Origin of the sequence: Flavobacterium sp. GSP6 (assembly GCF_003984855.1) — a bacterium.
Lineage (GTDB): Bacteria > Bacteroidota > Bacteroidia > Flavobacteriales > Flavobacteriaceae > Flavobacterium.
The window spans coordinates 1-423,405 of the sequence record NZ_RYDO01000003.1 but is presented as its reverse complement, the minus strand read 5'-3'; the positions used below and the strand labels follow the sequence as shown (position 1 = coordinate 423,405).

The 423,405-nt window shown below is 34.8% G+C and carries 370 protein-coding genes, 10 tRNA genes, 16 pseudogenes, 1 CRISPR repeat array and 1 riboswitch; of the genes and pseudogenes, 227 read left to right on the top strand and 169 right to left on the bottom strand.

What is annotated here, in order from left to right:
* Nucleotides 1-197: 197 nt before the first annotated feature.
* The 33 genes and pseudogenes from EKM03_RS05845 (at nucleotide 198) to EKM03_RS05695 (ending at nucleotide 29,328) form a co-directional block, all read left to right on the top strand.
* Nucleotides 198-881 carry a hypothetical protein gene (locus tag EKM03_RS05845; RefSeq protein ID WP_126740008.1) on the top strand — a complete coding sequence of 228 codons (684 nt, stop codon included), beginning with the start codon at nucleotides 198-200 and terminating at the stop codon, nucleotides 879-881.
* A 48-nt stretch (nucleotides 882-929) separates the two neighbouring features.
* A pseudogene (locus EKM03_RS05840) lies at nucleotides 930-1,193 on the top strand (DUF2400 family protein); the annotation flags it as partial.
* A 358-nt stretch (nucleotides 1,194-1,551) separates the two neighbouring features.
* Nucleotides 1,552-1,990 (top strand): annotated as a pseudogene (locus EKM03_RS05835) (IS1595 family transposase); the annotation flags it as partial.
* Nucleotides 1,991-2,239: 249 nt separating this feature from the next.
* Nucleotides 2,240-2,368: a hypothetical protein gene (locus EKM03_RS15400; RefSeq protein ID WP_255416239.1), complete on the top strand. Its 129-nt coding sequence runs from the start codon at nucleotides 2,240-2,242 to the stop codon at nucleotides 2,366-2,368.
* Nucleotides 2,361-2,729: a response regulator transcription factor gene (locus EKM03_RS05830; protein WP_126462291.1), complete on the top strand. Its 369-nt coding sequence runs from the start codon at nucleotides 2,361-2,363 to the stop codon at nucleotides 2,727-2,729. Before EKM03_RS15400 ends, EKM03_RS05830 begins: the two co-directional genes overlap by 8 nt.
* A 32-nt stretch (nucleotides 2,730-2,761) precedes the next feature.
* Nucleotides 2,762-3,865 (top strand): hypothetical protein, encoded by a 1,104-nt coding sequence (locus EKM03_RS05825; protein WP_126564003.1) that lies wholly within the window; start codon nucleotides 2,762-2,764, stop codon nucleotides 3,863-3,865.
* A 2-nt stretch (nucleotides 3,866-3,867) separates the two neighbouring features.
* Nucleotides 3,868-5,304 carry a glycosyltransferase family 2 protein gene (locus EKM03_RS05820; RefSeq protein ID WP_126462297.1) on the top strand — a complete coding sequence of 479 codons (1,437 nt, stop codon included), beginning with the start codon at nucleotides 3,868-3,870 and terminating at the stop codon, nucleotides 5,302-5,304.
* A gap of 6 nt (nucleotides 5,305-5,310) precedes the next feature.
* On the top strand, nucleotides 5,311-7,701 hold the full coding sequence (locus EKM03_RS05815; protein ID WP_126740007.1) for an LTA synthase family protein: 2,391 nt from the start codon (nucleotides 5,311-5,313) through the stop codon (nucleotides 7,699-7,701).
* Entirely contained in the window at nucleotides 7,698-8,963 is a 1,266-nt protein-coding gene (locus EKM03_RS05810) for a YaiO family outer membrane beta-barrel protein (protein ID WP_126740006.1), read from the top strand. The genes EKM03_RS05815 and EKM03_RS05810 overlap by 4 nt, the downstream gene beginning before the upstream one ends.
* Nucleotides 8,964-9,773: 810 nt before the next feature.
* A complete protein-coding gene (locus tag EKM03_RS05805) occupies nucleotides 9,774-11,255 on the top strand; it encodes a PAS domain S-box protein (RefSeq protein WP_158616366.1) in 1,482 nt (493 codons plus the stop codon).
* Nucleotides 11,256-11,257: 2 nt separating this feature from the next.
* Nucleotides 11,258-12,649, top strand: a complete 1,392-nt coding sequence (locus tag EKM03_RS05800) for a sigma-54 dependent transcriptional regulator (protein WP_126554235.1) — start codon at nucleotides 11,258-11,260, stop codon at nucleotides 12,647-12,649.
* A gap of 649 nt (nucleotides 12,650-13,298) precedes the next feature.
* Nucleotides 13,299-13,505 (top strand): gas vesicle structural protein GvpA, encoded by a 207-nt coding sequence (gvpA, locus tag EKM03_RS05795; protein WP_126462316.1) that lies wholly within the window; start codon nucleotides 13,299-13,301, stop codon nucleotides 13,503-13,505.
* A gap of 130 nt (nucleotides 13,506-13,635) precedes the next feature.
* On the top strand, nucleotides 13,636-14,265 hold the full coding sequence (locus EKM03_RS05790) for a hypothetical protein (protein WP_126462319.1): 630 nt from the start codon (nucleotides 13,636-13,638) through the stop codon (nucleotides 14,263-14,265).
* A gap of 51 nt (nucleotides 14,266-14,316) precedes the next feature.
* On the top strand, nucleotides 14,317-15,384 hold the full coding sequence (locus EKM03_RS05785) for a hypothetical protein (RefSeq protein WP_126462322.1): 1,068 nt from the start codon (nucleotides 14,317-14,319) through the stop codon (nucleotides 15,382-15,384).
* A gap of 75 nt (nucleotides 15,385-15,459) precedes the next feature.
* On the top strand, nucleotides 15,460-15,777 hold the full coding sequence (locus tag EKM03_RS14970; RefSeq protein WP_158614853.1) for a hypothetical protein: 318 nt from the start codon (nucleotides 15,460-15,462) through the stop codon (nucleotides 15,775-15,777).
* A 56-nt stretch (nucleotides 15,778-15,833) separates the two neighbouring features.
* Nucleotides 15,834-15,959 (top strand): hypothetical protein, encoded by a 126-nt coding sequence (locus tag EKM03_RS15395; RefSeq protein WP_255416378.1) that lies wholly within the window; start codon nucleotides 15,834-15,836, stop codon nucleotides 15,957-15,959.
* Between the two features lie 76 nt (nucleotides 15,960-16,035).
* Nucleotides 16,036-16,908 carry a gas vesicle protein GvpN gene (gvpN, locus tag EKM03_RS05775; protein ID WP_231507433.1) on the top strand — a complete coding sequence of 291 codons (873 nt, stop codon included), beginning with the start codon at nucleotides 16,036-16,038 and terminating at the stop codon, nucleotides 16,906-16,908.
* Nucleotides 16,909-16,934: 26 nt separating this feature from the next.
* Complete coding sequence (locus tag EKM03_RS05770; RefSeq protein WP_126462325.1) at nucleotides 16,935-17,249, top strand: hypothetical protein; 315 nt, start codon at nucleotides 16,935-16,937, stop codon at nucleotides 17,247-17,249.
* Between the two features lie 16 nt (nucleotides 17,250-17,265).
* Nucleotides 17,266-17,571 (top strand): gas vesicle protein, encoded by a 306-nt coding sequence (locus EKM03_RS05765; RefSeq protein ID WP_126462327.1) that lies wholly within the window; start codon nucleotides 17,266-17,268, stop codon nucleotides 17,569-17,571.
* Nucleotides 17,572-17,600: 29 nt separating this feature from the next.
* Complete coding sequence (locus EKM03_RS05760; RefSeq protein ID WP_126462330.1) at nucleotides 17,601-18,119, top strand: Hsp20/alpha crystallin family protein; 519 nt, start codon at nucleotides 17,601-17,603, stop codon at nucleotides 18,117-18,119.
* A 4-nt stretch (nucleotides 18,120-18,123) separates the two neighbouring features.
* Nucleotides 18,124-19,059: an ArsA family ATPase gene (locus EKM03_RS05755; protein WP_126462333.1), complete on the top strand. Its 936-nt coding sequence runs from the start codon at nucleotides 18,124-18,126 to the stop codon at nucleotides 19,057-19,059.
* A gap of 166 nt (nucleotides 19,060-19,225) precedes the next feature.
* The gene (locus tag EKM03_RS05750) at nucleotides 19,226-21,379 is read left to right on the top strand and encodes a CDC48 family AAA ATPase (protein ID WP_126561993.1); all 2,154 of its coding nucleotides are present in this window, start codon (nucleotides 19,226-19,228) and stop codon (nucleotides 21,377-21,379) included.
* Nucleotides 21,380-21,500: 121 nt separating this feature from the next.
* Nucleotides 21,501-22,541, top strand: coding sequence for a GvpL/GvpF family gas vesicle protein (locus EKM03_RS05745; protein ID WP_126740004.1), 1,041 nt, complete (start codon nucleotides 21,501-21,503; stop codon nucleotides 22,539-22,541).
* Nucleotide 22,542: 1 nt separating this feature from the next.
* Complete coding sequence (locus tag EKM03_RS05740; protein WP_126462343.1) at nucleotides 22,543-23,316, top strand: GvpL/GvpF family gas vesicle protein; 774 nt, start codon at nucleotides 22,543-22,545, stop codon at nucleotides 23,314-23,316.
* A 67-nt stretch (nucleotides 23,317-23,383) separates the two neighbouring features.
* Nucleotides 23,384-24,166, top strand: coding sequence for a GvpL/GvpF family gas vesicle protein (locus EKM03_RS05735; protein WP_126554227.1), 783 nt, complete (start codon nucleotides 23,384-23,386; stop codon nucleotides 24,164-24,166).
* A gap of 1 nt (nucleotide 24,167) precedes the next feature.
* Nucleotides 24,168-24,395 carry a gas vesicle protein GvpG gene (locus EKM03_RS05730; RefSeq protein WP_126462349.1) on the top strand — a complete coding sequence of 76 codons (228 nt, stop codon included), beginning with the start codon at nucleotides 24,168-24,170 and terminating at the stop codon, nucleotides 24,393-24,395.
* 12 nt (nucleotides 24,396-24,407) lie between these two features.
* Nucleotides 24,408-24,689, top strand: coding sequence for a gas vesicle protein GvpO (locus EKM03_RS05725; protein WP_126462352.1), 282 nt, complete (start codon nucleotides 24,408-24,410; stop codon nucleotides 24,687-24,689).
* Nucleotides 24,690-24,701: 12 nt separating this feature from the next.
* Complete coding sequence (locus tag EKM03_RS05720; protein WP_126564007.1) at nucleotides 24,702-25,496, top strand: GvpL/GvpF family gas vesicle protein; 795 nt, start codon at nucleotides 24,702-24,704, stop codon at nucleotides 25,494-25,496.
* The gene (locus EKM03_RS05715; RefSeq protein WP_126462357.1) at nucleotides 25,496-25,699 is read left to right on the top strand and encodes a gas vesicle protein; all 204 of its coding nucleotides are present in this window, start codon (nucleotides 25,496-25,498) and stop codon (nucleotides 25,697-25,699) included. The genes EKM03_RS05720 and EKM03_RS05715 overlap by 1 nt, the downstream gene beginning before the upstream one ends.
* A gap of 2 nt (nucleotides 25,700-25,701) precedes the next feature.
* Complete coding sequence (locus tag EKM03_RS05710; RefSeq protein WP_126462360.1) at nucleotides 25,702-26,460, top strand: GvpL/GvpF family gas vesicle protein; 759 nt, start codon at nucleotides 25,702-25,704, stop codon at nucleotides 26,458-26,460.
* Between the two features lie 5 nt (nucleotides 26,461-26,465).
* Nucleotides 26,466-26,813 (top strand): gas vesicle protein K, encoded by a 348-nt coding sequence (locus tag EKM03_RS05705; protein ID WP_231507434.1) that lies wholly within the window; start codon nucleotides 26,466-26,468, stop codon nucleotides 26,811-26,813.
* 4 nt (nucleotides 26,814-26,817) lie between these two features.
* On the top strand, nucleotides 26,818-28,623 hold the full coding sequence (gene dnaK / locus EKM03_RS05700) for a molecular chaperone DnaK (protein ID WP_126462363.1): 1,806 nt from the start codon (nucleotides 26,818-26,820) through the stop codon (nucleotides 28,621-28,623).
* A 12-nt stretch (nucleotides 28,624-28,635) separates the two neighbouring features.
* Nucleotides 28,636-29,328 (top strand): hypothetical protein, encoded by a 693-nt coding sequence (locus tag EKM03_RS05695; RefSeq protein WP_233579300.1) that lies wholly within the window; start codon nucleotides 28,636-28,638, stop codon nucleotides 29,326-29,328.
* Nucleotides 29,329-29,694: 366 nt separating this feature from the next.
* Here EKM03_RS05695 and EKM03_RS05690 read toward each other — a convergent pair whose 3' ends face one another.
* From EKM03_RS05690 to sufB, 16 genes and pseudogenes are all read right to left on the bottom strand, one after another.
* Nucleotides 29,695-30,117, bottom strand: coding sequence for a SufE family protein (locus tag EKM03_RS05690; protein ID WP_126462366.1), 423 nt, complete (start codon nucleotides 30,115-30,117; stop codon nucleotides 29,695-29,697).
* A 5-nt stretch (nucleotides 30,118-30,122) separates the two neighbouring features.
* Nucleotides 30,123-31,379, bottom strand: coding sequence for an aminotransferase class V-fold PLP-dependent enzyme (locus EKM03_RS05685; RefSeq protein WP_126740003.1), 1,257 nt, complete (start codon nucleotides 31,377-31,379; stop codon nucleotides 30,123-30,125).
* Nucleotides 31,376-32,554 carry a stage 0 sporulation family protein gene (locus tag EKM03_RS05680; RefSeq protein ID WP_126462372.1) on the bottom strand — a complete coding sequence of 393 codons (1,179 nt, stop codon included), beginning with the start codon at nucleotides 32,552-32,554 and terminating at the stop codon, nucleotides 31,376-31,378. The genes EKM03_RS05685 and EKM03_RS05680 overlap by 4 nt, the downstream gene beginning before the upstream one ends.
* A 5-nt stretch (nucleotides 32,555-32,559) precedes the next feature.
* Nucleotides 32,560-32,712 (bottom strand): hypothetical protein, encoded by a 153-nt coding sequence (locus EKM03_RS15080; protein ID WP_197037242.1) that lies wholly within the window; start codon nucleotides 32,710-32,712, stop codon nucleotides 32,560-32,562.
* Between the two features lie 21 nt (nucleotides 32,713-32,733).
* Nucleotides 32,734-33,279, bottom strand: a pseudogene (locus tag EKM03_RS15390) (protein adenylyltransferase SelO family protein).
* A 212-nt stretch (nucleotides 33,280-33,491) separates the two neighbouring features.
* The gene (locus EKM03_RS05665; protein WP_126462374.1) at nucleotides 33,492-33,713 is read right to left on the bottom strand and encodes a CDGSH iron-sulfur domain-containing protein; all 222 of its coding nucleotides are present in this window, start codon (nucleotides 33,711-33,713) and stop codon (nucleotides 33,492-33,494) included.
* A 41-nt stretch (nucleotides 33,714-33,754) separates the two neighbouring features.
* The gene (lipA, locus tag EKM03_RS05660) at nucleotides 33,755-34,624 is read right to left on the bottom strand and encodes a lipoyl synthase (protein ID WP_126462377.1); all 870 of its coding nucleotides are present in this window, start codon (nucleotides 34,622-34,624) and stop codon (nucleotides 33,755-33,757) included.
* Nucleotides 34,625-34,660: 36 nt separating this feature from the next.
* Nucleotides 34,661-35,602 (bottom strand): WD40 repeat domain-containing protein, encoded by a 942-nt coding sequence (locus tag EKM03_RS05655; protein ID WP_126568588.1) that lies wholly within the window; start codon nucleotides 35,600-35,602, stop codon nucleotides 34,661-34,663.
* Nucleotides 35,599-35,952: a 4Fe-4S dicluster domain-containing protein gene (locus EKM03_RS05650; RefSeq protein ID WP_126462383.1), complete on the bottom strand. Its 354-nt coding sequence runs from the start codon at nucleotides 35,950-35,952 to the stop codon at nucleotides 35,599-35,601. The genes EKM03_RS05655 and EKM03_RS05650 overlap by 4 nt, the downstream gene beginning before the upstream one ends.
* Before the next feature lie 38 nt (nucleotides 35,953-35,990).
* Nucleotides 35,991-36,455 carry an Rrf2 family transcriptional regulator gene (locus EKM03_RS05645; RefSeq protein WP_126554207.1) on the bottom strand — a complete coding sequence of 155 codons (465 nt, stop codon included), beginning with the start codon at nucleotides 36,453-36,455 and terminating at the stop codon, nucleotides 35,991-35,993.
* A 127-nt stretch (nucleotides 36,456-36,582) separates the two neighbouring features.
* Complete coding sequence (locus EKM03_RS05640; protein WP_126568589.1) at nucleotides 36,583-37,134, bottom strand: BrxA/BrxB family bacilliredoxin; 552 nt, start codon at nucleotides 37,132-37,134, stop codon at nucleotides 36,583-36,585.
* A 32-nt stretch (nucleotides 37,135-37,166) separates the two neighbouring features.
* Nucleotides 37,167-37,487, bottom strand: a complete 321-nt coding sequence (locus EKM03_RS05635; protein WP_126462392.1) for an iron-sulfur cluster assembly protein — start codon at nucleotides 37,485-37,487, stop codon at nucleotides 37,167-37,169.
* 10 nt (nucleotides 37,488-37,497) lie between these two features.
* A complete protein-coding gene (locus tag EKM03_RS05630; RefSeq protein ID WP_126740001.1) occupies nucleotides 37,498-38,586 on the bottom strand; it encodes an Mrp/NBP35 family ATP-binding protein in 1,089 nt (362 codons plus the stop codon).
* A gap of 20 nt (nucleotides 38,587-38,606) precedes the next feature.
* On the bottom strand, nucleotides 38,607-39,971 hold the full coding sequence (gene sufD / locus EKM03_RS05625; protein WP_126577031.1) for a Fe-S cluster assembly protein SufD: 1,365 nt from the start codon (nucleotides 39,969-39,971) through the stop codon (nucleotides 38,607-38,609).
* Nucleotides 39,972-39,981: 10 nt separating this feature from the next.
* Nucleotides 39,982-40,746: a Fe-S cluster assembly ATPase SufC gene (gene sufC, locus EKM03_RS05620; protein ID WP_126554198.1), complete on the bottom strand. Its 765-nt coding sequence runs from the start codon at nucleotides 40,744-40,746 to the stop codon at nucleotides 39,982-39,984.
* 26 nt (nucleotides 40,747-40,772) lie between these two features.
* Nucleotides 40,773-42,224, bottom strand: a complete 1,452-nt coding sequence (sufB, locus tag EKM03_RS05615; protein ID WP_126554196.1) for a Fe-S cluster assembly protein SufB — start codon at nucleotides 42,222-42,224, stop codon at nucleotides 40,773-40,775.
* A gap of 444 nt (nucleotides 42,225-42,668) precedes the next feature.
* On the opposite strand from sufB, the gene EKM03_RS05610 reads away from it, so the two are divergent.
* A complete protein-coding gene (locus EKM03_RS05610; protein WP_126740000.1) occupies nucleotides 42,669-43,643 on the top strand; it encodes a hypothetical protein in 975 nt (324 codons plus the stop codon).
* 146 nt (nucleotides 43,644-43,789) lie between these two features.
* Here EKM03_RS05610 and EKM03_RS05605 read toward each other — a convergent pair whose 3' ends face one another.
* The 13 genes from EKM03_RS05605 to EKM03_RS05545 all read right to left on the bottom strand — a co-directional run bounded on the left by EKM03_RS05605 (nucleotide 43,790) and on the right by EKM03_RS05545 (nucleotide 57,794).
* Nucleotides 43,790-46,201 carry an outer membrane beta-barrel protein gene (locus tag EKM03_RS05605; protein ID WP_126739999.1) on the bottom strand — a complete coding sequence of 804 codons (2,412 nt, stop codon included), beginning with the start codon at nucleotides 46,199-46,201 and terminating at the stop codon, nucleotides 43,790-43,792.
* 65 nt (nucleotides 46,202-46,266) lie between these two features.
* Entirely contained in the window at nucleotides 46,267-47,535 is a 1,269-nt protein-coding gene (locus EKM03_RS05600) for a HAMP domain-containing sensor histidine kinase (RefSeq protein WP_126554190.1), read from the bottom strand.
* A complete protein-coding gene (locus tag EKM03_RS05595) occupies nucleotides 47,528-48,205 on the bottom strand; it encodes a response regulator transcription factor (RefSeq protein ID WP_126739998.1) in 678 nt (225 codons plus the stop codon). The genes EKM03_RS05600 and EKM03_RS05595 overlap by 8 nt, the downstream gene beginning before the upstream one ends.
* Nucleotides 48,206-48,378: 173 nt before the next feature.
* The gene (locus tag EKM03_RS05590; RefSeq protein WP_126739997.1) at nucleotides 48,379-49,506 is read right to left on the bottom strand and encodes an efflux RND transporter periplasmic adaptor subunit; all 1,128 of its coding nucleotides are present in this window, start codon (nucleotides 49,504-49,506) and stop codon (nucleotides 48,379-48,381) included.
* A gap of 182 nt (nucleotides 49,507-49,688) precedes the next feature.
* The gene (locus EKM03_RS05585) at nucleotides 49,689-54,029 is read right to left on the bottom strand and encodes a CusA/CzcA family heavy metal efflux RND transporter (protein ID WP_126739996.1); all 4,341 of its coding nucleotides are present in this window, start codon (nucleotides 54,027-54,029) and stop codon (nucleotides 49,689-49,691) included.
* 29 nt (nucleotides 54,030-54,058) lie between these two features.
* Nucleotides 54,059-54,682: a hypothetical protein gene (locus tag EKM03_RS05580; protein WP_126554183.1), complete on the bottom strand. Its 624-nt coding sequence runs from the start codon at nucleotides 54,680-54,682 to the stop codon at nucleotides 54,059-54,061.
* 10 nt (nucleotides 54,683-54,692) lie between these two features.
* Nucleotides 54,693-55,376, bottom strand: a complete 684-nt coding sequence (locus tag EKM03_RS05575) for a HupE/UreJ family protein (protein WP_126739995.1) — start codon at nucleotides 55,374-55,376, stop codon at nucleotides 54,693-54,695.
* Between the two features lie 71 nt (nucleotides 55,377-55,447).
* Complete coding sequence (locus EKM03_RS05570) at nucleotides 55,448-55,663, bottom strand: hypothetical protein (RefSeq protein WP_126554179.1); 216 nt, start codon at nucleotides 55,661-55,663, stop codon at nucleotides 55,448-55,450.
* A gap of 38 nt (nucleotides 55,664-55,701) precedes the next feature.
* On the bottom strand, nucleotides 55,702-56,130 hold the full coding sequence (locus EKM03_RS05565; RefSeq protein WP_126462434.1) for a hypothetical protein: 429 nt from the start codon (nucleotides 56,128-56,130) through the stop codon (nucleotides 55,702-55,704).
* A 967-nt stretch (nucleotides 56,131-57,097) separates the two neighbouring features.
* Nucleotides 57,098-57,205 (bottom strand): heavy metal-binding domain-containing protein, encoded by a 108-nt coding sequence (locus EKM03_RS15220; protein ID WP_233584066.1) that lies wholly within the window; start codon nucleotides 57,203-57,205, stop codon nucleotides 57,098-57,100.
* 321 nt (nucleotides 57,206-57,526) lie between these two features.
* Nucleotides 57,527-57,600 (bottom strand) — tRNA-Arg (locus tag EKM03_RS05555).
* Nucleotides 57,601-57,621: 21 nt separating this feature from the next.
* Nucleotides 57,622-57,696: transfer RNA gene (locus tag EKM03_RS05550), tRNA-Pro, on the bottom strand.
* 14 nt (nucleotides 57,697-57,710) lie between these two features.
* A tRNA-Ser gene (locus EKM03_RS05545) sits at nucleotides 57,711-57,794 on the bottom strand.
* A gap of 230 nt (nucleotides 57,795-58,024) precedes the next feature.
* Here EKM03_RS05545 and EKM03_RS05540 point away from each other — a divergent pair.
* Both EKM03_RS05540 and EKM03_RS05535 read left to right on the top strand, forming a co-directional pair.
* Nucleotides 58,025-59,203, top strand: coding sequence for an acetyl-CoA C-acyltransferase (locus EKM03_RS05540; protein ID WP_126561976.1), 1,179 nt, complete (start codon nucleotides 58,025-58,027; stop codon nucleotides 59,201-59,203).
* A gap of 71 nt (nucleotides 59,204-59,274) precedes the next feature.
* Entirely contained in the window at nucleotides 59,275-60,036 is a 762-nt protein-coding gene (locus tag EKM03_RS05535) for a C40 family peptidase (RefSeq protein WP_126456224.1), read from the top strand.
* A gap of 61 nt (nucleotides 60,037-60,097) precedes the next feature.
* On the opposite strand, the gene EKM03_RS05530 is transcribed toward EKM03_RS05535, so the two are convergent.
* Nucleotides 60,098-61,366, bottom strand: a complete 1,269-nt coding sequence (locus EKM03_RS05530) for a tetratricopeptide repeat protein (RefSeq protein ID WP_126739994.1) — start codon at nucleotides 61,364-61,366, stop codon at nucleotides 60,098-60,100.
* 63 nt (nucleotides 61,367-61,429) lie between these two features.
* Nucleotides 61,430-64,051 (bottom strand): DNA gyrase subunit A, encoded by a 2,622-nt coding sequence (gene gyrA, locus EKM03_RS05525; RefSeq protein ID WP_126462446.1) that lies wholly within the window; start codon nucleotides 64,049-64,051, stop codon nucleotides 61,430-61,432.
* A gap of 256 nt (nucleotides 64,052-64,307) precedes the next feature.
* Here gyrA and EKM03_RS05520 point away from each other — a divergent pair, with 256 nt between their 5' ends.
* The 3 genes from EKM03_RS05520 to EKM03_RS05510 all read left to right on the top strand — a co-directional run bounded on the left by EKM03_RS05520 (nucleotide 64,308) and on the right by EKM03_RS05510 (nucleotide 68,938).
* Nucleotides 64,308-66,854: an ATP-dependent Clp protease ATP-binding subunit gene (locus EKM03_RS05520; RefSeq protein ID WP_126462449.1), complete on the top strand. Its 2,547-nt coding sequence runs from the start codon at nucleotides 64,308-64,310 to the stop codon at nucleotides 66,852-66,854.
* A 138-nt stretch (nucleotides 66,855-66,992) separates the two neighbouring features.
* Nucleotides 66,993-68,363 (top strand): 30S ribosomal protein S6--L-glutamate ligase, encoded by a 1,371-nt coding sequence (gene rimK, locus EKM03_RS05515; RefSeq protein ID WP_126462452.1) that lies wholly within the window; start codon nucleotides 66,993-66,995, stop codon nucleotides 68,361-68,363.
* Between the two features lie 59 nt (nucleotides 68,364-68,422).
* Nucleotides 68,423-68,938: a DUF421 domain-containing protein gene (locus EKM03_RS05510; RefSeq protein ID WP_126462455.1), complete on the top strand. Its 516-nt coding sequence runs from the start codon at nucleotides 68,423-68,425 to the stop codon at nucleotides 68,936-68,938.
* A 229-nt stretch (nucleotides 68,939-69,167) separates the two neighbouring features.
* Here the strand turns inward: EKM03_RS05510 and EKM03_RS05505 are convergent, their stop codons facing one another.
* From EKM03_RS05505 to hutH, 3 genes are read right to left on the bottom strand one after another with little or no spacing between them, the layout of a single operon-like run.
* Nucleotides 69,168-70,454: an inorganic phosphate transporter gene (locus EKM03_RS05505; protein ID WP_126462458.1), complete on the bottom strand. Its 1,287-nt coding sequence runs from the start codon at nucleotides 70,452-70,454 to the stop codon at nucleotides 69,168-69,170.
* Nucleotides 70,455-70,483: 29 nt separating this feature from the next.
* Nucleotides 70,484-71,128 (bottom strand): DUF47 domain-containing protein, encoded by a 645-nt coding sequence (locus EKM03_RS05500; protein WP_126554173.1) that lies wholly within the window; start codon nucleotides 71,126-71,128, stop codon nucleotides 70,484-70,486.
* A gap of 49 nt (nucleotides 71,129-71,177) precedes the next feature.
* The gene (hutH, locus tag EKM03_RS05495) at nucleotides 71,178-72,692 is read right to left on the bottom strand and encodes a histidine ammonia-lyase (protein WP_126554171.1); all 1,515 of its coding nucleotides are present in this window, start codon (nucleotides 72,690-72,692) and stop codon (nucleotides 71,178-71,180) included.
* A 917-nt stretch (nucleotides 72,693-73,609) separates the two neighbouring features.
* Here hutH and thrA point away from each other — a divergent pair.
* The 4 genes from thrA to EKM03_RS05475 all read left to right on the top strand — a co-directional run bounded on the left by thrA (nucleotide 73,610) and on the right by EKM03_RS05475 (nucleotide 80,579).
* Nucleotides 73,610-76,057 (top strand): bifunctional aspartate kinase/homoserine dehydrogenase I, encoded by a 2,448-nt coding sequence (thrA, locus tag EKM03_RS05490; RefSeq protein ID WP_126739993.1) that lies wholly within the window; start codon nucleotides 73,610-73,612, stop codon nucleotides 76,055-76,057.
* A gap of 107 nt (nucleotides 76,058-76,164) precedes the next feature.
* The gene (locus EKM03_RS05485) at nucleotides 76,165-77,091 is read left to right on the top strand and encodes a homoserine kinase (protein ID WP_126462470.1); all 927 of its coding nucleotides are present in this window, start codon (nucleotides 76,165-76,167) and stop codon (nucleotides 77,089-77,091) included.
* 124 nt (nucleotides 77,092-77,215) lie between these two features.
* A complete protein-coding gene (thrC, locus tag EKM03_RS05480) occupies nucleotides 77,216-78,505 on the top strand; it encodes a threonine synthase (RefSeq protein WP_126462473.1) in 1,290 nt (429 codons plus the stop codon).
* 664 nt (nucleotides 78,506-79,169) lie between these two features.
* Nucleotides 79,170-80,579 (top strand): hypothetical protein, encoded by a 1,410-nt coding sequence (locus EKM03_RS05475; RefSeq protein WP_126739992.1) that lies wholly within the window; start codon nucleotides 79,170-79,172, stop codon nucleotides 80,577-80,579.
* 102 nt (nucleotides 80,580-80,681) lie between these two features.
* Here the strand turns inward: EKM03_RS05475 and EKM03_RS05470 are convergent, their stop codons facing one another.
* The gene (locus EKM03_RS05470; RefSeq protein ID WP_126568602.1) at nucleotides 80,682-81,590 is read right to left on the bottom strand and encodes an SH3 domain-containing protein; all 909 of its coding nucleotides are present in this window, start codon (nucleotides 81,588-81,590) and stop codon (nucleotides 80,682-80,684) included.
* Between the two features lie 217 nt (nucleotides 81,591-81,807).
* Here EKM03_RS05470 and EKM03_RS05465 point away from each other — a divergent pair, with 217 nt between their 5' ends.
* The 7 genes from EKM03_RS05465 (at nucleotide 81,808) to EKM03_RS05435 (ending at nucleotide 92,482) form a co-directional block, all read left to right on the top strand.
* The gene (locus EKM03_RS05465) at nucleotides 81,808-82,107 is read left to right on the top strand and encodes a transposase (protein WP_126554163.1); all 300 of its coding nucleotides are present in this window, start codon (nucleotides 81,808-81,810) and stop codon (nucleotides 82,105-82,107) included.
* A 510-nt stretch (nucleotides 82,108-82,617) separates the two neighbouring features.
* On the top strand, nucleotides 82,618-83,226 hold the full coding sequence (locus tag EKM03_RS05460) for an RNA polymerase sigma factor (RefSeq protein WP_126577054.1): 609 nt from the start codon (nucleotides 82,618-82,620) through the stop codon (nucleotides 83,224-83,226).
* 79 nt (nucleotides 83,227-83,305) lie between these two features.
* A complete protein-coding gene (locus EKM03_RS05455) occupies nucleotides 83,306-84,412 on the top strand; it encodes a FecR family protein (RefSeq protein ID WP_126462486.1) in 1,107 nt (368 codons plus the stop codon).
* Nucleotides 84,413-84,555: 143 nt separating this feature from the next.
* On the top strand, nucleotides 84,556-88,119 hold the full coding sequence (locus EKM03_RS05450) for a SusC/RagA family TonB-linked outer membrane protein (protein WP_231507439.1): 3,564 nt from the start codon (nucleotides 84,556-84,558) through the stop codon (nucleotides 88,117-88,119).
* Between the two features lie 10 nt (nucleotides 88,120-88,129).
* On the top strand, nucleotides 88,130-89,560 hold the full coding sequence (locus EKM03_RS05445) for a SusD/RagB family nutrient-binding outer membrane lipoprotein (RefSeq protein WP_126554161.1): 1,431 nt from the start codon (nucleotides 88,130-88,132) through the stop codon (nucleotides 89,558-89,560).
* Nucleotides 89,561-89,576: 16 nt separating this feature from the next.
* Complete coding sequence (ggt, locus tag EKM03_RS05440) at nucleotides 89,577-91,259, top strand: gamma-glutamyltransferase (RefSeq protein WP_126739991.1); 1,683 nt, start codon at nucleotides 89,577-89,579, stop codon at nucleotides 91,257-91,259.
* A gap of 131 nt (nucleotides 91,260-91,390) precedes the next feature.
* Entirely contained in the window at nucleotides 91,391-92,482 is a 1,092-nt protein-coding gene (locus tag EKM03_RS05435) for an alpha/beta fold hydrolase (RefSeq protein WP_126462497.1), read from the top strand.
* 231 nt (nucleotides 92,483-92,713) lie between these two features.
* Here EKM03_RS05435 and EKM03_RS05430 read toward each other — a convergent pair whose 3' ends face one another.
* Together EKM03_RS05430 and EKM03_RS05425 are read right to left on the bottom strand one after the other, a co-directional pair.
* A complete protein-coding gene (locus tag EKM03_RS05430) occupies nucleotides 92,714-92,854 on the bottom strand; it encodes a transposase (RefSeq protein ID WP_126462499.1) in 141 nt (46 codons plus the stop codon).
* A gap of 266 nt (nucleotides 92,855-93,120) precedes the next feature.
* A complete protein-coding gene (locus EKM03_RS05425) occupies nucleotides 93,121-94,164 on the bottom strand; it encodes an NAD(P)-dependent alcohol dehydrogenase (RefSeq protein ID WP_126462502.1) in 1,044 nt (347 codons plus the stop codon).
* A 183-nt stretch (nucleotides 94,165-94,347) separates the two neighbouring features.
* On the opposite strand from EKM03_RS05425, the pseudogene EKM03_RS15460 reads away from it, so the two are divergent.
* Together EKM03_RS15460 and EKM03_RS05415 are read left to right on the top strand one after the other, a co-directional pair.
* A pseudogene (locus EKM03_RS15460) lies at nucleotides 94,348-94,780 on the top strand (DUF6526 family protein).
* 101 nt (nucleotides 94,781-94,881) lie between these two features.
* Nucleotides 94,882-95,451 carry a pentapeptide repeat-containing protein gene (locus EKM03_RS05415; protein WP_126462505.1) on the top strand — a complete coding sequence of 190 codons (570 nt, stop codon included), beginning with the start codon at nucleotides 94,882-94,884 and terminating at the stop codon, nucleotides 95,449-95,451.
* Here the strand turns inward: EKM03_RS05415 and EKM03_RS15455 are convergent.
* Nucleotides 95,401-95,577, bottom strand: a complete 177-nt coding sequence (locus EKM03_RS15455) for an ATP-binding cassette domain-containing protein (RefSeq protein ID WP_317125144.1) — start codon at nucleotides 95,575-95,577, stop codon at nucleotides 95,401-95,403. The genes EKM03_RS05415 and EKM03_RS15455 overlap by 51 nt on opposite strands.
* A 202-nt stretch (nucleotides 95,578-95,779) precedes the next feature.
* Nucleotides 95,780-96,190 carry an OsmC family protein gene (locus EKM03_RS05405; RefSeq protein WP_126462508.1) on the bottom strand — a complete coding sequence of 137 codons (411 nt, stop codon included), beginning with the start codon at nucleotides 96,188-96,190 and terminating at the stop codon, nucleotides 95,780-95,782.
* A 241-nt stretch (nucleotides 96,191-96,431) separates the two neighbouring features.
* Between EKM03_RS05405 and EKM03_RS05400 the strand changes: the two genes are divergently transcribed.
* The 3 genes from EKM03_RS05400 to EKM03_RS05390 are packed head-to-tail and all read left to right on the top strand — an operon-like array spanning nucleotide 96,432 to nucleotide 97,970.
* Nucleotides 96,432-97,052, top strand: coding sequence for a hypothetical protein (locus tag EKM03_RS05400; RefSeq protein ID WP_126554154.1), 621 nt, complete (start codon nucleotides 96,432-96,434; stop codon nucleotides 97,050-97,052).
* 52 nt (nucleotides 97,053-97,104) lie between these two features.
* Nucleotides 97,105-97,488, top strand: coding sequence for a hypothetical protein (locus EKM03_RS05395; RefSeq protein ID WP_126462513.1), 384 nt, complete (start codon nucleotides 97,105-97,107; stop codon nucleotides 97,486-97,488).
* A 14-nt stretch (nucleotides 97,489-97,502) separates the two neighbouring features.
* Nucleotides 97,503-97,970, top strand: a complete 468-nt coding sequence (locus EKM03_RS05390) for a PEGA domain-containing protein (protein ID WP_126462516.1) — start codon at nucleotides 97,503-97,505, stop codon at nucleotides 97,968-97,970.
* A 248-nt stretch (nucleotides 97,971-98,218) separates the two neighbouring features.
* Here the strand turns inward: EKM03_RS05390 and EKM03_RS05385 are convergent, their stop codons facing one another.
* A complete protein-coding gene (locus EKM03_RS05385; protein ID WP_126462519.1) occupies nucleotides 98,219-99,277 on the bottom strand; it encodes a sensor histidine kinase KdpD in 1,059 nt (352 codons plus the stop codon).
* A 635-nt stretch (nucleotides 99,278-99,912) separates the two neighbouring features.
* Here EKM03_RS05385 and panB point away from each other — a divergent pair.
* The 6 genes from panB to EKM03_RS05350 all read left to right on the top strand — a co-directional run bounded on the left by panB (nucleotide 99,913) and on the right by EKM03_RS05350 (nucleotide 105,612).
* Nucleotides 99,913-100,731, top strand: coding sequence for a 3-methyl-2-oxobutanoate hydroxymethyltransferase (gene panB, locus EKM03_RS05375; RefSeq protein ID WP_126554152.1), 819 nt, complete (start codon nucleotides 99,913-99,915; stop codon nucleotides 100,729-100,731).
* 91 nt (nucleotides 100,732-100,822) lie between these two features.
* On the top strand, nucleotides 100,823-101,512 hold the full coding sequence (locus EKM03_RS05370; protein WP_197037243.1) for an RluA family pseudouridine synthase: 690 nt from the start codon (nucleotides 100,823-100,825) through the stop codon (nucleotides 101,510-101,512).
* A 71-nt stretch (nucleotides 101,513-101,583) separates the two neighbouring features.
* Nucleotides 101,584-102,924, top strand: a complete 1,341-nt coding sequence (locus tag EKM03_RS05365; RefSeq protein WP_233579303.1) for a hypothetical protein — start codon at nucleotides 101,584-101,586, stop codon at nucleotides 102,922-102,924.
* Between the two features lie 26 nt (nucleotides 102,925-102,950).
* Nucleotides 102,951-104,279, top strand: a complete 1,329-nt coding sequence (locus EKM03_RS05360) for an aldehyde dehydrogenase (protein WP_126564042.1) — start codon at nucleotides 102,951-102,953, stop codon at nucleotides 104,277-104,279.
* A 185-nt stretch (nucleotides 104,280-104,464) separates the two neighbouring features.
* Nucleotides 104,465-104,797 carry a nitroreductase family protein gene (locus tag EKM03_RS05355; RefSeq protein WP_233584065.1) on the top strand — a complete coding sequence of 111 codons (333 nt, stop codon included), beginning with the start codon at nucleotides 104,465-104,467 and terminating at the stop codon, nucleotides 104,795-104,797.
* A 32-nt stretch (nucleotides 104,798-104,829) separates the two neighbouring features.
* Nucleotides 104,830-105,612, top strand: coding sequence for a hypothetical protein (locus EKM03_RS05350; protein WP_231507442.1), 783 nt, complete (start codon nucleotides 104,830-104,832; stop codon nucleotides 105,610-105,612).
* 473 nt (nucleotides 105,613-106,085) lie between these two features.
* Here the strand turns inward: EKM03_RS05350 and EKM03_RS15210 are convergent, their stop codons facing one another.
* Nucleotides 106,086-106,271: a hypothetical protein gene (locus tag EKM03_RS15210; protein WP_233584064.1), complete on the bottom strand. Its 186-nt coding sequence runs from the start codon at nucleotides 106,269-106,271 to the stop codon at nucleotides 106,086-106,088.
* Between the two features lie 22 nt (nucleotides 106,272-106,293).
* Between EKM03_RS15210 and EKM03_RS05345 the strand changes: the two genes are divergently transcribed.
* The 3 genes and pseudogenes from EKM03_RS05345 (at nucleotide 106,294) to EKM03_RS05335 (ending at nucleotide 111,568) form a co-directional block, all read left to right on the top strand.
* Entirely contained in the window at nucleotides 106,294-109,674 is a 3,381-nt protein-coding gene (locus EKM03_RS05345; protein ID WP_233584063.1) for a PAS domain S-box protein, read from the top strand.
* A 126-nt stretch (nucleotides 109,675-109,800) separates the two neighbouring features.
* A pseudogene (locus EKM03_RS05340) lies at nucleotides 109,801-110,061 on the top strand (neutral zinc metallopeptidase); the annotation flags it as partial.
* Between the two features lie 226 nt (nucleotides 110,062-110,287).
* Complete coding sequence (locus tag EKM03_RS05335; RefSeq protein ID WP_126462534.1) at nucleotides 110,288-111,568, top strand: DEAD/DEAH box helicase; 1,281 nt, start codon at nucleotides 110,288-110,290, stop codon at nucleotides 111,566-111,568.
* A gap of 639 nt (nucleotides 111,569-112,207) precedes the next feature.
* On the opposite strand, the gene EKM03_RS05330 is transcribed toward EKM03_RS05335, so the two are convergent.
* Both EKM03_RS05330 and EKM03_RS05325 read right to left on the bottom strand, forming a co-directional pair.
* Nucleotides 112,208-113,563, bottom strand: a complete 1,356-nt coding sequence (locus EKM03_RS05330) for a RagB/SusD family nutrient uptake outer membrane protein (protein ID WP_126515452.1) — start codon at nucleotides 113,561-113,563, stop codon at nucleotides 112,208-112,210.
* An 11-nt stretch (nucleotides 113,564-113,574) separates the two neighbouring features.
* Nucleotides 113,575-116,595 carry a TonB-dependent receptor gene (locus tag EKM03_RS05325; RefSeq protein ID WP_126554148.1) on the bottom strand — a complete coding sequence of 1,007 codons (3,021 nt, stop codon included), beginning with the start codon at nucleotides 116,593-116,595 and terminating at the stop codon, nucleotides 113,575-113,577.
* 665 nt (nucleotides 116,596-117,260) lie between these two features.
* Here EKM03_RS05325 and EKM03_RS05320 point away from each other — a divergent pair.
* The 3 genes from EKM03_RS05320 (at nucleotide 117,261) to EKM03_RS05310 (ending at nucleotide 121,088) form a co-directional block, all read left to right on the top strand.
* Nucleotides 117,261-117,476 carry a hypothetical protein gene (locus EKM03_RS05320; protein ID WP_126462544.1) on the top strand — a complete coding sequence of 72 codons (216 nt, stop codon included), beginning with the start codon at nucleotides 117,261-117,263 and terminating at the stop codon, nucleotides 117,474-117,476.
* A 189-nt stretch (nucleotides 117,477-117,665) separates the two neighbouring features.
* Nucleotides 117,666-120,194 (top strand): serine hydrolase, encoded by a 2,529-nt coding sequence (locus EKM03_RS05315; RefSeq protein WP_199741554.1) that lies wholly within the window; start codon nucleotides 117,666-117,668, stop codon nucleotides 120,192-120,194.
* Between the two features lie 42 nt (nucleotides 120,195-120,236).
* The gene (locus EKM03_RS05310; RefSeq protein WP_126554146.1) at nucleotides 120,237-121,088 is read left to right on the top strand and encodes a cyanophycinase; all 852 of its coding nucleotides are present in this window, start codon (nucleotides 120,237-120,239) and stop codon (nucleotides 121,086-121,088) included.
* Nucleotides 121,089-121,734: 646 nt separating this feature from the next.
* Here EKM03_RS05310 and EKM03_RS05305 read toward each other — a convergent pair.
* Together EKM03_RS05305 and EKM03_RS05300 are read right to left on the bottom strand one after the other, a co-directional pair.
* Nucleotides 121,735-122,520, bottom strand: a complete 786-nt coding sequence (locus tag EKM03_RS05305) for a pseudouridine synthase (protein ID WP_126554144.1) — start codon at nucleotides 122,518-122,520, stop codon at nucleotides 121,735-121,737.
* A gap of 128 nt (nucleotides 122,521-122,648) precedes the next feature.
* Nucleotides 122,649-124,184 (bottom strand): YifB family Mg chelatase-like AAA ATPase, encoded by a 1,536-nt coding sequence (locus EKM03_RS05300; RefSeq protein ID WP_126739989.1) that lies wholly within the window; start codon nucleotides 124,182-124,184, stop codon nucleotides 122,649-122,651.
* A 233-nt stretch (nucleotides 124,185-124,417) separates the two neighbouring features.
* On the opposite strand from EKM03_RS05300, the gene EKM03_RS05295 reads away from it, so the two are divergent.
* The 4 genes from EKM03_RS05295 (at nucleotide 124,418) to EKM03_RS05280 (ending at nucleotide 130,787) form a co-directional block, all read left to right on the top strand.
* Entirely contained in the window at nucleotides 124,418-127,414 is a 2,997-nt protein-coding gene (locus EKM03_RS05295; RefSeq protein WP_126739988.1) for an amidohydrolase family protein, read from the top strand.
* A gap of 44 nt (nucleotides 127,415-127,458) precedes the next feature.
* Nucleotides 127,459-128,763, top strand: a complete 1,305-nt coding sequence (locus EKM03_RS05290; RefSeq protein ID WP_126739987.1) for an amidohydrolase family protein — start codon at nucleotides 127,459-127,461, stop codon at nucleotides 128,761-128,763.
* Between the two features lie 8 nt (nucleotides 128,764-128,771).
* Complete coding sequence (locus EKM03_RS05285) at nucleotides 128,772-129,149, top strand: PH domain-containing protein (RefSeq protein WP_126462565.1); 378 nt, start codon at nucleotides 128,772-128,774, stop codon at nucleotides 129,147-129,149.
* A 321-nt stretch (nucleotides 129,150-129,470) separates the two neighbouring features.
* Nucleotides 129,471-130,787, top strand: a complete 1,317-nt coding sequence (locus EKM03_RS05280; RefSeq protein ID WP_126462568.1) for an ammonium transporter — start codon at nucleotides 129,471-129,473, stop codon at nucleotides 130,785-130,787.
* Between the two features lie 253 nt (nucleotides 130,788-131,040).
* On the opposite strand, the gene EKM03_RS05275 is transcribed toward EKM03_RS05280, so the two are convergent.
* Nucleotides 131,041-132,888: a CocE/NonD family hydrolase gene (locus EKM03_RS05275; RefSeq protein WP_126739986.1), complete on the bottom strand. Its 1,848-nt coding sequence runs from the start codon at nucleotides 132,886-132,888 to the stop codon at nucleotides 131,041-131,043.
* Nucleotides 132,889-133,383: 495 nt separating this feature from the next.
* Between EKM03_RS05275 and EKM03_RS05270 the strand changes: the two genes are divergently transcribed.
* Genes EKM03_RS05270 through EKM03_RS05250 form a run of 5 tightly spaced genes read left to right on the top strand, consistent with a single transcriptional unit; the run spans nucleotide 133,384 to nucleotide 138,646 of the window.
* Nucleotides 133,384-134,856, top strand: coding sequence for a sodium:solute symporter (locus EKM03_RS05270; RefSeq protein WP_126462574.1), 1,473 nt, complete (start codon nucleotides 133,384-133,386; stop codon nucleotides 134,854-134,856).
* The gene (locus EKM03_RS05265) at nucleotides 134,837-135,271 is read left to right on the top strand and encodes a GNAT family N-acetyltransferase (RefSeq protein ID WP_126515464.1); all 435 of its coding nucleotides are present in this window, start codon (nucleotides 134,837-134,839) and stop codon (nucleotides 135,269-135,271) included. Before EKM03_RS05270 ends, EKM03_RS05265 begins: the two co-directional genes overlap by 20 nt.
* Before the next feature lie 6 nt (nucleotides 135,272-135,277).
* Entirely contained in the window at nucleotides 135,278-136,432 is a 1,155-nt protein-coding gene (locus tag EKM03_RS05260; protein WP_126577062.1) for an amidohydrolase, read from the top strand.
* Nucleotides 136,422-137,573, top strand: a complete 1,152-nt coding sequence (gene alr, locus EKM03_RS05255) for an alanine racemase (RefSeq protein ID WP_126515466.1) — start codon at nucleotides 136,422-136,424, stop codon at nucleotides 137,571-137,573. The genes EKM03_RS05260 and alr overlap by 11 nt, the downstream gene beginning before the upstream one ends.
* Nucleotides 137,573-138,646, top strand: coding sequence for an alanine/ornithine racemase family PLP-dependent enzyme (locus EKM03_RS05250; protein WP_126462586.1), 1,074 nt, complete (start codon nucleotides 137,573-137,575; stop codon nucleotides 138,644-138,646). Before alr ends, EKM03_RS05250 begins: the two co-directional genes overlap by 1 nt.
* Before the next feature lie 172 nt (nucleotides 138,647-138,818).
* Here EKM03_RS05250 and EKM03_RS05245 read toward each other — a convergent pair whose 3' ends face one another.
* From EKM03_RS05245 to EKM03_RS05235, 3 genes are read right to left on the bottom strand one after another with little or no spacing between them, the layout of a single operon-like run.
* Complete coding sequence (locus EKM03_RS05245) at nucleotides 138,819-140,843, bottom strand: thioredoxin family protein (RefSeq protein ID WP_126739985.1); 2,025 nt, start codon at nucleotides 140,841-140,843, stop codon at nucleotides 138,819-138,821.
* Nucleotides 140,843-142,153 (bottom strand): tRNA lysidine(34) synthetase TilS, encoded by a 1,311-nt coding sequence (tilS, locus tag EKM03_RS05240; RefSeq protein ID WP_126740012.1) that lies wholly within the window; start codon nucleotides 142,151-142,153, stop codon nucleotides 140,843-140,845. The genes EKM03_RS05245 and tilS overlap by 1 nt, the downstream gene beginning before the upstream one ends.
* Before the next feature lie 27 nt (nucleotides 142,154-142,180).
* Nucleotides 142,181-143,467 (bottom strand): anthranilate synthase component I family protein, encoded by a 1,287-nt coding sequence (locus tag EKM03_RS05235; protein WP_126462592.1) that lies wholly within the window; start codon nucleotides 143,465-143,467, stop codon nucleotides 142,181-142,183.
* A gap of 142 nt (nucleotides 143,468-143,609) precedes the next feature.
* Here EKM03_RS05235 and EKM03_RS05230 point away from each other — a divergent pair, with 142 nt between their 5' ends.
* Together EKM03_RS05230 and EKM03_RS05225 are read left to right on the top strand one after the other, a co-directional pair.
* Nucleotides 143,610-144,014, top strand: a complete 405-nt coding sequence (locus tag EKM03_RS05230; RefSeq protein WP_126739984.1) for a VOC family protein — start codon at nucleotides 143,610-143,612, stop codon at nucleotides 144,012-144,014.
* Nucleotides 144,015-144,050: 36 nt separating this feature from the next.
* The gene (locus EKM03_RS05225; protein WP_126462598.1) at nucleotides 144,051-144,431 is read left to right on the top strand and encodes a DoxX family membrane protein; all 381 of its coding nucleotides are present in this window, start codon (nucleotides 144,051-144,053) and stop codon (nucleotides 144,429-144,431) included.
* A gap of 77 nt (nucleotides 144,432-144,508) precedes the next feature.
* On the opposite strand, the gene lpdA (EKM03_RS05220) is transcribed toward EKM03_RS05225, so the two are convergent.
* From lpdA (EKM03_RS05220) to EKM03_RS05215, 3 genes are all read right to left on the bottom strand, one after another.
* Nucleotides 144,509-145,912 carry a dihydrolipoyl dehydrogenase gene (gene lpdA / locus EKM03_RS05220; protein WP_126554111.1) on the bottom strand — a complete coding sequence of 468 codons (1,404 nt, stop codon included), beginning with the start codon at nucleotides 145,910-145,912 and terminating at the stop codon, nucleotides 144,509-144,511.
* Nucleotides 145,913-146,039: 127 nt separating this feature from the next.
* Nucleotides 146,040-146,195 (bottom strand): hypothetical protein, encoded by a 156-nt coding sequence (locus EKM03_RS14965; RefSeq protein WP_156063275.1) that lies wholly within the window; start codon nucleotides 146,193-146,195, stop codon nucleotides 146,040-146,042.
* A gap of 607 nt (nucleotides 146,196-146,802) precedes the next feature.
* Entirely contained in the window at nucleotides 146,803-147,261 is a 459-nt protein-coding gene (locus EKM03_RS05215) for an Lrp/AsnC family transcriptional regulator (protein ID WP_126462604.1), read from the bottom strand.
* Nucleotides 147,262-147,541: 280 nt separating this feature from the next.
* Between EKM03_RS05215 and EKM03_RS05210 the strand changes: the two genes are divergently transcribed.
* Nucleotides 147,542-148,747, top strand: a complete 1,206-nt coding sequence (locus EKM03_RS05210) for an aminotransferase class I/II-fold pyridoxal phosphate-dependent enzyme (protein WP_126739983.1) — start codon at nucleotides 147,542-147,544, stop codon at nucleotides 148,745-148,747.
* 104 nt (nucleotides 148,748-148,851) lie between these two features.
* Here the strand turns inward: EKM03_RS05210 and EKM03_RS05205 are convergent.
* From EKM03_RS05205 to EKM03_RS05190, 4 genes are all read right to left on the bottom strand, one after another.
* Nucleotides 148,852-148,927, bottom strand: a tRNA-His gene (locus EKM03_RS05205).
* A gap of 74 nt (nucleotides 148,928-149,001) precedes the next feature.
* Nucleotides 149,002-149,718 (bottom strand): bacillithiol biosynthesis deacetylase BshB1, encoded by a 717-nt coding sequence (gene bshB1, locus EKM03_RS05200; protein ID WP_126739982.1) that lies wholly within the window; start codon nucleotides 149,716-149,718, stop codon nucleotides 149,002-149,004.
* 52 nt (nucleotides 149,719-149,770) lie between these two features.
* Complete coding sequence (locus EKM03_RS05195) at nucleotides 149,771-150,847, bottom strand: chorismate-binding protein (RefSeq protein ID WP_126739981.1); 1,077 nt, start codon at nucleotides 150,845-150,847, stop codon at nucleotides 149,771-149,773.
* Complete coding sequence (locus EKM03_RS05190) at nucleotides 150,847-151,284, bottom strand: PaaI family thioesterase (protein ID WP_126739980.1); 438 nt, start codon at nucleotides 151,282-151,284, stop codon at nucleotides 150,847-150,849. Before EKM03_RS05190 ends, EKM03_RS05195 begins: the two co-directional genes overlap by 1 nt.
* 115 nt (nucleotides 151,285-151,399) lie before the next feature.
* On the opposite strand from EKM03_RS05190, the gene EKM03_RS05185 reads away from it, so the two are divergent.
* The 6 genes from EKM03_RS05185 (at nucleotide 151,400) to EKM03_RS05160 (ending at nucleotide 161,869) form a co-directional block, all read left to right on the top strand.
* Entirely contained in the window at nucleotides 151,400-152,926 is a 1,527-nt protein-coding gene (locus tag EKM03_RS05185) for a hypothetical protein (protein WP_126739979.1), read from the top strand.
* Between the two features lie 151 nt (nucleotides 152,927-153,077).
* Nucleotides 153,078-154,853: an endonuclease gene (locus EKM03_RS05180; protein ID WP_126739978.1), complete on the top strand. Its 1,776-nt coding sequence runs from the start codon at nucleotides 153,078-153,080 to the stop codon at nucleotides 154,851-154,853.
* A 398-nt stretch (nucleotides 154,854-155,251) separates the two neighbouring features.
* The gene (locus EKM03_RS05175; protein ID WP_126739977.1) at nucleotides 155,252-157,087 is read left to right on the top strand and encodes an endonuclease; all 1,836 of its coding nucleotides are present in this window, start codon (nucleotides 155,252-155,254) and stop codon (nucleotides 157,085-157,087) included.
* Nucleotides 157,088-157,178: 91 nt separating this feature from the next.
* Complete coding sequence (gene purL, locus EKM03_RS05170) at nucleotides 157,179-160,931, top strand: phosphoribosylformylglycinamidine synthase (protein WP_126739976.1); 3,753 nt, start codon at nucleotides 157,179-157,181, stop codon at nucleotides 160,929-160,931.
* 273 nt (nucleotides 160,932-161,204) lie between these two features.
* Nucleotides 161,205-161,558 (top strand): type II toxin-antitoxin system RelE/ParE family toxin, encoded by a 354-nt coding sequence (locus EKM03_RS05165; RefSeq protein ID WP_126462631.1) that lies wholly within the window; start codon nucleotides 161,205-161,207, stop codon nucleotides 161,556-161,558.
* Between the two features lie 5 nt (nucleotides 161,559-161,563).
* Nucleotides 161,564-161,869: a helix-turn-helix domain-containing protein gene (locus EKM03_RS05160; RefSeq protein WP_126462634.1), complete on the top strand. Its 306-nt coding sequence runs from the start codon at nucleotides 161,564-161,566 to the stop codon at nucleotides 161,867-161,869.
* A gap of 155 nt (nucleotides 161,870-162,024) precedes the next feature.
* Here the strand turns inward: EKM03_RS05160 and EKM03_RS05155 are convergent, their stop codons facing one another.
* The 9 genes and pseudogenes from EKM03_RS05155 to EKM03_RS05115 all read right to left on the bottom strand — a co-directional run bounded on the left by EKM03_RS05155 (nucleotide 162,025) and on the right by EKM03_RS05115 (nucleotide 167,688).
* Complete coding sequence (locus EKM03_RS05155) at nucleotides 162,025-162,396, bottom strand: group II intron maturase-specific domain-containing protein (protein WP_370273046.1); 372 nt, start codon at nucleotides 162,394-162,396, stop codon at nucleotides 162,025-162,027.
* 321 nt (nucleotides 162,397-162,717) lie between these two features.
* Nucleotides 162,718-163,305, bottom strand: a complete 588-nt coding sequence (locus EKM03_RS05150; RefSeq protein WP_126460856.1) for a hypothetical protein — start codon at nucleotides 163,303-163,305, stop codon at nucleotides 162,718-162,720.
* A 65-nt stretch (nucleotides 163,306-163,370) separates the two neighbouring features.
* Nucleotides 163,371-164,287, bottom strand: a pseudogene (locus EKM03_RS05145) (IS1595 family transposase).
* 851 nt (nucleotides 164,288-165,138) lie between these two features.
* Nucleotides 165,139-165,423, bottom strand: coding sequence for an addiction module antidote protein (locus tag EKM03_RS05140; protein WP_126563982.1), 285 nt, complete (start codon nucleotides 165,421-165,423; stop codon nucleotides 165,139-165,141).
* 3 nt (nucleotides 165,424-165,426) lie between these two features.
* A complete protein-coding gene (locus EKM03_RS05135) occupies nucleotides 165,427-165,726 on the bottom strand; it encodes a type II toxin-antitoxin system RelE/ParE family toxin (RefSeq protein WP_126577069.1) in 300 nt (99 codons plus the stop codon).
* Nucleotides 165,727-166,172: 446 nt separating this feature from the next.
* The gene (locus EKM03_RS05130) at nucleotides 166,173-166,508 is read right to left on the bottom strand and encodes a hypothetical protein (RefSeq protein WP_126739975.1); all 336 of its coding nucleotides are present in this window, start codon (nucleotides 166,506-166,508) and stop codon (nucleotides 166,173-166,175) included.
* Nucleotides 166,509-166,554: 46 nt separating this feature from the next.
* A complete protein-coding gene (locus EKM03_RS05125; protein WP_126739974.1) occupies nucleotides 166,555-167,004 on the bottom strand; it encodes a hypothetical protein in 450 nt (149 codons plus the stop codon).
* A gap of 77 nt (nucleotides 167,005-167,081) precedes the next feature.
* Complete coding sequence (locus EKM03_RS05120) at nucleotides 167,082-167,432, bottom strand: hypothetical protein (RefSeq protein WP_126739973.1); 351 nt, start codon at nucleotides 167,430-167,432, stop codon at nucleotides 167,082-167,084.
* Between the two features lie 64 nt (nucleotides 167,433-167,496).
* Nucleotides 167,497-167,688 carry a hypothetical protein gene (locus EKM03_RS05115; RefSeq protein WP_199741553.1) on the bottom strand — a complete coding sequence of 64 codons (192 nt, stop codon included), beginning with the start codon at nucleotides 167,686-167,688 and terminating at the stop codon, nucleotides 167,497-167,499.
* Nucleotides 167,689-167,879: 191 nt separating this feature from the next.
* Here EKM03_RS05115 and EKM03_RS05110 point away from each other — a divergent pair.
* A pseudogene (locus tag EKM03_RS05110) lies at nucleotides 167,880-168,538 on the top strand (transposase); the annotation flags it as partial.
* A 233-nt stretch (nucleotides 168,539-168,771) separates the two neighbouring features.
* Here EKM03_RS05110 and EKM03_RS05100 read toward each other — a convergent pair.
* The 3 genes from EKM03_RS05100 to EKM03_RS05090 all read right to left on the bottom strand — a co-directional run bounded on the left by EKM03_RS05100 (nucleotide 168,772) and on the right by EKM03_RS05090 (nucleotide 171,767).
* The gene (locus tag EKM03_RS05100; RefSeq protein WP_126455759.1) at nucleotides 168,772-170,172 is read right to left on the bottom strand and encodes a hypothetical protein; all 1,401 of its coding nucleotides are present in this window, start codon (nucleotides 170,170-170,172) and stop codon (nucleotides 168,772-168,774) included.
* 281 nt (nucleotides 170,173-170,453) lie between these two features.
* Nucleotides 170,454-170,969: a hypothetical protein gene (locus tag EKM03_RS05095; protein WP_126739971.1), complete on the bottom strand. Its 516-nt coding sequence runs from the start codon at nucleotides 170,967-170,969 to the stop codon at nucleotides 170,454-170,456.
* 198 nt (nucleotides 170,970-171,167) lie between these two features.
* Nucleotides 171,168-171,767 carry a hypothetical protein gene (locus tag EKM03_RS05090; protein ID WP_126739970.1) on the bottom strand — a complete coding sequence of 200 codons (600 nt, stop codon included), beginning with the start codon at nucleotides 171,765-171,767 and terminating at the stop codon, nucleotides 171,168-171,170.
* Nucleotides 171,768-172,358: 591 nt separating this feature from the next.
* Here EKM03_RS05090 and tgt point away from each other — a divergent pair.
* The 5 genes from tgt (at nucleotide 172,359) to dnaB (ending at nucleotide 178,271) form a co-directional block, all read left to right on the top strand.
* Entirely contained in the window at nucleotides 172,359-173,489 is a 1,131-nt protein-coding gene (gene tgt / locus EKM03_RS05085) for a tRNA guanosine(34) transglycosylase Tgt (protein WP_126739969.1), read from the top strand.
* Between the two features lie 65 nt (nucleotides 173,490-173,554).
* Complete coding sequence (locus EKM03_RS05080; RefSeq protein ID WP_126460835.1) at nucleotides 173,555-174,643, top strand: LptF/LptG family permease; 1,089 nt, start codon at nucleotides 173,555-173,557, stop codon at nucleotides 174,641-174,643.
* Entirely contained in the window at nucleotides 174,630-175,559 is a 930-nt protein-coding gene (locus EKM03_RS05075; RefSeq protein WP_126460832.1) for a DMT family transporter, read from the top strand. The genes EKM03_RS05080 and EKM03_RS05075 overlap by 14 nt, the downstream gene beginning before the upstream one ends.
* Nucleotides 175,560-175,632: 73 nt before the next feature.
* On the top strand, nucleotides 175,633-176,586 hold the full coding sequence (locus tag EKM03_RS05070; protein ID WP_126455741.1) for an acetyl-CoA carboxylase carboxyltransferase subunit alpha: 954 nt from the start codon (nucleotides 175,633-175,635) through the stop codon (nucleotides 176,584-176,586).
* A gap of 140 nt (nucleotides 176,587-176,726) precedes the next feature.
* Nucleotides 176,727-178,271, top strand: coding sequence for a replicative DNA helicase (gene dnaB, locus EKM03_RS05065; RefSeq protein WP_126460829.1), 1,545 nt, complete (start codon nucleotides 176,727-176,729; stop codon nucleotides 178,269-178,271).
* 321 nt (nucleotides 178,272-178,592) lie between these two features.
* Here dnaB and EKM03_RS05060 read toward each other — a convergent pair whose 3' ends face one another.
* The 3 genes from EKM03_RS05060 to EKM03_RS05050 form a co-directional block, all read right to left on the bottom strand.
* The gene (locus EKM03_RS05060) at nucleotides 178,593-179,684 is read right to left on the bottom strand and encodes an alkene reductase (RefSeq protein ID WP_126460826.1); all 1,092 of its coding nucleotides are present in this window, start codon (nucleotides 179,682-179,684) and stop codon (nucleotides 178,593-178,595) included.
* A 33-nt stretch (nucleotides 179,685-179,717) separates the two neighbouring features.
* Nucleotides 179,718-180,215 (bottom strand): hypothetical protein, encoded by a 498-nt coding sequence (locus tag EKM03_RS05055; protein WP_126577168.1) that lies wholly within the window; start codon nucleotides 180,213-180,215, stop codon nucleotides 179,718-179,720.
* 86 nt (nucleotides 180,216-180,301) lie between these two features.
* Nucleotides 180,302-180,889, bottom strand: coding sequence for a Crp/Fnr family transcriptional regulator (locus tag EKM03_RS05050; RefSeq protein WP_126455733.1), 588 nt, complete (start codon nucleotides 180,887-180,889; stop codon nucleotides 180,302-180,304).
* 150 nt (nucleotides 180,890-181,039) lie between these two features.
* Between EKM03_RS05050 and EKM03_RS05045 the strand changes: the two genes are divergently transcribed.
* Complete coding sequence (locus EKM03_RS05045; RefSeq protein WP_126556365.1) at nucleotides 181,040-181,891, top strand: transketolase; 852 nt, start codon at nucleotides 181,040-181,042, stop codon at nucleotides 181,889-181,891.
* A 115-nt stretch (nucleotides 181,892-182,006) separates the two neighbouring features.
* Entirely contained in the window at nucleotides 182,007-182,960 is a 954-nt protein-coding gene (locus EKM03_RS05040) for a transketolase family protein (protein WP_126739968.1), read from the top strand.
* Between the two features lie 70 nt (nucleotides 182,961-183,030).
* Here EKM03_RS05040 and EKM03_RS05035 read toward each other — a convergent pair whose 3' ends face one another.
* Nucleotides 183,031-184,011 carry an FKBP-type peptidyl-prolyl cis-trans isomerase gene (locus EKM03_RS05035; RefSeq protein ID WP_126556359.1) on the bottom strand — a complete coding sequence of 327 codons (981 nt, stop codon included), beginning with the start codon at nucleotides 184,009-184,011 and terminating at the stop codon, nucleotides 183,031-183,033.
* An 80-nt stretch (nucleotides 184,012-184,091) separates the two neighbouring features.
* Here EKM03_RS05035 and EKM03_RS05030 point away from each other — a divergent pair, with 80 nt between their 5' ends.
* Complete coding sequence (locus tag EKM03_RS05030; RefSeq protein ID WP_126460811.1) at nucleotides 184,092-184,484, top strand: RNA-binding S4 domain-containing protein; 393 nt, start codon at nucleotides 184,092-184,094, stop codon at nucleotides 184,482-184,484.
* Nucleotides 184,485-184,657: 173 nt separating this feature from the next.
* Nucleotides 184,658-185,158, top strand: a complete 501-nt coding sequence (locus tag EKM03_RS05025) for a phosphoribosyltransferase family protein (RefSeq protein ID WP_126739967.1) — start codon at nucleotides 184,658-184,660, stop codon at nucleotides 185,156-185,158.
* Here EKM03_RS05025 and EKM03_RS05020 read toward each other — a convergent pair.
* A complete protein-coding gene (locus EKM03_RS05020; RefSeq protein WP_126460808.1) occupies nucleotides 185,150-185,668 on the bottom strand; it encodes a shikimate kinase in 519 nt (172 codons plus the stop codon). The genes EKM03_RS05025 and EKM03_RS05020 overlap by 9 nt on opposite strands.
* A 127-nt stretch (nucleotides 185,669-185,795) precedes the next feature.
* On the opposite strand from EKM03_RS05020, the gene EKM03_RS05015 reads away from it, so the two are divergent.
* The 3 genes from EKM03_RS05015 (at nucleotide 185,796) to EKM03_RS05005 (ending at nucleotide 186,104) form a co-directional block, all read left to right on the top strand.
* A tRNA-Lys gene (locus EKM03_RS05015) sits at nucleotides 185,796-185,868 on the top strand.
* 38 nt (nucleotides 185,869-185,906) lie between these two features.
* Nucleotides 185,907-185,979 (top strand) — tRNA-Lys (locus EKM03_RS05010).
* Between the two features lie 42 nt (nucleotides 185,980-186,021).
* A tRNA-Leu gene (locus tag EKM03_RS05005) sits at nucleotides 186,022-186,104 on the top strand.
* Nucleotides 186,105-186,292: 188 nt separating this feature from the next.
* On the opposite strand, the gene EKM03_RS05000 is transcribed toward EKM03_RS05005, so the two are convergent.
* From EKM03_RS05000 to EKM03_RS04990, 3 genes are all read right to left on the bottom strand, one after another.
* Nucleotides 186,293-186,559, bottom strand: a complete 267-nt coding sequence (locus tag EKM03_RS05000) for a hypothetical protein (RefSeq protein WP_126569245.1) — start codon at nucleotides 186,557-186,559, stop codon at nucleotides 186,293-186,295.
* Nucleotides 186,559-186,849, bottom strand: coding sequence for a hypothetical protein (locus EKM03_RS04995; RefSeq protein ID WP_126739966.1), 291 nt, complete (start codon nucleotides 186,847-186,849; stop codon nucleotides 186,559-186,561). The genes EKM03_RS05000 and EKM03_RS04995 overlap by 1 nt, the downstream gene beginning before the upstream one ends.
* A gap of 169 nt (nucleotides 186,850-187,018) precedes the next feature.
* The gene (locus EKM03_RS04990) at nucleotides 187,019-187,627 is read right to left on the bottom strand and encodes a DUF4468 domain-containing protein (protein ID WP_255416580.1); all 609 of its coding nucleotides are present in this window, start codon (nucleotides 187,625-187,627) and stop codon (nucleotides 187,019-187,021) included.
* Nucleotides 187,628-187,877: 250 nt separating this feature from the next.
* On the opposite strand from EKM03_RS04990, the gene EKM03_RS04985 reads away from it, so the two are divergent.
* Nucleotides 187,878-188,384, top strand: coding sequence for a tetratricopeptide repeat protein (locus EKM03_RS04985; protein WP_126561761.1), 507 nt, complete (start codon nucleotides 187,878-187,880; stop codon nucleotides 188,382-188,384).
* A 172-nt stretch (nucleotides 188,385-188,556) separates the two neighbouring features.
* On the opposite strand, the gene EKM03_RS04975 is transcribed toward EKM03_RS04985, so the two are convergent.
* From EKM03_RS04975 to EKM03_RS15205, 3 genes and pseudogenes are all read right to left on the bottom strand, one after another.
* The gene (locus EKM03_RS04975) at nucleotides 188,557-189,123 is read right to left on the bottom strand and encodes a DUF4252 domain-containing protein (protein WP_126460802.1); all 567 of its coding nucleotides are present in this window, start codon (nucleotides 189,121-189,123) and stop codon (nucleotides 188,557-188,559) included.
* Between the two features lie 41 nt (nucleotides 189,124-189,164).
* Nucleotides 189,165-189,662, bottom strand: coding sequence for a hypothetical protein (locus tag EKM03_RS04970; RefSeq protein ID WP_126739964.1), 498 nt, complete (start codon nucleotides 189,660-189,662; stop codon nucleotides 189,165-189,167).
* A pseudogene (locus EKM03_RS15205) lies at nucleotides 189,649-189,750 on the bottom strand (RNA polymerase subunit sigma-70); the annotation flags it as partial. The gene EKM03_RS04970 and the pseudogene EKM03_RS15205, both read right to left, overlap by 14 nt.
* A 112-nt stretch (nucleotides 189,751-189,862) precedes the next feature.
* Here EKM03_RS15205 and EKM03_RS04965 point away from each other — a divergent pair.
* Both EKM03_RS04965 and EKM03_RS04960 read left to right on the top strand, forming a co-directional pair.
* The gene (locus EKM03_RS04965; protein ID WP_126739963.1) at nucleotides 189,863-191,314 is read left to right on the top strand and encodes a S41 family peptidase; all 1,452 of its coding nucleotides are present in this window, start codon (nucleotides 189,863-189,865) and stop codon (nucleotides 191,312-191,314) included.
* A 66-nt stretch (nucleotides 191,315-191,380) separates the two neighbouring features.
* On the top strand, nucleotides 191,381-192,001 hold the full coding sequence (locus EKM03_RS04960) for an N-acetylmuramoyl-L-alanine amidase (protein WP_126739962.1): 621 nt from the start codon (nucleotides 191,381-191,383) through the stop codon (nucleotides 191,999-192,001).
* Nucleotides 192,002-192,073: 72 nt separating this feature from the next.
* Here the strand turns inward: EKM03_RS04960 and EKM03_RS04955 are convergent, their stop codons facing one another.
* The 7 genes from EKM03_RS04955 to EKM03_RS04925 form a co-directional block, all read right to left on the bottom strand.
* Complete coding sequence (locus tag EKM03_RS04955) at nucleotides 192,074-193,999, bottom strand: TonB-dependent siderophore receptor (RefSeq protein WP_233584062.1); 1,926 nt, start codon at nucleotides 193,997-193,999, stop codon at nucleotides 192,074-192,076.
* Nucleotides 194,000-194,097: 98 nt separating this feature from the next.
* Nucleotides 194,098-194,367: riboswitch (cobalamin riboswitch) on the bottom strand.
* Nucleotides 194,368-194,407: 40 nt separating this feature from the next.
* The gene (gene cobC, locus EKM03_RS04950; protein ID WP_126739961.1) at nucleotides 194,408-194,932 is read right to left on the bottom strand and encodes an alpha-ribazole phosphatase; all 525 of its coding nucleotides are present in this window, start codon (nucleotides 194,930-194,932) and stop codon (nucleotides 194,408-194,410) included.
* Complete coding sequence (locus EKM03_RS04945; protein WP_126460787.1) at nucleotides 194,917-195,693, bottom strand: adenosylcobinamide-GDP ribazoletransferase; 777 nt, start codon at nucleotides 195,691-195,693, stop codon at nucleotides 194,917-194,919. The genes cobC and EKM03_RS04945 overlap by 16 nt, the downstream gene beginning before the upstream one ends.
* Before the next feature lie 66 nt (nucleotides 195,694-195,759).
* Entirely contained in the window at nucleotides 195,760-197,436 is a 1,677-nt protein-coding gene (gene cobT, locus EKM03_RS04940; protein ID WP_126739960.1) for a nicotinate-nucleotide--dimethylbenzimidazole phosphoribosyltransferase, read from the bottom strand.
* A 70-nt stretch (nucleotides 197,437-197,506) separates the two neighbouring features.
* A complete protein-coding gene (locus EKM03_RS04935) occupies nucleotides 197,507-197,674 on the bottom strand; it encodes a hypothetical protein (RefSeq protein WP_126460781.1) in 168 nt (55 codons plus the stop codon).
* 3 nt (nucleotides 197,675-197,677) lie between these two features.
* On the bottom strand, nucleotides 197,678-198,187 hold the full coding sequence (locus tag EKM03_RS04930) for a bifunctional adenosylcobinamide kinase/adenosylcobinamide-phosphate guanylyltransferase (protein WP_126455584.1): 510 nt from the start codon (nucleotides 198,185-198,187) through the stop codon (nucleotides 197,678-197,680).
* A 1-nt stretch (nucleotide 198,188) separates the two neighbouring features.
* Nucleotides 198,189-198,566 (bottom strand): DUF5522 domain-containing protein, encoded by a 378-nt coding sequence (locus EKM03_RS04925; protein WP_126739959.1) that lies wholly within the window; start codon nucleotides 198,564-198,566, stop codon nucleotides 198,189-198,191.
* A gap of 94 nt (nucleotides 198,567-198,660) precedes the next feature.
* Between EKM03_RS04925 and EKM03_RS04920 the strand changes: the two genes are divergently transcribed.
* The 3 genes from EKM03_RS04920 (at nucleotide 198,661) to EKM03_RS04910 (ending at nucleotide 201,702) form a co-directional block, all read left to right on the top strand.
* Complete coding sequence (locus EKM03_RS04920) at nucleotides 198,661-199,803, top strand: ABC transporter substrate-binding protein (protein WP_126460778.1); 1,143 nt, start codon at nucleotides 198,661-198,663, stop codon at nucleotides 199,801-199,803.
* Between the two features lies 1 nt (nucleotide 199,804).
* Nucleotides 199,805-200,836: an iron ABC transporter permease gene (locus EKM03_RS04915; protein WP_126460775.1), complete on the top strand. Its 1,032-nt coding sequence runs from the start codon at nucleotides 199,805-199,807 to the stop codon at nucleotides 200,834-200,836.
* An 80-nt stretch (nucleotides 200,837-200,916) separates the two neighbouring features.
* Nucleotides 200,917-201,702 carry an ABC transporter ATP-binding protein gene (locus EKM03_RS04910; RefSeq protein ID WP_126455577.1) on the top strand — a complete coding sequence of 262 codons (786 nt, stop codon included), beginning with the start codon at nucleotides 200,917-200,919 and terminating at the stop codon, nucleotides 201,700-201,702.
* On the opposite strand, the gene EKM03_RS04905 is transcribed toward EKM03_RS04910, so the two are convergent.
* On the bottom strand, nucleotides 201,699-202,154 hold the full coding sequence (locus tag EKM03_RS04905; RefSeq protein WP_126455575.1) for a tRNA (cytidine(34)-2'-O)-methyltransferase: 456 nt from the start codon (nucleotides 202,152-202,154) through the stop codon (nucleotides 201,699-201,701). The genes EKM03_RS04910 and EKM03_RS04905 overlap by 4 nt on opposite strands.
* A gap of 23 nt (nucleotides 202,155-202,177) precedes the next feature.
* Nucleotides 202,178-202,762, bottom strand: a complete 585-nt coding sequence (locus tag EKM03_RS04900; protein WP_126455573.1) for a pseudouridine synthase — start codon at nucleotides 202,760-202,762, stop codon at nucleotides 202,178-202,180.
* A 465-nt stretch (nucleotides 202,763-203,227) separates the two neighbouring features.
* Between EKM03_RS04900 and EKM03_RS04895 the strand changes: the two genes are divergently transcribed.
* From EKM03_RS04895 to EKM03_RS15195, 6 genes are all read left to right on the top strand, one after another.
* Entirely contained in the window at nucleotides 203,228-206,641 is a 3,414-nt protein-coding gene (locus EKM03_RS04895) for a T9SS-dependent choice-of-anchor J family protein (protein WP_126739958.1), read from the top strand.
* A gap of 200 nt (nucleotides 206,642-206,841) precedes the next feature.
* On the top strand, nucleotides 206,842-208,200 hold the full coding sequence (gene rmuC / locus EKM03_RS04890; RefSeq protein ID WP_126739957.1) for a DNA recombination protein RmuC: 1,359 nt from the start codon (nucleotides 206,842-206,844) through the stop codon (nucleotides 208,198-208,200).
* 17 nt (nucleotides 208,201-208,217) lie between these two features.
* Entirely contained in the window at nucleotides 208,218-208,583 is a 366-nt protein-coding gene (locus EKM03_RS04885; protein ID WP_126460766.1) for a 6-phosphogluconate dehydrogenase, read from the top strand.
* Nucleotides 208,584-209,129: an acyl-CoA thioesterase gene (locus tag EKM03_RS04880; RefSeq protein WP_126739956.1), complete on the top strand. Its 546-nt coding sequence runs from the start codon at nucleotides 208,584-208,586 to the stop codon at nucleotides 209,127-209,129.
* 174 nt (nucleotides 209,130-209,303) lie between these two features.
* The gene (locus tag EKM03_RS15200; RefSeq protein ID WP_233584061.1) at nucleotides 209,304-209,543 is read left to right on the top strand and encodes a hypothetical protein; all 240 of its coding nucleotides are present in this window, start codon (nucleotides 209,304-209,306) and stop codon (nucleotides 209,541-209,543) included.
* Nucleotides 209,524-209,844 carry a YceI family protein gene (locus EKM03_RS15195; protein WP_233584060.1) on the top strand — a complete coding sequence of 107 codons (321 nt, stop codon included), beginning with the start codon at nucleotides 209,524-209,526 and terminating at the stop codon, nucleotides 209,842-209,844. The genes EKM03_RS15200 and EKM03_RS15195 overlap by 20 nt, the downstream gene beginning before the upstream one ends.
* A 2-nt stretch (nucleotides 209,845-209,846) precedes the next feature.
* Here EKM03_RS15195 and EKM03_RS04870 read toward each other — a convergent pair whose 3' ends face one another.
* Complete coding sequence (locus EKM03_RS04870; RefSeq protein WP_126556081.1) at nucleotides 209,847-210,761, bottom strand: TIGR01777 family oxidoreductase; 915 nt, start codon at nucleotides 210,759-210,761, stop codon at nucleotides 209,847-209,849.
* A 118-nt stretch (nucleotides 210,762-210,879) separates the two neighbouring features.
* Here EKM03_RS04870 and EKM03_RS04865 point away from each other — a divergent pair, with 118 nt between their 5' ends.
* The 9 genes from EKM03_RS04865 to EKM03_RS04825 all read left to right on the top strand — a co-directional run bounded on the left by EKM03_RS04865 (nucleotide 210,880) and on the right by EKM03_RS04825 (nucleotide 219,282).
* Nucleotides 210,880-211,539, top strand: a complete 660-nt coding sequence (locus EKM03_RS04865) for a TetR family transcriptional regulator C-terminal domain-containing protein (RefSeq protein WP_126455559.1) — start codon at nucleotides 210,880-210,882, stop codon at nucleotides 211,537-211,539.
* On the top strand, nucleotides 211,539-212,846 hold the full coding sequence (locus EKM03_RS04860; protein WP_126576825.1) for an AarF/ABC1/UbiB kinase family protein: 1,308 nt from the start codon (nucleotides 211,539-211,541) through the stop codon (nucleotides 212,844-212,846). Before EKM03_RS04865 ends, EKM03_RS04860 begins: the two co-directional genes overlap by 1 nt.
* 26 nt (nucleotides 212,847-212,872) lie before the next feature.
* Nucleotides 212,873-212,980, top strand: a complete 108-nt coding sequence (locus EKM03_RS04855) for a DUF2256 domain-containing protein (RefSeq protein ID WP_370273044.1) — start codon at nucleotides 212,873-212,875, stop codon at nucleotides 212,978-212,980.
* Nucleotides 212,956-214,263 carry a DASH family cryptochrome gene (locus EKM03_RS04850; protein ID WP_126576826.1) on the top strand — a complete coding sequence of 436 codons (1,308 nt, stop codon included), beginning with the start codon at nucleotides 212,956-212,958 and terminating at the stop codon, nucleotides 214,261-214,263. Before EKM03_RS04855 ends, EKM03_RS04850 begins: the two co-directional genes overlap by 25 nt.
* A 7-nt stretch (nucleotides 214,264-214,270) precedes the next feature.
* Entirely contained in the window at nucleotides 214,271-215,755 is a 1,485-nt protein-coding gene (locus EKM03_RS04845; protein WP_126576827.1) for a cryptochrome/deoxyribodipyrimidine photo-lyase family protein, read from the top strand.
* 51 nt (nucleotides 215,756-215,806) lie between these two features.
* A complete protein-coding gene (locus EKM03_RS04840; RefSeq protein WP_255416288.1) occupies nucleotides 215,807-216,091 on the top strand; it encodes a TIGR03643 family protein in 285 nt (94 codons plus the stop codon).
* 56 nt (nucleotides 216,092-216,147) lie between these two features.
* Complete coding sequence (locus EKM03_RS04835; protein WP_126561746.1) at nucleotides 216,148-216,831, top strand: SDR family NAD(P)-dependent oxidoreductase; 684 nt, start codon at nucleotides 216,148-216,150, stop codon at nucleotides 216,829-216,831.
* 158 nt (nucleotides 216,832-216,989) lie between these two features.
* Nucleotides 216,990-217,601, top strand: coding sequence for a GTP cyclohydrolase I FolE (gene folE, locus EKM03_RS04830; protein ID WP_231507417.1), 612 nt, complete (start codon nucleotides 216,990-216,992; stop codon nucleotides 217,599-217,601).
* Between the two features lie 262 nt (nucleotides 217,602-217,863).
* The gene (locus EKM03_RS04825) at nucleotides 217,864-219,282 is read left to right on the top strand and encodes an SDR family oxidoreductase (RefSeq protein ID WP_126739955.1); all 1,419 of its coding nucleotides are present in this window, start codon (nucleotides 217,864-217,866) and stop codon (nucleotides 219,280-219,282) included.
* A 70-nt stretch (nucleotides 219,283-219,352) separates the two neighbouring features.
* On the opposite strand, the gene EKM03_RS04820 is transcribed toward EKM03_RS04825, so the two are convergent.
* The 7 genes from EKM03_RS04820 to EKM03_RS14960 all read right to left on the bottom strand — a co-directional run bounded on the left by EKM03_RS04820 (nucleotide 219,353) and on the right by EKM03_RS14960 (nucleotide 225,582).
* A complete protein-coding gene (locus EKM03_RS04820; RefSeq protein ID WP_126739954.1) occupies nucleotides 219,353-220,648 on the bottom strand; it encodes a deoxyribodipyrimidine photo-lyase in 1,296 nt (431 codons plus the stop codon).
* Complete coding sequence (locus tag EKM03_RS04815; RefSeq protein ID WP_126460723.1) at nucleotides 220,648-221,109, bottom strand: SRPBCC family protein; 462 nt, start codon at nucleotides 221,107-221,109, stop codon at nucleotides 220,648-220,650. The genes EKM03_RS04820 and EKM03_RS04815 overlap by 1 nt, the downstream gene beginning before the upstream one ends.
* A gap of 166 nt (nucleotides 221,110-221,275) precedes the next feature.
* Complete coding sequence (locus EKM03_RS04810; protein WP_126561742.1) at nucleotides 221,276-221,716, bottom strand: sterol desaturase family protein; 441 nt, start codon at nucleotides 221,714-221,716, stop codon at nucleotides 221,276-221,278.
* A gap of 45 nt (nucleotides 221,717-221,761) precedes the next feature.
* A complete protein-coding gene (locus EKM03_RS04805) occupies nucleotides 221,762-222,601 on the bottom strand; it encodes a phytoene/squalene synthase family protein (RefSeq protein ID WP_126556053.1) in 840 nt (279 codons plus the stop codon).
* Nucleotides 222,598-224,079 carry a phytoene desaturase family protein gene (locus tag EKM03_RS04800; RefSeq protein WP_370272987.1) on the bottom strand — a complete coding sequence of 494 codons (1,482 nt, stop codon included), beginning with the start codon at nucleotides 224,077-224,079 and terminating at the stop codon, nucleotides 222,598-222,600. The genes EKM03_RS04805 and EKM03_RS04800 overlap by 4 nt, the downstream gene beginning before the upstream one ends.
* Before the next feature lie 38 nt (nucleotides 224,080-224,117).
* Complete coding sequence (locus EKM03_RS04795; RefSeq protein ID WP_199741552.1) at nucleotides 224,118-225,017, bottom strand: MerR family transcriptional regulator; 900 nt, start codon at nucleotides 225,015-225,017, stop codon at nucleotides 224,118-224,120.
* 427 nt (nucleotides 225,018-225,444) lie between these two features.
* A complete protein-coding gene (locus EKM03_RS14960; protein ID WP_158614851.1) occupies nucleotides 225,445-225,582 on the bottom strand; it encodes a hypothetical protein in 138 nt (45 codons plus the stop codon).
* Between the two features lie 1,003 nt (nucleotides 225,583-226,585).
* On the opposite strand from EKM03_RS14960, the gene EKM03_RS04790 reads away from it, so the two are divergent.
* The 6 genes and pseudogenes from EKM03_RS04790 to EKM03_RS15450 form a co-directional block, all read left to right on the top strand.
* The gene (locus EKM03_RS04790; protein WP_126460711.1) at nucleotides 226,586-226,846 is read left to right on the top strand and encodes a heavy-metal-associated domain-containing protein; all 261 of its coding nucleotides are present in this window, start codon (nucleotides 226,586-226,588) and stop codon (nucleotides 226,844-226,846) included.
* A 103-nt stretch (nucleotides 226,847-226,949) separates the two neighbouring features.
* Nucleotides 226,950-227,282 (top strand): helix-turn-helix transcriptional regulator, encoded by a 333-nt coding sequence (locus tag EKM03_RS04785; protein ID WP_126460708.1) that lies wholly within the window; start codon nucleotides 226,950-226,952, stop codon nucleotides 227,280-227,282.
* Nucleotides 227,283-227,301: 19 nt separating this feature from the next.
* Complete coding sequence (locus tag EKM03_RS04780; protein WP_126563955.1) at nucleotides 227,302-227,772, top strand: DUF6428 family protein; 471 nt, start codon at nucleotides 227,302-227,304, stop codon at nucleotides 227,770-227,772.
* A 15-nt stretch (nucleotides 227,773-227,787) separates the two neighbouring features.
* Nucleotides 227,788-228,420 (top strand): low molecular weight phosphatase family protein, encoded by a 633-nt coding sequence (locus EKM03_RS04775; protein WP_126569133.1) that lies wholly within the window; start codon nucleotides 227,788-227,790, stop codon nucleotides 228,418-228,420.
* Nucleotides 228,421-228,422: 2 nt separating this feature from the next.
* A complete protein-coding gene (gene arsB, locus EKM03_RS04770) occupies nucleotides 228,423-229,517 on the top strand; it encodes an ACR3 family arsenite efflux transporter (RefSeq protein ID WP_126460699.1) in 1,095 nt (364 codons plus the stop codon).
* A gap of 127 nt (nucleotides 229,518-229,644) precedes the next feature.
* Nucleotides 229,645-229,767: pseudogene (locus tag EKM03_RS15450) on the top strand (FAD-dependent oxidoreductase); the annotation flags it as partial.
* A 125-nt stretch (nucleotides 229,768-229,892) separates the two neighbouring features.
* Here the strand turns inward: EKM03_RS15450 and EKM03_RS04760 are convergent.
* The gene (locus EKM03_RS04760; protein ID WP_126556039.1) at nucleotides 229,893-230,855 is read right to left on the bottom strand and encodes an arginase; all 963 of its coding nucleotides are present in this window, start codon (nucleotides 230,853-230,855) and stop codon (nucleotides 229,893-229,895) included.
* Between the two features lie 11 nt (nucleotides 230,856-230,866).
* On the bottom strand, nucleotides 230,867-232,150 hold the full coding sequence (rocD, locus tag EKM03_RS04755) for an ornithine--oxo-acid transaminase (protein WP_126460690.1): 1,284 nt from the start codon (nucleotides 232,148-232,150) through the stop codon (nucleotides 230,867-230,869).
* Between the two features lie 230 nt (nucleotides 232,151-232,380).
* Here rocD and EKM03_RS04750 point away from each other — a divergent pair, with 230 nt between their 5' ends.
* The 12 genes from EKM03_RS04750 to EKM03_RS04695 all read left to right on the top strand — a co-directional run bounded on the left by EKM03_RS04750 (nucleotide 232,381) and on the right by EKM03_RS04695 (nucleotide 252,011).
* Complete coding sequence (locus tag EKM03_RS04750; RefSeq protein ID WP_126454003.1) at nucleotides 232,381-232,833, top strand: Lrp/AsnC family transcriptional regulator; 453 nt, start codon at nucleotides 232,381-232,383, stop codon at nucleotides 232,831-232,833.
* A gap of 124 nt (nucleotides 232,834-232,957) precedes the next feature.
* On the top strand, nucleotides 232,958-235,051 hold the full coding sequence (locus EKM03_RS04745; RefSeq protein WP_233584059.1) for a penicillin acylase family protein: 2,094 nt from the start codon (nucleotides 232,958-232,960) through the stop codon (nucleotides 235,049-235,051).
* A 111-nt stretch (nucleotides 235,052-235,162) separates the two neighbouring features.
* On the top strand, nucleotides 235,163-235,933 hold the full coding sequence (locus tag EKM03_RS04740; protein WP_126556035.1) for a dienelactone hydrolase family protein: 771 nt from the start codon (nucleotides 235,163-235,165) through the stop codon (nucleotides 235,931-235,933).
* 750 nt (nucleotides 235,934-236,683) lie between these two features.
* A complete protein-coding gene (locus EKM03_RS04735; protein WP_126460681.1) occupies nucleotides 236,684-238,459 on the top strand; it encodes a long-chain fatty acid--CoA ligase in 1,776 nt (591 codons plus the stop codon).
* A 5-nt stretch (nucleotides 238,460-238,464) separates the two neighbouring features.
* The gene (locus EKM03_RS04730) at nucleotides 238,465-239,517 is read left to right on the top strand and encodes a proline iminopeptidase-family hydrolase (protein ID WP_126515481.1); all 1,053 of its coding nucleotides are present in this window, start codon (nucleotides 238,465-238,467) and stop codon (nucleotides 239,515-239,517) included.
* Between the two features lie 404 nt (nucleotides 239,518-239,921).
* Nucleotides 239,922-240,431: a MarR family winged helix-turn-helix transcriptional regulator gene (locus EKM03_RS04725; protein ID WP_231507419.1), complete on the top strand. Its 510-nt coding sequence runs from the start codon at nucleotides 239,922-239,924 to the stop codon at nucleotides 240,429-240,431.
* Between the two features lie 43 nt (nucleotides 240,432-240,474).
* Nucleotides 240,475-242,865 (top strand): 3-hydroxyacyl-CoA dehydrogenase/enoyl-CoA hydratase family protein, encoded by a 2,391-nt coding sequence (locus EKM03_RS04720; RefSeq protein WP_126455655.1) that lies wholly within the window; start codon nucleotides 240,475-240,477, stop codon nucleotides 242,863-242,865.
* Nucleotides 242,866-242,956: 91 nt separating this feature from the next.
* Nucleotides 242,957-244,138 (top strand): acetyl-CoA C-acyltransferase, encoded by a 1,182-nt coding sequence (locus EKM03_RS04715; protein ID WP_126739951.1) that lies wholly within the window; start codon nucleotides 242,957-242,959, stop codon nucleotides 244,136-244,138.
* 147 nt (nucleotides 244,139-244,285) lie between these two features.
* Nucleotides 244,286-246,091, top strand: coding sequence for an acyl-CoA dehydrogenase family protein (locus EKM03_RS04710; RefSeq protein WP_126739950.1), 1,806 nt, complete (start codon nucleotides 244,286-244,288; stop codon nucleotides 246,089-246,091).
* 152 nt (nucleotides 246,092-246,243) lie between these two features.
* Entirely contained in the window at nucleotides 246,244-249,528 is a 3,285-nt protein-coding gene (locus EKM03_RS04705) for an amidohydrolase family protein (protein WP_126739949.1), read from the top strand.
* Nucleotides 249,529-249,931: 403 nt separating this feature from the next.
* Nucleotides 249,932-250,591: a superoxide dismutase gene (locus EKM03_RS04700; protein ID WP_233584067.1), complete on the top strand. Its 660-nt coding sequence runs from the start codon at nucleotides 249,932-249,934 to the stop codon at nucleotides 250,589-250,591.
* 220 nt (nucleotides 250,592-250,811) lie between these two features.
* Nucleotides 250,812-252,011, top strand: coding sequence for an LETM1-related biofilm-associated protein (locus EKM03_RS04695; RefSeq protein WP_126460662.1), 1,200 nt, complete (start codon nucleotides 250,812-250,814; stop codon nucleotides 252,009-252,011).
* A gap of 45 nt (nucleotides 252,012-252,056) precedes the next feature.
* On the opposite strand, the gene can is transcribed toward EKM03_RS04695, so the two are convergent.
* From can to EKM03_RS04675, 4 genes are all read right to left on the bottom strand, one after another.
* A complete protein-coding gene (gene can / locus EKM03_RS04690) occupies nucleotides 252,057-252,692 on the bottom strand; it encodes a carbonate dehydratase (RefSeq protein WP_126561731.1) in 636 nt (211 codons plus the stop codon).
* Between the two features lie 90 nt (nucleotides 252,693-252,782).
* Nucleotides 252,783-254,447, bottom strand: coding sequence for a SulP family inorganic anion transporter (locus EKM03_RS04685; RefSeq protein ID WP_126739947.1), 1,665 nt, complete (start codon nucleotides 254,445-254,447; stop codon nucleotides 252,783-252,785).
* Between the two features lie 90 nt (nucleotides 254,448-254,537).
* Nucleotides 254,538-254,813 carry a hypothetical protein gene (locus EKM03_RS04680; protein ID WP_231507420.1) on the bottom strand — a complete coding sequence of 92 codons (276 nt, stop codon included), beginning with the start codon at nucleotides 254,811-254,813 and terminating at the stop codon, nucleotides 254,538-254,540.
* Nucleotides 254,814-254,948: 135 nt separating this feature from the next.
* The gene (locus EKM03_RS04675; protein ID WP_126460653.1) at nucleotides 254,949-255,428 is read right to left on the bottom strand and encodes a Dps family protein; all 480 of its coding nucleotides are present in this window, start codon (nucleotides 255,426-255,428) and stop codon (nucleotides 254,949-254,951) included.
* A gap of 117 nt (nucleotides 255,429-255,545) precedes the next feature.
* Between EKM03_RS04675 and EKM03_RS04670 the strand changes: the two genes are divergently transcribed.
* Nucleotides 255,546-256,487, top strand: a complete 942-nt coding sequence (locus tag EKM03_RS04670; protein ID WP_126460650.1) for a LysR substrate-binding domain-containing protein — start codon at nucleotides 255,546-255,548, stop codon at nucleotides 256,485-256,487.
* A 30-nt stretch (nucleotides 256,488-256,517) separates the two neighbouring features.
* Here EKM03_RS04670 and EKM03_RS04665 read toward each other — a convergent pair whose 3' ends face one another.
* Nucleotides 256,518-256,715, bottom strand: a complete 198-nt coding sequence (locus EKM03_RS04665) for a hypothetical protein (protein WP_126455626.1) — start codon at nucleotides 256,713-256,715, stop codon at nucleotides 256,518-256,520.
* 165 nt (nucleotides 256,716-256,880) lie between these two features.
* Complete coding sequence (gene mnmD, locus EKM03_RS04660; RefSeq protein WP_126460647.1) at nucleotides 256,881-257,543, bottom strand: tRNA (5-methylaminomethyl-2-thiouridine)(34)-methyltransferase MnmD; 663 nt, start codon at nucleotides 257,541-257,543, stop codon at nucleotides 256,881-256,883.
* 297 nt (nucleotides 257,544-257,840) lie between these two features.
* Between mnmD and EKM03_RS04655 the strand changes: the two genes are divergently transcribed.
* Nucleotides 257,841-258,908 carry a branched-chain amino acid aminotransferase gene (locus EKM03_RS04655; protein WP_126739946.1) on the top strand — a complete coding sequence of 356 codons (1,068 nt, stop codon included), beginning with the start codon at nucleotides 257,841-257,843 and terminating at the stop codon, nucleotides 258,906-258,908.
* Nucleotides 258,909-259,004: 96 nt separating this feature from the next.
* Here EKM03_RS04655 and EKM03_RS04650 read toward each other — a convergent pair whose 3' ends face one another.
* Complete coding sequence (locus EKM03_RS04650; RefSeq protein WP_126455620.1) at nucleotides 259,005-259,391, bottom strand: nucleoside triphosphate pyrophosphohydrolase family protein; 387 nt, start codon at nucleotides 259,389-259,391, stop codon at nucleotides 259,005-259,007.
* Nucleotides 259,392-259,474: 83 nt separating this feature from the next.
* Here EKM03_RS04650 and EKM03_RS15190 point away from each other — a divergent pair, with 83 nt between their 5' ends.
* The 5 genes from EKM03_RS15190 to EKM03_RS04625 all read left to right on the top strand — a co-directional run bounded on the left by EKM03_RS15190 (nucleotide 259,475) and on the right by EKM03_RS04625 (nucleotide 262,612).
* Nucleotides 259,475-259,663 carry a hypothetical protein gene (locus EKM03_RS15190; RefSeq protein WP_126460641.1) on the top strand — a complete coding sequence of 63 codons (189 nt, stop codon included), beginning with the start codon at nucleotides 259,475-259,477 and terminating at the stop codon, nucleotides 259,661-259,663.
* Nucleotides 259,664-259,938: 275 nt separating this feature from the next.
* Entirely contained in the window at nucleotides 259,939-261,060 is a 1,122-nt protein-coding gene (locus EKM03_RS04640) for an SRPBCC family protein (protein ID WP_126739945.1), read from the top strand.
* A 64-nt stretch (nucleotides 261,061-261,124) separates the two neighbouring features.
* Entirely contained in the window at nucleotides 261,125-261,667 is a 543-nt protein-coding gene (locus EKM03_RS04635; protein ID WP_126576842.1) for an RNA polymerase sigma factor, read from the top strand.
* A gap of 33 nt (nucleotides 261,668-261,700) precedes the next feature.
* Nucleotides 261,701-262,117 carry a hypothetical protein gene (locus EKM03_RS04630; protein WP_126561727.1) on the top strand — a complete coding sequence of 139 codons (417 nt, stop codon included), beginning with the start codon at nucleotides 261,701-261,703 and terminating at the stop codon, nucleotides 262,115-262,117.
* A gap of 36 nt (nucleotides 262,118-262,153) precedes the next feature.
* Entirely contained in the window at nucleotides 262,154-262,612 is a 459-nt protein-coding gene (locus tag EKM03_RS04625; protein WP_126561726.1) for a sensor of ECF-type sigma factor, read from the top strand.
* A 68-nt stretch (nucleotides 262,613-262,680) separates the two neighbouring features.
* On the opposite strand, the gene EKM03_RS04620 is transcribed toward EKM03_RS04625, so the two are convergent.
* On the bottom strand, nucleotides 262,681-263,742 hold the full coding sequence (locus tag EKM03_RS04620) for an oxidoreductase (RefSeq protein WP_126739944.1): 1,062 nt from the start codon (nucleotides 263,740-263,742) through the stop codon (nucleotides 262,681-262,683).
* A gap of 115 nt (nucleotides 263,743-263,857) precedes the next feature.
* Between EKM03_RS04620 and EKM03_RS04615 the strand changes: the two genes are divergently transcribed.
* From EKM03_RS04615 to EKM03_RS04605, 3 genes are all read left to right on the top strand, one after another.
* A complete protein-coding gene (locus tag EKM03_RS04615) occupies nucleotides 263,858-265,003 on the top strand; it encodes a hypothetical protein (RefSeq protein WP_126739943.1) in 1,146 nt (381 codons plus the stop codon).
* Between the two features lie 117 nt (nucleotides 265,004-265,120).
* Nucleotides 265,121-267,082: a KUP/HAK/KT family potassium transporter gene (locus EKM03_RS04610; RefSeq protein WP_126460620.1), complete on the top strand. Its 1,962-nt coding sequence runs from the start codon at nucleotides 265,121-265,123 to the stop codon at nucleotides 267,080-267,082.
* 141 nt (nucleotides 267,083-267,223) lie between these two features.
* Nucleotides 267,224-268,480 (top strand): RsmB/NOP family class I SAM-dependent RNA methyltransferase, encoded by a 1,257-nt coding sequence (locus EKM03_RS04605; RefSeq protein WP_126455602.1) that lies wholly within the window; start codon nucleotides 267,224-267,226, stop codon nucleotides 268,478-268,480.
* Between the two features lie 103 nt (nucleotides 268,481-268,583).
* Here EKM03_RS04605 and rho read toward each other — a convergent pair whose 3' ends face one another.
* Nucleotides 268,584-270,350, bottom strand: coding sequence for a transcription termination factor Rho (rho, locus tag EKM03_RS04600; protein ID WP_126561723.1), 1,767 nt, complete (start codon nucleotides 270,348-270,350; stop codon nucleotides 268,584-268,586).
* A gap of 181 nt (nucleotides 270,351-270,531) precedes the next feature.
* On the opposite strand from rho, the gene EKM03_RS04595 reads away from it, so the two are divergent.
* The 3 genes from EKM03_RS04595 to EKM03_RS04585 all read left to right on the top strand — a co-directional run bounded on the left by EKM03_RS04595 (nucleotide 270,532) and on the right by EKM03_RS04585 (nucleotide 273,619).
* A complete protein-coding gene (locus EKM03_RS04595) occupies nucleotides 270,532-270,945 on the top strand; it encodes a DUF4293 domain-containing protein (RefSeq protein WP_126460610.1) in 414 nt (137 codons plus the stop codon).
* A 141-nt stretch (nucleotides 270,946-271,086) separates the two neighbouring features.
* On the top strand, nucleotides 271,087-271,749 hold the full coding sequence (locus tag EKM03_RS04590; RefSeq protein WP_126460607.1) for a response regulator transcription factor: 663 nt from the start codon (nucleotides 271,087-271,089) through the stop codon (nucleotides 271,747-271,749).
* Nucleotides 271,750-271,891: 142 nt separating this feature from the next.
* Nucleotides 271,892-273,619 carry a tetratricopeptide repeat-containing sensor histidine kinase gene (locus tag EKM03_RS04585; protein WP_126561722.1) on the top strand — a complete coding sequence of 576 codons (1,728 nt, stop codon included), beginning with the start codon at nucleotides 271,892-271,894 and terminating at the stop codon, nucleotides 273,617-273,619.
* Here EKM03_RS04585 and EKM03_RS04580 read toward each other — a convergent pair.
* Nucleotides 273,594-274,091, bottom strand: a complete 498-nt coding sequence (locus tag EKM03_RS04580) for a metallophosphoesterase (RefSeq protein ID WP_126561791.1) — start codon at nucleotides 274,089-274,091, stop codon at nucleotides 273,594-273,596. The two genes, EKM03_RS04585 and EKM03_RS04580, sit on opposite strands and share 26 nt — an antisense overlap.
* A 321-nt stretch (nucleotides 274,092-274,412) precedes the next feature.
* Between EKM03_RS04580 and truA the strand changes: the two genes are divergently transcribed.
* From truA to EKM03_RS15185, 6 genes and pseudogenes are all read left to right on the top strand, one after another.
* Nucleotides 274,413-275,183, top strand: a complete 771-nt coding sequence (gene truA, locus EKM03_RS04575) for a tRNA pseudouridine(38-40) synthase TruA (protein ID WP_126556229.1) — start codon at nucleotides 274,413-274,415, stop codon at nucleotides 275,181-275,183.
* Between the two features lie 85 nt (nucleotides 275,184-275,268).
* The gene (locus tag EKM03_RS04570) at nucleotides 275,269-277,023 is read left to right on the top strand and encodes an ABC transporter ATP-binding protein (RefSeq protein ID WP_126739942.1); all 1,755 of its coding nucleotides are present in this window, start codon (nucleotides 275,269-275,271) and stop codon (nucleotides 277,021-277,023) included.
* A 183-nt stretch (nucleotides 277,024-277,206) separates the two neighbouring features.
* Nucleotides 277,207-278,595, top strand: coding sequence for a dihydrolipoyl dehydrogenase (lpdA, locus tag EKM03_RS04565; protein WP_126739941.1), 1,389 nt, complete (start codon nucleotides 277,207-277,209; stop codon nucleotides 278,593-278,595).
* Nucleotides 278,596-278,816: 221 nt separating this feature from the next.
* Entirely contained in the window at nucleotides 278,817-279,653 is an 837-nt protein-coding gene (locus EKM03_RS04560; RefSeq protein WP_126568338.1) for a serine O-acetyltransferase, read from the top strand.
* Between the two features lie 5 nt (nucleotides 279,654-279,658).
* Nucleotides 279,659-280,573, top strand: a complete 915-nt coding sequence (gene cysK, locus EKM03_RS04555) for a cysteine synthase A (RefSeq protein ID WP_126561720.1) — start codon at nucleotides 279,659-279,661, stop codon at nucleotides 280,571-280,573.
* Nucleotides 280,574-281,018: 445 nt separating this feature from the next.
* Nucleotides 281,019-281,186, top strand: a pseudogene (locus tag EKM03_RS15185) (helix-turn-helix domain-containing protein); the annotation flags it as partial.
* 79 nt (nucleotides 281,187-281,265) lie between these two features.
* Here EKM03_RS15185 and EKM03_RS04545 read toward each other — a convergent pair.
* Both EKM03_RS04545 and EKM03_RS04540 read right to left on the bottom strand, forming a co-directional pair.
* Nucleotides 281,266-282,306 carry an RluA family pseudouridine synthase gene (locus EKM03_RS04545; RefSeq protein WP_126460588.1) on the bottom strand — a complete coding sequence of 347 codons (1,041 nt, stop codon included), beginning with the start codon at nucleotides 282,304-282,306 and terminating at the stop codon, nucleotides 281,266-281,268.
* Nucleotides 282,296-282,916, bottom strand: a complete 621-nt coding sequence (locus EKM03_RS04540) for a PASTA domain-containing protein (protein WP_126460585.1) — start codon at nucleotides 282,914-282,916, stop codon at nucleotides 282,296-282,298. Before EKM03_RS04540 ends, EKM03_RS04545 begins: the two co-directional genes overlap by 11 nt.
* Before the next feature lie 119 nt (nucleotides 282,917-283,035).
* On the opposite strand from EKM03_RS04540, the gene EKM03_RS04535 reads away from it, so the two are divergent.
* The 3 genes from EKM03_RS04535 to EKM03_RS04525 all read left to right on the top strand — a co-directional run bounded on the left by EKM03_RS04535 (nucleotide 283,036) and on the right by EKM03_RS04525 (nucleotide 285,292).
* Nucleotides 283,036-284,004, top strand: a complete 969-nt coding sequence (locus tag EKM03_RS04535) for a D-alanine--D-alanine ligase (RefSeq protein ID WP_126561717.1) — start codon at nucleotides 283,036-283,038, stop codon at nucleotides 284,002-284,004.
* Between the two features lie 107 nt (nucleotides 284,005-284,111).
* On the top strand, nucleotides 284,112-284,567 hold the full coding sequence (coaD, locus tag EKM03_RS04530) for a pantetheine-phosphate adenylyltransferase (RefSeq protein WP_126554451.1): 456 nt from the start codon (nucleotides 284,112-284,114) through the stop codon (nucleotides 284,565-284,567).
* 146 nt (nucleotides 284,568-284,713) lie between these two features.
* Entirely contained in the window at nucleotides 284,714-285,292 is a 579-nt protein-coding gene (locus EKM03_RS04525) for an alkylphosphonate utilization protein (protein WP_126460579.1), read from the top strand.
* A 219-nt stretch (nucleotides 285,293-285,511) separates the two neighbouring features.
* Here the strand turns inward: EKM03_RS04525 and EKM03_RS04520 are convergent, their stop codons facing one another.
* Entirely contained in the window at nucleotides 285,512-286,858 is a 1,347-nt protein-coding gene (locus tag EKM03_RS04520) for a DEAD/DEAH box helicase (RefSeq protein WP_126460577.1), read from the bottom strand.
* 150 nt (nucleotides 286,859-287,008) lie between these two features.
* Between EKM03_RS04520 and EKM03_RS04515 the strand changes: the two genes are divergently transcribed.
* Entirely contained in the window at nucleotides 287,009-288,739 is a 1,731-nt protein-coding gene (locus tag EKM03_RS04515; RefSeq protein ID WP_126739940.1) for a M14 family metallopeptidase, read from the top strand.
* Between the two features lie 155 nt (nucleotides 288,740-288,894).
* Here EKM03_RS04515 and EKM03_RS04510 read toward each other — a convergent pair whose 3' ends face one another.
* The gene (locus tag EKM03_RS04510; protein WP_126460572.1) at nucleotides 288,895-289,497 is read right to left on the bottom strand and encodes an NUDIX hydrolase; all 603 of its coding nucleotides are present in this window, start codon (nucleotides 289,495-289,497) and stop codon (nucleotides 288,895-288,897) included.
* A gap of 7 nt (nucleotides 289,498-289,504) precedes the next feature.
* Between EKM03_RS04510 and pyrE the strand changes: the two genes are divergently transcribed.
* Entirely contained in the window at nucleotides 289,505-290,146 is a 642-nt protein-coding gene (gene pyrE / locus EKM03_RS04505; protein WP_126460569.1) for an orotate phosphoribosyltransferase, read from the top strand.
* 33 nt (nucleotides 290,147-290,179) lie between these two features.
* A complete protein-coding gene (locus tag EKM03_RS04500) occupies nucleotides 290,180-290,572 on the top strand; it encodes an SRPBCC family protein (RefSeq protein WP_126460566.1) in 393 nt (130 codons plus the stop codon).
* A 318-nt stretch (nucleotides 290,573-290,890) separates the two neighbouring features.
* Here the strand turns inward: EKM03_RS04500 and EKM03_RS04495 are convergent, their stop codons facing one another.
* The 3 genes from EKM03_RS04495 to EKM03_RS04485 are packed head-to-tail and all read right to left on the bottom strand — an operon-like array spanning nucleotide 290,891 to nucleotide 296,500.
* The gene (locus EKM03_RS04495) at nucleotides 290,891-291,955 is read right to left on the bottom strand and encodes an alkaline phosphatase D family protein (RefSeq protein WP_126739939.1); all 1,065 of its coding nucleotides are present in this window, start codon (nucleotides 291,953-291,955) and stop codon (nucleotides 290,891-290,893) included.
* 35 nt (nucleotides 291,956-291,990) lie between these two features.
* The gene (locus EKM03_RS04490; RefSeq protein WP_158616365.1) at nucleotides 291,991-293,397 is read right to left on the bottom strand and encodes a SusD/RagB family nutrient-binding outer membrane lipoprotein; all 1,407 of its coding nucleotides are present in this window, start codon (nucleotides 293,395-293,397) and stop codon (nucleotides 291,991-291,993) included.
* Between the two features lie 13 nt (nucleotides 293,398-293,410).
* On the bottom strand, nucleotides 293,411-296,500 hold the full coding sequence (locus EKM03_RS04485) for a SusC/RagA family TonB-linked outer membrane protein (protein ID WP_126739937.1): 3,090 nt from the start codon (nucleotides 296,498-296,500) through the stop codon (nucleotides 293,411-293,413).
* Nucleotides 296,501-297,091: 591 nt separating this feature from the next.
* Between EKM03_RS04485 and EKM03_RS14955 the strand changes: the two genes are divergently transcribed.
* Nucleotides 297,092-297,232 carry a hypothetical protein gene (locus EKM03_RS14955; protein ID WP_156063267.1) on the top strand — a complete coding sequence of 47 codons (141 nt, stop codon included), beginning with the start codon at nucleotides 297,092-297,094 and terminating at the stop codon, nucleotides 297,230-297,232.
* A gap of 238 nt (nucleotides 297,233-297,470) precedes the next feature.
* Here EKM03_RS14955 and EKM03_RS04480 read toward each other — a convergent pair whose 3' ends face one another.
* Nucleotides 297,471-298,220 (bottom strand): biotin--[acetyl-CoA-carboxylase] ligase, encoded by a 750-nt coding sequence (locus EKM03_RS04480; RefSeq protein WP_126739936.1) that lies wholly within the window; start codon nucleotides 298,218-298,220, stop codon nucleotides 297,471-297,473.
* Nucleotides 298,221-298,295: 75 nt separating this feature from the next.
* Here EKM03_RS04480 and rsfS point away from each other — a divergent pair, with 75 nt between their 5' ends.
* The 7 genes from rsfS (at nucleotide 298,296) to EKM03_RS04445 (ending at nucleotide 303,911) form a co-directional block, all read left to right on the top strand.
* The gene (gene rsfS / locus EKM03_RS04475; RefSeq protein WP_126455820.1) at nucleotides 298,296-298,667 is read left to right on the top strand and encodes a ribosome silencing factor; all 372 of its coding nucleotides are present in this window, start codon (nucleotides 298,296-298,298) and stop codon (nucleotides 298,665-298,667) included.
* A gap of 19 nt (nucleotides 298,668-298,686) precedes the next feature.
* Complete coding sequence (gene ftsH / locus EKM03_RS04470; protein WP_126455818.1) at nucleotides 298,687-300,612, top strand: ATP-dependent zinc metalloprotease FtsH; 1,926 nt, start codon at nucleotides 298,687-298,689, stop codon at nucleotides 300,610-300,612.
* A gap of 114 nt (nucleotides 300,613-300,726) precedes the next feature.
* Nucleotides 300,727-301,329, top strand: coding sequence for an LUD domain-containing protein (locus tag EKM03_RS04465; RefSeq protein ID WP_126460560.1), 603 nt, complete (start codon nucleotides 300,727-300,729; stop codon nucleotides 301,327-301,329).
* 1 nt (nucleotide 301,330) lies between these two features.
* Nucleotides 301,331-302,221, top strand: a complete 891-nt coding sequence (locus EKM03_RS04460; RefSeq protein WP_126561711.1) for a phosphatidate cytidylyltransferase — start codon at nucleotides 301,331-301,333, stop codon at nucleotides 302,219-302,221.
* Nucleotides 302,211-302,864, top strand: coding sequence for a phosphatidylserine decarboxylase family protein (locus tag EKM03_RS04455; protein WP_126460552.1), 654 nt, complete (start codon nucleotides 302,211-302,213; stop codon nucleotides 302,862-302,864). Before EKM03_RS04460 ends, EKM03_RS04455 begins: the two co-directional genes overlap by 11 nt.
* Nucleotides 302,864-303,133, top strand: coding sequence for an acyl-CoA-binding protein (locus EKM03_RS04450; RefSeq protein ID WP_126460549.1), 270 nt, complete (start codon nucleotides 302,864-302,866; stop codon nucleotides 303,131-303,133). The genes EKM03_RS04455 and EKM03_RS04450 overlap by 1 nt, the downstream gene beginning before the upstream one ends.
* A gap of 7 nt (nucleotides 303,134-303,140) precedes the next feature.
* Nucleotides 303,141-303,911 carry a superoxide dismutase gene (locus EKM03_RS04445; protein WP_126460546.1) on the top strand — a complete coding sequence of 257 codons (771 nt, stop codon included), beginning with the start codon at nucleotides 303,141-303,143 and terminating at the stop codon, nucleotides 303,909-303,911.
* Nucleotides 303,912-303,986: 75 nt separating this feature from the next.
* On the opposite strand, the gene EKM03_RS04440 is transcribed toward EKM03_RS04445, so the two are convergent.
* Nucleotides 303,987-305,855, bottom strand: a complete 1,869-nt coding sequence (locus tag EKM03_RS04440) for an alpha-amylase family protein (RefSeq protein ID WP_126739935.1) — start codon at nucleotides 305,853-305,855, stop codon at nucleotides 303,987-303,989.
* A 276-nt stretch (nucleotides 305,856-306,131) separates the two neighbouring features.
* Between EKM03_RS04440 and EKM03_RS04435 the strand changes: the two genes are divergently transcribed.
* The 6 genes from EKM03_RS04435 (at nucleotide 306,132) to cas2 (ending at nucleotide 312,941) form a co-directional block, all read left to right on the top strand.
* A complete protein-coding gene (locus EKM03_RS04435) occupies nucleotides 306,132-307,763 on the top strand; it encodes an OstA-like protein (protein ID WP_126576857.1) in 1,632 nt (543 codons plus the stop codon).
* 87 nt (nucleotides 307,764-307,850) lie between these two features.
* Complete coding sequence (locus tag EKM03_RS04430) at nucleotides 307,851-309,041, top strand: aspartate aminotransferase family protein (protein ID WP_126576858.1); 1,191 nt, start codon at nucleotides 307,851-307,853, stop codon at nucleotides 309,039-309,041.
* A 277-nt stretch (nucleotides 309,042-309,318) separates the two neighbouring features.
* Nucleotides 309,319-310,716: a tetratricopeptide repeat protein gene (locus EKM03_RS04425; protein WP_126460534.1), complete on the top strand. Its 1,398-nt coding sequence runs from the start codon at nucleotides 309,319-309,321 to the stop codon at nucleotides 310,714-310,716.
* Nucleotides 310,716-311,465 (top strand): shikimate dehydrogenase, encoded by a 750-nt coding sequence (locus EKM03_RS04420; protein WP_126460530.1) that lies wholly within the window; start codon nucleotides 310,716-310,718, stop codon nucleotides 311,463-311,465. The genes EKM03_RS04425 and EKM03_RS04420 overlap by 1 nt, the downstream gene beginning before the upstream one ends.
* 256 nt (nucleotides 311,466-311,721) lie before the next feature.
* The gene (gene cas1, locus EKM03_RS04415; protein WP_126455229.1) at nucleotides 311,722-312,636 is read left to right on the top strand and encodes a type II CRISPR-associated endonuclease Cas1; all 915 of its coding nucleotides are present in this window, start codon (nucleotides 311,722-311,724) and stop codon (nucleotides 312,634-312,636) included.
* Complete coding sequence (gene cas2 / locus EKM03_RS04410; protein ID WP_126455227.1) at nucleotides 312,612-312,941, top strand: CRISPR-associated endonuclease Cas2; 330 nt, start codon at nucleotides 312,612-312,614, stop codon at nucleotides 312,939-312,941. The genes cas1 and cas2 overlap by 25 nt, the downstream gene beginning before the upstream one ends.
* A gap of 9 nt (nucleotides 312,942-312,950) precedes the next feature.
* Here the strand turns inward: cas2 and EKM03_RS04405 are convergent, their stop codons facing one another.
* From EKM03_RS04405 to EKM03_RS15180, 4 genes are all read right to left on the bottom strand, one after another.
* On the bottom strand, nucleotides 312,951-313,397 hold the full coding sequence (locus tag EKM03_RS04405) for a transposase (protein WP_233584057.1): 447 nt from the start codon (nucleotides 313,395-313,397) through the stop codon (nucleotides 312,951-312,953).
* An 810-nt stretch (nucleotides 313,398-314,207) separates the two neighbouring features.
* Nucleotides 314,208-315,889: a CRISPR direct-repeat array (repeat unit 36 nt; unit sequence AATATCGTGTTTTCTAATCTTTAATCAAACCACAAC).
* A 359-nt stretch (nucleotides 315,890-316,248) separates the two neighbouring features.
* Entirely contained in the window at nucleotides 316,249-316,488 is a 240-nt protein-coding gene (locus EKM03_RS04395; protein ID WP_126561892.1) for a CopG family transcriptional regulator, read from the bottom strand.
* Nucleotides 316,489-316,547: 59 nt separating this feature from the next.
* Nucleotides 316,548-321,140, bottom strand: coding sequence for a type II CRISPR RNA-guided endonuclease Cas9 (gene cas9, locus EKM03_RS04390; protein ID WP_126561893.1), 4,593 nt, complete (start codon nucleotides 321,138-321,140; stop codon nucleotides 316,548-316,550).
* 378 nt (nucleotides 321,141-321,518) lie between these two features.
* Nucleotides 321,519-321,692 (bottom strand): hypothetical protein, encoded by a 174-nt coding sequence (locus EKM03_RS15180; protein WP_156063269.1) that lies wholly within the window; start codon nucleotides 321,690-321,692, stop codon nucleotides 321,519-321,521.
* Nucleotides 321,693-321,747: 55 nt separating this feature from the next.
* Here EKM03_RS15180 and EKM03_RS04385 point away from each other — a divergent pair, with 55 nt between their 5' ends.
* The 4 genes and pseudogenes from EKM03_RS04385 to EKM03_RS04370 all read left to right on the top strand — a co-directional run bounded on the left by EKM03_RS04385 (nucleotide 321,748) and on the right by EKM03_RS04370 (nucleotide 325,673).
* Complete coding sequence (locus tag EKM03_RS04385; RefSeq protein WP_126739934.1) at nucleotides 321,748-323,736, top strand: DUF349 domain-containing protein; 1,989 nt, start codon at nucleotides 321,748-321,750, stop codon at nucleotides 323,734-323,736.
* Between the two features lie 148 nt (nucleotides 323,737-323,884).
* Complete coding sequence (locus EKM03_RS04380; RefSeq protein WP_126739933.1) at nucleotides 323,885-324,232, top strand: hypothetical protein; 348 nt, start codon at nucleotides 323,885-323,887, stop codon at nucleotides 324,230-324,232.
* Between the two features lie 115 nt (nucleotides 324,233-324,347).
* Nucleotides 324,348-324,824 (top strand): hypothetical protein, encoded by a 477-nt coding sequence (locus tag EKM03_RS04375; protein ID WP_126460506.1) that lies wholly within the window; start codon nucleotides 324,348-324,350, stop codon nucleotides 324,822-324,824.
* A gap of 312 nt (nucleotides 324,825-325,136) precedes the next feature.
* A pseudogene (locus EKM03_RS04370) lies at nucleotides 325,137-325,673 on the top strand (Crp/Fnr family transcriptional regulator).
* Between the two features lie 5 nt (nucleotides 325,674-325,678).
* On the opposite strand, the gene EKM03_RS04365 reads toward EKM03_RS04370, so the two are convergent.
* The 4 genes from EKM03_RS04365 to def all read right to left on the bottom strand — a co-directional run bounded on the left by EKM03_RS04365 (nucleotide 325,679) and on the right by def (nucleotide 329,192).
* Nucleotides 325,679-327,133 (bottom strand): APC family permease, encoded by a 1,455-nt coding sequence (locus EKM03_RS04365; protein ID WP_126739932.1) that lies wholly within the window; start codon nucleotides 327,131-327,133, stop codon nucleotides 325,679-325,681.
* Nucleotides 327,134-327,180: 47 nt separating this feature from the next.
* Nucleotides 327,181-327,954, bottom strand: coding sequence for a nucleoside triphosphate pyrophosphohydrolase (mazG, locus tag EKM03_RS04360; protein ID WP_126460500.1), 774 nt, complete (start codon nucleotides 327,952-327,954; stop codon nucleotides 327,181-327,183).
* 81 nt (nucleotides 327,955-328,035) lie between these two features.
* Nucleotides 328,036-328,518, bottom strand: coding sequence for a DUF5606 domain-containing protein (locus EKM03_RS04355; RefSeq protein WP_126460497.1), 483 nt, complete (start codon nucleotides 328,516-328,518; stop codon nucleotides 328,036-328,038).
* 86 nt (nucleotides 328,519-328,604) lie between these two features.
* Complete coding sequence (def, locus tag EKM03_RS04350) at nucleotides 328,605-329,192, bottom strand: peptide deformylase (protein WP_126554430.1); 588 nt, start codon at nucleotides 329,190-329,192, stop codon at nucleotides 328,605-328,607.
* Between the two features lie 195 nt (nucleotides 329,193-329,387).
* On the opposite strand from def, the gene EKM03_RS04345 reads away from it, so the two are divergent.
* A complete protein-coding gene (locus tag EKM03_RS04345; protein ID WP_126739931.1) occupies nucleotides 329,388-331,601 on the top strand; it encodes an FUSC family membrane protein in 2,214 nt (737 codons plus the stop codon).
* 64 nt (nucleotides 331,602-331,665) lie between these two features.
* Here EKM03_RS04345 and EKM03_RS04340 read toward each other — a convergent pair whose 3' ends face one another.
* The 4 genes from EKM03_RS04340 to EKM03_RS04320 all read right to left on the bottom strand — a co-directional run bounded on the left by EKM03_RS04340 (nucleotide 331,666) and on the right by EKM03_RS04320 (nucleotide 334,518).
* The gene (locus tag EKM03_RS04340) at nucleotides 331,666-333,162 is read right to left on the bottom strand and encodes a malate:quinone oxidoreductase (RefSeq protein WP_126515525.1); all 1,497 of its coding nucleotides are present in this window, start codon (nucleotides 333,160-333,162) and stop codon (nucleotides 331,666-331,668) included.
* 118 nt (nucleotides 333,163-333,280) lie between these two features.
* Nucleotides 333,281-333,697 (bottom strand): Holliday junction resolvase RuvX, encoded by a 417-nt coding sequence (ruvX, locus tag EKM03_RS04335; RefSeq protein ID WP_126739930.1) that lies wholly within the window; start codon nucleotides 333,695-333,697, stop codon nucleotides 333,281-333,283.
* 316 nt (nucleotides 333,698-334,013) lie between these two features.
* A complete protein-coding gene (locus EKM03_RS04325; protein ID WP_126739929.1) occupies nucleotides 334,014-334,295 on the bottom strand; it encodes a type II toxin-antitoxin system RelE/ParE family toxin in 282 nt (93 codons plus the stop codon).
* The gene (locus EKM03_RS04320) at nucleotides 334,285-334,518 is read right to left on the bottom strand and encodes a hypothetical protein (protein WP_126460479.1); all 234 of its coding nucleotides are present in this window, start codon (nucleotides 334,516-334,518) and stop codon (nucleotides 334,285-334,287) included. Before EKM03_RS04320 ends, EKM03_RS04325 begins: the two co-directional genes overlap by 11 nt.
* Nucleotides 334,519-334,617: 99 nt before the next feature.
* Between EKM03_RS04320 and EKM03_RS04315 the strand changes: the two genes are divergently transcribed.
* Genes EKM03_RS04315 through EKM03_RS04300 form a run of 4 tightly spaced genes read left to right on the top strand, consistent with a single transcriptional unit; the run spans nucleotide 334,618 to nucleotide 338,357 of the window.
* Nucleotides 334,618-335,433: a 2,3,4,5-tetrahydropyridine-2,6-dicarboxylate N-succinyltransferase gene (locus EKM03_RS04315; RefSeq protein ID WP_126460476.1), complete on the top strand. Its 816-nt coding sequence runs from the start codon at nucleotides 334,618-334,620 to the stop codon at nucleotides 335,431-335,433.
* Nucleotides 335,434-335,469: 36 nt separating this feature from the next.
* Nucleotides 335,470-336,450: a glycosyltransferase gene (locus tag EKM03_RS04310; protein WP_126739928.1), complete on the top strand. Its 981-nt coding sequence runs from the start codon at nucleotides 335,470-335,472 to the stop codon at nucleotides 336,448-336,450.
* A 19-nt stretch (nucleotides 336,451-336,469) separates the two neighbouring features.
* Nucleotides 336,470-337,534 carry a glycosyltransferase family 9 protein gene (locus tag EKM03_RS04305; protein WP_233584056.1) on the top strand — a complete coding sequence of 355 codons (1,065 nt, stop codon included), beginning with the start codon at nucleotides 336,470-336,472 and terminating at the stop codon, nucleotides 337,532-337,534.
* 31 nt (nucleotides 337,535-337,565) lie between these two features.
* Entirely contained in the window at nucleotides 337,566-338,357 is a 792-nt protein-coding gene (locus EKM03_RS04300) for a glycosyltransferase family 2 protein (RefSeq protein ID WP_126460470.1), read from the top strand.
* On the opposite strand, the gene EKM03_RS04295 is transcribed toward EKM03_RS04300, so the two are convergent.
* Both EKM03_RS04295 and EKM03_RS04290 read right to left on the bottom strand, forming a co-directional pair.
* Nucleotides 338,340-339,077 (bottom strand): lipopolysaccharide kinase InaA family protein, encoded by a 738-nt coding sequence (locus tag EKM03_RS04295; protein WP_370273042.1) that lies wholly within the window; start codon nucleotides 339,075-339,077, stop codon nucleotides 338,340-338,342. The two genes, EKM03_RS04300 and EKM03_RS04295, sit on opposite strands and share 18 nt — an antisense overlap.
* Nucleotides 339,078-339,154: 77 nt before the next feature.
* Nucleotides 339,155-340,021, bottom strand: coding sequence for a hypothetical protein (locus EKM03_RS04290; RefSeq protein ID WP_233584054.1), 867 nt, complete (start codon nucleotides 340,019-340,021; stop codon nucleotides 339,155-339,157).
* A gap of 54 nt (nucleotides 340,022-340,075) precedes the next feature.
* On the opposite strand from EKM03_RS04290, the gene glf reads away from it, so the two are divergent.
* The 7 genes from glf to EKM03_RS04255 all read left to right on the top strand — a co-directional run bounded on the left by glf (nucleotide 340,076) and on the right by EKM03_RS04255 (nucleotide 346,345).
* Entirely contained in the window at nucleotides 340,076-341,188 is a 1,113-nt protein-coding gene (glf, locus tag EKM03_RS04285; protein WP_126739927.1) for a UDP-galactopyranose mutase, read from the top strand.
* The gene (locus EKM03_RS04280; RefSeq protein ID WP_126739926.1) at nucleotides 341,181-341,945 is read left to right on the top strand and encodes a DUF4422 domain-containing protein; all 765 of its coding nucleotides are present in this window, start codon (nucleotides 341,181-341,183) and stop codon (nucleotides 341,943-341,945) included. Before glf ends, EKM03_RS04280 begins: the two co-directional genes overlap by 8 nt.
* A gap of 2 nt (nucleotides 341,946-341,947) precedes the next feature.
* Entirely contained in the window at nucleotides 341,948-342,541 is a 594-nt protein-coding gene (locus EKM03_RS04275; protein ID WP_126554423.1) for an L-threonylcarbamoyladenylate synthase, read from the top strand.
* Between the two features lie 39 nt (nucleotides 342,542-342,580).
* Nucleotides 342,581-342,964, top strand: coding sequence for a GxxExxY protein (locus EKM03_RS04270; protein WP_126554421.1), 384 nt, complete (start codon nucleotides 342,581-342,583; stop codon nucleotides 342,962-342,964).
* Nucleotides 342,965-342,988: 24 nt separating this feature from the next.
* Nucleotides 342,989-344,410, top strand: coding sequence for a CCA tRNA nucleotidyltransferase (locus EKM03_RS04265; protein ID WP_126460441.1), 1,422 nt, complete (start codon nucleotides 342,989-342,991; stop codon nucleotides 344,408-344,410).
* 51 nt (nucleotides 344,411-344,461) lie between these two features.
* The gene (locus EKM03_RS04260) at nucleotides 344,462-345,484 is read left to right on the top strand and encodes a COX15/CtaA family protein (protein ID WP_126739925.1); all 1,023 of its coding nucleotides are present in this window, start codon (nucleotides 344,462-344,464) and stop codon (nucleotides 345,482-345,484) included.
* 87 nt (nucleotides 345,485-345,571) lie between these two features.
* Nucleotides 345,572-346,345, top strand: a complete 774-nt coding sequence (locus EKM03_RS04255) for a CDP-alcohol phosphatidyltransferase family protein (RefSeq protein WP_126576872.1) — start codon at nucleotides 345,572-345,574, stop codon at nucleotides 346,343-346,345.
* A gap of 93 nt (nucleotides 346,346-346,438) precedes the next feature.
* On the opposite strand, the gene EKM03_RS04250 is transcribed toward EKM03_RS04255, so the two are convergent.
* From EKM03_RS04250 to EKM03_RS04225, 6 genes and pseudogenes are all read right to left on the bottom strand, one after another.
* The gene (locus EKM03_RS04250) at nucleotides 346,439-347,194 is read right to left on the bottom strand and encodes a LytTR family DNA-binding domain-containing protein (RefSeq protein WP_126554413.1); all 756 of its coding nucleotides are present in this window, start codon (nucleotides 347,192-347,194) and stop codon (nucleotides 346,439-346,441) included.
* A gap of 99 nt (nucleotides 347,195-347,293) precedes the next feature.
* A complete protein-coding gene (locus EKM03_RS04245) occupies nucleotides 347,294-347,638 on the bottom strand; it encodes a 2TM domain-containing protein (RefSeq protein WP_126739924.1) in 345 nt (114 codons plus the stop codon).
* Nucleotides 347,639-347,655: 17 nt separating this feature from the next.
* A complete protein-coding gene (locus EKM03_RS04240; RefSeq protein ID WP_126739923.1) occupies nucleotides 347,656-347,961 on the bottom strand; it encodes a 2TM domain-containing protein in 306 nt (101 codons plus the stop codon).
* Nucleotides 347,962-348,009: 48 nt separating this feature from the next.
* Nucleotides 348,010-349,368 carry a histidine kinase gene (locus EKM03_RS04235; RefSeq protein WP_126739922.1) on the bottom strand — a complete coding sequence of 453 codons (1,359 nt, stop codon included), beginning with the start codon at nucleotides 349,366-349,368 and terminating at the stop codon, nucleotides 348,010-348,012.
* 84 nt (nucleotides 349,369-349,452) lie between these two features.
* Nucleotides 349,453-350,073, bottom strand: a complete 621-nt coding sequence (locus EKM03_RS04230; protein ID WP_126563924.1) for a hypothetical protein — start codon at nucleotides 350,071-350,073, stop codon at nucleotides 349,453-349,455.
* Nucleotides 350,074-350,308: 235 nt separating this feature from the next.
* A pseudogene (locus tag EKM03_RS04225) lies at nucleotides 350,309-352,513 on the bottom strand (TonB-dependent receptor domain-containing protein).
* Between the two features lie 282 nt (nucleotides 352,514-352,795).
* Here EKM03_RS04225 and EKM03_RS04220 point away from each other — a divergent pair.
* The 7 genes from EKM03_RS04220 to EKM03_RS14950 all read left to right on the top strand — a co-directional run bounded on the left by EKM03_RS04220 (nucleotide 352,796) and on the right by EKM03_RS14950 (nucleotide 358,089).
* Nucleotides 352,796-353,356 (top strand): sugar O-acetyltransferase, encoded by a 561-nt coding sequence (locus tag EKM03_RS04220; protein WP_126554457.1) that lies wholly within the window; start codon nucleotides 352,796-352,798, stop codon nucleotides 353,354-353,356.
* A 1-nt stretch (nucleotide 353,357) separates the two neighbouring features.
* Nucleotides 353,358-353,747 carry a VOC family protein gene (locus EKM03_RS04215; protein ID WP_126554401.1) on the top strand — a complete coding sequence of 130 codons (390 nt, stop codon included), beginning with the start codon at nucleotides 353,358-353,360 and terminating at the stop codon, nucleotides 353,745-353,747.
* Between the two features lie 158 nt (nucleotides 353,748-353,905).
* Nucleotides 353,906-355,186 (top strand): chloride channel protein, encoded by a 1,281-nt coding sequence (locus EKM03_RS04210; RefSeq protein WP_126460411.1) that lies wholly within the window; start codon nucleotides 353,906-353,908, stop codon nucleotides 355,184-355,186.
* A gap of 6 nt (nucleotides 355,187-355,192) precedes the next feature.
* The gene (locus tag EKM03_RS04205; RefSeq protein WP_126460409.1) at nucleotides 355,193-355,798 is read left to right on the top strand and encodes an HPP family protein; all 606 of its coding nucleotides are present in this window, start codon (nucleotides 355,193-355,195) and stop codon (nucleotides 355,796-355,798) included.
* A gap of 181 nt (nucleotides 355,799-355,979) precedes the next feature.
* Entirely contained in the window at nucleotides 355,980-356,519 is a 540-nt protein-coding gene (locus EKM03_RS04200; protein ID WP_126554398.1) for a hypothetical protein, read from the top strand.
* 212 nt (nucleotides 356,520-356,731) lie between these two features.
* A complete protein-coding gene (locus EKM03_RS04195) occupies nucleotides 356,732-357,790 on the top strand; it encodes a nucleoid-associated protein (protein ID WP_126460403.1) in 1,059 nt (352 codons plus the stop codon).
* Nucleotides 357,791-357,933: 143 nt separating this feature from the next.
* The gene (locus tag EKM03_RS14950) at nucleotides 357,934-358,089 is read left to right on the top strand and encodes a hypothetical protein (protein ID WP_158614849.1); all 156 of its coding nucleotides are present in this window, start codon (nucleotides 357,934-357,936) and stop codon (nucleotides 358,087-358,089) included.
* Between the two features lie 58 nt (nucleotides 358,090-358,147).
* On the opposite strand, the gene EKM03_RS04190 is transcribed toward EKM03_RS14950, so the two are convergent.
* Nucleotides 358,148-359,212, bottom strand: a complete 1,065-nt coding sequence (locus EKM03_RS04190) for a hypothetical protein (protein ID WP_126739921.1) — start codon at nucleotides 359,210-359,212, stop codon at nucleotides 358,148-358,150.
* A 233-nt stretch (nucleotides 359,213-359,445) separates the two neighbouring features.
* Between EKM03_RS04190 and EKM03_RS04185 the strand changes: the two genes are divergently transcribed.
* The 4 genes and pseudogenes from EKM03_RS04185 (at nucleotide 359,446) to EKM03_RS04170 (ending at nucleotide 367,108) form a co-directional block, all read left to right on the top strand.
* Nucleotides 359,446-361,275 carry a PAS domain-containing sensor histidine kinase gene (locus EKM03_RS04185; protein WP_126460397.1) on the top strand — a complete coding sequence of 610 codons (1,830 nt, stop codon included), beginning with the start codon at nucleotides 359,446-359,448 and terminating at the stop codon, nucleotides 361,273-361,275.
* Complete coding sequence (locus EKM03_RS04180) at nucleotides 361,265-361,666, top strand: response regulator (protein ID WP_126739920.1); 402 nt, start codon at nucleotides 361,265-361,267, stop codon at nucleotides 361,664-361,666. The genes EKM03_RS04185 and EKM03_RS04180 overlap by 11 nt, the downstream gene beginning before the upstream one ends.
* 65 nt (nucleotides 361,667-361,731) lie before the next feature.
* Nucleotides 361,732-362,074: pseudogene (locus EKM03_RS04175) on the top strand (ATP-binding cassette domain-containing protein); the annotation flags it as partial.
* Nucleotides 362,075-362,146: 72 nt separating this feature from the next.
* The gene (locus EKM03_RS04170) at nucleotides 362,147-367,108 is read left to right on the top strand and encodes a T9SS type B sorting domain-containing protein (protein WP_126739919.1); all 4,962 of its coding nucleotides are present in this window, start codon (nucleotides 362,147-362,149) and stop codon (nucleotides 367,106-367,108) included.
* A gap of 351 nt (nucleotides 367,109-367,459) precedes the next feature.
* Here EKM03_RS04170 and typA read toward each other — a convergent pair whose 3' ends face one another.
* Nucleotides 367,460-369,256: a translational GTPase TypA gene (typA, locus tag EKM03_RS04165; RefSeq protein WP_126456299.1), complete on the bottom strand. Its 1,797-nt coding sequence runs from the start codon at nucleotides 369,254-369,256 to the stop codon at nucleotides 367,460-367,462.
* A 172-nt stretch (nucleotides 369,257-369,428) separates the two neighbouring features.
* Here typA and EKM03_RS04160 point away from each other — a divergent pair, with 172 nt between their 5' ends.
* Together EKM03_RS04160 and EKM03_RS04155 are read left to right on the top strand one after the other, a co-directional pair.
* Nucleotides 369,429-371,141, top strand: coding sequence for a PAS domain S-box protein (locus EKM03_RS04160; RefSeq protein WP_126739918.1), 1,713 nt, complete (start codon nucleotides 369,429-369,431; stop codon nucleotides 371,139-371,141).
* A gap of 1 nt (nucleotide 371,142) precedes the next feature.
* Nucleotides 371,143-371,547, top strand: coding sequence for a response regulator (locus EKM03_RS04155; protein ID WP_126460385.1), 405 nt, complete (start codon nucleotides 371,143-371,145; stop codon nucleotides 371,545-371,547).
* Nucleotides 371,548-371,617: 70 nt separating this feature from the next.
* Here EKM03_RS04155 and rpsT read toward each other — a convergent pair whose 3' ends face one another.
* The 5 genes from rpsT to proS all read right to left on the bottom strand — a co-directional run bounded on the left by rpsT (nucleotide 371,618) and on the right by proS (nucleotide 373,762).
* Nucleotides 371,618-371,869: a 30S ribosomal protein S20 gene (rpsT, locus tag EKM03_RS04150; RefSeq protein ID WP_091166799.1), complete on the bottom strand. Its 252-nt coding sequence runs from the start codon at nucleotides 371,867-371,869 to the stop codon at nucleotides 371,618-371,620.
* A 33-nt stretch (nucleotides 371,870-371,902) separates the two neighbouring features.
* A tRNA-Glu gene (locus EKM03_RS04145) sits at nucleotides 371,903-371,974 on the bottom strand.
* Nucleotides 371,975-372,015: 41 nt separating this feature from the next.
* Nucleotides 372,016-372,087, bottom strand: a tRNA-Glu gene (locus tag EKM03_RS04140).
* 46 nt (nucleotides 372,088-372,133) lie between these two features.
* A tRNA-Glu gene (locus EKM03_RS04135) sits at nucleotides 372,134-372,205 on the bottom strand.
* A gap of 78 nt (nucleotides 372,206-372,283) precedes the next feature.
* Nucleotides 372,284-373,762 (bottom strand): proline--tRNA ligase, encoded by a 1,479-nt coding sequence (gene proS / locus EKM03_RS04130; RefSeq protein WP_126739917.1) that lies wholly within the window; start codon nucleotides 373,760-373,762, stop codon nucleotides 372,284-372,286.
* 100 nt (nucleotides 373,763-373,862) lie between these two features.
* On the opposite strand from proS, the gene EKM03_RS04125 reads away from it, so the two are divergent.
* From EKM03_RS04125 to EKM03_RS04105, 5 genes are all read left to right on the top strand, one after another.
* Nucleotides 373,863-374,915 carry a hypothetical protein gene (locus tag EKM03_RS04125; RefSeq protein ID WP_126739916.1) on the top strand — a complete coding sequence of 351 codons (1,053 nt, stop codon included), beginning with the start codon at nucleotides 373,863-373,865 and terminating at the stop codon, nucleotides 374,913-374,915.
* A 52-nt stretch (nucleotides 374,916-374,967) separates the two neighbouring features.
* Nucleotides 374,968-376,548: an OmpP1/FadL family transporter gene (locus EKM03_RS04120; protein ID WP_126739915.1), complete on the top strand. Its 1,581-nt coding sequence runs from the start codon at nucleotides 374,968-374,970 to the stop codon at nucleotides 376,546-376,548.
* Between the two features lie 262 nt (nucleotides 376,549-376,810).
* Complete coding sequence (rimO, locus tag EKM03_RS04115; protein WP_126460374.1) at nucleotides 376,811-378,124, top strand: 30S ribosomal protein S12 methylthiotransferase RimO; 1,314 nt, start codon at nucleotides 376,811-376,813, stop codon at nucleotides 378,122-378,124.
* 38 nt (nucleotides 378,125-378,162) lie between these two features.
* Complete coding sequence (locus EKM03_RS04110; protein WP_126460371.1) at nucleotides 378,163-378,642, top strand: hypothetical protein; 480 nt, start codon at nucleotides 378,163-378,165, stop codon at nucleotides 378,640-378,642.
* A gap of 35 nt (nucleotides 378,643-378,677) precedes the next feature.
* Complete coding sequence (locus EKM03_RS04105; RefSeq protein ID WP_126554391.1) at nucleotides 378,678-379,580, top strand: N-acetylmuramoyl-L-alanine amidase; 903 nt, start codon at nucleotides 378,678-378,680, stop codon at nucleotides 379,578-379,580.
* 454 nt (nucleotides 379,581-380,034) lie between these two features.
* Here the strand turns inward: EKM03_RS04105 and EKM03_RS04100 are convergent, their stop codons facing one another.
* A complete protein-coding gene (locus tag EKM03_RS04100) occupies nucleotides 380,035-381,084 on the bottom strand; it encodes a porin (RefSeq protein WP_126561913.1) in 1,050 nt (349 codons plus the stop codon).
* A 607-nt stretch (nucleotides 381,085-381,691) separates the two neighbouring features.
* Here EKM03_RS04100 and EKM03_RS04095 point away from each other — a divergent pair.
* Nucleotides 381,692-382,000, top strand: coding sequence for a hypothetical protein (locus tag EKM03_RS04095; RefSeq protein ID WP_126460363.1), 309 nt, complete (start codon nucleotides 381,692-381,694; stop codon nucleotides 381,998-382,000).
* Nucleotides 382,001-382,196: 196 nt separating this feature from the next.
* Nucleotides 382,197-382,676, top strand: a complete 480-nt coding sequence (locus EKM03_RS04090; RefSeq protein WP_126561914.1) for a hypothetical protein — start codon at nucleotides 382,197-382,199, stop codon at nucleotides 382,674-382,676.
* Nucleotides 382,677-382,815: 139 nt separating this feature from the next.
* Here the strand turns inward: EKM03_RS04090 and EKM03_RS04085 are convergent, their stop codons facing one another.
* The 7 genes and pseudogenes from EKM03_RS04085 to EKM03_RS04055 all read right to left on the bottom strand — a co-directional run bounded on the left by EKM03_RS04085 (nucleotide 382,816) and on the right by EKM03_RS04055 (nucleotide 393,351).
* Complete coding sequence (locus EKM03_RS04085; protein WP_126739914.1) at nucleotides 382,816-384,168, bottom strand: NAD-dependent succinate-semialdehyde dehydrogenase; 1,353 nt, start codon at nucleotides 384,166-384,168, stop codon at nucleotides 382,816-382,818.
* Nucleotides 384,169-384,399: 231 nt separating this feature from the next.
* A complete protein-coding gene (locus EKM03_RS04080) occupies nucleotides 384,400-386,511 on the bottom strand; it encodes an ATP-binding protein (protein ID WP_126739913.1) in 2,112 nt (703 codons plus the stop codon).
* Nucleotides 386,512-386,798: 287 nt separating this feature from the next.
* Nucleotides 386,799-387,089 (bottom strand): annotated as a pseudogene (locus EKM03_RS15075) (aldo/keto reductase); the annotation flags it as partial.
* 215 nt (nucleotides 387,090-387,304) lie between these two features.
* Complete coding sequence (locus tag EKM03_RS04070; protein WP_126455056.1) at nucleotides 387,305-388,846, bottom strand: acyl-CoA carboxylase subunit beta; 1,542 nt, start codon at nucleotides 388,844-388,846, stop codon at nucleotides 387,305-387,307.
* A 177-nt stretch (nucleotides 388,847-389,023) separates the two neighbouring features.
* The gene (gene accC, locus EKM03_RS04065; protein ID WP_126563900.1) at nucleotides 389,024-390,466 is read right to left on the bottom strand and encodes an acetyl-CoA carboxylase biotin carboxylase subunit; all 1,443 of its coding nucleotides are present in this window, start codon (nucleotides 390,464-390,466) and stop codon (nucleotides 389,024-389,026) included.
* A gap of 93 nt (nucleotides 390,467-390,559) precedes the next feature.
* A complete protein-coding gene (locus EKM03_RS04060) occupies nucleotides 390,560-391,045 on the bottom strand; it encodes an acetyl-CoA carboxylase biotin carboxyl carrier protein subunit (RefSeq protein ID WP_126455060.1) in 486 nt (161 codons plus the stop codon).
* 101 nt (nucleotides 391,046-391,146) lie between these two features.
* Nucleotides 391,147-393,351, bottom strand: coding sequence for a radical SAM protein (locus EKM03_RS04055; protein ID WP_126568392.1), 2,205 nt, complete (start codon nucleotides 393,349-393,351; stop codon nucleotides 391,147-391,149).
* Between the two features lie 331 nt (nucleotides 393,352-393,682).
* On the opposite strand from EKM03_RS04055, the pseudogene EKM03_RS15370 reads away from it, so the two are divergent.
* Nucleotides 393,683-393,787, top strand: a pseudogene (locus EKM03_RS15370) (T9SS type B sorting domain-containing protein); the annotation flags it as partial.
* Nucleotides 393,788-393,794: 7 nt separating this feature from the next.
* Here the strand turns inward: EKM03_RS15370 and EKM03_RS04045 are convergent.
* Nucleotides 393,795-395,078 carry an MFS transporter gene (locus EKM03_RS04045; RefSeq protein ID WP_126739912.1) on the bottom strand — a complete coding sequence of 428 codons (1,284 nt, stop codon included), beginning with the start codon at nucleotides 395,076-395,078 and terminating at the stop codon, nucleotides 393,795-393,797.
* Nucleotides 395,079-395,181: 103 nt separating this feature from the next.
* Here EKM03_RS04045 and bshC point away from each other — a divergent pair, with 103 nt between their 5' ends.
* Both bshC and EKM03_RS04035 read left to right on the top strand, forming a co-directional pair.
* A complete protein-coding gene (gene bshC, locus EKM03_RS04040; protein ID WP_126576888.1) occupies nucleotides 395,182-396,825 on the top strand; it encodes a bacillithiol biosynthesis cysteine-adding enzyme BshC in 1,644 nt (547 codons plus the stop codon).
* A gap of 85 nt (nucleotides 396,826-396,910) precedes the next feature.
* Complete coding sequence (locus EKM03_RS04035) at nucleotides 396,911-397,330, top strand: nucleoside-diphosphate kinase (RefSeq protein ID WP_126576889.1); 420 nt, start codon at nucleotides 396,911-396,913, stop codon at nucleotides 397,328-397,330.
* Nucleotides 397,331-397,459: 129 nt separating this feature from the next.
* On the opposite strand, the gene EKM03_RS04030 is transcribed toward EKM03_RS04035, so the two are convergent.
* Together EKM03_RS04030 and EKM03_RS04025 are read right to left on the bottom strand one after the other, a co-directional pair.
* Complete coding sequence (locus EKM03_RS04030) at nucleotides 397,460-397,756, bottom strand: DUF721 domain-containing protein (RefSeq protein WP_126460325.1); 297 nt, start codon at nucleotides 397,754-397,756, stop codon at nucleotides 397,460-397,462.
* Complete coding sequence (locus EKM03_RS04025; protein WP_126455073.1) at nucleotides 397,737-398,180, bottom strand: hypothetical protein; 444 nt, start codon at nucleotides 398,178-398,180, stop codon at nucleotides 397,737-397,739. The genes EKM03_RS04030 and EKM03_RS04025 overlap by 20 nt, the downstream gene beginning before the upstream one ends.
* A 436-nt stretch (nucleotides 398,181-398,616) precedes the next feature.
* On the opposite strand from EKM03_RS04025, the pseudogene EKM03_RS04020 reads away from it, so the two are divergent.
* Nucleotides 398,617-398,826 (top strand): annotated as a pseudogene (locus EKM03_RS04020) (serine hydrolase); the annotation flags it as partial.
* A 188-nt stretch (nucleotides 398,827-399,014) separates the two neighbouring features.
* Here the strand turns inward: EKM03_RS04020 and ftsY are convergent.
* The 12 genes from ftsY to EKM03_RS03960 form a co-directional block, all read right to left on the bottom strand.
* Nucleotides 399,015-399,995 carry a signal recognition particle-docking protein FtsY gene (ftsY, locus tag EKM03_RS04015; RefSeq protein WP_126460322.1) on the bottom strand — a complete coding sequence of 327 codons (981 nt, stop codon included), beginning with the start codon at nucleotides 399,993-399,995 and terminating at the stop codon, nucleotides 399,015-399,017.
* A gap of 127 nt (nucleotides 399,996-400,122) precedes the next feature.
* Nucleotides 400,123-400,275: a DUF4295 domain-containing protein gene (locus EKM03_RS04010; RefSeq protein ID WP_091205215.1), complete on the bottom strand. Its 153-nt coding sequence runs from the start codon at nucleotides 400,273-400,275 to the stop codon at nucleotides 400,123-400,125.
* Nucleotides 400,276-400,351: 76 nt separating this feature from the next.
* Nucleotides 400,352-400,534, bottom strand: coding sequence for a 50S ribosomal protein L33 (rpmG, locus tag EKM03_RS04005; protein ID WP_017495179.1), 183 nt, complete (start codon nucleotides 400,532-400,534; stop codon nucleotides 400,352-400,354).
* 27 nt (nucleotides 400,535-400,561) lie between these two features.
* Nucleotides 400,562-400,798 carry a 50S ribosomal protein L28 gene (gene rpmB, locus EKM03_RS04000; RefSeq protein ID WP_126455077.1) on the bottom strand — a complete coding sequence of 79 codons (237 nt, stop codon included), beginning with the start codon at nucleotides 400,796-400,798 and terminating at the stop codon, nucleotides 400,562-400,564.
* A 72-nt stretch (nucleotides 400,799-400,870) separates the two neighbouring features.
* Complete coding sequence (locus EKM03_RS03995; RefSeq protein WP_126561921.1) at nucleotides 400,871-402,124, bottom strand: CinA family nicotinamide mononucleotide deamidase-related protein; 1,254 nt, start codon at nucleotides 402,122-402,124, stop codon at nucleotides 400,871-400,873.
* A 222-nt stretch (nucleotides 402,125-402,346) separates the two neighbouring features.
* On the bottom strand, nucleotides 402,347-402,691 hold the full coding sequence (locus tag EKM03_RS03990; protein WP_126455081.1) for an Hpt domain-containing protein: 345 nt from the start codon (nucleotides 402,689-402,691) through the stop codon (nucleotides 402,347-402,349).
* A complete protein-coding gene (locus EKM03_RS03985; RefSeq protein WP_126460317.1) occupies nucleotides 402,691-403,302 on the bottom strand; it encodes a fumarylacetoacetate hydrolase family protein in 612 nt (203 codons plus the stop codon). The genes EKM03_RS03990 and EKM03_RS03985 overlap by 1 nt, the downstream gene beginning before the upstream one ends.
* A gap of 42 nt (nucleotides 403,303-403,344) precedes the next feature.
* Nucleotides 403,345-404,121 carry a 3'-5' exonuclease gene (locus tag EKM03_RS03980; protein WP_126576890.1) on the bottom strand — a complete coding sequence of 259 codons (777 nt, stop codon included), beginning with the start codon at nucleotides 404,119-404,121 and terminating at the stop codon, nucleotides 403,345-403,347.
* 145 nt (nucleotides 404,122-404,266) lie between these two features.
* Nucleotides 404,267-405,592: a dihydrolipoamide acetyltransferase family protein gene (locus EKM03_RS03975; protein ID WP_126739911.1), complete on the bottom strand. Its 1,326-nt coding sequence runs from the start codon at nucleotides 405,590-405,592 to the stop codon at nucleotides 404,267-404,269.
* Nucleotides 405,593-405,676: 84 nt separating this feature from the next.
* Entirely contained in the window at nucleotides 405,677-406,834 is a 1,158-nt protein-coding gene (locus EKM03_RS03970; RefSeq protein ID WP_126554366.1) for a glycosyltransferase family 2 protein, read from the bottom strand.
* 3 nt (nucleotides 406,835-406,837) lie between these two features.
* The gene (locus EKM03_RS03965) at nucleotides 406,838-407,128 is read right to left on the bottom strand and encodes a type II toxin-antitoxin system RelE/ParE family toxin (protein WP_126455091.1); all 291 of its coding nucleotides are present in this window, start codon (nucleotides 407,126-407,128) and stop codon (nucleotides 406,838-406,840) included.
* Nucleotides 407,128-407,370, bottom strand: a complete 243-nt coding sequence (locus EKM03_RS03960) for a hypothetical protein (RefSeq protein ID WP_126455093.1) — start codon at nucleotides 407,368-407,370, stop codon at nucleotides 407,128-407,130. The genes EKM03_RS03965 and EKM03_RS03960 overlap by 1 nt, the downstream gene beginning before the upstream one ends.
* Nucleotides 407,371-407,731: 361 nt before the next feature.
* Here EKM03_RS03960 and EKM03_RS03955 point away from each other — a divergent pair, with 361 nt between their 5' ends.
* From EKM03_RS03955 to EKM03_RS03945, 3 genes are all read left to right on the top strand, one after another.
* Nucleotides 407,732-409,594 carry an ABC-F family ATP-binding cassette domain-containing protein gene (locus EKM03_RS03955; protein WP_126554363.1) on the top strand — a complete coding sequence of 621 codons (1,863 nt, stop codon included), beginning with the start codon at nucleotides 407,732-407,734 and terminating at the stop codon, nucleotides 409,592-409,594.
* Nucleotides 409,595-410,077: 483 nt separating this feature from the next.
* A complete protein-coding gene (locus EKM03_RS03950) occupies nucleotides 410,078-410,380 on the top strand; it encodes a nucleotidyltransferase family protein (RefSeq protein ID WP_126739910.1) in 303 nt (100 codons plus the stop codon).
* Between the two features lie 201 nt (nucleotides 410,381-410,581).
* Nucleotides 410,582-410,881 carry a hypothetical protein gene (locus tag EKM03_RS03945; protein ID WP_126739909.1) on the top strand — a complete coding sequence of 100 codons (300 nt, stop codon included), beginning with the start codon at nucleotides 410,582-410,584 and terminating at the stop codon, nucleotides 410,879-410,881.
* A gap of 277 nt (nucleotides 410,882-411,158) precedes the next feature.
* Here EKM03_RS03945 and EKM03_RS03940 read toward each other — a convergent pair whose 3' ends face one another.
* The gene (locus EKM03_RS03940) at nucleotides 411,159-412,709 is read right to left on the bottom strand and encodes an SDR family NAD(P)-dependent oxidoreductase (RefSeq protein WP_126739908.1); all 1,551 of its coding nucleotides are present in this window, start codon (nucleotides 412,707-412,709) and stop codon (nucleotides 411,159-411,161) included.
* Between the two features lie 273 nt (nucleotides 412,710-412,982).
* Here EKM03_RS03940 and EKM03_RS03935 point away from each other — a divergent pair, with 273 nt between their 5' ends.
* Nucleotides 412,983-413,762 (top strand): O-methyltransferase, encoded by a 780-nt coding sequence (locus EKM03_RS03935; RefSeq protein ID WP_126739907.1) that lies wholly within the window; start codon nucleotides 412,983-412,985, stop codon nucleotides 413,760-413,762.
* Nucleotides 413,763-413,814: 52 nt separating this feature from the next.
* On the opposite strand, the gene EKM03_RS03930 is transcribed toward EKM03_RS03935, so the two are convergent.
* Nucleotides 413,815-414,489, bottom strand: a complete 675-nt coding sequence (locus EKM03_RS03930) for a DUF6565 domain-containing protein (RefSeq protein WP_126561931.1) — start codon at nucleotides 414,487-414,489, stop codon at nucleotides 413,815-413,817.
* A 379-nt stretch (nucleotides 414,490-414,868) separates the two neighbouring features.
* Between EKM03_RS03930 and EKM03_RS03925 the strand changes: the two genes are divergently transcribed.
* The 7 genes from EKM03_RS03925 (at nucleotide 414,869) to EKM03_RS03895 (ending at nucleotide 423,039) form a co-directional block, all read left to right on the top strand.
* A complete protein-coding gene (locus tag EKM03_RS03925) occupies nucleotides 414,869-415,555 on the top strand; it encodes an ABC transporter ATP-binding protein (protein ID WP_126455103.1) in 687 nt (228 codons plus the stop codon).
* Nucleotides 415,556-415,700: 145 nt separating this feature from the next.
* The gene (locus EKM03_RS03920; RefSeq protein WP_126554355.1) at nucleotides 415,701-416,558 is read left to right on the top strand and encodes a RimK family alpha-L-glutamate ligase; all 858 of its coding nucleotides are present in this window, start codon (nucleotides 415,701-415,703) and stop codon (nucleotides 416,556-416,558) included.
* A gap of 43 nt (nucleotides 416,559-416,601) precedes the next feature.
* Entirely contained in the window at nucleotides 416,602-417,171 is a 570-nt protein-coding gene (locus EKM03_RS03915) for a cob(I)yrinic acid a,c-diamide adenosyltransferase (protein ID WP_126739906.1), read from the top strand.
* A gap of 174 nt (nucleotides 417,172-417,345) precedes the next feature.
* Entirely contained in the window at nucleotides 417,346-417,567 is a 222-nt protein-coding gene (locus EKM03_RS03910; protein WP_007138072.1) for a DUF2795 domain-containing protein, read from the top strand.
* Between the two features lie 84 nt (nucleotides 417,568-417,651).
* Nucleotides 417,652-421,002, top strand: coding sequence for a preprotein translocase subunit SecA (gene secA, locus EKM03_RS03905; protein WP_126576894.1), 3,351 nt, complete (start codon nucleotides 417,652-417,654; stop codon nucleotides 421,000-421,002).
* 457 nt (nucleotides 421,003-421,459) lie between these two features.
* Nucleotides 421,460-421,897 (top strand): hypothetical protein, encoded by a 438-nt coding sequence (locus EKM03_RS03900; RefSeq protein ID WP_126739905.1) that lies wholly within the window; start codon nucleotides 421,460-421,462, stop codon nucleotides 421,895-421,897.
* Between the two features lie 275 nt (nucleotides 421,898-422,172).
* A complete protein-coding gene (locus tag EKM03_RS03895) occupies nucleotides 422,173-423,039 on the top strand; it encodes a hypothetical protein (protein WP_126561935.1) in 867 nt (288 codons plus the stop codon).
* Nucleotides 423,040-423,405 lie beyond the last annotated feature (366 nt).

The following is a 423,405-nucleotide window of genomic DNA, read 5'->3' as shown; positions in this document are numbered from 1 at the left end:
TAGAAGAATTCTGGAAACAGAAAAATAATTTTAAAAATGTTGCTTAACTAATACTGCGGGTTTTATTTGCATATCCATACCGAGGTAAAAAGAGACTGGTAACCAAAGATTCAGCTTATAAATGTAGCTCAATAGGTAAGTGTCCAGATAGTCGTGGCATATCAATTATAAGACTTGAAAACTTTATTATTAACCATTTGTTTATAGATAAAAATCTAAAAGAACTCCTTTTAGATTTACCAGAAAATAACACGCAAATTATTAGTTTAAAAAACAAGTTAATAAAAGTTGAAAATGAACTTAAAAACAAAACTAGTTTGAGGGATAAATATCTAAATTGGTTAGATGATGAAGAACTTGAAGGTGATGTTGCAGTAATAGATAAATATAAAAAGACTAAACGTGAAGTTGAAGTGCTACAGAATAATATTGAAATCTTAAAACTTCAAATATTAGAATCAGATAATCAATTTGCAAAAATTAGAATTGAAAATGCAGTAAATGAATTTCAATTAACGAAAGGTTTTGATGATACAAAAAGACTTATTCATTCCATCATTGATAAAATAACCATTAATCATGTTAAAAAAGAGCGTGGTGGGAATTTTTATGTTGAAATAAAATACAAAGGCTTTGAAGAATATTCTTTATTTATGACTAATTGGTTTGCGCTTGAATGGAACTGGTTATCTTATTATAGAAGTAAAGCCAACAATGAACAACAACTCATTGAAGATCTGGAACAATCAAAAGCTTTATTAGATTTTCGAGGTATTGATTATACTGATGCTGATTTTGAAGGTTTCGAAGGAAATGAATCAGTCACTGGTATGCACGATTTAATTGTGCTAGATAATGCTAATCTTATGTCATTCAATTAATTAAAAAATACAAAGCGTTTAAAAATGACTACCTTAATTGCCTTTTTCAATATGTACCTCAGGTGGATGATTCGTCAAGATAATAAGGGAGTCGATTTAGGAATCTGGAAAAGCATTTCTCCCGCTTCATTATCTTGTCCCTTGGATGTACATTCCGGTAATGTAGCCCGAAAATTAGGTCTCTTGACACGCAAACAAAATGATGGAAAAGCCTTGTCTGAATTAGATACAAACCTTCGTAAATTAGATGGTATAGATCCTGTTAAATATGATTTTGCTTTGTTTGGACTGGGGGTTTTCGAGGGATTTTAGCAGGGGTAAAAGTTAATTTAATTTTAGGGGATTTTTTTTCTATAATGTAAAATAGTTTACATTAAAATAACCCGAAAATTTCATCTGTCATAAATAGCCTGAGAAAAATCGAACTTAAACTTGATGAAAACCTACTTGCGTATCTTCGCTTAAAATATTTATCCTTTACAATTGTGTTTTTAAAATTCTATTTATTGGATCTTGAAAGCCACCTATTCTTTTGTCTTCTTTTCGATTAAAATGATGGCTCCAAACCAAAAAATTTGACTTTAAAAAAAACAAAAAATTTGTTTGGATAAAAAAGTATTGAGGTCAGTATTAAATTTCATATATTTAAAGTCTATAAAAGACCGATAAAATGGTAATTCCCAAAGGTCAAAACCTTATAGAGTTTACTGAACGCTTTAATAGTGATTAAATTTGTAATAATACCTTTTAAAAATAAAATGCTCAGAGAAGTATGTTTGTAGAAACTGTAGTCATACTAAAAGTCAAATTCGCAAAGACTATGCAAGAACCTAAAATATTTGTAATGATACTGAATAAACTATGGCTAATACGCTATTCCATAAAGTGAAATTTGGATTAAGAAAAGCATTTTTCATTTGCTTTGAAATGGCTACAACCACAAAAAGTCTTTCTGCATCTCAAATGGCTATTCAATTTGGAGTTCAAAAAAAAATAGCAAGAATGTTTATGTAAAAAGTTCGAGAAGCAATGAAATCAAGTGAAGATTTTCCATGAAAGGGATTATAAATGTAGATGAATCCGTTGTTGGTGGTTTGGGGAAAGGTAGATAATATTTGTCATAAAGAAATAATATGCGGTTAGATACCGACCTCAAGAAACTAATTCATTAAAAATAAAAACTATTCAATATGCGATTGCGTATATAAGTAATAGGAACGATATATTGTTGCTTATTATAATGTCAAACCTATAATAAAGACTGAGGTTGAGTTAAAAACAAATACAATATTATTTTAATCTCATTACTTAATTAAATATTAATAATAATTTTAATTTAGATTTTCCAAATATAATCCATGAAACAAAAATTTATAACAGTACAAAAACTAAATAAAATGGACGAACTTATACTGTTTTTCCCCTTAAAAATAAAAGACAAAAACCGTACTTTATTCCCAAAATTAAAAGCAGTAGACAATGAGTGATTTGAAAAAAATCGTCTTGGCTGAAGATAATTCTATTTTTTTATTATTATTAAAGTTTCGATTGGAAAAAGAGGGCTATAAAATCCTGACAGCTGTAAATGGAAAAGAAGCACTTGAAATAATAGAAGAACACAATCCTGACTTAATTTTGACTGATATCATGATGCCTTTTATTAGTGGTTTAGAAGTTATCAGCTATGTAAGAAATAAATTGAACCTACAAATCCCAATCATCGTTTTTTCATCGGCGGGACAAGAGGAAATTGTTCTTAAAGCATTTGATTTAGGCGCTACTGATTTTATGAGTAAGCCTTTAAGTCCTAACGAACTAGTGATTAGAGTAAAAAGATTATTGCGCTAACAAGTCCCTATAAAGAACCCTGGGGTTGCTATATGAATACAAATTATTACTTACTTGACTATTTCAATGGGTCACCACTTATCATTCAAGTGGCATGGATGATAAGTGGTCTTTTTATTCTTATTCTTCTTCCTCTAATACTATACTTGAAATATTTGAGAAGCCATCTGAGAAAAAAAGAACGGATTACGGCTGAATATGAAAGCAAATATGAAACGCTTCTAATCCGATATCTATATTCTGGAGATGAAGAACAAGAGATCAGTCCGGAACAGCAAGTGATAATAGATGAATTAAAAGACTCTCTAACGGATCTATTCAAACGAAAAATTTTAATTGCTGTTTTGCTAAAGTTAAAAAATGAGGTTTCAGGAGAAATTGATGAATCTATTCAAAAACTCTATTTTCAAACTGGTCTTATCAACTACACTTTATCGCGATTAAAGCATAAAAAATGGTATATTATTGCCAAAGTAATCCGGGAATTAAAGCAATTTAAGGTAAAGGAAGCACATGATGAAGTGATTGTTCACATAAACCATCCCCGAAGAGAGGTTCGAAAAGAAATGCAATTGTATATGGTCAATTTATTTTATTTTGAAGGACTGAATTTTTTAGACATTTTAGAAACACAACTGTCTGAATGGGATCAGATTCAATTATTAGAAGTCCTACAAAGACTGGAAAATCAGAATATCTCTAATATTAAATCCTGGTTGGGTTCCCCTAATGATTCAGTAGTCATATTTTCTTTGAAACTAGCAAAAACGTACAATCAGTTTGAAGCAAAAGAGGAACTAATCCATTTATTGTACCACATTAATAAAAAAATAAGACTAGAGTCCATTCAAGTATTGAGTTATTTAAATGCCTCAGAAGCCAAAGAAATTTTGAAAATCAATATAGAGCAACGCAGTCCGGAGGAACAAATTGCTTTTTTTAAAATGATGGAAAATTTATATGAAACCAGTGACGAATTGTTTCTGATGCAATACATACATTATACAATTTTTGAAATTAAGGTTTCCTCATTAAAAATTTTAAAAATCCTTAATACCGAAAAATTCAATCTGCTTAAATTAGAATCTTCTGATCCACAATTTTTGAAAATTGTTAATTTTATTGAAAACAATTAAGTATGGGAAACAGTACCGAACAAATTATATTTGAAACAATCCATTATTTGTTTTTTATTTATAGCATGACGGCTATAGTGTCTTATCTCATACTTGCCGCCATTTCTGCTGTAGAAACAATAGAATACAAACGAAAAAACAGTTTTGTGAATTACATAGAAATATTATCTTCAAATAGCTCCCCTTCCATTTCAATTATAGCTCCAGCCTATAATGAAAGTTTAAATATCGTTGAAAACGTACGCTCTTTATTGTCAAACCACTACGTAAATTATGATGTAATTATAGTAAATGACGGTAGCAAAGATGACAGTTTAGAAAAACTCATTCTGGTGTATGAACTAGTGCCCGTATCCTTGCTTATTAACGAACAAATCCCAACCAGACCGCTCAGAAAAGGAATTTACAAATCAACAAATCCTGCATTTGAAAAATTAATTGTTGTTGACAAAGAAAACGGAGGAAAAGCAGATGCTTTGAATATGGGCCTTAATATAAGCAACAGTAAGTATGTTGCCTGCATAGACGTCGATTGTTTATTGCTTGAAGATTCACTCCAAAAAATGATTAAACCCTTTCTTGAAACTACTGACAGAAGAGTTATTGCTGCTGGAGGAGTCATTAGAATTTCGAATTCCTGCATTGTCAAAGAAGGCAAGTTGCAAGATATCAATTTTCCTAAAAAATTACTAGAGCAAGGCCAGATCCTAGAATACATTCGTGCTTTTTTATTAGGAAGAATGGCCTGGAGCAGACTTAATGGGTTGTTAGTGATTTCCGGCGCTTTTGGCTTGTTTGACAAAAAAATTGCGATCAGGGTAGGCGGTTATGACATCCGTACGGTAGGAGAAGACATGGAACTTGTAGTACGAATGAGAGGCTACATGGAAGAACAGAAAAAAAAATACAAAGTTGCCTATATTCCTGATCCGCTGTGTTGGACGGAAGCACCTGATAATTATAAAACATTTATTTCACAAAGAAACAGATGGACTCGCGGAACTATTGAAACTTTGAGAAGACATCGAAAAGTTGGATTTAATCCAAAATACAAGGCGCTGGGAATGCTGAGTTATCCCTATTGGTTTTTTTTCGAAAGAATGGCTCCTATCATAGAAGTGGCAGGTCTGCTCTATTTTGGAATTCTTATTGTGTTTAATCAAGTACGCTGGGATTATTCACTTGCCTTTTTACTTTTAGCCTATTTATTTACCGTTTTTTTTTCTTTAATATCCTTAATTACAGAAGAACTCACCTATCATCAGTATAAAAAGAAAGGAACAGGCGTTCACTTATTGCTAATTGCTTTTTTAGAACCATTTGTCAATCATCCCTTTATTTTATATGCAGCGATTCAAGGGAATAGCGATTACTATTTTAATAAAAAGAAAAAATGGGGAGAAATGACCCGAAAAGGAATGACTAAAGCATCTAATTAAACGCAAATGAAAACGAAATTTACTTATAAAAAAAGTTTAGAATATATTTACGCTACGGTTTCGTTGATCCTTATATTTTGTCTGTTGAGTTTCATTGATGTATTCAAAAATTTTGAATTACTGTCATTTATTTATAAAGTATTTAATGATTTTTTTACGGGAATACTCCTCGGAATATTATTTTTTCCACTGTATTTAGGATTAGAATATATAAAAAATACTATTGGAATACTGGTTATCAGAATACTATTCTCCAGTATCGTACTCATCCAAGTTGGATTAACGGGATACAGCCTTACCACTCATATCAATCTTGGAGCAGACCTTCTAGGTTATTCATTGAGTGATATGTACACCACTGTTTCTGCATCTTTATCCTTATCCTTGCTGACATTTTTACCTTTTGTAGTTATACCTGCAATGTATTGGGGACTGAACTGGTTGTTCCATTTATTTGCACATAAAATCAACACAAAAATTTTACTTTTAGTCGTATTCTTTTTTGGAAGTTTGAATTTATTAATTGCCAATAGCAATAAAACTGCTTCTCAAAACAAATTAAATTTTTTGTTGAGTGATATTCTAAGAGCTAAAAATGACATCGCTTTAGCGTCTCAAGGCGACTTCTCTTTTAAGAAAGAATACCCATTAGAACGAGCCTCTGAAGAAACTAAAGATGTCCTGGCTTCGTTTTTTAACATTCAAAAAGAGAAACCAAATGTGGTTTTTATAATTGTTGAAGGACTTGGTAGCGATTTTACTAACAATGGCGATTATAAAGGTTTCACGCCTTACCTTGACGCCTTGGTATCAAAATCGCTTTACTGGGAGAATTTCGTGAGCAATGCAGGTCGAACATTTGGCGCACTCCCTTCATTAATAGGTTCGTTGCCGTTTGGAAAAAATGGCTTTATGGAATTGAATCCCTTACCCAAGCACAATTCACTAATCAGTATTTTGAAATCAAATGGATACACTACCAATTATTTTTGTGGTGATGACTCCAGTTTTGACAAAAAAAGTAATTTCCTGGAATACAATGGTATCGATAAAATTGTAGATATCGATAAATTTGGCCCAGGATATACAAAAACAAAGAAAAATGCAGGCGGTTTTTCCTGGGGCTATCCTGATGCGGAGATTTTTCGTAAAACATTATCTGAATTAAAAGATACTAAACAACCTCGCCTGGATATCATCATGACGCTTACCAATCACGAACCCTTTAATTTTCCTTCTAAAAAAGCGTATTTAGAAAAAGTAGAACGCATTTTAGAAACCAAATCATATTTTGAAAAAGACAAATGGAACGATTACAAAGATATTTTTGCGTGTTTGTTGTACACAGACAATGCGATACAGAATTTCATGCAAGCCTATGCTAAAAGACCCGAGTATGCAAACACCATTTTTATTATTACGGGGGATCACAGGTTAATTCCAGTTCCTCAAAAAGATAATTTATCCCGTTTTCATGTTCCTTTTTACATTTACAGCCCCATGTTGAAGAAAACGGCAACATTCAAATCTATTTCTTCCCATAGCGATGTTACTCCAAGTTTAATTTCTTTTTTGACAAATAATTATGAATTTAATCCATTAGAAAAAACGACCTGGCTTGGTCAGGGACTCGACACCGTGCGAGAATTCAGAAATATCCATAGCATTCCGCTGATGCGATACAAAGGAAGCATCAATGATTATATTTATAAGGACTATTTCTATTCTGATGGGACTGTATTTAAGATTGATAAAAATTTAAATCTTAGTGAAGCAAATAACGACATGACTGAAACGATAAGCAATTTTTTTACTGATTTCAAAAAATTAAATGCTTATTTAACTACAAAGAATAAAATCACAAAGGCTGCTACAAGCTTTAAGAAACCTGCTTATACGTTTACTGCTGAAGAATTTTTGACCATTAAAAAATTAACAAAAGGATTGAATCGTGATCAGGTTTTCTTTTTAGCCAGAGAATTAGCATTTACAAAAGAGCGTGAAAAATCCCGATTATTATGTGATTACATCTTGAATGAACTTCCTAATTATGGCGAAGTAAGAACACTCAAAGGCCGAACGTTAGCTTGGGATGGCGATTATAAAAACGCCGAAAAAGAATTATTGGAAGTTATCAACAGAACCCCTTTTTATAGCGATGCCTATTTAGCACTGATGGATGTGTATTGGTGGTTAGGGCAAAACAATAAAGGGGTCGCAATTGGCAAGCTAGCATTGGGTAATCAAATAAATGATGCAGAATTGGGTTATAAACTGGCACAAGCATACTATAGAATTCACAATCTAAAAAATTCAAACACACTGATTGATAGCCTATTGATACTATATCCTAAAAATAAAGAATACTCTAATTTTAAAAAAAATCTGAAAAAATGATTTCAAAAATAATGCTAAAACTACTTTTTCTAGCCCTGTTTTTTGGCGGCTTTCAAATGTCCGCACAAGAAACTAAATTTGAGGGAGATCCTGATGCTTCTTTTGAAATTGCTCGCAATTTAGCTTTTAATCAACAACGCAAGCAGGCACAAGACACCTTGTTATTCATTTTGACAACATATCCTAATTACCATGATATCCGCTCTTTTTTAGCGACAACCTATTCTTGGGACGGCGACTATAAAAAAGCAAGAAAAGAATTTAATTATGTCCTCGAAAAAGACATTGAGAATAAAACTACCTGGATAGCTGCCATAAAAAATGAATTGTGGGGAGATTTGCCATTTGCCGCATTAGAAATGACAAATAATGCTTTAAAAATATTTCCAAAAGACACTGAACTATTGTATTTGAAGGCGAGCGCACAAGAAAACAGCAATAATACATTAGAAGCATTAAGCACGATTCAGCTCCTATTAGATACAAATCCGGAGGATCAGAAAGCCAAAGACTACAAGGCGAATTTAAACAATGGCTTGAGCCAAAATGCCATAGGAATAACTTCCTCCGTAGACCTTTATTCCGATGTTTTTGATCCAATGCAATACCATGCGCTAATGTACAGGCGGCAAACGAAATACGGAAGCATCATAGGAAGAGTAAATTTCAACAGGAGATTCAACGAAAATGGAGTGCAATATGAAGTAGATTTATACCCAAAAATTACAAAAGGACTATATGCCTATGTGAATTTTGGCATCGCCAGTACTTTTTTGTTTCCAGATATAAAATATGGTGCTGAATTATTTAAATCACTACCTAAAAGCTTTGAAATTTCCCTAGGATTCCGCACCTTGAAATACAATACTACCACCAATATTTATACTGGATCTCTGGGCTGGTATACCGGAAACAGTTATTTATCTTTCCGTCCTTACTTTACTCCCGGAGTAACAGGAACCAGTATATCCGGGACTTTTACCTATAGAAAATACCGAAGTGACGCTGATAATTATTTAGGAGTAGCCGTTAGTATGGGTTTCTCTCCGGAAATTAATCAGTTCGCTATTGATGAAAATGCAGCTAAATTTGTCGCCTTAGAAGCCCAAAGAATTAATCTTGGGTATTATTTTACCTCATCTAATAAGCAAAATGCCTGGGGAGCACAATTAGCGGTTACACACCAAGAAATAATATTTGACCAAGGAAATTTCTTTTGGATTTATTCTCTAGTACTTTCATGGGAATTAAAATTCAAATAACCGATTCCCATTTCTAATTTAATTTTCCAAATCTTTTTTTGCTTCAAAAGAAGGATTCATCATGTATAAAAAATCGAACTCACTGTTTCTAAAAACCAATAAAACAAATGCTGAAAAACTGCTTTTTGTTAAAAACGATTCTGCTTTTTTAAGATTATGTGTTTTGAAGCATTTTAATGCAATACATCAAAAATATTTTTTTTTGATGTATTTTATATGTTATATTATAGTGCAAAATATTAATAATCAAATACCTATTAAAAAAAAATCCACTTGACAAACATTAATTTAAGTAAATGATTGAAAATAGTATGATTCGCTTTAAACGCAGTTTAAAAGGAAAAACATCCGAGCAAATCAATATTTTTTATCAAGCACTATAACTTGATAAATATTCAGCTGGTTTAATTCTTCATTTCAGAAGCTTTTACAGATGCCAAAATTTTTATCTTTATCCAATTTGTTATTGAGTAAAGTCGAAATAAATAGTATAAACGATATTCAGGATTAATTTAAATGTATAGATTTGCAGTAGGATTTTTAATCAATAAGTGTATTTTTTTTTCAGGACGAGACACGGCTATGTAAGAAAAGAACTTTTAATACAATTAGTTCTCATGATTCATCCGCCCAAACGCTGTGATGAAATAGACGGAATTGCTTGTGAAATATTAAACGGAACGCCAGATTTTTGTTCTGTACCATTTATTGTAAAGTCCGGCATACAAATTTTTGTGGAAACTAAGGTATCACAGAGTGTTTGGCATGGTAAACGGATCATTTTCAGAGTCAGCTAAAGATATATCTCAAATGAAACTATCAGAAAAAAAATTTTTAAAAATATTTCATCACAATCCATCTGCTTGTAGTTTAAGTGATTTGGTTACAGGAGAATATATTGAAGTGAATGACGCATTTTGCAATTTGCTCGGATTTGATAAAAATGAAGTCATAGGTAAAGCATCTGTGGAATTTGGTGTTTTAACACTTGAAAGTCTAAATACCCTATACTTGAAGATAGATGCCAATGAAAAAGTATCTAACCTGGAAGCAAATCTGATAGCGAAGAATGGAGATGTGAAGCATGTGCTGTTATCGGCAGATAATGTATATATCCGGAATAAAAAATGCCGTTTTACTGTTGTCCATGACATTACCAATCACATACAGGCCAAGCAGGCGCTGGAAGTAAGCGAAGGAAAATACAAAACCTTGCTAAATGCATCTCCCGATGGTATTTTATTAATCAATATGAAAGGAGTCATTACTGAGGTTTCTGAAATCGGGCTTGAATTATTTGGCACCGATACCAAAGATGATTTGGTAGGCAAAAAAATTTTCCGATTCATTCCATTTGATGAAAAAAATACGATAAGAAAAATCATTGAAAAGACAATGAATGAAGGACTATCACAAAATATTGAATTAAAAATTAGAAAGCTAAATCAATCGTTATTTGCCGGTGAAACGAGTGTCACTTTAATACAGGACCCGGATGGGGTGTCCTTATCATTCATGATCATCATCCGTGATATTTCACAACGTAAGAAGATAGAGGCAAAACAACTTCATGCCGACCGGATGGCCAACCTTGGAGAAATGGCCACAGGTATTGCACATGAGATCAACCAGCCATTAAATATCATTTCTATGGTAATGGATAAGATTTTATTTGAGTCTGCCAAAACCGAAACTATCAACATTGAATTCCTTGAAAATAAATCAAGCAAAATTTTTGAAAATATAATCCGGATCAGGAACATTATAGATCATATCAGGGCATTTTCAAGAAACGACAGCGATTACATATTGACAGCTTTCGATATTAATTCAAGCATCGAAAATGCCGTTACTATATCAATAGAACAGTTGAAACACCTTGGAATCAACCTGAACCTCCAACTTGATAAACAAATTCCTCATATAGTTGGCAATACCTACAAATTTGAGCAGGTTATTATTAATCTGCTGGCCAATGCCAAAGATGCAATAGAAGAAAAGCAAAGCATACAGGAAGATTATTTTGAAACACTCATTGGGATCAGAACGTATCAGCAGAATCAATTTCTAATCGTAGAAGTTACAGATAATGGTATTGGCATTGGAAATGACGATATCAATAATATTTTACTTCCTTTTTATACTACAAAAGATGAAGGAAAGGGAACCGGAGTTGGATTATCAATCTGTTATCAGATAATCAAGGAAATGAACGGAACCATAGACATAACGAGCGATCATTTTTATGGAACGAAAATAAAACTAGTTTTGGATACTCAAAAGAAAAAGTAAAAATGGAAAAAAAAGAGAAAATAAAAATCTTGATCATTGATGATGAGAAGCAATTCACAGAAGAATTGATTGGTTTTTTTCTGGATTCAGACTTTGAATTTTATGAGGCCAACACAGCCGCAGAAGGGAAAAAAGTATTAAAAAATAATAAAATTGATCTTTTAATCCTTGACGTGCGGTTGCCTGGTGTGAATGGCCTTGATATTCTGAAAGAGGTAAAAATCCAATACGCTGAGATGGAAGTCATCGTCATTTCGGCTCATGGCGATATGGATACGGTGATCAAAGCCATGCGATTTGGGGCATTCGATTATTTGCGCAAACCTTTCCGGTTTATTGACATTCAGATTGCGATTGAGCGTACCCGAAAATATCTTCAGATGCAACGAAGGCTGAAGCAGATGGAAGAAAAGAACTCATTAATATCCAAAACCCTCGAAGATAAAATCAACCGACAGTTTATCGGAGTCAGCCCACAGATTTTGAATGTATTTGAACAAGCCATCATCGCCGCAAATTATCCCGATGCTAATGTGCTGATAACCGGCGAAAGTGGAACCGGAAAAGAAAATATTGCCAGAATCATACATTATTCGAGCGAAAAGAAGGATCCTGTTTTTTGTGCCGTTAATAGTAGTGCCATTACAGAATCACTTTTGGAAAGCGAATTTTTTGGCCATAAAAAGGGATCGTTTACCGGTGCCATCTCCGATAAAATGGGTTACTTTGAAGTGTGTAACGGCGGTACCCTATTTCTTGACGAAATCGCAGATATGCCATTAAACCTACAGGCGAAAATTCTGCGTGCCACGGAAGAAAAGGTAATCACCCGGGTGGGGGATACAAACCCGATACATACTGACTTCCGGATTATTTCTGCCACCAATCATGATATTTATAAAAAAGTGGAGCAAAAAAAATTCAGGCTCGATCTGCTTCACCGGCTCAATACACTGCATATACATATTCCGCCCCTTAGGGAAAGGCCAGAAGATATCAAACCTCTGTTGATCCATTATGTTGATGACTATGCAACGAAATTTAAAAAACCAAACATTCATATCTCCAAAGAGGTTTTTGATGCGCTCCTAAAATATGATTTTCCTGGAAATGTCAGAGAATTGAGAAATATGACCGAAAGGGCCCTCATTCTTTGCAAAGGCAACCTGCTCGGGATAAATGACTTCCCTGTAAAATCGCAAAAAACATCCTCATCGGAAGCTCATTCTGATTCAGTCAATCTGAGAACCCACGAAATTAAAATGGTACGTAAAGCTCTACAAAATTGTAAATGCAATCAGACGGCTGCAGCTGATATGCTGGGAATTACCCGCGATGCTCTCTTGCGAAAAATGAAAAAGTACAATATATCTGTTAATAAAAACGAAGAGTAAAAAACGATAACCAACAATTCTTCTGATATAAAAAGTATCGTTCAATTCAGGAGATCTCAGATCAGGTCTGGGAAGGGTCAATGTCATTATCAGATTCGGGAAGGACGGTCAGGTTAGGAATGCTCCTTGACTCAGGAAGTCTCGGACTTACAAATTTACCTATCCGTTTTGTAAGTTGAATTCGTTAACCTTTTTGTGGATAATGTAACTGACGAAGTTAATTGCACTTAACCATTTGTTGAGAGCCTGCCTACCAGATGAAGTTCTCCCATTTCCGCACATGTGTGCGATAATTTCAATTATTATCCATTTTTACTAATCTTTTCGTAAAAAATATATTAATATAATTTATTTTTTTTATAAAAAATCACAATTAATTAATGATATTGAAATAATGTCTTGTTTGTTTTTAACTCAACCCCAGTCTTTACTGAAGGTTTGACATTATAATATGCAACAATATATCGTTCCTATTACTTATATAAACACCTATATACCTTAATTACAGCATACTGTACTGTATAATACAATGCAATATTCCTGTTTACTTACTTTTCGGCACACTACTTGTAATACGCTCAGAACAAGAGGTAAGCCGTCTCTCTAATTTGTAAAGCACGGTTTTATTAATAACTTAATTTAATAAAAAATGGCAGTAGAAAAAACAATTGGATCATCTAGCCTCGTAGAGGTTATTGATCGTATCTTGGACAAGGGTGTTGTAGTTGATGCCTGGGTAAGAGTTTCGTTGGTAGGTATTGAGTTACTTGCTATTGAAGCAAGAATCGTTGTTGCCTCAGTTGAAACATACTTAAAGTATGCAGAAGCAATTGGATTAACTGCTAAAGCCGCTTAGGCATTTGTAGTTAAAAAATAGGTGTTCTTGCTAAATCATCCTTACGGATTAATGCTCGGAAGCATGATTTACCAAGAATTTCTATTTCAAACTCATCAATCCCTATTTTTCATCAACCTATTCAACCACAATGAATACTCAACCTGAATTAAATATAGATGGTTTTTTCGACAATATTATAACATCTTATGAAAGCCGGATTCAAAAAATTCAAACTGTCTTTCAATCATCCGAAAATATTACAGAATCATCTTATTCCTTGTTCGGGAATGTCAATAATTCTCTAAACGAACTTACAAAGGAAATAGAGATATTAAATTCCAGACTTAGCGAAACTCTGGCAAAAAATGGCTCCCTGCGAAAAAAAGATTACAATACAATAATGTCGTGTATTTTTGATATAATCGATGAAAAGAGAAGCGAAGCCGAAAGCCAGTTTTTGAATTTTGTTGAAACCCAGAAAGAAACTGCCCAATCGCTTAAGAATGGTCTGTTAGGTCTTAAAGACATTACCTCACCAGATGCGCTGGAAAGAATAAGCATCATCAAAGAGCAGCTTTCTCAAATCCCCAAACTACAGGAAATGAGAAAGGAAAAGGTAATGAAAACATTCTTGAATTTTCAGAAAATACATAACAGTATGATAGAATGCCTTGAAAACTTACTTAAAAAAGGCGATAATATTCTGGTAAAGGATATAAAAAAAGTTAAAGATCAAATAATTAAAGAGAATCAAGGCCTTATGTCAAGTATCCAATAGGGTAAATAACCATAGGGAATTAAATATTCATTAATAATTAAAAAATAAAAAATGAGACTATCATCAGAAATGAAAAATTTAAGCGAAGACATACTTGCTTCATTCAAAAAAAGAAACAAGGAAAATGAAGAGCTTGTAATTGAAGTACAAAAAACCCTTGATGGATTTCAAAAGGATCATCAAGAGATGTCAGTGGCTTTAAATGCCAATGCTGTAGCTTTAAGAGTAAAACTTGAAAAGGACGAACAAAAACGGTTAAAAGATTCAGATATTTCCTTGAAAAAAATTAGTAAAGAAAATAAGAATATGGCAACAGCTCTAAGAGCAGGGTTAAATGAGGGTGAAAAAAATAGAATGAAAGAATTTGTTGCTCTTATGAAAAGTATCAACAATAAGATTTCAGAGATTTTTACTTACACGGATAATTTGCTTGAAACTAACGAAACAGAAAGGCTCAAGGAATTTGCTAGTCTTATGAAAAACATAAATACAGAAGTTTCAGATATTTTTACATATACCCATAGTTTGCTTGAGAAAAGCGAAACGGACAGGCTTGAAGAATTTTCCATCCTTATGAAAGGTATAAATGGAGAGATTTTAAGGATTTTCACATATACTCATAATTTGCTTTCTAACGGCGAAATAGCTAGGCTTAAGGAATTTGATGTAGTAATGAAAGGGATCCAAAATGATGTAAAAAACCTTAAAAAAGCAATTAAAGCGCTACTTGGTGATTATGCGAAAGACAGAGGTGATGCATCAGCATCATGGAAAAAAATGTCGGAAATTCTTACTCAATTACGAAATAAAGTTGTTGCTCAGCCTAAGGAAGTAGCTAAAAAAATTGAAAAAAAAGAAGTTAAAATAGAAACTCCAGTTAAAGAAGTAAAGGTAATTCAGGTTGAAGTTCAGCAAAAAGTGGAAACCAAAGCAGTAATCCCAATAACTTTGGAAGAGAAAGTAACGGATTATATCAACAACCATCCACAAGGTGTAAGAATTTCAGAAATGGAAGAGCCACTGGGAGAAACACGCATGAAGCTTGGGTTTGTAGCTAAAAATTTATTAGATGAGGGGAAAGTTCAAAAAGTTGAAAATATTTACTTCCCGATAAAATAATATCCTGTACTGAGCAAGAGTTGTGGGGCATTTTCTTCAACTCAGCATTTTTAATTTATAATTGATATAAAAACCATGTCAAAAACAATCAGTTGCACCTTTTGTAATGGTCTTGGAAAGGATCCTTATGATTTACTCTCACCAATGTCGGGTTGTCAGGTTTGTAAAGGAACTGGGCAGGTTGAAGTGGAGAATCCTGCAATAGCCTGTGTTTTTTGTTCGGGTACAGGTAAAAATCCGCTGGGAGCCAGAGTCCCTTGTATTGTATGTGGTGGAAAGGGAAGTAATTATTGCCAAAGCAATACAAAATGTTCGCAATGTAAGGGTACAGGAAAATCAAATGACGGCTTGCCTTGTACACGTTGTAAAGGCAAAGGATATGAAGGTAATTAACAATGAACAATACCAGCAACACAATAAGGAAAGGTCTTACGAAAAGATTAGAGGCCATGGCTAAGCATTATGCCCGCAAGGAAGAATTTGTAAAAACAAGGGCAAGAATGATACAAGACATTGAAGAGGCGAGGAACATTTGGAAATTGACTCTGGAACAATTACCTAAACAGGAGTTTTAATCAAATAATAAAGGTGAAAATTATGGAGAATAAAATAATGAACAATGAAACTAACACGGTCCTTGAACCTAAGCCCATGTCGGATTTTGTTGAGACAGCGTACATTAAAGATATTACAGAGCGTAGTCTTACCTACATAAAAGCAGGATTTCCAGTACATTTCAGAGGCCCATCTGGAACTGGAAAAACAACTGTGGCTATGCATTTAGCAAGTAAAATTGGAAGACCAGTAGTCATTATTCATGGCGATGCGGAGTATAAAACATCCGATCTGGTTGGTAGCGAGTCTGGATATAGATTTAAAAAATTAGACGATAGATTTATACATAGTGTTCACAAAGTTGAGGAAGACATGGAAAAAAAATGGGTGAATAATCGTTTAACAATAGCAGTTAAAAATGGTTTCACACTTATTTATGATGAATTTACCCGCTCACGTGCCGAAGCTAATAATATATTACTGCCCATCCTTCAGGAAAAAATGATGAGCACATCGGCAGGAAAAGAAGAGGATTATTATATGAAAGTACATCCAGAATTTCGTGCCATCTTTACTTCAAATCCTGAAGAATATGCGGGTGTTAACCGGACTCAGGACGCATTGCGCGACAGGATGGTAACCATGGATCTCGATCATTTTGATTACGAAACTGAGTTACAGATTACCAGGGCTAAATCAAACCTTACATTGGACGATGCTGAAAAAATCATAAAGATTGTGAGAGGCTTACGCGAATCTGGGAAAACAGAATTTGACCCAACCGTTCGTGGCTCTATTATGATTGCAAAAACTTTGGCAACCATAAATGCAACTCCTTCTAAAAACAACGAAATGTTTAGATTAATATGTCAGGATATACTTACTTCTGAAACCAGCAGGGTTGGCTCAAAAACCAATCAGGAAAAGGTTAGATTAATTGTTAATGAACTGATCGAAAAAAATTGCTAATTACCCATCAACTAATATAATATATTATGCCAACTTCAAATGCAGTAAAAGGGATTGGAAGTATCAAAACAATGTACAATACAAAAAAATCAGCCATTTCAAATAATGAAGGTTCTGATTTTTTAAAAATGTATATGCTTGAAAAGGAAAGAACTCGTTTGCGAAGCGAAGAAATATTGATTTCGCGAAGACTTAATATCATTCAAATTAGGCTAAACGAAATTCAAGAGTTTTATAATGGACAATCTATACTGCTCCAAAATCCAGATAGGACAGAAAGCTATCAAACAAACAAAGATGAGGAGAAACCGAATTTTAAAACCATGTCGATAGACTATTAAAAACAATACGCTTATTATGTCACAAACACAACCCACCCATTCAATTAATGCGACTGGCCTTGCTGATATTCTTGAAAGAGTACTCGATAAAGGGATTGTAATAGCAGGTGATATTAAGATACAAATAGCTGATATTGATTTACTTACTATAAAAATCAGACTACTGGTTTGTTCAGTTGACAAGGCCATGGAGATGGGTATCAACTGGTGGCAGGAAGATACTTACCTGTCCACTAAAGCTAGAGAAAAAGAGCTGATGCAACAACATGAAACTTTAGAGGCTCGTCTGGAAAAGCTTGAAGCTATTAGTAAACCATTATAATTTACAGAACCTAATAAATTATCAATAAAATGGAAAACGATAAAAATAAAGGAAAAAGAGACGAAGCTGATTTTGAAATTTTCGGGCTTGGCGGTTTGTTCAAAGGCATCGAAAAATTGGTTGACCTTGCGGGAAAGCTCGAAGAAAAGGCCGGAATAAGTAAGGAAGGGGAGATCAATTTTGATCATATCAAAAAAGGCATGAAAGGCGTTTATGGCTTTACCATCAACACGGCAGGTGGTGGTACCCCAAAAGTGGAAACTTTCGGGAACATAAAAAAAACACCCGAAGGGCCTAAAGTAGATGAAGAGCGGGAACCGATAACAGACATCTTTGATGAAGAGAATGAAATTGTTGTCATTGCCGAAATGCCTGGAATAGAGGAAAATGACCTTATAATCGACTTGAAGGAAGACATTCTTGAAATTTCTGCGATCAGCAAAAGCCGAACATACCGAAAAGAATTACTGCTTCCGGTAAAAGTCATTAAAGAAAATTTAAGTCACAAATTCATCAACGGTATCCTTGAAATCAATATTAAAAAATAAAATCATGGCACTTGAGTGCTTAGAAAACAAGGACTTAAAACTCATTATTTTCGGAGGAAAAGGTGGTGTTGGAAAAAGTGTTTGTGCCATAGCTACTGCCCTGGCATTATCTAAAAATTTTAAAACGCTACTTATATCTACCGATCCGGCTCATTCCGTATCGGATTGTCTCGAACAAGAAATTGGTTTTAAAGTAGTAAATGTTGACGGTACAGCTAACATGTCGGCCCTTGAAGTAGATGCCGACAAAGCACTTTCCAATTTTAAAACAGAACACCGGAATGAGCTGAAAAAACTTTTTGATACCTCTACAAATCTTGACAGCGAGGACATCGATGAAATGCTGGACTTATCAATACCCGGCATTGATGAGATGATGAGTTTTAAAACCATCATTGATTTTATTGAAGAAGGTGGATACGATAAATATGTGGTGGATACAGCACCCACCGGGCATGCATTGCGATTGATTTCATCTCCAAAGTTATTGGATGATTGGATAAAAGTTGCAGCCAGAATGAGATGGAAATACCGCTATATGGTTACCAGTTTTTCGGGGTCCTATCAACAGGATGAGGTGGACGCATTGTTATTCAGCCTGAAAAAAATAGTAAAAAGAATCCAAAACCTGTTGCGGGATAAAACCAAATGTGAATTTATTCCTGTATGTATCCCCGAAGCGATGGCTACCATGGAAACAGACAGACTGCTTGCTGATCTTAGCGCATCCGGAATAATTGCGAGGCAGATTATCGTGAACAATGTAATGGTTTCGGATGATGGTGATTTTTGCAAAAGAGTAAAGGCTAATCAATTACCTTATTTACAAGAGATTAAAAAAACGTTTAGCAATTTAAATATAGTTCAAGTGCCAAAATTTGCTGAAGAAATTAAAGGACTGGAAGCGTTGGATAAATTGAGACAAGTATTGACAAGTTAATAAAGCGGTTGAAGAGTTTATGAAATGTCCCTTTGAAAATTTTGAAGTTTGGAAAACGCCAATGAAACTGGTAAATATCGAGCAAATAAACTTATAAATCAATAAACCTATCAACAAATAAATAACCCAACATATTAACTTTTTCACCAACCTTTTATCAACGAAAATGAAAGACGAAATAATATTACGTGTAAAAGAAGCCCCGGTAAAGGATGTTGGAAGGGCAATTGCTAGGATTGACCCAAAAGACATGAAGTTGATGGGTTTGGAAAGTGGCGATGTGATTGTTATAGAAGGCAAACGTGCCACGCCTGTTAAGATTATGCCTTGTTTTCCAGAAGACAGGGACAAACGTATTATTCAGATTGATGGCATTACCAGAGAAAATGCTCAGGCTGGGATTGATGAAAAAGTGAAGATCATTAAAACTACCTGCCGCCAGGCTTCAAAGATAAAACTCAAACCTGATACAAACTCTGGTTCTTTATTTAAGGCCGATGACGCAAAATATATTGGTTCGCTCATCAATGGTCTTTCGGTAACAAAAGGAGATAAAGTGAGAGCCACCCTTTTTGGTTCCCGTGCGGTTAATTATACCGTAACCGGCACCAACCCTGATGGGGTGGTACTGATACACCCAAATACCACGTTTCAGCTTGAATTGACCAAGCAAGAAGGGGAAAATAAAAGTAAGGTTTCGTACGAAGACATCGGCGGACTTGGAAATCAGGTACAGCGCATTCGGGAGATGATAGAACTGCCCTTGAAGTATCCTGAAATTTTTGAACGTCTTGGTGTTCAGGCTCCCAAAGGTGTATTTCTGTATGGCCCTCCTGGAACAGGGAAAACGCTCATCGTTAGAGCGGTGGCTCATGAAACAGATGCTTATTTTATCAACATCTCCGGTCCGGAGATCATGGGGAAATTTTATGGGGAAAGCGAAGGCCGGATAAGGAAAATTTTTGAAGAGGCTCAGGCACATGCACCATCCATCATTTTTATTGATGAAATTGATGCTATTGCGCCCAAGCGGGAAGATATGGGTGGCGAAAAACAGGTTGAAAAGCGTGTTGTAGCCCAACTATTATCACTTATGGACGGATTGGAATCAAGGGGGAAGGTCATTGTAATTGGCGCAACCAACATTCCTAATTCCATTGATCCGGCATTGAGAAGGCCGGGACGTTTTGATCGCGAAATTTCTATCTCTATTCCCGATAAAATAGGCAGGCTGGAAATTCTTCACATCCATACTAGGGGAATTCCTTTGTCGCTGGATGTAGATATGGAAAAACTAGCAGAAATTACCCATGGTTTTGTGGGTGCTGATTTGGAAGCTTTAGCCAGGGAAGCCGCCATGACTGCTTTGCGGAAAATACTCCCACAAATCGATTTCGAGATGGCCGAAATCCCTTACGAACTTTTGATGTCGCTCGAAGTAACCATGGATAACTTTTTTGACGCGATGAAAGAAGTAGAGCCTTCGGCCATAAGGGAGGTTTTTGTGGAGGTACCCAATGTGAAATGGGATGATGTTGGCGGCCTCGATGAAATAAAAGAGGCTTTAAAGGAAACCGTAGAGTGGCCACTGATATATGACGACCTGTTTAAAAAAGCCGATACCAAACCTCCCAAGGGAATTATCCTTCACGGGAAACCTGGCACAGGTAAAACCTACCTGGCAAAAGCGCTGGCAAGCGAGAGCGGAGTTAATTTTATCTCTGTAAAAGGGCCACAAATTTTAAGCCGCTACATCGGTGAATCGGAAAAAGGGGTAAGAGAATTATTCAGGATGGCAAAACAGGCATCGCCTTGTATCTTGTTTCTGGATGAAATAGATAGCCTAACCCCCAGACGCAGTAGTGACGGTTCAGGTTCCGGGGTAATCGAAAGAGTGATTGGCCAGTTCCTTACCGAAATGGATGGTATTGAAGACCTGAAAGGAGTGATTGTGCTGGCCGCTACCAACAGAATCGATTTAATTGATCCAGCTTTGCTAAGAAGTGGCCGGTTCGATCTGATATTTGAATTGCCGTTCCCAGATGTAAAAACAAGGGAAAAAATATTCGGTATTCATACCCGGAATAAACCACTTGGAAAAAAAGTAAGCCTAAATAAACTGGCCCTGAAAACAGAAAGCCTCACCGGATCAGATATCGAATTTATTTGTCGTAAAGCGGCCATGCTTGCTATTCGCGAATTGATTGATAAAAGCAAAGGAAAATCGAAGGAAGTTACCGGAGAAATCATCATCATGGAGAATCATTTCGAAGAAGCGATCGGGCTGGTATTACAACAAAATTCAACGAAAAAAGGTTGATAGAAAGGTTGATAAGTTAAGGCGTTTATGAAATATTCATTTGAAAATATGGAAGTTTGGCAAACGTCAAGGAAACTAGTTAATATCAACCAATAAACCGATCAACCAATAAACTAATAAAATGACAACAAAAGGAATATACATCTATGGAATAGTGCCGAATTTTTACAGTACGGATATATTTAAATCATTTGAAAATTCAGGGATTTATGCCATCCCCTTCCAAAATATATCTGCCATTGTTTCCGACAGGGAGAGTGCACACATTGATTATTTAGACAGGGAAAGTTTGGGATACTTGCTGGTTCATCATCAAAAAACCATAGAAGAACTCATGGAGAAAGGATTCAACATGCTTATCCCTATGCGGCTCGGTACGATTGTAAACTCAAAGGAAGAGGTTATTAAAATACTTGCAAATGGCCATGATTTAGTTATTGATACCCTAAATAAAATTGAAACCCTGACAGAAATTGACTTAGTGGTTACTTGGGCTGATTTTTCTAATACCCTCATAGAGATTGGAAACCACCCCGAGATCATCGCAATAAGAGATGATATTCTAAAAAAGACAGATACGCTTTCACAAATCGACCAGATAAAAATAGGGATGCTAGTTCAGGAAAAAGTAAAAGCTAAAAACACAAAGGTTGAAACGAATATTTTGGATTCGCTGTCATCAATCAGTCTCGATATAAAATCACATGAGGTGATGAATGACGAAATGGTGACCAACTCTGCTTTTCTCATTAACAGGAATAAAAAAGAAAAATTTGAACAGATAATTGACCAACTTGATGAAGAATACAAAGGCTTGTTGAACTTCAAATTGGTTGGACCCTTGCCCTGCTATAGTTTTTATACTATTGAAGTTAAAGAATTAAATCAGGAGAATGTGGCACAGGCAAAAATAGAACTTGGCTTAACAATAGAAACTTCTGACTCTGAAATAAAAAGGGCATATCAAGAAAAAGCAAAAGAATTTCATCCCGATGCAAATCAGAATAATCATAATAAGGAAAATTTCAATAGGATTAATAAAGCCTATCATACATTGCTCGAATATTCAGAAGCGGAAAGGCAATCTTCAAAAGAGAGTTTAACCTTTAAGGGAAAACAAAAAGTGAATGAAAATTTGATTTTGATAAAAATAAAGGAATAATATGCAACGTGACGGGAAATATATTTATTGCATCATTGCAACGGATTACGACATCAATCTGGGTCCGATAGGAATAGGCGGACGCGGCGACCTAGTCTCCACTATCAGTTTCGATGGCTTGTGTATGGTGGTGAGTGATCATCCCCTTAACACGGTAGTGGCTAATCCAGAAAACATGCTTGCACACCAAAAGGTTATAGAAGTGGTGATGCAGGAATTTAAGAGCATACTTCCCATTAGGTTTGGCACCATTGCGGCAACTCCTAACGAAATACGAAATCTACTTAACCGGCGATACAACGAATTTATGGAATTGCTCAAACAGTTTGAAAATAAAGTGGAGCTTAATGTGAGAGGAACATGGAAAAACATGCGAATGATATACAAAGAGATCGACAAGGAACACGTTGAGCTACAAAAAATAATGACCGAAATTGAAAAACTACATGATCAGGAAAGGAAGAACATGGAAATTGCAGATGCCGGAAATCTAGTAGCAGATGCACTGATTGAAAAGAAAGTAGAGGAAACTGAAACGATTATCGATGCTTTGCGCAGATCAGCATTCGAGTATAAACATAACAAAACAAATGGTGATGCCATGTTTATGAATACTGCATTCTTGGTGAATAGTGGCAGGGAGATCGAATTTGACCACATAATGGCCGACCTTGGTGCCAGATACGAGGACCGAAGTGATTTTGTATATACAGCTGCCTTACCTATTTATAATTTTATTGACCTGAAAATATTTCCAGAGAAATGGGAATTGTAATAGAAAAACAAAACGCTGATGACGCAGATTAATTAATAAAATAGTAACAACATATCTGAAGGATTTTATGGAAAAAGAAGTTGATATACCGAAAGAAGGAAAATATATTTATGGGATTATCAGGCATTCAGATCCATTAGACTATGGTCCGATTGGTATGGGTAAACGGACGGACCTGGTTTATGGGATAAATTTTAAAGATATTAGTGCTATCGTCAGTAATTCGCCGATCATCGAATACGAAGTCCGAAGAATAAACATGATCACTCACGAAAGAGTACTTGAAGAGGTTATGAAACAATTTACGGTTCTTCCTGTTCGGTTTTCAACTATTTCCGAACATAACGATGACTCTGGTATCCTGAGAATTCTTGAGAAAGATTACAAAAAATTTGATGACTTACTTACTAAAATGGAAGGCAAGAAAGAACTGGGTCTCAAAGTACTGACAAAGGAAGCTGTGATATATGAAAGTATCATTGAAAAATATGACGAAATTAGGTTACTCAGGGGAAAATTGATGAGTCTTCCGGCCGATAAAAGCCATTACCAGCGCATGAAAATAGGCGAAATGGTAGCAGAAGCACTCAAAAAGGAGACGGAAAATTACAAAAATAGCATTCTCGATATTTTAAATCCACTTTCTGTTGATGTAAAAATAAACGATAGCTACGGAGAAATGATGATTATCAATGTTGCCTTTCTTGTTAAAAACTTAGCTGAATCTGCATTTGATAAAGCTGTGAATGATTTAGAGGAGAAATTTGGCCGCTTTATGACCTTCAAATATGTAGGAACATTACCACTCTATAATTTTGTCACCCTTGTAATAAACACTAAAGGAATATAATATGTTTTTAATCGATAGCATACTGTTAGCACCCCTAAAAGGAGTAGTTTTTATCGCTAATAAAATCAATGAGATTGTTGAGAAGGAAACGTCGGATGAAGGCTCCGTCAAAGAAAAACTGATGCGACTACAGTTGAAATTTGAATTGGATGAAATTGATGAAGAAGAATATGACAGAAGAGAAGATGAATTGTTGAAATTACTGGAAAATATAAGGAAAGATAAATAAGGAGTAAAAAATATGAGCAACATTATTGAAGTTAAAAAAGTAGTGATTAAGTTCCTGAGAGAGAACATCAAAAGTTATGATGTAACGGTCATAAAAATTGAAAAAGTGAAAGAAATCTGGAATGCTGTGGCAGAGGTATATGAAGACGATTCATTTCTAAAATCAATGGATCTTCCGTCAAAAAAAGTGCGGCTTTTCTATGCGGTCAAACTGGATGAAAATCTTGAAATTACATCCTTCGAACGGCATGGTTCCTTGGAAGGAATAGATAGCACTGACGAATATATTAATTAACAAATTTCTGTCATGATAAATGATCTGATATATGTTTATTGCATATCACGTACTCCTCCCCGGCTTATAACGGGCATGGGGTATAGTACAGTGGAATCACTTATGTTCGATGATTTTCACGTGATCGTTAAATATGTTTCCAAAAGTGAATTCTCTGAAGAAAATTTCAAAAAGAATTTATCAGATATTCAGTGGGCGGAATTAAACGCACGGAATCATATCAGGGTAATCAGCATGATTATGGAACAGAGTACTGTGATTCCTTTTAAATTTGGCACCATCTATCATACTAAAGCCAGTTTGAAAACCTTCATTATTGATTATGCTGACTCATTGATTGAAAGCTTCAATCATATCGAGGGAAAGGAAGAATGGTCGATTAAAATTTATTGCGATCGTAAAACACTGTGCGAGCAAATTGACGAATTAAGCGAGGAAGCTGCTGCGCTTGAAAAGCAGATTATGGAAAGTTCGCCTGGGAAAGCCTTTTTGCTGGGAAGAAAAAAAACTGACCTAATCGAAAATGAGATGGACAGGATTTGTAAGAACTACGGACAGAAATATTATGATGAATTTAAAAAACTGAGCGAATCAACCAGCCTCAACAATCTACTCCCGAAAGCGTTTACCGGAAGAGAAGAGACCATGATCCTCAATACCACCTTTCTTGTAAGTAAAAACAAAGTTGCTGATTTTATAAGTACAGTTGAAACATTGAAAAAAAAAGAAGGGGATTCCGGCTTTATTATTGAAGCAACCGGTCCCTGGCCACCATTTAGTTTTATTTCCATTAAAGAAAAACAATAATGCACAATAATGTAATCGACCGGTCTAAAGACATTACCATGCTTGAATTGCTTGACAGAGTATTGAACAAAGGGGTTATCCTCAGTGGGGATATTATAATTTCAGTAGCAGATATCGACCTGGTATATGTAGGAGTGAAATTGCTTCTAAGCTCTGTTGAAACCATGGAGCAGTTAAAGTCTGGAAAGCCAATAATTTTGTAGAAATGAAAAAAATGATTTATTCCATATTATCCGTAAAAAGAAATCCAGAGAAGTTAAATGCTCTGCTGGTTGGGATGAAGGGCATTTCTGGTTCTGACTTATGTGCTGTTTCTTTTGGTGAAATTACTGCTGTAGTAAGCGATGTAAAAAGAGCTGAATTAATTGCAGATAGATCCAATGCTATTGAATATGCAGGTGTGATCGAAAACCTTGCGCAACAATTTACAGTTCTTCCCATGCGATATGGCTCAATAATGGAATCAGCCGAATTAATTAATAAAATGCTCGAAAGAAACTACCATGAATTTCAACAAAATCTCCAGGAAGTTGAAAATAAGTATGAATTTGGGCTAAAGATTTTTTGTGATTCCGAAAAATTAAAATCAGAACTGAAGATAAAATCAGAGGCAGATACCCAAACAACCGAGAATTCTGCGACGGAAATCAAAAATTCAGTTTACAAGGATTATCTGGATAAAAAACTTAAAGAGCACAGGCTTGAGGAATTGATGCTAACTTATGTTAATTCGGTCATTGAAATGATCACTGGATACCTTTTCCGGTTAAACACCGTCAATAAATTCAAAAAAAGGGCAATAACAACAACAGCTATCATTGATGCCGTTTTCTTACTTGATATGGAGCGGAAAGATGGACTAATTCATGTAATTGGGGATTTGCAAAACCAATATCCAAGGCTTAACTTTGTCCTGACTGGACCTTGGCCTCCGTATAATTTTGTTGAAATCGCCATAAAATAATCGGTATGATAAGTGAAAATAAAATACTGTTTAATACCGGATCGCTTGATGAGCTTTCGGAGGAGATCGGGAAACTAACAAACAATGAAGAATCCAGGCTAAAGCTAGGCCCAGACAATGCTGATTCCGGCTTGGCAAAACTGGTACTAACCCTGGTTGAACTCATTCGTAAACTGGTTGAAAAGCAAGCTATGCGCAGAGTTGACGGGGGATCATTGACTGAAGATGAGATTGAACGGCTTGGTGAAACCCTTATGAAACTTGAACTAAAAATGGAAGAGCTGAAAAAGCACTTTAATCTTACCGACAGGGATTTAAACATCAATCTTGGCCCATTAGGCAATTTAATGTAATATAATGAGTAAAATTTTAGGTATAGATTTAGGAACCACAAATTCCTGTATAGCTGTTATGGAAGGTAATGAACCGGTCGTAATCCTTAACAGTGAAGGTAACAGAACAACGCCTTCTGTAGTAGGATTTACTGACAGTGGTGAGCGTAAAGTTGGTGACCCGGCAAAACGTCAGGCCATTAGCAATCCAGTAAACACGATTTTTTCCATTAAACGGTTTATTGGTGAATCATACGATCTGGTTGAGAAAGAGATTAGCAGATTGCCATATCAGGTTTCAAAAGGCGAAAATAATACACCCCGTGTAAACATTTCCGGGGAACTGTATTCGGCTCAGGAGATTTCGGCTATGATTCTTCAGAAAATGAAAAAAACAGCTGAAGACTACCTTGGACAAGAGATCAAGGAGGCGGTGATTACCGTTCCTGCCTATTTCAGCGATTCACAGCGGCAGGCAACCAAAGAGGCTGGTGAGATTGCAGGGTTTACAGTCAGACGTATTATTAACGAACCTACGGCGGCAGCTCTTGCCTATGGATTGGATAAAAGGCATACAGATATTAAGGTTGCAGTATATGACCTTGGTGGCGGAACTTTCGATATTTCGATACTCGAACTCGGAAATGGTATTTTTGAAGTGAAATCTACCAACGGGAACACTCACCTTGGTGGCGATGATTTTAATCAGCTGATCATTGACTGGTTGGTTGATGAATTCAGAAAAGACGAAGGTATAGATCTCCTTAGAGATTCTATGGTACTTCTGCGGTTGAAAGAGGCGGCCGAAAACGCAAAGATCGAATTGTCTGGATTGATGGAAACTGAAATTAACCTACCCTATATTATGCTGGTTCAAGGCATACCCAAGCACTTGGTAAAGAAGCTTACCCGTGCCAAATTTGAACAGTTGGTTGATAACCTGTTGCAGTCAACTATTCTATCTTGTCAGCAGGCACTTAAGAATGCCCGATTGAAGGTCTCCGATTTAGATGAAATCATCCTCGTTGGCGGATCAACCAGAATACCTGCTGTTCAAAAAATTGTGCGTGACTTTTTCGAGAAAGAACCTTCCAAAGGTGTTAACCCAGATGAAGTTGTCGCTATTGGCGCTGCCATCCAGGGTGGAGTTCTTGCTGGCGAAGTAAAAGATGTATTGCTACTTGATGTTACACCGCTTTCATTAGGTATCGAAACCCGGGGTGGTGTGATGACACGGCTGATCGAAGCCAATACAACCATTCCTACTCAGCAATCAGAAGTCTTTTCTACGGCTGCTGATAGCCAACCCTCTGTAGAAATACACATATTACAAGGAGAACGGCCAATGGCTAACCATAACAAGAGCATCGGGAGGTTTCATTTTGATGGAATTCCGCCATTCCATAGGGGTATTCCTAAAATCGAAGTTACCTTTGATATTGATGCTAATGGCATTCTTCATGTGACTGCCAAAGATCAGTTAACTGACAAATCGCAGCAGATTCGCATTGAGGCCTCTACCGGACTTTCGCATGAGGATATTCACCGGATGAAGGAGGAAGCCAGGCAACACGCTGTTTCGGATAGAGAGACAAAAGAAAAGGTGGTTCAAAGTAATCAAGCCGACACTCAGATCTTCCAAACGGAAAAACAGTTAAAGGAATTTGGGGATACAATTCCAGGTAACAAAAAGGCTGCTATTGAAAATGCACTTGAAGAGTTGAAATCCGCGATTAAAAACCGAAGTTTTACCGATATTGAACAGGCTATGGAAACTCTGAGTACCGTATGCCAATTGGCTAGTGAAGAGTTGAGTATAGATCAAAGCTAAAAACCTTTCACAATGAAGACACTAATATATGTTCCCATCATTCATACAAGTGCCGACATGGGATCCATGGCAGCCGAGCTAACCCAGAAGGGTATTGATGAATTTGGGAGAGAATTTTGGGAAACACATGTTGATACCGTTAACAAATACTGGGAGATAATAAGCCAATATTGTGATACTATTGGGCTTGGCGGAAAAGTTGTAAAAATATACCAGGATGGAATGGTTGCGGATGGAGAGATCGCAATAAAAATCATGGAAGATAGCATAAAGGCAGGAAGTAAGAACTATGAAATTATTTCAAGACTGGTCAAACGGGGAGCTATTATCGTGCAAACCGAGGATATTTCGATGGTTAAAAAAGAATTGGAAATGCTAAAATTGATACCCTCTTCCGGCCCATTAATCATGAAACTGATCAGGATTATTAGGTTTAAAATTAGCCGATCCAAACTGTTGAATCAACGGGATGAGTATATTGCTGGCAGGATTTCGGCAACACTCGGCCCAAATGAAACGGGTATAATCTTTCTTGGGGCTTATCATAATATTTTAGATAAACTGCCGAAAGATATAAGAATAAATGAACAAAAAGAAATCCATAAAGTAAGGGAATACCAAAAACTCCTTCCGTTCTATGCTATAAAAAAACAACGTTTTGAAGAACTCTCTCAGTACCTCATAAAACCTATAGTGAGCAAGTGACAGCAGGGTATTAACAAAGCCCTTATTTAGTATCTGATGGTGGAGAGAACAAATCAAAATTCTGGGTTTGGCTCTCCACTTTTTTATCAATAGTTATTACATTTATTTGTTATGTTGTATAAATAACCTTTATTTACCCAAGGTTGTTGCACTAAATTGTATGTTGTTCCTGATGTTGGGTTTGAAGCTCCTACCCCATCTTGTCATTCCGTCCACATATTCCAAGTATCTAAAGCTACTCCAACAAAAGGTTATCCTTTTCCCTAAGATGAAAAATATTATACTACACCAATACTTCCTACAAAACTTTTTGTTTCCAATAATTTCAGGATTTAATTCAATTCTTTATTAGGTTAAGAAAGTAGCTCAATCCTTGGCTTTGTAAACCACCGCATCAAGTTTCATTTGCTTTATCATGCTCTCCAATCCTCCGGCACGTTTCATCGAAAGCATGCTTTTAAATCCTATCCTTTCAATAAAATTAAGCGGGGCTTTAATAATTTCATCAGGTGTATGCCCCGAAAGTACATGAATCAACATGGCAACAAGCCCTTTAGCATAATCGGCATTTGCATCTGCATAAAAAATAATTTTACCATCTTTTAATTCACTATATAACCACACATGTGCCTGGCATCCTTTTATCATACAGTTATCCGTTTTCAATGAAACGTCTAATGGTTTTAGATTTTTACCTAAATCAATCAGGTATCCGAATTTATCAAACAGGTCCTCAAACTCCGAGAATTCTTCCACGAGTTCCTGCTCTATATTTTCTATTGTTTTCATCTCTATCATTTTTGGTTTATTCGTTTAATTGATTTCACAATTGCGTTTGCAAAAACATCTATTTCCTCCTTTGTATTATAAAATGAAAAACTTGCACGCACAGTCCCCGGAATTTGATAATGTGCCATTAGTGGTTGCGTACAGTGGTGCCCTGTTCGTACTGTTATTCCCTGCGCATCCAGGAGCATGCCTAAGTCAAGCGGATGGATCCCATCCACAACAAACGAAATTACACTTGCTTTTTCTTTTGCCGTGCCGATAATTCGCAAATTATCAATCGCTGAAAGTTTTTCTGTAGCATACCCAAGCAGTTTGTGTTCATAAGTAGCAATATTTTCAAGACCGAGTACGTTGATGTAGTCCAGTGCCACTGCAAGACCAATTCCTCCTTCGATATTCGGAGTTCCTGCCTCAAATCGAAGAGGGGATTCTGCGTATTCTGATTTATCGAATGAAACTGTTTTAATGGTTCCGCCACCTACTTGATAATTCGGGAGTTTATTAAGCCATTCTTCTTTTCCGTAAAGTATTCCTACTCCTGTGGGAGCATAAACTTTGTGCCCGCTAAAGCAATAAAAATCTGCATCTAAATCTTGCACATCCACTTTTATATGAGGGATTGATTGGGCTCCATCCACAAGCACAGGAATATTTTTCGAGTGAGCGATAGCAATCATCTCTTTTACGGGATTTACCGTACCAAGTGTGTTTGATACGTGTGTAATGGCGATCAGTTTTGTTTTTGCAGAAAGTAGTTTTTTATATTCGTCCATACACAATTCTCCGCTATCAGTGATTGGGATAACTTTAAGTACTGCATTTTTTTCTTCACATAACTGTTGCCAAGGAAGAATATTACTGTGATGCTCCATCTCACTAACAACAATCTCGTCGCCAGCATTCACATACTTTTTCCCAAACGCAGTGGCTATAAAGTTGATGCTATCAGTAGTTCCGCTTGTAAAAATTATTTCGTGTTCCTGTTTAGCACCTATATGTTTTTGAACAGTAATTCGGGCATTCTCATATTCATCAGTTACATCCTGACTCATTCGATGAACTCCACGGTGAATGTTAGCGTTCTGCACCGTGTAATATTTTATGAGGGCATCAATCACTTGTTGCGGTTTCTGTGTAGTAGCACCGTTATCAAAATAAATCAATGGCTTATTATTCACCATCCTTGAAAGGATAGGGAAATCTTTTCGGATTTTATGAACATCAAAAAGAATTACTTTTTCTAAGTTTTTTGGCAGTTTCATTTATTCCTTTTTATATGTTTATTTGTTCTTTTTTTTTCGAATCTTGTTAGACTATCTTGACCTACAACATTTACATAACCCAAGAAGTTATCAATAGCCGGTTCCTCAATTATGATTTCTATCTCTTCCTTTAAATCTTTCAGAATCATGCCTTCTTTAATTAGTGTTTGAATTTCTTTAACCCTTGAGATTTTTATAGGTATTAAATCATCTTCATTCGGGTAACTAAACCACATTATATTTTTTTCAATATCTGTTTTTTGACGGCTGGCGATACCTTTAAGCGTTTTTATTCTATTGAGATCATTGTCCTTCAAAGAAGATTTGTTGTTTTCTCGATCTTCTATTAAGCAACATTTGAATTCAGTCCATTGTTTATCTTTATTCCTGCCGTATAATGTAGCCCTAGTATTAAAATCTGTTAACCAGGCAGTATGACAAAACTCTCTTCCACAAGTACCGATACCACCTAAACGGGCGGCTTCCTCGAACAGGCTAATCTGACGCATTACTATTTTGATATGAAACGCTGTAGCCATTACCAGAATTAGTTCCCGGAAATCTACCCGTCCTTCAGCGGTATAATAGAAGGTGGCACTTGACTTATCCCCTTGATAATCAACATCACATATTTTCATCTTCAAGTCCAAATCTTTAGCTAAAATTCGGGCTTTATACATCGTTTCAGATTCCAAACCCTTCGCTGTTTTCCATTTTTCAATATCCGCTGATGTTGCCTTTCTATAGATTTTTTTAATGACTTCTTCCGTCTGGATATTGTGTTTTTTTAATTGCAACCTAACCAGTTCTCCTGTTAATGAAACATGACCTGTATCGTGTCCTCCAATGGTTTCAACAACTACTATATCTGTTTGTTTAAGAGATATATTTTCATGCTTCAAATAAAAATCTTTACGTCCTCCTTTAAATTTTACTTCAACAATGTTGAATGTTTGTTGATTGGGTGGCAATGGTATATCGGCAAGCCAATCATATATATTTAATTGACTATAACCACTGATTAGGGATGGTACATCATTTTTGTGTTTTGTAGTAGTATCCATAGCTATTGTATAAATTCCTTTTTCATGTTTGTCAATATATACTGTTTTGTTCCTTTTGCTGAGCATATTAAACTTTAATTTTTTATCTAAAATTAATTCACCTTTGCTCAATTACTTTAATAAACCGGTTCAACAATTATCTCTGTTAAAACCGAATTGGCTATAAAACATTCCCGGTGAGCACGGTGGTGCATTGCATTAATTATTGTTTTATCGGGTATATTATCTCCTTTGTTTTTCCAGTTTAAATAAACTTTATGTTCTGACATGTTTTTATGTTTTAAATTATTTTACACTATTTTATTTTTTTGCAAGAACTTAAGATGAACAGGAAACACTATAATTTTCTTTTCTGTAGGCGTTGGTTTTGAATACGATTCATATTCTGGATGTTCGGCAAATGGCGAATACAAAATTTCTAACCATTTTTTTAATTTTTCATTCCCTCCTTTTTCTACCTCCTCAATTATTTCCTGAGCAATATAATTTCTTAATACATACTTTGGATTTACGCGTTTCATTTCCATCTGGCGTTTCATTTCGTCAGATAATTCTCTTTTCAATCTTTGGTCATAAAGTGAAAGCCATAGTATCACTCTTGAGGTAGGAATTTCTAAACCGTACATGGTTTCTGAGCAAAGATATTCTCTGACTGATGAACGAATTACGGCTTTGCCATCTCCCATTCTGGAAAAAGAAGTTTTGCCTGATCCTTTAGTTTGTATTTCCCATCGCTTTCCATCAGAAGTTAAAATTTCGCACTAGGAAATTGCCCTGCCATCGCCTAACTGTCCGGCAAAGCTCCCAAATTGATGACCGGTATAACGGGTAGCAATTCTCTGCTCATTACTAATCTTGATTTAACCATTTTTGTAAAATGGAATCACTAAGTGAATCAAGACCAAGTTCTTTTTTTAACACCGTTACATGAATAAGAGTAGGATCTTTTAATGGGGTAAGCGCAACATGTTCATACAAAAATGCAGGAAGTTTTTGGAAAGAATTATCAAATTAATAGCAACGTCGAACATGATGTTTGTTTAATATATTATTTTTTTGGAGGCAATCCAAATGCAACAGCCTCATGTTCAAAGTGCCCGTTATGAGCACCATCACAAAAAGGTTTATTTTTAGAAAGACCACAACGGCAAAGTGAAAGCATCTCTCGTCCTGCTAAATCATATACATTCCCATTTTTATCTACAATCTCAAAGTCATTTTCTATTCTCAGGGAACCATTATTGTTTACTGTAATTTTTGTTTTAGCCATAATTATTTTTGTGAGCGTAAATATTAAATCTATTTTATTTATTAAAACAAATGTCTTTCTGCATGATAAGATGATCTTATTAATGGTCCGCTTTCAACAAAACGAAAACCCTTGTTCATGCCTATTTCTTTATACTTTGCAAATATTTCTGGCTTAATAAATTCTATAACGAGTAAATGGTTTTTAGTAGGCTGCATATACTGGCCAATAGTTAATATATCAACACCAACGCTTCTCAAGTCGTCCATAGTTTCATATATTTCTTCTTCTGTTTCACCTAAACCCAACATGATACCTGATTTAGTTTTCATCCCAGCTTCCTTTAATCTTTTGAGAACCTCAAGGCTTCTGTCATACTTTGCCTGTACCCTAACTTCTTTCGTTAATCTGCGTACGGTTTCAAGATTATGTGAAACTATTTCGGGATGCGCATTAATAATTCGTTGGAGATTTTCCCATTTACCCTGAAAATCTCCAATAAGCGTTTCCATGGTAATTCCCGGGCATGCTTTTCTTACTTCATTTACGGTTTCTTCCCATATCATAGAACCACCATCTTTCAAGTCATCTCTATCAACCGAAGTTATTACGGCATGTTTCAACTTCATTAGGCGAATAGATTCGGCCACCATCTTAGGTTCCTCCGGATCAGCAGGCAGAGGTTTACCAGTATGTACATTACAAAATCCGCAGGATCTTGTACAGGTATTCCCCAATATCATAAAGGTAGCCGTTCCATTTCCCCAACATTCACCCATGTTAGGACAACTGCCGCTTTCACATATCGTATGTAGTTTATGTTCGGATACTATTTGTCTTACTTCGGCATATTCTTTTCCTGTGGGTAGTTTTACACGAAGCCAATCTGGCTTTTTAGTATATTTACTTTCTTCTTCAATTATTTCTGACATAATCTAAATTTTAACCAATATTAATTTTTTATTTTATTACATTGGTATTATAATTCCCCATAGCATGATAGTTTTATCATCACCGGTTGAAATCAAATAATTATTAAAATCACTCCATAAAAGTTTATTTACCGAATGGGTATGGCCTCCGTGTTGAGACTTATCTATTCGATAGGGTAGTTCAAAGTTTTCTGCATCCCATATTTTAATTGTTTTATCTCTGCTACCCGTAGCAAAAAACTTTTTATCAGGACTGAAAACGATGCTGTAAATAGCGTAATTATGGGCGGGAATATGATGGATCAACGCATAATCGTTTTCAATATCCCATACATTCAAATAGGCATCTCTAGAACCAGACAAAAGGTATTTCCCGTTTGGATGATAGCGTACTGTATTTACCGAAAAATCATCAAGATGCCCCTTAAGGATTTTCTTTTCTTCATAGGTTTCAAAATCAAAAATTCGAATAGACCCATCACCGCATCCAATAGCTGCTTCTTTCAAAATAATATTAAAATCGATGCTACGGATATTTTTATCACAAAGTTTTAGAGCTGTTATCAATGAGAAATCATTGATTGACCAAACTGAAAGTGTACCGTCACCAGCTAAAACCCAAAAGCATTCTGTTTCTGGTAAATATTGGATATCAAAAATGTATTCCTTATGAAGCTGTAATAGTTTTATTTCCTTATTTTCTTTTAAGTCAATAACATGAATACCTCCTAATGACTGACCGATAAGTAATATATTTCTATCGGGAACATATTTCAATGCCATGGCTTTGGCAGGTAATTTCGCAACAACTTTGTTTTGTTCCTGGTCTTTCATATTCCATTCTACCACAAGGTTATCACTGCTGCCAGAGTAAAAAAGATGAGCTTCATGAGCAAATTCTAATGTGTAAATAGCACCTCCGTGTCCATTAAATTGACCTGTTTTTTCTATTTGTATTTTTGTAAGTGCAGTTATCATATAAGATGCATAAATTCTTTTTTGTGTAGTAATTCTTCTATTGTTTCTCTGTAATCCGGATCATCTACGCAGCAATCTACCGGACAAACTGCGGCACATTGTGGTTCATCATGAAAACCGACACACTCGGTACATTTATCAGTTACGATATAATAAAAATCCATAGAAACAGGCGTATTGGGAGTATCAACATCAACGGTATTACCTGAATTTTGTCCTGTGTAAAAGCCTTTGAGTGCGGTGCCGTCTGCATATCTCCATTCATCACCACCTTCATAAATTGCATTATTGGGGCATTCAGGCTCGCATGCTCCACAATTTATACACTCCTCTGTTATCATTATTGCCATAGTAATGAATTTTAGTAATCAAGATTTAATTTAATAATTTATTTAGCGCTTCCTTCTATAATATTTTGTAACACTCCGGAAACATCTTTTTCATTTTTCATCATGTCTGCCATAGTTACCTTATCTAGTAATTTATCCAGTGTAGCCTGCATCATTGACCATAATGATCGGATGGAGCAGTCTACAGAATTAGTGCATAAGGTCATTATTCCTGAATGACTATCACAGAATTTTTTATCGAACAACTTTCCGCTCAAAGCTTTTAATGTGTCATTTACTGTTATAGCGGCAGCAGGTTTTGCGAGTACATACCCACCCATGTGGCCTCTTGTACTGTTAATTAATCCCTTTATGCGAAGTAGTCGGGTTAATTTAGCAACATAGTTAATAGATAATCCTTCTGCTTCACTTAGCTGACGAATGCTTAGTCCTTTCTCATCTGTGCAACGGGTTATCCTTACCATTATTCTTAATCCATATTCTACCTGAGCTGTTATTTTCATAATTGTATTATTTAATTAGTTTGTGTATTTAATTTACTATTACAGACAAAGTTCGCAAATAAAAAAGTAGCTTACTATTGCAAATTTATTATAAACCATAAACACAAACTAAATAGACACAAACTATTTAGTTTTTATCCTTACCTAAATCAGTATAACAACCGTATTTGCCTTGAGTAATATTTTCAAAATCTTTTGCAGAAATTGACGGCCCTGTATTACTGCATTCGTTGTTAAAAATAACTACCAATTGGCTGGCAATACTTTCTGCTGTATGTCCGTCAATATCGGAACGTTTAAAAATTGCAACTGGCTCACCATTTCTAAAAAGGGCAATGTGGGGTGAAGAGGTGTGATGATTTGCAAGATATTTATTCCTGTACCAGTCAATTGCATCTTTTTCCATTCCACCAAACAGCGTGTAAAGCTCATCAGGGATAATACTGTTTTGCAACGCCATCATTACTCCTGGTCGTCCACTACCTGCCGAACAACCGCATACAGAGTTGATTACAACAAGTATCGTTTTGTCATCATTTCTGTCTAATGCCTTATCTACATCTTCAGGGGTTAATAATTCTTTGCAACCTACAGTTGTTAGTTCCTCTCTCATGGGCTGAACATAAACGGCATCATAGCTGGGTTGTTGCGTGATTTTGGTTAAATTAGATTGTTCCATTTTTTTAATGATTAATTTTGTTATTGTTTAATTTACATCATTCCAGTTTCAAATTTAGCCGTCTCGCTCATCATGTCTTTTGACCAAGCGGGATCCCAAGTTACTTCTACATTAGAGCTGCTAACTCCAGGAATATTCCTAATCTTTTCTTCCACTTCTGGAGGAAGTGTTCCCGCTACCGGACATGAAGGGGAGGTTAGTGTCATTATGGTATGCACATTGGCTTCATCATCAATGTTGATTCCATATACCAATCCTAAATCATAAATATTGGTAGGTATTTCTGGGTCAAAACAGGTTGTTAGAACCTCTATGACTTTTATTTCCAATGCTATTTTAGCTGCTATTTCCATTTTTTAATTGTTAGTTGTTAGTCTTTACAGCTTTAATGTCTTTTACGCATTCCATTACTTTTAGGGCTAAGTCTTTAAATATTTTGCTTTCAATCGTATTTTCATTTAATGCTGCTGGCGCTCCAACATCTCCTGCCTCCCGTATTCTTGTTATTAAAGGAATTTGACCCAATAATGGAACATTCATTTCTTCTGATAATTTTTTTGCACCATCCTTTCCAAATATGTACTCTTTTTTATCAGGATTACCTTCCGGTATATAGTATGCCATATTTTCAACCAATCCAAGCACCGGAACATTAACCATTGGCATCCTGAACATATCGATACCTTTTCTGGCATCAGCCAAAGCTACTTCTTGTGGTGTACTAACTACAATAGTACCTGTAAGCGGAATTTTATCTACCAGCGTAAGATGAATATCACCTGTGCCTGGCGGAAGATCCACAAGCAGATAATCTAAATTACCCCAATCGGCATCCTGAAATAATTGAATAAGGGCTTTGGAAACCATAGGTCCACGCCATGGAAGTGCCTGCGATGCTTCCGTAAAAAAACCAATAGATAAAACTCCTACTCCATGAGATACAATTGGTTCTATTAGATTTCGACCAGAATCATTTGAAACTTCAGGCTTTCTATTCACTAAGTCAAACATGAGTGGCATTGATGGCCCATAAATATCGGCATCTAATAAGCCCACTTTTGCACCTAATTGGCTTAATCCCACTGCAAGATTGGCGGAAACGGTAGATTTACCTACACCACCTTTCCCGGAGGCAATAGCAATAATATGTTTAACACCAGGCAATATTGTTCTAAGTTCAGGAGCTCTATCCTTAAAACCAGGTAGGGCTTGCATATCTATATCCACCTTAATATCCGTACCTAATGCTTGCAAAAGGCTATCCATACAAGCCTCTTTTACTATCTTTTTACTATTCATAGTAGGGCTGCTAATCTTAACGATAAAGCTGATGATGTTCCCTTCAACATGAATATCATTCACTAATCCTAATTCAACAATACTTCTCTTGAGGTCAGGCTCAACGACGTTAGTCAGTATATTTAGAATATCCTCTTTAGTTATTTCAGGCATGTCATTTATCAATTTAATAGTTAATTGTTTGTTTCCGTAAATTGCTTAAATTTATCAACAAGCAGCTGTTCTACTTTTTCCCTTACAGGTTCAATTTTAATTAACTCCGTTATTTCTGTTAAAAAAGCTTGTTTTAAAACTGATATAGCTTCTTTTTCAGATAAGCCTCTGGAACGCATATAATATAATGCCTCTTTATTTAATTGTCCAATGGTTGCCCCGTGACTGCATTTAACATCATCCGCAAAAATTTCCAACTGGGGTTTGCTATTCATCGAGGCGGTTTTTGATAATACAAGGCTATGGTTTTTCTGAAAAGCATTTGTTTTTTGAGCATCGGGTCGTACTATTATTTTACCATTAAATACTCCTTTAGCTTTATCTGCAAGAATTCCTTTGTACAATTCGTTGCTGTTACAATTCGGATACGCATGGTCTATAAAAGTTTGGTTGTCTATATGCTGCTTATTTATACCAACATAAAGTCCATAAAAATTAGTCATTGTTCCACTATCCTTTAAAATGGAGCTTAGGTTGTTCCTTACTAATTTTCCGCCCAAATCAACTACATAAGAGCTGTAGGTACTATCACGCAGCTGCTCAACTTCTGTATTATTGATAAAAAATGCATTCTCACCTTCATCTTGAATTCTATAATGATCAACAATCGCATTTCTTTTTAGAACCAACTGTGTAACCGTATTCGTGAAATACGTTTGTTGGGAATTAGTGAGATGATGATACGTTTCAATAACCGTTAATTTACTATTTTCTCCGGCTACGATTATTTTTTGCGGACTGATAACTGTTGGCTCTTCTTCTGTATGTGCTATATTTAGTATATGAACAGGGCGATCCAGCACTAATCCATCAGGCACATAAATATAAATTCCATTGTGAGCGAAGGCAGTATTTAATACAACGAAGGAATTCATTTCTTTAATTGCCCATTTCGACAGGTATTCAGAAACCGTTTCTTTTGTAAGCCTATCTTCTCTCAAACTAGAAGGAATATCCTGCACTATGATTTTTTGCGATAATTCATCTTTTGATGAAAGTAATTTATTGTATTTACCGTTCACAAAAACTAGCAGGTATGCATCCAACCCTTCAAAAAGAAAAGGCTTAATATCTTCTGTTGTAATGTCAACCAGTTTTGGCTGCTGGTATGTTGGCTGAAGTAACTCGGCAACATTGGTATATTTCCAATCCTCATTTCTTCTGGTTGGAAAATCTACGTTATTGCCAAATCGTTGAATAGCAACTTTCTGGAGACTATGCATTACATTATTTTTCTGTCCATTTAATGAATTTTCATAAAGACGGAATAGTTCAATAAACTTTCCCCTGTTATCATTTTTATCTGGTGTATTTTGAATTTTCATGCTTATCTTTTTAAGATATTGTTAATGTTGCTACTTCTTCTTTAATCCAGTCGTATCCCTTTTCTTCCAGCTGTAATGCTAAATTTTTGTCGCCCGATTTAACGATTTGTCCATTGTATAACACATGCACAAAATCAGGGATAATGTAATCGAGTAAACGTTGGTAGTGTGTAATTACTATAAAAGCATTGTCCTTTGTTTTTAGTTGATTAACACCATTGGCAACTATTTTAAGCGCATCAATATCAAGCCCTGAATCAGTTTCATCCAACACGGCAAGTCTTGGTTCTAAAACAGCCATTTGTAAAATTTCATTGCGCTTTTTTTCTCCGCCCGAAAATCCCTGATTTAGAGAACGGCTTAAAAAACCATCTTCCATCTCCACCATTTTTGCCTTCTCTTTAATATATTTTAGCATTTCGGTTGCACTCAAATCCGTCTTTTCTTGATGTTTTCTAACAGCATTAATGGTATGTTTAAGAAAGTTTGCAGTGCTTACACCCGGTATTTCTATCGGGTATTGAAATGCCTGAAATATACCTTCCTTGGCACGTTCATCAACTGATAATTCGAGGAGGTCTTTCCCCATATAGGTAATACTACCCTCAGTGATTTCATACCCTTCTCGACCTGCTAAAACGTGTGCCAGCGTACTTTTACCACCACCGTTTGGTCCCATTATAGCGTGTACTTCGCCAGCATTTATTTGAAGGTTAATACCATTCAATATTTTTTTTCCTTCAATTTCTGCGTGTAAATTTTTTATTATTAACATGAGTTCTGTTTTTTTATTTAATTATTTTATCCAACACTACCTTCTAAACTTACAGCAAGCAATTTTTGTGCTTCCACTGCAAATTCCATTGGTAATTCTTTAAACACATCCTTGCAATACCCATTAACAATAAGATTAATGGCATCCTCCATTTTTAATCCTCTTTGCATACAGTAATAAAGTTGATCTTCACCTACTTTAGAAGTTGTGGCTTCGTGTTCAATTTGAGCTGTATCATTGTCAATTTCGAGATAAGGGAAAGTATGCGCACCACATTTATCTCCCATTAATAAGGAATCACATTGTGAAAAATTCTTAGCATTTTCCGCATTTTTTCCTACTTTAACCAAACCTCTGTACGAGTTATTGCTTTGACCTGCTGAGATACCTTTGGAAATAATAGTACTGCTGGTGTTTTTACCAATATGCCACATCTTAGTTCCTGTATCCGCTTGTTGTAAATTATTTGTAACTGCAACAGAATAAAACTCACCCGTTGAATAGTCACCTTTTAAAATGCAACTTGGATATTTCCAAGTAATGGAAGAACCTGCTTCTACTTGTGTCCAACTGATTTTTGATCTTACACCTGCGCACAATCCTCTTTTAGTTACGAAGTTATAAATGCCACCTTTTCCGTCTTTATCACCCGGATACCAGTTTTGGATAGTGGAATATTTGATTTGAGCATCGTCAAACGCTATGAGTTCAACCACTGCAGCATGCAATTGATTTTCATCTCTTGTAGGAGCAGTGCATCCTTCCAAATAGCTAACATAACTGCCTGCTTCGGCCACAATTAATGTTCTTTCAAATTGGCCTGATCCCTCGGCATTGATACGGAAGTAAGTTGAAAGTTCCATCGGACACCTAACGCCTTTTGGAATGTAACAAAACGAACCGTCAGTAAACACCGCTGAATTAAGTGCAGCATAAAAATTATCAGTAGAAGGAACAACCATTCCTAAATATTTTTTTATTAGCTCAGGATGTTCTTTTACGGCATCACCAAACGAGCAAAAGATAATTCCTAATTTGGATAATTCTTCTTTGAAGGTAGTTATCACAGATACACTGTCAATTACGATATCAACGGCAACACCTGTTAATCGTTTTTGTTCTCCTATTGAAATACCTAATTTCTCAAACGTTTTCAATAATTCAGGATCTGCCTCATCCAAGCTGTTGAGTATTTTTTTTTGTTTTGGAGCAGCATAATAAATGATGTCCTGATAATTTACTGGTGGATATTTCACATTCGGCCATTTGGGTTCTGTCAGGGTCTCCCAATGCCTAAATGCTTCTAAACGCCAGTCAAGTAGCCATTGCGGCTCCTCTTTTTTAAAAGATATTAATCGAATAGTATCTTCATTTAAACCTTTTGGAATAAGTTCAGTATCAATATTACTGGTAAATCCATATTTGTAATCACTCTTGGTGTAATCTTCAAGAGTTTCTGTGGACGCTTCTTTGCTCATGATTTTAGCTATTAAATTTAAATCTTCTCTGCAAAGATAAACGAAGTTATTTATTATGTACTAAAAAGTATAAATTAATTTATACTAAAAAGTATAATAATATATTACATGACTATAAATATGAGTTTATTAGGTTTTTAGGTAACATAAGAATAGCTACTTTATTTGAACATTCAACCGTTTTTTGGTATAAACAAAAAATATATGAAGGAGTGTGATTTGGATTTCAAAATGGATATATTGCAGCCTTACCTATTTTAGGAAAAGCTGGACTGAAAACTCTGGGTCGTAATAATCAACATTGTTAAAACCTGCATTTAAACGAAGGTTTTACGGTACTGTCCAAAATTTGAGATTTTTCATTCTATAATAAATTAGGCAAAGAAAATAATAATTTATGGCTACATTTGGAAAAAAATTAAAACTTAATATTTCTGAATATTGATGACACATACGCTTTTTAATCCTTTTAAGGATTTAAATTTTGACGAACATTTTTGCTTCCTTTCAGGAGCTTTGACAAATGAAAACATGACCGTTTTTCCAGTATGGCTGATGGATCATTTTAAATTAGGTAATGAAAGAATTGAGATGATGGATAAAACCAAATCTTATAATTATTCAGATCTTAAATTACCGTGTTCTTCCGAAGTGAAAACAGCTTTTGAGGAGCTGGATGTAAAAGTTGAGGCTGCGTATAAAAAAGGTTTTGAAGGCATGGCGTCACTCGATCAAGAGTTGCTTTTTCAATGGACAGGCAGAATGGTCTATGGTATGCTATACTACGAAATGCTTTATGAAAGAGACAGGCTGCTAAGGCAAGGTGAAGATTTTGAGCTTTCCGTCACTCTCAGGAAACGCTTTGGTTACTTCCATTTAATGCTACAATCCTTAATAGAACCGATTTCCTTCGTTGGAAAAAAACCATGGAGCATCGCCGTATTTCCACTTAAATATTCTGCCGATATTTTTAGCTATCGCAACGATGCAGTTAATTTAATGTTCTCATTTGGAGTCAATGAATTTGGTTTTATTGCATGTTTACAAGATAACGGGGTAATTGGGGAGAAGCAAAAAGAGATCCTCGATAAAATGGAAGGTCATGTTTTACATCCCATCCAGTTTGAAGAGTTGTACGCTAGGTTTCATTATTCAGATTATATATTACAGTACAAACCTGAATACAAAATTGAAAACCAAGACAATGGGATTGCTATAAAAGTTGAAACGGCTGGTAAGCAACCTCATTTCGGATTTTGGGATGAGGATATATATGCCCAATTGCTATCCAATTATTGGCAGGTTTACGGTATTGAAAAAGAGGATATTCTTAAATTTCAAATGCCGCCACTTAGCTTTCTTGAAAATCCGTATACCAAAGATTTTATTAATCCAGAATCTATTGACTTACCATTTTAACGGCTTAACAGCAAAAATTAGTTGCCAACGCATAACCAATATTTAATGCCATTAAAAGTAAGTTTTCAGCTGTTTCTCTAAAGTAGTTGCACAAATTCTCATTATCTAAAATACAATCGGGATTTCCGGTAATTTTTTTATTTGAGTTAAAATTTATAATTATAACCTAATCGAACTACCTGTGTTTCATTATAGTCAGTGCTGTTATAATTAAAATTCAGACCTTGAATTTGTTTCCTGATTACTAATGTATTTAAAATGTCGGTTGCATTTAGAAAGAATTCACCTTTGCCATTTTGGACTGATTTTTTAATCCCTAAATCAATTGAAAATCGAGAAGCAATTTTTCCTTGCGGAATAATATCTGGCGCCAAATATATAGCGGTTACTTGAGCATCCACTTTTTTGGATAAGTGCAAGATATTGTTCCATTTAATATTTCCAGAAAAGATGCCTTGCTTCTCTGCCGAAAAAGTATTGGGAATTGGATATTTATTTTCAACAGCAAAAGCATTAATTTGATTGTGATACGCAATTAAGTTGAAGTTAAACGAGTACCATTTTGCAATCTCTTGTGAAAAGATCATTTCAATCCCTGTATTGAAACTTTTATTTGCATTTTGGAAAATAGCATAGATTAAATTGCTGTCTGGAACTGTCGATGCTATTCGAGTAATGGTAGCATTTGCAAAACGGTGGTACACGGCCGAATAGAAATATCCTTTTTTTAAGTTCGTTTTATAACCTAGTTCTAACAAATTGGTGAACTGCGGACGAAGTGCAGGATTCCCAACCTTTATTATTTCTGCATCATCGTATTTTGGAAATATTCTAATATCGACTTCATTTGGCCTGTCTACTCTACGATTGTAAAATACTGATATTCTATTGCTGTCATCAATTTTGTATGCCAATCGCACATTTGGAAAAGGTTGGGTATAGTTGTACCCGTCACTTTTATAGGTATTATGATCTGGATTGATATTGTATTGCAAATCGACATATTCTACTCGCAAACCCAGTTCTGCCTCAATTTTATTGTTTTCAAAAATATAATTTCCGTACACGGCCGGAATAATTTCTTTGTAAGTTGCTTGACCGCCAGCACCGCTATCTATGGGAGAATTTGCGCCGGGAAAGAACTGCATATTAGTTGGAATATCCCTTTTTCTGAATTTAAAACCGGTTTCAAATCTTCCGTATTTTAAGGGTTTGATATAATCAATATTAAAGTCGGCTACTTTCTCCTCTGATAACAATTTGAAAGCATCTTTTCCGGTGTAGGTTGGCAGAATATTGTCAAAAAAATATTTTTCATCCTCTCTGTGAAAAGTATAATTTAAACCAATATTTAATAACCGTCCTGCTTCTTTAAACTTGTGCTGGTATGCCGCAGTAGCCATAGCGGTGGTTTTTAATTCATCTTCCAAAAATTGCCACAGTCGCAATCGTTCCGAATAATTTTCATTAAAAAAGGGCTGATCTCCATTGTCAATGATTTTTTCGGTTCCAAACAGACCAGAAACGGTTAATGAATTTCGGTCATTAATATTCCAGTCAATTCCAGTTTTTAAAGTAGTAAAGTGCGTATTCCGATTTCTTTTGGTTTGTTGATTAATAATAGTTCCATCAGTGTAGGTTCGCGTTACAAACTCATTTTTATTGAGTGTTTCTGTATAAAGATAATCACCCTGAAAAAAAGCATTGATTTTGTTTTTACGATAATTAAGTGATAACGTCGGATTAATTTTTGGTGTTAATGAGTATTGCGGACGAATAGTTGGTAAATTTTCTTTTCTTTCCCACAGCGCACCCAATCCAGAGGTAAAACCCACTTTTCCGTTGAATCCCTCTTTTTTGTTTTTCTTGTAAATAATATTGATAATTCCAGCGTTTCCGTTGGCATCGTATTTTGCAGAAGGATTGTTAATGATTTCAATTTTTTCTATCGCAGATGCGGGTATATTATCTAAGCCCGATTGGTTTCCAAACCCTGTTAATGCGGTTTGTTTTCCGTCAATTAAAACGGTGACTTTATCATTGCCTCTAATTTGTACTTTCCCGTCTTGCACGGAAACACCAGGCAAATTTTGCATTGTTTGTAAAACAGAACCACCACTCTGACTGATATTATCTGCCACAGAGAAGGTTTTTTTGTCCATTTTCTGATTAATAAGTTCTTCCTTTGAAACGACCACAACTTCATTTAAAATAGTAGCATTATCTTCCAATTCAATGCTTCCCTCATCTAGAAATTCAGAAAGTGAACCTACATAAATAGGTTGGTTTTTTGTTTTGTATCCATCAAGTGTAAACTCTAGAAAGTAATTTCCAGGAACTACATTCGAAAATGAAAACCTACCCTCTTCATTGGTAACAGTTCCCGTAATCAAAACGTTATCCTTTGTGTTTTTCAAGAGTACATTTACATAAAGCAAAGTCTCTTTTGATGTTTTATCTTTTGTAATTCCGGATAGTGTGACCGCTTTGTTTTGTCCTAATAAATCTGAAATTGATAGTATTAGAAATGATACTAATAATATTGTTTTTATTGGCATATCTTAATTTTTATTCTTTATTTAAACGACAAAATTGCGATTAGAGTTTGAAGAAATATTGAATTTTAGAATTGAATTTCGAAAATGTGTAACTTATCTTTGTAACTATAAATAACTTCCCAATTGTTGTTCTCTACAATTTTATTAATTATTGATAAACCCAAACCGTTCCCTTTCGAGGATGGATTTACTTTAGAAAAACGTTCAAATAATTTATCTGTTTCGAGCGATTTTAATATACCCGTATTGGAAAAAACTAAAGCATTCTTATGCAATACAACATTGATGCTTCCATTAGCAACATTATGATTAATTGCATTCAGAAACAAATTACTGATCAAAACTTCAGATAAAAACAGATTCGTTTTAACAAATGTATTCGATTCTAAAGCAGTATTTATCTTAATATTTTTTGCTAATGCCTGTTCTATAAAAAAATCTAATTGATTTGTGATAACCTCATTCAAAAGAACCTCTTCAGGAATGTTATATTGTTTGTTTTCTATTTTTGATAAAAGCAACAGGTTTTTATTTAATCGGTTTAGCCTTGTTGTTGTATCATTTAATTTATCCAGTATTTCAAATTGTTCTTCCGACACATCGTCTCTTTGCAATAATGTTTCCAATTTTCCTTTAAAAATAGCAATTGGTGTTTGCAATTCGTGTGCCGCGTTCTCAATAAATTCTTTTTGGCTTTTATAAATGCGTGTGTTTTTTTCAATCAATTTATTTATTGCCTGATTGAGTCGATTGAATTCCTCAATAGTATTTACAACTAATTTTGGATGGGAACTTTTATCGATTTCAAATTTCTCAATTTGCTCGAGAGTGTCATAAAATGGTTTCCAAAGCCTAAGAGATAGCCTTTTAGTAATGATAAATAATCCAAATAAAAGAATTAAAATAATGATGGTAAACACCATTAAAATACTGACAATAAAATCCTTATTGTCAACTAGGTTTATTCTGGCAGAAAAAAGGTAGTGTTTATTATTAATTGTAACTGGAGCATTGAGCACCCGATAGGGTTCGTTTTCTTTATCCAAATTATTATAATAACTATTGCTGAATAGTGTGTCTCTAGAAATTATTTTCTGAACTTTCTCTATTTTTATATCCCTATTCCATTTATTCCAAACTGCAACATCCTTGTCTTGTAATTGCGGCGCATACAATAACTCGAATTCCTCTTTTTGAAGTAGCAAGGCTTCATCTGTTTCATGTAGATACAGTAATTGAGTTATATAAAAGAATAATGGCGCTGCTGAAAGCATCACTATTAAAGAAAATAAAACATAATATTTTAGAGTAGTATGTAATAATTTTTTATTCATTGTTCCATTTGTAACCAATTCCGTAAACTGATTTTATGTAATCATTGCTTCCGGCATCGTTTAGCTTTTTTTTCAAATTCTTGATGTGGGCATAAACAAAATCATGATTGTCCAGCATGTCCGCCATATCACCTGAAAGGTGTTCAGCTATGGCACTTTTAGACAAAACCTTGTTTTTATTTCCAATTAAAAACAATAATAAATCAATTTCTTTCTTGGTGCATTCTATTTTCTTCTCTCCAATTTTTACCGATTTTGCTAAAGTATCAATTTCTATTTCATTGAATTCAATTTTATTGTTTCCGTCGTATTTTTTTCTTCTAACCAAGGCCTGAATTCTGACCAACAACTCTGAAAGATGAAAGGGTTTCGTCAAATAATCATCTGCGCCAAGATTGAATCCCTCGATTTTGGTCTCTAACGTTTCTTTAGCCGAAATTATAATAATCCCCTCTGATTTGTTTAGTATTTTCAATTTCTTCAAAATGCTAAATCCATCACCACCCGGAAGCATTAGATCTACTAAAATACAATCATAATCATACATAATAATTTTGTCTAAAGCCGTTTGATACGTGCTTGCGGTTTCGCAATGAATATCATTTGTTTTTAGATAACTTTTCATGCTGTTCGCAATATCGATTTCGTCTTCGATGATTAGAATTTTCATATTGCAAATTAACAATTCAATTTTGAATGAAATTTGAATTTAGGTATTAAATTGTTTTTTCTAAATTTAACTGAGTTATTCACTTATAAAATTCTGACAACTAATGCAGCTACATCAGACAGCGTGGTTGATTTTAAAAATTATTTTCTGTCATTACTGTAAATTTATGTTTTTTATTCTTCTACATTTTTCATTTTCATTAAAAGTGCATAAGCTCCTTTGATAACAATTCTTTCGTCTTTTAAATCGTCTGAAAGAATTTCAGTGAATTCATTTTCTGTAGCTCCTATTGTGACTTCTTTCATTTCAAATTGTTTGTTTTGTTTGGCAACAAAAATATAATTCTTGTTTTCATAATTTACAATAGCATCAGATGGCAGTACATTTGATTGCTGACTTTTTAATTCTATTTCGGCATTCATATACATGCCCGGTAAAAGTGTTTTATCATAATTTATAAAATGGCAGTGTATTTCAGTGCTGCGGTTTTCTGAAAAATCTTTACCTATCAAAATAATTTGGCAAGGATATTTTTTCTCGGGATTGGTATTAGTATAAGCCAATACCGATTGACCAATAGCCAATTTATTGATGTCTTTTTCAAATACGGTTAAGGCCAAATGAATATCCGATGGATTTACAATCTCGAATAAAACATCGCTCGGGTTTACATACTTGCCAATATTTACATTGACCTTAGCTACATAACCACTTATTGGCGAGTATACATTGATGCTTTTTGAAATGTTTTTTGTTGAAACATTATTCGGATTTATCCCCGCAAATTTTAATTTCTCGCCATACGATTGCACCATTACAAATAGTGAGTTGTATTCTGATTGTGCTTGTTGATACACTTTATCGCTGCTGGCTTTGCTTTGGTTGAGTTCTTTTTGCCTTTCAAATTCGGCTTTTGCATACCCAATTTTTGCTTTCGCCAAAAGGTAATCTTCCTGCAGTTGAATGTATTGTTGGTCTTCTACAACGCACAAAACCTGCCCTTTGGTAACATGCATTCCTTCTAACAATTTGGTGTATTTTAAATAACCGCCCATTGGAACACTAATGGAAACTAAGCTTTGAGGCGGCACATCTATTTTACCATTTAATTTTAAGGTAGATGAAATTTGTTTTTGTGTGATTTTTCCAGTTTCAATACCTGCATTTTTTATTTGTGCATCGGTAAGAGTTGTCGTGTTTTCGATAGTTGGATTAGCTTCGGTTTCGCTTTCCGTTTTCTTGTTTCCACAAGAAGAAAGGAATACTATTGCCAATATTGTAATAATTGTATTTTTAATCATGATAGTATTTTTATTTTGGTATTAGTGAATTTTCGATTCTTTTTCATAATTTAAAATTAAGGTTTTTATTCTTAACTTTTTATGCGGGTAAAGTTAGCAAGTCCAGTCATATGTAATTCGCATATCATCATTGGCGCTGGCGACCCTAATTACGATCATGCTCCTTTCATAATTAAACTATTTTAATTAGTTAAAGCATTGATTTCAATAACAGCGGTGTTTAATTTTTTAACTGCTTCGATGTATCTGCTTTGAATTTCGGTACCTTGATTAATAAGCATTACCCATTCCATATAATTAATGTCACCATTGATAAATTTATCATTAGCAGCTTTAGTTACTAAATCAACATTTTTTAAAGCTTGACTCTCGTAATAGGCGATAGTTTCTTTGTGTTTTTTATATTCCTGGACTAATTCCTGATTCTTGCTTTCCAGTTTTAGTTTTTCATTATTTAAATTATTTTCGGCTATTTGCGTATTTATCTCTAAAGCCTTTTTCCTGTTATTTATTGCTGTATTAAATAATGGAAGCGCCACTCCTAATTGTCCGTAAACACCATTATTACTGTCTTGAAATACAGTATTTGTTTTGAAAGTCTGGTAATAAACACCACCAATTAATTCCGGTAATTTTTTAGATTTTTCAAGTGAAACTTCTGCTTTACTGCTATTCACTTCTTGCTCAAATAATTTCACACTGGGTTGATTGCTAATAGCATTTGTATCTGAATTTTTGATGAAATCCATTTTAAATTTATTTGAAACTGGGACAAAGTCTTTATCCGTATTAAGTAAATACTTGAATTGTGATTGAATTATTTTGTAATCACTTTGTAATTCCAAAAGTTGAATTTTTATTTGTCCGGATTGGTTTTCAGCGGTTGCTTTTTCTAATATATTGCTTTCGCCTTTATCAAACCGAAGCGTTGAGATCCTTAAAAAATCAGAATATATACTATCGCTTTTTAGCAACAGCTTTTCCTTTTCTTTTAAATACAACATTTCGTAAAACACGATTGTTACCTGTCTGGTCAATTGCTTTCTTTGCAAAGCTTCGTTCCATTGTCCTTTTTTGGCTTCTTCTATTAAAAGTTGTTTCTGTCTTTTATAAACGGTTGGGAATTTTATGCTTTGCGAAACACCAATTTTCACATCATTTACAATGCTGTTAAACTGACCATATTCACCTATAATACCCGTGTTGGAAATATCATAACCTGTGTTTTCCATTATTTGCAAGTACTCTGAATTCAGTTTTTCATTTTTAATTTTAATATTGTTTAAAAGAGCTGTTTCAATCGCGCGCTCTATTGAAATTCTTTCCTGAGCATTGGTACTTTGAAAAGAAAAGAACAATCCCAATACCAGGATAGTCGTAATTGATTTTATCTTTTTGGGTTGTAATTTAATTCCTTTTTCAAACATGATATATAAAATTGGTAAAACAAATAGAGTTAAAAATGTTGCAACCAACAGACCTCCGATGACAACAGTTGCCAATGGTTTTTGTACTTCTGCACCAGAACCATTGCTCAATGCCATGGGTAAAAAACCTAATGATGCTACAAATGCAGTCATTAAAACGGGGCGTAATCGTATTCTAGTTCCTTGCAAAACAATCGCTTTTAAATCGGTTTCCCCCGATTTTCGAATGCTGTTGAATTCTGCAATTAACACCAATCCATTCAGAACCGCTACACCAAATAAGGCTATAAAACCAACTCCGGCACTGATACTAAACGGCATTCCTCGCAATGCTAAAAAGAAAATACCTCCAATTGCCGATAGTGGAATTGCCGAATAAATCAACAGTCCTTGTCTTACGGAATTGAACGCAAAATAGAGCAAAATAAATATTAATAGTAATGAAACTGGAACCGCAATCATCAAACGATTTTTGGCTTCGTTTAAGTTTTCAAAAGCACCGCCATACGTAGGATAGTAACCCGCAGGAAATTTTATTTGAGCTTCGACTTTACCTTGCAGTTCTTTTACAATACTTTGTACATCACGGCCTCGTACATTAAATCCAACTACAATTCTACGTTTGGCATCTTCCCTTTGTATTTGATTCGGTCCTTCGATAATTTCAACTTTAGCTAATTGAGATAAAGGAATTTGCAAACCAGTTGCCGTTGGAATTAATAAATTTTGAACATCTGCCAAATCCTGACGTTTTTCACCTTCTAAGCGAACTACTAAATCAAATCGTTTTTCACCTTCATAAACAACCCCTGTGCTTTGTCCTGCAAATGCGGTATTTACAACTCGATTAATATCCTGAATGTTTAATCCGTATTGTGCAATGGAAGCTCTGTTGTAGTCAATTACTACTTGTGGCATTCCGGTAACGGTTTCTACATAAAGATCTGAAGTTCCTTCAACTGTATTTACAATTTTACCTAATTTATTGGCGTATAACGCCAACGTATCTAAGTTTTCTCCAAATATTTTACAGACCACATCTTGCCTAGCACCAGTCATCAATTCATTAAAACGCATTTGAACCGGATATTGAAAACCAAAGGAAACTCCAGGAACAGCTTCCAATTCCTTGGCCATTTTTGCTGATAATTCGTCAAAAGTTGTGGCAGAAGTCCATTCACTTTTGTTCTTTAAAATGATCATCATATCGCTTGCATCAATTGGCATTGGATCGGTAGGCACTTCGCTACTTCCTGTTTTGCCTACAATTTTCTCCACTTCGGGAAATTTTTCTATTAATATTTTTGCACCTTGTGAAATAGCTGTCATTGAAGTTTGCAAATTACTTCCCGGCAAAACCCTAGTTTCTACTGCAAAATCTCCTTCTTCTAACGAGGGCATAAATTCACCACCCATAAACGAAAGTGTAATCAGCGCTAAAACAAACAATCCTAATGTTACAGCAATAATTGTTTTTGGAATTCCCAATGCTTTGTTCAAAATGGGTTGATAAAAATTTTCTAATTTTTCCATCATTCGATCTGAAAAAGTTTTTTTGTGGGATATATTTTTATTTAAAAATAGAGCGGTCATCATCGGAACATAAGTCAATGACAATATAAAAGCGCCAAACAGAGCAAATGCAATGGTTTGTGCCATTGGTAAAAACATTTTCCCTTCGATACCGCGCAACGTAAAAATGGGAATGTACACGATCAATATAATCAATTCCCCAAAAACGGAAACATTACGCATTTTTATTGACGTTTTTAGTACGGTGTTGTCCATTTCTTGTTGTGAAATTTGAGCAGTTTTCCTGCTGTGCAAACTAAACAAACACGCTTCAACAATAATAACAGCACCATCTACAATCAATCCAAAATCTAATGCCCCTAAACTCATCAAATTACCGCTCACCCCAAATATGTTCATCAATATGACCGCTATCAACATTGCCAAAGGAATAACTGACGCCACAATTAATCCTGCTCGTATGTTTCCTAAAAAGAAAATAAGAACAAAGAGAACTATTAATGCACCTTCTAATAAATTTTTTTCGACCGTCGAAATAGAATTATTTACCATTTTGGTGCGGTCTAGAAAAGGTTCCAGTATAACACCTTCGGGTAATGTTTTTTCAATTTGTGCAATACGATCCTTAATGTTTTTAATAACCACATTACTGTTGGCTCCTTTTAACATCATTACTACTGCACCCGAAACTTCACCAGATTGAACCTCTTTTTTGTGAAATGTCATTGCTCCGTAACGGATAGCACTACCAATGCGAACTTCAGCTACATCACGAATAAACAAAGGACTACCGCTATTAGTGTTTTTAATAGCAATATCTTTTATGTTTTCGATAGTATTAATTAATCCCTCACTGCGGATGTATAAAACTTTAGGCCCTTTTTCAATGTAAGCACCACCCGTATTTTGATTGTTTTTTTCTAAAGCAGTGAAAACATCTGTAATAGTGATATTATAGGATTGCAATTTATTTGGGTCAACGGCTATTTCAAATTGTTTCAATTTTCCACCAAAACTGCTCACTTCCGCCACACCTTCAACGCTCAATAACTGCCGGCGAACAATCCAATCTTGAATGGTTCTTAACTCCGTGATATCGTATTTTTTTTCATAACCGGGTTTGGTTCGTACAACATATTGATAAATTTCGCCTAGTCCTGTTGTCACTGGTGCAAGAACTGGATCTCCAATACCGGTGGGAATTTGGTCTTTTACAGCACTTAATCGTTCTGTTACTTGCTGTCTTGCCCAGTACACATCGGTTGCATCGTTAAAAACAATGGTAACCACTGATAAACCAAAACGAGAAAAACTACGAATTTCTTTCAGTCCAGGAATATTACTGTTGGCTTGTTCTATTGGAAAAGTAATCAGTCTTTCAATATCGGTCGCACCCAGTGATGGCGCTGAAGTAATTACCTGGACTTGATTATCTGTAATATCAGGAACGGCATCAATTGGTAATTTGGTAAATTGATAACTCCCATATCCGATGAGAGCTAAAATAAACAGTCCAATAATGAGTTTGTTTTTGATTGAAAACTCAATAATTTTATTTAGCATAATTTGTTATATTAAGGAATGTTCACTACTTATATTGAATACTGACCTTTTAATTTTATTGTAACTGTAATGGCTGTCTTTTCATTATTTCTGAAAAACCAACCGTGTTTTCCTTCATACGGAGCATAAAAAGTCCCAACCATATTATTGGAATAGGCAAGCGTGTAACTTTCAAAATAAACGTCATTCGTTTCTTTAGCTTGTTTTACTTCCCCGTGAAAATCAAAATAAACAATTCCTTTATTAGTCGTCCATTCGTATTTCATTTTGCCATATTTCAGCATATAAATTTTATATTCAATTCCTTTTCCTGCCGGTACGATTACTTCAACCGTGTCTTCTCTTTCTGCATATTGTTTTTCAGGTGCAGGATTATTTGCTTCGATTGGTCTTTCTACTTCAGGTCCAGAACCTGCTTTTTCCATTTTAATTAATGGGAATGTTTTTCCTGTTATTGTAGCTAATCCATCATCAGCATCCGCTGGTACATAAAGCTTACTAAACCCGAACAGTTTGCCTGTTCCTATTGGATCCATTCCATATTCGGCAGGTAAAACTGCGCATACTAAAATTAGTACAGAAAGTAGTAACGCGAAGATAACTGCTTTGATAATTTGTTTTTTATTTACTATTTGATGATTTATTTCTGACATTTTTTAATTTTTAAGATGTAAAATAACCCGTTAATTGATATCCTATTAATACAAATCCAGCAGCCATAAGCAGCGTATTTGTTATTGTTGAAAATTTCATAAAGCTGGAATGTCTGCGCCATAAAGTAATCAAGATTAGCACAAAAGTCAATGCTATGAACTGACCTATTTCGACACCAATATTGAATCCAAGCAGATTGGTAAACAATCCTTCTTTTTCAAATTTGAAATCTTGCAATTTGCTGGCAAGCCCGAAACCATGAAATAATCCGAAAATCAAAACAGCTGCTTTTGTATTGGGTTGCGTTCCGAAAAATTTCTTGAAACCACCTAAATTATCAAAACCTTTATACACTATTGACAGTGCGATAATGGCATCAATTAAATACGAATTAATTGATATAGTACTCATAACTCCAAACAATAATGTTGCGCTATGACCAATTGTAAAGAAACTAACATAAAGTAGCACTTCTTTCGGACGATAAAGGAAAAAGATAACACCAACTAAAAAAAGCAGATGATCGTAACCCGTAAGCATGTGTTTTGCACCAATATAGAGAAATGGGCCAAAAGCAACGCCATCATTTCCTGACAAAAAAGTTTGCGTATTTTCATCTACACCATGAGCAAAAACGCCTGTGATGCCGATAAAAAAAAGTATAACAAGAAATATTGTTTTTTTTGAATTCATAATTTTATTTTTCTTTAAAAAACTACTTCTCTCCTGAAATTTTCGCAAGAGAAGCAGCCTGTTAAATTATACTAATGCGTGTGACCATGAGCCGCATCAACTTTATCTTGATCCACTTGATTAATACTGTCCGTACCTACTTGATCCGTAGAATCTGTGATCACTTGAACTTGTTCTACTGTTTCAGTAGATTGACTTTCAGTGTTTTCAGTTTCGTTATTTGCTTTGTTGTTGCAAGAAGTTAACATTCCGATTGCGATAGTCGCTACGATTAAAAAATTTTTCATAATTGTAATTTTAATTGGGTTTATAAAGAATAATAAAATTAATGTTGGTGTCCATGATTAATATCTTGTTCAGAAACTTGGCTATTTTTAAATTTGGAAGAGATTGTTTTTCCATTGACAAGTAATGTGATGGTACAATAAGCATATATGCTTGCTTTAGGAACTTGTACAAATAAAGCATTGTTGGTGTCTAAAAAAACTGGATTCGTTGCTTTTGTTTTATTAAAAAATTCAAAAACAGCCAAGCCAGTAATTTTTTTATTTGAAACCGTTTTTCCTTTCGCATTCAGTACGTAAAAACTAATATTGTTTTCTCTTTCGACCCTTTCAATTTTGTAGTCGCCTGAATTTTGTATTATTCCACCGTGCGGCGTTTTGGATTGATTTTCGTTTACTTGTGCATTAGAAATTGTTGTGCCTGCAATAGTTATCAGTATCGCAACTGCAATGGATTTAATTGTTTTCATTTTTGATGTTGTAGTGTTAAGAATAATTGAGCATGTCTTCGACATTACTAAAAAGTCAATTCATAGCGTATGCGACTAAAAAAGGATTCTAGTTATTCAGATGCATTAACTCACTAAAAAACTTATTTTTTAATACAAAATAGTAGTGAAATTGATACAAAGAAACATTCGCTATAAGTATATAGCAAAGTACTTTTTAATGCCTAATTAGAAATATTCACAATATTATTAATTAAGCATTGAAAAATTAATTTAACTCAATTTGGGTGGAAGCCAGATGCATGCAAAAACATCGGAATTGTAAAATTCTGGAGGAAACGGGACAGTACTATTTACAGAAATAGTATTTGGTTTGCGAAAGGAAAACTCTGTTTGGTTTTCAAATGCAAGGGCTGTATTAACAGATTGGTTAATAGTCTTAAAAGGTAAACTTTGATGGTTGTCTTTTTCCTGATTAGAATGATGCTGAGTATCATTGTAATGAATTGCTATGAAATCAAGTAATGAAATATTCTGGTTACTGTAATCCTTTTGATGATTTGAAAAGTGTTGTAGTAAGTTCGGTAATTTCAATAATTGCCCCATCTCTGTGTTAGCACACAAAAAAACAAAAAGGAATGATATGGTAATTATTTTCTTCAAGATTGTAAAAGTAATAAATTTTATTGATTACCAATAATTTTAAAAAAAATATTAAGTAAATCTTAACTCCCCAAAACTTCTAAGCCAATTTTGATGATGGCGCATCAATTTTTCGGATTTTTAGATTGTGATCTTTTCTGTCAACCAATCAACAGATACTGTTTAATGTGGTATTAAAAACTCAAGCGAAATGATGGAACACCAGGAGCAACATCACATCATTTTTGGATTCTTAAGCTCCATAAAGTATTGTGTTTTTTGGTGAACCTGTAACTACTTTTGTGGGTACTACTTTATTTTGAACCGTTAGTTGCTAATAGAATTTTTACTCTTTTTTCTCCACTAAATTCATTCCGCATTTGGGACATTTTCCGGGTTTATCCAACGTAACTTCTGGATGCATTGGGCAGCTGTACGTTTTTTGAGTTTCCATTTTTTTTCACTACTAACCGACTAAATAAATTCAAGACAAAGGGCCACTTTTAACAGTAAGCACTTTTTTTCATATCTTTTGGTTACCAAATCAAAAAAAACATTACAGCGGAATTAGCGTAATAAGAAACAACAGCCGAGAAGATACACCGCCCGACGCAATAATAATTGATTTTACAGATTAATCAAAAAAGCCCCGATAAACTAAAATGTTATCGGGGCTTTTTGTCTAGTAAAAAGTTATCAACATGTACAAAAGGCAACTAAACTGGCAACTAGAAATAAAAAACCCTTATAAATCAAACGTTTATAAGGGTTTTTGTGAAGGCAGAAGGATTCGAACCTTCGACCGCCTGCTTAGAAGGCAGGTGCTCTATCCAGCTGAGCTATGCCTCCATTGCTCATGTAAAAAACTAGTCGGGGTGGCAGGATTCGAACCTGCGGCCTCCTGCTCCCAAAGCAGGCGCGATAACCGAGCTACGCTACACCCCGAAAAAAATATAAAGCGGAGGGACAGGGACTCGAACCCTGGCACCGATTGCTCGATGACAGTTTAGCAAACTGCTCCATTACCACTCTGGCACCCCTCCAAGCTCAAAGAAACGTGTCTTGTTTTGCGGTTGCAAATTTAACACATCTTTACGTTCCTCACAACTATTTAGACCTTTTTTTTAAATATTTTTTATCCTAATTCTAAAAAGACTTCACAATCAAACATATAGAATATAAATAAATTTTTAAAAGAGATTATCCCAACATCAAAATACGAAATTGTTTAAAAAAGATTAAATTTGCTACATAAACCAACATTATATAAATCATGAACAAAAGAGTTGTTATCGTTTCTGCCGTTAGAACACCTATCGGTAGTTTTATGGGAGGATTATCTACAGTTACCGCTCCTAGATTAGGTGCTGTAGCTATAAAAGGAGCTTTGGACAAAATAAAATTGGATCCAAATTTAATTGATGAAGTATTTATGGGTAATGTAGTTCAAGCTGGTGTAGGACAAGCTCCTGCTCGCCAAGCTGCACTATATGCTGGTTTACCTAATTCTGTTGCTTGTACTACAGTCAACAAAGTATGTGCCTCTGGAATGAAAGCTGTAATGCTAGGTACTCAAGCCATTTTATGTGGTGATGCTGAAATTGTTGTTGCGGGTGGAATGGAAAACATGAGTTTAATTCCTCACTATATGAATTTGAGAACAGGAACTAAATTTGGTCCAGCAACATTTATTGATGGTTTACAAAAAGATGGACTTGTTGATGCTTACGACAACAACGCAATGGGCGTTTGTGCGGACTTATGTGCTGCTGAATATAATTTTACCCGAGAAGACCAAGACAACGCCGCAATTCAATCCTACGAGCGAAGTGCAAAAGCTTGGGAGACCGGAAAATTTGATAATGAAATTGTCTCTGTAACCGTTCCTCAAAGAAAAGGAGATCCTATTATAATTTCTAAAGACGAAGAGTTTTCTAATGTAAAATTAGACAAAATACCTTCATTAAATCCTGTTTTCACAAAAGACGGTACAGTTACCGCAGCAAACGCTTCTACAATAAACGATGGAGCAGCAGCTGTGATATTAATGAGCGAAGAAAAAGCAATCTCTTTAGGATTGAAACCTCTGGCGTATATAAAAGGGTATGCAGATGCCGCACAAGAACCAAAATGGTTTACAACAAGTCCATCAAAAGCAATTCCTAAAGCATTAGAAAAAGCAGGAATAGCCATTACTGATGTTGATTATTTTGAATTCAATGAAGCTTTTGCTGTAGTTGGCCTAGCCAATGCCAAAATTTTAGGACTAGAGAGCAGCACGATTAATGTGAATGGTGGTGCTGTATCATTAGGACATCCTTTAGGTTGCTCCGGAGTAAGAATTATTGTTACTTTGATCAACGTATTAGAACAAAATAATGGTAAAATTGGAGCTGCTGCAATCTGTAATGGTGGTGGTGGTGCTTCAGCAATTGTTATTGAAAGAGCTTAAAATAATTATAAATTAGGAGTCGTATATTAAAAACATATAACTCCTAATTCTAAACTCATAAATTACCCTAAATGTTCGGAATTTGTAATCTAGCAATGATACCACTTCGGTTTGAACCCAGTGATAAAAGCGAAATTGTTTCTCAAATTTTATTTGGAGAACATTTTGAAATTTTAGAGCAAATGAAACAATGGTCTCGCATCAAAGTACAGTACGACGAGTATGAAGGCTGGATCGATTCTAAACAATTACAGTTGATTTCAGAATCAAATTTTAATCAATTATCCGCAGAAACGATCATATTGAATTCCGATTTAATTGAATATATCACTACTCCAGATAATCAATTAATTCCTATTCCGCTCGGATCCTCGGTTTCATTTATAAATAACAGTGAGATAAACATTTCGAATTTTGAGTTTGATGGAACAAAAACAAGTGGCAAAAAAACAAAAGAGCATTTGATAAAAACTGCCTTTATGTATTTAAACGCTCCTTATCTTTGGGGAGGGAAAACTCCTTTTGGAATTGATTGTTCAGGATTTACTCAAATGGTGTATAAACTGAACGGATATAAATTGCTTCGTGATGCCTCTCAACAATCAAAACAAGGGGAAGCTTTAAGTTTTATAGAAGAAAGTGAACCAGGAGATCTCGCTTTTTTTGATAACGAAGAAGGTAACATAATCCATGTAGGAATAATTATGGATGACAATTACATCATTCATGCCAGTGGAAAAGTACGAATTGACAGGCTTGATCATTTAGGAATATTTAATGCCGAAACCAATAAGCATACACACAAATTAAGAGTAATTAAAAAAATCATATAAAAAAAACCTCTCTCAAAATAGTAATTCGAGAGAGGTTATTTTTAAATTTAAAAATCTAGCATTAATTCTTTGCCTTCAATGCCTTGTATTCAGCTGTCATTTCTAAAGCGCTATATACGCCTAAAAGTGTTTTTGAAACATCCTCATTTTTAGGATCTAGTTCAACTGCTTTTGCAAGAAAAGGAATTGTAGCTTTGAATAAATTTTCTCTTTTCTTTTTCAATTCATCATAGCGCTTCATATCCTTAGTAGAAGTTCCTAATTTATTCATTTCATCGATAATTACCTTTTCATCCTCTAACTTCATGGCCGCTAAATTGATGTAAGCATTAATGTATTTAGGATTAATTTCAATAACTTTTAAATAGTACTTTTCAGCGTCTACCTGATTTTTTGCATTAGCACTAAGAACTCCTAAATTAAAAACTAAATCAGCATCATTAGGATTTTTCTCTAATACTTGAGCGATCAGCTTTTTATACATTTCAAAATCTTTTGTTTCTAAATAAAGATTTGCTTCTGTCAAAACCAATGAAGTATCTTCCGGATTTGCTTGTCTTGCATCCGATATTGCTTTTTTAGCCTCTTCAATTTTTCCGTTTTGCACTAAAATTAAAGCTATGTTTTTATAGATCTCTCCTCTTTTAGAAGGAATAGCTTCTGTTCTTGGTTTTTCGTGAGTCCCTATTTTCACTACTCTGTCTCTTTCCGGAGCCGTTGTAAAAAGATCTTCTTCATTAGTGATTTTATTCACCGCAAAAAAACTGGTTCCTTTTCCAGAATAATTTAAGTTTTTCAAATCATCATACAACTTAAGTGCTGTGTCATATTCTGCCGCATTCACATAAGTAGACGCCGCATAATACAAATTGAGAGTGTCTTTTTTATCTAATAAATATGCATCATACAGTTTTTTTGCGCTATTTGAATGCTTATTGATTTTTGAATCCGCTATGGCAGCATTAATCAATTTATATTTAATTTCTGTAATTGAAGCTGCAGCTTCTGTAGAAAATTTCAATTTACCGGAAACTTTTTCAGCATCAATTAAATCTTGATATGCTTTTGCCGCAAGCGAAAGATTAGCATCTACATCTACTTTTTTATTGGCTAAATCCAATAAAGCTTTTCCTTTTACAAAGAAAAATTGTGCTTTCTCCGCCTCTTTAGCATTAGCGATGAGAGATTCGGCTTCCATCAAAATGGTAACTGCTTCTTGAGATTTACCCCCTTTTAATGCTTTTTCAGCGGCTTTAATTTGATCTTTTTGAGCAAAAGTGGCTACTGAAATCACTAACGCTGATGCTAGTACTACATATTTACTTTTCATGGTATTCGATTTTGTTTAATAGTTCTTTTATAATAGTTCTTTATTAATCTACACTTATTCATATTAAGCTTCGTCATCTGAATCGTCTTCGTCTTCAGTGTCTTCGTCTTCGCTTTCAGAATCGTCCTCTTCATCCTCCTCTTCAGCTACACCATCCTCTTCAAGAACTTCAAGAACAGGTTTTACTCTTTCGATAGCTTCCGACTCAATAATATTTCCGTCTTCATCAACAACTACTTCCGCCACGTCGTCTTTCATTACTTTAGTGACTGCAGCTATGGAATCGTTTCCTTTTATATTGATCAGTTTTACACCTTGCGTAGCACGTCCCATTACTCTCAAATCCTCTACAGCCATTCTGATAGTCAATCCAGATTTATTAATAATCATTAAATCATCCGCATCAGTAACGGCATTAATAGAAATCAGCTTCCCAGTTTTCTCCGTAATATTCAAGGTTTTTACTCCTTTACCTCCACGATTTGTAATTCTGTATTCGTCAAGGCTTGACCGTTTTCCATAACCGTTTTCAGCAACTACTAATATTTCGCTGCTCATATCGTTTACAGTGACCATGCCAATTACTTCATCCGTATCATCCTTAAGTGTAATTCCGCGAACTCCTGAAGCTGTTCTTCCCATTGGACGGGTTTTAGTTTCTTCAAAACGAACTAATTTACCAGATTTCACAGCTAAAATAATTTGGCTTTGCCCGTTCGTTAATTTTGCTTCTAATAGCTCATCCCCTTCTTTAATAGTAATTGCAGCAACTCCATTCACTCTGGGTTTAGAATATTTCTCTAACGATGTTTTCTTAACCTGCCCTTTTTTAGTCACCATAATAAGGTTGTGACTTTTGATGTAATCTTGATCTTTTAAATCCTGAGTACAAATAAATGCTTTTACTTTATCGTCGCTTTCTATATTTACCAAGTTTTGGATTGCTCTTCCTTTGGCCGTTTTACTTCCTTCTGGTATTTCGTAAACACGCATCCAGAAACATTTCCCTTTTTGGGTAAAGAACATCATATATTGGTGATTCGTAGCCACAAACATGTGCTCTAAGAAATCCTGATCCCGTGTTCCTGCACTTTTTTGTCCAACTCCGCCTCTGTTTTGAGTTTTGTATTCCGTAAGATTTGTACGTTTAATATATCCTGCATGTGAAATCGTGATAACTACATTTTCATCGGCAATTAAATCTTCAATACTTACATCTCCTCCTGAATATTCAATTACAGAACGGCGTTCATCTCCATATTTATCACGAATTTCAGTTAGTTCTTCTTTAATCAAGGCTATTCTTAAGTTTACATCTGCTAATAAAGCTTTTAGATGCTCGATTAACTTCATGATTTCATCGTATTCTGTTCTTAACTTATCTTGTTCAAGACCTGTTAATTGACGCAAACGCATTTCAACAATGGCTCGAGATTGAATATCGGATAAATTGAATCTTTCGATTAATTTTTCTCTTGCTTCTTCGGTGCTTTTTGAAGCTTTAATTAAAGCAATTACTTCGTCAATATTATCCGAAGCGATAATCAAACCTTCTAAAATATGGGCTCTTGCTTCTGCTTTTTTCAATTCAAATTGCGTTCTGCGAGTCACTACATCATGACGGTGCTCTATAAAATAATGAATCAGATCTTTCAGATTCAACATTTGCGGACGCCCTTTTACAATGGCAATATTGTTTACACTGAAAGAAGACTGTAATTGTGTAAACTTATAAAGTGTATTCAAAACTACGTTTGGCGTAGCATCTCGTTTCAAGATATAAACGATACGCATCCCGTTTCTATCCGATTCATCTCGGATATTCGCAATTCCATCAATTTTTTTATCGTTAACCAAATCAGCCGTACGCTTAATCATATCGGCCTTGTTAACTTGATAAGGAATTTCGGTAACGATAATACATTCTCTTCCGTCCACTTCTTCAAAACCTACTTTGGCACGCATTACAATACGTCCTCTACCTGTTTTGAATGCTTCACGAACGCCTTCATATCCATATATAACACCTCCTGTAGGAAAATCTGGGGCTTTGATATGCGTCATCAACTCATCAATCTCAATATCGCTATTGTCCATGAAAGCCAATGTCCCGTTTATCACCTCAGTCAAGTTATGAGGGGGCATATTAGTGGCCATACCCACTGCAATTCCTGTTGCCCCATTTATTAATAAGGTAGGAACACGTGTTGGCATAACTGTTGGCTCCTCCAGCGTATCATCAAAATTTAATTTAAAATCAACAGTTTCTTTATCTATATCCGCCAAGATTTCTTCTGAAATTTTACGCATTCTAGCCTCCGTATAACGCATTGCTGCAGGACTATCGCCATCTACTGACCCAAAATTACCCTGGCCATCAATCAATAAATAACGCATACTCCATTCTTGTGCCATACGAACCATTGCATCATAAACTGAGGTATCACCGTGTGGGTGATACTTACCAAGAACTTCCCCAACAATTCTTGCGGACTTTTTGTGGGCAGATCTAGAATTTACACCCAAATCATGCATTCCAAATAGGACTCTTCGATGTACTGGTTTCAAGCCATCTCTAACATCTGGAAGTGCTCTTGATACAATTACCGACATCGAGTAATCGATGTAGGCCGTTTTCATTTCATCTTCAATGTTAATAGGAATTAACTTTTCTCCTTCAGACATAAGTTGTTATATTAAAAAATTATATTAGTTTCAAAACGTGCCAATATACATCTTTTTGAAATTTTTAAACCTATTTTAAAACACTAATTTCAATGATTTATTAACAAATAAAACTTCGCTTTTAGTTGATAATTTAAGGTAAATTTAACTTTAATATCTTGATAATTTTTGTCACTTAGCTGACACGACTTCATATAGGAATGGTTTTTGTTTTTCTATCACTAATTCACTAAATTTACGATATCAAATATATATTATGGATGATAATTTTTCACCAAGAGTAAAAGACGTTATTACTTACAGCAAAGAAGAAGCTTTGCGACTAGGACATGACTTTATAGGAACAGAACACTTAATGTTGGGAATTCTAAGAGACGGTAACGGAAAAGCAATTCAAATATTGAATAACCTTGACGTCGATTTAGACCATTTACGCAGAAAAGTAGAGATCTTAAGCCCCGCAAGTCCTAGTGTAGAAGTAAATGTTGAGAAGAAAAACCTGCACCTGACACGCCAGGCAGAACGGGCTTTGAAAACCACTTTTCTAGAAGCTAAGGTTTTTCAGAGTTCCTCTATCAGCACCGCACATTTATTGTTATGCATATTAAGAAATGAAAATGATCCAACAACCAAGCTATTGAATAAACTGAAAATTGATTATGATATAGCTAAAGAACAATATCTAAACATGACTCCAAACGAAGAAGAATTTATAGAGAAATTGCCAAGAAACGAATCGTATAATGACGATTCAGGACAAGATGACAGTCTAAAAGAAGGCACCTTTAACAATCCAGCCAACAAATCCAATAAAAAATCGAAAACCCCTGTTTTAGATAATTTTGGAAGGGATTTAACAGAAATGGCCGAAGAAGGAAAACTGGATCCTGTTGTAGGGCGTGAAAAAGAAATCGAACGCGTTTCGCAAATTTTGAGTCGTAGAAAAAAGAACAATCCATTACTAATAGGAGAACCAGGTGTGGGAAAATCAGCCATTGCCGAAGGTCTAGCGTTGCGAATTATTCAGAAAAAAGTATCACGTACTTTATTCAACAAACGTGTTGTTACCTTGGATTTAGCCAGTCTTGTTGCCGGAACAAAATACCGTGGGCAGTTTGAAGAGCGTATGAAAGCAGTGATGAATGAATTGGAAAAAAATGATGATATCATTCTTTTTATAGATGAAATTCACACCATTGTAGGTGCTGGTGGTGCAACTGGATCTCTGGATGCATCCAATATGTTTAAACCGGCATTAGCGCGCGGTGAGATTCAATGTATTGGCGCTACAACATTAGACGAATACAGACAATACATAGAAAAAGATGGTGCATTAGAGAGACGTTTTCAAAAGATAATTGTAGAACCTACATCCGTCACTGAAACGATTACAATTTTGAATAACATCAAAAATAAATATGAAGACCACCATAATGTTACTTATACACAAGAAGCTATTGAGGCTTGTGTAAAATTAACTGACAGGTACATGTCTGAGCGCTTCTTACCGGACAAAGCCATCGATGCTTTAGATGAAGCAGGCTCCAGAGTTCATATTACCAATATTGAAGTTCCCAAACAGATTTTAGATTTAGAGCGTCAATTAGAAGATGTTCGAGAACTGAAGAATGTTGTGGTAAAAAAACAAAAATATGAAGAGGCCGCTAAACTTCGTGATGACGAAAAACGTATTGAAAAAGATTTAGCTATTGCACAAGAACAATGGGAAGAAGATTCAAAAAACAACAGAATAGAAGTTACGGAAGACAATGTAGCCGATGTTGTATCGATGATGACCGGAATACCTGTGAACCGAATAGCACAAACCGAAAGCAATAAATTGGCTAAATTACCAGAACTTATTGAAGGAAAAGTTATTGGACAAAGAGAGGCCGTCATGAAGATTGCACGTTCGATACAACGAAATCGCGCCGGGTTAAAAGACCCAAATCGACCTATTGGATCCTTTATCTTTCTAGGACAAACCGGTGTTGGTAAAACACAACTTGCTAAAGTATTGGCTAAAGAGTTATTCGACTCTGAAGATGCTTTGGTACGCATTGACATGAGTGAATACATGGAGAAATTTGCTATCTCTCGTTTAGTTGGTGCACCTCCGGGATATGTAGGGTATGAAGAAGGCGGTCAACTGACTGAAAAAGTGCGAAGAAAACCCTATTGTGTGGTCTTATTGGATGAGATCGAAAAAGCGCATCCTGATGTTTTCAATATGTTATTACAAGTGCTGGATGACGGATATTTAACGGATAGTTTAGGTCGAAAAATTGATTTCAAAAATACCATAATAATCATGACTTCGAATGTTGGTGCCAGACAATTAAAAGATTTTGGACAAGGAGTCGGCTTTGGAACTGCTGCCAAAGTAGCGCAGGCTGATGATAATTCAAAAAGTATTATTGAAAACGCCTTAAAGAAAACTTTTGCTCCTGAATTCCTTAATAGAATTGATGATGTAATTGTATTCAATGCTTTAGAAAAACATGATATTGATTTAATTATCGAAATCGAATTAAAAAAATTATTCGCCCGTGTTGCCGAATTAGGGTATCAATTGAGTCTTTCTGACAAAGCAAAAGCATTTATAGCTGAGAAAGGTTTCGACAGGCAATTTGGCGCAAGACCACTAAAAAGAGCCATTCAGAAATATGTTGAAGATACCCTTGCAGAAGAAATTATCACTTCGAAAATAACAACCGGAGATGAAATCTTCATGGATATCGAAGAAGGGGCACAAGAATTAACGGTTCAGGTTCATAAAGCCGGCGAAGCCACAAATCCTTAAATAATTCCTTTGAATCTTAACCATAACCCGTTACGTTTTTATAACGTAACGGGTTTTTTCTTTATGATAAAATACACTTTTTTTGAAAACAAATATTTACATTTGGTTTTTATAACATTGATCCATTAAAATTACTTTATGTCTGAAAACAAAGTTATCCTAGGTAGTGAAGAATGGTGCTCATTCCCTGAAATAGGGATTCCAACCATTAAAGCACGTGTTGATTCCGGTGCTAAAACATCTGCGCTACACGCTATAAATATTGCTCCATTTATTAAAGACGAAAGCAATTGGGTGAAATTTGACATTAACCCAATCCAAAATAATTTAAAAACAATAATTCATTGTGAAGCGCCTTTAATTGATAAACGCATCGTTAAAAGTTCAAGTGGCTTTAGAGAACAACGCTATGTAATTCAAACAAATCTACAAATAGGAAGTTCAAAATGGCCTATTGAGATGACATTGACCAATCGAGATTCCATGGGTTTCAGAATGCTTTTAGGCCGTGAAGCCATGAGCGGAAGAGTATTGGTTGATCCGGAGCAAAAATATCTTTTAGGACAACCCACACCCGACAGTCTAAAAGAATTGTATAAAAATTCCGAGAAAGCAAGTTCCGGATTACGCATCGGACTTTTGGCCAGTAATCCTGAATTGTACAGCAACAAGCGTATAATGGAGGCTGGCGAAATGCGTGGTCACGAAATGCACTTTCTGAACATCAAGGAATGTTATATGAAACTGGATGCAAAAACGCCAGAAATTCATTATCGTGGCGGTAAGATACTAAATCAATTTGATGCCATTATACCCAGAATTAGACCTAGCATTACATTTTACGGTTGCGCTTTGACCAGACAATTTGAAGCATTAAAAGTATATTGCTTAAATTCATCGAATGCTATTACACAATCACGAGATAAATTATACTCTTTGCAATTACTATTGAATCATGGGGTTGAAATTCCTACCACCGGTTTTGCTAATTCCCCTTTGGATACGGATGATTTGATAAAAATGGTGGGCGGTTCTCCACTAATCGTGAAATTACTAGAAGGAACACAAGGAAAAGGAGTCGTGTTGGCAGAAACAAAAAAAGCCGCAGAAAGTGTCATAAATGCTTTCAAAAGCTTAAATGCCAATATATTAGTTCAAGAATTCATCAAAGAAGCCAATGGAAAAGACATTCGTTGTTTTGTAATTGATGGAAAAGTAGTGGCTGCTATTCAGCGTGAAGCAATGCCGGGCGAATTCAGGGCTAACATTCATCTTGGAGGAACAGCATCTATTATAAAAGTAACCGCTGAAGAAAAACGTATTGCCATCAAAGCAACCAAAGCAATGGACCTCAAAGTGGCAGGTGTAGACATTATTCGTTCCGCTAAAGGCCCGTTGTTATTAGAAGTAAATTCATCGCCAGGACTAGAAGGAATTGAAGGAGCTACCAATAAAGATATTGCCGGCGAAATGATCAAAGCAATCGAGAAAAATTTTAAAATAAAATAGCAGTCAGTAGCCGTTTACAGTCTATTGAAAACTTTTAAAATTACTTTAAAACTAAAAAAATGAACGAATATCTTGATATAATTCTTCGAAGTATTTTCGTTTATTTTTTTATGGTTATTGCCTTGAGACTTTTTGGCAAGAAAGAATTGTCTCAACTAAACACTGCTGATGTAATATTAATTCTGCTAATCAGTAACTCTGTTCAAAATGCAATGGTAGGAAACGACACCAGTTTATCGGGAGGTTTAGCTGCGGCAACTGTATTGTTTACCATCAATTTTATTTTAAAAAAATTGATGTTTAAGTACCCAAGATTCAGTGATTTCATGCAAGAAAAACCAGAAATCCTTATACACAACGGCAATTTGGATTTTAAGACTCTTAGCAAATTAAATATCACTTCTGATGAATTAAAAGAAGCCATGCATGAACATGGAGTCGAATATTTTAAAGATGTAAAATTAGCAATCCTAGAAATAGACGGAAATATTAGCATTATATCCGGAGATGCTAATTTAAAACAGACCCATTACAAACGAAGACGCATTCATAAAAATTTGAGTGGAATAAATTAGACATAAAAAACTCAATATATATTCACGAAATTTATTTTCTTGAAATAAAGTGCTGTTAAAAAATTAAACACACCTATAAAATCACAAAATTTGACCTTAACGCCTTTTAATAAAAAACATATTTAACGAAAGAAAGACGAGATCTTCTGTTTTAAACAAATATATTTTTGGAGCATAAAAAAACCATTCTCAGTAAGAATGGTTTTTTATTATGATTTTTCTTTTAGTATTAAATAAAAATACTAAAAATATAGTAAATGATTGCTGCTAATATTGCTGAAATTGGAATGGTTAAAACCCAAGCCCATAATAAACTTACGGTCATTCCCCATCGCACGGCTGAAACTCTTTTAGTAAGTCCAACTCCAATTATAGATCCAGTAATAGTATGCGTTGTACTTACGGGCACTTTAAAATGCTCTGTAAAATATAAGGTCAGTGCCCCGGCAGTTTCTGCGGCAACACCTTCAAAAGAGGTCACTTTTGTTATTTTAGAACCCATTGTTTTCACGATCTTCCAACCGCCGCTTAAAGTCCCTGCTGCAATAGCAGAATAACAGGCAAGTGGAATCCAAGTTGGCATTTTAAAGGCTCCTTCGTCATTAGGAAGCACCACATCTAACCAAGCTGGAAGCGATTCCTGAGCAACACCACTGGTGTGAATATAAACCGCAACCGCTGCTGCAATAATACCCATTACTTTTTGGGAGTCATTCCCTCCATGCCCTAAACTAAAGGCTGCTGAAGACAGTAATTGCATTTTTTTTAACCAGGCCGTAGCTTGATTTAAATTTAAACTACTAAATATCAAACAGAAGGCGCTTATGGACAGAACGATGAATGCCACTAAAAACCATTTGATATTATGGGATTCAAACGCAACACTCCAAAAAGTAGACGATGGAAAACGAGGGTCTTTAATCTGGTCGTAATAGATCATTTGACTTTCTACAAACCAGATGGTCAAAATCATTAAAGAAGCTGTAAATATTTTAGGATAAATACTTTTTTTAGAGGCATTTAGCAACCAAATTGATATTAAATAAGACATTAAAGCGCCTAACAAAGGTGCCAATATAATAAATGCAATGATGATCAAAACACCCGAAGGCATTCCTCCATCTTTTCCAACATTGTACCAAGAAACTACTCCAAATCCGGCATGAGCGATAGCTGCTCCGGCAAAACCACCAATTAAGGTATGTGAAGAACTAGAAGGAATTCCTTGCCACCAAGTGAATAAATTCCAAATGATAGCGGCGATTACACCCGCTAAAATAACGACTAAATTAATATCCATCGTATTGGCTGTTTTTGCCACAGTATCTGCAACACCAAAACCAAAAACCCAATACGCCAAAAAGTTAAAAAAAGCGGCCCAAACAACTGCTTGAAAAGGAGTTAATACTTTTGTGGCAACAACGGTTGCTATAGCATTGGCAGCATCATGAAAACCATTAATGTAATCAAAAATTAAAGCCAGGACTATAATAACTATAAGTAGAGTAAATTCCATAATTATAATTTCAGAATAAAACGAATGAATTAAGAATGTTTTACAGAAATGGATTCTAAAACACTCGCTACACTTTTACATTTATCAGTAGCCGTCTCTAAAACTGACAATACTTCTTTGTACTTGATAATGTTTTTTGCATCCGTTTCATTTTCGAATAAATCAAGAACTGCTTTATCATAAACATTATCTGATTTATTTTCTAATTTGTTAATTCTGACGCAGGCATCCGTGATGTTCTTTATATTTTTTAAATCTCTCAATTCTCTTACCGCTACATCAATATTTTGACATGCTTCAAGATTGATTTCAGTCAATTTTCTAATGGATTTCGTGATTTTATCAACTTGATACAATTTCATCCTGCTCGCTGCACCATGAAGATTATCCGCTACATTATCAATTGAAGTGATTAGAGAGTGTATGTCCTCTCTGTCAAATGGAGTAATAAAATTTCTACTCAACTCTAAACTTGTTTGACGTGTTATATCCTCTCCTTTTTGTTCTAATGCATCAATTTTTCGAAAAAGATCCTCGCGCTCTTTTAAAGGAAGGTTTACAGCTTCGTGCAAATTTGTAGCAATTTCAATTAAATTACTTGATGCTTGTTCAAAAAGCGGAAAAAACTTTTTGTCTTTAGGAACCAAAAATTGGAAAAAATTATTTATGTTCATTTCATTAAAATTTAGTCCGGCAAAATTAATTCATTATTAATTGTTAATGTTAAGCCATTGTTAACAAATCATTTTCTATTTGAAAACTGTTCAAAAAAGAAACCGTCTTTTCAATATCATAATGCAAAATTCGATCTTCTTTAATCAAAGGAACTTCTTCACGATAGGCCTGTAAAAACATTTCAATAAAATCACTTGACAGCATTGGCCGTCTGTATTCAATGGCTTGCGAAGCATTCATCAATTCTATTGCTAAAATGCGTTCCAGATTATCCAAAACCCGCAATGCTTTAGTAGCAGCATTTGCCCCCATACTCACATGATCTTCCTGCCCGTTGCTGGAAACAATACTATCTACACTGGCGGGAGTTGCTAGTTGTTTATTTTGGCTGGCAATACTGGCAGCTGTATACTGAGGAATCATCAAACCAGAATTCAAACCGGGATTATCTACTAAAAATGCCGGAAGATTTCTAGTTCCGGAGATCAATTGATACGTTCTTCGTTCAGAAATACTTCCCAACTCAGCCAAAGCGATTGCCATAAAATCTAAGGCTAAAGCCAAAGGTTGTCCGTGAAAATTACCTCCGGAAATGATTTGGTCACTTTCAATAAAAATATTAGGATTATCAGTAACGGAATTGATTTCAGTCTTGAACACTTTTTTTACATAATCAATTGCATCTTTTGAAGCCCCATGCACTTGTGGCATACATCGGAACGAATATGGATCTTGGACATGATTTTTTTCCTGTTCGATAATTTCGCTCCCTTCCAAAAATCCTTTTATGCGGTTAGCAGTTACAATTTGCCCTTTGTGAGGCCTTATAAAATGGATCAATTCATTAAAAGGTTCTATTCTTCCATCAAATCCTTCAAGTGAAATAGTACCTATTAAATCTGCTAAATAAGAAAATTTGCTGACTTTCATTAAGATATGTACTCCATAAGCACTCATAAATTGTGTTCCGTTCAATAAGGCCAATCCTTCCTTAGACTGCAGTACTATTGGCTCCCAGCCAAAATGTTTTAGAACTTCGCTGGAATGCACTTTCTTACCTTCAAAATACACATCACCTTCACCTAATAAAGGCAATGATAAATGCGCCAAAGGAGCCAAATCTCCCGAAGCGCCAAGCGATCCTTGGGTATAAATTACCGGAAGAATATCATTGTTATAAAAGGCAATCAATCGTTCCACTGTTTGCAATTGAATGCCGGAATGACCATAACTCAACGATTGAATTTTTAGCAACAACATTAGTTTCACAATCTGAGTTGGTACTTCCTCTCCCGTTCCGCAGGAATGCGATTTGACTAAATTTTCCTGAAGTTTTGATAAATTTTCATTCGAAATCTTAACATTACAAAGCGACCCAAAACCTGTATTTATACCGTAAATGGGATCCGAATGTGAAGCCATTTTTTTATCTAGATAATCGCGACATTTTTGAATATTTATTTTTGCTTCATCGGACAAAGCCAATGATTTATGATGTGAGACAATTTCCTCTAGCGTTTCCAGGCTAAGTAACTCAGTACTAATGTAATGCGTATTATCCATTTTGATAGTGTTTAAAAGGTAAAATTGAATAAATCTTTATAAATACACAACATTTATTGCTAATAATTTACATTTCATAACCCGTTGGGTTCAATTAATTTTTGATGATAATTTTCGTCAGTTCGAGTGATCCCGCTTTTGGGCGGGATTATATCGAGAACTAGAAAATTAGTATTAAAAACGGTTCTCGATACATTTTTTGTTCCGTTTTTACTACACAAAAAAACACTCGAACTGACGTTTTGAATAATTACACCCAACGGGTATTTTATAGTTAAACAAAAACCAAATAATAGCTTTCAGATAACGATAACTATATGACTTTAACAGATCAAATTTTGATTGTTCCTTTCCTTTTCCTTAGAACATTAAAGCACTAATTCATAAAACACAAACCCATTAACCTGCTTGGAATGCAAATTAAGGAGAATTAAATTCTTTAAGCACTACAAAAAATAGAACTTCAGCTGCACACAATTTTTATAAAATTTAGAGATTTATACGAATAGTTTTATCTGAGACTTGATATATAACACAATATTTCATAATCCGCAAATAGCTTCTCCTATTTTAAAATATTCGCAAAAACACTGTCAAACGCTTTGTTTTTTATAAAAAACTGTACTTTTGAAAGATCAAAATGGAAAACAACAAAGCTACATATCACGCTTCGATAACAACTCAAATCTGGGTTAGCACTGCTGTTACGTTTACTACAACAACTACAACTACCCCCTTGGGGTAAATTTTCAACATATAATCCTATTTATCATATTTTTTTCACAAGAAAGAAAGACCTTGAGTGTATAACAAACATTACATTTTTCAAAAAAAACAACACACACCATTAGATCTCCTGCAGGCAATTAATCCTGAAAATGGCGACTCCCCATTACATTAAAAACAAATAACTTGCTATGAAAGTATTAAAATTTGGCGGAACTTCGGTTGCCAATGCACAAAATATAAAACTGGTTTTAGCTATCGTTAGCGATAAAGCAAAAGAAGAAAAATTAATCGTTGTGGTTTCTGCTTTCAGTAAAGTTACTGATTTGCTTCAAATTGCCTCCCAAAAAGCGGCCGCTGGAGACGAAAATTTCAAAGTTATCCTTGCCGATATAGAAAAAAAACACTTAGATACCTTAAAAGAACTTATACCAGTAAGCGAACAAAGCAGTCTTTTGAGCCATATCAAAAGAATCATCAATCACCTGGAAACCTTATTGGATGGATGTTACCTTTTAGGCGAATTATCTCCCAGAACTTCAGATACTATTTTGAGTTTTGGTGAATTACTGTCTTCGTATATCATTGCTGAAGCATTAAAACAAGACCTAAAAAACAGCTGTTATAAAGACAGCCGAGAATTAATAAAAACCAATAACCATTTTGGAAAAGCAATTGTTAATTTTGATGCTTCCAATGAATTAATTGTTGCTTTTTTTACTTCAAATGAAAGTCAGGTAGTAGTTATGCCCGGATTTATTGCTGCCTCTTTAGACGGAATCAATACTACTTTAGGGCGCGGTGGATCTGATTATACAGGCGCTATTCTTGCAGGCGCTCTTGATGCAACTGACTTGGAGATTTGGACTGACGTCAACGGAATGTATACTGCAAATCCAAAAATTGTAAAACAAGCACAACCTATAGCTTACATTTCTTACCAAGAAGCCATGGAGTTGTCACATTTTGGTGCCAAAGTCTTATATCCGCCAACAATTCAACCGGTATTAAGAAAGAATATCCCAATTCTGATCAAAAACACTTTTGAACCTAAGGCTGAAGGAACCTATATTTCAAATCAGGTTTTTGCGCAATCCAATCCTGTAAAAGGAATCACACATATTGATGCTATTACCTTAATTACGCTTGAAGGCTCAGGAATGATTGGTGTTTCCGGTTCATCCAAAAGACTTTTTGAAGTATTATCCAATAAAAATATCAACGTAATTTTCATCACTCAAGCCTCCTCAGAGCACTCGATTTGTATTGGAATTCTAAATTCGGATGCCGATGTGGCGCAAGAGGCCATCAACAAAGCTTTTGAAGTGGAAATTTTACAAAATAAAATAGATCCATGCATTGTTGAAAATAACCTTTGCATCATTGCTTTGGTAGGCGAAAATATGAAAAACCACCAAGGATTGAGCGGTCGAATGTTCAGTACTTTGGGTAAAAACAACGTCAACATCCGAGCGATTGCTCAAGGTGCTTCCGAAAGAAATATTTCGGCAGTAATCAACGAAAGAGATGTAAAAAAAGCATTGAATTCATTGCACGAAAACTTTTTTGAAGAAAATACCAAACAGTTAAACCTATTTGTAATGGGCGTTGGAAATGTGGGGGAGAAATTCATCGAACAAATTCACCAACAAAAGAAATTCCTAAAAGAGAAGCTCAAGATAAACCTGCGCGTCATTGCGTTGTCAAATTCCCGAAAAATGCATTTTGATGAAGACGGAATCTCCTTAAAAGAATGGAAATTTGCTTTAGAAACTGGAGAACCTGCGGATAAAGAACAGTTTATTGCAAATGTAAAAGAGCTCAATTTACGCAATAGTATTTTTGTGGATATCACGGCAAATGAAAGTGTGTCTAAAACCTACGAACAGTATTTAAAAAGAAATATTGCCGTAGTAACCTGCAACAAAATTGCCTGCGCCTCCGAATACGACAATTATAAAAAACTAAAAAAATTATCCAGACAGTTCAATGCGCCTTTCCTATTTGAAACCAATGTGGGAGCTGGATTACCAATCATTGATACGGTAAAAAATCTCGTTGCCTCCGGCGATAAAGTCAATAAAATCCAAGCCGTTTTATCTGGAAGTTTGAACTTTATTTTTAATAATTTTGATGAAAATAACACTTTTCATGACGTTGTTAAAGAAGCTGGTGTACAAGGATTTACAGAACCTGACCCGAAGATTGATTTGAGCGGAATTGACGTTGCCAGAAAGATATTGATTCTGATACGAGAAAGCGGTTACAAAATGGAAATCGATGAAATCACAAACGAATCGTTCCTGCCAGCAGAATGTTTGAATACGACTTCAAATGAAGCATTTTTCGAATCTTTACAGACACATGCCGCTCATTTTGAAACTATTTATAAAGAAGCGTTAAGCAAAGAATCTCGTTTGAAATACGTAGCGCAATTCGAAAACGGGAAAGCAAATGTTGGGTTGCGATTCATTCCTAAAGACCACCCCTTTTACAATTTGGAAGGAAAGGACAACATCGTATTATTCTTCACAGATCGTTACGTAGACCAACCTTTATTAATAAAAGGTGCTGGTGCCGGAGCTGCAGTTACCGCATCAGGAATATTTGCAGATGTAATTAGAATAGGAAACGTATAAATTAGTCGTAAAGTCAAATGTCGTAAAGTCTGAAAGTTAGCCACTTGATTTTATGTTCATTCCTAAGACTTTACCACTTTATGACTTTAGACTTTAAGACTACTATTATGAATGAAATAAAAATATTTTGCCCTGCCACAATCGCCAATCTTTCTTGCGGGTTTGATGTCCTTGGTTTGTGTTTAGAAACTGCTGGTGACGAAATGATTATTCGGAAATCAGACATAAAAGGGATTCGCATCACTAAAATTGTGGGTGCCGACTTGCCTTTAGAAACCGAAAAAAATGTGGCTGGAGTATCCGCTTTGGCTATGCTGGAAGCTGTTGAAACGGAATTTGGATTCGAAATCGAAATCTACAAACACATCAAAGCCGGTAGTGGAATTGGCAGCAGTGCCGCCAGTTCAGCGGGAGCAGTTTTTGGAATCAATGAATTATTAGGGCGTCCATTTACACGCAAAGAGTTGGTTTTATTTGCCATGCAGGGCGAAAAACTAGCCAGTGGAAATGCTCATGCGGATAACGTTGCTCCTGCCCTTTTGGGTGGATTCACGCTAGTAAGAAGTTCCAATCCATTGGATATTATCAAAATAGAAAGTCCCTCTGAATTGTATGCCATCGTGGTTCATCCTCAAATTGAGTTGAAGACTTCGGATGCGCGATCGGTGTTGAAGCAAACAGTTTCCTTGAAAAGTGCGATTATGCAATGGGGAAATGTAGGCGGATTAATCGCTGGATTGTACACCAAAGATTATGACTTAATTGGTCGATCATTGCATGATGAAATCGTAGAACCGTTGCGTAGCGTTTTGATTCCGGGATTTGATTTAATCAAGCAAACTGCTTTAGAAAACGGAGCTTTAGGTTCCGGAATATCAGGTTCTGGTCCTTCTATTTTTGCTTTAAGCAAAGGAAAGGAAACTGCCGATAAAATTGCCAAAGCCATGAGTGTTATTTACGAAGAAATGTATTTACCATATGAAATTCACGTTTCTAAAGTGAATGATGAAGGAATTAAAATAATAGCCCCCTAACCCCCTAAAGAGGAATAAAAAAAAACAGCGATTTTAAAATTACAATAAATACATTCTAAATCCAGTTTCGTCTCCCTTCCCTTTGGGGAGGGTTGGGGTGGGGATTCTATAAATACTATACACAATGAAATATTACAGTTTAAACCATAACGCACCAAAAGTTTCTTTCAGAGAAGCCGTAGTACAAGGATTAGCCACAGATAAAGGATTGTATTTTCCGGAAACAATTACCCCATTAGCACCTGCTTTTTTTGATACCATCGAAAACTTAAGCCATGAGGAAATTGCTTTTGAGGCGATTAAACAATTTATAGGTGACGAAATTCCCACAGACACTTTAAAACAAATCATTGCCGAAACCCTGTGTTTTGACTTCCCCGTGGTCGAAGTCGAAAAAGATATTTATTCCCTTGAATTATTTCATGGACCAACAATGGCTTTCAAGGACGTAGGCGCGCGATTCATGTCGCGTTGTTTGGGGTATTTCAATAAAGATAACGCCGACAGTAAAAACACGGTTCTTGTTGCCACTTCCGGTGATACGGGAGGTGCTGTCGCCAGTGGTTTCCTTGATGTAAAAGGTGTGGAAGTGATTATCCTTTATCCATCAGGAAAAGTGAGCGACATCCAGGAGCGACAATTGACTACTTTAGGACAGAATATTAAAGCGCTTGAAGTGGACGGCGTTTTTGATGATTGTCAGGATATGGTAAAGAAAGCGTTCTTGGACGAAAGTCTAAAACATAAAAACTTAACATCAGCGAATTCAATAAATATTGCGCGCTGGTTGCCACAGATGTTTTATTTTTTCTTTGCGTACAAAGCATTAAAAAAACGAAACAAACCGTTAGTTTTCTCTTGCCCAAGTGGGAATTTTGGGAATATCTGTGCGGGGATCATTGCTAAGAAAATGGGCTTGCCTGTTCAACATTTTGTAGCGGCTACGAATGTAAATGATACGGTTCCTCGCTTTTTAGAAAACGGAATTTACTCCCCAAAACCTTCTATAGCTACTATTTCGAATGCGATGGATGTGGGGAATCCAAGTAATTTTATCCGAATTCAGGAAATGTATCACAATGACTTAGAGCAATTCAAAAAAGATTTCTCTTCGTTTACTTTTTCTGATAAAGAGACTTTAGAAGCCATGAATACCATCTATAATATATCCGGCTATATTGCTGAACCTCACGGAGCAGTGGGTTATTTAGGATTGAAAAAAGAATTACAAAATTACCCAAATGCTATTGGTATTTTCTTAGAAACCGCCCACCCCATTAAATTTTTGAATACGGTTGAACCAACATTAAACGTAAAACTGCCAATTCCTACCCAAATTGAAAGTGTTTTAGGAAAGGACAAAGTAAGCGTAAAAATTAAAACCTATCAGGAATTGAAAACATTTTTGGAATAAAATTTTCTCTAAACAATTAAAATACTTTGGCTTAAATATCCATAGATTTGGTTTGCCAGGTTAAAGTCTGCAAGGTTAAAATGGGAACAAAAAAATCAAACTGCAGATTCACAAATTAAACACATCAAAAACTGAATAAATAATTCGCATGTTCTTGGTGAAATTTTTAGAAGCGAAAGTGAAATGTACCAAAGTGCATAGTTTTAACTATATTCTGTATGAAATAATAAAAAACGACTTAGAATTCAATTTTAGTCATTTTTTATATCCAAATAAATCTGGTCTTAAGATGGTTCTAAACTTTTGTTTTAGAACACAAAAAAAACAATTCTACCAATTTAACGCATCAATTTTAAATATATAATTATGAGTAATTTACAGGAAAACAAAGCGATAAATTCTGTCACAGAAAAATAAAATTCAAGATCTAAAAATATAGCTTGAATATGACTTATTTAATACTTACTTTTGCAAAAAAATTGAGTTGTCTTCTTTAGGCCTTGTATGGGTATAAAAAACAACATCAACCCCATTAAAAAAACGAAGTATTTAAGAATCTGTTTAAATGTAACTAAAACAACAGATAAAAACACTCCAAAAAAACTACCTGATAAAGTAGCTTCCCATATCAACATAATTTATTAAAAAAAGGAGAAAAAAGTGTATGACGGATCATAGCATGAATGCTGTTAGTTTTGAAATTGAATTATTGGATAAACACAAAGACTATAGAAATCATTACAGATCAAATGATTTGTATTGGGGCGTAGGAATCGAAAATGAATGCTATTTAGAGTTTGAAAACCATCGTGTGGTGGACAAAGATTTTTTGCTTACTAAAGGACTTCATGAAAAGTATAGTGTTAATCATTTTAAGAATTACAAAGAAAACATATACCAGAATTCATTGCTGAAAATATTATCCGATAAAGAATATTATTTGCCGGTACTGATGAATTCCCATTCGTTTACAAAAACGGACATTAACAACCAACATAAGACTTTTGATCCCATAGATAATGAACCAAATCCTGACTATTCAGGGGAAAGTATCTTTGAAATACTACAAAAAAACAATCCTTATTTTATAGACGAGCTTCAAAAAGAATTCATTTTTGATGGTGACACAGTTGAATTTGTTACGCAAAAATTTTACAAAACAGATGTTGACTCGGTTATTGCTGAATTAGCTACAATAAAACAAGGTTTCATACACCATTTACAAAACGCTTTTGATAAAGACAAAATCTTTACGGAATACGGCCCTGTAAAAATATGTGCTGTAAACCATCCCTTTGCCATATTTATTTCAAACGATACGAATTATTCTGTTTTTAATAATATGACCTATCACTTCAATTTAACTATTCCAACTGAGTTAAATAGTGATGGAGAAATTAAGGACAAATTAGGTTTTATAAAAAAACACCAGAGGGCTATTCGATTATTCCAATGGCTGAGCCCCTTGTTTATGATAAAATTTGGTTCTTCTGATTATTTGTCGCACAATGACAGCAGCGTCAATTTGACAAAAGCATCACAACGATGTGCTATGTCAAGGTACATTGGTGTGGGCACTTATGACACCAATGTGATGAAAACCGGGAAGATTGTCCAGATGAATTTTGATGAACATCCCATGCATGAAAATCCAATGTGGTGGGTGAACCGTTATTCTGAAATATCAGATTACGAAAAGATTGATAAAATTGGCCTAGACATCAATTTTCACAAGCACAAAAATCATGGTATTGAGTTTCGAATATTTGACTATTTCGACGAAAAATACCTACAGGAGGTTTTGAATTTTCTTGTTTTTATTATGGATCATGCCTTATTAAACGAAATAGAAAATCCTATTTGCGATTTAGAATGGAATAACTTTGTCTATGAATCTATTATACACGGCAAAGAAACGGATGTACCAGCAAACCTTATCGTACTTTTAGAAAACATATTGTCTATTACAATTGAATCAAATGATCCTTTAGCAATTTACGAACAAATATACAACAGTTTACACGCTCGTTATTACGAAAATGGCTTTTGCAGTTCTTTACTAATTAAAAAGTAAGTACTGCAAATGCACTAATGTCTTTTTAGAAAAACCTGAAAGTATGTATACTTCTTAGTGACTTAACCCCACAAGAAGTAAACTATTTACAAGAGATTTTAATTAATCATGATAATAAAAAATCACAGCAGCATACCCACTTTCAGGATCATTATTACTCCACCAATCTTCTCTGATTTCTGAAAAATAATTATAATTATCAGCTCCTGCCTGAGACTGCAGCGGATAAATAACTTTGCCCTCTTTCCTGTAGGCTTTATCAGTATCTGTTTCTGGCACCACTACTACTATATGCCCGGATTTATTCAAAACAATTCTTTTGGCACAGATGATTCCTACACCACCATTAGCATTTACTTTCTCTTGAAGTTCATTAACATCAGCGATTCTTTCCCATCCAAACTCATTTCCGGATTGTAAAAACCAATCATAGATGTAATTTGAATAAAAAGGCCTTACCGTTTCATCAAAAATAACAGCCACTTCGTTCCCTTTCTCCAGTTGCTCAATTGCCTTATCCGTCCATCTCAATCTGGGAATATAGACCTTGGCAAAAAAGCAATAATCAAAAGTATAAATATTACAATAGGTATCCGATGCGTCTTTCTGATACCGAAAACTTTTTGAAACATCCAGTGCAGTGATGATGTTGCGAATTGACGTCAGTTTAGACTCAAGACTAGTTAAATCCCTAAAAGGAATTGAAGGATCACCAATAGGTTTGTACGTTTCCTCTTTACTGTCCAGACTTGCTCGTGCACCCAGTTCAAAATTAGGCACTTCAATATCCGTACTTTTTTCAGTGGTTTCATCTACGAGCTCAATATCTTTTGATAATACAAAACCCTCTTTTTCAGTGTTCAAAAGCTTTACTTTCCACCAATCTGATGCAGTTTTTTCAATTAATTTAACGGTATGTCTAAACGGTATTTTTATTAAAATTTTGGAATTATCATGCGTTGCCGGAAAATCTCTTAGATTTAATGACGGGGTAGCTACTCTATATTTCATACTAATCAGTTTCTTATAAATGATTCTACTGCCAAAATACTAAAAACAACTAAGAAAGTATCACCAGAAGCCGTTAATTTAAGATTTTTTTTAGAAACTAATAGTCTCCAATAACAATAAGGAGCGCTATCTAGCCTGTAATAAAGAGTGTGCACATTCTGGACATGCTAACTTTACTAGCATAAAAAGCTAAGAATAAAAACCTTAATTTTAACTTATGAAACAAGTGCGAAAAATTTATGACCGAGTTCTTAAAGAGAAAGCAGTTCAATTGAGTTATGAGAGACATAATATCTCCGAACTTGCCAGAGAATTAGGTATAACTGCTTCACAGTTATATAAGTGGCGAAAAGAGTATGAAGAGTTCGGACAAGGAAGTTTTCCAGGTAACGGCAATTTAAAGCAAACGCCAGAACAGGAACGAATTTCTGAACTTGAAAGAAAACTAAAAGATGCGGAACTAGAGCGAGATATATTAAAAAAAGCAATTGGCATCTTTTCCAAAAACGGTCGATGATTTATACTTTCATCAGAAACAATGAAAAGATATTTCCGATTGAAAAGATGTGTAAAGTATTGCAAGTTGGTCAAAGAAGTTATTATCAATGGAAAAGTTTTATGAATGTAAAATTAAAAACAAACAATTATTCTTTTAAAACATTTTTTTAATTAAGTTATTATTAAGAGTTTTGTTAATAAAAAATTAATATTTAATTAAATTAATAAAATAATCAAACAATCTTAATAATGTAAAAGTATATGTTTTTTCTTAAAAAAATTATAACAAAAACTTATTTTTTTATTTAAAATGATACCCGTACTATTAATTAACCGTCTTGCAAAGAATATTTATAACATACAAAAAGTCATATTACAGTCATTTATAAATGTAGTTTTTAGGTAACCAATAATTAATTACGGCTTACTACTTATTAACTATCTTATTACCAAGACCTAAAAGCTGATTTAACAAAAACCTATGTTATAATTTTTATATAAAAACAATACTCTAACGCCAAAATTAATTTTGAATAGCCAAAAACTACTTGTTGATAATTTAGATGATTCTGTCCTTTGGAAAGCTTTAAAATCAGGAGACGAAAAGGCTTTTTCATCACTTTTTAAAAAGTATTACAGTCATTTAGTGCGATATGGGAATTCGTTTACTCCTTTTCCTGAAAAGGTACAAGATTGTGTGCAGGACGTTTTTACAGACGTATGGGTTTACAAAAATTCCCTTAATGATAATGTTGTCGTAAAAGCTTATTTGTTATCAAGTGTCCGAAAACGTATTGCCAGACTTCACGAAAGAGACCATATTTTCAGAAAGTCCACTACTGTAGATTTGATTCCGTTTACTTTTGATTTTACCATCGAGGATATTCTTATCGCGGATGAATCTATGGCTGTCAAAGTTTTAACACTCAACCAGCTCATCAATAATTTACCAGCACGACAGAAAGAGGCTTTATATCTGCGATACCATCAAGGACTAAGCGTTGAACAAATTGCAGAACTACTCGGAGTTAATTATCAGTCAGCAAACAATTTGATTCACAGGTCTTTACTAAATATTCGTAAAAATTGGAAAGAAAATAAGTCTCTTCTTTTTTTATTGTTATCTCAAGTATTTTAAATTTTTTGAAAAAATTTAGAATTAAGTGAGTATCAATTTAAAAAAATGTCCTCTTTCATTTTATAACCCATTTTTATTCATGCAAAACCGTAATAATTATATTGAAATAGGCGAATTTTTGGCCGATGAATCCTTCAAAAGATGGGTACTACAACAAAACGACCAACAAAATTGGGAGCTTTGGACTTTGGAAAACCCCGTAAGAGCTAAATTAGTTGAAGAAGCGCGCGTATTGATTTTTGCAATGAAAGTTCCCGCAGACGATTTATCAGCTGATGCAGTTCAGACTGCTTTAGAAGCTACTTGGCATAAAATTGAGAATAAAAAGAAAACCACTCGCAAAACCAAAGTGTTGTTTTTAAGAAACAATTGGATTAAAGGCATTGCAGCAACACTTGTATTTGGGCTGATATCAACTTGGTTTTATCATAATTTTTTTAATGCCAATGATGGAGAGCTTAATTATAATGAATTAATTAAAGAGAATTCCGATGGCCTGTTAGAGCAAACAAACAACTCCAATAAGTCCCAAGTTATAATCTTGTCAGATGGCAGTTCGGTTTTATTACAACCAAAAAGTAAATTGAGTTATCCTAAAATATTTGTCGGAAACGAACGGAAAGTTTATCTGTCTGGTGAAGGTTTTTTTGAAATAAGCAAAGATGCTAAAAAACCGTTTTTGGTTTATTCAAATGAAATAATAACTAAAGTTATAGGAACAAGTTTTAGAATAAAATCCTATGAAAACGATTCTAATGTGGAGGTAATAGTTAGAACAGGTATTGTCAAAATCCATTCCAATAAATCTGCTTTTAATTCAACAAAGAAAGAAGTGATTTTATTGCCTAATCAAGCACTTCGTTATGGTAGAAAAACCCTTATATTCAATAAAATTACCAATATAACACAAGATGAATCATTAACTAGTGCTCTTGGTGACGTAGAAAAATTAAGTTTTGAATTTACCGATATTCCAGTAGTCCAAATTTTTAGAACTATAGAGCAAGCGTATTTAGTAGATATTGATTTTCCAGAAAATAAGTTAAAAGAATGTCATATTACTACTTCACTAACTGACCAGCCCTTATCTGAAAAATTAAAAATAATCTGTGAAAGTATTGGAAATAACACAACGTATCAAATGAATGGTAACCAAATTAGTATTCAATCAATTGGTTGCAACTAAATTACAATTTATATTAAATTAAAAAAAGCGCCGAAAATGCTGTAACATTTACGACGCCGTAAAAAATCAATTGATCTCCTGTAAAAGACAATTGTAATGTTTCGCTAATAACCAATTAAAGTATTAACCAAAAAACCAAAATTATGAAAAAAACTGTAGTAAAACAACGACGACGCTATCGTATCATAAAGTTAACATTATTCCAATTTGTTTTAGCTCTCATTTTTTCTAATGTAGTATTGGCAGATAGTGGTAAAGAACAAAGAAAACTTGACACTAAGGTGACAATTAGCTTGACGAATGTGAGTCTGGATGATGCTTTATTTAAACTTGAGAAATCAATACACGTTAAGTTTTCTTATAATTCAAGAATGACTCAGTTAAAACAAAAAGTGGACATAGAAGCCACTAATGAATTATTATCCAGCGTACTTTCACGCATTTTAAAACCACTTAGCATTAAGTATGACGAAATAAACAATCTCATTGTACTACAAAGAGAGCGCATTTCGATGATAAATACAGCGACAGAAAGTTTGGATCAGACAGAAATTAAAGCAATAGCTGCTATTATAATAAAAGGAAAGGTAGTTGATGAAAAAGGATTAACGATCCCAGGAGCTAATGTTCACGTTAAAGGATCTACTATTTCGGTTCAAACAGACATTGATGGAAGTTTTGTTATTGAAGTACCTTCTGTAAGATCCGTTTTAGTAATATCATTTATTGGGATGGAAACCAAAGAAGTTAATTTAGGAAGTGGTTTTCTTACTGTCGTTTTAAAAGAGGAAGGACAAAGCCTTAATGAAGTTGTAGTTACCGCTTTTGGTATTCGACGCAAAAAAAACACGCTTCCTTATGCTGCTCAACAAATAAGTGGTGATGATGTCAATAAAACGCAAGTAGGAAACGTTGCAAGTGGACTATCCGGAAAGATTTCAGGTTTACAAATAACTCAAGGTAACTCTGTAGGAGGATCAGTAAATGTTGTAGTTAGAGGAAATAAATCATTGACAGGAAACAATCAAGCATTATTTGTAGTAGATGGAGTTCCGGTGGATAATTCGAATACAAATTCAGCGTCGCAAAGATCAGGGGCAGGCGGTTATGATTATGGTAATGCAGCGGCTGATATTAATCCAAATGATATCTTATCGATTAACGTGTTAAAAGGAGCCGCAGCCTCAGCACTTTATGGTTCAAGAGCAGCAAATGGGGTAATAATGATTACCACAAAAAAACCAAAAAACGGGCTTGGAATTTCTGTAAATAGCGGAGTTACGGTTGGCAATATAGATAAAACAACATTTGTAAAATACCAACAAGAATATGGCGCTGGGCGTTCAATTCCTCAGGATAAAGATGGGTTTCTATTTTTTGATGCTAATGCTGATGGAATTAAAGACTTGGTAGTACCTACATTTGCGCCACGTTCATGGGGTCCACGTTATGACCCAAATTTATTAGTATATGATTGGGAAGCATTTGATCAGGCATCACCAAATTATCAAAAACCAAAACCTTGGATTGCACCTAAAAACGGACCGGACAGTTTTTATCAAACCGCTATTTCTACGAATCATAATGTTATGATTGATGGATTAGTTGCTGACAAAGGTTCTTTTAAAATTGGATATTCCAGAAATGATGAAAGAGGCGTATTACCAAATGCAAGTGTTTTAAAAAACATTGTAAATCTTAGTGCTAGTTATAATATAACAAACAAACTGGTGGTAAGTGGATTAGTAAATTATTCCCAAGTTGATGGCAAAGGAAGATATGGAACAGGTTATGATAGTGGAAGGAATGTGAATAGTAATTTCAGACATTTTAATCAGACTAATGTTGATGTTTTAGAATTAAAAGATGCCTATTTTAGAAATAGAAAAAATATTACTTGGAACTGGGCTGATCCTACAAAACTTACCAATTTAACTCCCGGTTTTTCAGATAATCCATATTGGGTTGTTTATGAGAATTATCAAAACGATACTAGAAACAGGGTCATTGGAAACGCAACAATCACCTATAAGGTTACCGACTGGCTAGACCTTTTAGGCCGAGTTTCAGTAGATACCTATTCAGAAATGCAACAGGAAAGAAGAGCCGTGGGAAGTGCTGGAATTTCATCTTATTCTCGTTTTGATAGAAATTTTAATGAAACTAATTACGATTTATTGGCAACAATAAATAAAAAATTAAATGACGATTTCAGTCTTAATGCCTTAGCTGGTCTCAATATTAGAAGAAATACAATAAGTTCAATTTTTTCTCAAACTGCAGGAGGTTTAGTTGTTCCAAAACTTTATGCCGTTTCTAATTCAAAAGGAACTGTCCCTGCAGCGATTGAATCGTATCAACCAAAAGCAGTAGATGGTGTATTTGGTGGCGTAACAATAAATTACAAGGAATTACTTCTTTTAGATGCAACCTTGCGTAGGGATAAATCTTCAACCTTGCCTGAAGAAGCAAATGCATATAATTATTATGCCGTTTCCGGCAGTTATATTTTTTATAATCATCTTCAAAATTTACCCTGGTTATCTTCTGGAAAGCTTAGACTAAATTATGCTACTGTTGGAAATGATGCCGCTTGGGGAAGTCTAAGAGATGTGTATGATAAGCCAAATCCTTTTGATAGCACATTGCTTTTTTCTTTACCTAATACTAAAAACAATAGTGCATTAAAACCTGAGAATACAATCAGTAAAGAAATTGGCTTAGAAATGTCCTTTTTTAATAACAGAATAGGTTTTGATGCCTCTTATTACCATACTAACACAGTAGATCAAATTATTCCTGTAGCTGTTTCTACTGCTATAGGTTACTCCAGCAAATTTATTAATGCCGGTGATATTGAAAACAAAGGTATCGAAGTTTCTATATTTGCAACTCCGGTAAAAGGCGCCGATTTCTCTTGGAATGTGAATTTAAATTTCACAAGAAATCGTAATAAAGTTTTATCCTTATACAACGACAGTAAAAACTTGCAATTAGGAACTTTCCAAGGTGGAGTTAGCTTAAATGCTTCGTTAGGTAAACCTTATGGCGAATTACAATCGGTGACTTATGAAATGTTAAATGGGGAACGACTTATAAAGGATAACGGTTTATATCAATTTACAACTACTACCTCAAATGTAATTGGAAATGTTAATCCAGATTGGATTGGTGGCTTGAGTAATAGTTTCAGATATAAAAATTTTAACTTAAGTTTTTTAATTGATGTAAAAAAAGGAGGTCAATTATTTTCTTTAGACATGTACTACGGTACAATGTCGGGTATTTTACCCGAAACTGTTGGGCTTAATGATCTTGGAAACCCAAAACGAGATGCTGTTGCCAATGGAGGAGGTATAATTTTGGCAGGAGTTACAGCGAATGGAGAACCTAACACAAAAAGAGTTACTATAGTTTCAGGCACTAGTGGATATCTTCCTCAATCAAATTTTGTATATGATGCGAGTTTTGTTAAACTTCGCGAGGTAGCGATTTCATATTCTCTTCCAAAAAAAATAATGTCAAGAATTAAATCTATAAATGAAATAGAATTTTCGTTGACTGGAAGAAACTTATGGTTAATCCATAAAAATGTTCCCTACGCTGACCCTGAAGAAAACTTATCTTCAGGCAACATACAAGGCTATCAAAGTGGATCTTACCCTACAGTACGTGCTATTGGGTTAAACGTAAAAGTAAAATTATAAACTTACAATCATGAAAAAAAGATTTATTTCAATAGTAGTATTGGTGTTACTAATTAGCGCCTGTACAGACGACATTACTCGTTTTAATGATGAAACTAAACGGGCTAGTGAAGTCCCTCCGGGTAGTTTATTCTCAAATGCCGTTAAAACATTGTCAGATGGCTTAGCCTCAGCCAGTGTAAATGTTAACATCTTTCGACACTTTGTAAATCATTGGGCTCAGGCTGTTATTCAGGAAGAGGCACAATTTAATTATGTCACAAGGTCGATTAATGATGCATGGTGGACTAGAATGTATAGAGATGTTTTGAATGATTTAAAAGAAAGCTCCCGTATTATAACAAATGATGTTACTTTAAATCCAATTATAAAAACAAATCAATTAGCAATTATCGATATCATGCAAGTGTACACCTTTAACATTTTGGTGACTACTTATGGCGATATTCCTTACTCCAAGTCGTTAGATGATCAGCTACTTTTCCCAGTTTATGATGACGCCAAAACTGTTAACAAAGAATTAATGATCCGATTGGAAAATGACATAGCCAAATTAAGTATTAGTGCTCCTGGCTTCACATCGTCAGAAGATATTATTTTTCAAGGTTCTGTAGCAAAGTGGATTTCTTTTGCAAACTCTTTACAGGTAAGAATGGCTATGACAATATCTGACGTAGATAATTCATTAGCGAAAACAGCCTTTGAAAAAGCCAATCCAAATGCTATTAACGCGATATCTAATAATGGTTTTGTTAAATATTTTACCGCAATACCTAATAATAATCCGTTGTATGATCAACTGGTGTTGGCCAATCGCACCGATTATATTGCGGCAAAAGATTTAATGGATGTTCTGAATAGTTTTGAAGATCCACGTAAACCAGGTTTTTTTGGAGTGAATAATGTAGGCTTATACGTTGGAGGCATAATGGGCATCCCAAGTGATTATCCAAAAATGTCAAAGCCAAGTACTCGTGTAGCTGACCCTAGCGCGCCAAACGTATTAATAGATTACGTGGAAATGGAATTTTATAGAGCTGAAGCAAAAGAGCGTGGCTACAACGTAACTGGTTCTGCAGAATCTCATTATAATAATGCCATTAAAGCTTCAATACTATATTGGGGCGGTACTGAGGCAAATGCTGATAAATACTTATTAAGATCGGACGTTGCTTACACGACCGCTGCAGGTGGATGGAAACAAAAAATAGGTTTCCAAAAATGGATTGCATTATACAATCGCCCATTTGAAGGATGGTTGGAAGTTCGCAGATTAGATTTCCCAAAATTAACAATACCCGTAAATGCTTTTTCAGGTTATCCAAACCGGATGAAATATCCAGCAAATGAGCAACAGTTAAATGGAACTAATTACACGAACGCGGCTACAAAAATAGGTGGCGACAAAAGCGAAACTAAATTATATTGGGATATAAACTAATTAAAATCATACACAAATGAAAAATCGATTCCTCTTTTTGTTGCTGATATCAACAACATTTATACTTGCTCAAGACCGGTTAACGGGCAGGAATTTTGCTTCAAGATCTGAGGTTATTGGGCAACACGGAATGGTAGCATCTAGCCAGCCCTTAGCAACACAAATCGGAATCGATATTTTAAAAAAAGGAGGTACAGCAGTGGATGCCGCAATAGCTGTAAATGCCGCATTAGGCTTGATGGAGCCAACAGGTAGCGGCATTGGTGGTGATCTTTTTGCGATAGTGTGGGATGCAAAAACCAAAAAACTCTATGGCTTGAATGCCAGCGGACGATCTCCAAAAGCACTAACTTTAGATTACTTCACTAAAAATAACATTACACACATTCCACCAAGTGGTCCCCTGCCAGTATCGGTTCCAGGTTGTGTTGATGGTTGGTTCGAATTGCATAATAAATTTGGAAAACTACCCATGCAGGACATCTTAAATCCAAGTATAAAATATGCTGAAGAAGGTTTCCCAACTACAGAATTAATTGCTTATTATCTGCAAGTCACGATAAATAAATATATGAAACAGTACCCTAATATCAAGGAAACTTATACTGTAGATGGCAAATTACCTCAAAAAGGAGATATTATTAAAAACCAATTTTTAGCTAATACCTATAAAAAAATTGCCAAAGGAGGAAGAGATGCTTTTTATAAAGGAGATATTGCCAGAGAATCTGCTAAATTTATTCAAGCTCAAGGCGGATTTTTAGCGTATGAAGATTTTGCAACACACCATTCGGATTGGATTGAACCTGTCGCAACAAATTACAGGGGTTATGACGTATGGGAATTACCACCAAACGGACAAGGAATGGCTACTTTGCAAATGCTTAATATTATAGAAGGTTATGATTTTAGTAAAATACCCTTTGGTAGCGCTCAACATTTGCACATTGTAAACGAAGCAAAAAAACTTGTTTTTGAAGATCGCGCGAAATATTATGCGGACTCAGATTTTATGAAAGTTTCTGTAAATGATTTATTGTCTAAAGAGTACGCAACTGAAAGAAGGGATTTAATTAATCCTGACCGCGCAGGGATTTTTAAAGCTGGAAAAGAAAGCAGTGGCGGTACAGTTTATTTGACTGTCGCCGATAAAGAAGGAAACATGATTTCTTTAATTCAAAGTAATTATAGAGGTATGGGTTCTGGAATGGTTCCACCAAAATTAGGTTTTATGCTTCAGGATCGAGGCGAATGCTTCAATTTGGCTGAAGGAACGCCAAATTCGTATGCCCCTCAGAAAAGACCTTTTCATACTATTATTCCGGGTTTTGTTACTAAAGATGGACAACCATTTATGAGTTTTGGTGTAATGGGAGGCGATTTTCAACCTCAAGGTCATGTTCAAATATTAATGAACCTGATTGATTTTGGTATGAATTTACAGGAAGCAGGAGATGCACCAAGGTTTGAACACATTGGTTCAACTGATTTTACGGGCGAGCTGTCAACAGGCAAAGGCGAAATCCTAATTGAAAGTGGTTTTGATTTTGAAGAAATAAAAAAATTGATCCAGAAGGGACATAAAATTGGCTTTGGAGGCTATTATGGAGGTTATCAGGCAATTATGTATGACGCAATAAGAAAAGTGTATTTTGGAGCCTCAGAAAGTAGAAAAGATGGTGCGGCCGCAGGATATTAACTGTCTGTTTTTAAGTAATATAATGTTTGAAAGAACTTTTCTTTATTCGAATAGTCTCATCAAAATAAAAGAACAAATAATATAATTTATCCTGATCTTATTCCAAAATTATTAATTTAAATTTTAATGAAATGTTAATAAAAAACACATGTGCTTTTATTTTATTTTATATTTTATCTGTCCAATATGTTACTGCACAGACAGATTTTCCAGCACCAATTGAGGGAGATTATCTAATAAAAGATTTTACTTTTAAAAGTGGAGAATATTTAGACCAACTAAAACTACATTACACAACCATTGGGAAACCAACAAAAAATAAGAAAGGTCAAATTAACAATGCTGTTTTAATTATGCATGGCACCACCGGAAGCGGAAGCGCCTTTTTGAGCAAACAGTTTGGAGGCAATTTATTTGGAAAGGGTCAATTGTTAGACGCCACAAAGTATTTTATTGTTTTAACAGATGATATTGGACACGGAAAATCGAGCAAACCAAGCAATGGCTTAAAGATGGCATTTCCCAAATACAATTATGACGATATGGTTTTGGCAAACTATAAATTACTGACTGAACATTTGAAAATAGATCATCTTCGATTGGTAATGGGAACATCAATGGGCGGCATGCACACTTGGGTTTGGGGTTACACCTACCCTGATTTTATGGATGCACTAATGCCTTTGGCAAGCTTACCAGCAGAAATAGCCGGTAGAAACCGCATTCAAAGAAAAATGGCGATTAAATTAATCGAAATGGATCCTGAGTGGAAAGAGGGTAATTATATTCAACAGCCACAACAAGGAATGACTGGCGCTATATTATCTCTGATGTTTATGGTGAGTAGTCCGTTACAATGGCAAATTGCAGCCCCAACCAGAGAGAAAGCAGAAATAATGATGGAAAATACTTTAGCCCGATATTCATCAACATTAGATGCTAATGATCTGATTTATGCTTTTGATTCCTCAAGAGATTACAATCCGCAACCTTACTTGTCAAAAATTAAAGCCCCTTTAATTGCTATAAATTCTGCCGATGATCAAGTAAACCCTCCTGAACTCGGATTAATGGAGAAAGAAATTAAAAACGTTAAAAATGGAAAATATATCTTATTACCTATTACAGATAAAACCACTGGCCATGGCACACATTCCAATCCAAAAATATGGGGTAAATATCTTAAAGAATTACTTAAAAAATCTGAACCCAAAATTAAGTAAAATTCAAGCTTTTAATATTGTTTTCCAGAAATCAAAACTTACTAAGGTAGATTTTAAGTTTACGATTTATGTTTCTTAACGGAAAACAGGAAAACACTTTTATGTTGCCTCCAAATTAGCCATATTGATTTCAAGTGAGTGAGTGCATTTGTTAATAGTAAATTTTGTTAACTACTGAAAAAACAATACAAAATTTCCATTCCCAGAAAAACTTCTTTGTCAGAACTCTTCTTATTCTTTTCGCCATCTATACAACTGGGGAGCGGTAACTTCCAATTCTCTGGCTAGTTCAGAGATCTTATGTCTATCATAACTCAATTGAACGGCTTTCTCTTTAAAAGCTCGGTCATAAATTTTACGCACTTGTTTCATAAGTTAAATTAAGGTTTTTGTTCTTAACTTTTTATGCTGGTAAAGTTAGCAAGTCCAATATATCATCGGCAACGGTAAGTAGAGACTTAAAAAAGGGGGGCGCATTGAATCTCTTTGAAATCGTAGGAACTCTGAACAAAACAAAATACCTGATAAAATAATTATTGTCAACACTACTGTAGCATTCCTATTTACACATAAAAAAAGCCCCTAAAAAAGCCGAAATGTATCAGTTTTTTTTAGGGGCTTGGTTTTTAAACTTATTTTTACAATGTAGCCATGTCTATTACAAAACGATACCGGACATCTCCTTTTGTCATTCGGTCATATGCTTCATGAACATTTTTGATATCAATCATTTCTATTTCAGAAACAATACCATGTTCCGCACAATAATCTAACATTTCCTGAGTTTCAGGCAAGCCGCCTATAAGCGAACCTGCAAGACTTCTTCGTCCGCCTATGAGACTAAAAGCTTGAATTTCATAAGGTGTTGGTGGTACGCCCACACAAATATGCACGCCGTTTACTCTCAATAATGACAAATACAAATTTAAGTCGTGTGGTGCAGAAACAGTATCCAGAATAAAATCAAAAGAACCAGCTACACTTTCGAGTTGTTTGGCATCTTTAGTAACGATAAAATTATGTGCTCCTAATTTTCTGGCATCGGCTTCTTTATTTGCTGATGTACTTAACACGGTAACTTCAGCTCCAAAAGAAACTCCAAATTTAACCGCCATATGTCCCAAACCACCCAAACCAAGAACGGCTAATTTATGCCCTTTCCCAACTTTCCAGTGTCTCAATGGAGAATAGGTCGTGATTCCGGCACATAATAAAGGCGCTACAGCAGCCAAAGGCAATTTATCTGAAACTTGCAAAACAAAATCTTCATGTACTACAATGGTATTCGAATAACCGCCATAAGTAGGTGTTTTTCCGTCTTGTCCTAAAGCATTATACGTGTCGGTTCTTCCTTTCAAACAAAATTGTTCTAATCCCTCTTTACAGTTTTCACAACTTCTACAAGAGTCTACCAAGCAACCTGTCCCTGCTATATCTCCTATTTTAAACTTCTTTACATGACTTCCTACCTTTACCACTTTACCTACAATCTCATGTCCCGGAACCATTGGGTAAATTGAACCGCCCCAGTCATCTTTAATTTGGTGTAAATCACTGTGACAAACACCACAAAACAGGATGTCAAATTGTACATCATGTGGTCCAACTTCTCTTCTTTCGAAATCCCAAGGTGCTAAATCTGTCTTAGCATCTTGTACTGCGTATCCTTTTGTAGCTATCATTTTTTTTATATTTTCAATAAAATTATTGAATTTATCTTGAAAAACGAGTTATCGAAATGTTAAAGAAATCCAAAGAAATTATATAGGTCTCCTCCGTAAAAAAAAACCTCATAGTAATTGCATAGCCTTTAATGCTTTAAATCCATAGTTTAATTTATATTTAATTTTTTTTAAACTACATTTATGAAAGCACAATCTTATAAAAATCACATTCGGTACTATCCGCCTCATCATTTTATTCATTATCCAATAATCATGACATTGCTGCCTTCAGTATTTATTTTAGTTGTACCAAAAGAAGATTCTTTAATCTGGATATTTATTAGTGTACTCTTTGTCGTGCTTTTGCCTTGTTTTTATGTTGCGTCAACATTATGCGTTGATCCTACAAAACCGAATTGTCTATTTAGAACTTCGGTACCGTTATTTTTCTCTTACCGGAAAAACATTGGAAGATTTTTAACGTCATTTAAATGACGATCAGCTATTTGCGTTACGTTTTGCCTCAGATGATGAATTTCAAGCGTTAACTCTAAGAGCGCTGAATGAAAATCTTTCGGCAAAGGAAATTAAAAAAGCGATTCAGCACTGGAAAGCGGATTACGAAAGAGTTTAAAATTCCAAAAATAATAAGACTAATTTATCCAATTTAACAATTTCGAATTTTGTTTCTTTGTGATGAAAAGATAGCAATAAAACTGAATTTAAAACCACTAAATGCCCGAATATTTTCTAGATATTGAATACAAAGACATTACGTACAAGGAAGAGGAAGTCAATTTTAAGGAATTTGAATGCTGTACTTTTACAAATTGTAATTTCTCCCAATGCGTTTTTTTAGCGGTTACTTTCATTGATTGTACCTTCAATGACTGCACTTTTAGCAATGCTAAAATTAATTATGTGGCCTTTAGAACCGTAACTTTTAATCGGTGTGAAATCAAAGATGTCAATTTTGCCATGTGCGATAAATTAATTTTCGAAATCGCTTTTAAGGATTGTATTTTGGATTTCTCTAAATTTTACACTTTAAAAATCAAAGGAACCTCCTTCTCCAATTGTAGTCTTATTGCCGTTGATTTTATGAGCACTGATTTGACCGAAGTTGTTTTTGAAAACTGCGATTTATACCGTTCTGAGTTTGCAAAAGCAATTGCCAACAAAGCTAGTTTCAAAACAAGCTATAATTATACAATTGATCCCAAAACAACAAAATTAAAAAAAGCCGTTTTCGCTTTAGAAGGATTGAAAGGATTGCTCTATAAACATGAAATCATAGTAAAATAGTGCTTTATGAATCAATATCTGATCGTCATACTCCGTATCCATCGTAGAAAGCAAATACAACAACGTCGATTTTCCACAGCCAGATTTTCCTATGATTGAAACAAACTCTCCATGTTTGACACGCATATCCAGTGATAATTATTTAATGAAAGAAACATTAGTTTTATTTACAAGTTTTTAAATAGTTATTTTACTGATAATCAAAGAGTAATTATACGTTCATTAAGTAAAAAAATTTGTATTACTATTTTTTTGAAACATTCCTTTTACAGACATCAAAAAGGCTCGATTTAAAATTAAACCGAGCCTTTTTGATGTCTGTATATTTTTAAACTAAGGAAGCAGTCGAAGAAATTGCAGCATTCAAAACTTTAGAAATAGGACAATTTTTTTCTGCTTTAGTTACTAATTGTTGAAAAGCATCTTCTGTTATTCCGCTAATTTTTGCTTGAAGCATCAGGTGCGAGGTAACAATGGTTCCATCAACTAAATCAATGTCGCATTTGGTTTCGATACTTTCGATTTCAAACCCTTCTTCACTAATGTAGGCCGAAAGTTGCATCGTAAAACAGCCTGCGTGTGCTGCGGCGATAAGTTCTTCAGGATTAGTCCCCACTCCTTCTTCAAAACGAGATTTGAATGAATATTGGGTATCTTTTAGTGTGGTACTTTGTGTAGTTAGTTTTCCGGCTCCTTCTTTGAGTGAACCATTCCAGACTGCGGTTGCATTTCTTTTCATAATTATAAATTTTCTGTTTTCTCAAATTTAGTTCTTTTTAAAAAAAGAGTATAGTATATCCACTATTTTTAACTAAAATTTAAAATTAAATCAAAAAAAATTAACAAAAACGTGGTTAAAATAAATACTGTTTAATTTTAATAGTATCAGTAAATTCTTTATGTTTGCTTTTTGAAAAAGTATACTTTACTTACAAAAAAAACTAATTGACAACCAATAAAAAAAACTAATTAATCAGCAAATGAAATTAACTACAATTATTTTTTTATTATCGATTGTAATTTTACTAAATAGTTGTGCTTCAGTATACAAACCAATACAACCCGCTTCACTTAATTATATTTCGAACAACACACTTCATGGAGTAACGCTGGAATACAAATATGATTTATTAAATAAGAAATACGCAAAGAAAGAGACTAAAAAAGGGCTTCGACTAGTGGCTGTTAAAGTAAAAAACAATACTGAAAAAGATTTGGTTTTTGGAAAAGATATAAAATTAAATTTTGAAAGCGGAAATGAATTGTATCTATTGGAGAATGAAAGAACATTCAAATCTTTAAAACAAAGCCCAGCCTCCTATTTATTTTATTTATTACTATCTCCAATTCAATTGTTTACCAAAAAAACCAATTCAAACGGAATGACAGAGCAAACCAGCTCGACACCAATAGGACTGATTATTGGACCCGGATTAGCCTTAGGAAATATGATTGTTGCGAGTAATGCCAATAAAAAGTTCAAAACTGAGCTGAACGATTACTCCATTAATGGCAAAATAATAAAAAAAGGAGAAACTGTTTTTGGACTTATTACTTTTCAGTCTGATAATTATGGTGCTATTAAAGTTAGAGTAGAATAAAAATTACCCATAAAATAATAATAATAATAATAATAACCAATTCCATCTGACAATGAAAAAATTATCTCTTCTCGTTTTTGTATTTTTAGCTTTTAGCTGTAGTCCAAAAATCACTTCTAATTTTGAATCTTCAGAAAAACCACTAACAATTGAAGACCCCGTAGCCTTTCTTGATGTTCATCATGCAATTCCTGAAGGTGCCAAAAAAATAGGAAATGCCAGATATCAGGACAGTGGTTTCACAACCGATTGTGATTTTAACTCACACCTGACAAAAGCCCGAAAATTAGCCCGAGAAAAAGGCGCTAATCTTGTAAAAGTAACCGAAAAGAGAACTCCCGATATATGGAGTCTTTGTTATCGCATCAAAGTAGATTTCTATTATTATGACGGCGACGTAACCACAATCCCCCAATATAAATTACAACTTAATTAATTATACACACTCTAATGAAAAAAACAATCCTTATTTCTACATTATCCCTAGCGCTACTAATGAGTAGTTGTGCTACAATTGTTTCCGGCTCTAAACAAAAAGTAAATTTTAGAAGCAACCCTGCTGCTGCCTCTATTTTTATTGATGAAATCGAAGTAGGAAAAACGCCTTTTGAAATCAAACTGGAACGAAAAAAAGAACATCATGTGATGATTAAATTAGAAGGATACCAAACTTTTGAAACTAACTTGACCAAAAAATTCAATGCTTGGTATATTGGAAATATTTTATTTGGTGGCTTGATTGGTATCATTGTAGATCCTATTACTGGAGCAATTTACAACTTAACACCTAAAGAAGTCAATGCTGAAATGAATAAAGGAACTGCTTTCAAAGTAAATAAAAGTGAAGTGTACATCGCTGTCGCTTTAAATATAGATCCAAACTGGAAAAAAGTAGGTCAATTAGAAAAAATAAACTAATACTAAGTATTTACACCAAAAGCTAAGGTGGCAAAAATATGGTATTAGGTGTACTAAAAAGCACCGGTTTTGCCGTTCTCTTTTTATCCCTGTCATAAACTAAAAGCTGTAACGCTATTCCAAATCAAGAATAGAATTACAGCTTTTTTTTATATTGCACCTAGTAATCTTGTTGTTTACAGTGCTTAAAATATTTTCTCAGATTTCGTAAGCCCTAAGAAGAACAAAAACACATTAGAAAACTATTTTTAGCCCTTTTTTGTATCAAAAACAATTGAAAAAGTAGCCCCTTTATTTGTCCCACTGCTTTGTGCATAAATTACACCGTTGTGTCGTTCTACTATGTTTTTGCACAAATACAATCCAATTCCTGTAGAAGGCTCATTTGAAGTGCCAGACATACTCATTTTAGTGAATTTTTTAAATAATTCGTCACTCTGTTTTTGAACAAAACCTACTCCTGTATCCTTCACTTTTAAATACAGTTTAGTGCCATCAAGATACACATGAACCTCAATTTCACTATTTGGGTAGGAGAATTTTATAGCATTATCAATTACGTTGACTAAAACTCGAATCAACAACTCGTCGTCAATTGATAAAAGTGCTTCCTGAACGTCAATTGATAAAACTAATTTAATATTTTTGACCACTAATACCTGATCTAATTGTTTTGCCACCATAGAAAAAACAGGTGAAAATTGAATTAGGGAGTCCTGAGAATTTCTTTTTATAATTTGATCTTGTTCTTTTAATAATGTGATAAAACTTTCAATATAATGAAATTGTTCACCACTGGATTGAACTATTAACTCCGCTAATTCTTTTATATAATCCGAAGAATCCTCTTCTAAAATAAGCAATGCGGCCGATTTTGAATTTCCTACAAAATTTCTTAGATCATGCGAAAGCAAATAAACTAAATCTTGTTTTTCAGTAATGAAATTTTCGTTATCAGCTATTGATTCTTGAATATTACTCATTAACAACCCTGCTTCATCCGAAAAATTAGTTGGCAAAGAAGGTATTGTTCTGTCTTTTCTATAGGCAATTAATGACCTGGAAGCTACCTCAATTGGTTTAATTAGTTTTTTTAAAAAAAATAAAGTGACCGCTGTTGCTAATAAAGTAATAATCAGCGCAAAAATTAAAATAGAATCGGCTGAAATTGTTTTACTTGCATAAAGCACAAAAAATAACAATCCAATTAATGGAATGTGAATGCCTATAAATGCAACAAACAGGAATTTGAAGGCATAACTATTTTTGAGAAAACCAATCCGAGACAATTTTTCATACAACTGCATAAATTTATTTTTTTAAAATGCAAATGTATTAGTAAAAAATTACAGAACCCAAAAATTACAATTAATTTTCATCTTATTTGTAACACACAATGAATATTCTAAAAATAACTCATCAAACTACTTTCTTCGAGTGTCAATAAGATAAATAATTTTCCAGTGGTTGTCTTTTTTGAAAAATGTAAACGCATTTACCTCAGTATGACTTAGTGTAGCATTAACATAAAACTCATACGATGTTCAGACATGCGCCATGGCTCCGTTTATTTGAATGGAATACCTGAGAATTTTTTCTTGAAATTTTAAGCTATAGATTTATAAAATGCCCTCTGGTTTTTCATGAGAAAGCAAAGTGCCTTTTTCATTCTCAGCAATGGATTGCAATATCTTTGTATCATCACAAAGTAAATGCAATTGAGGTGAATCTCTGGCATGGAAGGCTTGAAAAAAAGTATCAATTACGCTTTGAACTTCTTGATATTGAGCCTGCTAATATACTGAGGAGAGCAATAAAGTCAGTACTAGAATTTTTCGTATGATTACTTTTTTGATTAATTTGTATCCAATATAATATAAGTGCTACATTTTCAACCTAAAATTATACATTTTAGTACCTTTACACTCTCAAAAAAGGAAATATGTCTGTCGCAAAAAAAGATTATAAAAGAATTACAACAAAGTCATTGATTGAAATGAAGGCTAATGGAGAAAAAATTTCGATGCTCACCGCATACGATTACACCATGGCAAAAATCGTTGATACGGCAGGAGTTGATGTAATATTAGTGGGAGACTCCGCTTCAAATGTTATGGCTGGTCATGAAACTACATTACCTATTACGCTGGATCAAATGATTTATCACGCCTCCTCTGTGGTAAGAGCCATTGAAAGAGCTTTGGTAGTGGTGGATTTACCCTTTGGAAGTTACCAATCCGATCCTAAAGAAGCCTTGCGCTCTGCCATCCGAATCATGAAAGAAAGCGGTGGTCATGCCGTAAAACTAGAAGGTGGTAAAGAAATTAAAGACTCTATCAAGAAAATATTAAACGCCGGAATTCCTGTTATGGGACATTTAGGCTTAACACCACAATCCATTTATAAATTTGGAACCTACACCGTTCGTGCCAAAGAAGAGGAAGAAGCACATAAGTTAATCGAAGATGCTAAATTACTAGAAATACTAGGCTGTTTTGCCTTAGTTTTAGAAAAAATTCCAGCTCATCTAGCCGAAAAAGTAGCCCAAAGCATCTCGATTCCAGTTATTGGTATTGGTGCTGGGGGTGGTGTTGACGGACAAGTATTAGTAATTCATGATATGTTAGGAATGAACAACGAATTCAGTCCTCGTTTCTTAAGAAGGTATATGAATTTATATGACGGAATGACAACGGCCATTGGCCAATATGTTGCAGATGTAAAATCAAGTGATTTCCCTAATGCAAATGAACAATATTAAATTTGACTTCTTAGATGAGTAGCCTTTAAGAGAATTTGATTATTGTCGAATACTCTAAGAGTATTGGAAATCCAACAATCTAAAAATCCAAATGAAAATAATTTCTACTAAAAACAACCTTCAAATCCTTCACGAAGACAATCATCTTATTGTAATTAACAAACGTGTAGGAGATATTGTTCAAGGGGACAAAACGGGTGATAAACCCTTATCAGATGTGGTTAAAGAATACATCAAAGACAAATACAACAAACCCGGGGAGGTTTTCCTGGGTGTTGTACATCGCTTAGATCGGCCAACAACTGGAATAGTTGTATTTGCCCGAACCAGTAAAGCTCTGACTCGAATGAATGAATTATTCAGTACCCGTGAAACTCAAAAAACATATTGGGCCATTGTCAAAAACAAACCTGCCAAGCCCACTGATACACTCGTTCATTATTTAAAAAGAAACGAAAAAAACAATAGTTCAAAAGCGCACGAAAAAGAAGTCCCTGAAAGCAAATTAGCCAGTTTAGAGTATACAATAATCAAAGAACTAAACAACTACTATGCGCTTGAGATCAATCTTCATACTGGAAGACACCATCAAATAAGGGCTCAACTTTCAGCGATTGGATTACCTATAAAAGGGGATTTAAAATATGGTTTTGACCGAAGCAATCCGGACGGAGGAATCCATTTGCATGCTAGAAAATTAATGTTCATCCATCCTGTTACAAAGGAAAATATAAAAATAATTGCTCCTGCTCCAAATGATGTGATCTGGAATGCCATTTAATACTAAAAAAACAGTATTTTACTTTCAACCTTTCAATAACTCAATAATAAATATTCACAAAAACAAATTGTATGAAAAAACTACCTATTATTTTTTGTTTCATTTCGTTCTTAAACATGACCGCTCAAGACCATTTTTCAGGAATCAATATGTCTACTAGAGTCGGAATACTTAATGCCGGTATGAATCCTGCGGAACTGTCTAATTTAAGTTCAAAATATGAAATAAATATTTTTTCGGCCAGCGTAAATGCTTCTAATAATAAAATAGGATTTAGTGATATTGTTAATGGTGAAAACTTAGAAAATTTGTTATTTACAGGAAATACCCCTGTAAATATGCGCGTAGATGCTGAAATATACGGCCCAGGTTTTGCTATGAAAATGGATAAATGGGCTTTTGGTTTTACTACAAAAGCTGCTGCAAAATTAAATTTAATTGATATTGACCCACAACTTGGTGCGGCGATCAATACCGGAAATCTTATTGGTTCTTCATCAATAAGCAATGATTACAACCAACGTTTAAATGGAACAAGCTGGGGAGAAATAGGAATTTCAGCAGCCAGAAACGTATTTGAAAATGAAAACCATAAATTTAATGCGGGTGCTACCTTGAAATTATTATTTCCAGGCTCGTACACCAACTTAGGCCTGGATCAATTTCAGGGAACCATTAATACTATTGGTGCCGAAGCGTATTTAAATAATACTCAAGCGTCAATGAATATTGCGTATTCCGGGAACTTCAATGATGGTTTTACTGATTTTAATAATTACTCTGAATCCGTTTTTGGAAAACTAAACGGAGTTGCAGCTGATTTTGGTGTAAATTACCAATGGAAAGACCAAGACGGTTACAAAATAAATGCGGGTATCGCAGTGCGAAATATTGGTACGATGACCTTCAAGGATGATGCAAATTCCTCTACTAATTATGCATTAAACATACAGTCTACTTTTTCTAACCCAAATGGTTTGGCATTAAGCCAATTTCAAAACACTACTACTTTAAAGGAAGTAGAAACCATTTTAGTAAACGACGGATACTTAACTAAAACCACATCCAGCAAAAACTTCAAAGTAACCTTACCTACTGTTTTCTCCGCCTATGCAGATATAAAAGTAATACCTAAATTTTTTGTTGCGCTTTACACACAACAAAAATTAAAGGATGACACCAGCGATAATCAGGTGACAACACAAAATGTGGTTTCTATTACACCTCGATTTTCTTTGAAAAATTATGAAATTTATTCCTCTTGGTCAGATAACGAAATTTCCGGAATTACTGGTGGTGTCGGGTTAAGAGTGTATGGCTTTTATATGGGATCCAGTTCTATAGTGACTGCTTTGGCCAGCGACAGTAAACAAGCTGATTTTTATGTAGGCTACCGACTTGGGTTAAAATAATAAATCTGTACCTTTAAAATCATAATATGAAAAATGAAAATAGTGTAGACTACCGAAAAGAATCTTTAAAAAAACTATTGCATACCATCATAAAACAGGAACAAGCAATTATTAAAGCGCTTTACGATGATTTTAAAAAACCAGCCTTTGAAGCCGTTTTAACAGAAACAAATTATGTCGTAAGTGATTTAAAAGAAACCATTAAAAACATTGATTCTTGGGCTAAACCCAAAAAAGTTCTCGCTTCTTTTTTGAATTTTCCATCGTCAGATTACATATATAGTGAGCCTTACGGAAATGTATTGATCCTTTCGCCTTGGAATTATCCGTTTCAATTAGCCTTATGCCCTCTGATTGCTGCTGTTGCTGCCGGAAATAAAGTAACCCTAAAACCCTCTGAACTTACCCCAAATACGTCTACTATAATAGCGAAAATTATAAATGAAACTTTCCCTGTAAAAGATGTCGTCGTCATTACCGGAGACGCGACTGTTGCTCAGGAATTATTAAAAAAACGTTGGGATTATATTTTTTTTACAGGAAGTGTTGCCGTTGGCAGAATTGTAGCAAAAGCTGCAGCCGAAAACCTAACTCCAGTTACGCTGGAATTAGGCGGGAAAAGTCCTTGTATTGTTGATGAAACTGCCAATTTAGAATTGAGTGCCCGCCGCATTGTCTGGGGAAAAATTATAAATGCCGGACAAACATGTGTTGCCCCTGATTACATAGTGGTGCACCATAAAATGAAAGCTACTTTCATAACTTTACTAATTCTGGAAATTGAAAAGGCACTAGGTCCAAATCCGGAAGAATCCCCTGATTACGCCAGAATTATCAATTTGAAAAACTGGCAACGCCAATTGCATCTATTGGAAAACCAAAAAATACTTTTTGGAGGTCAATACAATAAAGACACTTTATTCCTTGCTCCTACGCTATTGGACGAGCCAAAAATGGACAGTCCGGTGATGACCGAAGAAATTTTCGGCCCCATACTTCCTATACTCTCATACCATTCAGAGGCAGATATTGAAAAAATAATTTTAAGTTTCGAAAAACCATTATCCTTGTATTTATTCTCTCAAAACAAATCTTTTATTGCAGAAGTTTTACAAAAATATTCTTTTGGCGGTGGCTGTATCAATGATACCGTAATCCATTTAGCGAATAATCGCTTGCCTTTTGGCGGTGTTGGTACTTCAGGAATGGGAGCCTATCACGGAAAACGGAGTTTTGATACTTTTTCGCATAAAAAAGCCATTGTAAAAAGGGGGACATGGCTGGATTTACCCCTTCGGTATGCGCCTTACAAAGACAAATTAAAGACCTTTCAAAAAATATTAAAATGGATGTAACCCATGAAAAAACCGTCAGTGCATCCATAAAATACCGACGCTCAGTTCGGGTTTTTATAAATGAAACTATTGTGCGAAAAAAGTAAAAAAGTGTATTTACTTAGCCACAATATGGCAACAAGCTGGAAGCAGAATATTCAAAAAGAGAACAATTTGCTTTTCATTATTATCAAAAAATCGTTCCGTTGTTTTACTTTGATATCACAGGAATTATTGGAATAATCAAATTTATTGCATTTCAATTCATTGGGTTATTCAAACCCATATATGGACAGGTAAGACAAAGTGACATGCACATTGTAGCCCATAAAAGTGCCAGACTTACGACACAAAATTTCATGATCAACATGACTGCTATAAACTATGATACGTGCCAAATGGAAGGTTTTGATTCGCTACGAATAAAAATATTACATTTACCGGCATCATCCGAAATTAATATGCTACTGGGTAGCGGAAAAGGAGTGTACGGAAAACGATTCAGAGTTCCTTTTGAATACGTTTATTTTGAAAAATAACAGAATAATTAACCCACTAAAACGACCAACAAATGTTGAAAACTACACAAAACCGAATACACGAAATAGAAAAAAATGGATATCCTTTAGATTTTGGAATCGTTTTTAACCATGCTTTTGAAAATTATAAAAAAATTGCGATTTATGCCGGTTTAATTATTTTTGTGTTTTTTATACTGCTGATTGTTTTTGTATCAGTAATATTTGTTGCCTTTTTTGATTCTGCCATGATACTGGAAAAAATGAAACCGGAAAATTTACAACCGGAAAATTTAAGTTTAAACTTTATTTTAATTGTATCCGGGGTTTCTGTTTTACTATCGAGTTTATTTAGTCCTATTAGCGCCGGTTTAATCAAAATGGCGTATTGTGCTGAAAGAGATGAAGAATTTCATGTATCAACCATGTTTGAATACTATAAAATATCGTATTTCAAAGAACTCTTCATTGCTACTTTACTAATTTCAATTTTTAGCACCTTACTATCATCATTGATTGACTATGCACAAATACCCTTCATCGGATTTATTATCACAGTAACTATAACATTATTCACGATACTGACCATTCCACTTATTATTTTTGGAAACTTAAATGCTATTGAAGCTTTAAAATCAAGCATACTAATCGTGGTAAAACAACCGCTTATTTTGCTGGGTTTATTGGTAGTGGGTGCCATTTCTACATTAGTGGGACTCATTGGGTGTTGCATTGGTATAGTATTTACAGTACCCTTTATGTATTCTTTATACTATGCGATTTATAGTGAAATTATTGGTTTTGAAACTACACTAGAACCGGAACAAATGTTCTAATAAAACCGCTTTTTACAAAAAGCCAAATCTAGTCTTTAAACCTAACAAACAGTTTCTATGGTGTTATACTGTAGCTTATTATTTACCATTGACTCAGAGTCAATTTTATTCAGCGTTTATAATTCTTTTGCAATCAATAATTTTTTGTGGATTGTAATTCCTGTTTTATTTGTTTTTCTAGTCTGTAAAATTTTTAAAATAAAAATACTATTAAGCAATTCCTTTATTAAATACTATAATGAAGAGGATAGTAAAAACATAGAAAACCAGCGCTATCTTTTATATTTGGGCATACTAATTCCGGTACTTGAAACCCTATTTGAAATTTTCAAAATAAGACCTGTAAGCTTACTGATTTCAAATCTTGGTATCGGTACTTTTTTACTGATTCTCTATTTTATCAGCAAAAAATCAGCTGTTGTGTTTCAAAACCTGGGAAAAATATTTATGATAGTGTATGTAATCTGTTTTAGTTACATATCAATAAATTTGATTTTTACACCCTCTGACAGCATACCTATAGCCGCTTTTGTACTAGCTTTATTCTTTTCGTATACCATCATCAAACCCACCAAACTATATTGGATTTTCCTTATGTGCGTATTTATCTTTTTATTTATACTGTATTTTTTTGAAATAATACCCTTACGATCAATCATTATTTTATCGAATTTCTCATTAATGATCCTAATTATAAACTACATACGGTACACCTCTTTATTAAAAATTACTGATAAACTACGTTTTACTAATGAAATTGTAAATAAAGGCAACTCTCTCATTCTTGCTACCAATAAAAAAGGAGAAATTGTATTTTGCAGTGAAAATGTAAAGACTATTTTAGGTTATTCAGTAAATGAAGTTATGGGATTGGGCTACTGGAAAGTTACTGAGGACAAAGAATTTTATGGTGAAGAGTATCATATTAATTTTAAGGATGATCAGTTGTTTACCAGCAAAGTAAAATGTAAAAATGGAGCATACAAACACATTCAATGGAATGATAAAAAATTCTCAGATGATTTGATCATTGGGATAGGACAGGATGTAACAAATGAAATTAAAATACAAAACCAATATAAAAATTTAATTGAAAATGCTATTGATCTAATTTTTGAAGTCGATAATGAAGGAGATTTTATATTTGTCAATGATTATACTATTAAATCTTTGGGATACAAAATAGATGAAATCATAAATCGAAATTATTCAGAATTTATACGAGAAGATTACCTTATCAGTATCAAAGATCTCTACCAGAATTTATTAATAAATGAAAATTATTTTTCTACCATTGAATTTCCATTGATAAAAAAGGATGGGCAAGAATTGTGGGTTTCCCAGAAAGTGATTATCCGGAGAAATGAATTTGGAGAAGTGGTAGCTTATTCTAGTATTGCCAGAGATATCACTAAGTTTAAAGACATAGAAAACGATATTAAAATACGTCAGGAAAAAGTAGAGGAATACAATGAAGCTGTAAAAAAACTATCAACAACCAACTTTAGTAATTACAAAAACCTGGATGTTAGTGTGATGCAAATAATTGAATTAGCTGCTAAAGTATCAAAGTGCAATCGGGTAAGTTATTGGAAATATACCGAAGATACAATTACCTGTGAAAATTTATATGACTTGGACCATAATTCTTATTCTAAGGGCTCCGTTTTAGAAAAGAAAAATTATCCTATTTATTTTGAGTCCATCAAAAACAAAACACAAATCAGTGCTCCTGATGTTTTTAATAAATATGAAATATCTGAATTTATAAATGACTATTTTTTAAAAAACGATATCAAATCACAACTTGCCATTCCCATTTTCATAAATGGAGACTTATCTGGAACCATTAGCTTTGAAACAGTAAAAACACAACGATACTGGGACAACGAGGACATTATTTTTGCCCGAACCATCTCGGATATTATATCGTTGACTATGATTTCTCACAGTCGGTATGAAACAGAGAAGAAATTAGAATACAAGAGTGAACTTTTATCTGCTATGGCACTTTGTACAGAGAAATTTTTGAACAGCAATGACATCAACGATATTTTCTCAGATGTACTCATTATTATGGGTAAAACTACAAAATCCCATAGAGCGTATTACTACGAAAATGATAGTAATACAGGTTTTATTAGCCAAAAATACAGATGGATAATTAACAATCATAAAATAACGGAAAACAATATTAAACTTCAAAATCTACCACATGTGTTTTTTGAAGAATTGTTGATACCGCTTTTAAACAACAAAGTTTACGATGCAATAATTTCAAAAATTGAGAATCCTTCCTTAAGGAATAAATTAGAAAATCTTGATGTTGTAGCAATAATCCTTTTTCCAATTTTTATCAAAAATAGGTTTCATGGCTTTTTGGGATTTGATGATACTCAAAATGAGAGATGTTGGTCCGAAGATGAGGTCAATATTTTACAAACATTAGCTAGAAACATAGCCTCATCAATAGAACGTATTACGAACGAGACCGCGATATATGAAAGTGAAGAGAAATTTAGATTATTAGCCAATAATATTCCAGGAACCGTTTATTTATCAAATTATGATGAAAACAACACAAAGATCTACATTAATGATGAGATTGAAAAGCTTACCGGATATCCAAAAAATGATTTTCTAACGAACCATTTATCCTTTATTGATTTAATTCATCCCGAAGACAAATTAAAAACCATTGCTACTCAAAAAAATGCAATAGATACTAAAATTCCGATTCATATTGTTTACCGGATTATACACAAGAACAAAACGGTTGTATGGGTGGAAGAATTTGGTGATACCATATACAAAGATGGGAAAATTGCATTCTTGGAAGGAATTTTTATTGATATTACAGCAAGGAAACAAACCGAAACCATAGTCAAAGAAAAAGAACTAGCAGAAGCTGCCAATAAAGCAAAATCAGAATTTCTGGCCAATATGAGTCATGAAATAAGAACACCGTTAAATGGGATTATTGGATTCACAGATTTGTTAATGAAAACACAACTTGGCTCAACCCAAGAAAAATACATCAATACAGTAAAACAATCCGCATATTCCTTGCTGGATATCGTAAATGACATTCTTGATTTTTCAAAGATTGAAGCCGGAAAACTAGATTTACACATTGAAAAATATAACGTAAAAGATGTTCTGGGTCAGATTATTGATTTAATATTATACGAATCCAACCAAAAAAATCTAAGTTTAAAACTAAATATATCGTCTGAAATTCCTGAATATTTTTGGATAGACATTGTCCGATTAAGACAAATTTTAATTAATTTATTGTCAAATGCTGTAAAATTCACAGAAAAGGGTTCCATTAAATTAAATGTTTCTGTGATTGAAAAAATTGATGCGTCGCATGTTAAGATTCGATTTGCAGTGATCGATACAGGAATTGGAATATTAGAAAAAAACAAATATAAAATTTTTCAGGCTTTTTCACAAGAAGACAGTTCTACGACAAGAAAATATGGAGGAACAGGATTAGGCCTGACAATTTCAAACCAATTACTTGGTATAATGAACAGTACCCTGCAACTGGAAAGCACCATCGAACTGGGAAGTACTTTTTATTTTGATTTAGATTTAAAAACCAGCAACGAAACTCCAAAAAATAGTACTGATCCTGAAATAGATCTAGATAAAAAAATACCTATTACAACCGTCAAAAATGCTAAAAAACTAAGCGTTATGATTGTAGAGGATAACAAAGTAAACATGTTACTGCTTAAAACCATTATCAAAAATTTATTTGTAAATCCAATAATTTTCGAAATAGTCAACGGCAAAGAAGCTATCGAAAAATTTGAAATACTCCGGCCTGATCTTATTTTTATGGACATTCAAATGCCCGAAATGAATGGTTACGAAGCAACAAAAATAATAAGAAGCTTGAGTTCGGGTAAAAACCTGCCTATTATTGCAATAACTGCGGGCACCGAAAAAGAAGAGAAAGAAAAATGTCTCGCTGCAGGAATGAATGATTATATTTCAAAACCTATAGTCAAAGGAGTCATTGAGGAAACAATTGCTAAATGGATACTGTAGCCAACTATTTTTCTTTTAATTTATGTACATTTTATTTAAGTACATGACAAAAAGCTAAACAGATTGTTTTCTAAAGACTTAAATCCTGTCAAAAGAAATTTTGACAAGTAATCTAATCCGATAGCGGATTTGCAAGCTGATTTTTATGCGGGCGTATGAACACATTACAATCAAAAAATGAATGATTTACAGGAGGAAGGTGATATTGATGAAGCTTTAAGTGCAGCACATGCAGTTGGTGATGATGCGATTCAAGCTAAAATTCAAGGACACATTGTTCCGGAATCCTTTACACACGGAAGTTCCGCACAACGGAAAGTCTGGTTTATGAAAGGGTATCAATCTGGAGATATTACTCAAGGCGATACTTTTGTAGGAATTAATTAAAAAAGTGTTTAGTCTAATATGAATACTGAACTTTACATTATTTTCCTTTTTTAACTTAGATAATTGGTACCACCAAAGCTTTAGTATAGGAACGGATTAAAAATAACGTACTCGCTTTAAGTAAACAAAGTTAAACAATAAAACCATAACAGGGAAATTAGCAGTACCTTTGCGCCAAATTAAAGGAGTAAACTAAATAATAGTGTTTGCTTCATAAACACCATTTATGTCATTTAACTCATTAGGCTTATCGGATGCTTTACTTAAAGCCATCAGCAAAAAAGGATACACAACCCCTTCTCCAATACAACAAAAAGCAATTCCACCCATTTTAGAAGGCAAAGATGTATTAGCATCCGCACAAACGGGAACAGGAAAAACGGCTGGTTTTACACTGCCTATTTTACAATTATTATCGCAAGGGCAACAGTTGCGACAAAGGCCCATTCGTGCTTTAATATTAACGCCAACCAGAGAATTAGCCGCACAAATATTAGCCAATATAAAAGAATACAGTGCTTTTTTAGACTTAAGCAGTACCGTTATTTTTGGAGGTGTAAACCAAAATCCACAAGTAACACAACTGCGTCAGGGTGTCGATATTTTAGTCGCCACACCAGGTCGGTTAATCGATTTGCAAAACCAAGGATTAATATCGCTTGCCAAAGTTGAAATCTTAGTTTTAGATGAAGCGGATCGCATGCTAGATATGGGTTTTGTGCGAGACATTGAGCGCATTATAAAAGTATTACCTGCAAAAAGGCAAAATTTGATGTTTTCGGCAACCTTTTCAACAGATATAAAGAAATTGGCCATGGGCATTTTGCATCATCCCGTTCATGTGGAAGCAACCCCAGAAAATACAACCGTGGATGCTATTACTCAAATAGTGTATCCTGTTGCCAAAGAGAAAAAAACAGAACTCATCATTAAATTGATTACAGAGGGAAACTGGAAACAAATTTTGGTTTTCACCCGTACGAAACAAGGTGCTAATAAGCTGACAGAAAGCATGATTAGTGCCGGAATTAAAGCAGCTGCTATTCACGGAAATAAAGGCCAGGGAGCACGTACCAAAGCCTTGGCGGGCTTCAAAGACGGAAGCCTGACCGCGTTGGTCGCTACAGATATTGCGGCCAGAGGTCTGGATATACCATTATTACCACATGTGGTCAATTTTGAATTACCCAACATTCCAGAAGATTACGTTCACCGCATAGGCCGTACAGGAAGAGCTGGAGCTAATGGAGAAGCTATTTCATTATTCAGTCCGGACGAAACAGTCTTTCTACGTGATATAGAAAAATTAGTGGGTTTGAAATTACCTAAAGAAAACATCAAAGGTTTCGAGCCAGATCCTAACGCTTCCAAAGAACCTATCAAACAAGGACAAGGAAGACAACAACGCGATTCAACTCCGCGAAAACCAAAAACAGAGACCACAAACCGCACCAGCAATAACAGTTTTGGTCCAAGACGCCCGAGTCAAAATAATGATCGACGTTAAACTAAATAATAGTTTAAGAAAATACATTTTTTTTAGGAGCAGAACGAGTTCGTTTTTTAAGAACGTATTTCCCGCTATACACTACAATCTTTACACCCCGTCAGAGTTTTGAACCCTGACAGGGTGTAAAGGATTTTCATTTCTATCGGGGCTATTTAGAGCGTTTTTATTTTTATAATAGCATTTTGTATTTAACTCTTTGAAAAACAAAGTCGAACTCGTTTCCCGCTGCGCGCTGCGCAAAGTCTCCGACTTTGAGTATGTGTTTTTCAGTCTCTGACTGATCTTAAAACCCCGATAGGCGGATTTGCAATGGGGCTATTCAAACCGCTTAATCGGGGCTCAAAACTACTCTTGTTGGTTTTCAACTATATCCAAAAGCACAGCTATCATTGACCATCAGCAGATTGTTTTTCTTATAAGACAATAACTATTTATAAAAATTCTGCAAAATCAGAAAATGTTTAAAGAACTTTTATTAAAAGAATGGCTGAATGATATTTATTTCTATTAATAGTTAATTTTATATTAGCATTCAAAACACAATACTTGATCCAATTAATTTAAAATTTTAAACGTAAAAAAGGAGCTCTGCTATACAAACAGAACTCCTTTTTAACTTTAAAACTAAATTTTTATTTAATACCCATCATTTTGAGTTAAGTTTTTATTTACATCTATTTCTCTTCTCGGAATAGGTAAAATTAAATTATTGGCATCGTAAGGAAGAGATCCAATATTTTGTTTTAATCGTTTTGCATCAAATAAAGCAAATCCTTCAAAAGATAATTCTCTTTTTCTTTCCATTAAAATAGTAGCCAAATCAACAGTGATAAATAGAGCTGCACCCGAACGTTGGCGTAGTATATTAACATCATTAACAGGAGAAAGCCCTGTAACCGTTCCTAGTCTAAAATTAGACTCAGCCCTTGTTAAATACATTTCAGCTAGACGTAGCATTGGTATATTCGCAAATTGGCTTTTCCATTTTGTTGTACACCACCATTTTGCTTTGTAAAAGAAATCGGCTCTCTTATCATTCGGATCATCATAAATATCCCAATGCTGTGATAAAATTTCCACATCTGGATTTCCCACGCGACCTCCAAAAGCAGAACCGGCCCAAAACACATTAAAATCATTAGAGCTAGCATCCTGACTCGTTATTTGCCAAGCAAATAAATCTTCATTTGAATTTTCTAAATTATTAAATGCTTGTGCAAAAGTAGTCGTTAAAGTCGCGGAACTTTCATTAATAACGATATCAGCCATATTTCGGGCATTGGCATAGTCTCCTTTTTGCAAATAAACTCTAGCAAGAAGTGCCGCTGCACTGTATTTTGTTGCAAAAATATCATTCGATGCTGGTAACAAAGTGTAAGCATCTTTTAAATCCGCAATAACCTGAGTGTATACTTCTTCTAAAGTGTTCCTTTTAGGAAATTCAATCTGACTAGGATCCAGCACCCCTCTAAGAACAATAGGAACTCCAAGCTGACTATTTACGGATCCCGAAACATAGGGTTTCGCAAATAATCGTGCCAAATCAAAATATACCAGACCTCTAAGGAATTTTGCTTCTCCTTCGGTAACATCTTTATCAGCCACGTCGGTGATTACAGCTAAATTATCAAGTACGATATTAACGTGATTACTAATTCCATATCCGTTTAGCCAAATACTTGCAACAAAACTATTGTCCGTTAAAATAGCTTTCTCATTATATTCTCCTGGTTGAATATAAGTTCCGTTCCAATAAAGATCACCATCATTGGCCAGTAATTCTGAAGCTAGTGCGATTCCACCGCCATAACTAGAACTGGACCTCGCAACACCGTAAGCATTGATTAAAATCTTATGTATGTTCTCTGGAGTTGAAATGGCTACCTCTTTTGAAATGGCTTGTTCCGGCTTAATATCCAAGTTATCATCACAACCCACAAAGAAGATAGTAAGTAATGACATTAAAATTATTATGTAGTTATACTTTTTCATAAATGTTTTATTTATAGATCAATATTTAATCCAATAGTAATTGTTTTAGCAGGAGGAGCGGAATAAAATGCAATTCCTTTTTGAATATTAGAATCGCCATTATTATCAAAAGAGGCTTCTGGATCATATCCACTATAATTAGTAAAGGTTAGCAGATTGACTCCTGTTAAGTAAAGTCGCACCCTGTCGACAGACAATTTTTGAATGAGTGTTTTAGGAAGCGTATATCCTAAAGATAAATTTCTTAATCGAACAAAATCAGTTTTTTCTAAATAACGTGTTGAGGCTTGTTGCCCGTTTGTAGAATACATTCTGGCTTGAGGTACCATAGTAATATCCCCCGGATTTTGCCATCTATTTAACTGATCCGTTGTTTGATTGTCTTCATATCGGGCATTCCCTGATTGGAATTTCCCACCTTCATTATACATAGAAGATCCCCATTCGCCTTGAAAAGTAAAAGAAAAATCAAAATTTCTAAAAGATACCGTATTGGTCATTCCTGTCATAAACGTAGGATATGGACTTCCTGAAATTACTCTTTGTGCTTCACTATAATTATTAGTTGTTGATTTATCTAAACTACCATCTGGATTTGCCGTATTTCGATAAAATAAAGCATCTCCATTTGCGGGGTCAACCCCAGCATATTCCACTATATAAAAAGAGGAAATGGTTTCACCTACCCTAACAATATTATGTCCAGCTACAATATCTCCACCAGGCAAAGCAGTCACTTTATTATCTAAAGTCGAAAGGTTTAAAGACGTTTTCCAATTAAAATTAGTTGTTTTGATATTGGTAGTATTCAATACAAATTCAAACCCTTTATTAGTCAAAGATCCTACATTACGAGTTAAAGAACTCCAGCCTGAAGTTCCCGGAAGTGGTTCATTTAATAAAAGATCATTTGTTTTTTTAACGTAATAATCAATTTCACCGCTTACTCTGCTATTCAATATTCCAAAATCAATTCCCACATCAAATTGATTTGTCTTTTCCCATTTTAAATCTTGATTTACCAATTGAACTGGATTAATTGCTGATCGTTGATTATAGGAGGATCCTTCAAAAAGACCTAAACTAGCAAAGTTGCCAATACCTGCATTTCCCGTTACTCCAAAACTTCCTCTAACTTTTAATAAGTTGATGACACCACTGTCTTTCAAAAAATCTTCTTCAGAAATAATCCAACCTGCAGAAGCAGCAGGAAATACTCCGTATCGGTTTGATACTCCAAATCGCGAAGAACCGTCATAACGTATGCTTCCTTTTAAGAGGTATTTATCCATAAATGAAAAAGTAGCTCTACCAAAATAGGAAAGAAAATTATACTTTGTTCTACTTGAAGATCCAGCTATTATTTCAGAAGCACTTTCTATAGTTTGCAGCGCATCTGACGGAAATCCTGTTCCCGCAACATATTGCCTGCTTCGAGAACTTTCTTCAAAGCTCATTCCTCCAACAAACTCTACGTCATAATCCTCATTAAATGTTTTAGCATAAGTAAAATAATTATTAATACTGTACTTATCTGACTGAACTGCATTGGCATCTGCATAACCATTAGTAGAAACAGATTCCGTCAGACTTCCTGAAAAATATTCTTCCGTTTGATTGTTATTATCATAGCCTAACTCTGTTTTAAAAGTCAATTCAGGCAAAATTTTATATTCCAAATAACTATTCATTAAAGTTCTAAAAATATTTACTCCCCAACTTCCATTGAATTCTTGCATTAAAAAATTATAATAGATGGTAGATTGATTGTTAGGTGTCACCCCATCGTCTAAATAAGCGGGAGATAAAGGGGATTGTGCCACCGCTTGCAATGGAGTTGCAAAAGAATTATCTGCTCCAATTCTTGCAATATTTGTTTTACTTAAACTCGTATTAAGTCCCACTCTTAATCTATCGGAAACTTTATGATCTAAATTCCCTCTATAAGAATAACGCTCCATACTGTTCCCTCTAATAATTCCTTGCGTGTTATTATAACCACCTGAAATAAAGAATACCGTTTTTTCATCACCTCCTGATATAGAAAAGGTATGGTCTTGAACTGATCCTTTTACCAAGGCTAAATCTTGCCAATCCGTATCAACTTCATTAATTCTCCAATTTTTACCATTCCCCTGTTGATCAAAAACACCTCCAGGTTCCGTTAACCATAAATCCGCAGCTCCATAACTATTTGCAGAAGCTTCGGTAAAAAGCTCCGTATATTGTGCTGTATTTAACCAGCTCATTTTATTGGTTGCTTCGCTCCAACCTGCAGAGGTGTTCAAAGAGATTTTCGTTTTCCCAGATTTCCCTTGTTTAGTTGTAATCAAAACAACTCCATTCGTTCCTCGAGCTCCGTAAATGGCGGCAGATGAAGCATCTTTTAATATTTGAATAGATTCAATATCATTAGGATTTAATGAAATTAAAGGATTAATAGGGGCGCTTCCCGTACTTTCATTATCATTTATCAATGGCAACCCATCGATTACGTATAAAGGCTCTTGAGACGAAGAAATACTAGAAATTCCTCTTATTCTCATTTTCACACCACCTTCTACTTTACCATTTATTTGAGTAATTTGGACACCCGCAGCTTTACCAACAAGTGCATTTTGCAAATTTGCTACTGGAATTTGATTAATTTGATCAGAAGAAATAGAAGCGATGTTATCCGTTAATTTACGCTTGGATTGTTTTCCAAAACCAATTACTAGAACTTCTTTTAGCTCAGCCGAATCTTCTTTTAAAATTAAATTTAGGGTACTTATCCCTGCTACACTTAATTCCTGAGTTTTTAATCCAATGTAACTAAAGATTAAAACGGCATTAGAGCCAACATTTTTAATCGTAAAATTTCCATCCATATCTGTAAGTACGCCATTGGTTGTTCCTTTAACTAAAATAGTGGCTCCTGGAAGGGGACCATTAGAATCCGACACTCTACCAGAAACCTCTTGTGAATAGGTCATAGTAGTACAAAACATCGTTAGAAACACCATCAAGCCTTTGAGTAGACTATTTTTCATAAATAATAAATAAGTTAGTTAATACCTGTTGTTATTTGTTATAATTTTAACAAATATACACAAATAAGTTAAGAAAATATTAATTGATAACTGATAATAATCAAAAGAGAAGGAATTAAATTTAAAATAGGAAATCATTTACCAAGCGTTAAAGAGTATCGCTTTGAATGAAAAAATTTAAGCAATAAAGCCTAAAACATTAAAAATCATAACTTTAGAATACAAAACAAGGAGGTGATAATTTGTTTTTAAAAGGTATAAAAATCTTAAAAAATTATACTCATTTTTAAAAAATAAATAAAATATAGGTTAGCACGTGTTAAAATAATAAAATATGAAATTAAAATTTGGTATTCATACAAAAAAAAGAAAATATCGTTTACATTTTTTAACAAAAAACAAAGTACTATTAAATAGTAAATTTCCGTTTTTCCGTGAGAATTCAGAACAAGAGAATAATCAGTCATAATGTAAATCCCTTTCTTTTTGAATCGATTGCAAAACTGACTGTATTCTCTAATTTATTTTTAATTTTATGCTCTACAAAACCATAACTCTTATACTCTTTTGGAACATAAACCAGAATTAAATGTTTTTTAAAGCGAATAATCTCTGTTGTTTGTTTTAAAACGGAAATATTTATTGCCTAAACCAAAAGATATCGGATGCCTTACATCCAATACATTTTCTATGACTATGCCGATGAAAGTGGACATTCTATAACATCTCCACGAATTGAGGCTGAAATGGTTGTGTTTTTTGCTTTTTTACAAACTGCAAAACGCTATTTTAATTTCACATCGAATCCTGTTTTTTTGATTACTTTTATCATTTTCTCATTCGAAAAGAATCAATGCAGGCTTTTAAACTTGGAGGAATAGAATCCAATAATTACAAAAAAAAATAAAATATAGAAAAAATAATGTTCACTTTCTTTAAATATCAGTTTTTCTACTTGAAAGCTAGTCTTGTATTAAATTTAAAAGTCTTGTATTAAAAAATAAATTGTATTTTGGATCAATTCGATAGTTAATCCCATAGAAATTAATTGTAATTTTTTAACTAAAAAGATGAAAAATGTTGTAATAAACTCGATACTGATTATGAAAAAACTGTTATTTCTTCTACTGTTTCTTGTTCCCATTATCATTTTTTCACAAGAATCCAAAAAAATTGCTCATATTGATTCAGTACTGAATTATTTGCATCAACGACAACTTTTTAACGGCAGCCTATTGATTGGAAAAGAAGGAAAAATCCTTTATAAAAAAACATTTGGCAATGCAGACCCAAAAAATGACACTCCCTTAAATAATTCTTCAGCATTCAACCTTGCTTCTGTCTCCAAGCAGTTCTTTTCGATGATGATTATGATATTAAAAGAACAAGGTAAATTGAATTATGACGAATCTGTACAAAAATATTTACCAAACTTTCCATACAACAACATCAGCATTCGTCAACTGATGAATCATACTTCGGGACTTCCCGATTATTTCGAAATAGCGAAAGGCGACATGACATTGCTCGATACACTCAGCAATAAATCGCTGTTGGAATTACTAGCCCTCAAAAAACCAAATCTTGTTTTTCAGTCAGGAGAAAAATGGCAGTACTGCGATACTAATTATGCCATACTTGCCTCCGTCCTGGAAATGGTTTCTGGTAGCACGTCCGACAAATTTTTTCAGCAATATATAGCTGCTCCACTTAAAATGAACAACAGTTATGTCTATCATTTGAAGATGAAATCCTATCCGCCATCACGCGTTTTTGGTATGCGATATGAAGGAGGAAAATCATTGTCTAATGACCTGATTCGTTTTGATGGCGTAGTTGGCGATGGCAATGTATATGCTTCGGCAGAAGATCTATATAAATGGGATCAGGCACTCTACACCGGAAAAATTTTAAACAAATCAAGCTTCACAGAAGCGATCACATCCGGGAAACTAAATAATGGTGCCGAAACTAAATATGGTTTTGGCTGGGACATAATAGAGCCTGGAAAAACGGTGGCACATACTGGCAATTGGGTTGGTTTCAATGCCGCCATCATTCGATACATCGATAAAAATCAAACACTAATTATACTTGACAATTCTTCTAATTCTTATGCAAACAAGTTGATCCCGAATATTTGGGAAGAAAAACCCATTGCACTTCCACAAACCCAGCTTATTACCAATATAAAAGTAATTGATGGAACGGGCCTTCCGGCTTATGCCGCTAATGTTCGCCTTGTGGATGATCGCATACAAGACATCGGATCACTAAAGGTTTTCAAGAATGAAAGTACTACCGACGGAAAAGGAAAAGTACTGGCTCCTGGTTTTATTGACAGCCATAGTCATCATGCCTCAGGACTTGATGAAAAACCTGAAGGAATCGCAGCAACAAACCAAGGTATTACAACTATTGTAATAGGGCAAGATGGAGAATCAGTACCCATCGACACAATACTTTCATCGATAAAAAAAATCCCCGTAAGTATAAATATCGCTACATACACCGGACAGGTTTGGTTACGCGAAAAAATAATGAAGGATGATGTAGGTAGAAAAGCTACTACTCTTGAAATTGATGCTATGAAAATTTTGCTAGCATCTGAGATGGATAAAGGTTCGCTTGGACTTAGCACTGGACTTGAATACGAGGCAGCTTATTACAGTAGTCGCGATGAAGTAGTTGAACTTGCCAAAGTAGCTGCCTCCAAAGGCGGGCGTTACATTAGCCACATTCGCAGCGAAGATATGTATCTCGATGAAGCTATTGATGAAATTATTGATATTGGAAGAGAGGCAAAAATTCCTGTTCAAATCTCTCATTTAAAAATTGCCATGCGTAGTAGATGGGGCAATTCTGGTCTTATTCTTAAAAAATTACAACAGGCACGACTCGAAGGTATCAATATCACAGCCGATGTATATCCTTATACCATGTGGAATTCTACGCCGAGGGTTTTATTTCCAGAGAAAGATTTTGACAATCTCGCCAGTGCTGAATTTGCAACACAAGAATTGTTTGATCCTGCTAATTCAGTAATGGTCCGTTACGCACCAAGTCCTACTTGGCAAGGAAAAACGGTGACCGAAATTGCTGCAATAAATAATGAAACTGCTGCGCAGGCGCTCTTGCGCATCATTCGCGAGACATCAGCAATCGGTCAGGATGGAACTATTGTGGCAAAATCAATGAGTGAAACTGACATCAGCAATTTCCTCAAGTGGCCTTTTAGCAACGTCTGTTCTGATGGGTCGATGGGTGGACATCCTCGTGGACATGGTTCTTTCTCCCGAGTGCTGGGTCGCTATGTCCGTGAGCAAAAACTGATACCACTAGAAACGGCCATACAAAAGATGACTAGCTTATCTGCAGAAAACGTAGGCATAAAAAATCGCGGACTCATTGCCCCAGGTTACTTTGCCGACTTAGTCTTGTTTGATCCTAATACTATAATGGATAATGCCACAGTAAGCAATCCTACGGCTCTTTCCACAGGAATACAGAGCGTATGGGTAAATGGAAAACTAGTTTATAACGAGCAAAAATCAGTTCCGAATTTTACGGGTAAGTTTATTAAAATGGAAAAAAATTAAATACAAAAAAGCAATCAAAATAATTATAAAACACCTAAAACCATGAACAAATCTATTTCAATTTCTAAATTTCATTTTATAATTTTTCTATTATTGGCCTTTTGTTCCATTCAAGCTCAAACTCCAAAAGGAACCTTATTTATCATTGGCGGTGGAAACAGATCAGATAAACTGATGACCTGTTTATTGTCCCTTTCTAAATTAGAAGCAAAAGATTATATCGTCGTATTACCCATGTCCAGCGAAGAGCCAGACAGTGCCTACATTTACTTCAATGATCAGCTAAAAAGGCTAACGTCAAATCCCATAGTGATGCTCAATTTTGATAAAAAAACCGCAACTAATCCAAAATGGATTGACTCTCTTCAAAAGGCAAAACTCATTTTTATAAGTGGAGGCGACCAAACCCGATTCATGGATATCGTCAAAAACACTCCCATTAAAACAGCCATTCATCAAGCCTACAAAAACGGAAGTACCGTTGCCGGAACAAGTGCTGGAGCAGCGGTAATGTGCGAACACATGATCACCGGAAATCAAAAATTAAATCCGGTATATACTGGAACTTTTGACAACATACGCCACAATAATCTCGAAACAACAGAGGGTTTAGGCTTAATGAAAAACGTGATTATTGATCAGCATTTTCTAAAAAGAAGTCGATACAACCGTTTATTATCTGCTATGGTAGAATTCCCTTCTCACGTCGGAATAGGAATTGATGAAGCCACAGCTATCATTGTTCAAAATAAAACTATAGAAATTACAGGAGAAAGCGAAGTTATCGTAATCAAAAATCCAAAAGGGATTCAAAAGTCAGGTACAAATAATCTTATATCCATAGAAAGTCTGGAAATGAGTATTTACAATAATGGTCAAAAATTTAAAATATAAAATTATTATCCAATTATAAAAACGGTCTGAAATTTATCTTACTTACGCTTATGTAAACTCTCCGGTATTTATCAGAATTCCAACTACTAAGAACACAACACCACAAACCGCACCAGCAATAACAGTTTTGGTCCAAGACGCCCGAGTCAAAATAATGATCGACGTTAAACTAAATAATAGTTTAAGAAAATACATTTTTTTTAGGAGCAGAACGAGTTCGTTTTTTAAGAACGTATTTCCCGCTATACATTAAAATCCTTATTAGGGCTGAACACCAGCCCTAACAAGGATTTTCATTTCTATCGGGGCTATTTAGATCGTTTTTATTTTTATCATAGCATTTTGTATTCAACTCTTTGAAAAACAAAGTCGAGCTCGTTTCCCGCTGCGCGCTGCGCAAAGTCTCCGACTTTGAGTATGTGTTTTTCAGTCTCCGACTGATCTTAAAATTCAAAGATTCAAAAAACAAAATCGGTTAAAAACCGAAAGGCACTTCCTCAAAATCCGAGATTTTGTGGAACGTTGTGATAAACATCTGAAATTAAAAATTGTTGATCAAAAACCCCAACTCTGCTCCACTTTACACTGAAAACTGTTGTTTCCAAATACAACAATAATTTAAAGCTTTATTTTACAAATAAGTATTCTATTCATATGTAGATAATATTTGTTTTTTATAGGAATATGGTATCGCCAGATCTTCATTGGTGTTTGCGACAGCTTCTGTCATGGCGATTTCATACGTATTCAAATCTAGCTTAAGAATAGTACCTACTCTGCTAAACTCTTCATTAATCTTTGCATTCAAGATTAGTTGTTCATTTGTTATTGGATGATTAAAAATTAACTGATGTGCATGAAGCATCATTCCTTTCAGTTCAAAATTCTCCAACCATAATTTATTTTGCTTGTTACAACCATGTGGCCGACTTCCTAAAATGGGATGAAAAATATGTTTGAAATGTTTTCGTAATTGATGCATACGTCCAGTTTCAGGAATCGCTTCTACCAAACAATATCGTGACGTTGGTTGATTGTTAAATTCTAACTCAATTTCGGTAGTTTGCAATCGATGAAAGTAGGTTATTGCATTTTGTATAACACCATCATCATTGGTTAAATCATAATCAATCGTTAGTTCTTCGGGTGACCAACCACGTAAAATTGCTAAATACTTTTTTTCGACTTCGCGCGTGGCAAAACGATCATTCATAATTTTTAAAACCTTTTTATCCAACGCAAATAACAAGACACCAGATGTTTTGCGATCTAACCGATGAATAGGATAAACGTGTCGCCCTCCTATTTGATTTCTCAATTCTTGAATAGCAAAAACTTTTGCATCACGCGCATAGAATGATTTGTGAACCAACAAGCCACTTGGTTTATTAATTGCTATAATATATTCGTCTTGGTAAAGAATTTCTAACATTTGGCAAAAATAAAAGAGATTTCTATCGAAATCTCTTTTTTAACTTATTTATTTCTATTCTTTTCTTTTTCCCCCGCTAGCGCGAAGGTATTCTCATTTTTGCAGCCGTGAAACATCTGAAATCTATTTTAGCCCAACCACCCATCACGATCCAAACTTCTATACTGAATCGCTTCAGCAATGTGGCTGGAAACCACTATTGGAGCCGCATCAAGATCAGCGATCGTGCGTGCAACCTTCAAAATACGATCATAGGCTCGAGCCGATAAATTTAATCGTTCCATCGCTGTTTTCAATAATTGTTTTGAAACATCGTCCAAGGCACAATATTCCCGAATGTGTTTGGTATTCATTTGGGCATTGTAATGGATATTTTCCATTTGCTCAAAGCGTTCGGTTTGAATTTCTCGAGCCGCTGTCACTCTTTTGCGAATGTCTACACTACTTTCTGCTTTTTGATCATCCGATAATTTTTCGAAAGGGACTGGTGTCACTTCGATATGAATATCAATTCTATCTAATAAAGGTCCTGAGATTTTACTCAAATACCGCTGCATTTCATGTGGTGAAGAAGTTTGTGGCGAATCCGGATCGTTGAAAAAACCACTTGGACTCGGATTCATACTTGCCACCAGCATAAACGAGGATGGATAAGTAACTGTAAATTTAGCTCTGGAAATAGTCACTTCTCGATCTTCCAGTGGTTGGCGCATCACTTCCAGAACATCGCGTTTAAATTCCGGCAATTCATCCAGAAACAAAACGCCATTGTGCGCCATTGAAATTTCGCCGGGTTGCGGATAACTGCCGCCGCCAACAAGCGCCACATTCGAAATAGTATGGTGCGGGCTACGAAACGGACGCTGATTCATCAAACCTACTTCCTTCAATTTTCCAGCAACACTGTGAATTTTTGTGGTTTCTAATGCTTCACGCAACGTCATGGGAGGCAAAATACTGGGCAGTCGCTTAGCTAACATGGTTTTTCCGGCACCCGGTGGACCAATCAAGATAATATTATGCCCGCCGGCAGCCGCAATTTCCATACATCTTTTTATAGACTCCTGCCCCTTGACATCAGTAAAATCAAATTCAGGAAAGTCTAATGTTTTATAAAATTCGGCTCTAGTATCGATTGTTGTTGGTTCCAAAGTCCCTTTTCCTTCTAGAAAGTCAATTACTTCCTGTATGTTTTCTATTCCATACACATTTAATCCTGCAACAATTGCTGCTTCTTTCACATTTTGCTTTGGAAGAAAAAAACCTTTAAAACCCTCTTCTTTTGCTTTGATAGCAATCGGCAAAGCGCCACGAATGGGTTGCAAACCTCCGTCAAGCGAAAGCTCTCCCATGATTACATACTGGTCAATTTCATCGGCTTTAATCTGCCCAGAGGCTACCAGAATACCAATTGTCAAAGTCAGATCATACGCAGAGCCTTCTTTACGTAAATCCGCAGGAGCCATATTGATGGTGATTTTTTTGCCGGGCATCGCATAGCCATTGTTTTTAAGCGCAGCCGCAATGCGGTAACTGCTTTCTTTAATAGCATTATCTGGTAATCCAACTAAATGGTATCCAATCCCTTTATCAATATTTACCTCAACGGTAATTGTTGTGGCTTCAACTCCAAAAACTGCACTTCCAAAAACTTTAACTAGCATCTGTTTTTATTTGATTTTAAAATTAATGAAACTTTTCTTATTATTATTATAAATCTTACATAAATTCCAATAAAATAATGAACAGCAAAGATTTCATCAAAAGACACTCAAAATACTTTGGTATACAGCTCTATACGATACATTTTTCGCGAAAACAAAATGTTAAAATTAAAAAAAGTGAAGGTATAATATTAACATTTTTCTACTTTTAGAAAATAATTAGAAACCACACTATGAAAAAAATCCTACTCCTACTCTGTTTGAGTTTTTTGGTACCAAAAACCTATGCTCAGGAATACTTTCCTAATAACGAAAGTGTTCAAAACAAAAACACCAATTTCACTGCTTTTACCAATGCCAAAATTTATGTTACCCCAACACAAATTATTGAAAAAGGCACTTTATTAATTCAAAACGGAAAAGTAATTGGTGCCGGTGCTACCATTACTATTCCTAAAAATTGCGTTACTATTAATCTGGAAGGAAAATCAATATATCCTTCTTTTATTGACATTTATACCAGTTTTGGAATTGAAAAACCAAAAGAAATAACAAGTACGGAAAGAAATCCTTTGTACGATACTAAAAGAGTGGGATATTATTGGAATGAAAATATTCGCTCAGAAGTAAATGGATATGAAAGTTTTAAATACGACCCAACTAAAGCAGAGGAGTTGTTAAAAGCAGGATTTGGTGTTGTAGGTACTCACGTTCCGGATGGAATTGCCCAAGGATCCGGAATGTTAATCGCTTTGAACAACGCTGATAAAAGCACACAATTATTATCTGACAAAATCACTAATCACTTTGCATTTACAAAAAGTGCCACTACAAATCAATCCTATCCTAGCTCATTAATGGGAATGATGGCCTTATTACGCCAAATGTACTTTGATTTAGATTGGTACAAAAAAGGGAATGCTGCAACCAAAGATTTATCATTAGAAGCCTTATCAAATAATGAAAAATTAGTTCAAATTTTTGCTTCGGAGGATAAATTAAATAGTGTTAGAGCTTCTAAAATAGCAAAAGAATTTGGATTGAACTATGTATTGAAAGGCATAGGAAATGAATTTGAAAGAATTGAAGAAATAAAAAAAACAAATTCTAAATTTATTATTCCAATCAATTTCCCTGAAGCTTATGATGTGTCTGATCCGTACCAAGCCAATCAAATGGAATTGAAAGATTTGCGTTTCTGGAATCAAGCCCCTACTAATCTAAAGGTTTTGTCTGATAACGGTATTGTTTTCGCCTTGACGACAGACAAATTAAAGAAGGTGGAAGATTTCAGAACCAATCTTCTAAGAGCCATTAAATATGGTTTTGATACAACCAAAGCATTAGAAGCACTGACAACAATTCCAGCATCAATTTTAGGAAAAAGCAACGAAATTGGAAGTTTAAAAACCGGAAGTCTAGCTAATTTTGTGATCACCTCCGGAGAAATATTCGAAGAAAAAACCATCGTTTACGAAAACTGGGTTCAAGGAAGTAAGTATGTCATCAATGATATTATGGTTAAAGACATTCGTGGTAAGTATGACTTAACGGTCAATAACACCAAATACAAATGGACTCTTGACGGCGACATAGCTGCACCAAAATCAGAAATCACAAGTGTTGATGCTAAAAAAATAAAGTCTAAACTTACTATTGCTAATAACTGGATTTCAATAATAATCAAACCCAATGATTCTACAAAAACCAGCTTTACAAGAGCAACAGGATACATAGACGATATTGAGAAAATTTCTGGAAAAGCAATTTTATTCAATGGAAATGAAGTGAAATGGAGCGCTGTAAAAACGGCTCCTTTTGCAAAAGCGGTTGATTCTTCAAAAATTGAAAAAAACAATATGATCCTCCCTACAACATTTCCAAATGTTGCCTTCGGGACGGTAAAAAAAGCAACACAACAGACACTTTTATTCAAAAATGCCACGGTTTGGACCAATGAAAAAGAAGGTGTATTAGAAGAAACAGATGTTTTAATCAAAAATGGAAAAATTGCTGCTATCGGCAAAAACCTTTCTGATGCTTCCGCCACAGTTTTAGATGCAAAAGGCAAACATTTGACCAGCGGAATAATCGATGAACATTCCCACATAGCCATTTCAAGAGGTGTCAATGAAGGGGGACACAACTCCAGTGCTGAAGTAACAATTGAGGATGTAGTCAATTCCGAAGACGTTAATATCTATAGAGATTTAGCTGGTGGTGTAACAACTTCGCAATTATTGCATGGCTCTGCTAATCCTATCGGAGGACGCTCTGCCATTGTAAAATGGAAATGGGGCGCTTCTGCAGAAGAAATGCTTTACAAAGACCAACCAAAATTCATTAAATTTGCTTTAGGTGAAAATGTGAAACAAGCCAACTGGGGAATTACCAACCCTACTCGTTTTCCTCAAACAAGAATGGGTGTGGAACAGGTTTTTACAGATTATTTTCAACGTGCAAAAGAATATGACTTGGCTTGGAAAACTTATAATTCAAGTGGTAAAAAAGGAAAAGGGAAAGCGCCAAGGGTAGACTTAGAACTACAGACTCTAGCTGAAATCCTTAATAAGGAACGTTTCATTTCCTGCCACTCTTATGTGCAATCTGAAATTTTGATGTTGATGAATGTTGCCGAAAAATTTAACTTTAGAGTAAATACCTTTACACATATCCTTGAAGGATACAAAGTAGCCGATGAAATGAAAAAACACGGAGTAGGAGCCTCGACGTTCTCGGATTGGTGGGCGTATAAATTTGAAGTGAATGATGCCATTCCGTTCAACGGTCCAATCATGCACAATGCGGGACTTGTAGTAGCCTATAACTCTGATGACGCTGAAATGTCCAGAAGATTAAATCAAGAAGCTGCAAAAGCAGTGAAATATGGAAACATTTCAGAAGAAGAAGCATGGAAATTCGTGACTTTGAATCCTGCAAAATTATTGCATATTGATGATAAAGTGGGAAGTATAAAAATAGGAAAAGATGCTGATGTAGTACTTTGGAACAACAATCCTTTATCTATTTATGCTAAAGCTGAAAAAACAATAATTGAAGGTGTCGTTTATTATGATGTGCAAAAAGATGAAGCACAAAGAGTAGCAGTTGCCAAAGAAAGAAATGAGTTAATAGGCCAACTATTGCAAGAAAAAAACAAAGGAATGATCACTCAAGAGCCTAAAAAGAAGGAAAAAATAGAATATCATTGTGATTCTTTGGAACATTAAGCTCAAGAAATCTACGTTTCTTAAATCTAAAACAACAAAATAGGATGAATAAAAATATATATATTTTACTATTGGTATTTAGCATATCAATACTTACAAAGGCACAGCAAGCTCCTGCTTCAAAACAATCAAAATCTATTTTAATTCTAAATGCAACAGCACATTTAGGAAATGGCGAAATAATCGAAAACAGTGCTATAGGATTTGTAGAAGGCAAAATTACATTAGTGGCAGATGCCCGATTAATAAAACTAGCTCAAGGAGCGTATGATATTACCATTGACGCCAGCGGAAAACACGTATATCCAGGATTTATAGCGCCCAATTCTACCTTGGGCTTAGTCGAAATTGATGCCATAAAATCTTCTGATGATGAAAGCGAAATAGGAAATATGAATCCTCACGTAAGAAGTATTATTGCCTATAATGCTGATTCAAAAGTAATTGAAACCATTAAACCAAACGGAATTTTGATGGCGCAAATTACCCCACGTGGCGGAAGAATTTCAGGCACTTCATCCATCGTTCAGCTTGATGCCTGGAACTGGAAGGATGCACTGATAAAAGAAAATGATGGGATTCATCTTAATTTCCCTTCTAGTTTTAAAAGAAGTGGTTCCTGGTTTGAACCCGGAACAATTGAAGCAAATAAAGACTATAGCAAACAACACTCAGAGATAACTACTTTTTTGACTAGCGCAAAAGCATACTTAGCAGATAGCCCCAAAGAAATAAATTTGATTTTTGAGGCTACAAAAGGATTGTTTGACGGAAATCAAACCTTATTCATACACGCAAATGAAGAAAAACAAATTATTGATGCTATACAAATGGCAAAAGAAAATGGAGTTAAAAAAATAGTAATTGTTGGTGGTTATGAAGCGTATAAAACGGCTGACTTACTTCAAAAAAACAACATTGGAGTATTATTAAAAAGAGTGCATGATATGCCTGAAAATGAAGATCATGACATTGATTTACCGTACAAAAACGCTAAATTATTGACAGATAAAGGCGTTGTTGTAGGCTTGGAAAACAGTGGATCCATGGAGCGTATGAATACCAGAAACTTACCTTTCCTGGCCGGAACATGTGCTGCTTATGGACTTGACAAAGAAAAAGCGCTACAACTAATAACCTTCAATACCGCCAAATTATTAGGGATCGATAAACAATGTGGTACTTTAGAACAAGGAAAGGATGCTACCTTATTTATTTCTGAGGGTGATGCTTTAGACATGAGAACGAACAAACTAACTAATGCTTTTATTCAAGGCAGAATGATCAGTCTTGAAACACACCAAACAAAAATGAACGATATTTATAAAACAAAATACAATCAAAAATAACAAATACAATGGGACTATTTAACGCCATCCTGGGCAATGCCTCTGAAGTAAACATTAAAGATGTTGCTACTGAATTTGAGCCAATCCTAATTGATGGAGAAACAATCGAAAAAGCATATAAATTAATTCGGGATATGTTTGTTTTCACCAATAAAAGATTGATTCTGGTCGAAAAACAATTGGTTGGAACCAAGGTTGATTATATGTCAATTCCGTATTTGAGTATCAAAAAATTCTCTAAAGAAAGTGCTGGAATATTAGATATGGATGCCGAGTTGAAAATTTGGTTAAACAATGACGCAACCCCAATTGTAAAACAATTTGGTAAAGGTGGTAATAACATTAATGAAGTTTACAAACTTTTAAGCAAACATCTTTTAAAATAAGGAGATCCTTTAGTTTTTGAAAAATGCATCACTTGTAGCTATACAATTGGTGCATTTTTTATATATCAAATTTTGTCTTAATGCTAAGTGCATTAAAATTCCCAGATTGGAAGTCTAATTTTTTACCACAAGACCCCAAGTATTCATTAAATTGGTGATTTTATTTAAATAAAAAACAAATTTTATCTTTAAAATATAAAATACCCATAAAAAAATAGGGGCTAGATTGTGAAAATCATAAAAATAAAACATTAACGCACTTTACAATAGGGGTATGTTGAACAATTTTATATTTTTATCAAAATTTAAAACTGAAAAACGATGCGAAAAATTATTTTAAGTGTGATATTGATCACGATTTTGGTATTAACCCTTTGTTCAAATTATTTCTTAGCAGAAAGTCCAGCTCCTACAGAAGCAGTAAAATTTGATACCGGCGATACCGCTTGGATGATCGTTGCAACTGCACTTGTATTAATCATGACACCCGGTTTAGGTTTCTTTTACGGTGGAATGGTAGGTAAAAAAAATGTCATTAGTACCATGCTTCAAAGCTTTATGGCAATGATAATCGTTACCGTGTTGTGGGTTGTCATCGCTTTCGGATTATCTTTTGGTCCAACTATTGGAGGAATAATAGGGAATCCAATTCCAAATTTATTTTTTCAAGGCGTAAATACAAATACATCTTGGGGTCTAGCTCCAACAATTCCATTTATGCTCTTTGCCTTATTTCAAGCAAAATTCGCCATCATTACACCCGCTTTAATCACCGGCGCTTTTGCAGAACGAATTCGTTTTTGGGCGTACTTGTTATTTATGGTTTTATTCATACTGCTCGTTTATACCCCGCTGGCTCACATGACATGGCATCCAGATGGTATTCTCTTTAAAATGGGCGTATTGGATTTTGCTGGTGGAACTGTAGTTCATATGAGTGCTGGTTGGGCTGCTCTGGCTGGTGCCATTTTCTTAGGCAAAAGAAAAGCAGAAAAAGGAAATCCCGCACGTATAACATACGTAATGTTAGGTACCGGATTGTTGTGGTTTGGATGGTTCGGGTTCAACGCAGGTTCCGCTTTAGGAGCTAATGGGCTTGCCGTACAAGCACTGGGGACAACTACTATTGCTGCTGCTGCTGCTGGAATGGCTTGGGTATTTCTTGATAAAATTCTTGGTCATAAATTGTCGGCAATGGGAGCTTGTATTGGTGTAGTGGTCGGATTAGTTGCCATTACTCCTGCAGCTGGTTTTGTTAGCATTCCTCATGCTTTGTTCATAGGAATTTTTGCAAGTATTGTGAGTAATCTGGTGGTTAGAAGTTTCCACAAATGTAAAATTGATGATGCTTTAGATGTATTTGCCTGTCACGGTGTAGGTGGCATCATTGGGATGCTTTTGACAGGTGTATTTGCTTCAAAATCAATAAACGCGGCCGTTGGTGATAACCAAGGACTTATTTTTGGAGAAACAACATTATTCTTAAATCAATTATTTGCTATGGTTGTCGTTTCCATATTTGCATTCTCAATGTCTTATTTCCTTTTCTATATTGTAAACAAAATAACTCCTCTAAGAGTAAGTGAAGAAAAAGAAGAATTAGGCTTAGATATTTCGCAACACGGTGAATTTCTATAAATCTTCGGTATAAAGTTAGAGACGCTCTGAAATTTCAGAGCGTTTTTTTGCTCTTATCCGTTCTAAATACCTATAATATACAAAGCAATTCTTATTCTTTAAACAATAAACTAAAAACTTTAAAAATAGCGTAGTACATATTAATTTTAGCCTGCATACTTTAAAACTAAAATCCCAATCTTTAAAAAAAAGATTGGGATTTTAGTTTTAAATATAGTCGAATGCTTTTATGGCGCACAACCCGATTGCCGTTTTATTTTAAAACAGTACACTCAATTTTAGAGTCGTTATAAATCTTGTGCGTTTGTTTCTTAAAATCTTCAGGTTTTGCATAAAAGATATTGTCAACAAATGTCTGTGGATTCAAATCTATAAATGGAAACCACGTACTTTGAACCTGAATCTGGATTTTGTGTCCTTTTTTGAACGTATGAAATACATCTTGTAACTTAATATTAACTGCTGTTTTCTCATTGGCTACAAAAGGTTCTGGTTTTGAAAAACTATTTCTAAAACGGCCTCGCATAACTTCACTTCTTACCATCATGTGGTAATTACTCATCTTTAGATACGGAGCTACTTCTTTTGTTTCCGGTTCGTCGTTTGGGAAAACATCAATCACTTTTACAATCCAATCCGCATCAGTTCCTGTGGTTGACACTTGTAATTTAGCCAAGATTGCTCCAGCTAATGTGGTATCATCATTCAATACTTCTGTTTCAAAAACAATCACATCCGGACGTCGTGCAGCAAAACGCTGGTCATCGGTCATGTATTTCCTTGGCGTAAGTCCGTTTTGTTTAATATCCTCCGAATAGGGTACCGGTTTCTTAGGATCACTAATAAATTCTTCAAAAGAAATATTTTGCTTAGCCAATTTTGTCAATTTACTCCCTTGCAAAAAGAAATCTTGTTTTTCAGTATTTACGGGAGGCCAGGCATCATAGGTTTTCCACTCTTTTCTTCCGGTGTCAAAAACATAAGCTTCAGGCAATTTATTAGCTCCTTTTCCATTATTTTTCAAAAAATGACAGAAGAAATTAGATTCAATATTTTTTTGATAAAAACCAGAAATACTATCTCCAAAATTAATATTACCAATCACTTGCTTTGCTGAATTCCTAGCCCAATCACCATGACTCCAGGGTCCCATAACAATTGTGTTGTAGTTTTTACTGCTCTTTTCTATCGTACTGTAGGTATTCAAAGGACCGTATAAATCTTCGGCATCAAACCAACCTCCTACTGTCATTACCGCTGGTTTAATATTATTCAAATGCTGTAAAATTCCACGCTTTTGCCAAAAATCATCGTAACTGGAATGGTCTTTCAGCTGTTGCCAAAACTCATTCTCTTTTCCATAATATTTGTCTAAATTAGAGAGTGGTCCTGCATCCAGGAAAAACTGATAATCATCGTTTGTACCCGCATTCGTAAATTTGTACCAAGGTTCCGTAGTACGTTTTGTTTTTTGAGGGCCAAATAACGGAGTGACTTTCCAATAACTCAACAAATACGCTCCATTGTGATGAAAATCATCAAAAAAGAAATCAGCGATACATGCCTGAGGCGAAACGGCTTTCAAAGCTGGATGATTACTCAATAAAGAATATGTAGCGTAAAAACCTGGATATGAGATTCCCCAAGTTCCAACATTTCCATTATTGTTAGCCACATTTTTCACCAGCCACTCTATCGTATCATAAGTATCCGAAGCTTCATCCGTATCTTTCTTGCCTTTTTTATTTGGAATAAAACCACGCATGTTGTCATACAAACCATCACTCATGAATCGTCCTCGAACATCTTGATAGACTACAATATATCCTTCTTTCATCATCGTTTCACTGGGAGAAATGCTTTTCTTGAACTGATTTTCTCCATAAGGCCCCGAGTTATATGGTGTTCTTTGCATTATAATTGGATATTTTGTAGAAACATCTTTGGGAGTATAAATGGCAGTAAACAACTCTACTCCATCACGCATTTTAATATGCACTTCCTTTTTAGTATAATTTTCAGACACATAATTGGCTTTATTGTCTTGGGCAAACAGAACTGCACCAATAAAAAAAAGCGAAATACCTAATAGTTTTTTCATGAATTTTTTTGAGTTAAAATAATTTTTAAAGATAAAAAATCTCTTCGAATATTGCATCCATATTCCTTCTTTTTTGAAATTTATGAATTTTAGTTTATCAAAAAAACACCAAATATGTTAAAAAAAATAATCGTTTTTAGGATCTTTTTAAAGAAAACTGCACGGTCAGATTGGCATTTTTCATCAAAAATTTCATTCGATTTTACTTCTATAAAACCAATACTATTAATGCAAAAAGTGGCCGTTATTTGTTGTAAAAAAGACAATATCTGCATTTTAAAAGGATTTTTTAGATAATTTGCCTTACATTTGTAAAATACCAAATTATTTTTTGTGGTTAATAAAGTCTTTTTTTTGCACTTTTAACCCAAAGCTAAGATCCCTTATTTTAGAAAATATTCTAAAAAAAATCATCTTTTTTTTGCAGTTTACTGCACCTTTTGCCTTTTGGAAAAATTCCATGTACAGGCTATTAAATAATCGAAAATTAATAATATGCACCTAATAGATTATGCAATCTTTGTTGTTTACATGCTGGTTATGCTAGGCGTTGGCGTTTATTTTTTCAATAAGAATAAAACCGCGGAAGATTTTTACGTTAGCGGAAGAAATATGAATAGCTGGCACATTGGTTTATCCGTTGTAGCCACAGATGTAGGTGGTGGATTCTCAATAGGATTGGGCGGTCTGGGTTTTACGATGGGAATATCCGGTTCTTGGATGCTGTTCACCGGACTGCTGGGCGCTTGGCTGAGTGCTGTTTTTCTAATTCCAAAAGTAAGTGCATTAGGACATAAATATAAGTTTTTCACTTTTCCCCAAATATTTGATCATTTTTATAATGCTAAAGTAGCGCTACTGGCCGGAATTATTTCGGCTATTGGATATCTTGGATTTACAAGTTCTCAGGTTTTGGCTGGAGCCAAATTAGCTTCGGCAACCATAGAAGGACTTAATTTACAAACAGCGCTAATTGTAATGGGACTTATCGCGGTAATTTATACGGCTATTGGAGGATTAAAAGCCGTTATTTATACCGATACAATCCAGTGGTTAGTCCTTATTGGCGGATTGGTTTTTATAGGAATTCCAGTTGCCTACAATGCCGTGGGAGGGTATGAGGCGATCAAGACTACCCTGGCACCTGAATATTTATCACTGACCAATGTAAAATGGTATCAGATTTTAAACTGGTCTATAACCATTATACCCATTTGGTTTGTAGGAATGACTTTATACCAGCGGATTTATGCCAGCAAAGGAGAGAAAGAAGCTAAAAAAGCATGGTTGATTGCGGGTGTTTTTGAATGGCCTATAATGGCATTTATGGGAGTGATTCTGGGAATGCTGGCTAAAGTGGCTGCAAACAAAGGAATGTTTGACGGTATTACAGATGCAGCCAATATGGATAGCGAAATGGGATTGCCTATTTTACTGGCCACCATACTCCCCGTTGGATTAATGGGGCTGATGCTTTCTTCCTATTTTTCGGCCATACTTTCTACCGCGGACAGCTGCTTAATGGCAGCTTCCGGAAATATTGTCACTGATATTATTGCTAAATTTTCAAAAAAAGAATTGAGTCATAAAAAAGAGCTTCGGCTCTCACAATTGGTCACCTTAATTGTAGGTCTTCTTGCTATTTTAATTGCTTCCCAAATGCAAAATGTACTGGAACTGATGCTCTACTCTTATGCTTTTATGGTGTCGGGCCTTTTCGTTCCGGTAATAGGCGCTTTATTTTGGAAGAAAAGCCATCCAACAGCTGCTTTTTGGAGCATGTTATTTGGGGGTGCCACCACAATCCTGCTAATTGTTACAGAGAATAAACTACCTTTAGATTTAAAATTACCGGAACATTTAGATGCAAACCTTTATGGAATAAGTATTTCTCTTATTTTATTCGTTACAATATCACTTTATCACCATAACAAAAAAGAAAGACAAAATGGAATTCAAACAAATTAATGACACAACCGGAGAAGATACAATTTATACCAATCAAATTATAGCATTATTCCTTTATACCCATTTAGAACAATATGGCGATACGATTGAAGACATTCGAAAATGTATTGATTACGTTATGAATCCTACAAAAGGAGGCAACATTGTAGTGGGAATCGAAGATCAAAAAATCGTAGGAGTTGTCATCTTGAACAACACGGGAATGAAAGATTTTATTCCTGAAAATATTTTGGTATACATTGCCGTGGACAACAGCCAACGGGGAAAAGGGTTTGGAAAACAATTGATGCAAAAAGCAATATCAATTGCCGAAGGAAATATTGCCCTGCATGTAGAACCAGATAATCCTGCCAAAAAACTGTATGAAAGCTTAGGTTTTACCAATAAATATTTGGAAATGCGCCTCATTAAATAATCCAAAATGGAAAACTCAAACCCGTCCATCGAGACACTTGTACGGTTACGAAAGGAGCTTCACAAACACCCAGAGGTTTCGGGTAAAGAAAATCAAACAGCAAAACGCGTCCTATCTTTTCTCGAAAATTACCCTCCGGATGAATTGATTACCGGAGTAGGAACAACTGGTGTGGTTGCAATTTATAAAGGTAAAAAAAATGGGAAAACAGTATTATTCCGATGTGAATTAGATGCTTTGCCAATTGAAGAAACGAATCGTTTTGAACATCGTTCACTAATTGATGGTGTCTCACACAAATGCGGACATGATGGACACATGGCTATTCTTTGTGGTTTGGCAGCTGAATTGCATCAGAACAAACCGGACTCAGGAACCGTCATTTTGCTGTTTCAACCGGCTGAAGAAGATGGTAGTGGTGCTCAAAAGGTGTTTTCAGATACTAAATTCACTTTGATTCAACCTGATTACGTCTTTGCGCTGCACAATTTACCAGGGTTTCCAATGCATCAAATTGTAGTAAAAAACGAAACTTTTACCTGCGCCGTAAATAGCATTATCATAAAATTAAAAGGAAAAACAGCCCATGCCGGTGAACCTGAAAGAGGAATTAATCCTACTCTGGCAATAGCCGCCATTATCAATCAATTTAATGCTACTATTCAGACCGATATTACCAAAGAAAACTATTGCCAGATAACTCCCATTTATACCAAAATAGGTAAAAAAGCATATGGTGTAGCAGCTGGTGCGGGAGAAATTCATTTTACAGTACGAAGTGATAGCAATTTACAGATGAGAAAGATCGAAATAGCTTTAGAAAATGCAGCCCAATCAATCGCAAAAGAATATCAACTGAAGTGTAAAACGCAATGGACACAAAGTTTCCAAGCCAATGAGAATGACAAAACTGCTGTAGCATTCATCAAAAAGGCAGCAGAAATTAATGGTTTTGAACTATTCGAAAAAGAGAAACCATTCACTTGGGGCGAAGATTTTGGTTTGTTCACACAGCACTATCCCGGCGCCATGTTCGGACTGGGAGCTGGGGTAAACACTGCCGCACTACACAATCCTGATTATGATTTTCCTGACGAAATTATAGCAACTGGAGTGGCTGTTTTTCATCACATCAGCAAACAAATTACAAATGCACACTAACTCAATAATAGAGCTTAATCGCTCCGCGTATCAAAAGAACATCGATTTTCTAAAAAAGACCTTTGGAAAAAAAGTACTGATTTCCTCTGTCGTAAAAGGAAATGCGTATGGTCATGGAGTACAGCCGTTTGTGGCTATGGCTTTTCAATGTGGTGTAACTCATTTTTCTGTTTTTGATGTTCAGGAAGCCAAAGTCGTAAAAACAACACTACAGGACAAAGCAACTATTATGGTTATGGGACTCGTTCAGGATGAAGATATGGAATGGGTAATCAAAAATGATATTGAATTTTTTGTCTTTGATAAAACTCGACTGACGAAAGCTATGAAAACAGCTAAAAAACTCGAAAAAAAAGCAATTCTGCACATTGAAGTAGAAACCGGAATGAACCGAACTGGTTTTGACAAAAACGAACTGAATACTGTTATTACTTTTTTAAAGAGAGAAGAACAACATCTATCTTTCAAAGGGCTTTGTACTCATTATGCCGGGGCCGAAAGTATCGCTAATTATTACAGAGTGGATCAGCAAATCAAGAAGTTTGAAGAAATTTATGCCTTTTTTTGTAAAAATGATCTGAAGCCACAAATGAGACATTCTGCTTGCTCTGCAGCATCAATAATGTTTCCACAAACCAGAATGGATATGGTGCGAATCGGAATAATGCAATACGGATTGTGGTCCAGTCCGGAAGTATTTGTTACCTATCTCAATTCTAAAAAAAATAAAATAGATCCGCTGCAACGCGTTATCACTTGGAAAAGTGCTATAATGAGCGTAAAGAAAGTAAATATTGGTGATTTCATTGGGTATGGAACCAGTTTTATGGCCAAAAGAAAAATGAAAATTGCTGTTATCCCTATTGGTTACTGCCACGGATACAGTCGCTCGTTGAGCAACCAAGGTCGTGTACTTATTCATGGACAACGCTGTATTGTAGTGGGTTCCGTAAACATGAACATGATGACTGTCGATGTTACTGATATCGACATGGCAAAAAAAGAAGATGAAGTGGTCTTGATAGGCACACAAAAAGAGCTATCCGTTTCTGTAGCTTCCTTTAGTGATTTCAGCAACCAACTCAATTACGAATTATTAACTCGGATTTCCAAATCAATTCCACGTAAAATCATAGAATAATGGCTTTTATAAAACTATATCGCAAAAAACTTGAAGAAAATTATGCCTTTCTGGATACTATTTTTAAATCCAGAAATATACAATGGGGAGTGGTTTCCAAACTATTGTGTGGAAATAAAATTTATCTCAAAGAAATCATCGCTTTAGGAGTACGTGAAATTCATGATTCCAGAGTAAGTAATTTGAAAAAAATTAAAGCCTTGGATCCGGAAATTCAAACCGTGTATATTAAACCACCTGCTAAACGAAGTATTGAAAGTATTGTGCGGTATGCTGACATCAGTTTTAATACTGAAATCTATACCATACAATTACTTTCAGAGGAAGCCGTAAAACAAAACAAGACCCATAAAATCATCATTATGATTGAAATGGGAGACCTTCGTGAAGGTGTAATGGGAGAAGAATTGATCGATTTTTATGGCACAATTCTAAAAATGCCTAATATTGAAATCTCTGGAATTGGTACCAATTTCAATTGCCTTAGCGGTGTAATGCCTACGCAGGACAAATTGATTCAATTGAGCTTATACAAACAGCTAATTGAAGCTAAATTCAATATCAGTATTCCATTTGTCTCCGGAGGAACTTCTGTTACTGTACCGCTACTCCTAAAAAATGCCCGACCAATGGCCGTGAATCATTTTCGAATAGGGGAAGCCCTATTTTTCGGGAAAGATTTGTTTACAGGAAATACCATAGAAGGAATGCACAATGATGTTTTCAAATTATACGCTGAAATCATCGAAATTACAGAAAAACCAAATACACCAACAGGGGAGTTAGGCGAGAATGTAGCCGGAAATTCCTTTTCGATGGATGCTGTCACTGATTTAGGCGATACTTCCCTTAGAGCTATTCTAGACATTGGTTTGTTAGACATGCAACCACAATACATCGAATCTGATGATACGGATATCACTATAGTAGACGCCAGTTCTGACATGCTGGTTATAGACATTTCAAATTCTAAAAAAAATTATAAAATTGGGGATTTAGTGGCGTTCAAAATACGATATATGGGCGCATTGTATCTTTTAAATTCTGCTTATATCGAGAAAATAATCGAATAAAAGGCAATTTTATACCCTACCTTGTATACGCATCTCACGCATCAATACTGAGTAAATTAAGTCTATAGTATTAAATATAAACACAAATCACACGAATTTCCACGAATTGAATCGTAGAAATTAGTGCAATTCGTGTTTAATATTAGATCTAGTATTTTTCCAGACGTACCTGTTATTCTACCTTTTTAAATCTATCAATTCCTTCTCTTAACCATCCTTTGTAGGCATTGATATTTGAGTTATAACTTTCTGGTTTATCAGACAGCATATTCTCTTCTACATCTAAAACAATGTAATACGGTTGCGCATTGGCTTTGTACCTTGTAATTTGGAAATCGCTCCATTTATTACCCACACTTACAATTTCTTTACCCGTTTCTTTAGATACGTATTGCTCACTTTTTGGCAATTCTCTTTTATCATCAACATATAAAGATATTAAAACCACTTCTTCTTGTAATATTTTTAAAATCGCAGGATCTGACCACACATAATCTTCCATTTTTCTACAATTCACACAGGCATAACCCGTAAAGTCAAGTAAAATAGGTTTGTTTACTGATTTGGCATAAGCCAATCCTTTTTCATAATTATCAAAAGCAATAAGATCATGTGGCCCTAAATGTGCGCCTTCCGGCAAAATTTGGGCAGATGCATTTGAGCCACCTTGGGAGTTTCCTACTCCGTAAGGACTTTCGCTATAGGTCATTGGCGGCGGGAAACCAGAAATTAACTTTAATGGCGCTCCCCAAATCCCAGGAATCAAATAGATGGTAAAGGCCAAAACTACTAATCCAAAGGACAGTCGTCCTACTGAAATATGTGTCATCGGGCTATCGTGCGGCAACGTAATTTTTCCGAATAAATAAAAGGCCAATGTTCCAAAAATAGCGATCCATATTGCCAAGAACACTTCTCTTTCCAAGAAATGTAATTGCAAAACCAAATCAGCATTCGACAAAAATTTAAATGCCAAAGCCAATTCTAAAAAGCCTAAAACTACTTTAACTGTATTCAACCAACCACCGGATTTTGGCAATGAATTCAACCAACCCGGGAACATCGCAAACAACATAAAGGGTAAGGCTAGAGCCAATGAAAACCCAAACATACCCACAATTGGAGCTATTCCGCCTTTAGAAGCCGCTTCGACTAATAGGGTTCCTACAATCGGTCCGGTACACGAAAACGAGACAATCGCTAACGCCAAAGCCATGAATAAAATTCCAACTATCCCACCTCTATCCGCTTGATTATCCACTTTATTTGCCCAAGAATTAGGCAGCATAATCTCAAAACCACCCAAAAAGGAAGCTGCAAAAGTGACTAACAAAACAAAGAAAATAATATTGAACCAAACATTCGTGGACAACGCATTCAGCGCATCGGCACCAAAAATCCACGTCACTAAGAATCCTAAAACTACATAAATGAATATGATAGCTACTCCATAAATAATGGCATTACTAATCCCTTTTGCTTTTGTTTTGCTTTGTTTAGTAAAAAAACTGACTGTCATAGGAATCATTGGGAAGACACAAGGCGTAAGCAATGCGGCAAATCCAGATAAAAAAGCAATGAAGAAAATAGACCATAATCCTCTTTTTGTAGCTGGTTCAGAGTCTAGAGGAACGATTTTTTCAGGAGTACTCACCTGCTCCTCCGTAATTGCAATTTGCGAAACTACGGTATCAACTTTTGCAGAATCTACTATGGTTACATCCGTTGCTACTGCCGTTGTTTTTGAAACCACAGGAATTGCAAACGTGAAATTCTTCTCCATATTAATACAAACCTCTTTGCACACCTGATAATTAAAATCGACTTTAATTTCGGTCAACTTTGAATTTGTTAGTGTAATTTCCTGTTGAATTTGACCTTTCTTTTCGAAGAATGTTTCGTTAACTTCAAATATGTCATTAAAAGCAGTTCTCGTTTTACTTTCTTTGGCTTTGCCCACTAGAGTGAAGTTCCCTTTTTGGTTTTTGAAAATGATTTCCAGTGGCAACGGCCCTCCGTCTGGAGTAAATTGAGAATACAAATGCCAATCCTTTTCTATAACAACATTAAAAGTAAGAATATAATTAGTGTCCGATTTTTTTTCTATTTTAGTTGTCCATTTGGCGGGATCCAGAATCTGGGCATTTCCATTGGCAAAAGCCAAAAAAGCAATAAGTATAAATAGTAGTTTCTTCATTATTCTGATTGTATTTTAAGTATATTTTTAGTTGTGTTGTCTATTCTAAAGCGTTCATCCTGACGTAGACCAATTATCCAGACTATTTCATCATTCGAACATAAAAGCCAAGAATTTTCTTTTTCTAGCAAGGATAATTTTTCATCTTTAAAAAACTTGCTCACTTTCTTTGACTTACCGTTCATCCCAAAAGGCTGAAAACTATCGCCTTCGTTCCAATGGCGTAAAATTAATGGATACTGCACTTTATCACCATCTACAAAGATAGTTTTATTTGAAACGATACCAATGTCGGCTACTTTGCAAAACGTAAGATTTAAGGGAATATTAACTTCTTTTTGATTTTCATCTATAAAATATTTGTCCTTTACATTTACGAAATTTATCGGACTTAGGATTAAGTAATCCCTGTCTTTTAATACTCTATATTCTGGAGAAAAAACATGTTTCCCAGATTGACTATCAACCAAATCATAAATATCATCCCAAGCTTTGAATCCAAATTCTTTCAGCCATTGGTACAAATAAGATTTGTAATTGGGTAATTTTTTTAGTTTTTTTAAATCAAAATAAATAGTCTCATTCTCTTGCTTCACCACTTGCTGATAAATCATAATCGAAGCATCTTCAGCCATAACTTGCGCGTCTTGCAAATACAGTTGTGTTTTGTGAAACGAGGAAAGAAAATTAGAATTCAATTCTTTTAACATCGGAACCAGATGATGCCGAATTTTATTCCGAAGGTATTTATCGGATGCATTACTGCTGTCCTCGCGCCATTTAATGTTATTTAATTTGGCATAATCTTCCATTTCTTTTTGGTTAAAGGCCAAAAGTGGGCGAATTACTTTATCGTTCTGCTCCGGAATTCCTGTCAAACCTTCTAATCCTGTTCCACGACTCAGATTGATTAGGAACGTTTCCAAATTATCATCGGCATGATGTGCTGTGAGAATATAATCGAATTTTTCAGTCTCTAATAACTCATAAAACCAGTTATATCGCAACTCGCGGGCTGCAACTTGTGTCGAAATTTTATAATCTTCAGAAAAAGCTTTGGTGTCAAATTGTGTTATAAATACTGGAATAGCATTTGCCGCAGCATATTCCTGGACAAAATTTTGGTCTTCAAAACTTTCCATTCCACGCAATTGAAAATTACAATGTGCAATTCCAATTTTATAATTCAATTGCTGAAACAAATGCACCAATACCATACTGTCTTTCCCGCCACTTGTAGCAAGAAGTATTTTTTTTCCGTTCAAGAACTGGAAATTATGAAGAAGATGGTTTTGGAATTTCTGTAGCATATTCAAATTTAATTCATTCATTTTGATTTAACTTAAAACTTCTCGCATCGCTTTTGCTTTAAGCAAACATTCTTCATACTCCTTTTCAGGAATTGATGGCGACGTGATAGCGCTTCCAACTGAAAAAGAAACATATTTTTTTTCTTGATTGTACAAAATGCTTCGGATAACTACATTAAAATCGAAATCACCATTTGGTGTAAAATACCCCACAGCACCGCTATATAAACCGCGTTTTGTTTCTTCGAGTTTTTCAATTATTTTCATCACCGAAATCTTTGGTGCACCCGTCATACTTCCCATTGGGAAAGTTGTTTTTAAAGTATCTACTATAGAATAGTGCGCCTCTAACTTTGACGTAACCGTTGATATCATCTGATGCACTTGCAAAAAAGAATAAATTGTACACAACTCTTGTACTTCAACGGATCCTTTTTGTGCTGTTCGAGACAAATCATTGCGCACTAAATCCGTAATCATAATATTTTCGGCTCGTTCTTTTGGGTCTAAAGCCAATTGCATTTTCGATTTTTCATCTTCAATTGGGTCTGAAAATCGTTTTGCAGTTCCTTTAATCGGTTGCGAAATAATTAGTTCTCCTTCTTTCCTTAAATAACGTTCCGGTGTCGCCGAAAGTAAAAAGTGATTGTTGTTTTTAAAAAAAACGGCAAATGGCGGCTGAGAAATTTCGTTGAGTTTTATAAATTTTTCTATGGGATCAATCGTTGCATTTTCAGCAAAAAATTCCATACAGAAATTGGCTTCATAAATATCGCCCTGATGAATGTGTTCCAATATTTTTGAAACTTTTTGAAGATAATTCTCTTTCGGAATCCGTTGTTGGATCGTTATTTGTGAATTTTGAACGCTCAACGCTGAACACTGAACACTAATTTCTTTAAAGTCTGCCTCCACTTCCTCCACACACATATTGAGATATTGAATTTCGAGTTGATTTCCTTTCAATAAAAACAGTTTCTTAGGTTGGAAAAAATACAAATCCGGAAAATCCAGCCCGTCAAAATTAGCAGATTGCAACTGCTCAATATCATTTTTTAAATCATACGATAAATAACCAAAAAGCCAGTCTTTCGTATTTTGCTGGTACTGTTTCAAATCCTCAAAGGCATTGTAAACATCTGTTTTGATGGAGGTAAAAGCATCTACGGCAAGAATACAATCGCAACTGGAGTACTGTTGCGGATACTCATTACTATCCATAAAAACAACTTCACGAAATTGTTGTGACCAAAGTAAAAGTTGTTGTTTGAACAATTTTGAATCAGAAATAGACTTATAAATTGAAGTTCTCAAAAAGTTTTAATGTTTAAAAATTCAAAATTACAACAAAAAAAATTCTTCAATAACTGGTTATGCTAAAATTAGCTTATTTTTTTGTAAATTTGGTAGTGCGTGATCAATTTTGGATTTTTTTAATCGTTTAATCATTCCCGTTATGGCTTCAAAAATTTTCCTTAATTTAGCAGTTAAAGACCTTAAAAAATCCATTGTTTTTTTTACACAACTCGGATTTTCTTTCAATCCTCAATTTACTGATGAACAAGCCACTTGCATGATTACAGGAAAAAACATTTTTGTGATGCTGCTTACTGAGCAACGATTTAAAGACTTTACCAAAAAAGAAATTTGCAATGCCCATAAAAATACCGAAGTATTAATTGCAATAGATGTTGAAAGCAAAAAAAAAGTGGACGAAATAGTACAAAAAGCGATATTTGCGGGTGGTACAACGTATATGGAGCCACAAGATCACGGATCGATGTATGCCCATGGTTTTGCGGATTTGGACGGACACCAATGGGAAATTATGTGTATGGATGAACGTGCAATTCCCCAATAATTATTCTCAAATATGTAACCAATAAAACCATATACTATGAAAATTGTAATTATTATTATCCGAACTTTAATTGGAATTTTGCTTCTTTATGCATCAATTAGTTTTTTTCTAAAACTAGCTCCAGAACCAGAGGTTACCGGAAATTTCAAGGCTTTTAATGTGGGCTTGGTTGCCTCTACTTACATTATGCCATTAGCCAAGTCTATTGAGTTGTTATGTGGCCTAGCCTTTTTGACAGGGCGTTATGTTACTCTTGCCAGTATTTTAATTTTACCAATAACCATAAACATTTTATTCATAAATTTTTTCTTGTCTCCAGAGGGAATTCCTACTGCCCTTTTCTTATTCTTGGGAAATATGTTTCTAATTTTTAACCATTGGAACAATTATAAAAGTTTATTTATTGCTAAAGACTAAATAAGTGCACCTCATAACAAAATAACCCGCTCAATGTAGCGGGTTTTTTTATTCTATAGCAAAAATTCATTCTTTAATTAGACATGCAAAGCTCTATTGTCAGTAGCGGCTAGTGCTGCTTCTTTGATCGCTTCTGCAAATGTTGGGTGAGCATGAGACATTCTGGAAATATCTTCAGCAGAAGCTTTGAATTCCATTGCAACTACTGCTTCAGCAATTAAATCCGCACAACGAGCCCCAATCATGTGAACGCCTAGTACTTCATCTGTTTTTGCATCAGCAAGAATTTTTACAAATCCGTCTAGATCGCCACCAGCTCTTGCACGTCCTAAAGCTTTGAAAGGAAAACTTCCTGCTTTATACTCAACTCCTGAAGCTTTCAATTGCTCCTCTGTTTGTCCTACAGCAGCCACTTCTGGCCAAGTGTACACAACTCCGGGAATCAAATTATAATCGATATGTGGTTTTTGACCTGCTAATATTTCAGCCACCATGGCTCCTTCTTCTTCTGCTTTGTGTGCTAACATTGCGCCACGCACCACATCGCCAATTGCATAAATAGTAGGAACTGAAGTTTGCAAATGATCATTTACTTCTACCATTCCTCTATCTGAGATTTTCACACCTGCTTTATCAGCATTTAATCCGTCAGTATACGGACGACGACCTACAGAAACTAGGGAATAATCTCCTTCCAGCGTAATTGTTTCTCCTTTTGTATTTTCAGCTTGAACTACAACGCCTTCACCATTTCGTTCTACGGATTTCACTTTGTGTGAAACATAGAATTTCATGCCTTGTTTTTTTAATACTTTAGTCAATTCTTTAGACAATGAAGCATCCATTCCTGGAATAATTCGGTCTAAATATTCTACAACAGAAACTTGTGATCCCAATCGCAAATACACTTGACCTAATTCGATCCCGATAACTCCACCACCAATAATTACTAAATGTTTTGGTACTTCTTTAAGTTTCAATGCTTCGGTTGAAGTGATGATTCTTTCTTTATCAATTTTGATAAAAGGCAAAGAAGATGGTTTTGAACCTGTAGCGATAATGATGTTTTTGGCTTCGATAGTTTCAGAAGTTCCGTCTGCTTTTGCCACCGCAACATGCGTAGCATCAACAAATGAACCCAATCCTTCCAGAACTGTAATTTTATTTTTGTCCATTAAAAATTTCACACCACCAGAAGTCTGATCTACAACTGCTTGTTTGCGCGCAATCATTTTTTCAAGGTTTACTTTTACTTCCCCGGAAACTTCAATTCCGTGATCTGCAAAATGTGCAATTTCACTGTAATGATGAGAAGAAGCAAGCAGTGCTTTTGAAGGAATACAACCAACATTGAGGCAAGTTCCTCCAAGAGTGGAATATTTTTCGATAATTGCTGTTTTAAAACCCAGTTGTGCACAACGAATTGCTGATACATATCCGCCTGGTCCAGAACCTATAATGACTACGTCAAATGAACTCATAGTATTTTTTTTTATTGTGTTTTTATAAAATGTTCCACAAAATTAAGGAATTAAGTTTTGTTTGAAGTTTAATTCAGAAGGTTTTTTGTTATGAAAATGACATAACCAATATTCATCAAAAAATTATTTATGGCTTTTTAGAAGGATCTCTATAAGTATGAAAATCAGAGTAAATAATAATTTCATCATTAAATACTTCATAAATAATTACAAAAGGGAATTTTTTAAAGGATAATTCTCTGAAAAACGGTTCTTTTTTTAGTGGGAATAGTTCAGGATTCATTTTTAATATTTTTAAATATCTTTTAAGATAAGTAGTTGGAACTATTTAATGTCATACTAAAAAATGAGTGAAATAATATTTAACATATAAGTCATATAAGAATTAAACCTTAAATGACCTTATGATTGTTATAGTTACATAAGGCTAACATAATCGAAACTTAAACTTACATGGCTTATATGGTAAAAAAAATGCAACATTGTTTTATTCTTATTGCTTAAGCAAAAAAAACTTTGCCTAATCCCTTTTTTTACTTTTATAAATTTCAATAGCCTCAATTATTTCAATTTCTGCTAATTTTGAAATAACTATTTTAAAAACCATATTTGGCATTTAATTGCTTCTCCAAATCTTCCCAAGAAGTTGATAAACTATTCCCGGAATGATAGACGGTTCTGGCTTCTTCCACTTTTTGATACTGATTATCCGAAACTAGGGAAGCTTTTTCTCAGTTTAAAATAGCGTCAAATATTCCTTCCAAAACGACTAATTTTGAATCATCCTGGATAAGTTTTCCAAAATTCACAATACCCTTTTGTCTAATTTCTTTAGTTTTCATGGAGCAATTGATTTATTCTAAATTTAATGACATTAAAACAATCAACATTTATATATCAACGACAGTCGTGCTTTTTACTTCGCTAATCATAAATGTGCTGTGCGTACTTCCTATATGTTGTAATGTCGTTAGTTTCGTTACTAAAAACTCTCGATAAGCTTCCATATCTTTTACCACAATTTTCAGGATATAATCATAATCACCGCTCACATGATGACATTCTAAAACTTCTTTTAGTTTCACCACTTCACTTTCGAACTTCGTGAGAAACTCTTTGGTATGCTGTATCAATTTGAGGTGACAAAAAACCACAAATCCTTTCTCGGCTTTGGAGCGATTAATCAACGCAACATACTTGTCAATAACCCCTTCTCTTTCTAATTTTTTAATGCGTTCATAAACGGCAGTAACGGAAAGATTGAGTTTTAAGGACAATTCTTTGGTTGTTTTCTTACTATCATTTTGTAATAAAAAAAGTAATTTTTTGTCTGTTGAATCTAATGTCATTGTGTTGCAAATTTCAAATTGATAGATAATCTATAAAAATCCTGATTACCGAACTAATTTAGTGAAAAAAATTAATTATTTAGTGTTATATAGTTTTATAATCTAATAAAACTACAGACTATTGATTTTTAATCTTAAAATATTTTGTTTTGAATAGGATTTCTTGACATACCGGAATGTCCAAGCCCTGATAGCAACGGCATCCTTTTACTTTTTTCTTTAAAAAGTAAAAGATAGAGTGAATAGCAGGAATAGCTTCAAATAACAATAAAAAATAATTATGAAAAATTTCAATCCCGCAGACAACATTCAGGATTTGCAGTACTTTGGCGAATTTGGTGGTGTGAATCCCTCTATTTCTGACTCCTCAACCTACACTTTTTTATCGGCAAAAACGATGTTCGATACTTTTGAAGGCAATATGGAAGGCTGTTATTTGTATTCACGTCATTCCTCGCCGAGTAATTTATACCTGGACAAAGCCTTGGCAGCCATGGAAGGCACGGAAACAGCGAACGTTTCGGCATCCGGAATGGGAGCGATTACGCCTACTTTGTTGCAATTGTGCGGTTCCGGCGACCATATTGTTTCTAGCAGAACCATTTATGGCGGAACGTATGCATTCCTGAAGAATTTTACACCTAGATTAGGTATCAAAACCACATTTGTTGACATCACAAAACTTGAAGTTGTAGAGGCTGCTATTACTGCTGAAACTAAAGTTTTGTATTGTGAGACGGTGAGCAATCCTTTATTGGAAGTGGCTGATATTGAAGGTTTATCAAAAATTGCAAAAAGACATAATTTGAAATTAGTTGTTGATAATACTTTTTCGCCACTATCCGTTTCGCCTGCTAAATTAGGAGCTGATATTGTGATTCACAGTTTGACAAAATACATCAACGGAAGCAGTGATACGGTGGGCGGAGTAACATGCGCCTCTCAGGAATTTATTGATAGTTTAAAAAATGTAAACAGTGGAGCCAGCATGTTATTGGGGCCAACGATGGATAGTCTGCGATCTGCCAGTGTGATGAAAAACTTGCGTACGCTGCACATCAGGATGAAACAGCACAGCCATAATGCGATGTATCTGGCGGAACGTTTTGAAAAAGACGGAATCAAAACAGTGTATCCGGGGTTAAAAAGCCATCCGAGTCATGAGATCTATAAAAGCATGATTAATCCTGAATATGGTTTTGGCGGAATGATGACGCTGGATGTTGGAACTTTGGTGAAAGCCAATGCTTTGATGGAGTTGATGCAGGCCAAAAATCTAGGGTATCTGGCGGTGAGTTTAGGCTTTTATAAAACCTTATTCAGCGCGCCGGGAACCTCAACTTCCAGCGAAATCCCTTTGGAGGAACAAATTGAAATGGGATTGACAGACGGTTTGATTCGGTTTTCTATCGGATTAGACAATGATATTGAAAGAACGTATCAAAGTATGACGGCCTGTATGATGGAATTGAATCTGCTAAAATAAGGAGCCATAGTCATAGAATGATTATCCTTTAGCCGCGTATCATTTTTAAGGAAAACTAGAAAATACAAAAAAAGCTTCGAATTTCTTCGAAGCTTTTGCTTTCTGGGTGGAAGACGGGGCTCGAACCCGCGACCCTCGGTACCACAAACCGATGCTCTAACCAACTGAGCTACAACCACCATTTGCTTAGCGGTGGCAAATATACGATATAAGTTTATTTCTGCAAATATTTATTTCAAAAAATTACATGGAAATTAGATCAAATCTGCTAAGCTATTGACTGCCAAATATCTTTCAGTCGTAAAACCTTCTGCATGATCCAGTCCTGCAATCCTTCCTAAATCTCTGGAGCGATAATTCAGGCTTTCCAGAAAGTTTTTGCTTGTTATTGGGGATTCCGGTTCCTTTGAGTTGGCATCATAAAACTGGGAACTGTAGGCTAAAATTGCTTCAATTTTTTTATCGGTAAAACCTGTAATGTCGACTACAAAATCCGGCTCTATATTTTTCCATTGAATGTAATGGTAGACAATTTTTGGCCGCCAAGGCGCTTGCTTTTCGCCTGCTAATGAAGTTTCTATCTTGATCAACCCGGATAAAAAACAAGCATCAGACACCAATTTACTTCCTTTTGCATGATCAATATGGCGGTCATCAATAGCATTGCACAGAATAATTTCCGGCTGGTACTTGCGAATCATTTGTATAATTTCTAATTGGTGTTTTTCGTCATTGACAAAAAAGCCATCCCGCATTTTTAAATTCTCACGCACTGAAGCACCCAGTATTTTTGCAGCAGCATTCGCTTCCTGATCTCTGATATCAGCGGAACCGCGAGTCCCTAATTCGCCACGTGTCAAATCAATAATCCCAACTGTTTTTCCTAAGGATATTTCTTTTAAAATGGTTCCCGCACAACCTAACTCTACATCATCAGGATGCGCACCAAAAGCCAATATATCTAATTTCATTATTTTCTGTTTATTTTATTTAAAGTTATACTAACTCGCCTTCATCTAATATTTATAATACTTTTTTCATTGTCATTGATTTATGGACGCTTTCCTCCCACTCTTTTTCAGGGACGCTATCTTTTGTGATGCCACAACCCATATACAAATATGCGCTAGTCAATGCGAGATTCGAATCAAAATCAATTTGCATGCACCGCAAATTTACAAACAAATCAGAACTTACGGTATTGGTCGTGAAACTGCTGTTCAATTCCCCCAGAAAACCGGTGTAAAAACTCCTGTCGTACTGCTCGTTTTCTAGAATAAAAGTCTTAGCACTTTCTTTTGGCAACCCACAAACGGCAGGTGTGGGATGCAATAACTGAATTACTTTTTGCAAGCTGGAATCGGAATTTAAACGTCCAGAAATATCTGTTTTTATATGCCAGATACTTCCCGCTTTGACGCTGTACGGCTCCGTCACCAAAACTCCGGAAGCCACACTTTCCAGTTTTGAAACAATATAATCCGTTACAAACTGCTGTTCTTCTTTTTCTTTTTTGTGCCAAGTAATTTCGGATAAACCCAAATCTTTCTGCGTTCCCGCCAAAGAAATCGTTTCAAAAACGGCTTCAGTTGCTTTCAGTAATTGCTCCGGTGTAGCGCCCAACCAAGTTCCAATTTTTGGATGATAAAAACAATACACAAAAGTAGAAGGATAAAGCTGTACTAATTTTTCGAAAGTGGAAACCAAATCAAAATCTGCTACTTCAACGGTTTCTTTTCTGGAAAGCACTACTTTATTACATTCGTTATTCTTTATGGACTGGATCCCTTTGGAAACTAAAGCTTCAAAATTATTTTTAGCCAAGGCATCTACAATCGTAAATTCATTTTTAGAAATAGCATTTTCTTTTTTTTCCAAAGTAACCCGCACCATTTCCGATTCATTTTCAGGAATCAAATGCGTTTTGGTTCCATCAAAAGAAGCAAAAACAAACCCTTTTTCGGTAAAATCAACAGCTGAAAATACCGTATCATTTTGTTGAAAAGAACCAATTACCTCTGCTGAATCAGGCTTACAATACAAAACAAAAGGTAGTTTTTCCTGAAACTGTTTTTTGGCTTTAGCTATAATTGCTTCCATTATTTGTTTTCGCTTTTTCTTTTTGGCAAAATCATATTAGTCAATTTACAAAGCGATATTAAGGTATTGTTTTCATCCGTAATTCGTATTTCCCAAAGATGAATGCTTCGTCCTTTGTGCACGATTCGCGCTGTTGCCGTTACAATTCCGTCCCGCTTTGCTTTCAAATGATTGGCTGAAATCTCGATTCCGCGCACTTCACTTAGCTCAGAATTTACATACAGCATTGAGGCTGCACTGCCCACGCTTTCTGCTAAAGCTACTGAAGCACCACCATGCAACAATCCCATTGGCTGATGTACGGATGGATTAACGGGCATTGTGGCTACTAAAAAATCTTCTCCTGCATCAGTATATTCAATATTCAACGTTTGCATTAAGGTGTTTTTAGAAATGTTATTGTAATATTGAAGTATTTTTTCTTTGTCGAATGTCATATTTTTTACTTTAAAAATGTAAAATTAAATAAAAGATAAGTCACAAAACAGTAATTGCAATTGTTATTCTGATTTCGAAATAGATTTTTCCTATTTTTACAAAAAATACAACTAGATGCGTGCCAAAATAGTCCTGCTTTTTATTGGAATAGTATTCTCCATTTGTTCCTGCCGATCTGATTTTGAGACCGTAGCCAGCACCGGTGATTTAACATTTTCTAAGGATACAATTTATCTCGACACTGTTTTCTCAAACATTGGTTCCAGCACGTACCGACTCAAAGTATTCAACAAAAGCAAAAATGACATTACCATTCCAACCATTAAATTAGGAAAAGGATTAAGTTCTAAATACCGAATGACCGTTGACGGAATGCAGGGAACGGAAGGTAAAATTTTTACTAATGTGGCTCTTTTAGCCAAAGACAGTTTGTATATTTTCATAGAAACCACTGCAAATAGTACTGATGCTAACCCAAACGATTTTTTATACACCGATCAAATTCAGTTTGACAGTGGCGAAAACCGGCAAAATGTAGAACTGGTAACGCTCATTCAAGACGCTGTTTTTCTTTATCCAAAGCGTTTTACTAATGGAACTACTGAAACACTACCTATTGGAGACCAAAAAATAGATGGCTTTTATCTGGATGAAAACGATCCTGTAAATGGAAATGAATTACAGTTTACCAATGACAAACCCTATGTAATTTATGGATATGCAGCAGTTCCTTCAAATAAAACAGCCACTTTTGAGGCGGGAACCCGAGTTCATTTCCATGCTAATTCTGGGCTTATAGTAACCAATGATGCCTCCATCAATATTAATGGAACAGTATCTATAACGGATAAACTGGAAAACGAAGTCATTTTTGAAGGCGACCGTTTAGAAACTAATTTTTCGGATGTTCCGGGACAATGGGGAACCATTTGGCTTACTGATGGCAGTACGAATAACACATTGAATCACCTGACGATTAAAAATGCCACTATCGGATTATTGATTCAAAATAATGATGGCAGTACAGTTTCTATCAAAAACACTCAAATTTACAACAGCAGTACCTTTGGAATTTTGGCGCAGACCGCAAAAATAAATGGAGAAAATATAGTCATCAATAATGCCGGATTAGCCAGTTTAGCCTGTACGTATGGCGGAAATTATTCCTTTACACATTCAACCTTCAATAACAACTGGAACAGTTCCCAACAAGTGGCGGTTTTGATAAATAATTATATTTTGGGAGCAATTCCGGAAGTTAAAGATTTAACCGCAGCTACTTTTAACAACTGCATTATTTACGGTTCCTATTCAAACGAAATGAGTTTAAACAAGAAAACGGGAGCCACTTTTGAATACCAATTTAATAATTGCCTGATTAAATTTGATAACACATCGAATCAATTTGCAACGAATCCTGATTATCAATTCAGTACGGATACGGCACATTACAATGCGATACTTTTGAACAAGGATCCAAAATTCTTTAATATAACACAGAACAAATTTAATATTAACGAAACTTCGGCTGCTTTCGCAAAAGGGAATTCGGCATACCTGATTCCGTTAGATATTACAGGAAACACCAGAAGTTTACCCCCCGATTTAGGCGCATATCAAAACAAAGTATTCCCAAAATAAACAACTTTGAATGACAACACAAACTAAGACAAAACGCCTCCTATAATTAACTATTTAGTAACCTGATACACCGATTTAAAGAGTAGTTTTATCAAAAATTTTACTCAAAAATCCAATCTATTTTAAAACCAATTTAATCTATTATCAGACTATGAAACAAATCTACTCACTTCTCTTTTTATTTCTTTTCACGGCAGGTTTTGCGCAAGCGCCAGCAGGATATTATACCAATGCCACAGGAACGGGCTACACGTTGAAAACTCAATTATACAACATCATCAAAGACCATACAGTACAAACGTATGCAGGCTTATATGTTACTTATGAAACTTCCGATATTGATAATTTCTTTGAAAAGGACGGAACAGTTTTAGATATGTACTCTGAAAATCCTGCCGGAGCTGATCCATATACGTACACTATTGCAACTACGCAACGATGCGGAAGCAGTGGTTACGCAAAAGAAGGAGATTGTTACAATCGAGAACACATTATACCGCAATCTATATTCAGCGAAGCCTTACCAATGGTTTCTGATGCGCATTTCATAACGCCTACTGACGGAGAAGTAAATGGAATCCGATCTAATTACCCGCATTCTGTAGTAGCAACCGCTACTCAAACTACCCTTAACGGAAGTAAACTTGGAGCCAGTACAACAGCAGGTTATACAGGTCCTGTTTTTGAACCAATAGATGAATTCAAAGGGGATATTGCCCGTATGTATTTCTATTTTGCCACTCGTTATGAAAATACAGTTGCCGGATACAATTACCCAATGTTCAATAATTCAACTAGTAAAGTATTTACCACCGCATTTTTAAATCAACTGCTGGCTTGGCACAATCAAGATCCGGTAAGTGCCAGAGAAATTGCCCGTAACAACGCTATTTATGCGCGCCAGAACAATAGAAATCCTTACATTGACAATCCTAACTATGTAACGGCTATTTGGAAAACTGAAGCGGTTGATATTGAAGCTCCCTCTGCTGTTACAAACTTAATAGTAACCGAAACAACTTCAAACTCGGCTACTTTAACATGGACAGCAGCTACAGATAATGTTGGTGTTACCGGTTATGATGTGTATGTAAACGGTACATTAAAATCTACCGAAACAGGGTTAACTGCTACAGTAAACGGTTTAGTTGCATCTACCACTTATTCCTTTTATATTATAACCAGAGATGCTGAAAGAAATTCTTCGGTTGCCAGTACATCAGTAAATGGAACCACTAAAGCACCAGCTGCCGGTACCACTTTTTGTGCCTCTGAAGATTTTCAAACTATTCCTGCAAATGCAAGTTCTTATGCTACACAAACGTGGACTAACGCAGGAATAACATGGACCTCTACTGATTCTCGTACCGACCAAACATTAAATTCAAGAGCAATAACAATACGAAATGGCGCTCTTACCTCTTCATCTGTTGCTAATGGTATCAAGGATTTGACAGTTACCACCCAGCTTATTTTTTCTGGATCTGCAGGATCTTTTAAACTGAATGTCAATGGAACAGAAGTTGGCACTATCCCTTACAGCAGTACGTCAACGACGACGACAATACCAAACATCAATGTAACTGGGAATGTGATTATTACCCTTTCTGGAAACAGCACAGCATCAAATCGTGTTCGATTTGATGATCTTTCTTGGACTTGTGCCGCTTCACTTGGTGTTGATCAATTAGAAACAAAAAGTTTTGAAATTTATCCCAATCCATCCAATGGAAATATCAAAATAAATTTCAAAAATTCAAATGAAAAATACTCGGTTCAAGTATTTTCAGTATTAGGACAAAAAGTTTTTGAAAAAGAGTATACCAACAGTTCTTCTGCAGCGGTTAACAATCTTCAAAAAGGAGTTTATTTAATTAAAATAACCAACGATTCTAAATCAGTTACTAAAAAACTAATTGTAAACTAATTTAAGCACGAACCATTTCTTTTAAAGCGGCATTTATTGCCGCTTTTTTTGTTTTATTTTAGACTTGTTTTATACATAAAAAGAAAATTTTTAGCTCCTTTACAACTTAGCGCTACAGGTTTCCTGTTTATTTTTCTAAAAAAAATGCAACCTGTTGTACTTCAAATGTTACTAATTATGTTAATAAAAATGCAAATACCTTCATAATTTCATAACATATACCATCCAAAATGTTATAAATTTGTGAGTCTTCAGTATTTTCCCATTTGGAAGCCTGAGACTAACCCCAATAACCAAAACAAATTTAAATTATGAAATCGCCATGACAGAAGCTGTCTCAAACACCAATGAAGATCTGGCGATACCATATTCCTATAAAAAACAAATATTATCTACATATGAAAAAAATCTACTCTGCATTATTATTACTGTTCGTCACAGCAACGATAGCCCAAATACCAAGTGGTTATTACAACACCACCACAGGAACTGGCTACACACTCAAAACACAATTATACAACGTCATCAAAGGGCATACGGATAACGGATATGGCGGTTTATACACCATATATCAAACCTCGGATAGGGATTATTACTTTGAAAATGACGCCACAATTTTAGACATGTATTCTGAAAATCCTGCCGGAACAGACCCTTATAACTACTCCGCCGGAACAACCCAAAGATGTGGCACTTATAGTGTAGAAGGAGATTGTTACAATAGAGAACACATCATTCCGCAATCTACTTTTGGTTCTGCAGCCCCAATGGTTTCAGATGCCCATTTCATCACACCCACAGACGGAAAAGTAAACGGTCAGCGTTCTAATTATCCGCACGGACCGGTGACTTCAGCATCTTGGACTTCCTTAAACGGAAGTAAACTTGGAACGAGTACAACTTCTGGTTATTCAGGACCTATTTTTGAACCTATCAATGAATTCAAAGGCGATATTGCCCGAATGTATTTTTATTTTGCCACCCGTTATGAAAATACAGTTGCTGGTTATTCCTATGCAATGTTCAATGGATCGAGTAATCAAGTGTTCACGACCGCTTTTTTAAACGTATTGATTACTTGGCACAACCAAGATCCTGTCAGCACTAGAGAAATTGATCGCAACAATGCCATTTATAATTCTCAAAACAATAGGAATCCTTATATTGATCATCCTGAGTATGTACAGGCAATTTGGAACCCAAGCGCTGATGCACAAGCCCCAACTACTCCAACGAATTTAGTTGCTAGCGGAACAACATCAAATTCCGTTTCATTAAACTGGACGGCTTCCTCTGATAATAGTGGAGTAACTGGCTATAATGTGTATATGAACAGTGCTTTAAAAACAACCACAACCGGAACAACAACCACTATCACTGGGCTAACCGCTTCTACTGCCTACTCTTTCTTTGTAAAAGCTAAAGATGCTGCAGGAAATATCTCTGGCCCAAGTAACACGGTGAATGTGACAACTGCTGCAGCAAGTGGTTCAACTGCAACAGATTTATTATTTTCAGAATATATTGAAGGCTCTTCAAACAATAAAGCTTTGGAAATTTCGAACGCAACTGGCGCCGCGATCAGCTTATCGATTTATAGCATAAAAAAACAAACGAATGGTTCCGGTGCCTGGAGTACAGGATTAGCCCTAACAGGGACTTTGAATACCGGCAGTAAATTCACAATCGTAAATAGTTTAATGGCGTCTAGTTGTTATCCTACAAGCTCAGCAAACCTTTCTACATCAGCAACTGAAATGACTTTTAATGGGAATGATGCTGTAGGTTTATTCAAAAATGGCGTCTTAATTGATATCATTGGAACTTTTAACGGTGGAACTGCAAACTTTGCGGCGGATCAAACCCTGAGAAGAAAATCAACCGTTACGGCACCAACAACTACTTTTAATAAAACAACCCAATGGGATTCCTTTACATCAGATACGTGTAACAATTTAGGAAGTCGTACGATTGAAAAAACACCAAAAACCAGTGTGGCTTTAGATATAAATGATATTGCCCTCTATCCAAATCCATCCAATGGAACTTTCTCTATCAATAATTCGAATAAAAGGTATGCTATCGAAATTTATTCTATAATTGGTCAGAAAATTTACAGCGACGAAAACAGCACCAAATCAGAAATTACGCTGCCAAATAGTGTAAAAGGAACGTACTTGGTTCGAGTGACTATTGATTCCAATTCAGTCCTCAAGAAATTAATAATCAACTAATTAACAAAGCGGCAAATTGCCGCTTTTTTTTTACTCCAAATTTAATCTTAATTGACTAAATTTGCACCGCAATACAACAAACTACATAACAATGATCCATTTCTTTGAAAACCAAAGCAAGACTGTTTATGCCGTACATACGCAAAACGCATTGAGCGAAGTCGAAATGTCAGCTCAAGACATTTCAAGACTCAACTGGCTTTTTGCCAATTCAAATAAAATAGAAAAATCCGTACTGACGGATTTTTTTGTTGGTCCTCGCGCCACAATGATAACCCCTTGGAGTACTAATGCTGTAGAAATCACCCAAAACATGGGAATATCCGGCATCATTAGAATCGAGGAATTTCATAAAGCGGCCGCTGATTTTTCTGATTTTGATCCGATGCTTTCGCAAAAGTACACCGAGTTGAATCAAGATATTTTTACTATCAATGTACTTCCGGAAGCTATTTTGGACATCGATGATATTGCTGCTTACAACAAACAAGAAGGATTGTCTTTGAGTCCGGAAGAAGTAGCATATTTAGATAATCTAGCGCTTAAATTAGGGCGAAAACTAACAGATTCTGAGATTTTTGGTTTTTCACAAGCCAATTCAGAACACTGTCGTCACAAGATTTTCAATGGAAAATTCATCATTGACGGGGAAGAAAAAGAATCTTCTTTATTCAAATTAATCAAGAAAACATCCCAAGAAAATCCGAACGATATTGTCTCGGCTTACAAAGATAACGTTGCTTTTGTAAAAGGGCCTAGGGTACAACAATTTGCTCCAAAAAGCGCTGATAAACCTGATTTTTATGAAGTAAAAGAATTTGATTCGGTTATTTCATTAAAAGCAGAAACACATAATTTTCCAACAACGGTAGAGCCTTTCAACGGAGCTGCAACTGGTTCTGGTGGAGAAATCCGGGACCGTTTAGCAGGTGGACAAGGTTCTTTGCCAATGGCAGGAACTGCAGTTTACATGACTTCCTACTCTCGTTTAGAAGCCCCATTCGACTCCGCTCAGGGTAGCAGACCATGGGAAAATGGTATGACCGAAAGAAAATGGTTGTATCAAACGCCAATGGATATTTTGATCAAAGCGTCCAACGGAGCTTCTGATTTTGGGAATAAATTTGGACAACCGTTAATTACAGGTTCTATCCTGACTTTCGAACACGAGCACTTCGATACGCTCAGTGTGACAGGTCGAAAATTAGGGTACGACAAAGTAATTATGCAAGCGGGCGGAATTGGGTACGGAAAATTAGATCAAGCGATTAAGAAAAAACCACAAACAGGCGATAAAATTGTTATCCTTGGTGGTGAAAATTATAGAATTGGAATGGGTGGAGCAGCAGTTTCTTCAACAGATACCGGAGCTTTCAGTTCAGGAATTGAGTTGAACGCCATCCAACGTTCGAACCCAGAAATGCAAAAACGTGCTGCCAATGCCATTCGTGGTTTGGTAGAAAGCGATATTAATCCAATTGTTTCGATTCACGATCACGGTGCTGGCGGACATTTAAACTGTCTTTCGGAATTAGTGGAAGAAACTGGCGGATTAATTGATTTAGACAAATTGCCTGTGGGAGATCCTACCCTTTCCGCAAAAGAAATCATTGGTAACGAATCTCAGGAAAGAATGGGATTGGTTATTGCAAAGGAAAACATCGATTTATTGCAAAAAATTGCGGATCGAGAACGTTCTCCAATGTACCAAGTGGGAGACGTAACCGGAGATCACCGTTTTACTTTTCAATCAAAATCAACAGGAGCTAAACCAATGGATTTCGCTTTAGAAGACTTTTTTGGAAGTTCTCCAAAAGTGGTTATGACAGACAAAACAATTGAAAGAAATTATACTGATTTAAGTTACGACAAGAAAAACATTTCAACCTATTTAGAGCAGGTACTTCAATTGGAGGCTGTAGCTTGTAAAGACTGGTTGACCAATAAAGTAGACCGTTGTGTGGGTGGTAAAGTTGCCAAACAACAAAATGCCGGACCCTTGCAATTGCCTTTGAATAATTGTGGCGTAATGGCCTTGGATTATCAAGGAATAGAAGGAGTTGCCACTTCGATTGGGCACTCGCCTATTGCTTCATTAATTGATCCGGTGGCAGGAACAAGAACTGCCATTGCTGAATCTTTATCAAACATTGTTTGGGCACCAATAAAAGACGGATTAAAGGGAATTTCACTTTCGGCAAACTGGATGTGGGCGTGTAAAAACGAAGGCGAAGACGCCCGTTTATACGCAGCTGTTCAAGCCTGTTCGGATTTTGCAATCGAATTGGGAATCAACATTCCAACCGGAAAAGATTCTCTTTCCATGAAACAAAAATACCCAAATGAAGAAGTAATTGCGCCGGGAACGGTGATTATTTCAGCAGGTGGAAATTGTACCGATATTAGAAAAGTAGTAGAGCCTGTTTTACAAAGAGATGGCGGTTCTATTTATTACATTAATTTATCTCAAGATGATTTCAAATTAGGCGGTTCTTCGTTTGCACAAACGTTGAACACTATTGGACAAGAAGTACCAACGATTAAAGACGCTGCATTTTTCAAAAGAGCGTTCAATACCATTCAAGAATTAATTTTAGAAAACAATATTCTTGCAGGACACGATATTGGGAGTGGTGGTTTGATTACTACTTTATTGGAAATGTGTTTTGCCGATGTGAATTTGGGAGCTAAAATAGATTTCTCTCCCGAAGCTTCGGGATTCGAAGAAAAAGACATCATCAAATATCTTTTTGCTGAAAATATCGGAATTGTTTTCCAAGCAAAATCGGATGCTGAAGTAGAATCTAAATTGAATGCTAATACCGTTTCTTTCTATAAATTGGGAATCCCCTCCCCAGCCCTCCCCGAAGGAGAGGGAGCCAAACTGGAAATAATCAGTTCTTCTCCTGAAATTTTGACTTTCGACATCGCTAAATACAGAGATATTTGGTTCAAAACTTCTTTTTTATTAGACCAAAAACAATCGGAGAACGGAATGGCTCAAGCACGTTTTGATAATTATAAAAATCAAGCGTTACAGTATACTTTTCCAACACATTTTACAGGAAAAAAACCTGTAATTGATGCTTCTAAACCGCGTCCTAAAGCAGCTATTATCCGTGAAAAAGGAAGTAATTCGGAGCGTGAAATGGCAAATGCCATGTACTTAGCCGGTTTTGATGTAAAAGATGTTCACATGACCGATTTAATTTCAGGTCGTGAAACCTTGGAAGACATTCAGTTCATTGGCGCGGTTGGTGGATTCTCGAATTCAGATGTATTGGGTTCTGCCAAAGGTTGGGCGGGAGCATTTTTATACAATGAAAAAGCAAAAACCGCTTTAGACAATTTCTTTAAGAGAGACGACACCTTGTCTGTTGGAATCTGTAATGGTTGTCAATTGTTCATGGAATTGGAAGTAATTAATCCGGAGCATGACGTACACGGAAAAATGCTGCATAACGAAAGCAACAAACACGAAAGTATTTTTACATCAGTGACTATACAGGAAAACAATTCAGTGATGCTTTCTTCATTAGCAGGAAGTACGCTTGGAGTTTGGGTTTCGCATGGCGAAGGAAAATTCAACTTGCCAATGGGGGAAGAAAATTATACTATTGTTTCTAAATATGCCTATGAAGGTTATCCTGCTAATCCAAACGGATCGGATTACAATACGGCCATGCTTTGCGACAAAACAGGACGACATTTAGTAATGATGCCACACATAGAGCGCTCTACATTTCAATGGAACTGGGCACATTATCCAAAAGATAGAGACGATGAAGTTTCGCCTTGGCATGAAGCTTTTGTCAATGCCAGAAAATGGGTTGATAAAAAATAATTTATTCTATACTTTCTTAAAGCGTTCCTGAAAAGGAGCGCTTTTTTTATGGAAAAGAATTTAAAAGCCATTTTGATGATTTGTAAGAAAATTTAAATATATTTGAAAATAGACAAAGTGAAACAAACCTTCGCTAATCTAGTCAATTTTAAGTGTATGTGAGAAGGTTTGTATCGCCTATTGACTAGTTGGCGGGAATACCAAAGAACTGCAAAGTTGAAAATTACCAGTCAAAAACTTTGCTAAAGTTATCTAATTGACTAACTTTGCCCAATGAGTCAGAAATTTATAAGAGAAGTTGTTTATTACGAAGACTATTATCTTAATTTTTTTAACGCTCAAAAAGAAGACGTTAAGAAAAAATTTAACTGGACTTTACAGTTAATTTCAACTCAACAAAGAATCCCCGAAAAGTTTTTCAAACATTTGACTGGTGCAGACGGAATATTTGAAGTTCGTGTTGAAGTCGGTTCAGATATTTTTAGAGTTTTTAGTTTTTTTGACAAAGGAAAGATTGTTGTTTTAGTAAATGGATTTCAGAAGAAAACACAAAAGACCCCGAAATCAGAAATCAAAATAGCTGAAAAACTAAAAGCAGAATATTTAGAAAATAAATATAAAAAGTAACGATTATGAAAACTGAAAATAAAAAAATTACAACATTTGCCGAACACTTAGATGCTCAATACGGGAAAACAGGAACCGAAACCCGTGAAAAATACGAAGAAGAATACGAGACCTTCGAACTTGGTGTTATGTTACAAGAAATGCGAAAAGAACGTGGAATGACACAAGAACAACTGGCATTAAAATGTGGAACAACAAAATCGTATATATCTAAAATTGAAAATAACACCAGCGATATAAGACTTTCTACATTAATGAGAATAATTAGACTAGGTTTAGGTGGACACTTAAAGTTAAGTTTAACCGAATAAAGGTACTACCCCGCCAATCGAGTAGACGGCTCCGCCAGAAACTGACGGAGTGCGCCTCTCACACCACCGTACGTTCGGGTCTCGTATACGGCGGTTCGCAAAGTGATGGGTTGAGTTCCATGTAAATCTCCAACATTGATTGATAGCCTTTCTTCTTAAGTCGCAGTAGGGTAATTGTAGTGGTTAGAATCGGACTCTGGGCAATACGCCATCCTCCTTTTACTCACGCTTTGGTATTGTATTTTTGGTATTCGTGAATGCGGAGCATTTCTGGTTCTGCTCCAAGCATAAGCGTGGTCTTTGTCAATCCCTAGTCGCATCAGGTTTTTCCTTTTGCGCTTGGGCTTTTTCCAGTCCGTCCAAATGCAGTAGCGCAGTCTATTGTGCAACCATCCATCAATATCTCGTAACTTTCCTCGAATACTCGTTCCTCGAAAATAGTTTAACCATCCTCGTTGGATTTGCTTCGCCAGTTCGCCTTTCAGGCTCGGGTCGTTGATTTTTCGGACAACGATAGCGATTTGCAATCCGTGCCCACAAAGAGAATGATTCAGCAAGAAATTATGCCCATTTAGAGTGCGAAATAGAAGTGGTTTTATTAGACTTATTTTTGTGGCAAATTGGAATTGGCACTGTTTGCAAAATTATTCCAACGATTCTCTGCAAACACTCGCGGTCTGGTTATAAATTCAATCGAAGATATTTTTAAGATAAAACAATGAAAAGACTAATCATTGCTTGGAGTTAATCATCGATGGAATGAACTATAGGTAATTAAACGGACAAGCCTATTTATTTTAAGTACTTACTGTTAAAAGTAGCCCTTTGTCTTGAATTTATTTAGTCCGTTAGTAGTGATTTATTTTATAAACAACTTTAATAAAATTACTGCCTATAATTGGAACACCGCTAACAGACGCCTTTCCATTTGTAATATCCATTGTATTTCCATACATAGCCTTCAAGTCGTTTCTGGGTAAGGCATTAAATAAATATTCTACAGCTATATCATCTGATAAATCCCACCTAAGCCCTAAATTCAACCCTAACGATAAATGAGAAGACTCTTGATTATACCCAATTCCTCCTCCCCAATCACCATTTCTGTTTATTAATGTAGGTTCTATACTAGGTATAAAAACAGTGTGAATAACTCTTCTAAATAAATTTACATAGAAATGGGTGTGATATCCCACTCCAATCGTATACTTAGAAAAATCTAATCTTGGAAACGTTTCATACCCTATGTTGACTTCTACATCTTTGCTAACCATTGAAAATTGCACTAAAAAGTCTTTAGCTGATTCATTATTTGTTGGTTCACTTCCCATAATTGTATTCCTAACGTCAAACGCAACCGAAAAGGCTAGATAATTATCTTGTGCAGTTAATTTAGTAACAAATAAAGCAACTACAATTGTTATTAATTTTATCATGATTCATTAGTGCTGATAAAGTTATACAATACTATATTATTACATATGACTATCAGTAACTAATACTAAGTTGTTTCTAAAGCATTAATCATGAGTCTATCCAATAGTTTGTTTCCAAAATACCGTCTGTTAAATTTGTAGCAGAACTCATCAAGATAATTATGTACGTATTACTTGTTTACACAATTATGATGAATATCTAAAAGTACTTTTTTGGTATTACTGATTGTTCTATTTACACAAGGAAATATCTTTGCCGCCTTTTTCTTGTCTGGCTCTACTACAACATAATGATTTGTTATCACTTCTTTGAGTTTAGCATACCCTGGTGTAACCATCGCTTAACACAGATGCTGTTTTGTTTGCAGATTTCAAATCTTCCATAACTACCCTTTTTAGACAACCAACTTTTCTGTTTGGTTTACCCTTTTTTGGTGCAGAGATACTGGGTTTCGATTCAACTATTACCAATACCTTTCCTTGTCTTTCACTTCCACGATCTCGCTTATTAGGAGTAGATTCTTGACTGTTTTATTTTTATTTTAATTGATAACATCTTTTATGTCAATTATTTAAAACAATTTTTCATCAAATTCAACACAGCCTTTTAATTGATATTTTTCGTCACGCATACTATCTTATGCATCATAAACCAAATGTGTTCATACCGTTTGTGACCCTACATACGTTGCATTTCTAATGCCGAAAAACTCTTTTTTGACAGCGTCATGAGTTCAATACAGATCATCCAATATTGAAAAGGCAAATTAGTATTCTCCATAACAGTACCTGAACGAAGACTGACACGACTACCGCATTTTTTACATTGAAATTTCAAATCTGTCTTACGAAAGTAATGTTCGCTGTGTTTACACTTTTTACATACAATTCCCATTTCAAGTCGTTTAGCTTTGAATCCCTTATCACATGTGGCTTAATCAGGGTATTTTTCGAAAAATTCAGGCAGGTTCTTAATTTGAATTTAATGGGTTGATGACTCAAATATAAGCTTTTTTTAGCATTTGTACAAGTAAAGGATAGTCATGTTATTTTATTTGATTATTGTTGTGGGTGAACTAATTCCCAAAAGTCGCAACTAATCTTGATATCTTTTAAAATGAAAAGATTTATTCATGTCTTTAATAAAATATAAGTCAAATCTGCATTTTAATGGTTTTTAAAAATAAATTCCCTTATCCCAAATTGATTTTACTTACAACATCAGTAAATTCTACTTTTAAACATCTAGGGTTTTATACCCGATCGCTCCGATATACCACAACAGTTAGCGCAGTTTTATAAACTGTGCTCACAATATGGCTCGTGCCTTTGGGAAAATTAGAAAATCATATTATTTTTATTGTGGGGTAGTGCCATAGCCACTAACGTTCTGGGACTACAGCGGGTTTGGGACTAAATTCATTTCTATTTTCGGATTTGCCACCCGAGCGATAGCGAGCAGCCATAGCCCATAACATCAGTTCTCCTGTACAGTTTAAACCGGAATAGGGTGTTCAGTTTGCCCCGGAATACCCAGCCAAAGTTCAAATTCCTATAAAAGCTAAATTATGGGTAAGGGCAATTATGCTCAATAGTGATGGAAAGCACGAGAAAAACCAAGTTGAAACCACGCTACAAAAAAAGAGGCTCGCTTGCCTCTTATAATTCTCTCTAAAATCTTTACGATAACTCCATAGTGTTGACGGACGTACAATCGGTTCGTTCAACCCGGGTTTACCTCATTGAATTTATTTTTGTTGGTATTCAGTGATTATAATTCATTGTTCGCGCTACGCACGCAACGAATCCCTAGCTGTTAGGCGTTCGTTTTTTTTATGCGGTTAATGGATTTATATGTATTTGTCCTCCAACTGCCTTCAAAACTTTCATTATCGTTGAAAATCGTGGTTTGGACCCTTTCGACAATGCTTTATACAAACTTGGTCTGCTCATTCCAGTTTCTTCTGCAATTTTGGTCATACCAATTGCTTTTGCAATATGTCCAATTGCGGTAACAATTTCAGCATCATTGCCTTCTTCCAAAACTGTATTTAGATATTCAGCAATCATTTCGTTGCTGTCCAAATAATCTGCAATATCAAATTCTGACGTTTCCATTTTTTATTTTTTTAATTTTTTCCAAATTTCTTTTGCTTTTTCAATGTCTTTTTGTTGAGTAGATTTATCTCCTCCAATAAGTAAAATAATAACTTTCCCATCAATTTCTTTGAAATAAACTCTGTAACCTTTTGCGTAGTTAATTTTCAGTTCTCTAATTCCATCTCCAACAGGTTCGCAATCTCCAAAGTGTTCGTCCTTTTCTAACTTTTGAAGTCGGAACAAAATTTTTGCTTTTGCTCTAAAGTCATTCAGTTTATTAAACCATTTGTCAAATTCCGTCGTCTTTTCAAGAAAGTACATCCTTTAAGTTGTATTCGTTTGGATACAAAATTATAAAAAATAATTTAATCTTGCAAATTCAGTTTTGAACGTTCTGTCTAGGCAAAATGACGCCTAACGTCAGTTCGTCTAAAAACCTCTAAACGAACTCTATTTTATTAGTCATTGAGTAAATATGTGTTATTTAAACTACAATTAAAATTCTTTAAGAGATGAAACTTACATGTGGTTAATGAATGTAAAGAATTAAAAAAGGCAAATAACTCTACAAAAAAAGAGGACACTAAATCCTCTTCGTATTCTCTCTAAAAACTTTCCGGCAACTCCATAGTGTTAACGGACGTACAATCGGTTCCGTTCAACCCGGGTTTACCTCATTGAATTTATTTTTGTTGGTATTCGGTGATTATAATTCATTGTTCGCGCTACGCACGCAACGAATCCCTAGCTGTTAGCCGTTCGGTTTTTTATTTCCCTGAATATCCTAATATTTGATATTCTAAATCGACAACCATAACTGTTTTAATATCGTTATTATATTTTGTGATTTCGCTCAACATTCCATCACTTAATTTCTGTGCTTCATTTTTAGAAATGTTAGCTTTAACAGTTAATATATCATCCTTTATATGAGCATCGACAATTCCATCCATATTTTCGCAAACTTCGATTAACTTTTGGTCGGATTCCGATTTCGACATTACAGAAGTTTCGGGCACGTTTTGTTCAGTTTCGATATCGGTATTGTTTTTGCAGAAAGTTAGTGTAAAAGATACTAACGTTAAAAAAAACAATTTTCTCATTTGGCTTTTTTTTATTTGTTAATTTGTTTTTGATAAGTTTAGCTTTCTATTCACCTTTTTTATATTCTTGAATATCTTGCGACATATCACTAAAAGTCGTAATTATTTTTAGCTTTTCACCATTTTCCTCAAAACTTATTTTTTCGTCATATTTTGAATTTCTCCATCTTCCTTCAATACTAGCCCAAATAACATCGTTACCGTCAAATTTAACTTTATATTCAAACTTTTGCTTATCAGATTTTCTTAAATATGTAACGAAATACAAATCGTTATTTTTAGTTGCTTTGATAATTTTTATTGGTTGTCCCATTACAGAAGCAATAGTAAATCTTGCAATATCTTCGTAAGTGAAATTTTTTAAAATATTTTCTTCCACTTTTACAGTGTTATTTTTAATTTCTTGATTTTGTTCAAATAAAATTTTCTCATTTTCTTCTTTATGTTTGCAATTTACAAAGAGAATAAATACAAAAAAAGTAATAATAAGTTTCATTTATGTTCATATTTAGTTAGTTATTTTTCAAAGTTCTGTCTTAAAAGTTTTAAAGAATCGTTTATAATAATTATATTCTATAATAAATTTAAAAGTTTATCTTCCTTTGCTTTTATTTCCTCGCAAAGTGGTTTTAAATTTACATACTGAGAATCTAAACTTTTAATGTAATCTTCTACAGCATTTTCGTGAATAAAAGAAGTTTTAATTGCTTCACATTGTTCTTCAGAATAATCCAAATCAGAAACTTTTTTTATAGTTTCATAATATTGTCGATGAGTAACTTCTGAATCATTAAATGCTTTTTCTTCCCAAGTATCTGAAATGTCGCAATAACATTCATATGATAATACAAAGTCAACAATAAGCTCAAAATTTCTTTGAAATTTTGAGCTTAATTCTTCTCTTTTTTCTGAATGTTTTTCCATTTTGTTTCTTGTTAAATTTTCACTTTATTATATTATTCGCATCTACTATTTATTATTTTCAGTTTTATGTTGCGCGAAACTGACGGCTAACGTCAGTCTGTGAAAAAACCTTCGTTTTTTCTGCAATCAGAAAATTGCCATTGATTTTCTCTTTTGAATAAAGAGAATTGAGTAAACTGTCAATTTTTTGAATCCTGTCTTGACCAAATGCAAGATGTCCAATTAAAAGAAGTGCAATTATAGTTGTTAATTTCATTTTTTATTTATTATTACTGTTATTGAGGTGTCGCTCTAAAATTACCGCTAACGTCAGTTCGTCTAAAAACCTCTAAACGAACTCTATTTTGTTACTCATTGAGTAAATATATGTTATTTAAACTACAATTAAAATTCGTTCTGGCAATAGTCGCTTTATGATTATAAAAATAAAACAGTCCGTAAATAGGGTTGGAAATTGTTTTTAGAGTCCCAAAATATAAAATGATTTTTTTAGGAGATTACAATGAATACGAACAAATCCGGAAAGAATTGTGGCGCAAGCCTTGGGTTGTATTTGCTAAGAAGCCTTTTGGAAGTCCAAAGTCAGTGGTGGAATATTTGGGGAGATACATTCACCCCGTTAGAAACACCAATACATTTTTGATTACTATTTTTTTTGGATTTGTGTTTCTAACGGGGCTCGTAAAATTGTCATTAGCAACCATCGAATCAAAAGCATTGACCAGCAAAATTTGGCTTTTGAGTACAAAGAGTATCGCTTGGCAGGCGTTAAAAAACAAATGACACTAACTCATCAGGAATTTATTCGCCGATTTTCATTGCATATTTTGCCTAAACGTTTTACTTCGTCAGTTCACCCTTTGGGCTCGGGTGTCAAGATCCGACATTACGGTTTTTTGAGTAGCACTTGGAAGCAACAAAAGCTGAAACTTTTACAGGAAAAACTTAAGGTAAAAGTATTAGAAAAAGTAGAAAAGAAGCCCTTTTTATCCAAGTGTGCGTGTTGTAAAACAGGAAATTTACACCGGATAGCAGTCTTTGACCAGAGTGGTCCACCTGCTCGGTATCTTGGCGGTAGCCAAAACACCATTCCTTGTAAAAGCTAAATTATGGGTAAGGGCAATTATGCTCAATAGTGATGGAAAACACGAAAAAAAACAAGCTGAAACCACTCCCAAAAAAAAGAGGATGTAAAATCCTGTTGAAAATCTCTCTAAAAACTTAACGATAACTCCATAGAGGACGGACTTGTAATCGGTTCCGTTCAACACAGGTTTCATTGTTGGCTTTGCAAGCCCAACGAAACCTTAACTGTTACCAGCCGTATTTATTTCTGTCATCAATACTTTGTCGTTACACTGTTTGAAAAACTACCTGAATTGTCCTTTCCCTTGTAATTAATTTGAACTCTATATTGTTTTCCTTTTTCAAAATTGTCGGAACGAACGACAAAAGTGTTAAGCCCTTTTTTTGCATTTGATTTAATACTTGCTACCACTTTGTCTGTTTCAAAATCTTGAATTTCTATTTCAACTTCTGTATTGTCCAAAAAGTAAATAATTACCTCAACTTCATTCTTCTTCTTACTGACAATGTCCCTGATGTTGTTTTCGTTTGTGATGTAAGTCCGTTCTAGTTTCTTGCCTTTTTCTATTCCTTTAATTTTTGTGTAGGTAATTATTCCTTGAACGTTGCCAAATTCAACAAAAGGCATTGGAAAGAATGGCAAAATGTAATATCTGTATGGGTCGCTTTTAGCTTGAACTATTTTTTGGTAAGTGTTTCCGTTATAGGTGTCGAACGTAACGCCTTGTAGAAATAAGTCCTTACCTTTTTCTGTTTCAATAATTTTCAATTCTGTTTTGTAGTCTTGAAATGGCACAAATTGATAACCTACATAATAACCGCTGTCTGTAACAGTAACTAAAAGTTCTTGAGGACTGTCATATGAGCCACTTAAATAATTGTAACCCTCAACTTCGAACTTCATTGCTTTTTTGTCAATTACAATCGTGTCTCCTAAATATTTGAAGTTTTTGAATTGTTTGTCTTGATATTCGGCAACATTGGTTGTGTCATCATACCATTTCCTGCGATAGAATAATTGGATTTCGTCACCTTTCTGAATGTCAAATCTTGTCGAGGCTGTATAATTGTTTTTAAGTCCGTTTGAAATGTCATTGTAATTGTCGCCCATTAACTGTTTGGTATAAAACTGTCCATTACTCGAAACAACAAGCGATTGCAGGTCTGGAATAATTACAAGGTAGATTTCTGAATTGTCTTTTTGATAATACTTTCTTGGCGTTTTTCTTGTCGCAACTAAACTGTCTTTTGGATAGCTGTTTCGTGTGTCAATAAATTCAAGCAAGATATTTGTCTGCTTGCCGAAGATTGTTGCTTTTTGTTCTTTGTCAATTTGGTAGTTGATTTTATGAACTACTTTTTCGCTGTTGTCAAGCAAAGAATAAACGTCATTCGCAAAAGTTTCATAGAATGTTTTTGTTTCTCGTTTGTTGGAATAGTCGGTAAAGTCCGATGTTTGAAACTTGCGATACTTTACGTTGTCAATAATTGTATCAGTTAAGTCAGTTCTTGTTTGCAGTCCGATATATTCGTTTTTTTTGTCAAAGTAGGTCGCTCTTATATAAATTTTAGAGTTTGCAAGTTCGCTTCGGCTATTTTGTCCAAAAGCAAAGTAGCTGAATAAAAGTGTCAATATTGTCAGTGTATGTTTCATCGTGTCTGTCGTCCTAATATGGCTAGTAACGTCAGTCTGTCTAAAAACCTAAAACAAGTCTCTGAGAATCCCATATTTGAGATTTTTCAAAGATAGGAGTCCGAGAACAAAAACTCAAAATGGAGGTTTTTAGACAGTTTGACGTTCCGCTACTACAGCGGGTTTGGGATTAAATCAGCGTTATCTTTCGGATTTACCAAATCTTCCAAATACAAAACCAATTTCAAATTAAGCCTAATATCCAAATTGCTTGTAGCGTGTGTTGGCGGTTCGGTTTTTTTTTATACATCTTTTTTCGGCTTATCAATAAATTTGGCTATTCTACTGCTATTTGTCATCAATAAATATCCAATAATAACTTTACAGAAGTCAAATATAATCCATCCTGTTTTTGGATAATCTTTGAATAAACTTTCTTGCTGAAAAAAAATAAAAATTTCTCTTAGTAATAGAGGAATATTTTCCACGAACATTAAACCACCAATTACAATTGTTGCAATTGAAATAATTGTAAAGCTTTTGGAATTTAACTCGATGTTTTGAGTTTCAAAATCTCTGTCAAGTTTTAGTTTTTCTATTATCCAAGATGTTTTAAAAACACAAAGTTTAAAGACAAAATAATAAACAATTAATATTGCTAAAAAAATTAAAGTTACAATAGTTAAGCTTTCAAAATCTCCAGTTTGATAAGCAGAATATATAGAAGTTAGCCATTGAGGTATTACAGTTAGTGCGCCTAAAATTAAAAGTAAACCTAAAATTTTTATTGAGATTATCCAGAAAGTTTTAATGGTCATTTTATTTATTTTTAATTTATATGAGGTTTTTTAGTTTTCATTCGGCTAAACTGACCGCCAACGTTCCCCGCGCTACACGAAGGCTGGGATTAAAAATGCGTATTCTTTCGGTTAGGCAGCATTTGTACTGATACAAAACCATATTTCACAAAGCCAAATGCCCAGCTTGCTTGTAGCGTGTGTTGGCAGATAGTGCTTTTATTGATATTGATATATTTCTGTATATAATTCCGATACTAATCTTTTTAAAAATGGGTTTTCAATTTTGGCCTTTTTGGTGTTATTTTGTTTTGCGATTTTATGAAAAGACAATTTGTTGGATATATAGTCTAAAATTCCATTTTTCACGTCTAAAATATTGTAAACATATCCATATAATTTAGCCCCATAAACAATATATTTATTTGAATCTTTGTCTAATCCTCCGTATAGACTTTTATAATACGTTTTTTTACCTTGAATTGGCAATTCTCCCTCATTTCCCGATCCTAAAATTTTATAAACTCCATTTTCAGCTGACAAAAAAAACATTATTTTTTGCCCTTTCTTGTAATTTGTCCAACGAGAAGCACAAGTCCAATTTTCAAATTGATTAATTTTTACAGTTCGGTTAGCTAGCTTTCCTTTAATTAGTTCTACAAAAAGTACCGAAATCTGTTTTCCTTCAACATTCTTTATTTCACCAATTCCAATTACTTTTGAATTATCGATTAGTTGACTAATAAGAAGTGGTGAATATTTAGCATTACAAAGTGATGTAAATATTAATAAAAGAAAGATTATAATTTTATTTTTCATTTTTCGTGTCTTCGTTTACTTAGCATTTCTGCCAACTTATATATACCCGCTACAAACCTTCGCATATACACCCAAAATTGGGTAGATTGGCGAAGGTTTGTTTCGCTTTACTTATTTTCAAATATACTAAAATTTTCTTACAAATCATCAAATGGACTTTTTATTTGTTGGATGCTTTTTGAATAGTAATGGGAAAATTTAGTTGCTGTTAAACCAAATCTCGCGTGAGGGATACTAGTGGAAATCCTTTTATGAAGCGCAGAGCAGTAAAAGATTATAACGGATAGCCCGACCTTTTTAGGGCACGCCCAAGTCCATGTGCTAAATGGTATGTGTGTTTTTGAATACTATTATTGTTTAATTATTTCTTAAAAAAAAAGGTTGTTTTGGTTGTCATCCCACAGCTTTCGATGCACTTTATAACTTTGCGGGATGGCAAACATTTTTTTGATGTAGGTTTCAAATTAACCTATCTTTGCCAGCCGAACAATCGGTTGAAATACGTTGCTATGTTCTGCGCTGCGGTAAATGTTTGGTAAAACAGCTTTATTGGCGAATAGCATGTGACCGAAAAAACAATAAAAATACTAGATGAAGTTTGATTTATTACAAAAAGATCCGCTGTCCAAAGCCAGAGCGGGAAGTATTACTACTGATCACGGGGTGATTGAAACCCCAATTTTTATGCCTGTGGGTACCGTAGCTTCGGTCAAAGGAGTGCATCAACGGGAATTGAAACAAGACATTAACCCGGATATTATTCTGGGAAATACCTACCACTTATACTTGCGACCTCAAACGGAAATCCTAGAGAAAGCCGGAGGTTTGCATAAATTCATGAACTGGGACCGTAATATTTTGACGGATTCTGGCGGCTACCAAGTGTATTCGCTTTCGGCCAATAGAAAAATCAAGGAGGAGGGCGTGAAGTTCAAATCGCACATTGATGGTTCCTATCACTTTTTTACGCCAGAGAATGTGATGGAAATTCAGCGTACCATTGGTGCTGATATTATCATGGCGTTTGATGAATGTACACCGTATCCTTGTGATTACAACTATGCAAAACGCTCGATGAAAATGACACACCGCTGGCTGGATCGTTGCATCAATCATTTAGACACGCAGCCTGTAAAATACGGTTACGATCAGGCTTTTTTCCCAATTGTTCAAGGAAGCTGTTATAAGGATTTGCGTCAGCAATCAGCGGAATATATTGCAAATTCTAATCAAGTAGGAAACGCCATTGGTGGACTCTCCGTAGGGGAACCTGCCGAGGAAATGTATGCCATGACCGAAATAGTTTGCGAAATTTTACCGGAAGACAAACCGCGTTACCTGATGGGCGTAGGAACTCCTATAAATATTCTGGAGAATATTGCCCTTGGAATTGACATGTTTGATTGCGTGATGCCTACGCGAAACGCCAGAAATGGAATGTTATTTACAGCGAATGGCACCATCAATATCAAAAACAAAAAGTGGGAAGCTGATTTTTCGCCCGTTGACGAAATGGGAATCACCTTTGTAGATACAGAATATACGAAAGCGTATTTGCGTCACCTTTTTGCTGCCAATGAATACTTGGGGAAACAAATTGCCACGATACACAATCTTGGTTTTTATATGTGGTTGGTTCGGGAGGCCAGAAAACATATCTTAGCGGGCGATTTTAGACCTTGGAAAGAAATGATGGTGAAAAACATGAACCAGAGATTGTAAATTAGGTTAGGGGTATTAGGTTTTAGTAACCAAAACCCAAAACCTAAAACCTAATACCCAAAACTATGCTTACTATAATAGACAAATACATCCTAAAAAGATATTTAACCACATTTGTGGTGATGTTGTTGTTGTTTATCCCCATAGGAATCGTTGTTGATGTATCTGAGAAGATCAACAAAATGCTGGAAAACAAGGTTCCGTTTTTAGAGATTGCACTTTATTACTACAACTTTACGGTTTATTTTGCGAATTCTCTGTTCCCGATATTTTTGTTTTTATCGGTGATTTGGTTTACCTCAAAACTGGCAAATGATACGGAGATTATTGCTATTTTGAGCTCCGGAATTTCATTTACGCGTTTCTTAAGACCGTATATTATTGGTGCTTCCATAGTTTCTGTTTTTGTTTTACTAATGGGGTTTTTTGTTGTTCCCGCTGCCAGCGAAGGCTTTAATAACTTTAGGTATACGTATTTAAAAGGAGGCGGAAAAGAGGCCATGCGCGGGGATAATACGGATGTGTATCGCCAAATTAGTAATGATGAATTTATCTATGTAAACAGTTTTAATACGGAGTCTAAAATAGCTTTTAATTTTTCACTGGAAAAATTTAAAAACGAAAAACTCGTTCATAAAATCACGGCCAGCAGGATCAAATGGAATCCAAAGGACAGTACCTACACCCTGTATGATTATACAAAAAGAACGGTGGGAGAACTGAATGATAAAATTGAAAAACTACCCCAGAAAGAGGCTATTTTCACATTCGATTTAGAGGATTTAACTCCAGTGGTGTATATTGCAGAAACCCTGAATTTAGGAAAATTGAATGCCTTTATTGCCAAAGAAAAAGAACGCGGTTCCTCTAATATCAACATCTATTTAGTGGTTTTGTACAAAAAATACAGTGTCCCGATATCCGCATTTATCCTGACCATCATTGCAGTTGCAGTCTCATCGATGAAACGAAGAGGCGGAATGGGAACGAATCTGGCCATAGGAATTGCGCTGGCTTTTGCCTTTGTATTCTTTGATAAAATCTTTGGTGTTCTTGCAGAAAAATCCAGTTTCCCTCCCCTATTAGCGGTTTGGTTGCCCAATATTGCTTTTGGAATTTTAGCCATCTACCTATTACGAAATGCAAAACGATAATTTAAAAAGTTACTTAAACCTCCATTTGATTGTTTTTATTTGGGGTTTTACCGCCATTTTAGGCGCTCTAATCACTATAACGGCAGATGCCTTGGTGTGGTACCGCATGTTTTTTGCCGGTATCTTTTTAGCTCTTTTTCTGGTGTATAAGAAAAAATCGTTTCGGATTCCGCTAAAATCATTTTTTAAATTGATTTTTGTCGGATTATTGATTGCTTTGCATTGGATTTTATTTTTCAAAGCGATCCATGTTTCTAATGTGTCTATTACATTATCCGTTTTTTCATTGGGTGCTTTTTTTGCATCGCTGCTGGAGCCACTTTTTTATGGTCGAAAAGTACTGTGGTACGAAGTCTTTTTTGGACTGATCATAATTGCAGGGCTGGGACTGATTATGAAGGTCGAAATCAATTACCTGGACGGAATGTTATACGCCTTAGCATCCATTATATTAGGTGTTTTATTTACGCTGATGAACGGAAAACTCATTGCGGATCACGATCCTTCGGTTATCTCGTTTTATGAATTCCTGGCGGGTGTTGGTTTCATATCGATTTACTTTGTGTTCGAACAAAAATTCACGGCCGATTTCTTTGTATTAACGGCTAATAATTGGATCCTGATATTGATTCTGGCATCCGTTTGTACCGCCTATGCCTTTACTGCTTCAGTAAAAATAATGCAAAAACTAACGCCATATACCGTAATGCTGACTACGAATTTAGAACCGGTTTACGGCATTGTTTTGGCCTATTTTATCCTTGGCGGAAAAGAGAAAATGAGTTTTGAATTTTACATTGGTGCACTAATAATTGTAATCACCGTAATCCTAAACGGGGTGATTAAACACTATCAAAAAAATAAAATTAAAAAAGAATCTCCCGCTTTAGAGAAGCAAACTTTTACACATAAATAGAATATTTACCTTTTCGAACGATTTAAAATTTTATATTTGCGGTTCGAAATAAAAACAAAAACGCAAAAATCCTATGGAATATTTAGATTTTGAGCTTCCAATAAAAGAACTAGAAGAACAGTTAGATAAATGTCTTATTATTGGTCAGGAATCAGATGTTGATGTAACGAATACTTGCAAACAAATCAACAAAAAACTAGAAGAGACCAAAAGAAAAATCTATAAAAATTTGACTGCCTGGCAACGTGTCCAATTATCCAGACATCCAAGCCGCCCGTATACAATGGACCACGTGCGTGCCTTGTGTGGCGATACGTTTCTGGAACTTTTTGGCGACAGAGGTTTTAAAGATGATAAAGCCATGATTGGTGGTTTAGGAAAAATTGACGGGCAATCCTTTATGATTGTGGGTCAGCAAAAAGGATTCAACACTAAGACACGACAGTTCCGTAATTTTGGAATGGCCAATCCGGAAGGATATAGAAAAGCGTTGCGATTGATGAAGATGGCAGAGAAATTTGGAATTCCTGTTTTGACGTTGATCGACACTCCAGGGGCTTACCCGGGATTAGAAGCCGAGGAACGCGGACAAGGAGAAGCCATTGCCAGAAACATATTTGAAATGATTGGTCTTAAAGTGCCAATTATTACTGTTATCGTAGGAGAAGGTGCCTCTGGTGGCGCATTAGGAATAGGAGTTGGTGACAAGGTATACATGATGGAAAATACCTGGTATTCCGTCATTTCTCCAGAATCATGTTCTTCTATTTTATGGAAAAGCTGGGAATATAAAGAACAAGCTGCCGAAGCACTGAAGCTGACTTCAGCTGACATGAAAAAACAAAAATTAGTAGATGATATTATTCCTGAACCACTAGGCGGTGCACATTATGACAGAGCAACTGCTTTCAAAACGGTAGAGCAATATATCATGAAAGGTTTCAACGAATTGAAAGACTTATCAACAGCAGAATTAGTGGCTCAAAGAATGGATAAATACTGCAAAATGGGAGAATATAAAGAGTAAAATCTTACGAATTACTATTTAATCCGAAGCCTTGCCGTTTCGGATTTTTTTTTGGTTATAAACAAAAAATAGTTAGTTATGAACAATTATTTGTAACAACTCAACGACTATGTTTTTTTAATTTTAGTTACTTTCGCTTCATGGAAAACTTCAGAAATATTAATCCTGTCAAGGTTGATAAAACGACTATTATAAGCCTTGAAAAAGGAAAATTACAACCACAGGTGCTCGATTTAGAAGAGGCTGTGCTTGGTGCCATGATGATTGACAAAAAAGGGGTTGATGATGTTATTGACATTTTACAACCTGATGCTTTTTATAAAGAAGCACACAAACATATTTTTGAGGCTATTGTTCAATTGTTTACAGAAACACAGCCTATTGATTTATTAACCGTTTCTGCCCAACTGAAGAAAAATGCAAAATTAGATTTAGCAGGCGGTGATTTTTACTTAATTCAGCTTACGCAAAAGATATCCTCTTCGGCACACATTGAATTTCACTCCAGAATCATTCTTCAAAAGTTTATTCAACGCAGTTTGATTCGGATTTCTACTGAAATCATTGAAGACTCTTACGATGAATCAGCGGATGTTTTTGATTTATTAGACAGAGCTGAATCTAAATTATATGAAATAACACAAGGAAACATCAAACGAAGTTCAGAGACAGCTCAAAGTTTAGTGCTACAGGCAAAAAAACGAATTGAAGAAATTGCCGGTCAAGAAGGATTGAGCGGTGTTGCCACTGGTTTTGATAAGTTAGATAAGATTACTTCCGGTTGGCAGCCCAGCGATTTAATTATTATTGCGGCACGACCTGCAATGGGAAAAACTGCATTTGTATTATCCATGGCCAGAAATATGGCTATTGATTACGGAATACCAGTGGCCTTATTTTCTCTGGAGATGGCATCAGTACAGTTAATTACCCGGCTAATTTCCTCTGAAACAGGTTTGTCATCAGAGAAATTGCGTACCGGAAAACTAGAAAAACACGAATGGGAACAGTTGAGTACCAAAGTTAAAAACTTAGAAAAAGCACCTCTCTTTATTGATGATACGCCTTCCTTATCGATTTTTGATTTACGGGCTAAAGCCAGGCGATTGGTTTCGCAACATGGGATCCGAATTATCATTGTGGATTACTTGCAATTGATGACGGCTGGCGGAAACGGAAAAGGAGGCGGAAACAGAGAGCAGGAAATTTCTAGCATTTCCCGAAACTTGAAAGCATTAGCCAAGGAATTGAACGTTCCTGTTATTGCACTTTCTCAATTATCTCGAGCGGTAGAAACCCGTGGATCCAGCAAGAGACCGTTATTGTCTGATTTACGGGAATCAGGAGCGATTGAGCAAGATGCGGATATTGTGTCTTTTTTATACCGTCCTGAATACTACAAAATAGACGAATGGGATGATGAAGAAGCCTCACCAACAGCCGGTCAGGCAGAAATAATGATTGCCAAACACCGTAATGGTAGTATAGAAAACGTTCGGTTGAAGTTTATTGGACATCTGGGAAAATTTGATAACCTGGAAGATTACAGTGGCGGATATGATGACTTACCATCCAGTATGAATCAGGATGACAACCCTTTCATTACTAAAAACCTGCCCTCTGCCAATGATGCTTTTGGAAGCAATTTGAATGATCCGGATGATGACAGCGATGTTCCTTTTTAGCAAACAAGCCTCATCAGCATGCGCACTACCCGTTTTTCTTTACAAAAAAAAGTAAGCATAATAAATACAGTTTATAAAAATAGAAAGCCCGCTATTGCGGGCTTTCTTGTGAATTATAATTGAACCTCAAAATAAAGACAATGGTATTTTGACACTATTCTTGTTTAATTTATTTATTTGCTTGTACGCAATCGTACCAAACAAAAAACCGACACAGATTCCACAGATTTTCAATAAAAAAATGTCTAATTTGTAAAAATATATGAAATGTGTGTCAAAAAATATTTCTTACGTAGAACTACAGACAAGCATACTTCTTTATTAAACCATGGCCGGGTAATCAGTATATCCTTTCACAGTATCCGTGTAAAACGTGCTTTGATCTGGTTTACTTAATGGAGCATCAGTCTCAAAACGAGCCACTAAATCCGGATTTGCAATAAAGGGAACTCCATAAGCAACAAGATCTGCATACCCATCTTCAAGCACTTTGATTCCCATTTCTTTTGTAAACCCTTTATTGATGATTAATGTTCCTTTGTAAAACGGTCTGAAATGCTTAGCTACTTCAGTAACAGCAAAAGGTACATCATCAACCGGCGTAAAAGGCTCCGTCAAATGCACATACGCTAAACCATAGTCATTCAAACGGTTTACAATATATTCATAAGTAGGAATTGTCTGTTCATCTAACATCATTCCCTGCGTATTATGCAGGGTAGGATTCAATCGAACACCCACTTTAGAATAATCAATAACACCGGCTAAAGCATCTAGAATTTCAAAAAGGATTCGGGTTTTATTTTCTATTGAACCACCATATTCATCGGTACGATTATTGGAATAACCATTAAAAAACTGTTGTAGTAAATAGCCGTTGGCAGCGTGCAATTCGACACCATCAAAACCCGCCTCAATAGCATTTTTAGCTCCATTTTTAAAATCTAAAACGGTTTGTTTTATGTCTTCAATAGTCATTTCTTTTGGAACAACAGTGTCTACAAAACCGTCTTTTGTGTAAGCTTTTGCATACGGATTCAAAGCGGATGGCGCATGTGGTAATTCGCCATTATGCAAATCCGGATGCGACAACCGTCCCGTGTGCCACAATTGTGCAAATATAGTTCCTCCTTTTTCGTGAACTGCTTTTGTAACCAGTTTCCAACCTTCGGTTTGTGCTGCACTGTAAATTCCGGGCACATTGATAAAACCCACTGCTTTTGTACTCACAAAAGTTCCCTCGGAAACAATTAAACCTGCTGTAGCTCTTTGTGTATAATATTCTGCCGTAAGTGCAGTAGGAACATTACCTTCATTATTAGAACGGCTTCTGGTCATTGGAGCCATCACCATTCGATTTTTTAAAGTACTGCTTCCTAATGTATAGGGTTGAAATAAAATTGATTTACTCATTTGATTTTTGTTAAAAATTAGTGTTTTATTAAATTAAATACTGGCTTTCAAACCAATACTTGTAAATAGAGTTAAAATAGTGTTTAAGGTTTCTTGCTCATTTCCTTTCAAAAGAAGGGAATCGTTAGAATCATACGCTGATTCGTTGCTCAGAATAACTTTAGAAAAAGGAAACAAATGCTGTAATTTATCCAGTGTACTTTCGGAATTAATCACCTCCATTTCGTTTCCCAAAATAAGTACGATTTTACCCGTTGCCACTTTTTTGATTTTTTCAATAAGAGTAACATTTGTTGCCACATCATTTGAAAGTATAATAATATCTGCCTCCCAACTTGCATTGGTTGGACAAATCATCATTTCTACATTTGCCTTCGGATTCTCTGAAATAATTTCGGTATACACCTCCAAAAGTGTAGCGGCTTTTTGATCAAACAGCAAAACGGGATTGGTTTTGGCAATTTGCTTTGCTAAAACAATACTATTGGTTACTGAAACTCCTAGGACTGCAAATGTGGTTCTATTTGACATCGACTTATATTTACAGGACAAATTTAAGGCTGTATTGCAAAAGTTTTCGTTGATGTAAAACAAGAAATTCTATTGATCTATGTCAATTAAAATGAACTTCGATTGTTAATTTGTTTGCGAACCCGACTCAATGTTTCCGGTTTCAGACCAAGGTAAGAGGCGATCATGTGTTGGGGTACACGTTGAACAATTCCGGGATAAGCAATTCCTAAATTGGTGTATTTTTCTTCGGCGGTTTCTGTTAAAGTCGAATTTATTCTGGCTTGATTGGCGATGTAGGCATTTTGCAAAAGCAAGCGTTGGTATCTTTCAAACATGGGGACTTTATCCATTAAAGCTTCTCTTGCCGATGTTGTCAGCAAAAGCAGTTCAGAATCCTCCAAGGCTTCAATCGTATAAATAGAGGAACTATTTGTTAGAAAACTGGACAAATCTGCGATCCACCAGCCTTCAATTGCAAATTGTACGATGTGTTCATTTCCTTTTTCATCGATGGAAAAAGAGCGCAGTATTCCTTTTTCAATAAAGGCATTGTAGACACAAATGTCTCCTTCTTGCAACAGGATTTGTTTTTTGCGTAATCTTTTAGGGATAAAAAAAGTTTTACACAACTCCATTTCTTCCTGAGTCAGTATCACTTTTTCCTGAATGCTTTTGAATAATTGTTGAAACATGGTTGCAAGATACTAAATAATCAAGAATTCTTAAAAATAGTATTGCTGCTAAAAAAACAATCCTTGATAACTATTGATAAATCTAAAAATGGAAGTCTGTATAAATCAAAATATCTGACTACCTTTGCCCAGTCTAATTTTAACACACAAATGAAACCGAACACACAACAATTAAACGATTTAACAATCCAAGTCAGAAGAGATATTCTTCGAATGGTACACGCTGTCAACTCAGGTCACCCAGGTGGTTCTCTAGGTTGTACTGAATTCCTTGTCACTTTATATCAAAATATAATGGAACGCAAAGAAGGTTTTGATATGGACGGTATTGGAGAAGATCTTTTCTTTCTTTCAAACGGGCATATTTCACCTGTATTTTACAGTGTTTTAGCTAGAAGCGGTTATTTTCCAGCAGCAGAACTAGCTACTTTCCGTTTGATCAATTCAAGACTACAAGGACACCCAACTACACATGACGGCTTACCAGGAATACGTATTGCATCTGGTTCTCTTGGACAGGGATTATCAGTAGGGATTGGTGCTGCTCAAGCAAAAAAATTGAATGGTGACAACCATATTATTTATACACTTCATGGTGATGGTGAATTACAGGAAGGTCAAAACTGGGAAGCAATCATGTATGCTGCTGCAAAAAAAGTGGACAACCTTATTGCTACAATCGATTTAAACGGAAAGCAAATTGATGGAACAACTGACGAGGTTTTAGCCATGGGAAGTATTCGTGCCAAGTTTGAAGCTTTTGATTGGGATGTTTTAGAAATTGAAAAAGGAAATGATATCGAAGCTATTATTGCCGGAATGAATGATGCCAAATCCAGAACTGGAAAAGGAAAACCAGTTTGTGTATTGTTGCACACTGAAATGGGTAATGGGGTAGATTTTATGATGTACAGTCACGCTTGGCACGGTAAAGCGCCTAATGATACGCAACTTGAAATTGCTTTAGGCCAAAACTACACAGCAGCAGAAAGCGACTACTAATCCCCACCTAGCCTCCCCGAAGGGGAGAAACAGCTACAGAATCATTAAATAAAAATTTAAAACCCTATTTACCCCAATAGGAGCTCCCCTCCTTTGGAGGGGTTGGGGGAGGAAAATGAAAAAATATACAAATACAGGAAGTAAAGATACACGTTCGGGTTTTGGAGCGGGAATGACTGAATTAGGTCAAAAAAACGAGAATGTTGTGGCACTTTGTGCAGATTTAATTGGTTCTCTTAAATTTGATGATTTCAAGAAAAATCACCCGGAACGTTTTTTCCAAATTGGAATTGCAGAAGCCAACATGATTGGAATTGCTGCCGGTTTAACTATTGGAGGAAAAATTCCTTTCACGGGAACTTTCGCTAACTTTTCTACGGGAAGAGTGTACGACCAAATTCGTCAGTCGGTTGCGTATTCAGAGAAAAATGTGAAAATTTGTGCTTCACACGCAGGATTAACTTTAGGAGAAGATGGTGCAACACACCAAATCCTGGAAGATATTGGTTTAATGAAAATGTTACCGGGAATGACGGTAATCAATACGTGTGATTACAACCAGACAAAAGCGGCTACATTGGCAATTGCGGATCACCACGGTCCTGTTTATTTGCGTTTTGGTCGTCCGGTTGTACCTAACTTTATGCCAGCAGACCAACCTTTCGAAATAGGAAAAGCGATTGTTTTAACGGAAGGGACTGATGTAACTATTGTTGCTACGGGACATTTAGTTTGGGAAGCTCTTATCGCAGCTGAAGCATTAGAAGCACAAGGTATTTCTGCTGAAGTAATCAATATTCACACGATCAAACCATTAGATGAAGAAGCAATTTTGAAATCATTGGAAAAAACAAAATGTATTGTTACCGCTGAAGAGCATAACATTCTTGGTGGTCTGGGCGAAAGCATTTCTAGAGTTTTAGCTTTGAACAGCCCATTACCACAAGAATTCGTGGCAGTGAATGACAGCTTTGGAGAGTCCGGAACACCAGAACAATTAATGGATAAATACAAATTGAACAATCAAGCGATTGTTGAAGCGGTTCAAAGAGTAATGAAAAGAAAATAATAGCTTCCTTTTACTTATACAAAAAAAAATCCAGTTCAAATTGAACTGGATTTTTTTTGATTTGTATGTTTTAATTGCATTTTACTAAATGTCTTTTGATTCTTGCCGGATCAGTAGTATTTCCGCTACAGCTTGGGATAGATTCAAATGGGATTAAAACGCCATTAGCATCCGTGATTTCCGTTCTGGTACTCACACTGTCTCCATCATCATCAGTATCTAAAAAGTTTGGAATTCCATCTCCATCCGTATCATCCGGATTTATAACTCCTGTCGCTAAAACGCGCATATAACCATCGCCGTCAAGATCTTCTTGAAAATTCATGATTCCATCACCATCTGAATCCAGTCTGTTAATTTCGTATAATTTAAAACTAAAAACTAGAGGTGCGTAAGAAGGAATCGATCCACTTCCTGAATTATAATATCCTAATCCAGAAGGCAAAAACATTACTCCTGCTCCAAAATCTCTGTAAGATACGGTCCCATCTGTATTAGAATCGTAAGTCCCAGTCTTAAATTGCGGAAAAGTTTCGCCCCATCCTACTACTGTAGTAAGCAAACTAAAGAATTGTTGTGGGTTTTTCACCACCTCAAACTGAGTAGCAGAAAGTGTCGTAACTTCCGAAACCGTGGTTCGGGATAAATAATCTCCTTTGTAAGAAGCCAATACCGCATCAGCATTAGTAGGAGATTTGCCCGCTCCCTCTCTAAGCACTAAATAATACAAGGTATACGTTATATCATGAAGTTTGACATCTCTACTCAAAAGTTTAGGAAAGGTTGTTTTATCTTTATAAGACCAGATAGAGGGCTGGCTACCTCCTGCAGGAATTTTTGTATAGCTAACGTCCTGGTCGTCCGGGAAACCGGCGTGATTTACAACTGTGATATAATAGTTTTTTAAATATTCTTCGATATCCGTTAAATCAGTCGCATATTGCACTGCGAAATCTCTAGGCGGTTGAATTTCAGCAGCCTCATCCTTTGAGCATGAAAATAAAGAGATAGTTGTAATTAATAGAATAAAATAATACTTAAATTTGTTCATTATAGCTAATTTTTTTAAGTGCGCAAGATACAATATTGATTGATTTTTGTAAACAATTTAACTCCTATTTTAGAAAATTTATGAGAATAGATAAATATTTATGGTGCGTGCGGTATTATAAAACCCGAAATATGGTTACTGAAGCCTGCAAAAAGAATCACGTAACCGTTAACGGTCTTGTTGCCAAGCCTTCTAAAGAAGTTTTCGCTACTGACAAAATCACGTTTCGGAAAGACCAAATTACCCAAATAATCACCGTGTTGGATATCCCGGAAAATCGTGTCGGAGCAAAACTGGTTGATATTTACAGACGAAACGATACTCCGGCAGAAGCGTATCAACATTTAGAATTACTAAAACTATCAAAAGAACATTATCGAAAGAATGGCACGGGAAGACCTACCAAAAAAGATCGAAGAGATATTGATGAATTTCTCCCCTCCCCGACCCTCCCCGAAGGTGAGGGAGACTAGCCTTAGTAAATTAAGTACAATCCCGAATGAACTTTATCAAACGCAATTCTCACCCCAGAGTTTTGAATGTAAGATAAGCAACAAATAAAAATTAAGTAAAACATCGAATAACCTTTGCCAGTCCTAGCTCCCTTCGGGGAGAGTTGGGGAGGGGAATATAAAAATTTTAAATAATGAGCAAAAATATCATCTTAACAAATCAGGAAATTGATCACAAAATAAAAAGAATTGCCTACCAAATATATGAAACTTTCGTAGATGAAGAGGAAATAGTCATTGCAGGAATCGCAAGTAATGGTTTCATTTTCGCAAAAAAAATAGCCGCCGTCCTGGAAACTATTTCCCCTCTTAAAGTTGCACTATGCGAAGTGCAGATCAACAAACAAAACCCTCAATTACTCATTCATACTTCGTTATCAAAAGAACAGTATACCAATAAAGGTTTAGTTCTGGTAGATGATGTATTAAACTCCGGAACGACACTTATCTATGCCGTACGACACTTTATAGATGTTCCTTTGAAAAAATTCAAAACCGCAGTGCTTGTGGATAGAAATCACAAAAAGTATCCTGTAAAAGCAGATTTTAAAGGAATCTCGCTTTCTACTTCGTTATTAGAGCACGTACAAGTTGTTTTTGATGAAAACGATACTAATTATGCGTATTTAAGCTAAAAGAGCCACAATATCCTGCGCAGTCTGATCGATTGTTTTACCATCAACCACAACTTTATATTGCGCTTGGTTGTAATAAAAGCTCCTGTCAAAAAGGTGTTTTGCTATGAACTCTTTCATATCTTCAGGACTTTTATCCGCAATCAGTGGACGCTTACTTACATTAAAAGCCAATCTGTTCAATAACGTTTCAATAGAAGCCTTTAGATAAATAGAAACAACATTATCTCCTTTTAGCAACTCATGATTATTGGCATAACAAGGAGTTCCTCCACCTAAACCTATAATACATGATTCGGGAGCGTTTAATAATTCGATAAAAACTTCGTGTTCTACCTTTCTAAAATAAATTTCTCCATGCTTTTCAAAAATGGCATTTATGGACAAATTCATCTTCTCTACTATCTTTTCATCCAAATCTACAAAAGGAAATTGGATAATTTTGGACAACTTATTTGCAATTGTAGACTTACCACACCCCATATAACCTAATAAAATTATTTTTTTCATCTGAATAAAACCTTACAAATTAAGGTGTTGAGTAATTTTGTTTAAAAAAGACAAATTTATAATAAAATTGCTTGGAAAACTCCAAAATAAGTCCTTATATTTGCACCCGCATTCAAGGAAAGAAAATGACTCGATAGCTCAGTTGGTAGAGCACATCACTTTTAATGATGGGGTCCTGGGTTCGAGCCCCAGTCGGGTCACAATTTTAGTGATCAACACATACTTTCCTTGAAGCATTGACTCGATAGCTCAGTTGGTAGAGCACATCACTTTTAATGATGGGGTCCTGGGTTCGAGCCCCAGTCGGGTCACAAAAGGTCGAGTAATTTATTACTGGACCTTTTTTTTTATAAGGCCACGTGGAGAAACGGTAGACTTGCCAGCTTGAGGGGCTGGTGCTCGCAAGGGCGTGTGGGTTCAAATCCCACCGTGGTCACTTTAAAAGCCTATTTACAGGGCTTAACAAACATTTTAGTTAACATTTACTTAACCATTTTCAAAACACTCATTTTTTGGGTGTTTTTTTAGTTTGATTACTCACGTCTTTTACCCTTGAAAAAACCGTTTTCAACAAAAAATAAATGTTTTGTTTTGAGTGCATATTTTACACATTTTACATTTCATCTATTCAATTTTAATTTTATTGAAAATATCTCGAATATCAAAATCCAAACTACATTGGTTTAAAAATATCGGACGTTCTCCAGTATTATTTTTGCAAAAAGTTTTAATGTAATATTCGGTAGCTATTATAACCTCATCTTTTGTCATCTCAAATAATGAAACTACATTTAATGCTTTGCATACTATCTGGGTGGCTTGTTCAGAATTTATATCTTTTAGCTTTATAAACTCCAGCAATTCAGCATAATTAGTGATGTGAATTTCCATTAATACTTTGCTTCAAGTTCAGGATTAATACCAGTGCCCAGATTTATTATTACTGGATTAAATTTGTTTTCGTTTCCGATGGTTAATTCTGTCGCCTTCAAAGTAGGAACTACAAATTTTGCTAATTCTAAAAGTATCCTTATCCTGTCTTTAGGTTCTAATAAATCAATATCACTTTGGATTTTATCGAAATTATTTTCAATCAATAAAGTAAATTTTTCTCTTAACTCTAAGGTAGTTTTATTTAATGTTCCCGAGGTACGCCCGCCTGTTTTTATGCCTGTTGCCATTTGTCTAAATTTATCTATTATAGATAAAACAAATGTAATAAATTATTTTAATAGTTATTAATTATAGTTTATATTTGTTGAGGTTTACCACTTGCCTGTGGTTGGCTATTTGAACAAAAAAAAAGAGCAACTGTTTGGTTGCTCTTTAATATTTAAAAGATTTTTCTGTTTACCAACCATCTTTTGTTTGCGAATTAACCGCTGATTGAATCGATAACATAGTTGCTTTCATATCAGCAACAATTGTAGAATTTATTCCATCATACATTGGTTTAGTATTTGCTTTATACGTTTCTCTTTTCTCTTTACCAATGAATCCCATTTTTAAAGTTGTTTCTAAAGAATCATTTATACTTGTTATTACTGCAACTGGTGTACCATTAAGATTTATACAATCAAAACCATTCTTTGTTAATGATGGTGTCATATAAACTGCAACTGCTTGGTCATATTCTATTTCAAGAATTCTATAATTAACTCTATACTTGTTTTCCTTAACATTAATTTCAATTAGATGATTGAATTTCATTACGTTAATTTCTGGTATTGATTTCATATTAGGGTATAATATTTTTGCACCATTATTATAATTAATTTGATTGATACCTTTTACAACTATATTACCCGCTTCAGCATCTAATAATTGTGTTACTGATTTACCACTATTATAATTGATACTAATCCATTTATTTATAGCCGAAAAGATTTCAGCTTTGGTTTTACTTGGTACTTCAAATACACCTGTTAAACTTTTTGGATATGCAAATAAATCCTGCAGTATTAGTTAAGCAACATTTTTAAAATTTTTCGATTCTTTTTTATAATTTAAAATTAAGGTTTTTATTCTTAACTTTTTATGCGGGTAAAGTTAGCAAGTCCATTGGTGATTTTTTATTGGTTTCATTTTGTAAAATAAATTACATTTAAATGCGTTAATTTAATATCTAACTAAAAAATAGTACCTTTATAGTGCAATTTTATTCTTTACCCGAGTTCTTAACAAGCCCAATACCCTGCAATCTATTTTTATGAAAAAATTAATTTTTCTTGCATTATTATTAAGTTCCTTAACTGGCTGGAGTCAGAGTCCAATTGCCTACGATTTTTTTGACCAAGCTTTAAAAAAAGCAGAAACAGGCAATCTAAAAGGCGCTATTGCTGATTATACTAAAGCCATACGAGCTGATCCATTGTTTGCTGAAGCCTACTTAAACAGAGCCCTTTTGAAACAAAAATCAGGCGATATAAAAGGGGCGTTAGATGATGTCAATAAAACCATCATCATTGAACCTAAAAAAGGAGATGCTTATACCACCAGGGCTGACATCAATTACAAGGCTAAAAATTATACGGGAGCCATTGAAGATTGTACGATATCTATCACGTTAAATCCTAAAGACTACATTGCCTATAATCTTAGAGGGTTATCTAATATTCACATTCAAAATAAAAAAAATGCGTGCGCTGATTTCACCAAAGCCATTAAATTAGGAAGCCAAAGTGCCGTTAAAAATAAAAAAATGTTTTGCAAATAATATTCTTGAAATAGGCATAAAAAAAGCGTCTCGATTACAACATCAAGACGCTTTTTTTTATAGATATAACTCTGTTTATTTCATGAACTGCTATAGCGGCTTCAATTGTTCTAAATCAATGTTCGATTGTTGCAATACGCTCATCATAATCATTACGCTGGTTGGGTTCCTCTTATTTTCTGCCTTTAGTTGCTTTTTTTAAGTCATCACCTCCTGGAATTCGCATCTTATCGGTAAGAACTGAAATTTCATTCAAATCAAAATTTCCTGTCAATGACATCAGCACTGTATCCTCATTTTTAGCTCCTTCAATAAACATCAGCAATTCTCTAATTTGAGAATCTGAAGTTCCTGATTTTACCAGAATTTTTATATTCCTTCCGTTTTCATTCACGCGCATCAACTCTTCTAATCCCGCTGTTTTGATGTACTTCTCTGCAGCAGCTTTCATTTCTCCCTCTGCTCTGGTACTTTTTGTAGTAAAAACTTTTAGGTTGTCCAATTTTTTTATCAAACTCAGGTACTGTTGCGTTTCTTTATCAGAAGCATCTACTTTGACCTTACTCATCAAGTCGAACATTTTTTTATTGACTATAATGGACGTAACATCATCTTGTCCGTCAAATTTGTCAAAGACTGCTTGCGCAAAAAATGGACTCGAAATAACTAGAAATACTAAAGTGATCAGACACTTTTTGCTAAAACTCCTATTGATACTTTTTTGAATGGTTGCTTTCATTTTATTTAATTATTTTATTGTTAGTATTCTTAGTTTGATTTTTAGGATCTTTTCCACTCTTTTTTAGCGCTTACAAAAACCCTGTTTTTAACGGTTTGATATTCTTCAATGTATTGTACACTTTTTATGCCAATATTCACATTCTTGGATAATAATGACAATGCTTTTTGAGTGGCCCTAAAAGCGGCTTCAGGATCTTCATAGGTTCCTAAATTTGTATTTTCTTTTGTAGCATCCAAATCAAAAAGGACATACGTTGCTATTCCCATCAAAACAACAACTGAAGCTGCAATAGAAACCCAGCCTAAATTCCCTTTTTTATTCTTGTTTTTAGCCATAACAACTTCAAATACTGGAGTTTTATTCATATTCTGCTGCTCTTTTGCAACAGCAAAACAGTCAAATAATGAAGCATACTGTTGTAAATGCGAAGCAACATCCTGAGACGAAAAATAATCCCGTAACTCTTTTTCTTGGGCTAAAGTGGCCGCTCCCTGAAAGTATTTTTCTAATAAACCCTCGACTTTATTTGATTCCATAATTGTGTATTTGTATCATAAATTCTTTAATCGTTTTTCGTGCCCGGGAAAGTGACACCCGGATTGCGTACTCTTTCATATCCATTAAAAATCAAACGAGTTATACTATTAAGATGAATCCTATTTATTTTTGCAACAAAAAAACATAAAATAAAACTAAAGTTAGTATTTTTACGTTAATAAAGTATTAAAATACAATTATGAGAACAGTTTTCAAATTTACACTTTTATTTTTCATAGCTACTTTCACTTTACAAAGCTGTCAGGACAATGATGACGTGACACCACCTGCAAGTCTGGAGATTCAGGATTTTATTTGGAAAGGAATGAATCTGTACTATTTGTGGCAAGCTGATGTTCCAAATTTAGCCGATAACCGATTCGCGGATCAAACTGCACTAAACTCTTTTTTAAGAGAATATCCGGTGCCTGAGGATTTATTTGATGCGTTGCGGGTTACTCCTTCTACGGATCGATTTAGTTGGATAGTAAGCGATTATTTAGAACTTGAAGGAACGCTTCAGGGCACTACTAAAAACAATGGTGTCGATTTTGGTTTAAGTTATAAACCGGGTAGTACAACTGAAATATTTGGTAACGTTCGCTATATTATTGCAAACTCAGACGCCTCCAGTAAAGCTATAAAACGTGGTGATTTTTTTACTGCCGTAAATGGTACACAGCTGACTTTAAGCAATTATGAATCGTTACTTTTTGGTTCAAACGAAAATTACACACTAAATCTTGCTGATTATAACGGAACTACAATTGTCAGCAACGGTAAATCAGTGGCATTGACAAAAACAGTCCTATCCGAAAATCCAATTTTAATCAATAAAGTAATCACCTCCGGCTCTCACAAAATAGGCTATTTGATGTACAATGGCTTTTATGCTAATTTTGACACTCAATTAAACGATGCTTTTGCATCTCTAAAATCACAAGTAGTTACGGACTTGGTTTTAGATTTACGTTACAATGGCGGTGGTTCTGTACAAACGGCTACACGATTGGCAAGTATGATAACAGGACAATTTAAAGGAAAAGTCTTTGCTAAACAACAATGGAATGCAAAAATTAATGCTTATTTCGAGGCTGAAAATCCCGAAGCATTATTCAATTATTTTACCGATAAAATAGGAAGCACAGCCATCAATAGTTTAGGATTGACTAAAATTTATATTTTAACTACGAAAAGCTCTGCATCAGCAAGCGAGTTAGTAATCAACGGGCTAGAACCTCACATTCAAGTTATACAAATTGGGGATGTTACAGTAGGAAAAAACGTAGGATCCGTAACGCTTTATGACTCCCCGACTTTTGGAGCTCAAAGCAGGAATCCCAATCACAGATATGCCATGCAGCCAATCGTGTTAAAAATTGTCAATTCAGTGGGTTTTGGGGATTACTTCAGTGGGTTACAACCTGATTTTCTACAAAAAGAAACATTGATCACTCTGGGAATCCTTGGCGATTCTGCAGAACCGTTATTAAGTACAGCCATTCGCAAAATTACTGGAACTGGTCGCGTATTGCGACAAAGTCCCGGACAAGATTTTGAGTTTTTCACGGATGCCAAATCAATAAAAGGAATCCAAAACCAAATGTACATTGAGAAAGCACCAGAAGGTCTTTTGAGAGCTTTGGAATAGAATAAAGTTACACAATAATTCTTATTTTTATAAGTTACAATTGAATAACAAATTAAACAAAACCACATGAAAAAAGCAATTCCGTTATTTCTAACTCTTGCCACCGTCGTCTCTTTTGCATTTGTAATTCCGAATACTGTCCCATCTAAACAAATAAATGTTGTTATTGATGCCGGACATGGTGGATCTGATTTTGGAGCAACTTCCAGTAGTGCTACTGAAAAACAAATTGTAGCGCAAATCACAGACAAAATCAAATTTTTGAACAAAAATGAGAAAGTGACCATACACCTTACAAGAATTGGAGACCAATTTATTTCTTTGAGTGACCGTTCTGCGTTGATCAACAAGATCAAACCTGATTTAGTTTTGTCACTTCATGTCAATCAAAATTTAAATCTATCAAAATCAGGAATGGAATTTTATATTGCCACAGAATCAATTGCGAATGAAAGGTCAAATGAGATTGCGGTGAAACTTCGCAACAAATTTATCCGCAATACTACTATAAAATCATCAGAAATAAAGAAAGCTCCCTTCTACATTTTAAAAAAATCAGAAGTCCCGGCTGTACTTGTTGAATTGGGTTATATGTCTAACCTTGGTGACCGAGACTATTTAACCAATGATGTGGAACAAAATAAAATTGCAGCAACTATCGTAGCATTCATTTCAGAATTGAAGTAACAATACCTTATAACCTAAAAAGAGGCTTTCATCACTGAAAGCCTCTTTTTTTTATGGAATAATGCAATGGTATTACATTTTGATATTCAAACCTACTTTGAAATTTCGTCCTCTGGTACTAAACCCTCTTGTTTCAACAAAATCCTTATCTAAAATATTATCTGCTGCTGCAAAAATATTCATTCGATTTTTGATCAACTCATACCGTACATTCATGTTGATCAGCTGGTAATCTTTCAGTATTTCAGAATTCAATACTGGATCAAAAGTGGGTGCCGGATATGTTGTATACTCAAAATAACGATCCGAAACAAATTGATATGTTGCATTAAAAGCCAAACGAGGCGTTGCTTGCAGATCAACTGCGGCGTTCGCTTTGTGTTTTGGATTCAGCACTCGTGATTGTTTTTCTAATTCTGTAAACGCATAATTGGCATTCAAATTTATTTTAGCCGTCAAAGCATACGAAATCATGGTCTCAAAACCTTTGGCTTTATTTAGACCCGCAACATTAAAATACTTGTAAGACACTAAATCAAACCCAATCGCATTTTCTTCCTCTCTTTGAAAAACCAAAGCATTCAGAACCAATTTTTTATCAATCATCGTTGTTTCAAAACCCAATTCAAATGTTTTATCTTTCTCTGAGGATAAATTCAAATCACCATAAGGAGAATACAATTGATACAAGCTAGGGGCTACAAAAGCCGTACTGTAAGAAGCTAGTAGTTTCAAGGGTAAATTAGGAAATGAAAAAGAAGGATTTACATTGTAAACTAAATTATTTCCGTATTTACTGTGCATGTTATAACGAGCTCCCAAATTCAGGTTTAACCCAAATTCAGAGCTGTAAACCGCCGTCACATAGGGATCAATCATATTAAATTTGGCCAATTCATTTGCAATGGCCTCATACGGACTTTCATTAGACATTTCATGAAATTGAAATTGAGCACCTGTTACCAGGAACAATTCAGGTGAAATTTCATATTTATTAAACGCATCTGCATTGACGCTTCTGGATTTATAATCCAACATTGTTCCATAATTAAAAATGGATCTTGTAATTAAATTAGCACTTGAATTGATTACAAATTCTCCTTTTTTATATTTGTATTTTGGTGAAAACCCAACTCTAAATTGTTCAGAGGCACTGCCGTTTTCATCGTTATCCGCAAAAGATCCTGCATCAAAATCGCTTTTTATTTTATCGTAGTTTGCAAAGAAATCCAAATCTAATTTAGCTGTTGGCTTGAAACCAATTTTCACCACTGAGTTCACTCTGGAAAAACGATCAGCTTCAAATAAAACAGCGTCATTAGGTGATTTTGCCTCAGAAATTCCCGTGGTTTCGGTACTGTTTAAGGAAGCATAATAATTAATTTTTTCAGCACTTCCGTTCAAAGCAATCCCTTGGCTGTAGTCATTTATGCTATAATTTTCCTGATTGGCAATCGTTTGGGTGCCCACATTAAGGTATGCATTTGCTGCAATCGCTTTTTTAGAGGCTTTTTTCAACGTAATATTAATAACTCCGGCAGCGGCACCTGATCCGTATAAAGTACTTGAAGCGCCTTTCATCACCTCAATACTTTCTATTTGTTCAACGGGCAGCAAGCGCAAATCATACGATAAGCTAATTCCAGAAGCATCGGTAACCGGAACGCCATCAATAAGAATTAGCACTTGATGATTTCGTCCCCCACGAATGTAAACCCCTAAATCCTTTCCATTCCGGCTTTGGTTTCCGTTGATTTCAATTCCGGCTACTGAACTCAAAATGGTAGCTACAGTTTGCCCTTGTCTTCTCTTTAAATCTTCGGCTGTAATTTTTACGATTACTTTTCCGGACTTTTCTTTTGGCAAAGCAAATTTAGAATCGGAAATTACGACCTCATCCAATTGATTTGTGGATGCAATGGTGTCTTTTTGTTGTGCGAAAGCACACGAAGTCATCAGCACGCAGAGCGCACTAATACGAACGATTTTCTTGTTCATTTTGAAACATTTAATAGCAGTTTTATGGTACTGCCACATGACTATAAATGGGAGAAAAGCATAGAATTACCCATACCCAAACCTTTTTTCCCGAAAGTTTGATACTCGATGTAACAGGCAGGTCTCCTGGCTCGCGTCTTGTTGTTTACCTTCCCATTCGCAAAGACGAACAGTGGTTTTGTAGATAACAACAAGCTTTATAGCTTACAGTTGCGGGTACAGCCCAGGATTTTTGATTCTTGATTTAGGATTCTTGATTTAGGATGTAAACTCTCTAATCTGAATACTGAAATCTGTAATCGCTTACCTGATTCCCTTTTAATGCTGGTATGAAAAACAAAACAGCAACCTCATTACGGTGGCAAAGATAAAATTATATTACGTTATTATCCTACACTATTCTCAATTTTATACTTCAATTTTAATCACCGCTCCAAAGTTCACTTTATTTTGAAACGCATCTCGTAGTGGCAACTTTGTAATTTTACACAAAATACTTCGAATCACTCCGGCATGGGTCACGATCACAATAGGTTTAATGGTCTTTTTAGGAAGTCCATTATCTAAAAAATCGCTAACTCTATCATGGAGGTCTGTAAAAGACTCCCCGTTTGGCACACGAACATGAACAAAATCATTCATCCAAGGAGTAAAATCGATAACCGGAACGCTATCCCAATTTTTTAATTCCCAATCACCAAAATTCATTTCCATTAACCGGGAGTCCATTTGTATTTTTGTTGATGATAGGAAGTTTGCCAACTCCACGCACCGATTCAACGGACTAGAGTACACGATACTTTCAGCAGGAATTTGTGCTTTTATGGCTTCAAATTGTTGTTCATAAGGTTCCAACAATGCCACATCAGCTTGTCCGTAGCAAATTCCTTTTTCACAAACGGTTTCGGTATGGCGTACTAAATAAACTTCCATAAAGCAATACAAGATAAGTAGAATATAATTTCACAAACTTGCTGTGTTGCACCAAGACAGTCCCCCGTATAGCCATCTAACCATTTTTGAAAATAACGAGCCAGAAAAAAGCGGGTGATAAAAACCGGCACTAACACCAACAGCATTTGCCAATGAAAAAAAGACAAAACAATAAGCGGTAACAACCCAAAAAAGAACGCCCCAATCACCTCACGCCAGGAATAACTTTGTGCAATGGGCTTGCTTTTACTCGAGGCATCTTCACGGGAATACTGATGCGTAAAAACAATAGAAATGGCTGCCAGACGACTCACGGAATGTGCTGCAACAAAAAGCAATAAATTCTGTAATGAAGAAGTAGTAAGTACCTCCGAAACAGCCTGAAACTTCAATAAAAACAGCAGTACCAAACCTATGGCACCATAAGCTCCAATGGCACTGTCTTTCATTATCACCAAGATTTTTTCTTTGGTCCAACCCCCACCAAAACCATCACAAACATCAGCAAAACCATCTTCATGAAAAGCACCGGTAGTAAGGATTCCAGCAATCATCGAGAGAACAATCGCTATTTCAGGGGTAAAAACACCAACCGATACATCATAGACTAAAAAACTAATAGTACCTACAATCCAACCAATTAAAGGAAAATAACGAGATGCCTTGTTTAAATAATCCGGGTTATGATCGATGTTTTTAGGACAGGGAATTCGGGTGTAAAACATCAATGCGGTAAAAAATATGTGTAGTTCTTTTTTCATGTGAATGCAATCTGGATTTTATGTCGTTTTTAGTGCTCTATTTATGAATTTGGACTGAAAAAATTATTATTTTGTACTCACACCGGCACTGTCAAAACTGGCCATTTCATTCAAAAAAGCAACTGCCGATTGAATAATTGGAAAAGCCACCGCACAACCCGTTCCTTCGCCCAAGCGCAAGTCAAGTTGGAGCAGGGCTTTTACACCTAAATAATCCAATAATTTAGCATGCGCCTGTTCTGCAGAACAATGACAGAAAACAGCATTTTTTAGAATCAGTGGATTTTTTTTATAGGCAATCAAAAAAGCCACACTGCAAATAAATCCATCTACGAGAAGCAGCATTTTATTTTGATACGCTGTGAGCATTCCAGAAGCCATTTGCATAATTTCAAAGCCACCAAAATGAGCTAACTGAGCCTCTAATGCTGAGGAGCCTTGATAATCATCTATAGCTTTTTTGAGTAAGCGGTGTTTTTGAAGTAGTCTTTCATCGCTAACTCCCGTTCCTTTTCCGATACAGTCTTCAATTGCAATTCCAGTAATTACACTCATCAAAACTGAAGCAGTTGATGTATTCCCAATACCCATTTCTCCAAAACCAATACAATTACTTCCCGTTTTGGCAATAGCAGTAACAATTTCATTCCCCTTGGTATAACAGTGCTGCAATTCGGTAAGACTCATTGCAGGACCCTGCAGAAACGACTGGGTTCCTTTGGCAATTTTGGCCGAAATCAAAGTACTCGTCATCGAAAAATCATAATTTACTCCTGCATCAACTATGGCTAATTTGATGGAATTTTGTTTACAAAACACATTTATTGCAGCTCCACCGTCCAGAAAATTAGCCACCATCTGTCTGGTAACATCTTGTGGATAAGCGCTAACACCGTGGGCAGCAATTCCGTGATCTGCAGCAAAAACAACAAGTGTAGGTTCTAAAATTTTTGGTTCCAATGTTTGAAAAACTTCGCCAATTTGTTTGGCTAAAACTTCCAAAACACCCAATGAACCTGTTGGCTTGGTCTTCTGATCGATTTTATACTGCAGTGCTTCAGATAAATGGATTGTATCTAGAATGGCAGTCTTAAATTCCGGCACCGAAATTTTATCTTTTTGATGCACTTTCGTAATTTCTTCGACAGATGGACTTTCTGATTTTTGTTTCCAATTCAATTGCTGTAACATGGGTTGGTTGTCGTAATCAGTAGCTGGTTTTCCCACACAGAAATACCCTAAAGGCTCCATGTTTTCCCCCAAACCCAATAATTCCTTGAACTGACTATAATTCAAAATAGAAACCCAGCCCATGGAATACCCTTGTTCGGTTAGGGAAAGCCAAATATTTTGCGCAGCACAAACCGCACTAAATTTGATGGCTTCATTACTTCCCACGGTGCCGATGGTAAAATTATTCAAAACCGAACAATCATAACAAATCACCAATCCAAGCGGTGCTTCCTCTATTGCCTCTAATTTTAAAGCTTGATACTGCGTTTTTTGTGCTGCCGTGTCAGTTTGATTCGCTGCTTTTTTATCAAAATCCAAAAATAAATTTTTTATGGCTTTTTTTATGACATCTGATTTAATGAGGTAATATTTTGTAGCATCCGTCAATCCAACAGAAGGAGCATAATGACCGGCCTGCAATGCTTTTTCAATAACAGATTCAGGGACTGGTTCCGAGGTAAAATGACGGGTATCTCGGCGCGATTTTATAATTTCATCTAAGTTTTTCATCTTGAAATACGATGTTTTTGAGTACTTTTAAAGTTTGGACAAACAGTGATTCAATAGCCACCTGCATTTTTTAGGCTTGCTGCTTCAAAACAGACAACGGCAATCCGTGTGAGCGGGAAACTTTCCCGTTTTCATTCATCATATTGAGTAATCCCTTTGGAATAAAACCGTTTTGACTAGCTTTCATCACAGCATAACAGCTGTCTTTTCCTCCGCTCCAAGAACTTACAAAATTCATCTTTTATTGTTTTATGGTAACCGGAATTCCAGAAATCATCAAAATCACCTTATCCGCATTTTTAGCTAAATATTGATTCATCCAACCTTGTAATTCGGTAAATTTTCTGCCAATTTGAGTTTCAGCATGTACGCCCATGCCTATCTCATTAGTGATAATAATAACGGTTGTATTTTCCTGATTGGCCACTTGTTCAAATTCGGCTTTGGCTTGTTCCAAACATAAAGCGACATCATTTTTAGTGTCTACAAAAAAATTAGTCAACCAAAGGGTCACACAATCAATCACGGCTACTTTACCGGAAAAATCGATCTCGCTCCACTGTTTTTCTTTTTCGATATTTATCCAGCGCTCGTCACGTTCTTGTTGGTGACGATCAATTCGCTTTTGAAAATCACCATCCCATTTTCTGGCGGTTGCCACATACATGGGTCTGGCCGAAAGTTCCATTGCCAGATCCTGTGCATACCTGCTTTTTCCCGAGCGTTCTCCACCTGTTATCAAATATATCATGCTACTTTTTTTTAAATCCATAGGGACAATGGCGGCAACCATTAGTACAACAATGTCCTCTTTTTAAATGAAACCAAGCCTTAAAAACGTAATTGCCTTGTGCAATATAATAATCGATTCCTTCGATTAGCTGATCCGTTTTAGGCAAAGTTGCTGCTTTATTTCCTTTAGCCGTTTCCGGGGTTATTGTGCCCACATACTCCTCAATTTTAATCGAACAAGCCGTAGCAAAACAGCTGGGACAAAGGCAATCCACACCATCTAAAGGAGAAAAAACAGGAGGAAAATCAGCACACCAACAGCTATTACCTTGAAAATCGCCCCCGCAGTTAAAAGGTTTTGTACAACTGGAGCAGTTTTTAATCTTTAGGCTATCCATTTGTCAAAGATAGTATTTGTTGAAATTTTTACTATAAAAATTAAACAATAAATTTTATAAATGGCCTACCTTTGCCAGTATTGAAAATGGAATCATGAAAATTTATCTTTATAAAATCCTTTTTGCGGTGGCACTTTTATCATTCGTCAGTTGCAAAAAAAACGAAAACCCTGCAACACTAAAAATAAGTAACGCTAACAACGAAATTGAATATGCAAGTGGTCTGGCTATTTACAAATATCAAGGGTACTCGCTGGTAAAAGTGAGTAACCCATGGCCAAATGCTGCTACAGACTTCACTTACATCTTAAAAGAAAAAGGAGCTGTTATTCCCGATACTTTACAAAAAAACCTCATAATTCAAGTGCCGTTAGAAACGATTGTGGTTACCTCAACAACCAATATTCCTTTCCTGGAAATGATTGGTGCCGAAAACAAATTAGTTGGTTTTCCGCATACTGATTACGTATCTTCTGAAAAAACCCGTCGTTTAATTGACAAGGGTTCCGTCAAAAATGTGGGGCAAAATGAAAAGCTAAACATGGAACAACTCATCGATATCGCTCCTGACCTGATTGTCACTTTTGGCATCGACAATAACAACCCGATGATTGAAAACTTACAAAAAAGCGGATTGAAAATCATGATTCAAGGCGACTGGATGGAACAATCTCCTCTTGGAAAAGCAGAATGGCTCAAACTTTATGGCGCTCTTTTTGGCAAAGAAAAAGAAGCTAAAATACTTTTTGACCAGATTACAAAAGACTACAAGGAAGCGGTACAATTAGTTGCAGACAAACAGCCTGAATCTACTGTATTGTATGGCTCAATGTATCAAGATCAATGGTTTGTTGCCAAGGGAAACAGCTGGGTGGCACAATTCATGAAAGATGCAAAAGCAACGTATCTCTGGGCAAATCTGGAAGGAACAGGAAGCCAGGCACTTTCTTTTGAACAGGTATTGTATAAAGCAAAAAATGCGACTCACTGGATTGCTTCCGGGTCATTTAAAAACCTGTCAGAATTAGAAAAAAGCAATCCCCATTACAGTCAGTTTAACGCTTTTTCTACCAAAAATATTTATACTTTCGAAAGCAAATTAGGAGCAACAGGAGGAACCATTTATTATGAAACAGGACCGAGCAGACCGGATTTGATTTTAAAAGACTACATCAAAATGTTCCACCCTGAATTGCTTCCAAATTACACTTTTACTTTTGCACAAAAACTGAACTAAGTTGGCCAATAAAAACCGAAATATCCTTTTATTTTCCGCTCTTGCTTTAGGGCTTCTTTTCTTGTTTTTTCTGAACATCAGTTTGGGTTCGATACGAATTCCTTTTCGGGAGGTGTACACGAGTTTAACCGGTGGTCAGTCCAGCAGATCAACTTGGGAATACATTATCATCAACTACCGCTTACCTAAGGCTATCACTGCAGTTTTAGTGGGAATGGGACTTTCGATCAGCGGATTATTAATGCAAACCCTTTTTAGAAACCCGCTGGCTGGTCCCTATGTTTTAGGGTTGAGTTCAGGAGCGAGTCTGGGAGTTGCCTTTGTAATTTTGGGTGCGGGATTATTACCTCCATTTCTAAGTGGTATTTTACTGTCGTCTTACGGAGTAGTCCTTGCCTCAACCCTTGGAAGTTCTATCGTTCTACTTGCCATTTTAGTAATTTCCAGACGCTTGCGGGACACGATGACCATACTGATTGTAGGCTTGATGTTTGGTAGTTTTACAAGTGCTGTGGTGGGCGTACTGACCTATTTTAGCTCGGCAGAACAATTGCAAAAATTCACTTTCTGGTCTATGGGATCTTTAGGGAACCTTTCTTGGTCCTCGATTTTGATTTTGACAGTGTGCGTAGTTATAGGATTATTATTAAGCCTATTCAGCGTAAAACCACTTAATGCCTTGCTTTTAGGAGAGAATTATGCCCAAAGTATGGGACTGAATTTCAAAAGAACACGATTGATTATCATTATTGCAACGAGTATTTTGGCGGGAAGCATTACTGCGTATGCTGGACCTATTGCTTTCATTGGTTTAGCCGTACCACATATAGCAAAATTACTGTTTCAAACCAGCAACCATTCTATATTGTACTGGAGCACCCTCCTTTTAGGAGCAGCAATAATGCTCATTTGCGATGCAATTTCCCAAATGCCAGGTACGAATATCACATTGCCAATAAATGCCATCACTTCCTTACTAGGAGCGCCTATAGTTATCTGGCTGATTGTCCGAAAACGAAAAATGATGGGATAATATTAAAAATTGCGTGCCTATATTTATATTTGTTTTTAAAATCGATATGATCGACGTTTAAATTTTCCAAAAAAAGAAAAATGAGTACCACTAAGAACATCCTTTCAACAAACAATTTGAGCATTGGTTACAAAACTAAAAGTGCGGCTATTTGTATTGCCGAAAACCTCAACTTAAACTTAGATAAAGGAAAACTCATTACCTTAATAGGCGCTAACGGAATTGGAAAATCTACACTTTTACGAACCATAACCGGAATTCAGAAACCCCTTTCAGGAACTGCTTTGCTGAATAACAAAAATATTCAAGAGCTGGATACGTTAACCTTGGCACAAAATTTAAGCATCGTTTTAACTGAAAAATTACCGCCCAGTAATTTGACCGTTTGGGAACTCATCGCTTTAGGAAGGCAACCGTACACCAATTGGATTGGAAAATTAACCGACACTGATATTGCTAAAATTAACCAAGCAATTGCACTCACACAAATTGGTCATTTGGTCTCAAAAAAACATTACGAAATCAGTGACGGACAGTTACAAATCGTTCTGATCGCAAGGGCTTTAGCACAAGACACACCGTTAATCATTCTGGATGAACCCACAACTCATTTAGATTTATTACACAAAGTGGTGTTGTTTAAACTCCTAAAAAAACTTACAGCGGAAACTCAAAAATGCATTCTTTTTTCTACACATGATATTGATATGGCCATACAATTAAGTGATGAAATGATCATTATGACTCCGGAAACCGTCGTTCAGGACCAACCTTGTAATTTGATTATGAAAGGAACTTTCAATACGCTGTTCAAAGATGAGCATATTGTTTTTGATGCTGAAAAAGGAAAGTTTATTATTTCTTAAATCTGCAATCCTATTTGTCTTTTTGCTTCGCCAATGACAAAAGCCACGGAATTAGCAATATTGAAACTCCGGATCAGCGGTGCCATAGGAATTGTCAGATGATTGGGGAATTCGTTTAAAACAGCTTCACTCAACCCTTTGCTTTCTTTGCCAAAAACCAACCAGTCACCCTCTTGAAAATCATTTTCTAAATACGATTTTTTAGAATGGGAACTCATCAGAAAAACGCGGGACAAATCCGGAATCTGCACTTTCCATTCGGCTATATTTTGATATTCGGTAACGTCAAGATGCACCCAATAATCGAGTCCAGAACGCTTTAGATTTTTATCATTGATCACAAAACCAAAAGGATGAATTAGATGCAACCGGCTTTCGGTTCCTACGCACAATCGGCCAATATTTCCGGTATTATTTGGTATTTCGGGTTCTACTAAAACGATATTTAACATTGTAACTATTGTATTTTTTATTGTTATTTTTCATTTGAATGGACTGCAAAATCAGACACTTCCACAACTTCTCCCGCCTGTAAATCATGTAAAAAAACATTTCCTATCCGCACTCGAACCAATCGCAAGGTAGGAAACCCAACCGCTGCGGTCATTTTTCGTACTTGGCGAAACTTTCCTTCATTGACAGTAATTGAAGCCCAAGAAGTTGGACCATGGCGTTCGTCCCGTATTTTTTTCCCTCTGGCACCAAAAGCGGGAACTTCATTTATCAAAAAAGCAGTACACGGTTTAGTGATGTATTTAGTGCCATTAAAACCAATTTCGACTCCTTTTTGCAATTGCTGAATGGCATCCTGATTAATAATACCATCAACTTGTACATAATATTCCTTGTCGACTTTTTTGCTTCTAATGATTTCGCTCATCATTCCGTCCGTGGTCAGCAACAATAACCCTTCTGAATCTTCGTCAAGACGTCCTATTGCCATCGTTCCTTTGGGAAAATCGTACAATTCACCCAGCAGTTTCTTTTTTCTTTTGAGCTCATAAATAAACTGGCTCAGATAGCCGTATGGTTTGTGTATGATAAAGTGCGAATGAGACATGTTATACTTTCTGTTTTGGCACAAAGATAGCTTAGTTTTTAATGGGTTTAAAAAAGTAAAACCGAAAACATTTATTGGTGTAAACTAAATATTTTATTAACGAATAGAATTACTTTGGATAAATGATGAACTGTTACAGCAAGTTGCTATCTTAACTTTAAAAATACAGATTGCAGAAAAACAACTGCTTTAGGTTTGAAAAAGCCGACTAACAGATGAAGTATGCAGTAGTAGTTAAAATCCACCCAAAAATATAAATTCTGAAGTATAGCTTTAGAAATCGAAGGAAATATAAAACTGGATAAAATAAGAATTCATCGTATTGAAAAAAAGCGAACAATTGGGTTTTACTGAAGCTCTTTTCTTTTATAATAAATTCCTTTAAAAACAATCTGAAGTACGAATTTATAATATTCTGTTAACGTAAGAAATGTTATTTTTGACTCCTAATTCAATCGTAAACCTATGAAAAACAAGTACCATTTGTGCCATATCCTGGCTTTTTTAAGTTTTTTTTATTGCTTTACGGCCTCTATTTTTGCCCAAGGAACTGCGCCAGCTCCTCAAGATTTACTTTTTTTACAGGATTTTTCAACTTTAGATGCAGCCTCTGCTACATATCCCGCCGGATTTAAGGGCTGGACAGCCAGTACAGCACCGGGAAGTACATTTAATACCGCAGCTGCAGTTGTTGCAGACAAACCATTAGTGGCCAGTAGTACCGCTGCAACAACGAGCGGGAATTTCCATAATTACAATGGAAAAATTGGTTTTCTAAATACCGGTTCATTGGATTTAACTTTAGGATTTGCTTTCAAAACACTTGGTAAATCTAGAATTACCGTAGAATATGATGCCATGGTGATTCGTAATCCCTATAACGGAACTTCTAATACGCGGATCAACGAGTTCGTCCTGCAATACAGAGTGGGCACCGCTGATGCTTTTATTACTTTATCTCCAACGGTGTATTCGAGCGGTACAACAGGACAAACTTCAGGAACAATAGGGCAAAACATTCAAAAAATAAAAGTTGTACTGCCAATAGAATGCGACAATAAAGACGTAGTTCAGATCCGATGGATTTCAAGACAAGTTTCAGGCGGTGGTTCCCGTCCCTCATTTGCCATTGATGACATTAGTGTGATAAATGATGTTACAGCTCCTGTAAATGCCGTGGGATATCCAAAAATAAGCAGCATTCTTTCTGATGGATTTGATTTTTCGACTAAACTAGACGAGCCCGGAAAAACCTATTTTGTGCTATTGCCTTCAGGAAGTGCAACCCCAAGCGGTGCACAAATAAAAGCAGGAACAAATGCGACCAATGCACCCGCTTTACAATCCGGTATCCTGGAAATTAAGGACGCCGCGATTGAGTCTGTAAAAACCATAACGGGATTATCGTTAGGCACTGATTATGTTTTATATTCTATATCTGAAGATGCAACTGGTAATACTCAAACTGAAAGCAATCTATTAAACATAACAACTTCCAGCGTTCTTGTTCCCTCTTTGTCGACTACTAAAGCTGCATTAGATTTTAATTTTGTGGAGCAAAATTTCAGTTCAACGGCAATAAACTACCAGATTGAAGCGCTTAATCTTACTGGAGCAGTAACCCTGACAACATCCGGAAACTTTACCATTTCTAAAAATCAAAGTACTGGTTTTCAAACGGCATTGGTTTTTGCTTCCCAAGATTTCAATAACAATACAACACCTACAGTTTATGTACGATTTACACCTACTACAACTGGTCTTTTTTCAGGTCAAATCACTCATGAATCTACTGGCGCTTCTACAAAGACGGTGTCTTTATCAGGAACAGGAATAAATCCTTATTTTCAAAATTTTAATGATGTAAATGTACTTACAAACAGTGGTTGGACAGAATATAGTGTGGCAGGAGGCAAGAGTAAATGGGTGAGCACAACTACCCGTTTCAACAGTTCTCCTGCTGCTGTACAAATGAATGGATATTCAGAAACAGGGGCCAGTAAAGATTGGTTAATTTCTCCTAATTTACGTTTGGACACTTTTGATAAATTCCCATTATTGTCTTTTTATTCGCGTAAATTTTTCGCTGGAACACCGCTTAAATTAATGGTCTCAGTAGATTATGATGGCAAAAGCACCCCGGAAACAGCCACTTGGACGGTTCTTGAAGGCGATTTTCCAAGTACTACAGGAACTTTCAAACAATCGCAATATATCAATCTCGAGGCCTATAAAACCAATCATACTTATGTGGCCTGGGTATATGAGGCTGCAACTTCCGGCGGTACGGATAGCGCCGAATGGACTGTTGATGATGTGAAAATATCTAATGAAGCGTCATTTTTAGCTTCAAATCCTAATTTTAATTTTGGAGAAGTAGCACCAAATACCGCATCAACAAGCCAGTCGTTTGTTTTCATGGCTGGTGGTTATAGCGATATCACTGTTACAGCTCCTGCTGATTACCAGTTGTCTGTTGACAACAGTAATTTTCAATCCAGTGTAGCGGTTTCAGCTGCTGACGGAGTTGCTGGGAAAATAATTTATGCACGTTTTTTCCCTTCCTCAAAAGCATTGAGTATTTCAGGTCGTTTGACCGCTGTTGGAACCGGGTTAAATCAAGAAATTGGATCTTTATCAGGATCCTCATTACCTAAAACAGAAACATTTGACATCGTAACGTACAACGTAGAGTTTTTTGGAAGCAATGTAATCGGTGCAACAGGAACTGAATTTGGTCCAACTGATGATGCGCTACAAATTGAAAATGTGGCAAAAGTCATGAATACGTTGAATGCTGATGTTTATGCCCTACAAGAGATTTCTGATGATGCGGCTTTAGAGACATTAATCCAAAAAATAAGTGTCAACGGAAAAACTTTTGCCAAAGTGATTTCTCCTGCTTGGTCCTATTCTTTCAATGCGCCTACACCTGACTTCCCTGCTCAAAAATTAGTGGTTCTTTACAATACTCAAACAAGCTCAGTAAAAAAGAGTCGAGTACTGTTCAGCAAACTTTTTGATGATATTCGTGCAGGAAATGCAACTTTACCCAATTACCCGGGCGGAAATAGTGCTAGTTTTTATTCCTCTGGTCGCTTACCGCAAATGGTTGAAATTGAAACTAATATTGGCGGTGTAAAAAAAGACATAAAAATCATTAACATTCACGCCAGAGCAAATAGTGGCAGCGATATCGCAAGATACAATATGAGGAAATATGACGCTGAATTGTTGAAAGACAGTTTAGATGTCAATTATCCAGAGGCCAATTTAATCCTCTTAGGAGATTATAACGATGATGTCGACGAATCTGTAATTGCAGGTAACCCATCCTCGTACCAAAAAATGGTTGAGGATACGGCCCGTTACAACCCTTTGACTTTAGAAATCAGCAAAGCGGGAGCTTTCAGCTACCTGTCTTCTGGAGGTTTCTTAGACCATATTATCATTTCAAATGAATTAATGGCAGAGTATGTGCCAAATTCAACAACAGTTTACGACCCGAGACTGGATGTGGCTAATTATGTCAACACCACCTCTGATCATGGGCCGGTCATTGCGCGTTTCCAACTTAAAACGAATACCACCTTATCAACTAATGATTTGATTTCGACTACTAAATCAACAGTAGTTACGTATCCAAATCCTGCTTCAGAATCCTTTACTATCGTAATTAATTCCGGAAACACAAAAGACCTGAAGCTAACTATTTATGATATTCAAGGAAGATCGGTGGGAGTTCCAATTGAATTAAAAGGTTTTAACAGCGATAACACAACAAGAATTGATGTGGCTCATTTACCGGTAGGAATTTATATTTATACCCTTTCCAATGGTACTAAAGTAGTTTTCAAAGATAAATTAGTAAAAAAGTAAACGACTAATTTCAGTATTCAAAAAAGCCAGATTTCATTTTTGAAATCTGGCTTTTTTATCTAATATGTTTTTAAAACTCCGCCTGTTTGAGTCATCAAAATTAATAACTTTCTATAAAAAAACTTGCATTAGTATTTTGATTTCCGAAAGAAAATCAGGAAACTTTTGTTTATTTTTACAACGTTTCAAAAAGAAATTCTATGTCAGATATGTTTCCGTTTTTATTGATTTTTATTGTTGCGCTCGCGATTGGTGTTTTCATTGGCAAGCTCATTTTCTCTGCTCGATTTCAATCGGAAAAAATTAGTTTAGAAGAAAAACTGATTGCATTTTCCACCCAATTCAATCAACTGAAAGAACAACTAATTGTAGACAAAATAACTTTTGAAAAGCAACTGGAAAACACCCATTCCCAAAAAGAAAGCATCAGGAACGAAAAAGACAGTTTAGCCATTCAGCTTTCAAAAAAAGAAGTTGATTTTGAGAATCTTTGGGAACGCAACAAAGAACAAAAAGAAGAAGTGGAAAAACTACAAGAAAAATTCACCAAGGAATTTGAGAATCTTGCCAATAAAATATTAGAAGAAAAGTCCAATAAATTCACGGAACAGAACAAGGAAAACATGAAAAATATCCTGACACCATTACAGGATAAAATTCAATTGTTTGAAAAAAAAGTTGAAGACACCCACAAAGAAAGTATTGATTATCATGCGGCATTACGCCAACAAATTCTGGGCTTACGCGAAATGAATATCCAGATGAGCAGGGAAACTATTAATCTAACTAAGGCTTTGAAAGGAGACAGTAAGATGCAGGGAAATTGGGGCGAATTAGTATTAGAACGCGTTCTTGAAAAATCAGGTTTGGAGAAAGGCCGTGAATATGAGGTGCAACAAGCCTTTACAACCGAAGATGGAAATCGTGTTTTTCCTGATGTTGTGATCAATCTGCCGGAGGGTAAAAAAATGATAGTTGACTCTAAAGTTTCTTTGACGGCGTATGAAAAATATATCAATGAAGAAGATGATCTACTGAAAATTGCCTATCTAAAAGAGCATGTCAGTTCCATCAAACGCCACGTAGAGCAACTTGGCAATAAGAACTACCATGATTTGTACCAAATAGAAAGTCCTGATTTTGTGTTGTTATTTATTCCTATTGAACCTGCTTTTGCCATGGCACTCAATGAGGATACGTCTTTATACAACAAAGCGTTCGAGAAAAACATTGTCATTGTTACTCCAGCAACTCTTCTGGCTACCCTGCGAACAATTGACAGCATGTGGACCAATCAAAAACAACAGGAAAACGCACTCGAAATTGCACGTCAAGCTGGTGCATTGTATGATAAATTTGAAGGTTTTGTGGCAGACCTAATCAAAATTGGAAAAAAAATAGACGAGAGCAAAATAGAATACAGCGGTGCGATGAATAAACTTGTAGAAGGAAAAGGAAATCTGATTGTGAGTGTCGAAAAATTAAAAAAAATGGGCGCTAAAGCGAAAAAAGCACTTCCCGAAAGCATTATAAACCGAGCCGAAAAAAACGAAAATTAACTTTAAACTAAATCCTAATGAAAAAATTCATACTAATCCTTTCTGTACTGCTTGTAGTAACTGTTGCGGGTTATTTCACTTTTATATACTATGCTACGTACAGTGAAGGAGTTCGCTCCGGCGAATTAATAAAAGTGAGTCGCAAGGGAGTTGTATTCAAAACTTGGGAGGGCGAAATTAGTCAAGGCATTTCTGGTGCGCAAATTTTTTCTTTTTCGGTAATGGATAGTGAGGAAAAAGTAATTACGGATTTAAAGAAATTTGAAGGACAATACGTCCAAGTAACTTATATGGAACGTTATAGAACATATCCATGGTGGGGCGATTCACACTATTTTATTACTAATGTCAAGAAAGTTAATTCTCCCTTTAAAATCAAATAAATGAACAGCATTTTTAAAACAGTAGCATCATCTGACATTAGTATTTCAGAATTGATGTTACCCTCAAACACTAATTTCAGTGGCAAGATTCATGGTGGGTATATCTTATCCCTAATGGATCAAATTGCTTTTGCCTGTGCTTCAAAATTTTCAGGAAATTACTGCGTAACGGCATCGGTAGATACGGTTAACTTTCTTAAACCTATTGAAGTGGGTGAATTGGTAACCATGAAAGCCAACGTGAATTATGTAGGGAAAAGCTCTATGATTATTGGCATTCGGGTAGAAGCCGAAAACATTCAAATCGGAAAAATTAAACATTGTAATTCCTCCTATTTCACAATGGTTGCCAAAGATAAGGAAGGCAACAGTACCCTTGTTCCCAGATTGATCCTCACGAATCTCAATGAAGTACGCCATTTTTATAATTGCATCAAACTAATAGCGTTAAAAGAAGAAAAAAATCTCCATAAAGAAGCGTTTGATTACCGTTCAGAAAAAGCACTAGAAAATATAAAAAAATATAATGTTCGGGTAGAATTATAATGTTGCAAACACTTATTATCAAAAAGACCAGCTGTTCTTTTGGATAATAAACCTCTAATTTCTTATTAAAAAAGAACAGATAAATTAACTTATCCAGTTGTTATTTCAAGCAAACAATAATTTTATATTTGCTGCTTATTTTGTAACTTTAAGTAATTTAATTCATAAATCATTATGAAAAAAATTATACAAATAATGCTGCTCTTTACTGTAATAGCAACCACTGCTCAAGAAAAAATGGTATCCTATTCCGGAATCATTAATTTTGAGGCTTCAATCCCATTATTTGAAGAAGTGAACGCAATCAACGAGAAAACAACCTGTATTTTAATCACTAAGACAGGTCAGATCATTTGTTGGATTAGCATCAAAGATTTTAAGTTCAAAAAAAAAAATGATGCAAGAACATTTTAACAATAATTATATGGAGAGCAACCGTTTTCCAACAGCCATTTTTAAGGGAAAAATTGCGAAATTCGATTTAAAAAACATAAATACTACTGTAGGAGAATATCAAATAAATGGAAAAATAACAATTCGTGGAAGAACTAAAAGGCTCCTTTTTAACGGAACCTTAAAAAAAGTAGATCAGGGAATTCAGCTATATGCCACATTTCCCCTAAATACGGATGATTTCAAGATTAAAATTCCGTTCATTGTTCGCAGCAAAATATCCAAAAATGTGAACACAAAAATCATTTGTGTCTTATATTAAATCTATTTTGTTAAACAATTTCTCAAAGCTCCTTCTAAATTTTTAAATTTAAATTTAAACCCAGTTTGAGTTATTTTATCCGAAGAAACCCTTCGTCCCGTTAGTACAATTACCGCCATTTTCCCCATCGCTAATTTCAATACAAAAGCAGGTACATTTGGCAACCATATTGAATATCCAAAAACACATGCCAAGGTTTTAGAAAAAACGGTGTTTGTAGTATTATCAGTAATCGCTGCATTATACGGCCCAGCCATATTGGGATTGACAATTGCCTGAAAGTAGATCGCACACAAATCATCGATATGAATCCAAGGCATGTACTGCTCTCCAGATCCCAATGCAGAACCTAACCGATACTTGAATAAAGGAGTGAGTTTCATTAAAAAACCATCATTTTTTCCTAACACTAATCCGGTGCGAATTTTTACGGTACGTATATTTAAATTTTCTATAAAATCTATGGAATCTTCCCATTTCTGGCAGGTATATCCTAGAAAATCATTCGCAGGAGCCATGGTTTCTGAACAAATTTCTTCGCCATTGACAGCACCATAAATGCCTACTGCCGAAGCGGAAATAAACGCTTCTACTTTTTTATCATGCTTTTTTAGAACCGTATAAAGCAACTGAACAGATTGCTCCCTGCTATCAATAATAGCCGCTTTTTGTTTGGCCGTCCAGCGTCTCTCCCCAATATTCTCGCCAGCTAAATGTACAATATAATCGGCGTTCAAAACTGCCGCTTCATCAATAGTGTGATTTGCTACATCCCACTTATAATAAAACACAGCTTCTGTATTACGCTTTTCACTTCTACTCAAAATGGAAACTGTATACCCTTTTGCGACCAACAAAGCAGTTAAATTTTTTCCGATAAATCCCGAACCTCCGCTTATTAAAACATTCTTTTTCATAATACTGTAAAGCTACTGATTTATATTGATACTAAAATTATATTAAATTTTGTTTAACTTTATTGATATATGTTTAAACATTTATTACCTTTATACTCTAATTTGAAACACCGTAAAAATGGCTACTAAAAAAACAACCGTAACAAAAGACAAAATAGTTTCGTTCTACATGAATTATGTTCTTGAACACAGCGAGAAACCAAAATCAGTATATCATTTTACAAAAATAAATGATTTTACAGAAACTGAATTTTATGCTTTTTTCGGTACAATTGAAAGTATTGAGAAAGAAATTTTTAAAATGTTTGTAGAAAAAACTACTGACTTACTGAACAAAAATAAGGAATACGAAATGTATGACATGAAAAGTAAAATGTTAAGTTTTTACTTTACATTTTTTGAGATCCTGACTGCTAACAGGAGTTACGTTGTTCTTGTATTAAAGGAGCACAACAATCAGTTGAAAAAACTAATGCAACTCTCTGGGCTCAGAAACAGTTTCAGAAATTATTTATCTGAAATAATCTCAGATGAATTTAGAACACAACAGGAAAAACTGCAAAACTTTCAAGAGAAATCCTTTCAGGAAGCATCCTGGATTCAACTTTTGTTAACGCTAAAGTTTTGGTTGGATGATGCCTCAGCTGCTTTTGAGAAAACAGACATTTACATTGAAAAATCTGTTAAAGTAACTTTTGAATTAATGAATATCGCACCGATAGACAGCTTAATCGACTTTGGAAAATTCATTTTCAAAGAAAAAATATACAACAAATAATGAAAACTATAGATTATATTCCAACATCAAAAATTGAAAGAGCAACTAAGCTGGTACAAACCGGTGCTAAAGTTGGCGTAAATTACCTAAAATATTACGGTGAAAAAATAGTCAATTCTGATTTGACCCGTGAAAAATTAAACGAGGACAATGCCGAGGATATTTACGACGGACTCAAAAGCCTTAAAGGAAGTGCGCTCAAAGTAGCACAAATGTTGAGTATGGATAAAAGTTTTTTGCCTCAGGCTTATGTAGAAAAATTTTCACTATCCCAATTTTCTGTTCCACCACTTTCAGCTCCGCTAGTACTGAAAACCTTCAAAACAAATTTTGGGAAAACACCTCATGAAATATTTGATGAATTCAATGCTACATCTAAAAATGCAGCAAGTATTGGGCAAGTGCATGTTGCCATGAAAGACGGTAAAAAACTAGCTGTAAAAATTCAATATCCCGGAGTGGCTAACAGCATCTCCTCTGACTTATCGATGGTGAAACCTATTGCCATCAGAATGTTTAACCTTCAAGGAAAAGATTCTGATAAATATTTTAAGGAAGTTGAGGACAAATTGATTGAGGAAACTAATTATATATTGGAATTAAAACAAAGTCAAGAAGTAGTTGACGCCTGCAAAAAAATAGAAAATCTGGTTTTTCCGGAATATTACCCTGACTTTTCAACAGACAAAATCATCACAATGGACTGGATGAATGGCAAACATCTCTCTGAATTTACAAAAACAAATACCAATCAGGAAGTAGCAGACAAAGTTGGTCAGGCTTTATGGAACTTTTATATGTACCAAATTCATATTTTAAGAAAAGTACACGCTGATCCACATCCTGGAAATTTCTTAGTCAACGATGCAAACCAATTAGTAGCATTAGATTTTGGTTGTATGAAACAAATTCCAACAGAATTTTACACCCCCTATTTTGAGCTGGTAAGTAAAGATGTAATTAACGATACTAAAATATTCAATTCAAAATTATTTGAATTAGAAATTTTACGTGCTGATGATTCTGATGCAGAAATAGCCTATTTCACAGAATTGTTTCATGATTTATTATCGTTGTTTACCAAACCTTTTCAAGAGAAAATATTCGATTTCTCGGATGAAAGTTTTTTTGAAAGTATCGCACAATTGGGGGAACGCTTTTCAAAAGACACTAATCTTCGAAAAATGAACGGGAATAGAGGTTCTAAACATTTTATTTACATGAACAGAACTTTTTTTGGCTTATACAATTTGATGTTTGATTTGAAAGCGAAAATAGTTGTCAATGAATTTGAAAAATACAAGTAGTGAAAAAAGAAAATCTGCTTTCAAAAATGTGTATGGTCTGCAACCGGCCATTCAGCTGGCGGAAAAAATGGGAAAAAGTTTGGAACGAAGTTAAATATTGTAGTGAAAAATGCAAAAGAAACAAAAAGGGTTAGTTTGGTTTAGGAATGATCTTAGAGTTCATGATAATGAGTCTCTATCTACTGCGATGGAAGAAAATGACAATGTAATTGCAATTTATTGCTTTGACCCACGACATTTTGAAGAAAAAGAATATGGTTTCAAAAAAACAGAAAAATTCCGTGCTAAATTTCTATTGGAATCGGTAGCGGCTTTAAAACAAAATCTAAAAAATTTGAATGTTTCTTTATTGGTTTATCACCAAAAGCCAGAAGACTGTATTCCAGCGATTGTCATTCAAAACGAAATTAGTTCGATCTATTTTCAAGAAGAATGGACTTCTGAGGAAATTATAGTTTCCGATAACATAAAAACTCAGGTTCCAAATTCAGTAGCGTTTAAAAGTAGTTATAATCAGTTCTTATTTCATCCGGAAGAAATACCGTTTGCTATTGAAGCAGTTCCAAATGTTTTTACACAATTCCGAAATAAATGTGAAAAAACGACAAAAGTCAGACCTGAGTTTTCAGTTGAACCGTTGTTAATTGATAATTACACCATAGACCAAACTGTTATTCCTACGATAAAAAATTTAGGGTTTACTGATTTTGAAATAAATTCCAGAACGGCATTTCCTTTTGGTGGTGGTGAAGATGAAGCAATGAAACGTTTGCAAAATTATTTTTGGAAAACCAAAAAACTGAGCGTTTATAAAGTAACTCGAAACGGATTAATTGGAACTGATTTTAGTTCGAAATTTTCACCTTGGTTGTCTAATGGATCAATTTCTGCAAAAACTATTTATTGGGAAATTTTGAAATATGAACAACAAATCGAGAAGAATGACTCAACATATTGGTTGGTTTTTGAACTAATTTGGAGAGATTATTTTAAATATATTTCGTTAAAAAATGGAAATTCAATTTTTAAGATTGGCGGAATTTTAAACAAAAAATATGATTGGAAAAGAAACAAGTATGCCATCAATAAATGGATTAATGGTGCAACTGAAGAACCTTTTATAAATGCAAATATGCTTGAATTACAACAAACAGGTTGGATGAGCAATCGCGGCAGACAAAATGTAGCGTCGTATTTTGCAAAAGATCTGCTATTGGACTGGCGTATAGGAGCGGCATACTTTGAAGCAATGCTTATTGATTACGATGTTCACAGCAATTATGGAAACTGGATGTATGTTTCAGGAGTAGGCAACGATCCCAGAGATCGAAAATTTAATATTAAATTACAAGCCACGAATTACGACGGACAATCAAAATTTCAAAAATTATGGCTACAACAACAATTATTATTATAAAAAATAAATGAATACAAATAAAAAAAATATCAATGTAGTTTGGTTCAAAAGAGATCTTCGTTTGCAGGATAACGAAGCAATTTTTAATGCCACAAAAACAGATACGCCTACTTTGTTGCTTTATGTGTTCGAGAAATCTTTAGAAAATGATTCGCATTACAGTTCTAGACACTGGAATTTCATCAAGCAGTCCCTTGTTGATATCAATAAGCAGCTGGAGCAATCGAACACGCAGGTTTTAGCAGTCTCCTCAGAAGTTCTTCAGGTATTTAATATCCTTGAGGAAACATACAAAATTGATACTGTTTTTTCGCATCAGGAAACAGGGTTAAAAATTACTTACGAAAGAGATAAAACCTTCAAACGATTTTGTAAAAATAATCAGATCAATTGGGTTGAAAATATTAATAATGGCATTTTCAGGGCATTGAGAAACAGAGCAAACTGGGTTTCTAAATGGGAAGAATATATGAATGAATCATTATTTATTTTCGATTCGAAAGCAGAGAATTTCCTTAATATGGCAGCAATTAATGAGCTTGAAAAAGCACTAGAAAAAACCAATCTGGAAACCATTCCCGATACTATTTTCCAAAAAGGAGGTAGCAGTATGGCTGGAAAGTATTTACAAACATTTTTTGAGGAACGGTATCACAATTACAGTTCTCATATTTCAAAACCATTACTAGCTCGAAAAAGTTGCAGCAGATTATCCCCTTACATTGCTTGGGGAAATCTATCTTCCAGACAGGTTTTACAAAAAGCAGCGACATTCAGACTCAACTGCAGCGACAAAAAACAAATTGATTCGTTTGTATCCAGACTGACTTGGCAGGCACATTTCATTCAAAAATTTGAAATGGAAGAAGTCATGGAGTTTGAAAGTGTGAATAAAGGATTCCATTCGTTGCAAAAGAAAGTGAATGAAAATTATATTAAAGCTTGGAAAACGGGATACACCGGATTTCCATTAGTCGATGCTTCCATGCGTTGTTTGAACGAAACAGGGTATTTGAACTTTAGAATGCGTGCAATGTTAGTTTCCTTTTTTACTCATAATTTATGGCAACCTTGGCAGAACGCTACAGAACATTTATCTCAAATGTTCCTTGATTTTGAACCCGGAATTCATTTTCCTCAATTGCAAATGCAGGCTGGCGAGACCGGAATCAATATGTTGCGTATTTATAATCCCATAAAAAACAGCTATGAGCACGATCCTGATGGTGAGTTTATAAAAAAATGGGTTCCAGAATTGCGAAACTTACCTAGGGCATTTGTGCACGAACCAAATAAAATGACCTATTTAGATCAAAAATTTAATGAGTTTGAAGTGGGCATTCACTATCCAAAACAAATTGTAAACATGGAACGAACAAGAAAATATGCTAGCGATTTATTATGGAAAATGAAGAAAAATCCATTAGTAAAAGAGGAAAGTTCCCGGATATTAAAACTCCATACCATGGCTGATATTGGCGATAGCGAATAATTTTTCAGCGATAAGCACAAAGAAATCAAGACCACTTTTAAATAACATATTGTGAATATAAAAAAAGAACTTACCGATTTAGACAAAGACCGAATCATAGAAATGGCTTGGGAGGACCGCACGACTTTTGATGCAATTTTAATGCAATTTGGATTAAAAGAGCAAGAAGTAATTGACCTGATGCGTACCGAGATGAAACCATCCAGTTTTAGAATGTGGCGCGAAAGAGTGCAAGGTCGTAAAACAAAACATGAAAAATTAAGAGATTTTCGCGAAGGCCGCTTTAAATGTACCATGCAAAGACAGATTAATAACAATAAGATTTCCAAACGATAAATTGGATTCAATAAACGACAAAATCAAAATAGAATTTAAATAACTGACCAAATAACATGAAAAATATCGTAATCATTGGCGGAAGCAAAGGAATTGGCAATGCCATTTTGTTGCAGCAATTAGAGACAAACATGGTGTATAACATCAGCCGAAATGCACCAGAGATCACACATCCCAATCTGAAACATTTTTCAGTAAATGTGTTACAAGATACACTTCCGGAAATTGAAGCGATAGATACATTAATTTATTGTCCGGGTTCTATCAACTTGAAACCCATAGGAAGTCTTAGTATTGACGATTTCAGAACAGATTTTGAAATTAATGTTATTGGTGCCGTAAAAGCGATCCAAAAATATTTGCCTGTTTTGAAAAAAGGAACCAATCCATCCATTATTTTGTTCAGTACGGTTGCTGCAAAATTAGGAATGCCGTTTCATGCAAGTATTGCTACTGCAAAAGCGGGTGTGGAAGGATTAGTGAAATCATTAGGAGCAGAACTAGCTTCAGTAGTGCGCATCAATGCCATTGCTCCCACAATTACGGAAACGACACTAGCCGCAGGAATTTTGAGAAATGACCGTATGAAAGAGAATATGATAGAACGCCACCCGATGAAAGGCTATTTGAAACCTCGGGAAGTAGCACACATGGTAGACTTCCTGATATCTGAAAATGCAAAATCAATTTCAGGTCAGGTATTCGAAATGGATTACGGAATAGTGACTTTTAAAATCTAAACAAGTTATTGTTAACCACACAAAAAAGAAAAATTAACCATTAAGAAATTAAGCTTATATATAAAGAATGATTGTTTTTTTTAAATCTATAAATGGTTTGTTTAAACAAGAATCCAAAAAAAAAAATAGCCAAAATTAAAATTGAAATACAGTATACCATGATAAAAGAAATGAGAAGTTACGAGAAAGTCGAGCAATATGATGCAGAAATAACCGAAGCATTAGCTGAAAATTATAAAACCATAATTAGTGATTTGGGTGAAGATGTAACCAGAGAAGGACTTGAAAAAACTCCAGAACGTGTAGCCAAAGCCATGCAATATTTGACGCACGGTTACGGCTTAGATCCATTAGAAATATTAAAATCGGCATTATTTAGTGAAGACCACCATCAAATGATTGTGGTAAAAGATATTGAAGTATATTCGATGTGTGAACACCACATGTTGCCGTTTTTTGGAAAAGCGCATGTTGCTTATATCCCTAATGGTAAAATTGTTGGTTTGAGTAAAATACCAAGAGTGGTGGATGCTTTCGCCAGAAGGATGCAAGTGCAGGAACGGTTGACAGATCAGATAAAAAATTGCATTCAGGAAGCTCTGAATCCGCTTGGAGTAGCGGTAGTAATTGAAGCGCAACACATGTGTATGCAGATGAGAGGAATTCAAAAACAAAACTCAGTTACTACCACTTCCTCTTTTACAGGCGCGTTCGAAAAAAATAAAACCAGAAGAGAATTTATTAGTTTGATTTCTACTAAACTGAGTTAAATTTAATTTTTACAACTAATTAAACAGATTAAAAGTGGCTAAAAAAATGCAAAAACCCAAAATAAACTACCTCGGGGCAGGGCCCCAGAGGTATTAACTAAATAACTGTCACAGATTTTCAAAAATCTTTTTAATCTGTGAATCTGTGGCAAAAAAAAATAGAAGTAGAGCTTCGAGGAATTAAACCTGAAAAGATTAAAATGGGATCAATTAAAGCGGTAAGGTAGTATCTTTACGATATGATGGCAAAATATAGAAACTTATGAAAATTCTCTTAACAGGTGCAACAGGTTACATCGGGAAACGACTCTTACCCCTATTGTCAGGACAAGGGCACGATATAATCTGTTGTGTAAGAGATAAAAACAGATTTAATTGTCCGGTCGAATATCAAAAAAATATTACCATAATTGAGGTAGATTTCCTAAATCAAGAAACATTGACAGCTATTCCAGAAACTATTGATGCGGCGTATTATCTGATTCATTCCATGTCAGGTTCAGCTGCTAATTTTGATGAATTGGAAAGTGAATCGGCTCTAAATTTTGTGCATCGCTTGAATAAAACCAAAGCCAAACAAGTAATTTATTTGAGTGGAATTATCAACGATAAATCATTATCCAAACATTTATCGTCGCGAAAAAAAGTAGAAGAAATTTTGAATACCGGTACTTTTCCCACTACTACTCTAAGAGCAGGAATTATTGTAGGTTCTGGAAGTGCTTCGTTCGAAATAATTCGGGATTTAATCAATAAACTGCCTGTAATGATTACCCCAAAATGGCTGAATACTAAATGCCAGCCCATTGCAATTCCGGATGTTCTTGAATTTTTATCCAAATCATTATTAAACCCCGTTACTTATAATCAAAGTTTTGATATTGGCGGACCTGATATTTTAACGTATAAAGAGATGCTTTTGGGTTTTGCAGAAGCCAAAAAGCTAAAACGATGGATCTTTACTGTTCCTATAATGACGCCAAAATTATCTTCCTATTGGTTGTATTTTGTAACCTCAACATCTTATCGACTGGCTTCAGCACTGGTCAGCAGCATGAAAGTAGAAGTTGTTTGCAGTGATAATAAAATCAATGAGTTATTGCATGTTACGCCAATGACCTACAAAAAGGCACTTTCCCGTGCTTTGATAAAAGTAGATGAAGACAAAGTAGCTTCGAGCTGGAAAGATTCCCTCATTAGCGGCCGTTTCAACAGTAACATGTCAGAATATTTGAAGGTTCCAAAAAAAGATTGCTTTATAGACCGACGCAAAATGGAAATCATAGACCGAGAATACACTATAAATAAAATCTGGTCCATTGGTGGAGATTCCGGTTGGTATTATGGCGATTGGCTTTGGAGTTTACGAGGTTTTATTGATAAATTATACGGAGGTGTAGGTAGTAGAAGAGGAAGAACCAACAGACACGAGATTCATTCTGGTGATGCTTTGGATTTTTGGCGCGTACTATATGCCAATAAACAAGAAGGAAAATTAATCTTATTTGCCGAAATGAAGCTACCTGGTGAAGCGTGGCTGGAATTCAAAATAACAGGAAATACGCTGTACCAATCGGCTACTTTCCTCCCAAAAGGGATTTGGGGAAATTTATATTGGTATTCTGTTTTGCCGTTTCACGGGTTTATATTTAATGGCATGCTGAACAAATTAATAAAATAATTTATAACATATAAATTCTATACATTTTTTTCCCTGTATAAAACCTACATCATTTATATGCTAAAATAAATCACTTCAAAATTCCGGCTTTGTACGTCGCAATAGCTCTGTCTCTAGCCATCGCATGTTCTACCATTGGCTGTTTGTATCCTAAATCGAATTCTTTAATCCATTTGCGGATATAAGTTCCTTTTTCATCGAATTTTTTTTGTTGGATCTCCGGATTGAAAACTCGGAAATATGGTGCGGCATCACAACCTGTTCCCGCAGCCCATTGCCAATTGCCAACATTGGCAGACATCTCATAATCCAATAATTTTTCGGCAAAATAGGCTTCACCCCATTGCCATTGAATCAATAAATGCTTGCAGAGAAAACTCGCGACAACCATGCGAACTCTGTTGTGCATATACCCGGTTTCATTGAGTTGCCTCATTCCGGCATCAACCATTGGATAGCCCGTTGTTCCGGTACACCAGCGCTTGAAATCTTCTTCATTATTGCGCCACTGAATCCCATTATAGGCTGATTTGAAGTTTTGCGTACCGACTTTTGGAAAACTAAATAAGATTTGCATGAAAAATTCTCTCCAAATTAGTTCACTTAAAAACACATCATTTTTATTAAATGCCCAATTGACCAATTTCCGGATACTTACCGTTCCAAAGCGCAGATGTGGCGAAAGATAAGAAGTTTTATCTAAGGCTGGGAAATCTCTTATATCTTGGTAATTTGCAATGAATTTAAGGTTATGTGGTTTTACTTTGATAAGACTTTCTACGAAACCTATTTGTTCCAAAGTGGGAAAAGCAAAACTGTTTTTATAGAAATTAGCAAAATAAGCAGCAGTATCATATTCTTGAACTGGAGTCATTGACTTGTATTTCTCCAGCCATTTATTTTTAAACGGTGTATACACCGTGTAGGGCAATCCATCTGCTTTAGTAACTTCTTTTTCTTCAAAAATGACTTGGTCTTTAAAAGAATAAGAAATGGTTTTATTAGTTTCTAAAAATTCACAAATTGCAGAGTCACGTTGTATCGCGTACGGTTCGTAATCTTTGTTGAAAAAGACTTCTTTAACATCAAATTCTTTTAATAAAAATTGCCAAACAGCGGTAGTTTTTCCTTTTTTAACCAAAAGTGAACTTTCAATTTCCTGTAATTGTCTATTTATTTTAGAAAGTGATTCGTGAATAAAACCGACTCGAGCGTCGTTTTTAGGTAAAGTATCTAAGATGGAATCATCAAAAATAAACAACGGAATAACCGGATATTCAGACTTCAAAGCATGAAATAATCCAACGTTATCTTCCAGACGCAAATCGCGTCTAAACCAAAAAACAGAAATTTCTTGCTTGCTCATTACTTTGAATTAAACATTTGATCCACTTTTGCAACACGATACGCAAAAATGGATTTCAATTTATTTTTCACGACTAAGGTGTTCATGATTCGTCCCAATATACCAAGTGGCAAACCGTAATGGACCACATCGGTCATTTTTGTTCCATTTGGTGTGGTCTCAAAGAAATGTTTGTGATGCCAGAAACTATAGGGACCAAAACGCTGCTCATCAATAAAATAATCATTTTCCTTTACTTGTGTAATTACCGTCATCCACGACAAGGTAATCCCAAAAAGTGGCGTTACTTTATATTGAATGATTTGCCCGGGATACATAGATTTATTATCGAAATCTGTGATTTGGAAACCCATTCCTTCTGGTGTGATTTTTTGAAGATTTTTTGGATTGGAAAAAAAAGTCCAACATTCTTGGACAGTTGCATTCACGTGCTGTACGGTTTCTTGTTTGTATATTTTCATGGTTGTATTTTAAGGATAAATACCGTTATGGAACACTGGGTTTGCGTGAGGGATAGTAGTGAAGCTCTTTTTATACCTGGCTTTTTTGCCTGGTATAAAAAAGCGGGAACGGATAGCCTGACCCCGCTGTAACACTAGTGAAAGCGGGGTCACGCCCAAATTAAATTTATATTTTGTAGTATTTTAAAGGAACGAACAGCATGCCAAAACATTCTCCATGCTCTTTGCCTAAGTGTTTGTGATGTACTTTATGGGCTTTTCGCAATCCTATTAAATACTTGTTGTTCGTGTTTTTGAACCACTTGAAACGTTGGTGAATTAGGACGTCATGGATCATGAAATAGCAAAGGCCGTAAAACATAATTCCCAGTCCGAGAAAGAATTTATAATTCAGTCCTCCTTCGACACCATAATAGAAAAGCAGGATGCTTGGGATGGCAAAAATGACGAAAAAAATGTCGTTTCGTTCAAAAACATTAGTGTATTTTGGTTGGTGATGATCGGCATGAAAGTACCACATTGAGCCGTGCATAACGAATTTGTGGGTACACCAGGTGACACATTCCATTATTAAAAAAGTACCTATAAATATCAAAAAAAATATCATTTTATTCTATGTTTAATTAAAAAATATTTAAAAACAAGCTGTAACTTAAACTAACTTCAATTTATAAGAGACAAAAGATTTTGCCAGTAATCCGGCTTTGGTGTAGTTAGAAACTCGGATTCTTGCACTTCCAATTTCATGACACGGAGTGTTTTCTAGCTTTTTTAATAGTTTTTTGTAGTACACAAAAGCGGTGTATACGCCAAACTTAGCTTCAATAGGAAGTTTTACAATTCCTTCATAGGCTACTTTAAAATCTGCTTCAATTTCATTAATGATAGCCGCTTTAGCATTTTCATCGAAGGAATTTAAATCGACTCCTGGGAAATAATTCCGGTTCAGGACAAGATTATCGTCTTTTAAATCCCGAAGAAAATTCACTTTCTGGAACGCAGATCCCAGTCGCATGGCTTCGTTTTTCAGTTGCTCATATCGTTTGTGATCTCCGGCAACAAAAACCTTGAGACACATAAGACCTACCACATCAGCCGATCCATAAATGTAATCATCATACTCTGCTTTACTGTGATAATCCGATTTGATTAAATCTAATTTCATGCTTTTTAAAAATGCCTGAATGAGATCATCAGAGATGTTGTATTTGTTTACCGTTTGCTGAAAAGAATTTAATATAGGATTTAAACTAATCCCTCTGTCAATGGCTTTGTAGTACTCATCTTCAAACTCAGTGATCAGATTTTCTTTGTCAAAACCATGAAAAGTGTCTACAATTTCATCCGCAAAACGGACAAAACCATAAATACTATAAATGGCATCCCTAATACTGGGCGAGAGCATATAAACCGCCATAGAGAAAGAGGTACTGTAGTTTTTAGTGACTAATTTGCTACATTTAAAAGATACATCATCAAATAATTGTTTCATAATTGTTGTGCTAAAAATTGTTTGTTAATTAACTCAGACACTAATTTTCCGGAAATCAATGCTGGTGGAACACCTGGTCCGGGCACGGTCAATTGACCGGTAAAATATAAATTTTTCACTTTCTTGCTCTTTAACTTAGGTCTCAAAAAGGCAGTTTGCAATAATGTATTTGCCATTCCATAGGCATTTCCTTTGTATGAATTGTATTCTGATACAAAATCATTTTTACAAAAGGATTGTTTAAATAGTATAGTATTGCGTACTTTTTGTTGTGTTAAAGTTTCGAAACGATCCATTATTTTTTCAAAGTATTCTTCTCGGAGTGCTTCAGTATCGTTGATTCCGGGAGCTAAAGGTATTAGAAAAAACCCTGATTCCATTCCTTCCGGAGCTGCAGTTTCATCTGTCACTGATGGAAAATTAGCATAAAATAAGGGTTCTTTTGGCCACTGTGGTTCATCATAAATGTCTTTGGCATGCTGATAAAAATCAACATCAAAGAATAAGGCATGATGTGAAATGTTTTTTATTTTTTTATTGAAACCAACATAAAACAATAATGATGATGGTGCAAAAACGCGACTGTCCCAATATTTTTCAGAATAAGTACGGTGCTCCATATCCAACAATGTTTCCGTGTGATGGTAATCGGCTCCGCTTAGAATTACATCAGAGGTAATGATTTCTCCATTTACCTGAATTGAATTGGCTGTTTTATGCACTACGATGATTTTTTCGATGTTGGAATTCATTTGAAATTTCACTCCCAACTCTCTTGCTAAACTTTCTATACCCCGAACTACATCAAACATTCCTGTTTTAGGATGCCAAGTTCCCAGACCAAAATCAGCATAATTCATGAAACTGTAAAATGACGGGGTATCAGATGGCTTAGCACCAAGAAATAAAACCGGAAATTCCAGAATTTGAATCAATCTTTCGTTTTTGAATTTCTTGCGAACATCTTTACTGATAGTACTAAAAAACTGACCCACTTTCATGGCGGTTTCTGCCGTTATTAATTCTAGTGGAGAAATCCCGGGGCGATACACTAGATCTTTGATGGCGATGTCGTAATTACTTTTGGCCTTAGCCATAAACTCGTTTAACAGGTCTCCACTTCCTTTTTCGATGGCTTCAAAAGCGATTGTAATATCCTTTAAATTATCTGCTATGGTAATAAAATCATCAACTCCATAGTACACGCGATAGGCTGGTGCTAATTTTATTAATTCGTAATAATCAGTGGTTTTCTTTCCAAAATCAGCAAAGAAGCGATCGAATACGTCTGGCATCCAATACCAACTTGGGCCCATATCAAAGGTGAAACCTTCTTTTTTTAATTGTCGTGCTCTCCCTCCAATTGTTTCATTTTTCTCATACACCGTCACATCGTGACCACTTTTTGCCAGATAACAAGCAGCAGCTAGAGCCGAGAATCCAGAACCTATAATTGTAATTTTTTTCATATCCTTCATTTGTTTAGCAAATATACGAAATGTTTAAACAAAAACAACTAGATCCAATCTACCAATTCAGTAATTGAACTAAAAAGAGTAATTCGATCTGAAAGTTCCTCTCTTTTTATAAACTCAATCATACGACCAATATACCATAATTCAGTCGTATCATCCACCAACTCATTGGACATTTTTTGAATGTATCCATCGAGTTGATCTCTTTCTGGTTGTACTGTAAGGTAGGAAACAAAAATAATGGAATCAAAATGTTTTTTTAAGTCTTTCAGATTTTCAATAGGCATACTTTCTCCTAAATAAATAGTTTTGTAGCCATGCAATAAAATCTCATAATTCAGGTACATCAGACCTAATTCATGAATTTCATTCATAGGAAGTGACAGTACAAAAACTTTATCTACTTTTGTTTGCTTTAAAACTTGTAGTTTTTCGGTGTTAACTAATAATTTTTGTTTAATTAAGTAGCTGATAAAATGTTCGTGGGCTGGAGTTATCGTGTCCGATTGCCATAATAATCCCAGTTCATTCATCAGTGGTATAAAAACTTGGTGAAATACTTCCTTAAATGATTTTTCTGCAATTAACCAATTATAGGTATTAAAAAACAGCTCCTGATCAAAATTCATCATGGCCATTTTAAATTCACTTATGGCATGACTTTTTGCTGTTTTGTTCGAAATTATTTCACGTACTAAAGAGGGTATTTTTTCTTGAGGGTAAGTTGCTATTTTTGAAATTTTATAGCCATAATCGTGCAACAATGTAATATTTAGCAGTTTTTGCAAACTCACTAAATCATACAATCTGATATTAGTGTCGGTACGCATGGGTTGCAGAATATTGTATCTTTTTTCCCAGATTCGTATGGTGTGCGCTTTTATCCCTGAAAGATTTTCAAGATCTTTTATACTGAACATATTTTTTACATTGTTTATCATTTATCGAAATTTAATGAACAAATGTAAAATAAATTTAATTATAAACTCTTATGATCACACCGAAACTTTTTTTAAACTCAAAACACCCCAAGATTCTATAAAACGGTACACTGCTGAAACTGATTATTTCTTGAACGCTACTAGCTGATTATAAAACTAATACACTTTTTTTTTTGAATTAAACATTGAATAGCAAATAATCAATCCCTTTTAATAATAATAATAAGCCGCAGTTTCCTTCTTATTAAATGGCTGCACTTAAAATTACTTTCTGATTTTCAACTATTTTCAAAAGAAAAACAGCACTAAAAAAAAGCTTTAGAAAAACTACTGCTCCATTTTATTCTCTTAAACATAAGAAAAGCCGTGTGAAAATCTGACCTTTTTCGCAACTTTTCTTAATAATGATTCCTATTATTTATTAAATTTATTTTTTTATGATTGTTCGGGTGATGTCGTCCTGATTATAGACCGTAATAAAATACATCTCACTAGAATAAGAACTTAAAACCATACTTGCCGCTTCCAAAGTTACTTTGATCTCTTGAACTAAAGCGCCTAACATATTAATACTTTAATGCCTCTGATGGGAGTAATACTCTGAATCTTCAAAATAGTAGTGATAGGATTGAGTTAAGAGCCCGTCAGCGGTGGCAGTTACCCAACTTGAAGCTAAATTATTATCCAGAGTGGTACTTATTAATTCGAGGTAACTTCCTCGACCTTCAGGAGCTAATGGACAAGACACGGAATCAAAATATTCTACTGAATCAATTTTAAATAAGTAATAACCATGGTATAATGTCGTATTTTAAAATCAGGATAAAATCATGTAAAAATCTGATTTAAAGCTGTTTTACTTAAAGTTAATTCTTTTGACTTTACGACTTTTAAACTTTCGACTTACTTACATGACAAAAAGCGGTTATAAATAAACAAATAAGCTTGACCCTGACCCTAACTAGATCGAGTTTGACTTTAAAATGAATTTGCAAAACTGAAATTAACGCTGTATCTTTACTCTCAAGACCGATGTTTCTCATTAGAAATATTATCTGGTAATAATTCTTTAATATACTAAATTTCAGTGTTTTTACTGATTAATTATTATTTATTGTATCGATTTTTATTAAAATATATTTTTGTCATGTACTAAAAAATAATAGCTACAATTTAATATCGTATTTTATTAAAACTCTAAATTTCTTTACTACCGATTTCACAGATTAACACAAATTAATTCGTCATTTAGCTTTAAAAATCGTTTTAAACCTTCAAATCTATGACAAAACTCTTTTTAATAATTGCGACAATATATCTTTCATGCTGCTTATTTCAGTATAAAATAACAATCGGACAGGTGAATAAAGCGTAATCTTACGCAAATTTATTTAACACTAGAGTAGCGATATCCTTTTTCAAACCGTTCCGGTGCATTCGTATTTTTTCTTAGTAAACCTATTGCATTTTAAAACTTAAAAATGATTGTTTATTTGTTTTAAAAAGTATAAACAACTAATCTTAAAATACTTAGACACCTAAAAACAACTAATTTAAAACACAAAATCATGAGCATACTCACTGACAATGTAATTCCAGGAAATCATGGTAAAATTTTTGGTACCAATGCGATCAAAGATTTAGATTTATTAGAAATTAAAGCAAGTCTGCTGAAGTTAGACGGAATAATAGACGTCCTTTTGAATACTGATCTTTTCCCTAGAGAATTTACAATACACACCTCCAAGATGATTCCTGTAAGTGTTATTCAAGATCAAGTACGATCAGTGGGGTTTCACGCCATCCCAAAAGAAGTATTTGAACTTTAATTTTTAAAGGTAACTTTTAAAAATCAACACTATCTTTAAAAAAATCAATATCATTTGTTTATTTCAAATCTATATCGTAATATTGCAATATAAATATATAACGATGGGAATTACTAAATCAGACCATTTCACAGACGAGCAAAACGAATTGGCAACTTTAGCCAAAGCCATAGGCCATCCTGCACGTATTGCTATTATTCAACACCTCATCAAGGTGGATAGTTGTGTGTGCGGTGATATTGTAAACGAACTGCCTCTAGCCCAGCCTACGGTTTCGCAGCACCTGAAGGAACTTAAAAATGCCGGACTCATAAAAGGCAATTTTGAAGGAAATGCAATTTGTTATTGCCTAAACGAAGAAGGCTTTAATAAAATAAAAGGCTTTTTTCAGCACATCAATACTTATTTAGAAAACAAGAAAAATCAATGCTGTTAATTTTTAAATTACAAAAATAATGAAACTATCCGAAATTAAAAAAGAGTTGATCACATTAGACAATGTTGCTTTTGTATTACCAAACGGAACCTTTGTTCCTGAACATTTCCATGTAACTGAAGTGGGTTTGATCACTAAAAATTTTATTGACTGCGGTGGAAAAGTTAGAAAAGAAACTGTGGTAAATTTTCAATTATGGGATGCCAATGACTTTGAACACCGCCTAAAACCAAAAAAACTTTTAGAAATTATTGCGCTTTCAGAAAAAATACTGGGCATTGAAGATTATGAAGTAGAAGTCGAATTCCAATCAGAAACTATTGGGAAATACGACATTAGTTTCAACGGAACAGCATTTACCTTAATCAACAAGCAAACGGCTTGTTTGGCAGAGGATCAATGCGGAATTCTTCCCGAAAAACAAAAAGTAAAATTATCCGAAATTCCAAGTCAAACCAATACTTGCACCCCTGGTGGTGGCTGTTGTTAATTTTAAAACTAAGATATGACATTAATCAAAACAAACTTGTTTCCAGAAATAGAAACACAAATAACTGCCTTTGGTTTTGAAGATATTTCAGTTGAACGCAAAATTATTTTGCAACCGCTAATTGACTTTATTCAGACAAAAGTAGCCCATCAACAAGAGATCAGATTGAATTTGATTTGCACACACAATTCCAGAAGAAGTCATCTGGCACAAGTTTGGGCACAAACAGCCGCAGCACATTTCAATGTAAAAAATGTATTTTGCTATTCTGGTGGGACCGAAGCAACTGCTTTATTTCCTATGGTTGCCCAAACTTTAGTACAATCAGGATTCAAAATCAAAGCAATCACAGCAGGAAATAATCCCATTTACACCATAAAATATGGAGAAAATGAGCCTCCTATTATTGGTTTTTCCAAGACCTACGATGATGATTTTAATCCGAAAAATGAATTTGCAGCGATTATGACTTGCTCTCAAGCAGATGGAGGCTGTCCTTTTATCGCTGGTGCTGAAAAACGTATCCCAATTACTTTTGAAGATCCAAAAGCATTTGACAACACTCCACAACAAGCCGAAAAATATCAGGAGCGAAGTTTACAGATTGCCACCGAAATGTTTTATGTCTTCTCCCAAATAAAATTATAAATATGTCAGCATCTACTTGTTTTCCCGCAGCAGAAAGAAAAAAACTAGGTTTCCTAGATCGATTTTTAACCCTTTGGATCTTCCTTGCAATGGCACTTGGTGTTGCTGTAGGGAATTTCATCCCTTCCAGTGGGAATTTTATCAACTCTTTTTCCAGCGGAACAACTAATATCCCACTCGCCATTGGTTTAATCTTAATGATGTATCCGCCATTAGCCAAAGTGAATTATAGTAAAATGGGAGACGTATTCCAAAACACCAAAGTATTGGGTGCTTCCCTGTTCCTGAATTGGGTGGTAGGCCCAATCCTCATGTTTTCATTAGCCTTACTTTTCCTAAATGGATATCCGGAATACATGATTGGAGTCATCTTGATCGGATTAGCCCGATGCATTGCGATGGTAGTGGTTTGGAATGATCTGGCCGACGGTAATAGAGAATATGCCGCTGGATTAATCGCTTTGAATAGTATTTTTCAGGTATTGCTTTACAGCGTATATGCGTATGTTTTCATAACCATTTTGCCACCGTATTTTGGCTATACCGGTTTTGATGTGACGATAGGTATTGGTCAAATTGCAGAAAGCGTAGGTATTTATTTAGGAATTCCATTTGCTTTGGGAATAATCAGCCGGTATGGTCTTATAAAACTCAAAGGCGAAACTTGGTTTCAAAACAAGTATATACCTTTTATTTCTCCTATTACTTTAGTGGCCTTGTTATTTACCATCATATTAATGTTTAGTCTGAAGGGCGCATTAATTGTGCAAATCCCCCTGGATGTAGTTCGGATAGCTATTCCTTTAGTTATTTATTTCACCTTAATGTTTGTGATCAGTTTTTTTCTCGGAAAGTATTTTGGTGCTGATTATTCTAAATCTACCGCAATCGCTTTTACGGCAACCGGAAACAATTTTGAATTGGCTATTGCAGTTGCAATTGGCGTTTTTGGAATCAACAGCGGACAAGCATTTGCCGGCGTTATTGGTCCTCTGGTCGAAGTTCCGGCGCTAATTGCATTGGTAAACGTCGCTTTTTGGTTTAGAAAAAAATATTATACAAAACCCGAATTAGACCCAAAAACTGGAACCTCTTAAATGTTCCGCTACTAGAGAACTCAACTATTTTATCACAGACTCTCTTTTGTTTTAAACTTGTTTTAAAACAGTGAATCTGTGGTAATCTAAAAAACTAAAATAGAATTTAATCCAGATTCAAAACAGAATGAATGAAATTAAAAATGTCATTATCATTGGTGGCGGACAAAGCGGATTGGCTTGCGGATATTATTTAAAACGCAATAAATTAAACGTTTCTCTCCTGGATAAAGAAGAAAAATGCGGTGGTACCTGGCAACATGTTGGGGATAGCCTAACGCTTTTTTCTCCTGCCGAACACAATTCATTGCCCGGCTGGTTGATGCCAAAAAATCTAAAACTGATTTCGGGCTTTTTTATACACGCTAAAAAAAATTATTCTGCAGGAATAACCAGTTCTGAGGTAATGGCTTCTAAAACTTCAAAAGCAGTTTCTGCCATTTTATTTCCTTTGGTGTCTAATAATGGGTTAATCTCGACAAATTCGATACAAACTACTTTTTTGGTTTGAACAATTTGTTTGATGATCGCTATTACTTCATACTGATCAAAACCTTTGGAAACCGGTGTTCCAGTCCCGTAAGAAATCATATCACAATCCATAGAATCCACATCAAAAGAAACATATAGCACTTCACAATGCGATAGTTTAGTTAATGCTTCCGCGACACACTTTCGTAAACCGCGATACCGCACTTCATCAACTTTATAATTTTTGATTTGCAATTTTTCAATTTGCTTATCCTCCTCTTCTTCGGTATCCCGAACGCCAAAATATACCAGGTTTTCTGCCAAAACTTTCGGTCCCTTACAACCTATATTTTTCATGTCTTCCCAGTGCTGTTGGGTTTCCGGAGGCACTTCGTTATTCTGGCAACTCAAATTATCATCCGCAAGAGCCGCAGATAGTGGCATTCCATGAATATTACCGGATGGCGAAGTGTAAGGTGAATGCAAATCCGCATGGGCATCAATCCAAAACACCCCGATATTTTGTTCCGGAAAAGCTGCTTTTATACCACTTAATGTTCCTAATGCCGAAGAATGATCACCTGATAAAACAATTGGAAAATAATTTCCTGCTAAATTTTTCTGTACTGCATTACAAACTCTGGTGCATTGCTCCACTACATGCTCAATTCGTTTAGCCGAAGAACTTCGGTTTTTATCATATATGGATTCGTTGTGCGTTTTGACATCTTCAAACTCAAACTGATTAAAATAATCACTGTTTTGATTGATTGCCGCAATTTCGATAGCATCAATCCCTAAGTCGGATCCTCGTGTACCAGCACCTATATCGGATCTGTTCTTTATTAATTTTATAGATTTTCCCATTGTACTTAAAATTATTTGAAATCGTTTAGAGCTCGCTCAATTATACCCAAACATTCCTGTATTTGAGGTTCTGAAATTACTAATGGTGGTGCAAATCGAATTTTGTTGCCGTGTGTTGGTTTTGCCAATAATCCATAATCTCTAAATTTCATACAAATATTCCAGGCTAAATCAGATTCTTCACCACTGTTGATAACTATGGCGTTCAGTAATCCTTTTCCTCTGACCAACGTAATTAATGGGTTTCTGGAAGCAATTTCGTTAAGTCCTGTTCTTAAAACTTCGCCTAAGTACGCCGCATTTTGTGCTAAATTTTCCTCTTTCACTACTTCCAGTGCAGCAATAGCCACAGCCGCTGCAACAGGATTTCCTCCAAAAGTGGAACCGTGTTGTCCTGGTTTAATCACATTCATAATGGGATCATTCGCTAAAACTGCCGAAACTGGGTACACACCGCCCGAAATAGCTTTTCCTAGAATAAGGATATCTGGTTTTACTTCCGGTCTGCCTTCACATCCTTTTTTACAGTCACAATTTCCGCAAGTTGCTAATAATCTTCCCGTGCGTGCAATTCCTGTTTGCACTTCATCCGCGATAAATAGAACGTTATGTGCTTCACAAAGCGCTTTTGTTTTTGCTAAATATCCTTCGGCAGGAACATACACTCCCGCTTCTCCTTGAATTGGTTCCACTAAAAATCCAGCAATATTTGGGGTTGATTTTAATACGTTTTCTAGGGCGTCAACATCATCGTACGGAATTTTAATAAATCCAGCAGTGAATGGTCCAAAGTTTTTACGGGCACTCTCATCATTCGAAAATGAAATGATTGTTGTTGTTCTTCCGTGAAAATTGTTTTCACAAACAATGATTTGTGCTTGATTTTCAGGAATTCCTTTTATCTCATAGGCCCATTTTCTACACAATTTCAAAGCAGTTTCCACTGCTTCAGCACCTGTATTCATGGGCAACACTTTATCAAAACCAAAATACTTAGTCACATATTCCTCAAAAGGTCCTAGTTGATCATTATGAAAAGCACGTGAAGTTAAGGTCAATGTTTGTGCTTGTTTTATCATTGCATCCACAATTTTTGGATGACAATGCCCTTGGTTTACGGCAGAATAGGCCGATAAAAAATCATAATATTTTTTTCCGTCTACATCCCAGACATAAACCCCTTCGCCTCTTTCTAAAACCACAGGTAAAGGATGGTAATTGTGTGCTCCGTATTGATTTTCTTTAGCTATTAACGCTTCCGATTTTGAAGAAAGGTTTTGTTCTGTGTGTGTCATGATATTCCTATTTTGATATTACAAAGTACAAAACTACAGATTTTTTTTAAATTGACAATAAAAATAAATATTTTGACTTTTTTAAAAGTATTATTTTAAATAAATTACTTAATTTACATGAAAAAAAGTCATTTTTTAAATATAAAATTCAAATAATAGAACTATTCCCATATAAATAAAAATAAGTACTTTTATACAAACACAAAAGCATCATTTATAAGTAAACCAACATGGATATACTAGACGAGTTTGATATCAACATTATCAAAGAATTAGAGAAAGACGGAAGAATGGCGTATTCTGCTATTGCAGCCAATCTAAAAATATCAAATACAATGGTGCATCAGCGCATGAACAGATTAACAGAACAAGGAATACTTATCGGAATAAAACCGGTCATCAATGAAAAGAAAATTGGATATGATTGGGGATCATTCACAGGAATTACCTTGAATAAAGACCAAGATTCTGACCGGATTATTGAGGAACTGAAAAACATTCCAGAAATAACGGAATGCTATTATATCACCGGATCTTTTACCCTTTATATAAAAATAATTGCCAAAAATCATGAGCACATGCGTAAAGTTCTGTATGAAAAAATAGACACTATTCCGGGTATTGCCAAAACAGATTCCATAATCGAACTGGGGTGTGCATTTAAACGAAACGTAAGTCTCTAATTAAAATTCAATAATAATGACGTATTTCAAGAACCATTTACCCCTTGCAGTTTTAATTTTTTGTTTTAGTTGCTCCCTGTTTTCACAAAAGATATCAAACCAAGAACTAGAAAGACTAAAAAAAATGTCGCAACAAGTCACTATTATCAGAGACAATTGGGGAATTGCGCATGTGTATGGCAAAACGGATGCAGATGCCGTTTTTGGAATGCTGTACGCACAATGTGAAGACGATTTCAAACGGGTAGAAATGAATTACATTGAAAAACTGGGCCGTCTTTCCGAAATCAAAGGACAGTCCGTTTTGTACAATGATTTAGAAATTAAACTTTTAATCGATACCGAAGATGCTAAAAACGATTATAAAAAAGCAGCGCCTTGGTTGAAAAAATTATTAAACAGTTATGCGGACGGGATCAACTTTTATCTATACAATCACCCCGAAGTAAAACCCGCTTTATTAACTCATTTTGAGCCTTGGTTTCCATTGCTTTGGACTGACGGAAGTATTGGAGCCATAAGCACAGCTGATCTTTCTACTGGAGAATTGAAAGCTTTTTATTCGGGAAACACCGATAAAGTAGCCTATATAGAACGAGAAAAAGACGTACAAACGGGTTCTAACGGATTTGCAATTGCACCTTCAAAAACAGCGTCTGGGAATGCCATTTTATACATTAATCCGCATACCACTTTTTATTTCAGGCCAGAAATACAGATGAGCAGTCAAGAAGGGCTGAATGCGTATGGAGCCGTTACTTGGGGACAATTTTTTATTTACCAAGGATTTAACGAAAACTGTGGCTGGATGCATACCTCCTCAAGTGTTGATGTTGCGGATATGTATGCCGAGAAAATCGTGACCAAAAACAACAAACTATTTTACGAATACGATACCAAATTAGTTCCAGTTGTCGAGAAAAAAATAACCATCAAGTATCTGGAAAATGGAAAATTGATTCCTAAAACATTCAATACTTATTATACCAATCACGGTCCAATCATGGCTAAAAGAGACGGGAAATGGATTAGCTTAAAATCCAATAACCGTTCGATGAAAAGTCTGGAACAAAGTTGGATACGAACAAAATCAAAAAGTTTTGAAGACTACAAAACTGCAATGGATTTGAAAGCCAATACCTCAAACAATACTGTTTATGCCGATAAAGAAGGAAACATTGCCTACTGGCATGGGAATTTTGTTCCCATTCGGGACAAAAACCTAAATTGGTCAAAAATAATGGACGGTACGACACCGGCTACACAATGGAAAGGATTACATGAAGTTTCAGAAACAGTACATTCTTATAATCCTATAAACGGCTGGTTACAAAACTGTAATTCTACACCATATACCGTGGCAGGAGATTATAGTCCAAAAGAAGAAAATTACTTGCCTTATATGGCTCCAGACGGAGAAAGTTTCAGAGGATTAAATGCTGTACGATTATTGAACAAAGGCAATAAATATACACTAGACAAAGTGATTGCTGACGGTTACGACACGAAACTAACGGCTCTCGAAGTGTTAATTCCATCCTTAATTTCCAGTTTTGAGAAAAACATCAGTCCCGAAGATACGCTTTATACAGAACTGTCAGAACCGATAACCTTATTGAAAAACTGGGATTATTACGCCCGGGAAAATTCTGTGGCTACCACCTTAGCTGTGGAATGGGCTTATAAATTAAACCCCATTATTCAAAAAGTATATATTGATCAGGGCCAAAAGGACCAAGTAGAAAATACTCGTGATTTTGCTAAAAATGCGTTTCCAGATCAACTGATTCCACAATTGCAAATGGTGATAAACGAATTGAAAATAAAATTTGGTACTTGGCAAATTCCTTGGGGCGAAATCAATCGTTTCCAGAGAACATCAGGCGACATAAATCTGGTTTATAGTGATGCTTTGGAAAGTTTACCTATTAGTTATGGACCAGCGCTTTGGGGAAGTTTACCTGCTTTTAAAAGCAATTATCAAAAAGATACCAAAAAACGCTACGGATTTAACGGAAATAGTTTTGTGTGTGCGGTGGAATTTGGACCAAAAATAAAAGCCAAATCGTTACTTGCGGGAGGAAATAGCGGTGATTCAAAATCGAAACATTTTTACGATCAAGCTGAAATGTACCGAAAAGGACAATTCAAAGACGTATTGTTTTATAAAGAGGATGTCCAGAAAAATGCCGAAAAAACATATCATCCCGGCGAGTAATCGCTTGTCTGTACGCCATAAGAATTAAAAATTACATCATCAATTAAAAAATCAAAGTCTTAGTTTTAGGATAAATTGATTGAGACATTTGTAAAAATAAAAATATCTAATATGAAAAATATTTTCTTTGTCTTTTTAGGATTCTTTTTGTTTTCCAATGACACATTTGCACAATTAAAATCCGTCAAATACACGGATGGAAACCAACAATTAAATGGCTTGTCTATTGCACCTAAAAAAGGAAGCAAAACAAAACCCGGAATTCTAATCCTTCCCGCTTGGAAAGGAATCGATACACATTCAAAACAATCTGCTGAGAGACTTTCAAGCATGGGCTATTATGCATTTGTAGCAGATATTTATGGCCAAGGGAATTATCCCGTAACCACACAAGAAGCCGGAAAGCAAGCTGGTTTTTACAAAAAAAATGTAGCTGATTATCAAAGACGCATTCAACTTGCTTTAGACCAATTAGTAAAAGCAGGCGCAAATCCTGCCAATATCGTAGTAATAGGCTATTGTTTTGGCGGAACAGGAGCACTGGAAGCCGCAAGAGCGGGAATGAAAATTCAAGGTGCAGTTTCTTTTCACGGAGGTTTAGGACATGATGCCGCAAGGGTAAATAATCCAATCACGGCTGAAATCCTGGTTTTACATGGTGCTGACGACACCTATGTGCCAGCAACGGAAGTGTCGTCCTTTCAACAAGAAATGAGAGATACAAAAGCAGAATGGGAAATGATTTATTATGCAAATTCCGTACATGCCTTTACTGAAATTGAAGCTGGTAATGATAATTCAAAAGGAGCAGCGTATAACGAAAAAGCTGCTATACGTTCTTGGGAGCGCATGAATTCTTTCTTAAAAGAAGTTTTAAAATAATTTAGATTTTTTTTTTTCAAAAAAAGTATACGTTCCAATTTTTTGTTAATTTTATAAATTAAAATGTACCTGACCGCGCTAATATACCACAATCGTTAGCGCAGTTTTACAAACTGTGCCCACAACAGAGAGCAAATAATGCAAAAAACTATGAGCAATTCAGGGCTTTTTGCTGTTTTTAAAACAAAAAATGTCTGCTAAGAATAAAGCCCTAAAAACCGAAGACCGGATTAGAAAATGAATTAGAATTGGTTTTATTAGATTTATTTTAGTGGCTAATTGGAATTGATACGGTTTTCAAAACTGCGCCAACGATTCTCTGTAAATACTAATGATCTATTGAACGCTTTTCCTCACTGGCGCTCGTTTATCCATGTTCTTTGGTGCTCGTTTGCAACGAGTACATACTTAAATTAAGACACAAATTATAATATTTATAATGCGGATCATTAAAAATTTCTTTAAGATTTTTTACAGAATAGATTATATAACTGTGTTACAAAAACTTTATAGTTCACATTAGTGACTAGGCACTAAAGTTTAACGGCACATTGAAAAGGGTACGAAGCCGGAAAATCTCGCACGGCCGTACACGCTTTTTTATTATAATCCTACACTAAAATTTTACTTCATGAAAACGATTTCGTTAAATAGTAACAATCCTTTCATAATTTTGCGATATAATTTCTAATTTTTAAAATTTATCCTTATTTTTTTTTTAATTTGCAATCAAATCCAATATTTTCTATAATGACAAATATCACCCGCCTTTTTGATTTCCCTTATTATCAGCAAGAAAAATACAATTCCATTCCGGATGCTTTAACAACAAAGCAAAATGGAGTTTGGATCAAAACATCTACACAGGAATATATCGCTAAAGCCAATGCCGTTTCGAGAGCACTACTCCGAATGGGTGTTCAAAAAGACGATAAAATTGCTATCATCTCTTCTAATAACAGAACCGAATGGAATATTATGGATATTGGTGTGTTGCAAACCGGCGCACAAACCGTTCCCATTTATCCTACCATTTCAGAAGAAGATTACGAATATATTCTGAACCATTCCGGTTCTATGTACTGTTTCGTATCGGATGCCGAAGTGCTTCGAAAAGTAAACCTCATCAAACATAAAGTTCCTACACTCAAAGAAGTATATTCCTTCAACGAAATAGAAGGTTGCACCAACTGGAATGAATTACTGATTCTTGGCGTAGACAACGGAAACCAAAACGAAGTGGAACAACGCAAAAATAACGTAAAAACTGAAGATTTAGCCACAATAATCTATACTTCCGGAACAACGGGAAGACCAAAAGGAGTCATGCTTTCTCATAAAAACATTGTATCGAATGTTTTAGACAGTGCTTCGAGAATTCCGTTTGAAGCCGGAAAAAGCCGTGCTTTAAGCTTCCTTCCTATTTGCCATATTTTTGAAAGAATGATTTTGTATTTATACCAATATTACGGAGTTTCAGTATATTTTGGCGAATCAATTGATAAAATTAGTGACAATCTAAAAGAAGTAAGACCAACAGTAATTACTGCCGTTCCGAGACTTTTAGAGAAAGTATACGATAAAATATACGCTAAAGGAACTGAGTTAACCGGTGTCAAAAAGAAACTATTTTTTTGGGCGATTGACTTAGGTTTAATCTATGAGCCGTATGGCAAAAATGGTTTTTGGTATGAATTACAACTCAAAATTGCCCGCAAACTGATTTTTAGTAAATGGAAGGAAGGTTTGGGTGGAAACCTCGATTTAATGGTTTCCGGAAGCGCTGCTTTGCAACCAAGACTAGCCCGCATTTTTGCCGCTGCCGAAATCCCAGTTATGGAAGGCTACGGATTGACCGAGACCTCTCCGGTAATCTCTGTAAATGATATTAGAAATGGTGGTTTCAGAGTGGGAACGGTGGGTAAAGTAATTGATAATGTGGAAGTGTTAATTGCTGAAGACGGCGAAATCCTTTGTAAAGGACCAAACGTAATGATGGGCTATTACAAAGATGAGAAATTGACCAATGAAGTAATAACTGACGGCTATTTTCACACTGGTGATATTGGAATTTTTGACGAAGACGGATTCTTAAAAATCACGGATCGTAAGAAAGAAATGTTCAAAACCTCAGGTGGTAAATATATTGCCCCACAATTAATCGAAAATACGATGAAACAATCGCGTTTCATTGAACAAATTATGGTTATTGGTGACGGTCAAAAAATGCCGGCTGCCTTTATTCAGCCGAGTTTTGATTTCATCAAAGAATGGGCCGTTATCCACGGAATCAACATAGGAAAAAGCAATGAAGAAATAATTGCCAACGAAAAAGTAATCGAAAGAATCCAATTGGAAATTGACAATCTGAACGAAAAATTTGGAAATTGGGAGAAGATAAAACGTTTTGAGCTAACGCCGGATTTATGGTCTGTGGAAGGTGGACAGCTTACGCCAACCCTGAAACTAAAACGAAAAATAGTAATGGAAAAATACATTGATTTATTCCATAAAATCTACAACTAGCCGTTATGAAACTAAAAGTCTTGATTTACTCCGTTGTCAGTGTGTTCTTTTTTTCTAATTGTCAGGAAAAACCAAAGGAAGATTCCATAAAAGCAAATTATTTAGATTTCTCCAAACGGGACGACCAACTCACAGGCGGCATCAAAATGATTCCGATTCATACGCCAAAAGGCACGTTTAAAGTCTGGACCAAACGAGTGGGCAATAATCCTAAAATAAAGGTGTTGTTGCTGCACGGCGGCCCAGGTTTGACCCATGAATTATACGAGGCCTTTGACGGGTATTTTCCCAACGAAAGCATTGAATACATTTATTACGATCAGTTAGGCTCGTATTACAGCGACCAACCCAACGACAACAGTTTGTGGACCAATGAACGTTTTGTGGAGGAAGTCGAGCAAGTGCGCATCGCATTAGGCTTGGACAGTTCTAATTTTTACCTGATGGGACAATCTTGGGGCGGAATCCTAGCAATGGAATACGCTTTGAAATACCAAAAAAACCTGAAAGGATTAATTATCTCAAATATGATGGCGAGTGCTCAGGAATATAACGCTTACGCAAAAGACGTTCTGGCACCGCAAATGGATTCTAAAATCCTAAAGCAATTACAGGATATCGAAAAAAATAATGATTTTGATAATCCAAAATACAGCGAATTACTGTTCAAACATTACTACACGGAACATATTTTGAGAATGCCACTCGAAAAATGGCCAGAATCCATCAACAGATGTTTCAAGCACATTAATCCTAATGTATATGTTTTTATGCAAGGCCACAGTGAATTTGGCATCACTGGAAATGCCTCCCTTAAAAATTGGGATGTCAAAGCCAGACTAAAAACCCTTACTGTTCCAACCTTGAGTATTGGTTCTAAATACGATACTATGGATCCCGAACACATGAAATGGATTGCTAACGAAGTCCAAAACGGACGTTTCTTGTTTTGTCCTAACGGAAGTCACCTTTCACAATACGATGACCCAAAAACCTATTTTCCGGGTGTGATTAAGTTCTTGAAAGATGTGGATAAAGGGGAGTTTAAGAAGGGTTAAATAAAAGATACTATAAAAAAACCACGAATTGATTTTCGTGGTTTTTTGGTTTTTAGTCGAGAACAATAAACTCAAAAATCAAATTTAACGATAGTAAACTACTTATTACGTAAATCCATAATCCCAACAATTAAATTAAAATCCCCAATCATTCTCCTCAGCAGGATTTGCGTAAGGGATGGAAGTGGCATCCCACGCTTTTTAGCGTGGATACAACGTACAGCCCGACCCGGAGTTTTTACGCAGGGATACGACCAAAAAATTAATTACTCTTAAAAAAAGAGTATAATCTCCTCTATTTCAGTGGAGATTTTTTATATTTAATGCTTTTTAACAAAAAAATGTTTTAATATATTATGCGTGCATAGTATTTTTTATTATATTTGAAAACGATATAGTTACTTATGAAAGATAAAACGATAGATTATATTTTACGTGCCACCTGGCAAGCAGTGGCCAGAATGTATAATGAAGAAGCTTCGAAATACGATGCGAGCATGGCTACTGGGTTCGCTTTATTGAGTATTGATAAGGAAGGTGGGACGCCATCGACCTCATTAGGACCAAAAATGGGAATGGAAGCTACCAGCTTAACCAGAACCCTTAAATCTATGGAGGAAAAAGGCTTGATTATTCGCAAGAAAAATCCAGTGGATGGCCGTGGAGTATTGATTTACCTCACGGATTTTGGTAAAGAAAAAAGAGAATTGTCAAAAAATACGGTGTTGAAATTCAATGAAACGGTGAAACAAACTATTTCGGAAGAGAAACTGCAGCACTTTATTGAAGTTGCAGAAGCCATCAATGAATTAATTCAAGAGAAAAATATATTTACGCACACGAGCGCCAGCGAACTGGCGGAACAAACTGAAAAAACAGCGAATGACACCGCCAAAATTGAAATCCTTCAATAAAAATAGCGCTGTCATTTTCTAATGAAAATCAAATATTATTTATATGAAACGCACAATTAAAAAAGTTGCAGTGATTGGATCCGGAATTATGGGTTCAGGAATTGCTTGTCATTTTGCTAACATTGGAGTTGAAGTTCTGTTATTAGATATTGTTCCAAGAGAACTTACCGAAGCGGAAGCTAAAAAAGGACTGACTTTAGAAAGCAAAATCGTTAGAAACCGATTGGTAAATGAGCATTTGGCCAATTCACTGAAATCGAAACCCTCTCCTATTTACAATCCAAAATTTGCTAGCAGAATTACTACTGGAAATACCACAGATGACATGGCGAAAATCGCTACTGTGGATTGGATTATTGAAGTTGTTGTAGAACGGTTAGACATCAAGAAAATGGTTTTTGAACAAATTGAAAAATTCAGAAAACCGGGAACTCTAGTAACTTCAAACACATCTGGAATTCCAATTCACTTTATGAGTGAAGGACGAAGCGACGATTTCCAAAAGCATTTCTGCGGGACACACTTTTTTAACCCTGCGCGTTATTTGAAATTATTCGAAATTATTCCTGGCCCGCACACAGCATCGGAAGTTTTGGATTTTCTTACGGATTATGGATCCAAATTCTTGGGTAAAACTTCGGTCGTGGCCAAAGATACTCCAGCGTTTATTGGAAACCGAATCGGGATTTATGGGATTCAAAGTTTGTTTCATTTAGTTAAAGAAATGGGATTGACGATTGAAGAAGTGGATAAATTGACCGGTCCAGTTATTGGAAGACCAAAATCAGCTACTTTCAGAACTGTTGACGTAGTTGGATTGGATACTTTGGTGCACGTTGCCAACGGAATCTACGAAAATTGTCCGAATGACGAGCAACACGATTTGTTTAAATTGCCGGATTTTGTCAACAAAATGATGGAGAACAAATGGTTGGGAAGCAAAACTGGTCAAGGTTTTTATAAAAAAGTAGACAAGGATATTTTATCATTGGATTTAGATACTTTAGAATATCGTCCGGCTAAAAGAGCGTCTTTCGCCACTTTAGAACTGACAAAAACGATTGATAAACCTATTGACCGTTTTAAAGTTTTGGTAAAAGGAAAAGATAAAGCAGGCGAATTTTACCGTAAAAGTTTTGCGGGAATGTTTGCTTACGTTTCCAATAGAATTCCTGAAATTTCAGATGAATTATACAAGATTGACGATGCCATGAAAGCCGGTTTTGGATGGGAAAATGGTCCTTTCGAAATTTGGGACGCCATTGGTGTTGCCAAAGGAATCGAAATGATGAAAGCGGAAGGCCTTGAACCAGCTGCTTGGGTAACTGATATGCTTGCTAATGGAACTAAAAGTTTCTATTCAATAAAAGAAGGTGCTACTTATTTTTATGATATTCCAACAAAATCTGCAACTAAGGTTCCTGGTCAGGATGCCTTTATTATCCTGAACAACATACGCGAAAGCAAAAAAGTGTGGAGCAATAGCGGCGCCATTATTCAAGATTTAGGAGATGGAATTTTGAACTTAGAATTCCAGTCTAAAATGAATACGATTGGTGGCGATGTTTTACAGGCGATCAACAAAGCGATTGACTTATCTGAAAAAGAATATCAAGGATTGGTTATTGGAAATCAGGCAGCGAATTTCTCTGTGGGTGCTAACATAGGAATGATTTTCATGATGGCCGTCGAGCAAGAATACGACGAGCTGAATATGGCCATCAAAATGTTCCAAGACACAATGATGCGCGTGCGCTACTCCGGAATTCCAGTTGTGGTTGCGCCACACGGAATGACTTTTGGCGGTGGTTGCGAAATGAGCTTACACGCTGATAAAGTTGTTGCTGCAGCCGAAACGTATATGGGATTAGTAGAATTTGGCGTTGGAGTTATTCCTGGCGGTGGCGGATCTAAAGAGATGGCATTGCGTGCTGCAGATTTATTCCATAAAAATGATGTGGAGTTGAACGTATTGCAAGAATATTTCTTGACGATCGCTATGGCAAAAGTATCTACTTCAGGTTACGAAGCTTTTGATACCGGACTTTTACAACACGGAAAAGATATCATCGTTGTGAATAAAGACCGTCAGATTGCTGAAGCAAAGAAACACGCTTTATTAATGGCAGAAGCAGGTTACACACAACCAATTCGCAGAAGCGACGTAAAAGTTCTTGGAAAACAAGCTTTGGGAATGTTCTTAGTAGGAACAGACCAAATGGAAGCCGGAAAATACATCTCGGAACACGACAAGAAAATCGCTAACAAACTAGCTTATGTTATGGCTGGTGGAGATTTATCAGAACCAACTTTAGTAACCGAACAATATTTATTGGATCTGGAACGTGAAGCATTCTTATCTCTTTGTACAGAAAGAAAAACATTAGAAAGAATCCAGTTTATGTTAACCAAAGGGAAACCGTTACGCAATTAGAAAATAGAACAAGGAGAATAGAATATAGATTAAAAACAAAATTTAAAGTCTATTATTTATTCTCTATATTCTCAACTCTTAAAAAAAAAAAATGAAAACAGCCTATATAGTAAAAGCATACAGAACAGCCGTGGGGAAAGCCCCAAAAGGCGTGTTTAGATTTAAACGTCCTGATGAATTGGCAGCAGAAACCATTCAGTTTATGATGAATGAGTTGCCTGATTTTGACAAAAAACGTATCGATGACGTGATGGTAGGAAATGCCATGCCAGAAGCAGAACAAGGACTAAACGTGGGACGATTAATTTCCTTAATGGGATTGAAAATCGAAGATGTACCAGGTGTAACCGTAAACCGTTATTGCGCGTCAGGATTAGAAACAATTGGTATGGCTACAGCCAAAATTCAATCGGGAATGGCAAATTGTATTATTGCCGGTGGTGCCGAGAGCATGAGTTTTATTCCAATGGGAGGGTACAAACCAACTCCGGATTATGCTGTTGCAAAAGCGGGGAACGAAGATTACTATTGGGGAATGGGGCTAACTGCAGAAGCTGTTGCCAAACAATTCAATGTGTCTCGTGCAGACCAAGATGAGTTTGCTTACAACTCACACCTGAAAGCTCTTAAAGCACAAGCCGAAGGCAAATTTGACAAACAAATTGTTCCTATTACGGTAGAACAAACATTTATCAATGAAAATGGTAAAAAAGAAACCAAATCCTATATCGTAAATAAAGATGAAGGCCCGAGAGCTGGAACTTCAGTAGAAGCTTTGGCTGGTTTACGTCCTGTTTTTGAAGAAGGCGGAAGTGTAACTGCCGGGAATTCTTCTCAAATGAGTGACGGAGCCGCTTTTGTTCTAATCATGAGCGAAGAAATGGTTAAGGAACTGAACCTTACTCCTATTGCTCGTTTGGTGAACTTCGCTTCGGCAGGAGTAGAACCAAGATTAATGGGAATTGGCCCGGTAAAAGCGATTCCAAAAGCATTGAAACAAGCAGGATTAACATTAAATGATGTTGATTTAATTGAATTAAACGAAGCTTTTGCATCACAATCGTTAGCCGTAATTCGTGAATTAGGATTGAATCCTGATATCGTAAACGTCAACGGTGGAGCAATTGCAATGGGACATCCACTGGGCTGTACCGGAGCAAAACTGTCTGTTCAACTCTTCGACGAAATGAAAAAAAGAGGCAACAAATACGGAATTGTGAGTATGTGTGTGGGAACTGGACAAGGAACTGCTGGGGTTTACGAACTTTTGTAGTCAAAGATTTCCATCCGTTTGTCATTCCGACAAAGAAGGAATCTTTACTATTAATGCAGAATTAGCTACTGAGATTCCTCCTTGTTTGGAATGACAATATTGACAATTCAATTTATAAATAAAATTCATCATTTAAAATAACAAGAAATGGCAGATACAATTGAAAAAAACGTAACCCGTGGCGGTCAGTTTTTAGTTAAACAAACAAAGTGCGAAGATATCTTTACACCAGAAGATTTTTCAGAAGAGCAATTAATGATGCGTGACTCTGTAAAAGAATTTGTAGATAAAGAATTGTGGGCACACAAAGATCGTTTTGAGAAAAAGGATTATGCGTATACACAAGAAACCATGAAAAAAGCTGGGGACTTAGGACTTTTAGGAGTTGCTGTACCTGAAGCTTATGGTGGATTAGGAATGGGATTTGTATCAACAATGTTGGTTTGTGATTATATTTCGGGAGCAACAGGTTCATTCTCAACTGCTTTTGGAGCACATACCGGAATTGGGACTATGCCAATAACTTTGTACGGAACAGAAGAACAAAAACAAAAATACGTTCCAAAATTAGCTTCTGGCGAATGGTTTGGAGCCTATTGTTTAACAGAGCCAGGCGCAGGATCTGATGCTAATTCTGGAAAAACAAAAGCTGTTTTATCAGAAGATGGTACACATTACAAAATCACAGGACAAAAAATGTGGATTTCAAACGCTGGATTTTGTTCATTGTTTATCGTTTTTGCCCGTATTGGTGATGATAAAAATATCACTGGTTTTATCCTAGAAAACACAGCTGATAACGGAATATCAATGGGCGAAGAAGAGCATAAATTAGGAATACGTGCTTCCTCTACGCGTCAGGTTTTCTTTAATGAAACAAAAGTTCCTGTAGAAAACATGTTGTCCGAAAGAGGAAACGGTTTCAAAATTGCCATGAACGCTTTGAATGTAGGTCGCATCAAATTAGCAGCTGCTTGTTTGGATGCACAGCGCAGAGTTATTTCAGGTTCAGTGAAATATGCTAATGAAAGAATCCAGTTCAATACTGCAATTTCTCAGTTTGGTGCTATCCGTGCAAAACTAGCAGAAATGGCTACAAGTTGTTACGCTGGAGAAAGCGCTTCCTACCGCGCTGCAAAAGATATTGAAGACAGAATTATAGCTCGTGAAGCCGAAGGAGTTTCACATCAGGAAGCAGAATTGAAAGGCGTTGAAGAATATGCTATTGAATGTTCAATCCTTAAAGTAGCCGTTTCTGAAGATGTACAAAATTGTGCTGATGAAGGAATTCAAATTTTTGGCGGAATGGGATTCTCTGAGGACACTCCGATGGAAAGTGCTTGGAGAGATGCCAGAATTGCCCGTATTTACGAAGGAACTAACGAAATCAACAGAATGCTTTCAGTAGGGATGTTGATTAAAAAAGCGATGAAAGGTCATATAGATTTATTAGGTCCTGCTTCAAAAGTACAAGAAGAATTAATGGGAATTCCATCTTTTGAAACCCCTGATTATTCTGAATTGTTTGCAGAAGAAAAAGAAATGATTGGCAAATTAAAAAAAGCATTCTTAATGGTAGCCGGTGGAGCTGTTCAAAAATACGGTCCGGATTTAGATGCACACCAACAGTTATTGATGGCCGCTTCAGATATTTTAATCGAAATCTATATGGCTGAAAGCACAATCCTTAGAACGGAAAAGTTAGCCAAAAAAGAAGGAGAAACTAAAGTACAAGAGCAAATTGCAATGGCCAAATTATACTTGTATAAAGCCGTAGATATTGTTACTCAAAAAGGAAAAGAAAGTGTTATTTCCTTTGCTGAAGGCGATGAACAACGTATGATGTTGATGGGACTACGTCGTTTTACTAAATATACAAATATGCCAAATGTTGTAGGATTAAGAGAAACAATAACGGTTAAATTAGTAGCTGAAAATGAATATTGTTTTTAATTACAAAAAAAAATACTGCTTTAATTGATACAAAAACCACTCGCAACTGCGGGTGGTTTTTTGCTTTTATAGCAATAAGATATAAATAGAAATACAAACTACTTCATTTTATTACCTATATTTATCCTCTATCACTATTTAATTTCTTTTTAATGAATAAAAAAACAAGCTTATTTCTACTCGCATTTTCTTTTATTTCCACCATTTATGGACAGGAAAAGCCGAAATGGGATGTCGCAAAACCTGGAAAAGAATTCAATTACAAGGCCCATAAATTTACCACATCCGAAGGAACTTGGATGAACCTCGATGTGAGTCCAGACGGGAAAACTATCGTTTTTGATCTCTTGGGAGATATTTACCAAATGCCTATAACAGGCGGAACAGCAAAAATACTTCGTTCCGGTATTCCTTTTGAAGTACAACCCAGATTCAGCCCTGACGGAAAACACATTTCGTTCACTAGCGATGCTGGTGGTGGCGATAATATTTGGTTCATGAAAGCCGATGGAAGTGAAGTGAAACAAATCACTAAGGAAAATTTTCAACTACTGAACAATGCGACTTGGATGCCCAACGGCAATTATCTGGTAGCAAGAAAACACTTTACATCAAGCCGTTCTCTTGGCGCTGGTGAAATGTGGCAATACCACATTAGCGGTGGTAGTGGCGTACAATTGACCAAACGAAAAAACGACCAGCAAGATGTTAACGAACCTGTAATTTCTCCTGATGGCAAATACATGTATTACAGTGAAGACGTTTCTCCCGGTGGTTATTTCAAATACAATAAAGATCCTAACAGTGAAATCTATGCTATCAATCGCTATGATTTTGAAACGGGAGAAACAGAAAAAATTACGGGTGGTCCGGGAGGCGCCGCTCGACCACAAATTTCAAGAGATGGTAAACTGTTAGCGTATGTAAAACGAGTGCGTACCGCAACGGTTTTGTATGTTCATAATTTAGAAACAGGTGAAGAAGGTCCCGTTTATGATAAACTTAACAAAGATCAACAAGCCGCTTGGGCTTTGTTTGGTGTGTATCCTAATTTCAATTGGATGCCAAACAATGAAGACATTATAATTTGGACCGGAGGTAAAATTCAAAAAATAAATACAAAAACAAATCAGGTAACACAGATTCCTTTCACAGCCGATGTCGCTATTGACATTGCAGATCGGGTACATTCTGATACGCCAATAACTGACAATGACTTTACAGTAAAAATGATCCGTGATGCTGTAACCGCTCCCGATGGAAAAACAGTAGTCTTTAGAGCTTTAGGATATTTATGGACTAAAAGCTTGCCTAATGGAAGTCCAAAACGATTGACTACAGATACTGATTTTGAAGCAGAACCTACTTTTACCGCTAATGGTAAAGAGATAATCTATGTTAGTTGGAACGACACAAATTTAGGCACTATCAGAAAGATTAATTTAGAAAGTAAAAAATCTGTCAAATTAACCTCTGAAAAAGGAATTTACAGAACACCAAGTCTCTCTCCTGACCAAAAAACAATTGTCTACGTCAAGGAAGGCGGGAATATGGATCAAGGTTTTGCTTTTTCAAAAAAACCAGGGATTTACACCATGAATGTTACAGGTGGCAAATCAAAATTTATTACCTCAAAAGGAGAATATCCTGTGTTTACTAAAGAAGGAAATCGTATTTTCTTCCAAACTGGGGGAGTCTTTTTTGGGGATTTAACCAAAGAACTCAAAAGTGTTGACCTTAACGGAAAAGAAGAACGCACCCATATTAAATCCAAATATGCTAACCGATTGGTGCCAAGTCCAGACAATCAGTGGATCGCTTTCACCCATTTACACAAAGCTTATGTGGCTCCATTAAACATCAACGGCCAAGAAGTAGATTTGGACGAAAAAACTACGAATGTACCTGTGTCAGAATTGTCAAAAGAGGCTGGAATTAATTTACATTGGTCACCCAATAGCAAAAACGTGATGTGGATGTTAGGCAATACTTATTTTTCGAATGCCGTAAAAAACAGATTTACTTTTTTACCGGATTCACCTGAAAAAGTTGAAAAACCATCTGATATAGGTATTAAAATAGATTTAAAATCAAAAGTTGATAAACCAAAAGGCAGAATTGCCCTGACGAATGCTCGTATCATCACTATGGACGGCGACAAAGTGATTGAAAACGGTAGTATTATAATCAATGAAAATCGGATTGAAGCCATTGGTAATGCAAGTGACATTCGTATTCCTGAAACGGCTATGGTTTATGACCTGACTGGTAAAACTATTATGCCCGGAATGGTAGATGCTCATGCCCATGTAGGTGCTTTTCGTTATGGATTAACCACCCAACAAAATTGGCCTTTCTATGCAAATTTAGCCTTTGGAGTAACGACATCGCATGATCCGTCTTCTAACACGGAATCTATTTTTACCCTTTCGGAAATGGTAAAAAGTGGTGCCATTGTAGGACCCCGAATATATTCAACCGGATTTATTTTGTACGGTGCTGAAGGAGACTTTAAAGCAATTGTCAATACTATTGATGACGCTCGTTTTGCAGTAAAACGGACCAAAGTTTTTGGAGCACTTTCTGTAAAAAGCTATAATCAACCAAGACGTGACCAACGTCAACAGGTATTGCAAGCGGCCAGAGAAGAAGAAATTAATGTGGTACCAGAAGGCGGCTCGACCTTCTTTACTAACATGACCATGGTGATTGACGGTCATACCGGAGTGGAACACAATATACCAGTAGCACCCGTTTATAAAGATGTACTCGAACTTTGGGGTACAAGTAAAGTAGGATATACTCCTACCCTAATCGTAAATTATGGCGGATTGAATGCCGAATATTATTGGTATCAAAAAACAAATGTTTGGGAAAACAAAAAACTACTCCAATTCACCCCAAGGGCCGTAATTGATTCCCGCTCGAGATACCGCATGATGGCTCCTGATGAAGAGTATGAAAACGATCATATTTTGACATCTAAAACCGTAAAAACGCTTGCTGACAATGGCGTAAAAGTCAATATGGGAGCACACGGACAGTTGCAAGGAATGGGAGCACACTGGGAATTATGGAGTATACAGCAAGGTGGAATGAGCAATTTAGAAAGTTTGAAAACAGCCACCATTAATGCAGCCAATTATATCGGAGCCGGAAAAGACATTGGTTCATTAGAAACCGGAAAATTGGCTGACATTTTAGTTTTGGATAAAAACCCATTAGAAAATATCCAAAACTCCAATACGTTATTGTATACCATCGCAAATGGCCGAATGTACGAATCCGAAACAATGAATGAAATAGGTAACGAACCTAAAAAAAGAGAAAATTTTTATTGGGAAAACAACGCATACAATGCTAATTTCCCATGGCATGAGGAGTCCAATAGCTTTATGCATCAACAATGTTGTAGTTCTGGCTTTAGCCACAACTAAGAATTAATTTTAAACTAAAAAAACCATTCGCAAAACGAATGGTTTTTTTAGTTTAAATTCAACTTGTTAAAAAAGCAACTAATTACTTCATTTTTAAATACTTGTTAATTTCAGGATATGCCAATTCAAAATGAAATTTATATAATTTCCGTAAAAAAAATAGATATTCAAAATATCATTGTAGGTAAAACAAATCAAATTTTAAGTCTTTATTAACCCAAGTCGGTCTATTAATGATTATTTTTATACAAATATTTAATCCCTATTTAAGACTAACAAATAAATTATGGAAAATAATAATACACGAAGAAATTTTTTAAAAAAAACGGCCCTATTGTCTACAGGTACAATTATTGGCTCTGGATTATTCAATGCTGCATTTGCTGCCCAGCCAGTACTGCAAATTGACAATCAACCCTATGAAGCAGCTTTCACAGATACTACTGGAACCTACAGTCTTCCTAAATTAGGTTATAGCTATAATGAATTAGAGCCTCATATTGATAAAGCTACAATGGAAATTCACTACAGCAAACACCATCAAGCTTATGTGACAAATTTGAATAAAGCCATTGATACTTTGGATAAAAACTTAATTGATTATTCAAAATCTTTAGAAAGTATCTTTGAAAAAATGTCTAAATTCCCAGAAGCCATTCGGAATAACGGAGGCGGACATTACAATCACAGCTTGTTTTGGAGTTTAATGAAACCTAATGGTGGTGGTATTCCAAAAGGCAAATTGGCAGCAGCCATAACCACAACTTTTGGTTCTTTTGATGAATTCAAGAAACAATTTAGTGATGCATCTATGAAAAGATTTGGTTCCGGTTGGGCCTGGTTAGTGGTGCAAGACGGAAAATTAGTAATAGGTTCTACGGCAAACCAAGACAATCCTTTGATGCGATTACGAGGGAAGGGACTTAAAGGAAAACCCGTTTTAGCTTTAGATGTCTGGGAACATGCGTATTATCTTAAAAATCAAAACCGAAGAGCTGATTATATAAACTCTTTTTGGAATGTAGTTGATTGGGATGCCGCCGAAAACTTATTTAATTCTTAAAAAACAATAAAAACCCTGAATTAAAAAGTAGGATTCCGGGTTTTTTATTTAAAAAAAAGGGGCCTCTGAGACTTCATTTTTTAATAATTATTCGTTAGAAATCCGTACTGTTCAAAATTAAAAAAACCAATACTAATTAAAAGTAATATCTGTGTTAAACTAAAAAACAGAAGTTAAAATTACGAAAAAAAGTATAGCTTTGTACCTTCAAATTAAAGCAATGATTAACCCTTCAGCATCAGGTTGGATAGATAAATTTTTTATTGAACAAAAGTTTTCAAAAGAAACGGTTTCAAAAACTACCGATATATTTTATCAAAAAGTTAGAGAAACAGGTTTTATATATGGCCATATCATTGCATTTGAAACTGTAGCACCTATTGAAACTAAGGGTTGGTTCAAAGAAGAGATTTCAAAAGTCGCACTTTTAAATACTTTGCATGCAGTTTTTTGTTTAACAAATGAAAATATCAGCCCTGATAATTTCATTAAACAAGCCGTTACTTTTTACAATCAAATGAATCCTCAAGGCTTTAACCTATTTAAAAAAATACTGCCAAAGAATTCTCCTGCTTTAACTTTAGAAAAAATAATTGATGAGCGTGTTCAAACAAATGATAGCATCATCAGTAAAAATTTTTCTCACCTAGTAACTAATGCCTTACTGTTTATTGATGTCTTGGCCTTTCGCCAATACTTAATTCATGGTGAAATTCCGGAAAAGTATTTAAAAAAGATCGAGGAAACTATTGTAAATGTGGTCACACTTGCTTTAAAAATTAAAACAAAAAAATCTCAATACGATGATTTATTAATCAAGCTTTTTGAAGCTTCTATTCGCTACAGTAAATTCTCTAAGGTATCAGTACAAAGCTTAGAGACACTTGAACTAGATTATTTTTCAAATGACTTAGAAAAATACTATTTGATAGATCTTGCAGGAATGGCTTTATGGAGTGATGGAGAAATTGAAGATAATGAAGCTTATTTTTTGCATTCACTGGCTAAAACGGTTTCGATCCCGGATGGTTTTTCGGATGAAAGTATCCGCAATACGAATGCCTTTATTACGAAACATAAAAAGGAAATTCCTTATTTTAATTATTCAAATCCAGTAAAACATTTTTATGCCCAAACGACTCAAAGTGTGGTCACACTGATTAGTCGTAATAAGAACAGATTGTCTAAGGAAATCGCACAAAGTAAGGAGTTAATGGTACTATTAGCCTACTCTACTCGCAGGGATTTAGACGAGAAAGAGAAGAAAAAAGTCAAGAAACAATTACTGGAAATTTGCAAAACCATTCCGTCGTTGACTATATTCCTTCTTCCTGGCGGTAGCTTATTGCTGCCTATTTTAATTAAATTTATACCTCAACTACTACCCTCCGCTTTTAACGAAAATCTTGATGACGAATAATAAAAGCCGCTAAAAGCGGCTTTTATTTATTACAAATTTTGGGGATTAAAATTTCAACTGATAGACTTCATCCAAATCTTTTTCGGAACTGATATTCACCTCTAAATCCGTTACAAAACCGGAATTAAGACCATAAGCCCATCCGTGTAAGGTTAAGTCCTGACCATTTCGCCATGCTGCCTGAACAATTGAAGTTTTAGCCAAATCATAAACTTGTTCTTTAACATTCAATTCTACAAAAGTGTTGAATCGCTCTGTTTCATCTAAAATAGAATCTAAGTAGGCACTGTGCAAACGATAGACATCTTTTATGTGACGAATCCAGTTGTCAATGATACCAATAGAATCATTACCCATAGCTGCTTTGACACCGCCGCAACCATAATGTCCGCATACCAGTACATGTTTTACTTTCAATACATTTACTGCGTAATCCAGTACACTCAACATATTCATATCTGAATGAACCACCATATTAGCAATATTTCTATGAACAAAAACTTCGCCTGGTTTAGCTCCTATAATTTCATTTGCAGGAACCCTGCTGTCAGAACAGCCTATCCATAATAAGGGTGGTGTTTGCCCTTTGGCCAGGTCTTCAAAATAATTAGGATCAGAAGCCAAAGATGTTTCTACCCATTTTTCATTATTTTCCAGTATTTTTTTATAAAAATCACTCATAATCGTTGTGTACTTATTTTGTTTATATCCTTACTTAGTGACAAATTAATGCTTTGTAAAGGACTCATTTTTAAATTTATTAGTGCGAAATTAATTTTTATTTTTAGTGAATTCTTCGTCAGGCACCTCTCGTTTAACCATTACCCTTTTTGCTGCATCATAATAATGCTCAATAGTTACATGGTTTTTGGTTTCTTGAGTATTTTCTAAATCATAGGCTTTTTTAAATCCTTTGAGTTTGACTTTTATATTATGATCTATAGCTCTTGTTGTTTTGAATTCATATATCAAATCTAAAATGTCATGCGCTATATACACGGTGTCTTTGGCATCAATTATTACTTTAGAATTTTCAGGAATCTCGTTTAAAGTATATTTGATGGCTGCTTTGTTCAAAAAAGAAACTTCTTGCGCCAAATCAATGTGGATAACATCACCATCTTCATATTCTTCTTTTCTAAAACTGTAAGCTCTTTTCAGGTTTCCTTTTAAAACAAAAATAACACTGATGACAATTCCTAATGCCACCCCTTTTAATAAATCCGTAAAAACAACTGCTAATAGAGTCGCAATAAAAGGAACAAATTGATATTTCCCTTTTTCCAAAAAATGTTTGAAAGTGGCTGGTTTAGCTAACTTGTAACCAACCAAAATTAAAATTGCGGCTAATGTAGCCAATGGAATTTTATTCAGGATAACAGGAATTACAAGTATACTCACTAATAATAGTACCCCATGAATTATAGTAGACATCTTTGATTTAGCACCTGAATTAGAATTTGCTGAGGTACGCACAATTACCGAGGTCAAGGGAAGACCTCCTAGAAGTGAGCTTATCACATTTCCAACACCTTGTGCTTTCAATTCCATATTAGTGTGCGTATAACGTCTTTGAATATCCATTCGGTCTGCTGCTTCAATACTCAATAACGTTTCTATCGAAGCGACTATTGCAATAGTAAAGGCTACTATCCAAACTTTTGGATTCGAAATCCCAGAAAAATTGGGAGTAACTATAATCGTCTTAAATTCCTCCAGACTGGTAGGAACCGGTAAAGAAACTAAATGCTCGTTAGTAATAGCCCACGGACTTCCTGTTCTGATGAAAATCTCATTCAAAACAACACCTAAAACTACAGCAACCAATGCACCAGGAACTAATTTTAAATCCTTCAAAAAAGGGACTTTATTCCAGGAAATCAATACCGCTACAGAGATTAAAGTGATAATTATAGATCCAACCTGAATATAATCAAAAATATTTAATAAGGTTGAAAATGTATTACCTCCGTCCTTTTGCATAAAAGCTAAATCGCCTTCAAAATCGCTATCGTATCCAAAGGCATGAGGCAATTGTTTTAAAATAATTATAATTCCAATACCGGCCAGCATTCCTTCGATGACATTTGTTGGAAAATAATTAGATATACTTCCTGCTTTAAGAAATCCTAGAACTAATTGTATTAGACCTGCTATAAAAACAGCCGTCAAAAAAACATCAAATGCACCTAAATCCGTTATTGCGGTAAGAACAATTGCGGTAAGACCTGCTGCAGGGCCTGAAACACTGATGTGTGATGTACTTAAATACCCAACGACAATTCCTCCAACAATTCCTGAAATAATTCCTGAAAATAATGGAGCACCCGAAGCCATTGCAATACCCAAACACAAGGGCAAAGCTACTAAAAAAACCACTAATCCTGATGCAAAATCAGATTTAAGGGTAGCAAAAAGATTAATTTTTCTTGTCATAATACCAAACTAAAGATTGAATACAAAGAGCTGTTTTCACGTTGAAAGTATGTGAAAATTGATTTAAGAAACACTAAAACCAACACTGTCTTAAACTTGGTTGGGTGGTAGTATAAATATAGAAGAGGTAATATTATCATGCTTTGATAAATTTTCAGAAAGAATAGCACTAGAAGATAATTTTGTTGCAATAATTATTTCCAAAGAAGATTCAGAACTAAATAATACTTTAATTTCTTTGTGAACGTGTTCCTCTTCAGAAAAACTATAGAAAACAGAGATATCTGAACTTTTCTCAATCACCGCAACAATAGTTGGGGTGACAAGGAAAGCTAAAAATAGAATTAAAAATATTTTAGATATCATTTTCATTGTCGCAAAAATAGAATTTAGTTTATAATAAAAGTAACAGTTTTTATTTATTTTAAAAAAAATAAAATTCAAAAAAAAACCAGATAAAAATGCATCATTTTTATCTGGTTTTTTTTTGAATTTTAAGTGTTACAAACTTTCTTCAAGCCAGGCCTGCATCATCCAGATTGTCTTTTCTTGTTCTGAAATGAAATCACTCATCATCGCATTTGTACCTTCATCATTGATTTGTGCCGATTTGTCAAGAATTACTCTTTCAATCTTTAATAAATGAGATAGTGATGTAACAATTAAATGTACTGCTTTTTCATCATTTGAAATATTTTTACCAACTACTAATTGATTGTTTTTTATATAGTCTTCAAACGTATGGAGCGGCGTTCCACCAACAGTGAGAACTCTTTCAGCAATTAAATCAATTTTTATTTGAGAATCCGTGTATAATTGCTCAAATTTTACATGCAAATCAAAAAAACGCTTTCCTCTAATATTCCAATGAATTCCTCTTAAATTTTGATAATATACTTGAAAATTAGCTAACAAAACATTTAGTTCAGTTGCTATTAATTCTGACTCTTTTACCGGTAAACCTAAAATATTTGTTTTCATTTTAATGTTGTTTTATATTTATTTCCGTTATATGACAAATTTAGTGTAAGATTAACGAAAAACACTATAATAAAAAGTTATTGTTTTATTAAATTTGTATCAGATATAATTATAACCATGACAATTACTCAATTAAAATACGTACTTGCAGTAGCTGAACACAAGAATTTCACTCTTGCTGCAGAAAAATGTTTTGTTACTCAACCTACACTGAGTATGCAAATTCAAAAAATAGAAGAAGAATTAAGTATTCAAATATTTGACCGTACCAAAAAACCAATCCAGCTCACTGATATCGGGTATAAAATTGTAAACCAGGCAAAAAATATAGTCAATGAAGCTGATAGAATACAAGATATTGTTGAACAACAAAAAGGTTTTATAGGCGGTGAATTTAGATTAGGCATCATTCCAACAATCATGCCTACTTTATTGCCAATGTTTCTAAATAATTTTATAAAAAAATATCCAAAAGTAAAACTTATTATCGAAGAGTTAAATACCGAAGAAATTATTATTAAACTCAATAATGGACACCTGGACGCTGCAATTGCCGCAACTCCTTTGATGGAAGAAAAAATTAAAGAAATAGTCTTGTATTTCGAACCTTTTGTTGCGTACATCCCTGAAAACCACCATAATTTTCAAAAAGAAGAAATAGAAGTTTCAGATTTAAACTTGGATGAAATTTTATTATTACAAGACGGACATTGTTTTAGAGAAGGAATTTTAAACTTATGCAAGAGTACTGGTAAAAATGAAATCAACCATTTTCAAATACAAAGTGGCAGTTTTGAAACCTTGATAAAACTAGCTGATGAAGGTCTGGGAACAACGCTGCTTCCTTATTTGCATACCTTAGATTTAAAAGAAAAAGACAAGCTAAAACTTCGTCATTTTAAAGAACCTAAGCCTGCAAGAGAAGTCAGTTTGATTTTTCCTAAAAGCGAATTAAAAATTCAAATAATAGATGCACTTCGAAATACCATAACAGGAGTTGTAAAAGGAGCAATTGTTTTTCAAAATGTTCAGATAATAAGTCCCATCGCAAAAAAATAAAAAAAGGAACCGTTTATGGTTCCTTTTTTACTATGAATTTACTATTAGTAAACAGTGCTTTAGTTCCGGTTTACCAATAGTGAAATTTAATAACCACTCCCGTAATTGATCCATTTCATAGGGCAATAATGTCTTAATAGCTTTTTCTAATTCTTTGCTAAAAAGCATAACATCAAAGCTTACTCTTTCTAAAACTGATTTAGTATAATCATACATGATTTTCGACATAATTAATGAAGATTTTAGGTTAGATTTTAATTGAAAGTGATGTAAAAATACATTTTTTACAACTAGAACATAGTTATTTAACGTAGTTTTTAGTTTTTTTATTTTTCGTACTACTTTTGATCAAAAATATAATATATTATTGATAATAAGCTACTTAACAAACATTTATTTTTTAGTAGCTCTGAACATTTCTCTTTTTCCTGGTGGTCCGGCTAATTTTTCAACCGTAAAACCTACTTCTAACATGCTCCTTTTTACAACTCCTCTGGCTGCATAAGTCACTAAAACTCCATTACTTTTCAGTGCTGTATGCATTCTTTTAAAAATATCCGTACTCCATAATTCAGGCTGCACTCTGTAACCAAAAGCATCAAAGTAAATCAAATCAAATGTGTTATTGTCGTCAATTACTTCAAAAAACTGCTTTCTTTTAGTCAACAAAAAATCATTACTAAGCGCTATTTTCTCTCCCCAGACACTTTGATGCATTGCTATAAAAATGTCACTTTCTTGAGCAGCATTCAACTCTGTAACATAATTCATACATAAAACTTCGTCAGGAGATATAGGATATGCCTCTACGCCAACATAATCGATAGACTGATTCATTTTTTTTGCTTCTAATAAGGTAATAAAAGCATTCAATCCGGTACCAAAACCAATTTCTAAAATAGAAACCGCTTTATTTTGAAATAAGGAAAGTCCGTTTTTAATAAAGACATGTTGCGCTTCCTGAATGGCTCCATGTTTAGAATGATAACACTCATCCCATTCCTCTATTCGTATGGTTGTGGAACCATCAAGTGTTTGTATTATTTCTCTTTTCAAAATTATTATTTGAGGTTATTTGAAGTTTTATAATTATATGAGCAGTCCAAATTTAATCAAAACTAAAATGATTGTCCTAAATAAAGTACATTTATTATGCAAATCCCATAAAATTGATGCTGATTTTTTCTGTTTTTTCAAAAATAAATAAATCGTACGTAAAGGCTATAATTAATGGTGTTTTGTCAAGTATTTTAGTGATTTTTATTTAATTTTGCAATTATTAAAGTTCTTTTTGCATAATCAAGATTTTAATACCCAATTGTAGTAACATATAAAAATAAACAATACATTATCATGAGTACAACTCAAACTAGCAAAATTGAAATAATTAAAGCACCCACTTCAAAAATAAATGAAGTTGATTTTAAAAGTTTAAGCTTTGGATCTGTTTTTTCAGATCATTTATTTGAATGTGATTTTAAAAATGGGGAATGGCAACAACCAGTCATTAAGCCTTACGCACCTTTTTTGTTAGATCCATCGTCAAGAGTTTTTCATTATGGTCAAGCTATTTTTGAAGGTATGAAAGCGTACAAAGATGAGAACAATGACGTTTGGCTTTTTAGACCCGATCAAAACTACAGCCGTTTCAACACCTCTGCTGTTAGGATGGCTATGCCGGAAGTTCCAGAAGATATATTCCTGAATGGTTTAAATCAATTGCTGCAATTAGACGAAGCATGGATAAAAAAAGGAAAAGGAAATGCCTTATATATCAGACCCTTTATGATTGCAACAGGTACCGGAGTAATTGCAAACCCATCAAATGAATATAAGTTCATGATTATTTTATCGCCTGTTTCCTCTTATTATTCAGGTGATGTAAAAGTAATAATTGCGGAGCATTACAGCAGGGCGGCTAATGGTGGAATTGGAGCTGCAAAAGCAGCCGGAAATTATGCAGCCCAATTTTATCCAACTAATTTAGCAAATAAAGAAGGCTTTCAACAAATAATCTGGACTGATGATGCCACACACACAAAATTAGAAGAAGCCGGTACGATGAATGTGTTTTTTAGAATAAATGACTCATTATTAACGGCTCCTGTAAGTGAAAGAATACTTGATGGTGTTACTCGAAAAACACTGATTGATTTAGCAAAGAGTGAAGGTATAAATGTAGAAATTCGTTCAGTTTTAGTATCTGAACTTGTTGAGGCATTTAAAAACGAAACTTTAAAAGAAATTTTTGGTGCAGGAACAGCTGCTGTGGTAAGTCCCATTTCAGGATTCTCCTATCAGGATGTGTATCATGAATTACCAAAAATTGAAAACACAATGGCTTTGCAACTGAAAACTAAATTAGAAAATATCCAAAATAAATTAGATGCGGATCCTTTTGGCTGGACTGTTAAAGTATAATTCAAAGATTTAAAAATTAAAAAAAAGCGATTTTCAGTGTGAAAATCGCTTTTTTATATCATACACATCATCAAAGAATTTCTGAAATTTCTACCTCTATTTACCAATTATTTTAGAGAAATCAGGCTTGAAATAATTTGGCCCTTTCATGACCTTACCATCTTCACGGTAAATAGGCTCCCCATCCTGACCCAACTTACTCATATTACTACGTTGAATTTCATCAAAAACGGCTTCTATTTTGTCTTGCAGTCCATGCTCAATAATCGTTCCGCATAAAATGTACATCATATCGCCTAATGCATCGGCAATTTCTATTAAATCATTATTCTGAACAGCCTCTAAATATTCTTCATTCTCTTCTTTCATCAAATTGAAACGAAGGATATGTTTGGTTTCAGCTAAGCCGGCTATTGGAGTTTCGCTATGCCCAATTTTGAAAGCGGTATGGAATTCTTTGACGGCATTAATTTGTTTTTGCATAATTTAAATTTTATTAAATGAAAATACAAATTAGCAAACTATTATTAAACAAATAGCTAAATTTGTCAAAAATAATATAAAGTATGTTTAGTCAGGGACAATTCATTTTTGCCGGCTTTTTTTTTGTTGCATTCAGTATTGCAATGATTTATGCCTACCGAAAAGATTTAGCGTTACACCGAAAATTTTATAAAGGAAATTATAAAATTTTAATTGGGTTTGGAGTTTTTATTGGCATTTTATTTTTGATAAAAGTCTTTTTCAAACGTTAGTTTTTTTTTAAATGTCTTCTGAAAAGAGGACTTTTTTTAATTTGTTCTTTTCTTATTTTAAAAACAAATCCTAATTGCTAATTAGTGCAATGTGCCAAATAGTCTGCCTGAACATGTCCCCTATAAATTTTATTCTAGAACTCCTTCTTCCATAGTATTCCTTTCGTAAAACAACTATTCAATTAAAATATTTAAGTCGCGTTTTTTTATTTAACACTTTTGGCGACTTGTAAATTAAATTTTTAACTTTACAAAAATTAATACAATTAGATATCATGAGGATTATAAAATATTTATTTCTTTTGTTGCTGCTTAGTTTAGTGGCTTTATCCATTTTTGTAGCTACACAAAAAGGGGAATTCACTGTACAAAGAAGTCATGTTATTAATTCTCCTAAATCAACGGTATTTAATTTTGTTAATGATTATAAAAATTGGCAGGATTTTGGTGCCTGGATCGTTGAAGATCCTGAAATTATAATCACCTATCCTAAAAACACTGTAGGAAAGGGAGCTTCCTTCACTTGGGAAGGAAAAGAAGTCAAAGGGGATATGCAAACGGTTTTTGTAAAAGAAAATGAAAGTATTTCTCAAAAAATAAATTACAACGGAGGGGTATCATCCGTTTTCTTGAGTTTAAAAGACACGGTTGGCGGAACAAAGGTCACCTGGAAAACCGCCGGGAAAATGAGTTTCGTTATGAAGATCACTGCTGCGTTAAACGGCGGTATCGATACAGTTATAGGTGCCATGCAGGAAAAAAGCTTGGCTAATCTAGACAAAACACTAGTTTACGAGATAAATACCCATCAAATAAAGGTAAAAGGTGTGGTAAAAAAACTAGCAACTTTTTATTTGCACCAAACTTTTACAAGCAAAATTTCAAATATCACTAAAAATGCCCGAATCGTTTTTCCAAAAATCATTCTTTTTTGTGAACAAAACAATATAGAATTGAATGGAAAGCCTTTTATTATTTATCACACTTACGATCCAGTAAATGGATTGAGTAGATTGTCTTTTTGTATCCCTATAAAAAATCAAATTTTAACCAGTTCAGGCAGTGATATTTTATCCGGTAAACTCGAACCTTTCGAAGCCTTGAAAACAACCTTAACCGGTGATTATTCACACATAAAAAAAGCGCTAGATAAAACAACAGCGTACAGCAATGCTAACAAAATAAGTATTGACACTAAATTTTCACACCTAGAGAACTATACCATCGGCAAAGCGGAAATAAAAAATCCATCAAAGTGGATTACTGACATTTACTTTCCAATAAAACCAAAAGTAATTCCTGTTAAAGTCTTTGCTCCAGCAGCAATCAATAAACCTCCAGCGGTAAAAACACCGGAACCTGCACAAAAAAAGGAAGAAGAACAATCTGAATTTTAATATTATCTTTCCTCCGAATTAAACCTTTTTGATAAAGAGTATTCTAAATTCATAAATAAAAAATTTGCAAGACGAACAGGAATATATAAATAACTTGTTGAACTCTAAAACACAAAATCAAGCGTTTCAGCAGTTGTTACAAGAGTATCAAAGACCGTTATACAATCACATTCGTAACATTGTTTTAAATCACGATGACGCAGATGATATCTTGCAAAATACTTTTATCAAAATATTTCAAAATTTAAAAAATTTCAAAGGAGACAGTAAACTCTTCTCTTGGATGTATCGTATTGCTACTAATGAAGCATTGACTTTTTTGAAACAAAAATCAAAAATCAATACGGTATCGTCTGAAATTTTACAAAGTAAAACTATTGATAATCTCGAAGCTGATGTGTTTTTTGATGGAAACGAAATTCAACTAAAATTACAAAAAGCAATTGCTTTATTACCTGAAAAACAACAGTTAGTTTTTAAAATGAAATATTTTGAAGAACTAAAATATGAGGAAATATCTGCTATTTTAGGCACTTCAGTTGGAGGGTTAAAAGCTTCCTATCACCTTGCTGTAAAAAAAATAGAAGCATTTGTATCTACTAATTAAACCTTTTTGCAATACCACTGTCTAATGAATAGTATGAAAACATTTAAATTAGAAAACGAGCCCAAAATTGAGACTGGATTTAAGATTCCTGACCATTATTTTGAAAATTTTTCAGCAAAAATGATGAAGCAATTACCCATAGAGGAGCCAAAAGTATTTTCTATTTTTCAAAAAAGAAAAAACAGGATTCTAATGGTTGCAGCAATTTTAGTAATAGCCCTGATGATTCCTGTTTTAAGCCCGTCAGCAAGCAACCCTAACGAAATAGACACGCTCACTCTGGAAAATTATTTAACCTATCAATCGAGTGTAAACCCTTATGATTTAATAAGTGAATTAGAAACCGAAGATATCAATAATATTAAAGCAGATAATGAAGTTTTAGAAGATGAAGCTATAGAGGATCATTTATCCGAAAATGCTAATCTGGAGCATCTTCTTTTAGAATAAAAAACGCGTTCACCGATTACAATAAATAAAACAAAAATGAAATATAAAAAAATATTCCCAATACTGTTGCTACTTCTTTCCTTTAATTTTTATGGCCAACATGAAAACATGAAAGAGAAAAAAGAACAAATTAAAGCTTTGAAAGTAGCCTTTTTGACAACTGAGTTAAACTTGACCACTAGTGAAGCCGAAAAATTCTGGCCTATTTACAACCTGTTTGATGACAAACAATTTGAATTAAGACATCAGAAAATGAAAAGTTTCATGAGAAGAATGAATGATGGATCTTTAGATCAAATCACGGAGAAAGAATCCAATTCATTTTTAGTTCAAATAGAAGAAACCGAAGAAGAATTGTTTTTTTTACGGAAGAAATTTGTTCAAAATTTGAGAGAAATATTTCCATCTGTAAAAATTTTAAAACTTAAAAAAGCAGAGGAAGACTTCAATAGAAAGCTGTTGCAACAATACCGCAACAAAGCGCATAAAAAATAACATCTTTTTTTATTAGTTCGATAAAACATCCTAAACACAAGTAAAAACTTGAGCTTAGGATGTTTTTGTTATTTAAAATTGATCCGAATCATTTTATTTTTCCCTGCAGCAACAGCCGTTTTTTTATCTATGAACCGGAGCGTATTAAGACTTTTATCCTTTGCTATTTGTTGCCATGATTCACCACCATCCGAGGAGTAATAAACCCCTGAAGTCCCCACAGTAACGAGTTTCTTACCATTGCTTTCAGGAATATATTGCACACAGGAAGCATACCCAAATCCTTGATTATCAGCAATAAGCCCCCATGTTTTCCCACCATCCGCAGTACGGGCTTTATTGGAAAAATTCTGGTTTTGATCTTCATAATCCCCTCCTGCTACAAAACCGATTTTTGCATCATAAAAATCGGCAGTAAAAATTCCGGTCATTGCCTTTCCTTGTGCCATTGGAGTTTCAAAAACGGTCCAACACTTTCCTTTATCAGGAGAATAAAAAACCCTTGCTTTTTTTCCACCAGAAACAATCCAAGTATTATTCCCTTTAATTACAATATTAGTATTGCTTGCCGCAAAAGCAGCTTCGCCTTGCATCACTTTTGGTAATTTATCGCACGAAATTTTATTCCATGATCGGCCTCCATCACGCGTTGTAATAATATTAAGACAATCAGCGATTGGATCTCCCATAGCAATACCTTCTGTATCATCCCAAAATTGCATACTATCATAAAAGACCTTCTCATGGCTTTCCTGATATACTATTTGTGAATCCTTTTCCTCTTTTGAAATTTGATACAACACTGCAGGATTTGCCACATTGAGAATAAAAATATGATTGGCTGTTTGAGTGATACTCCTAAAATCAAGTATCAAAGAATCCTTGGTGATTTTGTGCTCTATTTTTTGATTGGTATCTAAATTATATAACCCGTATCTACCTTTATCAGCAGCATACCAGATTTTGTTTTTATCAATTTGAATCGCTCTGATACTTATTTGATCTTGAAATAAGGTATCAATTTCAACGGACTGAAAACTAACGTTATGTAACTTTTCCGACTTATAAACACTTGTTTTACAGGATACAAATCCATTTAAAACCAACAGCATTAAAAAAATATTTTTCATTTTTGTACATTTTAAGGCTAATTTACAATTAATAATATAAATACAAATAGCACCCAAATTATATTGGCACAGTAATTGGATATTGAAAAAAAGGAAAAACTTAATCCAATTAATTATGAAAACGAAACTATTACTATTGAGTCTGTTGACCGCTGTTTTCGCAACACAAATACAGGCACAAAACAGAACATACGTAAATGCTGTGAATGCCGAAATCAGTGATAATCTTGATCTGAGAGCTGTTGCTGATATCTTTGGTGATTCTAGAGACCTGCAGGATTTTGAAAGACGCCTTAATGATCCTGAGCTGCAAATATCAAATTTAGATTTGAATAATGATAATGAAGTTGACTATTTACGGATTATTGAAACGGTAGAAAACAGAACCCATCTAATCATCGTTCAGTCAGTGATTGATGAAGATATCTACCAAGATGTTGCAACAATTGATGTTGAGAAAGACAGAAACAATAAAATTCATGTACAAATAGTTGGTAATGAATTTATGTATGGACAAAATTACATTTATGAGCCAGTTTATTACAGTACTCCAGTAATTTATGCATCCTTCTGGTCTACTAATTACCGCCCTTACTATTCCACTTGGAATTGGAATTATTATCCGTCCTATTATTATGCTTGGAATCCATTTCCCGTTTTTAGATACATAAATAACATAAACATTAATTTGAATATCAACAACAATTATAACTATGTCAATAACCGTAGAAGTAATCGTGCAGTAGTTTTACACAATTCAAGACGTTCAAACGGATATGAAAGACAACATCCAAATGCGTCTTTTTCCAGAAGAAATAGTACTGTAAATAACCGCCATGAATTAGATCAAAGAAGAGTATCCAGAAATGAAACCGGTTATTCTAATAGAAGAGCAATAGTGCAAAGAGAATATTCTCAAAACAGAACAAGTCCTTCCAGACAAGCAGCACCGCAAAGAGCGGAATCGTCCAGAGAATATTCTCAAAACAGAACAAGTCCTTCCAGACAACCAGCACCGCAAAGAGCGGAATCGTCCAGAGAATATTCTCAAAACAGAACAAGTCCTTCCAGACAAGCAGCACCGCAAAGAGCTGAATCGTCCAGAGAATATTCTCAAAACAGAACAAGTCCTTCCAGGCAAGCAGCACCGCAAAGAGCGGAATCTCAAAACAGAGGCAACACATCAAGAGCATCAGGTCCTCAGAGAACGGAATCTCAAAGAGGCAATTCTTCTTCAAAAAATGAAAATAGAAGCTCCTAAAAATCTTAAATACAAAAAAAGAAACACGGCTCCCTAAACCGTGTTTCTTTTTTATCGGATAAAAAGCGCTAATTTATTTTAAAAGTGTAAATTTGAAAAGTTTTTTAAAAATTACACATGAGCGTATCGCACAAAGACCTGCACAGTAAATGGACATTAGGAGGTTTATTAATTTCATTAGGAATAATTTACGGTGACATAGGAACTTCACCATTGTATGTAATGAAAGCCATACTTGGCACCCACATTATTAATTCGGATATTGTCTTAGGTGGAATATCGTGTGTTTTTTGGACCCTTACACTGCAGACCACAATCAAATACGTACTAATCACGTTAAGCGCTGATAATCATGGCGAAGGCGGAATTTTTGCTTTATATGCTTTGGTCAAAAAAACAAAAATTCAGTGGTTGATTGTCCCGGCTATAATCGGAGGAAGTGCTTTATTAGCTGACGGAATCATAACGCCACCCATCTCCGTATCTTCAGCAGTTGAAGGAATAAGAACGTACTATCCAGAAATCAATACCATTCCAATTGTAATAAGTATTCTTTTTGTACTTTTTTCTATCCAGCAATTCGGCACCAAGTTAGTCGGTAAATTTTTTGCTCCAATGATGCTTATTTGGTTTGGGATGCTAGCGATACTTGGAATCGCACAAATTTCACAACACACCGAAGTTTTAAAAGCAATCAATCCTTACTACGCCTATCATTTATTGACCATCCATCCAGAAGGTTTTTTTGTTTTAGGTTTTGTATTTCTGTGTACAACAGGAGCTGAAGCATTATACTCAGACATGGGACATTGCGGACGAAAAAACATCCGAATTAGCTGGATTTTCGTAAAAACTGCATTAGTGTTGAATTATTTTGGACAAGCCGCCTATTTAATTCGCCACGAAGGAGAGACATTACAAACTTTAGGAGGAAAAAATGGAAACCCATTCTATCTCATCATGCCGGACTGGTTTCAGCCTATAGGAATTATAATTGCTACTCTAGCAGCTGTTATTGCCTCACAAGCCTTAATCAGCGGGTCATTTACATTGATAAATGAAGCAATGCGATTGAATTTTTGGCCAAAAGTAAAAATAAAATATCCTACAGAATTAAAAGGACAATTATACATTCCGTCTACAAACTGGTTATTATTTATTGGTTGCGTTGGAATTGTACTGCACTTTGAAGAATCCAGTAATATGGAGCATGCTTATGGACTGGCGATCATTTTGTGTATGATAATGACCACTATTTTACTGAATTTTTACCTGATAATGAAAAGAGTGAAATTATATTTTATAGTTCCATTGATTACTATTTATCTAATAATCGAATTTAGTTTCCTCGCAGCTAATGTTACGAAGTTTGCTGAAGGTGGCTATGTAACGCTTTTTATAGCAATCACTTTAATAGGTATAATGACTATTTGGTACCTGGCCAAAAAAATTAACAAAAGTTACACCAAAATTGTTAAAATTGAGGACTACAAAAAAGTACTAGTGGAGTTAAGTGCTGATTTATCCATTCCTAAATACGCAACACATTTAGTATATATGACTAATGCCGGTAGAATTGACGAGATCGAAGAAAAAGTAATGTATTCCATCTTACAAAAAAGACCCAAAAGAGCTGATATTTATTGGTTTGTTCACGTGAATATATTGACTGAACCTTATAAAACCGAATATAAAGTAACTGAAATTGTCAAAGATGATTTGTATCGTGTAGACTTTAATCTTGGTTTTAGAGAACCCACAAAAATAAATCTGATGTTTAGAGAGGTAATCCGGGATATGGTGCAAAAAGGAGAAGTAGATATAACCAGCCGCTACGAATCTTTGAATAAAAATAATATCATAGGTGATTTCAAATTTGTATTATCCGAAAAATTCCTTTCCAATGACAGTGATTTACGTTGGCACGAAAAAATAATTATGAACTCCTATTTCTTCATTAAAAAATTAAGTTTATCTGAAGAAAGAGCCTTTGGTTTGGATAGCAGTTCCGTAAAAGTGGAACAATTTCCAATGGTGCTCCATGCTCCTGAGAACATTGGACTGACAAGAGTAAAATAATTCTTTCTGTTTTTTTAATCCTCCAAGAAACACTGTAATAATACAGTGTTTTTTTATGTCGAAAAATTTAAAAACAACATTCATTATTTAAAATATAACATTCAATCAATTAATAGTACCTTTGCACCTCAATTATTTAAAATGAGATTACACAGAAATTTAGTTTACACAACAATAGACGCTTTGAACGCCATTTTTAACGAAGGAGAATATGCGGATAAAGTAGTTGCCCGATCTTTAAAAAAAGACAAACGTTGGGGAAGTTCTGATAGAAAGTTTGTTGCCGAAACCATCTACGAAATTGTGCGTTGGAAAAGATTATACGCAGAAATAGCCGAAGTAAAAGAGCCCTTTGACAGAGACAATCTTTGGAGAATGTTTTCTGTTTGGGCGGTATTAAGAGGCTATCCTATTCCGGATTGGCGACAGCTGGAAGGCACTCCAGAACGAAAAATAAAAGGACGTTTTGATGAACTTTCAAAAGTGAGAGCTTTAAAAGAATCTATTCCAGACTGGATGGATGAATTAGGAGTTAAGGAACTAGGCGAAAAAGTTTGGGCAACTGAAATTACAGCTCAAAACCAGCCTGCTAAAGTAATCTTAAGGGTAAATACGCTAAAGACAACCAGAGAAGCGCTGCGTGCTATTTTGATGGATTTAAACATTGAAACAGAAACGTTAAAAAATCAACCAGATGCTTTGGTTTTAAAAGAAAGAGCCAATGTTTTCTTGACTGATGCTTTCAAACAAGGTTTCTTTGAAGTTCAGGATGCCAACTCCCAATTAGTGGCTGCTTTTCTTGATGTAAAACCAGGAATGCGTATTGTGGATACCTGCGCAGGTGCTGGTGGAAAAACGTTGCACATTGCTTCTTTGATGGAAAATAAAGGACAATTAATTGCTATGGATTTGTATGAAAGCAAATTAAAGCAATTAAAAATCAGGGCCAAAAGAGACGGCGCTTTCAATATTGAATACCGAATTATTGACTCTACAAAAATCATCAAAAAATTACACGAAAAAGCAGACCGTGTTTTGATTGACGCACCCTGTAGTGGTTTAGGCGTTCTGAAAAGAAATCCGGACGCTAAATGGAAATTGAAACCGGAATTCATCGACAACATCCGTAAGGTACAATCGGAAGTTTTAGAAAGCTATTCTAAAATTGTAAAACCCGGCGGAAAATTAGTGTATGCTACTTGTTCTATACTACCCTCCGAAAATCAAGATCAAATTGCTCGTTTCCTGACAACTGACATTGGAAAACAATTCAATTTTATTAAAGACCAAAAAATATTGGCTTCAGAGTCAGGTTTTGATGGATTTTATATGGCTTTATTAGAACGTAAAGAAAGCTCAGAACAGAAAGAAAAAAGAGTACAAAAAGAAATAATATAGTATCTAGATTTAAGATTCTAGAATTCAAAAAAAAATCCTCGAATAAATCGAGGATTTTTTTATGTGTTATCTGTTTTGTTTATTCTATTCTCTTTTAATATCCCTAATCATTCATTGAGATTAAAAACTCTTCATTATTCTTGGTTTTCTTGAAACGATCATTGATAAAATCCATCGCCTCTACTGGGTTCATATCCGAAAGGTATTTTCTCATGATCCACATTCTTTGCAATGTTTTTTGATCTAATAACATATCGTCACGTCTGGTACTAGAAGAAGTCAAATCGATAGCTGGGAAAATACGTTTATTAGCAATTTTTCTATCTAATTGCAATTCCATATTACCAGTACCTTTAAATTCTTCAAAAATAACTTCATCCATTTTCGAGCCGGTTTCAGTCAATGCCGTAGCAATAATACTTAATGAACCCCCATTTTCTACATTACGGGCAGCTCCAAAGAAACGTTTTGGTTTTTGCAATGCATTTGCATCCACACCACCACTTAACACCTTACCTGAAGCAGGCTGAACCGTATTATACGCTCTGGCCAAACGTGTAATGGAATCCAATAGAATCACTACATCGTGACCACATTCAACCAATCTTTTTGCTTTCTCAAGAACGATATTCGCAATTTTAACATGCTCTTGTGGTTCTCTGTCAAATGTAGAAGCAATTACTTCACCACGCACACTACGTTGCATATCCGTAACCTCTTCCGGGCGTTCATCGATCAATAAAACAATCAAATATACTTCAGGATGATTGGCCGCAATAGCATTGGCAATTTCCTTCAACAACATGGTTTTACCTGTTTTTGGCTGCGCCACAATCATTCCGCGTTGTCCTTTTCCTATTGGTGAAAACAAATCGATAATTCGTGTTGAAATCGTACTTTGCTTTTCTGCCAATTTGAATTTTTCTGATGGAAAAACAGGCGTTAAATGTTCGAATGAAACTCTGTCGCGAACCACTTGAGGATCGTGTCCATTTATTTTTAAAACCCGAACTAATGGAAAAAATTTCTCTCCTTCTTTTGGTGGGCGAACTACACCTTTTACAGTATCTCCGGTTTTAAGACCGAACAATCTGATTTGAGAAGTCGACAAATAAATATCATCCGGCGACGCTAAATAGTTGTAATCCGAAGAACGCAAGAAACCATAGCCGTCCGGCATCATTTCCAGCACACCTTCGCTTTCTATAATTCCATCAAATTCAAAATCAGAAGCAGCAAAATTATTTTTTTTGTTTTTGAAGTTTGGATTTTGATTCCCATTTCCATTTTGACTTGGATTAGGATTTTGTTTGTGTAATTGGTTTGGATTTATTTTTTTAACCGGAGCTGAAACTTCTTCTTTCTCCTGTGTAGTTATATCTACAACTGTATCAGTCTCTTTTGCTGTTTCTTTTCCTTCTTCCTTATCCTTTTTTAAAGCAATTTTTTTCTCGTACGCTGACTTATTAAACTTAATCACCTTTCCTATTTTTTTAGCTCCGGATTCAAGTTCCTGAACAGAAGAGGAATCGTCGTCTTTGTCAACTGGCAATATTTCAACAGAATGGTCTTCAACGGAAACAGAAGATGCTGTCAAATTTTCTTCGGTTTCAAAAAATGAATTTTTCATCGTTTTTTGAATAGCAACTTTTTTTACAGGCAGTATTCTGGTTCTTTTTGGTTTATCCTCTTCCAGATTACTATTGGTTTTTGTCTCTAATATTAAATCAACGTTAGCCTCTTGATGCGCTAAAATCTGACTGATTAAAGTCTCTTTTTTTACACCGTTAAATTTTATGGTTTTAGCTGATTTAGCTATTTCTTGAAGCTCAGAAAGCTTCATTTCTTTTAATGCAGAAATATTAAACATGAATGTTCTAGGAGTTTAATTAATTTTGAAAATAATGTAAAAGATAGGTAGTAAACATTAAAATGAATCAACCGCAGTATGAAGTGCTTACGGTATTATGATGCAATATTACGAATAAAATTTAATGATACAATAGTATTTATAAAAAAGAAAATATATTTTTGTGGTAGATATTTAACAAATGATACAAAGAATTCAAACCATTTATTTACTACTCGTATTTGTAGTAACTGGTATTTTACTGTTTTTTATTCCATTATGGACAATGGATACCGGTAAGGCATTTTATTTTATGCAAAGTCAAGTGTATACTATACTATTGGGATTGAGTACTACGTTGACTTTATTTAGTATTGTTTCCTATAAAAAAAGACAAAATCAGTTTGTTATTGGCAGATTGAATATCATATTAAATTTGATTTTATTAGGATTGTTTGTATATCGTTCACTAAATCTATCTGGAGAAACACCTGCTGTTTCGGAGAAAGGTATTGGGATGTTTCTTCCTGTAGCTGCTATCGTATTATTGGTTTTGGCCAATAAAGCAATCAAAAAGGATGAGGATCTTGTAAAATCTGTGGACAGATTGAGGTAAACCTATAAATTTTAGTTTATTAGTGCGAAGGAAACCCGAATGTAACAATTCGGGTTTTTTTATATCTGCAATGCAATAAAAACCTTATAATTTAAAATTTAGCTGAATATTTTTTATAAATTTGGATCTGATAATTACAACATGGCAGAAAAAATACGGATTCATCTTGCTGATGACCATCAAATTCTTATTGATGGAATTAGAACTTTATTACACACAATCCCTACATTTGAAGTAGTGGGATATTCCTTAAACGGCACTAATATTTATGAGGAAGTCACTAATAATAAAGCGGACATTCTTATTTTAGACATTAACATGCCGGAAAAAGACGGCATTGAGGTCCTCAAAGAATTTGCTAAAAAAGGATTTCCATGTAAGATTATCATTTTGTCCAGTTATGATGACTTACGAATAATAAAAGAGGTCATGAAGTTAGGCTGCAGCAGTTACTTAACTAAGAAATGTGCCGGAGAAAATATAGTTGAAGCCATTCTAGCGGTTACTAATGGTGAAGAATATTTTAGTAAATCTGTTAGAGAAAAAATATTCAGTACCGTAACTAAAGACAATCCAAAACTAAACAAACAAGTCCCAAGTCCAAATTCACTTTTAACCGAAAGAGAACTGGAAATCATAATCCTGATTTCATTAGAATATAGCGGCAAAGAAATCAGTGATCAATTATTTATTAGTGTTAATACCGTAGAGACCCATCGCAAAAACATAATGAAAAAACTCAGCGCAAAAAACTCTATAAGCCTAGTGAAATATGCCCTTAAAAATAAATTAATCAAATCCTGAATGAATTTAGATGAAACTTAAATGCTGTTTTTTTAATTAAAAAAAAGAAAACCAACCAATTTAATCCTGATTTAAAGTCAGTTTATTTTGAAAAATAAGGCGGATTTAAAAAACCAGAAATAACCAATCTATTCAATTATTTATGTCTCAGAAACAAATTGCTATAGTCTTAGTTTTACTATTGAACCTCACTGGTAGTTTTGTTTGTGCTCAAAAGAAAGAAACTTCAAAAAAGGAAGCTCTAACATTAGCAAAAGAAGCTAATCAGCATATGAAAGCTGGTAATTACGAGAAGTCCTTAATACAATCGAGACTTGCTTTGAGCCAAGCAATCAAAATCAAGGACAACAACCTGATAGCAAGAGCTTATAATACCATTGCTGCTAATTTTGATCAATTATCGGAATCTGACAAAGCTTTTTTCTACTACAACAAAGGACTGGAATACGCTAATAAAACTAATAATGATGTTTTAAAAAATTGGTTAAACAATAATTTAGGAAATATCTATTGCTTTGATAAAAAACAATATGAAAAAGGAATTTATTATTATAAAAAATCACTGCATTACAGCACTAAAACAAAAGATTCAGCACAAATTATATTTACAAAACTCAATTTGACGTGGGCCTATTTCGACAATGATCGCTATCAAGAAGGGCTTCCCTATTTAAACTACATCAACAAACACCACAAAAAACATGGAGACGAGTCTACAATTGTAGCTTTAAATATGCTCAACGGCATGTATCATAGCCATACAAACAACACTAAAAAAGCCCATTATTTTTTCCAAAAAGCAATTGAAAAAGGAATTAAAGGAACTGAAAAATCTGATTTATCATATTCCCACCTAGAGTTTTCTAAATTTTTATTGAAAAACAATGATTATAAAAATGCCTATAAAAATTTAGTCCGATATAATACAATTACTGAGGAACTAAACGACCAAGAAAAACACAATAAAGCGAATGTTGCTGGCATAAACCTTGAAATTGATGAGTACAAAAGAGAAATCGACAAGATCGAAACAGAATATAAAACAAAACAACTTTTTTTACTGCAAGAACAATCCAGAAATAAAAAAATTGTGATTGTACTAATTGCTGTTCTACTGCTATTTTTCATCCTTTTTTACTTCTATTCTCAAAACACACAACTAAAACAAAAAAACAAACTAAAGGACTTACAAAGCAAAGTTCAGGAAAACATGATCAACGCATCCATTAACGGACAAGAATTAGAACGAAAAAAAATTGCGGCATTTTTGCATGATAACATTAGTGCTTTACTTTCATCAGCAGGACTACATCTTCATGCGTATACCTCTAAAAATCAATATTCAGCACAAGAAATCATAAAAACTAAGGCTATTCTTGAAGAAGCACACGATCAAGTACGGGATTTATCCCACGAACTGATGCCTTCGCTTTTAGCCCGTTTTGGATTATTTGATGCATTAGACGATTTGTGTGAAAAAAACTCCAATTCCATTCTGTACTTTGAATACGCAAGTTCCGTAGATCGAAAAACCCGTTATGATGAAGATTTCGAAATTAAAATTTATTTCATAATTATGGAACTCCTCAACAATACCATAAAACATAGTCAGGCAACACGTTCAGAATTAAGCATTCACGAAGATAATGATTTTCTGAATGTCAATGTTATGGATAATGGCCAAGGTTTTGATTCTAGTAAATTTCATATCCTTGAAGGTTTTGGCATCAACCAAATCAAAGCACGAATCAATAATCTGAAAGGAACTATTGTCATAAACTCCAAAATAGGTTTCGGTACAACCATAAAAATAATAGTACCCATCACCTATCAAAAAAAAATAATCAGACCCGTTTTTCAATCTCAATAATTTCCAAATCTTTGATTTTATCTCCTTCAATCACAAAACGCAACATCGTTCGCACCTGATGAAAACCACTTTTTCCCGCCGCACCAGGATTCATGTGTAATAAATTATGTTTTTTATCGAATATGACTTTTAGAATGTGCGAATGTCCACAAATAAATAATTTTGGCGGATTGGCTTCCAACTCAGCTTTAATATTGGGATTGTATTTCCCCGGATAACCGCCAATATGCGTAATCCAAACATCAACGCCTTCACACATAAAACGGTTGTGTAACGGAAATTCCAGTCGCGCCGTTGCATCATCAATATTTCCATACACGCAGCGCAACGGTTTCAGCTTTTGTATCGCATCAGTCACGGCCAAATCGCCTATATCACCCGCATGCCAAACTTCGTCAGCCAATGCAACATATTTCAAAATGGTATCATCAATATGACTGTGCGTGTCAGAAAGCAAAAGTATTTTTTTCATATTTATAGTGTCATTACTAGGTACGAAGTAATCTGAAGCAATTTGCTTCGCCAGTTCGCTTCGCTCGTGTCCAGCTATCCGTTTCAATCTTTATTGTTTTTAAAGAAAAAACAATAAAGGATTCCCACTGCAAATGTTTACATTCACTGAACTCTTATGAAAATAAAAGTTTAGTGAAGTAATCTGGGCTACGATTTTGTGGTAAAAATATACATTCGAATTCCAAATAAAAAATCAAATCGAAACTTAACAAACTTTGCACCTTGGCAACTTCGTGGCAAAAAAATTAATAAGTATCTTTGTGGCTTCAAAAAAATTCACTTGAGATATTTTATCAAATTAGCATACAGCGGAACCCATTATCACGGCTGGCAATACCAACCCAATGCTGCCTCTGTTCAGGAAACGATGAACAAAGCGTTTTCGGTGCTATTGAACACAACCGTCAATCTTATGGGCGCCGGTAGAACGGATACCGGGGTTCACGCCAAAGAAATGTATGCCCATTTTGATTTTGAAACACCAATTGATATTCCAAGTTTACTGCACAAACTCAACTCCTACTTGCCCAAAGACATTGTTATTTATGACATTATACCGGTTCACGATGAAGCGCACACTCGTTTTGATGCCACTAAAAGGACCTATGAATATCACATCAATACATTCAAAGATGTTTTTTTGCAAGAACAAAGTTGGTATTTCCATCAAAAATTAGATATTGATTTGATGAATGAAGCGGCGCAACTATTATTCAATCACACTGATTTTCAATGTTTTTCAAAAGTCAACACAGATGTAAATACCTTTGACTGCACTATTTTTGAAGCATATTGGACTCGAGGCACAGCTGAACAGGGCGCAGACAAACAAGAAAACGGCAATTTGATTTTTACCATTTCTGCCAACCGTTTTTTACGCAATATGGTTCGTTCCATTGTGGGAACATTAGTAAATATAGGATTACACAAGAGTACACTGGCTGATTTTACTGCCATCATAGAAAGTAAAAACCGAGATAAAGCTGGTTTTTCGGTTCCGGCACATGGTTTGTATTTAACCAAAATAGATTACGATTACATTACGCAATAGCCCTGATAGTAGTGAAAATCCTTTTATGTTTTTCTTTAAAAACATAAAAGATTGCAACGAATAGCAGGAAACAGCTCCAAAAAACATGAAAGCAAAAGCATTTGATACTAGATTATTCAAACGAATATTAAAATTTACTAAACCCTATCAATGGCGTTTTAACGGAGTGATTATTTTTGCCTTTTCGCTATCAGTATTTGCGGCATTGCGCCCGTATTTATTGAAACAAACTGTAGATGGTTACATTTCGACCCAAGACCAACAGGGATTATTATTGTATGTGATCCTGATGGGAATTGTACTATTGCTGGAGGTATTCTCGCAGTTTTACTTTGTGTATTGGGCAAACTGGCTCGGTCAAGATATTGTAAAAGACATTCGGACAAAACTGTTTCAACACATTTTGAGTTTCCGAATGAAATATTTTGATCACGTTCCCGTAGGACAGCTCGTGACACGCTCGGTTTCGGATATAGAATCCATTGCTCGTATTTTCAGTCAGGGTTTGTTTATGATTATCAGTGACTTGATGAAAATGTTCGTAGTACTGATTTTCATGTTTTACATGAACTGGAAACTGACTTGGATCGTAATTATTGCAATGCCCATTCTGGTTTATTTTACCCGAATTTTTCAGCGTAAAATGCAAGTCGCTTTTGAAGAAGTGCGAAATCAAATCGCTAACATGAACTCGTTTGTTCAGGAACGTGTGACAGGAATGAAGATTGTACAACTCTTTAATCGTGAAAAAATTGAATACAACAAATTCAAAAACATAAATGACAAGCACAAAAAAGCGTGGATAAAAACCATTCTGTATAACTCCATATTTTTTCCTATTGCAGATATCATTTCGTCCTTAACCCTTGGTTTTATTGTACTATATGGCGGCATCAAGATCTTGAACGGAGATAATTTTACCACTTTTGGGGATTTATTTTCCTATACAATGTTCATTGGAATGTTGTTTAACCCGTTGCGCCAAATTGCTGATAAGTTCAACGAGATGCAACTGGGAATGATTGCGGCAAACCGTGTTTTTGACATTTTAGACACCGAAGATCAAATTCAGGATACCGGAATTATTGAAGCTCCAATTTTTAAAGGAGATATCGAATTCAAGAATGTCCGTTTTGGATATATTCCGGATGAAGAAGTAATAAAAGGAATCGATCTGGAGGTAAGTGCCGGTCAAACGATTGCCATTGTAGGGTCTACAGGTGCCGGAAAATCTACGATCATAAACTTACTGAATCGTTTTTACGAAATCAATAGTGGCTCTATTTACATCGATAATCACAATATTGAGAATTACACTTTAGGTTCCTTACGTAAACAAATTGCAGTAGTATTGCAGGATGTTTTCCTTTTTGCCGATACTATTTTCAACAACATCACCTTGAATAATCCTGAAATTAATCGGGAACAGGTTTTGGCTGCAGCCAAAAATATTGGCGTCCATGAATTCATCATGAGCTTACCGGATAATTATGATTTTGACGTGAAGGAACGCGGCGTTATGCTTTCTTCCGGTCAGCGTCAATTAATTGCTTTCTTGAGAGCGTATGTGAGTAATCCAAGTATTTTGATTCTGGATGAAGCTACTTCATCGATTGACACCTACTCTGAAGAATTGATTCAGCGTGCTACAGAAACCATTACTAAAGGCAGAACTTCGATTGTGATTGCGCACCGTTTGGCCACGATTGTCAATGCTGATAAAATTGTGGTAATGGACAAAGGACTGATTGTAGAACAAGGAACGCATCAGGAATTAATCAACCGCGAAAGTGGGTATTACAAGAATTTGTATGATTCTCAGTTTTCGGTAGCAAATTAGTTTTTGCTGCAAAGGAATAGCAGTTACAAAAACAAAGATCGATTTACACTTCTGCAATTTGTTCAAAACAAAGATGTTTTCTTGAAAATTAGTTAGTTTGCTACTTTATTAGTTTGAAACTTTCTCAAAACAGAATAAATCCTTAAATTCGCCCAATCAATTAAATAAGAAAAACACATAAAAATGAAATACGATATTATAGTTTTAGGAAGTGGTCCAGGTGGTTATGTTACAGCTATTAGAGCATCACAATTAGGCTTTAAAGTAGCCGTAATCGAAAAAGAAAATTTAGGTGGTGTGTGCTTGAATTGGGGCTGTATCCCGACGAAAGCGTTGCTGAAATCAGCTCAGGTTTTTGATTATCTAAAACACGCTTCTGATTACGGATTGACTATTTCATCATTTGATAAAGACTTCCCTGCTGTTGTACAACGCAGTCGCAGCGTAGCTGACGGAATGAGCAAAGGGGTTCAATTCTTGATGAAAAAAAATAAAATCGATGTGATTGATGGCTTTGGAAAACTAAAACCAGGAAAAAAAATTGATGTTACGGACAAAGACAATAAAATTACTGAATACAGTGCAGATCATATCATTATCGCTACTGGAGCACGTTCTCGTGAATTGCCAAACTTGCCTCAAGATGGTATAAAAGTAATAGGATATCGTCAAGCAATGACATTACCAACACAACCAAAATCAATGATTATCGTTGGTTCTGGAGCGATTGGAGTAGAGTTTGCACATTTCTACAACTCTATGGGAACCGAGGTAACTATTGTAGAATTTATGCCTAATGTAGTTCCTGTTGAAGACGAAGACATTTCGAAACAAATGGAGCGTTCTATGAAAAAAGCAGGTGTCAAAATTATGACCAGCTCCTCTGTTGAGAAAATTGATACCACTGGAGCAGGTGTTAAAGCGTATGTAAAAACAGCAAAAGGAGAAGAAGTGTTAGAAGCTGAGATTTTACTTTCGGCTGTTGGAATCAAAACAAACATTGAAAACATAGGATTAGAAGAAGTAGGAATCGCTACTGACAAAGATAAAATTTTGGTAAATGCTTACAACCAAACTAACATTCCGGGTTATTACGCTATTGGTGATGTTACGCCAGGACAAGCACTAGCACATGTAGCTTCTGCCGAAGGAATCAATTGTGTGGAGAAAATTGCAGGATTACACGTGGAACCTATCGATTACGGAAACGTACCGGGCTGTACCTATGCCACTCCTGAAATTGCTTCTGTAGGTTTGACTGAAAAACAAGCTAAAGAAAAAGGATACGAATTAAAAATTGGTAAATTCCCATTTTCAGCTTCCGGAAAAGCAAAAGCTTCCGGTACACCAGATGGTTTTGTAAAAGTAATTTTTGATACTAAATACGGAGAATGGTTAGGATGTCACATGATTGGAGCCGGAGTTACCGATATGATTGCTGAGGCAGTTGTAGCGCGTAAACTGGAAACTACAGGACACGAAATTTTAAAATCAATTCACCCACACCCAACCATGAGTGAAGCGGTTATGGAAGCGGTTGCTGATGCGTATGGTGAGGTAATACATTTATAGATTGTAAATTAACAATTTTTGATTTCAGATTTATTAATCCGATTTGTTCATACAAATCGGATTTTTTTATGAAATCATTTCCAACACCAAACGCTTATTTTGTGGGAATTTAACATATTAACATTTATTTACAAAGCAGGGTTATGAATCTATTCAATTCTGCTTTATATTTGTATTTCGAGGATTTTTACTCGTTTAATTCTGATTTTATTCCATTATAAATGAATACTGAAACCAACCGTTTTTCGAATACACTGCATGAAAACCAAAATAAAAATTGGGTAAGAGCCATAGATTCCTCTAAAATCATCAATTGGATTGATGATTTGTTCAAAATATTATTTCCGGAGAAAGCTTTAGAAACGATCCAAATTGAATTGCTTTTGGACCAAAACAAAGCCTGTTTTATTGCTATCCTGTCGGAAATTGTAAAAGACAAAACGGCCAATGAAATTCTAGATGATGCCGAATCTTTTTATCGCGCGCTTCCAAAACTTTATGATTCGATGCAAAAAGATGCACAAGCTATTCTGGATACGGATCCCGCTGCTGATTGTATTCAGGAAATTATCAATTCCTATCCCGGTTTTTTTGCTATAGAAGTTTACCGTATTGCTAACGCTATTGCTTCTCGTACCTCGTGTCTGCTGCCGCGAATTCTAACCGAATATGCTCATAGCAAAACCGGAATCGACATTCACCCCAGTGCCACAATTGATGTTCCATTCATGATTGATCACGGTACCGGAATTGTCATTGGCGAGACTACAATCATAGGGAAACACGTAAGCATTTATCAAGGAGTCACTTTGGGAGCATTGCAAGTAGAGAAAAATATGCAGGAAAAAAAACGCCATCCTACCGTAGAAGATCATGTAATTATTTATGCAAATGCCACTATTTTGGGCGGCAGCACCATCATAGGAAACCACAGTATTGTAGGCGGAAACACGTTTATCACCAAGAGTATGAATCCGTATTCCTTTGTTATGCAATCCAATAAAAATACGGTTCTGAATCAGCAGGAAATAAAAGATATTAATTTTTTCTCTATATAAATATTATGAAATACAATAACATACTCGAAACAATAGGCAACACCCCACATGTAAGAATCAATCGTTTATTTGGTGCCAATCACAATGTATGGATCAAATTAGAACGTGCCAATCCCGGTGCCAGTATCAAGGACAGGATCGCTCTTGCCATGATTGAAGATGCCGAAACCAAAGGATTATTAAAAGCCGGAGGTACTATCATTGAAGCCACTTCCGGAAATACAGGAATTGGACTCGCGATGGTTGCGGCCGTAAAAGGCTATAAATTAATACTGGTAATGCCTGAATCAATGTCCATAGAAAGACGCAGACTCATGAGCCTTTATGGAGCCGAATTTGTCTTGACGCCCCGTGAAAAAGGGATGAAAGGCGCGCTGGAAAAAGCACAGGAATTAGTTACCGAAATACCTAATGCTTGGTCACCACTTCAGTTTGAAAATCCCGCCAACATCGAAATTCATAAAACAGCCACGGCACAGGAAATTATAAAAGCATTCCCTGACGGTCTGGATTATTTGATCACCGGCGTAGGAACCGGAGGGCACATCACGGGTTGTGCCGAAATATTGAAAAAACATTTCCCAAACCTTAAAGTATATGCAGTTGAACCCGAAGCTTCTCCCGTTATCAGCGGTGGCGCACCGGCTCCCCACCCTATTCAGGGAATTGGAGCAGGATTCATACCTACCAACTTGCGTACTGATTTACTGGACGGAACCATCCAAGTAAGCAAAGACGATGCATTTGCCTATACCCAAAGAGCCGCAAAAGAAGAAGGCATGTTCATAGGAATATCCTCTGGAGCATCTCTGGCAGCGGTAGCAAAAAAACTACCAGAAATCCCAGAAAATGCTAAAATATTAACCTTTTGTTACGACACTGGCGAACATTATTTAAGCATCGAAGGCTTATTTGTATAAACAAAAATCTTCATTAAAATACAAACCGATTTGTGAAAACAAGTCGGTTTTTTTTTAGGCTTTTCATTTTTATGGGCGTGTCTTTGTTGCAAAACTATTGTCCAAACAGATTGATCTTAAAATAATGTTTAGCATAATGCTCCTTTTGACTTTATGACGTTTAAACTTCCGACTTACTTAGTTGGCTTTTGGGATAAAGCAGACAATAAAAATACGTAAGTTTTTGCAAACCACGAATTTGTAAAAAACAGAAAAAGTTCCCAGAAACGAAATAGCAAGAGCCAGCAAAATATTTTGAAGATAGACCAAAAAAGGTAATGCCCTGACAACCAAAAAATAAAAGATAAATATATCAGAAAACATTAAACGGAAGAAAGAGAAAAACATAAATATCAACTTCGTACGGATATTTAGGACGGATGATTAAAATACCAGACAAAAACAAAACTTAATTCAAGAACAATTGGGGAAACTTATTAGTGTCTCAAAAGCAAAGATTTCTATACTTGAAAGCAATACCAATAGCCCAACGATTGAAACAATATTTAAAGTGTTTAGCGCCTTAAAAGCGAATATCAATTTTAATATGACAATTAAAAAAAAGAATTTGTAATTAACTTATACAATTACTCTAAGTCCAGACTTTCAGACTAGAAACAAAAAAAGCCCCAATCTCTGGGGCTTTTCCTGTTTTATTCCTCTTCCTCCGTACTATGTGACTTTGAATAGCCTCTCCATTTCTCGATGCAGTCCTGCAAATCCTGCGGAAGTTCCGTATCAAAACGCAGCATCTCACCGGTTGTAGGATGAACAAAACCCAATGTTTTAGCATGCAAAGCCTGTCTTGGCAATGCTTTGAAACAGTTGTCAATAAACTGTTTGTATTTTGTAAACGTAGTACCTTTTAAAATCAAATGACCGCCATACCGCTCATCATTAAATAAAGGATGTCCTATGTGCTTCAAGTGTGCCCGAATTTGGTGCGTTCTCCCGGTTTCCAGTTGGCATGAAATTAAAGTAACATAACCAAAACGCTCCAACACTTTGTAATGCGTCACGGCTGGCTTCCCTATTTCCGGATCAGCAAAAACCGCCATCTGCATGCGGTCTTTAAGGTGACGTGCCAAGTTTCCTTCAATCGTTCCTTGTTCTTCGACTACATTTCCCCAAACCAAAGCCACATACTCTCTTTCGGAAGTTTTAGCTTCAAATTGCTTGGCAAGATGTGTCATAGCCGCTTCGGTTTTAGCAATCACTAATAAACCAGAAGTGTCTTTGTCAATTCGATGCACTAATCCGGGACGTTCGCTGCTGTTCATTGGCAAATTATCAAAATGATACGCCAAAGCATGTACTAAAGTTCCGGTGTAATTTCCATGACCGGGATGCACTACCATTCCTGGCAATTTGTTGATCAATAACAAAGTATCGTCTTCATACACAATATCAAGCGGAATATTCTCCGGAATAATATGGTTTTCATAAGGAGGATGCGTAAGCATCACCCGAACTACATCATGGGCTTTTACCTTGTAATTCGACTTTACGGTGGCATCGTTTACAAAAATATTGCCATCAGTCGCCGCAATTTGTATTTTATTGCGAGTTGCATTTTGAATCAAACTCATCAAATATTTATCAATCCGCAAAGACGTTTGTCCTTTAGGAACTTCAAATCTAAAATGTTCAAATAACTCGTCTTCTAAATCTATTGTATCACTATTATTGTTCATCAACTGGTATTTCTTCTATTGGTGTTGCCAGTGTATCTGCAGCACTGGTCTCTTCATAACTCATTTTTCCGTCTCCTAAAACCAAGTCGATTTTGGAGGATTTTAAGACTCTGTCCCCTGCTTTCAGGTTTCTGCCTTTGAAACGCATTTCCAGCACCATGTCTTTTCCAAGATTGGGAACGTAGGTAATTTCTCCTTCCTCAAGCCCTAAAGCTTTCAATGTAGGTACTGCTTCGCGATACGTTTTATTGACTAAATCCGGAATACGAACCGATGAAAATCCCGAAGTATTTATTTTAATATATATTTTTCGTCCTACTTTTACTTTCGTACCGGGCGTTGGATCTTGCTTAACTACACTAAATTGCGGAAAATCACTTCTATAATCTACGCTGTCTAAAAGTACATAATCTAAATCCAGCTCATTCAGTTTTTCCTCGACTTGTTCTTCTGTCAACTTACGCAAATCCGGCACGGTAATTTCATGTCCATGATCTGTTGTAAAAGTCAACCAATGCATAAATAAATAACCCAAAGCGACAATAATGGCAAGTGCAATTAGTATTTGAACAAAGAAAACACGGCTGGTAAGATACTTACGTAAACTCATAAATTTATTTTTATATCTGGCAAAGATAAAGCTATTTCGTTTCAAAAAAAATGATAATTTTGTTTAGAATTCGTTTAGTCGGTCAATCGATTAAACGTTTAACCGATTAAACGTATATAATGAAAAACATTGCCATCATCATGGGCGGATATTCCAGCGAGTATAAAATCTCTCTTATCAGCGGAAACGTCGTATATCAATTTCTAGACAAAACAAAATACAACGGATTCCGAATCCATATTTTCAAAGAAAAATGGGTTTATGTTGATGCTGATGATGCCGAATTCACTATCGATAAAAATGATTTTTCAGTAACTGTTGATGGTAATAAAATCACTTTTGACTGTGTGTTCAACGCCATCCATGGAACACCAGGCGAAGACGGATTAATGCAGGCCTATTTTGAATTATTGCATATTCCGCAAACTTCCTGCGATTATTACCAAGCAGCATTAACGTTCAACAAACGCGATTTATTATCAGTTTTAAAACCATACGGCATAAAAACAGCCACTTCCTATTACTTAAACAAAGGTGACCGTATCAATACGGACGAAATTGTAGCTAAAGTAGGTTTGCCCTGTTTTGTAAAACCCAACAAAGCCGGTTCTAGTTTTGGTATTTCCAAAGTAAAAACTGCTGCCGAATTGCCCATTGCAATAGAAGTTGCTTACAAAGAAGACAACGAAATTATCATAGAAAGCTTCTTGGATGGCACCGAAGTTTCTGTAGGAGTAATCAATTATAAAGGAAAAGTAACCGTATTACCAATAACTGAAATTGTTTCAGACAATGATTTCTTCGATTATGAAGCCAAATATTTGGGTAAATCACAGGAAATCACTCCAGCGAGAATCTCGGATGAAATGACTCAAAAAGTGAGTGAAATTGCTAAACGTGCATATGAAGTCCTGAAAATGAAAGGTTTTTCCCGAAGCGAATTTATATTGGTAAACGGAGAGCCACACATGTTGGAAATGAACACCATTCCGGGATTAACAACGGAAAGTTTGATTCCGCAACAAGCCAAAGCCGCCGGAATTTCATTGGAAGATTTGTTTACAAATGCGATAGAACTGGCTTTGTAATAAATCACTTAATTCTTAAATACTAAACAAACGTGTCATTTAAACAAAGGAATACATTCAAATAATGTCATTCCTCCGCTGTCAGAATGACAAAACAGAAAAAATAAATGAGAAAAGCAATATTTCCAGGTTCATTTGACCCCATCACTTTAGGACATGAAGACATCATCAAAAGAAGCATTTCCTTATTTGATGAAATCGTTATTGCCATTGGTATCAATGCCGAAAAAAAATATATGTTTTCCCTCGAAGAAAGAAAACAATTCATTGAGGAAACCTTCAAAAACGAACCAAAAGTTTCCGTGATTACCTATGAAGGTTTGACGATTGATCTGTGCCACAAAATAAACGCTAATTTTATCCTTCGCGGTTTGCGCAATCCTGCTGATTTCGAATTTGAAAAAGCAATTGCGCACACGAATCGTCGGTTATCAAAAATTGAAACTGTGTTTTTATTGACCGCTGCAAAAACGTCGTACATCAGCTCCAGTATTGTACGAGATGTAATTCGCAACAACGGGCAATATGAAATGCTGGTTCCCGATGCAGTCCGAGTAAAATAATTTTAAAGCGATTTTGTCAAGTCGAGCGCAGTCGATACTAATGGATAGGTCTCGACTGCGCTCGACTTGACAAATAAACAGTCCTAATATAACTTGTAAAACGAGGCAATAATCCGTAATTTTGCCAAAAATAAAAGCCGTTAAACATGAGTATAGAAAGAGAATTAAGCAAACGCAGCGGGTCAAAATGTGAACTTTGTGGCGCAACTGAGAACCTGAAAGTGTACCAGGTATTGCCTACCAAAAAAGGAGGGATTGAGGAAAACATCATGGCTTGTAGCACCTGTATTGACCAAATTGAAAATCCGGATACCGTAGATTTAAATCATTGGAGATGTCTAAATGATAGCATGTGGAGTGAACATACTGCCGTACAAGTTGTCGCGTGGAGAATGTTAAGCCGTTTGCGTGGTTCTGGATGGCCTCAAGAATTATTAGACCAAATGTATTTAGACGAAGATACTTTGGCTTGGGCACAAGCAACAGGTGAAGGCGAAGAAGAGGAGAACAAAGTCATTCACCGTGACAGCAACGGCGTGATTCTTGAAATTGGAGATTCAGTAGTTTTAATCAAAGATTTGAAAGTAAAAGGTTCAAGCATGGTAGCTAAACAAGGAACTGCAGTGCGTAACATCAGACTGGATCATGAAAATGCCGAATATATTGAGGGTAAAGTAGACGGCCAGACTATTGTCATTATTACACAATACGTTAAGAAAATATAATGGTCAGTTGACAGTTTTTAATGATCAGTACCTGAGTTGATAAAAAAATTCAGTGGTCAGAAATAAGTGTAATCAGAGACTTCATTAAAGCAAAAAATCGTTAACAGTAAATTTAATTTACCTTTAACGATTTTTTTATTGTCAATTATTTTACGGATAACTAACCCAGAAGCTTCAGGACTGAACACTGAACACTTTTCAAAACTGAACACTAAAAAACTACTCCTCTTCTTTCTTAATCACTTTTCGAGCGACTTCGATTTTGAATTTCTTGCCTTTCATTTTTTCGTCTTTGATGGCGTGAAGTAAATCTTTCACTTTATTGAATTTCACCGCTGCAAATGAGATAAAATCTTTCACTTCAATTAATCCTAAATCGTCTTTTTCTAATTTCCCTTTTTGGGAAAAGAAACCTACGATATCAATTTTATTCAATTTATTTTTCTTTCCACCACTGATGTAAATCGTTTGAAATTCAGGTGGTTTTGGCAATGAAGTGGAATTCTCCACTTTCAAAGCTTCCATTCCGTAATCGATGTAATCCATTTTTTTCTCACTTTCATGAGCAATAATATACGCCGTACCAGAAGCTAGCATACGTGCTGTACGTCCGTTTCTATGGGTAAATTCGTCTTCTTTAGATGGCAAATGATAATGAATAACATGATTCATTTCAGGGATATCGAGTCCACGAGCAGCCAAGTCAGTTGTGATTAGATAACTTACACTTCCGTTTCTAAACTGGATTAAGGCGCGTTCTCTTTCGTCCTGATCCATTCCGCCATGATAATACGTGGCATAAATTCCTTTTTCGTTCAACGTATCGCTGATGCGCTCTGCAGCATCACGATGATTACAAAAAACAATTGCCGATTGTGATTTCAACGAACAAATCAAGTTGAATAAACTTCCTATTTTATCTTTTTCTTTCGAAACGACCATTTTCATCGAAAGATTCGTTTCGGCCACGTTTTCTGGAATAAAGTCCAAAATAGTCGGGTTTACGACTCTTGTATATCGTGGAATTTCAATATCGGAAGTGGCCGAAACCAAAACGCGTTTATTGAGTTTCGTTAATTTTCCAATTATAAAAGACATTTGTTCATGGAAACCCAATTGCAACGATTTATCAAACTCATCCAAAATCAAGGTTTGAATTTTATCCACACGGAAAGTGCCTCTGTCGATATGATCCGCGATTCTTCCCGGAGTTCCTATTAAAACTGCTGGAGGATTGCTTAAATTTTTGATTTCGGTATCGATGGAGTGTCCGCCATAGCACACATTTACTTTATAATCGGTTCCCATTTTTTTCCAAACCTGCTCAATCTGCAATCCTAATTCGCGTGAAGGAACCAAAATTAAACATTGAACCGATTGAATTTCGGGTTGTAACATTTCTAAAATCGGCAACAAAAAAGCCAAAGTTTTTCCGGAACCTGTTGGCGAAAGTAATAAAATATTATTATCATTCAAGATTGCATCTTGTGCTACTTCCTGCATTTTGTTCAGGCTTTCGATGCCTAAATTCGAAAGTATATTATTGGAATGGTGTTTCTTATTCATTTTTTTTATTTGGACAAAGGTAATTTTTAATTCTCAGTTATGAATTTTGTATTTTCATTCTTTTTCAATCGGGTATTTCCTTTTCTTACATTCATATCTACAGCTGTCTAAAAAAAGCTACATTTGATATTCCATTTAAAAAACCGAAAAATGAGACTTTTCACATTCCTTTTTTTACTATTCTCCATCAGTGCTTTTGCACAAAAAAACAATAAATACGATACTTTTTTCGAAAAAGGTAATGGAAATCAATCGGCATCTTACCAAGAAACAATTGCGTACTTCAAACTTCTGGCGGATGATTTCCCTACTATCGAAATTCAAAAAATGGGTTTAACGGATAGTGGTGAGCCTTTGCACATGGTTATTTTTAATCCGGAACAGCAATTTGACTTTGGAACCATCCAAAAAAACAAAGCGGTAATTCTGCTCAATAACGGCATTCACGCAGGGGAACCTGACGGAATTGACGCTTCCATGCAACTGTTTAGAGATTTAGCTTTAGGTAAAATAAAAGCGCCAAAAAACACCATTGTCGTTTGTATTCCGGTGTACAATATTGGCGGCGCTTTAAACAGAAACTCCACTTCAAGAGCCAATCAGGACGGACCTGAAATCTATGGCTTTCGTGGCAATGCCAGAAACTACGATTTGAATCGAGATTTTATCAAATCAGACACCCGTAACACAAAAAGCTTTGTAGAAATATTCCATAAAGTAAATGCAGATGTTTTTATTGACAATCACGTCAGCAATGGCGCGGATTACCAATACAAACTGACGTATATTATGACCCAACATAATAAACTAGGAACTATTTTAGGGAATTTTTTAAATACTGAAATGATGCCTGCTTTGGTCGAAGATTTACAAAAAAAGAATATCGAAACTACGCCTTATGTCAATGCTTTTCAGGACACACCAGACAAAGGTTTTGGTCAGTTTTTTGAGAGTCCACGATTTGCAACCGGTTATACTTCATTGTTCAACACCATTGGGTTTGTGGTAGAAACGCACATGCTAAAAAATTATGTGGATCGGGTGAAAGTAACTTACGAATACATGCGTTCCGCAATTGATTTTACAGATGCTAATTACAAAAAAATCAAACAACTGCGATTAAAAAATGAAGAGCAGTATAAACCACAACAATCGTACACGATAAAATGGGAAATTGACAGTACAAAAACGATTCCTTTTTCGTTTTTAGGCTATGAAGCCAGTTACAAAAAAAGCGACGTCACCTCCGGAAACCGTTTGTTTTATGACCAAACAAAACCGTACAAAAAAGATATTCCGTACAATAAGGAATTTAAATCGGTAAAAGAGATAATAATACCAGAAGCGTATATAATTCCGAGAGGATTTTGGCCTGTAATTGAATTATTAAAGAGCAATACGATCTCCTATCGCCAATTAAAAAAGGACACAATAATTGAAGTTGAAAGCTACAGGATTGCGGATTTCAAAACGGCAAGTTCCGCATACGAAGGTCATTATTTACACCGAAACACTTCGGTAACCGCTAAAATGGAGAAAGTGGCTTTCGCCAAAGGGGATTACGTTATTCCTACACAACAAAAGGGAATCAAATACCTATTGGAAACATTGGAACCAGAGGCCGTCGATTCTTTTTTCAATTGGAATTTTTTCGACACGATGCTACAACAAAAAGAAGGGTATTCCGATTATGTTTTTGAAGATTCTGCAACACAAATTTTGAAAGATAATCCAAAATTAAAATCCGAATTTGATTTAAAAAAACAAAGTGACGTTACCTTTATCAATAATCCGGAAGCGCAACTGGACTGGATCTACAAACATTCCGTTTATTATGAAAAGGCACATTTACGCTATCCTGTGTATCGTGTTTTAAAATAAAAAAACGCTCGTTAAAATGTTTATTACACACAAATTTCACGAATTCCCACAGATTAATTCGTGGAAATTAGTGAAATTAGTGTTTAACTTACTATGCCAATTTAAAAATCAGTTCAAAACTGTTCAATCAGCTTATCTTTTGACAAAATGAAGTACTATCTCAAGTGCTTTTCTTCTTCAAATAATAATTTTATATTTTCATAGGAATTTTTCAAAGCTTCCTTAATTTGCTCCGGATTCATCCAGGCTACTTTATCAATTCCTTCTTCTAATTGTCCATGAGGTGTTCCTTCAAAATCAGATTGCATTTCGAACCAATGTGTAATTTTTAGTTTGTACTTGCCGTTACGTCTAAAAACATGATACGTTTTTTGAAGTTTATGGGAAATTGTCAAGCCATTTACTCCGGTTTCCTCCTCTACTTCTCGCATAGCAGTATCCCCAATTTCCTCTCCTTTTTCGATTCCTCCTTTGGGTAAATCCCATTTTCCGTTTCTAAAAATGAATAAGACTTCTCCTTTTTTATTGTACACCAAGCCACCTCCTGCTTTAGTAACCGGGATTTTTGCTTTCAAAGTCTTCATAATCAAGCTTTCATCCGGATGGTATAAATAGGCTTTATTAATTTTATTTTGAAAGATTTTTACTATAAGTTGCTCTATATCAATGCTTTCTAGCAAAAATAATTGAAAATCGGTCTCCTTGGAGATATGATTTGTTAAAAAAAGTGGTTTGTCGTTAACAAAAACTTTATACATTTGTACTATGATTTTTAATAAAGATACAGCCGAAAAAACAGCCGAATTTCTTTTGCAAATAAATGCAATTAAATTGAATCCAAGAAATCCTTTTACATGGGCTTCTGGATGGAAATCGCCTATTTATTGTGACAACCGATTAATACTCTCATTTCCAGCGGTACGAAATTATGTCCGGGATGAATTTTCTAAGAATATTCAGAAACAATTTGGTAAACCAGATGTTATTGCCGGTGTAGCCACTGGAGCAATAGGAATTGGTATGCTGGTTGCTGAAAGTTTAGGAGTCCCGTTTGTATATGTGCGTCCGGAACCTAAAAAACACGGGAGACTAAATCAAGTCGAAGGTTTTTTACAAAAAGGGCAAAATGTAATAGTGGTGGAAGATTTGATCAGTACCGGAAACAGTAGTTTACTTGCTGTGGAAGCGTTGCGCGAAGCAGGAGCCAATGTCAAGGGCATGGCCGCGATATTTACGTATGGTTTTGATGTAGCTGAAACTAATTTCAAGAGCGCACATGTGGATTTATACACTTTAAGCAATTATCAAAATTTATTAAATTTGGCTGTAGCCAAAAGATACATTACTGAAGAAGAAGAACAAACTTTAAGAGAATGGAATGTAAATCCGTCTACCTGGAACATTTAAGTTTAAAAAAATAAAAACAAAATCCTACAAAACATGAACTTAGAAAGTCCAAAAGTTACTGTACCCAAATCCGCTCAAGAATTATTTGGTTTATTAAGCGATGTAAAAAATTTTGAAAAACTAATGCCTGAAAACATTGCTAAATTTGAGGTTATTGGTGATGATGCATTTATTTTTGGATTAAAAGGCATGCCCGAAATCAAACTTAAAATGAAAGAAAAAGTAGCGCCTGTAAAAATTGTTTTGGGAGCTGCAAGTGACAAACTTCCATTTACTCTTATAGCAAATATTGAGGCTATAACAGAGCAATCCAGTGCTGTAAAACTTGATTTTGAAGGAGAATTTAACCCTATGATGGCCATGATGATAAAAGGACCAATTGGAAAATTTATAGAAACTTTAGCAGCCAATATGAATAAATTGTAAAAACTGTTTAAGTAGTAACAATATAATAATATTTTAAGTACATGACAAAAAGCTAATCAGATTGTTCTATAATAAATGTTTTTGTTATGTACTAAAAAACAATTGTTTAAAATAAAGTTGTTTTTCTAAAAACAGAAAGTTAAAATTGTTAATAACTATTTTTTTTTTAGAATAGGCTGAATAGTTACCAAAAAAAATAGCTAATGATTAGGTTTTTTAAACGCTTTGTCATTAGCTATTGTAATTTTGAGATAAATTACTTTTATTATAATAATCTAAATATGTTTTGATCAATTACTCATAAAGAGATAATTCCCGTTAATTGAATGAAATTTCTGATAGAAAAAAATTATGATTACTCACAATACCATTTTTGTCAAATAGGTTTAGCTTTATCAATGGCACTTTATTTTTGTAAAAAATTTCTATTAAGCCAATGTTATTTTGGATAATAACATCGCCAATTCTGTTTTTATTTGATTCAGTACTAGTCCATGTTTGGGTTATCCCGCTTGAGGTAACATCATACAATGGATACGTGTTTTTTGTATTCATTTTTGAAATCTCACCCCAGTGAACATCTCCCGAAATGAATACAACTCCGTTAGCCTTGGTTTTGTCTATTAAATCAACGAATTTTGTTTGTTCATGAGGCATATTTGTCCAAGATTCATACCCGTTGTACTCATGTCCAAATTGCAAACTTGAAGCAATGATTCGGATATTTGCTTTTTTCGACAATTCATTTTCTAGCCATTTCCATTGCTTGTCTCCAAGAATCGTACTGTCTTTTTTACTATATGGAATATAGTCATTTTTATAAACTGAATTTTTAGGCTCATTTTTTAATAAATTATCTCTAAAAGTTCTTGTGTCCAGCATTATTATCTGAAGTGTTTTATCACCTAGTTTTACATATTCGGAACCATAAATACCTTCATGGTTTCTTCTTTCAGAGTTTTGAGGAACTTCCCAAAAGTTCATAAAAATTTCTTTAGACTCTTTTTTAAAAGGGTAGTGTCTTCCTTTATCGTTTTCTCCAAAATCATGATCGTCCCAAACCGATAAAATTTTAGTGCTTTTTTTTAGTTCTTGAAACTCAGCTTTAAATGCTAATTTTTCATATTTATTTTTTAATAAATTCATGTCTCGAGTGTCTCCATAAATATTATCCCCAAGATAAATAAATAAATCAGGATTTAGCTTCACGGTGTTCAAAAGCATAGGCTGATCTTTGTCCTGATGGGCACAAGAGCCAAATGCGATTTTGAAACTTTCATCGAGTGAAGTCCCTTGATTCTCATTTTTTTGAGCGTTGCAAAAAATACTGTTTGTTAATATAAATAATTGCAGTATTATTAATAATCTATTGAAATTTGTCATTGTTTTTTTTTTAAAATCGGTTCTGTCATAAAACCTTAAAAGTTATCCCACCAAATTTTATTGTTAATGTTGTCTCCTCCGATTGCTTTCACTGCAGCACTATTATTTTCGGCATTTACGGATTGCTCTATACTTGGATACATTATTCTTCTAGGTATTTTACCCCCATTTTTAGCTCCAGGACCAGCTTGAATAAAGCTTGGTTTTCCAGTTCTTTTCCAATCTATCCAAGCTTCTACACCAGTGTGGTATAAAGCCAGCCATTTCTGTGTATACAACACATCATTGGTGGCGCTATAAGGTGCCGTTGTGACTAAATAATTAGCAGGCATAGTCACACTCCATTGATTAAATGATGCTTCTACAGCAGTGTTGTAATACACCTGGGCAGTTCCGGTAGTAATTATATTTCGTTGACGGGCTTCGGCTAACAAGAAATTTAACTCACTATAAGTCATGAATATTGAAGTTATTTTAGTTTTTGTATAAAAATAATCTTCGGCTCTACGGGAGTATTTTGTTGGTTCCCCAATTTGATCTAAAGCAAGACCTGGCTGAACCCCTTTATAATTATTGGTTCCAGCAATTGGATCGATCCATTCATTCAGACGCGGATCATTGTTCGTGATTAATGTATTTACGATATGGGTTGAAGGCATAACGATATTATAACCATACAATCGGTTTATTCCATCAGTCATAGGAGATATATTTGGAAAAACACCAGTGTACTTGTAATTTGCATTGTCTAAGTTTGACGCAAATAAGGGATAGGTTGCCGGGTTCGAAATGATTTCACTTAGTTTTGTATTTACAACTGTCTTATTAGAAACACGCATTAACAATCGTACATGAAGTGAATTGCAGAATTTTTTCCATTTCAACATGGATCCGTTAAACAATAAATCACCTTCTATTGATTTGCTCGTTTCGATTATGGAATTAGCAGTAGTTAAATTTTCAAGTATTTTTGTATAAATCTGTTCTTGAGAATCATACACTGGTTTCAAAATTCCGTCTTCTCCTTTTGATGATTCCGAATAAGGGACATTGCCATACGTATCCGTAATTACACTTATTACATAGGATTCTAATATTAAAGATACGGCCTCATAATTTTTATTGTTCAATACAATGGCTTGTTTTTTAATATCATTGATGTCGTTAAGCCATTTATACATATTCCAGAAACGGCTGCTAGCTCCCCAATTATATATGTCTAGCTCATTGTATTCATAGTTCCCGCCATATTGAGCCACAATATCTCCAAAGTCAAAAGCATTCGATACATTTTCATTTGCTAAATTAAAAATGACATTTGGTAATAATGTTTTAGGTTGGGCTGCTGTTGGCTGGTTTTTGTTGGTGTTAATTTCTTCGAATTGATCAGTACAAGAAATTGAAACACTTAATAATAGAACGAATATTAGAAATTTTTTCATGATTGTTTTTTTTTTAGAATGAAACATTTAGTTTTACACCATAGCTTCTTGAAGATGGAAGTTGCATAACTTCAAATCCTGGTAATAATGTTCCTCCGCTTATAGATTGAGTTTCCGGATCGATATTAGGCACTTTTGTCCAAAGAGCCAGGTTGTTTCCTACTAAGCCAATGCTTATATTTTGCATATTTGCAGCTTTAATTAACTTTTGTGGAAATCTATAGTTCAAGCTTATTTCTCTCAATTTTACATAAGAAGCATCAAATGAATTTGCTTCAATATTATCACGACGAAAAGCATTTGAATAATACCAGTTTTCGGCACTAATGACTGTTGTATTTGGACTGTACGAACCATCTGAATTTTGTACCACACCATCACCAACAATTCCAGTTTCTCTGCCTGGTAATGAAACGTCTAATATGCCACTTTCCATTCCTATCGCATTTGTCATTGAATAAATTTTACCGCCGTGTCTTACATCAAATAAAGCATTAAGAGTGACATTTTTAAACCTTAAATTAGTAGAAAGACCCAGCATCCAGTCTGGATTGTAGTTTCCGATTTTTTTAATTTGAGTGTCTAAAATTGGAGAGCCAGTATTATCAAAAACAACTTGACCATCAGGACTTCTAAGATAACCTCTACCATACATGTCTCCCATTCTTTCCCCTACACGAGCTTCTACAGTTCCACCGTTAGGACCTTGTGCAATTATATAACTGCTAATTCCTTCTGTTAATTCTTTTACAACTCCTCTGTTTTGGCTAAAGTTAGCATTAATTGACCATTCTAGATTTTCACTTCTAACAGGTGTAAACCCTAAGCCTATTTCAATTCCTTTATTCTGAATTTTTCCTGCATTGATTACGTTTGATGTAGATCCGGTTGCTTGTGAAACATCTAAACCTACAATTTGATTTTTGGAGTTTGTAATGTAATAACTAGCATCTAGTGTTATTCTTCTGTTGAAAAACTGAGCTTCGACCCCTACTTCATAGGATGTTGCAATTTCAGGTTTCAAATTACTATTTAAAATAGTTCTTGGATTTGTTAATGTACCTGCTAAAGCTCCATTTTCATACGTTTTTACTAGACGATACGGATCAGTATCATTTCCTACAGATGCGGCATTTGCTCTAAATTTTAAAAAATCAATGTTTTTATTCATTTCAAACAATGATGTAGGTATAAAACTTAAAGATGCTGAAGGATAGAAATAAGAATTGTTATTTGCCGGAAGTGTAGAAGACCAGTCGTTTCTAGCGGTTAGATCTAAATAAAGATAGTTTTTATAGCCAATATTTGCCATTCCATACGTACTATTTATACGTTTCTTATAGATATTTCTGGATTGTATAGGCATTACATTAATATTTTGTAAATTGTAAATTCCGGGAATACTGATTCCTTGTCCTTCAATTTTACCTTCAGATGTGTATTGATTCATTCGGTTTGCACCTACAGAAAACTTTGTTGAAAAATCTCCAAAAGTACGATCGTAAGTAAGTAAAGCGTCTGAATTGTACTCCGTAAAAGTGATACTTTGTTCACGGTACATTCCTTGTGAATATCTGGAAGATCCAATAGGTCTTCGTGACCAGCGGAAATCATTGGAATTGTCCATTCCCATTCGAACCATTAAAGAAAGGGTTTCATTGAAATCATACGTTGAAGCGATATTACCAAATAGACGGTCTTTTTTAAAGGCATTAATGTTTTCATAAGCAATTTTAAAAGGATTGTCTCCCCAGCTGAACATGCTGTTTTGTTTGACGTCTTTAACAATCCAATAATCCTTAAGCCAGTCTAAATCAACATTGGTATGATTCCATAATAAATTATACATAAGCCCTTGACTTCCATATCCAGTTACAGGAGTATTGTCACTACGGCTTTTTGTATAAGTAGCTATCGTTATTACTTTCCATTTATCTGAAATTTTATGGTTTAAGTTCAAACTAATATTGTCTCTTTTTAAATTTGAATTTGGGACAATATCCTCACTTGTAGTTTTTCCGTAACTCAAACGAAAATTAGTTTTCTCATCTGAACCAGTTATGGATACTGAGTTAGAAATTGAATTTCCTTTTCTGAAAAAGTCATTTAAATCATATCTGAATTGGAAAGGAAGTGCTACTCCTTGACCAACAGAATAACCTGGACTTCCGTTTTGTAAAATAGACAATCCGGAATCTAATCTAGGACCTAAATTAGTATCTGCTCCTGGATCATAGGTTAATTTTGATCCTGCACCGTAAATCTCCTGTATTTCAGGTAATCTTAGCGCTTCACTTGTCATGAAAGAGGAAGAGATGGAAACACCAAGACCTTTATTTTTTTTACCTGATTTAGTAGTAATGACAATAACTCCATTTGCTGCTCTTGATCCATACAAGGCAGATGCCGCTGCACCTTTTAATACATTCACGCTTTCTACATCTTCTTGGTTTATTTCTGATGCCCCATTACCATAATCCGTTGGTAAATCACGTTGATTGGTTGAACTGCCACCAACTCCATACGTATTGTTATTTATCGGTATTCCGTCAACAACAAATAATGGACTGTTATTATTGATATTTAACGATTTATCGCCGCGAATCACCACTCGGGAAGAGCTTGTAATCCCATTTCCGGAACCTGTTATTTGAACACCGGCAACTTTTCCTGATAAATTGGAAACAAAATTAGTGGAGTTGACTTTATTGATATCATCTGATTTTAATTCTTGAGAAGCATATCCAAGAGCTCGTTTTTCTCTTCTGATACCTAAAGCAGTTACTACGACTTCTCCCAAAGCCAATGAATTATCATCCAATACCACATCTATTTTAGACGTTTCAGAAGTTAAAATTTCTTTAGTTTTAAAACCCATAAAAGAGAATACTAAAGTTTTTTCATTTTCAGTTTTAATGGAATAGTTTCCATCTAAATCTGATATTGAGCTCAATTTGGTCTCTTTAACCATAATAATAGCTCCTGGTAATGGAAGCCCCGACTGATCGGTTATTTTTCCAGTAATTGTTTTTGTTTGTCCATTAATTAAGTGAACAGAAAAAACAAATAAAAAAAACAATAATTTTTTTCCTAAGATTTTCATTTTTTGTGAAGTTTGATTTTTGAGGGCAAACTTACTCGTAAGATGTATGGCGTATGTTATGATACTTTTAACAAAATATATTCATTTATTAACAAAAAAATATACTGTTAAATAATTGATTTATGAGTCTTTCGGTAGTGTGTGTTAAAATTTATTAAGGTCTTAAAATATTCATCTATATAGCTTTAAAGTGTCTTGTGTTTTATTTTTTGATTGTAATTTTGTTTCTATCTCAACAGATAAAAACAAAAAAATATTTTAATTAAAGTTTAATTGTGGATTTGCTAACTTTATTCATACAATTGGATAACATTAGAACCTTTATCTTAACTTATGTAACAAGTACGTAAAATTTATAACCGAGCTTTTTTTATGAGAAATCTTTTAGTTGAGTTGTGAGAGACAACATCCAGATCAAAGAATTAGAAGTTATCACTCCGCAGTTGTATCATAAGTGAAAAAGTATGAATCTTTAGGGTCTGCTGAGAAACACACATTAATTTACACTTCAATTGGATATAGCAATATTTGAGAAACTAAGTACCTCCATTTGATGCTTCTTTATTTGTAACATTCCGAAAGCATTTAAATTTGGATGTTATCAATCCAATCACGGAGAAAATTATTGCTATAAAAACTAAACAGGAACAGAAAAAGAGTGAACCAAAAGACGATTCGGATTCAGCAAGCAATGATGAAAATCCCAATAGAGGAAGTCATTTAATGGATTAACAGCATATTTTTAGTGCTCAACCTAGTCAAATTAGCAGGAGTGATACCCCAGTCTGATAGTTATGATATTCGAGAGTTTATCAAAAAGGGTAATGCTAGAAATTGACCAAAACCAAAACAGGTGTGATTTAAACGAAAATCATAACTATATCTTTTATGAAAATCTAGAATAAACAGGTCTCTGAGTTTTTCAGCAAACCCTATTTAGGAGTAAATTTTATTTTATGAATTTTCACATTTAATACAACATTTGAATTTCTTTGATGTCAAATTCAACGACACGATCATCTTCCAGAAGAACCAGAAGTTTCCCAGATACCGAAACGCCCTGAATAATTCCCATAAAGTTACCGTTATTATGAGCTGAAAAGGCCATGGGAATACCTTTTTTGTATAATGTGTTTGTGTATTTGTTCCAAGAAGTACTGGATTGCTGATTCCATAATGCTCTATTTTTTTCTAAGGATGTAACAATAGAAGAAAGAAGTGCTTCTTTATCAAATTCAGTTGCACAAATCACGGCCAAAGAAGAAGCTTTTGCTAAATTTTCGAAATTAGTTTGATTTACATTGAGTCCCAAACCTACAATAGAAACAATTGTTCCGTCGCTTTTGATGCTATTCTCTATCAAAATGCCACCTATTTTTTTATTGTATGACATAATGTCGTTAGGCCATTTGATACTAAGATCAGGAATCCTAAGCGATTCTAAAACCTCAATTACAGCAAGTGAAACCAAAATATTTAAGCTGAAAATCTGACAAATATCTACTAAAAAATCCTTAACCAAAATACTCATTATTAAGTTTTTACTTGGTTCAGAAACCCAAACAGCTCCCATTTGTCCTTTTCCTTTTGTTTGACTCTCAGCGGTAACAACAGTAAAGTTTTCGAGCTCTTGTTTGTTCGATAACCCTTTAAGGAATTCGTTTGTAGAATCTATGGCATCGAGTTTGATTACCTTACTATACGTTTTTTTGTGAAACATAATTTAATATTGTGTTAAGGTTCAAAAATAATCACAAAAAATGGTAACTTTACAAACTTATATTAAAAATAATTCATGGCGAAAAAGACTATAAATAATGACGTTCTATTAGCGAACATCATTAAAGGGATAGAAGAAGTAAAAGGGAATGATATCACTATCCTTGATTTAAGAGAAATAGACACTGCAGTTTGCGACTATTTTGTAATCTGTAATGGAAATTCAAACACGCAGGTAAATGCAATAGTCAACTCTATCCAAAAAACAGTTTCAAAAGAATTAAAAGACAAGCCTTGGCATGTTGAGGGAACTGATAATGCAGAATGGGTATTAATGGATTATGTGAATATAGTGGTTCATGTATTTCAAAAACATATTAGAGAGTACTACAACATCGAAAGTTTATGGGGCGATGCTAAAATAACAACTATAGAAAACAAATACTAAAGACACATAATCCGTAGTAATGGCTAAAGAAAATAATCCAAATCCGAATAAGTTTAAAGTAAGCCCTTGGCTAATTTACGCTGCAATATTATTAATTTTCTTATTTATAAGTTTTATAACTAATGGCTCCAGTCTTAATGAACCCGGACAATTAACCTCGTCTAAGTTTAACGACTACTTAGAGAAAGGTCAGATCGATAAAGTTGTTGTAAACAACAAAACCGAAGCTGAAGTTTTTCTGAATGCGGCAGCAATGAAAGATGCAGCACACAAAAAAGTTTCGAAAGATGTTTTTGACAGACCTAATAAAGGACCACATTACGTTTTTAACATTGGTAATGATCAAATATTTCAAAAAAAGCTGGAAGAAGCAGTTGCCAAAGGTAAATTAAACGATTTTAATTTCTTGGCAAAAAGTAATTGGTCAGATATCCTAATCAGTTTATTGCCAATTATAATTATTATAGCCGTTTGGATTTTTATTATGAGAAAAATGTCTGGTGGAGCCGGTGGTGGTGGTGGCCAAATTTTTAATATTGGAAAATCCAAAGCAAAACTATTTGACGAAAAAACAGATATTAAAACTACTTTCAAAGATGTTGCTGGTTTAGAAGGAGCGAAAGAAGAGATTCAAGAAATTGTTGAATTTTTGAAAAATCCTGAAAAATACACCAACCTGGGAGGGAAAATACCAAAAGGAGCTTTACTCGTAGGACCTCCAGGCACCGGTAAAACATTATTGGCTAAAGCCGTAGCTGGTGAAGCTCAAGTACCGTTCTTCTCTTTATCCGGTTCTGATTTTGTAGAAATGTTTGTAGGTGTGGGCGCATCACGTGTGCGTGATTTGTTCAAACAAGCCAAAGAAAAATCTCCTGCAATCATTTTCATTGATGAAATTGATGCCGTAGGTAGAGCCAGAGGAAAAAGCAACATGTCCGGAGGAAATGACGAACGTGAAAATACATTAAACCAATTACTGACAGAGATGGATGGTTTTGGAACAAATTCAAATGTAATAGTTCTAGCCGCTACAAACAGAGCAGATGTACTGGATAAAGCTTTAATGCGTGCCGGACGTTTTGATAGACAAATTTTTGTTGACTTACCCGATATTCGCGAACGTGCAGAAATATTCAAAGTACACCTACAGCCATTGAAAAAAGTGGAAGGACTAGACACTGACTTCTTAGCCAAACAAACTCCAGGATTTTCAGGCGCAGACATTGCTAATGTGTGCAATGAAGCCGCTTTGATTGCAGCGAGACATAACAAAACAGCAGTTGACAAACAAGATTTCCTTGATGCAGTTGATCGAATTGTAGGAGGTCTGGAAAAGAAAAATAAAATTGTAACACCTGATGAAAAAAGAGCAATCGCTATTCATGAAGCAGGTCACGCTACAGTTAGTTGGATGCTTGAGCATGCAGCACCACTAATAAAAGTAACAATTGTTCCTAGAGGACAAAGCTTAGGTGCCGCTTGGTATTTGCCGGAAGAACGCTTAATTGTACGTCCTGACCAAATGCTTGACGAAATGTGCGCTACTATGGGTGGAAGAGCAGCTGAAAAAGTAACTTTCAATAGAATTTCGACAGGAGCGCTAAGTGATTTAGAAAAAGTAACCAAACAAGCTCGTGCAATGGTAACGGTTTATGGTTTGAATGAAAAAATAGGAAATGTTACCTATTATGATTCAACTGGACAAAGCGAATATAATTTATCTAAACCGTATTCTGAAGAAACGGCTAAAGTTATTGATGAAGAAATATCATTACTAATTGAAGGCCAATACCAAAGAGCCATTCAGATTTTAGAGGATAACAAAGACAAACTGAATCAGCTCGCAAATATTTTGATCGAAAAAGAAGTTATTTTTAAAGATGATTTAGAAGCTATATTCGGAAAAAGAACATTTGATAAAAATCTTGAAGAAGTAGTGTCTTAGAAACATCTAAATATTTAATTATTTTTAAAATCTTAATTCAAAAACTACTTTTGAATTAAGATTTTTTTATCTTTGAACGTTTTCAAGTAATAAATTAAAGCAGTTGACAGCGATATGAGTCTTTTTAGAAAAATTTTTGGTTCAATTAATCCGGCTTCTGAGGAAGATAAAGAAAGTGAATTTAGTAAAACCAATGCTGATAGCACGATCTCTATAGATGAAAAATTTATCAGTAATTTTAAAAAAAATGGAGGTAAGTTTTTATACTGTGAAAATCCAGAGGAAGTAAAAGAACACTTTGAAAATATTCTTGAAGAGAATGACTGGTTCGAAAGTGAAGTTTTATGCTATGAACCAGAACTTTTCAGTATGCTTGAGGATAATAAATTAAGTTTCTCTAAACCAAAAAATCCTTCATTTTTACTGGCCAGTTGTGAAAATTTAATTTCTGAAGAAGGATCTATATTGTTTTCTTCAAAACAAATTAAGCAAGACAAACCAAACGAATTACCCACAAACATTATAATTTTAGCAAATACAAGTCAAATTCTTGAAGCCAAAAGCGATGGACTTAGCGCTATAAAAAAGAAATATGAAAGGGACTACCCTACTAATATTACTACTATAAAATATTTCGAAAAAGCCAAAGAAGAAGACTTCACGCAATACGGAAGTTCTGCAAAAAATCTTTATTTATTGCTTTTAGAAGATCTGTAAGATGAATGAAACTCTAAAACGAGGTATATCGGGAGCTGTTTATATCCTATTATTACTTGCTTCTATTTTATACTCTACTGAAAGCTTTTTTATTCTTTTTGGTATTTTTCTACTTATTGCCATTTATGAATTTTGTAATTTAATTCAAATACATAAAATTTTACCGGTTCTTTTTGGTGCAACCTTGTATACAGCTGTTACTTTAGTAAGCCATTATAATAAAATCACTACGGATACCCTCAATCAGCTATTTAATTCTAATTTAGAAATTTCAATAAACATACAGCAACTAGATGTTGTTTTATTGGTTATAGCGTTAGTTGTATCTATAAAATGTATCCTTTTCTTATTTTATGATAACATTCAAAAAATAAGCACTTCATCAAAATACTTGTATTTACTAGGTTACATCATATTACCTTTTGTATTTATTACTAAAATTTCATTTGGAATAAATGACTATAATCCCAAAATTATAATTGGATTATTCATCTTAATATGGACTAATGATACCTTTGCTTATATTATTGGGAAATCAATAGGCCGAACCAAATTATTTGAAAAAATATCGCCCAAAAAAACAATTGAAGGGTTCTTAGGCGGAATCATTTTTGCTATTTTAGCCGGTTATTTGATCTCAAAGTACTACATAAAAGCCAACCCTGAATTTAGTGAACGATCCATACTAATCTGGACTTCAATAGCTGTTATTGTTGGAATTGCAGGTACTATAGGAGACTTAATTGAATCTAAATTCAAACGAATTGCCGATGTCAAAGACAGCGGAAAAATAATGCCTGGTCACGGAGGCATCCTAGATCGACTAGATAGTGTTATATTTGTAGCACCAATTATATTTTTATTTTATCAAATTTTAAACTATGTTTCATAAAGAAGGAACCCAATCTATTTTATTAGGCACTATTTTTACTGCCGTTGTGCTCTTATTGTCTGATAATTTCATAGACACCATCTGGCTCAAAATGGCCATACAAATAGCAGCGCTGTTGCTTTTGATCATCATACTGCAATTTTTCAGAAATCCAAAAAGAACCGTAATCATCACTGAAAACCAAATTCTTGCGCCAGTAGACGGTAAAGTTGTGGTTATTGAAGAAGTGTATGAAAGCGAATATTTTAAAGACAAACGTTTACAAATATCCATCTTCATGTCGCCCATTAATGTGCATGTCACCCGTTATGGATTGAGCGGAATTGTAAAATTCAGCAAATACCATCCTGGGAAATTTTTAGTAGCATGGCACCCAAAAGCAAGCGAGGAAAACGAAAGAACTACAATTGTCATCGAAAATAAAACCTTTGGTGAAGTACTATACCGTCAAATTGCCGGAGCCTTAGCCCGAAGAATCGTAAATTACGCTGAAGAAGGAATGCAGGTTATTCAGGGAACTGATGCCGGTTTTATCAAATTTGGCTCACGAGTAGATCTCTTTTTACCATTAGGAACAGAAGTTAATGTTGAATTGAATCAAAAGGCAATTGGAGGTAAAACTATTATTGCTACCAAAAGATAATGAATGAAAAAGAATTAGAGCTACAATTTCTGGAAGCTGTAAAAATAGCTTCATCGATGACACAGGCATCTTTACCGCAAGATGTTCAATTGCGACTTTATGCCTTTTACAAACAAGCTACTTTTGGAACTTTAGATCTAAAACAAACTTCTACTTACCATTTGAGAGATGCTTTTAAAACCAATGCATGGATGCAAATCAGCCACCTTACCTCAGATGAGGCCAAAAAACAATACATAGAAACTATTTATTCTTTGTTAAAAAAATAGTATTATTATGAAAAAATTATATTTTTTAATTCCAGTTATACTGCTACTGATTGGCATAATTTCTTGTAATAAAAAAAAATTTACCGAAGTCGTTGAAGTTCCCTTACCTACGACCGAAGAGAAAGTATTAACCGGAATTCCGGAGGACGTAAAGGCTAATGAAGGTTCTTTTCAACTGGAAAAACTTCCTTACGGGTACAATGCATTAGCCCCAAACATATCAGCTACTACTTTAGAAATCCATTATTCCAAACATTATTTGACTTACACTAACAATTTGAACAAGGCTATTTTAGGAACTCCACTTGAAAATCTGACAATTGAGGAAGTATTAAGTAAATTAGATCCAAATGACCCCACACTTCGCAACAATGCAGGAGGTTTTTACAATCATTCTTTGTATTGGAAATGCATGACGCCAAAAGGGGGAGGTCAACCATCAAATGCATTGGCTGAAGCAATTACCAGAGATTTTGGTTCATTTGAAAACTTTACCACAGCGTTTAAAGTTGAAGCGACAAAACAATTTGGCTCCGGTTGGGCATGGTTGATTCTAGATAAATCCGGAAAATTACAAGTAACCAGCACACCTAATCAGGATAATCCCTTGATGCGTAATGCAGTTGTTCCCGGAACTCCAATATTAGCTTTAGATGTATGGGAACACGCTTATTATTTAGACTACCAATACCGAAGAAAAAATTATATTGATGCTTTTTTTAATGTAATTAATTGGAAAAAAATAGAAGAAAATTATGATGCTGTAACAAAAAAATAGTATTCGTTTGAGCTAAAAAAAGCTGATATAAATTTATATTAGCTTTTTTTTATCCTTTTGCTAACTAAAAATCCTTTACAATTGATAAATAAACGATTCTGAAGGTGCTATTGTAATTTTCGCGTTTCCTTCACCATTGAATACTTTCAGCTCAACAGAACTTTTATGGTATAATTGATCCGTAAGTGTATAATTTCCGTCTTTCAAATTCCATTTTTGGATTACATCTGAAGGGATTTTTAACTCGAAATTGCTAGTAGTAAGCCATGAAAAATTAGTGATAACGATTAATTTTTGCGTATCAGACCAGCGTGTGAATGCATAAATTCCAGAATCGTATCCTTGAGTCATATGGCGATTCACCGTTTGTATTTCTTGGTATTTCCCCATTAAAGCAGTACTATTCAAAGAGAAATTCAATAATTTTTTATAAAAATCTCGCAAGTCCTTTTCATCCTGCGTTAACTGACCACCATCAAATTTTCCTCCGTTCATCCAGCGTTGGTGATTGGGAACACCTATATAATCAAAGATTGACGTTCTGGAATGGGTACCAAATCCAGCATTTTCATTTCCAGCCTCTCCTACTTCCTGTCCAAAATAAACCATCGTAGGCGAAGTACTTATGGTTGTAGAAACCACCATCAAAGGCTTCCCTTTTTGTGGCGTTCCCGCAAATTCCGGACTTGCTAAACGTTGTTCATCATGATTGTCCAGAAAATGCAACAGGTGATGCTCAATATCTGAAATTCCGTTTTGGATGTCAGATAATCCATCAGGCAATGCTTTTCCTTGAATGATATCTTTCAATTTATCATACGTTTCTACTTTATCATACAAATAATCCATTTTACCCAGATGAATATAATTTCTATATTCTTTAGGATTGTAGACTTCGGCTAATAAAAAAGCATTCGGATTATTTACTTTAATGGCTGAATTCATATAACTCCAAAATTCATACGGCACCATTTCGGCCATGTCAAATCGAAAACCATCGACTCCTTTTGCCGTCCAATACAAGGCAATGTCTTTGAATTTATCCCAAGAGTTTGGAACATCTTTTCCTTTCCAAAAATCGAAATGTTCCTGATAGGATTTGGAATCAAAACCAGTAGGAAGTTCCGGAAAATCTTTGGAACCATCCGGACGAATACCGTAATTTACTTTGATGGTTTCATACCAGTCATTTCGATCTGGTTTTGCCATACGAGAACCATTACCAGTCCATTTTGCTGGACTTTCTACAAATTTTCCATCAATTAACAGATTCTTTTCTCCATTTAATGGCTTGTCTGTGTCAGGGATTTCAAAGTGTGTATTTGGAATATAATAAAAATTATTGTCTCTTTTGTATTCAACGGTCGTGTCATCATCTGCACCAAAATCTTTGACACCAACCGGATTACTTTTTCCTTCATACTTTCGCGCAATGTGATTGGGAACAATATCGATAATCACCTTTAATCCAGCTTGGTGAGTTCGCACAACTAAAGCTTCAAATTCCTGCAAACGATTTTCAGGATTTACAGCCAAATCTGGATTCACATTGTAGTAATCTTTTACGGCATAAGGAGAACCGGCTCGTCCTTTGACCACTTCCGGATCATCATTAGAAATTCCAATAGCGGAATAATCTCGAATCACAGCATGATGCGGAACTCCGGTGTACCAAATATAAGTAACTCCCAAATCCTTTATTTCCTTTAAGGCCGTATTTGTAAAATCGTTGAACTTTCCTACTCCATTTTCTTCAATGGTTCCCCAAGGCTTGTTGTTCGTATTTTTATTCCCAAATAATCGGGTAAAAACCTGATACACCACTTCTTTTTTATGGGAAACTGACTCCTTTTGTTCCGTATTCATTTTTAACTCTTTCGTTTTACAGGCTGTCGCCAAAAGCACTACGCTTATACCGGCAACAATAGTTGTTTTTTTCATCATATAAAATTATTTATGCTGATTTTAATTCTTTTGATACTAAAATGAATATCAATTTTTAAATTTAATATTTTTTAAATATAAAGAACTCTATATTATTTGAAATTATATAATCATCTCTCCATTAGAACAAACTACAACGAAGGAGTTGCCGCATTTGTTGATAACTTTAAAAAGGAAAAATCATCGTTTATCATGCACTTTTGACTAATTATAAATAAATCCTAATATGGATTAGGATTGTATCCTTTTTCATAAATTTGACAAAAATTAAATCCATTGAAAAAATCGTTTTTTTTCCTTCGTTATTGTTTCATACTGTTCACTGCTAATTTAGTTTTGGCGCAAGCTCCAAAAAAAATTATTGTAGAAAACTCAGATTTTGCCGATGTAAATCAGGTAGAAATACCGGATGCATTATTGCTGATTGGGAACGTACGTGTCAATCATGATGGCGTGATAATGACTTGTAATAAAGCGTATTATTTTCAAAAAGAAAACTACATCAAGGCTTTTGGCAATGTTCAAATGGTGCAAGGTGACACTTTATTCCTAAACAGTAAATATGCGGAATACAATGGAAATGTAAAAAAAGCCTATGCTTCCGGAGATGCCGTAATGAGTTCCCCTGATGCGACTTTGGTAACAGAGATTATTAATTTTGACCGAAACACTCAAGAAGTATTTTACGATACGCCAGGAACAATTACCAATAAAGACAATACGCTAAAAAGCAATTCAGGAAGATATTATGTGAAACAAAAGAAATTCCAATTCCTTACAGCTGTTACTATTACTAATCCAACCTATGTAATTAAATCAAATCACTTGGATTATTTCAGTAATTCCGGGCATTCGTATCTTTTTGGACCATCCACAATTACCAGTAAAGCCAATTATATATATACCGAAAAAGGATTTTATGATACCAAAAAAAATCTGGCTCATTTCCTGAATAAATCGTACATCAAATACGATGATCGGGTGATTAAAGGCGACAGTTTGTACTATGATCGAAACCGGGAATTTGCATCGGCAACGCGAAACGTAAAAATAACGGATTCCATCAATCGCGGAATTATAAAAGGGCATTATGCTGAAGTGTATAAAAAACTGGATTCTATGTACGTAACCAAAAGAGCTGTTGCCGTGAATTTTGTCGAAAATGACTCGGTTTACATCCATGGAAAAAAATTAATGGTTACTGGAAAAGAAGGAAACCGAATTATCAGAGCGTTTAACAATGTCCGGTTTTTCAAAACTGATATGAGCGGAAAATGTGATTCGATTCATTCAAGTTCTAAAACAGCGTTGACCAAAATGATTGGAAATCCGATACTTTGGAACGCAGAAAACCAAATCACAGGAGATGTCATGCATCTCATAGGAGACAACAATACCCAAAAACTAGATTCGCTCAAAGTACTCAACAACACGTTTATAGTCTCCAAAGACACGATAGGAACTGGATACAATCAAGTCAAGGGTCAAAATCTCTATGGGAAATTTAAAGAAGGAAAACTCCATGATGTTGATATTATAAAGAATGCCGAAGTCATTTATTACATGCGCAACGAAGCTCAGGAACTCATTGGTATTAATAAGAATGTAAGCAGCAAAATCAACCTTATTTTAGAAGAAAATGCGATAGAAACTATCACGTTTTTCCAGCAAGTGGATGGCGATATTTATCCAGAGAAAGAGTTGCCAGAAAATGCACGTATTCTAAGAGGACTGCTTTGGCGAGGAGAGGAACGAATAAAATCCAAGGACGATATTTTTCCTGCCGAAGAAAATGAAGACAACGATAAAATAGATAAAGCAACTAAAGCGGCAGAGGCCAAAGAGGATATTCCTATGAAAATCCGAAAAGAAACCCTGAATTACGATAAGAAGAAGAAGAAGAAGTAAGTCAGCAGTGAGCAGTCCCGACACTTCGGGAGCAGTATTCAATCACCGTTCTGTCAATTTAACAAATAAAAGATTAAACAAATAACCGTGAATCCAGATTTCTTAAAATACCAAGCGCAAACCTCACCATATCCATTGGGCATGGAAGTCTCACATGCTATAGGTTCTTATATTTACGATACGAACGCTAAGAAATACTTGGATTTTGTGGCGGGAGTTTCCGCATGCACATTGGGACACCAACATCCTAGAGTCAATCAAGCCATAAAGGATCAGTTAGACAAATATTCTCATGTTATGGTCTATGGCGAATATTCACAAAGTCCGGCGGTTCAGTATTGCAAATTGTTAGCCTCGCTCCTGCCCGCACCTTTAGATAAAACTTATTTGGTCAATTCAGGAACCGAAGCCATTGAAGGTGCTTTAAAACTAGCTAGAAGAACTACCGGAAGAAGCCAATTGATTTCGTGTCATAACGCATACCATGGCAATACAATGGGTGCTATGAGCGTCATGGGATTTGAAGAACGCAAACAAATTTTTCGTCCATTGATACCTGATGTTGATTTTATTACCTTCAACAACGAAGCCGATTTACAAAAAATAACCACTAAAACGGCTGGAATTATTCTGGAAACCATTCAAGGTGGTGCCGGATTTATTCAGCCAAACGATGATTATCTCAAAAAAGTACGCGAGCGTTGCACAGAAGTGGGCGCAATGATGATTCTCGATGAAATCCAACCAGGCTTTGGGAGAACCGGAAAACTCTTTGGATTCCAAAATTATGATGTTGTTCCTGATATCGTAGTTATGGGAAAAGGAATGGGAGGTGGCATGCCTGTAGGTGCTTTTACGGCTTCATCAGCAATGATGGATTTGTTGAGCGATAATCCAAAACTGGGTCATATCACGACTTTTGGAGGCCACCCTGTCATTGCGTCAGCCTGCTTGGCTACTTTGCAGGAAATTACCGAGACCAATCTCATGGATGAGGCGATAGAGAAAGAAAAGCTATTCAGATCACTTTTGGTACATCCTTTGATACAGGATATAAGAGGAAAAGGATTGATGCTGGCTGCAATGACCCAAAGTGCCGATATAACAAACGAAGTGATTCTTAAATGTCAAGACAAAGGACTCATTTTATTCTGGTTATTATTTGAAGATTGCGCCATAAGAATTACGCCACCGCTTACCATTTCTGAACAAGAGATACGAGAAGGTTGCAGCATCATATTAGAAGTAATGGATGGAATAATGATTGAAGAAAAATGATTAACGATTTTTGATAGCAGAAGTTGTACTATTGGATACATATTGAAATACCTATTCAAAACAATTAAAAAAATTGGGAGCTATTCCTGCTATCCGTTTTAATCTTTTACTTTTTGTCAGCAAAAAGCAAAAGGATTTCCACTCTTATCAGGGCTAGGGCATACGTTTAAACTACCTCTTTTTTTGTTAATTAAATTGTTCACAACAATTCCAACTTTCCCTCGCAGTACACGCACGATTCCCTAAATTTATTTAGGCCAAATTAAAAACACACAGTATGCAATTAAGCAACGAAGAAGAAGACTATAACTTATCATTGTCTAAATTTGAGTCCATGTTGAAAACCAACAAAGTACTCTTTTTTGACTCCGAAGAATTTGAAGAAATTATTCTTCATTACCTCGATATGGGTAAGGCCGCTTTAGCAAAAAAAGCACTCAAACTGGCATTAGAACAGCACCCAAAATCTACCGGACTAAAATTAGTTCAGGTGGAAATGCTAGTTTATGACGACAAACTCGAACTAGCCGAAAAGCTATTGAACGAGTTGTATGCCATTGAACCAACCAATGAAGAAATTTACATTCAAAAAGCCAATATCTGCTCCAAAAGAGACCAACACGAAAAGGCGGTTGAATTATTACAAACCGCGTTAAAATACACAGATGATTATGCTGATGTCTATAATTTAATAGGCATGGAATATCTTTTTATGGACAATCTTGAACTGGCAAAAGAAAGCTTCATCAAGTGTTTAGAAGAAGATCTGGAAGACCAATCCGCTTTGTATAACGTAGTGTATTGTTTTGAATTTTTAGATCAAAACCAAGAAGCGATTACTTATTTAAATAAATACATTGACAAAAATCCATACAGCGAAATTGCCTGGCACCAACTGGGCCGTTTGCATTATGGTGTAAAAGAATATGAAAATGCGATTCGTGCCTTTGATTACGCTACTTTAATTGATGATGAATTCCTTGGTGCTTTCATGGAAAAAGCAAAAGCTTTTGAACGATTAAAAAAATACGAGAAAGCCATAGAAAGTTATAGCAGAACCATTGAATTAGATGATGCAACTTCGTATGCGTTACTTCGAATGGGAAAATGTTATGAAAGATTAGGAAACAAAGCTTTAGCCTTAAAATATTTCAATCAAACAGTGCATGAAGATCCACTCTTAGATAAAGGTTGGATTGCCATCACGGACTTTTACGTACGTCAAAAAAATTACCAAAAAGCATTATTTTATGTCAATAAAGCATTAGCGATTGACAACCAAAATCGCTTATATTGGAAACGCTTTGCGACTATCAATAAGCAAATGAACTTCTTTGAAGAAGCTGAATTTGGATACAGGAAAGCAGTTGAATTTGGCGATACTGAACTTGACACCTGGTTATTCTGGGTGGATATTCTACAATTTTTAGGAGAATTCGAAAGTGCCATTCAAACCTTATTACAAGCTTCAGAATATTTTCCGGAAGAAAATGAAGTTGAATACCGCTTAGCAGGATTGTATTTTATGCTAACAGATAATACAAAAGCAAAATTCCATTTAAGCAATGCCTTACGATTAAATTTTGATAATTACATCCTTTTAGAAGATTTATTTCCAGTAGTTTGGGCCAAAAAAATGGTGCAAAACTACATTGCAAAACATAAAAAAAAATAATGACAGAAACAGTTAGAAAACGTTTTGGGTTACTGGGTCGCAATATTAGTTATTCTTTTTCTAAAGGATATTTTACCGATAAATTTAACAATGAAAATTTTACTGGTTGCACCTATGAAAATTTTGATATTCCAGAAATAACAGCACTTCCAGAGATACTAAAAAACACTTTAAATTTAAAAGGGTTAAGTATAACTATTCCATACAAGGAGACCGTCATTCCGTTTCTGGATAAATTATCTAAAAAAGCGGAATTAATTGGCGCTGTAAATACCATCAAAATTACCAAAAAAGGAACGTTGAAAGGGTATAATACCGATTATTATGGTTTCAAAAAATCATTAGAACCCCTGTTGCAACCGCACCACAAAAAAGCCTTGATTTTAGGCACAGGAGGAGCTTCTAAAGGAGTCGCTTTTGCTTTGGATGAACTGGACATTCCTTATACTTTTGTGTCGAGAGAAGCTAAAGAAAATGCGATTGAGTATAACCGAATCAACGCAACAACATTCGACAATTACCAAATCATCATCAACTCGACTCCAGTAGGAACAAGTCCAAATGTGGATGCGTTTCCATTGATCCCGTATGAGTTTTTCACAGGAAAGCACATTGCATTTGACTTGATTTACAATCCTGCAGAAACACAATTCCTAAAAAAAGCCAAACAGCAAGGAGCACAAATCAAAAATGGTTTGGATATGCTTATTTTTCAAGCAGAGAAAGCGTGGAAGATTTGGAATAAATAACTAAGAAGTTTATTTCTTGTCAAATCGAGCGTAATCAAGATTATTGTTTTAACTCTCGCTTAAACTAAATAATTAGTATTAAAATTTCTTTAGGTCGTCTCGTTTTAAAACAGCATCAAACTGTTTTAAAACGAGACGCTTTTTTTATATCAGCAATTTAAAAGGCAGATTGAGGTTTCCCGTAAAATAACTGATTATTAAATATGTTAATTTGATTGATAATCAAATATTTGCAATTAATTTAACGGCTTAAATTATGATCAAAAGAACAATTCTTATCGAAAATAAATCCTCAATCACGACAAAAAACCAACAGCTAATACTAAAATCAGAAATAAGAGAAAGTACCATTCCAATAGAAGACATTGGTTTTCTGGTACTCGATCATGCTGAAATTTATCTGAGTATTCCTGCTATGAACTTAATTGTAGAAAATAATACTGCTATTATTATTTGTGGTAGCAACCACTTACCCAATGGAATGTTACTCAACCTCAACAGCCATCACATTCAGCAGGAAATATTCAAAAATCAAATCGAAGCTTCAATTCCTCTGAAAAAACAACTATGGCAACAAACTATTATTGAAAAAATTAAAAATCAAGGGGAATTGTTAGCAAAAATAACTGAAAATAAAAATACGTTTGAGTTTCTGGCTAGCAAAGTATTAAGCGGTGACACCACAAATATGGAAGGCGTTGCTGCACAACAATATTGGAAAAATTTTCCGTTACCTAATCATGCAAAAAATGGCATAAAAAGAGAACGTTATGGTGATTATCCCAACAATTTTTTAAACTACGGGTATGCTATTTTAAGAGCCGCTACAGCTAGAGCACTTTCCGGAAGCGGATTATTGAATACACTTGGTATTCATCATAAAAGTAAATACAATGCTTTTGCACTTGCTGATGATATTATGGAACCTTTTCGTCCCATTGTTGACGAAAAAGTTTTTGATATTATGAACCGGTATCAAGAACAAGAACTAAACACCGCAATAAAAGCGGAACTATTACAAATGCTGACACAAACTGTTTATTTCAAAGAAGAAAAAAGCCCTTTAATGGTAGGATTGCAAAAAACGGCTAGTTCGCTCCAGCACTGTTTTACAGGTCACCGAAAAAAAATTAAATATCCTAAATTATGGAACTTAACGGATACCGAATAATGTGGCTGTTCGTATTTTTCGATTTGCCTACTGAAACTAAAAAAGACAAAAGGAATGCCTCTCAGTTTCGAGGAAATCTCTTAAAAGATGGCTTTAGCATGATGCAATTTTCAGTTTATATTAGGCATTGTGCGAGTGGAGAAAGTGCTGATGTTCATGAAAAACGCATTAACCGACTCGTTCCTTCGTTAGGAAAAGTTAGTGTTTTACGTATTACCGACAAACAATTTGGAATGATTATCAACTATTTAGGAAAAGCCAAACAGGAAAATAGTAATGCCCCAACACAGTTGGAATTGTTTTAAACAATAATTTTATTTTTCAAAAAGCGCATCTGTATTCCACCTCTCAGGATTTGTTTCGATATAATTATAAATTCTTTCATAAGACCCATCGTTTCTAATTATATGATCATGAAAAGAACGCTGCCAGGCAAAATCAGACAAACCGGCTAAATGAATTTGTTTTGATGAGGTCGTTTTATAAGCACCAATTAGTTCCGATACTGATTTTATTTTTATTTCACAATCAGATATCAAATTACTATCAATTTCCAAAATTGCGTGGACATGATTCGGCATTACTATAAAAGAATGTAAAAAAACATACGCATACTGATTATCCAACCAATTCCATTGTTTTTGTGCAATAGAACCATATTCATTCCATTCCATATACGGATTCATTGGCTCGTGTACGGACAGGTCGCGACCTGTTCCTGCCGTATTAACATTCCCAAAACAACATTTTCTATCTTGCACACAAATCGTAACGAAATATAAATTATTTTGCGACTAATCATATCCCAGCATTCTATTTCGCTTTCTATTTTTCATTATTTTTTCTTTTTCATAATTAGTACGGACAGGTCGCGACCTGTCCCTGCCCTATTCCTGCCCTATTCACATTCCCAAAACAACATTTCCTATCCTACACACAAATCGTAAAAAAATATAAATTATTTTGTGACTAATCTCTAACGTACGGACAGGTCGCGACCTGTCCCTGCCCTATTCCTGCCCTATTCACATTCTCAAAACAACATTTCCTATCTTGCACACAAATCGTAACGAAATATAAATTATTTTGTGACTAATCTCTAACGTACGGACAGGTCGCGACCTGTCCCTGCCCTATTCACATTCCCTAAACAACATTTCCTATCCTACACACAAATCGTAAAAAAATATAAATTATTTTGCGACTAATCTCTAACGTACGGACAGGTCGCGACCTGTCCCTGCCCTATTCCTGCCCTATTCACATTCCCTAAACAACATTTCCTACCCTACACACAAATCGTAAAAAAATATAAATTATTTTGCGGATAATCCCCAATACCTATTGCATTTGGATAACGTACGGACAGGTCGCGACCTGTCCCTGCAGATTGCACTAAAAATTAATCATTGAATCTTGCCTCTTACTATGATTCTACTACCATTTATCGAATTTTTATTGATAGAAATAAAAAAATGCCTCAATATTGGGATATCAATCCAAAAAAGAGGCATTTTTTTATACGACATTCACCCATATTCCTTTGATAATTAGAAGGTAACAAGCCAACTAATATCGTGTTTTCTAATCTTTAATCAAACCACAACGAAAATACTCAGACGCTTATGATGACAGCCAATATCGTGTTTTCTAATCTTTAATCAAACCACAACCAGAACGTGTACTGGTAACATATAACGACTAATATCGTGTTTTCTAATCTTTAATCAAACCACAACATGTAGTATATAAAATAGATGCGGAATCAGAATATCGTGTTTTCTAATCTTTAATCAAACCACAACAAATGTGAATAAATCGTTCGCTGAGATATTAATATCGTGTTTTCTAATCTTTAATCAAACCACAACGAAAAATCTAAACCTGAAGTGCCTTCAATAAATATCGTGTTTTCTAATCTTTAATCAAACCACAACCCGAACGGCATTCGACATCGGCGTGTCTTTAATATCGTGTTTTCTAATCTTTAATCAAACCACAACAACGGTAGCAAGCTGATGGAAAGAGTTTACAATATCGTGTTTTCTAATCTTTAATCAAACCACAACAACGTTTAAAGCTACAGCTGTAGAAGAAACAATATCGTGTTTTCTAATCTTTAATCAAACCACAACTTGTGGCCGAGAATGGTCCTGAAATGGTTAAATATCGTGTTTTCTAATCTTTAATCAAACCACAACTTGGTAATCGTTACGGCCTATGACAATATCAATATCGTGTTTTCTAATCTTTAATCAAACCACAACCGATATCGGTTTTCAATCCGGTAATGTAAGAATATCGTGTTTTCTAATCTTTAATCAAACCACAACCCCCTTGCCCCCTATAATATAAAAACATCAATATCGTGTTTTCTAATCTTTAATCAAACCACAACGCTTTAGCGATACCAATTCGCCCACCTTGAATATCGTGTTTTCTAATCTTTAATCAAACCACAACAATAAAATATGTTCCTAATTAGTCAAAAAAAATATCGTGTTTTCTAATCTTTAATCAAACCACAACCCATAGAATCGTCCGTACTAAAAGAACGCCAATATCGTGTTTTCTAATCTTTAATCAAACCACAACGTACAATTCAGTGAACATTGTGTTCACATTAATATCGTGTTTTCTAATCTTTAATCAAACCACAACAAACTTGTTGTACTGTATGTTATATTTGAAAATATCGTGTTTTCTAATCTTTAATCAAACCACAACTCCACAATATATTTGATAACATATTTGAAAATATCGTGTTTTCTAATCTTTAATCAAACCACAACGACACTTTTATAACTGCTTCACAAGCGGCAAATATCGTGTTTTCTAATCTTTAATCAAACCACAACGGCTTCTTCAACTATAATTGCATTGCGAAAAATATCGTGTTTTCTAATCTTTAATCAAACCACAACGGATACTGATCAATCATTTCAGCTAGTTTAATATCGTGTTTTCTAATCTTTAATCAAACCACAACATCTTCCCAATCGTCATCAGCGTCCATTTGAATATCGTGTTTTCTAATCTTTAATCAAACCACAACCGCCTAATGCTGCAAAAACCCCTAAGCCAAAATATCGTGTTTTCTAATCTTTAATCAAACCACAACCCTAATATGCTTTTTTGATACCTGTAAGGTAATATCGTGTTTTCTAATCTTTAATCAAACCACAACATCAGCCAATGCTTTAATTTCGGAATTGAAAATATCGTGTTTTCTAATCTTTAATCAAACCACAACTGAAAGCTACTGCATCCCTGCTGGGCGGATGCCATACCTTTCAGTTGTGGTTTGGCTGTTTAAGACAATGAAAAACTGTATGTCAAAGAACCTTTAAAAATCTTGTCTTCCTATAATTGCCATTATTTCTATTTCATTGGCATTAATTTTATAAAAATAGTATCCACTCCACAAATACAATATCTATAACCTTGACGAAAACGAATAGCTTCAGGAAATAGATATGGATTTGATGCGATTTTTGAAAAGCAATCAAAAAACATTTCATAATATTTATTAACTTGAAGAAATCCGAAACGACCAATTCCATATTCAAAAATTCGAGTCAAATCTTCCCTGCTTGTATATTAAGTTTATAACTAAACATTTAGTTTTTTCTTAATTTCTGCTAATAATTCCTCTTTTGTTTTGGTGCTAAATCCGCTTTTTTCAGCTCTATCTAACTTCATTCGAACAAATTCAACATACTCATCTCGATCACGAGCTTGCTTGATTAAATAATTTACCGCTTCACTTTTGCTGGTAAATTCTTCGTTGGCAACTTGTTGTTTTAACCATTCATCGTTTTGATTGGCTAAAGTGATACTTTGTCGTGCCATAATACTAGTTGTTTAATTGGTGTAAATTTATACCAAATTTTTGAAGTTGAATTAAAATTTTACTTACTGTTCAAATCCACAAAATCCTTACTAAAACCAACATCAATCTTACCTAAAGTATCAAGACACACAGGAATAATTCTCAAGGTTGAAGGACTTCTCCTTAAAACAACTTGAGAATTATTCGATAAATCACTTTCTGATTTAATTGCTGGAGCTGAATCAACACTTCCCCCCGCATAATTATGTCTTACTAAAACAATTATCCCATTTTCATCAAACTTAACTATTTTAAAAAGTCTGCTTTGTAAATCAAAAATATCTTTCCAATTAATTTCATCATTTGGTTTCAAATCAAACACAAGAAACATATCATCTTGATGTAATTGCAATATGGAGTTATTACTCTCTTTTTCAAATATATTATTTACAATATTATGATGATTAATCACTTTATATTCTCTATTTTTAAACTTTCCTTTATCATTAGGAACCAAATCTCCATATATTCTTGCCTCATAATTAGTATATGATTCTTTATCAAAATAATAATCGTGCTTGTGATCGAATTTATTATCATCAGTTTGTTTTCTATCAATTTCTCTAATTTTTTTATAATCTTTCAAATTTGATTTTGAGGACTTCAATCTAATTCTTTTAAGAATCATTTTTGAAATATCTTTGCCACTTTTCTCGTCTTTATATTCTGGTAGAACGATTACACCTTCGCTTTCTTTCAAAAGAGTTTCAAGACCTTTACTTCGAATTAAATTATTGACTTCTTTTACTATCTTATTTTTAAAAAGACCAATTTTAGCTTCATCTAAATTTTCTATAACAGAACCTTTAAAAACAACATCAATTAAAGAATTTGAATCAAAAAAATCAATCTCAACATCATCCCTTACAATGCTTCTTTTTATCAAAGACTCATTCTTCTTATCCTTTTTTAATTTCTCATAAAGCCTAAAAACAACTATCTTTTTCAACTCGATTTGTTTTTCAACAACTTCATCTCTATCATCAGCTTGAATTTCCATAAGTTTTTCCCAACCTTTTAAATCAGCATAAGTCAATAATCTCTTTTTAATTCCTTCATCAATGATATTTTCAATATCACTACCTACTATACTTGTAATTGGTTTTCGTTGAGCAAAAATCAGCTCATCATTTTTCTTAATATGTGCATACGGATTCTGACTATTTAGCCTTCCTCTTAAATTTAATTTTTGAACATTCTCATTTTGAGCATTTATCAGTAATGGTTTTATTCTGTCGGTTTGTTTATGATAAACCAAAACTTCTTTATGCAAGTTTTTCAATCTCTCAACGAAATTATTCATTGGCTCTTTTGCGTGAATTCTTGGATTATCATTGCCTCTGAAATAATCATTCTCGTATTTATGATAAAGTTCCGAAATTTTATTAGCCGTACCTTTTTCTACACAAGCTACCACTATTGCATCAATACAATGATGAATATGATTACTTCTGTCTTTAGATTCCTCTTCCCCTTGCAGCCCCCATATCTTCCTCAAAGTATCTGTTATCTTCCCGTTGACCACATTTACTTTATTGAAATACGAATTCAAATAAGCTCTTGCATATTTTGTAATTATTCGGGTATCAACCAAATTCGCATTTGTAAACTGATTATTTATTTCTTCTATTTCAAAATTTCTGTATTTCTCTCTTAAATAATCCAGCTTCATTTTTGTATAATGAGCCTTGGTCATTACCTCTTCGTGTGCGACTGCATCAGTTATCGCTTTTGCCGCATTTTTAAATTTCTTGTATTCAAATTTCAAATCGTTTAAAGAAACAGTCCAAGTCACTTCTTCACCCTTAATAGTATACGATTTTAAGTAGGTATCGCGATTTTGCAAAATTGATTCTGCATCAATTGTTTTGCCGTTAAAATCAACTTTCAACAAAGCGGGTAAAGTTGCTTTTTTATAATTTCTATTAAAATCATAATTGACTAACGTTTTGTTTTTCAAAGAATTATCATTAAACTTACTTCTTGGTATTGTATGCTCAATATCATAAGTTGTTTTGTTTCCCAAGAAATCCGTAACACAAATTTCTTTACCAGAAGTGTACAAACATTTGTGATTTTGTTCTTTGTATAATATATATTTTGCAATTTCAGTTGAAGTCGGAATAACTTCACTTCGTTTTTCAACTGCATTTAATCCTATGATTTTATTTTTCGCCCAAGTTCTAATGAATTCTTGTTCTTTCTGCCAAAGTGTCAAAGCTCTTCTATAACTTGCACTATTGATTTCCCCCGCAACTTCAAGATTCACTTCGGTTTCTTTATCGACTAATCCTTTTCTAATTAATTCATTACACAATCTTTTTACTTGGTGCATTGCTCTATCGAAAACAGGATTTTTTATTGATGAGATTTCAGGATTCCCAAGTTTTTTATCAGCCTTGGAATAAGCTTCCATCGCAGAAGGATGATACAATTTACTTACATTAATTTTATCATTTATAAAAACAGTACTTAATCCATCATAAATAAATTCAGGAATAGTTTTTGAAGACAAATAGATGATTTCCTTTGGAGATTTGTCACAAGCTGCATTATAAAATAATCCCCAACAAGTTTTTGTTATTTCAGAAATAACTTCTTTCTCCATAATTCCCAATTGAACTTCCCCAATCCAGTTTGCTATTTCATAATCTAAACCTTTTTTATATGCTTCAATACTAAATTGATTATTGCCCAAAGAATTCTCTTTGTCGCCTTTAAATTTGCTTATGTAATTATTTACAATTCCTTTATTTTGCTTTTCAATCCCAAAATTATCTAAAGCTTCTTTGATTATTTCTGCTATTTGCTTTTGTTCAGTATCTGAAATTTTACGCCCTAAAACTTCTGTAACATTAGCCAAGAAAACTGCATTAGTATATATCTCTCCTTTTTCTAAAAAAGGAATTATTTTTTTAATGGCAGATTTACTCAAACTTCCATATCCTTTAACTAACTTAATTTTTACAAAGTTTTCAATCTTATCATCAAGTTTTAAATGCTTTTTAGCAAATTCTGTTCGTACTGTTTTTTTATCTTTTGAACCAAAAGTATCCATTTGCAAACAATGCCAAATATCTTCAATACTTAATTGTTTTTTACCCTTCTCATGTCCATAACCCGTATTTAACAACTGCATATTATTGTATGCTTCTTCTCCAATCACTTTCTTTAATGATGCAATTGTAGGACAAGCTGAAAACTTCTTATCCATTGGAAAATTAAAACAAATAACAGCAACGGATTCAGTTTCTACTTTTTTTCCTTTTAAATAAACTTCTTCTGGTCGTTTTATATAACCATAAGACTGTCCTTCGCTTAATTTATTAGCAATTTTCCCAAATTCAAAATCTGTTATTTGTAAAAATTCGTTTTTAATTAAATCCTTTTCTTCCTTGTTCAGAAAATATAACTTACCCTCCGATTCTCTTTTTATTTTTATTCTATTTATTGATTCCCACATTCTAAATTCCTCAAATAATGGATGCGAAGTGGCTATACGTTTTCTTTTTGGTTCTAACGTACAATTTGCGACTAATCCTTTTTGACTTTTCAAAGGTCTTTGATAGAAGATTGCATTTTGTAATTTGTCTTTAAAATCGCCAGTAATATTTTGGATTTTACAGATATAATTGAATTCAGCTAAATAGTGTTCTTCTCTATGTGTATATCTACCTCTAATTTTGTTTATTAATCCTGATTTTTTGTTTACAGTATTATAAATTGAATAAAAATAGCATCCCATCGTTGGAAAAACTTCCCCAGTTGGAATACCTTCTTTAGTTGAAAATCCTTTAATCTCATTTGATAATTCTCCAATACTCGACATCACTTTACCCAAATTTTCAGGTTTATTAAATTCGGTATTGACAAACGATTTTATATTTTCAAAAACAATTTCTTTTTTAAGTTCCTTGCCTATTTTAGTATTCAGGCTTTTAACCTTTACATCTGATTTATATTGGTCAAAAATAACTTCAAGTCCAGTTTTAAAGGATACTGAATCAAAAGTATTTTCTAATAAATTTAAAATAGCAGATTTAAATAAATCAATTTTATCATCAGATTGATCCTCTTCTGAATTTGATAAATACCCTCTTCTTTGTGATAAATGATAAAAAGCTCTGCCTAGTTGCAATTTACCATTTTCAGTGTCCATCATTCCTTCCTTAGTAGCTGCTAAATCGCGTAAATAATAAGGTTGTTTTAATTTTTCGGTTTGACTATTTCCATTCTTTTTCCCTGTACGTTGCCACTCAATAAACTTATCATTCCCGCAAGGATAAATTTTCTTGTTTTTCCATCTATTCAATTCACCAGCTGTAAATTTGGGACACAATAGAAATTCATTTAAGACCTTTAAAGTTGATATTTTTCGCAATCTTATTCTATCAATTCTTCTCCTTGCTCCTCTAAAACCTCTTCGCTCTGACGCTTTAGAATTCTCATTTGCATCAACACTCTTAGAAAAAATATAACTTCCTTTAGAAGGAATTAATTCTCCATTCCTGTCTTCTTGTTTTTTAAAATCATAAACTCCATCTTGTTTTTCTACAACCGTCCAACCAATACTATTTGTTCCTATATCTAATCCAAGTCTTATTTTTTCCATTTTTATGTTTTTTTCAATTTATTGATTACATTTGTTTTAATCAAATCACAATAAGGTCCTTGTTTTCAAGTGAACCGTGGGATTGAACCGAAAGGTGACCTAATCAGAGCCTCCAATTTATTGGAGGTTCGTTGTTTTTATACAATTCCTAATATTTTTGCCGTAACAATCTGTATTTTGTAAGAATTTTTAAAGCTACGGAGAAAATAATTACCTGCTTTACGGTTTCCCTCATTGCAACCTAATTATTTTATATGTATATTTACAACTGATTAAAATTTCTAATCTTTAATCTTATCACAATAAGGCTATATGCCGTAGATGAAAATCTTTAGTCCTGCTTCGGTGGGACTTTTTTTTTGAAAACAATTCATAATTTTAACCCAAATCCCTAGCCCTGATGGAAGCGGCATCTCCCAATTTAGAAAAACAAGGCTTTTCAGCCGTAGTTTTTATTAATTGGGAATACAGCGGACAGCAGGAAATAGCTCCAAAAAAAAAGCCATTTAACCTAAAATGACTATAAATTAAGTTTTTGTTTTGTATTTTCATACTGCTTTAGTATCTTTCGAGTTGAATCTATTTAGAAACCTTACACATTGAAAAAATGTTAGAAGAAAAGAATGATAACCTGCCTGAAGCAGACGGAAAATTAGACAAAAATACTATTGAATCTAATTCATTAGAATCAAACGTTTTAGCAACTCACGCCACTGATCCAACAAATGAACCCGAAGCTGCTGTTCCCGCCGAAGAGAATGTAATAGCGCCAGAAACAGCAAATACAACTGCGCTTCATGCCATTACACAAACAAATGCAGCTGAAAGTGAAGACGAAACACTCAAAGAAAGTCACGATATTCCGATGCAGGATTATGATACCTTATCACTTGAAGTATTGGTCAACGAACTGAAAAATTTAGTTTCCAGCGACAAAATTTTGACTTTTAAGCAGCATATTGAAGAAATTAAAAAAGCATTTTTAGCTAAATACAACCACCTCCTCGAAGAGAAAAAAGAAGAATTTCTAACAGAAAATCAAGACCCTAACGAAGAATTTCAATATCATTCTCCGTTGAAATCTCAATTTGATACTTATTACTCTCTTTTTAGAGATACTAAAAATACCCATTTCAAGAGCTTGCAAACGAATCTAAAAACAAATTTAGAAAATCGTTTGGCCATTGTTGAGGAATTAAAAGAGTTGATTAACCCTCAGGAAAACATCAAAGACACCTTAAAACATTTTAATGATTTAAGAGAACGATGGAAAACTGCCGGGCCAATTCCGAAGGACAAATACAACCACGTGTGGAATAACTTCCATTTTCATGTGGAAAATTTCTATGATTATCTGCATTTAGACCGGGAAGCGAGAGATTTGGATTTCAAACACAACTTAGAACAAAAACAAAAAATTGTAGCGCGTGTTGAAGAATTGGTTACTGAAGCTGATATTAACAAAGCCTTCAGAGAACTACAGGATTTACATCGAATCTGGAAGGAGGATATTGGACCGGTATCTAGAGAACATCGAGATGATATTTGGAATAAATTCAGTGATTTGACCAAGCAAATGCATGATAAACGAGAAGTTTTATTCGAAAATCAAAGAGGAACTGAACAAGAGAATTTAGAAAAGAAAAAAGAAATTATTGCTCAAATTGAAGTTTTGGCGACCGAGAAAGTGAATGCACATTCTCAATGGCTGGCTCAAATAGAAAAGGTAGAAGCCTTGAGAACTGCTTTCTTCTCTGCCGGAAAAGTGCCATCAGAGGTAAATGAGGATACTTGGGCCAGTTTTAAAACTGCTGTAAGAAATTTCAATTCTTTCAAAAATTCATTTTATAAAGACATTAAGAAAGACCAAAACGACAATTTAAGCAAGAAAACAGCTCTTGTAGCTAAAGCTAAAGAATTGCAGGAAAGCACTGATTTTGATGCTACAACTCCTATCATGAAACAAATTCAGGATGAATGGAAACAAATAGGGCATGTACCAAGAAAATATTCGGATAAAATATGGAAAGAGTTTAAGGATGCCTGCAATCATTATTTTGACAAATTAAAAGAGCAAAAAAATGAGGAAAACGGGGAAGAAGTAGCCGCTTTTGATGCTAAAAAAACCTACCTGGAAACCTTAAGAGAGTTCCAATTGATCGGAGACCATAAAACAGATTTAGACTCCATAAAATTGCATATTGAAACCTGGAAAAACTTTGGTAAAGTACCGTTCACAAGAAGACATATTGAGGGAAAATTTAACAAAATACTGGATGTCCTTTTTGAAAAATTAAGTTTGAGTAAAAAAGATACTGATATGTTGCGTTTCTCAAACAGAATGGATCATTTGTCAGAAAGCCATGATACGCGCAAATTAGATAATGAAAAGATTTTTGTAATGCGTAAAATTGATGAAGTTCAAAATGAAATTTTTCAATTGGAAAATAACATTCAGTTTTTTACCAATACCCGAAATGCAAAAAAAGAAAATTCCATCGTATTAGAAGTTCGTAAAAACATTGCTATTCATAAAGAGAGTCTTGATGTTTGGAAAGAAAAACTCAAACAATTACGAAACTTAAAAACCGAATAAATTTCAGCACATACTGGTGATCAAAACCTCGAGAATAAACTGCTCGAGGTTTTTTTATGGGGAGACACGACTTAGCTGATTTTAACATTTAACGTTCATTTATTAAAAAAAATTTCATAAAGTCAGTCTCATTTTTTATGTTTACAAAATGAAATGGATTCAGAAAACTGTTGTTTTTATTGGCTTTTCAATAGCTCTGTTATTTGCTTTTAATGCAAATGCTATTTCATTGGATTCAATTCAAACAGAAAAGTCACATTCATTCTTTTCTGCTGACAGCATTCATTCTTCAGCTTTTATTCAACCACAGGTACATACTGTATTTGCTTTACATGATCGTTCTATTGATCCTAACGTTAGTAATTTTTACGAAAATTACTTGGTAGCTGTTCCAAATTTTAAAGCCTCTAAGTACATTATTCATTTTGCAAAACAAGACATCAACCGTTGTGAAATGGTTTCGCTCTTACTCTTTCCTTTTCATTTTTTCTGGTAATTTAAAGCACTGAAACCCTAATTAGAAGATATATTTATCTTCTATTTTGAATTGATTCCTTTTTAGTTTTCAGTTCAATTAATCCTGCATTATAAATCTAAAAAAAATAAAAAAAATGGATACATCCGTAACTATAATTGGCCTGGTACTAACGTTAATAATCGCCATCCCCATTTTCTATTCCATTCGGTATAGTTCACTAAATAAAACAAAAATTAAATCAATAAAACAGAAATTCAGTCAAAACAATCGCTTTAATTTTGAGTTAATGGAAACACAAAACAAAAAAGTATTGGCTTTAGACCAAAAAAACAAAGGGTTTCTTTTGATGGATTTTAATGCTAAAGAAGAAGTTGTTTCTTTTGTAGATTTAAATACAATTCAGTCCTGTAAACTGATTCCAACAACGGAGAATAACAGCGATACGATAGTAAAAATTGAATTTCAATTTCACTACAAAGAGGGTAAAAAAACAGACACCATTCCATTTTACACAATTGAGAATGATCAAATAGGTCAGGTTTGTTTGCATGAAGATCATCAAATAGCTAAAAAATGGATAAAAATGATTCAGGATTGCATTACTATTTAAAGAACAAATTTCTTTGTGAAGAGGCTTTTGAAGCCTCTTTTTTTTGTAAAAGTTTTTTTCAATATGATAATTGTCATTTTAATATGTGAGCAGTCGCTTTACTTTTGACTAACTATAAATGATTTTGCCATGAAAAATTCCTTAATACAAAAATACAATGTTTCGGAACCAAAATACACCAGTTATCCTAATTAGGATGAAATGGATTTTTCAGAAGAAATTTTGAAGAAATTTTGAAGAAATCTTTCACAGAGAGCAATCGTTCTGAAGGTATCAGTTTGTATATCCATTTGCCTTTTAACACCAAAGAATATGAGCAAATGCGAACAACGTTTCGTCAGATAATTTAGCTCTTTAAAAACCTTAACAAAAGACGAATTACTAAAACTTTCTTATTGTAAAACCTCCCATAGTAGTAAAAAAGGAGCGGTTACATTTGAAGAGGGAGAGAATGTAAATGGTATTTACTGTCTAAAAGATGGTATTTGTATTCCAAAATCAGAAGTGATGGGATGCTTTGGCAAGAACAATCAGTTTTCTATGAACGTTATGAAAACTATTTGTGGTGACTTAAAGGAAGCCGATGATCACATGGTGAATTTGGCCCAAAAAACAGTCAAAGAAAGACTAGCCGAAACACTGCTTTATCTAAATGATACTTTTGGAAAAAATAAGGATAACTCCTTAAAAATACAACTTTCAAGAGATGAATTAGCCAGTATAATTAGCACTGCCACTGAAAGTTGCATCCGTTTACTATCTGATTTTAAAAAATTAGGCTTGATTGAATTAACAGCCAAAAAAATTATTTTAAAAGATATCAATGCGCTAAAAAAATTAGCAGAATAGCTCCATTAATTTTGCTCTTTCTTTTTCATTACAAAATAATAAACAGGAACTCCAAGTGCAACTATACACAATCCTAATCCCGTATTGAACGTATCATAAATCAATAAAGTAAGGCAAATTGCTACTGTTACAACAATATAAAATGCAGGTACAAATGGATAACCAAAAGCTTTATAAGGTCTGTCAGCATTCGGTTCTTTTTTTCTAAGAATGAATACACCCATAATAGTTAGGATATAAAACAACAACGATGCAAAGGTTGCGTACGTCAGTAAATCACCGAATTTCCCTGAAACACAAAGCACACACGCCCAGATACATTGCACCCAAAGTGCTTTGGCTGGAACCTGATTTTTATTTAACTCCGTAGCTTGTTTAAAGAACAACCCATCTTTTGCCATGGCAAAAAACAATCTTCCTCCCGAGAGAATCAATCCGCTATTACAACCAAAAGTGGAAACCATGATTAAGGCAGCCATCACAAAAACACCAATATTTCCCATAATCATACTTGCTGCGGCCGCTCCTACTCTATCATTACTAGCAAACATGATTCCGTTACTGGCAATATCAGCAGCGTTTGGAGTTCCCTGCATTGGCAATAACGCCAAGTACGCCAGATTTGCTAAAACATAAATAATGGTTACCATTAAAGTTCCAAGAAATAAACTTCGGGGGATATTCTTTTTAGGTTCTTTAATTTCCCCTGCAATGAAAGTGACATTATTCCAAGCATCACTAGAAAATAAGGAATTAATAATGGTAGCTCCTGCTGCTCCCAAAATAGCCATACCTGCTAATTTTGTTACTGTAATTGTTCCATCAGGATTGACTACCGTTTTGCTGGCTTCCCACATAGTTGCGAAATTATTGGACAAAACATCCGTTTGCAGACCCACGTATAATCCTAAAATTATTAAGGCAAAAAGCGCTATTAATTTTGCCGAAGTAAAGAGCAACTGAACTGTTTTTCCGCTTTCTACTCCTTTGGTATTGATGTAGGTTAACAGGATTATACTAAAAATAGCCAATACTTTTTGATACGAAAAAATAAAACCAGTACCAACCCTAAAAAGAGTTTGATCTAAAACAGGAAAGAATATAGCGGCATAATTCGCAAAAGTAACCGCTATAGCCGCAATAACTCCCGTTTGAATTACTGTAAAAACAGTCCAACCATACAGGAAAGAAACCAATCGCCCATAAGCGCGTTGAATATACACAAATTGTCCGCCCGCATTAGGCATCATTCCTGCCAATTCTCCATAACTCAATGCCGCGGCAACCGTGATTAATCCCGTTACCAACCAAATAACTAATAACCAGGCAGCAGAACCAATATCTCTTGCCATGGCTGATGTTACAATGAAAATTCCGGATCCTATCATGGAACCGGCAACTAAACTCGTGGCATCGATTAATCCTAAAGAACGTTTTAACTCAGTTTTATTTTCTGGCATTGGATAATTTTATAAGTGATCCTAATTTAATTATTTAATAATAAACACTATAGTTTCTTCGCTTCTTCCCAAAAAACATCCATTTCAGCAAGTGTCATATCCATTAAAGGTTTTCCCAATTCTCCTGCTTTACTTTCCAAATATTGAAAGCGCTTGATAAATTTTTTATTGGTTCGTTCCAAAGCATCTTCTGGATTTACATTTAAAAATCGGGCATAATTGATCATTGAAAATAAAACATCCCCAAATTCGGCTTCAATTTTATCCTGATCTCCTGCTTCAACCTCAACGTGTAATTCGTCTAATTCTTCTTGAACCTTATCCCAAACCTGATGCGATTCTTCCCAATCAAAACCCACTCCTTTTACTTTCTCCTGGATTCGGCTTGCTTTTACTAATGCGGGTAAACTTCTTGGAACACCTTCCAGAACGGACTTTCTGCCTTCTTTGAGTTTTAGTTTTTCCCAGTTTTGTTTCACTTCTTCCTCGTCTTTTACCACCACATCACTGTAAATATGGGGATGACGGTGAATTAGCTTTTCACAAATTTCATTACACACATCAGCAATGTCAAAATCGTTCGTCTCGCTTCCTATTTTGGCATAAAAAACAATATGCAACAACAAATCACCCAATTCTTTTTTGACTTCGTTCAAATCATTGTCTAAAATAGCATCGCCTAATTCATAGGTTTCTTCAATGGTAAGATGGCGCAAGGTTTGCATAGTTTGCTTTTTGTCCCAAGGACATCTTTCACGCAAATCATCCATAATATCTAATACTCGTTCGAAAGCTTGCAGTTGGTTTTGTCTTGAATTCATTAGGGATAGTTTTTGGTAAAAATAAAAAAATCCTGTTCAGAAAAACAACTGAACAGGATTAAATAGTATTTTAAAATCTGATTATTCTTTTTTAGCTTTTGCTTTTTTAGCAGGAGCGTTAACTTCCGCTACTGGAGTTTCTTCGGCTGCAACCTCTTCTGTCACTGCAGCAGCAGGAGCTTCATCAGTAACAAGTCCTTTTGCTTGAAGCATATTATACCAGTTCAACACTTTTTTGATATCAGAAGGATATACTCTTTCTTCATCATAATCAGGTAAAACTTCTTTGAAATAAGCCATCAATGTAGTGTTATCTTCTTTATGGGATATTGCCGCACCTTTGCTTTCTTTATCAGCAATTTTTTGCATGATTTCAGCTAAAGGTTTTTCGCCTTCATAGGTATAAATTGAAATTTCCGATAGTAAGCTTACATTGCTTTTCAAGTTTACGGTGATTTTTTTTCCATCCGCTAATGATTCTGCTACAAATCCGGTTCTTGTTTGCACTTTCAATACATATAAACCTGGTTTCCCAGAAATGGCTAATATTTTTTCTAAATTCATGTTATTGTGGAATTATTATTAAGAATTTGACTTATTTATTTTTATTTGAAACCAAAAATCATACCAAGCGAAGTTAAAAAGCTGTTTTATCTTCCTTTTTTGGCAAAGAATTTCATTCGGTAGTCTTGGAATGTTTTTCCCTCTAAAATGTTTTTCAGTTTCTTTTGAATCAATCGTTTTTTTAATGACGAAATTTTATCGGTGAATAAAATTCCTTCAATATGATCGTATTCATGTTGGATTACTCTGGCGATTAATCCGTCAAAAACTTCGGTTTTCATTACAAAATCCTCTTCGCAATACTCAATTGTTATGGTTGGATTTCTATAAACATCCTCTCTGACATCCGGAATACTCAGACAGCCTTCATTGAAACTCCATTCTTCACCTTCTTCTTGTATCATTTTTGCATTGATAAAGGTTTTTTTGAATCCTTTTAATTCTTTTTGTTCTGCATCTTCTAATTCCTCATCGTCGCTAAAAGGAGTCGTGTCGACTACAAATAAACGAAGCGCTAATCCTACTTGTGGCGCAGCAAGACCCACACCATAGGCATTATACATCGTTTCATACATATTGGCAATCGTTTCTTTCAAGTTTGGATGTTCTGGTGAAAGAACTTCCCCTGTTTTTCTTAAAACTGGATCACCATATCCTATAATTGGTAAAATCATTCGTGTTGTATTAAATATTAGCTATTAAAATCGAAATAAGTTCTCTTTTAATTCGGTCTGCAAAAATAGTAAAAAAATAGCCAATGAATAATGCTCTAATGATAATTCATCACTATTTAAAATTTAGGTTAAAAGACCGATAGTATTCCTTTGAAAAATTCCTACAATCCTTACCTTTGCAAGCAATACAATTGTATGATTCATAAAATCCAAAAATTTACCGATACGACGTATTTCACTAATGCCCTAAAAGTAACTATCGCCACTGTGATTCCGGTGATGCTGTTTTCTTTTTTTGGCAAATTCGAAGTAGGCTTTACAATAGCTCTTGGAGCCTTTTTTACTTATCCCAGTGACATTCCAAGTAGTCTGAAACATAAAGTCAACGGGGTTCTTGTTGCCACCATTCTTGTTGCTAGTGTGAATTTGCTGGTAAATATAATTTATCCGTATTCTTGGATTTTTTATCCTTTTTTAGCCTTATTAGTTTTCCTGACATCCATGTTATCCGTTTACGGACAACGAGCTACAATGGTTTCTTTCTCCTCCCTGATTTCAATCTCCTTGACATTTTCTGATATAAATACCGGTTGGGCTATGGTACAACATTCCGGTTTGATTCTAGCAGGAGGATTATTCTATCTCGTTGTTTCACTTACTTTTCACTACATCAGACCACATCGCTACATCGAATTACAAATTGCTGAATGCATCAAACTTACGGCTAAATATTTGAAGCTAAGAGGAGATTTATGGACCATAGACGCCGATAAAAAAGCAATTATTGAAAAGCAGTTAAACCTTCAGGTCGAGTTGAACACCATTCATCAAAACATAAGAGAAGTATTGATTAACAGCCATATCAGCGCAGGTTCTTCTAATCAAAATCGAAAAATGTTGCTTGTTTTTATAGCAATGGTAGAAATCCTTGAAGTGGCATTGTCTACGTCATTTGACCATGATAAATTGCACCGAAAATTCGACAATCATCCAAGGGTCTTGCTGACGTATCAAAACTTAGCCTACAATCTGGCCACAAGTTTAAAGCAATTATCTGAAAGTGTAAAAAAACGAAAGAATTATATTCCAAAACACACATTGCTAAACGATTTGAACGCCTTACAGCTGGCAATCACTGATTATGAAAAAGATTTAGGAAAAAATTCTGCCTCAGAAGGCGTTTTTATGCTTACCACTATGCTGGAATATGCGGAAAAGCAAGTCGAGAAAATAAAAATTGTAGAACGTGCTTTTACCTCAATTGTTAATTTACAGGATTTTACAGGAATCGATACCGATTTAGAAAAATTCTTAACGCCGCAGTATTATCCGTGGCGTACTTTGACAGAGAATCTGAGTTTTTCCTCCACTATTTTCAGGCATTCCTTACGATTAACAATAGCGCTATTAGTTGGTTTTATTATTGGAAAAATACTGCCTTTTCATAATGTATACTGGATTTTATTGACTATTATCGTTATCATGCGACCCGGTTACGGCTTGACTAAACAACGTTCTTTTCATAGAATTCTAGGTACTGTTTTAGGTGGATTAATTGCCTTTGGAATTCTTTTCTTTGTCAAAGACAACATTATAATCAGTATTCTTTCTATTCTTTGCTTGCTTTTAGGATTCTCTTTTACCCAAACAAATTACAAAGTCAGTGCCACATTTGTAACCATGTATGTTGTTTTTATTTATGGAATTGTGACTCCTAACATAGGGGATCTTGTTCAATTTAGAATACTGGACACCATTGTAGGTGCCGGTCTTGCTTTTTTGGCCAATCATTTTTTATGGCCTTCTTGGGAATTTTTAAACATGCCCATGCATTTAGAAAAATCCATCAATGCCAATCAAAATTACCTGAAGGAAATTTCAATTTTTTATAATAAAAAAGGAACCGTTTCTACATCGTACCGCTTGGCTCGTAAAAATGCTTTCATCGAGATTGGGAATTTAATGGCTTCTTTTCAGAGAATGGCACAAGAGCCTAAATCAAAACAAAAACAGCTGCCTAAAGTCTATAAACTAACGGTATTAAATCACTCTCTTCTCTCCTCATTAGCGTCTTTAGGAACTTACATTCAATCCCATAAAACAACCTCCGCATCTGAAGCATTCAATGTGGTGGTGGATACTGTGATTAGAAATCTGGATGAGGCTATTGCACTTTTGAAGGAAAATGATTTCAAGCTAAAAGAAAACCTTCCCAAAGAGGATTTAGCGCTACGTTTTACCGAATTGAAAAATATACGTGCCCGAGAATTGAAAGCAGGAATTCCTATTGATGAAAAGGCTTTTCAATTGAAAATGCAAGAAGCACAATTGGTAATCGAACAATTAATCTGGCTGACCAGTTTATCCGAAACTATTTTAAAAACCACAACAGCATTAAAGGAATCTTAACAAGAAAAGCGCTTGAACCAGATTCTTATCTAATTCAAACGCTTTTTATTTTTGTGCTGACTTTCTAATTATTCAGTTTTAGGACGGCAGCCGTTTCTTTTCTGATTTTCTCTAATAAAATTGGATCTTCATTGAGATTTTGACCATAAGAAGGAATCATGATTTTTAATTTCTCCTGCCACTCCGCCGTTTTAATTTCCTCTTTGAAACATCTTCCTATCAAATCTATCATAATAGAAACTGCTGTTGAAGCACCTGGAGAAGCCCCCAGCAAAACGGATAAAGATCCATCTGCAGTGGTAATTACTTCGGTACCAAACTCCAGTATGCCTCCTTCTTTTTCGTCTTTTTTTATCACTTGTACCCGTTGTCCGGCACGTTCAATTTTCCAGTCTTTGGATCGTGCCTTGGGAACATATTCTCTTAACGCATTAATTCGGTCTTTAGGGGATTGGCGCACTTGCTCAATTAAATATTTGGTAAGGGGTATATTCTTAATACCTGCGGCTAACATTGGAATAATATTATCTGATTTTATCGATAAAGGTAAATCTGAATAGGAGCCATTTTTTAAAAACCTAGTCGAAAAACCCGCAAAAGGACCAAAAAGCAATTGCTTTTCTCCATTTATCATTCGGGAATCAATATGTGGTACAGACATTGGTGGTGCTCCCACGCTTGCCTTACCATATACTTTAGCCTGGTGTTTTGCAATCACTTCCGGATTTGTGCATTTTAGCCATTGTCCGCTCACTGGGAAGCCGCCATAGCCTTTGCCTTCGGGCACATTTGCTTTTTCTAATAATGGCAAGGAACCACCCCCAGCACCAATGAAAACAAATTTAGAGTATGTTTTTCTCTTTTGACCGGAAGCTAAATCAGTGATTTTTATGCGCCATAACTTATCTTCTCGTTGTTTTAATTTTTGAACTTCGTGGTTATAATGAATGGTAACCCCATCTAGTTTTGCTAAATAACCAAAAATACTTCGTGTCAATTCTCCAAAATTTACATCTGTCCCAATTGCCATTGAACTTGCGGCCACTTTTTCGGTTTCTGATCTCCCTTCCATAACCAGCGGCATCCATTCTTTTAATTGTGCAAAATCAGTACTAAAAACCATTTGCTTAAAAAGAGGATTCAAATGCAACGCGTCAAATCTTTTTTTAAGATAAGCAACATTTTTTTCTCCCCATACAAAACTTATGTGGGGAATGCTTTTAATAAAATTTTCAGGAGAAGGAACTCTGTTTTCTTGAACGAGATATGCCCAGAACTGTCTGGAAACTTCGAAAGACTCCGCGATACTGATCGCTTTTTTTGGGCTGATGCTTCCATCAGGTCCTACGGGAGTGTAATTGAGTTCACAAAAAGCAGCATGTCCAGTTCCTGCATTATTCCATGCATCAGAGCTTTCAGCCGCCGCTCTATCTAATCGTTCGTAAATTTCAATTTTTATATCCGGTTGCAGTTCTTTTAGGATTAAGCCCAGCGTGGCGCTCATAATTCCAGCTCCAATAAGAACTACTTCACTATTTGTACGTATGGTTGTGTCAGGCATAACTAGATTTTAAAGTGCAAAGGTAAATGATATATTCACAAAAAAAAGCATAAATTTTACCTCAAAAGTTACATTTATCAAACCGTTTTAGCAAAAAAATAGCTTTTTTACACTGATTTTAAAATTTTTTCCTGGTCAAATAGTCCTGAAGCATAATCGTGGCCGATATTTCGTCAATAAGTGCTTTGTTTTGACGCTGTTTCTTACTCAGGCCGCTATCTATCATGGATTGAAAAGCCATTTTTGAAGTAAACCGTTCATCAACCCGAATGACTTTCATCTCCGGAAAATGATTGGTAAAGTGCGTGACAAATCCTTTAATGATCGATGCACTTTCTGAGGGTTCGCCATTCATTTGTTTGGGTTCACCAATAAGAACGGCTTCTACTTTTTCTTTGGCAAAATAATCCTTCAAAAAAGCAATTGCAGTTGCCGATGGGATTGTGGTTAAACCCGAAGCTATAATTTGCATTTCATCAGTAACCGCTATTCCGGTTCGTTTTTGACCGTAGTCTATGGAGAGAATTCTAGGCATTTATAAGAAGTTTTACAAACATATTGAGCTTAATCGGCTAAATCCATAAAAAAAATCAGAATAATTAATTTTCATACTTTGAAATCACTTTATCAAGATAGGCATCAACTTAGTATATTGTATAAAGTTTTGCAGTACCATTATGATTTTTTTCTAGTGAAGCGTCTAATTTTTTTTTATTTCTAGTAAACGCCTCATCTTCCTGTACTATTTACTATTGTAAGTTCATCTGATGAAAAGAAACTCAATAACTCCAGAATTTTGGCTTTGATTTCGGGTTGAAATTCTAATCTAATGGTTTCCATACTATTTTTACTTAAAACGAATTCCTATGTTTCAAAATTGCCACAACTAAAACAGTTTCGTGTGCAACATCAACTTTAAAAACGATTGTATAACCTTTAAAAACATAATCTCTTGTGTTTTCATTATCAAAATAAATTGATTTTTTGAAAAGAAAAGGCTGCTGCATATCTTTTTTTATGTTTTTTATCAATACAATTTTAAATTTTCTTGCAGTAAGCGGTTTGTCTTTTGAAACGAAATCAATTATATCATCTAAATCATGATTAAATTCGATAGTTAATTTAATCCTCATATTTTGATATCGTTTTTTCCAGCAAAATATCCAATTCCTCAAAAGTAGAATATACAGCAGTACCATTATCAATCTTATCAATCCTGGACTGAAGCATTCTTTTTTCTTCTTCAAAAATTGACCTTTCCTGAACTATTGTAAGTTCATCTGATGAAAAGGAACTCAATAACTCCAGAATTTTGGCTTTGATTTCGGGTTGAAATTCTAATCTAATGGTTTCCATAGTACCTACAATTTAAAGTACAAATATATAACATTTTCAAATTAATTTGACTTTTTGCTTTTAGTTAAAAACCCTATCTTTGTCAAAAATCTATCAAAAATGAATCCATTACAGCCGATTATAGAACAAGCTTGGGAAAACCGTGCTTTGTTACAAGAAACTACAACAACTGATGCTATCAGAGCAGTTATTGAATTATTAGATACCGGAAAATTACGTGTTGCTGAACCAGTTGGAGAGGGATGGCAAGTAAACGAATGGGTAAAAAAAGCAGTAGTAATGTATTTCCCTATTCAAAAAATGGAAACATTAGAGTCTGGAATTTTCGAATACCATGACAAAATGTTATTGAAAAGAGGCTATGCCGAGAAAGGAATTCGTGTTGTTCCTAACGCAGTAGCGCGTTACGGTGCTTATATTTCCAGTGGTGTTATCTTGATGCCAAGTTATGTAAACATTGGTGCTTATGTAGACGAAGGAACTATGGTAGACACATGGGCAACCGTAGGTAGTTGTGCTCAAATAGGTAAAAACGTACACTTAAGCGGTGGCGTTGGTATTGGTGGCGTACTTGAACCTTTGCAAGCGGCTCCTGTAATTATTGAAGACGGCGCTTTCATTGGTTCCCGATGTATCGTAGTTGAAGGGGTACATGTTGGGAAAGAAGCTGTACTTGGTGCCAATGTTTGCCTGACTGCCTCCACAAAAATTATTGATGTAACCGGAGAAACTCCCGTTGAAATGAAGGGATATGTTCCTGCCCGTTCCGTTGTGATTCCAGGAAGTTACACTAAGAAATTTCCAGCAGGAGACTTCCAGGTTCCTTGTGCTTTAATCATTGGAACTCGTAAACCTTCAACTGATTTAAAAACATCATTGAATAATGCTTTACGTGAATATGACGTAGCGGTTTAATCCGTATTCGTTTAAAAATCTTTATAAAAAGACCTATTGGATATTTCAATAATTATTGTCAATTACCGTGGTTGGAAAGCCTTAGACGAATGTTTAGAATCCATTGATACAATTATTTCGAAAACATTCTCATTCGAAGTCATCATTGTTGATAATTTTTCGAATGACGGACAATTCAACATTTTTAAACAAAAATATTCCAAGTTTACATTTATAGAAAACACTGGTAATAATGGTTTCTCAAATGGTTGCAACTTTGGTGAAAGCATTGCTACGGGAAACCATTTCCTTTTTTTAAATCCAGATACAAAACTTACTCTTGAAGCCCTTGAAACTCTTTTAGAAACGGCTGTTTCCCATCCAGAAATTGGAATTTTATCCTGTTTACAAATAAACGAAAACGAAGTTTTTTACAAACAAAACAATTTATTTCCGGCTTTAGGACGATTTTTCGGAGTGTCAAGATCTATTTTTAGAAAACTGAATAAGGCAAAATTAGAAAAACGTTTTAATAACAACAATGAGTTGTTTTACCCAGATTGGGTTACCGGAGCGGTCATTTTCATAAGCCGAGAATGGTTTAACAAAATTCAAGGCTGGAATGAAGATTTTTGGCTTTATTTTGAAGATGTTGCACTTTGTAAAAAAATTTCTGATACGGATGGAAAAGTTGCCGTTACCCGAAAAGCTACTATTTTCCATCAACATGGTGGTGCATCCCGATTAAACGTAAAGACAAAAGCACTCACGAAAACAGAAGTGATCATCTCAAAACACGTGTACATCAGCAATCAATTTTCAACAGGAATACAACTCTATTTACATACATTATTAATTTTAGGAGTTCTTAGTGAGAAACTATTTTTGTCGCTTTTAAGCGTGTTTTTATTTTTTATTCCAAAATTGAAAGTGAATCGATTGATGCTTAAAAATTTATCCATTTATTATTTAAATGTCCTACGAAAACAAACCTGGATTAGTCCTCGTGCAATGAATTACTTGAAAACAAAAGCATAACTTTTCAAATTTACTTCAAATGAAAATACTTGTAATTCAACAAAAAATGATTGGAGATGTTTTAGTAAGCTCCATATTATGCAATAATTTGCGCAAAGCCTACCCAAAAGCGCAAATTGATTATATGGTTTACGAATCTACCATTGCTGTTTTACAAGGAAATACAAGTTTCGATAATCTCATCCTTTTCCAGGAAAAACATCAAAAAAGCAAATGGGAATATTTTAAATTATTGAAATCCATTCGAACTGAAAAATATGATATTATTATAGATGCGTATTCCAAATTAGAAAGCTGGCTTGTCGTATTGTTATCGGGTGCAAAACAAAAAATATCGTATTGGAAAAAAGGAAGAGACTTTCTTTATACGGATACGGTGATTAGAAAAAAAACGACTAATACCAATTTAGGTTTAATAATTGAACAGCGATTAGCATTGCTAAATCCTTTGCATCTGGATATTGAATTAGAAACATTTCCCAGAATTTATGTCACAAAAGTAGAGAATGATTTTGCTAGTTCACTTTTTGAATCTCACGGTATAGACCAATCTAAAAAAACAGTTATGGTCAGCATAATTGGAAGCAGTCCAGACAAAACCTATTCGTTGGAATATATGTCTCAATTAGTCGATTTTATTGCAGATAAGGAAGATATGAATATTCTTTTTAATTATTTTCCAAAGCAAATTGAAGATGCAAAAACAATTTACAATGGGTGTAAAGAAAGTACTAGACAAAAAATTTATTTCTCCCTCTTAGGAAAAAACATTCGAGAGTTTATCGCCATCATGAATCATTGTGATATGATAATTGGCAACGATGGCGGGGCAATAAATATGGCAAAAGCATTAGAAAAACCCTCTTTTATTATTTTTTCGCCTTGGATTGACAAAAAAGGATGGGCCACATTTGAAGATGGAATTAATCATGTTTCTCTGCATTTACAAGAGTTTAAACCTGATTTATTTGAAGGCAAAACGGCTAAAATCATAAAAAAAGAAACCATTGCGTTTTACAAAGAGTTTACTCCCGAGTTGATTATTCCTGCTTTACATACTTTCTTGGAAACACATTTAGAATAATATTCTATTTTTGTAAAACATTCAAAAATTAATGAAATACAATCACAACACGAACATTTCAGTTTTAATAATTACATTAAACGAGGAAAATCAAATTAAGCCACTTTTGGTTGATTTAGATTTTGCTGATGAAATTATTGTTGTCGATTCATTCAGTACCGATAAAACAGAAGCTATTTGTAAATCATTTGAAAAAGTCACTTTCATTCAAAATAAATTCGAAAACTATTCTTCTCAAAGGAACTTTGCTATTTTACATGCAAAAAATGACTGGATTTTATTTTTGGATGCAGATGAAAGACTGACTCCTGCATTAAAGAATGAAATTATAGCCACAATAAAAACCAATGAAACCTTTTCGGCTTTTCTTTTCTATAGAACTTTTATGTTTGAAGGCAAAGTATTGCATTTCAGCGGGAATCAGAATGATAAAATATTTAGGCTTTTTAATAAAAATCAAGCTGAATATAACACAGACCGGCTTGTTCATGAAAAATTAAAAGTAAATGGAAAAATAGGTGTTCTAAAAAACAAACTGATTCATTATTCCTATGCTAATTTTCAAGCGTATAAATCGAAAACGATTCGGTACGGAGAATTCAAAGCACAGGAGAAGTTTTTAAAAAAGCAAAAGCCTTCGGTTTTATTACATTTTTTACATCCTGCTTATAATTTTTTGTTCAATTACATTATCCGATTAGGATTTCTTGACGGAAAAAAAGGTTTGATTATTTGCTATTTAAACGCCAATTCAATTCACATCCGATATCAAGAATTAGAACAACTTTGGAAAAGACAACAACAGTTATCTCCAAAACAATAATTTCTTTTTACGAGCAATTTTTCTATGAAATTTCATTTGAAAATCGTTGGTATAAAAGCACATTTTTACAAAAACTTCATCGTATTTCTTATTGTAAAGTTTGGCATATTCATCACTCATTATTGCCAGCATTTCTTTTTTTGGCGTAAGCCTGTTGAAATTTTTCATGCGTAGCTCGAAGTCCATAAACTGATGGAAATTCATTCTATTTAAATCAACTAGGTAGAAACTATAGCTTCCATCATCTGCTTTTTTAATCAAAGTATTTCCTGGAGAATGATCTAAAAACTCAATTCCTTTTTGATGTAAATCAAATGTAAATCGGGTAAACTGCCGCAAGATATTCTCATGATCCGGATAATCAGGTTGCAGCACTAATTCTCTGAAAGTTAACTCTGCCTGAAGATGCTCACTGATATAAAAACTTTCTTGTAATCCCAACAAAGTGAAATTTTCAGCACAAGCTATAGGTTGTGGCGTACCAATTCCCTTTTCTAATAAAATAGCTGCATATTCGAAAGAACGTCTGGCTTTAGATTTTCTGAAATATTTGTAGGCAATTTTATTGATCAGATTTGGGGTTTTGAAAGATTTAATATTTATCGTTTTCCCTTCTAATTTAAAAAGTTTTATTTTGTTTCGCACTCCGTCGCCAAAAAGAATTCCTTTTGAATTGAAGCTTTCAATGATATCAATTAACACCTTTTGATTGGTTATCAATGACGTATTAAAAATTATAGTTCTTTTCAATTGTTTTATTATAAGATTAGTCGATTGTTTTAATAAAAGCAAAAATATTATTTAGCTAAATACTTAAACCATTGTCCGAAATTTTTAAAAAAAAGATAAAGTGATGAAATTCTAAGTACTTTATTATTACTAACATAGTTTTTAATTTCATCTATGTTTTTTGTAGGAAAATAACCTAAAGTCTTCCATGTATCAGCTTCTATGTAATAAAAATCTTTAAATGTTTTATAATTTTCTTGATTTACTAATTTCCATTTTTCAAAGAAAGAGTTATTAATTTGTACATTATGTCCCCAATTTTTTAATTTGAAAGCTAATTGGTCTTCGGTTCTTGATAAACATTCATGCAAAAGAATTTTATCTGTGTAAATTACCCTTGCTTTTGTCTTTCTGCCTACTTTGTAATTTGGATAGTTTGTAGCAAGTAAAACTCTTGTAAGATTTTCAACATACAATATTCCTTCATTAGTGTATTTGTACAAGTGAGTTAAAAAACAACCTATTTGAACAGGATTTTCTTTTGGGTTTTTCAAAAAAGAATCATACTTCCTAAGATCATTTATAAAACCTGAAAAATCTAAAAAGTATTCATCTGCATCAATTTGAATTAACCAATTTCCTATTCCCATTTTATCAGAAAGCATTTTTCTTTCTCTAACCTCGCATTCCATTGTAGTTAAACTTGACACGTAAAAATCATCTTCATATATAACAATTTTATTTTCAACATCAAATGCATCAATCCATTCAAAAAAAGTATCATCAATAGTAAAAAATTCACCGTTCCATGTTTTTCGTTCCTTATCAATAGCTAAAAAAATAGTATTAGATTCTTTGTATATTGTTGGTATCGAATTTTTTAATAGTTCATAATCGTACGAGACTAAATAACCCACTTGTATTTTTCCTAACATAAACATCAATTTGAAATTTGTTGCAATTTAGTATTAAATATCTATTTTTGTTGAATGAAAAAAGAATATGATTATTTAATAGTAGGATCAGGTCTTTTCGGTAGTGTTTTTGCGCATGAGGCAACAAAAGCGGGTAAAAAGTGTTTGATTTTAGATAAAAGAAAACACACCGGAGGAAATATTTATTGTGAAAATATTGAAGGAATAAATGTCCACAAATATGGCCCGCATATTTTTCATACCAATGACAAGAAAATATGGGATTATGTAAATCAATTCGTGAATTTTAATCATTTCGTATATTCGCCTCTATCGCTTTCAAAGGGTAAACTTTATAATCTACCTTTTAACATGAATACCTTTTATCAGCTATGGGGAACCAAAACGCCGGCTGAAGCAAAAAATAAAATTGAGCATCAAATTAAGGAATTTGGAAACGACAACCCTAAAAACCTCGAAGAACAAGCACTTTCATTGGTGGGGAAAGACATATACGAAACCTTGATCAAAGGGTATACTGAAAAGCAATGGGGCAGAAAGGCCACCGAACTGCCTGCTTTCATTATTAAAAGACTTCCCGTTAGATTTACTTTTGACAATAATTATTTTAACGATCGCTACCAAGGAATCCCCATTGGAGGTTACAATAAAATTATAGGAAATTTATTGGAAAACATTGAAGTGAAACTTGATACAGATTATTTCGAAAACAAAGAGCACTTTGAAAATATCGCAACAAAAATTGTTTTCACGGGGAAAATTGACGAATATTTTGATTACCGGTTTGGAAAACTAGAATATCGCTCGTTGCGATTTGAAACACAAATTCTGGATACCGAGAATTTTCAAGGAAATGCAGGCATTAACTATAATGACATTGAATATCAACATACGAGGATCGTAGAGCATAAACATTTTGAATTTGGCAACCAAAAGAAAACTGTAGTGACAAAAGAATATCCTGAAAATTGGACGTCCGAAAAAGAGGCTTATTATCCTATTAATGACGAAAAAAATCAAGCGATATATCTCAATTATAAAAAGCTTTCCGAAACCCTTAATAATGTAATTTTCGGAGGCAGATTGGCAGAATACAAATATTACGACATGCACCAAATAATTGCATCCGCATTAATTAAATCTAAAAAAGAACTAGAAAATGGTTAAAATTTTTACAGTTACACATAAAGAGACCCCTATTTTATTTAACGAATTGCATATCCCGATACAAGTCGGCGAAAATGGAGACATTGCAACAAATATTTTGCGAGACAACACGCTCGATAACATTGCTAATAAAAACAAAAACTACTGTGAATTAACTGCTTCTTATTGGATTTGGAAAAATATTACGGATGTTGAATACGTTGGAATCTGTCATTACAGGAGGTATTTTAATTTTTTCAATCCCTTTTATAATTTCCAACCTTCCGCTCAAAAAAAAATTAAGATTGATGATTTTAAAAAAACAAAATTAGTTAAAACTGATGGAGAAATTTTAGAAAAAAAAATCATTAAAATACTCTCGGAGTACGATGTAATTCTTTGTAAACCATATAAATTTAAAAATACTACACTGACTCAAAACTACTGTGAAGATCACCGAAAAGAAGATTGGGATTTAACAAAAAAAATAATTAGTGAGAAGTACCCGCAATACAAAGAAAGTATTGTAACCCATTTAGACGAAGGTCGACTGTTTCATGTAGCAAATATGATGATTTGTTCCAAGAAAATTTGGGATGATTATTACACCTGGCTTTTTTCTATTCTATTTGAATTGGAATCTAAAGTCAGTATTCCCAAGGATGACTATCAAGCACGAATTTTCGGGTTTATATCTGAAAGATTAATTAATCTTTATGTTTATCATAATAAATTAAAAATCAAAGCAATTCCCACTTATAAAATAATCGACCTATAATCATGGATATCAACCAAGAAATACACAATGCTTACGAAGTCATAAAAAATGGAGGAATCATCCTCTACCCCACTGATACCGTATGGGGAATTGGTTGTGACGCCACAAATCCAGAGGCTGTCGCTAAAATTTACAAACTCAAGAAAAGAGCCGAAACCCAAAGCATGATTGTTTTGATGAATGGCGATAAAATGATTTACAATGTATTCAAAGACATTCCGGAAGTAGCCTGGCAAATTATGGATTTCTCTGACCTGACCGATAGTGAACTGGCAAATCAAAACCCAACCACTTTAATTCTGGACAAACCACGAAACGTAGCACCCAATTTAATCGCAGCTGACAACTCACTAGGAATTAGACTTGTAAAGGAACCTTTTTGTTTTAAATTGATGGAAAAAATGAAAAAACCGTTGGTTTCCACATCAGCAAATATCTCCGGACAACCTACTCCAAAAAGTTTCAAAGAAATCAGTCCTGAAATTATAAAAGGCGTGGACTATGTTGTAAATTTGCATCGCGAAAAAATTGCCGGAAAACCATCTACAATTATAAAATTGACAAGTGATTCTCAGGTAAAAGTGATTCGGAAATAATTGTTTTTTTACCGCTAATTCGCTAATTCAATTTTAAAAATGGATGATTTAATTTATAAAGATGAATGTTATAAAATTGTTGGACTCCTGTATGAAGTACACAAAAATCTTGGTAAAGGTTTCTCTGAAATAGTTTATAAAGATGCCTTAGAATTTGAATTTAACGAAAATAATATTCACTATGAGAGGGAAAAAGAATATTCTGTTAGTTATAAAAATTCCATTTTAAAACATAAATTTTATGCAGATTTTATTATCCATGACAAAATAATTCTTGAAATAAAAACTGTCGAATGTTTTAACAATAGTCATTACAATCAGTGTTTAAATTATTTAAAAATTTCTGGAAACAAACTTGCAATATTGGTTAATTTTAACTTGACCTCTTTAGAATACAAACGTATCGTTGATACCAAAAAATAATTAGCGAATTTGCGGTAATAAAAAATGAACTACAAAACAGCCTTACATAACAAAATATTCGAAGTAATTTCTCAAGCTTCTCAAGAACTTAGCGTTGACAGTTATGTGATTGGTGGTTTCGTAAGAGATTTACTTTTGAAGAGAGACTTTAAAAAAGACATTGATATTGTTGCCGTGGGCAGCGGAATTGAATTGGCTTTAAAAGTGTCACAACTGCTTCCTAACAAACCAAAAGTTCAGGTTTTCAAAACTTACGGAACAGCGATGCTGCGTTTTGAAGACACCGAAATTGAATTTGTTGGAGCCAGAAAAGAATCCTATAATTTTGAAAGCAGGAATCCAGTTGTAGAAAACGGCACCTTAGAAGACGACCAAAATCGTCGTGATTTCACCATAAATGCACTGGCTTTATCTTTGAACACCGCTAATTTTGGAGAACTCTCCGATCCTTTTAACGGATTGGAAGATTTAAAAAACAAAATAATCAGAACCCCTTTGGATCCGGATATTACTTTTTCTGACGATCCTTTGCGCATGTTGAGAGGGATTCGTTTTGCAAACCAATTGGGATTTGAAATCGAAGAAGATTCGCTGAATTCGATAACCAAAAATGCGGAACGAATCAAAATTATTTCCGGAGAACGCATTGTCGATGAATTGAATAAAATACTTTCGACAGACAAACCCTCCGTAGGATTCTTGCTATTGTTCAAAACTGGACTTTTAGATATTATTCTTCCAGAATTGACTGCTCTGAATCAAGTGGAAGAAATTGAAGGCCATACCCATAAAAATAACTTTTATCACACGCTGGAAGTTGTCGATAATATTTGTCCGCATACTGATGATGTTTGGTTGCGCTGGTCAGCATTATTGCACGACATAGGTAAAGCACCAACGAAACGTTTTACTAAAAAACAAGGCTGGACCTTTCACGGACATGAATTTCTTGGTGGCAAAATGGCAAAAAAGATTTTTGAACGTTTGCACATGCCGTTGAATCAAAAAATGAAATTTGTGCAAAAAATGGTCATGATGAGTTCACGACCGATTGTTTTATCCCAAGATACGGTAACGGATTCTGCAGTGCGCCGTTTGGTTTTTGACGCTGGCGAAGACGTTGAGAATTTAATGACACTATGCGAAGCGGATATCACAACGAAGAATCCAAATAAATTCAAGAAATACCACAATAATTTTGAAATCGTCCGCCAGAAAATTGTAGAAGTCGAAGAACGGGATCAGGTACGTAATTTCCAGCCACCAATATCAGGTGAAGAAATTATGGAAAAATTTAACTTAAAGCCTTCAAAAGAAATCGGAATGCTGAAAGAAGCCATAAAAGAAGCCATTTTAGAAGGAGAAATTCCAAATGAATATGAAGCTGCTTTTCAATTTATGCTAAAAAGAGCCGCAAAAATCGGATTAAAGATTAACGCTTGTTGAATTAACAATTAATTACATTTCAAATATCTTTGCAAAAATTAATTTCAAACAATGAAAAAAGAGAATAATTACGTTATCATTTGGTTGTTATCAGGATGCTTATTATTGTTTATGATGGTTGTAGTGGGAGGAATTACCCGATTGACCAATTCCGGTTTATCAATGACCGACTGGCATTTAGTAACTGATACTTTTCCTCCTTTAACAGCAGAAAAATGGTCATACGCTTTTGAAGAATATAAAAAATTTCCGGAGTACCAAAAAATAAACATCCACAATGATTTTACGTTAAGTGATTACAAATTCATTTATTTCTGGGAATGGTTTCACCGTTTTATAGGGAGAATAATAGGTTTAGCGTTTATCCTTCCTTTTATATATTTCTTGTTCAAGAAACGTCTTTCGACAGAGACTATAAAAAAATGTGTTGTTCTACTATTCATGGGTGGTTTTCAAGGATTTCTGGGCTGGTTTATGGTACGTAGCGGATTAATCGACAATCCGGATGTAAGTCATTTTAGATTGGCATTACACCTTACATTTGCTTTTATAACGTTTGCTTACACACTCTGGGTAGCTTTGGATTTAATCTACCCAAACAAAGCGACAGCTATACCTCCATTACGAAATCTCGCGCGTGTCGCATTAATTTTTCTAGTTATCCAAATCATTTATGGCGGGTTTGTTGCGGGTTTAAATGCGGGTTTGATTCACAATCATTGGCCGCTGATGAGTGATGGTCAATTCATTCACGAGAGTGTCTTTATAGAAAAAAGCACCTTGTTTTTAAATCTTATCGAAGGAAAAAGCGGCGTTCAGTTCGTACATCGAACTATGGCGTATGTCGTGGTAGGATTAATTCTTGCTCTTTATTTTACAAGCAGAAAATACACTCTTTCCTCACTTCAGAAAAAAGGAATCAATATATTGGTGTTGATTGTCTTCTTGCAATTTGCATTAGGTATCCTTACTCTGCTTTACAGTGTCCCACTTTGGTTGGGATTACTACATCAAGTGATGGCTTTCTTTTTATTAACGGCAATGACATTCACTTTACACCGATTATCAAAATAAGAAATAAACATAACCCACGGTTTAAACCGTGTTCAATTCAAAATAATACCTGACTATATTGTCGCATTTCTTTGTTTACCAACATAAATGTCTAAACTTGCCGCTCAAGATAAATTTTTAGATTTATCAGATTATGGAAGACCATTTGGAAAATTTCTTGCCAATCAATTAAAAAACACTCGGTTTACTCCTATTCATGTCACCTTACTTTTTGGTGTTTCGGGCTTGATTGCTATTTACTGTATTCTGCAAGGAAGTTACTATTTCGCAAGTTTTTTTATCATTTTGAAATCAATGATTGATGCAGCAGATGGTGAACTGGCACGCTTAAAAAAAACGCCTTCTTATACTGGAAGATACTTGGACAGTGTATTTGATATCATCTTAAATTTTCTGCTTTTAATGACTATTTGTTATGTTTCAAAAACATCATTTTGGGTTACTATTTTGGCTTTTATCGGCATCCAATTGCAGGGCACTTTATACAATTACTACTATGTGATTTTAAGAAATAAATCCGTTGGCGGAGACACTACCAGTAAAATTTTCGAGTACAAATCACCCAGAGCTTTACCCGGCGAAACCCAAAAATCTGTCGATATTCTGTTCCGTGTTTACACCCTCGTTTATGGCACATTCGACAAGATCATTCACACACTTGATAAAGAAGCTTACAAAGTAAAAACGTTTCCTAATTGGTTTATGACGATACTTTCTATCTACGGTTTGGGCTTCCAACTATTGATAATTGCGGTAATGTTACCTATGAATTTAATTGAATATATCATTCCGTTTTTTATACTTTACACGGCACTCATTTTTGTTCTAATTGGAATCCGAAAAACATTTTTAAAGGTATAAAAGCACTATAGACATATTCTATACTAAATACCTAATTCACTAAAAAAGAGTTATTTAATACCCATTATATACTTTATCTGTTTAATACTATTATCAGCCTATCCAACTCTTGAAATCAGAAACCTTTTCTCTACTCACAATTACTTCTTCGTCTTTGTAAGAAGGTAAAATAACTTTCAAACGGGAGTTGCTGTAGACTACAATTTCTTTAATTGCTTTAAGAGGAACTATGAATTTTCGGCTTACCCGATAAAAATCCTTTGGATCTAATTCCTGTTCCAAAAGTTCTAAAGTTGTTTCTATTAAATAATTCCTATTGTCAAAAGTATGCAAATAGGTTCCTTTATTTTCACTAAAAAAACACTCAATTTCATCGGCAGAAATCACCTTTAAATGTTGGCCTATTTTTACAGAAAATCTTTTTTTGTAATTTTTTTCAAATGGATTAGACAGCATTTTTTTGATTTGTTCAAAATCCAATTGTACTGTTTCCAGTTTAGGTAAACGCGCCTTAAATTTTGTAACGGAAACCTCTAAATCATCTTCGTCAATAGGCTTCAAAAGATAATCAACACTGTTCAATTTGAAAGCCCGTAAAGCATATTTATCATAAGCCGTGGTGAAAATTACTGCACTTTTAATAGATACTTTTTCGAATATTTCAAACGATAATCCATCTGACAATTGAATGTCCAGAAAGATCAAATCCGGATGTTCATTATTAGAAAACCAAGCAATAGCTTCTTCCACGGAATGCAATAGCACTCCAACTTTAATATTTAGTTTTTCCAGTTTTCGTTGGAGCAACCTCGCCGCTGGTTTTTCGTCTTCTATTATTATTGTAGTCATTTAATGTTGAATGATTTGCTTGTTGAAACGTTTTTGTGGATGTTTGTTTAACTGAAAACTGCTCCCGAAGCTTCGGGATGAATACTTATTTCACTCCCATTATTCACTTTTTTCTTTTTCCATTAATTCTTGAATTTTTTTCTCTTCCCAGTTTGCACCAAAAAATATATTTCTTCCAAAAACAGATAATCCGTGAGCTGTCAATCCAATCCCCCAAAACAATGCCGTTGAGAAATTCTCCCAACTCCAAAAAAGATGATTGCTGGGTATACTTTCATTGCTATTTGCAATAATAATAAATGCATTTACAACTACATATACCAATAAATGAATATAGAACCCTTTGATTCTTTTTACTCTTTTATAAGCTAAGTTATAGCGTTCATCAGGATTACCAGCATCTATATTATAATCATTACCCATTTTAGTTCTATATGTTGCCATTGCTATACTATTTAAAATTATTCCCAAGTTTCCTTGTTTCCCTTTTCCTTATCCATAAACTCCCTTATCTTTTTTTCTTCCCAGTCCTTTGTGACAAAAGGCATGTACTTAAAAACTCTGAGACCGTGGAAAACAACTCCGATTCCCCACCATAACAATGGCCAGTAAAACCACAAATGATTTGGCGATGTCATTAAATTTACAATAACTAATCCTATATTTACTACAATGTAGGAAATCAAGTTACCATAAAACCCTTTTATTTCCTCAACTTGCTTTTTTGCACTGTAGTAGCGCTCGTCGTTTTGATTGATATGTTCCATACTGTTTTTTTATAATTTATTTTCAAGATTAAAATTTAAAACGCAAAACTATTTCCAAGATTTTTCACTGTCATGTCTTTGCAAAATCTCCTTAATTTTTCTTTCCTCCCATTTTGAACTGTATCCAAAAACTTTCAATGCATGCATAATTAATCCAAATCCCCAACCTCCTGCAGAAAACCAAAACCATTGAAATTGCGGCGAATAAGTGAGATTAATAAAAATCAAAATTGGAATTACACAACAATAAGATATTAGATTCCCATAAAAACCTTTCAACTCTTCTACTCGCTTCTTTGCTCTGTAATAAGCTGAATTTTCGTTATAATTGGCGGTTGTTTCCATAACAGTAATTTGTTTGGTTAAAATTGGTATTTTGACCGTAAATGTTTTCTCGTTTTGTTCAATCAATACTTTTCTGTTAGTAATAATTCCATAGCGATTGATTATGTTTTGCAATCCTACACCTTGACGATCCTGCAACACCTCTTTCTTTTGATAGTCGTTTTGAACAGCAAGATAATCTCCATCAATTGTTATGCGAATGTGCAGCGGTCTTTGCTCACTAACTACATTGTGTTTTACGGTATTCTCCAATAAAAGCTGTAAGGAAAGAGGCACAACTTTGGCTTCTGTCATTGCGAGGGACGAAGCAATCCAATCATCTTGGGTTGGTAATTCAAAAAACAAGCTATTCTCAAAACGCATTTTCAGCAGGTTCATGTAGGTTTTGGCGAAAGCCAATTCTTCCTCGACAGAAATTAATTCTTTATCTTTTTGTTCCAATACATATCTGTAAATTTTGGACAAGGAAGTCGTAAATCGTTGCGCATTGTCTGGATTTTCTTCAATCAAAGAACTTAAAACATTCAAACTATTGAAAAGAAAATGAGGATCAATTTGGTTCTTTAAACTTTCAAACTTCGCATTTGCTGTTCCTGCGATGATTTTCTGTTCTTTGACTTTATTTTCCTGTAACGCTTTATAGAAATAAAAAACATGGAAAGATAAAATTATCAAAAAGGTAATAACAATTGCAAAAATATAATTAGCAGGATTTTCATTTTTCCAAAACACTTCAAAAGTTCTTTTTTCTATGATGACATCTTCAAAGATTCGCAATAAAAAAACAACAGTTAAAGAAACGAAAAATGAACTAAAAAAACCAACAACTATTCGTTTTACCGAAAACCTATCTTTTACAAAAACGCTATCCAAATAAACAAAAACTAATTTATTTGCATATCCAATCGTAAGTGTATAAAATAAAGTGTATAAAAATGTAACGGCTAAATTACTGTTGAAAACATATTTATGCCCCAAAGCAATATTCACTAATAGTAATATTATAAAAATAACGCAACCTATAATTAGTGATCTAATCAATTCTTTAAAAGATAGTTTCATTTTATTCAGTTTTAGAAAAAATAGGAAAGAGAAAAGGCTGTCAATGAAATTCGTTTCTTTTCTCCTGCTTCTTACTTCAATATATTATTTACAATTTTTCTGTGCTGCTAATGCTCTGTCCAATCCCCATTTTGGAGAAAAAGGTGTTTCAGGTTTAAAAGTAGCAAAAAGTCCGATAGCTTTTTCAATTTGCGCACACATTGGCTTCGTGTCTGTTCCCCAAAATTGAGCGCTACCAATTTCAAATTCGGCTTTACCAAAAACAACTCTTGGGTTTTCCGGAGCAATTGCTTGTGCTTTTCCGTACAATTCCATAACCGTTCCGGATAATTTTTGTCCGTTTGTCATTGGGTCAAAAGCAATCCAAGCCGTATGAATCATTGCTTGCATGACCAATAATTCGGCATTATTTGGATTTTTATCCATTTCTAAATCTAATGATTTTTGCGCTTTCGAAAGTAATAAATTCATTTGATCTTTATCTTTTGTTCTAAAAGCAGTTGTGGTATTCACCAATGCAACATAATAATTTGGCAACCAGCTTGTTTTTTCAGCACCGGAAATTCTTTCGAACAAATCAGAAGCTTCCGTGTTTTTTCCTTCGCCCCATAATTGGAATGCTTTTCCCATACCTTGTTCAAATTGCCCTTGAGCCGATAATAAACTACAGATAAAAAATACGATTGTGGTGATAATTTTGGTCATGATTTCTTGTTTTTAATGGTTGTTTTTTTGATGATTGAAACATTGTGTTATTTATACTTCAAAAGTATCTCGGTTTTCATTGGATTAAAATTTATAAATACTGAACTGTCAATTTTGATGGATGAATTGTGTGTCAGTCGAAAGTCATAAAGTCGAAAGTCTTAAAGCCGAAAGTCATAAAGTGGAATGAATTTACGTTTATTAGGATTTTATACCTTTGACATTATGACCATTTTTAAAGATTTTTCAACTGATTGTCTTTTTTATCGTTGCTAATCGTCCAAAAGAATCCTACGAAGAAAAAACGATCGGCCGTAGGAATAATTGCTTTTCTGTTATAAAAGCCCGCATTATCCGGATTGTTCACATATTCGTATCCAAAAACATTTTGACTTCCTAAAACATTAGAAACTGAGAAGTATAAAATCTTTTGTTGTGAGAGCAAATACGCCCAATTGAAGCTCAAACTGTTGTACGATTTGGTTTTTCCATTCATAAATTTCGTTTCATTTGGATTGTTGTAGGATCGTCCGGAACTGTATGAATTCGTGAAACCTATTTGCGATTTCCAATCGTTTATCCAGTATTTAGTAACGATTGATAAACTGTGATCCGCAACAAAACTTGGTGTAACTTGAGAACTGAAATTTTTATAATCTCTTTCGGTATTGATGTAGGAATAAGAAACCCAATATTCTAAATTTTTGATTGATTTTCCATCTCTCCAAAACAAATCAAAACCTTTAGCATAGCCAGAACCGGTATTATTGTAAACCGAATTATATGCGGCCATTTGGGTGTCGAATTTTACTAAATTACTGTAGTCTTTATAATAGGTTTCGGCACGAAATGTTTTCCCGTTTTTATGGTATTGAAAATTCAAAATGTAATGCGAGGCTTTTTCGCTTTCAAACTGATTGTTGTTGGAATATTTAATGTATTCAGCACTTGGAGTTTGAGTAAAATCGCCATAAGCAAATGAAAACTGACTGTTCTTTGCCATTTTATAGGCAAATGAAATTCGGGGGGAAATAGCGGTTTCGTTCAGCAAATTGTTATTCGAAGCTCTTAAGCCTACTTTTGCAGCCCATTTTTTAGAGAAGAAAATATCAGCTTCCGTGTAAACAGCCGCAATGTTCGCATTGTAGCCATTGGTAAAAACCGACCCTGAATTTTCGTTGAAATCTTCATTGAACTGGGTAATAAAATAATCTGCTCCAAAGGAAATTTTTACTCTTTCAGAAAAACTTTTTTTCAATTTTAATTTCAAATGAGCCGCATTTTCATCATTCGCCACTTTATCTGAATCTAAATTTATTTTGTTGTTGCTGTAGCCATAACTCAATCCAGTAGTAATTTGCCAATTGTTCCCAAAAACGCCTTTGTAAGACGAATTTAAATAGAAATTATTGTTATTTAAATCAACTCTGATTTTCTCCGGCGAATTGATATTTTCCTGATTAATATCAAATTTTGAAGAGTCAAAAGCAGCGTATACTTTCAAAATCCCATTATTAAAATTATAACGGTACACCGTTTCTCCAGACAACGATTGAAAAGGACTGTTCCAATCCACATTTTGTGGAATCAAAGCCTGATACGGTGCTAAATTGATGTAATTCGCATTTACGCTCAACGAACTTTTTTTCCATTTTTGGGTATTTCCAATTCCTAAACCCACAGTCATCAATGCTATTTCAGTTTTATTTTGGTCTGGGTCATCTTGTGTATTCAACAATAAAACACTGGATAACGCTTCGCCATATTCCGCTGAATAGCCGCCTGTAGAAAATGAAATTCCGCTGAACAGAAAAGGAGAAAACCTTCCTCGTGTAGGCAGATTATTCGTGGTTGCGCCATAGGGTTGCGCCACCCGAATCCCATCAACGAAAGTTTGTGTTTCATTAGCCTCGCCGCCACGAACAAACAATCGCCCGTCCTCACCTACCGTCTGTGTTCCTGGCAACGTTTGCAAAGCCGCAATAATATTTCCCGCAGAACCCGCTGTAGTTACGATGTCTAATGGTTTCAAAACCGAAACTCTAGCTTTATCGCCCGCTTCTAAAGTTCCAGCCGTAATCACAACTGCATCTAGCGACGTAACGCTTTCTCGTAATTTGATAGTTTTATTTTTAAAATTAGCGACATCAATTATGGTTTTTAAAGTTTCATAAATCAGGAAACTCACCACCAAACTCTGATTTCCAGTTGTCATAGTCGTAAAACTAAAATCACCCGTTTCACTGCTGGAAGCGCCGTCATACGTTCATTCGATAAAAATATTAGCTCCAGAAACCGGTTTTCCTTTTTCATCTACCACTTTCCCGGAAACTGTATTTTGTGAAAAAATAGTCAAGCTGAATAATAAAAAGGCAAATAAAAAAATCGTATTAAAACTTTTCTTGAAATGATTTGGCTGTTTAATACATGTTAGTTTCATCGTATTTAATTTTTTTATGAATCAAATATATTTTAGAAAAGAAGGTCGAAAAACAATACAATACTGAACTGTTGAAATACGAGGATGAGTTGTAATAATTTTAATTTTAGATTATATTTACAACGTACTATTGCGCTTCAAAAGCAGGATCAGCATGAGGGATAGTAGTGAAAATCCTTTCTTGGCTCGATGTTAAAGCGAGACAAGAAAGATTGTAACGAATAGCCCGACCGGAGCTTTTGCGCAGGGCATGCCCAAAAACAAAAAAAACTAAGTATGGAAATAAAAACCGAAAAAGAGAAAATGATTGCCGGAGAATATTATTTAGCAGGCGATCCTGTTTTAGTAAAAGACAGGCGAAAATCTAAAAATTTGCTCCACCGATTAAATGTTGTGGAATACAGAATAACTAAAAAAGCACGGGAAATTCTAAAAGAACTAATTCCTAATGCAGGAGCAAATCTTTACATTGAACCTCCATTCTTTTGCGATTACGGCTACAATATCAGTTGTGGGAAAAATGTGTATTTTAATGTAAACTGTGTTGTTTTAGACTGTGCCAAGGTCACTATTGGTTCCAATGTGTTTTTTGCACCAGGAGTTCAATTGTACACCGCCACACATCCGCTGGATGCTGAACTGAGAAAAACGCTGGAAAATGCCTTACCAATAACCATTGGTGATGATTGCTGGATTGGAGGAAATTCCGTTATTTGTCCTGGAATCACTATTGGAAATGGCTGCGTTATTGGTGCAGGTTCAGTGGTTACTAAAGACATTCCTGATAATTCTTTGGCAGTAGGAAATCCGGCAAAAGTGATCCGGCAATTAAATCAACAATAATATGATCCAACTTAACAAAATTCATCATATTGCCATTATTTGTGCCAATTATCAAAAATCTAAAACGTTCTATACAACTGTTTTAGGACTTACCATTATTCAGGAAATTTACCGTGAGGAAAGACGATCGTATAAACTTGATTTGGCACTTAACGGAGAATATGTAATAGAATTATTTTCTTTTCCAAATCCGCCAAAACGTTCTTCCGCTCCTGAAGCGGCAGGAATGCGTCATTTAGCTTTTGAAGTAGATGATATTCAGAAAACACGCGAGTATTTTGTGAATCAAAACATCCCTTCCGAAGAAATACGCATCGATGAATTTACCCAAAAAAAGTTCTTCTTTATTGCCGATCCGGATGAATTACCTTTAGAATTTTATGAAAAATAAGATACTTCCTAAATTTAAAAGAATAAAATAATACCAGAATCGCAAAAGAAAACCATGCCTTTCTTTTTTTAATTCTAATCTGGCTTTGTTTCTTTATCTTTGCAACATTGAGTTAAATTCTTTTTATTACACTAATAAAGATTCCATCCCCCTTTTAAATGAACACTACTGCAAGAATAAAAAAAAATTATCGCTTCATTAAATTCCGAAAATTAGTTATTGTCTCTGTTTTGATTGGTTTTCTTTCTGCTTTTTTAGGTGTTATTTTAAAAAATGCTACAGAATATTATGAGGAAATATTTTTTCATCAAGCGACTATCAATCCACTATTCTTAGTTATTTTCCCCGTATTTGGATTGTCGATTATTTATTTTCTTAGGGAATATTTATTTAAGAAAAAGGAAAACAAAGGCATAAAAGAAATCTTTGAAAGCACCAATTCTAAATCTAAAAATTTACCCAGTTATAAAATCCCTTCTCATTTCATTAACGGATTATTGACCGTCGTTTTTGGCGGTTCCACCGGGATAGAAGTCTCAACTGTTGTGGCTTCGGCAACCATTGGCTCCGTTGCTCAAAGAAAGCAAAATGTGTTTAGACAATACAAAACTGAATTGATATGTGCCGGAATTGCCGCTGGAATTACAGCTATATTCAGCAGCCCGATCGCTGGAATTCTTTTTGCGATAGAGGTTATTTCTAGAAAAGTCACTCGAGCATTCTTACTTAGTAACTTGATTGCGGTAGCCATTGCTTTTGGGCTGGTATTTTTATTGGACGAAAAACCACTGTTTGCAGTAAATATTACAACTTGGCATCTTAAAGCCATTCCCTATTTTATTCTCTTAGGCATTTTGTCAGGATTGAATTCTGTGTATCTAACGCGCAGTGTATTGTTTTTCAAAGCCCAATTTACGAGAATAAAAATTCCATATTTCAAAATTATAATAGGATCGCTGATTTTAAGTTCCTCTTTATTCCTGTTTCCACAGCTTTATGGCGAAGGATATCATGCTATTAAAACTATTTTTGTTAGTTCGAATGAAATGTCATTGACTTTCCCTCTGGCACTAACAATCATTGGCATCATCATCCTCAAACCCATTGTAACATCAGCCACACTTGCTTCAGGAGGAGATGGAGGTGTTTTTGCACCCAGTCTTTTCATGGGTGCTTTTTTAGGATTGCTTCTTGCTTTAGTTACAAACACTTATTTTAATGCTCATGTAATTCCGATAAACTTTATTATCATGGGGATGGCTGCCGTTTTAAGCGCAAGTATTCATGCCCCTTTTACTGCTATTTTCTTAGTTTGTGGGCTAACGAATGATTACACTTTGTTTATTCCTATTTTGTTGGTTTGCTTAATATCAAAATATACGGCAAAAATGATTTACCCTTTTACCGTTTATTCCTATTCGCCAAGTTTAATAAAATAATCTCCTATGCACGTTCAAAAAATAAAAAGGAGTTATCGCAAAACCAAATACATCCTCTACAAGGAGACTTTGGTTGATTTCAAAGAACATTCCTGGGCTTTTTTGGGTTCTTTTATTGGCATTGGAATAATAGCCTATTTGCAATCAAAAGCTTTACCAGAATCTGATGTTATATATTTAATTGGATCCTTTGGCGCATCGAGTGTATTGGTATATGGTGTGATTCAAAGTCCATTAGCACAGCCTAGAAACCTTATTGGAGGCCACCTGGTTTCAGCAATTATAGGTGTAACAATTGCTAAATTTGTCCCTGATATTCTATGGTTATCCGCACCGCTTGCAGTTTCCTTGTCTATAGTTTTGATGCAAATGACAAAGACGCTTCACCCGCCGGGAGGTGCCACAGCATTGATAGCCATAATTGGCTCCCCAAAAATTAAAGAACTGGGATACTGGTATGTGCTGTATCCTGTGCTAACTGGCTCACTCATACTCCTTGTTATTGCATTGATTGTAAATAACATGACATCAAAAAGACAATACCCAAATCATAAAAAATACCACCAGTACCGAAAAAGAGTAGCCCGTGTATTTAAAATAAAAAAACTGTAACTTTTTATTCAAATAAGTGATTTGAAAACAAAATACACTTTCCTTCTTTTCTTCAAAAAGACTTTGACATTGATGTATTCCTTTCTCGTGCATACGCAAAAATCTTATTAACAAATCTGAAATCTGAAATCTAAATCTAAAATTATATTTTACCTTTGGACTTTTAATATAAATAAAGATTATGGTTTATAAATTTAGAGTGATTCTAGACGCGGAAGAAGATGTTTTTAGAGACATTGCAATACTTGAAGACGATACTTTAGAAGATTTACACAATGCTATTTTCAATTCTTTTGGTTTTGACGGGATGGAAGTAGCTTCTTTTTATACTTGTGATGAGACTTGGAACCAAGAAGAGGAAATTTCACTTTTTGATACCGGTGATGTTCCCGGTGAGCAAAAAATCATGAGTGACTATCAATTATCTGATATTTTAGACAAACAAAATACCAAAATTCTTTATGTCTATGACTTTATCAATATGTGGACATTCCTTGTAGAACTTGCTGCTGTAGAAGACCAAGTGCTGGGTAATTTATATCCGGAAACTATTTTTTCTCACGGGGAAATGCCGGATGAAGCGATGGAGAAAAACTTTGAATCTGACAATGCCGATAACTATAATGATGAATTTGAAGATGGCTTGGACGAAGATGATCTGGACATGTTTGAAGGCGATGATAGTTTTGAAGACTACGGATTTGAGGAAAATTGGAATTAGCCCTCTCCCCAACCTGCTCCAAAGGTGAGGGGAGACTAACCATATAAAAATAAAATGAATGTCCGTATTGATACCCAATGAACATTTTTTTACGTGGCTTTCTTTGTTAGGTATGATTCCAGACAATTATAAAAAAAATCAACAAATACAAAATTACGTCTCATCTACCCCTCCTTAGGAAGGGACTGAGGGGAGGAAATCTTATAAAAAACATGATCAACTTATATAACACACACATCGAGAACTTATCCATTCATAGAGTGGGTAATAAAAGCAGAAACGAAGCCATTTTTTTATCAGAGCAGCCCTTTAATTTAAATGATGAAATTGTTCCCTTGATGAAAGAATTTTTCTTTAAACCCTTTAGAGAAAAAGAAGAAAACTATTTTCAGTTTGCCCATGAAATTGATTTGGATTACAATGATATGTTCAAGTTTGCAACAGAAGTTTTTGACAATCCAAGCAGCGTTCATGAGATTTCTAAAAAAATCACAACCCACTTATTTGAGCAATCCAATCATCCGCATATCAAGAATGGCGAAGTGTACGTTACATATTTATCTAACGTAAGTATTGATAATAATGTCGTGGATGCGATAGGGATTTTCAAAAGTGAAATACAAGCAGATTTCTTGCAGTTTGAAGAAAAAGCAACCCATTTAGAGATGATTTTGCAACAAGGTGTGAGTTTAAACAAGTTAGATAAAGGCTGCATCATTTTTAATTATAAAAAAGAGGAAGGATACAAAATCCTGACTGTTGACAGCAACCGCTACGATGCCAGATACTGGCTAGAGCATTTCTTATCAGTAGATGCTTTTGAGGATGAAAACTTTATCACTAAAAAGTATTTAAAATTTTGTCAGAACTTTGCTAAGGATGTTGTTTTCCCAGCCGAGGACAAGAAAGAAGAAGTAATGTTCATGAACCGTTCCGTGAACTATTTTGCCAAAAATGATCAGTTTGAAGAAACTAATTTCCTGAACGAAGTTTTAGACAATCCAGACCTTATTCCTGAATTCAAGAACTACAAAATGGACAAAGGAGAAAAATACAGTATTGAAGATGTTACTTCTTTTCCTATTGCAAATGCAGCAGTTTCTGATGCTAGAAAATCAATCAAAAACATCATTAATTTAGACACACACATCCAAATTAAAATGGATTTTATCAATCCTGAAAGTGCTGAAAAATATGTTGAAAAAGGATGGGACGAGGAAAAACAAATGTACTACTATCTCGTTTATTTCAACAAAGAAGAGAAGAGCTAGTTTAAGTTTACAGTGTTCTATTGCCGTTTAAAGCACCAATAATGAAATCAATCTCCAATTACGAAAGTGTAATTGGAGATTTTTTTTAGAAATAAATGCAAAAACCAACCTTGTAAATTTACGGTTCTTAAAAACTACCAAAAATGGCGCATCCATTTTTCAAAGAAAGTCCGTTTAAAACCTTGATTTCATTTCATAAGCTTATCGAAGCCTTGGAAGAAATTGCGGGTGCCAATGTAGATTGTCACGCCAATTATGCCAAAGCATTACTCCTAAAAATCGAGCGTTTTCCAGTTTAAACTAGGTAATTTTTTTAAAACACAGCAATACCGTGATTCAACTGAAAAACAAGGAAATTTATACTTTTGTTTTGAATAAAGTACTGGTTTTGAAATTTCTGGTAATAAAATGAAAAGCTGCACTCATGATACCGCCCATTGATTTTGCACTTTTAAAATTCAAATCATTGGTGTACCGATAAAGCTCTAATCGCAATTGTTCAATATGTGCCTCGGGAGCAATTACGTCCTCGCGCATAATTTTCAACAACCGCTTGATCCTGTTTTCGGCAGAAAGGATTCTTTTGGCTAAAACGGCTCTTTCTTCATCCTTATATTGCTCTATGGAACTGTTTTGAAGCTTTTCTTTAACTAATTTTACCATGGGGTAATTTTCTTTAAAAAACTGAGGGCGGTACACTTTGAAGTTTCCTTCGTAGCATTGCTGATCAAAATCAATAGCACGTATTTTATAGACCACTTGATCAAAATCATGGGTGGGCACAATTACATAATTATAGGAACGCATATCCCCTAATAATCGAATCATACAGCGTTCATTGAACTTGACAAATTCTTTGGCTATTTGCGCTTTTTCGGTTTCGGTGCAATCAATGAGCAGTGTTTTCATAAACACATCACCAGGAATCCCCATAATATGTTCTTCTATTAAAGTGTCTTCATATACTAAAAAATTTATTTTGTCCGGAGAAAGAATATGCTCTAACTCCAGTCCGTAAATACGAGAAGCATCTGCTTTTTTAATATAAAAATGGGTGTAATTATCATTTAGTATATTCCTGACTTTTATTCGAAAAGGTTTTGAATTTCCAAAAGTGCAGTAATCAATGGAATCCACATTCAAGAATTTGATAATCCCCAGATTACCGTCAGAATGGAGTAGTGAATAGATTTTTTTTAGATTCAAATCAATTTCTTCTCGCTCAAAATCATTGTAGTATACCCGTATCCATAACGTATCCTGGTCATTTTTATTATAGACCGTTATTGATCCGGAAAAACGCAATAAGTCATCGTAAAAAATAGAAACTTTTGACAAGCGATCAAACCGTCCCAAGTATTCTAAAAGTGATTTATTTACAGGATAGGATGGTTTTTTAAAAAGCATTACTGGCTCACTCATTGAAAAAAAAATTTAATACAAATTTACGATAAATTAAGGCGTTGCTTGCGATTAGTTTCTAAAAGATATTTTAATAAATTCTCATTTTTTTTCATAAAATAAATACTGACTAGACAATAAAATAAGATATAAATAGCAAAACCATCATTTTATGTTAAAAATATTTGATACAAAAAAAAATAACCTTTATATTTGGTAGTCTCCAAGACTCTTTAACTATTTAAAACCTACTGATGAAGAACAAACTAGAACTTTATTTCAGGGCGGCTCAATCAGCTAAGATTGGAATATGGAAAATGGACCTGCAAACGAATCACATTTTTTGGGATGCGGTTACGAAATGTATTCTAGAAGTTCCTGAAAATTATGAACCCATAATTGGGAATGGAATTAATTTTTACACCATGGGTGAGAATAGAGACCGAATCAAAGTTCTTATTAATAGTGCAATAAACCACGGGATTCCATTTAGTGATAAATTTGAGATTACGACCGCAAAAAACAATATCAAATATGTAGAATGCATTTGTCAAGTCGATGTGATTGATGGAAAAGCAGTATCTCTACTAGGTACTTTTCAAGACATTACAAAGGAGCAAAATCTAATCAATGAACTTCAGCTCAGTGTTGAAAAATTCTCTTCTGTTTTTTCCAGTGCCAATGATGCCATCCTAATTATAGATACCTCTAATGGTATTATTACAGACTGTAATTCCAGATCCACCGAACTTACCGGATATTATGATTCGGAAATCAAAGGAATACACCATTCGAAACTGTTTCCTATGACATTTAGAAAAGAGCTTCGTTTTTTCTTGAAATACAATTTAACAAAGAATGAATATACTGTCAACGAAACATCCTTAAGGACCAAATCTGGAAAATCAATTGCTGTTGAAATTGCTTCAGGCAAAAAATTTATGGTGGACAACATTACCTATTTAGTCTGTTTTGTCAGAGATATCAGCGAAAGAAAAAATGTTGAAGCAAAAATGAGTTTGCTTTCCCTAGCAGCCTCCGAAACTACAGACACCATTGTAATTGCAAATCCTAACGGTGAAGCAGTATGGGCAAATCAGGCTTATTTAGACCTTACAGGGTTGAAAATGGAAGAAGTAATAGGCCAAAAACCCGGCTATGCCTCTAAAGGTCCAGAAACGGATGAACAAGCCTGCGAATTCCTGCGAAAGGCAATTCAGAATCAGGAAAGTATAAAAATCACCATTCTTAATTACACTAAAAACAAAGAAAAATATTGGTTTGAACTTAATATAACAACGGTATTTGACAGCCATAATACCTTTATTCATTTCATAGGCGTAGGCCGAAATGTAACCTCAAGAATTGAAAAAGAAATAGAGTTAAAAAAATTATTGGATATTACCAACATTCAAAATAATAAATTATACAATTTCACGCATATTGTTTCCCACAACATCCGCTCCCACACCAGCAATCTATCTATGGTAATTGATGTGATAGATCATACCGATGATATTACTGAAAAACTATCTTATTTTGATTTATTCAAAGAAGGCACCCAAAAACTCTCTGAAACAATTGAATATTTGAATGAGATTATAACCATTCAGCAAAAAATAAATATTGAAAAGAAAGGAATTCGCTTAAGGCAAGAAATTGAAAAAACAAGAATGGCTTTGAGTCAGGCCATCAAAGAGAGTCAAATAGTAATTACTCACACCATTCCTGACCATTTGATTGTAAATGCTATCCCCGCTTATTTAGACAGCATATTACTTAACTTATTTACCAATGCGATTAAATATAAATCCCCCCATAGAACTGCAACTTTAGAAATTAGCTACGAAGCTAAAGACAATTACAGCATTATCAATTTCAAAGATAATGGTTTGGGATTAGATTTAGAAAAAAATGGTCACAAGCTTTTTGGTATGTACAAAACGTTTCACGGCAATGAAGACGCGAAAGGAATTGGATTATTCTTAACCAAAAACCAGCTGGAAGCCATGGGTGGAAAAATTGAAGTAGAAAGTGAAGTGGGGCAAGGTTCTAATTTTAAAATTTATTTATATGAAGAATAAATTAACATACATCATTGACGATGATAAATTAAATGTAAAATTGATGAGCATTCTCATTTCTAAAAATAAGTTTTGTGACGAAATTGAATCTTTTCATAATCCCCAATTAGCCTTAGATAAATTAAAACATTGTTTTGATACTAATGAAAACCTGCCGGACACTATTTTATTAGATTTAAATATGCCGGTCATGGATGGTTGGCAATTTTTAGATGAATTTTTGCTGATAGCCTTAGAAAAAAAAATTACAATTTTCATCATGACATCCTCAATTGACCCTAATGATATTGAAAAGACAAAAAAATACCGTGTAGTAAAAGACTATATCGACAAACCTATTACGGCACAAAAATTAGATTTATTACGTAAATTAATCGAAGAAATAAACTAAAATGAATTTTAGAGTACCAAAATCATACCTTATTCGTCCTATATAAAATTATAAAGATGACCCCTTTGGAAACGATACTCTTTATTAAAAATCTCCACAAACGTTATGGCACACTTCAAGCTTTAAAAAACGTTTCTTTCGAAATACAAAAAGGTACTGTATACGGGATTCTAGGTCCTAACGGCAGCGGGAAATCAACTACTTTAGGAATTGCGCTGAATGTGGTCAATAAAACCTCCAGTGTATACCGCTTTTGGCGGGACAATGAAAACTCATGAAGCCTTGAAAAAAGTGGGTACCATTATTGAAATACCTAACTTTTATCCCTACATGACGGCTAAGGAAAACTTAAAGTTGGTTTGCAAAATCAAAGGAATCCAATCTGCAAAAGTCAGTGAAAAGCTGGAATTTGATACTGGCAAAGTAATAAAAGGCGATTTTTCAGTAAGAAGATAATATAAATTTTGTTATTTTTAACACATGAAAAAAACTTTACTTATTTTCTTCACTTTTTTATCAATAAGTTGCTTTGCTCAATTTAGCAAAACACATTATATACCGCCTCTTACGGCGGCAAGTAATAATTTACCCGGTGATCATTATTTATATATTTCTACTCCTAGTATTACCAATGTAAAACTCGAAATTACAGCGATTGGCGGAGCGACTATTTCAGCAACAGTCAATAACAGTAATCCTTACAGACATGATATTGGACAAGGAATCGACACACAGTTATTTACTTCTAAAACTCAAATAGGAGTTATTGCTAATAAAGGTTACATTGTTGAAGCTCAGGATTTAATTTATGTAAGCGTTAGAGTCAATGCCGGTAGAAATATACAAAATGGAATAGTATCGTATGTGCATGCGGGAGGATTAGTGTCAAAAGGAAATAGTGCGCTGGGAACTACATTTAGATTGGGCGCAATGCTAAATCCTCTTTTTGATACATCACTTTTAAATTTCGCTTCAGTATTTGCTACAGAAAATGGAACAAAGATTACTCTTTCTAATATTCCTTTTGGAACTATTTTAACAGATGGAACAGTTGTTTCTGGACCTATCACTGCTAATCTAAATAAAAACGAAAGTTATGTTATTGCACTTGAAAACTACAACAATTCCGTGTCTAACAGCTCTAAAATGATTGGCGCTTTAGTTGAATCAGACAAACCAGTAGTAGTTAATTCAGGATCTTTTGGAGGCAGTAACAGTACATTATTTAATGCTCAGGGCTCTCCCGCAGGCAGAGATGTCGGTTTTGACCAAATTGTCCCTTTTGAAAAAACGGGTAAAGAATATATTTTTGTTAAAGGACTTGGTGCGGTTCCGAACGAGGAGTTAGAACGTGTTTTATTGATTGCTAATAAACCATTAACCTCAATATACCTCAATGATGGCATAACTCCCTATATAACGTTAAATAATCCTGGTGATTATATCGCTATAGATGGGAACCAATTTGTCAATGGAAATCTTTATGTAAAAGCATCCGAAAGTGTATTTGCGTATCAAAGTATTGGGGGAAGTAATTCTCCTGCCAATCAAAATTTATTTTTTGTCCCGCCCTTAAATTGTGCAACGCCAAGCATTGTTGATAATATACCTTCTATTGAATTGATAGGAAGCACAATTTATAATGGCGGATTGAATATCGTTACTGAAACAGGAGCTACCGTGACTGTAAACAACAATACGCTCAATAATAACACTGCTATTCCTGTAACAGGAAATTCAGGTTTTGTGAGATATACAAGTAATGGTTTATTCGGCAATATATCAGTAAAATCCACCAGACAAGTCTATGTTTCTTACTTTGGGACAAATGGCGCGGCTACTTATGGCGGTTATTATTCCGGTTTTGACACAAAACCAGAAATTGTAACTGATAAAATTACAGTATCTAATTCAAATTGCATCCCAAATGTTATTCTAAAAGTAAGTTCACTTTCATCATATGATAGTTTTGAATGGTATTTCAATAACGCAGTAATACCTAATACAAACAGCAATTCTTATACCCCAACGCAGCCAGGTTACTATCAAGTACGAGGCAGTATTTCAGGATGTAATTCTCCACCTGTATTGTCTGATTTAATTCCTGTTAGTACTTGCGAAACAGATACAGATCTTGACACCGTAAATGACAATATTGATCTTGATAATGACAAAGACGGTATTACAAATTGCACAGAATCCTATGGAAATCAAGTCTTGGATCTTTCAAATCCTTCAAATGGAACTGTAGCAGTTGGTCTTTACTCCAATTCATTTACTGGAACAATTACCACGTCAACAACTGCAAGTACAACGCCATTTATTGGAAGCAGTGACGGAAGTTTTATTTCCAATGTACCAGCAGGAAAAGGAAACTTTGTTAGTTATAAAATGACTTTTTCTAATCCAATCAGTTTGGAAATGAAATATGTAAATATAGCTAGTGCAACTGATTTATTGAATGCAGATGCTGAATACATAATGAATTCAGATGTTAATAAAACCATCACGGTACTAAATCCAAGTGACCAACTATTAATTGATACTAACTATGATGGTATTTACGAAAGTGGAGTAAAACAATTTTCCTCATTTGAAATCAGATTTAGATTAAAAAGTATCACTCCATTGGCTGCAGGAACAGCAACATTTCAGTTTCTAACCAATTTATCGAAATCTATTACTTTTTCACACAAAAACTTATCAGATGTCAACGCTAATAAATCAACATTAGCGATCAGTGCAGTGTGCGTTCCTAAAGACAGCGACAATGATGGGATTGCAGATCAGTTAGACAACGATAGCGATAATGACGGAATTGCTGACAATATTGAAGCACAACCAAACACTGCAGTAGCTGTAACAAATAGCGATACAAATAAAAACGGTATCGACAACGCTTACGATCCAGGACTTATACCGATGGATACTGATAGCGATGGTGTCCCTGATTATTTGGATTTAGATAGTGATAACGATGGGATTTTAGATTCAATAGAAACGGGAAATGACCTTGATTCTGATGGAATCAGAAATTATCGTGATTTAGATGCTGATGGTGATTTATGCAATGATGTCATCGAAGCCGGATTCTTAGACCCAAACAATGACGGAGTATTGGGCAATAATCCAGTTTCAGTAAATACAAATGGTCAAGTAATAAGCGGCGTAGGATATACTACACCAAATAGTAATTACACTACCGCTGCTCCTATAACTATAACAACACAACCAACAGTTTCGCCAACTTGTGAACTACAAAATGCAGTAATTACTCTAGCTGATAATGGCGGAAACACCTATCAATGGCAAGTATCCACTAATGGAACCATTTGGACTAATATTACTGATGACGCAACATATTCTGGAGTAACTACAAATTCATTGACTGTTACCAATGTAAAAACCACAATGAATGGATATAAATATCGTGTAAAATTAGATAAAATTGGAAACAGTTGTGGCTTAATTTCAAATGACACTACTTTAATCGTATATACGTTACCAACCGTGAATAATACAACCATTATTCAATGTGACGAAGATTTAAATGAGGTAACCACATTTAATCTAACGGTTAAAAATGATGAGATTTCAAGCAATTTTGCAAATGAAACCTTTTCTTACTACACTTCATTTTTAGGTGCTACAACGGCAAACGCTTCAGAGTTAATTAGTACGCCTAAGGCTTTTACGAATACAACACCTAGAATTATGAAAGTATATGCAAGAGTACTTAATTCTAATGGTTGTTTTAGTGTAGCTGAATTGACCCTAAAAGTTTTAGCAACACAAATTCCAAGTACATTCAATAGAAAGTTCGTGCAATGTGATGATTTATTAGACATAAACGGCAATAACAATGCAAACAATGATAAAAGAGATGGTGTAAGTACTTTTGACTTTAGCAGTGCAAAAACAGATATAAAGAGTTTATTACCCGCGGAAAATTACACAATAACATTTTATCGCAATCAAGCCGATGCGTTAGCAGAAATAAATGCAATCACCAATATATCTAATTACAGAAATATTGGTTACGTAAACACTCAAGAAATTTGGGGCCGCGTAGACAGTGATACAGATAATGCTTGTTATGGCTTGGGACATTACGTAACACTTACAGTTGAAAAACTTCCGTTTGCTTACGCTGTGTCTATCCCAAGACAATGTGATGACAACCAAGATGGAAAATATACTTTTAATACAGCTACATTAGAATCTGATTTAAAACAAGGACAAACTAATGTTACTGTTACTTATTTTGATCAAAATAACAATTCGATATCAAGCCCATTTCCTTCAACCTATACTACAGGCACACAAACGATAAAAGCAATTATTACTAATAATTCAACTTTAAAGTGTTTTGACGAAACGTTGATAACATTCACAGTGGATGATCTTCCAGAAGCTTTCCAAGTAACTGTAAATTTAACAACCGTATGTGATGATGAAATAGATCCTTTGTTACAAGATGGTAAGTTTGGTTTTGATACGAGTACTTTTCAGAATACGATTTTAGGAAATCAAACAGGAATGGTTGTCAAATATTTTGATGCAAATGGAGCTTCATTATCTAGTCCGTTGCCAAATCCTTTCATTAGCAGCACCCAAAACATTACAGCCGTTGTGGAGAATACTGCTAACTCAACCTGTAAAGCTTCAATTATTTTACCTTTCATTGTAAATAGTTTACCACCTATAAACTTAAATTCTGATGGATCAGAAAACGAATTGGTCTGTTCGAACCTTCCTACTTTTTTTGTAACACTAAATGCAGGGATTCAAGATGGATCCCCAACTACTGACTACACCTATAAATGGTTTAAAGATAACGTTCTTCTACCAAATGAGAACAACTACACGCTAGATGTAAATCAAGAAGGAAACTACACTGTAGAAGTAAGAATAGTTTCAGGATGTTCTAGAATTCGAACTATAAAAGTTACAGCTTCTGATATTGCTAGTATTACCAGCATTGATGTAATTGATTTAGCAGATACAAATACGGTAACCGTTAATGTATCCGGAAAAGGAATTTATGAATACAGTCTTGACGAACCATTTGGACCTTTTCAAGATTCAAATTTCTTTGATTATGTACCAGCTGGAATTCATGAAGTATACATCAATGACAAAAATGGTTGTGGAACAGTGAGCCAAAAAATAGCCTTAATTGGCGTACCTAAATTTTTCACTCCAAATGGAGACGGCCAAAATGATTATTGGAATGTAAAAGGAGTAAATGCTGATTTTAATGCAAATTCTACCATCTATATTTATGATAGATACGGCAAATTACTAAAACAAATTACAGCTTCCAGTCAAGGCTGGGACGGTACTTTTACAGGGCAGCCATTACCCTCTGATGATTATTGGTATACCATAAAATTAACTGATGGAAGAGAAGCTAAAGGTCATTTTAGTTTGAAACGATAAAACAATTAATAGGGCATGCCACCATAAATAGAAAAGGCCTACTTATCATTATGCGGAATTAGCCCTTTCTATTTATGCTGTCGGGCTATCCGCGCTACTTCGGTAGCTTGCTGCTATCCATCATGCAAATCCCGGATAATATTATTTATGAATATCAATTAATCTAAATTTTATGGTACAATACCGTCATAGTTAAAATGTGTCGCAAAAAAATAACTGATATTTACACCTCACAAGAGGCCATTAAAATTGTGTAGCAAACAGCGAATTAAAACCAATAAAAGGGATCTAAACACCAAAAAAAAAGCCATTCGAATCAACGAATGGCTTTTCAGTTTTATAAAAATAAAATTAGATTTTAAATCTTTTTCTATCCGTTTCTGTCAAATATATTTTTCTCAAACGAATCGATTTTGGAGTTACCTCAACATATTCATCTTTTTGAATGTACTCTAAAGCTTCTTCAAGAGAGAAAATAACTGGAGGAATAATTCTAGCCTTATCATCATTTCCTGATGAACGAACGTTAGATTGTTTTTTCTCTTTAGTTACGTTGACACACATATCATCGCTACGGGAGTTTTCTCCAATTACTTGACCTTCGTAAATTTCATCATTAGGATTAACGAAGAATCTACCACGATCTTGCAATTTATCGATAGAGTAAGGAATCGCTTTTCCTTTCTCCATAGAAATCAATGACCCTTTGTTACGTCCAGAAATTTCTCCTTTGTAAGGCTCATATCCTATAAAACGGTGTGCCATAATAGCCTCACCAGCTGTAGCAGTAAGCAATAGGTTACGCAATCCAATGATTCCACGAGACGGGATATTGAATTTTATGATCATACGCTCCCCTTTAGTTTCCATACTCAACATTTCTCCTTTACGGAAAGAAACAAACTCTACCGCTCTTCCAGACAAATTCTCTGGTAAGTCGATTGTCAATTCCTCAATTGGCTCACATTTTTTACCGTCAATTTCTTTGATGATAACTTGTGGTTGCCCAATTTGTAACTCATACCCTTCTCTTCTCATTGTTTCAATAAGAACAGACAAGTGAAGTACTCCACGACCAAAAACCATGAACTTATCCGCTGAATCAGTTTCACCCAATTTCATCGCTAAGTTTTTTTCCAATTCTTTATTCAACCTGTCTCTGATATGACGAGAAGTTACAAACTTACCTTCTTTCCCAAAAAAAGGAGAGTCATTGATGGTAAATAACATACTCATCGTTGGCTCATCAATAGTAATTGTTTGTAAGGCTTCCGGATTTTCAAAATCAGCGATAGTATCCCCAATTTCAAAACCTTCAACTCCAATAATTGCACAAATATCTCCAGCAATTACTTCTTGCACTTTTTTACGACCTAATCCTTCAAAAGTATGTAATTCTTTAATACGTGATTTCATGATTACACCATCTCTTTTGCACAAAGAAATCTGCATTCCTTCTTTCAAAACACCTCTTTCTAAACGACCAATAGCGATACGACCTGTAAAAGCAGAGAAGTCTAATGAAGTAATCAACATTTGAGGAGTTCCTTCTGATACTTTAGGAGCCGGTACATTAGCAATAACCATATCTAATAATGCTTCCACATTATCAGTTACGTTTTCCCAATGATCAGACATCCAATTGTTCTTAGCTGATCCGTAAACTGTTGGAAAATCCAACTGCCACTCTTCTGCTCCTAATTCGAACATTAAGTCAAAAACTTTTTCATGCACTTCTTCAGGAGTACAGTTTTCTTTATCTACTTTATTAATAACAACGCATGGTTTCAAACCAAGGTCTAGTGCTTTCTGTAATACAAAACGAGTTTGTGGCATAGGCCCTTCAAATGCATCTACTAGTAGACAAACACCATCAGCCATATTCAATACACGCTCTACCTCTCCACCAAAATCGGCGTGACCAGGAGTATCAATAATGTTGATTTTTGTTCCTTTGTATACTACAGAAACATTCTTTGAAGTAATGGTAATACCTCTTTCACGCTCTAAGTCGTTGTTGTCAAGGATTAAGTCACCTGTATTTTCGTTATCGCGAAATAACTGACAGTGATACATAATTTTATCAACCAAAGTTGTTTTACCGTGATCGACGTGGGCAATAATTGCAATGTTTCTAATAGATTCCATCTGTGATTTTTAATGGGTGCAAAGGTACACTTTATTTTGATATAAAAAATATTTATGTAATAGTTTACATATTCTTAACGCATTAGACACAGAAATAGGTCTTTAAAAAAATCACGAAAAATAAGTTATTATGTTGTTTAATAATTCACAAATAATTATTTATATTTGAGTAATGAAAAGTAAAACCAATCAAATAATTATCATTTACATTGTAATTTCAATGTTTGTAGCAACCATTAGTCATAAATTATTACAACCTTTTATTTCTGATTCAAACCACCAATTTTACACTTTCACAAAAGACATCTTATACATATTTTTAACCGGAATAATTTTCAAACTCATTTTATCAAAAAATGACACTCGAAACATATCCATTTTTGAAAAGCTGAAAAACACAAATGATGAAATAAAGGAATCGAATGAACAATACCATATTGTAGCAAAAGCGACAAGTGATACTATTTGGGATTGGAAAATACAAGAAGACAGCTTTTCTTGGAACAAAGGTATTGAAACTGTTTTTGGCTATAAAGAATACGAAGTTGGTAATAGTTCAAAATGGTGGTTTGATAAAATTCACCCCGAGGACAGTATTAAAATGTCTGTCAAACTCTACTCTTTTATCGAACAAAAAACCGAAAACTGGCAAGATCAATACCGTTTTAAATGCGCTAACGATTCCTATAAGTATGTTCTTGACAGAGGTTTTCTCTTGAAAGATGAAAATGGGAAAGCCGTTAGAATGATTGGAGCCATTCAAGACATCACAAAACAAAAAGAAGAAGAACAAAGACTAAAATTGCTAGAGACTGTTATTATTCAATCAAAAGATTCCATCATCATCACCGAAGCCAATTCGATCGACGGAAATATCCCAAATATCACCTACGTAAACCCGGCTTTTTCAATCATGTCAGGATACAATTCCGAAGAAAGTATAGGAAAATCTCCAGAACTTTTTAATAGTCCCAATTCAGATTACGAGGAATTAAAAAAACTGATAGCCGCTATACAAAATAAAGAAGAGTGCATTATTGAAACCATCAGCTATACAAAAAACAAAAAAGAATACTGGGTACGCTTCTCCATGATACCAATATACAATACTGATAACGAACTTTCACATTGGATCTCCATCCAGAGAGACATCACTGATGAAAAAAAACAAGAAAAGGAAAAAGAACAGCTTATTCGAGAGCTAACACAAAATAACAAAGATCTAAAACAGTTTTCGTACATTACTTCACACAACATTAGGGCTCCATTATCAAATTTGACAGGACTTTTGAACTTAATCGAAGACATTCCTATTGATAATCCAGAGTTAAAAGAAATTTTATATGGCTTCAATAAATCTACGCATTTATTAAACGAAACCATTAATGACTTAGTCAAAGTAATCATCATCAAAGACAATCCATCAATCAAAAAAGAAGCAGTACTTCTTCAAGATATTTTTGAAAATGTGTTCAATCAACTCAACTTTCAAATTGAATTATACAAACCCATTATAAAAATTAATTTTGAAAAAGTTTCAATTATCAACATCAATAAAGCGTATATAGAAAGCATTTTACTAAACCTATTAACCAACGCTATAAAATACAAATCCGAAAATAGAAAACTAAAAATAACAATCACAACCAGCGAAATTGACGACACAATTGTATTAATTTTCAAAGACAACGGAATAGGCATCGATCTGGAAAGAAACAGAGATAAAGTTTTTGGCCTTTACCAGAGATTTCATAATTATCCGGACAGCAAAGGATTAGGGCTCTATTTAGTAAAATCTCAAGTTGAAACTATGGGAGGAACAATTAATATTGAAAGTGAAGTCAATAAAGGAACTATATTTACATTAACTTTTAAAAATAAATAATATGTTAGATACAATTTTATGTGTTGATGATGACCCAATAACACTTATGCTATGCAAAAAAGTAATCAACAAATCATCCTTTTCTAACGAAATAATTACTTCTCAAAATGGCGAAGAAGCGCTGAAATACTTTAATACTATCAGACAAAATAATGATGACAAACACCACCATCCGCAATTAATTTTTTTGGATCTAAATATGCCCGTAATGGGAGGATGGGAATTTCTGGATTATTTTAACAGCCCGGAGTTTTCAGATTTTAGTGCTATTAAGGTAATTGTACTTTCTTCTACAATTGATCCGGAAGACTTAGAAAAAGCAAAAAAATACCCCATGGTAATTGACTTTTTATCAAAACCAATAACCCTATCTATGCTTGAATATTTAAAGAATAAGATTAGCTAATATTACCCATAAAAAAAACTCCCATCCTAAGAATGAGAGCTTTTTATTTATATAAAATAAATTGTTTTAATTACAATTTAGCAACAAGCTTCGTTAATTTAGATTTTAAATTAGACGCTTTGTTATCATGAATGATATTCTTTTTAGCTAATTTATCAATCATAGAAATCACGTTTGATAATTTAGAAGTAGCATCTACTTTATCAGTCGCTATTCTTAATGCTTTTATAGCATTACGAGTAGTTTTATGTTGGTATCTATTTAATACTCTTCTCTTTTCGTTACTTCTAATTCTTTTTAGAGCTGATTTATGATTTGCCATTTTATTATGTTTTTATCTTTTACTATATTTTTGTAGTCCGTAAGGGAATCGAACCCCTGTTACCAAGACGAAATCTTGGCGTCCTAACCCCTAGACGAACGGACCATTATCCCCTAAGTTTTATCAATTAATCAAAATTGAATTTGTAGCCCGTAGCGGAATCGAACCGCTCTTACATGGATGAAAACCATGCGTCCTAACCGATAGACGAACGGGCCATTTTCCCTCTGAGTTCGGGATCACTTTAACCTGCAAAAAAAATAGTAGCCCGTAGCGGAATCGAACCGCTCTTACATGGATGAAAACCATGCGTCCTAACCGATAGACGAACGGGCCCTGCTTCTCTAATGCGGATGCAAAAATACAACTATTTTTGAAACGTACAATAGTACATGCAAAAAAAATTATTTTTTTTTAATATGCCTTCGCAAACAGTACTCGGCCTACTGAGTTTTCACCAGTAAAAACGCAGCTTCCCGCTTCTTCTATTCGGTCTAAAGGGATGCATCTGATGGTTGCTTTCGTTAAGTCTTTAATCTTTTCCTCAGTTGCTGCAGTTCCATCCCAATGTGCTGATACAAAACCTCCTTTCGCATCTAAAACCGCTTTGAACTCTTCAAAACTGTTTACCTCAGTAACATGTGTATTTCTATATTGCAATGCTTTTTCAAATAATTCTTTTTGAATTTGCGCTAGTAAATCGTTGATATACGTTTCAATTCCATCTTTAGAAACGACTTCTTTAGTCAATGTATCTCTTCTTGCAACCTCAAAAGTTCCATTTTCTAAATCTTTAGGACCTACAGCAATCCTAACTGGCACCCCTTTTAATTCCCATTCTGCAAATTTAAAACCAGGCTTTTGAGTGGTTCTGTTATCATATTTGACAGCGATTTGTAATTTTCGCAAAGCCACAGTCAAAACAGTTACTGCTTCAGTTATTGCCGCTAATTGTTCCTCTGTTTTATAAATAGGAACAATCACGACCTGAATAGGCGCTAAACTAGGAGGCAATACCAGGCCTTGGTCGTCTGAATGCGTCATCACTAATGCCCCCATCAAACGAGTAGAAACACCCCACGAAGTTCCCCAAACGTACTCTTGCTTTCCTTCGGCTGTAGCAAATTTGACATCAAATGCTTTAGCAAAGTTTTGCCCTAAAAAATGTGAAGTCCCCGCTTGTAATGCTTTACCATCCTGCATCAACGCTTCGATACAATAGGTTTCTTCTGCTCCAGCAAAACGCTCGGTTTCAGTTTTTATTCCTTTTATAACTGGAATTGCCATAAAATTCTCGGCAAAATCAGCATACACATGCATCATTTTTTCTGATTCTTCTACCGCTTCTGTTTTAGTAGCGTGAGCGGTATGCCCTTCTTGCCATAAAAATTCTGCGGTACGCAAAAACAATCTCGTTCTCATTTCCCAGCGCACCACATTTGCCCATTGGTTAATCAGTAATGGCAAATCTCTATACGATTGTACCCATCCTTTATAAGTAGACCAAATAATAGCTTCACTTGTAGGACGTACAATTAATTCTTCTTCTAATTTTGCATTGGGATCCACCATTAGTTTACCAGGTCTGTCAGGATCGTTTTTTAATCGATAATGGGTAACAATAGCACATTCCTTAGCAAAACCTTCTGCATTTTTTTCTTCGGCTTCAAACATGCTTTTAGGAACAAATAGAGGGAAATATGCATTTTGATGTCCGGTTTCTTTAAACATTCGATCCAACTCCGCTTGCATTTTTTCCCAAATTGCATATCCGTAAGGCTTGATAACCATACACCCCCTCACCCCTGAATTTTCGGCTAAATCGGCTTTGACAACCAACTCGTTATACCATTTTGAATAATCTTCCGCTCTTGTAGTTAAGTTCTTACTCATGTTTTATATTTTGGCACAAATTTTGTTTAATATTTATTTAACTAATAATTACGCAAAACTAACTATTTTTGTATTGTCCAACAATAAAAACTCCACATATATGAAAACTACCCCTTTTTCCGCCCCGAACACATCAATATATTATACGATCAGTTTTTTAACACTATTGTTGGCCTCTTGCAGCTCTTATCAAAACAGTTCGTACTATGATTCTGACGGAATATATGGTAACACTTCCTACAAAATTACTGAACGAGAACCACAAAATGATCCAAATAACCAATATACTGCGTATTTCAATTCACTTCAAAACAACTACCAATCCAATGAAATTTTTACAGATGTAGATACTTACAGTGATTATGATTTAGAAAATGACACTCTTCAGGAAAACTACACTACTTATCCTGGATGGGGAGGTAATGCGCAATCCGTAAATGTCTATGACAACGGATGGGGTATGAATAACTGGTACGGAAACAATTGGGGTATGAACAATTGGGGCATGAATAACTGGTACGGAAACAACTGGGGATTTAACGGTGGTTTTGGATGGGGAATGAACATGGGATTTGGGTGGAATAACTGGTATGGCAACAATTGGGGATGGAACAACTGGTATGGAAACAATTGGGGATGGAACAATTGGTACGGTAACGGCTGGAGAAACTATGGAGATGGTCAAAACAATGTCAATTATTCTTCTAATGCAGGCCGAAGAGGGTCTTCGTATTCCAATTCAAATACGATAAACAACACCAATCAAACAAGCAGAGAATATTCCCGAAACCAAACCAATACCACTATTGGCAGACGAACTAATAACGCCAACTTTAGAAACAACACCACTGATTTGCGACGAAACGCAACGAATAGCATCAACCGAACAAGTCCTACATTCTCTAGGAATCAAGGTCAACCACAAAACAGTTCGTACAATACTCCCAGAAGAAGATCCGATATAAACAATGTGCGCAATCAAAACAATGCGCCTTCACGATCTTTCACACCAACAAGAAATGACAACAACAGCCCGTCGTCTTATAGCCCTAGTTCAAACATGTCCAGATCTAATAATTCAGGTGGCGGAAGATCTGGTGGTAGTGGTGGTGGTAGATCATCTGGCGGTGGTGGAAGAGGTGGAAGAGGATAAAAAATAGTGCGGAACCATCCTTTTTGATAAAAATTAAATATCCCAACAAAAAATGAAAAAACACCTATATTTATTACTCGCTGGCTTATCGTTTACCGTAGCCCAATCACAAGAAATTTCTGATGCACTTCGGTATTCACAGGACAATTTAAATGGAACAGCCCGTTTCAGAGCCATGAGCGGTGCTTTTGGAGCGCTTGGGGGCGACCTGTCATCTATCAATGTAAACCCTGCTGGTTCAGCGGTGTTTACCAATAATCAAATGGCTGTTACATTGACTAACTTCGATACTAAAAATAATTCAAATTACTTTGGCGGGACAGCAACAGAGAAAGAAAACTCCTTTGATTTGAATCAAGCAGGAATTGTATTTGTTTTTAATACCAGAAACCCAAACAGCAAGTGGAGAAAAATTTCCTTGGCCATAAATTATGAAAACGCCAATAATATTGATAATGGGCTGTTTTCAGCAGGAACCAATCCAAACAATTCTATAGCTAATTATTTTTTGAGTTATGCCAATAATGGGAACGGCGGTGCTCCTGTTCCTCAGGATTTTGTAAACACAAATCCGGGAGAATCTATATCCCAATTGTATTCTTTCTTGGGTAGTAATCTTCCAAATGGTCAATATCCAAATTTAAGTGGCTTCGCAGCTCAGCAAGCTTTTTTGGGGTATCAAGGTTATGTTTTAAATGCCGCAGACGAGTCCAATAACAACTCTACTTTTTTATCCAACGTTCCTGCTGGAGGAAATTATTATCAAGAAAATTCCGTTTACAGTACGGGATACAACGGAAAATTATCCTTTAATGCAGCAACCTCTTATAATGACCAATTTTATTTTGGACTAAATTTAAATTCTCACTTTACTGATTTCAATAAATCGTCTAGCTTTTACGAAGACAATAGCAACCCATTAGGCACTAATGATCAAATCACAAGAGTACAATTTGACAATGATCTTTATACTTACGGATCGGGATTTTCATTTCAAGTAGGTGCTATTGCAAAAATTACTAACGAAATTCGAGTAGGTATGGCCTATGAATCTTCTACATGGTATACTTTGAACGACGAGCTTTCACAAAAGTTAATTACGGTAAGCGGCAATTCAACCGGTGAATTACCACAAGATGTGGTAGACCCGCAAGTGGTTAATGTTTACGAACCCTATAAATTGCAAACGCCAAGTAAGTTGACCGGGAGTTTTGCCTACGTATTTGGAAAATCTGGATTAATCAGTATCGATTACGCTTTTAAAGATTACAGTGACACCAAATTTAAACCTGAAAACGATCCCTTATTCAGAACCTTAAATAATGACATGAATGAATTGCTCAACGTTACCGGAGAGTTAAGAATAGGTGCCGAATATAAAATTAAGGCATTAAGTCTAAGAGCAGGATACCGGTACGAACAAAGTCCGTATAAAAATGCCGTAACCGTGGGTGATTTAACTGGGTATTCCGCAGGTTTAGGATATAATTTTGGATCTACCAAACTGGATTTAGCCTATTCCTATGCCAAAAGAAATTCCCAACAAGGTTTTTTTAACCAAGGATTCACTGATGGAGCAAGTATAGATGCTATTAACAACAATGTTTCTTTGACACTATTGTTTGAGTTGTAACGTCCTGAAAAATGAATTAGAAAAATCCGTTTCGTGATTGTGAAACGGATTTTTTTTAGCCCTGATGGCAGTGAAAATCCTCCCGATTATTTTCGGGAGATTACTTCCTCTAGTAGTCATTTTTATAGGAGTTCAGTGAACTTTGTTTGTAGCGTACAGCAGGAATAGCTCCTTAAAAAGTGTAAAAGAAACAGAAACAAGTTCCGTTTGAATAAAAAAGTGTAATTTTGCAAAATTCCCAAATTATCGGGATTCTAATGTTATGAGAACGAAGTCTTTAAAAAAGAATAAAATAAACGTGATCACTCTTGGGTGTTCAAAAAATGTATATGATAGTGAAGTGCTTATGGGTCAGCTACGCGCAAGCGGCAAAGACGTTACGCATGAAGCTCCGGAAGCCGAGGAAGGAAATATCATTGTAATAAATACCTGCGGATTTATTGATAATGCCAAGGCCGAATCTGTCAACATGATTCTGGAATATGCGGACAAAAAAGAAAGAGGATTAGTTGATAAAGTATTTGTTACTGGATGTCTGTCCGAGCGTTACCGACCTGATTTAGAAAAAGAGATTCCAAATGTGGATCAATTTTTTGGAACTACAGAGCTACCACAATTATTAAAAGCCTTGGGAGCGGACTACAAGCACGAGTTGCTTGGAGAACGACTGACTACAACTCCAAAAAATTATGCCTATCTAAAAATTTCCGAAGGTTGTGACAGACCATGCAGTTTTTGTGCAATACCCTTAATGCGAGGAAAAAACGTTTCACAAACAATTGAAAAACTGGTAAAAGAATCCGAAGGTCTAGCAAAAAATGGCGTTAAAGAATTGATCTTGATTGCTCAGGATTTGACGTATTACGGATTAGATATCTACAAAAAAAGAGCGCTTGGAGAACTACTGGAAGCTTTAGTTAAAGTAGAAGGAATTGAGTGGATTCGTTTGCATTATGCTTTTCCAACCGGTTTTCCTATGGATGTACTGGAAATCATGAAACGCGAACCTAAGATTTGTAATTACATTGATATTCCGTTGCAACACATTTCAGATTCAATTTTGAAATCCATGCGTCGCGGAACAACGCAAGCAAAAACAACAAAATTATTAAAAGAGTTTCGCGAAGCAGTACCTGGAATTGCAATACGCACCACTTTGATCGTAGGATATCCCGGAGAAACACAAGAAGATTTCAATATATTGAAAGACTGGGTTCAGGAAATGAAATTTGATAGAATGGGCTGTTTTGCTTATTCTCATGAAGAAAACACACATGCCTATTTACTGGAAGATGATGTTCCAGATACTGTAAAACAAGAGCGCGCCAATGAGATTATGGAGTTACAATCACAAATTTCATGGGATTTAAATCAGGAAAAAGTAGGTCAAACGTTCCGATGCATCATCGACAGAAAAGAAGGTGGCCATTTTGTAGGCCGAACTGAGTTTGACAGTCCAGACGTAGACAATGAGGTTTTAATAGATGCATCAAAACATTATGTAAAAACAGGAGAGTTTGTGATGATCAAAATTATCGAAGCAACGGAATTTGATTTGTACGGAGAACCGGTATAATTTTTTAAACGATTTTTTAATATTTTAAAATGCTACACATGAAAACAATTCAATCAGTACTAGTGATCACATTTGTATTATTATCAGTCCACACCATTTCAGCACAATACGGAAACGGCGGTTATAATAATGGATATGGAAACGGGAACGGTTACGGAGGAAATCGTAGGATGAATAGCGGAATGGATCAAACCAGAACTCCTGAAAAACCTAAAGAAATTCCTGTTGAAGTTTCAGTTGCTAAAATAATGGAAACTATAAAACCGGAACTTAATCTGGATGAACTCCAAGTGGTAGCAATGTCTAATATCTTCATTGAAAGCTTCAGAACTCAAGGAATGCTTCTAAAGGCAGAAACCAGTCAGGAAGATAAAATTAAAAACATCGAGGCACTATCTGAAGTTACCGATAGAAAATTAATGGCATTATTAAATGAAGATCAGAAGGAAAAATTCATTATTTTAAAAAAAGAGCAGAAAAATCCAAAAAAATCAAAGTCTAAAAAGAAATCGAAATAATCGTTTTTTTATTTCATTATAAAACTCAAATCCTAATGAGAAATATTTTTTATACCCTATTTTTCGCCCTTGCTATTGCTGCTTGCTCCACAAATCCATACAAGAAAACTGAAAAGGTATATGACACCAAACTCAAAACATTAAAAAAAACGATTTCTAATAAGGATCCTAAACCCCTTCCGGTTGTTCCTCCGGTTGAATTAAACAGAGATACATTATACACGCAGCAATTACATACCTATAAGGATACTATTTTCAAAATGGGATCTACGTTTTTGGAGAATGGAATCAATACAAAATGGATTGGTACCGTCAATTTTAATTTACGCAAGCCTAATTTTATCATTATTCATCATACAGCGCAAGATTCATTGCAACAAACCATAAATACATTTACAAAAACAGAAACTCAGGTAAGTTCCCATTATGTAATTTCAGATGATGGTAAAGTCGTGCAAATGCTGAATGACTACCTAAGAGCCTGGCATGCCGGAAATGGCTCTTGGGGAAAAAATACGGATATTAATTCAGCTTCTATAGGAATTGAACTCGACAATAACGGATCCGAAGTGTTTTCAGAATCACAAATCAATAGCTTATTAGCCCTTCTAACTAAGTTAAAAAAAGATTATAACATTCCTGCTCAAAACATTTTAGGTCATGCGGATATTGCCCCAACCAGAAAAAAAGATCCCAGCGCCTTATTTCCCTGGAAAATTTTAGCCGAAAAAGGTTTTGGAATTTGGCCTGATGAATTTCTACAAACAGCTCCTTTTGATTTTAATGTCGATCAGGGATTACGAATTATTGGGTATGACACTAAAAACATATCTGCTGCTATTATTGCTTTTAAACTTCATTATATTCAAGATGAAGTTACTGATGTTTTAGATGAGAAAACAAGAAATACCATTTATTCTATTTACAAACAACAATAGCAAAAGCCCCTAAAACAATCCTAAACGGTTTTTTGAATTTTCAAAGAGCCGTTTTTTGTGTCCAAAATTGAATAATTAATATTTCTCCAAACCACTGCCGAAATTATTAATGAGTACTGAAGTAAAACCAAAATCGGCATTAGTTTTTAGTCATACATTGGCACTCGTTGGATGCAATTGTTCAAAACGTCAATCCGAGTGTTTTTTGTGGAGTAAAACGGAACAAAGCTTCTCGATACGCTTCGCACTTGAAGTGACGTGTATCGAGAACTGTTTTTAATACTAATTTTCTAGTTCTTGATATAATCCCGCCCAAAAGCGGGATCATTCGAACTGACGAAAATTTCCATCAAAAACTAATTACACCCAACGGGTACTTTAGGAAATTTTAAACAAAAAAACTGCCAAAATACAAAAGAGTATCCTGGCAGCAAAAAAAATATTGTTTTAAATACTAGAATGAATAGGTTGTAGCGAGCAGTGCAAATGCGGTCAAGACTTTTGGAGCAGCATCATTATTTGAAAAAATAGCTTCAGAGGCGGAGTCAAGTCTGAATTCCGGAATGATAGTCAAGTTACCAACCTTGTAGTTTAATGACAATGTATTCCCTATAACACTAGTTCCAGCAAGCAATCCCAGCGCAGGAGTTGCCTCTTTTGCATCTAAATATTCCAATCTGTATGTCAGACTTAGGGATTCTTTTATAGCAACATTTGCATAGCCTACTAATGCAAACCACTCTCCATCCAATGAACTGTCAAAGTCGTTATCAGTCATTGCATACGTACCATTAAACCCTAAGGAAAATGCGTCACTAAGTTTCTTTGTTCCAACGAAATCAAACTGCGTCTTATTTTCATCAGAAGCTGGATTACTACTACCAGATGTTACATTAAAAAAGGCGCTACCTGTATCGCCCAGAAACGCAAGTTGCCCTATAAACGTTTTTTGAGTTGAGCCTGCATCAATAGTAGATTTAAAATCTGTAGGATTAGTAACTCCCGCCATAAAACTGAATTTTCCAGTAGTATATTGTGCTTTTACCCCTGTATTAAAAAAGGGTCCGTAAGTAAAGGCATAGGACATACTGTAGTTTTTATTATCGACAGCATCCAATAATTCATATCCCAGATGAGTTCCAAAACTACCAGCAGTAACTTTGAACTTATCTGAAAATTCATATGTGAAATTTAATTGCTTAATCATAAAAGTTGCATTGGTATCATTATAAGTAAACTGAGCGGCTCTGTTACCAAAACCTAAATCTACAAAAACAGAACCTTTACCCCTTTTATGTGACGCTTCGATAGAAACCATTCCTAGTTCAAACGAGTTATGAGAATTAGTAAAACTTGTCAAACTGTTGTCTATTCCGGAAAAATCATATTTGTAATATGCATCTGCAGATCCTGCAAAAGTTGTTGCTGGAACCGCAGAGCTTTCTTGTGCAAATATAAAAGTTGTGGTTAGCAATACTGCTAAGATAGTTACTGTTTTTTTCATCTTTAAGGTGTTTTAATTAATAATACAGCTTGGTAATTATTTGGTTTTGGTTACTATTTAAAAAAATCAGAACTAAAATAATTGCTAAAAACATTATTTTATGCTGCTTTTGGTGTGAATTTTTCCCTAATCCTAAAGCGAATTTATTAACTTTTACTCCACTTAAATTACTATTTCCCACTTTTTTATCTTGTTTAGAAAAGAATTATCAATAACGAAAAATCAATAAAAAAAAATCATTATTCCATATTTTTACGAAAGTATTTTAAAAATTCAATAATTAAATTTTACATTACACCCCCTATTTTTTTGATTAAAATAAATTTAAAATATAAAAAATAGAATATTATTAATAAATAAATATACTTAATAACAACAACCCCCATAAAAAATACAGTTAAAAAAAATTAAATATTTTTTACTAAATTTAAATAATTTTGTTTTTTTATAGTTCTACGTTTTGTAACACAAAAAAAATATTCTTTTTTTTTAAGTCTAAGAAACGAGTTTCAATGAAAATTAAACAGTAACAAAAAACGTTTTTTCTATTTTTTATTTTATGAAAATTTTAATGGTAACTCCCATTCAATTGTATTAAATTTATACCATGCTTCGTACCCTAATTAAATTAAATCTTATAGTCCTTTTTATTGCTTTTTCCGTTACATGGATTAGTGAGGCAGTTGCTGTTTTTGTCATTGACAGGAAATACGAAGTGTACGAAGTGTTTGAAAATAATACGGAAGAAAACAATTTCGAGAATAAACTAAAAACGCTTTTCATAGGTACCGTAGCCCTCCCAAATGCATTAGCATACGATTCCATTGTTCCAAACAGAATAAACGCTTTGGATTTATTCAAAGCAAAAGAGTCGCATTTAAAAAATTCAACTCCACCTCCGGAGGGCATCGCTTGATTTTATTATATGTTTCCTAATACACCAAAAGGAGCTATACCCATATAAAGCCATTACACACTTGAGATATGATTTACTATCGATAGCAATGAACTGTACTCTAGTATTTTTTTATTAGCTGAAAGTAAAGCGCTGTAATTAAATTAAAGAAGTTGGCAAAACAGCAAAAGCAAACAATCCCTTAATATCTGAACACATGAAAAATCTATTTATATTATTCACAATTTTATTCAATGTTGCATTAGTTGCACAAACTCACGAAATCATTACGCATGACAACAAAAAAATGGATGTAAACTTCATCAAAATGGAGAATAATCTGGTTTATTTTGCAGTACCAGGCAGTAGTGAAGAAAAAAAAATAAGCCAATATGCCGTTGCTCAATTAAATGAAAAATCAGCTGCCGATTCAAAACTAGTTTCGGAAAAAATCAATGTCCTTGCAAAATCAGATTATAAAAAAGTAATCGTCTTAAAAGACTTTCAGACAATTGGTCTAAAAAAATCCGGGGTCATCACTAGTTTTTATGGAAAAGCAAAAGGAGAAACTAATACCTCCTTTATACATGGAGGAGAAAAGCGATTAAAAGAGAATGCTGCTCGCAAAGGATATCCATTTATTGTTATTCTATCCAATACACCTAACGATATAAAAGCAGCAGTCTATACCTACTAGTCCAAAAAACTAGGACAAAAAGGTTTTACGAAACAAAAAAACTAAATAAAAAAAACGAGAACTGGTTTTGTACTTACAATTCCGGTTCTCGTTTTCCTTTTTTTATCCACACCAACTGAATACTAGTAGCTGAACAAAACTATTCTATAACCAATGATTTCATATTCATAAATTCTTTGATCCCTACGGCCCCTAATTCCCTGCCATAGCCTGATTTTTTTATGCCTCCAAAAGGGACTCTGGAATCAGAACGCACTAATGAATTTACAAATACATTTCCTGCTTCTATTCTCCTCGCCAAGGTGTATGCCTTTTCACGGTCTTCAGTCCACAGGGCAGAAGCCAAGCCATAATGATGATTATTGGCAATGGCAATGGCATCATTTTCATCTTTAGCCCGTATAATTGTTGCTAACGGACCAAAAGTTTCTTCCTGAAAAGCAATACTATCTACAGTTACAAAATCAATCAATGTGGGTTGAAAATTACAATTTTCCCGCTCCCCGCCCACAATTAACTTGGCACCCTGTTCCAATGCTTTATGCAATTGGCGGGACAATTGCTTCGCTAAGTCCAATCGAGCCAAAGGCCCCATATCAATCCCTTGCTGGAGCGGATTCCCTTGCTGCAACAACTGTATTTTTTGAGCAAAAAGGGCAGAGAATTCATCCGCCACTTTCTCAGTAACGATAAAACGTTTGGCACAAATACAAGCCTGACCTGCATTGAGCATTCTGGATTGTGTTGCAATACTGGCGGCTCTCTCTAGATTAGCATCATTCAAAACGATAAATGCATCTGAACCACCTAATTCCATCACTGATTTCTTGATGTGCTTTCCAGCCAAGGAAGCCACTGAGGAGCCAGCCTTTTCGCTTCCGGTCAAAGTCACTCCCTGCACAATATTTGAAGCAATAACACTTTCAACCTGGGGAATATCAATAGTAATTTGCAGAAAAACACCTTCAGGAAAACCCGATTCCAAAAAGGCATTTTCAATAGCTTTGGCACAACCTATAACATTAGGAGCATGTTTCAAAAGCGTCACATTCCCCGCCATAATTGCCGGCGCAGCATAGCGTAATACCTGCCAAAAAGGATAGTTCCAAGGCATAATGGCAAAAACAGCTCCCAAAGGATCGTAAACGGAAAGGCTCTTGAAAGACGTATCATAATATTCATCTTTCAATATTTGTTCCGCATGCTCCGCATAAAAATCGCAGTTTGCTGCTGATTTTTCGACTTCAGAAATACTTTCGGACACAATTTTACCCATTTCATTGGTAATAAGCAATCCTAATTTTTCTTTATTTGCTCTTAAAACGTAAGCTAATTTTTTCATTTTATCCGCCCTTTCCTGAAAAGTGGTATTCCTCCACTTTTTAAAGGCCCGCTCAGACAGTTGCAGTTTTTGATTTAATTCCCCATTCGTAAGCACTTCATGTTCAGCGATAATTTCTTGCGAGAATGGATTTATCGATTTAAATATCATTTTTTATGTTTTAATTTTTTTGAAAATGTAGTTTTGAAACAGGAAATTTATCGTCTTACTGTATAAAAAGCGACACTATTTCTTCTTGAAAATTGTATATAATCAAAGACACTCCTTAAAACTTTAGTAAAAATCCAAAAAAAGCCGACAAAAGAATTTGGCTTATGCCTTTCATTAGAGGTTGAGAATAAAAAACCAAAAAGTGTTACAAGAGGAACTCCTCAGATAATTCTAGGAATTAATTTCCATAAAAATAACATCCAATAGCGCAAAGACTTTTTCCTTGTCCAAAGGTTTTGTAATGTAGTCATTAAAGCCGCATTGAACTATTTTTTCTCTCTCTTCTGCGGATGAATACGCTGTCTGGGCTATGACCGGAAGTCCCGGTTTAATTAACTTTATTTTTTCAAAAGCCTCATAACCACTCAAAATAGGCATTTTTATATCCATAAAAACCAAACTGATATTCGGATTTTCGGTACAAATAGTAACTGCTTCCTGACCATTAAAAGCACGCAAAACTGTATGGTTTTTTGACTCAATAATTTTCTTTAACAACAAGAAATTGATAGTATCATCTTCAGCAATTAAAATTATTTCATTCTCCTGGTTTCCTGAAAAAGATATCGTCTTACTTGACACAATGTCTTTTTCAGTCTGATCAAATTTTAATGGAAACGAAAAGGTAAAAACAGATCCTACTCCAATTGTAGATGTCACTGTTATTTCCCCACCCAGCATCTCTACATACGCCTTCGAGATGGACAAACCAAGACCTAATCCCGTTAATTCAGTAGTGCCGTCCCCTTCAATTCTTCGGAAACGATCAAATATTACTTTCAGATGATTTGTACTCATACCGATCCCTGAATCTTCAATAGTAAACGCTAAAATTCCTTTTTCTTTGTGGACTGTGTATCCAAAAGCAACAAATCCATTATCGGTAAATTTTACCGCATTTGTAATTAAATTTACAATAATCTGTTTCAGTTTCGTTTCATCAGTAAGAATATTTTCTGTAATTTTAGCTGAATTTTCAAGAATATAAAATTGAATATTTTTATCTTTAGGAATCGTAACTTTGATGGAATCATACAACTCTGTCATACATTTTTCAATGTCTAATCCTTTATAATTAGGTGTAATTTGCTTGGCGTCAATTTTAGACATTTCAATAAGATCTTCAATTATTGAAACCAGGTTGTTCCCACTGTTTTTTATTATTTTTAAATATTCCAATTTCTCACTTTCTGTCAAATTTGCATCCGTTAGCAAATCACTAAATCCCATTATGGCATTCATAGGAGTTCTGATTTCATGCGATAAATTAGCCAAAAAAGAAGATTTTAAGGTATCGCTTTCCTCCGCCTTTTGTTTGGATATTTCTAATTGTCGCCTTTGATTGCTGTTCTCTTCAAAAAGATTTCCTATATACCCAAACTCTCCTTTGAATTTTCTTAACGAAGCTATCGCTTTAATATTACCTGTTTCTAGAATACTTTTGACTAATTTTAGTGGATTATAAACCCATCGTTTTGTATAATACACAAAAATAAAAATGTTCAATAAAGAAACCAGCACCACAATAAAAAGAATTTCTTTTGAATTTTTATAATTCAAATTGAACGGCCTTTTGAAAAGCAATGTGGCCACAACGTCATCTTTCCAGTCTTTCAGATCTAAACTTACAATTACAAAATCACTTTCTTCAAGAACCGTACGATGCGCCGGAACCAAATTAACTTTTGAACTGCTTATATTTCCTAAAGAATTCAAAAAAGGCTTATCTAAAAGTCTAGCTATAAAAAAGTAACCGGACGGAGCTGTTTTATTCTTTTTAGGATCTATTGAAGGATGAATCGTTGCACCAAAAACCTCGACAATTCCTTCTGGAATTTTAATATAGAATTTTTTTAGTTTCGATTTATAAAGCACTGTCATCATCTCTTTTGGGATAAAGTCAAGGCTTTTAATCTTAGAGGAAGCTGTTTTATTTATTATTTTTTTGTCAAGGCCATACACCCCAACATAATCCGCATTATAAAATTCAAATTCGCTTAGAATATATTTATCATACCATTTCGCATCTTTTGTTATAGTATAACTAACCAAATTATCCCAATGGGTAACATCAATAATGGTGGCGGTAGTGGTTTTAGAATTGAGTCTAAACAAAGATCTCACTTCTTTATCGTATTGATTGTAAGTGGTTTTATAAAAATTTCGTTCTTCCTGAATAGTATAAAGATATAAGGTGATGTAAATTACAAAAAAGAAAATACTTGCCGAAAGTATCAACATCAGTAGTTTATAGTACGTATTTAATCTAATCAATCTTTTCATGGAATCACTCGAATAAAACTAAAACACAGCCTACTTTTGTAAGACATATCAGTTTTTTTCTATGCCGCAAGTTAACCATTTTTATCAGTAAAAAAAATAAGCCACTTCAAACTAAGTATTTTTTTTATAATAAAACCTTATTTATCAGCGGTATACTTTTAAAAAAGCATTCTAATCTTTCTTAAATCCCTTTTAAATGGCAACTTTTCATTTTTTTTCAGAATTAAAAAAAGATTATTTTTTTTCCTTGTCAAAACAGAATTGATTCGGTTCTCTTTTAGCAACCAAGTCAATGCCATTTGTGCCAAAGGAGAAAAAGCAACACAACCCACTCCTTTGTCTTCGAGAACATCTTATAATCCCGCTTCTGGTTGCCACGCAAACATGGAATATTTCACTTGATGAATAAAGCAGGGTGTCTCCAATTGTTTCAGTATTTCAGTAGTTTCCTTAGTTTGCGCTGCTGTATAATTAGAAATTTCCACATACAATGCTTTTCCGCTTCGTACGGCGTAATCCAGCGCCATCATGGTTTCCTCCAATAGCGTTTCCGGATCAAAACGATTCGAATAAAAAAGAAATTTGTGGCAGTAACAAATCACTTTTTCCACATCTGTCCTATTTCATCTAGTTGTTTTTTTTAGCCAAATTCTAATTTAATTTTTATAGTCCGATTGAAAGATACTAAAACGTCAAATGATCCCCCAAAACACCAACTAGTTTTTGATATTAAATGTAAAACTAAAAAACCACCTAAAATAATCAGGTGGTTTTTTCATTTCTTAAAAAAATACTACAACGGAATATTCCCGTGTTTTCTATCTGGAGTAACACTAACTTTATTTTCTAGCATGCTAAAGGCTTTTATCAGTTTGCGTCTGGTGTCTTCCGGTAAGATTACCTCATCCACAAAACCACGTTGTGCTGCGGTATACGGATTCGCAAACAAATTCGCATATTCAGCTTCTTTTTCCAAAAGTTTAGCGGCAGGATCTTCGGCCTCATTGATTTCTTTCTTGAAAATAATTTCAGAGGCTCCTTTGGCTCCCATCACAGCTATCTCGGCACTGGGCCAAGCAAAATTCATGTCGGCACCAATGTGTTTCGAGTTCATCACATCATACGCACCACCGTAGGCTTTACGTGTAATTACCGTAACTCGTGGCACGGTCGCTTCGCTTAAAGCGTACAATAATTTCGCTCCGTGAACGATAATTCCATTCCATTCTTGGTCCGTTCCCGGCAAAAACCCCGGCACATCCACTACAACCAATAACGGAATATTAAAACAATCACAAAAACGAGTAAATCGAGCTGCTTTTTTCGAGCTGTTCACATCCAGACAACCCGCTAAAATCATCGGTTGGTTGGCTATAATCCCAATGCTTTTTCCTCCCAATCGAGCAAAACCCACCAAGATATTTTCGGCATAGTTTTTATGAATTTCATAAAACGAATCTTCGTCAATAATGCCGCTAATTACCTCGTGCATATCGTACGGTTTATTGGGATTATCCGGAATAATAGTCGCTAATTTGGTACGAACCTCATCATTCAGTTCATACGGTACACTGTGTGTTTTTTCTTTGTTGCTTTGTGGTAAATAACTCAACAAGCGTTTCAAATCTTCCAGACATTCCACATCATTAGCAGAAGTAATGTGCGCCACACCGGATTTCGTAGAATGCGTGCTTGCCCCTCCCAATTCCTCTGAAGTCACCGTTTCATTGGTTACTGTTTTCACGACATTCGGGCCTGTTACAAACATATAACTGGTATCTTCAACCATCATCGTAAAATCAGTCATGGCTGGTGAATATACCGCTCCACCAGCGCAGGGACCCATAATTGCAGAGATTTGCGGAATTACGCCACTGGCTTGTACGTTTCTATAAAAAATATCAGCATAACCACCCAACGAACGAACACCTTCCTGAATACGTGCCCCACCAGAATCATTCAGGCCAATCATGGGTGCGCCCATTTTGACTGCCATATCCATAATTTTACAAATTTTTTCGGCATGAGTTTCAGATAATGATCCCCCAAAAACGGTAAAATCCTGCGCAAAAATATAGACCAATCGACCGTTTATAGTTCCGTATCCGGTAATGACACCATCTCCAAAAAACAGTTCTTTTTGCATTCCAAAATCAGACGTTCGATGGGTAACTAACATCCCGATTTCTTCAAAAGAGCCTTCATCCATCAAATAATTGACGCGCTCTCTTGCCGATAGTTTTTTATTGGAATGTTGTTTTTCGATACGTTTTTTACCGCCGCCCAAATGAGCTTCAGCAATTTTATCGTTTAATGTTTTTATTTTAGATTCCATACTTTATTTAATTGGATACTATTGTTTTTTAAAATTTCGTCACTTCGAGTGGTTTTGAACAGTAATGCGATAGCTTTAATGTTTAAAATTGTATCGAGAAGCCTTGTTAAATGTAAAGTTCTCGATACTTCCCAAAGGTTTTTTGTTTAAAACCTTTGCTCAACTCGAACTGACGTTTTAAGAGTTTAGTAAGCGTACGATTTTTTGATCTTCAAAATACTGTTTCAACGCTACCAAAGCAGCGATTTCGGCTTCTTGCTCCATTTGATTTTTCAATACATCCATATTGTAATAGTTCTTTACAAAATGCGTGTCAAATTTCCCGGAACGAAATGCCTCGTGTTCAAAAACAAATTTCCCAAAAGGCAACGTTGTTTGTACGCCTTCCACATGATAATCTTCAATGGCTTTGAGCATAATTTGAATGGCCTCTTCACGGGTTTCGCCGTACGTAATTAATTTGGCTAACATAGGATCGTAATAAATAGGAATGTCCATGCCTTGTTCAAAACCATTGTCCACACGAATACCCTGGCCAACTGGCAATTGATACACCTCCAAATTTCCCACACTTGGCAAGAAATCATTCATCGGATCTTCGGCATACACACGTAATTCCATTGCATGCCCTTTTATTTTCAAATCTTCTTGTTTTAATGCTAATGCTTCTCCCCTGGCCACTCTGATTTGAAGTTCAACCAAATCAGTTCCTGTAATCCATTCCGTAACAGGATGTTCTACCTGCAAACGAGTATTCATTTCAAGAAAGTAGAAATTATTATTTTCATCCAATAAAAATTCGACAGTTCCTGCTCCTAAATAATCACATGATTTAGCTACCAAAACAGCGGCTTCACCCATTTTTTTACGCAATTCAGGTGTTAAAACCGAAGAAGGCGCTTCTTCTATTACTTTTTGGTGACGACGCTGGATACTGCACTCTCTTTCGAATAAATACAACACATTCCCGTGGCTGTCTGCCATAACTTGAATTTCGATATGCCTTGGCGAACCCACATATTTTTCGATAAAAACAGAACCATCACCAAAAGCGGAAATCGCTTCACTGATGGCGCGATCCATTTGAGATTCGAAATCAGCTTCACTCTCTACCACACGCATTCCTTTTCCGCCACCACCTGCAGAGGCTTTAATCAGAATTGGAAAACCAATTTTTTTGGCAACCACTTTCGCTTTTTCGACATCCGTTATGGCTTCGTCAAAGCCCGGAACCATTGGAATGTTGTATTGCTTAACAGCCTCTTTCGCCGCTAATTTACTTCCCATGATTTTGATCGCTTTCGACTTTGGACCAATAAAAATGATATTATTTTTCTCTGCTTCTTCGGCAAAATCAGCATTTTCACTCAGGAATCCGTACCCGGGATGAATTGCATCTACGTTTAATGATTTCGCAACCTCTATGATTTTACTTCCCAATAAATAGGATTGATTAGAAGGAGCTTCGCCAATCCAAACGGCTTCATCAGCAAATTTTACGTGCGGTGCATTTCTGTCGGCAGTAGAATATACTGCTACAGTTTTAATGCCCATTTTTTTTGCGGTTTTCATCACTCTTATGGCGATTTCACCTCTATTGGCAACTAATAATTTTTTCATTTTATATTTTTTAACCGCAGACTCGTTAATTTTAATTCTCTCACAATCAATTGCGTTGTATAATTTAAAATTCTCTTTTAAATTAGTGGTGTTTTATTCAAATTCAATTAACAACTGTCCTTTATCTACGGCATCACCCATCATTACTGATATGGTTTTGATAACGCCATCACGCGGAGAAAGAAAGCTATTTTCCATTTTCATGGCCCCTAAAATAATAAGATTGTCATTCTCTTTGACGGTTTGTCCTACTACCACACTTATTTCGAGAATTAAACCTGGCATGGGTGCTTTGATAAAATTGACTTGTTTGGTAAGCCCTACTTCGAATCCCATTTCCTTGATCAGAACATCCAAAGGATTTGAAATGGCAACTATGTAGGTGTTATTGTTTACCTTTACGGTGTAGCTTTTTTGAAGAAAATCAGAAGTGATGATTTCCGCTTGATAAGGAGTGTTTGAGTGCAAAACATGAAACTTATTCGTTTCCACACGCACTGCATCCAGTTGTGAAATACTTTTCTTTTCTAAATCAAAATGAAAAGTGTCATTTACATTAACTTTATAACCAATACTCATTTGCTTTTATTTTATGGTCGTAAAAATAGGCAAAAGAAAACGTTTTCGTAAACCAATGAAGAAAGTTTTATGCTAATTTAGTATAGGTATCAAAAATAAAATTATAATACTAATAACCCATATTCCCGCAGCGTTTTAATTGGTTTGGAGTACCAAAACAATTCAAAGTCCTCCAGATATGATTCGAAATCTATTTTTATTTCTTGAAAGCTATGAGTTTTAGAATTCGAAACAGCGATTTTCTGTAGCATTTCTACCAGCCATTCTCCCTCCCTTTTATTCGTTTGAATACTGAAACTTTCTTTTTTATCATGAAATATCAAAGTCATTAGTTCCCAAGAATTTCCTTTTTTAGATTTGGTAAAATGTTCCACAAATGGTTTGCCGCCTAACCAAACGATTTTAGCAGTGGGTTTGACGCTAAAATCATTGTCTTCTTGTAGAGCATCAAAAATAAAATCAGGTGAAATTTTAGTTTTTGGAATTTTAAATTCAAACCAATCCTGCAATTCGTAATCAAAACAGATTCCGTGCATGAAATTGAACAACGATTTCTTAAGTCCAAAACTGAATTTATCATGGTCGATTCCTGTTGCATCGGTATAATTAATATCGTTATTGGCAAAAGTTCCAATGATTTCGGTTTCTTTTGTCACACCAAATTTCTCTGGATACAAGCCTACTGGACTGTGCGCCGTCATAGCAAATTGATGCCAAAATCCCGATTGTAATACCCCAACTTCAAATAACTGACGCACCATTTCGAGACTATCTATCGTTTCCTGAATGGTTTGCGTAGGATAGCCGTACATCAAATAGGAATGAACCATGACTCCTGCTTCGGTAAAATTTCTGGTGACTTTAGCCACTTGCTCCACCGTAACGCCTTTGTCAATCAATTTTAATAATCGATCAGAAGCTACTTCGAGACCACCAGAAACCGCAATGCAACCGGAAGCTTTAAGTAGCAAACACAAGTCTTTGGTAAAACTTTTTTCGAATCGAATGTTCGTCCACCACGTCACGGCTATTTTCCTACGAAGAATTTCGAGAGCTAGAGCCCGCATCAAAGCCGGTGGCGCCGCTTCATCTACAAAATGAAATCCGTTCTCACCTGTTTGGGCAATCATTTCCTCCATTCGGTCGCACAATAAATTGGCCGCCACGGGTTCGTAAATTTTGATGTAATCCAAAGAAATATCGCAAAACGTACATTTCCCCCAATAACAACCATGTGCCATGGTAAGTTTATTCCATCTCCCATCACTCCACATGCGGTGCATGGGATTCACAATTTCGATAACCGAAATGTATTTATCCAAAAATAAATCCGAATAATCCGGAGTTCCTACTTGTGATTGTTTGTAATCGTGTTTCAGGGAATTATTTTTATAAACTACCTTTCCGTCTTCCAACAGAAAGGTTCGTTTATAAGAATTGTAATCTGTCCCGAAATTTCGGGATTCAATATTAGAGATTAATTCTTCTATTGGCATTTCCCCATCGTCCAAAGTAATAAAATCGAAAAACTCAAACACACGAGCGTCTGAAAGCGAACGCAATTCTGTATTTGGAAAACCACCACCCATCGAAATCTTGATATTGGGATAATGCTTTTTAACCCATTGTGCCGAACGAAAAGCCGCGTACAAATTTCCTGGAAACGGAACTGAAATCAAGAATAATGTAGGTTTTATAGTTTCTATTTTTTCTTTTAAAATAGAAAGAAGAACGGTATCAATATAAGTTGGTTCCTGCTGCAGGGCTTCATACAATTCGTCAAAAGAATTCGCACTTCGTCCCAAACGTTCTGCATAGCGGCTGAAACCAAAATTAGCATCTACACATTCGACAATAAAATCTGAAATATCTTCGAGATACAAAGTCGCTAAATGCTTGGCTTTGTCCTGTGTTCCCATCGTTCCGAAAGCCCAATCAAGTTCTTCCAATTGTGCAAACCTAGACGCTTCCGGCAAGAAATCTTCCTGACAAATTTGAAGCGCCAATGTTGGATTTTTTCCTTGCAGAAAAGCAATTACAGGATCAATCGTTTTTAGATATTCATCTTGCAAAGCTTGAATTCTTTGGGAGTTGGGTGTTAGCTTTTGGGTCCTAGCTGTGGCAATAGCAAACACATTTTGCAAACCTTCTTTAGAAAACAATTCCAAAATCACCTCAATACCCAAATCCGCCTGAACAGACTCAATGTTTTTGGTATTCAGAAACCCTTTAATATAAGCGGTCGCCGGATACGGTGTGTTGAGTTGGGTAAACGGAGGCGTGATGATGAATAATTTGGTTTTCAAAAGAAATAAGTTTTGTGCAAAAATAAGGGATAATTCTGTTCTTATCACCAAAGTAAAAGTCCATATTATTATTTATTCTTTGGATTCAAATATAAAACAAAGCTATTTTTAGTTTCAACGTAATATATAGGTATTTAATTATATTTATCTTGCTGTAAATCTTACTTCTGAAGCGAATTTTTCCTTTTTCATTTACAATGCAAAGTCAATGTTTTGATTGTGCCAAAAACCTACGTGGTTGCAATGATGATGATGCTGCCGATTTAAAGAAAGCAAGCGATGGTATATACCTAGCAAAGAATTAAACAATTAACTCAAAAATAGTTCATGTGACGGAAGTCTTAATGGTCATCAACTTCCATCAGGTGATTATTGGTATACAGCAACCAGAACTGATGAAAATGAATACAAAGGTCATTTTAGTTTGAAGCGATAGCAAATTATCAAAACTTATGCTCTTTTTTGCTGACCATCAACAATGAAAATAAAGAGACACAGGCTGCCGTACTTAAGTAAAACCCAACGTAGGTCAGGCTATACTGTGTAGCTAACCAAATCGCAATCATAGGGGCAAAAGCGGCTCCGATAATTCCTGCCATGTTAAATGCCAAAGAGGTCCCTGAATAACGCACCGTTGTAGGAAACAGTTCCGATAAAAAAGTCCCCAATGGGCCATATGTGAATCCCATCAGCGCCATTCCAACACATAAAAACAAAGTCACAAGAACCGAACTGGCAGAATTTAAGAAAAATGAAAATGCAAAACCAAAAACAGCTATTGCTATCGTTGCATAAATAAGCATTTTTCTACGCCCAATACAATCCGCAATTAAAGCAGAAACAGGAATAAAAAACGCAAAAAACAATACCGAAAACAATTGCATCAATAGAAAATCCCTTTTGGAATAACCTAAATCTGACGTTGCCCAGCTAAGCGTGAACACCGTCATGAGATAAAAAACCAAGAAAGTTGTAATCGACGCAAATGTGCCAAAAATCAATTGGTTTTTATAAAATTTTAATAAAGTAAAAAAGGGAATTTTAACCTCTTGTTGTTCTTTTTTAGAGTTTTTGAAAGCAGGAGTTTCATCAATTTTTAATCGGATATAGAAACCTACAACAACCAATAACGAACTCCCTATAAACGGAATTCTCCACCCGTAGTCCAGAAAAGCTTCGGCACTCATTGTGTCTGTCAAAATCAAGAAAGTACCACCTGAAAGCAACAAGCCTATTGGAGCTCCCAATTGCGGGAACATACCATACCAAGCACGCTTATTAGGCGGAGCATTTTCGATTGCCAATAAAACCGCTCCACCCCATTCGCCACCTAAACCAACTCCTTGACCAAAGCGACACAACATAAGTAATAAAGGAGCTGTAATTCCAATACTGGCATAACTTGGTAAAAAACCAATACAAACAGTTGAAATCCCCATTGTTAATAATGCAATTACTAAGGTGGTTTTACGTCCAATTTTATCACCATAATGGCCAAAGACTGCGGAACCTAAAGGTCGGGAAAGAAAAGCAATCGAAAAAGTTGCAAGAGATAATAAAACAGAATTAGTATTATCTGTTGAAGGAAAAAACAATTGAGGAAAAACTAAAACTGCTGCATTAGCATATATATAAAAATCAAAAAACTCTATAGTTGTACCAATTAAACTGCCAAAAAGAACATGTTTTAAAGAATTTTTATTCGTAAGCTTTAAATTATCTTTCATAAAATTGTTAATTTTTTTTGATAAAATTGATACTATTTTTCGAAAGTAACAAATATTATAGTTCCAATATTTTTCGGTAATTTAGCCTCAAATAAAATTCCATATGCCAACCGACTGTATCAGCTATCAAAATTCAGGATATTTCTCTTCTTTGATGAACGATTATTTAGATCAAAAAAATAATTTACATTCTCTATACAATAGATTTCCAACGCTGGAAAACTTTGAAAAGCAAATCCTTGAAAAGCAAAATAACTTCCCCTCCCCAGCCCTCCCCGAAGGAGAGGGAGTCGAAATGGATAAAAAAATTGTCAATGACAATAAAAGAAATATTTTAGTTTCAGTCTTAAAAAAACAATATTCGGCTATTTCAACTTCTGTTTTAACAAAACAAAATATTGAAACTTTAGCCCTTCCAAATACATTTACTGTAACCACTGGCCATCAGCTAAATTTATTCAGTGGACCTTTATATTTTTTATACAAGATTATTTCGACAATTAATTTGACAACCGAATTAAAAGCGAAATATCCCACCTATAATTTTGTCCCAATTTACTGGATGGCTACCGAAGACCATGATTTTGAAGAAATCAATTATTTTAATTTTAAAGGCAAAAAATTCCGTTGGAACAAAGAAAGTACAGGTCCTGTTGGACGATTGTCTACTAAAGGTTTATCCGATTTTCTAGAAGTATATGCGCTGGAATTAGGTTCCGGTACGAATGCAGATACTCTAAAAAAATTATTCAAAGACTCTTATCTGAATCACGATAATTTAGCCGATGCCACACGATTTTTGGCAAATGCATTATTTGGTGCAAATGGTTTAGTCATTTTAGATGCGGATAATTCAGACTTAAAAAGAGCTTTTATTCCTTTTGCAAAAGAAGAATTACTACACCAATCCTCGCATAAATTAGTACTAGAAACTGCCGAAAAATTAAAAGAGTATACGATTCAAGTGAATCCTCGTGAAATCAATTTGTTTTATATTGAAGATAGTATCAGAGAACGCATCATCTTTGAAAATGATCGATACAAAGTAAACCATACTAAAATTGAGTTTTCTGAAACAGAAATTCTATCCCTTTTAGAAAATCATCCAGAGAAATTCAGTCCTAACGTGATTATGCGTCCGTTATATCAAGAAGTGATTCTCCCCAACTTATGCTACATTGGCGGAGGAGGAGAGATTGCCTATTGGCTAGAGCTACAATCGTTTTTTGCCGCTGCAAAAGTAACTTTTCCAATACTTTTGCTTAGAAATTCCGTACTATTAGCAACCGAAAAGCAAGCTAAAAAAGCAGACAAATTAGAATTGAATTGGGAAAATTTATTTTCGAAACAGGCGAATTTAGTACCTACTAAAACCAAAGAATTATCAGATTTCCCAGTCGATTTAACGCATCTCAAAATCCAATTGGAAAAACAATTTCAGGAGCTTTATGATGTTGCGACCAAAACCGATAAATCTTTTATTGGAGCGGTAAAAGCCCAGGAAATAAAACAAAACAAAGGATTAGAAAATCTGGAAAAACGATTGCTAAAAGCACAAAAAAGAAAACTAAGTGACGTTTTAAAACGCATCACCTACTTGCAAAATGAGCTGTTTCCCAACCAAAGTTTACAGGAACGACAAACTAATTTTTCCGAATTTTATTTGGAATACGGAGATAAACTGATTCCTACATTAATCAACCAACTCCAACCGCTGGACAACAAATTTGAAATTATTGTACTTTAATCAAATTATGATTATTTGAGTGCAATATTTGTAAAAATATTCAATAAAAAAATGCTAATTTTGCATAAAATTAAAAAAAATAAAAATGGCTACTAATAGAACTTTTACAATGATCAAGCCGGATGCTGTTGCTAACGGACACATCGGAAACATACTTGCAATGATTACTACGGCAGGTTTCAAAATCGTTTCTTTAAAATTGACACAATTAACTGTTGCTGATGCACAAGCTTTTTACGAAGTGCACGCTGCAAGACCTTTCTATGCTGAATTAGTAGAGTTTATGTCAAGAGGACCAATTGTTGCTGCTATTTTAGAAAAAGACAACGCTGTTGAAGATTTCAGAACTCTAATTGGAGCTACAAACCCAGCTGACGCTGCTGAAGGAACTATCCGTAAAGCATACGCAACCTCTATTGGAGAAAATGCAGTTCACGGTTCTGATAGCGATGAAAATGCAGCTATCGAAGGTGCGTTCCATTTTGCCGGAAGAGAGCAGTTCTAGTATCGGTTTTCATTCGCAATTGACAGTTACGAATTATAATAAAATAGAAATCCCGTTTCAAAATTGAAACGGGATTTTTTTATATCAAAAATCTGAAATCTAAATTCGTTAATCAACAATCTAAAATCATTACCTTAAAACCACATCCTTCACCACATCTCGTCTTAGTTCCTCATTAATCATAGCCACAATTTTTGATTTACCATGACTTAATTCCTCTCGTAAAACGGACGAGGTCAACTCTACATACAACGTACTTCCTTTCAAAACTACATTATTGGTATAACTGTTCACACCGTTACCCATCAAGTTTTTCCAAGCGTATTTTACGTCCATTTGATCCATTCCGGGCTGCAGCTTATTTACTTGGATAATTTGTTTCAAAACATCCCCTATCGTACTTTGATTATTTAGTCTCTTTGCCATCGCCCAGTAAATTTATTGGTGTTGCTTTCTTGTAATGATATGCTGTTTTTTCTTTGTTCAGTAATACTAATTCTTCCGCTGACACTGCAATTATTTCCTCACTCCATTTCATATAAGGTGTTGAATAATCCACAAACGCCTTGTCATCTGCAAATCGAATTGAAACCTTTTCATACGCATCATTCACCATAAAAGTACCGTCTAGTTGTGGCATGACTTTCTTTCGAAACCCTTTATTCTTTTTGTCAACTTCAAAATAATCATACACTTCATTCATCTTATACTCCTTGTTTTCCCCCTTATCAAAAACAACCTTTTTAATTTCCCAATAGCCGTTTATGTTGGCAATATCAGCAGGTATAATTTCTTGCTGGCATCCCACAAAAAGGAATGCAATAAAAAGAAAGCTAAATGTATTTTTCATATAATTAATATTTTTAGGAGCTATTTCCTGCTTTTCACTTCAATCTTTTTATCCGCCGAAAAAACGGCTAAAAAAGGATTTCCGCTTCAATCAGGGCTAGGTATTTTGAAGTAACCATACTTAAATTGCATACAACAAAGTTACTCTTATTAAATTCACAGAAAACAAAAAAAGTAGAACACATTAAACTATTTTATATATTACTAACCATAAGGTAATTAGAACTAAATTAGAGCGAAATGTAAAAAATAATCTACCGTATCGTCCTCACAATATTTTGCATAAGCTACAGTTCTGAAACTTCAGAACCAACGCCTACTCCAACAGATACACTCTATTTCCTTCCACTAACCGGCGCCACTTGGGTAACAAAATCTAGTATCATTCTTGTCAACGGCCGAATTGTTATGGAAAATCATTTCAATGGTCATCACGCCAATTGGAATTCAACGGTAGTTTAATACCAACAGCTCCTGCCGACATGTTTATGGCCTTAGGCAAAAACGATCAAAAAATTTATGTCATTCCGAGCAAGAAAATGGTCGTTATCAGAATGGGAGAGGTGGTAAACCTTGACAATCCAACTTTAGCTTTATCTGATTTTGATGAAATATTACAGCAGAAAACTAGTGTTTTATATCAGTAAATCTATTTGGTTTTCAAACGTTTAAGAAACCCTAAAACAAAGAAAACCAATCCCATAAGTATCAAAAAATAATACAGACTGATACTTATATCTCGAATAAGATTAGCCGTTATAAAAGAAACTATACTCCCAAAATAAAGGTTTAGTGGTGGTACATTTTTTAAAGAAGAAAAATCCATAATTGTCTTTTATTTAAAGAATGAATCTACAAATTCATATTTATTAAAAACCTGAAGATCCTCAATTCCTTCTCCAACACCAATATATTTTACAGGAATTTTAAACTGATCTGAAATTCCTATCACCACACCGCCTTTGGCAGTGCCGTCAAGTTTTGTAACCGCTAAACAAGTAACCTCAGTAGCGGCAGTGAATTGTTTGGCTTGTTCAAAAGCATTCTGACCCGTTGAACCATCCAAAACTAACAGTACATCATGTGGTGCATCTCCAACAATTTTTTGCATCACTCGTTTTACTTTGGTCAATTCGTTCATTAAATTAATTTTATTATGCAAACGACCTGCGGTATCAATGATAACGATATCCGCATTTTGCGCCACCGCGGATTGCAAGGTATCAAAAGCCACCGAAGCCGGATCACTTCCCATATCCTGACGAACAATAGGAACCCCTACTCGATCCGCCCAAATTTGCAACTGGTCAATGGCAGCGGCCCGAAAAGTATCAGCTGCGCCCAGCACAACGTTGTATCCTTGTTTTTTAAACTGAAAGGCTAATTTACCAATAGTAGTAGTTTTACCAACTCCATTTACACCCACTACCATCAAAACATACGGCTTAGTCTGAGTTGGAATTACAAACTCAGTGGCTTCACCGGAGTTAGTCTCTGATAATAAAGCCGCAATTTCTTCTCTAAGGATCAGATTGAGTTCTTCAATTCCCAGATATTTATCTGCTGCTACCCGACTTTCTATTCTTTCAATGATTTTCAAAGTCGTATTGACACCAACATCGGAAGCAACCAGAATTTCTTCTAAATTATCCAGGACTTCCTCATCCACTTTTGACTTTCCGGCAACCGCTTTGGTTAACTTAGAAAAGAAATTTGTTTTTGATTTTTCAAGACCTTTATCTAATGTTTGCTTCGCCTGTTCGGTTAGGCTCGGGTCTTTTTTGTCTGCTGAAAATATTCTTTTGAAAAAACTCATTGTGTAAATAGTATTAAGAATGAAGTATTTAAGTCCAAAGAACAAATACAATTTCTAATGGTAAATATAGAAAATAAAAAAGCTACTTCCGAATGAAAGTAGCTTTTCTATATACTGCTGTTGTAAATTATTTCTTTTTCAAGAATTCATCAACTGATTCTGGAGTCATAATAGATTCTACGAATGTATATGCACCTGTTTTTGGAGATTTCACCATTTTGATGGCTTTTGATAATCTCTTAGAAGATGTCTGTAACGATGCTACGGTTTTCTTTGCCATGATTCAAATGTTATTTAAATTTAAATAAAATCTCTAAATGTGACCATTTCTAGATTTCTATTAAAATCTCTAATTATTATTTAATTTCTTTGTGAACAGTTACTCTTTTCAAGATTGGATTAAATTTTTTAATCTCTAATCTGTCTGGAGTATTTTTTTTGTTCTTTGTTGTTATGTATCTTGAAGTCCCTGCAACACCTGATGTTTTGTGTTCAGTACATTCTAAAATTACCTGGATTCTATTACCTTTCTTTGCCATCTTGCTATTTTTTTATTTTGGAAGGGATTATTTAATAAATCCTTCTGCTTTTGCTTTTTTCAAAACTGCAGCGATTCCATTTTTATTAATTGTTTTTACCGTAGATGCAGCTACTCGTAGAGTAATCCATCTATCTTCTTCTGGAAGATAAAAACGCTTTTTAACTAAGTTTACAGAAAATTTTCTCTTAGTTTTGTTCATAGCGTGAGAAACGTTATTTCCTACCATCGCTCTTTTACCTGTAAGGTCACAAACTCTTGACATTATACTTATCTTTTATCGTTATTCAAAATCAGGGTGCAAAGAAAAGAAAAATAAACCTATTAAGCAACATATTTACTGCACATTTTTTAAAATTTCTTTCTGTACTAGTTCTAAACTTTTTATTACCGCTCTATCTATCACTTTTTCACGGGGTTGACCAAAATTGAATTCTTCAACAATTACTTCCTTTGGTGTTGCTATTGCAATAAAAACAGTGCCAATTTCTGCATCTGAGTCGCCTTTTGTTGGTCCGGCATTTCCTGTTGTCGCAATTGCATAATCCGTATTCATTCTCTTTTTTATGCTCAAAGCCATTGCAGAAGCTACCTCCTTACTGACTGCGGAATATTCCTTTATCAGACTTTCCGGAATACCCAAAACATCTATTTTAGCTTGGGTTGAGTACGAAACTACACTTCCTGCAAAATAATTGGAAGCACCGGCAACAGCACTTAAAAGCGTTGCTATTTTACCCCCTGTACAACTCTCGGCTGTGGCTATGGTTTTGTTTTGTTGGGTCAAAAGTTTCCCTACTGCAACTTCAATCGTTTCGTCTTCATCATAACCAACGATGATATCATGAATAATTGCGTCCAGCAAGTTTACATTTTCAAGTAGCGCAGTCTCTAATTTATTTTTATCTGTACCACGTGCCGAAAGACGCAATCGTACGCGTCCCGGAGCAGGCAAATAAGCCAGCTTAATAAATACAGGAAGGTTATTTTCCCAATCCTCTATTCGTTCCGCCACCAGACTCTCGCCCTGACCATAGGTCAGAATTGTTTTATGAATTATATAAGGGCGCTCATATTCCCGAACTACTTTCGGGATGATTTCATGCTCCATTAAATACTTCATTTCATAAGGAACTCCAGGAAGCGAAATAAAAACAGTGTTTTCCTTTTTCATCCACATTCCTGGTGCCGTACCTACCTGATTGTGAAGTACCGTACATTTCGAAGGAACCAGCGCCTGATCTTTATTGATTTGCGTAATGGTTCGCTTATAAAAACCTTCTATAAGTTGCGTGACATGAGCTAACACTTTTTGATCAACAACTAATTCATCTTCAAAGTAATCACAAAATGTTTTCTTGGTAATATCATCTTTTGTTGGCCCTAGACCTCCAGTTATAATAACCAAATCGACTTTGTTTTGAAGTGCTGTAAACGTATCAAAAATGTGTTTTTTATCATCACTAATCGAAATCATTTCGTTGATTTCAACACCAATTTTATCTAACGATTTGGCTATAAAACCAGAATTTGTATCGACAATTTGGCCTATTAAAATTTCGTCACCTATGGTAACTATGGTTGCTTTCATTTTTTTTGGTGCTGCTTATTTTGTAAAACTGTATTTAAAAAAGGAAAGTGTAAATTGGCAGATTCCTTTTTTTGCGTGAGGGATAACAGTGAAAATCCTTCCGTTTTTTCGGAAGATTACTTCACCTAAACAATTATTTTAATAGGGGTTCAGTGAACTTCGTTTGCAACGGATAGCCCGACCACGCTTTAACGTAAGTGAAAGCGTGGTCACGCCCAAATTTTACAAATCAAAGTCTTTTTTAATTTCTTTAATGGCTTCTTTCACCTGATTTTTTACACTCTTAAACGTTTCTTTGATTTCTTTCTTTTTACCTTCAGTCTTTGTCCAGGCTTCAACTTGAAGAATTTCTTCAAAAGCAACATTAAGTCCCATCAAATCCAGGGTTGGCTTTATTTTGTGTGCATAAGCATAGGCATGCTTGTGGTCTTTCTTTTTTATTCCTTCTTTAATTTGCTCTAGATCTGCCGGAACTTCAGTCACAAACAAAGTCAGAATTTCATTTACAAATTCAGGGTCGTTGTCCGACAGTGCGTACACTTTTGACAGGTTGTAGTTTATTGCCATTATTTTACTTGTATTCTAAATAGTTGTTGCCCTTCTAAAAATCCTTCTAAAACGTCCTCCGGCTTTACCGCTGCCACTCCTTCCGGGGTTCCTGTAAAAATGATATCGCCAATTTTTAATGTGAAAAACTGAGAAACGTATGAAATCAGCTCATCAATTTTCCAGAGCATCAAACTCGAATTACTCATTTGAACCGTTTCATTATTTTTCTTTAATTCAAAAGTAATATTTTCTACGGAACTAAATTCATTTTTTGATACAAATTCACCTATAACTGCCGAGCCATCAAATGCTTTGGCTTTTTCCCAAGGCAGCCCTTTTGCTTTTAATTTGTCTTGTAAATCCCGAGCGGTAAAATCGATTCCCACACTAATTTCGTCATAATATTTATGAGCAAACTTAGGCTCGATGTATTTCCCTACTTTACTTATCTTGACTATAATTTCGATTTCGTGGTGCACCTCTTCCGAAAATTCCGGGATTACAAACGGATGTTGTTTTAATAAAACGGCTGAATCCGGTTTCATGAAAACCACAGGTTCCGTGGGCCGCTCGTTTTGTAATTCCTCTATGTGATTGGTATAATTCCTACCGATACAGATTATTTTCATTTTTTATTAATTAAAAAATTTAATGATTGAAAGATTCAAAAATTAACTTAATTTATTATTCAGTTTTCGTAGTTTAATTGCCGTTAAAACTTTCTTGGTGTACAACGGAAAATCGGCATTTTGAATCCAACTGAAATAACCGGGCTCTGTTTCCAGAATTTTACCCACTTTTACTCCTTTGTGTTTTCCAAAAGTAAAAATCTCCTCCTCATCCTTATCAAAAGCAATCATTCCTGCGAAATCAGCAATTTTCTTTCTTGTTGTAAACTCGGACAATAATTTCATATCGTTTTCAAGTTCCGGATAGCGATCCAGTTGCGCTTTCAGAATCTCGTAAGTTGCCATGGTATCTGCTGCTGCAGAGTGTGCATTTTCAAGCGTTTTTCCACAATAAAATTTGTGAGCTGCGCTCAATGTACGCTCTTCCATTTTATGAAAAACGGTTTGCACATCAACAGAAACCCTTCCTTTCATATCAAAATCTACTCCGGCACGTAGCATTTCTTCAGCCAATAACGGAATATCAAAACGATCCGAATTAAATCCAGCTAAATCACTGTCTTTAATCATATTATACACTTGCGCGGCCAGTTCATTAAAAGTAGGTTCATTGGCCACTTTTTCATCAGTAATGCCATGAACAGCGGTTGTTTGAGGTGGAATTGGGATTGTTGGATTGACCAACCACGTTTTACTTTCTTTATTTCCGTTCGGAAAAACTTTTAAAACTGAGATTTCTACAATTCTATCTTTTCCGATATCAATCCCTGTGGTTTCTAGATCGAAAAAACAAATTGGTTTATTGAGTTTGAGTTCCATTTTTAATTTTTGTGTGGTTACAAATATAGAAATTTGGGTTTAATTTCATTTAAAGTTCACCGTTTAAAGTTTCATAAAATCTTAAAAAAAGAAAACCCGATTGATTTTTAAAAATCAATCGGGTTTTTATTCTAAATATTAGCTTTTAAACATCTCTGTTTACATCAAATGCTTCTAAGTATTCAGCGACTCTTTTTACAAAACTACCGCCTAAAGCTCCATCTACCACTCTATGATCATAGCTGTGTGATAAGAACATTTTTTGACGAATCCCGATAAAATCTCCTTCAGGGGTTTCAATTACAGCGGGCATTTTACGGATTGCTCCAAGGGCTAAAATACCCACTTGAGGCTGATTTAAAATTGGCGTGCCAAAAACACTTCCAAAAGTTCCCACATTAGTAACTGTATAGGTTCCGCCTTGAGTATCGTCCGGTTTTAGTTTTCCAGCTTTTGCACGACCTCCTAAATCATTGACCGCTTTAGCCATTCCAACTAAATTCAACTGATCCGCATTTTTAATAACGGGAACAATTAAATTTCCGTTTGGTAACGAAGCAGCCATTCCTAAGTTGATGTTTTTCTTCTTGATAATATAATCGCCATCCACAGAAATATTCATTCCTGGAAAATCTTTTATCGCTTTAGCAACCGCTTCCATGAAAATTGGCGTATACGTCAACTTCTCCCCTTCTCTTTTTTCGAAAGCAACTTTATTTTTCTCTCTCCATTTCACAATATTCGTCACATCGACTTCGATAAACGATTGTACGTGAGCCGAAGTTTGTACCGAAGCGACCATGTATCCCGCAATTAGCTTGCGCATTCTGTCCATTTCTATAATTTCATCACCACCGCTTACGGATACCGGAGCTGCTTTTTGAGCTGCTGGCACTGCAACCGATTTTTGAACTGCTGCCACCGGAACTGCAACTACAGGCTGACTAGTTCTGTTTTTTACATACTCTAAAATATCATTTTTAGTCACTCTTCCCTCTTTTCCTGTTCCCGAAATTGCTGCTAATTCAGCCACAGAAACCCCTTCTTCTTTAGCAATATTTTTTACCAAAGGCGATAAGAATTTTTCAGATTCCGAGTAATCGGAAGACAAATCTACCGGAGTCGCAACACTTTCGTTGGATCCTGAAGCTTCGGGATTAACCATTTTTGTTACTTCAGCAATAACCTCAGGAGCTACAGCTTCTTTAACAATTGGAACAAGCGCTCCATCTTCAGTCTCAATAATAGCAATAGTTTGCCCTACCTGAACTAAATCATCTTTACCAAACAGTTGTTCTACTAAAATTCCCGAAACTTCGCTTGGCACTTCACTGTCTACTTTATCAGTAGCGATTTCAAGTACTGCTTCATCCGCTTCAATTTTGTCGCCAACTTCTTTTAACCAGTTTGTAATGGTTGCTTCTGCAACGCTTTCTCCCATTTTTGGAAGTTTTAATTCAAATCTTGCCATATTGTTAACCTAAAAGGTGATATTGATTTTCAGTTTGCGAAATTACTAAATATTTCAAACATAAATTACATTAAATGTAATTTTCTACTCTATTTCTATAATCTCACCTCTCTCATTACTATTATTACTTCCTATTAAAAAATTAGCGTTTTTTGGTATAATTTTAAAGGTAAATCCTTTATTCCTTGAAGATTCGAGAATTGCGATACATTTTTTGAAAGAAATGAATTCGTTATCTAAAATAATTTCTGTACCTATTTTACTTTTAACAGAAGACGAAATTACTATTTTTTCTGTTTTCAAATCGTGAAACAGGACTTTTTTTTGCAAAACCAAATGGAGCTTATCTGCTAATTTTTGGTTAGCTGAATACAAAAGATACGATTTTGGAATGATTTTTATTCCTGGTTTCCCTTGAAACATTTTCGCCAAAGAAAAAAAGACAATCCCAATTTTCATAAAAAGGGAGAAAAATAAAACACTTTTAAAATGCTTTTTGTAGAAGAAATTCATCGCTTCCTGAAACCGTTTCATATACGTTTCATCCTTAACCGTGCTTTCTCCTTTGTAGTGAATTGCGGTCGTTTCATGGAAATAATAATTGAATCTTCCTTCTTTCAGGACTCGATACGACAAATCAATATCGTCAGAATACATGAAACAATCTTCATCAAATCCGGCTACTTCAAGATACAAATCTCTTTTCATAACCATAAAAGCACCCACAAGAATGGCTACTTTTCCGGTTTGGTTTTCACTTAAATGTTGCGCATAATATTTCCCGAATGTTCCAGGAAATAATTTGTATAAACCTGTGATTTTGGTAAAAGCGACCCAAGGTGTCGGAACGCCACGTTTACTTTCGGGCAGAAATCTTCCGGTTCCATCGATGAGTTTACAACCCACAATTCCTAAATCCGATTGTTTTTGGGCGAAAGCCAATACTTTCATAAACGTATCTTCGGCAACAACAGTATCGGGATTCAGAACGCAAATGTATTCGCCTTGCGCTTGGGCTACCCCAATGTTATTGCCTTTGGGAAAGCCAATATTTTCTTTGTTTTGAATGAGTTTTACGTTAGGAAAAAGCTTTTGCATCATTGCACAACTGTCATCCGAAGAATTGTTATCAATTACAATAATTTCGCCGTCAATGGTTTCTAATGCGTTTTGAACGCTTAAAACACAGAGCTCCAGAAAATAGCGAACGTTGTAATTGAGAATAATGACGGATAGTTGCAAAGCTTATTGTTTTAGTTTTTTGGGATTTTGTTTCGTGTTGAAAATTCTCAAAACTACAACACTTTCTTTCTCTACGGAATAGATAATTTTAAAACTCCAAATGGCCACAAATCTAACTTTTTGGATATTAATTATTGGCTCAACCGGAAATTTATAAGGAAAATTCGGCAGAGAATTTGCCAAATCATAAATTTCATTAAATACTAAAATAGCATTTTGAGGACTTTCTTTTTTTATGTACTTATAAATAGCTTCTAGTTCATTTGATGCTTTTTTACTCCAAAGCACCCTCATTAACCTAGAATTTTTTTTCTGACATCTTCACTAGAATAGGTTTCTAACTTTCCTTCATTCAATTGATGTAAAGCCTCATGAATGTCTTTAGTATATTCTTTTTCAGAAATTGGGTTTCCATCTGCGTCATAACCAACTATATTTTCTTCATCAAGAAGTTTTGCTATTTTACTAAGAATCTTATTGTCGTTAATACTTAAGATTCTTTGCGTGATGCTGATTTTTAAAGTCTCCGTTTTCATGATACAAATTTTTAACCACTCAAATTTACGTCATTTTATTGAAAATTAAAAAAAACATGTTTCTCCACTAGCCCCGAAGGAAGGGAAAAATTTTTTTTGTTCTTTCTTTAAGGACTAAAAGAGTACTTCACCAAGTTAATATTTTCATCGGTGTTCAGTGAATTTCATTTAGAATGAAAGCTGGACCTTTAGTTCCAAATAAAACCAAGTCATTCGCTCCTAAAAAACAGGTTATCATGTTTAGTTTTAACATTACTTAAACGATAAAACTTGAAACCTAATATAAATGAATTACTTTTGCAAAAAAGTTATGTTTAGTAATGCATGCATCTCTTATAATTTATAACTCATACCCTACAAAGTGAATTACTTATCTGTCGAAAATATCTCTAAATCTTTTGGAGAAAGAACACTTTTTGAAAACATTTCTTTTGGAATTAGTAAAGACCAAAAAATCGCCTTCATTGCCAAAAATGGCTCTGGAAAAACGACTATCATGAGCATCATTAACGGTTTGGAAGAATCAGATACCGGACAAGTTGTACTCAGAAAAGGTATCAAAATGGCCTTCCTTTCGCAAAATAACAATTTGCAGGAAGAATTGACGATTGAAGAAAGCATTTTCGCATCGGATAATGAGACTTTGAAAGTGATTGAAGCGTATGAAAAAGCATTAGAAAATCCGGAAGATGAAGAAGCCTACCAAAAAGCTTTTGACGGAATGGATCAGCACAATGCGTGGGACTTTGAAACACAATACAAGCAAATCCTGTTCAAACTGAAGTTGGAAGATTTCAAACTGAAAGTAAAAAATCTTTCTGGTGGACAGAAAAAAAGACTTTCATTAGCTATTATTTTGATCAATCGTCCCGATTTATTAATTCTGGATGAGCCTACCAACCACTTGGATTTAGAGATGATTGAATGGCTGGAAAGCTATTTTACTAAAGAAAATATTACGTTGTTTATGGTGACGCACGACCGTTTCTTCTTGGAGCGTGTTTGTAACGAAATCATCGAACTGGATAACGGAAAATTATACCAATACAAAGGAAATTACTCGTATTATTTAGAGAAAAAAGAGGAACGCATTGCATCAGAAAATTCGAGTGTGGATAAAGCGCAAAACCTTTTTGTAAAAGAACTGGAATGGATGCGTCGTCAGCCAAAAGCGAGAACGACCAAATCTAAATCGCGTCAAGATGATTTTTATGACATAAAGGAGAAAGCACAAAGCCGCCGCCGTGAAAACAAAGTAGAGCTTGAAATTAACATGGAACGTATGGGAAGCAAGATTATCGAACTTCACAAAATTTCCAAGAAATTCAAGGATCATGTGATTATGGATAATTTCAGTTTTGATTTTCAACGTGGCGAACGCATTGGAATCATTGGGAAAAACGGAACTGGTAAATCTACTTTCTTGAATTTATTGACCGGAAACGTTTCGCTTGATAGCGGTAAAGTGGTGATTGGCGAAACGATAAAAGTAGGTTACTACACGCAAAGCGGAATAAACCCAAAACCGGGTCAGCGTGTGATTGATGTAATTAAGGAATACGGAGAATTCATTCCGTTGATGAAAGGGAAATTGATTTCAGCTTCGCAGTTGTTAGAGCGTTTCTTGTTTGATGCCAAAAAACAATACGATTTTGTGGACCGATTAAGCGGTGGCGAATTGAAACGGTTATATTTGTGTACGGTTTTGATTCAGAATCCGAATTTCTTGATTCTGGATGAGCCTACGAATGATTTGGATATTGTGACACTGAATGTTTTGGAAAGTTTCCTTTTAGATTATCCGGGTTGTCTTTTAGTGGTTTCTCATGATAGGTATTTTATGGATAAAATTGTGGATCACTTATTCATTTTTAGAGGACAAGGTGTAGTGGAAGATTTTCCCGGCAACTATTCTGATTTTAGAGCCTACGAAGACAGTGCTGATGTTGCTCAAAAAGAGGAAAACAAAGCGGATAAGAAGGACTGGAAACAAAATAATCCAACCGGAAACCTGACGTTCAACGAGCAAAAAGAATTCCAGAAAACCGAGAAAGAAATCAAAGATTTAGAGCTTCAGAAAGTAGCTATTGAGCAGTTATTCTCAGACGGGAAAATTGCCGACACCGACATTGAAAAGAAAGCGAACGAATTGAAAAACATCATCAATAAAATTGAAGAGAAAGAGGAGAGATGGTTTGAACTGAGCGCGAAGATAGAAGGATAAAATCCCCCTACCCCCCGAAGGGGGAATAGAAGTGAACATAGCATACTATTTACAACCCCAACACTTTTAGCGGTAACGCTAGAAATGTTGGGGTTTTGTTTTTTAGGAAAAACAGTGATTACAAATTAGTAAGAAATATTAGAATTAATAAAAAGTCCATTTGATGCTTTGTAGTTTTATTTTCACAGCTATCCGAAAGTTTTAATAAAAATCAAAAGTTCCCTTCCTAGCTCATCTAAACAGGCTCTAAGTATTTTATTACCCTGAAAAAAAGTCTGGTTTAAATATAATTTCAGATTTTTTCCTTATTTTTTTAGCAGCCCGCTCTTCAAAGCATACAATAGTTCTTGATTATGCTGCGCAAATGTCTCTGACTTTGCGCCCACAACACTGAACCATTTAATAAATCAAATAGGAATTCGAATAGTCAAAATTCCCGTAAATGAATTATTTTACGTATTTTTGAATTAAACTATATAAACCATGAATCCAATAGAAAGCCATAACGCTGATATAACAAAATTATGCAAAACGCATAATGTTAAGTCATTGTATGCTTTTGGTTCTGTTTTAACTGAAAAATTCAATACGGAAAGTGACATTGACTTAATCGTTGAATTTCAACCGTTAGATGTCTTAGATTATGCAGATAATTATTATGATTTAAAATTTTCACTAGAAACGATATTAAAAAGAGAAATTGATTTGCTTGAAGAAAAAGCAATTAAAAATCCTTATTTTAGAAAAACTATAAATCAAAATAAACAACTGATTTATGGACAATAATATTAAAACATGGCTTTATGATATTTTAAGTTCCATTAATGAAATTGAAAGTTATTTTATTGATAGATCTAAAGAATTTAAAGTACTCAAGAAGAAGCCCATATGTTTTAAATAAGGCATTACAAAATGAAGCCACAATGGAGCAAATTATGGTTTGCAATTGACATTATAGCAGAAGAAGAAAATTTAAACAAAAAATAAATGTACAAATTTAAGAGTTTAGAAGAGAAAGAAAGATATAACAAGACTTTAGAAGCGTGTATAAAAGACTTTAAAGAAGTTTCAGAAAAATTAAAAAACAATCAGCCTAAATTATTAAAAATTATAAATAAGCTTGTACGAACAGCAATGCTTAATCAACTAAATCATAGAGGAGGCACGGAACATTTTTTTAAAAATATGGATTACTGGGAACAACTTAATTATGACGGACTAAATTACTTATTACAAAACGATTTATGCGTTTTTACAGAGGAGCAAAAAAGTTGGTTTAATAGATAACAAGCAATTATTAATATTTAGTTTTAAATTAATGTGGGTGTTATTCTAGTAATAAGAAGTTCCACAAAGCTTCAACATTTGATAAATCTATATTACTTCCATCTTTCATTGTGGCACATCCAGATTTATATTCCCTACCAAAATTATGCTGCGCAAATGTCTCTGACTTTGCGCTCACAATAGTAGTGACAAAACAACCACAGCAAAATCCAATTCTACTGTGGTTGTTTTATTCTATATCCTTTTTTAATTCCCCCTTCGGGGGTTAGGGGGATTTCTACCAAGGAATCGGATTGTAATCTTTCAAAAACTTCCCGCACCAATGTTTTCCTGTATTAATACCGTCAAACAACGGATCCATCACTCGTGCTGCTCCATCCACAATATCTAATGGCGGTTGAAAATCCTCTTCTTCCTGTTTTCTTTTGGCTAATTCTGCAGGATCTTCGTCGGTTACCCAGCCGGTATCAACCGCATTCATAAAAATGCCGTCTTTTGCTAAAGTTCCTGAGGAAGTATGTGTCAGCATATTCAAAGCAGCTTTGGCCATATTGGTATGTGGATGACGGTCTTCTTTGAAAAAGCGATGAAACTTCCCTTCCATCGCCGACACATTAATGATGTGCTTTTTCCCAGTGTTCTCTTTCTTCATCACTTCTGAAAGGCGGTTACATAATACAAAAGGCGCCACGGAATTCACCAGTTGCACTTCGATCATTTCTGTGGTTTCTATTTGTCCCAAACGTAAACGCCAGCTGTTGGTTTTTCTCAAATCGACTTGCTGTAAATCGGCATCAAGTTCCCCTTCCGGGAAAACTTCATTTGCCACCAAAGCATTATCAAACGAATACGGAATTTGAGACAATTTAGCGGAAGCCCGCAACCCAATTCCAGGTTCTGGTCCGTGCCAAGTCACCGGCATATTCTGATTGGAGGAAGCCCCTGCTGTCAACACTTTTAATTCATCCAAACAATTGGTATGATCCAGCAATAATTCTTGTGTCTGTTGCGGCAAAGAAGCGATAGAACGCTCCTCATTTTCCATTAGATGCGTATAAAATCCCGCAGGACGCCTCACCGTTTGCGCCGCATTATTAATCAGAATATCCAAACGATCGTATTTTTGCTCTATAAAATTGCAGAAAATCTCTACACTTGGAATGTGTCGCAAATCCAATCCGTGAATTTTCAAACGATGTCCCCAATCCATGAAATCGTCTTCCTTAGAAAAACGCAATGCGGAATCCACCGGAAAGCGAGTTGTTGCAATAACGGTTGCTCCACCACGCAATAACATCAACGTAATGTGATATCCAATTTTTAGACGAGAACCTGTGATAACGGCAACTTGCCCATTTACATCTGCGGTTTGAAAACGTTTGGCATAATTAAAATCGCCACAATCGGTACACATTGTATCGTAAAAATGGTGCATTTTAGTAAACTCCGTTTTACACACGTAACAGTTTCGTGGAGTTTCCAGTTCCAATTGTTCTTTGTTCACAAGATCATTGTAAGCCAAAAGTTTTGGCGCCATAAAAACACTTGCTTCACGCGCATGGCGGATTCCGGTTACCTTACGGGCGGTTCGGTCTCGTTTTTCCATTTTGCGTTTAGCAGCCACTTTACCGTCTTTTTTTCTCCGGGAAAGCTCGTCACGATCGGGTCTGGAAAACATACCTGCCGCTTTGATTAAAGCGGTGCGTTGCTCTTTTGGAATATCAAATATTTGATCCGTATCCGTATTCAATTGTGCTAAAATAGCGATGCAGCGGTCAATTTCTTCAGAGCTTATCGTAGTTTTATGTTCTATTTGTTCAATCATCATCGTAAAAAAAAATGGATATTATTCTTGTGTAAATTCCAAGGCTGCAAATATAGCCTTTTTAAAGTCGTAATGTTTCGAAGCAATACAGTCGGAAGTCGAAGCGCAAAGATGATAGAATTGTATTTTGACTTTCGACTATTATCTTACTATCTTCGCACCCACAATGTTCTTTCACCAAGATGCACGAAGCAACCGCAAAGATTCACAAAATTGAAAAACTCAGTGTATCTTCGTGTTTTCTCTTTGAGAATCTCTGTGTAACAAAAAAGTTCCATGCTGTTTCAAATCAAATCGTATTTACAATTCCTTTGGCACTCAAAAAATGAGCATGCGGTGCATTCGCCATTTGTGTTTACTTTATTGACGAGATGCTTTTATGATAAAAAATCAAAACCGGAATATACGATTTTAAGAGAATATAGAAACTCGCTTTTAGCAAACAATAATACCATTGAAGTCACTGATTTTGGTGCGGGTTCCAAAGTGTTTAAATCGAATTCCAGAGTTATTGCCAAGATTGCCAAAACAGCAGGGATTTCTCCCAAGCGAGCTGAATTACTTTTTAGAATCACCAATTATTTTCAACCGGACTCTATTTTAGAAATTGGAACTTCATTGGGATTGGCGACTTCTGCCCTAGCTTTAGGGAATTTAAAAGCCCAAATAATCACTTTAGAAGGTTGTCCTGAAACCGCTAGACAAGCTCAATTGCAATTTAAAAAATTCAATTTCAATACTATATGTTCCGAAACAACAGAGTTCAGTACTTATTTACAAACCGAAAGCCTAAAGCCTAAAACCCATAACCTAATTTACTTCGACGGCAATCACTCCAAGAAAGCAACATTAGACTATTTTGAAGTATTACTTCCTACCATTACGAACGAAACCCTTTGGATATTCGATGACATTCACTGGTCGCCAGAAATGGAACAAGCTTGGGAAATTATAAAAAACCATCCCAAAGTAACGGTAACAATTGACACATTTCAGTGGGGATTGGTATTTTTTAGGAGAGAACAACCAAAAGAACATTTTGTGATTCGAACCTAAAAAAAGTGACAGCCATTGCTGACTGCCATTTTCAATATCGAATAACTACTTTTTATTCTTTAGCTTTTTTCATTTCTCCAGATTTTGCTCCCATTCTGTTTAGCGTATAAATTGGTGCAAATTTTAATTTTAAACCCGAAATTTTTCTGTTATCATCCACTGAAAGTCCTTCTTTTTCAACTGTATTTTTTCTACTGTCCAATGCTTCATACATCAATTTGATTTCGTCCCAGTCTTCACGAGAATACTTATCTTTGTTCGTTTCAACTGCATCTACAAATTGCTGGTACACGCTAAGAACATTGTCTTTATCCACCCAGACAAAACTCATATCCTCACCCACTTTCCCTTCACCAAATAAAGCATTCCTCATTTGTTGTTTTGGGTTTGCAGCAGCGGCGGCTTTATCTTGAGCCTCTATTTCGGCTTCGTATTTTGCTTTCAAAGCCTCGTATTTAGCATTTGCTTCATCAAGGTATTTCTGCGCCTCCGCATTGTCTTTCATATTTGCCAATGCTGCCTTTGCATTACCACTTTTTAATTGATACGTAGCTTCAATTCCTTGCCAGTTTGCTTTAGCATTCTCGGAAGAAACATTCCCTAATGAATCCACATACATCACATAAGAATCCACTATTTTCTCCGCTTGCTCTGTTTTTTCATCTTTACAGGAGGCAAATCCTAAAGCGACTACCGCTATTCCTAACACCATTTTTGTACTTTTCATAACTTCTTGATTTGATTAATACTTTTAACAAAAAAAAGTAATATTATTATATTATCAATTATAACCAAAAAATGTTATAAATAATTAAAATAATTATGAAATAAATACCAATAAAGTGTAAATTATACAAATTTATACTATAATAACATAAAATTTAATAGAATGATTTAACGTATTAAAAAATACATTTACCAAGAAAATAGAAATAAACGCAAGTACTTCATTAATAAAAAATTATCTGACCGCATAAATCTAAGCTCAAAATGTAACAAATTTAAAAAACATCTACTTATTAATAATTCAAAAGTCTTTTGTACTTTTAAAATCTAATTTAATAGCACCCTACGCACCGTCGAAGGTCAAAAAATCATACATTCTAATGGCAAACCCGCTAATCAAAATAACCAATATCAAACGAGATTTTGTGCTTGGAAATGAAATTGTATATGTTCTCAAAGGCATTGATTTAGAAATAAATAAAGGCGAATACGTAGCATTAATGGGACCTTCAGGATCCGGAAAATCTACCTTAATGAATTTATTAGGTTGCTTAGACACGCCAACTTCTGGCAGTTACATCCTGAATGGGAAGGATGTCAGCCAGATGAAAGATGATGAATTAGCCGAAATTCGCAATAAAGAAATAGGATTTGTTTTCCAAACTTTCAATCTTTTACCCAGAACAACCGCACTAGACAATGTAGCTTTACCCATGATTTATGCCGGTTTCTCTAAATCTGATAGAAATAAACGCGCCACGGAAGTTTTAGAACAAGTAAATCTTGCTGACAGAATGGATCACCAACCCAACCAACTTTCAGGAGGTCAACGCCAGCGGGTGGCAATTGCACGTGCCTTGGTCAATAAGCCGTCCATCATTTTAGCGGATGAACCTACAGGAAATTTAGACAGCAAAACCTCTCTTGAAATCATGAAACTTTTTGGAGACATCCATACCAATGGGAACACCGTTATTTTAGTAACGCACGAAGAAGAAATTGCCGCGTATGCGCATCGAATTATACGTTTGCGTGACGGAATTATTGAAAGCGATACGACCAAATAATTTTTTTTAGGAGCTTTTTCCGGCTATACGCTTGTATCTCTTTCTTTTTTAAAAAGAAAAAAGAAACAGGATACCGCTTCTATCCGGGCTAAAAAATCTCACTTACAAATATCTTTTAAACCCCAAATAAAAACTAGTACCTAAAATGAATATCGCCATACTAACCTGCCAAAAACTTCCCGATTTAAATCCTGAAGATCAAAAAATAATTCCTGCACTAGCCAAACATAATATTAACGCCAAAGCGGTGATTTGGAGTGACAAAACCATTAACTGGGCTGATTTTGATTTCCTAATTTTTCGCAATACTTGGGATTATTTCGAAAAAGAAACCGAATTTAATATTTGGCTCCACCAAATAGAAAAACTGGGTATCAAAACACTTAACCCGATTGAAATAATCAAACAAAACATACACAAGTTTTATTTGCGTGAAATGCAAAAGCAAGGAATCACAATATTACCAACCGTATTTATTGACAAAACAGACACTCTGAATCTAGCTGAACACCTACCTTCCCATTGGAAAAAAGCAGTCATAAAACCTGCATTTTCGGCAGGATCGTATCTCACTGAAGTTTTTGAAACATCAGATAGTGAAGAAATAAACCAGAAATATGCGACCATAGCTGCAGAGAAAGAATTGCTGTTACAGGAATTTATGCCGGAGATTCAAACTCTAGGTGAAACTTCATTTATCTTTTTCAATAAAAAATTCTCTCATGCGGTTAACAAAAAGCCGGTAGATGGAGATTTTAGAGTACAGTCCCTATTTGGTGGTATCTATAATTTGGTACATCCCAGTTCAGAATTGATTGAAAAAGCACAAAAAGTTGTTGATACTTTTCAAGAGAACTTACTGTACGCCAGGGTAGATGGGATACTGATTGATAATGAACTTTATTTAATGGAAATTGAATGCATTGAACCTGATTTATATTTCAATTTAAGTGAAGGTTCACTGGAACGATTTGTTACGGCAATAGTGGAATTAATACAGTAAATTTGTTTCCAACAAACAAATTATAAATTAACACAAACCTTGGATGAAAGTATATACAAAGACTGGTGATAAAGGAACCACGGCACTTTTTGGCGGAACCAGAGTCCCAAAGGATCATGCACGAATAGAAAGTTATGGTACGGTAGACGAATTGAATTCTTACATTGGACTAATCCGAGATCAGGAGATGAATTCCCATTACAAAGAAATTCTAATCGAGATTCAGGATCGTTTGTTTACAGTAGGCGCTATATTAGCAACGCCACCGGAAAAAGAAGTACTGAAAAACGGCGAACTTCGTTTGAAAAAACTCGGAATAATTGAATCAGATATTGAACTGTTGGAAAATGAAATTGACAGCATGGAAGAAGCATTACCACCCATGACTCATTTCGTACTTCCTGGAGGACATACAACCGTGTCATATTGTCATATAGCACGTTGCGTATGCCGTAGAGCGGAGCGTTTAGCAGTTCATTTAAGCCACAACGAACCGGTTGCAGAAATCGCAATAAAGTACCTGAACCGACTTTCTGACTACCTTTTTGTGTTGGCACGAAAGTTGTCTCATGATCTGAAAGCTACGGAAGTTCAATGGATTCCTAGAAAATAATTTGCAGCATTTAAGGTCTTTTTCAGTTGTATTTATGGTGAAAAAATGCAAACTTTTTAACCGCAAAATTTAAAACAAAAAAAACGTTCTTAACTTTTTATTAAAATAAATGATTTTTTACTTGTCTTTTTCAGTAAAAAATTTATTTTTGCACAAAACTAAACAGACAACAAGATGTATTGGACATTAGAATTAGCATCCTATCTAAGTGATGCACCGTGGCCTGCTAACAAAGACGAACTTATTGACTACGCTATTAGAGCTGGAGCTCCATTAGAAGTAGTAGAAAACCTTCAGTCTATAGAAGATGAAGGCGAGATATATGAATCAATGGAAGAAATTTGGCCAGATTATCCTACAGACGAAGATTATCTTTGGAATGAGGATGAATATTAAAAAGTAAACCAAGAAAAAGTCTCTAAAGAGGCTTTTTTTTTGTTTAAATTTACAGAATTACACAAACAGAAATAAAAACATATTATGAGTTTTATAAATAGTATTATCAAAGTCTTTGTTGGGGATAAATCTCAAAAAGATGTGAAAGCTTTACAGCCGTATCTTAACAAAATTAAAACTTTTGAAACTCCTCTAATGGCATTATCTAATGATGAGCTTAGAGCGCGTACTGCATTTTTCAAAGAAAAAATAAAACAAGACCGTTCTGAAAAAGATGCTAAAATTAGTGCTCTGAAAGTAGAAGTTGAAAGTATTGAAGATATCGACAAACGAGAGGATATTTACGTCGCTATTGATGCGCTGGAAAAAGAGGCTTATGATATTTCGGAAAAAACGTTGTTAGAAATTCTTCCGGAAGCTTTTGCTGTAGTCAAAGAAACGGCTAGACGTTTCAAAGACAGTACACAAGTAATTGTAACTGCCACTGCAAAAGACCGTGAACTTTCGGCAACAAAAAGCTATATAACTCTAGATGGAGACACTGCGATCTGGGCAAATTCTTGGAGTGCTGCGGGTAAAGAAATTACTTGGGACATGATTCACTATGACGTACAATTAATTGGCGGAATGGTTTTACATGAAGGAAAAGTAGCTGAAATGCAAACAGGTGAAGGAAAAACATTAGTGGCAACTTTGCCGCTTTACTTAAATGCATTGACAGGAAACGGAGTACATCTAGTGACTGTCAACGATTATTTGGCAAAAAGAGATAGTACATGGAAAGCACCTTTATTTGAATTTCATGGTATGTCAGTAGAATGTATTGACAATTATCAGCCAAGCTCAGAAGGACGAAAAAAAGCATACGATGCTGATATCACGTACGGAACCAATAATGAGTTTGGTTTTGACTACTTGAGAGATAATATGGCACATTCTCCAGAAGATTTAGTGCAAAGAAAACACAATTATGCGATTGTCGATGAAGTCGATTCTGTTTTGATTGATGATGCAAGAACACCATTAATTATCTCAGGTCCAGTTCCTCAGGGAGATCGCCATGAGTTTAACGAATTGAAACCAAAAATTGAAAATTTGGTTAGTTTACAACGTCAATTGGCAAACGGCTTCCTATCTGAAGCTAAAAAATTAATAAAAGAAGGAAACACTAAAGAAGGTGGATTCCAATTGTTAAGAGCCTACCGAGCATTACCAAAAAATAAAGCATTGATTAAATTTTTGAGTGAAGAAGGAATTAGACAATTGCTTCAAAAAACCGAAAATCAATACATGCAGGATAACAAAAGAGAAATGCACAAGATTGATGAGGCATTGTATTTTGTTATTGAAGAAAAAAACAATCAGGTAGAACTGTCTGACAATGGTATCCAATTCCTTTCCGGAGATACTGATTCTGACTTTTTTGTACTTCCGGACATTGGAACCGAAATTGCCGCTATCGAAAAAAGAAAACTGGATAAAGATGCAGAAGCGGAAGAGAAGGAAAAATTATTCCAAGATTTCGGAATCAAAAGTGAGCGCATCCACACCCTGACACAACTTTTGAAAGCATACGCTTTATTCGAAAAAGATGTAGAATATGTAATCATGGACAACAAAATCATGATTGTTGATGAGCAAACGGGACGTATCATGGACGGTCGTCGGTATTCTGACGGTTTACACCAAGCCATTGAAGCCAAAGAAAATGTAAAAATTGAAGCAGCAACACAAACATTTGCAACAGTTACATTACAGAATTACTTCAGAATGTACAACAAACTGGGAGGAATGACAGGAACAGCCTCTACTGAAGCAGGTGAGTTGTGGCAAATATACAAACTGGACGTGGTAGAAATTCCTACGAACAGACCAATGGCCAGAAAAGATAAAGAAGATTTTATTTATAAAACTACTCGTGAAAAATTCAATGCCGTAATCGAAGACGTTTCAGAATTATCTAAAGCAGGGAGACCGGTTCTTATTGGCACAACTTCAGTAGAGATTTCAGAATTGTTAAGCCGAATGTTGAAAATGAGAGGTGTTGCACACAATGTCTTGAATGCAAAAATGCACAAACAAGAAGCGCAAATTGTTGAAGAAGCTGGAAAACCGGGTGTGGTAACTATTGCAACAAACATGGCGGGTCGTGGTACCGATATTAAATTATCTGCTGAAGTAAAAGCCGCTGGTGGATTAGCAATTGTAGGAACAGAACGTCATGATTCGCGTCGTGTTGACCGTCAGTTACGTGGTCGTGCAGGACGTCAAGGAGATCCAGGAAGTTCTCAGTTTTATGTTTCTCTTGAAGACAACCTAATGCGTTTATTTGGTTCTGAAAGAGTAGCAAAAGTGATGGACAGAATGGGATTACAGGAAGGCGAAGTGATTCAGCATTCTATGATGACCAAATCTATCGAACGTGCTCAGAAAAAGGTAGAAGAAAACAACTTTGGTGTTCGGAAGCGTTTATTGGAATATGATGATGTCATGAATGCGCAACGTGAAGTAGTGTACAAACGCCGTCGTCATGCCTTGTTTGGAGAGCGATTGAAATTGGATATTGCCAACATGCTGTATGACACCTGCGAACTCATTATTGATCAAAACAAAGCGACTAACAATTTCAAAAACTTTGAGTTTGAGTTAATTCGTTATTTCTCTATTACATCACCGGTTACTGAAAGTGAGTTCATAAAACTCAGCGAAATGGAATTAACTGGCAAAGTATACAAAGCTACATTAGAATATTACACCGAAAAAACAGTACGAAGCGCCAGAGAAGCATTTCCTATTATAAAAAATGTTTACGAAGACAAAAACAACCAATTTGAACGCATTGTTGTTCCATTTACAGATGGAATCAAATCGTTGAATGTAGTTACTGATTTGAAAAAAGCCTACGAAACTGAGGGAGCTCAACTTGTTGCTGATTTTGAAAAAAATATTACATTATCTATTGTTGATGAAGCTTGGAAAAAACACTTGCGCAAAATGGATGAGTTGAAACAATCGGTACAACTTGCGGTTCACGAACAAAAAGATCCATTGCTAATTTACAAACTCGAGGCTTTCAATTTGTTTAGAGCTATGATTGACAATGTCAATAAAGAAGTAATTTCGTTCTTGTTCAAAGGCGATTTACCGGCTCAAGAAAACCAACAAATTCAGGAGGCAAAAGAAGTACGTCAGAAAGAAGACTTTCAATTGAGCAAAGACGAGGTGCTGAATTCTGATGAATTAGCAACACAAAATCGTGAAGCGGGACAAACGCAACAACGCCAAGTTACCGAAACTATCGTGAGAGATATGCCAAAAATTAATCGCAATGATACTGTTACGATTCAGAACGTGGCCAACGGACAAACGCAGGAAATGAAATACAAAAAAGCCGAGAGCTTAATCGCTTCAGGACAATGGGTTATCGTGAACTAAAAACCGTTTAAATTCCTCAAAATTAAATTCTTCAATTACGAAAGTAGTTGGGGAATTTTTTTTGTTCTTAATTTATTTCAGGAGCCATTCCCGCCCTACGCTGCAAGCTATTTGGTTTCAAACCCTTTTTCTAGCCGCTGTCAGTAGCTTCCTTTGGTTGCTCTGCCACCACCAGAAAAAAATGTTTTTCAACCGGCATAGGCTTTCCGCTGCTGTCGGGGCTAGTGATTTTGCGATACATAAAAGAGTAGCGATCAAATACACGTTTACAAAAAAACGTACAATAAATAAAAAACGCATTTGATGATTTGTAAAGAATTATTTACATATTTGGAAATTAATAAAGCGAAAGAAACCTTCGCCAATCTACCCATATATGGGTGTATATGCGAAAGTTTGTATCGCCTATATACAAGTTAGCGGTAATGCTCTGAAAAAATAACGCAAAAACACTATTATGGAAAAAACACACCAAATTATTTTGACTTTTTTATGTTTAGTTTTATCGTCTTGTCAAAATAACTCGCTCAATGGAAAAACATTATCGGGACTTGAGGAAGATGAATATTTTGATGCTGCAAACCAGCACTTTCAAACAAATTTAACTTTTAAAAATGATAGCATAATAGTTGAACGAAATTCAGTTTCGATAACAACAGATGAAAAATCAGCTTTCAAAAAAACTGGTGAAATGTATCGTTACAAAGGAGCGGTTAAAAAGAATGGAAATAAATTGAGTTTTGTTGCTGTTGAATATAAATGTAGTGATTGCCCACCAATAGTTGAAGTTGGAGAAAATGGTGATATTAAAGATGTTTTAGATAAAAAAAAATATGAAGGTTACATGACAAAAAATGGGGCGAAATTTAACGGAATAGAATTTAAAGAGAACTAAGCACTACCGCTAACAGCTAGTAAGCAATAGTCGGGAATTAGGCTTAATTTGAAGTTGGTTTTGTACTTGAAAAAATAGTGATTATCCGAAATAATAGCTTTATTTAGCCCGACCATCGCCTACTAGCGGGACGTTATACCACATTATTGAATAACGTTATGAAAAAAAGATAAAAAATCTTTCCGAATTTTCGCAAGTAATTATAATTTAATTACTTGCGAACAAATAAAATAAATTTTATACTTTTAAAAGTAATAATTTAAACTATATAAAAAATGAAAAAATATTTTACAAATCTAGTAATCATTATGGCATTATCTATTCTTTTTATTGGCTGTTCCAATGAAGAAAATGAGATAAAAGTAGAAACACTTGACTCAAGTAAAGATGCAAAAAGAATTGCAGATATTATAAATTCTGGAACTGAAGGCATTCCATTTCCTGAAGGTAGCAAAGTTTTTAAAAAATCCGAAGATAACTTTGAAATACGTTTGCCAAAAGATTTTTACTTTTTAATTTCAGAATTAGACTCAAATGGTAATTCAGGTCATCGAGCAATCGCTGAAATTTCTGATGTAAGTGTTACATGTTCATTCACAAAAGGTTCAGGTTGTTCTCCTGTAAAAGCTCAAGGTGAATATTATTGTGTAATGAATAGTGGTTGTACAACATGCACGATGTCAACAGCTAGAATTGGAACAAAACAAAATATTAAAATTCTTGGAATAATTGATTATAATATGGGGGTTAGTTTTGTATCTGAATCAAAAAGTCTTTTAACTTCATCGAAAAACAAAATTATTTCTAAAAGTATTTCAGAGCATTTTTTAAATAAAACAGAAGTTAAAAAAGCACTTTTGGAATTTTATTCTGTAATTTATGATAAAAATATACCAAGTTTTATTACTGAAAACAAAAATCCACCTGCGGGTTATTCATTTTCAAAAGTTAATTTATTTGGTAATGAAATAATGGTTCCAGTAAAATCAAATTCTTTTTCAACAGAATTAGGTATTTCTGAAATTGATGATGCAGCTGTTACTTGCAGTTGTAGTAGTGGTTCTGGTTGTGTAAAAAAATCATTTATGGGTGCAAAATATTGTGATGCTGGTTCTTGCACAAAATGTACTTTGAATGATTAAATCTGAATTTTAACTTATAATAAAGAGTGAATTTCATAAATTATGGAGTTCACTTTTTTGTATAACGTGGTATAACAAGCGTTTTGCAAGATTGCGGGGTAAGTGATTAATTCAAAGTTTTGGCATATCAATAAAGTTCAGTAATAACCTAAAAGTTAAGGCTTATTTAGTCCGCAACCTCGCAAAGCGCTGGGACGTCAAACTGTCTAATACCTCCTTTCTCTATGTTAGATAATTTGTACAAAAAATCGTTCAAATAATTTGCATAATTCCCCCGCTAGCGCGAGCGCAATGTCATTAAGTTAAGGAATTTTATATTGCATCTTTTTGATTTTTAAGCACTAAAGGTCGAATTCGATTTCTATA

What these genes read in the sequence shown, in the direction of transcription:
- EKM03_RS15400 (WP_255416239.1), top strand. Translation starts at nt 2,240, where the DNA reads ATGAAACAAAAATTTATAACAGTACAAAAACTAAATAAAATGGACGAA.
- EKM03_RS05830 (WP_126462291.1), top strand. Translation starts at nt 2,361, where the DNA reads ATGAGTGATTTGAAAAAAATCGTCTTGGCTGAAGATAATTCTATTTTT.
- EKM03_RS05825 (WP_126564003.1), top strand. Translation starts at nt 2,762, where the DNA reads ATGAATACAAATTATTACTTACTTGACTATTTCAATGGGTCACCACTT.
- EKM03_RS05820 (WP_126462297.1), top strand. Translation starts at nt 3,868, where the DNA reads ATGGGAAACAGTACCGAACAAATTATATTTGAAACAATCCATTATTTG.
- EKM03_RS05815 (WP_126740007.1), top strand. Translation starts at nt 5,311, where the DNA reads ATGAAAACGAAATTTACTTATAAAAAAAGTTTAGAATATATTTACGCT.
- EKM03_RS05810 (WP_126740006.1), top strand. Translation starts at nt 7,698, where the DNA reads ATGATTTCAAAAATAATGCTAAAACTACTTTTTCTAGCCCTGTTTTTT.
- EKM03_RS05805 (WP_158616366.1), top strand. Translation starts at nt 9,774, where the DNA reads ATGAAACTATCAGAAAAAAAATTTTTAAAAATATTTCATCACAATCCA.
- EKM03_RS05800 (WP_126554235.1), top strand. Translation starts at nt 11,258, where the DNA reads ATGGAAAAAAAAGAGAAAATAAAAATCTTGATCATTGATGATGAGAAG.
- gvpA (WP_126462316.1), top strand. Translation starts at nt 13,299, where the DNA reads ATGGCAGTAGAAAAAACAATTGGATCATCTAGCCTCGTAGAGGTTATT.
- EKM03_RS05790 (WP_126462319.1), top strand. Translation starts at nt 13,636, where the DNA reads ATGAATACTCAACCTGAATTAAATATAGATGGTTTTTTCGACAATATT.
- EKM03_RS05785 (WP_126462322.1), top strand. Translation starts at nt 14,317, where the DNA reads ATGAGACTATCATCAGAAATGAAAAATTTAAGCGAAGACATACTTGCT.
- EKM03_RS14970 (WP_158614853.1), top strand. Translation starts at nt 15,460, where the DNA reads ATGTCAAAAACAATCAGTTGCACCTTTTGTAATGGTCTTGGAAAGGAT.
- EKM03_RS15395 (WP_255416378.1), top strand. Translation starts at nt 15,834, where the DNA reads ATGGCTAAGCATTATGCCCGCAAGGAAGAATTTGTAAAAACAAGGGCA.
- gvpN (WP_231507433.1), top strand. Translation starts at nt 16,036, where the DNA reads ATGTCGGATTTTGTTGAGACAGCGTACATTAAAGATATTACAGAGCGT.
- EKM03_RS05770 (WP_126462325.1), top strand. Translation starts at nt 16,935, where the DNA reads ATGCCAACTTCAAATGCAGTAAAAGGGATTGGAAGTATCAAAACAATG.
- EKM03_RS05765 (WP_126462327.1), top strand. Translation starts at nt 17,266, where the DNA reads ATGTCACAAACACAACCCACCCATTCAATTAATGCGACTGGCCTTGCT.
- EKM03_RS05760 (WP_126462330.1), top strand. Translation starts at nt 17,601, where the DNA reads ATGGAAAACGATAAAAATAAAGGAAAAAGAGACGAAGCTGATTTTGAA.
- EKM03_RS05755 (WP_126462333.1), top strand. Translation starts at nt 18,124, where the DNA reads ATGGCACTTGAGTGCTTAGAAAACAAGGACTTAAAACTCATTATTTTC.
- EKM03_RS05750 (WP_126561993.1), top strand. Translation starts at nt 19,226, where the DNA reads ATGAAAGACGAAATAATATTACGTGTAAAAGAAGCCCCGGTAAAGGAT.
- EKM03_RS05745 (WP_126740004.1), top strand. Translation starts at nt 21,501, where the DNA reads ATGACAACAAAAGGAATATACATCTATGGAATAGTGCCGAATTTTTAC.
- EKM03_RS05740 (WP_126462343.1), top strand. Translation starts at nt 22,543, where the DNA reads ATGCAACGTGACGGGAAATATATTTATTGCATCATTGCAACGGATTAC.
- EKM03_RS05735 (WP_126554227.1), top strand. Translation starts at nt 23,384, where the DNA reads ATGGAAAAAGAAGTTGATATACCGAAAGAAGGAAAATATATTTATGGG.
- EKM03_RS05730 (WP_126462349.1), top strand. Translation starts at nt 24,168, where the DNA reads ATGTTTTTAATCGATAGCATACTGTTAGCACCCCTAAAAGGAGTAGTT.
- EKM03_RS05725 (WP_126462352.1), top strand. Translation starts at nt 24,408, where the DNA reads ATGAGCAACATTATTGAAGTTAAAAAAGTAGTGATTAAGTTCCTGAGA.
- EKM03_RS05720 (WP_126564007.1), top strand. Translation starts at nt 24,702, where the DNA reads ATGATAAATGATCTGATATATGTTTATTGCATATCACGTACTCCTCCC.
- EKM03_RS05715 (WP_126462357.1), top strand. Translation starts at nt 25,496, where the DNA reads ATGCACAATAATGTAATCGACCGGTCTAAAGACATTACCATGCTTGAA.
- EKM03_RS05710 (WP_126462360.1), top strand. Translation starts at nt 25,702, where the DNA reads ATGAAAAAAATGATTTATTCCATATTATCCGTAAAAAGAAATCCAGAG.
- EKM03_RS05705 (WP_231507434.1), top strand. Translation starts at nt 26,466, where the DNA reads ATGATAAGTGAAAATAAAATACTGTTTAATACCGGATCGCTTGATGAG.
- dnaK (WP_126462363.1), top strand. Translation starts at nt 26,818, where the DNA reads ATGAGTAAAATTTTAGGTATAGATTTAGGAACCACAAATTCCTGTATA.
- EKM03_RS05695 (WP_233579300.1), top strand. Translation starts at nt 28,636, where the DNA reads ATGAAGACACTAATATATGTTCCCATCATTCATACAAGTGCCGACATG.
- EKM03_RS05690 (WP_126462366.1), bottom strand. Translation starts at nt 30,117, where the DNA reads ATGAAAACAATAGAAAATATAGAGCAGGAACTCGTGGAAGAATTCTCG.
- EKM03_RS05685 (WP_126740003.1), bottom strand. Translation starts at nt 31,379, where the DNA reads ATGAAACTGCCAAAAAACTTAGAAAAAGTAATTCTTTTTGATGTTCAT.
- EKM03_RS15080 (WP_197037242.1), bottom strand. Translation starts at nt 32,712, where the DNA reads ATGTCAGAACATAAAGTTTATTTAAACTGGAAAAACAAAGGAGATAAT.
- EKM03_RS05665 (WP_126462374.1), bottom strand. Translation starts at nt 33,713, where the DNA reads ATGGCTAAAACAAAAATTACAGTAAACAATAATGGTTCCCTGAGAATA.
- lipA (WP_126462377.1), bottom strand. Translation starts at nt 34,624, where the DNA reads ATGTCAGAAATAATTGAAGAAGAAAGTAAATATACTAAAAAGCCAGAT.
- EKM03_RS05655 (WP_126568588.1), bottom strand. Translation starts at nt 35,602, where the DNA reads ATGATAACTGCACTTACAAAAATACAAATAGAAAAAACAGGTCAATTT.
- EKM03_RS05650 (WP_126462383.1), bottom strand. Translation starts at nt 35,952, where the DNA reads ATGGCAATAATGATAACAGAGGAGTGTATAAATTGTGGAGCATGCGAG.
- EKM03_RS05645 (WP_126554207.1), bottom strand. Translation starts at nt 36,455, where the DNA reads ATGAAAATAACAGCTCAGGTAGAATATGGATTAAGAATAATGGTAAGG.
- EKM03_RS05640 (WP_126568589.1), bottom strand. Translation starts at nt 37,134, where the DNA reads ATGGAACAATCTAATTTAACCAAAATCACGCAACAACCCAGCTATGAT.
- EKM03_RS05635 (WP_126462392.1), bottom strand. Translation starts at nt 37,487, where the DNA reads ATGGAAATAGCAGCTAAAATAGCATTGGAAATAAAAGTCATAGAGGTT.
- EKM03_RS05630 (WP_126740001.1), bottom strand. Translation starts at nt 38,586, where the DNA reads ATGCCTGAAATAACTAAAGAGGATATTCTAAATATACTGACTAACGTC.
- sufD (WP_126577031.1), bottom strand. Translation starts at nt 39,971, where the DNA reads ATGAAAATTCAAAATACACCAGATAAAAATGATAACAGGGGAAAGTTT.
- sufC (WP_126554198.1), bottom strand. Translation starts at nt 40,746, where the DNA reads ATGTTAATAATAAAAAATTTACACGCAGAAATTGAAGGAAAAAAAATA.
- sufB (WP_126554196.1), bottom strand. Translation starts at nt 42,224, where the DNA reads ATGAGCAAAGAAGCGTCCACAGAAACTCTTGAAGATTACACCAAGAGT.
- EKM03_RS05610 (WP_126740000.1), top strand. Translation starts at nt 42,669, where the DNA reads ATGACACATACGCTTTTTAATCCTTTTAAGGATTTAAATTTTGACGAA.
- EKM03_RS05605 (WP_126739999.1), bottom strand. Translation starts at nt 46,201, where the DNA reads ATGCCAATAAAAACAATATTATTAGTATCATTTCTAATACTATCAATT.
- EKM03_RS05600 (WP_126554190.1), bottom strand. Translation starts at nt 47,535, where the DNA reads ATGAATAAAAAATTATTACATACTACTCTAAAATATTATGTTTTATTT.
- EKM03_RS05595 (WP_126739998.1), bottom strand. Translation starts at nt 48,205, where the DNA reads ATGAAAATTCTAATCATCGAAGACGAAATCGATATTGCGAACAGCATG.
- EKM03_RS05590 (WP_126739997.1), bottom strand. Translation starts at nt 49,506, where the DNA reads ATGATTAAAAATACAATTATTACAATATTGGCAATAGTATTCCTTTCT.
- EKM03_RS05585 (WP_126739996.1), bottom strand. Translation starts at nt 54,029, where the DNA reads ATGCTAAATAAAATTATTGAGTTTTCAATCAAAAACAAACTCATTATT.
- EKM03_RS05580 (WP_126554183.1), bottom strand. Translation starts at nt 54,682, where the DNA reads ATGTCAGAAATAAATCATCAAATAGTAAATAAAAAACAAATTATCAAA.
- EKM03_RS05575 (WP_126739995.1), bottom strand. Translation starts at nt 55,376, where the DNA reads ATGAATTCAAAAAAAACAATATTTCTTGTTATACTTTTTTTTATCGGC.
- EKM03_RS05570 (WP_126554179.1), bottom strand. Translation starts at nt 55,663, where the DNA reads ATGAAAAATTTTTTAATCGTAGCGACTATCGCAATCGGAATGTTAACT.
- EKM03_RS05565 (WP_126462434.1), bottom strand. Translation starts at nt 56,130, where the DNA reads ATGAAAACAATTAAATCCATTGCAGTTGCGATACTGATAACTATTGCA.
- EKM03_RS15220 (WP_233584066.1), bottom strand. Translation starts at nt 57,205, where the DNA reads ATGGAAACTCAAAAAACGTACAGCTGCCCAATGCATCCAGAAGTTACG.
- EKM03_RS05540 (WP_126561976.1), top strand. Translation starts at nt 58,025, where the DNA reads ATGAACAAAAGAGTTGTTATCGTTTCTGCCGTTAGAACACCTATCGGT.
- EKM03_RS05535 (WP_126456224.1), top strand. Translation starts at nt 59,275, where the DNA reads ATGTTCGGAATTTGTAATCTAGCAATGATACCACTTCGGTTTGAACCC.
- EKM03_RS05530 (WP_126739994.1), bottom strand. Translation starts at nt 61,366, where the DNA reads ATGAAAAGTAAATATGTAGTACTAGCATCAGCGTTAGTGATTTCAGTA.
- gyrA (WP_126462446.1), bottom strand. Translation starts at nt 64,051, where the DNA reads ATGTCTGAAGGAGAAAAGTTAATTCCTATTAACATTGAAGATGAAATG.
- EKM03_RS05520 (WP_126462449.1), top strand. Translation starts at nt 64,308, where the DNA reads ATGGATGATAATTTTTCACCAAGAGTAAAAGACGTTATTACTTACAGC.
- rimK (WP_126462452.1), top strand. Translation starts at nt 66,993, where the DNA reads ATGTCTGAAAACAAAGTTATCCTAGGTAGTGAAGAATGGTGCTCATTC.
- EKM03_RS05510 (WP_126462455.1), top strand. Translation starts at nt 68,423, where the DNA reads ATGAACGAATATCTTGATATAATTCTTCGAAGTATTTTCGTTTATTTT.
- EKM03_RS05505 (WP_126462458.1), bottom strand. Translation starts at nt 70,454, where the DNA reads ATGGAATTTACTCTACTTATAGTTATTATAGTCCTGGCTTTAATTTTT.
- EKM03_RS05500 (WP_126554173.1), bottom strand. Translation starts at nt 71,128, where the DNA reads ATGAACATAAATAATTTTTTCCAATTTTTGGTTCCTAAAGACAAAAAG.
- hutH (WP_126554171.1), bottom strand. Translation starts at nt 72,692, where the DNA reads ATGGATAATACGCATTACATTAGTACTGAGTTACTTAGCCTGGAAACG.
- thrA (WP_126739993.1), top strand. Translation starts at nt 73,610, where the DNA reads ATGAAAGTATTAAAATTTGGCGGAACTTCGGTTGCCAATGCACAAAAT.
- EKM03_RS05485 (WP_126462470.1), top strand. Translation starts at nt 76,165, where the DNA reads ATGAATGAAATAAAAATATTTTGCCCTGCCACAATCGCCAATCTTTCT.
- thrC (WP_126462473.1), top strand. Translation starts at nt 77,216, where the DNA reads ATGAAATATTACAGTTTAAACCATAACGCACCAAAAGTTTCTTTCAGA.
- EKM03_RS05475 (WP_126739992.1), top strand. Translation starts at nt 79,170, where the DNA reads ATGACGGATCATAGCATGAATGCTGTTAGTTTTGAAATTGAATTATTG.
- EKM03_RS05470 (WP_126568602.1), bottom strand. Translation starts at nt 81,590, where the DNA reads ATGAAATATAGAGTAGCTACCCCGTCATTAAATCTAAGAGATTTTCCG.
- EKM03_RS05465 (WP_126554163.1), top strand. Translation starts at nt 81,808, where the DNA reads ATGAAACAAGTGCGAAAAATTTATGACCGAGTTCTTAAAGAGAAAGCA.
- EKM03_RS05455 (WP_126462486.1), top strand. Translation starts at nt 83,306, where the DNA reads ATGCAAAACCGTAATAATTATATTGAAATAGGCGAATTTTTGGCCGAT.
- EKM03_RS05450 (WP_231507439.1), top strand. Translation starts at nt 84,556, where the DNA reads ATGAAAAAAACTGTAGTAAAACAACGACGACGCTATCGTATCATAAAG.
- EKM03_RS05445 (WP_126554161.1), top strand. Translation starts at nt 88,130, where the DNA reads ATGAAAAAAAGATTTATTTCAATAGTAGTATTGGTGTTACTAATTAGC.
- ggt (WP_126739991.1), top strand. Translation starts at nt 89,577, where the DNA reads ATGAAAAATCGATTCCTCTTTTTGTTGCTGATATCAACAACATTTATA.
- EKM03_RS05435 (WP_126462497.1), top strand. Translation starts at nt 91,391, where the DNA reads ATGTTAATAAAAAACACATGTGCTTTTATTTTATTTTATATTTTATCT.
- EKM03_RS05430 (WP_126462499.1), bottom strand. Translation starts at nt 92,854, where the DNA reads ATGAAACAAGTGCGTAAAATTTATGACCGAGCTTTTAAAGAGAAAGCC.
- EKM03_RS05425 (WP_126462502.1), bottom strand. Translation starts at nt 94,164, where the DNA reads ATGATAGCTACAAAAGGATACGCAGTACAAGATGCTAAGACAGATTTA.
- EKM03_RS05415 (WP_126462505.1), top strand. Translation starts at nt 94,882, where the DNA reads ATGCCCGAATATTTTCTAGATATTGAATACAAAGACATTACGTACAAG.
- EKM03_RS15455 (WP_317125144.1), bottom strand. Translation starts at nt 95,577, where the DNA reads ATGCGTGTCAAACATGGAGAGTTTGTTTCAATCATAGGAAAATCTGGC.
- EKM03_RS05405 (WP_126462508.1), bottom strand. Translation starts at nt 96,190, where the DNA reads ATGAAAAGAAATGCAACCGCAGTCTGGAATGGTTCACTCAAAGAAGGA.
- EKM03_RS05400 (WP_126554154.1), top strand. Translation starts at nt 96,432, where the DNA reads ATGAAATTAACTACAATTATTTTTTTATTATCGATTGTAATTTTACTA.
- EKM03_RS05395 (WP_126462513.1), top strand. Translation starts at nt 97,105, where the DNA reads ATGAAAAAATTATCTCTTCTCGTTTTTGTATTTTTAGCTTTTAGCTGT.
- EKM03_RS05390 (WP_126462516.1), top strand. Translation starts at nt 97,503, where the DNA reads ATGAAAAAAACAATCCTTATTTCTACATTATCCCTAGCGCTACTAATG.
- EKM03_RS05385 (WP_126462519.1), bottom strand. Translation starts at nt 99,277, where the DNA reads ATGCAGTTGTATGAAAAATTGTCTCGGATTGGTTTTCTCAAAAATAGT.
- panB (WP_126554152.1), top strand. Translation starts at nt 99,913, where the DNA reads ATGTCTGTCGCAAAAAAAGATTATAAAAGAATTACAACAAAGTCATTG.
- EKM03_RS05370 (WP_197037243.1), top strand. Translation starts at nt 100,823, where the DNA reads ATGAAAATAATTTCTACTAAAAACAACCTTCAAATCCTTCACGAAGAC.
- EKM03_RS05365 (WP_233579303.1), top strand. Translation starts at nt 101,584, where the DNA reads ATGAAAAAACTACCTATTATTTTTTGTTTCATTTCGTTCTTAAACATG.
- EKM03_RS05360 (WP_126564042.1), top strand. Translation starts at nt 102,951, where the DNA reads ATGAAAAATGAAAATAGTGTAGACTACCGAAAAGAATCTTTAAAAAAA.
- EKM03_RS05350 (WP_231507442.1), top strand. Translation starts at nt 104,830, where the DNA reads ATGTTGAAAACTACACAAAACCGAATACACGAAATAGAAAAAAATGGA.
- EKM03_RS15210 (WP_233584064.1), bottom strand. Translation starts at nt 106,271, where the DNA reads ATGATTGATCGTAAGGGTATTATTTCAAAAAAATACAGTATAAATAAA.
- EKM03_RS05345 (WP_233584063.1), top strand. Translation starts at nt 106,294, where the DNA reads ATGATCCTAATTATAAACTACATACGGTACACCTCTTTATTAAAAATT.
- EKM03_RS05335 (WP_126462534.1), top strand. Translation starts at nt 110,288, where the DNA reads ATGTCATTTAACTCATTAGGCTTATCGGATGCTTTACTTAAAGCCATC.
- EKM03_RS05330 (WP_126515452.1), bottom strand. Translation starts at nt 113,563, where the DNA reads ATGAAAAAGTATAACTACATAATAATTTTAATGTCATTACTTACTATC.
- EKM03_RS05325 (WP_126554148.1), bottom strand. Translation starts at nt 116,595, where the DNA reads ATGAAAAATAGTCTACTCAAAGGCTTGATGGTGTTTCTAACGATGTTT.
- EKM03_RS05320 (WP_126462544.1), top strand. Translation starts at nt 117,261, where the DNA reads ATGCCTTACATCCAATACATTTTCTATGACTATGCCGATGAAAGTGGA.
- EKM03_RS05315 (WP_199741554.1), top strand. Translation starts at nt 117,666, where the DNA reads ATGAAAAATGTTGTAATAAACTCGATACTGATTATGAAAAAACTGTTA.
- EKM03_RS05310 (WP_126554146.1), top strand. Translation starts at nt 120,237, where the DNA reads ATGAACAAATCTATTTCAATTTCTAAATTTCATTTTATAATTTTTCTA.
- EKM03_RS05305 (WP_126554144.1), bottom strand. Translation starts at nt 122,520, where the DNA reads ATGTTAGAAATTCTTTACCAAGACGAATATATTATAGCAATTAATAAA.
- EKM03_RS05300 (WP_126739989.1), bottom strand. Translation starts at nt 124,184, where the DNA reads ATGCTAGTTAAAGTTTTTGGAAGTGCAGTTTTTGGAGTTGAAGCCACA.
- EKM03_RS05295 (WP_126739988.1), top strand. Translation starts at nt 124,418, where the DNA reads ATGAAAAAAATCCTACTCCTACTCTGTTTGAGTTTTTTGGTACCAAAA.
- EKM03_RS05290 (WP_126739987.1), top strand. Translation starts at nt 127,459, where the DNA reads ATGAATAAAAATATATATATTTTACTATTGGTATTTAGCATATCAATA.
- EKM03_RS05285 (WP_126462565.1), top strand. Translation starts at nt 128,772, where the DNA reads ATGGGACTATTTAACGCCATCCTGGGCAATGCCTCTGAAGTAAACATT.
- EKM03_RS05280 (WP_126462568.1), top strand. Translation starts at nt 129,471, where the DNA reads ATGCGAAAAATTATTTTAAGTGTGATATTGATCACGATTTTGGTATTA.
- EKM03_RS05275 (WP_126739986.1), bottom strand. Translation starts at nt 132,888, where the DNA reads ATGAAAAAACTATTAGGTATTTCGCTTTTTTTTATTGGTGCAGTTCTG.
- EKM03_RS05270 (WP_126462574.1), top strand. Translation starts at nt 133,384, where the DNA reads ATGCACCTAATAGATTATGCAATCTTTGTTGTTTACATGCTGGTTATG.
- EKM03_RS05265 (WP_126515464.1), top strand. Translation starts at nt 134,837, where the DNA reads ATGGAATTCAAACAAATTAATGACACAACCGGAGAAGATACAATTTAT.
- EKM03_RS05260 (WP_126577062.1), top strand. Translation starts at nt 135,278, where the DNA reads ATGGAAAACTCAAACCCGTCCATCGAGACACTTGTACGGTTACGAAAG.
- alr (WP_126515466.1), top strand. Translation starts at nt 136,422, where the DNA reads ATGCACACTAACTCAATAATAGAGCTTAATCGCTCCGCGTATCAAAAG.
- EKM03_RS05250 (WP_126462586.1), top strand. Translation starts at nt 137,573, where the DNA reads ATGGCTTTTATAAAACTATATCGCAAAAAACTTGAAGAAAATTATGCC.
- EKM03_RS05245 (WP_126739985.1), bottom strand. Translation starts at nt 140,843, where the DNA reads ATGAAGAAACTACTATTTATACTTATTGCTTTTTTGGCTTTTGCCAAT.
- tilS (WP_126740012.1), bottom strand. Translation starts at nt 142,153, where the DNA reads ATGCTACAGAAATTCCAAAACCATCTTCTTCATAATTTCCAGTTCTTG.
- EKM03_RS05230 (WP_126739984.1), top strand. Translation starts at nt 143,610, where the DNA reads ATGGCTTCAAAAATTTTCCTTAATTTAGCAGTTAAAGACCTTAAAAAA.
- EKM03_RS05225 (WP_126462598.1), top strand. Translation starts at nt 144,051, where the DNA reads ATGAAAATTGTAATTATTATTATCCGAACTTTAATTGGAATTTTGCTT.
- lpdA (WP_126554111.1), bottom strand. Translation starts at nt 145,912, where the DNA reads ATGAGTTCATTTGACGTAGTCATTATAGGTTCTGGACCAGGCGGATAT.
- EKM03_RS14965 (WP_156063275.1), bottom strand. Translation starts at nt 146,195, where the DNA reads ATGAATCCTGAACTATTCCCACTAAAAAAAGAACCGTTTTTCAGAGAA.
- EKM03_RS05215 (WP_126462604.1), bottom strand. Translation starts at nt 147,261, where the DNA reads ATGACATTAGATTCAACAGACAAAAAATTACTTTTTTTATTACAAAAT.
- EKM03_RS05210 (WP_126739983.1), top strand. Translation starts at nt 147,542, where the DNA reads ATGAAAAATTTCAATCCCGCAGACAACATTCAGGATTTGCAGTACTTT.
- bshB1 (WP_126739982.1), bottom strand. Translation starts at nt 149,718, where the DNA reads ATGAAATTAGATATATTGGCTTTTGGTGCGCATCCTGATGATGTAGAG.
- EKM03_RS05195 (WP_126739981.1), bottom strand. Translation starts at nt 150,847, where the DNA reads ATGGAAGCAATTATAGCTAAAGCCAAAAAACAGTTTCAGGAAAAACTA.
- EKM03_RS05190 (WP_126739980.1), bottom strand. Translation starts at nt 151,284, where the DNA reads ATGACATTCGACAAAGAAAAAATACTTCAATATTACAATAACATTTCT.
- EKM03_RS05185 (WP_126739979.1), top strand. Translation starts at nt 151,400, where the DNA reads ATGCGTGCCAAAATAGTCCTGCTTTTTATTGGAATAGTATTCTCCATT.
- EKM03_RS05180 (WP_126739978.1), top strand. Translation starts at nt 153,078, where the DNA reads ATGAAACAAATCTACTCACTTCTCTTTTTATTTCTTTTCACGGCAGGT.
- EKM03_RS05175 (WP_126739977.1), top strand. Translation starts at nt 155,252, where the DNA reads ATGAAAAAAATCTACTCTGCATTATTATTACTGTTCGTCACAGCAACG.
- purL (WP_126739976.1), top strand. Translation starts at nt 157,179, where the DNA reads ATGATCCATTTCTTTGAAAACCAAAGCAAGACTGTTTATGCCGTACAT.
- EKM03_RS05165 (WP_126462631.1), top strand. Translation starts at nt 161,205, where the DNA reads ATGAGTCAGAAATTTATAAGAGAAGTTGTTTATTACGAAGACTATTAT.
- EKM03_RS05160 (WP_126462634.1), top strand. Translation starts at nt 161,564, where the DNA reads ATGAAAACTGAAAATAAAAAAATTACAACATTTGCCGAACACTTAGAT.
- EKM03_RS05150 (WP_126460856.1), bottom strand. Translation starts at nt 163,305, where the DNA reads ATGATAAAATTAATAACAATTGTAGTTGCTTTATTTGTTACTAAATTA.
- EKM03_RS05140 (WP_126563982.1), bottom strand. Translation starts at nt 165,423, where the DNA reads ATGGAAACGTCAGAATTTGATATTGCAGATTATTTGGACAGCAACGAA.
- EKM03_RS05135 (WP_126577069.1), bottom strand. Translation starts at nt 165,726, where the DNA reads ATGTACTTTCTTGAAAAGACGACGGAATTTGACAAATGGTTTAATAAA.
- EKM03_RS05130 (WP_126739975.1), bottom strand. Translation starts at nt 166,508, where the DNA reads ATGAGAAAATTGTTTTTTTTAACGTTAGTATCTTTTACACTAACTTTC.
- EKM03_RS05125 (WP_126739974.1), bottom strand. Translation starts at nt 167,004, where the DNA reads ATGAAACTTATTATTACTTTTTTTGTATTTATTCTCTTTGTAAATTGC.
- EKM03_RS05120 (WP_126739973.1), bottom strand. Translation starts at nt 167,432, where the DNA reads ATGGAAAAACATTCAGAAAAAAGAGAAGAATTAAGCTCAAAATTTCAA.
- EKM03_RS05115 (WP_199741553.1), bottom strand. Translation starts at nt 167,688, where the DNA reads ATGAAATTAACAACTATAATTGCACTTCTTTTAATTGGACATCTTGCA.
- EKM03_RS05100 (WP_126455759.1), bottom strand. Translation starts at nt 170,172, where the DNA reads ATGAAACATACACTGACAATATTGACACTTTTATTCAGCTACTTTGCT.
- EKM03_RS05095 (WP_126739971.1), bottom strand. Translation starts at nt 170,969, where the DNA reads ATGACCATTAAAACTTTCTGGATAATCTCAATAAAAATTTTAGGTTTA.
- EKM03_RS05090 (WP_126739970.1), bottom strand. Translation starts at nt 171,767, where the DNA reads ATGAAAAATAAAATTATAATCTTTCTTTTATTAATATTTACATCACTT.
- tgt (WP_126739969.1), top strand. Translation starts at nt 172,359, where the DNA reads ATGAAGTTTGATTTATTACAAAAAGATCCGCTGTCCAAAGCCAGAGCG.
- EKM03_RS05080 (WP_126460835.1), top strand. Translation starts at nt 173,555, where the DNA reads ATGCTTACTATAATAGACAAATACATCCTAAAAAGATATTTAACCACA.
- EKM03_RS05075 (WP_126460832.1), top strand. Translation starts at nt 174,630, where the DNA reads ATGCAAAACGATAATTTAAAAAGTTACTTAAACCTCCATTTGATTGTT.
- EKM03_RS05070 (WP_126455741.1), top strand. Translation starts at nt 175,633, where the DNA reads ATGGAATATTTAGATTTTGAGCTTCCAATAAAAGAACTAGAAGAACAG.
- dnaB (WP_126460829.1), top strand. Translation starts at nt 176,727, where the DNA reads ATGGAAAACTTCAGAAATATTAATCCTGTCAAGGTTGATAAAACGACT.
- EKM03_RS05060 (WP_126460826.1), bottom strand. Translation starts at nt 179,684, where the DNA reads ATGAGTAAATCAATTTTATTTCAACCCTATACATTAGGAAGCAGTACT.
- EKM03_RS05055 (WP_126577168.1), bottom strand. Translation starts at nt 180,215, where the DNA reads ATGTCAAATAGAACCACATTTGCAGTCCTAGGAGTTTCAGTAACCAAT.
- EKM03_RS05050 (WP_126455733.1), bottom strand. Translation starts at nt 180,889, where the DNA reads ATGTTTCAACAATTATTCAAAAGCATTCAGGAAAAAGTGATACTGACT.
- EKM03_RS05045 (WP_126556365.1), top strand. Translation starts at nt 181,040, where the DNA reads ATGAAACCGAACACACAACAATTAAACGATTTAACAATCCAAGTCAGA.
- EKM03_RS05040 (WP_126739968.1), top strand. Translation starts at nt 182,007, where the DNA reads ATGAAAAAATATACAAATACAGGAAGTAAAGATACACGTTCGGGTTTT.
- EKM03_RS05035 (WP_126556359.1), bottom strand. Translation starts at nt 184,011, where the DNA reads ATGAACAAATTTAAGTATTATTTTATTCTATTAATTACAACTATCTCT.
- EKM03_RS05030 (WP_126460811.1), top strand. Translation starts at nt 184,092, where the DNA reads ATGAGAATAGATAAATATTTATGGTGCGTGCGGTATTATAAAACCCGA.
- EKM03_RS05025 (WP_126739967.1), top strand. Translation starts at nt 184,658, where the DNA reads ATGAGCAAAAATATCATCTTAACAAATCAGGAAATTGATCACAAAATA.
- EKM03_RS05020 (WP_126460808.1), bottom strand. Translation starts at nt 185,668, where the DNA reads ATGAAAAAAATAATTTTATTAGGTTATATGGGGTGTGGTAAGTCTACA.
- EKM03_RS05000 (WP_126569245.1), bottom strand. Translation starts at nt 186,559, where the DNA reads ATGGAAATTCACATCACTAATTATGCTGAATTGCTGGAGTTTATAAAG.
- EKM03_RS04995 (WP_126739966.1), bottom strand. Translation starts at nt 186,849, where the DNA reads ATGGCAACAGGCATAAAAACAGGCGGGCGTACCTCGGGAACATTAAAT.
- EKM03_RS04985 (WP_126561761.1), top strand. Translation starts at nt 187,878, where the DNA reads ATGAAAAAATTAATTTTTCTTGCATTATTATTAAGTTCCTTAACTGGC.
- EKM03_RS04975 (WP_126460802.1), bottom strand. Translation starts at nt 189,123, where the DNA reads ATGAAAGCAACCATTCAAAAAAGTATCAATAGGAGTTTTAGCAAAAAG.
- EKM03_RS04970 (WP_126739964.1), bottom strand. Translation starts at nt 189,662, where the DNA reads ATGGAATCAAATAAAGTCGAGGGTTTATTAGAAAAATACTTTCAGGGA.
- EKM03_RS04965 (WP_126739963.1), top strand. Translation starts at nt 189,863, where the DNA reads ATGAGAACAGTTTTCAAATTTACACTTTTATTTTTCATAGCTACTTTC.
- EKM03_RS04960 (WP_126739962.1), top strand. Translation starts at nt 191,381, where the DNA reads ATGAAAAAAGCAATTCCGTTATTTCTAACTCTTGCCACCGTCGTCTCT.
- EKM03_RS04955 (WP_233584062.1), bottom strand. Translation starts at nt 193,999, where the DNA reads ATGAACAAGAAAATCGTTCGTATTAGTGCGCTCTGCGTGCTGATGACT.
- cobC (WP_126739961.1), bottom strand. Translation starts at nt 194,932, where the DNA reads ATGGAAGTTTATTTAGTACGCCATACCGAAACCGTTTGTGAAAAAGGA.
- EKM03_RS04945 (WP_126460787.1), bottom strand. Translation starts at nt 195,693, where the DNA reads ATGAAAAAAGAACTACACATATTTTTTACCGCATTGATGTTTTACACC.
- cobT (WP_126739960.1), bottom strand. Translation starts at nt 197,436, where the DNA reads ATGAAAAACTTAGATGAAATTATAAAATCGCGCCGAGATACCCGTCAT.
- EKM03_RS04935 (WP_126460781.1), bottom strand. Translation starts at nt 197,674, where the DNA reads ATGAATTTTGTAAGTTCTTGGAGCGGAGGAAAAGACAGCTGTTATGCT.
- EKM03_RS04930 (WP_126455584.1), bottom strand. Translation starts at nt 198,187, where the DNA reads ATGATATATTTGATAACAGGTGGAGAACGCTCGGGAAAAAGCAGGTAT.
- EKM03_RS04925 (WP_126739959.1), bottom strand. Translation starts at nt 198,566, where the DNA reads ATGGATAGCCTAAAGATTAAAAACTGCTCCAGTTGTACAAAACCTTTT.
- EKM03_RS04920 (WP_126460778.1), top strand. Translation starts at nt 198,661, where the DNA reads ATGAAAATTTATCTTTATAAAATCCTTTTTGCGGTGGCACTTTTATCA.
- EKM03_RS04910 (WP_126455577.1), top strand. Translation starts at nt 200,917, where the DNA reads ATGAGTACCACTAAGAACATCCTTTCAACAAACAATTTGAGCATTGGT.
- EKM03_RS04905 (WP_126455575.1), bottom strand. Translation starts at nt 202,154, where the DNA reads ATGTTAAATATCGTTTTAGTAGAACCCGAAATACCAAATAATACCGGA.
- EKM03_RS04900 (WP_126455573.1), bottom strand. Translation starts at nt 202,762, where the DNA reads ATGTCTCATTCGCACTTTATCATACACAAACCATACGGCTATCTGAGC.
- EKM03_RS04895 (WP_126739958.1), top strand. Translation starts at nt 203,228, where the DNA reads ATGAAAAACAAGTACCATTTGTGCCATATCCTGGCTTTTTTAAGTTTT.
- rmuC (WP_126739957.1), top strand. Translation starts at nt 206,842, where the DNA reads ATGTCAGATATGTTTCCGTTTTTATTGATTTTTATTGTTGCGCTCGCG.
- EKM03_RS04885 (WP_126460766.1), top strand. Translation starts at nt 208,218, where the DNA reads ATGAAAAAATTCATACTAATCCTTTCTGTACTGCTTGTAGTAACTGTT.
- EKM03_RS04880 (WP_126739956.1), top strand. Translation starts at nt 208,584, where the DNA reads ATGAACAGCATTTTTAAAACAGTAGCATCATCTGACATTAGTATTTCA.
- EKM03_RS15200 (WP_233584061.1), top strand. Translation starts at nt 209,304, where the DNA reads ATGAAAAAAATTATACAAATAATGCTGCTCTTTACTGTAATAGCAACC.
- EKM03_RS15195 (WP_233584060.1), top strand. Translation starts at nt 209,524, where the DNA reads ATGATGCAAGAACATTTTAACAATAATTATATGGAGAGCAACCGTTTT.
- EKM03_RS04870 (WP_126556081.1), bottom strand. Translation starts at nt 210,761, where the DNA reads ATGAAAAAGAATGTTTTAATAAGCGGAGGTTCGGGATTTATCGGAAAA.
- EKM03_RS04865 (WP_126455559.1), top strand. Translation starts at nt 210,880, where the DNA reads ATGGCTACTAAAAAAACAACCGTAACAAAAGACAAAATAGTTTCGTTC.
- EKM03_RS04860 (WP_126576825.1), top strand. Translation starts at nt 211,539, where the DNA reads ATGAAAACTATAGATTATATTCCAACATCAAAAATTGAAAGAGCAACT.
- EKM03_RS04855 (WP_370273044.1), top strand. Translation starts at nt 212,873, where the DNA reads ATGTGTATGGTCTGCAACCGGCCATTCAGCTGGCGGAAAAAATGGGAA.
- EKM03_RS04850 (WP_126576826.1), top strand. Translation starts at nt 212,956, where the DNA reads ATGCAAAAGAAACAAAAAGGGTTAGTTTGGTTTAGGAATGATCTTAGA.
- EKM03_RS04845 (WP_126576827.1), top strand. Translation starts at nt 214,271, where the DNA reads ATGAATACAAATAAAAAAAATATCAATGTAGTTTGGTTCAAAAGAGAT.
- EKM03_RS04835 (WP_126561746.1), top strand. Translation starts at nt 216,148, where the DNA reads ATGAAAAATATCGTAATCATTGGCGGAAGCAAAGGAATTGGCAATGCC.
- folE (WP_231507417.1), top strand. Translation starts at nt 216,990, where the DNA reads ATGATAAAAGAAATGAGAAGTTACGAGAAAGTCGAGCAATATGATGCA.
- EKM03_RS04825 (WP_126739955.1), top strand. Translation starts at nt 217,864, where the DNA reads ATGAAAATTCTCTTAACAGGTGCAACAGGTTACATCGGGAAACGACTC.
- EKM03_RS04820 (WP_126739954.1), bottom strand. Translation starts at nt 220,648, where the DNA reads ATGAGCAAGCAAGAAATTTCTGTTTTTTGGTTTAGACGCGATTTGCGT.
- EKM03_RS04815 (WP_126460723.1), bottom strand. Translation starts at nt 221,109, where the DNA reads ATGAAAATATACAAACAAGAAACCGTACAGCACGTGAATGCAACTGTC.
- EKM03_RS04810 (WP_126561742.1), bottom strand. Translation starts at nt 221,716, where the DNA reads ATGATATTTTTTTTGATATTTATAGGTACTTTTTTAATAATGGAATGT.
- EKM03_RS04805 (WP_126556053.1), bottom strand. Translation starts at nt 222,601, where the DNA reads ATGAAACAATTATTTGATGATGTATCTTTTAAATGTAGCAAATTAGTC.
- EKM03_RS04800 (WP_370272987.1), bottom strand. Translation starts at nt 224,079, where the DNA reads ATGAAGGATATGAAAAAAATTACAATTATAGGTTCTGGATTCTCGGCT.
- EKM03_RS04795 (WP_199741552.1), bottom strand. Translation starts at nt 225,017, where the DNA reads ATGATAAACAATGTAAAAAATATGTTCAGTATAAAAGATCTTGAAAAT.
- EKM03_RS14960 (WP_158614851.1), bottom strand. Translation starts at nt 225,582, where the DNA reads ATGTTAGGCGCTTTAGTTCAAGAGATCAAAGTAACTTTGGAAGCGGCA.
- EKM03_RS04790 (WP_126460711.1), top strand. Translation starts at nt 226,586, where the DNA reads ATGAGCATACTCACTGACAATGTAATTCCAGGAAATCATGGTAAAATT.
- EKM03_RS04785 (WP_126460708.1), top strand. Translation starts at nt 226,950, where the DNA reads ATGGGAATTACTAAATCAGACCATTTCACAGACGAGCAAAACGAATTG.
- EKM03_RS04780 (WP_126563955.1), top strand. Translation starts at nt 227,302, where the DNA reads ATGAAACTATCCGAAATTAAAAAAGAGTTGATCACATTAGACAATGTT.
- EKM03_RS04775 (WP_126569133.1), top strand. Translation starts at nt 227,788, where the DNA reads ATGACATTAATCAAAACAAACTTGTTTCCAGAAATAGAAACACAAATA.
- arsB (WP_126460699.1), top strand. Translation starts at nt 228,423, where the DNA reads ATGTCAGCATCTACTTGTTTTCCCGCAGCAGAAAGAAAAAAACTAGGT.
- EKM03_RS04760 (WP_126556039.1), bottom strand. Translation starts at nt 230,855, where the DNA reads ATGGGAAAATCTATAAAATTAATAAAGAACAGATCCGATATAGGTGCT.
- rocD (WP_126460690.1), bottom strand. Translation starts at nt 232,150, where the DNA reads ATGACACACACAGAACAAAACCTTTCTTCAAAATCGGAAGCGTTAATA.
- EKM03_RS04750 (WP_126454003.1), top strand. Translation starts at nt 232,381, where the DNA reads ATGGATATACTAGACGAGTTTGATATCAACATTATCAAAGAATTAGAG.
- EKM03_RS04745 (WP_233584059.1), top strand. Translation starts at nt 232,958, where the DNA reads ATGTCGCAACAAGTCACTATTATCAGAGACAATTGGGGAATTGCGCAT.
- EKM03_RS04740 (WP_126556035.1), top strand. Translation starts at nt 235,163, where the DNA reads ATGAAAAATATTTTCTTTGTCTTTTTAGGATTCTTTTTGTTTTCCAAT.
- EKM03_RS04735 (WP_126460681.1), top strand. Translation starts at nt 236,684, where the DNA reads ATGACAAATATCACCCGCCTTTTTGATTTCCCTTATTATCAGCAAGAA.
- EKM03_RS04730 (WP_126515481.1), top strand. Translation starts at nt 238,465, where the DNA reads ATGAAACTAAAAGTCTTGATTTACTCCGTTGTCAGTGTGTTCTTTTTT.
- EKM03_RS04725 (WP_231507419.1), top strand. Translation starts at nt 239,922, where the DNA reads ATGAAAGATAAAACGATAGATTATATTTTACGTGCCACCTGGCAAGCA.
- EKM03_RS04720 (WP_126455655.1), top strand. Translation starts at nt 240,475, where the DNA reads ATGAAACGCACAATTAAAAAAGTTGCAGTGATTGGATCCGGAATTATG.
- EKM03_RS04715 (WP_126739951.1), top strand. Translation starts at nt 242,957, where the DNA reads ATGAAAACAGCCTATATAGTAAAAGCATACAGAACAGCCGTGGGGAAA.
- EKM03_RS04710 (WP_126739950.1), top strand. Translation starts at nt 244,286, where the DNA reads ATGGCAGATACAATTGAAAAAAACGTAACCCGTGGCGGTCAGTTTTTA.
- EKM03_RS04705 (WP_126739949.1), top strand. Translation starts at nt 246,244, where the DNA reads ATGAATAAAAAAACAAGCTTATTTCTACTCGCATTTTCTTTTATTTCC.
- EKM03_RS04695 (WP_126460662.1), top strand. Translation starts at nt 250,812, where the DNA reads ATGATTAACCCTTCAGCATCAGGTTGGATAGATAAATTTTTTATTGAA.
- can (WP_126561731.1), bottom strand. Translation starts at nt 252,692, where the DNA reads ATGAGTGATTTTTATAAAAAAATACTGGAAAATAATGAAAAATGGGTA.
- EKM03_RS04685 (WP_126739947.1), bottom strand. Translation starts at nt 254,447, where the DNA reads ATGACAAGAAAAATTAATCTTTTTGCTACCCTTAAATCTGATTTTGCA.
- EKM03_RS04680 (WP_231507420.1), bottom strand. Translation starts at nt 254,813, where the DNA reads ATGATATCTAAAATATTTTTAATTCTATTTTTAGCTTTCCTTGTCACC.
- EKM03_RS04675 (WP_126460653.1), bottom strand. Translation starts at nt 255,428, where the DNA reads ATGAAAACAAATATTTTAGGTTTACCGGTAAAAGAGTCAGAATTAATA.
- EKM03_RS04670 (WP_126460650.1), top strand. Translation starts at nt 255,546, where the DNA reads ATGACAATTACTCAATTAAAATACGTACTTGCAGTAGCTGAACACAAG.
- EKM03_RS04665 (WP_126455626.1), bottom strand. Translation starts at nt 256,715, where the DNA reads ATGTCGAAAATCATGTATGATTATACTAAATCAGTTTTAGAAAGAGTA.
- EKM03_RS04655 (WP_126739946.1), top strand. Translation starts at nt 257,841, where the DNA reads ATGAGTACAACTCAAACTAGCAAAATTGAAATAATTAAAGCACCCACT.
- EKM03_RS04650 (WP_126455620.1), bottom strand. Translation starts at nt 259,391, where the DNA reads ATGCAAAAACAAATTAATGCCGTCAAAGAATTCCATACCGCTTTCAAA.
- EKM03_RS15190 (WP_126460641.1), top strand. Translation starts at nt 259,475, where the DNA reads ATGTTTAGTCAGGGACAATTCATTTTTGCCGGCTTTTTTTTTGTTGCA.
- EKM03_RS04640 (WP_126739945.1), top strand. Translation starts at nt 259,939, where the DNA reads ATGAGGATTATAAAATATTTATTTCTTTTGTTGCTGCTTAGTTTAGTG.
- EKM03_RS04630 (WP_126561727.1), top strand. Translation starts at nt 261,701, where the DNA reads ATGAAAACATTTAAATTAGAAAACGAGCCCAAAATTGAGACTGGATTT.
- EKM03_RS04625 (WP_126561726.1), top strand. Translation starts at nt 262,154, where the DNA reads ATGAAATATAAAAAAATATTCCCAATACTGTTGCTACTTCTTTCCTTT.
- EKM03_RS04620 (WP_126739944.1), bottom strand. Translation starts at nt 263,742, where the DNA reads ATGAAAAATATTTTTTTAATGCTGTTGGTTTTAAATGGATTTGTATCC.
- EKM03_RS04615 (WP_126739943.1), top strand. Translation starts at nt 263,858, where the DNA reads ATGAAAACGAAACTATTACTATTGAGTCTGTTGACCGCTGTTTTCGCA.
- EKM03_RS04610 (WP_126460620.1), top strand. Translation starts at nt 265,121, where the DNA reads ATGAGCGTATCGCACAAAGACCTGCACAGTAAATGGACATTAGGAGGT.
- EKM03_RS04605 (WP_126455602.1), top strand. Translation starts at nt 267,224, where the DNA reads ATGAGATTACACAGAAATTTAGTTTACACAACAATAGACGCTTTGAAC.
- rho (WP_126561723.1), bottom strand. Translation starts at nt 270,350, where the DNA reads ATGTTTAATATTTCTGCATTAAAAGAAATGAAGCTTTCTGAGCTTCAA.
- EKM03_RS04595 (WP_126460610.1), top strand. Translation starts at nt 270,532, where the DNA reads ATGATACAAAGAATTCAAACCATTTATTTACTACTCGTATTTGTAGTA.
- EKM03_RS04590 (WP_126460607.1), top strand. Translation starts at nt 271,087, where the DNA reads ATGGCAGAAAAAATACGGATTCATCTTGCTGATGACCATCAAATTCTT.
- EKM03_RS04585 (WP_126561722.1), top strand. Translation starts at nt 271,892, where the DNA reads ATGTCTCAGAAACAAATTGCTATAGTCTTAGTTTTACTATTGAACCTC.
- EKM03_RS04580 (WP_126561791.1), bottom strand. Translation starts at nt 274,091, where the DNA reads ATGAAAAAAATACTTTTGCTTTCTGACACGCACAGTCATATTGATGAT.
- EKM03_RS04570 (WP_126739942.1), top strand. Translation starts at nt 275,269, where the DNA reads ATGAAAGCAAAAGCATTTGATACTAGATTATTCAAACGAATATTAAAA.
- lpdA (WP_126739941.1), top strand. Translation starts at nt 277,207, where the DNA reads ATGAAATACGATATTATAGTTTTAGGAAGTGGTCCAGGTGGTTATGTT.
- EKM03_RS04560 (WP_126568338.1), top strand. Translation starts at nt 278,817, where the DNA reads ATGAATACTGAAACCAACCGTTTTTCGAATACACTGCATGAAAACCAA.
- cysK (WP_126561720.1), top strand. Translation starts at nt 279,659, where the DNA reads ATGAAATACAATAACATACTCGAAACAATAGGCAACACCCCACATGTA.
- EKM03_RS04545 (WP_126460588.1), bottom strand. Translation starts at nt 282,306, where the DNA reads ATGAACAATAATAGTGATACAATAGATTTAGAAGACGAGTTATTTGAA.
- EKM03_RS04540 (WP_126460585.1), bottom strand. Translation starts at nt 282,916, where the DNA reads ATGAGTTTACGTAAGTATCTTACCAGCCGTGTTTTCTTTGTTCAAATA.
- EKM03_RS04535 (WP_126561717.1), top strand. Translation starts at nt 283,036, where the DNA reads ATGAAAAACATTGCCATCATCATGGGCGGATATTCCAGCGAGTATAAA.
- coaD (WP_126554451.1), top strand. Translation starts at nt 284,112, where the DNA reads ATGAGAAAAGCAATATTTCCAGGTTCATTTGACCCCATCACTTTAGGA.
- EKM03_RS04525 (WP_126460579.1), top strand. Translation starts at nt 284,714, where the DNA reads ATGAGTATAGAAAGAGAATTAAGCAAACGCAGCGGGTCAAAATGTGAA.
- EKM03_RS04520 (WP_126460577.1), bottom strand. Translation starts at nt 286,858, where the DNA reads ATGAATAAGAAACACCATTCCAATAATATACTTTCGAATTTAGGCATC.
- EKM03_RS04515 (WP_126739940.1), top strand. Translation starts at nt 287,009, where the DNA reads ATGAGACTTTTCACATTCCTTTTTTTACTATTCTCCATCAGTGCTTTT.
- EKM03_RS04510 (WP_126460572.1), bottom strand. Translation starts at nt 289,497, where the DNA reads ATGTATAAAGTTTTTGTTAACGACAAACCACTTTTTTTAACAAATCAT.
- pyrE (WP_126460569.1), top strand. Translation starts at nt 289,505, where the DNA reads ATGATTTTTAATAAAGATACAGCCGAAAAAACAGCCGAATTTCTTTTG.
- EKM03_RS04500 (WP_126460566.1), top strand. Translation starts at nt 290,180, where the DNA reads ATGAACTTAGAAAGTCCAAAAGTTACTGTACCCAAATCCGCTCAAGAA.
- EKM03_RS04495 (WP_126739939.1), bottom strand. Translation starts at nt 291,955, where the DNA reads ATGACAAATTTCAATAGATTATTAATAATACTGCAATTATTTATATTA.
- EKM03_RS04490 (WP_158616365.1), bottom strand. Translation starts at nt 293,397, where the DNA reads ATGAAAAAATTTCTAATATTCGTTCTATTATTAAGTGTTTCAATTTCT.
- EKM03_RS04485 (WP_126739937.1), bottom strand. Translation starts at nt 296,500, where the DNA reads ATGAAAATCTTAGGAAAAAAATTATTGTTTTTTTTATTTGTTTTTTCT.
- EKM03_RS04480 (WP_126739936.1), bottom strand. Translation starts at nt 298,220, where the DNA reads ATGTTTCACAAAAAAACGTATAGTAAGGTAATCAAACTCGATGCCATA.
- rsfS (WP_126455820.1), top strand. Translation starts at nt 298,296, where the DNA reads ATGGCGAAAAAGACTATAAATAATGACGTTCTATTAGCGAACATCATT.
- ftsH (WP_126455818.1), top strand. Translation starts at nt 298,687, where the DNA reads ATGGCTAAAGAAAATAATCCAAATCCGAATAAGTTTAAAGTAAGCCCT.
- EKM03_RS04465 (WP_126460560.1), top strand. Translation starts at nt 300,727, where the DNA reads ATGAGTCTTTTTAGAAAAATTTTTGGTTCAATTAATCCGGCTTCTGAG.
- EKM03_RS04460 (WP_126561711.1), top strand. Translation starts at nt 301,331, where the DNA reads ATGAATGAAACTCTAAAACGAGGTATATCGGGAGCTGTTTATATCCTA.
- EKM03_RS04455 (WP_126460552.1), top strand. Translation starts at nt 302,211, where the DNA reads ATGTTTCATAAAGAAGGAACCCAATCTATTTTATTAGGCACTATTTTT.
- EKM03_RS04450 (WP_126460549.1), top strand. Translation starts at nt 302,864, where the DNA reads ATGAATGAAAAAGAATTAGAGCTACAATTTCTGGAAGCTGTAAAAATA.
- EKM03_RS04445 (WP_126460546.1), top strand. Translation starts at nt 303,141, where the DNA reads ATGAAAAAATTATATTTTTTAATTCCAGTTATACTGCTACTGATTGGC.
- EKM03_RS04440 (WP_126739935.1), bottom strand. Translation starts at nt 305,855, where the DNA reads ATGATGAAAAAAACAACTATTGTTGCCGGTATAAGCGTAGTGCTTTTG.
- EKM03_RS04425 (WP_126460534.1), top strand. Translation starts at nt 309,319, where the DNA reads ATGCAATTAAGCAACGAAGAAGAAGACTATAACTTATCATTGTCTAAA.
- EKM03_RS04420 (WP_126460530.1), top strand. Translation starts at nt 310,716, where the DNA reads ATGACAGAAACAGTTAGAAAACGTTTTGGGTTACTGGGTCGCAATATT.
- cas1 (WP_126455229.1), top strand. Translation starts at nt 311,722, where the DNA reads ATGATCAAAAGAACAATTCTTATCGAAAATAAATCCTCAATCACGACA.
- cas2 (WP_126455227.1), top strand. Translation starts at nt 312,612, where the DNA reads ATGGAACTTAACGGATACCGAATAATGTGGCTGTTCGTATTTTTCGAT.
- EKM03_RS04395 (WP_126561892.1), bottom strand. Translation starts at nt 316,488, where the DNA reads ATGGCACGACAAAGTATCACTTTAGCCAATCAAAACGATGAATGGTTA.
- cas9 (WP_126561893.1), bottom strand. Translation starts at nt 321,140, where the DNA reads ATGGAAAAAATAAGACTTGGATTAGATATAGGAACAAATAGTATTGGT.
- EKM03_RS15180 (WP_156063269.1), bottom strand. Translation starts at nt 321,692, where the DNA reads ATGAAAATACAAAACAAAAACTTAATTTATAGTCATTTTAGGTTAAAT.
- EKM03_RS04385 (WP_126739934.1), top strand. Translation starts at nt 321,748, where the DNA reads ATGTTAGAAGAAAAGAATGATAACCTGCCTGAAGCAGACGGAAAATTA.
- EKM03_RS04380 (WP_126739933.1), top strand. Translation starts at nt 323,885, where the DNA reads ATGAAATGGATTCAGAAAACTGTTGTTTTTATTGGCTTTTCAATAGCT.
- EKM03_RS04375 (WP_126460506.1), top strand. Translation starts at nt 324,348, where the DNA reads ATGGATACATCCGTAACTATAATTGGCCTGGTACTAACGTTAATAATC.
- EKM03_RS04365 (WP_126739932.1), bottom strand. Translation starts at nt 327,133, where the DNA reads ATGCCAGAAAATAAAACTGAGTTAAAACGTTCTTTAGGATTAATCGAT.
- mazG (WP_126460500.1), bottom strand. Translation starts at nt 327,954, where the DNA reads ATGAATTCAAGACAAAACCAACTGCAAGCTTTCGAACGAGTATTAGAT.
- EKM03_RS04355 (WP_126460497.1), bottom strand. Translation starts at nt 328,518, where the DNA reads ATGAATTTAGAAAAAATATTAGCCATTTCTGGGAAACCAGGTTTATAT.
- def (WP_126554430.1), bottom strand. Translation starts at nt 329,192, where the DNA reads ATGATTTTACCAATTATAGGATATGGTGATCCAGTTTTAAGAAAAACA.
- EKM03_RS04345 (WP_126739931.1), top strand. Translation starts at nt 329,388, where the DNA reads ATGATTCATAAAATCCAAAAATTTACCGATACGACGTATTTCACTAAT.
- EKM03_RS04340 (WP_126515525.1), bottom strand. Translation starts at nt 333,162, where the DNA reads ATGCCTGACACAACCATACGTACAAATAGTGAAGTAGTTCTTATTGGA.
- ruvX (WP_126739930.1), bottom strand. Translation starts at nt 333,697, where the DNA reads ATGCCTAGAATTCTCTCCATAGACTACGGTCAAAAACGAACCGGAATA.
- EKM03_RS04325 (WP_126739929.1), bottom strand. Translation starts at nt 334,295, where the DNA reads ATGAGGATTAAATTAACTATCGAATTTAATCATGATTTAGATGATATA.
- EKM03_RS04320 (WP_126460479.1), bottom strand. Translation starts at nt 334,518, where the DNA reads ATGGAAACCATTAGATTAGAATTTCAACCCGAAATCAAAGCCAAAATT.
- EKM03_RS04315 (WP_126460476.1), top strand. Translation starts at nt 334,618, where the DNA reads ATGAATCCATTACAGCCGATTATAGAACAAGCTTGGGAAAACCGTGCT.
- EKM03_RS04305 (WP_233584056.1), top strand. Translation starts at nt 336,470, where the DNA reads ATGAAAATACTTGTAATTCAACAAAAAATGATTGGAGATGTTTTAGTA.
- EKM03_RS04300 (WP_126460470.1), top strand. Translation starts at nt 337,566, where the DNA reads ATGAAATACAATCACAACACGAACATTTCAGTTTTAATAATTACATTA.
- EKM03_RS04290 (WP_233584054.1), bottom strand. Translation starts at nt 340,021, where the DNA reads ATGTTAGGAAAAATACAAGTGGGTTATTTAGTCTCGTACGATTATGAA.
- glf (WP_126739927.1), top strand. Translation starts at nt 340,076, where the DNA reads ATGAAAAAAGAATATGATTATTTAATAGTAGGATCAGGTCTTTTCGGT.
- EKM03_RS04280 (WP_126739926.1), top strand. Translation starts at nt 341,181, where the DNA reads ATGGTTAAAATTTTTACAGTTACACATAAAGAGACCCCTATTTTATTT.
- EKM03_RS04275 (WP_126554423.1), top strand. Translation starts at nt 341,948, where the DNA reads ATGGATATCAACCAAGAAATACACAATGCTTACGAAGTCATAAAAAAT.
- EKM03_RS04270 (WP_126554421.1), top strand. Translation starts at nt 342,581, where the DNA reads ATGGATGATTTAATTTATAAAGATGAATGTTATAAAATTGTTGGACTC.
- EKM03_RS04265 (WP_126460441.1), top strand. Translation starts at nt 342,989, where the DNA reads ATGAACTACAAAACAGCCTTACATAACAAAATATTCGAAGTAATTTCT.
- EKM03_RS04260 (WP_126739925.1), top strand. Translation starts at nt 344,462, where the DNA reads ATGAAAAAAGAGAATAATTACGTTATCATTTGGTTGTTATCAGGATGC.
- EKM03_RS04255 (WP_126576872.1), top strand. Translation starts at nt 345,572, where the DNA reads ATGTCTAAACTTGCCGCTCAAGATAAATTTTTAGATTTATCAGATTAT.
- EKM03_RS04250 (WP_126554413.1), bottom strand. Translation starts at nt 347,194, where the DNA reads ATGACTACAATAATAATAGAAGACGAAAAACCAGCGGCGAGGTTGCTC.
- EKM03_RS04245 (WP_126739924.1), bottom strand. Translation starts at nt 347,638, where the DNA reads ATGGCAACATATAGAACTAAAATGGGTAATGATTATAATATAGATGCT.
- EKM03_RS04240 (WP_126739923.1), bottom strand. Translation starts at nt 347,961, where the DNA reads ATGGAACATATCAATCAAAACGACGAGCGCTACTACAGTGCAAAAAAG.
- EKM03_RS04235 (WP_126739922.1), bottom strand. Translation starts at nt 349,368, where the DNA reads ATGAAACTATCTTTTAAAGAATTGATTAGATCACTAATTATAGGTTGC.
- EKM03_RS04230 (WP_126563924.1), bottom strand. Translation starts at nt 350,073, where the DNA reads ATGACCAAAATTATCACCACAATCGTATTTTTTATCTGTAGTTTATTA.
- EKM03_RS04215 (WP_126554401.1), top strand. Translation starts at nt 353,358, where the DNA reads ATGATCCAACTTAACAAAATTCATCATATTGCCATTATTTGTGCCAAT.
- EKM03_RS04210 (WP_126460411.1), top strand. Translation starts at nt 353,906, where the DNA reads ATGAACACTACTGCAAGAATAAAAAAAAATTATCGCTTCATTAAATTC.
- EKM03_RS04205 (WP_126460409.1), top strand. Translation starts at nt 355,193, where the DNA reads ATGCACGTTCAAAAAATAAAAAGGAGTTATCGCAAAACCAAATACATC.
- EKM03_RS04200 (WP_126554398.1), top strand. Translation starts at nt 355,980, where the DNA reads ATGGTTTATAAATTTAGAGTGATTCTAGACGCGGAAGAAGATGTTTTT.
- EKM03_RS04195 (WP_126460403.1), top strand. Translation starts at nt 356,732, where the DNA reads ATGATCAACTTATATAACACACACATCGAGAACTTATCCATTCATAGA.
- EKM03_RS14950 (WP_158614849.1), top strand. Translation starts at nt 357,934, where the DNA reads ATGGCGCATCCATTTTTCAAAGAAAGTCCGTTTAAAACCTTGATTTCA.
- EKM03_RS04190 (WP_126739921.1), bottom strand. Translation starts at nt 359,212, where the DNA reads ATGAGTGAGCCAGTAATGCTTTTTAAAAAACCATCCTATCCTGTAAAT.
- EKM03_RS04185 (WP_126460397.1), top strand. Translation starts at nt 359,446, where the DNA reads ATGAAGAACAAACTAGAACTTTATTTCAGGGCGGCTCAATCAGCTAAG.
- EKM03_RS04180 (WP_126739920.1), top strand. Translation starts at nt 361,265, where the DNA reads ATGAAGAATAAATTAACATACATCATTGACGATGATAAATTAAATGTA.
- EKM03_RS04170 (WP_126739919.1), top strand. Translation starts at nt 362,147, where the DNA reads ATGAAAAAAACTTTACTTATTTTCTTCACTTTTTTATCAATAAGTTGC.
- typA (WP_126456299.1), bottom strand. Translation starts at nt 369,256, where the DNA reads ATGGAATCTATTAGAAACATTGCAATTATTGCCCACGTCGATCACGGT.
- EKM03_RS04160 (WP_126739918.1), top strand. Translation starts at nt 369,429, where the DNA reads ATGAAAAGTAAAACCAATCAAATAATTATCATTTACATTGTAATTTCA.
- EKM03_RS04155 (WP_126460385.1), top strand. Translation starts at nt 371,143, where the DNA reads ATGTTAGATACAATTTTATGTGTTGATGATGACCCAATAACACTTATG.
- rpsT (WP_091166799.1), bottom strand. Translation starts at nt 371,869, where the DNA reads ATGGCAAATCATAAATCAGCTCTAAAAAGAATTAGAAGTAACGAAAAG.
- proS (WP_126739917.1), bottom strand. Translation starts at nt 373,762, where the DNA reads ATGAGTAAGAACTTAACTACAAGAGCGGAAGATTATTCAAAATGGTAT.
- EKM03_RS04125 (WP_126739916.1), top strand. Translation starts at nt 373,863, where the DNA reads ATGAAAACTACCCCTTTTTCCGCCCCGAACACATCAATATATTATACG.
- EKM03_RS04120 (WP_126739915.1), top strand. Translation starts at nt 374,968, where the DNA reads ATGAAAAAACACCTATATTTATTACTCGCTGGCTTATCGTTTACCGTA.
- rimO (WP_126460374.1), top strand. Translation starts at nt 376,811, where the DNA reads ATGAGAACGAAGTCTTTAAAAAAGAATAAAATAAACGTGATCACTCTT.
- EKM03_RS04110 (WP_126460371.1), top strand. Translation starts at nt 378,163, where the DNA reads ATGAAAACAATTCAATCAGTACTAGTGATCACATTTGTATTATTATCA.
- EKM03_RS04105 (WP_126554391.1), top strand. Translation starts at nt 378,678, where the DNA reads ATGAGAAATATTTTTTATACCCTATTTTTCGCCCTTGCTATTGCTGCT.
- EKM03_RS04100 (WP_126561913.1), bottom strand. Translation starts at nt 381,084, where the DNA reads ATGAAAAAAACAGTAACTATCTTAGCAGTATTGCTAACCACAACTTTT.
- EKM03_RS04095 (WP_126460363.1), top strand. Translation starts at nt 381,692, where the DNA reads ATGCTTCGTACCCTAATTAAATTAAATCTTATAGTCCTTTTTATTGCT.
- EKM03_RS04090 (WP_126561914.1), top strand. Translation starts at nt 382,197, where the DNA reads ATGAAAAATCTATTTATATTATTCACAATTTTATTCAATGTTGCATTA.
- EKM03_RS04085 (WP_126739914.1), bottom strand. Translation starts at nt 384,168, where the DNA reads ATGATATTTAAATCGATAAATCCATTCTCGCAAGAAATTATCGCTGAA.
- EKM03_RS04080 (WP_126739913.1), bottom strand. Translation starts at nt 386,511, where the DNA reads ATGAAAAGATTGATTAGATTAAATACGTACTATAAACTACTGATGTTG.
- EKM03_RS04070 (WP_126455056.1), bottom strand. Translation starts at nt 388,846, where the DNA reads ATGGAATCTAAAATAAAAACATTAAACGATAAAATTGCTGAAGCTCAT.
- accC (WP_126563900.1), bottom strand. Translation starts at nt 390,466, where the DNA reads ATGAAAAAATTATTAGTTGCCAATAGAGGTGAAATCGCCATAAGAGTG.
- EKM03_RS04060 (WP_126455060.1), bottom strand. Translation starts at nt 391,045, where the DNA reads ATGAGTATTGGTTATAAAGTTAATGTAAATGACACTTTTCATTTTGAT.
- EKM03_RS04045 (WP_126739912.1), bottom strand. Translation starts at nt 395,078, where the DNA reads ATGAAAGATAATTTAAAGCTTACGAATAAAAATTCTTTAAAACATGTT.
- bshC (WP_126576888.1), top strand. Translation starts at nt 395,182, where the DNA reads ATGCCAACCGACTGTATCAGCTATCAAAATTCAGGATATTTCTCTTCT.
- EKM03_RS04035 (WP_126576889.1), top strand. Translation starts at nt 396,911, where the DNA reads ATGGCTACTAATAGAACTTTTACAATGATCAAGCCGGATGCTGTTGCT.
- EKM03_RS04030 (WP_126460325.1), bottom strand. Translation starts at nt 397,756, where the DNA reads ATGGCAAAGAGACTAAATAATCAAAGTACGATAGGGGATGTTTTGAAA.
- EKM03_RS04025 (WP_126455073.1), bottom strand. Translation starts at nt 398,180, where the DNA reads ATGAAAAATACATTTAGCTTTCTTTTTATTGCATTCCTTTTTGTGGGA.
- ftsY (WP_126460322.1), bottom strand. Translation starts at nt 399,995, where the DNA reads ATGAGTTTTTTCAAAAGAATATTTTCAGCAGACAAAAAAGACCCGAGC.
- EKM03_RS04010 (WP_091205215.1), bottom strand. Translation starts at nt 400,275, where the DNA reads ATGGCAAAGAAAACCGTAGCATCGTTACAGACATCTTCTAAGAGATTA.
- rpmG (WP_017495179.1), bottom strand. Translation starts at nt 400,534, where the DNA reads ATGGCAAAGAAAGGTAATAGAATCCAGGTAATTTTAGAATGTACTGAA.
- rpmB (WP_126455077.1), bottom strand. Translation starts at nt 400,798, where the DNA reads ATGTCAAGAGTTTGTGACCTTACAGGTAAAAGAGCGATGGTAGGAAAT.
- EKM03_RS03995 (WP_126561921.1), bottom strand. Translation starts at nt 402,124, where the DNA reads ATGAAAGCAACCATAGTTACCATAGGTGACGAAATTTTAATAGGCCAA.
- EKM03_RS03990 (WP_126455081.1), bottom strand. Translation starts at nt 402,691, where the DNA reads ATGGCAATAAACTACAACCTGTCAAAAGTGTACGCACTGTCGGACAAC.
- EKM03_RS03985 (WP_126460317.1), bottom strand. Translation starts at nt 403,302, where the DNA reads ATGAAAATAATCTGTATCGGTAGGAATTATACCAATCACATAGAGGAA.
- EKM03_RS03980 (WP_126576890.1), bottom strand. Translation starts at nt 404,121, where the DNA reads ATGGAACTCAAACTCAATAAACCAATTTGTTTTTTCGATCTAGAAACC.
- EKM03_RS03975 (WP_126739911.1), bottom strand. Translation starts at nt 405,592, where the DNA reads ATGGCAAGATTTGAATTAAAACTTCCAAAAATGGGAGAAAGCGTTGCA.
- EKM03_RS03965 (WP_126455091.1), bottom strand. Translation starts at nt 407,128, where the DNA reads ATGAGGGTGCTTTGGAGTAAAAAAGCATCAAATGAACTAGAAGCTATT.
- EKM03_RS03960 (WP_126455093.1), bottom strand. Translation starts at nt 407,370, where the DNA reads ATGAAAACGGAGACTTTAAAAATCAGCATCACGCAAAGAATCTTAAGT.
- EKM03_RS03950 (WP_126739910.1), top strand. Translation starts at nt 410,078, where the DNA reads ATGAATCCAATAGAAAGCCATAACGCTGATATAACAAAATTATGCAAA.
- EKM03_RS03945 (WP_126739909.1), top strand. Translation starts at nt 410,582, where the DNA reads ATGTACAAATTTAAGAGTTTAGAAGAGAAAGAAAGATATAACAAGACT.
- EKM03_RS03940 (WP_126739908.1), bottom strand. Translation starts at nt 412,709, where the DNA reads ATGATGATTGAACAAATAGAACATAAAACTACGATAAGCTCTGAAGAA.
- EKM03_RS03935 (WP_126739907.1), top strand. Translation starts at nt 412,983, where the DNA reads ATGCTGTTTCAAATCAAATCGTATTTACAATTCCTTTGGCACTCAAAA.
- EKM03_RS03930 (WP_126561931.1), bottom strand. Translation starts at nt 414,489, where the DNA reads ATGAAAAGTACAAAAATGGTGTTAGGAATAGCGGTAGTCGCTTTAGGA.
- EKM03_RS03925 (WP_126455103.1), top strand. Translation starts at nt 414,869, where the DNA reads ATGGCAAACCCGCTAATCAAAATAACCAATATCAAACGAGATTTTGTG.
- EKM03_RS03920 (WP_126554355.1), top strand. Translation starts at nt 415,701, where the DNA reads ATGAATATCGCCATACTAACCTGCCAAAAACTTCCCGATTTAAATCCT.
- EKM03_RS03915 (WP_126739906.1), top strand. Translation starts at nt 416,602, where the DNA reads ATGAAAGTATATACAAAGACTGGTGATAAAGGAACCACGGCACTTTTT.
- EKM03_RS03910 (WP_007138072.1), top strand. Translation starts at nt 417,346, where the DNA reads ATGTATTGGACATTAGAATTAGCATCCTATCTAAGTGATGCACCGTGG.
- secA (WP_126576894.1), top strand. Translation starts at nt 417,652, where the DNA reads ATGAGTTTTATAAATAGTATTATCAAAGTCTTTGTTGGGGATAAATCT.
- EKM03_RS03900 (WP_126739905.1), top strand. Translation starts at nt 421,460, where the DNA reads ATGGAAAAAACACACCAAATTATTTTGACTTTTTTATGTTTAGTTTTA.
- EKM03_RS03895 (WP_126561935.1), top strand. Translation starts at nt 422,173, where the DNA reads ATGAAAAAATATTTTACAAATCTAGTAATCATTATGGCATTATCTATT.